The organism is Pseudomonas izuensis (assembly GCF_002356535.2).
Taxonomy (GTDB): domain Bacteria; phylum Pseudomonadota; class Gammaproteobacteria; order Pseudomonadales; family Pseudomonadaceae; genus Aquipseudomonas; species Aquipseudomonas izuensis.
In genome coordinates, this window is record NZ_AP017423.2 from 6,130,001 (window position 1) to 6,585,570 (window position 455,570).

General features: G+C 60.3%; 414 protein-coding genes, 1 tRNA gene, 1 other RNA gene, 3 pseudogenes and 1 riboswitch (2 of these 420 running past the window's edge). Of the genes and pseudogenes, 198 read left to right on the top strand and 221 right to left on the bottom strand.

What is annotated here, in order from left to right:
* Positions 1-868 carry the 5' portion of a tyrosine--tRNA ligase gene (gene tyrS / locus LAB08_RS27500; RefSeq protein ID WP_096514749.1) on the bottom strand. 332 nt of this gene lie to the left of the window's left edge, so only the first 868 of its 1,200 coding nucleotides appear in the window; it begins with the start codon at positions 866-868; the stop codon falls past the left edge of the window.
* Positions 869-1,080: 212 nt separating this feature from the next.
* On the opposite strand from tyrS, the gene LAB08_RS27505 reads away from it, so the two are divergent.
* Positions 1,081-2,496 carry a peptidoglycan DD-metalloendopeptidase family protein gene (locus LAB08_RS27505; RefSeq protein ID WP_096514747.1) on the top strand — a complete coding sequence of 472 codons (1,416 nt, stop codon included), beginning with the start codon at positions 1,081-1,083 and terminating at the stop codon, positions 2,494-2,496.
* 3 nt (positions 2,497-2,499) lie between these two features.
* Positions 2,500-3,591: an anhydro-N-acetylmuramic acid kinase gene (locus LAB08_RS27510; protein ID WP_096514745.1), complete on the top strand. Its 1,092-nt coding sequence runs from the start codon at positions 2,500-2,502 to the stop codon at positions 3,589-3,591.
* Positions 3,592-3,660: 69 nt separating this feature from the next.
* On the opposite strand, the gene erpA is transcribed toward LAB08_RS27510, so the two are convergent.
* Together erpA and argC are read right to left on the bottom strand one after the other, a co-directional pair.
* Positions 3,661-4,011: an iron-sulfur cluster insertion protein ErpA gene (erpA, locus tag LAB08_RS27515; RefSeq protein WP_007906865.1), complete on the bottom strand. Its 351-nt coding sequence runs from the start codon at positions 4,009-4,011 to the stop codon at positions 3,661-3,663.
* 168 nt (positions 4,012-4,179) lie between these two features.
* Entirely contained in the window at positions 4,180-5,214 is a 1,035-nt protein-coding gene (gene argC, locus LAB08_RS27520; protein ID WP_096514742.1) for an N-acetyl-gamma-glutamyl-phosphate reductase, read from the bottom strand.
* Between the two features lie 134 nt (positions 5,215-5,348).
* Between argC and hemJ the strand changes: the two genes are divergently transcribed.
* From hemJ to coq7, 6 genes are all read left to right on the top strand, one after another.
* Positions 5,349-5,780 carry a protoporphyrinogen oxidase HemJ gene (gene hemJ, locus LAB08_RS27525; RefSeq protein WP_096514740.1) on the top strand — a complete coding sequence of 144 codons (432 nt, stop codon included), beginning with the start codon at positions 5,349-5,351 and terminating at the stop codon, positions 5,778-5,780.
* A 33-nt stretch (positions 5,781-5,813) separates the two neighbouring features.
* Positions 5,814-6,782 carry an NAD(P)H-dependent flavin oxidoreductase gene (locus LAB08_RS27530; RefSeq protein WP_096514738.1) on the top strand — a complete coding sequence of 323 codons (969 nt, stop codon included), beginning with the start codon at positions 5,814-5,816 and terminating at the stop codon, positions 6,780-6,782.
* A gap of 74 nt (positions 6,783-6,856) precedes the next feature.
* Positions 6,857-7,813, top strand: a complete 957-nt coding sequence (locus tag LAB08_RS27535) for a DUF805 domain-containing protein (protein WP_096514736.1) — start codon at positions 6,857-6,859, stop codon at positions 7,811-7,813.
* A gap of 61 nt (positions 7,814-7,874) precedes the next feature.
* Positions 7,875-8,663, top strand: a complete 789-nt coding sequence (locus LAB08_RS27540; RefSeq protein ID WP_096514734.1) for an SDR family NAD(P)-dependent oxidoreductase — start codon at positions 7,875-7,877, stop codon at positions 8,661-8,663.
* Between the two features lie 77 nt (positions 8,664-8,740).
* The gene (locus LAB08_RS27545) at positions 8,741-9,079 is read left to right on the top strand and encodes a histidine triad nucleotide-binding protein (RefSeq protein ID WP_007986008.1); all 339 of its coding nucleotides are present in this window, start codon (positions 8,741-8,743) and stop codon (positions 9,077-9,079) included.
* 147 nt (positions 9,080-9,226) lie between these two features.
* A complete protein-coding gene (gene coq7 / locus LAB08_RS27550) occupies positions 9,227-9,874 on the top strand; it encodes a 2-polyprenyl-3-methyl-6-methoxy-1,4-benzoquinone monooxygenase (protein ID WP_096515638.1) in 648 nt (215 codons plus the stop codon).
* Between the two features lie 116 nt (positions 9,875-9,990).
* On the opposite strand, the gene speD is transcribed toward coq7, so the two are convergent.
* Complete coding sequence (gene speD, locus LAB08_RS27555; RefSeq protein ID WP_096514732.1) at positions 9,991-10,785, bottom strand: adenosylmethionine decarboxylase; 795 nt, start codon at positions 10,783-10,785, stop codon at positions 9,991-9,993.
* Positions 10,786-11,023: 238 nt separating this feature from the next.
* Entirely contained in the window at positions 11,024-11,446 is a 423-nt protein-coding gene (locus tag LAB08_RS27560; protein WP_008061600.1) for an OsmC family protein, read from the bottom strand.
* 230 nt (positions 11,447-11,676) lie between these two features.
* Here LAB08_RS27560 and crp point away from each other — a divergent pair, with 230 nt between their 5' ends.
* A complete protein-coding gene (gene crp, locus LAB08_RS27565) occupies positions 11,677-12,321 on the top strand; it encodes a cAMP-activated global transcriptional regulator CRP (protein WP_096514730.1) in 645 nt (214 codons plus the stop codon).
* Positions 12,322-12,331: 10 nt separating this feature from the next.
* On the opposite strand, the gene LAB08_RS27570 is transcribed toward crp, so the two are convergent.
* The 14 genes from LAB08_RS27570 to LAB08_RS27635 form a co-directional block, all read right to left on the bottom strand.
* Positions 12,332-13,033 carry a lipoate--protein ligase family protein gene (locus LAB08_RS27570; protein WP_096514728.1) on the bottom strand — a complete coding sequence of 234 codons (702 nt, stop codon included), beginning with the start codon at positions 13,031-13,033 and terminating at the stop codon, positions 12,332-12,334.
* 142 nt (positions 13,034-13,175) lie between these two features.
* A complete protein-coding gene (gene trpC, locus LAB08_RS27575; protein ID WP_096514726.1) occupies positions 13,176-14,012 on the bottom strand; it encodes an indole-3-glycerol phosphate synthase TrpC in 837 nt (278 codons plus the stop codon).
* Complete coding sequence (gene trpD, locus LAB08_RS27580; protein WP_096514724.1) at positions 14,009-15,058, bottom strand: anthranilate phosphoribosyltransferase; 1,050 nt, start codon at positions 15,056-15,058, stop codon at positions 14,009-14,011. The genes trpC and trpD overlap by 4 nt, the downstream gene beginning before the upstream one ends.
* 9 nt (positions 15,059-15,067) lie before the next feature.
* Positions 15,068-15,661, bottom strand: a complete 594-nt coding sequence (locus LAB08_RS27585; RefSeq protein ID WP_096514722.1) for an aminodeoxychorismate/anthranilate synthase component II — start codon at positions 15,659-15,661, stop codon at positions 15,068-15,070.
* 113 nt (positions 15,662-15,774) lie between these two features.
* On the bottom strand, positions 15,775-17,256 hold the full coding sequence (gene trpE, locus LAB08_RS27590) for an anthranilate synthase component I (RefSeq protein ID WP_096514720.1): 1,482 nt from the start codon (positions 17,254-17,256) through the stop codon (positions 15,775-15,777).
* Between the two features lie 70 nt (positions 17,257-17,326).
* Positions 17,327-18,145 carry a phosphoglycolate phosphatase gene (locus LAB08_RS27595; protein ID WP_096514718.1) on the bottom strand — a complete coding sequence of 273 codons (819 nt, stop codon included), beginning with the start codon at positions 18,143-18,145 and terminating at the stop codon, positions 17,327-17,329.
* Positions 18,142-18,816: a ribulose-phosphate 3-epimerase gene (gene rpe / locus LAB08_RS27600; protein ID WP_008035979.1), complete on the bottom strand. Its 675-nt coding sequence runs from the start codon at positions 18,814-18,816 to the stop codon at positions 18,142-18,144. Before rpe ends, LAB08_RS27595 begins: the two co-directional genes overlap by 4 nt.
* A gap of 115 nt (positions 18,817-18,931) precedes the next feature.
* Positions 18,932-20,080, bottom strand: a complete 1,149-nt coding sequence (locus LAB08_RS27605; protein ID WP_096514716.1) for an iron-containing alcohol dehydrogenase — start codon at positions 20,078-20,080, stop codon at positions 18,932-18,934.
* Between the two features lie 214 nt (positions 20,081-20,294).
* Positions 20,295-21,119: an ABC transporter permease gene (locus tag LAB08_RS27610; protein WP_096514714.1), complete on the bottom strand. Its 825-nt coding sequence runs from the start codon at positions 21,117-21,119 to the stop codon at positions 20,295-20,297.
* 12 nt (positions 21,120-21,131) lie between these two features.
* A complete protein-coding gene (locus LAB08_RS27615) occupies positions 21,132-22,379 on the bottom strand; it encodes an ABC transporter permease (RefSeq protein ID WP_096514712.1) in 1,248 nt (415 codons plus the stop codon).
* Positions 22,380-22,563: 184 nt separating this feature from the next.
* Entirely contained in the window at positions 22,564-23,607 is a 1,044-nt protein-coding gene (locus LAB08_RS27620) for an ABC transporter substrate-binding protein (protein WP_096514710.1), read from the bottom strand.
* A gap of 48 nt (positions 23,608-23,655) precedes the next feature.
* Entirely contained in the window at positions 23,656-24,780 is a 1,125-nt protein-coding gene (locus tag LAB08_RS27625) for an ABC transporter ATP-binding protein (RefSeq protein WP_096514708.1), read from the bottom strand.
* Positions 24,781-25,142: 362 nt separating this feature from the next.
* Positions 25,143-25,772, bottom strand: a complete 630-nt coding sequence (locus LAB08_RS27630; protein WP_096514706.1) for a response regulator — start codon at positions 25,770-25,772, stop codon at positions 25,143-25,145.
* On the bottom strand, positions 25,773-28,172 hold the full coding sequence (locus LAB08_RS27635; protein WP_096514704.1) for a PAS domain-containing sensor histidine kinase: 2,400 nt from the start codon (positions 28,170-28,172) through the stop codon (positions 25,773-25,775). It lies immediately after the preceding gene.
* A 73-nt stretch (positions 28,173-28,245) separates the two neighbouring features.
* On the opposite strand from LAB08_RS27635, the gene LAB08_RS27640 reads away from it, so the two are divergent.
* Positions 28,246-29,250 (top strand): alpha/beta hydrolase family protein, encoded by a 1,005-nt coding sequence (locus tag LAB08_RS27640; protein ID WP_096514702.1) that lies wholly within the window; start codon positions 28,246-28,248, stop codon positions 29,248-29,250.
* Positions 29,251-29,293: 43 nt separating this feature from the next.
* On the opposite strand, the gene LAB08_RS27645 is transcribed toward LAB08_RS27640, so the two are convergent.
* Genes LAB08_RS27645 through LAB08_RS27655 form a run of 3 tightly spaced genes read right to left on the bottom strand, consistent with a single transcriptional unit; the run spans position 29,294 to position 31,750 of the window.
* Positions 29,294-30,061 (bottom strand): TerB family tellurite resistance protein, encoded by a 768-nt coding sequence (locus LAB08_RS27645; RefSeq protein WP_096514700.1) that lies wholly within the window; start codon positions 30,059-30,061, stop codon positions 29,294-29,296.
* Between the two features lies 1 nt (position 30,062).
* Positions 30,063-30,734 carry an N-acetylmuramate alpha-1-phosphate uridylyltransferase MurU gene (gene murU, locus LAB08_RS27650; protein WP_096514698.1) on the bottom strand — a complete coding sequence of 224 codons (672 nt, stop codon included), beginning with the start codon at positions 30,732-30,734 and terminating at the stop codon, positions 30,063-30,065.
* Positions 30,731-31,750: an aminoglycoside phosphotransferase family protein gene (locus LAB08_RS27655; protein WP_096514696.1), complete on the bottom strand. Its 1,020-nt coding sequence runs from the start codon at positions 31,748-31,750 to the stop codon at positions 30,731-30,733. Before LAB08_RS27655 ends, murU begins: the two co-directional genes overlap by 4 nt.
* A 130-nt stretch (positions 31,751-31,880) precedes the next feature.
* Here LAB08_RS27655 and LAB08_RS27660 point away from each other — a divergent pair, with 130 nt between their 5' ends.
* The 11 genes from LAB08_RS27660 to LAB08_RS27710 all read left to right on the top strand — a co-directional run bounded on the left by LAB08_RS27660 (position 31,881) and on the right by LAB08_RS27710 (position 46,076).
* Positions 31,881-34,679: an LPS-assembly protein LptD gene (locus LAB08_RS27660; protein WP_096514694.1), complete on the top strand. Its 2,799-nt coding sequence runs from the start codon at positions 31,881-31,883 to the stop codon at positions 34,677-34,679.
* Positions 34,660-35,976 (top strand): peptidylprolyl isomerase SurA, encoded by a 1,317-nt coding sequence (gene surA / locus LAB08_RS27665; RefSeq protein WP_096514692.1) that lies wholly within the window; start codon positions 34,660-34,662, stop codon positions 35,974-35,976. The genes LAB08_RS27660 and surA overlap by 20 nt, the downstream gene beginning before the upstream one ends.
* Complete coding sequence (gene pdxA / locus LAB08_RS27670; protein WP_096514690.1) at positions 35,973-36,962, top strand: 4-hydroxythreonine-4-phosphate dehydrogenase PdxA; 990 nt, start codon at positions 35,973-35,975, stop codon at positions 36,960-36,962. Before surA ends, pdxA begins: the two co-directional genes overlap by 4 nt.
* A complete protein-coding gene (rsmA, locus tag LAB08_RS27675; protein ID WP_096514688.1) occupies positions 36,959-37,777 on the top strand; it encodes a 16S rRNA (adenine(1518)-N(6)/adenine(1519)-N(6))-dimethyltransferase RsmA in 819 nt (272 codons plus the stop codon). Before pdxA ends, rsmA begins: the two co-directional genes overlap by 4 nt.
* A gap of 123 nt (positions 37,778-37,900) precedes the next feature.
* Positions 37,901-38,281 carry a Co2+/Mg2+ efflux facilitator ApaG/CorD gene (apaG, locus tag LAB08_RS27680; protein WP_096514686.1) on the top strand — a complete coding sequence of 127 codons (381 nt, stop codon included), beginning with the start codon at positions 37,901-37,903 and terminating at the stop codon, positions 38,279-38,281.
* Positions 38,281-39,165, top strand: coding sequence for a symmetrical bis(5'-nucleosyl)-tetraphosphatase (locus tag LAB08_RS27685; protein WP_096514684.1), 885 nt, complete (start codon positions 38,281-38,283; stop codon positions 39,163-39,165). The genes apaG and LAB08_RS27685 overlap by 1 nt, the downstream gene beginning before the upstream one ends.
* Before the next feature lie 33 nt (positions 39,166-39,198).
* Entirely contained in the window at positions 39,199-39,528 is a 330-nt protein-coding gene (glpE, locus tag LAB08_RS27690; RefSeq protein ID WP_096514682.1) for a thiosulfate sulfurtransferase GlpE, read from the top strand.
* Between the two features lie 297 nt (positions 39,529-39,825).
* The gene (locus LAB08_RS27695) at positions 39,826-41,748 is read left to right on the top strand and encodes a PrkA family serine protein kinase (protein WP_096514680.1); all 1,923 of its coding nucleotides are present in this window, start codon (positions 39,826-39,828) and stop codon (positions 41,746-41,748) included.
* A 204-nt stretch (positions 41,749-41,952) separates the two neighbouring features.
* Complete coding sequence (locus LAB08_RS27700) at positions 41,953-43,224, top strand: YeaH/YhbH family protein (RefSeq protein ID WP_096514678.1); 1,272 nt, start codon at positions 41,953-41,955, stop codon at positions 43,222-43,224.
* Positions 43,221-44,783, top strand: a complete 1,563-nt coding sequence (locus LAB08_RS27705; RefSeq protein WP_096514676.1) for a SpoVR family protein — start codon at positions 43,221-43,223, stop codon at positions 44,781-44,783. The genes LAB08_RS27700 and LAB08_RS27705 overlap by 4 nt, the downstream gene beginning before the upstream one ends.
* A gap of 63 nt (positions 44,784-44,846) precedes the next feature.
* Positions 44,847-46,076 (top strand): multifunctional CCA addition/repair protein, encoded by a 1,230-nt coding sequence (locus LAB08_RS27710; RefSeq protein ID WP_096514674.1) that lies wholly within the window; start codon positions 44,847-44,849, stop codon positions 46,074-46,076.
* A gap of 82 nt (positions 46,077-46,158) precedes the next feature.
* Here LAB08_RS27710 and folK read toward each other — a convergent pair whose 3' ends face one another.
* On the bottom strand, positions 46,159-46,677 hold the full coding sequence (gene folK / locus LAB08_RS27715) for a 2-amino-4-hydroxy-6-hydroxymethyldihydropteridine diphosphokinase (protein ID WP_096514672.1): 519 nt from the start codon (positions 46,675-46,677) through the stop codon (positions 46,159-46,161).
* A complete protein-coding gene (folB, locus tag LAB08_RS27720) occupies positions 46,668-47,024 on the bottom strand; it encodes a dihydroneopterin aldolase (RefSeq protein WP_008051601.1) in 357 nt (118 codons plus the stop codon). The genes folK and folB overlap by 10 nt, the downstream gene beginning before the upstream one ends.
* Positions 47,025-47,098: 74 nt before the next feature.
* Here folB and plsY point away from each other — a divergent pair, with 74 nt between their 5' ends.
* A complete protein-coding gene (gene plsY, locus LAB08_RS27725; RefSeq protein ID WP_096514670.1) occupies positions 47,099-47,668 on the top strand; it encodes a glycerol-3-phosphate 1-O-acyltransferase PlsY in 570 nt (189 codons plus the stop codon).
* A 20-nt stretch (positions 47,669-47,688) separates the two neighbouring features.
* On the opposite strand, the gene tsaD is transcribed toward plsY, so the two are convergent.
* On the bottom strand, positions 47,689-48,717 hold the full coding sequence (tsaD, locus tag LAB08_RS27730; RefSeq protein ID WP_096514668.1) for a tRNA (adenosine(37)-N6)-threonylcarbamoyltransferase complex transferase subunit TsaD: 1,029 nt from the start codon (positions 48,715-48,717) through the stop codon (positions 47,689-47,691).
* Between the two features lie 199 nt (positions 48,718-48,916).
* Between tsaD and rpsU the strand changes: the two genes are divergently transcribed.
* The 6 genes from rpsU to LAB08_RS27760 all read left to right on the top strand — a co-directional run bounded on the left by rpsU (position 48,917) and on the right by LAB08_RS27760 (position 58,118).
* A complete protein-coding gene (gene rpsU / locus LAB08_RS27735) occupies positions 48,917-49,132 on the top strand; it encodes a 30S ribosomal protein S21 (RefSeq protein WP_002551877.1) in 216 nt (71 codons plus the stop codon).
* Positions 49,133-49,610: 478 nt separating this feature from the next.
* Positions 49,611-51,581 (top strand): DNA primase, encoded by a 1,971-nt coding sequence (dnaG, locus tag LAB08_RS27740; RefSeq protein WP_096514666.1) that lies wholly within the window; start codon positions 49,611-49,613, stop codon positions 51,579-51,581.
* A gap of 67 nt (positions 51,582-51,648) precedes the next feature.
* Positions 51,649-53,496 carry an RNA polymerase sigma factor RpoD gene (rpoD, locus tag LAB08_RS27745; protein ID WP_096514664.1) on the top strand — a complete coding sequence of 616 codons (1,848 nt, stop codon included), beginning with the start codon at positions 51,649-51,651 and terminating at the stop codon, positions 53,494-53,496.
* A 124-nt stretch (positions 53,497-53,620) separates the two neighbouring features.
* Positions 53,621-57,367 carry a bifunctional diguanylate cyclase/phosphodiesterase gene (locus LAB08_RS27750; protein ID WP_096514662.1) on the top strand — a complete coding sequence of 1,249 codons (3,747 nt, stop codon included), beginning with the start codon at positions 53,621-53,623 and terminating at the stop codon, positions 57,365-57,367.
* Between the two features lie 15 nt (positions 57,368-57,382).
* Positions 57,383-57,459: transfer RNA gene (locus tag LAB08_RS27755), tRNA-Ile, on the top strand.
* Positions 57,460-57,830: 371 nt separating this feature from the next.
* Positions 57,831-58,118 carry a DUF3077 domain-containing protein gene (locus LAB08_RS27760; protein ID WP_096514660.1) on the top strand — a complete coding sequence of 96 codons (288 nt, stop codon included), beginning with the start codon at positions 57,831-57,833 and terminating at the stop codon, positions 58,116-58,118.
* Between the two features lie 58 nt (positions 58,119-58,176).
* Here LAB08_RS27760 and LAB08_RS27765 read toward each other — a convergent pair whose 3' ends face one another.
* Entirely contained in the window at positions 58,177-58,836 is a 660-nt protein-coding gene (locus tag LAB08_RS27765; RefSeq protein ID WP_172901643.1) for a peptidase M41, read from the bottom strand.
* 105 nt (positions 58,837-58,941) lie between these two features.
* The gene (locus LAB08_RS27770; protein WP_096514658.1) at positions 58,942-61,296 is read right to left on the bottom strand and encodes a glucose/quinate/shikimate family membrane-bound PQQ-dependent dehydrogenase; all 2,355 of its coding nucleotides are present in this window, start codon (positions 61,294-61,296) and stop codon (positions 58,942-58,944) included.
* A 178-nt stretch (positions 61,297-61,474) separates the two neighbouring features.
* Between LAB08_RS27770 and LAB08_RS27775 the strand changes: the two genes are divergently transcribed.
* The 10 genes from LAB08_RS27775 (at position 61,475) to LAB08_RS27820 (ending at position 72,452) form a co-directional block, all read left to right on the top strand.
* Complete coding sequence (locus LAB08_RS27775; protein WP_007980298.1) at positions 61,475-61,936, top strand: Lrp/AsnC family transcriptional regulator; 462 nt, start codon at positions 61,475-61,477, stop codon at positions 61,934-61,936.
* A 230-nt stretch (positions 61,937-62,166) separates the two neighbouring features.
* A complete protein-coding gene (locus LAB08_RS27780; protein WP_096514656.1) occupies positions 62,167-63,849 on the top strand; it encodes a flavin monoamine oxidase family protein in 1,683 nt (560 codons plus the stop codon).
* A 12-nt stretch (positions 63,850-63,861) separates the two neighbouring features.
* Positions 63,862-64,656 carry a carbon-nitrogen hydrolase family protein gene (locus LAB08_RS27785; protein ID WP_096514654.1) on the top strand — a complete coding sequence of 265 codons (795 nt, stop codon included), beginning with the start codon at positions 63,862-63,864 and terminating at the stop codon, positions 64,654-64,656.
* A 38-nt stretch (positions 64,657-64,694) separates the two neighbouring features.
* Positions 64,695-67,115 (top strand): pyrroloquinoline quinone biosynthesis protein PqqF, encoded by a 2,421-nt coding sequence (gene pqqF / locus LAB08_RS27790; protein WP_096514651.1) that lies wholly within the window; start codon positions 64,695-64,697, stop codon positions 67,113-67,115.
* A gap of 155 nt (positions 67,116-67,270) precedes the next feature.
* Positions 67,271-67,345: a pyrroloquinoline quinone precursor peptide PqqA gene (gene pqqA / locus LAB08_RS27795; protein WP_003194766.1), complete on the top strand. Its 75-nt coding sequence runs from the start codon at positions 67,271-67,273 to the stop codon at positions 67,343-67,345.
* A 99-nt stretch (positions 67,346-67,444) separates the two neighbouring features.
* Positions 67,445-68,356 carry a pyrroloquinoline quinone biosynthesis protein PqqB gene (gene pqqB, locus LAB08_RS27800; protein ID WP_096514649.1) on the top strand — a complete coding sequence of 304 codons (912 nt, stop codon included), beginning with the start codon at positions 67,445-67,447 and terminating at the stop codon, positions 68,354-68,356.
* A 135-nt stretch (positions 68,357-68,491) separates the two neighbouring features.
* The gene (gene pqqC, locus LAB08_RS27805; protein ID WP_096514647.1) at positions 68,492-69,244 is read left to right on the top strand and encodes a pyrroloquinoline-quinone synthase PqqC; all 753 of its coding nucleotides are present in this window, start codon (positions 68,492-68,494) and stop codon (positions 69,242-69,244) included.
* Positions 69,241-69,516, top strand: coding sequence for a pyrroloquinoline quinone biosynthesis peptide chaperone PqqD (gene pqqD, locus LAB08_RS27810; RefSeq protein ID WP_121104052.1), 276 nt, complete (start codon positions 69,241-69,243; stop codon positions 69,514-69,516). The genes pqqC and pqqD overlap by 4 nt, the downstream gene beginning before the upstream one ends.
* Positions 69,488-70,660, top strand: a complete 1,173-nt coding sequence (gene pqqE / locus LAB08_RS27815; protein WP_217910639.1) for a pyrroloquinoline quinone biosynthesis protein PqqE — start codon at positions 69,488-69,490, stop codon at positions 70,658-70,660. Before pqqD ends, pqqE begins: the two co-directional genes overlap by 29 nt.
* A complete protein-coding gene (locus LAB08_RS27820) occupies positions 70,626-72,452 on the top strand; it encodes a S9 family peptidase (RefSeq protein WP_096514645.1) in 1,827 nt (608 codons plus the stop codon). The genes pqqE and LAB08_RS27820 overlap by 35 nt, the downstream gene beginning before the upstream one ends.
* Positions 72,453-72,569: 117 nt before the next feature.
* Here the strand turns inward: LAB08_RS27820 and LAB08_RS27825 are convergent, their stop codons facing one another.
* Together LAB08_RS27825 and LAB08_RS27830 are read right to left on the bottom strand one after the other, a co-directional pair.
* Positions 72,570-72,728: a YqaE/Pmp3 family membrane protein gene (locus LAB08_RS27825; protein WP_003228885.1), complete on the bottom strand. Its 159-nt coding sequence runs from the start codon at positions 72,726-72,728 to the stop codon at positions 72,570-72,572.
* A 207-nt stretch (positions 72,729-72,935) separates the two neighbouring features.
* Positions 72,936-74,219 (bottom strand): aspartate aminotransferase family protein, encoded by a 1,284-nt coding sequence (locus LAB08_RS27830; protein WP_096514643.1) that lies wholly within the window; start codon positions 74,217-74,219, stop codon positions 72,936-72,938.
* Between the two features lie 169 nt (positions 74,220-74,388).
* Between LAB08_RS27830 and LAB08_RS27835 the strand changes: the two genes are divergently transcribed.
* Positions 74,389-75,318, top strand: coding sequence for a LysR family transcriptional regulator (locus tag LAB08_RS27835; protein ID WP_096514641.1), 930 nt, complete (start codon positions 74,389-74,391; stop codon positions 75,316-75,318).
* 227 nt (positions 75,319-75,545) lie between these two features.
* Here the strand turns inward: LAB08_RS27835 and LAB08_RS27840 are convergent, their stop codons facing one another.
* The 4 genes from LAB08_RS27840 to LAB08_RS27855 all read right to left on the bottom strand — a co-directional run bounded on the left by LAB08_RS27840 (position 75,546) and on the right by LAB08_RS27855 (position 83,016).
* Positions 75,546-77,324 carry an acyl-CoA dehydrogenase C-terminal domain-containing protein gene (locus LAB08_RS27840; protein ID WP_217910640.1) on the bottom strand — a complete coding sequence of 593 codons (1,779 nt, stop codon included), beginning with the start codon at positions 77,322-77,324 and terminating at the stop codon, positions 75,546-75,548.
* Positions 77,325-77,545: 221 nt separating this feature from the next.
* On the bottom strand, positions 77,546-79,342 hold the full coding sequence (locus LAB08_RS27845) for an acyl-CoA dehydrogenase C-terminal domain-containing protein (protein WP_096514639.1): 1,797 nt from the start codon (positions 79,340-79,342) through the stop codon (positions 77,546-77,548).
* Positions 79,343-79,427: 85 nt separating this feature from the next.
* On the bottom strand, positions 79,428-80,720 hold the full coding sequence (locus LAB08_RS27850) for a GGDEF domain-containing protein (RefSeq protein ID WP_096514637.1): 1,293 nt from the start codon (positions 80,718-80,720) through the stop codon (positions 79,428-79,430).
* Between the two features lie 151 nt (positions 80,721-80,871).
* Positions 80,872-83,016: a cytochrome-c peroxidase gene (locus tag LAB08_RS27855; RefSeq protein ID WP_172901641.1), complete on the bottom strand. Its 2,145-nt coding sequence runs from the start codon at positions 83,014-83,016 to the stop codon at positions 80,872-80,874.
* 1,175 nt (positions 83,017-84,191) lie between these two features.
* On the opposite strand from LAB08_RS27855, the gene LAB08_RS27860 reads away from it, so the two are divergent.
* The gene (locus LAB08_RS27860; protein WP_096514633.1) at positions 84,192-85,907 is read left to right on the top strand and encodes a hypothetical protein; all 1,716 of its coding nucleotides are present in this window, start codon (positions 84,192-84,194) and stop codon (positions 85,905-85,907) included.
* A 78-nt stretch (positions 85,908-85,985) separates the two neighbouring features.
* Here the strand turns inward: LAB08_RS27860 and LAB08_RS27865 are convergent, their stop codons facing one another.
* The 7 genes from LAB08_RS27865 to bioB form a co-directional block, all read right to left on the bottom strand.
* Positions 85,986-87,791 (bottom strand): phenylacyl-CoA dehydrogenase, encoded by a 1,806-nt coding sequence (locus LAB08_RS27865; protein WP_096514631.1) that lies wholly within the window; start codon positions 87,789-87,791, stop codon positions 85,986-85,988.
* Between the two features lie 277 nt (positions 87,792-88,068).
* A complete protein-coding gene (locus LAB08_RS27870) occupies positions 88,069-88,365 on the bottom strand; it encodes a pyrroloquinoline quinone biosynthesis protein PqqE (RefSeq protein WP_096514629.1) in 297 nt (98 codons plus the stop codon).
* A gap of 107 nt (positions 88,366-88,472) precedes the next feature.
* Positions 88,473-89,153 carry a dethiobiotin synthase gene (gene bioD / locus LAB08_RS27875; protein ID WP_096514627.1) on the bottom strand — a complete coding sequence of 227 codons (681 nt, stop codon included), beginning with the start codon at positions 89,151-89,153 and terminating at the stop codon, positions 88,473-88,475.
* On the bottom strand, positions 89,150-89,974 hold the full coding sequence (gene bioC / locus LAB08_RS27880; RefSeq protein WP_096514625.1) for a malonyl-ACP O-methyltransferase BioC: 825 nt from the start codon (positions 89,972-89,974) through the stop codon (positions 89,150-89,152). The genes bioD and bioC overlap by 4 nt, the downstream gene beginning before the upstream one ends.
* Entirely contained in the window at positions 89,967-90,698 is a 732-nt protein-coding gene (locus LAB08_RS27885; protein WP_096514624.1) for an alpha/beta fold hydrolase, read from the bottom strand. The genes bioC and LAB08_RS27885 overlap by 8 nt, the downstream gene beginning before the upstream one ends.
* The gene (gene bioF, locus LAB08_RS27890) at positions 90,691-91,869 is read right to left on the bottom strand and encodes an 8-amino-7-oxononanoate synthase (protein ID WP_096514622.1); all 1,179 of its coding nucleotides are present in this window, start codon (positions 91,867-91,869) and stop codon (positions 90,691-90,693) included. Before bioF ends, LAB08_RS27885 begins: the two co-directional genes overlap by 8 nt.
* 159 nt (positions 91,870-92,028) lie before the next feature.
* A complete protein-coding gene (gene bioB / locus LAB08_RS27895; protein WP_096514620.1) occupies positions 92,029-93,084 on the bottom strand; it encodes a biotin synthase BioB in 1,056 nt (351 codons plus the stop codon).
* A 109-nt stretch (positions 93,085-93,193) separates the two neighbouring features.
* On the opposite strand from bioB, the gene LAB08_RS27900 reads away from it, so the two are divergent.
* From LAB08_RS27900 to rarD, 5 genes are all read left to right on the top strand, one after another.
* Positions 93,194-93,934 carry a ComFC family protein gene (locus tag LAB08_RS27900; RefSeq protein ID WP_096514619.1) on the top strand — a complete coding sequence of 247 codons (741 nt, stop codon included), beginning with the start codon at positions 93,194-93,196 and terminating at the stop codon, positions 93,932-93,934.
* 189 nt (positions 93,935-94,123) lie between these two features.
* Positions 94,124-94,888: a TOBE domain-containing protein gene (locus tag LAB08_RS27905; protein ID WP_096514617.1), complete on the top strand. Its 765-nt coding sequence runs from the start codon at positions 94,124-94,126 to the stop codon at positions 94,886-94,888.
* Positions 94,889-94,954: 66 nt separating this feature from the next.
* Positions 94,955-96,856 carry a PhoX family protein gene (locus LAB08_RS27910; RefSeq protein ID WP_096514615.1) on the top strand — a complete coding sequence of 634 codons (1,902 nt, stop codon included), beginning with the start codon at positions 94,955-94,957 and terminating at the stop codon, positions 96,854-96,856.
* Positions 96,857-97,033: 177 nt separating this feature from the next.
* Positions 97,034-98,008, top strand: coding sequence for a serine/threonine protein kinase (locus tag LAB08_RS27915; protein ID WP_096514613.1), 975 nt, complete (start codon positions 97,034-97,036; stop codon positions 98,006-98,008).
* A gap of 206 nt (positions 98,009-98,214) precedes the next feature.
* On the top strand, positions 98,215-99,102 hold the full coding sequence (rarD, locus tag LAB08_RS27920) for an EamA family transporter RarD (RefSeq protein WP_096514611.1): 888 nt from the start codon (positions 98,215-98,217) through the stop codon (positions 99,100-99,102).
* Between the two features lie 216 nt (positions 99,103-99,318).
* Here the strand turns inward: rarD and LAB08_RS27925 are convergent, their stop codons facing one another.
* Positions 99,319-99,837 carry a glycine cleavage system transcriptional repressor gene (locus tag LAB08_RS27925; protein ID WP_096514609.1) on the bottom strand — a complete coding sequence of 173 codons (519 nt, stop codon included), beginning with the start codon at positions 99,835-99,837 and terminating at the stop codon, positions 99,319-99,321.
* A 521-nt stretch (positions 99,838-100,358) separates the two neighbouring features.
* On the opposite strand from LAB08_RS27925, the gene LAB08_RS27930 reads away from it, so the two are divergent.
* Complete coding sequence (locus tag LAB08_RS27930) at positions 100,359-102,536, top strand: malate synthase G (RefSeq protein WP_096514607.1); 2,178 nt, start codon at positions 100,359-100,361, stop codon at positions 102,534-102,536.
* Positions 102,537-102,710: 174 nt separating this feature from the next.
* Here LAB08_RS27930 and LAB08_RS27935 read toward each other — a convergent pair whose 3' ends face one another.
* Positions 102,711-103,157, bottom strand: coding sequence for a response regulator (locus LAB08_RS27935; protein ID WP_096514606.1), 447 nt, complete (start codon positions 103,155-103,157; stop codon positions 102,711-102,713).
* A gap of 260 nt (positions 103,158-103,417) precedes the next feature.
* Between LAB08_RS27935 and LAB08_RS27940 the strand changes: the two genes are divergently transcribed.
* The 8 genes from LAB08_RS27940 (at position 103,418) to LAB08_RS27975 (ending at position 112,630) form a co-directional block, all read left to right on the top strand.
* A complete protein-coding gene (locus LAB08_RS27940) occupies positions 103,418-105,352 on the top strand; it encodes a putative nucleotidyltransferase substrate binding domain-containing protein (RefSeq protein WP_301943429.1) in 1,935 nt (644 codons plus the stop codon).
* Positions 105,353-105,362: 10 nt separating this feature from the next.
* On the top strand, positions 105,363-106,070 hold the full coding sequence (locus LAB08_RS27945; protein WP_096514602.1) for a 3'-5' exonuclease: 708 nt from the start codon (positions 105,363-105,365) through the stop codon (positions 106,068-106,070).
* 219 nt (positions 106,071-106,289) lie between these two features.
* The gene (locus tag LAB08_RS27950; protein WP_096514599.1) at positions 106,290-106,808 is read left to right on the top strand and encodes an RNA polymerase sigma factor; all 519 of its coding nucleotides are present in this window, start codon (positions 106,290-106,292) and stop codon (positions 106,806-106,808) included.
* Positions 106,805-107,779, top strand: a complete 975-nt coding sequence (locus LAB08_RS27955) for a FecR domain-containing protein (RefSeq protein ID WP_096514596.1) — start codon at positions 106,805-106,807, stop codon at positions 107,777-107,779. The genes LAB08_RS27950 and LAB08_RS27955 overlap by 4 nt, the downstream gene beginning before the upstream one ends.
* 235 nt (positions 107,780-108,014) lie before the next feature.
* Positions 108,015-110,441 carry a TonB-dependent siderophore receptor gene (locus LAB08_RS27960; protein WP_096514594.1) on the top strand — a complete coding sequence of 809 codons (2,427 nt, stop codon included), beginning with the start codon at positions 108,015-108,017 and terminating at the stop codon, positions 110,439-110,441.
* Positions 110,442-110,513: 72 nt separating this feature from the next.
* Entirely contained in the window at positions 110,514-111,644 is a 1,131-nt protein-coding gene (locus tag LAB08_RS27965) for a PepSY-associated TM helix domain-containing protein (RefSeq protein WP_096514592.1), read from the top strand.
* The gene (locus LAB08_RS27970) at positions 111,641-111,820 is read left to right on the top strand and encodes a hypothetical protein (protein WP_096514590.1); all 180 of its coding nucleotides are present in this window, start codon (positions 111,641-111,643) and stop codon (positions 111,818-111,820) included. The genes LAB08_RS27965 and LAB08_RS27970 overlap by 4 nt, the downstream gene beginning before the upstream one ends.
* 180 nt (positions 111,821-112,000) lie before the next feature.
* Positions 112,001-112,630, top strand: a complete 630-nt coding sequence (locus LAB08_RS27975) for a glutathione S-transferase (protein ID WP_096514588.1) — start codon at positions 112,001-112,003, stop codon at positions 112,628-112,630.
* Positions 112,631-112,754: 124 nt separating this feature from the next.
* Here LAB08_RS27975 and rloA2 read toward each other — a convergent pair whose 3' ends face one another.
* Entirely contained in the window at positions 112,755-113,255 is a 501-nt protein-coding gene (rloA2, locus tag LAB08_RS27980) for a retropepsin-like aspartic peptidase RloA2 (protein ID WP_096514586.1), read from the bottom strand.
* A 286-nt stretch (positions 113,256-113,541) separates the two neighbouring features.
* On the opposite strand from rloA2, the gene yihG reads away from it, so the two are divergent.
* Entirely contained in the window at positions 113,542-114,429 is an 888-nt protein-coding gene (gene yihG, locus LAB08_RS27985; RefSeq protein ID WP_096514584.1) for a 1-acylglycerol-3-phosphate O-acyltransferase, YihG family, read from the top strand.
* Here yihG and LAB08_RS27990 read toward each other — a convergent pair whose 3' ends face one another.
* Positions 114,430-114,984, bottom strand: coding sequence for a DUF2780 domain-containing protein (locus LAB08_RS27990; protein ID WP_096514582.1), 555 nt, complete (start codon positions 114,982-114,984; stop codon positions 114,430-114,432).
* A 212-nt stretch (positions 114,985-115,196) separates the two neighbouring features.
* Between LAB08_RS27990 and LAB08_RS27995 the strand changes: the two genes are divergently transcribed.
* Genes LAB08_RS27995 through LAB08_RS28005 form a run of 3 tightly spaced genes read left to right on the top strand, consistent with a single transcriptional unit; the run spans position 115,197 to position 117,140 of the window.
* The gene (locus LAB08_RS27995; protein WP_096514580.1) at positions 115,197-115,790 is read left to right on the top strand and encodes a fasciclin domain-containing protein; all 594 of its coding nucleotides are present in this window, start codon (positions 115,197-115,199) and stop codon (positions 115,788-115,790) included.
* Between the two features lie 55 nt (positions 115,791-115,845).
* Entirely contained in the window at positions 115,846-116,469 is a 624-nt protein-coding gene (locus LAB08_RS28000; protein ID WP_096514578.1) for an RNA polymerase sigma factor, read from the top strand.
* On the top strand, positions 116,466-117,140 hold the full coding sequence (locus LAB08_RS28005) for an anti-sigma factor (RefSeq protein WP_096514576.1): 675 nt from the start codon (positions 116,466-116,468) through the stop codon (positions 117,138-117,140). The genes LAB08_RS28000 and LAB08_RS28005 overlap by 4 nt, the downstream gene beginning before the upstream one ends.
* A gap of 59 nt (positions 117,141-117,199) precedes the next feature.
* Here LAB08_RS28005 and fdhA read toward each other — a convergent pair whose 3' ends face one another.
* The 8 genes from fdhA to LAB08_RS28045 all read right to left on the bottom strand — a co-directional run bounded on the left by fdhA (position 117,200) and on the right by LAB08_RS28045 (position 127,320).
* Complete coding sequence (gene fdhA, locus LAB08_RS28010) at positions 117,200-118,399, bottom strand: formaldehyde dehydrogenase, glutathione-independent (RefSeq protein WP_008057129.1); 1,200 nt, start codon at positions 118,397-118,399, stop codon at positions 117,200-117,202.
* Positions 118,400-118,601: 202 nt separating this feature from the next.
* Complete coding sequence (gene purU / locus LAB08_RS28015) at positions 118,602-119,459, bottom strand: formyltetrahydrofolate deformylase (protein ID WP_096514574.1); 858 nt, start codon at positions 119,457-119,459, stop codon at positions 118,602-118,604.
* A 160-nt stretch (positions 119,460-119,619) separates the two neighbouring features.
* Entirely contained in the window at positions 119,620-120,252 is a 633-nt protein-coding gene (locus LAB08_RS28020; RefSeq protein WP_096514572.1) for a sarcosine oxidase subunit gamma, read from the bottom strand.
* Between the two features lie 150 nt (positions 120,253-120,402).
* Positions 120,403-123,420: a sarcosine oxidase subunit alpha gene (locus tag LAB08_RS28025; protein WP_096514570.1), complete on the bottom strand. Its 3,018-nt coding sequence runs from the start codon at positions 123,418-123,420 to the stop codon at positions 120,403-120,405.
* On the bottom strand, positions 123,417-123,746 hold the full coding sequence (locus tag LAB08_RS28030; RefSeq protein ID WP_007980417.1) for a sarcosine oxidase subunit delta: 330 nt from the start codon (positions 123,744-123,746) through the stop codon (positions 123,417-123,419). The genes LAB08_RS28025 and LAB08_RS28030 overlap by 4 nt, the downstream gene beginning before the upstream one ends.
* Before the next feature lie 14 nt (positions 123,747-123,760).
* The gene (locus tag LAB08_RS28035) at positions 123,761-125,011 is read right to left on the bottom strand and encodes a sarcosine oxidase subunit beta (RefSeq protein WP_003206307.1); all 1,251 of its coding nucleotides are present in this window, start codon (positions 125,009-125,011) and stop codon (positions 123,761-123,763) included.
* A gap of 23 nt (positions 125,012-125,034) precedes the next feature.
* Positions 125,035-126,288 (bottom strand): serine hydroxymethyltransferase, encoded by a 1,254-nt coding sequence (gene glyA / locus LAB08_RS28040; protein ID WP_096514568.1) that lies wholly within the window; start codon positions 126,286-126,288, stop codon positions 125,035-125,037.
* A gap of 303 nt (positions 126,289-126,591) precedes the next feature.
* The gene (locus LAB08_RS28045; RefSeq protein ID WP_254007493.1) at positions 126,592-127,320 is read right to left on the bottom strand and encodes a TraX family protein; all 729 of its coding nucleotides are present in this window, start codon (positions 127,318-127,320) and stop codon (positions 126,592-126,594) included.
* A gap of 131 nt (positions 127,321-127,451) precedes the next feature.
* On the opposite strand from LAB08_RS28045, the gene LAB08_RS28050 reads away from it, so the two are divergent.
* Positions 127,452-128,492 (top strand): threonine aldolase family protein, encoded by a 1,041-nt coding sequence (locus LAB08_RS28050; protein WP_096514564.1) that lies wholly within the window; start codon positions 127,452-127,454, stop codon positions 128,490-128,492.
* Positions 128,493-128,705: 213 nt separating this feature from the next.
* Complete coding sequence (locus LAB08_RS28055; protein ID WP_096514562.1) at positions 128,706-129,530, top strand: SDR family oxidoreductase; 825 nt, start codon at positions 128,706-128,708, stop codon at positions 129,528-129,530.
* A 123-nt stretch (positions 129,531-129,653) separates the two neighbouring features.
* Here LAB08_RS28055 and gbcB read toward each other — a convergent pair whose 3' ends face one another.
* A complete protein-coding gene (gene gbcB, locus LAB08_RS28060) occupies positions 129,654-130,754 on the bottom strand; it encodes a glycine betaine monooxygenase reductase subunit (RefSeq protein WP_096514560.1) in 1,101 nt (366 codons plus the stop codon).
* Between the two features lie 292 nt (positions 130,755-131,046).
* Between gbcB and gbca the strand changes: the two genes are divergently transcribed.
* Positions 131,047-132,342 (top strand): glycine betaine monooxygenase oxygenase subunit, encoded by a 1,296-nt coding sequence (gbca, locus tag LAB08_RS28065; RefSeq protein ID WP_096514556.1) that lies wholly within the window; start codon positions 131,047-131,049, stop codon positions 132,340-132,342.
* Between the two features lie 771 nt (positions 132,343-133,113).
* Here the strand turns inward: gbca and LAB08_RS28070 are convergent.
* The 8 genes from LAB08_RS28070 to LAB08_RS28105 all read right to left on the bottom strand — a co-directional run bounded on the left by LAB08_RS28070 (position 133,114) and on the right by LAB08_RS28105 (position 143,124).
* Positions 133,114-134,343 carry a retropepsin-like aspartic protease gene (locus LAB08_RS28070; protein ID WP_436799340.1) on the bottom strand — a complete coding sequence of 410 codons (1,230 nt, stop codon included), beginning with the start codon at positions 134,341-134,343 and terminating at the stop codon, positions 133,114-133,116.
* A 214-nt stretch (positions 134,344-134,557) separates the two neighbouring features.
* Positions 134,558-135,124: a GNAT family N-acetyltransferase gene (locus tag LAB08_RS28075; RefSeq protein WP_096514552.1), complete on the bottom strand. Its 567-nt coding sequence runs from the start codon at positions 135,122-135,124 to the stop codon at positions 134,558-134,560.
* A gap of 207 nt (positions 135,125-135,331) precedes the next feature.
* Positions 135,332-136,102, bottom strand: a complete 771-nt coding sequence (gene etfB, locus LAB08_RS28080; protein ID WP_096514550.1) for an electron transfer flavoprotein subunit beta — start codon at positions 136,100-136,102, stop codon at positions 135,332-135,334.
* 15 nt (positions 136,103-136,117) lie between these two features.
* Positions 136,118-137,338 carry an electron transfer flavoprotein subunit alpha gene (gene etfA, locus LAB08_RS28085; RefSeq protein ID WP_096514548.1) on the bottom strand — a complete coding sequence of 407 codons (1,221 nt, stop codon included), beginning with the start codon at positions 137,336-137,338 and terminating at the stop codon, positions 136,118-136,120.
* Positions 137,338-139,284 carry a dimethylglycine demethylation protein DgcB gene (dgcB, locus tag LAB08_RS28090; RefSeq protein ID WP_096514546.1) on the bottom strand — a complete coding sequence of 649 codons (1,947 nt, stop codon included), beginning with the start codon at positions 139,282-139,284 and terminating at the stop codon, positions 137,338-137,340. Before dgcB ends, etfA begins: the two co-directional genes overlap by 1 nt.
* A gap of 176 nt (positions 139,285-139,460) precedes the next feature.
* Positions 139,461-141,521, bottom strand: a complete 2,061-nt coding sequence (gene dgcA / locus LAB08_RS28095) for a dimethylglycine demethylation protein DgcA (protein ID WP_096514544.1) — start codon at positions 141,519-141,521, stop codon at positions 139,461-139,463.
* Between the two features lie 15 nt (positions 141,522-141,536).
* Positions 141,537-142,067: a DUF5943 domain-containing protein gene (locus tag LAB08_RS28100; protein ID WP_008019495.1), complete on the bottom strand. Its 531-nt coding sequence runs from the start codon at positions 142,065-142,067 to the stop codon at positions 141,537-141,539.
* Positions 142,068-142,146: 79 nt separating this feature from the next.
* Positions 142,147-143,124, bottom strand: coding sequence for a dipeptidase (locus tag LAB08_RS28105; RefSeq protein ID WP_096514542.1), 978 nt, complete (start codon positions 143,122-143,124; stop codon positions 142,147-142,149).
* Between the two features lie 249 nt (positions 143,125-143,373).
* On the opposite strand from LAB08_RS28105, the gene LAB08_RS28110 reads away from it, so the two are divergent.
* Positions 143,374-143,775: a lysozyme inhibitor LprI family protein gene (locus LAB08_RS28110; protein WP_096514537.1), complete on the top strand. Its 402-nt coding sequence runs from the start codon at positions 143,374-143,376 to the stop codon at positions 143,773-143,775.
* 58 nt (positions 143,776-143,833) lie between these two features.
* Positions 143,834-144,250: a DUF3010 family protein gene (locus LAB08_RS28115; protein ID WP_096514536.1), complete on the top strand. Its 417-nt coding sequence runs from the start codon at positions 143,834-143,836 to the stop codon at positions 144,248-144,250.
* 113 nt (positions 144,251-144,363) lie between these two features.
* On the opposite strand, the gene LAB08_RS28120 is transcribed toward LAB08_RS28115, so the two are convergent.
* The gene (locus LAB08_RS28120; RefSeq protein WP_085716447.1) at positions 144,364-145,308 is read right to left on the bottom strand and encodes a GlxA family transcriptional regulator; all 945 of its coding nucleotides are present in this window, start codon (positions 145,306-145,308) and stop codon (positions 144,364-144,366) included.
* A 209-nt stretch (positions 145,309-145,517) separates the two neighbouring features.
* Between LAB08_RS28120 and LAB08_RS28125 the strand changes: the two genes are divergently transcribed.
* The 6 genes from LAB08_RS28125 (at position 145,518) to LAB08_RS28150 (ending at position 150,994) form a co-directional block, all read left to right on the top strand.
* The gene (locus LAB08_RS28125; protein WP_096514534.1) at positions 145,518-146,462 is read left to right on the top strand and encodes a choline ABC transporter substrate-binding protein; all 945 of its coding nucleotides are present in this window, start codon (positions 145,518-145,520) and stop codon (positions 146,460-146,462) included.
* An 86-nt stretch (positions 146,463-146,548) separates the two neighbouring features.
* Positions 146,549-147,436: a 3-dehydrocarnitine:acetyl-CoA trimethylamine transferase CdhC gene (cdhC, locus tag LAB08_RS28130; protein WP_095195952.1), complete on the top strand. Its 888-nt coding sequence runs from the start codon at positions 146,549-146,551 to the stop codon at positions 147,434-147,436.
* Between the two features lie 141 nt (positions 147,437-147,577).
* Entirely contained in the window at positions 147,578-148,543 is a 966-nt protein-coding gene (locus LAB08_RS28135; RefSeq protein WP_096515634.1) for an L-carnitine dehydrogenase, read from the top strand.
* 137 nt (positions 148,544-148,680) lie between these two features.
* Entirely contained in the window at positions 148,681-149,157 is a 477-nt protein-coding gene (locus LAB08_RS28140; RefSeq protein WP_096514531.1) for a thioesterase family protein, read from the top strand.
* A gap of 12 nt (positions 149,158-149,169) precedes the next feature.
* Positions 149,170-150,333 (top strand): gamma-butyrobetaine dioxygenase, encoded by a 1,164-nt coding sequence (locus LAB08_RS28145; protein ID WP_096514530.1) that lies wholly within the window; start codon positions 149,170-149,172, stop codon positions 150,331-150,333.
* A 394-nt stretch (positions 150,334-150,727) separates the two neighbouring features.
* Positions 150,728-150,994: a hypothetical protein gene (locus tag LAB08_RS28150; protein ID WP_096514528.1), complete on the top strand. Its 267-nt coding sequence runs from the start codon at positions 150,728-150,730 to the stop codon at positions 150,992-150,994.
* A gap of 103 nt (positions 150,995-151,097) precedes the next feature.
* Here LAB08_RS28150 and gbdR read toward each other — a convergent pair whose 3' ends face one another.
* Together gbdR and LAB08_RS28160 are read right to left on the bottom strand one after the other, a co-directional pair.
* Positions 151,098-152,201 (bottom strand): choline metabolism transcriptional regulator GbdR, encoded by a 1,104-nt coding sequence (gene gbdR / locus LAB08_RS28155; protein ID WP_090325880.1) that lies wholly within the window; start codon positions 152,199-152,201, stop codon positions 151,098-151,100.
* Positions 152,202-152,714: 513 nt separating this feature from the next.
* Complete coding sequence (locus LAB08_RS28160; protein ID WP_096514526.1) at positions 152,715-154,091, bottom strand: L-serine ammonia-lyase; 1,377 nt, start codon at positions 154,089-154,091, stop codon at positions 152,715-152,717.
* 435 nt (positions 154,092-154,526) lie between these two features.
* On the opposite strand from LAB08_RS28160, the gene LAB08_RS28165 reads away from it, so the two are divergent.
* From LAB08_RS28165 to choV, 3 genes are all read left to right on the top strand, one after another.
* Positions 154,527-155,474 (top strand): choline ABC transporter substrate-binding protein, encoded by a 948-nt coding sequence (locus LAB08_RS28165; protein ID WP_096514524.1) that lies wholly within the window; start codon positions 154,527-154,529, stop codon positions 155,472-155,474.
* 66 nt (positions 155,475-155,540) lie between these two features.
* Complete coding sequence (gene choW / locus LAB08_RS28170; RefSeq protein WP_096514522.1) at positions 155,541-156,386, top strand: choline ABC transporter permease subunit; 846 nt, start codon at positions 155,541-155,543, stop codon at positions 156,384-156,386.
* Positions 156,383-157,561: a choline ABC transporter ATP-binding protein gene (gene choV, locus LAB08_RS28175; RefSeq protein WP_096514520.1), complete on the top strand. Its 1,179-nt coding sequence runs from the start codon at positions 156,383-156,385 to the stop codon at positions 157,559-157,561. The genes choW and choV overlap by 4 nt, the downstream gene beginning before the upstream one ends.
* A 224-nt stretch (positions 157,562-157,785) precedes the next feature.
* Here choV and LAB08_RS28180 read toward each other — a convergent pair.
* Positions 157,786-159,489 (bottom strand): annotated as a pseudogene (locus tag LAB08_RS28180) (BCCT family transporter).
* A 380-nt stretch (positions 159,490-159,869) separates the two neighbouring features.
* Between LAB08_RS28180 and betI the strand changes: the two are divergent.
* The 9 genes from betI to yccS all read left to right on the top strand — a co-directional run bounded on the left by betI (position 159,870) and on the right by yccS (position 173,656).
* Positions 159,870-160,463 carry a transcriptional regulator BetI gene (gene betI / locus LAB08_RS28185; RefSeq protein WP_096514518.1) on the top strand — a complete coding sequence of 198 codons (594 nt, stop codon included), beginning with the start codon at positions 159,870-159,872 and terminating at the stop codon, positions 160,461-160,463.
* A gap of 61 nt (positions 160,464-160,524) precedes the next feature.
* Positions 160,525-161,997 (top strand): betaine-aldehyde dehydrogenase, encoded by a 1,473-nt coding sequence (gene betB, locus LAB08_RS28190; RefSeq protein WP_096514516.1) that lies wholly within the window; start codon positions 160,525-160,527, stop codon positions 161,995-161,997.
* A gap of 153 nt (positions 161,998-162,150) precedes the next feature.
* Complete coding sequence (gene betA, locus LAB08_RS28195) at positions 162,151-163,851, top strand: choline dehydrogenase (protein WP_096514514.1); 1,701 nt, start codon at positions 162,151-162,153, stop codon at positions 163,849-163,851.
* A 245-nt stretch (positions 163,852-164,096) separates the two neighbouring features.
* Positions 164,097-165,539, top strand: coding sequence for a TldD/PmbA family protein (locus LAB08_RS28200; protein ID WP_096514512.1), 1,443 nt, complete (start codon positions 164,097-164,099; stop codon positions 165,537-165,539).
* Complete coding sequence (locus LAB08_RS28205) at positions 165,539-166,876, top strand: TldD/PmbA family protein (RefSeq protein ID WP_096514510.1); 1,338 nt, start codon at positions 165,539-165,541, stop codon at positions 166,874-166,876. The genes LAB08_RS28200 and LAB08_RS28205 overlap by 1 nt, the downstream gene beginning before the upstream one ends.
* A gap of 151 nt (positions 166,877-167,027) precedes the next feature.
* A complete protein-coding gene (gene mdtD / locus LAB08_RS28210) occupies positions 167,028-168,455 on the top strand; it encodes a multidrug transporter subunit MdtD (protein ID WP_096514508.1) in 1,428 nt (475 codons plus the stop codon).
* 105 nt (positions 168,456-168,560) lie between these two features.
* Complete coding sequence (gene dbpA, locus LAB08_RS28215; RefSeq protein WP_254007554.1) at positions 168,561-169,898, top strand: ATP-dependent RNA helicase DbpA; 1,338 nt, start codon at positions 168,561-168,563, stop codon at positions 169,896-169,898.
* A gap of 151 nt (positions 169,899-170,049) precedes the next feature.
* On the top strand, positions 170,050-171,228 hold the full coding sequence (locus LAB08_RS28220; protein WP_096514504.1) for a BaiN/RdsA family NAD(P)/FAD-dependent oxidoreductase: 1,179 nt from the start codon (positions 170,050-170,052) through the stop codon (positions 171,226-171,228).
* A gap of 241 nt (positions 171,229-171,469) precedes the next feature.
* Positions 171,470-173,656: a YccS family putative transporter gene (gene yccS, locus LAB08_RS28225; protein WP_096514502.1), complete on the top strand. Its 2,187-nt coding sequence runs from the start codon at positions 171,470-171,472 to the stop codon at positions 173,654-173,656.
* A 124-nt stretch (positions 173,657-173,780) separates the two neighbouring features.
* Here the strand turns inward: yccS and LAB08_RS28230 are convergent, their stop codons facing one another.
* Positions 173,781-174,518, bottom strand: a complete 738-nt coding sequence (locus tag LAB08_RS28230) for a substrate-binding periplasmic protein (protein WP_096514500.1) — start codon at positions 174,516-174,518, stop codon at positions 173,781-173,783.
* A 256-nt stretch (positions 174,519-174,774) separates the two neighbouring features.
* On the opposite strand from LAB08_RS28230, the gene LAB08_RS28235 reads away from it, so the two are divergent.
* Positions 174,775-175,227, top strand: coding sequence for a GNAT family N-acetyltransferase (locus LAB08_RS28235; protein ID WP_096515632.1), 453 nt, complete (start codon positions 174,775-174,777; stop codon positions 175,225-175,227).
* A 123-nt stretch (positions 175,228-175,350) separates the two neighbouring features.
* On the opposite strand, the gene LAB08_RS28240 is transcribed toward LAB08_RS28235, so the two are convergent.
* The 3 genes from LAB08_RS28240 to LAB08_RS28250 are packed head-to-tail and all read right to left on the bottom strand — an operon-like array spanning position 175,351 to position 178,373.
* A complete protein-coding gene (locus LAB08_RS28240) occupies positions 175,351-175,650 on the bottom strand; it encodes a winged helix-turn-helix domain-containing protein (protein WP_096514498.1) in 300 nt (99 codons plus the stop codon).
* Between the two features lie 47 nt (positions 175,651-175,697).
* Positions 175,698-176,204 carry a M48 metallopeptidase family protein gene (locus LAB08_RS28245; RefSeq protein WP_096514496.1) on the bottom strand — a complete coding sequence of 169 codons (507 nt, stop codon included), beginning with the start codon at positions 176,202-176,204 and terminating at the stop codon, positions 175,698-175,700.
* A gap of 45 nt (positions 176,205-176,249) precedes the next feature.
* Positions 176,250-178,373 (bottom strand): putative bifunctional diguanylate cyclase/phosphodiesterase, encoded by a 2,124-nt coding sequence (locus LAB08_RS28250; RefSeq protein ID WP_096514494.1) that lies wholly within the window; start codon positions 178,371-178,373, stop codon positions 176,250-176,252.
* A gap of 323 nt (positions 178,374-178,696) precedes the next feature.
* On the opposite strand from LAB08_RS28250, the gene LAB08_RS28255 reads away from it, so the two are divergent.
* Positions 178,697-179,365 carry a polysaccharide lyase family 7 protein gene (locus tag LAB08_RS28255; RefSeq protein WP_096514492.1) on the top strand — a complete coding sequence of 223 codons (669 nt, stop codon included), beginning with the start codon at positions 178,697-178,699 and terminating at the stop codon, positions 179,363-179,365.
* A gap of 149 nt (positions 179,366-179,514) precedes the next feature.
* Here the strand turns inward: LAB08_RS28255 and fba are convergent, their stop codons facing one another.
* The 6 genes from fba to tkt form a co-directional block, all read right to left on the bottom strand.
* On the bottom strand, positions 179,515-180,579 hold the full coding sequence (fba, locus tag LAB08_RS28260; protein ID WP_019694035.1) for a class II fructose-bisphosphate aldolase: 1,065 nt from the start codon (positions 180,577-180,579) through the stop codon (positions 179,515-179,517).
* A 247-nt stretch (positions 180,580-180,826) separates the two neighbouring features.
* A complete protein-coding gene (locus tag LAB08_RS28265; protein ID WP_096514490.1) occupies positions 180,827-181,159 on the bottom strand; it encodes an MliC family protein in 333 nt (110 codons plus the stop codon).
* Between the two features lie 56 nt (positions 181,160-181,215).
* Positions 181,216-181,437: a hypothetical protein gene (locus LAB08_RS28270; RefSeq protein ID WP_096514488.1), complete on the bottom strand. Its 222-nt coding sequence runs from the start codon at positions 181,435-181,437 to the stop codon at positions 181,216-181,218.
* Between the two features lie 35 nt (positions 181,438-181,472).
* Positions 181,473-182,636: a phosphoglycerate kinase gene (locus LAB08_RS28275; protein WP_096514486.1), complete on the bottom strand. Its 1,164-nt coding sequence runs from the start codon at positions 182,634-182,636 to the stop codon at positions 181,473-181,475.
* A gap of 25 nt (positions 182,637-182,661) precedes the next feature.
* On the bottom strand, positions 182,662-183,717 hold the full coding sequence (gene epd, locus LAB08_RS28280) for an erythrose-4-phosphate dehydrogenase (protein ID WP_096514484.1): 1,056 nt from the start codon (positions 183,715-183,717) through the stop codon (positions 182,662-182,664).
* A 151-nt stretch (positions 183,718-183,868) separates the two neighbouring features.
* The gene (tkt, locus tag LAB08_RS28285) at positions 183,869-185,866 is read right to left on the bottom strand and encodes a transketolase (protein WP_096514482.1); all 1,998 of its coding nucleotides are present in this window, start codon (positions 185,864-185,866) and stop codon (positions 183,869-183,871) included.
* Positions 185,867-186,138: 272 nt separating this feature from the next.
* Here tkt and LAB08_RS28290 point away from each other — a divergent pair, with 272 nt between their 5' ends.
* The 4 genes from LAB08_RS28290 (at position 186,139) to LAB08_RS28305 (ending at position 190,779) form a co-directional block, all read left to right on the top strand.
* Complete coding sequence (locus LAB08_RS28290; RefSeq protein ID WP_096514480.1) at positions 186,139-187,134, top strand: ArsR/SmtB family transcription factor; 996 nt, start codon at positions 186,139-186,141, stop codon at positions 187,132-187,134.
* 18 nt (positions 187,135-187,152) lie between these two features.
* Positions 187,153-188,343, top strand: coding sequence for a methionine adenosyltransferase (metK, locus tag LAB08_RS28295; RefSeq protein ID WP_095195981.1), 1,191 nt, complete (start codon positions 187,153-187,155; stop codon positions 188,341-188,343).
* A 262-nt stretch (positions 188,344-188,605) separates the two neighbouring features.
* Positions 188,606-190,285 (top strand): NAD-dependent DNA ligase LigB, encoded by a 1,680-nt coding sequence (ligB, locus tag LAB08_RS28300; protein WP_096514478.1) that lies wholly within the window; start codon positions 188,606-188,608, stop codon positions 190,283-190,285.
* Positions 190,286-190,383: 98 nt separating this feature from the next.
* Positions 190,384-190,779 (top strand): DUF1090 domain-containing protein, encoded by a 396-nt coding sequence (locus LAB08_RS28305; protein WP_096514476.1) that lies wholly within the window; start codon positions 190,384-190,386, stop codon positions 190,777-190,779.
* A gap of 130 nt (positions 190,780-190,909) precedes the next feature.
* Here the strand turns inward: LAB08_RS28305 and LAB08_RS28310 are convergent, their stop codons facing one another.
* Positions 190,910-191,359 (bottom strand): c-type cytochrome, encoded by a 450-nt coding sequence (locus tag LAB08_RS28310; protein WP_096514474.1) that lies wholly within the window; start codon positions 191,357-191,359, stop codon positions 190,910-190,912.
* A 128-nt stretch (positions 191,360-191,487) separates the two neighbouring features.
* Here LAB08_RS28310 and mltA point away from each other — a divergent pair, with 128 nt between their 5' ends.
* A complete protein-coding gene (gene mltA, locus LAB08_RS28315; RefSeq protein ID WP_096514472.1) occupies positions 191,488-192,672 on the top strand; it encodes a murein transglycosylase A in 1,185 nt (394 codons plus the stop codon).
* Between the two features lie 113 nt (positions 192,673-192,785).
* Here the strand turns inward: mltA and LAB08_RS28320 are convergent, their stop codons facing one another.
* Together LAB08_RS28320 and LAB08_RS28325 are read right to left on the bottom strand one after the other, a co-directional pair.
* Positions 192,786-193,169, bottom strand: coding sequence for an MAPEG family protein (locus tag LAB08_RS28320; protein ID WP_096514470.1), 384 nt, complete (start codon positions 193,167-193,169; stop codon positions 192,786-192,788).
* A 31-nt stretch (positions 193,170-193,200) separates the two neighbouring features.
* Positions 193,201-194,034, bottom strand: coding sequence for an EamA family transporter (locus tag LAB08_RS28325; RefSeq protein WP_096514468.1), 834 nt, complete (start codon positions 194,032-194,034; stop codon positions 193,201-193,203).
* A 286-nt stretch (positions 194,035-194,320) separates the two neighbouring features.
* Between LAB08_RS28325 and LAB08_RS28330 the strand changes: the two genes are divergently transcribed.
* Positions 194,321-195,490, top strand: coding sequence for an MFS transporter (locus LAB08_RS28330; protein ID WP_096514466.1), 1,170 nt, complete (start codon positions 194,321-194,323; stop codon positions 195,488-195,490).
* Between the two features lie 6 nt (positions 195,491-195,496).
* On the opposite strand, the gene LAB08_RS28335 is transcribed toward LAB08_RS28330, so the two are convergent.
* Complete coding sequence (locus tag LAB08_RS28335) at positions 195,497-196,384, bottom strand: formate/nitrite transporter family protein (RefSeq protein WP_096514464.1); 888 nt, start codon at positions 196,382-196,384, stop codon at positions 195,497-195,499.
* A gap of 167 nt (positions 196,385-196,551) precedes the next feature.
* Positions 196,552-196,956 carry an acyl-CoA thioesterase gene (locus LAB08_RS28340; RefSeq protein ID WP_096514462.1) on the bottom strand — a complete coding sequence of 135 codons (405 nt, stop codon included), beginning with the start codon at positions 196,954-196,956 and terminating at the stop codon, positions 196,552-196,554.
* A gap of 198 nt (positions 196,957-197,154) precedes the next feature.
* Positions 197,155-197,257, top strand: a riboswitch (S-adenosyl-L-homocysteine riboswitch).
* A gap of 23 nt (positions 197,258-197,280) precedes the next feature.
* On the opposite strand from LAB08_RS28340, the gene ahcY reads away from it, so the two are divergent.
* The 5 genes from ahcY to rhlE2 all read left to right on the top strand — a co-directional run bounded on the left by ahcY (position 197,281) and on the right by rhlE2 (position 203,853).
* Positions 197,281-198,690: an adenosylhomocysteinase gene (gene ahcY, locus LAB08_RS28345; protein ID WP_096514460.1), complete on the top strand. Its 1,410-nt coding sequence runs from the start codon at positions 197,281-197,283 to the stop codon at positions 198,688-198,690.
* A 162-nt stretch (positions 198,691-198,852) separates the two neighbouring features.
* On the top strand, positions 198,853-199,698 hold the full coding sequence (gene metF / locus LAB08_RS28350; protein WP_096514458.1) for a methylenetetrahydrofolate reductase [NAD(P)H]: 846 nt from the start codon (positions 198,853-198,855) through the stop codon (positions 199,696-199,698).
* Positions 199,699-199,776: 78 nt separating this feature from the next.
* Positions 199,777-200,859 carry a hypothetical protein gene (locus LAB08_RS28355; RefSeq protein ID WP_096514456.1) on the top strand — a complete coding sequence of 361 codons (1,083 nt, stop codon included), beginning with the start codon at positions 199,777-199,779 and terminating at the stop codon, positions 200,857-200,859.
* 87 nt (positions 200,860-200,946) lie between these two features.
* A complete protein-coding gene (locus LAB08_RS28360; RefSeq protein ID WP_096514454.1) occupies positions 200,947-201,762 on the top strand; it encodes a substrate-binding periplasmic protein in 816 nt (271 codons plus the stop codon).
* Positions 201,763-201,984: 222 nt separating this feature from the next.
* A complete protein-coding gene (gene rhlE2, locus LAB08_RS28365) occupies positions 201,985-203,853 on the top strand; it encodes an RNA helicase RhlE2 (protein WP_096514452.1) in 1,869 nt (622 codons plus the stop codon).
* 253 nt (positions 203,854-204,106) lie between these two features.
* Here the strand turns inward: rhlE2 and LAB08_RS28370 are convergent, their stop codons facing one another.
* From LAB08_RS28370 to LAB08_RS28380, 3 genes are all read right to left on the bottom strand, one after another.
* Positions 204,107-204,694, bottom strand: a complete 588-nt coding sequence (locus tag LAB08_RS28370; protein ID WP_096514448.1) for a YceI family protein — start codon at positions 204,692-204,694, stop codon at positions 204,107-204,109.
* Between the two features lie 32 nt (positions 204,695-204,726).
* Complete coding sequence (locus LAB08_RS28375; RefSeq protein WP_096514446.1) at positions 204,727-205,278, bottom strand: cytochrome b; 552 nt, start codon at positions 205,276-205,278, stop codon at positions 204,727-204,729.
* Between the two features lie 1,196 nt (positions 205,279-206,474).
* The gene (locus LAB08_RS28380; RefSeq protein ID WP_096514444.1) at positions 206,475-208,229 is read right to left on the bottom strand and encodes a flavin monoamine oxidase family protein; all 1,755 of its coding nucleotides are present in this window, start codon (positions 208,227-208,229) and stop codon (positions 206,475-206,477) included.
* A gap of 222 nt (positions 208,230-208,451) precedes the next feature.
* Here LAB08_RS28380 and LAB08_RS28385 point away from each other — a divergent pair, with 222 nt between their 5' ends.
* Together LAB08_RS28385 and LAB08_RS28390 are read left to right on the top strand one after the other, a co-directional pair.
* Entirely contained in the window at positions 208,452-209,858 is a 1,407-nt protein-coding gene (locus LAB08_RS28385; RefSeq protein WP_096514442.1) for an adenosylmethionine--8-amino-7-oxononanoate transaminase, read from the top strand.
* Positions 209,859-210,001: 143 nt separating this feature from the next.
* Positions 210,002-210,721 carry a 16S rRNA (uracil(1498)-N(3))-methyltransferase gene (locus LAB08_RS28390; protein WP_096514440.1) on the top strand — a complete coding sequence of 240 codons (720 nt, stop codon included), beginning with the start codon at positions 210,002-210,004 and terminating at the stop codon, positions 210,719-210,721.
* 86 nt (positions 210,722-210,807) lie between these two features.
* Here the strand turns inward: LAB08_RS28390 and LAB08_RS28395 are convergent, their stop codons facing one another.
* A complete protein-coding gene (locus LAB08_RS28395; RefSeq protein ID WP_096514438.1) occupies positions 210,808-212,040 on the bottom strand; it encodes a D-amino acid dehydrogenase in 1,233 nt (410 codons plus the stop codon).
* A 109-nt stretch (positions 212,041-212,149) separates the two neighbouring features.
* Here LAB08_RS28395 and LAB08_RS28400 point away from each other — a divergent pair, with 109 nt between their 5' ends.
* The gene (locus LAB08_RS28400) at positions 212,150-213,067 is read left to right on the top strand and encodes a LysR family transcriptional regulator (protein WP_096514436.1); all 918 of its coding nucleotides are present in this window, start codon (positions 212,150-212,152) and stop codon (positions 213,065-213,067) included.
* A gap of 123 nt (positions 213,068-213,190) precedes the next feature.
* On the opposite strand, the gene trhA is transcribed toward LAB08_RS28400, so the two are convergent.
* Positions 213,191-213,808 (bottom strand): PAQR family membrane homeostasis protein TrhA, encoded by a 618-nt coding sequence (gene trhA, locus LAB08_RS28405; RefSeq protein ID WP_096514434.1) that lies wholly within the window; start codon positions 213,806-213,808, stop codon positions 213,191-213,193.
* Positions 213,809-214,034: 226 nt separating this feature from the next.
* Here trhA and LAB08_RS28410 point away from each other — a divergent pair, with 226 nt between their 5' ends.
* Complete coding sequence (locus tag LAB08_RS28410) at positions 214,035-214,949, top strand: LysR family transcriptional regulator (RefSeq protein WP_096514432.1); 915 nt, start codon at positions 214,035-214,037, stop codon at positions 214,947-214,949.
* Positions 214,950-215,099: 150 nt separating this feature from the next.
* Here LAB08_RS28410 and madM read toward each other — a convergent pair whose 3' ends face one another.
* The 9 genes from madM to mdcA all read right to left on the bottom strand — a co-directional run bounded on the left by madM (position 215,100) and on the right by mdcA (position 222,358).
* Positions 215,100-215,864, bottom strand: a complete 765-nt coding sequence (madM, locus tag LAB08_RS28415; RefSeq protein ID WP_096514431.1) for a malonate transporter subunit MadM — start codon at positions 215,862-215,864, stop codon at positions 215,100-215,102.
* Between the two features lies 1 nt (position 215,865).
* Entirely contained in the window at positions 215,866-216,282 is a 417-nt protein-coding gene (gene madL, locus LAB08_RS28420; RefSeq protein ID WP_096514430.1) for a malonate transporter subunit MadL, read from the bottom strand.
* 65 nt (positions 216,283-216,347) lie between these two features.
* Positions 216,348-217,259, bottom strand: a complete 912-nt coding sequence (gene mdcH, locus LAB08_RS28425) for a malonate decarboxylase subunit epsilon (protein WP_096514429.1) — start codon at positions 217,257-217,259, stop codon at positions 216,348-216,350.
* A complete protein-coding gene (locus LAB08_RS28430) occupies positions 217,256-217,876 on the bottom strand; it encodes a malonate decarboxylase holo-ACP synthase (RefSeq protein ID WP_096514428.1) in 621 nt (206 codons plus the stop codon). The genes mdcH and LAB08_RS28430 overlap by 4 nt, the downstream gene beginning before the upstream one ends.
* Positions 217,870-218,673, bottom strand: coding sequence for a biotin-independent malonate decarboxylase subunit gamma (mdcE, locus tag LAB08_RS28435; protein ID WP_096514427.1), 804 nt, complete (start codon positions 218,671-218,673; stop codon positions 217,870-217,872). Before mdcE ends, LAB08_RS28430 begins: the two co-directional genes overlap by 7 nt.
* A complete protein-coding gene (locus LAB08_RS28440; protein ID WP_096514426.1) occupies positions 218,670-219,521 on the bottom strand; it encodes a biotin-independent malonate decarboxylase subunit beta in 852 nt (283 codons plus the stop codon). The genes mdcE and LAB08_RS28440 overlap by 4 nt, the downstream gene beginning before the upstream one ends.
* Complete coding sequence (locus LAB08_RS28445; RefSeq protein ID WP_096514425.1) at positions 219,514-219,813, bottom strand: malonate decarboxylase subunit delta; 300 nt, start codon at positions 219,811-219,813, stop codon at positions 219,514-219,516. The genes LAB08_RS28440 and LAB08_RS28445 overlap by 8 nt, the downstream gene beginning before the upstream one ends.
* Positions 219,813-220,688 (bottom strand): triphosphoribosyl-dephospho-CoA synthase, encoded by an 876-nt coding sequence (locus LAB08_RS28450; protein ID WP_096514424.1) that lies wholly within the window; start codon positions 220,686-220,688, stop codon positions 219,813-219,815. The genes LAB08_RS28445 and LAB08_RS28450 overlap by 1 nt, the downstream gene beginning before the upstream one ends.
* A complete protein-coding gene (mdcA, locus tag LAB08_RS28455) occupies positions 220,688-222,358 on the bottom strand; it encodes a malonate decarboxylase subunit alpha (protein WP_096514423.1) in 1,671 nt (556 codons plus the stop codon). Before mdcA ends, LAB08_RS28450 begins: the two co-directional genes overlap by 1 nt.
* 498 nt (positions 222,359-222,856) lie before the next feature.
* Between mdcA and LAB08_RS28460 the strand changes: the two genes are divergently transcribed.
* Complete coding sequence (locus LAB08_RS28460; RefSeq protein ID WP_096515630.1) at positions 222,857-223,225, top strand: DUF6124 family protein; 369 nt, start codon at positions 222,857-222,859, stop codon at positions 223,223-223,225.
* Positions 223,226-223,330: 105 nt separating this feature from the next.
* Here LAB08_RS28460 and LAB08_RS28465 read toward each other — a convergent pair whose 3' ends face one another.
* The 6 genes from LAB08_RS28465 to pilG form a co-directional block, all read right to left on the bottom strand.
* Positions 223,331-223,798 carry a chemotaxis protein CheW gene (locus LAB08_RS28465; RefSeq protein ID WP_096514422.1) on the bottom strand — a complete coding sequence of 156 codons (468 nt, stop codon included), beginning with the start codon at positions 223,796-223,798 and terminating at the stop codon, positions 223,331-223,333.
* Positions 223,791-229,820, bottom strand: a complete 6,030-nt coding sequence (locus tag LAB08_RS28470; RefSeq protein WP_096514421.1) for a hybrid sensor histidine kinase/response regulator — start codon at positions 229,818-229,820, stop codon at positions 223,791-223,793. Before LAB08_RS28470 ends, LAB08_RS28465 begins: the two co-directional genes overlap by 8 nt.
* A 49-nt stretch (positions 229,821-229,869) precedes the next feature.
* A complete protein-coding gene (locus LAB08_RS28475) occupies positions 229,870-231,930 on the bottom strand; it encodes a methyl-accepting chemotaxis protein (protein WP_096514420.1) in 2,061 nt (686 codons plus the stop codon).
* Positions 231,931-232,072: 142 nt separating this feature from the next.
* On the bottom strand, positions 232,073-232,627 hold the full coding sequence (locus LAB08_RS28480; protein ID WP_096514419.1) for a chemotaxis protein CheW: 555 nt from the start codon (positions 232,625-232,627) through the stop codon (positions 232,073-232,075).
* Between the two features lie 10 nt (positions 232,628-232,637).
* Entirely contained in the window at positions 232,638-233,003 is a 366-nt protein-coding gene (pilH, locus tag LAB08_RS28485; RefSeq protein ID WP_096514418.1) for a twitching motility response regulator PilH, read from the bottom strand.
* Between the two features lie 57 nt (positions 233,004-233,060).
* The gene (gene pilG / locus LAB08_RS28490) at positions 233,061-233,465 is read right to left on the bottom strand and encodes a twitching motility response regulator PilG (protein WP_096515628.1); all 405 of its coding nucleotides are present in this window, start codon (positions 233,463-233,465) and stop codon (positions 233,061-233,063) included.
* Positions 233,466-233,807: 342 nt separating this feature from the next.
* Between pilG and gshB the strand changes: the two genes are divergently transcribed.
* From gshB to LAB08_RS28525, 7 genes are all read left to right on the top strand, one after another.
* Entirely contained in the window at positions 233,808-234,761 is a 954-nt protein-coding gene (gene gshB / locus LAB08_RS28495; protein ID WP_096514417.1) for a glutathione synthase, read from the top strand.
* Between the two features lie 64 nt (positions 234,762-234,825).
* A complete protein-coding gene (locus LAB08_RS28500) occupies positions 234,826-235,725 on the top strand; it encodes an energy transducer TonB (RefSeq protein WP_096514416.1) in 900 nt (299 codons plus the stop codon).
* A 192-nt stretch (positions 235,726-235,917) separates the two neighbouring features.
* The gene (locus LAB08_RS28505) at positions 235,918-236,490 is read left to right on the top strand and encodes a YqgE/AlgH family protein (protein ID WP_096514415.1); all 573 of its coding nucleotides are present in this window, start codon (positions 235,918-235,920) and stop codon (positions 236,488-236,490) included.
* Entirely contained in the window at positions 236,490-236,927 is a 438-nt protein-coding gene (gene ruvX / locus LAB08_RS28510) for a Holliday junction resolvase RuvX (RefSeq protein WP_096514414.1), read from the top strand. Before LAB08_RS28505 ends, ruvX begins: the two co-directional genes overlap by 1 nt.
* Before the next feature lie 94 nt (positions 236,928-237,021).
* On the top strand, positions 237,022-237,525 hold the full coding sequence (gene pyrR, locus LAB08_RS28515; protein WP_096514413.1) for a bifunctional pyr operon transcriptional regulator/uracil phosphoribosyltransferase PyrR: 504 nt from the start codon (positions 237,022-237,024) through the stop codon (positions 237,523-237,525).
* Between the two features lie 27 nt (positions 237,526-237,552).
* Positions 237,553-238,557 (top strand): aspartate carbamoyltransferase catalytic subunit, encoded by a 1,005-nt coding sequence (locus LAB08_RS28520; RefSeq protein ID WP_096514412.1) that lies wholly within the window; start codon positions 237,553-237,555, stop codon positions 238,555-238,557.
* Complete coding sequence (locus LAB08_RS28525; RefSeq protein WP_096514411.1) at positions 238,554-239,825, top strand: dihydroorotase; 1,272 nt, start codon at positions 238,554-238,556, stop codon at positions 239,823-239,825. Before LAB08_RS28520 ends, LAB08_RS28525 begins: the two co-directional genes overlap by 4 nt.
* Before the next feature lie 111 nt (positions 239,826-239,936).
* Here LAB08_RS28525 and LAB08_RS28530 read toward each other — a convergent pair whose 3' ends face one another.
* Complete coding sequence (locus LAB08_RS28530) at positions 239,937-240,368, bottom strand: NINE protein (protein WP_096514410.1); 432 nt, start codon at positions 240,366-240,368, stop codon at positions 239,937-239,939.
* Positions 240,369-240,617: 249 nt separating this feature from the next.
* Between LAB08_RS28530 and LAB08_RS28535 the strand changes: the two genes are divergently transcribed.
* Positions 240,618-241,238: a C40 family peptidase gene (locus LAB08_RS28535; protein WP_096514409.1), complete on the top strand. Its 621-nt coding sequence runs from the start codon at positions 240,618-240,620 to the stop codon at positions 241,236-241,238.
* Positions 241,239-241,368: 130 nt separating this feature from the next.
* On the opposite strand, the gene LAB08_RS28540 is transcribed toward LAB08_RS28535, so the two are convergent.
* Positions 241,369-242,403, bottom strand: coding sequence for a type IV pilus twitching motility protein PilT (locus LAB08_RS28540; RefSeq protein WP_096514408.1), 1,035 nt, complete (start codon positions 242,401-242,403; stop codon positions 241,369-241,371).
* Positions 242,404-242,460: 57 nt separating this feature from the next.
* Here LAB08_RS28540 and LAB08_RS28545 point away from each other — a divergent pair, with 57 nt between their 5' ends.
* From LAB08_RS28545 to LAB08_RS28585, 9 genes are all read left to right on the top strand, one after another.
* Positions 242,461-243,147: a YggS family pyridoxal phosphate-dependent enzyme gene (locus LAB08_RS28545; RefSeq protein ID WP_096514407.1), complete on the top strand. Its 687-nt coding sequence runs from the start codon at positions 242,461-242,463 to the stop codon at positions 243,145-243,147.
* A gap of 34 nt (positions 243,148-243,181) precedes the next feature.
* Complete coding sequence (gene proC / locus LAB08_RS28550) at positions 243,182-244,000, top strand: pyrroline-5-carboxylate reductase (RefSeq protein WP_096514406.1); 819 nt, start codon at positions 243,182-243,184, stop codon at positions 243,998-244,000.
* 24 nt (positions 244,001-244,024) lie between these two features.
* Positions 244,025-244,612 (top strand): YggT family protein, encoded by a 588-nt coding sequence (locus tag LAB08_RS28555; RefSeq protein ID WP_096514405.1) that lies wholly within the window; start codon positions 244,025-244,027, stop codon positions 244,610-244,612.
* Between the two features lie 192 nt (positions 244,613-244,804).
* Positions 244,805-245,944 (top strand): homoserine O-succinyltransferase MetX, encoded by a 1,140-nt coding sequence (metX, locus tag LAB08_RS28560; protein ID WP_096514404.1) that lies wholly within the window; start codon positions 244,805-244,807, stop codon positions 245,942-245,944.
* A gap of 7 nt (positions 245,945-245,951) precedes the next feature.
* Positions 245,952-246,572 carry a methionine biosynthesis protein MetW gene (gene metW, locus LAB08_RS28565; protein WP_060542415.1) on the top strand — a complete coding sequence of 207 codons (621 nt, stop codon included), beginning with the start codon at positions 245,952-245,954 and terminating at the stop codon, positions 246,570-246,572.
* A gap of 25 nt (positions 246,573-246,597) precedes the next feature.
* Positions 246,598-247,032 (top strand): DUF4426 domain-containing protein, encoded by a 435-nt coding sequence (locus tag LAB08_RS28570; protein WP_096514403.1) that lies wholly within the window; start codon positions 246,598-246,600, stop codon positions 247,030-247,032.
* Positions 247,029-247,625 carry an RdgB/HAM1 family non-canonical purine NTP pyrophosphatase gene (rdgB, locus tag LAB08_RS28575; protein WP_096514402.1) on the top strand — a complete coding sequence of 199 codons (597 nt, stop codon included), beginning with the start codon at positions 247,029-247,031 and terminating at the stop codon, positions 247,623-247,625. Before LAB08_RS28570 ends, rdgB begins: the two co-directional genes overlap by 4 nt.
* Complete coding sequence (gene hemW, locus LAB08_RS28580) at positions 247,622-248,821, top strand: radical SAM family heme chaperone HemW (RefSeq protein ID WP_096514401.1); 1,200 nt, start codon at positions 247,622-247,624, stop codon at positions 248,819-248,821. The genes rdgB and hemW overlap by 4 nt, the downstream gene beginning before the upstream one ends.
* A gap of 22 nt (positions 248,822-248,843) precedes the next feature.
* Positions 248,844-249,167: a DUF3392 domain-containing protein gene (locus tag LAB08_RS28585; RefSeq protein WP_096514400.1), complete on the top strand. Its 324-nt coding sequence runs from the start codon at positions 248,844-248,846 to the stop codon at positions 249,165-249,167.
* A gap of 62 nt (positions 249,168-249,229) precedes the next feature.
* On the opposite strand, the gene trmB is transcribed toward LAB08_RS28585, so the two are convergent.
* The 4 genes from trmB to LAB08_RS28605 form a co-directional block, all read right to left on the bottom strand.
* A complete protein-coding gene (gene trmB / locus LAB08_RS28590) occupies positions 249,230-249,955 on the bottom strand; it encodes a tRNA (guanosine(46)-N7)-methyltransferase TrmB (RefSeq protein WP_096514399.1) in 726 nt (241 codons plus the stop codon).
* Positions 249,956-249,964: 9 nt separating this feature from the next.
* Positions 249,965-250,759, bottom strand: a complete 795-nt coding sequence (locus LAB08_RS28595; protein WP_096514398.1) for a thiazole synthase — start codon at positions 250,757-250,759, stop codon at positions 249,965-249,967.
* A gap of 60 nt (positions 250,760-250,819) precedes the next feature.
* Entirely contained in the window at positions 250,820-251,020 is a 201-nt protein-coding gene (thiS, locus tag LAB08_RS28600) for a sulfur carrier protein ThiS (protein ID WP_007953386.1), read from the bottom strand.
* Between the two features lie 71 nt (positions 251,021-251,091).
* The gene (locus LAB08_RS28605) at positions 251,092-251,472 is read right to left on the bottom strand and encodes a DUF423 domain-containing protein (RefSeq protein WP_096514397.1); all 381 of its coding nucleotides are present in this window, start codon (positions 251,470-251,472) and stop codon (positions 251,092-251,094) included.
* A 74-nt stretch (positions 251,473-251,546) separates the two neighbouring features.
* On the opposite strand from LAB08_RS28605, the gene mtgA reads away from it, so the two are divergent.
* Entirely contained in the window at positions 251,547-252,269 is a 723-nt protein-coding gene (mtgA, locus tag LAB08_RS28610; RefSeq protein ID WP_096514396.1) for a monofunctional biosynthetic peptidoglycan transglycosylase, read from the top strand.
* A 205-nt stretch (positions 252,270-252,474) separates the two neighbouring features.
* On the opposite strand, the gene rpoH is transcribed toward mtgA, so the two are convergent.
* From rpoH to ftsY, 4 genes are all read right to left on the bottom strand, one after another.
* Entirely contained in the window at positions 252,475-253,329 is an 855-nt protein-coding gene (gene rpoH / locus LAB08_RS28615) for an RNA polymerase sigma factor RpoH (protein ID WP_047534555.1), read from the bottom strand.
* 113 nt (positions 253,330-253,442) lie between these two features.
* On the bottom strand, positions 253,443-254,465 hold the full coding sequence (gene ftsX / locus LAB08_RS28620) for a permease-like cell division protein FtsX (protein WP_096514395.1): 1,023 nt from the start codon (positions 254,463-254,465) through the stop codon (positions 253,443-253,445).
* A complete protein-coding gene (gene ftsE / locus LAB08_RS28625; RefSeq protein WP_077046069.1) occupies positions 254,462-255,133 on the bottom strand; it encodes a cell division ATP-binding protein FtsE in 672 nt (223 codons plus the stop codon). The genes ftsX and ftsE overlap by 4 nt, the downstream gene beginning before the upstream one ends.
* A complete protein-coding gene (gene ftsY / locus LAB08_RS28630; protein WP_096514394.1) occupies positions 255,130-256,650 on the bottom strand; it encodes a signal recognition particle-docking protein FtsY in 1,521 nt (506 codons plus the stop codon). The genes ftsE and ftsY overlap by 4 nt, the downstream gene beginning before the upstream one ends.
* Before the next feature lie 343 nt (positions 256,651-256,993).
* On the opposite strand from ftsY, the gene LAB08_RS28635 reads away from it, so the two are divergent.
* The 5 genes from LAB08_RS28635 to LAB08_RS28655 all read left to right on the top strand — a co-directional run bounded on the left by LAB08_RS28635 (position 256,994) and on the right by LAB08_RS28655 (position 262,351).
* Entirely contained in the window at positions 256,994-258,349 is a 1,356-nt protein-coding gene (locus LAB08_RS28635) for a M16 family metallopeptidase (RefSeq protein WP_096514393.1), read from the top strand.
* Entirely contained in the window at positions 258,342-259,832 is a 1,491-nt protein-coding gene (locus LAB08_RS28640; protein WP_096514392.1) for a M16 family metallopeptidase, read from the top strand. The genes LAB08_RS28635 and LAB08_RS28640 overlap by 8 nt, the downstream gene beginning before the upstream one ends.
* Complete coding sequence (gene rsmD / locus LAB08_RS28645) at positions 259,832-260,440, top strand: 16S rRNA (guanine(966)-N(2))-methyltransferase RsmD (RefSeq protein WP_096514391.1); 609 nt, start codon at positions 259,832-259,834, stop codon at positions 260,438-260,440. Before LAB08_RS28640 ends, rsmD begins: the two co-directional genes overlap by 1 nt.
* 63 nt (positions 260,441-260,503) lie before the next feature.
* The gene (locus tag LAB08_RS28650) at positions 260,504-261,502 is read left to right on the top strand and encodes a hydrolase (RefSeq protein WP_096514390.1); all 999 of its coding nucleotides are present in this window, start codon (positions 260,504-260,506) and stop codon (positions 261,500-261,502) included.
* A 3-nt stretch (positions 261,503-261,505) separates the two neighbouring features.
* On the top strand, positions 261,506-262,351 hold the full coding sequence (locus tag LAB08_RS28655) for an AraC family transcriptional regulator (protein WP_096514389.1): 846 nt from the start codon (positions 261,506-261,508) through the stop codon (positions 262,349-262,351).
* 104 nt (positions 262,352-262,455) lie between these two features.
* Here the strand turns inward: LAB08_RS28655 and LAB08_RS28660 are convergent, their stop codons facing one another.
* Together LAB08_RS28660 and LAB08_RS28665 are read right to left on the bottom strand one after the other, a co-directional pair.
* Positions 262,456-263,310: a sulfurtransferase gene (locus LAB08_RS28660; RefSeq protein WP_096514388.1), complete on the bottom strand. Its 855-nt coding sequence runs from the start codon at positions 263,308-263,310 to the stop codon at positions 262,456-262,458.
* 85 nt (positions 263,311-263,395) lie between these two features.
* A complete protein-coding gene (locus tag LAB08_RS28665) occupies positions 263,396-264,070 on the bottom strand; it encodes a TetR/AcrR family transcriptional regulator (protein WP_096514387.1) in 675 nt (224 codons plus the stop codon).
* A gap of 146 nt (positions 264,071-264,216) precedes the next feature.
* On the opposite strand from LAB08_RS28665, the gene LAB08_RS28670 reads away from it, so the two are divergent.
* From LAB08_RS28670 to LAB08_RS28690, 5 genes are all read left to right on the top strand, one after another.
* Positions 264,217-265,647, top strand: coding sequence for a coniferyl aldehyde dehydrogenase (locus LAB08_RS28670; RefSeq protein ID WP_096514386.1), 1,431 nt, complete (start codon positions 264,217-264,219; stop codon positions 265,645-265,647).
* A gap of 28 nt (positions 265,648-265,675) precedes the next feature.
* On the top strand, positions 265,676-266,221 hold the full coding sequence (locus LAB08_RS28675) for a twin-arginine translocation pathway signal protein (RefSeq protein WP_096514385.1): 546 nt from the start codon (positions 265,676-265,678) through the stop codon (positions 266,219-266,221).
* A gap of 153 nt (positions 266,222-266,374) precedes the next feature.
* A complete protein-coding gene (locus tag LAB08_RS28680) occupies positions 266,375-267,970 on the top strand; it encodes a GMC family oxidoreductase (protein ID WP_096514384.1) in 1,596 nt (531 codons plus the stop codon).
* 115 nt (positions 267,971-268,085) lie between these two features.
* Positions 268,086-268,565 carry a pantetheine-phosphate adenylyltransferase gene (gene coaD / locus LAB08_RS28685; RefSeq protein ID WP_096514383.1) on the top strand — a complete coding sequence of 160 codons (480 nt, stop codon included), beginning with the start codon at positions 268,086-268,088 and terminating at the stop codon, positions 268,563-268,565.
* A gap of 206 nt (positions 268,566-268,771) precedes the next feature.
* Complete coding sequence (locus LAB08_RS28690; protein ID WP_003195146.1) at positions 268,772-269,023, top strand: YfhL family 4Fe-4S dicluster ferredoxin; 252 nt, start codon at positions 268,772-268,774, stop codon at positions 269,021-269,023.
* 153 nt (positions 269,024-269,176) lie between these two features.
* On the opposite strand, the gene LAB08_RS28695 is transcribed toward LAB08_RS28690, so the two are convergent.
* The 3 genes from LAB08_RS28695 to LAB08_RS28705 all read right to left on the bottom strand — a co-directional run bounded on the left by LAB08_RS28695 (position 269,177) and on the right by LAB08_RS28705 (position 271,259).
* Positions 269,177-269,497 (bottom strand): multidrug transporter, encoded by a 321-nt coding sequence (locus LAB08_RS28695; protein WP_096514381.1) that lies wholly within the window; start codon positions 269,495-269,497, stop codon positions 269,177-269,179.
* Positions 269,498-269,644: 147 nt separating this feature from the next.
* Complete coding sequence (gene mutM / locus LAB08_RS28700) at positions 269,645-270,457, bottom strand: bifunctional DNA-formamidopyrimidine glycosylase/DNA-(apurinic or apyrimidinic site) lyase (protein WP_096514380.1); 813 nt, start codon at positions 270,455-270,457, stop codon at positions 269,645-269,647.
* Positions 270,450-271,259, bottom strand: coding sequence for an HDOD domain-containing protein (locus tag LAB08_RS28705; protein ID WP_172901698.1), 810 nt, complete (start codon positions 271,257-271,259; stop codon positions 270,450-270,452). Before LAB08_RS28705 ends, mutM begins: the two co-directional genes overlap by 8 nt.
* A 313-nt stretch (positions 271,260-271,572) precedes the next feature.
* On the opposite strand from LAB08_RS28705, the gene LAB08_RS28710 reads away from it, so the two are divergent.
* The 4 genes from LAB08_RS28710 to ilvD all read left to right on the top strand — a co-directional run bounded on the left by LAB08_RS28710 (position 271,573) and on the right by ilvD (position 277,063).
* Positions 271,573-272,769, top strand: a complete 1,197-nt coding sequence (locus LAB08_RS28710; protein ID WP_096514378.1) for a class I SAM-dependent rRNA methyltransferase — start codon at positions 271,573-271,575, stop codon at positions 272,767-272,769.
* A gap of 252 nt (positions 272,770-273,021) precedes the next feature.
* The gene (locus tag LAB08_RS28715; RefSeq protein ID WP_096514377.1) at positions 273,022-274,218 is read left to right on the top strand and encodes an MFS transporter; all 1,197 of its coding nucleotides are present in this window, start codon (positions 273,022-273,024) and stop codon (positions 274,216-274,218) included.
* A gap of 202 nt (positions 274,219-274,420) precedes the next feature.
* The gene (locus LAB08_RS28720) at positions 274,421-274,879 is read left to right on the top strand and encodes an REP-associated tyrosine transposase (protein ID WP_096514376.1); all 459 of its coding nucleotides are present in this window, start codon (positions 274,421-274,423) and stop codon (positions 274,877-274,879) included.
* Positions 274,880-275,221: 342 nt separating this feature from the next.
* The gene (gene ilvD, locus LAB08_RS28725) at positions 275,222-277,063 is read left to right on the top strand and encodes a dihydroxy-acid dehydratase (protein ID WP_096514374.1); all 1,842 of its coding nucleotides are present in this window, start codon (positions 275,222-275,224) and stop codon (positions 277,061-277,063) included.
* 429 nt (positions 277,064-277,492) lie between these two features.
* Here ilvD and LAB08_RS28730 read toward each other — a convergent pair whose 3' ends face one another.
* Positions 277,493-278,548, bottom strand: coding sequence for an HAD family hydrolase (locus LAB08_RS28730; protein WP_096514373.1), 1,056 nt, complete (start codon positions 278,546-278,548; stop codon positions 277,493-277,495).
* A 240-nt stretch (positions 278,549-278,788) separates the two neighbouring features.
* On the opposite strand from LAB08_RS28730, the gene LAB08_RS28735 reads away from it, so the two are divergent.
* Positions 278,789-280,180 (top strand): L-cystine transporter, encoded by a 1,392-nt coding sequence (locus LAB08_RS28735; protein ID WP_096514372.1) that lies wholly within the window; start codon positions 278,789-278,791, stop codon positions 280,178-280,180.
* Positions 280,181-280,300: 120 nt separating this feature from the next.
* Here the strand turns inward: LAB08_RS28735 and LAB08_RS28740 are convergent, their stop codons facing one another.
* Positions 280,301-280,813 carry a dihydrofolate reductase gene (locus tag LAB08_RS28740; RefSeq protein WP_096514371.1) on the bottom strand — a complete coding sequence of 171 codons (513 nt, stop codon included), beginning with the start codon at positions 280,811-280,813 and terminating at the stop codon, positions 280,301-280,303.
* A gap of 99 nt (positions 280,814-280,912) precedes the next feature.
* Between LAB08_RS28740 and LAB08_RS28745 the strand changes: the two genes are divergently transcribed.
* Both LAB08_RS28745 and LAB08_RS28750 read left to right on the top strand, forming a co-directional pair.
* Positions 280,913-282,283: a DUF2868 domain-containing protein gene (locus LAB08_RS28745; protein WP_096514370.1), complete on the top strand. Its 1,371-nt coding sequence runs from the start codon at positions 280,913-280,915 to the stop codon at positions 282,281-282,283.
* Positions 282,276-283,640, top strand: a complete 1,365-nt coding sequence (locus LAB08_RS28750; RefSeq protein WP_096514369.1) for a GTPase/DUF3482 domain-containing protein — start codon at positions 282,276-282,278, stop codon at positions 283,638-283,640. Before LAB08_RS28745 ends, LAB08_RS28750 begins: the two co-directional genes overlap by 8 nt.
* 117 nt (positions 283,641-283,757) lie before the next feature.
* Here the strand turns inward: LAB08_RS28750 and LAB08_RS28755 are convergent, their stop codons facing one another.
* From LAB08_RS28755 to LAB08_RS28785, 7 genes are all read right to left on the bottom strand, one after another.
* Positions 283,758-284,180, bottom strand: a complete 423-nt coding sequence (locus tag LAB08_RS28755) for a hypothetical protein (RefSeq protein WP_096514368.1) — start codon at positions 284,178-284,180, stop codon at positions 283,758-283,760.
* Positions 284,181-284,265: 85 nt separating this feature from the next.
* Entirely contained in the window at positions 284,266-284,832 is a 567-nt protein-coding gene (locus tag LAB08_RS28760; RefSeq protein WP_096514367.1) for a phosphonate degradation HD-domain oxygenase, read from the bottom strand.
* A 137-nt stretch (positions 284,833-284,969) separates the two neighbouring features.
* Positions 284,970-285,995: a putative 2-aminoethylphosphonate ABC transporter substrate-binding protein gene (locus LAB08_RS28765; protein ID WP_096514366.1), complete on the bottom strand. Its 1,026-nt coding sequence runs from the start codon at positions 285,993-285,995 to the stop codon at positions 284,970-284,972.
* Between the two features lie 54 nt (positions 285,996-286,049).
* A complete protein-coding gene (locus tag LAB08_RS28770) occupies positions 286,050-287,774 on the bottom strand; it encodes a putative 2-aminoethylphosphonate ABC transporter permease subunit (protein ID WP_096514365.1) in 1,725 nt (574 codons plus the stop codon).
* Entirely contained in the window at positions 287,774-288,850 is a 1,077-nt protein-coding gene (locus LAB08_RS28775) for a putative 2-aminoethylphosphonate ABC transporter ATP-binding protein (RefSeq protein ID WP_096514364.1), read from the bottom strand. Before LAB08_RS28775 ends, LAB08_RS28770 begins: the two co-directional genes overlap by 1 nt.
* Before the next feature lie 249 nt (positions 288,851-289,099).
* On the bottom strand, positions 289,100-289,963 hold the full coding sequence (locus LAB08_RS28780; RefSeq protein ID WP_096515626.1) for a LysR family transcriptional regulator: 864 nt from the start codon (positions 289,961-289,963) through the stop codon (positions 289,100-289,102).
* A 16-nt stretch (positions 289,964-289,979) separates the two neighbouring features.
* A complete protein-coding gene (locus tag LAB08_RS28785) occupies positions 289,980-292,235 on the bottom strand; it encodes a heavy metal translocating P-type ATPase (RefSeq protein WP_096514363.1) in 2,256 nt (751 codons plus the stop codon).
* Positions 292,236-292,320: 85 nt separating this feature from the next.
* On the opposite strand from LAB08_RS28785, the gene cadR reads away from it, so the two are divergent.
* On the top strand, positions 292,321-292,770 hold the full coding sequence (cadR, locus tag LAB08_RS28790) for a Cd(II)/Pb(II)-responsive transcriptional regulator (protein WP_096514362.1): 450 nt from the start codon (positions 292,321-292,323) through the stop codon (positions 292,768-292,770).
* 125 nt (positions 292,771-292,895) lie between these two features.
* Here the strand turns inward: cadR and LAB08_RS28795 are convergent, their stop codons facing one another.
* From LAB08_RS28795 to LAB08_RS28805, 3 genes are all read right to left on the bottom strand, one after another.
* Positions 292,896-293,867: a thymidylate synthase gene (locus LAB08_RS28795; protein WP_096514361.1), complete on the bottom strand. Its 972-nt coding sequence runs from the start codon at positions 293,865-293,867 to the stop codon at positions 292,896-292,898.
* A gap of 49 nt (positions 293,868-293,916) precedes the next feature.
* On the bottom strand, positions 293,917-294,729 hold the full coding sequence (lgt, locus tag LAB08_RS28800) for a prolipoprotein diacylglyceryl transferase (protein ID WP_096514360.1): 813 nt from the start codon (positions 294,727-294,729) through the stop codon (positions 293,917-293,919).
* 97 nt (positions 294,730-294,826) lie between these two features.
* Positions 294,827-295,609 carry a sulfite exporter TauE/SafE family protein gene (locus tag LAB08_RS28805; RefSeq protein WP_096514359.1) on the bottom strand — a complete coding sequence of 261 codons (783 nt, stop codon included), beginning with the start codon at positions 295,607-295,609 and terminating at the stop codon, positions 294,827-294,829.
* A 131-nt stretch (positions 295,610-295,740) separates the two neighbouring features.
* On the opposite strand from LAB08_RS28805, the gene LAB08_RS28810 reads away from it, so the two are divergent.
* Positions 295,741-296,487, top strand: a complete 747-nt coding sequence (locus LAB08_RS28810; RefSeq protein ID WP_096514358.1) for an NRDE family protein — start codon at positions 295,741-295,743, stop codon at positions 296,485-296,487.
* 127 nt (positions 296,488-296,614) lie between these two features.
* Here LAB08_RS28810 and ptsP read toward each other — a convergent pair whose 3' ends face one another.
* On the bottom strand, positions 296,615-298,894 hold the full coding sequence (gene ptsP / locus LAB08_RS28815) for a phosphoenolpyruvate--protein phosphotransferase (RefSeq protein WP_096514357.1): 2,280 nt from the start codon (positions 298,892-298,894) through the stop codon (positions 296,615-296,617).
* Between the two features lie 22 nt (positions 298,895-298,916).
* Positions 298,917-299,396: an RNA pyrophosphohydrolase gene (locus tag LAB08_RS28820; protein WP_007897732.1), complete on the bottom strand. Its 480-nt coding sequence runs from the start codon at positions 299,394-299,396 to the stop codon at positions 298,917-298,919.
* A gap of 143 nt (positions 299,397-299,539) precedes the next feature.
* Here LAB08_RS28820 and LAB08_RS28825 point away from each other — a divergent pair, with 143 nt between their 5' ends.
* Positions 299,540-300,196 carry a histidinol-phosphatase gene (locus tag LAB08_RS28825; protein WP_096514356.1) on the top strand — a complete coding sequence of 219 codons (657 nt, stop codon included), beginning with the start codon at positions 299,540-299,542 and terminating at the stop codon, positions 300,194-300,196.
* 104 nt (positions 300,197-300,300) lie between these two features.
* Here LAB08_RS28825 and LAB08_RS28830 read toward each other — a convergent pair whose 3' ends face one another.
* Entirely contained in the window at positions 300,301-300,726 is a 426-nt protein-coding gene (locus tag LAB08_RS28830) for a DUF2269 domain-containing protein (protein ID WP_096514355.1), read from the bottom strand.
* Between the two features lie 39 nt (positions 300,727-300,765).
* Positions 300,766-302,280, bottom strand: a complete 1,515-nt coding sequence (gene ilvA / locus LAB08_RS28835) for a threonine ammonia-lyase, biosynthetic (protein ID WP_096514354.1) — start codon at positions 302,278-302,280, stop codon at positions 300,766-300,768.
* Positions 302,281-302,587: 307 nt separating this feature from the next.
* On the opposite strand from ilvA, the gene rpiA reads away from it, so the two are divergent.
* Positions 302,588-303,259 carry a ribose-5-phosphate isomerase RpiA gene (gene rpiA / locus LAB08_RS28840; RefSeq protein ID WP_096514353.1) on the top strand — a complete coding sequence of 224 codons (672 nt, stop codon included), beginning with the start codon at positions 302,588-302,590 and terminating at the stop codon, positions 303,257-303,259.
* Between the two features lie 108 nt (positions 303,260-303,367).
* Here rpiA and LAB08_RS28845 read toward each other — a convergent pair whose 3' ends face one another.
* From LAB08_RS28845 to LAB08_RS28860, 4 genes are all read right to left on the bottom strand, one after another.
* A complete protein-coding gene (locus tag LAB08_RS28845; protein ID WP_096514352.1) occupies positions 303,368-304,285 on the bottom strand; it encodes an SdiA-regulated domain-containing protein in 918 nt (305 codons plus the stop codon).
* A gap of 94 nt (positions 304,286-304,379) precedes the next feature.
* Positions 304,380-305,306, bottom strand: coding sequence for an SdiA-regulated domain-containing protein (locus tag LAB08_RS28850; RefSeq protein ID WP_096514351.1), 927 nt, complete (start codon positions 305,304-305,306; stop codon positions 304,380-304,382).
* A 240-nt stretch (positions 305,307-305,546) separates the two neighbouring features.
* Entirely contained in the window at positions 305,547-306,212 is a 666-nt protein-coding gene (locus tag LAB08_RS28855) for a fumarylacetoacetate hydrolase family protein (RefSeq protein ID WP_096514350.1), read from the bottom strand.
* A 37-nt stretch (positions 306,213-306,249) separates the two neighbouring features.
* Positions 306,250-307,644 carry an FAD-binding oxidoreductase gene (locus LAB08_RS28860; protein ID WP_096514349.1) on the bottom strand — a complete coding sequence of 465 codons (1,395 nt, stop codon included), beginning with the start codon at positions 307,642-307,644 and terminating at the stop codon, positions 306,250-306,252.
* 205 nt (positions 307,645-307,849) lie between these two features.
* Here LAB08_RS28860 and serA point away from each other — a divergent pair, with 205 nt between their 5' ends.
* Entirely contained in the window at positions 307,850-309,079 is a 1,230-nt protein-coding gene (gene serA / locus LAB08_RS28865) for a phosphoglycerate dehydrogenase (RefSeq protein ID WP_077048552.1), read from the top strand.
* A 64-nt stretch (positions 309,080-309,143) separates the two neighbouring features.
* Here serA and LAB08_RS28870 read toward each other — a convergent pair whose 3' ends face one another.
* Positions 309,144-309,569: a DUF4399 domain-containing protein gene (locus LAB08_RS28870; RefSeq protein WP_096514347.1), complete on the bottom strand. Its 426-nt coding sequence runs from the start codon at positions 309,567-309,569 to the stop codon at positions 309,144-309,146.
* A gap of 135 nt (positions 309,570-309,704) precedes the next feature.
* On the opposite strand from LAB08_RS28870, the gene LAB08_RS28875 reads away from it, so the two are divergent.
* On the top strand, positions 309,705-310,289 hold the full coding sequence (locus LAB08_RS28875; RefSeq protein ID WP_096514346.1) for a transporter substrate-binding domain-containing protein: 585 nt from the start codon (positions 309,705-309,707) through the stop codon (positions 310,287-310,289).
* A 123-nt stretch (positions 310,290-310,412) separates the two neighbouring features.
* Here LAB08_RS28875 and LAB08_RS28880 read toward each other — a convergent pair whose 3' ends face one another.
* The gene (locus LAB08_RS28880; RefSeq protein WP_096514345.1) at positions 310,413-310,898 is read right to left on the bottom strand and encodes a 2-thiouracil desulfurase family protein; all 486 of its coding nucleotides are present in this window, start codon (positions 310,896-310,898) and stop codon (positions 310,413-310,415) included.
* Between the two features lie 2 nt (positions 310,899-310,900).
* Positions 310,901-311,533, bottom strand: a complete 633-nt coding sequence (locus tag LAB08_RS28885; RefSeq protein ID WP_096514344.1) for a 2OG-Fe(II) oxygenase — start codon at positions 311,531-311,533, stop codon at positions 310,901-310,903.
* A 108-nt stretch (positions 311,534-311,641) separates the two neighbouring features.
* Between LAB08_RS28885 and LAB08_RS28890 the strand changes: the two genes are divergently transcribed.
* Positions 311,642-312,385 (top strand): DUF2059 domain-containing protein, encoded by a 744-nt coding sequence (locus tag LAB08_RS28890; protein WP_096514343.1) that lies wholly within the window; start codon positions 311,642-311,644, stop codon positions 312,383-312,385.
* 132 nt (positions 312,386-312,517) lie between these two features.
* Here LAB08_RS28890 and bipL read toward each other — a convergent pair whose 3' ends face one another.
* Positions 312,518-313,465: a phospholipase BipL gene (gene bipL / locus LAB08_RS28895; RefSeq protein WP_096514342.1), complete on the bottom strand. Its 948-nt coding sequence runs from the start codon at positions 313,463-313,465 to the stop codon at positions 312,518-312,520.
* Between the two features lie 96 nt (positions 313,466-313,561).
* Between bipL and LAB08_RS28900 the strand changes: the two genes are divergently transcribed.
* Both LAB08_RS28900 and LAB08_RS28905 read left to right on the top strand, forming a co-directional pair.
* Complete coding sequence (locus tag LAB08_RS28900) at positions 313,562-314,143, top strand: DUF6436 domain-containing protein (protein ID WP_096514341.1); 582 nt, start codon at positions 313,562-313,564, stop codon at positions 314,141-314,143.
* 111 nt (positions 314,144-314,254) lie between these two features.
* A complete protein-coding gene (locus LAB08_RS28905; protein ID WP_096514340.1) occupies positions 314,255-316,666 on the top strand; it encodes a penicillin acylase family protein in 2,412 nt (803 codons plus the stop codon).
* Positions 316,667-316,813: 147 nt separating this feature from the next.
* Here LAB08_RS28905 and LAB08_RS28910 read toward each other — a convergent pair whose 3' ends face one another.
* Complete coding sequence (locus LAB08_RS28910) at positions 316,814-317,779, bottom strand: GlxA family transcriptional regulator (RefSeq protein ID WP_096514339.1); 966 nt, start codon at positions 317,777-317,779, stop codon at positions 316,814-316,816.
* Positions 317,780-318,113: 334 nt separating this feature from the next.
* Here LAB08_RS28910 and LAB08_RS28915 point away from each other — a divergent pair, with 334 nt between their 5' ends.
* The gene (locus LAB08_RS28915; protein ID WP_096514338.1) at positions 318,114-318,755 is read left to right on the top strand and encodes an HD domain-containing protein; all 642 of its coding nucleotides are present in this window, start codon (positions 318,114-318,116) and stop codon (positions 318,753-318,755) included.
* A 143-nt stretch (positions 318,756-318,898) separates the two neighbouring features.
* Here the strand turns inward: LAB08_RS28915 and LAB08_RS28920 are convergent, their stop codons facing one another.
* The 8 genes from LAB08_RS28920 to LAB08_RS28955 form a co-directional block, all read right to left on the bottom strand.
* A complete protein-coding gene (locus LAB08_RS28920; RefSeq protein ID WP_096514337.1) occupies positions 318,899-319,789 on the bottom strand; it encodes an ABC transporter permease subunit in 891 nt (296 codons plus the stop codon).
* Positions 319,786-320,667: an ABC transporter permease subunit gene (locus tag LAB08_RS28925; protein ID WP_177435603.1), complete on the bottom strand. Its 882-nt coding sequence runs from the start codon at positions 320,665-320,667 to the stop codon at positions 319,786-319,788. The genes LAB08_RS28920 and LAB08_RS28925 overlap by 4 nt, the downstream gene beginning before the upstream one ends.
* A 35-nt stretch (positions 320,668-320,702) precedes the next feature.
* A complete protein-coding gene (locus LAB08_RS28930) occupies positions 320,703-321,845 on the bottom strand; it encodes an ABC transporter ATP-binding protein (RefSeq protein ID WP_096514335.1) in 1,143 nt (380 codons plus the stop codon).
* 73 nt (positions 321,846-321,918) lie between these two features.
* Positions 321,919-323,016, bottom strand: coding sequence for a polyamine ABC transporter substrate-binding protein (locus LAB08_RS28935; protein WP_096514334.1), 1,098 nt, complete (start codon positions 323,014-323,016; stop codon positions 321,919-321,921).
* A 187-nt stretch (positions 323,017-323,203) separates the two neighbouring features.
* Positions 323,204-324,313 (bottom strand): polyamine ABC transporter substrate-binding protein, encoded by a 1,110-nt coding sequence (locus tag LAB08_RS28940; protein ID WP_096514333.1) that lies wholly within the window; start codon positions 324,311-324,313, stop codon positions 323,204-323,206.
* Between the two features lie 169 nt (positions 324,314-324,482).
* A complete protein-coding gene (locus tag LAB08_RS28945; RefSeq protein WP_096514332.1) occupies positions 324,483-325,847 on the bottom strand; it encodes an aspartate aminotransferase family protein in 1,365 nt (454 codons plus the stop codon).
* 59 nt (positions 325,848-325,906) lie between these two features.
* Positions 325,907-327,265, bottom strand: coding sequence for a glutamine synthetase family protein (locus LAB08_RS28950; protein WP_096514331.1), 1,359 nt, complete (start codon positions 327,263-327,265; stop codon positions 325,907-325,909).
* A gap of 90 nt (positions 327,266-327,355) precedes the next feature.
* Positions 327,356-327,664, bottom strand: a complete 309-nt coding sequence (locus LAB08_RS28955) for a hypothetical protein (RefSeq protein WP_172901640.1) — start codon at positions 327,662-327,664, stop codon at positions 327,356-327,358.
* A 278-nt stretch (positions 327,665-327,942) separates the two neighbouring features.
* On the opposite strand from LAB08_RS28955, the gene LAB08_RS28960 reads away from it, so the two are divergent.
* A complete protein-coding gene (locus tag LAB08_RS28960) occupies positions 327,943-329,319 on the top strand; it encodes a glutamine synthetase family protein (RefSeq protein ID WP_096514330.1) in 1,377 nt (458 codons plus the stop codon).
* A 200-nt stretch (positions 329,320-329,519) separates the two neighbouring features.
* Positions 329,520-330,158: a TetR/AcrR family transcriptional regulator gene (locus LAB08_RS28965; protein WP_096514329.1), complete on the top strand. Its 639-nt coding sequence runs from the start codon at positions 329,520-329,522 to the stop codon at positions 330,156-330,158.
* A gap of 174 nt (positions 330,159-330,332) precedes the next feature.
* Here LAB08_RS28965 and LAB08_RS28970 read toward each other — a convergent pair whose 3' ends face one another.
* The 9 genes from LAB08_RS28970 to LAB08_RS29010 form a co-directional block, all read right to left on the bottom strand.
* Positions 330,333-330,548 (bottom strand): TOBE domain-containing protein, encoded by a 216-nt coding sequence (locus LAB08_RS28970; protein WP_007967989.1) that lies wholly within the window; start codon positions 330,546-330,548, stop codon positions 330,333-330,335.
* Between the two features lie 33 nt (positions 330,549-330,581).
* Positions 330,582-331,388, bottom strand: a complete 807-nt coding sequence (ssuB, locus tag LAB08_RS28975; RefSeq protein WP_096514328.1) for an aliphatic sulfonates ABC transporter ATP-binding protein — start codon at positions 331,386-331,388, stop codon at positions 330,582-330,584.
* Entirely contained in the window at positions 331,385-332,167 is a 783-nt protein-coding gene (ssuC, locus tag LAB08_RS28980) for an aliphatic sulfonate ABC transporter permease SsuC (protein WP_096514327.1), read from the bottom strand. Before ssuC ends, ssuB begins: the two co-directional genes overlap by 4 nt.
* A gap of 8 nt (positions 332,168-332,175) precedes the next feature.
* Entirely contained in the window at positions 332,176-333,324 is a 1,149-nt protein-coding gene (gene ssuD / locus LAB08_RS28985; protein WP_007939251.1) for an FMNH2-dependent alkanesulfonate monooxygenase, read from the bottom strand.
* Between the two features lie 25 nt (positions 333,325-333,349).
* Positions 333,350-334,315 (bottom strand): sulfonate ABC transporter substrate-binding protein, encoded by a 966-nt coding sequence (locus tag LAB08_RS28990; protein WP_096514326.1) that lies wholly within the window; start codon positions 334,313-334,315, stop codon positions 333,350-333,352.
* Positions 334,316-334,404: 89 nt separating this feature from the next.
* Positions 334,405-334,998 carry an NADPH-dependent FMN reductase gene (gene ssuE / locus LAB08_RS28995; protein ID WP_096514325.1) on the bottom strand — a complete coding sequence of 198 codons (594 nt, stop codon included), beginning with the start codon at positions 334,996-334,998 and terminating at the stop codon, positions 334,405-334,407.
* 329 nt (positions 334,999-335,327) lie between these two features.
* Positions 335,328-335,966, bottom strand: coding sequence for a peroxiredoxin (locus LAB08_RS29000; protein WP_096514324.1), 639 nt, complete (start codon positions 335,964-335,966; stop codon positions 335,328-335,330).
* 284 nt (positions 335,967-336,250) lie between these two features.
* On the bottom strand, positions 336,251-337,570 hold the full coding sequence (locus LAB08_RS29005; RefSeq protein WP_096514323.1) for an OprD family porin: 1,320 nt from the start codon (positions 337,568-337,570) through the stop codon (positions 336,251-336,253).
* Between the two features lie 464 nt (positions 337,571-338,034).
* Complete coding sequence (locus LAB08_RS29010) at positions 338,035-339,396, bottom strand: OprD family outer membrane porin (protein WP_096514322.1); 1,362 nt, start codon at positions 339,394-339,396, stop codon at positions 338,035-338,037.
* A 356-nt stretch (positions 339,397-339,752) separates the two neighbouring features.
* Between LAB08_RS29010 and tauA the strand changes: the two genes are divergently transcribed.
* On the top strand, positions 339,753-340,742 hold the full coding sequence (gene tauA / locus LAB08_RS29015) for a taurine ABC transporter substrate-binding protein (protein ID WP_096514321.1): 990 nt from the start codon (positions 339,753-339,755) through the stop codon (positions 340,740-340,742).
* A gap of 43 nt (positions 340,743-340,785) precedes the next feature.
* Here the strand turns inward: tauA and argA are convergent, their stop codons facing one another.
* Complete coding sequence (gene argA, locus LAB08_RS29020) at positions 340,786-342,084, bottom strand: amino-acid N-acetyltransferase (RefSeq protein WP_096514320.1); 1,299 nt, start codon at positions 342,082-342,084, stop codon at positions 340,786-340,788.
* A gap of 267 nt (positions 342,085-342,351) precedes the next feature.
* Positions 342,352-343,518 carry an acetylornithine deacetylase gene (argE, locus tag LAB08_RS29025; RefSeq protein ID WP_096514319.1) on the bottom strand — a complete coding sequence of 389 codons (1,167 nt, stop codon included), beginning with the start codon at positions 343,516-343,518 and terminating at the stop codon, positions 342,352-342,354.
* 156 nt (positions 343,519-343,674) lie between these two features.
* On the opposite strand from argE, the gene LAB08_RS29030 reads away from it, so the two are divergent.
* Complete coding sequence (locus LAB08_RS29030; RefSeq protein ID WP_096514318.1) at positions 343,675-345,042, top strand: CYTH domain-containing protein; 1,368 nt, start codon at positions 343,675-343,677, stop codon at positions 345,040-345,042.
* 124 nt (positions 345,043-345,166) lie between these two features.
* On the opposite strand, the gene LAB08_RS29035 is transcribed toward LAB08_RS29030, so the two are convergent.
* Positions 345,167-345,631: an Lrp/AsnC family transcriptional regulator gene (locus tag LAB08_RS29035; RefSeq protein WP_096514317.1), complete on the bottom strand. Its 465-nt coding sequence runs from the start codon at positions 345,629-345,631 to the stop codon at positions 345,167-345,169.
* Positions 345,632-345,757: 126 nt separating this feature from the next.
* Between LAB08_RS29035 and LAB08_RS29040 the strand changes: the two genes are divergently transcribed.
* The 3 genes from LAB08_RS29040 to LAB08_RS29050 all read left to right on the top strand — a co-directional run bounded on the left by LAB08_RS29040 (position 345,758) and on the right by LAB08_RS29050 (position 348,352).
* Positions 345,758-346,087, top strand: coding sequence for an ACT-like domain-containing protein (locus LAB08_RS29040; RefSeq protein ID WP_096514316.1), 330 nt, complete (start codon positions 345,758-345,760; stop codon positions 346,085-346,087).
* Positions 346,088-346,178: 91 nt separating this feature from the next.
* Complete coding sequence (gene tfpB / locus LAB08_RS29045; protein ID WP_096514315.1) at positions 346,179-347,963, top strand: type IV pilus assembly ATPase TfpB; 1,785 nt, start codon at positions 346,179-346,181, stop codon at positions 347,961-347,963.
* Positions 347,964-348,034: 71 nt separating this feature from the next.
* Positions 348,035-348,352, top strand: coding sequence for a DUF2388 domain-containing protein (locus tag LAB08_RS29050; protein ID WP_096514314.1), 318 nt, complete (start codon positions 348,035-348,037; stop codon positions 348,350-348,352).
* A 181-nt stretch (positions 348,353-348,533) separates the two neighbouring features.
* Here the strand turns inward: LAB08_RS29050 and gcvP are convergent, their stop codons facing one another.
* Positions 348,534-351,407: an aminomethyl-transferring glycine dehydrogenase gene (gene gcvP, locus LAB08_RS29055; protein ID WP_096514313.1), complete on the bottom strand. Its 2,874-nt coding sequence runs from the start codon at positions 351,405-351,407 to the stop codon at positions 348,534-348,536.
* 154 nt (positions 351,408-351,561) lie between these two features.
* Between gcvP and LAB08_RS29060 the strand changes: the two genes are divergently transcribed.
* Positions 351,562-352,701 carry a DegT/DnrJ/EryC1/StrS family aminotransferase gene (locus LAB08_RS29060; RefSeq protein WP_096514312.1) on the top strand — a complete coding sequence of 380 codons (1,140 nt, stop codon included), beginning with the start codon at positions 351,562-351,564 and terminating at the stop codon, positions 352,699-352,701.
* A 63-nt stretch (positions 352,702-352,764) separates the two neighbouring features.
* Here the strand turns inward: LAB08_RS29060 and gcvH are convergent, their stop codons facing one another.
* From gcvH to LAB08_RS29105, 9 genes are all read right to left on the bottom strand, one after another.
* Positions 352,765-353,148 (bottom strand): glycine cleavage system protein GcvH, encoded by a 384-nt coding sequence (gcvH, locus tag LAB08_RS29065; RefSeq protein ID WP_096514311.1) that lies wholly within the window; start codon positions 353,146-353,148, stop codon positions 352,765-352,767.
* A gap of 49 nt (positions 353,149-353,197) precedes the next feature.
* Positions 353,198-354,280 carry a glycine cleavage system aminomethyltransferase GcvT gene (gene gcvT, locus LAB08_RS29070; RefSeq protein ID WP_096514310.1) on the bottom strand — a complete coding sequence of 361 codons (1,083 nt, stop codon included), beginning with the start codon at positions 354,278-354,280 and terminating at the stop codon, positions 353,198-353,200.
* Between the two features lie 156 nt (positions 354,281-354,436).
* Entirely contained in the window at positions 354,437-356,053 is a 1,617-nt protein-coding gene (locus LAB08_RS29075) for an ABC transporter permease (protein WP_096514309.1), read from the bottom strand.
* A 196-nt stretch (positions 356,054-356,249) separates the two neighbouring features.
* Positions 356,250-357,254 (bottom strand): extracellular solute-binding protein, encoded by a 1,005-nt coding sequence (locus tag LAB08_RS29080; RefSeq protein WP_096514308.1) that lies wholly within the window; start codon positions 357,252-357,254, stop codon positions 356,250-356,252.
* A gap of 221 nt (positions 357,255-357,475) precedes the next feature.
* A complete protein-coding gene (locus LAB08_RS29085) occupies positions 357,476-358,693 on the bottom strand; it encodes a 2-octaprenyl-3-methyl-6-methoxy-1,4-benzoquinol hydroxylase (protein ID WP_172901697.1) in 1,218 nt (405 codons plus the stop codon).
* A 9-nt stretch (positions 358,694-358,702) separates the two neighbouring features.
* Positions 358,703-359,188, bottom strand: coding sequence for a DUF4442 domain-containing protein (locus tag LAB08_RS29090; RefSeq protein WP_096514306.1), 486 nt, complete (start codon positions 359,186-359,188; stop codon positions 358,703-358,705).
* Complete coding sequence (gene ubiH / locus LAB08_RS29095) at positions 359,181-360,368, bottom strand: 2-octaprenyl-6-methoxyphenyl hydroxylase (RefSeq protein WP_096514305.1); 1,188 nt, start codon at positions 360,366-360,368, stop codon at positions 359,181-359,183. Before ubiH ends, LAB08_RS29090 begins: the two co-directional genes overlap by 8 nt.
* The gene (gene pepP / locus LAB08_RS29100) at positions 360,365-361,699 is read right to left on the bottom strand and encodes a Xaa-Pro aminopeptidase (RefSeq protein ID WP_096514304.1); all 1,335 of its coding nucleotides are present in this window, start codon (positions 361,697-361,699) and stop codon (positions 360,365-360,367) included. The genes ubiH and pepP overlap by 4 nt, the downstream gene beginning before the upstream one ends.
* A gap of 26 nt (positions 361,700-361,725) precedes the next feature.
* A complete protein-coding gene (locus LAB08_RS29105; protein WP_096514303.1) occupies positions 361,726-362,286 on the bottom strand; it encodes a YecA/YgfB family protein in 561 nt (186 codons plus the stop codon).
* Positions 362,287-362,494: 208 nt separating this feature from the next.
* Here LAB08_RS29105 and LAB08_RS29110 point away from each other — a divergent pair, with 208 nt between their 5' ends.
* The 4 genes from LAB08_RS29110 to LAB08_RS29125 all read left to right on the top strand — a co-directional run bounded on the left by LAB08_RS29110 (position 362,495) and on the right by LAB08_RS29125 (position 363,918).
* Complete coding sequence (locus tag LAB08_RS29110; RefSeq protein ID WP_007982902.1) at positions 362,495-362,704, top strand: TIGR02449 family protein; 210 nt, start codon at positions 362,495-362,497, stop codon at positions 362,702-362,704.
* Positions 362,701-363,018 carry a cell division protein ZapA gene (locus LAB08_RS29115; RefSeq protein WP_096514301.1) on the top strand — a complete coding sequence of 106 codons (318 nt, stop codon included), beginning with the start codon at positions 362,701-362,703 and terminating at the stop codon, positions 363,016-363,018. Before LAB08_RS29110 ends, LAB08_RS29115 begins: the two co-directional genes overlap by 4 nt.
* 30 nt (positions 363,019-363,048) lie before the next feature.
* Positions 363,049-363,227: non-coding RNA, 6S RNA (ssrS, locus tag LAB08_RS29120), on the top strand.
* Between the two features lie 85 nt (positions 363,228-363,312).
* Positions 363,313-363,918 carry a 5-formyltetrahydrofolate cyclo-ligase gene (locus LAB08_RS29125; protein ID WP_096514300.1) on the top strand — a complete coding sequence of 202 codons (606 nt, stop codon included), beginning with the start codon at positions 363,313-363,315 and terminating at the stop codon, positions 363,916-363,918.
* Positions 363,919-363,953: 35 nt separating this feature from the next.
* On the opposite strand, the gene LAB08_RS29130 is transcribed toward LAB08_RS29125, so the two are convergent.
* On the bottom strand, positions 363,954-364,109 hold the full coding sequence (locus LAB08_RS29130; protein WP_096514299.1) for a hypothetical protein: 156 nt from the start codon (positions 364,107-364,109) through the stop codon (positions 363,954-363,956).
* Positions 364,110-364,305: 196 nt separating this feature from the next.
* Between LAB08_RS29130 and LAB08_RS29135 the strand changes: the two genes are divergently transcribed.
* A complete protein-coding gene (locus tag LAB08_RS29135) occupies positions 364,306-364,755 on the top strand; it encodes an EVE domain-containing protein (protein ID WP_096514298.1) in 450 nt (149 codons plus the stop codon).
* A 63-nt stretch (positions 364,756-364,818) separates the two neighbouring features.
* On the opposite strand, the gene LAB08_RS29140 is transcribed toward LAB08_RS29135, so the two are convergent.
* Entirely contained in the window at positions 364,819-365,226 is a 408-nt protein-coding gene (locus LAB08_RS29140; RefSeq protein WP_096514297.1) for a flagellar basal body-associated protein FliL, read from the bottom strand.
* Positions 365,227-365,376: 150 nt separating this feature from the next.
* Between LAB08_RS29140 and LAB08_RS29145 the strand changes: the two genes are divergently transcribed.
* The gene (locus tag LAB08_RS29145; protein WP_096514296.1) at positions 365,377-366,354 is read left to right on the top strand and encodes an NADPH:quinone oxidoreductase family protein; all 978 of its coding nucleotides are present in this window, start codon (positions 365,377-365,379) and stop codon (positions 366,352-366,354) included.
* 51 nt (positions 366,355-366,405) lie between these two features.
* Here the strand turns inward: LAB08_RS29145 and LAB08_RS29150 are convergent, their stop codons facing one another.
* A complete protein-coding gene (locus LAB08_RS29150) occupies positions 366,406-366,735 on the bottom strand; it encodes an energy transducer TonB (RefSeq protein ID WP_254007494.1) in 330 nt (109 codons plus the stop codon).
* A 347-nt stretch (positions 366,736-367,082) separates the two neighbouring features.
* On the opposite strand from LAB08_RS29150, the gene glpT reads away from it, so the two are divergent.
* Positions 367,083-368,432, top strand: coding sequence for a glycerol-3-phosphate transporter (glpT, locus tag LAB08_RS29155; RefSeq protein WP_096514294.1), 1,350 nt, complete (start codon positions 367,083-367,085; stop codon positions 368,430-368,432).
* On the opposite strand, the gene LAB08_RS29160 is transcribed toward glpT, so the two are convergent.
* Complete coding sequence (locus LAB08_RS29160; RefSeq protein ID WP_096514293.1) at positions 368,408-369,076, bottom strand: gamma-glutamylcyclotransferase; 669 nt, start codon at positions 369,074-369,076, stop codon at positions 368,408-368,410. The two genes, glpT and LAB08_RS29160, sit on opposite strands and share 25 nt — an antisense overlap.
* A 348-nt stretch (positions 369,077-369,424) precedes the next feature.
* On the opposite strand from LAB08_RS29160, the gene LAB08_RS29165 reads away from it, so the two are divergent.
* The gene (locus LAB08_RS29165) at positions 369,425-369,901 is read left to right on the top strand and encodes a sn-glycerol-3-phosphate transporter (protein ID WP_096514292.1); all 477 of its coding nucleotides are present in this window, start codon (positions 369,425-369,427) and stop codon (positions 369,899-369,901) included.
* Between the two features lie 11 nt (positions 369,902-369,912).
* Here the strand turns inward: LAB08_RS29165 and LAB08_RS29170 are convergent, their stop codons facing one another.
* From LAB08_RS29170 to trxA, 4 genes are all read right to left on the bottom strand, one after another.
* Positions 369,913-370,881, bottom strand: coding sequence for a CDP-6-deoxy-delta-3,4-glucoseen reductase (locus LAB08_RS29170; protein ID WP_096514291.1), 969 nt, complete (start codon positions 370,879-370,881; stop codon positions 369,913-369,915).
* Positions 370,881-372,347 (bottom strand): 4-hydroxy-3-polyprenylbenzoate decarboxylase, encoded by a 1,467-nt coding sequence (gene ubiD / locus LAB08_RS29175; RefSeq protein ID WP_096514290.1) that lies wholly within the window; start codon positions 372,345-372,347, stop codon positions 370,881-370,883. Before ubiD ends, LAB08_RS29170 begins: the two co-directional genes overlap by 1 nt.
* A gap of 141 nt (positions 372,348-372,488) precedes the next feature.
* Positions 372,489-373,748 (bottom strand): transcription termination factor Rho, encoded by a 1,260-nt coding sequence (gene rho, locus LAB08_RS29180; protein ID WP_003206716.1) that lies wholly within the window; start codon positions 373,746-373,748, stop codon positions 372,489-372,491.
* 249 nt (positions 373,749-373,997) lie between these two features.
* Positions 373,998-374,327, bottom strand: coding sequence for a thioredoxin TrxA (trxA, locus tag LAB08_RS29185; protein ID WP_003206727.1), 330 nt, complete (start codon positions 374,325-374,327; stop codon positions 373,998-374,000).
* 366 nt (positions 374,328-374,693) lie between these two features.
* Here trxA and ppx point away from each other — a divergent pair, with 366 nt between their 5' ends.
* Positions 374,694-376,196, top strand: coding sequence for an exopolyphosphatase (gene ppx / locus LAB08_RS29190; RefSeq protein ID WP_096514289.1), 1,503 nt, complete (start codon positions 374,694-374,696; stop codon positions 376,194-376,196).
* Positions 376,197-376,332: 136 nt separating this feature from the next.
* Here the strand turns inward: ppx and ppk1 are convergent, their stop codons facing one another.
* Together ppk1 and hemB are read right to left on the bottom strand one after the other, a co-directional pair.
* Complete coding sequence (gene ppk1, locus LAB08_RS29195) at positions 376,333-378,555, bottom strand: polyphosphate kinase 1 (RefSeq protein WP_096514288.1); 2,223 nt, start codon at positions 378,553-378,555, stop codon at positions 376,333-376,335.
* 18 nt (positions 378,556-378,573) lie between these two features.
* The gene (gene hemB / locus LAB08_RS29200; protein ID WP_096514287.1) at positions 378,574-379,587 is read right to left on the bottom strand and encodes a porphobilinogen synthase; all 1,014 of its coding nucleotides are present in this window, start codon (positions 379,585-379,587) and stop codon (positions 378,574-378,576) included.
* Positions 379,588-379,794: 207 nt separating this feature from the next.
* Between hemB and LAB08_RS29205 the strand changes: the two genes are divergently transcribed.
* Complete coding sequence (locus LAB08_RS29205) at positions 379,795-380,427, top strand: DedA family protein (protein ID WP_096514286.1); 633 nt, start codon at positions 379,795-379,797, stop codon at positions 380,425-380,427.
* Here LAB08_RS29205 and LAB08_RS29210 read toward each other — a convergent pair.
* Positions 380,408-381,643: a sterol desaturase family protein gene (locus LAB08_RS29210; RefSeq protein WP_096514285.1), complete on the bottom strand. Its 1,236-nt coding sequence runs from the start codon at positions 381,641-381,643 to the stop codon at positions 380,408-380,410. The genes LAB08_RS29205 and LAB08_RS29210 overlap by 20 nt on opposite strands.
* A 115-nt stretch (positions 381,644-381,758) precedes the next feature.
* On the opposite strand from LAB08_RS29210, the gene elbB reads away from it, so the two are divergent.
* Entirely contained in the window at positions 381,759-382,427 is a 669-nt protein-coding gene (gene elbB / locus LAB08_RS29215) for an isoprenoid biosynthesis glyoxalase ElbB (RefSeq protein ID WP_096514284.1), read from the top strand.
* Positions 382,428-382,544: 117 nt separating this feature from the next.
* Here elbB and LAB08_RS29220 read toward each other — a convergent pair whose 3' ends face one another.
* The 5 genes from LAB08_RS29220 to abc-f all read right to left on the bottom strand — a co-directional run bounded on the left by LAB08_RS29220 (position 382,545) and on the right by abc-f (position 388,512).
* Positions 382,545-383,000, bottom strand: a complete 456-nt coding sequence (locus LAB08_RS29220; RefSeq protein ID WP_096514283.1) for a YaiI/YqxD family protein — start codon at positions 382,998-383,000, stop codon at positions 382,545-382,547.
* A 105-nt stretch (positions 383,001-383,105) separates the two neighbouring features.
* Complete coding sequence (locus LAB08_RS29225) at positions 383,106-385,001, bottom strand: cytochrome c/FTR1 family iron permease (protein ID WP_096514282.1); 1,896 nt, start codon at positions 384,999-385,001, stop codon at positions 383,106-383,108.
* Positions 385,002-385,151: 150 nt separating this feature from the next.
* On the bottom strand, positions 385,152-385,784 hold the full coding sequence (locus tag LAB08_RS29230; protein WP_096514281.1) for a LysE family transporter: 633 nt from the start codon (positions 385,782-385,784) through the stop codon (positions 385,152-385,154).
* Between the two features lie 236 nt (positions 385,785-386,020).
* Positions 386,021-386,602, bottom strand: a complete 582-nt coding sequence (locus LAB08_RS29235; RefSeq protein ID WP_096514280.1) for a mechanosensitive ion channel family protein — start codon at positions 386,600-386,602, stop codon at positions 386,021-386,023.
* Entirely contained in the window at positions 386,602-388,512 is a 1,911-nt protein-coding gene (abc-f, locus tag LAB08_RS29240; protein ID WP_096514279.1) for a ribosomal protection-like ABC-F family protein, read from the bottom strand. Before abc-f ends, LAB08_RS29235 begins: the two co-directional genes overlap by 1 nt.
* Before the next feature lie 50 nt (positions 388,513-388,562).
* Here abc-f and LAB08_RS29245 point away from each other — a divergent pair, with 50 nt between their 5' ends.
* Complete coding sequence (locus LAB08_RS29245) at positions 388,563-389,027, top strand: TIGR02444 family protein (RefSeq protein WP_096514278.1); 465 nt, start codon at positions 388,563-388,565, stop codon at positions 389,025-389,027.
* On the opposite strand, the gene LAB08_RS29250 is transcribed toward LAB08_RS29245, so the two are convergent.
* Positions 389,024-390,184 (bottom strand): AlgP family protein, encoded by a 1,161-nt coding sequence (locus LAB08_RS29250; protein ID WP_096514277.1) that lies wholly within the window; start codon positions 390,182-390,184, stop codon positions 389,024-389,026. The two genes, LAB08_RS29245 and LAB08_RS29250, sit on opposite strands and share 4 nt — an antisense overlap.
* A 192-nt stretch (positions 390,185-390,376) precedes the next feature.
* Here LAB08_RS29250 and LAB08_RS29255 point away from each other — a divergent pair, with 192 nt between their 5' ends.
* Positions 390,377-391,042, top strand: coding sequence for an FKBP-type peptidyl-prolyl cis-trans isomerase (locus LAB08_RS29255; RefSeq protein ID WP_096514276.1), 666 nt, complete (start codon positions 390,377-390,379; stop codon positions 391,040-391,042).
* A 61-nt stretch (positions 391,043-391,103) separates the two neighbouring features.
* Here LAB08_RS29255 and rsd read toward each other — a convergent pair whose 3' ends face one another.
* The 8 genes and pseudogenes from rsd to LAB08_RS30880 all read right to left on the bottom strand — a co-directional run.
* Positions 391,104-391,562, bottom strand: coding sequence for a sigma D regulator (gene rsd, locus LAB08_RS29260; protein ID WP_096514275.1), 459 nt, complete (start codon positions 391,560-391,562; stop codon positions 391,104-391,106).
* Positions 391,563-391,735: 173 nt separating this feature from the next.
* Positions 391,736-392,287, bottom strand: a complete 552-nt coding sequence (locus tag LAB08_RS29265; RefSeq protein ID WP_096514274.1) for a disulfide bond formation protein B — start codon at positions 392,285-392,287, stop codon at positions 391,736-391,738.
* A 281-nt stretch (positions 392,288-392,568) separates the two neighbouring features.
* Entirely contained in the window at positions 392,569-393,807 is a 1,239-nt protein-coding gene (locus LAB08_RS29270) for a heme biosynthesis protein HemY (protein ID WP_096514273.1), read from the bottom strand.
* Positions 393,804-394,961 (bottom strand): uroporphyrinogen-III C-methyltransferase, encoded by a 1,158-nt coding sequence (locus tag LAB08_RS29275; protein WP_096514272.1) that lies wholly within the window; start codon positions 394,959-394,961, stop codon positions 393,804-393,806. The genes LAB08_RS29270 and LAB08_RS29275 overlap by 4 nt, the downstream gene beginning before the upstream one ends.
* Before the next feature lie 16 nt (positions 394,962-394,977).
* Positions 394,978-395,745 carry a uroporphyrinogen-III synthase gene (locus LAB08_RS29280; protein ID WP_096514271.1) on the bottom strand — a complete coding sequence of 256 codons (768 nt, stop codon included), beginning with the start codon at positions 395,743-395,745 and terminating at the stop codon, positions 394,978-394,980.
* On the bottom strand, positions 395,742-396,683 hold the full coding sequence (hemC, locus tag LAB08_RS29285) for a hydroxymethylbilane synthase (RefSeq protein ID WP_096514270.1): 942 nt from the start codon (positions 396,681-396,683) through the stop codon (positions 395,742-395,744). The genes LAB08_RS29280 and hemC overlap by 4 nt, the downstream gene beginning before the upstream one ends.
* Positions 396,684-396,821: 138 nt before the next feature.
* On the bottom strand, positions 396,822-397,568 hold the full coding sequence (locus tag LAB08_RS29290; RefSeq protein ID WP_096514269.1) for a LytR/AlgR family response regulator transcription factor: 747 nt from the start codon (positions 397,566-397,568) through the stop codon (positions 396,822-396,824).
* Positions 397,565-397,681, bottom strand: a pseudogene (locus LAB08_RS30880) (sensor histidine kinase); the annotation flags it as partial. The gene LAB08_RS29290 and the pseudogene LAB08_RS30880, both read right to left, overlap by 4 nt.
* Positions 397,682-398,103: 422 nt before the next feature.
* On the opposite strand from LAB08_RS30880, the gene argH reads away from it, so the two are divergent.
* Positions 398,104-399,498, top strand: coding sequence for an argininosuccinate lyase (gene argH, locus LAB08_RS29295; protein ID WP_096514267.1), 1,395 nt, complete (start codon positions 398,104-398,106; stop codon positions 399,496-399,498).
* Between the two features lie 110 nt (positions 399,499-399,608).
* Here the strand turns inward: argH and LAB08_RS29300 are convergent, their stop codons facing one another.
* Positions 399,609-400,268: a glutathione S-transferase family protein gene (locus tag LAB08_RS29300; protein ID WP_096514266.1), complete on the bottom strand. Its 660-nt coding sequence runs from the start codon at positions 400,266-400,268 to the stop codon at positions 399,609-399,611.
* A 124-nt stretch (positions 400,269-400,392) separates the two neighbouring features.
* On the opposite strand from LAB08_RS29300, the gene LAB08_RS29305 reads away from it, so the two are divergent.
* The 3 genes from LAB08_RS29305 to LAB08_RS29315 all read left to right on the top strand — a co-directional run bounded on the left by LAB08_RS29305 (position 400,393) and on the right by LAB08_RS29315 (position 404,185).
* Positions 400,393-400,689 carry a hypothetical protein gene (locus tag LAB08_RS29305; RefSeq protein ID WP_096514265.1) on the top strand — a complete coding sequence of 99 codons (297 nt, stop codon included), beginning with the start codon at positions 400,393-400,395 and terminating at the stop codon, positions 400,687-400,689.
* Positions 400,690-400,900: 211 nt separating this feature from the next.
* Positions 400,901-401,146, top strand: coding sequence for a TIGR02647 family protein (locus LAB08_RS29310; RefSeq protein ID WP_095196231.1), 246 nt, complete (start codon positions 400,901-400,903; stop codon positions 401,144-401,146).
* Positions 401,147-401,338: 192 nt separating this feature from the next.
* The gene (locus LAB08_RS29315; RefSeq protein WP_096514264.1) at positions 401,339-404,185 is read left to right on the top strand and encodes a class I adenylate cyclase; all 2,847 of its coding nucleotides are present in this window, start codon (positions 401,339-401,341) and stop codon (positions 404,183-404,185) included.
* A 7-nt stretch (positions 404,186-404,192) separates the two neighbouring features.
* Here LAB08_RS29315 and rnk read toward each other — a convergent pair whose 3' ends face one another.
* From rnk to cyaY, 3 genes are all read right to left on the bottom strand, one after another.
* Positions 404,193-404,603 (bottom strand): nucleoside diphosphate kinase regulator, encoded by a 411-nt coding sequence (gene rnk, locus LAB08_RS29320; RefSeq protein ID WP_096514263.1) that lies wholly within the window; start codon positions 404,601-404,603, stop codon positions 404,193-404,195.
* A 228-nt stretch (positions 404,604-404,831) separates the two neighbouring features.
* Complete coding sequence (locus LAB08_RS29325) at positions 404,832-405,047, bottom strand: DUF1289 domain-containing protein (protein WP_096515624.1); 216 nt, start codon at positions 405,045-405,047, stop codon at positions 404,832-404,834.
* Between the two features lie 4 nt (positions 405,048-405,051).
* A complete protein-coding gene (gene cyaY, locus LAB08_RS29330) occupies positions 405,052-405,384 on the bottom strand; it encodes an iron donor protein CyaY (protein ID WP_085716237.1) in 333 nt (110 codons plus the stop codon).
* 308 nt (positions 405,385-405,692) lie between these two features.
* Here cyaY and lptM point away from each other — a divergent pair, with 308 nt between their 5' ends.
* From lptM to LAB08_RS29360, 6 genes are read left to right on the top strand one after another with little or no spacing between them, the layout of a single operon-like run.
* Positions 405,693-405,869, top strand: coding sequence for an LPS translocon maturation chaperone LptM (gene lptM, locus LAB08_RS29335; protein ID WP_096514261.1), 177 nt, complete (start codon positions 405,693-405,695; stop codon positions 405,867-405,869).
* A gap of 12 nt (positions 405,870-405,881) precedes the next feature.
* Positions 405,882-407,129: a diaminopimelate decarboxylase gene (gene lysA, locus LAB08_RS29340; protein ID WP_096514260.1), complete on the top strand. Its 1,248-nt coding sequence runs from the start codon at positions 405,882-405,884 to the stop codon at positions 407,127-407,129.
* 4 nt (positions 407,130-407,133) lie between these two features.
* Positions 407,134-407,964 carry a diaminopimelate epimerase gene (gene dapF, locus LAB08_RS29345; RefSeq protein ID WP_096514259.1) on the top strand — a complete coding sequence of 277 codons (831 nt, stop codon included), beginning with the start codon at positions 407,134-407,136 and terminating at the stop codon, positions 407,962-407,964.
* Between the two features lie 13 nt (positions 407,965-407,977).
* A complete protein-coding gene (locus LAB08_RS29350; protein ID WP_096514258.1) occupies positions 407,978-408,703 on the top strand; it encodes a DUF484 family protein in 726 nt (241 codons plus the stop codon).
* Between the two features lie 2 nt (positions 408,704-408,705).
* Positions 408,706-409,605, top strand: a complete 900-nt coding sequence (xerC, locus tag LAB08_RS29355; protein ID WP_096514257.1) for a tyrosine recombinase XerC — start codon at positions 408,706-408,708, stop codon at positions 409,603-409,605.
* Positions 409,602-410,306, top strand: coding sequence for an HAD family hydrolase (locus tag LAB08_RS29360; protein ID WP_096514256.1), 705 nt, complete (start codon positions 409,602-409,604; stop codon positions 410,304-410,306). The genes xerC and LAB08_RS29360 overlap by 4 nt, the downstream gene beginning before the upstream one ends.
* A 185-nt stretch (positions 410,307-410,491) precedes the next feature.
* Here the strand turns inward: LAB08_RS29360 and sutA are convergent, their stop codons facing one another.
* The 4 genes from sutA to glnK all read right to left on the bottom strand — a co-directional run bounded on the left by sutA (position 410,492) and on the right by glnK (position 413,269).
* Positions 410,492-410,815, bottom strand: a complete 324-nt coding sequence (gene sutA / locus LAB08_RS29365; RefSeq protein ID WP_007980816.1) for a dormancy-specific transcriptional regulator SutA — start codon at positions 410,813-410,815, stop codon at positions 410,492-410,494.
* A gap of 101 nt (positions 410,816-410,916) precedes the next feature.
* On the bottom strand, positions 410,917-411,342 hold the full coding sequence (locus tag LAB08_RS29370; RefSeq protein WP_096514255.1) for a secondary thiamine-phosphate synthase enzyme YjbQ: 426 nt from the start codon (positions 411,340-411,342) through the stop codon (positions 410,917-410,919).
* A 215-nt stretch (positions 411,343-411,557) separates the two neighbouring features.
* Positions 411,558-412,895 carry an ammonium transporter gene (locus tag LAB08_RS29375; RefSeq protein WP_096514254.1) on the bottom strand — a complete coding sequence of 446 codons (1,338 nt, stop codon included), beginning with the start codon at positions 412,893-412,895 and terminating at the stop codon, positions 411,558-411,560.
* 35 nt (positions 412,896-412,930) lie between these two features.
* Positions 412,931-413,269, bottom strand: coding sequence for a P-II family nitrogen regulator (gene glnK, locus LAB08_RS29380; protein ID WP_002555808.1), 339 nt, complete (start codon positions 413,267-413,269; stop codon positions 412,931-412,933).
* 419 nt (positions 413,270-413,688) lie between these two features.
* On the opposite strand from glnK, the gene LAB08_RS29385 reads away from it, so the two are divergent.
* Positions 413,689-413,949: an accessory factor UbiK family protein gene (locus LAB08_RS29385; protein ID WP_096514253.1), complete on the top strand. Its 261-nt coding sequence runs from the start codon at positions 413,689-413,691 to the stop codon at positions 413,947-413,949.
* 442 nt (positions 413,950-414,391) lie between these two features.
* Positions 414,392-414,907, top strand: a complete 516-nt coding sequence (locus LAB08_RS29390; RefSeq protein ID WP_096514252.1) for a BRO-N domain-containing protein — start codon at positions 414,392-414,394, stop codon at positions 414,905-414,907.
* 11 nt (positions 414,908-414,918) lie between these two features.
* Here the strand turns inward: LAB08_RS29390 and LAB08_RS29395 are convergent, their stop codons facing one another.
* Positions 414,919-415,182, bottom strand: a complete 264-nt coding sequence (locus LAB08_RS29395) for a HigA family addiction module antitoxin (protein WP_096514251.1) — start codon at positions 415,180-415,182, stop codon at positions 414,919-414,921.
* A gap of 195 nt (positions 415,183-415,377) precedes the next feature.
* On the opposite strand from LAB08_RS29395, the gene LAB08_RS29400 reads away from it, so the two are divergent.
* Both LAB08_RS29400 and LAB08_RS29405 read left to right on the top strand, forming a co-directional pair.
* On the top strand, positions 415,378-415,575 hold the full coding sequence (locus LAB08_RS29400) for a hypothetical protein (RefSeq protein ID WP_096514250.1): 198 nt from the start codon (positions 415,378-415,380) through the stop codon (positions 415,573-415,575).
* A 152-nt stretch (positions 415,576-415,727) separates the two neighbouring features.
* Positions 415,728-417,221: a YifB family Mg chelatase-like AAA ATPase gene (locus LAB08_RS29405; protein WP_096514249.1), complete on the top strand. Its 1,494-nt coding sequence runs from the start codon at positions 415,728-415,730 to the stop codon at positions 417,219-417,221.
* Positions 417,222-417,414: 193 nt separating this feature from the next.
* On the opposite strand, the gene LAB08_RS29410 is transcribed toward LAB08_RS29405, so the two are convergent.
* Positions 417,415-418,335: a LysR substrate-binding domain-containing protein gene (locus tag LAB08_RS29410; RefSeq protein WP_096514248.1), complete on the bottom strand. Its 921-nt coding sequence runs from the start codon at positions 418,333-418,335 to the stop codon at positions 417,415-417,417.
* A 158-nt stretch (positions 418,336-418,493) separates the two neighbouring features.
* Here LAB08_RS29410 and LAB08_RS29415 point away from each other — a divergent pair, with 158 nt between their 5' ends.
* Positions 418,494-419,888 (top strand): NorM family multidrug efflux MATE transporter, encoded by a 1,395-nt coding sequence (locus LAB08_RS29415; RefSeq protein ID WP_096515622.1) that lies wholly within the window; start codon positions 418,494-418,496, stop codon positions 419,886-419,888.
* Positions 419,889-419,994: 106 nt separating this feature from the next.
* On the opposite strand, the gene LAB08_RS29420 is transcribed toward LAB08_RS29415, so the two are convergent.
* Positions 419,995-421,668, bottom strand: coding sequence for a putative bifunctional diguanylate cyclase/phosphodiesterase (locus tag LAB08_RS29420; protein WP_096514247.1), 1,674 nt, complete (start codon positions 421,666-421,668; stop codon positions 419,995-419,997).
* Between the two features lie 264 nt (positions 421,669-421,932).
* On the opposite strand from LAB08_RS29420, the gene rep reads away from it, so the two are divergent.
* The gene (gene rep / locus LAB08_RS29425; protein WP_007975144.1) at positions 421,933-423,942 is read left to right on the top strand and encodes a DNA helicase Rep; all 2,010 of its coding nucleotides are present in this window, start codon (positions 421,933-421,935) and stop codon (positions 423,940-423,942) included.
* Between the two features lie 57 nt (positions 423,943-423,999).
* Positions 424,000-424,572: a xanthine phosphoribosyltransferase gene (locus LAB08_RS29430; RefSeq protein WP_020799401.1), complete on the top strand. Its 573-nt coding sequence runs from the start codon at positions 424,000-424,002 to the stop codon at positions 424,570-424,572.
* Between the two features lie 121 nt (positions 424,573-424,693).
* Here LAB08_RS29430 and LAB08_RS29435 read toward each other — a convergent pair whose 3' ends face one another.
* The 5 genes from LAB08_RS29435 to dadA form a co-directional block, all read right to left on the bottom strand.
* Entirely contained in the window at positions 424,694-426,616 is a 1,923-nt protein-coding gene (locus tag LAB08_RS29435; RefSeq protein ID WP_096514246.1) for an acetyl-CoA hydrolase/transferase C-terminal domain-containing protein, read from the bottom strand.
* Positions 426,617-426,868: 252 nt separating this feature from the next.
* The gene (locus LAB08_RS29440) at positions 426,869-427,285 is read right to left on the bottom strand and encodes a c-type cytochrome (protein ID WP_096514245.1); all 417 of its coding nucleotides are present in this window, start codon (positions 427,283-427,285) and stop codon (positions 426,869-426,871) included.
* 182 nt (positions 427,286-427,467) lie between these two features.
* The gene (locus tag LAB08_RS29445) at positions 427,468-428,016 is read right to left on the bottom strand and encodes a cupin domain-containing protein (RefSeq protein ID WP_007947433.1); all 549 of its coding nucleotides are present in this window, start codon (positions 428,014-428,016) and stop codon (positions 427,468-427,470) included.
* A 128-nt stretch (positions 428,017-428,144) separates the two neighbouring features.
* Positions 428,145-429,218, bottom strand: coding sequence for an alanine racemase (alr, locus tag LAB08_RS29450; protein WP_096514244.1), 1,074 nt, complete (start codon positions 429,216-429,218; stop codon positions 428,145-428,147).
* Between the two features lie 121 nt (positions 429,219-429,339).
* Complete coding sequence (gene dadA / locus LAB08_RS29455) at positions 429,340-430,644, bottom strand: D-amino acid dehydrogenase (RefSeq protein ID WP_096515620.1); 1,305 nt, start codon at positions 430,642-430,644, stop codon at positions 429,340-429,342.
* Positions 430,645-430,801: 157 nt separating this feature from the next.
* Here dadA and LAB08_RS29460 point away from each other — a divergent pair, with 157 nt between their 5' ends.
* Positions 430,802-431,290: an Lrp/AsnC ligand binding domain-containing protein gene (locus LAB08_RS29460; protein WP_095194410.1), complete on the top strand. Its 489-nt coding sequence runs from the start codon at positions 430,802-430,804 to the stop codon at positions 431,288-431,290.
* Positions 431,291-431,431: 141 nt separating this feature from the next.
* On the opposite strand, the gene LAB08_RS29465 is transcribed toward LAB08_RS29460, so the two are convergent.
* Entirely contained in the window at positions 431,432-431,785 is a 354-nt protein-coding gene (locus LAB08_RS29465) for a YkgJ family cysteine cluster protein (RefSeq protein WP_096514243.1), read from the bottom strand.
* A gap of 147 nt (positions 431,786-431,932) precedes the next feature.
* Here LAB08_RS29465 and LAB08_RS29470 point away from each other — a divergent pair, with 147 nt between their 5' ends.
* Positions 431,933-433,225: an NAD(P)/FAD-dependent oxidoreductase gene (locus LAB08_RS29470; protein WP_096514242.1), complete on the top strand. Its 1,293-nt coding sequence runs from the start codon at positions 431,933-431,935 to the stop codon at positions 433,223-433,225.
* A 116-nt stretch (positions 433,226-433,341) separates the two neighbouring features.
* Here LAB08_RS29470 and LAB08_RS29475 read toward each other — a convergent pair whose 3' ends face one another.
* Positions 433,342-433,587: a DUF1127 domain-containing protein gene (locus tag LAB08_RS29475; RefSeq protein ID WP_096514241.1), complete on the bottom strand. Its 246-nt coding sequence runs from the start codon at positions 433,585-433,587 to the stop codon at positions 433,342-433,344.
* Between the two features lie 179 nt (positions 433,588-433,766).
* Here LAB08_RS29475 and LAB08_RS29480 point away from each other — a divergent pair, with 179 nt between their 5' ends.
* Both LAB08_RS29480 and LAB08_RS29485 read left to right on the top strand, forming a co-directional pair.
* Positions 433,767-435,200 (top strand): aminotransferase-like domain-containing protein, encoded by a 1,434-nt coding sequence (locus tag LAB08_RS29480; protein ID WP_096514240.1) that lies wholly within the window; start codon positions 433,767-433,769, stop codon positions 435,198-435,200.
* Positions 435,201-435,260: 60 nt separating this feature from the next.
* Complete coding sequence (locus tag LAB08_RS29485; RefSeq protein WP_096514239.1) at positions 435,261-436,829, top strand: phospholipase D family protein; 1,569 nt, start codon at positions 435,261-435,263, stop codon at positions 436,827-436,829.
* Here LAB08_RS29485 and LAB08_RS29490 read toward each other — a convergent pair.
* Both LAB08_RS29490 and LAB08_RS29495 read right to left on the bottom strand, forming a co-directional pair.
* Positions 436,826-437,971 (bottom strand): MFS transporter, encoded by a 1,146-nt coding sequence (locus tag LAB08_RS29490; protein WP_096514238.1) that lies wholly within the window; start codon positions 437,969-437,971, stop codon positions 436,826-436,828. The two genes, LAB08_RS29485 and LAB08_RS29490, sit on opposite strands and share 4 nt — an antisense overlap.
* Positions 437,972-438,150: 179 nt before the next feature.
* On the bottom strand, positions 438,151-439,644 hold the full coding sequence (locus LAB08_RS29495) for an aldehyde dehydrogenase (protein WP_096514237.1): 1,494 nt from the start codon (positions 439,642-439,644) through the stop codon (positions 438,151-438,153).
* 234 nt (positions 439,645-439,878) lie between these two features.
* Between LAB08_RS29495 and LAB08_RS29500 the strand changes: the two genes are divergently transcribed.
* Positions 439,879-440,241: a cupin domain-containing protein gene (locus tag LAB08_RS29500; RefSeq protein ID WP_096514236.1), complete on the top strand. Its 363-nt coding sequence runs from the start codon at positions 439,879-439,881 to the stop codon at positions 440,239-440,241.
* Positions 440,242-440,430: 189 nt separating this feature from the next.
* On the opposite strand, the gene rpmG is transcribed toward LAB08_RS29500, so the two are convergent.
* A complete protein-coding gene (gene rpmG / locus LAB08_RS29505; protein ID WP_003177274.1) occupies positions 440,431-440,586 on the bottom strand; it encodes a 50S ribosomal protein L33 in 156 nt (51 codons plus the stop codon).
* Positions 440,587-440,597: 11 nt separating this feature from the next.
* Positions 440,598-440,831, bottom strand: coding sequence for a 50S ribosomal protein L28 (rpmB, locus tag LAB08_RS29510; protein ID WP_003177273.1), 234 nt, complete (start codon positions 440,829-440,831; stop codon positions 440,598-440,600).
* A 445-nt stretch (positions 440,832-441,276) separates the two neighbouring features.
* On the opposite strand from rpmB, the gene LAB08_RS29515 reads away from it, so the two are divergent.
* Complete coding sequence (locus LAB08_RS29515) at positions 441,277-442,863, top strand: ABC transporter substrate-binding protein (protein WP_096514235.1); 1,587 nt, start codon at positions 441,277-441,279, stop codon at positions 442,861-442,863.
* 71 nt (positions 442,864-442,934) lie between these two features.
* Here the strand turns inward: LAB08_RS29515 and radC are convergent, their stop codons facing one another.
* Positions 442,935-443,609 carry a RadC family protein gene (gene radC, locus LAB08_RS29520; RefSeq protein WP_096514234.1) on the bottom strand — a complete coding sequence of 225 codons (675 nt, stop codon included), beginning with the start codon at positions 443,607-443,609 and terminating at the stop codon, positions 442,935-442,937.
* Positions 443,610-443,744: 135 nt separating this feature from the next.
* Between radC and coaBC the strand changes: the two genes are divergently transcribed.
* The 4 genes and pseudogenes from coaBC to argB all read left to right on the top strand — a co-directional run bounded on the left by coaBC (position 443,745) and on the right by argB (position 447,979).
* Complete coding sequence (coaBC, locus tag LAB08_RS29525) at positions 443,745-444,953, top strand: bifunctional phosphopantothenoylcysteine decarboxylase/phosphopantothenate--cysteine ligase CoaBC (RefSeq protein ID WP_096514233.1); 1,209 nt, start codon at positions 443,745-443,747, stop codon at positions 444,951-444,953.
* A 5-nt stretch (positions 444,954-444,958) separates the two neighbouring features.
* Positions 444,959-445,414, top strand: coding sequence for a dUTP diphosphatase (gene dut, locus LAB08_RS29530; RefSeq protein WP_007975171.1), 456 nt, complete (start codon positions 444,959-444,961; stop codon positions 445,412-445,414).
* Positions 445,415-445,679: 265 nt separating this feature from the next.
* Positions 445,680-447,056, top strand: a pseudogene (locus LAB08_RS29535) (phosphomannomutase/phosphoglucomutase); the annotation flags it as partial.
* 17 nt (positions 447,057-447,073) lie between these two features.
* Positions 447,074-447,979, top strand: a complete 906-nt coding sequence (argB, locus tag LAB08_RS29540) for an acetylglutamate kinase (RefSeq protein WP_096514231.1) — start codon at positions 447,074-447,076, stop codon at positions 447,977-447,979.
* A 167-nt stretch (positions 447,980-448,146) separates the two neighbouring features.
* Here argB and pyrE read toward each other — a convergent pair whose 3' ends face one another.
* On the bottom strand, positions 448,147-448,791 hold the full coding sequence (gene pyrE, locus LAB08_RS29545) for an orotate phosphoribosyltransferase (protein WP_011336558.1): 645 nt from the start codon (positions 448,789-448,791) through the stop codon (positions 448,147-448,149).
* An 82-nt stretch (positions 448,792-448,873) separates the two neighbouring features.
* Here pyrE and crc point away from each other — a divergent pair, with 82 nt between their 5' ends.
* A complete protein-coding gene (gene crc / locus LAB08_RS29550; RefSeq protein WP_053163881.1) occupies positions 448,874-449,653 on the top strand; it encodes a catabolite repression control protein Crc in 780 nt (259 codons plus the stop codon).
* Between the two features lie 159 nt (positions 449,654-449,812).
* On the opposite strand, the gene LAB08_RS29555 is transcribed toward crc, so the two are convergent.
* Both LAB08_RS29555 and rph read right to left on the bottom strand, forming a co-directional pair.
* Positions 449,813-450,181 carry a DUF4870 domain-containing protein gene (locus LAB08_RS29555; protein ID WP_096514230.1) on the bottom strand — a complete coding sequence of 123 codons (369 nt, stop codon included), beginning with the start codon at positions 450,179-450,181 and terminating at the stop codon, positions 449,813-449,815.
* A 28-nt stretch (positions 450,182-450,209) separates the two neighbouring features.
* The gene (rph, locus tag LAB08_RS29560) at positions 450,210-450,932 is read right to left on the bottom strand and encodes a ribonuclease PH (RefSeq protein WP_047535109.1); all 723 of its coding nucleotides are present in this window, start codon (positions 450,930-450,932) and stop codon (positions 450,210-450,212) included.
* 266 nt (positions 450,933-451,198) lie between these two features.
* On the opposite strand from rph, the gene LAB08_RS29565 reads away from it, so the two are divergent.
* From LAB08_RS29565 to LAB08_RS29585, 5 genes are all read left to right on the top strand, one after another.
* A complete protein-coding gene (locus tag LAB08_RS29565) occupies positions 451,199-452,062 on the top strand; it encodes a YicC/YloC family endoribonuclease (protein WP_096514229.1) in 864 nt (287 codons plus the stop codon).
* 12 nt (positions 452,063-452,074) lie between these two features.
* A complete protein-coding gene (gene gmk / locus LAB08_RS29570; protein WP_095194427.1) occupies positions 452,075-452,695 on the top strand; it encodes a guanylate kinase in 621 nt (206 codons plus the stop codon).
* Positions 452,696-452,862: 167 nt separating this feature from the next.
* Complete coding sequence (gene rpoZ / locus LAB08_RS29575; RefSeq protein WP_007921129.1) at positions 452,863-453,126, top strand: DNA-directed RNA polymerase subunit omega; 264 nt, start codon at positions 452,863-452,865, stop codon at positions 453,124-453,126.
* Between the two features lie 57 nt (positions 453,127-453,183).
* Positions 453,184-455,289: a bifunctional GTP diphosphokinase/guanosine-3',5'-bis pyrophosphate 3'-pyrophosphohydrolase gene (spoT, locus tag LAB08_RS29580; protein WP_096514228.1), complete on the top strand. Its 2,106-nt coding sequence runs from the start codon at positions 453,184-453,186 to the stop codon at positions 455,287-455,289.
* Between the two features lie 26 nt (positions 455,290-455,315).
* Positions 455,316-455,570: the 5' portion of a RidA family protein gene (locus tag LAB08_RS29585; RefSeq protein ID WP_003229509.1), read on the top strand. 126 nt of this gene lie beyond the right edge of the window; the window shows 255 of its 381 coding nt (coding positions 1-255); its start codon is at positions 455,316-455,318; its stop codon lies off the right edge, out of view.

Genomic DNA, 455,570 nt, shown 5'->3' on the forward strand with positions numbered 1-455,570 from the left:
TGATCTTGACGTCACGCGGATTGGCACCCGCCTCGACATCAGCACGCAAGGCGTTGATTTCATCCATGGAACGGAAGCTGAGCAATTCGAAGTAACGCCACATCAGCGCATCAGGGATGGAAACCAGTTTGCCGTACATCACGCCCGGCGCTTCCTGGATACCTACGTAGTTGCCCAAGGACTTGGACATCTTCTTCACGCCATCCAGACCTTCAAGCAATGGCATCGTCAGAATGCATTGAGCTTCCTGACCATAACTGCGCTGCAGCTCGCGCCCCATCAGCAGGTTGAACTTCTGATCGGTACCGCCCAACTCGACATCAGCACGCAAGGCGACCGAGTCATACCCCTGAACCAGCGGATAGAGGAACTCGTGAATGGCGATTGGCTGATTGGTCGTGTAGCGCTTGTCGAAGTCATCGCGCTCGAGCATGCGTGCGACCGTGTACTGCGAGGTCAGCCGAATGAAGTCGGCCGGCCCCATCTGATCCATCCAGGTGGAGTTGAAAGCCACTTCGGTTTTAGCTGGATCAAGAATCTTGAAAACCTGAGTCTTGTAGGTCTCGGCATTCTCAAGAACCTGCTCGCGAGTCAATGGAGGACGCGTCGCACTCTTGCCACTCGGATCACCGATCATCCCGGTGAAGTCGCCAATCAGGAAGATCACCTGATGACCCAGCTCCTGGAACTGACGCAGCTTGTTAATAAGCACGGTATGGCCCAGGTGCAAATCCGGCGCAGTCGGATCGAAGCCCGCCTTAATACGCAGCGGTTGGCCGCGCTTGAGCTTCTCAATCAGCTCGGACTCGACCAACAGTTCTTCCGCACCACGTTTGATCAGCGCTAGCTGCTCTTCAACCGACTTCATAACAGACCCGCAAGGCTCGAATTCAAAGGGAAACAACCATACAAGATCGCGCGTCAAATACAAGGTTTGCCCGGCGCACGGATGCCTATCCATGAACAGAGTGTCCACGGACTTGCTTCAGAGATGATTTGGTTATATTTTATACAGTTATTTCATATTCATCATGTCATTCATCTTTTCCAATTCATCTTTTTCAAAGTCAAAAATTACTTATGACCAAAGAATCGTCTAAAGCGCCACCGCTTTACCCGAAGACCCACCTGCTCGCCGCAAGTGGCATCGCCGCTCTTCTGAGCCTGGCGCTTCTGGTATTTCCTTCCAGTGATGTAGAAGCCAAGAAGACGACCCTGAGTCTCGAACTGGAAAGTCCTGTTGAACAACTGACACAAGATCAAGACGCTGCCGAGGCCGTCCAAGCCACAAATGAGCCAGCAGCTTCTCCTTTCGCACAGATCGATGACAGTGCAGAAGCCACTCAGGAAACCGCCCAAGCCGCACCCGCGCCGGTTGTCGAACAAAAGAAGGCACCAAACCACAGGGAAGTGATCGTCGGCAAGGGTGATACGCTCTCCACGCTGTTCGCGAAGGTTGGTCTTCCGGCCACTTCGGTGCATGAAGTGCTGGCCAGCGACAAGCAGGCCAAGCAGTTCAGCCAGCTCAAGCATGGACAGAAACTCGAATTCGAACTGAACCCGGATGGACAGCTGACAAACCTGCACAGCAAGGTCAGCGACCTTGAAACCATCACGCTGACCAAGAACGACAAGGGCTACACGTTCAACCGCGTTACCGCCAAGCCGACCGTGCGCTCCGCGTATGTTCATGGTGTGATCAACAGCTCGCTGTCGCAGTCTGCCGCTCGTGCCGGCCTGTCCCACAGCCTGACCATGGACATGGCCAGCGTGTTTGGTTATGACGTCGACTTCGCCCAGGACATTCGCCAGGGTGACGAATTCGACGTGATCTACGAGCAGAAAGTGGTCAATGGCAAAGCGGTCGGCAACGGCCCGATCCTGTCCGCGCGCTTCACCAACCGCGGCAAGACTTATACCGCCGTGCGCTACACCAACAAACAAGGCAACAGCAGTTACTACACGGCTGACGGCAATAGCATGCGCAAGGCGTTCATCCGTACTCCGGTAGACTTCGCCCGTATCAGTTCGAAGTTCTCCATGGGCCGCAAACACCCGATCCTGAACAAGATCCGCGCCCACAAAGGCGTCGACTACGCAGCTCCACGCGGCACTCCCATCAAGGCGGCCGGTGACGGCAAAGTATTGCTGGCTGGCCGTCGCGGCGGTTACGGCAACACCGTCATCATCCAGCACGGCAATACATATCGCACGCTGTACGGGCACATGCAGGGCTTTGCCAAAGGTGTCCAGACAGGCAGTAATGTCAAACAGGGCCAGGTGATTGGCTACATTGGCACCACCGGCCTGTCTACCGGCCCGCACTTGCACTATGAGTTCCAGGTCAACGGCGTGCACGTCGACCCGCTGGGCCAGAAAGTGGCAATGGCCGATCCGATCTCCAAGGCAGAACGCTCGCGCTTCCTCGCGCAAAGCCAGCCACTGATGGCGCGCATGGACCAAGAGAAAGCCACCATGCTGGCTTCGAAGCGCTAAGCCATGACGCTCTATATAGGTGTGATGTCCGGAACCAGCCTCGATGGCCTGGACATTGCGCTGATCGAGCTGACCCCGGCCACCAGGTTGGTCGCTAAGCACTACATCCCCATGCCCGAATCCCTGCGCGCCGAGCTGCTTGGCTTGTGCGCCAGCGGTCCGGATGAGATAGCCCGCTCCGCCATCGCCCAGCAGAACTGGGTGAAACTGGCCGCACAGGGCATTCACGCCCTCCTCGCAAAACAGCAACTCACACCTGATGACATTCGCGCGATTGGCAGCCATGGGCAGACTATTCGCCACGAACCGGCGCGCGGTTTTACGGTGCAAATCGGCAATCCAGCGCTGCTGACCGAGTTGACTGGCATCTCGGTCGTCAGCGACTTCCGCAGTCGCGACGTTGCTGCTGGCGGACAAGGCGCGCCTCTGGTTCCGGCCTTTCACGAAGCCTTGTTCGAAGAACAGGCCGGCAACCGCGCCGTACTGAACGTCGGCGGCTTCAGCAATCTGAGCCTGATCGAACCCGGCAAGCCTGTCGCCGGCTTTGACTGCGGCCCGGGAAATGTATTGCTCGACGCGTGGATTCACCAGCAACGCGGCGACAACTTTGACCGCGATGGCCAATGGGCTGCCAGTGGCAAGGTTGAACCGGTACTGCTGAAAGCACTGCTCAGCGATCCGTTTTTCATGACCCAAGGCCCGAAAAGTACCGGTCGCGAAGTATTCAACCTGCCATGGCTGATGCAGCACCTGACCCGGCTACCGACCTTTGCCGCCGAAAACGTACAGGCAACGCTGCTTGAATTGACCGCACTGACCATCGTCGAATCACTGCAAAGTGCTCAGTCGAATACTCAGGAAGTGCTGGTCTGTGGTGGTGGCGCGCACAACACAACATTAATGAATCGCCTGGCCAGCCTGCTGCCGAAGGCAAACGTCACCAGCACATCCGCGTACGGTGTCGACCCGGACTGGGTCGAAGCCATGGCCTTCGCCTGGCTGGCCCACTGCTGCCTCGAGGGCATTGCAGCCAATCGCCCAAGCGTCACTGGCGCCCGTGGCTTGCGTGTACTCGGCGCCATCTACCCCGCTTGATTGCTCCAGACAGCAAAACGCCGCAGGGCCTTGAAGCCATGCGGCGTTTTGATGATACAGGCGCGCTGATCAGATCGAGAACGACGAACCACAGCCACAGGTAGTGGTCGCGTTCGGGTTCTTGATGACGAAACGCGAACCCTCCAGACCTTCCTGGTAATCCACCTCCGCACCTGCCAGATACTGGAAGCTCATCGGATCGACAACCAGACTCACACCTTCGCGCTCGACGATGGTGTCGTCATCGGCCACTTCTTCATCGAAGGTAAAGCCGTACTGAAAACCTGAACAACCGCCGCCCGTAACGAATACGCGCAGCTTCAAGCGATCATTCCCCTCTTCATCGACCAGGCTCTTCACCTTGTGCGCGGCACCGTGTGTGAATTGCAAAGCCGTGGGGGTGAAGGATTCGACGCTCATGCTGACTATCTCCCGGCGTTACGCCGCCATAATGCGTGATGACGCGCATTATCCGCTTGTCCTAGAAAATCGGTCAACTATTGTTATGGTATATCAACCATCCCAATCGTCAGCCCGGAATGCAAAAAGGCCCGTTCAACGGGCCTTTTCACTGTGTGCAGTGAAGCCTTACGGCAACATGCCAGCGTGGGACAGGCCCAGACGCTCATCCAGCCCGAACAGGATGTTCATGTTCTGTACCGCCTGGCCCGACGCACCTTTGACCAGATTGTCGATCACCGACAACACAACCACCAGATCACCGTCCTGTGGACGATGGACCGCGATACGGCACACGTTGGCGCCCCGTACGCTACGGGTTTCCGGATGGCTGCCGGCCGGCATGACGTCGACGAACGGCTCATTGGCATAACGCTTTTCAAACAGCGCTTGAAGATCGACCGAGCGATCCACAACGGTCGCGTAGAGCGTCGAGTGAATGCCACGGATCATCGGTGTCAGGTGTGGAACGAAGGTAAGGCCAACGTCCTTACCTGCGGCACGACGCAGACCCTGGCGGATTTCCGGCAAGTGACGGTGCCCTTTGACGGCGTAGGCCTTCATGCTTTCCGACGTTTCAGAGTACAACGACCCTACAGATGCGCCGCGACCGGCACCGCTGACGCCGGATTTGCAGTCAGCGATCAGGCGCGAAGCATCGGCCAGACCTGCCTCAAGCAGCGGCAGGAAACCTAACTGCGTTGCGGTCGGGTAGCAACCCGGCACAGCAATCAGGCGCGCCTGTTTGATCTGCTCGCGGTTGACTTCCGGCAGGCCGTAGACAGCCTCCTCCAGCAACTGCGGCGCACCATGCGGCTGGCCGTACCATTTGGCCCATTCATCAGCATCCTGCAGACGGAAGTCGGCAGACAGGTCGATGACCTTGGTTCCGGCCGCGAGCAGTTCACCCGCCAGAGCGTGCGCAACGCCGTGAGGTGTTGCAAAAAACACCACGTCGCAAGCACCCAGGGTTTTGATGTCCGGAACGCTGAACGCCAGGCCGTCGTAGTGGCCTCGCAGGTTCGGATACATATCGGCCACGGCGAGGCCGGCCTCGGATCGGGAAGTGATGACGACCACTTCTGCCTGCGGATGCTGTGCCAACAGACGCAGCAGTTCGACACCGGTGTAACCCGTGCCGCCGACGATACCGACCTTGACCATAAACCTGCCCTCAACGAACCCACTGGAAAGCCGTCGATAATAGGGGCCGCGCGCCCCTGCGACAACCGGCAAGGTGACGATCGGAGGCTCAAGCCCCTACTATTCCGGCTACCGTGAATCCTGGAATAACCAAAATGCTCTATCTCTGGCTCAAAGCTTTTCACATCATCAGCGTCGTGTGCTGGTTTGCCGGCCTGTTTTACCTGCCGCGCCTGTTCGTTTATCACGCCCAAAGCGAGGACACCGTCAGCAAGGAACGCTTCAGCATCATGGAGCGCAAGTTGTATCGCGGCATCATGGGCCCGGCGATGATCGCTACGCTGATTTTCGGTGGCTGGCTGATCAGTCTTAATCCGGGAGCCTACTTCAGCCAGGGTGGCTGGATGCACGCCAAGCTGACCCTGGTGGTGTTGCTGATCGGCTACCACCACATGTGCGGTGCTCAGGTGAAGCGTTTTGCCCGTGGCGAAAACACCCGCAGCCATGTCTTTTATCGCTGGTTCAATGAAGTGCCGGTTCTGATATTGCTGGCAATCGTCATTCTGGTCGTCGTTCGGCCGTTCTAAATCCAACAGGAATAACTCACCGGGGGTCATCCAATGTCACTGCCCGCTTTGCTTGAACAACGTTTACGTCTGCCTGTGGTGGCAGCGCCAATGTTCCTGATTTCCAATCCGCAACTGGTGCTTGCCTGCTGCCGTAACGGCGTGGTGGGCAGCTTTCCTGCGCTGAACCAGCGCGAAAGCAGCGGTTTCAAGGCATGGCTGGAAGAAATCGAAGCCGGACTGGCGACACTGGAAAATCCCGCGCCGTACGCGGTCAACCTGATTGTCCACAAAAGCAATCCACGATTGCAGGCGGACCTGGAAATCTGCATCGAGCACAAAGTGCCGATCGTGATCACCAGCCTTGGCGCCGTGAAAGAAGTGGTCGATGCCGTCCACAGCTATGGCGGCCTGGTGTTTCATGACGTGACGACACGCCGCCATGCCGAGAAAGCCGCCGAAGCCGGTGTGGATGGTTTGATCGCGGTCGCTGCAGGTGCCGGCGGGCATGCCGGGACCTGGAGCCCATTCTCGCTAATCGCCGAGATCCGCCAGTTCTTCGACAAGACGCTGCTGCTGGCCGGGTGCCTGAACCATGGTCACGAAATACTCGCAGCGCAACTGCTCGGTGCGGATCTGGCCTACTTCGGCACGCGATTTATCGGCACCACCGAAAGTCACGCGCCTGAGGCCTACAAAAATATGCTGCTGACGTCCAGAGCGGCAGACATCATCCATACTCCTGCTGTATCGGGCGTACCGGCGAGCTTCATGCGCCAGAGCCTTGAGGCCGCTGGTTTCGATATGGCCGCACTGCAAAACAAGGGCGAAGTCAATTTCGGCTCGAAACTCAAGCCGTTGAGCGACGAAGCCAAAGCCTGGAAAACCGTTTGGTCTGCGGGCCAGGGTGTGGGCGAAATCGATGATTTGCCGAGCGTCGATCAACTGGTAGCACGCCTCGACGCCGAATACCGCAAGGCACTGGAACAGTCCGGGCAACTGCGGCAGCGCTGGCCACGCTGAAAAATCAGGGCCGGCCATCCTTGGCCGGCTTACGCTGAATCAACTCAAACACGCGCGACAAGGATGCCTCGGCAATGAGCGAGAACCGGTACAAGATCGTATTCGACGGCACGCTACTGCCGGGTGTTGATATCACCACTGCGAAGCACAATCTCGCCGCACTGTACAAAAGTGAAGTAGCCGCCATCGAGCGCCTGTTCAACGGCCAACCGGTCACGCTCAAGCGCGAACTGTCACAGGCCGAGGCGCAGGCCTATCTGCAAGCCCTGAAGAACACCGGCATCGATGCCCGAATCGAGCCCGAGCCTTCGATCGAAATGCACCTGTCAGACATTCACCCTCACACCCCGGTGGACACTCCAGCAGAACCCGAATCCCCTTACGCCCCTCCGCGAGCCAGTGTTGGCGAACGCGTACCCGAGTTCGCAGACCTCAAGCCGTTCAGTGTCGATGGGCGGATCGGCCGCCTGCGCTTTCTCGCCTGGACCATGGTGCTGAGCCTGGTGACCCTGCCGATTGTCGGCGTGTTCGCGCTCATCGGCCTCGGGCTTGTCAGTGGTGACTCCACCGCAGGCCTGATCATCGGCGGCATTTTTGCGTTCTTCCTGTTCCTCGCGTTCGTGATTGTCAGCGCTCTGTTCAGCGTGCAGCGCCTGCACGATATTGGCTGGTCTGGGTGGCTCTGGTTGCTGAACTTCGTCCCCTTCGTGGGCAGTTTCTTCCCGCTGGTGATCATGGTCATGCCAGGCAACGCAGGTGCCAACCGTTATGGCCCGCCTCCCCCACCCAACAGCACGGCGGTCAAAGTGCTGTGCTCATTGTGGATCGTATTTATTGGTCTGGTTTTTGTCGGTGCAATGCTCGGAGGGATCTCTGCGATCCAGCAGGAATACGAAAGCAGCCTGGAAAGCAGCTACGAAAGTAGTTCGGGGATCACCGATGAAATCGACGTTGAGACCCAATCACCTGCAAATTCAACCGACGATGCAGCCGAAGAAGCCCAGCCCCCTGTAGACTCTGCGCAAGAATGAACAGCGCTCCCTGCGCGCGACACCTGCGTCGCGGCGCGGAGCTGTTGCGATGGAGAACTGCATGACCCGTTACGCTCTGATCACCGGCGCTTCCAGCGGCATTGGCCTGGCGATGGCCGAAGCGCTGGCCCGGCGTGGCCGCAGCCTGATACTGGTGGCCCGACAGCGTGATCAGCTGGAAAGTATTGCGATTGAACTGACTCAACGTTTTGGCGTGGAAGTGTTGTTCCGTGCCTGCGACCTGGGTGAACCGCTTCGGCTTTCAGGTTTTTTGCTGGAGCTGGAAGAAGGCGACCGGCAGATCGACCTGCTGGTCAATTGTGCCGGCATAGGTACATGCGGACCGTTCCTGGCGCAGGACTGGATGACCGAGCAGGACCTGATTGAAGTAAATATTCTGGCGCTCACCCGTCTGTGCCACGCCATCGGCAACAGCATGGCATTGCAAGGCGGCGGGCAGATTCTGAACGTCGCGTCCGTAGCAGCCTTCCATCCTGGTCCATGGATGAGCACTTATTACGCAAGCAAGGCCTATGTGCTGCACTTTTCGGAAGGTTTGCGCGTCGAGCTGAAAAAATGTGCGGTCAAGGTTTCGGTGCTCTGCCCCGGCCCGACCCGCACCGCTTTTTTCCGCACCGCGCAGTTGAACGCAGACAAACTGGCCAACAGTAAACTGCTGATGAGCCCGGAGGAAGTCGCGCTCTATACCGTTCGGGCTCTGGAGAAAAATCGCGCAATCATTATTCCCGGGCGGCGCAACCGCTGGTTCGCCGCCCTGCCCCGGTTCGGCTCGCGCTGGCTGATCCGGACCATCACCGGCATGGTCAACAAGGCTTACTGCCCACGCTGACCGGCCTGGTAAAAAGCTGGGCTCGGGCATAAGCCCTGAGTACACTCAGGCCAGCCCAAACAACGGAGAAAACAGCTGTGGATACTCTGTTCACCAAGATCATCAACCGGGAAATCCCGGCGAAGATCATCTACGAGGACGACCAGGTACTGGCCTTCCACGACATCGCCCCACAGGCACCTGTGCATTTTCTGGTAGTACCGAAAAAGCCGGTGCGCACCCTCAACGACCTCACTGAGGACGACAAGGCATTGGCCGGGCATATTCTGTTCACCGCCCAGCGCCTGGCCCTGGAACTGGGTTGTGAAAAAGGCTTCCGCGTCGTCATGAACTGCAATGAAGAAGGCGGACAAACCGTCTATCACATTCATATGCACGTACTTGGGCAACGTCAGATGCACTGGCCGCCGGGCTGATTTCAACAAACCCCGTGGGAGTGGCGCAACGCCGCTCCCACAAAGGCATCACGGCATTGTCATGGCAACTGCTGCACAATGACCCAGCGCAAACCTTCCCCGGCCGATTGGGTTAAACTGGCCGCCGAGATTCCTCCGGAGGTCAACATGACTACCCAACGTCACTACTCGCCGATTGACCGCCTTCTGCTGCAAGCCGATGCGGCGATGCGTACCTTGTTGCCCTTCAGCGGCCAGCCATACCGTCCGTCGCCGGCCATCGTGCAGCCGGATGCAAAAATGAGCGACGAAGACACCCGCCACGTTGCCGGCCTGATGCGCATCAACCATACCGGTGAAGTCTGCGCCCAGGCGCTATACCAGGGCCAGGCCCTGACCGCAAAGTTGCCCCAGGTCCGCGCCGCCATGGAACATGCCGCCGAAGAAGAAATCGACCATCTGGTCTGGTGCGAGCAACGCATCCATCAGTTGGGCAGCCACACCAGCATTCTCAATCCGCTGTTCTACGGCATGTCGTTCGGGATTGGCGCGGTTGCGGGGTTGATCAGCGACAAAGTCAGCCTGGGCTTCGTCGCGGCGACGGAAGATCAAGTGTGCAAGCACCTGAACGAACACCTTGAGCAACTGCCGGCGGAGGATGAAAAGTCCCGGGCGATTCTTGAGCAGATGCGTATTGATGAAGAGCAACATGCCGAAAGTGCACTGGAGGCTGGCGGCTTCCGTTTTCCTGCGCCAGTGAAGTTCGGGATGAGCTTGATGGCCAAGGTGATGACCAAGAGTACTTATCGGATCTGATATCAGCGTTGCTCAGCACATCGCTTTCGCGAGCAGGCTCGCTCCTACAGGGTTCTGTGTCAGCAATAAAAAAGGCGACTGCCGTGAGGTAGTCGCCTTTTTTGTGCCCTGAAATCTTAGTTCGACATGTTGCGCGCGTAGAAGATTTCGAGCATTTCGTGTTTCACACGCTCGGTCACCTGAGCACGTTGCTCGGCAGACAGGTTGCTGGTGGCATCACCGAACAGGTAGTTATCCAGTTCGAAGTTCTTCAGCAGCATTTTGGTGTGGAACAGGTTTTCCTGGTACACGTTCACGTCGGTCATCTGGTACGCGTCGTAAGTGTCTTCGGAGAGGTAGTTCTGAATCGAGTTGATCTCGTGGTCGATGAAGTGCTTCTTGCCTTCGACGTCACGGGTAAAGCCGCGCACACGGTAATCCACGGTCACGATGTCCGAATCGAACTGGTGAATCAGGAAGTTGAGCGCTTTGAGCGGTGAAATGACCCCGCACGTCGACACGTCGATATCCACACGGAAGGTGGCAATACCGTCATCCGGATGGATTTCCGGGTAGGTGTGCACCGTGATGTGGCTCTTGTCGAGGTGGGCCAGGATGATTTCGGGCAATGGACCCGGGGACTCTTCGATCTGGCTGTCGGTCGGGGTCACCGGCTCTTCCGAGATCAGAATCGTGACGCTGGCGCCCTGCGGCTCGTAGTCCTGACTGGCGATGTTCAGGATGTTGGCACCAATGATATCGACAACTTCTGTGAGGATCTGCGTCAGGCGCTTGGCGTTGTACTCTTTATTGATGTACTCGACGTAAGCCTGTTGGTCTTGCGGGGTTTCCGCGTAGCAGATGTCATAGATGTTGAAGCTCAAGGTCTTTGTCAGGTTATTGAACCCGTGGAGCTTGAGTTTGCTTTTCACCGTTAAAAACTCTCTATGTATTGCGGCCCGGCCGCGTGATCAAGCATGCCCGTCAGATGCGAACGACGCACCTGCGTAGGACGGTTAACACCTCTTCGCGATGGCGATTTTGGTTGTCTGTTCGGGTACGCGGCCTGTCGGCTGACGGGCCACTACCCTGAAAAAAGTGGCGCATTATGCAGACGTCAGCAGGGGATCGCCAGAGTCTGCACTGCTTTTATGATAGTTGAATGTCGATTCAACCGAGTTCGATGATTTCGTAGTCGTGGGTGATCTCGACACCGGCGGCGCCAAGCATGATCGACGCCGAGCAATACTTTTCGGCAGACAGCTCGATGGCGCGCTTGACCTGGGCTTCTTTCAGCCCACGTCCCTTGACCACGAAGTGCATGTGGATCTTGGTGAATACCTTCGGATCTTCGGTTGCACGTTCGGCTTCGAGGAAGGCTTCGCAGCTCTCGACCGCCTGCCGGGATTTCTTGAGGATGCTGACCACATCGAAATTGCTGCAACCGCCTACACCCAGCAGGAGCATTTCCATCGGCCGGACACCCAGGTTACGACCACCAGCATCGGGCGGACCGTCCATGACCACGACATGACCGCTGCCGGATTCGCCGAGGAACATGGCTTCGCCAGCCCATTGGATGCGTGCCTTCATCGCCAAGACTCCACTGTCTAAAAAAGGGTCGCCAGCTTAGCACAGGCCCCTTGATTGACAGCGCTCGCCTTCCTAGGACTTAACCATCCGCCTTGTAGGTAAATGCTCGAATATTGCAGGAAGTGTCTGTTAAGCTGACGCCAATTCGCTGGCGCATAGCCAGCTTTGCCGCCGCTACCGCAATTCATAAAAAAACCAAACATACCGTGCAGTCTTTTCGGGATACAACCATGGTTGCTATTGCCCCCACACCCAAAATCAAGAACCTCGACAAGCTGCTGATGCATTGCCAACGCCGTCGCTATCAGGCCAAGAGCAACATCATTTGTGCCGGCGACCGCTCGGAAACGCTGTTCTTCATCATCAAAGGTTCGGTCACGATCCTGATCGAGGATGACGACGGCCGGGAAATGATCATCGCCTACCTGAACGCCGGGGATTTTTTCGGTGAGCTGGGTCTGTTTGAGCAAGCAGGTCTGGAACAGGAGCGCAGCGCCTGGGTGCGCGCCAAGGTCGAATGCGAAGTCGCGGAAATCAGCTACGCGAAGTTCCGCGAACTGTCGCAGCAGGATCCAGACATTCTTTACGTGCTAAGCGGACAAATCGCACAACGCCTGCGCAACACAACCCGTAAGGTCGGTGACCTGGCGTTTTTCGACGTGACCGGTCGCGTTGCCCGCTGTCTTCTGGAACTGTGCAAGCAACCCGATGCGATGACCCACCCCGACGGCATGCAGATCAAGGTTACCCGTCAGGAAATCGGGCGGATTGTCGGGTGTTCACGGGAGATGGTCGGTCGCGTGCTCAAGGATCTGGAGGAACGCAACCTGGTTAACGTCAAAGGCAAGACCATGGTGGTCTTCGGTACGCGCTAGGTTCGAAAGCTCATGCGTCGAACATCAGCGCGAGCATTTGCCGGTAGAGTTCGTCGAGACGTGCCAATGCGTCTGGCGCCGTGAACTTCTCATGCAGGGCGATGTGGCTTTCCGCACGCACCCGTTGCTCCAGGCCGCAAGCCTCGTTGAAGCGATTGACCGCGGCAACCATCGAATCGCGCTCGTTATCCAGCAGCATTGCACCGTGCACCAGCCCCACCGGGCGCTGACCGCCCTGACTCTGGCGCCAGCGCTGGGCGGTGCCAACCATTTTGCGCCCGTCAAGGTTGACGTTGAAACGTCCATCGCAGAACGCACCGTCAATTTCGCCAAGCGACGAAGTGCCGCCCAACTCATCCAGCAACTGACAGATCGGATCGCACAAACGCCGGTAACCGGACTCGATGCGGTTCAGATCACCCTCGCTGCGCGGCGGTGCGTAGACCAGTGCGATATTGATCGTCGAAGCCGATTGCGGCACCGGCTCACCACCGGTTTCGCGTAGAAGCACGGGCCAACCGGCGGCGGCCGACACTTCACATGCGGCCTCGAAGCCCGGCAACCGATTCAAGCGCCGTGGCATGACCAATGCGCGGTCACTCGGTTGCCAGAACAGCAGGCCGAACTCCGCACCACCGGTGCATACCGATGCCAACAAATCCTGTTCGGCTTGCAGGCCGGCTTCGATGGTCAGGGAGATGGGAGAGGTCATAAGGTGCTCCGTAACGCTTGAAGCCTGTGGTGAAACTTATGCCGCCTTCGCGAGCAGGCTCGCTCCTACAGTAGTTCGTGTATCGCCGATCTAATGTGGGAGCGAGCCTGCTCGCGAAGGGGTCGACTCATCTTGCGAATAATCAGTCCAGGGTCGAACCGCTGACCGGAACACCACGTTCAGGGAAGAACAGACGCTGCAATTCGGTACCCGGGCTTTCAGCGCGCATGAACGCTTCGCCAACCAGGAACGCATAAACGTCGCTGATTTCCATCAGCTCGACATCGGCACGATTGAGAATGCCGCTTTCAGTGATCACCAGGCGATCACGAGGAATGCGCGGCAACAGGTCGAGGGTGGTTTCCAGGCTGACATCGAAGGTATGCAGGTTGCGGTTGTTCACACCGACCAATGGCGTGTCGAGGGTTTTCAAGGCCCGCTCGAGCTCGTCGCCATCATGGACTTCCACCAGCACATCGAGGCCGACGCCTTTGGCCACCGACGCCAGCTCGGCCATTTTCGCGTCGTCCAGGGCGGAGACGATCAACAGCACACAGTCGGCTCCCAGGGCGCGAGCTTCGACGATCTGGTACGGATCGATCATGAAATCCTTGCGGATCACCGGCAGTTTGCACGCTGCGCGGGCCTGTTGCAGGTACGTGTCGGCACCCTGAAAGTAATCGACATCGGTCAGTACCGACAGGCAGGTCGCGCCGCCCTTCTCGTAGCTTTTGGCGATGTCGGCGGGAATGAAGTTCTCGCGGATCACGCCTTTGCTCGGCGAAGCTTTCTTGATCTCGGCAATGACTGCCGGCTGTTTCAGTTTGGCCTGAGCCAGCAAGGCCTTGGCAAAACCACGGGGTGCATCGGCCGCCTTGGCCAGGCTTTCCAGCTCGGCAAAGCTTACGCGAGCGCTACGCTCGGCAACTTCCTCGACCTTGCGCGCCAGAATTTTTTCCAGAACCGTCGGCACACTCATCCCTCATTCTCCACTTTGAATACCGCGGTAAAGGCACCCAGCTCTTCGAGCTTTTCCCGAGCCAGACCGGTGTGCAGCGCATCGTGTGCCAGGGCAACACCTTCTTTAAGGCTGCTGGCATGGTCAGCGGCGTACAGTGCGGCACCGGCATTGAGCATAATCATTTCGGCAGCTTTCTGACCGTTTTCAGTCTTGCGCTTGCCCAAGGCATCGCGAATCAACTCGAGGGACGCTGCCGGGCTTTCCACCGCCAGGCCATGCAGGCTCTGACTCTTCATGCCCAGGTCTTCCGGTTCGACCCAGTACTCGGTGATCTGGTCGTTTTTCAATTCCGCCACAAAAGTCGGTGCGGCCAGGCTGAACTCGTCCAGGCCATCCTTCGAATGCACCACCAGCACATGCTTGCTGCCCAGGCGCTGCAGAACCTCGGCCAACGGCCGGCACAATGCCTGGGTGAACACGCCCACAACCTGATGTTTCACGCCAGCCGGATTCGTAAGCGGGCCGAGCATGTTGAACAAGGTACGCAAGCCAAGATCCTTGCGTGGGCCGGCGGCGTACTTCATGGCGCTGTGATGGGTCTGGGCGAACATGAATCCGATGCCGACGTTGTCGATGCAACGCGCCACTTGAACCGGGGTCAGGTTCAGATAGATACCGGCCGCCTCCAGCAAGTCGGCACTGCCGCTCTTGCCCGAGACCGCGCGGTTGCCGTGCTTGGCCACAGTGCAACCGGCCGCCGAAACCACGAAGGCCGAAGCGGTCGACACGTTGAAAATATTGGCACCGTCACCACCGGTACCCACCACATCGACTACGCCGTCGAGGGTCTTGAGTTCGACCTTGTCCGCCAGCTCGCGCATGACCGAGACGGCACCGACGATTTCATCGATGCTTTCGCTTTTCATGCGCATGGCCATCATGAACGCGCCGATCTGCGCGTCCGTGCATTGCCCGGTCATGATTTCGCGCATCACATCACGCATTTCATCGGTGCTGAGGTCGAGCTGGTCGACGATACGGCTCAGGGCTGTCTTGATATTCATGAAAGGTCCTTAGCGCGTGCCGCCGGTTTGTTTGAGGAAGTTCGCGAACAGTTCGTGCCCCTGTTCGGTCAGGATCGACTCGGGGTGGAACTGCACGCCTTCGATGTTCAGGGTCTTGTGGCGAAGGCCCATGATCTCGTCGACCGAGCCATCTTCGAGCTGGGTCCAGGCGGTCAGCTCGAGGCAATCGGGCAGAGTTTCACGCTTGACGATCAATGAATGATAGCGAGTAACTGTCAGCGGATTATTCAGACCTTCAAAAACACCCTTGTCCTCATGGAAAACCGGGCTGGTCTTGCCGTGCATGACCTGGCGAGCGCGGACTACATCGCCGCCGAAGGCCTGGCCGATGGACTGGTGGCCAAGGCACACGCCGAGAATCGGCAGTTTTCCGGCAAAGTGCTTGATGACATCAATCGAGACGCCGGCTTCGGTCGGGGTGCAAGGACCGGGAGAAACGACGATGCGCTCAGGGTTGAGGGCTTCGATTTCGGCAACGGTCAATTCATCGTTGCGCACGACTTTGACCTGGGAGCCCAGCTCACCAAGGTACTGCACAACGTTGTAGGTAAAAGAGTCGTAGTTATCGATCATCAGCAACATGGCGTTAAGAACCTCTTGAATTCACTGACTTCTAATGCAGCCTTCGAACGAACATCCCGCCGCGGCCTGCACTTGATCGATCAAGGCGGCCTGCAGGCGGGTCAGTTCATGGCTCAGCCTTGTGGAGTTTGTTCAGCCAGGGCAACGGCGCGGAACATCGCGCGGCGTTTGTTCAGGGTTTCTTCCCATTCCAGCGCCGGCACCGAGTCGGCGACGATACCGCCACCGGCTTGTACGTGCAGTTCGCCGTTCTTGATCACCGCCGTACGGATCGCAATGGCGGTGTCCATGTTGCCGTTCCAGGCGAAGTAACCGACGGCGCCGCCGTAGACACCCCGCTTGACCGGTTCCAGCTCGTCGATGATTTCCATCGCGCGAATCTTTGGTGCGCCAGACAAGGTGCCCGCCGGCAGGATCGCCCGCAGTGCATCCATCGCGGTCAGGCCGGCCTTCAATTGGCCGGTGACGTTGGACACAATGTGCATCACATTGGAATAGCGCTCGATGACCATTTTTTCGGTGAGCTTCACCGAACCGACTTCCGACACTCGACCGGTATCGTTGCGGCCCAGGTCGATCAGCATCAGGTGTTCGGCGATTTCCTTGTCGTCCGACAGCAGGTCTTTTTCCAGTTCCAGGTCAGCCTCTTCGTTGGCCCCGCGTGGGCGGGTGCCGGCGATCGGGCGTACGGTGATCAGGTTGTCTTCGACCCGCACCAGCACTTCCGGCGAGCTGCCGACGACGTGGAAGTCACCGAAGTTGAAGAAGTACATGTACGGCGTCGGGTTGAAGCAGCGCAGCGCACGGTACAGATCGATGGGCGCAGCCTTGAAGTCGATCGACATGCGCTGGGACGGCACGACCTGCATGCAGTCACCGGCCAGGATGTACTCCTTGATGGTGTCGACGGCTTTTTCGTAATCGTCCTGGGTAAAACTGGAGCGGAACACCGGATCAGCCGATTGCTGCCGGCTGAAATCCAGGCCACGGCGCGGGGTGATCGGCTGGCGGAGCTTTTCCAAAAGCTCCTCCAGACGTGCGCGACCTTGTTCGAAGGCGTCTTCCTGCGCCGGGTCGGCCAGGACGATTGCATGCATCTTGCCGGCGAGGTTGTCGAACACCACGACCGCATCGGACACCATCAGCAAAATGTCCGGCACGCCCAGTGGATCCGGGTTCGGGCACTTGCCCAGGCGCTTTTCCACATAACGCACGCAGTCGTAACCGAAGTAACCCACCAGGCCGCCGTTGAAGCGCGGCAGGCCGGCGATGGTCGGCACGTTGTAACGGGCCTTGAAGGCTTCGACGAAAGCCAGCGGATCTTCAACGTCATGGCTCTCGGTTTCGACGCCATCGACGGTCACGCTGACGTGGTGATCGTGAACCCGCATCACGGTGCGGCACGGCAGGCCGATGATCGAGTAACGGCCCCATTTTTCGCCGCCCTGCACCGACTCCAGCAGGTAAGAGTTGGGCTCGTCGGCCAGCTTCAGGTAGATCGACAGCGGCGTGTCGAAGTCGGCCAGGGTTTCGCAGGCAAGCGGGATGCGGTTGTAGCCGGCAGCGGCCAAACGCAGGAATTCTTCGCGGATCATGATGTGCCTCGTGGCTTGAGGGTCTAACAGTCAGGTAAGCAAACGCGCCGGATAACCGGCCAGGAACAAGTCAGGCGCGCCAACGCCAGCGGGCCAGGGCCTTGATGACTTTCATCCAGAGTTTGCGAGTGACCACCACGATGGAGTTTCCAGGAGGGGATTGAACAGCGTCGGGCAACGTTATCTCAGCGGCAAGATCCAGGCAACCGGGAATTAGCTTGCGCAGATCGTCGATGACCAGTGACGGCGACTCTTCGGCAATCGGCCGGCCATGGTTGTAGCCATAGCTCAACGCCACGCACTTGACCCCCGCCGCTTTAGCCGCCAGCACATCGCTGCGCGAATCGCCGACGAACAAGGATTGCGAGGCCGGGATGTTGGCCATTTTCATCACGAAAAACAGCGCGGCCGGATCGGGTTTTTTCTGTGGCAGGGTGTCACCGCCGATGATCCATTTGAAATAGCGGCCGATTTTCATCTGATCCAGCAGTGGTGCGACAAACCGCTCCGGCTTATTGGTAATCAGCGCCATTTCCACGCCTTGTTTGTTCAGCCACTTGAGGGTGTCACGCACACCGGGGTAAACCACCGTCAGCGCGTGACCGTCCTCATAAAAGCCGTTGAACAACGTCAGGGCATGCTCCGCTTCGGCCTCGTCGACACCCTCGGCATCGATGTCGTTGGCCAATGCGCGGCGTACCAACATGTGCACGCCATTGCCTACCCAGTCACGTACCGACTCGATGCCAGCAGGTTGACGCCCGAGTTTGAGCAGCATTTTGTCGACAGCCGCGGCGAGATCGGGGACCGAATCGACCAGCGTGCCATCCAGATCGAACATCACCAGCCGTGGCAGACGCCCCGGGAACAGCTGCTCAAAACCACTCATGGACGGGCCAGCGCCAGTTCGGAACGCATTTTCTCGATCACTTCCTGGTAATTCGGTGCATTGAAGATCGCTGAACCGGCGACGAAGGTGTCGGCGCCTGCCGCTGCGATTTCACGAATGTTGTTCACATTCACGCCGCCGTCGATTTCCAGGCGTATGTCACGACCAGAGGCATCGATCAAGGCACGCGCTTCGCGCAATTTGTCGAGGGTGCCAGGAATGAATTTCTGCCCGCCGAACCCCGGGTTCACGCTCATCAGCAGGATCATGTCGACCTTGTCCATCACGTACTTGAGCACGTCCAGCGGGGTCGCCGGGTTGAACACCAGGCCGGATTTGCAGCCGCCTTCGCGGATCAGTTGCAGGGAGCGGTCGACGTGCTGGGTGGCTTCCGGGTGGAAGGTGATGTAGGTCGCGCCGGCTTCGATGAAGTCACCGACGATGCGGTCCACCGGACTGACCATCAGGTGTGCGTCGATTGGCGCAGTCACACCGTACTTGCGCAGTGCCGCGCACACCATCGGGCCGATGGTCAGGTTGGGTACGTAGTGGTTGTCCATGACATCGAAGTGCACGAAATCGGCGCCAGCGGCCAGGACATTGTCCACTTCCTCGCCCAGGCGGGCGAAGTCGGCGGAGAGAATCGATGGAGCAATTACGAAGGGCTGCATGACGCACCTTTTCTGAGCTAAATCACGATGGCGCGCATTGTATACCTCATGCTTTGGCGCGCGCACCGTGGGCGCGATGATTGGGCTTTGCCATCAGTCATCAACGGCAGAGGCTCTAGTACGCCGCGCGGTAGATTTTCTCGATATCGACAGCACTCAGTTTGCGCGGATTATTGCGCATCAGGCGTTCGATCCCCGCGGCTTCCACGGCCATGTCCGGGATGGCATCCTCGGGAACCCCGAAACTGCGCAGTCCTGACGGAATTTCCACCGCGGCGCACAACGCGCTCATGGCCTCCACGGCTTTATCGGCCGCATCATGGGCGCTCAGATGAACGGTCTTTACGCCCATGGCCTCGGCAATATCCTGCATTCGTTCGACACAGGCCATCTTGTTCCAGGTCATGACATAGGGCAGCAGCAGGGCATTGCTCACGCCATGGGCAATGTTGAAGCGCCCACCCAGCGGATACGCCAGCGCATGCACCGCGCCGACCCCGGCATTGCCGAACGCCATGCCGGCCATCAGGCTGGCGGTGGCCATGTCTTCTCGGGCTTGCAGGTTGGACGGATTGGCGTAGGCCTTGGGAAGCGCCTTGGCGATCAATTTGATCGCGCCGATGGCCAGGGCGTCGGTAATCGGCGATGCATTGACCGACAGATAGGATTCGATGGCATGCACCAGCGCATCGACACCACTGGCGGCCGTGACACTGCGCGGGCAGGTCAGGGTCATTTGTGGGCTGACCAGCGCCACATCCGGCAACAGGTAGTCGCTGACGATGCCTTTCTTCAATTGCGCGACCTTGTCGGAGAGGATCGCCACATTGGTCACTTCCGAGCCGGTGCCAGCGGTGGTTGGAATCGCGATCAGCGGCGGGCCTTTGCGCGGCACCTGTCCGATGCCGAACAAATCCTCCAGCGCGCCGTGGTATCCGGCATAGGCGGCAACGCTCTTGGCGATATCGATGGCACTGCCGCCACCCAGACCAATCAACCCGTCGTGCCCACCCTCGCGGTAAACGCGCATGCAGTCTTCGACGATGGCGATTTCCGGGTCGGGCAGCACCCGGTCGAAAATCTCGTAGCTGCGGCCCCCGAGCTGCGCCAGCGCCAGCTCTACGGTGCCGGATTTCACCAGGGCGGCGTCGGTAACGATCAGCGGATTGTCGATGTCCAGCCGGGTCAGTTCCGCCGCGAGTTGCTCAATGGCCCCCGCGCCGGTGATCAGTTTGTGAGCAATTTTGAAGGAGGAAAGACTCATGTGCGCAGCCTCTTATAGATAGGGGAGCTGGGCACAAGAGTAGCTGGGGATTTGGGGTTGGCTGGTATTCAGGCTGTGAATGAACTGAATGTCCACCGGAGCCCCCTGTGGGAGCGAGCCTGCTCGCGAAGACGGTTGAACATTCGACATTTGAGTCGACTGACACTCAGCATTCGCGAGCAGGCTCGCTCCCACAGTTGATCGATGTGACGCCTTAGACCTGTGCAGTACGCAGTTTCTCGCTACGACCACGCAGCCATTCCAGGGTCAGTAGCAGAATCACCGAGAAGGCAATCAACAGCGTCGCGGCGGCGGCGATGGTCGGGCTGAGGTTTTCGCGGATGCCACTGAACATCTGCCGAGGCAGCGTCGCTTGCTCGGGGCCGGCGAGGAACAGCGTCACCACCACCTCATCGAACGAAGTGGCGAAGGCGAACAACGCACCGGAGATCACGCCGGGCGCAATCAATGGCAAGGTCACCCGACGGAACGCCACCAGTGGCGAGGCACCAAGGCTCGCCGCAGCCCGCACCAGGTTCTGGTTGAACCCCTGCAAGGTCGCCGACACGGTGATGATCACAAACGGCACACCGAGCACGGCATGCACGACGATCAGCGAGGTATAGCTGTTGCCAAATCCCAATGGAGCGAAGGTCAGGTAGCTGGCCACACCAATGATGACTACCGGGACCACCATCGGCGAAATCACCAGCGCCATCACCAGCGGCTTGCCCGGAAAATCACCCCGGGTCAGGCCGATCGCCGCCAGCGTGCCGAAGATCATCGCCAGTACCGTCGCTGCCGGGGCCACGATGATGCTGTTCTTCAACGAACGCATCCATTCCGCCGAGGCGAAGAAGTCCTGGTACCAGTGCAGCGAAAAGCCTTGCAGCGGATAGACCAGAAAACTCCCCGAGTTGAACGACAGCGGAATGATCACCAGCACCGGCAGGATCAGGAACAACAGAATCAGGCCGCAGAGAATCCGCAAGCTGTAGAACCACACCCGCTCGATGGGCGACATATAAGGACTCAGCATTTCATTCTCCCCTTAGCTCAAGCGCAGGCGGCTCGCGCCCACCAGCCAGCTGTAAATCAGATAAAGCACCACGGTCGCCAGGAGCAGCAGCCCGCCGAGAGCGGTCGCCATGCCCCAGTTGATGCTGGTGTTGGTGTAGAAGGCGACGAAGTAGCTGACCATCTGATCGTTCGGACTGCCCAGCAACGCCGGGGTGATGTAGTAGCCGATGGCGAGGATGAACACCAACAGGCAACCGGCGCCGACACCGGCATAGGTTTGCGGGAAGTACACCCGCCAGAAGCTGGCGAATGGATGGCAGCCCAGGGAAATGGCCGCCCGCATGTAGGTCGGCGAAATGCCTTTCATCACGCTGTAGATCGGCAGGATCATGAACGGCAGCAGGATGTGCACCATGGAGATGTAGACACCGATGCGGTTGAACACCAGCTCCACCGGTTTATCGATGATGCCCAGGGCCATCAAGCCGCTGTTGATCAACCCACCCGATTGCAGCAAGACGATCCACGCCGCGACTCGCACCAGGATCGAGGTCCAGAACGGCAACAGCACCAGAATCATCAGCAGGTTGCTTTGCCGCGACGGCAGGTTCGCCAGCAGATAAGCCAGTGGATAGGCCAGCACCAGGCAGATCACGGTGATGATCAACCCCATCCAGAAGGTGCGGGTGAAAATGTCGAGGTAGATCGCCTGGTCAGGCGTGGCCGGAGCCAGTTCACCGAGATCGTCAATGCGGTGATCGACAGCGGCCAGCAGGTAGTACGGCGTGATGCTGCTGGTGTTGCGGCGTACGGCTTGCCAATAGGCCGGATCGCCCCAGCGCTCGTCGAGACCTTCCAGTGCTTCTTTATAGGAGGCCGGTTCGGTGGCGAACGGCAAGGCGCGTGCAGTTTTGGTCAGCAGGCTGCGGTAGCCGGCCAACTCCATGTTCAAGCGCTTGGACAGGTCGCCCAAGGTCTGGTTCTTGCGGGCTTCGGCGAGGTCTTCGCTGGCAGCCTTGTAAACCGGTTCGGCGGGCAATCCACGACCGTCCCAGCTGGCGATAGCCGTCACGGTGCGCGGCATGCCACCGACCACTTCCGGGTTACCGACGCTTTTGTAGAGTAGCGCCGCGATCGGCACCAGGAACACCAGCAACAGAAACAGCACCAGCGGCGCGATCAACGCCTGGGCCTTCCAGCGGTTGACCCGTTCGGCGTGCTTGAGCCGCTGCTTCAAGGTGGGGTCAGTGCCCGCGTTCAGGGGAACGGCGATAGCCATGGCGTACTCCGGAAATCTTTGATCATTGCAGAGGCGGGAAACCACCTCGATCGTTTAATGCACACAACCCTAATGTGGGAGCGGGCTTGCTCGCGAAAGCGGAGTGTCAGTCAACAATGATGCTGAATGTGCTGACGTCTTCGCGAGCAGGCTCGCTCCTACAGCGTAAGCCCGCGGTGCGGTCTTACTTGGCAGCCCAGGAATTGAAGCGCTGTTCCAGTTGTTCGCCGTTGTCAGCCCAGAAGCTGACGTCGATCTGCACCTGGTTGGCGATGTTTTCCGGAGTGGTCGGCATGTCTTTCAGGACATCCTTGGCCAGCAACGGTACGGCCTGGGTGTTGGCCGGACCGTAAGCGATGTTTTCCGAGTAGGTCTTCTGCTGCTGAGGCTGTACCGAGAACGCAATGAATTTCTTCGCTGCTTCAGCGCGAGCCTTATCCAGACCTTTCGGAATGGCCCAGGCATCGAAATCGTAGATGCCGCCGTTCCACACCACTTTCAGGTTGCTTTCTTTCTGCACGGCAGCGATACGGCCGTTGTAGGCCGAGCTCATGACCACGTCACCGGAAGCGAGGTATTGAGGCGGTTGTGCACCGGCTTCCCACCACTGAATGTTCGGCTTGAGCTCATCGAGCTTCTTGAACGCGCGGTCCTGACCATCTTTGCCGGCCAGCACTTTGTAGACGTCTTTCGGCGCAACGCCGTCGGCCATCAGTGCGAATTCCAGGGTGTACTTGGCACCTTTACGCAGGCCACGCTTGCCCGGGAACTGCTTGGTGTCCCAGAAATCCGCCCAGCTGGTCGGTGCCGTTTTCAGCTTGTCGGCGTTGTAGGCCAACACGGTCGACCACACGAAGAAGCCCACGCCGCATGGCTGAATGGCGCCCTTGACGTAGTCTTCGTTCTTGCCGAACAGCGCCGGATCGAGTTGCTCGAACATGTCTTCGTCGCAACCACGGGACAGTTCTGGCGATTCAACCTCTACCAGATCCCAGGACACGCTCTTGGTGTCGACCATGGCCTTGACCTTGGCCATTTCACCGTTGTACTCGCCCGCCACGATCTTGCCGTTGCCTGCCGCTTCCCACGGTGCGTAGAAGGCTTTGACCTGCGCCGCCTTGTTCGCCCCGCCAAAGGACACCACGGTCAGGTCCGGGCCAGCGGCCATTGCGCCCGCAGCCCCCATCATGCCCAGTGCCAGAGCGGTGAATTTCAGGGATCTCAACATTTATTGTTCTCTCCACGTGCAGGGTTGGTGTTGTTGAAGCCAGGGCGATCAGTTCGCCTCTAGAATTGGGTCGAGCGCACGTACGTGCTCGACCTGCCAGCCAAGCGGAACCACGTCACCGACTGCGAGGCCGGGATCGAGCTCGGCAATCGGTTGCTTCACGAAGAAGTCGGTCTTGCCACAGACTTCCAGGCGAACCCGGACGTGGTCGCCCAGATAGATGAATTCCTCCACCCGTCCCGAGAAACGGTTGCTGCAAGACTCGCTGGAACCATTGAGGCTCACGCGTTCCGGGCGAATGGACAAGGTCACCGGCTCACCGGTCTTGCCGACATTCACCGCCAGCGCTTCAACTTTTTCACCGCGACCCAGTTCGACAATGCAGCGGTCGCCGGTCTGGCTGTGCAGGCGGCCATTAAGGCGGTTGTTCTCGCCGATGAAGTTGGCGACGAAGGTGTTTTTCGGCTCCTCATAGAGCGTGCGCGGTGGCGCGATCTGCTGGATCTCGCCTTGATGGAATACCGCCACACGATCAGACATGGTCAGGGCTTCGCCCTGGTCGTGGGTCACGTACACCACGGTCACGCCCAGACGCTGGTGCAGGTGTTTGATTTCCATCTGCATGTGTTCACGCAGTTGCTTGTCGAGTGCGCCGAGGGGTTCGTCCATCAGCACCAGTTGCGGTTCGAACACCAATGCGCGGGCCAGGGCCACACGCTGCTGCTGACCGCCGGACAGTTGCGCCGGATAACGCTGAGCAAACGCATCGAGCTGCACCATACTCAGCACGCGCTTGACCTTGTCGCTGACGTCGCTCTTGTTCAAGCCGCGCACGGTGAGCGGGAACGCCAGGTTCTCGGCGACCGTCATGTGCGGAAACAACGCATAGTTCTGGAACACCATGCCGATGTCACGCTTGTGCGGCGGCACGTTGTTGATGGAGCGACCGGCCAGCAGGATTTCGCCTGCGGTCGGGGTTTCAAAACCAGCGAGCATCATCAGACTCGTGGTTTTGCCCGAACCGGACGGCCCGAGCAAGGTGAGGAATTCACCTTTGCGAATGTCCAGGTTGAGGTCTTTGACGATCAGGTTCTCGCCGTCGTAGCTCTTCTGCACTCCACGAAAGCTGACCAGAACATCATTGGCCCCTGCGCTTGAATCGACCTGGCTCATACCCACACCTTTGTTGTTGTTGACTGCTGTGGACTAAGCCTAGTGGACGCTGGGGACCGCGCAAATCGGGACGCAGGAGAGAATCGCCTCAGCCGGATGGAAGGTTGGGGGTAGGGATTGCCCTACAAGAATGGCGGGATTTGGCAAGCGCGGTGGCGAGTAGCTAGCTGCAAGCGGCAAGAACAAGCAAAAGCGGCCGAAAAGTGCTGTCGCTATTGGATAAGTCCGCTATCGCAAGCGATGTGGCGAACCCTTGTGGGAGCGAGCCTGCTCGCGAAGGCGGTGGATCAGGCGAAGGCCCATCGACTGACGCACCGCCTTCGCGAGCAGGCTCGCTCCCACAATAGTAGATCGGTGATCTTTTAGAGAAGCTTGTGCTCCATCGCGTATTTCACCAGTTCAGCCAGCGAGGTGATGTTGAGCTTCTGCATCAACCGCGCCTTATGGGTGCTGATGGTCTTGCTGCTCAACGCCAATTGCTGGGCGATGTCGTTGACGTTGGCGCCCTGGGCCAGGCGCTCGAACACAGAAAACTCACGCTCCGAGAGCAATGAGTGCAGCGGCCGCGAATCGGTCAAGCCGACCTCGAAGACCATGCGGTCGGCCAGGTCCGGGTCGATATAGCGACCACCCGCCGCGACCCGGCGGATGGCCGTCAGCAACAGGGCCGGATCGCTGTCCTTGGTCGCGTAGCCGGCAGCGCCAATCTTCAGCGCGCGGGCCGCCATCTGCGCCTCGTCGTGCATTGACAACACCAGGATCACCGGCGGGTTGTTCAGTGCGCGAATTCGCGGAATCGCCTCAAGGCCATTCACGCCCGGCATGGAAATATCGAGCAATACCACTTCACAGGGCACATGCCGCAAGGTCTCAAGCAATTGCTCACCATTGCTCGCCTCCCCCACCACCAACAAATCCTTGGCCAGGCCGATCAATTGCTTGATGCCTTCGCGGACGATGGTGTGGTCTTCGGCTACCAGTACACGGATCACTTACTTATCCTCATCCAACGGCACTCGCACGATCAAAGTCGTGCCCTCTCCGGGCTCACTCTCAAGCGATAATTCACCGCCCATGATCAACACCCGCTCACGCATGCCCACAATCCCAAAGGATGACGGTCTACCCGTAGTTGGGACAAATCCTACGCCGTCATCGCTGACGGTCAGACACAGCTCGTCGCCTTCAAGGACCAGTGTCAGTTCGACAGTATGCGCCTGGGCGTGACGCATGACATTGGTCAGCGCTTCCTGAAGGATTCGAAACAGGCCAATTGCCTTGGCATCGCTGAGCACCGGCAAGTTATCCGGCACTTGCACCAGACACGGGATCTGCGTACGCGCCTCGAAGCGGCGGGCCTGCCACTCGATAGCGGACGCGATCCCCGCATCGAGAATCGGTGGACGCAACGCCGTCGCCACATCGCGCACTAACTGGAACAGTTGGGCAATCAAGCGTTTCATGCTGTTTAAGCGCTCGTGCAGCCCGGGATCGAGTTGCGCATAGGCCAGTTCGCACATGGACGTTTCCAGCTTGAGCACGGTCAGCATCTGACCCAGCTCGTCGTGAACTTCCCGGGCAATGCGGGCCTTTTCCTCTTCACGCACACTCTCAAGGTGCGCGGACAATTCCCGCAACTGCTCCCGTGAGCTGGCCAGCTCCAGCTCGATGCGCTTGCTTTCGCTGATGTCCCAGACAATGCCGTCCCAGACGTAGGCACCGTCTTCAAGGCGACGGGTAATGGCCTTGATTTCCGCCCAGCGCTGTTCGCCCTGGCGCGTGAGAATTCTCCCTTGCCACGACCAGTCGCTGTCGGTGTCCAGGGCAAGGTCCTGGGTCTGGTGGTAGCTGGCCTTGTCGTCCGGATGCACCAGGCTGCGAAGGCCTTTGTCCCGATGGGCCAGGGTGACCGGCGAGTAACCAACAAGGCTCTCACTCCCCTCACTGATGTAGGCAAAGTCGATCTGCCCTGTCACCGGCGCCCGTTCCAGGCGAAAGACCAGACCAGGCACATTCGCCGCGATCCCTTGCAGCCGCGCCTCGCTCTCCTGCAACGCGGCAAGGGCGCGACGGCGTTCGGTGACGTCAGTGAGGTAGACCACCAGATACTCGCCGTCGCGAAAGCGCAGGAAGCTCAGCGAAACATCGGCTGGCAGGATGCTGCCATCCGCCCGCAGACAATTGGTTTCGAAACTTTGCGGTGCATCATCGCTGGCCCTGGCGCGTTTCCACAGGTTCAACCAGCGGTCCATATGCAGGCCGGGTTCGAAGTCGATCAATGGCCGATCGATGATTCCACCCGACGAATAGCCCAGCATGGTTTCAGCCGCGCGGTTGGCATAACGCACATGACTGTCCCAATTGACCCAAAGAATGCCGACGGTGCTCTGATCGATGGAGAACTGCGTCAGCCGCAGGGCCTCTTCGCTGGCAGCGCGCAAGGCAATGTCGTCCTGTGCCGCCGCCAATCGCTGCTCCAGACTGTGCTGCTGGCGGCGCTGCCAAAACACGATGGCCATGCAGCTCAGAGCCAGCACCAGCAAAAGCAGGCAGAGGTTTTTCCAGAAACCCGGCGATTCGGTGAGTCTTGGATACTTGGGTTGCAGCCATTGATTGTGCAGACTTTCCAGATCCTTGGCGGGGATCGCCCGCAGTGCGCTTTCGACAATGCCCGCCAGCTCCGGTTTGTCGCGCCGGGTGGCCACCCGCAGCAACTGCGGCAAGCCGATGTCACCCACCACCACCAGCTCGGCAAACTCCGGCTCGATGGACAGACGCCCCAATTGCGCTTCATCGACCACCGCGTAACCGGCCTGCTGGCTCAACAACAACTGCAACGCCTGACGCTCGATCGGAACCCCCTGGAGATTCAGGTGCGGATAGTTGCCGCGCAAATAATCGGCGGTGGCACTGGGCATGCGTACGGCGACGCGGGTCTGGCTGTCGAGTTTTTCCAGCTCCACCGCACCCGTGCTTTTCTGGTCGCTGACGACCAGTTGCGGCACTCGCATGTAAGGATCGGAAAACTGCCAGAGGCGCAGACCTGCGGGGGTTTGGGTCAACCCTGGAGCGATGTCGATTTCACCCGCGCGTGCCGCGGCCTCCAGTTGCTCAAGGTCGGGAAAGTTACGCCAGCTCAGTTCGACATTGAGTGCCTTGGCGAGCCATTTCATCAGCTCGACGTTGGCCCCGGACAGGCGTTGCAACCGTCGATCGTATTGCGCATAGGGCGCTTGCAACACCAGCCCCACCCGTAGTTCGTCCTGCTGCGCCAGCCATTGCTGTTGCCGGGGCGACAAGACGGCCGCGTGCACCGCAGGCGCGGCCGCCGCCCATCCCATCAAGGGAAACCACAAACAGCCGATAACCCACAGGCAGCGAAAACGCATCATCGAACTCTCACACACTGACAAATACTGACCAACCCATTAGGCTGCCGGAATAATTTCTGGCCTGGAATATCCGATGCCCCCTGACTACCGCCTGGCACTGCCAGCATTGTGCCTGTCGCTGATCCTGCCATGCGCTTTTTCCGTCGAGGCCGCCGACGCGACACCTGCCGCCACGGCAAATGTCACGCAAAAGGCTGCCGAAGAAAAACCGGTGGAACGTCAGCCGCTGCCTGAGCGTAGCCAGGAAGAAGCGGCAGCACTGGAGCGAAAAATCCCGGCCCAGGAACAGCAGCAACTGCAAGCGGGCAGCGATACCTTCCTGGCCTTGTGGAAGCCAGCCAATGCCGCCGACCCGAAAGGCGCGGTGATTATCATCCCGGGCGCTGGCGAAACCGCTGACTGGCCGCAAGCCATTGGTCCGTTGCGGCGCAATTTGCCGAACGTAAAGTGGAGCAGCCTGAGTATCACCTTGCCAGATTTGCAAAGCGATGCCATTGCGCCACGCGTTATCGAAGTGCCGCCAGCGCCCAAGACACCGGACGCCGGCAGCAAGGACTCGACCACCGCAGCCCCCATCGAACAGGCAGCCGGCGGTGAAGCCGAAGTGGCTGACAAGCCTGTCGCCGAAACCAGCGAAGAACAAGGCAAGGCGGATGCCGAGCGGATTTACGCCCGCATCGATGCAGCCATCGCTTTCGCGGAGCAGCAAAGTGCTCGCAGCATCGTCGTGCTGGGGCATGGCACAGGCGCTTACTGGGCTGCACGCTATTTGAGCGAGAAACAGCCATCGCAAGTCGAGCGGTTCGTCATGGTTGCCGCGCAGACACCCGCTCAGGCAAAACCGGCGCTGGACGAACTCACGCCGACCTTGAAGCTGCCGACCGCAGATATCTTCTATGTGGACAAACCGCTGGACCGCAACGCGGCGCTGGCCCGATTGCAAGCCAGCAAACGCTTGAAGACTTCGGCATTCAGCCAGGTATCACTCAAGGCGTTGCCAGGTGATGCCAATGCACAACAGGAGCAGTTGGTTCGGCGGGTGCGGGGTTGGTTGAATCCGCAGAATGCGGCGGACTGACAGACCGAGTCGCCGTCATCGCGGGCGAAACAAATGTTTCCTGCTAACGAAAATCCCGCCGCTGACGAATCAACGTATAAGCATTGTGCAATTCCCGCGTCTTCTCGGTCGCCTCGCGCACTTGCGACGCCGTCGCCCCGCTGCCGGCAATCTTGTCAGGATGATGACGGCTGAGCAGGCGCCGATATGCGCGCTTGATCTGCGCCGGTTCACTGGTGGCGGACACGCCCAACAGTCGCAAGGCATCCTGATAAGTCACGGCACTGCTGACCTGAGCACGTTTTTGCGGTTCGTAGTCAATCGCCAAAGCCTGCACCTGATGCGACGTCCAGCCCAGCCATTTGCCCCATTGAGCGATCAGCGCTCGCTCACCGGGGCCCGCGCGCCCATCGGCCCAGACCATCCGCCAACAGGCGCGCAACACCCCTTCTGCCGCATGGGGCTGAGCACTCAGGCGACGCAGATAACTACGCAACCGGTCGTTTCCCGACTTCCCGCGATTGAACGCCGCAATCGCCCGACGCCGGGCAGATTCGTTCATGTCCAGCGAGCGCATTTCTTGTCGCGCCTGCTGAATGTGACCATCCACAACCCGTCCGTCGCACTTGGCCAGTCGTCCCAGCAGGACGAACAGCAATTCATCGTTGCGCAGCACCGAACGGCCGCCAAGTTTTTCACGCAGATGCGCCCAACTCTGCAAGTGCAGGCGCCGATCCAGGGCCTGCCCCAACAAAGCACCAAGCATGGCCCCCGGAATGCTTGCAATGGCAAACCCCACCCCGGCTCCAATCAGAGTCCCTGGCCATAACATGTCAGCGTCTCGCTTCAATCAGGGCGTCAGCTTCAGCCAGGCGCTCATGGGTGCCGACATCCACCCAATGCCCGCTCAGGCGTTCGCCGGACACTTGTCCTTTCGCCATCGCGGCACGCAGCAACGGTGCCAGCTTGAACGCCCCGCCAGAGCAACCTTCGAAGAGCCGCGGATGCAGCACCGCGATGCCGCTGTACGTCAGGGTGGTGGCGCCAGGATGACCATCGCAAACCTGCCCGTCGATCAGTTGAAAATCCCCGGCCGGATGATGGGCCGGGTTGCTGGCCAACACCAGATGGGCAAGACCGACAATCGGCTGATGCAGCACACTGAAGTCGTAATCGGTCCAGATGTCGCCATTGACCACGACAAAGGCCTCATCGCCCAGCAACGGCAATGCACGGAAAATCCCGCCACCGGTCTCCAGCGGCTCCCCTTCCGGCGAGTACTGGATGCTCACGCCATAGCGCGATCCGTCGCCCAGATAGTCTTCGATCTGCTGACCGAGCCAGGCATGGTTGATCACAATCTCGGTAAAACCCGCAGTGGCCAGCGCACGCAGGTGATACTCGATCAGTGGCACCCCGCCTGCACGTACCAGCGGTTTTGGCGTGGTCAGGGTCAACGGGCGCATGCGCTCGCCTTTGCCTGCCGCCAGAATCATTGCCTTCATGCTGTCACTCCGGCACGCAGACTGGCGAGCAACACATCCAGTCCGGCCAGTTCAGGACGGCGAGCGATCACGGCTTCTATATATGAAAAGAACCGCGGCACGTCGCCCAGGTAACGCGGCTTGCCGTCGCGATGACAGATGCGGGCGAAGATCCCGATCACTTTCAGGTGACGCTGCACACCCATCAAGTCACTGGCACGCAGGAAGTCTTCAAAGTCCGGCTGCACCGGAATATTCAACACAACGGCTTGCTGCCAATAGCTTTCCAGCCAACCGCGCACGCGCTCTTCGGGCCAACTGAGGAAGGCATCCTTGAACAGGCACGTCACGTCGTAGGTCACCGGACCGTAAACCGCATCCTGGAAATCCAGCACACCGGGATTCGGCTCGCTGAGCATCAGATTGCGCGGCATGTAATCGCGATGCACCAGGACCTTCGGCTGGGCCAAAGCGCTGTCGATCAACAAGTCGCTGACTTGCTGCCAGAGCACTTGTTGCGCCGCGTCGAACTCGACGCCCAGCTCACGCTTCACATACCACTCGGGGAACAATTCCAGTTCCCGGCGCAGTAACGCCACGTCATAACTTGGCAGCGGAGCAACCATCGGTAATTGCTGAAAGGCCAACAGCGCTTGCAGGGCATCCTTGAATAAATCGTCGGCGTTTTCGCTGTCGATTACGTCAAGATACGTCTTGTTGCCCAAGTCATTAAGCAAAAGAAAACCGCGCTCGAGGTCTTCGGCATAAATTTTCGGCACATTAATTCCGGATTTCGCCAGCAGAAAAGCGATATCCACGAATGGTTTGCAGTTTTCCTGGGGCGGCGGCGCATCCATTACGATGAAACTTTTACCCGCGCCCTCCCAACGGAAATAACGCCGAAAACTCGCGTCGCTACTGGCCGCAGTCAACGTGGCCGGAGGTATGGCACCCCAACCCTGTTCTGCAAAAAGAACCGCCAACTGTTCATCGAGCCAAACTTTCAGGTGTTGCAAACGTACATCTTGTTCAGGCATTGCTAGGGTCTCCGACGGCGCTAGCCGTCAAGCGGGTCATGCTTTATTATCCAGCATCTTTTTCAGACCATCGAGAGGCGTGCGGCCCACACCGCGGGCAGATGGCACGCAGGAAGCCCGGACTAATAAGATGGCATTGAAATCCCCCGCGTTTCGTAAAAAATTTCCGTTGTTGGTAACCGGCAGTCTGCTGGCCTTGCAACCCTTGGCCACTTCCTTCGTGGTTGCCGCGGAACAGTATGACTGCTCAGTCTCTGCTTCGGGTGCCTGGGACTGTGCGCCAAAATCGCCGGCGGCTGCCTTGCCTCCGCGTCCCGTCCATGAAGGCAGCGCAGTCTCCGCAACCGGCGAGGTCCCGGCCGAGAGCGGTTCCAGCGAAGCCACCGGCACCAAGACCGCACTGGTTACCGAGTCCGAGGGCCGCGGCCTGAAGTCGCGTAGCGAAGACTACAGCCACCTCGACTGGGTTCCCCGCGATCAACTCACTGCGGCACAACTGGCTGAAACCGGTCCTTACTGCTCCGGTTCCTATATCGAGCCTATTCGTCCTGGCATGAATGACAAGACGAGCAAAAGTGACGCGCCAACCTTTATCGGCGCGAAAGCCTCTCGCTATAAGCAGGATGAGCAAATCGCAACCTTGGCCGGTGACGTGGTCATGCGCCAGGGCAGCATGCAGGTCGAAGCCGACGAAGCCAACCTGTACCAGGCCGAGAGCCGGGGCGAGCTGGCCGGCAACGTGCGCATTCGCGACAACGGCGCGCTGATCGTGGGCGACCATGCCGACGTGCAGCTCGATACCGGTGAAGCCAAGGTCGACAACGCCGAATACGTGATGCACAAATCCCGCATCCGTGGCAACGCGCTGTATGCCAAACGTGCAGAGAACGCGATCATCCGCCTCAAGGATGGTACGTACACCACGTGCGAACCGAACAGCAACGCCTGGCAGCTCAAGGGCAACAACATCACCCTGAACCCGGCTACCGGCTTCGGTACCGCGACCAACGTGACTCTGCGGGTCAAGGACATCCCGGTCCTGTACACGCCGTACATTTATTTCCCGATCGACGACCGTCGTCAGTCCGGCTTCCTGCCGCCGACCATCGGCACCGGCAGCGATACCGGCTTCATGCTGGTGACTCCGTATTACTTCAACCTGGCACCGAACTACGATGCCACGTTGTATCCGCGCTACATGGACAAGCACGGCTTGTTGATGGAAGGTGAGTTCCGTTACCTGACCAAGTCCAGCGAAGGTCAGTTCGGTGCCGCGTACCTCAACGACGAAGACACTCAACGCAAGCTACAGTCCGACTACGAAAAAAACCGCTACATGTATAACTGGCAGCACAAGGGTGGCCTGGATTCGCGCGTATTCACGCAAGTCGACTACACCAAGCTCAGTGACCCTTACTACTTCCAGGATCTGCAGACTGACCAGATCGGCGTCAAAAGCGCCGACTACGTGAACCAGCAAGGCTCTGTGACCTATCGCGGCGACAGCTATACCGCCCGTGTGAACGCGCAGGCATACCAGCTGGCAACCGTGTCGAACATCACGCCGTATGACCGCTTGCCGCAGATCACCTTTGATGGTGCTCTGCCGTATCATCCAAGCGGCCTGGACTTCACCTACAACACCGAAGTCGTGCGGTTCGACCGGGATCTGCAAAACGGCAACTTCACCGATGAAGATGGCAACGTTTCGCCGCGCCTCGACACCAACGTTACGGGCCTGGCGCGCGCCACCGGTGATCGTCTGAACCTTGCACCCGCCGTCAGCCTGCCGCTGAACTGGACTTATGGCTTCCTGAAACCAACGCTCAAGTACCAGTACACCCAATATCAATTGGATCTGGACAGCATCGGTAAGGCTCAGATTGCCGCGCAAACCCCGGAGCAGGACAATCTCAACGGTACTTTCGGCAGCAACCAGAACCGTGGCGTGCCGATCGCGAGCATCGACAGCGGCCTGTACTTCGATCGCAATACCCAATGGTTCGGCAAGAACTATCGCCAGACGCTTGAGCCACGCCTGTACTATCTCTATGTTCCCGAGAAAGACCAGACGGACATTCCGGTTTTCGACACCGGCGAATACACCTTCAACTATGCATCGCTGTTCCGCGACAACCGTTTCTCGGGCTCCGACCGTGTCGGCGACGAGAACAAACTGTCGCTGGGCGTGACCAACCGCTGGATTGAAGACAACGGGTTCGAGCGTCAACGCATCAGTGTCGGCCAGGCCTTGTACTTCAAGGATCGTGAAGTCCAGTTGCCGGGCATCGATGCCTCAACCCGACAAGACGCGCACTCCAACGTGTCCCCTTATGCGCTGGAATACGAATATCGCTGGAACCGCGACTGGCGTACCACTGCCGACTACAACTGGGATCCGGACAGCCGCAGCCCACGCTCGGGCAGCGCGATGTTCCACTACCAGCCTGAAGACAATCCGAACAAGGTCATCAACGCCGGCTATCGCTATCGCAATGACCAGATCCGCTATGACCAGACCACCGGTAAATGGACCGTGGGCGGCGGTGACTATGGCACCCCTGGCACTCCTGGCTTCGTGAAGGATTACTACAAGATCGAACAGCACGACTTCTCGGTGATCTGGCCGGTCGTGCCGCAATGGAATGCCATCAGCCGCTGGCAGTACGATTACAACCGCAACCGTACCCTGGAAGCCTTCGGTGGTTTCGAGTACGACAACTGCTGCTGGAAACTGCGCCTGATCAACCGTTACTGGGTTTCCTATGACGAATTCAGCCAGGAAGCACCGCAAAACGAAAAAGGCGACCATGGCGTCTTCCTCCAAATTGTTCTGAAGGGACTCGGCGGCCTCACCGGCGCCAAGGTAGAGAGTTTCCTCGACAAAGGCATTCAAGGTTATCGTGAACGTGAAGACCAAGCTTTCTGATTGTCTGCGCCCGCTGTTGCTGGGCGCGCTGTTCCTGGGTACCGCGGCCAACGCCGCGGTACAGTCCATCGATAAGGTGGTGGCCATTGTCGACAACGACGTGGTCATGCAGAGCCAACTGGACCAGCGCGTTCATGAAGTTCAGCAAACCATCGCCAAGCGCGGCTCTGCCGTGCCGCCGGCCAGTGTGCTGGAGCAACAGGTGCTGGAGCGCCTGATCGTCGAGAACCTGCAACTGCAGATCGGTGAACGTTCCGGCATCCGCATTACCGATGAAGAACTGAACCAGGCTGTTGGCACCATCGCCCAGCGCAACAACATGTCCGTTGAACAATTCCGTGCCGCCCTGACTCACGACGGCCTGTCTTACGACGACGCCCGTGACCAGATCCGTCGCGAAATGGTTATCAGCCGTGTACGCCAGCGTCGTGTGGCCGAGCGCATCCAGGTGTCGGAGCAGGAAGTGAAAAACTTCCTGGCTTCCGACCTTGGCAAGATGCAGTTGTCCGAAGAGTTCCGCCTGGCCAACATCCTGATTCCTACGCCGGAAAGCGCCAACTCCGAAGCGATTCAGAACGCCGCCAAGCAGGCTGACGCGATTTACCAGCAGATCAAGCAAGGTGCGGACTTCGGTCAGTTGGCCATTGCCAAATCCGCCAGCGAAACCGCACTGGAAGGTGGCGACATGGGCTGGCGTAAAGCCGCTCAACTGCCACCGCCGTTCGATCGCCTGCTGAGCACCATGGCTGTTGGTGATGTCACCCAGCCAATGCGTACACCAGGCGGTTTTATCATCCTGAAAATCACCGACAAGCGTGGCGGTGGGACTCAGGTACGCGACGAAGTGCATGTGCGGCACATCCTGGTCAAACCGAGCCCGATCCGCGACGAAGCAAAAACCAAGGCACTGGCCCAATCGCTCTATACTCGTATCGAAGCCGGCGAAGACTTCGGCGAACTGGCGAAAAGCTACTCGGAAGATCCGGGTTCTGCCCTCAACGGCGGCGACCTGAACTGGATCGACCCGAACGCCCTGGTTCCCGAGTTCCGCGAAGTGATGGCCAAAACGCCACAAGGTCAGCTGTCCAAGCCGTTCCAGACGCAATATGGCTGGCACGTACTGGAAGTCCTTGGTCGTCGCGCCACTGACAGCACCACTCAGGCTCGTGAGCAGCAAGCCATGACTGTATTGCGCAACCGCAAGTACGATGAAGAGCTGCAAACCTGGCTGCGTCAGATCCGTGACGAAGCGTACGTAGAAATCAAACTCCCTGGCGCCGACCAGGCAGCGCAGTGAAACCTAAACGTTTCGCGCTGACACCCGGCGAACCGGCCGGCATAGGTCCCGACCTGTGCCTGCTGCTAGCCGCGCAAGGCCAGCCACATCCCCTGATAGCCATTACCAGCCGCAGCCTGCTCCTTGAGCGGGCCGCGCAGTTGGGGGTGGTTGTCGACTTGCTGCCGGTTGCACCGGACAACTGGCCGGACGTACCCGCACCCGCCAACAGCCTGTATGTCTGGGATACACCGCTCAATACCAAAGTCGTCGCCGGGCAACTGGACAAGGCTAACGCTGCCTTCGTTCTGGAAACCCTGACCCGCGCCGGCCAAGGCTGTCTGGACGGGCATTTTGCCGGGATGATCACCGCCCCCGTGCACAAGGGTGTGATCAATGAATCCGGGATTGCCTTTTCCGGGCACACGGAATTTCTTGCCGACCTGACCCATACCGCACAAGTGGTGATGATGCTCGCCACTCGCGGATTGCGCGTGGCATTGGTCACCACCCACCTGCCCCTGCGTGAGATTGCCGATGCGATCACGCCGGAGCGCCTGGAGCGGGTCACTCGAATCCTGCATGCCGACCTGCAGGAAAAATTCGGCATTGCCCAGCCACGCATTCTGGTCTGTGGGCTCAACCCCCATGCCGGTGAAGGCGGACACCTGGGCCATGAAGAAATCGATATCATCGAACCCACATTGGAGCGCCTGCGCGGCGAAGGCATGGACCTGCGTGGCCCCCTGCCCGCCGACACTCTGTTTACCCCAAAATATCTGGAGCACTGTGATGCAGTGCTGGCGATGTACCACGACCAGGGCCTGCCTGTGCTGAAGTACAAAGGCTTCGGCGCGGCAGTCAACGTGACGCTCGGCTTGCCGATCATCCGCACGTCGGTCGACCACGGCACCGCCCTGGATCTGGCCGGCAGCGGCAAGATCGATACCGGCAGCCTGCAAGTCGCCCTGGAAACCGCCTACCAGATGGCCGAGACCCGTTTATGACCGAGCAATACCAACACCGGGCGCGCAAGCGTTTCGGCCAGAACTTTCTGCACGATGCCGGCGTTATCGACCGCATCCTGCGCTCCATTCACGCCAAACCCGACGACCGGATGCTGGAAATCGGTCCGGGCCAGGGTGCGCTCACCAAGGGCTTGCTCAACAGCGGCGCCCAGCTCGACGTGGTCGAACTGGATAAAGACCTGATCCCGATCCTCAACCAGCAGTTCGCCGGCAAGAGCAACTTCAACCTGCACCAGGGTGATGCGTTGAAGTTCGACTTCAACAGCCTGAACGCCGCGCCGAACAGCCTGCGCGTGGTCGGCAACCTGCCTTACAACATCTCGACACCGCTGATTTTTCACCTGCTGCACAACGCCCACCTGATTCGCGACATGCACTTCATGCTGCAAAAGGAAGTGGTTGAGCGTCTGGCGGCAGGACCTGGCGGCGGTGACTGGGGCCGGTTATCGATCATGGTCCAATACCACTGCCGGGTTGAGCATCTGTTCAATGTCGGTCCGGGCGCGTTCAACCCGCCGCCGAAAGTCGACTCGGCTATCGTGCGCCTGGTGCCTCACGCCGTGCTGCCGCACCCGGCCAAGGACCACCGGCTGCTGGAGCGCGTCGTGCGCGAAGCCTTCAACCAGCGTCGCAAGACCCTGCGCAATACCCTCAAGTTGCTACTGAGCAATGCCGAAATCGAAGCCGCCGGTGTCGACGGCAGTTTGCGTCCCGAGCAACTCGATCTGGCCGCCTTCGTGCGCCTGGCTGACAAACTCAGCGAACAATCCCTGCAGACGCCTGCACAGGCCTGACAAGGCCGAAGCGTTATCGGATAGGACACCAGCGCCCATGTCTGGTTTACTACCCGATACTTGGCCTAGACTGAACTCAATCAGCTATGCCCCGCGTCCCGATTCGTTTTTAAGGCCTCTTGCATGTCCGATCCTCGTTATCAGGTCGACGTCAGCGTCGTCACCCGCTATCTGGCAGAACAATCGCAACCCGAACACGACCGCTTTGCCTTCGCCTACACCATCACCGTGCACAACAATGGCCTGATACCGGCCAAACTCTTGTCACGGCACTGGGTAATCACCGATGGCGACGGGCATGTCGAAGAGGTTCGCGGTGCGGGCGTGGTTGGCCAGCAACCGCTGATCGAAGCAGGCGAGAGTCACACCTACAGCAGTGGCACGGTCATGACCACCAAGGTGGGCACCATGCAAGGCAGCTATCAGATGATCGCCGACGACGGCAAGCAATTCGACGCCATCATTGCGCCATTCCGCCTCGCAGTGCCTGGAGCCTTGCACTGATGGCGACGTATGCCGTCGGCGATCTGCAGGGCTGCCTGGAGGCCCTGCAATGCCTGCTTAAGCAAGTTGCATTCGATCCCGCAAAAGATCGCCTGTGGCTGGTCGGCGACCTGGTCAACCGAGGCCCGCAATCGCTCGATACCTTGCGCTTCCTCTATAGCATCCGCGAATCGCTGGTTTGCGTACTCGGCAACCACGACCTGCACTTGCTGGCCGCCGGACAGAACATCGAACGTCTGAAGAAAGCCGACACCCTGCGCGAAATCATCGAAGCACCGGATTGCGCCGAGCTGCTGGACTGGCTGCGCCAGCAAAAACTCATGCACTACGACGAACAACGTAACGTGGCGCTGGTGCATGCCGGCATTCCGCCGCAATGGTCGCTGCGCAAAGCCCTGAAGTGCGCAGCCGAAGTCGAGACCGCCCTGCGTGACGACAATCTGTTTCCGCCCTACCTTGACGGCATGTACGGCAACGATCCGGCCAAATGGGACAACGACCTCAAAGGCATCACACGCCTGCGGGTGATCACCAACTATTTCACCCGGATGCGTTTCTGTACGGCCGAAGGCAAGCTTGACCTCAAGAGCAAGGAAGGTCTCGACAGCGCGCCACCGGGTTATAAGCCCTGGTTCCAACACAAGGAACGCAAGACCAAGGATGTGAAGATCATCTTTGGTCACTGGGCCGCACTGGAAGGCAAAGTACTTGAGCCGGATATTTCGGCCCTCGACACCGGCTGTGTGTGGGGCGGCGCCCTGACGTTGATGAATGTCGACAGCGGTGAGCGTCTGTCCTGCAAATGCGACGAAAACGGCCATGCCGCCGAGCCGCCGGTCATCCCACCACCCTCCGTACCATCGTCAGCCAGCGCCCCGCGCTAGACTGCGCTTTCAGCCGAGCCACAGGAGCCCGCCATGAGCGAATTCAAACGTATCCCCCCGGAACAGGCCCAGGCCCTGCGCGAGCAAGGTGCCGTGGTGGTCGATATCCGCGATCCGGCCACCTATGCCACGCTGCACATCAGCGGCTCAAAGCACCTGGATAACCATTCGATCTCGGACTTCATCCGCGCCGCCGACCTCGACGCTCCCACCGTGGTGGTCTGCTACCACGGCAACTCCAGCCAGAGCGCAGCCGCCTACCTGATCAGCCAGGGCTTCTCGGATGTCTACAGCATGGATGGCGGTTTTGAGCTGTGGCGTACGACTTATCCTTCGGAAACTGCGCAAGGCACCTCCGAATAATTTTTTTGTAACACGTAAGCCCGCGACTTGCGCGGGCTAGCGCGGTGGCAGACGAACGGTCTGCCACACATAATTACGTATCTCGCCTTTACCTCCCGATAAAGCAACTATCCTTAAGCGCAGGCCATCCAAAACAGGGGAGAGCCGGTACACCGGCGCACGGATCATCGGGAGTAGCTTTCGGAGTCGTCAGTTCCGAAAGAGTTCTGGGGGGTAAACAGCGACCGCCTGTTCGGTTGCTGCCAGCATCGACTGAGTGATCCGGCGTCGGCTCCACGTATCGAGCGAGGTGACGTCATGAGTATCTTTAGCCACTTCCAACAACGTTTCGAGTCCACACGCCAGGAAGAACTCACGCTGCAAGAGTATCTGGAACTGTGCAAAAAGGACCGTAGCGCCTACGTTTCCGCCGCAGAGCGTCTGCTCCTGGCCATCGGTGAACCGGAGCTGCTCGACACCTCGACCAACTCGAGACTGTCGCGAATCTTTTCAAACAAGGTGATCCGTCGCTATCCGGCCTTTGAAGACTTCCACGGGATGGAAGAATGCATTGACCAGATCGTTTCGTATTTCCGCCATGCCGCTCAGGGCCTGGAAGAGAAGAAACAGATCCTCTACCTGCTTGGCCCCGTCGGTGGTGGTAAATCGTCCCTGGCCGAAAAGCTCAAGCAACTGATGGAAAAAGTGCCCTTCTACGCAATTAAGGGCTCGCCGGTTTTCGAATCACCTCTGGGTCTGTTCAACGCCACTGAAGATGGCGCGATCCTCGAGGAAGACTTCGGCATTCCACGGCGCTACCTCAATACCATCATGTCGCCTTGGGCAACCAAGCGCCTGGCCGAATTCGGCGGCGACATCAGCCAGTTCCGCGTGGTCAAACTGTACCCGTCGATCCTCAACCAGATCGCCGTGGCCAAAACCGAGCCGGGAGATGAAAACAACCAGGACATCTCGGCACTGGTGGGCAAGGTCGATATCCGCAAACTGGAGGAATTCCCGCAAAACGACGCCGACGCCTATAGCTACTCGGGGGCACTGTGCCGGGCCAACCAGGGCCTCATGGAATTCGTCGAAATGTTCAAGGCGCCGATCAAGGTGCTGCACCCATTACTGACCGCCACCCAGGAAGGCAACTACAACAGTACCGAAGGCCTGGGCGCAATTCCGTTCACCGGGATCCTGCTGGCCCACTCCAACGAATCGGAATGGCATACCTTCCGCAATAACAAGAACAACGAAGCGTTCATCGACCGGATCTACATCGTCAAGGTACCGTACTGCCTGCGGGTCAGCGACGAAGTGAAGATCTACGACAAGTTGCTGTTCAACAGTTCGCTGGCAAAAGCCCATTGCGCACCCGATACGCTGAAGATGCTCGCCCAGTTCACTGTGCTTTCCCGCCTGAAGGAGCCGGAAAACTCCAACATCTACTCCAAGATGCGCGTGTATGACGGCGAAAACCTCAAGGACACCGATCCGAAGGCCAAGTCGATCCAGGAATACCGCGACAATGCAGGTGTCGATGAAGGCATGAACGGCCTGTCGACCCGCTTCGCATTCAAGATCCTGTCGAAGGTCTTCAACTTCGATCCGCACGAAATCGCCGCGAACCCGGTGCACCTGCTCTACGTGCTGGAACAACAGATCGAACAGGAACAGTTCCAGGCAGAAACCCGTGAACGCTACCTGCGCTTCCTCAAGGAGTACCTGGCGCCGCGTTATATCGAATTCATCGGCAAGGAAATCCAGACTGCCTATCTCGAGTCTTACAGCGAATATGGCCAGAACATCTTCGATCGCTATGTGCTGTACGCCGACTTCTGGATTCAGGACCAGGAATACCGCGATCCGGAAACCGGAGAAATTCTCAACCGCGTGGCTCTGAACGAAGAACTGGAGAAAATCGAAAAACCGGCGGGTATCAGTAATCCGAAGGACTTCCGCAACGAGATCGTCAACTTCGTATTGCGCGCCCGTGCCAACAACAACGGCAAGAACCCAACCTGGCTCAGCTACGAAAAACTGCGGGTGGTCATCGAGAAGAAAATGTTCTCCAACACCGAAGACCTGCTGCCGGTCATCAGCTTCAACGCCAAGGCCAGCAAAGAAGACCAGCAGAAGCACAACGACTTCGTCACACGGATGGTCGAGCGGGGCTACACCGACAAACAGGTACGACTGCTGTCCGAGTGGTATCTGCGAGTCAGAAAATCACAGTAACCCGCTGCCGGTCAGACCGGTTGTCGTCAGCCAGAGGCCTGTGTACGCATTTTCTGATACACAGACCTCTGGAAGGTGTTCGAAAGTCGGTAGCGAGGTACAGGCAGCATCCAAAAGCGCTTGGGGGAGCGTGAACATCCCTTGGCACCGATCCGATGCTGCATAACCGCTCGCCCCTTTCAGGACAGCTTCTAAGGAGCAGTCATGAGCTATGTGATCGACCGACGTCTCAATGGCAAAAACAAGAGCACGGTGAACCGTCAGCGGTTCCTGCGGCGTTACCGTGACCACATCAAGAAGGCTGTCGAAGAGGCGGTCAGCCGGCGCTCCATTACCGATATGGAACACGGCGAGCAAATCAGCATTCCCGGCCGCGACATCGACGAGCCGGTGCTTCACCACGGTCGCGGTGGCAAACAGACAGTGGTTCACCCCGGCAACAAGGAATTCACCGCTGGTGAACACATTGCCCGCCCGCCGGGAGGTGGCGGCGGCAGAGGGCCTGGCAAGGCTGGTAACTCGGGCGAAGGGATGGACGAGTTCGTCTTCCAGATCACCCAGGAAGAATTCCTGGAGTTCATGTTCGAGGACCTTGAACTGCCAAACCTGGTCAAGCGCAACCTGACCGGCACCGACACGTTCAAGACCGTTCGGGCGGGGATCAGCAACGAGGGCAATCCGTCACGGATCAACATCATCCGTACCCTGCGTTCGGCCCATGCACGGCGAATCGCCCTGTCGGGCAGCAGTCGGGCGAAACTGCGCGAAGCCAAGGAAGAACTTCTGCGATTGAAGCAGGAAGAACCGGACAACTTCGGCGATATTCAAAAACTCGAAGCAGAAATCGAAAAACTCAGCGCGCGCATTCACCGCGTGCCGTTTCTCGATACGTTCGACCTCAAGTACAACCTGCTCATCAAGCAACCCAACCCCAGCTCGAAGGCGGTGATGTTCTGCCTGATGGACGTGTCCGGTTCCATGACCCAGGCTACCAAGGATATCGCCAAGCGCTTTTTCATCTTGCTGTACCTGTTTCTCAAGCGTAACTACGACAAGATCGACGTCGTGTTCATCCGCCACCACACCAGCGCCCGCGAGGTGGACGAAGAGGAGTTCTTCTATTCCCGCGAAACCGGTGGGACCATCGTGTCCAGCGCCTTGAAATTGATGCAGGAAATCATGGCCGAGCGCTATCCGGCCAACGAATGGAACATCTACGCCGCCCAAGCCTCCGACGGCGACAACTGGAACGACGACTCGCCGATTTGCCGCGACATCCTGATCAACCAGATCATGCCATTCGTCCAGTACTACACTTACGTTGAGATAACCCCACGCGAACATCAGGCCTTATGGTTCGAATACGAGCGCATCGCCGAAGCCTTTTCTGACACTTTTGCCCAGCAACAACTGGTCTCGGCCGGAGATATCTACCCGGTCTTCCGTGAACTCTTCCAGCGCAGGTTAGTGACATGACCGCCAAAGAGCTGAAGCGCCAACCCATTTCCACCGGCTCCGAGTGGACGTTCGAGCTGATTCAGGCCTACGACCGCGAAATCAGTCGTCTGGCGGCTCGCTACGCGCTCGACACGTATCCCAACCAGATTGAAGTGATCACCGCCGAACAGATGATGGATGCTTACGCCTCCGTCGGCATGCCGCTGGGTTATCACCATTGGTCCTATGGCAAGCACTTCCTCAGCACGGAAAAATCCTATTCACGTGGCCAGATGGGGCTGGCCTACGAGATCGTAATCAACTCGGACCCGTGCATCGCCTACCTGATGGAAGAAAACACCATCTGCATGCAGGCACTGGTCGTGGCGCATGCCTGCTACGGACACAACAGCTTTTTCAAGGGCAATTACCTGTTCCGAACCTGGACCGACGCCAGCTCGATCATCGACTACCTGGTGTTCGCCAAGCAGTACATCATGCAGTGTGAAGAGCGCCATGGCATCGACGCGGTCGAGGATCTGCTCGATTCTTGCCATGCGCTGATGAACTACGGGGTCGACCGTTACAAACGCCCCTATCCGATTTCCGCCGAAGAAGAGCGTCGCCGGCAGAAGGACCGGGAGGAACATCTGCAGAAACAGATCAACGATTTGTGGCGGACCATTCCAAAGGGCGCAGACAAGTACAGCGACAAGGACAATGCGCGCTTCCCCGCCGAACCGCAGGAAAACATCCTCTATTTCATCGAAAAACACGCGCCGCTGCTGGAACCGTGGCAGCGGGAAATCGTGCGCATCGTGCGCAAGATCGCGCAGTATTTTTATCCACAGCGCCAGACTCAGGTCATGAACGAAGGCTGGGCCACCTTCTGGCACTACACATTGATGAATGACCTGTATGACGAAGGCCTCGTCACCGATGGCTTCATGATGGAGTTCCTGACCTCCCATACGAGCGTTGTCTTTCAGCCAGGGTTCGACAGCCCCTATTACAGTGGTATCAACCCTTACACCTTGGGATTCGCCATGTACCGCGATATCCGTCGCATGTGCGAAGAACCCACCGAAGAAGATCGCCGCTGGTTCCCGGAAATTGCCGGTACTGACTGGCTGTCGACCATTAAATTCGCCATGAGCAGCTTCAAGGACGAGAGCTTCATCCTGCAGTACCTGTCACCCAAAGTGATCCGCGACCTGAAACTCTTCAGCATTCTCGATGACGACCAGAAGGATGATTTGCTGGTCCCGGCCATTCACGATGAGGGGGGCTACCGGATCATCCGTGAAACGCTGGCCGCGCAGTACAACCTGGGCAATCGCGAGCCCAACATTCAGATCTACAGCATCGATCGCCGCGGCGACCGCTCCCTGACGCTGCGACATCAGCAACACGACCGCAAGCCGCTGGGGGACTCCACCGAGGAAGTGCTCAAGCACCTGCACCGCCTCTGGGGCTTCGACATACACCTGGAGACCCTGCAAGGGGACCAGGTGATGAAAACCCACCACGTTCCACCCAGAAGCGAGCACAGCGAAGGCGATTACGGCCGGCTGGATTTGGCCGTCATCCACCTTTGATACCTTCAGTGCCTCCGAAAGCTCGACGCAACGGTTATCCTGTCGAGCTAACGGAGGTTTTTTATGCAGATTTATAAAGTCGGCGGCGCGGTACGCGATCGCCTGCTGGGCATACCTGTCACGGACATCGACCGGGTCGTGGTCGGCGCCACTACCGAAGAGATGCTTGCCCAGGGCTTTCGCCCGGTAGGCGCGGATTTCCCGGTATTCCTTCACCCCAAAACCGGTGAGGAGTACGCCCTCGCCAGGACCGAACGCAAAAGTGGACGCGGTTATGGCGGCTTCACTTTTCACGCCAGCCCTGATGTGACACTCGAAGAAGACCTGATTCGTCGTGACCTGACAATCAACGCCATGGCCGAGGACGATCAACAGAACCTGACCGACCCCTACCACGGCCAACGCGACCTTGAAGCGCGCATTCTTCGTCACGTTTCCCCCGCGTTTGCTGAAGATCCCCTCAGAGTTCTGCGTGTTGCCCGCTTTGCGGCGCGTTATGCCGAATTGGGTTTCACCGTTGCCCTGGAAACGCTGGCGCTGATGCGTCAACTCAGCGAGTCCGGCGAGCTTCAAGCACTGACGGCGGAACGGAGCTGGAAAGAGATTTCTCGTGCGCTGATGGAAAACCGGCCACAGGTGTTCATTGAAGTGCTGCGCGCGTGTGGCGCACTCAAAGAATTGATGCCGGAAATCGATGCACTGTTCGGGGTGCCACAACCAGAGGCTCATCACCCGGAAATCGACACCGGCGCGCACACCCTGAGCGTACTTGCGCAAGCGGCTCGACATAAACAACCGCTGACGGTGCGCTGGGCCTGCCTGCTGCATGACCTGGGCAAAGGGCTGACGCCACAGGAAGAATGGCCACGGCACATTGCCCACGAGTTCAAGGGACTCAAACTAATCAAGGCGGTCAACGAACGCTTCAAGGCGCCCAGAGATTGTCAGGAATTGGCGCTGCTGGTGGGCGAGTATCACACCCACGGTCATCGCGCCCTGGAATTGAAGCCCTCAACCTTGCTGGAACTGCTGCAAAGTTTCGACATTTACCGACGACCGCAACGGTTCGAGGAGTTCATCGCGGCGTGCGAAATGGACGCTCGTGGACGCGAAGGCCTGGAGCAGCGAAGTTATCCACAAGCGGATTATTTGCGCGGGGCGGCCAATGCGGCGCGTGGGGTGGCGGTTCAGCCGTTGCTGGAGAAAGGATTCAAGGGGCCAGAACTGGGCGAGGCAATCAAGCGTGAACGACTCAAGGCGTTGAAGGCTTACAAAGAAAGTGCATCAACCTGAAAAAGCTTCGCGGGCAAGCCCGCTCCCACAGGGATTGCATCGTACCTGCGGGAGCGGGCTTGCCGCGATGGCGTCATAACTGTCACAACAAATTCGAGGGCGTTAACTGCTCCCCGCGCCATTCAAACGCCACCGGCGCCAGCACCTGATCGATCTGTGCCTCACCCCAAAGCGTCGCAAAGCTTTTTCCTACACCCAAATGCACTCGATCTGGCGCAATCAACGACAGCGGCCACAACACAAAGGCATTTTTCAGAATTTCTGCCCGCGGCAGAATCAAGCCATCGAAGTTACCCACCAGATCGCCGAACAACAGCACATCGATATCCAGCGGCAAACCCTTGCGATCCGGCGCATAGCGCCCATTGTCGGCTTCGATGAATTTCAGCCGGCGATCGAGCTCCATCAGCGGCAGATCGGTGTAGGCCGACACCACGAAATTGAAGAATGGCCCGCTCTTGATCCCTACCGGCTGGCTTTCGAAGACCGGCGAACAATGGATGTCCACCAGAAAACCTGCCAAGGCATCCAGTCCGGCCCGTAAATGGGATTCGCGCTCGATATTGCTACCGAGCCCAAGATACACCTGAGTCAGCGACATCCGCGCTCGATCTCCACGCCCACGCCACCGGTAGCGGCAGGAACCGCGCCTGGCTTGGTCAGCTTGAGGCGCATCCAGGTGATCTTGAATTCGCTCATCAGCACTTCAACCAGGCGCTCGGCAAAGGTCTCGACCAGCTGGAACTGCGCCTGCTCGGCAAAGGCCTGGATCCGCGACGAAACACTGGCGTAATCGAGCGCCAGGGTCAGGTCGTCGCCGGCGGCAGCCGGACGATTATCCCAGGCGAAACTCAGATCAAGACGCAAGCACTGTCGGATGCCTCGCTCCCAGTCGTAGGCACCGATCACGGTGTCGACTTCCAGGCCCTCGATAAACACTCTGTCCAAGCACTTTTCTCCGCTACACGACAAGGGCGCATTGCGCCGTTAGAATCAGGGCGTCCTCGCCCGGAATAGTTAGCATGTTTTGGTTATTGGCGATCCTCGCCTACCTGCTCGGCTCTCTGTCCTTTGCCATTTTGCTCAGCCGCCTGACCGGTAACCCCGATCCACGCTCGAGTGGCTCGGGCAATGCCGGTGCCACCAACATGTTGCGCCTGGCCGGTAAAAAACTCGCCATCCTGACGTTGCTCGGCGATCTCTGCAAAGGACTGCTGCCTGTGCTGATCGCCGGTGTTGCAGGCCTTTCATTGCAGGATCAGGCCTGGATCGGCGTCTGCGCCGTCATCGGACACCTGTTCCCGCTGTATTTCCGCTTTCGCGGGGGCAAGGGTGTCGCCACCGCTGCCGGGATGTTGCTGGGCTTGTATCCACCCGCGGCGCTGATGGCGGTCTGCGCCTGGCTGCTGACGTTCTACCTGACCCGCACCAGCTCGCTGGCCGCCCTGATTGCCACGCCTTTGACCCTGCCACTGCTGGCCTGGCAAGAACCGGCGGCATTGCTGCCCATGAGCACGCTCACGGGACTGATCGTCTGGCGTCATCGCGGCAATCTACGCGACCTGTTTGCCGGGCGCGAACGGCATTTTTAGGCGCCGGCCATGAAAGCAGCTCATCGCAAGGCCGACAACTGCTCCATCGGCCAGCGCGCCTGCACGCTGATCGCCAGGCTTTCCTGCTGGCCGGCCTGCAAACGCTGGCAGCCGGCGAACGCGATCATTGCGCCGTTATCGGTACAGAACTGCGGGCGGGCATAAAAAACATCGCCCTTCATGTCGCCGAGCATCTTCTCCAAAGAAGTACGCAACGCCTTGTTGGCGCTCACGCCTCCTGCGATCACCAGTCGCTTCATGCCAGCCGCCTTCAGGGCACGCTTGCACTTGATGGTCAAAGTCTCTACCACGGCCTGCTGGAACGCCAGCGAGATGTCGCAACGGGCTTGCTCACCGTCGTCCCCGGCGCTCACGCACTGCTGCCAGGTGTTCAACGCGAAGGTTTTCAAGCCGCTGAAGCTGAAATCCAGGCCAGGGCGATCGCACATCGGGCGCGGAAACACGAAACGCCCTGCAACGCCCTGCTCCGCCAGACGCGCGATTTCCGGGCCACCCGGATAATTGAGGCCCATCATCTTCGCAGTCTTGTCGAAAGCTTCGCCCGCGGCGTCGTCCAGAGTCTCGCCCAGCAGCGTGTATTGACCGATTCCGTCGACCTGAACCAGCTGCGTATGACCGCCGGAAACCAACAAAGCGACGAACGGAAATTCCGGTGGCTGCGACTCCAGCATAGGCGCCAGCAAATGGCCTTCCATGTGGTGCACGCCCAGTGCCGGAATGCCCCAGGCAAAGGCCAGCGCCTGAGCGCAGGAAGCCCCCACCAACAACGCGCCCACGAGGCCAGGACCGGCAGTGTAGGCAATGGCGTCGATCTCGGTCGGCACACAGCCGGCTTCGGCCAACACCTGACGAATCAAGGGCAGCATGCGCTTTACGTGATCGCGCGAAGCCAGTTCCGGCACCACGCCTCCGTAAGCACGGTGCAGGTCGATCTGACTGAACAGTGCGTCGGCCAGCAGGCCACGTTCACTGTCGTAAAGTGCGACACCGGTTTCGTCGCAGGAGGTTTCTAATCCCAGTACTAGCATGGGTTTGCGCCTTGTTTAGGCTGAATTCGAAGGCGCGCATAATAGTCGTCGCGTGATGCCCCGACCAGCGGTTTTCGATCAGAGGCTTTGCATTCCGAGCGATGAGGGGTTAACATCCGCAACCCTTAAAAACCGACGTCTTCAAGTGCTCTTTTGCCGCGAGGATGTTGACCCCGGTAATGAATGAAGGTAGCTCTGGATGCCAGCCGTCAAAGTAAAAGAGAACGAACCCTTCGACGTAGCTCTGCGTCGTTTCAAGCGCTCCTGCGAAAAAGCCGGTGTACTGGCTGAAGTTCGTAGCCGCGAATTTTACGAGAAGCCAACTTCTGAGCGTAAGCGCAAAGCAGCAGCCGCTGTTAAGCGTCACGCCAAGAAAGTTCAGCGCGAACAGCGCCGCGCCGTTCGTCTGTACTAATACACAGACGATCGTAGCAAGCTTCTGCCAAGCCCGGCCCTCAGCCGGGCTTATGGCATTTGCGTAAAACGCTTGATGCTTCACCGTCGAAGCCGCAGATGCGACCGAGACAAATCTGCTTCACCGCGTCAGACCTGGCTTTTTGCCAGCGGTGCACGTCTTTTCTGACGAGCCTTTCAAGGCTACTGACGAGCACACCCACTGATTCCTCTCACGACGATCAGCCCAGGCATCTATTGCGTGCCAAACTATGAGCTATCCAAGACCATTGACTGGTCGCAGCCGGATTCAGCGCAACACTTTCAAATAGTCGAATACTGACAAGCATTAACGTCGGTGAATTTTCGGCAGATACACTTCCCGACAGCGAATATGCAGACGACACCGGTCGAGCCGCGCACCTTGCGTGCTTCACACAACGACCCGCGCTCGCCGCCATTCGTTTCGGACCCCTTTCAGCGCAGATGACGAGAACGCCATGGCCGGGCTAATTCCCCAGAGCTTCATTGACGACCTTCTGAACCGCACCGACATCGTCGATGTGGTCAGCTCGCGCCTGCAACTGAAAAAAGCCGGCAAGAACCACACCGCCTGCTGCCCGTTTCACAAAGAGAAAACTCCGTCATTCAGCGTCAGCCCCGACAAACAGTTCTATTACTGTTTCGGCTGCGGCGCTGGCGGCAATGCCCTCGGCTTCATCATGGACCACGACAACCTGGACTTCCCCCAGGCTGTCGAGGAACTGGCCAAAGCCGCCGGCATGGAAATCCCCCGCGAAGAAAGTGGCCGTCCGCACAAACCGCGCCAACCGACCGATTCTCCGCTGTACCCTCTGTTGACCGCTGCCGCCGATTTTTATCGCCAGGCACTCAAAAGCCATCCCCAGCGCAAGGCTGCCGTCGATTACCTCAAGGGCCGCGGCCTGACCGGCGAAATCGCCCGCGACTTTGGCCTCGGCTTCGCCCCGCCAGGCTGGGACAATCTGTACAAGCACTTGAGCAGCGACACCCTTCAACAGAAAGCCATGATTGACGCCGGTCTGTTGGTGGAGAATGCCGAGACAGGCAAGCGCTACGACCGCTTTCGCGACCGCGTGATGTTCCCGATCCGCGACAGTCGCGGCCGGATCATCGCCTTCGGTGGCCGGGTATTGGGGGACGATAAGCCCAAATACCTGAACTCCCCGGAAACCCCGGTGTTTCACAAGGGTCAAGAACTCTACGGACTGTTCGAAGCCCGTAAAAACAACCGCAACCTCGATGAAATCATTGTGGTTGAGGGCTATATGGATGTGATCGCCCTCGCCCAACAGGGCCTGCGCAACGCCGTGGCAACCCTCGGCACAGCCACCAGCGAAGAACACTTGAAGCGCCTGTTCCGTGTGGTGCCCAGCGTTTTGTTCTGCTTCGATGGCGACCAGGCCGGCCGAAACGCCGCGTGGCGCGCCCTCGAAGCAACGCTATCAAGCCTGCAGGACGGCCGTCGCGCACGGTTTCTGTTTCTGCCCGAAGGCGAAGACCCGGACACCTTGATCCGCTCCGAAGGCACCGATGCCTTCCGCGCGCGCATCAACCAGCACGCCCAACCATTGGCGGACTATTTCTTCCAGCAATTGACCGAAGAAGCCGATCCCCGCTCCCTCGAAGGCAAGGCCCATATGGCCACCCTGGCGGCACCGCTGATCGACAAGGTTCCGGGCGCCAACCTGCGCACCCTGATGCGCCAGCGCTTGCTGGAAATCACAGGCTTGAGCGGTGAAGCGGTCAGCCAGCTGGTGCACAGCGCACCTCAGGACATGCCGCCGGCCTATGACCCGGGCATGGACTACGACGCCATGCCGGACTACGCCGACTTTCACCAACCCCAGGAAGCCTACGCGCCCCAGCAGGAGTGGACGCCGAAAAAACCGGGGGCCGGCGGCAAGAAATGGGACAAGAAACCCTGGAGCAAAAACGGCAAGCGCGGCGATCGTGATGAATCCTATGCCCCGCGCACGCCAGTGGCGGTAGAAGCGCCGACGCTGATCGCGTTGCGCACGCTAATCCACCATCCACAATTGGCCGGCAAGGTTGAGAGTGCCGATCATTTTGCCAACGAGAGCAATACGTACGCTCAGGTACTAATCGCCTTGATCGAGGCTGTGCAGAAAAATCCTAAGCTAAACTCTATTCAGTTGATGGCCCGTTGGCACGGCACAGAGCAAGGGCGCCTCTTGAAAGCACTCGCCGAAAAGGAGTGGCTAATTGACGGCGACAACCTTGAACAACAGTTTTTAGACACCATTACTAGATTATCCGCGGGTCAGCATACGCAGACCCTCGACGAACTCATCAAGAAAGCCAGGCAGCCGGGTTTATCGGCTGAAGAGCAAATTCAGATAGCAAAACAGATGCGCGACCTCTTAAAACAGAATGTTTCCGCATCAAACCCGACCTCAACTGGCGCGTGAGGTCATAGCTCAGGTATAATCCTCGGCTTGTTTTTTGCCCGCCAAGACCTTCAGTGGATAGGGTGTTATGTCCGGAAAAGCGCAACAGCAGTCTCGTATTATTGAGTTGATCAAACTGGGTCGTGAGCAGAAATATCTGACTTACGCCGAGGTCAACGACCACCTGCCCGAGGATATTTCAGATCCGGAGCAGGTGGAAGACATCATCCGCATGATTAACGACATGGGGATCCCCGTACACGAGAGTGCTCCGGATGCGGACGCCCTTATGTTGGCCGACGCCGATACCGACGAGGCCGCTGCGGAAGAAGCAGCCGCCGCGTTGGCAGCGGTGGAGACCGATATCGGTCGCACCACTGACCCGGTGCGCATGTACATGCGCGAAATGGGTACGGTCGAGCTTCTGACTCGTGAAGGCGAAATCGAAATCGCCAAGCGTATCGAGGAAGGCATCCGTGAAGTGATGAGCGCCATTGCGCACTTCCCTGGCACGGTCGAGCATATTCTCTCCGAGTACACTCGCGTCACCACCGAAGGTGGCCGCCTGTCCGACGTCCTGAGCGGTTATATCGACCCGGACGACGGTATTGCGCCACCTGCTGCAGAAGTGCCACCGCCGATCGATGCGAAGGCCGCGAAAGCGGACGACGACTCGGACGACGAAGACGCCGAAGCCTCGGATGACGAAGAAGAAGCCGAAAGCGGTCCGGATCCGATCATCGCTGCGCAGCGTTTTGGCGCTGTGGCCGATCAGATGGAAATCACCCGCAAGGCCCTGAAAAAGCACGGTCGCCACAACAAGGCGGCGCTTGCCGAACTGTTGGCCCTGGCCGAGCTGTTCATGCCGATCAAACTGGTGCCGAAGCAATTCGAAGGCCTGGTCGAGCGTGTTCGCAGTGCCCTGGATCGCCTGCGTCAGCAAGAGCGCGCAATCATGCAGCTCTGCGTTCGTGATGCACGCATGCCGCGTGCCGATTTCCTGCGCCAGTTCCCGGGCAATGAAATCGACGAAAGCTGGACCGATGCTCTGGCCAAAGGCAAAGCCAAATACGCTGAAGCCATTGGTCGCCTGCAACCGGACATCATTCGTTGCCAGCAAAAGCTGACCGCGCTGGAAACCGAAACCGGTTTGACCATCGCCGAGATCAAGGACATCAACCGTCGCATGTCGATCGGTGAGGCCAAGGCCCGCCGCGCGAAGAAAGAGATGGTTGAAGCGAACTTGCGTCTGGTGATCTCCATCGCCAAGAAGTACACCAACCGTGGCCTGCAATTCCTCGATCTGATCCAGGAAGGCAACATCGGTTTGATGAAAGCGGTAGACAAGTTCGAATACCGCCGCGGCTACAAATTCTCGACTTATGCCACCTGGTGGATCCGTCAGGCGATCACTCGCTCGATCGCCGACCAGGCCCGCACCATCCGTATTCCGGTGCACATGATCGAGACGATCAACAAGCTCAACCGTATTTCCCGGCAGATGTTGCAGGAAATGGGTCGCGAACCTACGCCGGAAGAGCTGGGCGAACGCATGGAAATGCCTGAGGACAAGATCCGCAAGGTATTGAAGATCGCAAAAGAGCCGATCTCCATGGAAACCCCGATCGGTGATGACGAAGACTCCCATCTGGGCGACTTCATCGAAGACTCGACCATGCAGTCGCCAATCGATGTCGCTACCGTAGAGAGCCTTAAGGAAGCGACTCGCGAAGTACTGTCCGGCCTCACTGCCCGTGAAGCCAAGGTGCTGCGCATGCGCTTCGGTATCGACATGAATACCGACCACACGCTTGAAGAGGTTGGTAAGCAGTTCGACGTGACCCGTGAACGGATTCGTCAGATCGAAGCCAAGGCGTTGCGCAAGCTGCGCCACCCGACGAGAAGCGAGCATTTGCGCTCCTTCCTCGACGAGTGATCACAAAACCCCCGGCCCAGGCCGGGGGTTTTGCTTTATGGCGATAAAATCCCCCTGCTACGCCCCTCCCGCCGATTTGCCCGTCTACACTCGAAACATTCCCCCGAGCCATAACGAGACCGTTATGCCCAGACTGCCGACCGTGCTTTTTTTGCTGTCGCTAATGACCTGGACCGCAACGGCTGGCGCGCTGACTCTAACCGACGAAGAACGTAGCTGGCTTGCGGCCCACCCGGACTTGCGACTGGGTGTCGATGCCTCCTGGCCACCTTTTGAATTTCGCGACGATCAGGGGCGTTACCAGGGTCTTGCGGCAGACTATATCAACCTGATCCGTCAGCGATTGGCCGTCAAACTCACGCCTATCGAGCCAGTCAGCTGGACGGTTGTGCTGGAGCAGGCCAGGCAAGGCAAGCTCGACCTCTTGCCGGGCATCATGTCGACCCCGGAACGCCAGGCTTATCTGTCGTTCACCCGTCCTTATCTGGATTTCCCGATTGTCATCCTGGCCCATGTCGGGGGCCCCCAACCACGCAAGATCGAGGACCTGTACGGACTGAAAATCGCCGTGGTGGAAAACTACGCGCCCCATGAGTTGCTACGCACCCACAACCCCGACCTGAATCTGGTGGCCATGCCCAACGTCAGTTCGGCTTTGCAGGCGTTGGCCACCGATGAAGTGGATGCGGTCGTAGGCGATCTCGCTTCCAGCGTCTGGAGCCTGCGCCAGCTCAGGCTGGACGGTTTGTATGTCAGCGGCGAAACCCCCTATCGCTATCAACTGGCCATGGGCGTCCCCCCGAACAACAAGATGCTGGTCAGCATCCTGGATAAAGTCCTGGCGGACATGACCCCGGCAGAAATCAGCGCCATCCAGGAGCATTGGGTCGGCAACGTCCTCGATCACCGGACTTTCTGGTCCGATCTGCTGGTTTACGGCTTGCCAGGGCTGCTACTGCTGGTCACCGTGCTGGCGACGGTCATCCGCATCAACCGCCGCCTGAGTTCGGAAATTGCCCGCCGGATCGATCTGGAGCAGGAACTGCGCAGCAGCGAATATCACTACCGCGGGCTGGTGGAGAGCCTCTCGGCCATCGCCTGGGAAGCGCGAATGAGCGACTTCACCTACAGCTATGTATCGCCCCACGCCGAGGATCTGCTGGGTTATCCCCTGTCCCACTGGCTGATTCCAGGTTTCTGGCGCAACATCATTCACCCCGCCGACCTCACCCGCGCGCAGAATTTCTGCGATCACGAAGTGCTGGCCGGACGTGATCACAGCCTGGATTATCGGGTTATCACCGCTGACGGGCGCTGCCTGTGGGTCCGCGATATCGTCAGCCTGATCGAACACGGCCATGAACCGGTGATGCGCGGGCTGATGATCGACATCAGCGAGACCAAGCGCACCGAAGAAGCGCTGCGTCTGTCGGAACAGAAGTTTGCTTCGGTGTTCCAGCAATGCCCGGACATTCTGGTCATCGCGCGGCTCTCCGACGGCTGCCTGCTGGAGGTCAACGAAGCGTTCGAAGAACAGATCGGCCTCAGGGCCGAAGACGTCATCGGCCAGACCGCCACCGACCTCAATATCTGGGGGGTTCCCGGTGTGGGGCCGGGATTATTGCAGCGCCTGCAGGCCGGCAGCATCCGCAACCTGGAGATGCCCTTTCGCCGCAGCAATGGCCAGGTGTTTACCGGCCTGATCTCCGCCGAACCCTTCGACCTCGACACAACCCCGGCACTGGTGGTGGTCGTGCGCGACATCACCCAGCTCAAGGAAACCCAACAACAACTGCAAACTTCCGAAGAGAAATTTGCCAAGGCCTTCCATGCATCCCCGGACGGCTTGCTGCTGTCTCGGCAGAGTGATGGGTTGCTGCTGGAAGTCAACGAAGGCTTCAGCCGTATCACCGGGTTCAACAGCGCAATGTCGGTGGATCGCTCGGCCCTGGATCTGGGGATCTGGGTCAACCTCAACGAACGCAAACAGATGCTCGACCTGCTGCACCGCGATGGCTTCGTCCGTGATTTCAGTTGCCATATCCGCCGCAGCGACGGGCAGATCCGCCTCTGCGAAGTGTCCAGTCGGCCACTACCCATTGGCGACGAAGACTGCATGCTGACCATCGCCCGGGACATCACCGAGCGCCACCTGATGCAGGAAAAGCTGCAACAGGCCGCCACGGTGTTCGAGAGCACCGCCGAAGGCGTATTGATCACCGATACCCAGCAGCACATCAGCGCCGTCAACCGCGCCTTCACCGAGATCACCGGCTACAGCGAAAGCGAAGCACTGGGCCATACCCCGCGCCTGCTTGCCTCGGGCCTGCATGACAGCGCGTTCTATGCCGCCATGTGGCACCAGCTGACTGCCGAAGGGCACTGGCAAGGCGAGATTTCCAACCGGCGCAAGAACGGCGAGCTCTACCCGAGCTGGCTCACCATCAGCGCGGTGCGCAACCGGGACAAGTTCATCACCCACTTCGTGGCGGTGTTCGCCGACATTTCCAGCCTCAAGCACGCCCAGGCCAAACTCGACTATCAAGCCCACCACGACCCGCTGACCGGCCTGCCCAACCGCACGCTGTTCGAAAGCCGTTTGTTGACCGCACTCAACACCCACAGGGAAAACGGTGGTCAAGGTGCGGTGCTGTTCCTCGATTTGGACCGTTTCAAACACATCAACGATAGCCTCGGCCACCCGGTTGGCGATCTGTTGCTCAAGGGCATTGCCGTGCGCCTCAAGGAACAGTTGCGTGACATCGATACCGTGGCACGCCTGGGTGGCGATGAGTTCATCATCCTGCTGCCCGGCCTGCAGCAGCCCAGCGACGCCGACAACATCGCCACCAAACTGCTCAATTGCTTCACCGCACCGTTCCAGGCCGGTGAGCACGAGTTCTTCATCAGCTCCAGCATCGGCACCAGTCTTTATCCACAGGACGGTTGCGATGTCGCCACACTGATCAAGAACGCCGACGCGGCGATGTACCGCTCCAAAGCCAAGGGCCGTAACCGGGTCGAAAGTTATACCTGCGACCTCACAGCGCAAGCCAGCGAACGCGTAGCGCTGGAACACGAACTGAGACGCGCCATCGAGCGCAATGAGCTGCACCTCTACTATCAACCGAAGATCAGCCTCGACGACTATCGCCTGGTCGGGGCCGAAGCACTGATTCGCTGGCGCCACCCGACCTTTGGCGACGTGCCGCCGGAGCACTTCATTTCCCTGGCCGAAGAAAATGGCATGATCCTGCAAATCGGCGACTGGGTGCTCGAGACCGCCTGCCGGCAAATGCACGAGTGGAACAAAACCTACATGGACCTTGGCCCGCTGTCGGTCAATCTCGCAGGCGCTCAGTTACGCCAGCCGAACCTGCTCAGCCGCATCGAGCAATTGCTCAAGGACTACCGCCTCAAACCCGGGTTCCTGCAACTGGAAATCACCGAAAACTTCATCATGAGCCAGGCGGAAGAAGCGCTGGCCGTGCTGCATCAACTCAAACAGCTGGGCGTGCAACTGGCAATCGACGACTTCGGTACGGGCTACTCGTCCTTGAGCTACCTCAAACGCCTGCCACTGGACATCCTCAAGATCGACCAGTCGTTCGTTCGCGGTTTGCCGGACGATCCCCACGATGTCGCCATCGTGCGCGCCATCATCGCACTCGGCCGCAGCATGCAATTCACCGTGATTGCCGAAGGCGTCGAAACCCAGGCGCAGCAGCAATTCCTGGCCTATGAGGGTTGTGAGCAGATCCAGGGCTACATCGTCAGCCTGCCCCTGCCCCCCGACGAATTCGCCGCGACATTTCTTCGTACAGCCGTATTGGATTTTTCGGATAGCACAGCCGCGAAACCGTCGCTATAATCCGCGGCCTACTGAGGGCCTATAGCTCAGTTGGTTAGAGCAGAGGACTCATAATCCTTTGGTCCACGGTTCAAGTCCGTGTGGGCCCACCAAACTAGAAAGCCGCGCAATGCGCGGCTTTTTCGTGTCTGGCGTTTGGTTTTGTTTACTTCCTGCGTAGCAATATCGGATGACGCCGTAAGGCCTTGTAGGCAAACTCCGAATCTTGCTTTTGGGCACTTTGCCGCCTTGTTGCGCTTTTCTTCGACGGGATAGTCTCCGGACGTCGCTGCCACATGCAGCGGTCGGGCTTGGAAACCCGATGAAATTGGACGCAATGCTTGCCCATCAAGTTATGGCGGCTGTGCGTGGGACGTCTTAGGGCGTGCCGGTTTCCTAATTTCCCGGTTTTCCAACCTGCGCACAGCTGTCACCCATTCGCTTGGAAACGAATGTGACAGCATTCCAAATTAGGAGCTGTACCATGACTAAAACAAATACGTCCGAACCCTCAGAGTTAAAAACCGTCGGCTTCACCCCTTTCCTGTATCTCTCTGACCAGCCTTTGTTCCACGTCTGCCGCGACGTCCCCATCGCCGACGCCCTGGCCCAAGCCTCCGACTTTCTGTTCCTCGCCAAATCCCTGACCGTGGATGCCGCCTACGCCCAAGACTCCGACCGACACGCCTGGGCCGCGCACTATCTGACGACGATGAGCAAAGCAGTGATCGACGATGTGGTGAAGGTGCTGACGCGACGGCCAATCGGTTAATGCGTGTAGGAGCGAGCTTGCTCGCGAAAAACCTGAGAGCACCGTTGGGTATCTGGTTTTACGCGTTATCGTTCACGATTTTCGCGAGCGAGCTCGCTCCTACAGGTGTCAACCGATTCAGTACTTCCCCCGTCAACACTACCTCGTAGGTATCCGCCGACCTGCCCCACTGTTCCACAAGGACCATGCGTTCTACCAACGCCTGTCCGAGTTCAGTAATGGTCCCGGCCAACGCTTCGACGATTTCTTGAGTGCGCAACCATAGGCGGTCATGGATCGACTTCAGTTCGGTGGTGACGCTGTCCGACGACGCAGGATCCGTATCGGGGAATGTGATGTTGCGCAGCAGCTGCCGCAGTTCCCTGATTTTTGCGTCATCCTTTTCCGCGCCAAACGCGCCATTGAGGATGGCGGCCGCGCTCGATGGATCGACGCGTTTTTCCCGTGCCTGGACGCAAGGTAATGTCTGCGCCATGGCGCCGGCATAGAGGACCATGATCCGGTCTTCCAGGTACGCCTTCATCGCTTGCAACGACGAAATCGATCGCGACAGGGTGATACAGGCGCCCCCCTTATGCCTCAGGTCCATGGCCACTGTCAGGGTCACTCCCCCCGTTTCAAACCCCAGCGCCCGAGCCACGACGTAATGCCCCATTTCATGATTAGCGATCTGCAAGGCATGGTCCCGCACAGCAGGAGGCATTTTCTTCACGTCCATCACGCTGGATCTCCCGTTCAACTACGAGTGACTGTAGCTTTACTGAAATTTCACACAGAAAAAAGCCGCGCAGTGGCGCGGCTTTTTCGTACCTGGGATCAGCCCTTACTTGGGCAACGCATAGGCAATCACGTAGTCCCCACGATCCGTCGACTGACGCGCACCGCCCACCGTCAGCAGGATGTACTGCTTGCCGGTTTTCGGCGAAACGTACGTCATCGGCCCGGACTGGCTGCCCACCGGCAAGCGCGATTTCCAGATCTCGTTACCGTTGCCGGTATCGAAGGCGCGCAGGTAGAAGTCCTGGGTGCCAGCGAAGAACAGCAGGCCCGACTGGGTGGCCAGGGACGCGCCGAGGGTCGGCATGCCGATCGGGATCGGCAAGTGCATGCGAATGCCCAGCGGGCCGGTGTCTTGCACGGTGCCCACCGGGACTTGCCACATCAGTTTGTGGGTCTTGAGGTCGATGGCGGACATAGTGCCGAACGGCGGTTTCTGGCACGGAATGCCGACCGCCGAAAGGAAGCGCTCGCGCATGGCGCCAAACGGCGTGCCTTCCTGCGGCACCACGCCCATTTCGATACCGCTGGCCCCGGCGCCGATTTTGTCGCGCGGGATCATGTAGTTGGCCAGGCCCAGGCGCATGTCGTTGACGAACATGTAATTCGTGTTCGGATCGACCGAGACGCTGCCCCAGTTCATGCCCCCCAGCGAGCCCGGGAATTGCAGGGCGCGGTCCATGCCCGGCGGGGTGTAGACGCCTTCGTGGCGCATGCCTTTGAACTGGATGCGGCACATCAACTGGTCGAACGGCGTGGCGCCCCACATGTCGGCTTCGGTCAGGGTTTTATTGCCGATTGACGGCATGTCCACCGAGAACGGCTGGGTCGGCGAGTAGCGTTCGCCGGGCACATGGCCTTGCGGCACCGGGCGCTCTTCGACCCGCGCTATCGGCACGCCGGTTTCACGGTTGAGCAGGAAGATCTCGCCCTGCTTGGTGACTTGCGCCAGGGCTGGCTGAATACCGCCCTTGTCGTCAGGCACGTCGTACAACAGCGGTTGCGCCGGCAGGTCGAAGTCCCACAGGTCGTGGTGAGTGGTCTGGAAGTGCCAGCGCACTTGTCCGGTCTTCACGTCGATGGCGACGATGGACGAGTTCCACTTGTCATCGAACTCGGTGCGCTGTCCCCCGAAGAAGTCCGGGGTGGCGTTACCGGTCGGCAGGTAAACCAGACCGAGTTTGGCGTCGTAGGACATGGCCGACCACACGTTCGGCGTACCACGGGTATACGTCTGACCGGCCGGAGGGCGTTTGGTGGTGTTCGGATTGCCCGGATCCCACGCCCATACCAGTTCACCGCTGCGCACGTCGTAGGCACGCACCACGCCTGGCGGCTCGCCGGTGGAATAGTTATCGGCCACGCGACCGCCGACGATTACTACATCCCCAGCGACCAATGGCGTCGAGGTTTGCTGGTAGTAACCGGGCTTCACTTCGCCCATGTCGGTGGTCAGATCGACGGTGCCCCGGTTGCCGAACTCTTCGCAGGGCTTGCCGGTTTCGGCATTGATGGCGATCAGGCGCGCATCGCCGGTCGGCAGGAAAAGACGTTTCGTACAGGCTGTAGTTTGGTTGTCCGAAGAGGCAGGGGTTTCGGAATAACCCAGGCCACGGCAACGCTGCCAGTTGGGCGCGGTGCCTTGCGGGTCGAACTTCCAGCGCTGGGCACCCGTGTCGGCATCCAGGGCGAAAACCTTGCCGTAGGCGGTGCAGGTATAGACCGTGTCACCGATTTGCAGCGGGGTGTTCTGGTCTTCGGCGCCGGCGCCGGTGCTTTGCGGGATGTCGCCGGTGCGGAAGGTCCAGGCCACCTGCAATTTGTCGATGTTGCCTTTGTTGATCTGATCCAGCGCGGCAAAGCGATTACCGGCGGTGGTGTTGCCCCAGTGCGCCCAGTCTTTCTGTTCGGTGCCCGGTGCGACCGGCGTTACCGCGGGTTCGCTGCTGGCCTTGACCACGTGGGTCGGCACGAACATGTAGGCCATCGTTGCGACGACACAAGGGCCCAGGATGCCGGCCAGGCCATAAGCGCCACGCCCAGCGGTCGCGCCCGAAGCGCGCACCAGCGTTGGGTAGATCAACGCGATGACCAGGCCGATCACGGCGAAAGTCAGCACGCGCGAGACCAGCGGCCAATACTCGAAACCGGCATCCCACACCGCCCAGATCGCCGTCAGGATCAACGCCAGGCCATACAGCCACGCCCCCTTCGGCTTGCGGCGAGCGATCATTAACCCGGAAGCCATCATCGCCAGGCCCATCAGCAGGAAGTACCAACTGCCGCCCAGTGCGATCAAGTAACCACCGCCTCCTGCAAGGCCCAGACCGATCAGTGCGATCAGCACACCCAGCCCCGCCAGCACCCATTTGCTGCCGGCGGCAGCCCCAGAATTATTCATGTCGGTAATTATCCCCATTTGTGACAAGCGCGGAATAATGTACTACCTAGTTACTTATGGCAAATTGTCGCAGTCAGGAATGGCATGAACGGTCGTGAATTCAGATCAAGGATCCGTTGCGGGGGGATGTGCCTGTAACATGTTCATCCACCGATCTGTACCGCTGGAGATGCCCCCTTTGCCTGACACTCGCCCACCCGTTCTCGACGAAATCGACCGCCAGTTGATTGCCGCCCTGCAGATCAACGCCCGCGAAAGCGTGGCCATGCTTGCCCGGCAACTGGGTATCGCGCGCACCACCGTGACTTCGCGCCTGGCGCGGCTGGAAAAGGCCAAGGTGATTACCGGTTACGGCGTGCGCCTTGGCCAGCGGGTGGTGGATGGCGGGTTGCAGGCGTATGTGGGGATCACGGTCCAACCGCGTTCCGGCAAGGAGGTATTGCGCAGGTTGAGCGCCATGGCTCAAGTGCAGCAGTTATGTGCGGTCAGTGGCGAATTTGATTATGTGGCGTGGCTGCGCACGGACTCGCCGGAGCAACTGGATCAGTTGCTGGATCAGATCGGCAGTGTGGATGGGGTGGAGAAGACCACGACTTCGATCATCTTGAGTAGCAAGATTGATCGGGGGCAGCCGGTTTGAGTTTTCAGCCCTGAATGGGTGGTGTCTGGACTGGCGTTTTCGCGAGCAGGCTCGCTCCCACAAGGGCACTCATTGTCAATTCGATTAATTTAATCGTCATATTGACTGGTTAATTAGCAAAACGACGACACTTTGCGTCTTATTAACGTGCTGTACGCTCTCTAGAATGGCTGACATCTTTTCCTATACTCAGACGCGCGTTCCCCGTCGAGTCGCCAGCAAGGTCAGCCATGAACAAGAACAATCGCCATCCTGCAGACGGTAAAAAACCAGTCACCATTTTCGGTCCGGACTTTCCTTTCGCCTTCGACGACTGGATCGAACACCCGGCCGGCCTGGGCAGCATTCCCGAGCACAATCACGGTGCCGAAGTGGCGATTGTCGGCGCCGGCATCGCGGGGCTGGTGGCCGCTTACGAACTGATGAAGCTCGGCCTCAAGCCCGTCGTCTACGAAGCCTCGAAGATGGGCGGTCGTCTGCGCTCCCAGGCGTTCAACGGCACCGATGGCATCGTCGCCGAGTTGGGCGGCATGCGTTTTCCGGTGTCGTCCACCGCCTTCTATCACTACGTCGACAAGCTGGGCCTTGAGACCAAACCCTTCCCTAACCCGCTGACTCCTGCCTCCGGCAGCACCGTCATCGATCTGGAAGGCAAGACCCATTACGCACAGAAACTGGCGGATCTTCCTGCGCTGTTCCAGGAAGTGGCTGACGCCTGGGCCGATGCCCTGGAAGCCGGTTCGCAGTTCTCCGACATCCAGCAAGCCATCCGCGACCGCGACGTACCGCGCCTCAAGGAGCTGTGGAACACCCTCGTGCCGCTGTGGGATGACCGCACCTTCTACGATTTCGTCGCCACCTCCAAGGCCTTCGCCAAACTGTCGTTCCATCACCGCGAAGTGTTCGGCCAGGTCGGCTTCGGCACCGGTGGCTGGGACTCGGACTTCCCTAACTCGATGCTGGAAATCTTCCGGGTGGTGATGACCAACTGCGACGATCACCAGCATCTGGTGGTCGGCGGCGTGGAACAAGTGCCGCAAGGCATCTGGCGCCATGAGCCGGAACGCTGCGTGCACTGGCCACAAGGCACCAGCCTCAAATCGTTGCACCGGGGCGCTCCACGCTCCGGGGTGAAGAAAATCGCCCACGCACCGGGCGGCCGTTTTGCAGTCACCGACAACAACGGCGACACCCGCGAGTACGCCGCGGTGCTGACCACCTGCCAAAGCTGGCTGCTGACCACCCAGATCGAATGCGACGAAAGCCTGTTTTCGCAAAAGATGTGGATGGCCCTGGACCGCACCCGCTACATGCAATCGTCGAAAACCTTCGTGATGGTCGACCGCCCGTTCTGGAAGGACAAGGACCCGGAAACCGGACGCGACCTGATGAGCATGACCCTCACCGATCGCCTGACCCGCGGCACCTACCTGTTCGACAACGGCGACGACAAGCCGGGGGTGATCTGCCTGTCGTACTCGTGGATGAGCGATGCGCTGAAAATGCTGCCGCACCCGGTGGAAAAGCGCGTGAAACTGGCGCTGGATGCGTTGAAGAAGATCTACCCGAAAGTCGACATTGCCGCACGAATCATCGGCGATCCGATCACTGTGTCCTGGGAAGCCGACCCGCACTTCCTCGGGGCCTTCAAAGGTGCCCTGCCCGGCCATTACCGCTACAACCAGCGCATGTATGCGCATTTCATGCAGGACGACATGCCTGCTGAACAGCGTGGGATTTTCATCGCCGGCGACGACGTTTCATGGACGCCGGCCTGGGTCGAAGGCGCGGTGCAGACATCCCTCAACGCGGTGTGGGGCATCATGAAGCATTTCGGCGGCGCGACACATAAAGAGAACCCGGGCCCGGGTGACGTGTTCAAAGACATAGGCCCTATCGCCCTGCCCGAGTAAGAGGAATCCCTGATGCGCGTAGCCCTTTACCAATGTCCACCGCTGCCTCTGGACGTCGCCGGCAACCTGCAACGTCTGCGGCAGCTGGCACAGGAAGCCAAAGGCGCCGATTTGCTGGTGCTGCCGGAGATGTTCCTGACCGGATACAACATCGGCTTCGATGCCGTCAGCGTGCTGGCGGAGGTGCACAACGGTGAGTCGGCGCAGCAGATCGCGCGCATCGCCCGGACCGCCGGGATCGCCATCTTGTATGGCTATCCCGAACGTACCGAGGACGGGCAGATCTACAACGCTGTGCAGCTGATCGACGCCCAGGGCGAGCGCGTCTGCAATTACCGCAAGACCCATTTGTTTGGTGATCTTGACCGCTCGATGTTCAGCCCCGGCACCAACGAATTTCCCGTGGTTGAACTCAACGGCTGGAAGCTTGGTTTCCTGATCTGTTACGACCTGGAATTTCCGGAGAACGCGCGGCGTCTGGCCCTCGACGGTGCCGAGCTGATTCTGGCGCCGACGGCGAACATGATTCCCTTCGATTTCGTCGCCGACGTCACCGTCCGCTCCCGCGCCTTCGAAAACCAGTGTTATGTGGCCTACGCCAACTACTGTGGGCAGGAAGGCGATATCCACTATTGCGGCCAGAGCAGCATTGCCGCGCCGGATGGCAGCCGCATCGCCCAGGCCGGCCTCGATGAAGCGCTGATCGTCGGGGAGCTGGATCGTCAATTGATGGTCGAGTCCCGCGCCGCCAATCGCTATTTGCTCGATCGCCGCCCAGAGCTTTACGGCGCGCTGAACAAGCGCTAATCCGCTAGCATTGGCACTTCACTGTTCTGGAAGTGCCCATGCCTGCGCTGAATCACCCTCGCCCCCACACTGAAACCCTGGCCAATGGTCTGCAGGTAACGTTGCGTTCTGCGCCCGATCTGAAGCGCGCCGCTGCGGCGTTGCGGGTCGCCGCCGGCAGCCATGATGTGCCGCTGGAATGGCCAGGCCTGGCGCACTTTCTTGAGCATCTGCTGTTTCTGAAAACCGAGCGTTTTCCCGCCAGCCAAGGGCTGATGGCCTACGTCCAGAGTCACGCCGGACAGGTGAACGCGCAGACCAGCGAGCGCACCACCGACTATTTTTTCGAGTTACCGCCTCAGTTTTTAAGCGGCGGTCTGGAGCGCCTGTCAGACATGCTCGCCCATCCGCGTATGAATCCGGACGATCAGCAGCGGGAACGGGAAGTTCTTCAGGCGGAATTTGTCGCGTGGTCGCAAGATGAGACGGCCCAACAGCAATTTTCGCTGTTGGGTGGCCTGTCAAAAACTCATCCGCTACGCGGTTTTCACGCAGGCAACCGCGACAGTCTGCCGGTGTCGCAACCTGATTTTCAGCAAGCGTTGCAGGATTTCCATCAGCGGTTTTATCAGGCCGGACAGATGACGTTGAGCCTGGTGGGCCCTCAATCCCCCGAAGAATTGAAGGCGCTGGCCCAAGTGTTCGCGGATGCCATCCCCGGGGGCAAAAAGGTCCCGCAACAACCGACTGCACCACTGATGGACGCGTTGGAGAGAAGTTATCAACAGGTGAACGACTGTCGGCTGGATCTGGTATTCGCGCTCGAAGCGCTGCCCGCGTCATCCCCGGAAGCCTTGGCGTTCCTGTGTCATTGGCTGAACGCGGCGAAACCCGGAGGGCTGCTGGCTGAACTGCAAAAACATGGGCTGGCCCAACAGCTGAGAGCAGCGCCGTTGTATCACTTCGCCGGGCAAGCCCTGCTGCACATCGAATTCACACTGAGCGCCAATGCTCAGCCAATGGCGATTCGCGAACAGCTCATGGATTGGCTGAGCTTCTTCGCCAGACAAGGCTGGAGTGAGTTGCGCAATGAATACTCCACCCTGCTCCAGCGCCAGCAGCAAGTCAGCGGCGCCTTGCAACTGGCACGACTGGACAGTGAACAACGGGAAACCGGGTTATCCGAACACGGAGTGGCCGCCCTCAAGGCTATCCTGCAACAAATCGGCGCTGTGGATAACTTCACCGGCCAATGGCTACTGCCGACGCCCAATCCGTTTTTGCGGTCCGAAGCGCCCGCGGCCAACGCTGGTTTGATTCGCGGCCAGACCAGCGCCCACCGTGGTTTGCGCACCTTTGCCCAGGATCGCTCACGCAGCCGTCGCGAACGCTCGCCGATGCAGTTCAGTCAGGCCTTACCGGACACCAGCGCAGAAGGTGCGCTGTATCTGCGCTGGCGTCTGGACTGCGCCCCCTGCAGCAGCCTCCAGTGGCGACTGGAAAACACCCTGCAACCGTTACGCGATGAAGCCCGGCAGGCCGGCGTGGAGTTTTCTTTCAGCGCCTCGGGCAACGAATGGCTGCTGAAGATGACCGGGCTTCAGGAGCCGATGCCCACCGTTCTGGAGTACGTGCTGAAAACGCTGGCAAGTCCTGTTGTCGAATTCACACAGGATGAGCCAGCCTTGATGCCGATCCGGCAGCTGCTCAAGGCATTGTCCGCTCACGTTCTGGAGCCCACTGCGGATTCGAATGACGCGCAGCAACTCTGGTCGAGCGCGCGCTGGGACGGACTGGCGATTGGCCTGTCGGCTCAGACCCAGGCAGCAATGGGTCTGGCCTTGAGCCGCATACCCGGCACACCGGACAATCAACCGACGCCACCGCCGTCGATCCACGGGCAACACCTTTGGAGCACCCTGGATACCGGCTCAAACGAACATGCGTTATTGCTGTTCTGCCCGACCGCATCCACGGATATCGCTGACGAAGCCGCGTGGCGCTTATTGGCACACCTCTGTCAGACGCCGTTTTACCAGCGTCTGCGGGTGGAGTTGCAACTCGGCTACGCGGTGTTCAGCGCCCTGCGCCAAATGCACGGGCAAACCGGGCAGCTGTTTGGCGTGCAATCGCCGAACGTGACGCCGGTGGATCTGCTGCAACATATCGAGCAGTTCCTCAAAGGATTGCCGGACAGGATTCGCGACATCGATGACGCGGATTTCATCGCCCTGCGCCAGGCCTTGGCCGATCAGTTCACCAGCGCCGCATTGCCCAGCGCCCAGGCTGCCGAACTGCTCTGGCAGGGCAAACTCGCCGGCCGCTCGTCGGATTATCTGACGCAATTGCCCGAGGCAATCCTGATGATTGATCGGCCCGCACTCATCGCCGCCGCCCAGCGCTTGATTCAAGCCGAGGGCGGTTGGCGCTGTCTGTCCAGCGGCACTTGCCCTGGCTCGCCCTGGCAAGTGGCAAAATGATCATTACCAAGGCTGCAATTAACTTTCTCGAACATTTGCAGCCAATTATTCTGAAATTTTGAGTAACATAGCTACCTAACTATCTGAACATCTCCCGCCGGAGGTGGACTATATGTATAGGTCTCAACTGTCCCATCACCTGAAGGAGCGCTCCCATGACTTGGTCCAAACCTGCTTACACCGACCTGCGTATCGGCTTTGAAGTCACCATGTACTTCGCCAGCCGCTGATCTCTGCCCTGGCAGAATCGCAGTTCAACGCCTCGGTCATCCGAGGCGTTTTATTTTCAGCGTTGCTTTTATTTTCCGCGTTGCAATGATGGAGCACCCATGTTTGTCCAGATTCTAGGTTCCGCCGCCGGCGGCGGTTTCCCCCAGTGGAACTGCAACTGCGTGAACTGCGCCGGCTTTCGCGACGGCAGCCTGCGGGCCCAGGCGCGGACCCAGTCGTCCATCGCGATTTCCGATAACGGCGTGAACTGGGTGCTGTGCAACACCTCGCCGGACATCCGCGCGCAACTGCAGAGCTTCGCCCCGATGCAACCGGGCCGTGCCCTGCGCGATACCGGCATCGGCGCGATCATCCTGATGGACAGCCAGATCGACCACACCACCGGTCTGCTCATGTTGCGCGAAGGTTGCCCGCATCAGGTCTGGTGCACCGACATGGTCCACGAAGACCTGAGCAGCGGCTTCCCGCTGTTCAACATGCTGAGCCACTGGAATGGCGGCCTGACCTGGAACCGCATCGAACTCGATCAGAGTTTCAGCGTCCCGGCCTGCCCGAACCTGCGCTTCACCCCACTGCCCTTGCGCAGCGCCGCGCCGCCCTACTCGCCGCACCGCTTCGACCCGCACCCGGGCGACAACATCGGCCTGATCGTCGAGGACCTGAGCACCGGCGGTAAACTGTTTTACGCACCGGGCCTGGGCAAGGTCGATGCACCGTTGCTGGCGATCATGGCCGACAGCGATTGCCTGCTGGTGGACGGCACGCTGTGGGACGACGACGAAATGCAGCGCCGTGGCGTCGGCACCCGCACCGGCCGGGAGATGGGTCACCTGGCGCAGAACGGTCCCGGCGGCATGCTCGAGGTGCTCGAGCAACTGCCCGAGCCGCGCAAGGTCCTGATCCACATCAACAACACCAACCCGATTCTCGATGAGGACTCGCCAGAGCGCGCGGAACTGGAGCGGCGCGGTGTGGAAGTGGCGTATGACGGCATGAGTATTGTGCTGTAGCGAATGGCCCCATCGCTGGCAAGCCAGCTCCCACAGGTTTTGTGTACGCCACAGATCCTTGTGGGAGCTGGCTTGCCAGCGAAGAGGCCCGAGCAGACACCCAGGATTCCACCGGTTGTTCCCCGGAGAAAAGCAATGACCGACACCCCGCTGTCCCCCACCGAATTCGAAGCCGCCCTGCGCGCCAAGGGCGCCTACTACCACATCCACCACCCCTACCACGTGGCGATGTACGAAGGCCGGGCCACCCGCGAGCAGATCCAGGGCTGGGTCGCCAACCGCTTCTATTATCAGGTGAACATCCCGCTCAAGGACGCCGCCATCCTGGCCAACTGCCCGGACCGCGAAATCCGCCGCGAGTGGATTCAGCGCCTGCTCGACCACGACGGCGCCCCCGGCGAAGACGGCGGCATCGAAGCCTGGTTGCGCCTGGGCCAGGCGGTCGGTCTCGACCCGGAGCAGCTACGCTCGCAGGAACTGGTACTGCCCGGCGTGCGTTTTGCGGTGGACGCCTACGTCAACTTCGCCCGCCGTGCCCGTTGGCAGGAAGCCGCCAGCAGCTCGCTGACCGAACTGTTCGCGCCGCAGATCCATCAGTCGCGCCTGGACAGCTGGCCGCAGCATTACCCGTGGATCGACCCGGCCGGCTACGAATATTTCCGCACGCGCCTGGGCCAGGCCCGTCGCGATGTCGAGCACGGCCTGGCGATCACCCTGCAGCACTACACCACCCGGGAAGGCCAGGAGCGCATGCTGGACATTCTCCAGTTCAAACTGGACATACTTTGGAGCATGCTCGATGCCATGAGCATGGCTTACGAACTGAAACGCCCGCCCTATCACAGCGTGACCGACCAGCGGGTCTGGCACAAAGGAATCAGCTTATGAGTTTCGACCGCAGCCGGACCCCGACCTGGCGTCCCGGCTACCGCTTCCAGTACGAACCGGCCCAGAAAGGCCACGTGCTGCTGTACCCGGAAGGCATGATCAAGCTCAATGAAAGCGCGGCGTTGATCGGCGGCCTGATCGATGGCCAGCGGGATGTCGCGGCGATCATCGCCGAACTCGACCAGCAGTTCCCCGGCGTGCCCGAGCTCGGTGACGACATCGAGCAATTCATGGAGGTGGCCCGTGCGCAGCACTGGATCGAACTGGCCTGATTCGTCGGTGCAAGTACCGCCCACACCGGACATCGGCCTGCCGTTGTGGCTGCTGGCCGAGCTGACCTATCGCTGCCCGCTGCAATGCCCGTACTGTTCCAACCCGCTGGACTTCGCCGGGCAAGGCCAGGAGCTGAGCACCGAGCAGTGGATCAAGGTGTTTCGCCAAGCGCGGGAAATGGGCGCGGCGCAACTGGGCTTTTCCGGCGGCGAACCGCTGGTGCGCCAGGACCTAGCCGAGCTGATTGCCGAGGCGCGCCAGCTGGGTTTCTACACCAACCTGATCACCTCCGGCATCGGCCTGACCGAGCAGAAAATCAGCGACTTCAAGCAGGCCGGCCTCGATCATATCCAGATCAGTTTCCAGGCCAGCGACGAACAGGTGAACAACCTCCTCGCCGGTTCGAAAAAGGCCTTCGCGCAGAAGCTGGCCATGGCCCGCGCGGTAAAGGCCCACGGCTATCCGATGGTGCTGAATTTCGTCACCCATCGGCACAACATCGACCAGATCGACCGCATCATCGAGCTGTGCATCGCCCTTGAAGCGGACTTCGTCGAACTCGCCACCTGCCAGTTCTACGGTTGGGCCCAGCTCAATCGCGTCGGGCTGTTGCCGACCCGCGAGCAACTGGTGCGCGCCGAACGCATCACCAACGAGTACCGCGCCAAACTGGAAGCCGAAGGGCATCCGTGCAAGCTGATTTTTGTCACGCCGGACTATTATGAAGAACGTCCCAAAGCCTGCATGAACGGCTGGGGCAGTATTTTTCTGACGGTCACGCCAGACGGCACCGCGCTGCCCTGTCACGGTGCCCGACAACTGCCGGTGCAGTTTCCCAACGTGCGCGACCACAGCCTGCAGCACATCTGGTACGACTCGTTCGGCTTCAACCGTTTTCGCGGTTATGCCTGGATGCCCGAGCCGTGCCGCTCCTGCGACGAGAAGGAAAAAGACTTCGGCGGCTGCCGCTGCCAGGCGTTCATGCTCACCGGCGATGCGAGCCACGCCGACCCGGTGTGCAGCAAGTCGCCCCATCACGGCGTGATCCTCAAGGCTCGCGAAGAGGCTGAGCACGCGACCCAGACCATCGACCAACTGGCCTTTCGCAATGAACGAAACTCACGCCTCATCGCCAAGAGCTGAACCTTTCAGCGCTGCCAAAGCCGTTGCGGCCGGCATCGATTTTGCCGAACTGCAGGTCGGCCAACAGGGCCTGTTCTGGAACGAATACCGCCCGGAGGACGCTGCCTGCCGCCTCTGGCATTGGCGCGACGGCGCAGCGAACTGCCTGACACCGCCGGGGTTCAGCGCGCGCAGTCGGGTGTACGAATATGGCGGTGGCGCGTTTTGTCTGACAGACGACGGCGTGGTTTTCGTCAACGAGGCCGACCAGCAGTTGTATCGCCAATCGCTGCAAGGCGAGGTACCCCAGGTGCTGACCTCCGGGATATGCCGTTACGGCGACTTGCAGTTCGCCAACGGTCAGGTGCTGGCGGTTGAAGAGAATCGCGACCGACATCGCCTGGTGGCGATCGATCTGGCAGATGGCAAGCGCCATTTGCTGGCCGAAGGCGCCGATTTCTATGCGGCTCCGACCCTCAGCCCTGATGCACGACGCCTGGCCTGGATCGAATGGAGTCGCCCGGATCAACCCTGGACCGCGACCCGTTTGATGGTTGCCGAGCGCCAGGACAGCGGAGGCTTTGGCCCGTCCCGTTGCGTGGCCGGTGACGGCGCTCAAGAATCCCTGCAACAACCCCGTTTCGATAGCAGTGGCCGGTTGCTTTGTCTGACCGATCGTGGCGGTTTTTGGCAGCCCTGGGTGGAATCGGCAAACGGCCTGATCCCTTTGCCGAGCACGGCGGCCGATCATGGCCCTGCCCCCTGGCAGCTCGGCGGCTGCACCTGGTTGCCGCTGAGCGAAAATCGCTATCTGGCGAGTTGGACCGAAGGCGGTTTCGGTCGTTTGGGTTTTTACGGGGAAAGTTGTGAAGATTTCACCGGCGACTACAGCCGCTTCCGCAGTCTCGCCCTGGATGAGCAATTCATTTACTGCATTGCGGCCTCGCCGGTCAGCTCCTCGGCGGTGATCGCCATCGACCGTCAGACCCGGCAGGTCAAGGTGCTGGCAGGCGGCATTGCGCCCTTGCCCGCCGAACAGATCAGCCGTCCGCAAACCTTGCGCTATCCAAGCGGATCCAACGAGGCGCACGGTTTCTTCTATCCGGCGATGACCGGCGACGCAAAACCGCCCCTGGTCGTATTCATCCACGGTGGCCCGACTTCCGCGTGCTACCCGATCCTCGACCCGCGCATCCAGTACTGGGCGCAACGGGGATTCGCCGTGGCCGACCTCAACTACCGTGGCAGCAGCGGCTACGGCCGGGCTTACCGACAGGCCCTGCATTTGAGCTGGGGGGATGTCGATGTCGAAGATGCTTGCGCGGTGGTCAGCCATCTCGCCGAACGAGAATTGATCGACGGTGACAAGGCGTTCATTCGCGGCGGTAGCGCCGGTGGCTACACCACACTTTGCGCACTGGCCTTTCACGACGTGTTTCGGGCCGGCGCCAGCCTATATGGCGTCAGCGATCCCGTCGCATTGGGGCGGGCCACCCACAAATTCGAGGGTGACTACCTTGATTGGCTGATCGGCGATCCCGTGCAGGACGCCGAGCGCTACGCCGCACGAACGCCATTGCTGCATGCGGGCAACATCCGTGTACCCGTGATTTTCTTCCAAGGGGAACTGGACGCCGTGGTCGTGCCGCAGCAGACCCGTGGCATGGTCGAGGCGCTGCAAAACAAGGGCATTCTGGTTGAGGCCCATTTCTACGCGGACGAACGACATGGGTTCCGCAAGGCAGGCAATCAGGCCCATGCACTGGAGCAGGAGTGGTTGTTTTATCGGTGGGTGATGGATTTCGCGAACTAAACAGAAATTGAGTCGTTCCGTTCGCGAGCAGGCTCGCTCCTACAGGATCTGCAGTGCACGCAAAACCCTGTGGGAGCGAGCCTGCTCGCGAAAGCAATCTACCCGGCAACGCAAGACTCAACGCTTGGCGATGATATACACCGCATGAACGATCCCCGGGATGTAACCGCACAACGTCAACAGAATATTCAGCCAGAACGCCCCGCCAAATCCTACTTGCAGAAACACGCCCAACGGCGGCAACAGAATGGCGATGATGATGCGAATAAAATCCATGGGGCAGCTCCTGATTGAAGTCGGCTCATGCGAGCCTTACAAACAATCGACCTGTGCCGTTGGTCAGGGTTCAGACAGATCTCTTCACTCCCCCAAACCATCGCAGTCAATTTCGCAGGCAAAAAAACGCCCCACACCAAAAGAATCAGGTGTGGGGCGCGCGTTATACCGCGAGACGGTTCGGGAATTCGTTCAGGGCGCGTCCGGTCAGACGGCGATCCCTTTGCGGCACTGCACTTGCGCAGTACGCACACGGGAGAAAGCGCGCGTCAGGCGCAGCAGCATTTCGTCGATATTGGCCTTGGTGACAGTCAGCGCCGGGGTAAAGCGCAGACAGTCGGGTTGCGGGGCATTGAGCAGCAGGCCTTCGTACAACGCGGCCTTGACCACGGCGTCGGCGCAATCGTCGGACAGGGTCAGTCCCCAGAGCAGCCCTTGCCCGCGCAATTCGCCGTGGCCATATCGATGGGACAAACGCTGTAGACCTTCGCGCAGGTGCTGGGCGGATTCCCCGATATGCTCGAGAAATCCTTTGTCCTGCACACTGTCGAGTACGGCTAGCCCCGCAGCGGTCATCAGTGCATTGCCATGATGGCTGCCGCTGATTTCGCCGACGTCGAAACAGCAAGCCTTGCCCCGTGCCAACAACGCCGCCAGGGGCAAACCGCCACCCAGTCCTTTGCCGAGCACCAGGATATCGGCCCGCACGCCGTAGGACTGTTCCGCGAGCAAGGTGCCACACCGACCGATGCCGGTTTGCACTTCATCGAAGATCAGGAGGATGCCGAGTTCTCGACACAGGCGCTCAACGCCCTTGAGGTAATGCGCGGTAGCCGGAACCACCCCGGCCTCGCTCTGGATAGGTTCGAGCATGATCGCCACCGTCCGCTCATCCACGGCGGCGTGCAACGCCGGAAGATCGTTGAACGGCACATGGCTGAAGCCCGGAAGCTGCGGCTCGAATCGGTTGATCAATGACGAACTGTCCGACGCCGAAATCGTCCCCAGGCTACGCCCATGACAACCCTTGCTGGCAACGATGATCCGCGAGGCGCCACCGCGATGCTGTTGACCCCATTTGCGCGCCAGCTTGATCGCTGCTTCACAGGCTTCGCTACCCGTGTTGAGCAGATACGCCTGGTCGCTGCCGGTACTGATACACAGTCGCTCGGCGAGGTTGAGCATGCCGCGGTTATGCAGATCAAAGCCTGAATTGATCAGCGACTGAGCCTGCGACGTTATTGCGTCAGCCAGTGCCTTGGGGCTATGGCCGAGGCTGTTGGTCCCGCCGCCCTGTGAAAAATCCAGATACGCGCGGTCATCGCTGTCCCACAACCATGACCCCTGGCCGCGAACAAAAACCTGTTGCGGCCGCTCGACACTGGGCATCAGGCACTCACTGGAAAGGTTGTCGTGCCCGGTAGGGAAAGCAGCGTCCGCCACCAGATCATCGAGGCTCGGTGAAGAACGACGCAGGCTGAACAGGTTCATGGGTTCAGCTTCCGCTTGAGATTTTTTGCGTTGCCTATGCAAACACCATTGAAACAAACGGTATTCATCGCGCTCTGTGGCCCTGTAAGCCTTGTGAATGCGGTTAGACTAGGCTCAGACAAGGCGCCGAGCCATTTCGATTTCCGAGCATTTTCAATAAGCATTACTTATGGATTTCAAACAACTGCGTTATTTCGTCGCGGTCTATGAAGAAGGCCATGTCGGCCGCGCCGCCGAACGACTGTCCATCTCGCAACCAGCGCTGTCCCAACAGATCCGCCACCTCGAACAAGCCCTCGATGTCAGCCTGTTCGAACGCAGCAGCAAACGTCTGTTGCCGACCCTGGCGGCCCACACGCTGTACAACCACGCCCTGCCCTTGCTCGATGGCCTGCAACGGGCACGCGAAGCGCTGGGCAATTTCAAGGGGCAGGCACTGCGTACGCTGGCCATCGGGGTCTTGCAGACCGTACATACCAGCCTGGTGCCGCAGATGCTCGAACGGGTGCGTAAAGAGCAACCGCATCTGGTGGTGCAGATCTATGAACTGACGGGTCTGGAGATCGAGCGACGACTGCTCAATGGTTCCCTGGATATCGGCATCAGCTACCTGCCGCCCCGGCAACCGGGACTGCATGGCGTGATGTTGTATGAAGATGAACTGACCCTTGTGATCCCGGCGGAGCACCCATTGCGGGAATTCAAGAAAGTCTCCATGAGCCAGGCCGCCGAATTGCCCATGCTATTACTGGGCGAAGAGTTTCAAGTGCGGCAGATCTGGCAAGCGCAACTGGCAAACCTGGGACGCCGGCCACAGGTGCAAGCCGAACTGAACAATATGGCCGGGATTCTCGGCAGCCTGCCACACACGCGGCTGGCGACCGTACTGCCGGGGCGCTCACAAAAGGCCCACGGCAATAAGGATCTGCTGTGGAAACCCCTGAGCGAACCACGGGTGCCACTGAAAGTCGGGTTGGTGTGCCGGGATGTGCAACGGCAACAGGCCTCGCTGGCGTTGCTGCGCACCTTGCTTGAGGAGGTGATGAACCGGCCGGATGAACGCTTGAACAGCGCGCCGGAAATAGATGGCCTGAGTTGAATACTTTTTCGCAGGCATAAGAAAACCCCGCCGAAGCGGGGCTTTGCAGACTGTTTCCCTGACATCCATTTCACTCCGCCGTCCTGGCAGAATCCTACGTGTCCGTGTTGTTGCTTTGCGCTTCCTGCGCGACGTCCATGTGAAGTAGATTAGCCGTGGATCCAATCTGCATCTATGGGAGAACAGCAGCACGTCATGTAAGAGAATGCTTACATGACGTGACAGGGTCAGAACTGCGCTGCGTCGAGCAGGAACAGCGACTCGCTTCCGGCTTTGACCGATGCGCTCAGCGAGTGAATCCGCGGCAACAGGCGGGCGAAATAGAACCGCGCCGTGCCCAGTTTGCTGGCGTAGAAATCGTCCTGCGCTTCCTTGCCCAAAGCCGCCTTGGCCATCAGCGCCCACATGTAGGCGTAGGCCACGTAACCGAAGGTTTGCAGGTACTCGACCGACGCCGCACCGATTTCGTTCGGGTTGGTCTTCGCCCGGTCCAGCAACCAGGCCGTCAGTTCGTCAAGGGTGGTCACGGCATCGTTGAGCGGCTTGGTGAACTCCGCCAGTTCAGCGCTGGCGGTCGCGGTGAAGTGACGAATCTCGTCGGCGAACAGCTTGTAGAACGCCCCGCCGCTGCCGACGATCTTGCGCCCCACCAGGTCCAGCGCCTGAATGCCGTTGGTACCTTCGTAGATCTGGGTGATGCGCACGTCGCGCACCAGTTGTTCCTGGCCCCATTCGCGGATGTAGCCGTGACCGCCGAACACCTGCTGGCCATGCACCGTGGTTTCCAGGCCGAGGTCGGTCAGGAAGGCCTTGGCCACCGGGGTCAACAGCGCCACCAGGTCTTCGGCGCGCTTGCGCGTCGCGGTGTCTTCGCTGAACTTGGCGGTGTCCAGTTGCATGGCAACGTACGTCGAGAACGCCCGGCCGCCTTCGTTCGAGGCCTTCATGGTCAGCAGCATGCGGCGCACGTCCGGATGGACGATGATCGGGTCGGCCACTTTGTCCTTGTTCTGCGCGCCGGTCGGCGAACGGCTTTGCAGACGATCACGGGCGTATTCGACGGCGTTCTGGTAAGAGCGCTCGCCACTGGCCAGGCCCTGGATACCGACGCCCAGACGCTCGTAGTTCATCATGGTGAACATCGCCGCCAGGCCCTTGTTCGGCTCGCCGACCAGATAGCCCACAGCTTCGTCGAAGTTCATCACACAGGTGGCGGAGGCCTGGATGCCCATCTTGTGTTCGATCGAACCACAGTTCGCCGGATTACGTGCACCCAGGCTGCCATCGGCATTGACCAGGAGCTTCGGCACCAGGAACAGCGAAATACCTTTCGGCCCCGCCGGGGCGTCCGGCAGCTTGGCCAGCACCAGGTGAATGATGTTTTCGGTCAGGTCGTGTTCGCCGCCGGTGATGAAGATCTTGGTGCCGCTGACCTTGTAGGACCCATCGGCCTGAGGCTCGGCCTTGGTGCGGATGATGCCCAGGTCGGTGCCGGCGTGCGGCTCGGTCAGGCACATGGAGCCGGCCCAGACGCCGGCGTACATGTTCGGCAGATACGCCGCTTTCAGTTCTTCGCTGGCATGGGCGTTGATCGACAGGCAGGCCCCGGCGGTCAGCATCGGGTACAGGCCGAACGACAGGCTCGCGGAGTTGACCATCTCTTCAACCTGAGCCGAAACCGCCTTGGGCATGCCCATGCCACCGTAGGCCGGATCGCCACCGACGCCGACCCAACCGCCTTCAGCGTAGGTCTGATAAGCCTGTGGGAAACCCGCTGGGGTGGTGACGGCACCGTCCGCCCAATGGCAACCTTCCTCGTCAGCCGCGCGGCTCAGGGGTGCAATACTTTTGCTGGTGACCTTGCCGGCTTCTTCAAGAATGGCTTCGACCGTTTCAGCATCGACGGTATCGGCCAGCGCCGGCAGCTCGGCCCAGAGTTTGGCGACCTCGAACACTTCATTGAGGACGAAGCGCATATCGCGCAGGGGCGCTTTGTAGTCAGCCATGGCAAACCTCGCAAGATCTTAAGCAGGTGATTCACAGGGATAGTGTATTCAATGGGTCGGAGTGTACCCCAACAACTTTTGCGACACATAGGGTCGACACATGACCGTTTTGTAATTTTTAGTCATCGAAAAAAGATCGCAGCCTTCGGCTGCTCCGACACAGGAACACGTAACCCTGTAGGAGCTGCCGAACGCTGCGATCTTTTGTGGATTACGCTGAATTAAAGCGAAAACAACTCCGCCGGCAATTGCATCAGGCAATCACTCCCTGCCTCGATCGCCGCCCGATGCGCGGCCGTACGCGGCAACAACCGTTTGAAGTAAAACTCGCTGGTTGCCAGTTTGCCCCGGCAGAAATCGGCATCACCGCTTCCGTCCTCCAACCGTGCCTGCGCCACCAACGCCATGCGCAACCACAAATAACCGAGAATGATGTAGCCGCTGTACATCAGGTAATCCACCGATGCGGCCCCAACCTCATCCGGATTTTTCATCGCCGCCATGCCGACCCGAGTCGTCAGCTCCCCCCATTGCCGATTCAGCTCATTGAGTTGGGCCACATAGACGGCCAACTGCGGATGCCCGGCGTTCGCCATGCAGAATTTGTGGACGATTTTGGTAAAGCCACGCAGCAGTTTGCCCTGGCTGCCAAGGATTTTTCGCCCGAGCAGGTCCAGGGCCTGAATGCCGTTGGTGCCTTCATAAATCGGTGCAATCCGGCAGTCACGAACCAGCTGCTCCATGCCCCATTCACGAATGAAACCATGGCCACCGAACACCTGCATGCCATGGTTAGTTACTTCCAGGCCGGTTTCGGTCATGAACGCCTTGCAGATCGGCGTCAGGAACGCCAGCAAGTCTTCGGCCTCCTGACGCGCCGCTTCATCCGTGCTCAAGTGCGCAACATCCAGCAATTGCGCAGTGAAATAGGTCAATGCGCGGTTGCCTTCGTTGAAGGCCTTCATGGTCAGCAACATCCGCCGAACGTCGGGATGAACGATGATCGGGTCGGCCGCCTGTTCCGGCGCTTTCGGGCCGGTCAGCGCGCGCATCTGCAAGCGCTCGTTGGCGTACTTGATCGCACCCTGGAAACTGGCCTCGCCCAGACACAACCCCTGCATGCCGGTGCCCAGGCGTGCGTGGTTCATCATGGTGAACATGCAGTTCAGGCCCTTGTTCGCTTCACCGATCAAGTAGCCCTTGGCCCCGTCGAAGTTCAACACGCAGGTGGCCGAAGCCTTGATGCCCATTTTGTGTTCGATGGCGCCACAGGACACGCCATTGCGCTCCCCTGCCTCGCCCGCGGTATCGGGCAGGAACTTGGGTACGATGAACAGTGAAATCCCTTTGGTGCCGGACGGTGCATCCGGCAGCTTGGCCAGCACCAGGTGAATGATGTTGTCGCTCATATCGTGTTCACCGGCAGAGATGAAGATCTTGCTGCCGGTGATTGCATAACTGCCGTCGGATTCGGGGACGGCACGGGTCTTGATGAGGCCCAGATCAGTGCCGCAGTGGGCTTCGGTGAGGCACATGGTGCCAGTCCACTGGCCCGCGGTGAGTTTGCTCAGGTAGGTCTGTTTCTGTTCTTCGGTGCCATGGGCATGGATCGCTGACATGGCGCCGTGGGTCAGGCCCGGGTACATGCCCCAGGAAGTGTTGCTGGAGGCTACCATTTCGCTGATGACCAGCCCCAGGGAACTGGGCAAACCCTGCCCGCCATACGCCGGATCGGCTGCCAGTCCGTGCCAGCCGCCTTCCACGTATTGTGCGAACGCCTGCTTGAAGCCTGTAGGCGTCGTCACCACGCCATTGTCGAAATGGCAGCCTTCTTCGTCACCGCTGCGATTGAGGGGTGCCAGCACGTTCTCACAGAATTTCGCGCCTTCTTCGAGGATCGCGTTGATCATGTCCGGGCTGGCGTCATGGGCTCCCAGCGTCGCGTAGTTGCTGTGAAAATCGAAGACGTGGTCGATCAGAAAGCGCATATCGCGCAGAGGAGCTTTGTACTCGGGCATGGTCATTCTCCGGCGGCAGATTTCATCAACCTACTGCCGGCAACCACGCCTCACAATCACAGTCCAGACGCTGAATGCGTCATCATCACTCAACCGTAGCGGCTTCCCTGCGCACGGCGCCACGGCGGTTCTGCCCGAAGGCCACGACGCAGTTACGCCCGGCGCCCTTGGCGCTGTAGAGCGCCTGGTCGGCGGACTTGAGCACTTCTTCGGGAGTGCGTTGCTCAACCCTTTCGGCGACGCCGATGCTGACGGTGACCGACACACTCGAAGCGCTGGAACCGGAACGACGCTGACGCCCCTGGCTATCATCCTGCGGACGGCTGTCCTGATTGCGAAGATGAATGTTGTAGCTGGCGATGGATTCGCGGATCACTTCCAGGTGCGGCAGGCACTCTTCGAGCGTCTTGCCTGCAAACACCAGGGCGAATTCCTCGCCGCCGTAGCGATACGCCTTACCGCCGCCACTGATTTTCGACAGTTTGCTGGCCACCAGTCGCAACACCTGGTCACCAACATCGTGGCCGTGGGTATCGTTGAATTTCTTGAAGTGGTCGACGTCGCTCATGGCCAACACGTAGTTGCGCCCCAGACGCTGCATGCGCTCGTTCAAGGCGCGACGGCCCGGCAGCCCGGTCAACTCGTCGCGGAAGGCCATTTGATAAGCCTCATGGGCAACGGCGGCAGCGATCATCAACATCACCTGACTGCACATGATGTTCAGGGTGAACGGCAGAATGAAGGTTTTCGGCAACATCCAGAACAACCCGAGCAAACCCACCAGTTGCGCGGCATGCAGCGGCCTGGGGTTACGCCAGTACTGCCAGGCCAACAACAGGAATGAGGCGATGAACACCGGGTACGACAGCTGGATCAGACTCATCCAGGCGCCATGCAAGGCTGGCCAGCGGATCTCCGACAGCCATATCAGCAACGCCTGCGGATAACTTTGTTCCAGCCCCAGCGCCACGCTGCCTACTGCCAGCAACACGGCGAAACGCGCCACCATGTCCTGGAACAGGTGCGTTCGCTCCTGCCACGCGGCGAACACGCCAAACAGCAACGGCAATAGAAGGCAACACAAATGGAAGACCACGGCAGCGTCCTCACGCACCTTGCCGTTGTCGCGGTAGTAGTCGGTCTGGGTGTCGAGCAGGAAGTAAGCGATGTACACCGTGACCATCAGAAACAGCTCACGCTGACGTCGGTAAACCGCGCAGTAAGCTCCACCGAGCAGCAGCACCAGGGTCGGCAGCACGTTAAATAGCGAGGTGAAGAAGACGTTCAGATCCTTGACGTACGCAGCCGCAAGCCCCGCCAGTAACAGCAGCAATGACGGCAGGAAATGACTGAAACGTACAGCGGAAGAACGCGGCAAGGGTAAAAGCTCCGACCGTCATAGCGATTGATGGCACTGTGCCCACCACTTTAACGGCAGCCCCCTCGATTTGCTGAGTGAAATACTGAGGTATTTGTAAAAGGGCGTCACTGGCGTCCATCAGCCACCAGTGACGCAAGGGGAAAACCTGTTACAGGTCGTTGTTGAACGGTTGCAATGGCCCTTCCATACGTGTGCGACCTTCGGCACCGACCGGTCTGAGCTGGAATTCGGCGTCCTGCGCCTGCCGGGTAGTGATCTTCGGACTGGCCGGTTTTTGCCCGACCGAGTTTTCATCACCTTTTTCGCCCTGAGGCAGTACCAGCGAAGGATGGTCAAACGGCGCCCGTTCCCACGCAACCCGAGGATCGGTCAGGCCGACTTCCATGAATTTGACCAATGCATCCACTTCATCCGGGGTCAGGTTCAGCGGGGTCATGTCCGGATCGAGGTTTGAGCCGTTGTGCTGGTTGACCGCCGGGTGCTCGAAGCCGCTGGTGTTGCTGGCATCTTCGCCACGCCGGTCACCGCCGCGGTTGTAGAACTCCATCACCTGTTGCAGCGTTGCGCGACTGCCGTTGTGGAAGTACGGCCCGGTCAACGCGATGTTACGCAAGGTCGGCGTCTTGAAGGCACCATCGACCGCGTCGCGGAAACCGACACTGGGCTTGAGCGTCGTATCACAAGGAATCGCCGGGCTCAAAGGCGCTTCGAAGGTGCACACATCGACTTCCAGCGGGTCAGGAATCTGGCCGCCCTGGAGCACGGTGTTGTACTCGCGAGTGAAGGACAACGGATTGCCCCAGGCATCCGAGCCACCGACTGCCAAATCTTCCGAGGTTGGACGCACCCCGGTGTTGTAGAAGCCGTTGTCATAGAGCGTGGTCAGGTTGTCCGCCATGACCATGCGTTCGATACGTTCCCGAGGATGGAACAGCAACCGGCTGCCGGCGTTGGTCAACTCCGCGCCGCCGTGGCAACTGATGCATTTGCCCTTGCCCAGGAACAGGTTCATGCCCTGGACCTGCTGGTCGTTCATGGCCGTATGATCGCCCAGCAAATAAGCATCCAGCGGCGCCTGATCCGAGATCAGCGTGGACTCATACATCTGAATCGCCAACCCGAAGAACAGCGGGAAGTTCGCTTCCATCTGGGTGTATGGCGCACCGCCCAGCGAGACCTGCTGCGTGGCATTCCACAGGCGCGGCTGGAACGCGTTCTTGATCAGCTCGCGGTAGGTCGGCCGGCGGGCGCCGGACACTGGCCCCAATACCGAATCGGTGGACGCGATCCGTTGCCCTTTGAGCATCAAGGTGTCAAGCATGCGCCGGCCAATGTCGGCGAAGGTACGTCCGCCGCAGGACATTTCCACCGGGCTGCCGGGCGGGCCTACCGCCTGCGAGGCGGCGGAGGCATCTTTGAGCGCCAGCCTGACTTTGGTCGCCACGCCACTGCGATCGCTGGTCACGAAGATCCCGGCATCCGGGTCGCGATTGCCGAATGGAGAGAAGCCGTTGAAGATGTTATTCGCCCGGCCATCCCAGAAATTGCGCACGTTGAACGCGGCGTTGATCACCGTGGGCGCGTTGCGCCCGGTGGCGCGGCGCACGTTGATGCCGCCCACCTGGAAGATACCATCGGGTTGCTGAATGCACTTGTCGAAACGCGCCTGACGGGGCTTGACGAAGTTGGCGTCGAACACGCCTTGTGACCCGATCACATCGTCAGTCGAATAGACAATCGCCGAATTGCGATCCAGCGGATTAGCCAGCACATGGGTCGGGAAGTCGTTTTTCTTCAGCAGGTAATTCGGACCGCCCTTGCCTCCCGATTTGGTGGTGTAGCTCGGCACGTCGCCTGGAATGCCCGAGGCGATGAACGGCTTGTTGAAGATCGACGAGACGTTCGCGTTGGTGTTGGCCTGCCCTGGGTTGATCTGGTTGGTGGTGCGGTGATCCACACCCGCGTGGAAGTGGCAGGACGCACAAGCGGTGGAACCGTCGCTGCCGATCTCCATATCCCAGAACAGTGCCTTGCCCAGGAGCACCGCCGCCGAGCGATTGACCACATAGTCGGTCATCAGGTCGACCTTGCGCCCGCCCTCGGTACCCGAAGGATCAGGTGGCACCATACCGCGCAGCGGTTGCAGGCTGGGTACATCGGGTACCACCGGCGGATTGGCTACGGGCGCATCAGCGGCAAAAGCGCTCATGACCGGCAGGCTGATGGCAAGTAAACCGCCCGCCACCACACTAACCATGTGATGGCTTCGAAAGATGCTCAAGCACTTAACCATGATGACATTCTCGATTCAGTACGGAGTAGCCAGGCTCCGGGGTTGACCTGTTGCGAGATGAACTCATCGCCATGAACTTTTCTGCCCGCACGCGTATTCACGCCAACTTTAAGTTGACCGACGCGGGACAAGGCAAGGCTGGCAAAGTACTCTCTTGGCTCAGGCTTATCTTCAACAATTTTCTATCGCACTGCGAAGAGCGCTTGATCCCACTTTAGCTGTAACAAAAGATTTCAACAGCAAAAATTCAATATTTTTTTATCTCTCTCTGCACACTCTAAAACACGGCAAAAAGACACTATGGTGCTGTCCTCAATATTGGTGCAGCTTTCCCCCAATACTGGGGAATTCTCCCCAGTCGTCAGTATCGCCCTCCCAATAAAAATCAAAATACCCCATCATTCATTGGACCAGACAGGGAAAATCTGCGCTTCCGCCAAACTGGCAGAGTAATTGCTATTTCATCAACAAGAGCTAAACGAGCAACAAGCAGCTCTATTAGCCTATTAATAAAACAGAAAATATAAACACCCACCAAATCTAAAAACTCACTCGTGCACAAGTTGCACTGCGTGAGCTATTGTCGTGACTTTATATATTAACAATTCAAACTTCTATTTCTTCCATCCCGCAAAAACACCGATTGTCATAAGTCCGACTTTCGAGTACTAATAAGCAACCCTTCTCATTCATTTAACCCTGAGACATTTCACCGAAGAACTGTCCGACTAAAAAACACGCCCAAAAAAGGGTATATATCCCCCCCTACTTTGGTGTTATGCACATCGATATAGTTACATAGAAAACGACTAATACCCGCGCAGCCCGCATTTTCCGCGGGCTGCCGATTGTCTGTGCCAAATCGGGCACGACTACTGCTTTGCACACTTCAGGCTCAGGGAAATTTCTCTGACGTTTGTGTCTTGGGCAGGCCAGCACAACGCAGCTTGAATATGCCTGGAAGGTAAATGTGATCAGGGGCCAAGGTACCAGCTCACATTTGTTCATCTCTCCGGCTCGAGCCCAACGACCGTTGTTCCGCTCTTTTTTTGCACCGACCTTAGTGCATCAGCGAGTCGGTGGGTCGCTAGATCAGAAATCGGCCTGGCAAAACCTCGGAGACAATCATGAGACTATGCGCCAAAACAAAAGCACATGTTGAACCGCCGCTCCACATGCGAACCCAGGGTGTCATCGGCCGTACTGCACTGATCGCCAGTGCGATCGCCCTTGCACTGGCCCTCGGCGTAACCGGCGCGGCATGGGCCAAAAATGGGGTTGGTGGTGGCGGCGGGACCGCCAAGCCACCCACCAAGGGGGCGGTGGCGCCATTCGCCACCCCCACACTGCCTGATCCCGTCTTCGCTGATGCTACTGCGATTCACGGCTTCGACATCACGGGCTTTATCCAGAACATGACGGTAGATTCCCCCGCCGAAACCTGCCCAGGGGCTACCGTCCCAGTGGAGCGCAGTGGCGGCAAGATTATGGTCAATGGCACGACCATTACCGTCCCTTGCAACATGATCATCCAGATGCCGGCCAATACCCTGAGTTGGCGCGATTTCGTCAACGGTGGAGCATTGGGGCTCAACAGTACCCGTGCCTACCCATCGTTCGAGATCCACGTGGTGGGCAATACCGTCAATGGCAAACAAATCGCCGGGTTGATCGATGTCTCCCAACAGACAACCCAGACAGGCAGCGGCTACATCAGCCGGATCGACCTGGACACTGGCAATATCGAAGTGACCAGCACCAACTCGCCGCAGCCCACGATACTGCAAATCAACGACCCGAATGGACGCTTCGGCCGAGTCCGGACCGCAGACCCGCGCTTCTCCGTGGATGATGCCAACCCGACCATTCACGCAGCCACCGGCTTTCCCATGTGTGTGCCACGTGGCGCCGATGACGCATTGTGCCCGCAGAAAAACCGGCCACTGGCCAAGACACCGACAACGACCAATAACTGCCGCAATTTCAGCCAGGCCGGTGTCAGTCCGCTGCCGGCCAGTGGCGAATTGAGCCCACCTGCGCTGGGCCAGGTGTATTGCAGCCAGTTCATCATGAAAGGACCAACCGACGCGACAAGGCTCCCGACGGATCCTGATCCGCGCCAGCAAGCACCTTTCGAAGTCGGCGACTTCATCAGTTATTCCGGCACCCTGTTCAAGTCGCCAACATCCGGAAATCCGGACTTCATCTCTGCCCACACCATCGAAGCCAACGTCGGTATCTACACGCAGCCCGGTACGCAGCCCAGCTACCTGTCCATCGGCGAATTCGGCATCGGCAGCGCCGATCCGAACCCAACAGCCGTCAGCGGCGTGGCGCAGGAAACCCAGGACCGGTTGTTCCTTGAGACATCGACAACCGACATCCTGACGCCGGTGGATATTTACCTTATCGATGTGGACAACAACGGCGTGGAACATAACCGTTGGGTAACACCCTATGAGATGACCGGTGAATGCAATCCTGCACTGACCCTGGCACCGACTTGCCGTGGTGTTTCGGGCGGCATTACCACCCAGAACACCGGTGCTCAACCACAGCGTGCCAGGTTGCGGGCTAGCAAGGCGCCAACCGGACTTCTCAGCCAGCCGACCCGGACGCTGCGGGTGATGGCGCGCTCAATGTGCCCTCCGGACCCGTCGAGTCTCTCGCAGGCCCTTGTGGACAACTGCCTCAAAAGTCAGCCTGCAGTGGCCAATGGGCTGATCGCGGGGCAATACGTAGCCCCGGTGTTCGAATTCATCTTTCCGGAGAACGTCAAGCCGGGCGACCCTGTCGTTCCTAATGACTTCTGGCACCTTCCGTTCATTCGCAATGGCGAAGGTTCCGCCACCCCGGCGGGTGCTGGACCACTGGCCCCCACCCCATGGTGAGCAATGCCTGACGATGGCGCAAAAAAAAACCGCCGCTCCCAAAGGAGCGGCGGTTTTTTTGAAGAACTGCGTTAAGCCTTAGTAGCCCAGCGCGAAGTCTTCTTCTTTCATGTCCATCAGGTTGTTAGCGCCCGACAGCATGGTTGCAACGTGAGTGCGGGTACGCGGCAGGATGCGCTGGAAGTAGAAGCGCGCTGTCTGCAGCTTGGCGGTGTAGAACGCCTCTTCGGATGTGCCGGCAGCCAGTTTCTCGGCAGCCAGACGCGCCATGTCGGCCCAGAAGTAGGCCAGGCAGGCATAACCGGAGTACATCAGGTAGTCCACCGAGGCCGCGCCGACTTCTTCGCGATCCTTCATGGCAGCCATACCAACCTTCATGGTCAGCTCGCCCCATTCCTTGTTCAGTGCAGCCAGCGGTGCAACGAATTCCTTGACCGCTTCGTTGCCTTCGTTGGTCTGGCAGAACTTGTGCACGATCTTGGTGAAGCCTTTCAGAGCCTCGCCTTGAGTCATCAGCACTTTACGGCCCAGCAGGTCGAGTGCCTGGATACCAGTGGTGCCTTCGTACAGCATGGAAATGCGGCTGTCGCGAACGTTCTGCTCCATGCCCCACTCGGCGATGAAACCGTGGCCACCATAGATCTGCACGCCGTGGTTAGCCGATTCGAAACCGACTTCGGTCATGAAGGCTTTGGCGATTGGGGTCATGAAAGCCAGCAGCGCGTCGGCTTTCTTCTTCTCTTCTTCGTCCACGCCGTACTTGACGATGTCGACCTGCTTGGCGGTGAAGTAAACCATTGCGCGGTTGCCTTCGGCGAACGCCTTCATGGTCAACAGCATGCGGCGAACATCCGGATGCACGATGATCGGGTCAGCGGCTTTGTCCGGCGCTTTCGGGCCAGTCAGCGAGCGCATTTGCAGGCGATCGCGAGCGTATTTCAGGCCGCCCTGGAAGCCGATTTCGGCGTGGGCCAGGCCTTGCAGCGCAGTCCCCAGACGTGCGGTGTTCATGAAGGTGAACATGCAGTTCAGGCCTTTGTTCGCCGGGCCGATCAGGAAACCGGTCGCGCCGTCGAAGTTCATCACGCAGGTGGCGTTGCCGTGGATACCCATCTTGTGTTCCAGGGAACCACAGGCCACCGCGTTACGCGTACCCACCGAACCGTCTGCGTTCGGCAGGAACTTCGGCACGATGAACAGCGAAATGCCTTTGGTACCGGCCGGTGCATCCGGCAGGCGGGCCAGCACGATGTGAACGATGTTGTCGGCCATGTCGTGTTCACCGGCCGAGATGAAGATCTTGGTGCCGGAGACTTTGTAGGAGCCGTCAGCCTGAGGCTCGGCCTTGGTGCGCAGCATGCCCAGGTCGGTACCGCAGTGAGGTTCGGTCAGGCACATGGTGCCGGTCCATTCGCCGGACACCAGTTTGGTCAGGTAAGCCTCTTGCTGCTCAGGCGTACCGTGCTCGGAGATGGTGTTCATCGCGCCGTGCGACAAGCCCGGGTACATACCCCACGACCAGTTGGATTCACCGACCATTTCGCTGATGGCCAGGCCCAGGGATTCCGGCAGGCCTTGACCGCCGTGCTCAACGTCATGGGCCAGGCTTGGCCAGCCGCCTTCGACGAATTGCTTGTAGGCCTCTTTGAAGCCAGTCGGGGTTTTAACGCCGGACTCGCTCCAGGTGCAGCCTTCGAGGTCGCCCACGCGGTTCAGCGGAGCCAGCACCTGCTCACAAAACTTGGCGCCTTCTTCGAGAATGGCGTCAACCATGTCCGGAGTGGCGTCCGCGCAAGCCGGAAGGCTCTGATAGTGCGCTTCGTAACCAAGCAGTTCGTCACGAACGAAGCGAATATCACGCAAGGGGGCCTTGTAGTCAGGCATAGCGATAAACCTCTGCTGATGTAACCGTGAATGAACGACCGCGTGGATTTGTTGTGGCGGTCAAACAGTTGTTTGAAACATACGTTTACGCCTAAATCTTGTCAAGCGTCGATCTTTTGCCGCTCGTCATCGCCTGGCTCGATTCAGGACGCGCGAAGGCTCGGCGCCGTTGCTCGAAGCAACACGCAGTGTAGGAAAGAATAGTTTGCGTAGAAGGACTTACGTAGAAAAACGCCGCGAATGATCGCGGCGTCAGCGGTGCGGGTTCAGCGAAGAATCAGGCAAAGGTATCGATCAACGTACCGAGCATTTCATCGGACGCTTTGGCGACCTTGGCGCCCAGCTCTACCTGAAATTTACCCTGGTCCATTTCCACAAGGTTGCTGGTCAGGTCTGATTGCTGGCTGCGATCGACCGAACGCAGGCGATCGGCTTGAGCCTCGGAAGACTGGCTGGTGACCGAACGCTCGATCGTAGTGTTGGCGATCTGCCCGGCTGCTTGATCGACACGGTTCTGCCCTGTCTGAATAGTGCTCAGACCGGCATAAAAAGCGGTGTTTCCTGAGATTTCCATGGGAGAACCCGTCCTTGCAAAGGATCAACAGCGGCCATTGAAGCAGACGCGTGGGCAAAACACCCGACAAAAACACTAATGGCACAGTGCCTTGTCATAGGTAAAATTTAGTCGAGCAAATCCAGTTGCAGATGCTCGGCCACTGCTTCTGCCGTCACCACCTTGAGTTTCGGCACCCGCCCCAGGCACGGCGCAGGGATTCGCTCGGCAAGCGTCGCCAGGTTTTCTTCCAGCCGCGACGTCTTCGCATCGATGATGTTGGCCACCCACCCCGCCAGTTGCAAACCGTCCTGGGCGATCGCCTCGGCCGTCAGCAACGCATGGTTGATACAGCCCAGGCGCACGCCGACGACAAGAATCACCGGAAGATCCAGTGCCATCGCCAGGTCCGACAGATTGTCCTGATCCGCCAGGGGCACACGCCAGCCACCGGCGCCTTCGATCAAGGTGAAATCGGCCTGCAGGTCGAGAATCTGCCGCATGGGCTCCAACAGCGACTGCACCGTCAGCGCCACACCCGCCTCCCGTGCAGCCAGATGCGGTGCAATGGGCGGTTCAAAGGCCACCGGGTTGACCTGCTGATAAGTCAGCGGCAGCGAGCATTCCGCCAACAGTGCCAACGCATCGGCGTTGCGCAAGCCTTTGGGCGTTACATCGCAACCGGAAGCGACCGGTTTACCCGCCGCCGTGCTCAAGCCGGCCGACCGCGCCGCGTGCAGCAAACCGGCGGCCACCGTGGTTTTGCCGACATCGGTGTCGGTGCCGGTGATGAAATAGGCTGCACTCATAAGGGTTTCTCCATAACGGCGTACACCACTTGATAAGTCGCCGGCAGGCCCTGTGCCTGACGAAACTGCTCATAAGCCTCGACCAACCCCAGAATCCGCGCCCGGCCAGTCAATCCGCCCGGCCGACCTGGGTTGATGTTGTGTGCGCCCAGTGCCTTGAGTTCATGGGTCAGACTGCGCACATCCGGGTAATGCAGCACGTGGGGGCGGGTCTCCAGACTGAGCGCCTGCAAGCCGCTGGCCGCGCATAACTGCTGATAAACCGCGAACTCGCGGAAACGGTTGACGTGCACCATGCCATCCACTTGCCGCCAGCTGTCACGCAGTTCAAACAACGTGCCCACGCACAGACTAGCAAACGCGAAGATTCCGCCCGGTTTCAGCACGCGATGGGCTTCGCTGAGCACCGAGGCGAAGTCCGCACACCACTGCACCGCCAGGCTGGAGAAGATCAGGTCGCAGGTCGCGTCGCGCAGCGGCAATCGCTCGGCATCGCCGGCAATGAAGTGCGTGGCGCCACCCAATGGCCGCGCGTGATTGAGCATGCCTTCGGCGATGTCCAGCGCCACACCCTGGCCGGCGGGAAACCGCTCAGCCAATGAGCGACTGAAATGCCCGGTGCCGCAGCCCAGGTCGAGCCAGCGCCCCGGAATGAAATCACCCGGCAAACGGCTCAGCAGTTGACTGCCCACATCACGTTGCAACTCGGCCACGCTGTCGTAGCTCGCCGCCGCCCGGGAGAAGGACGCCGCGACCTGGCGTTTGTCGGGCAATCCGCCGGGCTGCTTTGGAAAGGGAAGCGCAAGAGATAAATCAGTCATCACCGGACTCATGCAAAAAGGCCTGGATCGCCCCCGCCACACCGTGGGGGTCTTCCAGAAGAAATGCGTGGCTGGCCCGTTCAATCAGGCCGATTTCGACATCCGGCAGCAACCTCAGCAAGTCCCCCGCCGCTTCGGCCGGGACCAACCCGTCGAGGCCGGCGAACAGATGCAGTTGCGGACCGCGAAACGTCTGCAAGGCGTGTCGGGTATCCAGTTGCGCGAGCACTTCCAGACCGCTCATCAATACCGGTGCCGCCGTATGTGGCGCACCGCCGAGCAGCAATCGCGACAATCCGCGCGGGTCTTCGGCACCTTGTGCGCACAGCAACGAAAAGCGTTTCAAGGTCATGCGCGGATCAGCTGCACAGCCCGCCAGAAACGCATCGAAGGTTTCGCCGGGCATCGCGCTCGGCCACTGTTCATGGCTGACAAAAGAAGGATTGCTCGCCAGGGTCAACAAGCCGCAGCAACGATCGCCGCGACGCGCTGCCAATGCCGACGCGAGCATGCCACCCAAGGACCATCCGCCGAGCCAGGCGTCCTGGGGGATCGCCGAATCAAGCTCATCCAGCCACTCTTCAAGATCGCTCGACTCCAGCTCCGGCAATGGTTCGATTTCCACCCGAAGGTGTTCGTCCAGGCCCTGCAAGGCCGCCGCCAAGGGTTCCAGCGGCGAAATTCCGAGGCCCCAACCGGGCAGCAGAATCAGTCGATCACGCATGGCTTGGCTCCGCTCCCAGTTGTCCGAAACAATCGGCCAATCCTTCTAACAATAGCTGTACCTGCGCTTCGCTGTGGGCGGCGGTCAGGGTCACGCGCAGTCTGGCGCTGCCGGCGGGCACGGTTGGCGGGCGGATCGCGGTCACCATCAACCCGCGTTCGCGCAGCAACTGCGACAAGCGCACGGCGCGTGCGGCGTCGCCGATCATGATCGGCTGGATCGGTGTGAAACTGTCCATCAGCTCCAGGCCAATCTGCTCGGCGCCCTGGCGGAATTGGCGGATCAGCGTTTGCAGATGCTCACGACGCCAATGCTCGCTGCGCAACAGTTCCAGGCTTTTCAGCGTGGCGCAGGCCAGGGCCGGCGGCTGGCTGGTGGTGTAGATATAAGGCCGGGCAAACTGGATCAGGCTCTCGATCAGCTCTTCGCTGCCGGCGACAAAAGCCCCCGCCGTACCGAACGCCTTGCCGAGGGTGCCAACCAGTACCGGCACGTCTTCCATGCTCAGGCCAAAGTGCTCGACGATGCCGCCACCGTTGGCGCCCAGCGGGCCGAAACCGTGAGCATCGTCAACCATCAGCCATGCCCCCTTGGCCTTGGCTTCCCGGGCCAGTGCCGGCAGGTTGGCGATGTCGCCGTCCATGCTGAACACGCCGTCGGTGACCACCAGCGTATTGCCGGTGGCTTTCTCAAGCCGTGTCGCCAGGCTCGCCGCATCGTTGTGCAGGTAGCGATTGAAACGCGCGCCGGACAGCAGTCCCGCATCCAGTAGCGACGCATGGTTGAGCCGGTCTTCCAGCACCGTATCGCCCTGCCCCACCAGCGCCGTGACCGCGCCGAGGTTGGCCATGTAGCCGGTGGTAAACAGCAAGGCGCGCGGGCGACCGGTCAGGTCGGCCAGGGCTTCTTCCAGGGCGTGATGCGGGCCACTGTGGCCAATCACCAGATGCGAAGCCCCGCCACCGACGCCCCAGCGCTCGGCGCCGGCACGCCAGGCTTCGATCACTTGCGGATGGTTGGCCAGGCCCAGGTAGTCGTTGTTACAGAACGCCAGCAACGGCTGGCCATCGACCACCACTTGCGGGCCTTGGGGGCTTTCGAGCAGCGGGCGTTGACGGTAAAGATTTTCGGCACGACGGGCAGCCAGGCGTGCGGCGAGATCGAAAGACATGCAGGCCTCGTCTATCCGGTGACATGAATCCACTGTGGGAGCGAGCCTGCTCGCGAATGCGGACTGACATTCAACATTGATGTCGTCTGACACGCCGCCTTCGCGAGCAGGCTCGCTCCCACAGGGTTTTGCATTCAAATCAGAACAGGTGGTAAGCGATTAGACGGCGGCGTTATAGAACTGCTCGCTGCTCTTCTGCTCCACCAGCGCCTGTTCGATGGCCGCCTGATGCACTTCATCGGCGTGCTCTTCGCGGGCTTCCGGCAGGATGCCAAGGCGTCCAAACAGCTGCATGTCCTTGTCGGCCTGCGGGTTGGCGGTGGTCAGCAGTTTTTCGCCGTAGAAAATCGAGTTGGCGCCGGCGAAAAACGCCAGGGCCTGCATCTGTTCGTTCATGGCTTCGCGACCGGCGGACAGGCGCACGTGGGATTTTGGCATCAGGATCCGGGCGACGGCGAGCATGCGGATGAAATCGAACGGGTCGACGTCGTCGGCATTTTCCAGTGGCGTGCCGGCCACTTTCACCAACATGTTGATGGGCACCGACTCTGGATGTTCCGGCAGATTGGCCAGCTGGATCAGCAGGTTGGCGCGATCGTCGAGGGACTCGCCCATGCCGAGGATGCCGCCGGAGCAGATCTTCATCCCCGAGTCACGCACGTAGGCCAGGGTTTGCAGGCGCTCGCCGTAGGTGCGGGTGGTGATGATGCTGCCGTAGAACTCAGGCGAGGTGTCGAGGTTGTGGTTGTAGTAATCAAGACCGGCCTTGGCCAGCGCTTCGGTCTGTTCCTGATCGAGGCGACCGAGGGTCATGCAGGTTTCCAGGCCCAGGGCCTTCACGCCTTCGACCATCTTCAACACATAAGGCATGTCCTTGGCCGACGGATGCTTCCACGCCGCACCCATGCAGAAACGGGTCGAACCGATGGCTTTGGCGCGGGCGGCCTCTTCGAGGACCTTCTGCACTTCCATCAATTTTTCTTTTTCCAGGCCGGTGTTGTAGTGACCGGACTGCGGACAATATTTGCAATCTTCCGGGCAGGCGCCGGTCTTGATCGACAACAGGGTCGACACCTGGACGCGGTTGGCATCGAAATGCGCGCGGTGCACGGTCTGCGCCTGGAACAGCAGGTCATTGAATGGTTGAACGAAGAGTGCTTTGACTTCGGCCAAAGACCAGTCATGACGCAGGGTTGCAGAGGTGCTGGCGCTCATGGGCGTTACCTTTATTTTAACCAGGGCAAGGTTTTATGCTGGGCAAACGACTGCGGGATGGAATACCCACAGCCGCGACACGGATGTTCGGCATATTTAAGGAAGAGCGATGCACTGTCAACCACGATACAAAGGACCGGTTTACATCTGGTTAAAAAACAAACAATCCTGCTTGCTCTGCGATGAAGCCGCCGATGGCGATACGCCCCTCTGCATGGCCTGCGAAACCGAGTTGCCCTGGCTCGGCGACCACTGTCAGACCTGCGCACTGCCATTACCTGCGGCGGGCCTGACCTGCGGCCAATGCCTGAAACAACCGCCGGCTTTCGAACGGGTCATCGCGCCGTGGACCTACAGCTTTCCGATAGACAGCCTGATCACCCGCTTCAAACACAGTGCGAAGTGGCCGTTTGGCCACCTGCTTGCCGAACTGCTCGCTCAGGCCCTGCAACATCGCTTCGAGAATGATCTGCCGCGCCCCGATTTAATGCTGCCAGTGCCGCTGGCCACCCGGCGACTGCGCCAGCGGGGTTTCAATCAGGCCGCGATGCTGGCGCGCTGGCTCGGCAGCCGGTTGAACATACTTGGCGATGAACGGTTGCTCCTGCGGATTCAGGACACCGACGCGCAGCAAGCGCTGAACGCCAACGAACGGCGCAAGAACTTGCGCAATGCTTTCGCGCTGGCACCCGATGCATCGGTCAAAGGACTCCACTTGGCACTGGTGGACGACGTGCTCACCACCGGTGCCACGGCGCAAGCACTGGCCCGCCTGTTGATGGATGCGGGCGCCGCTCGGGTCGATGTGTATTGCCTGGCCCGCACCCCCAAACCCGGCGACACAATTTGACCTGAACATACAACCCCCCTGTAGGAGCGAGCCTGCTCGCGAAGACGGATTATCATTCAACAGAGATGTCGACTGAGATGACGCCTTCGCGAGCAGGCTCGCTCCTACAAAGGGGCAGTGGCTTGACTTGACTCCCGGGCCTCCAGCAGCCAACGTCCTCACCATCGTCACAGCCCGAAGCGTCCTGCCATGTCCTTGCCTACGCTGTTGTCCCAGCACATTGTCCGCCGCCCGCAACGAATCGCACTGCTGCAACACATTGCCGAACAGGGCTCGATCACCCGCGCGGCGAAAAGCGCAGGCCTGAGCTACAAAGCCGCCTGGGATGCCATCGATGAACTCAACAACCTCGCGCAGAAGCCGCTGGTGGAACGCAGCGTCGGCGGCAAGGGCGGTGGCGGCGCCAGGCTGTCCAGCGAAGGCGAACGGGTGTTGCGCCTCTATCAAAAGCTGCAAGCCTTGCAGGCCCAGGTGCTGGAAGCCGCCGAGGAGGCCAGCGACCTCGACCTGCTCAGCCGCTTGATGCTTCGGACCAGCGCGCGCAATCAGTTGCACGGCAAGATCGCGGCCATCGAAACCCAGGGCCACAATGACCGGATTCGCCTGGAACTGGCCGAAGGCTTGAGCATCGATGCGCAAATCACCCACGACAGCACCCTGCGCCTGGAGCTGCAACCCGGCACCGAAGTGGTGGCCCTGATCAAGGCCGGTTGGCTGGAGGTGTTGGGCGCCGGGGACAGTGCAACACCCGGTTACAGTTGCCTCAAAGGCACTGTCGAAGAAGTACTCGACGCGCAAGGCGGTCCCAGCGAAGTACGCATCGGCCTGCCCAATGGCCAGACACTCTGCGCCCTGGCCGAGCCCGCGCATCTGCGATCCCGGGGATTGAGCGTCGGAAAACCGGTGAGCGTGCAGTTTTCGCCGTCCAACGTACTGCTCGGCACGCCGCTGTAAACGCGCTGCAACAAAACCTTCATCACCCATCATTAAGGTGACTGCAAAAACCGCAGGGAGCCTGATGTGAGCCTATTGAAAGATAACCAACCCACCGACCTCGAACAGATGGTCGGTCTCAGCCGCCGTGGATTCATCAGCGCCGGCGCCCTGTGCGGCGCCGCGATGTTCCTGGGTGGCAATCTGCTGAGCCGCAGCGTGCTGGCCGCCAGTGTCAGCGCCGGCACCAGCCAGTTGCTGGGTTTCGACAGCATTCCCGCCGCCACCGCCGACAGCATCAGCCTGCCGCCTGGCTACCGATCTTCGGTGCTGATCAGTTGGGGCCAGCCCCTGCACAAAGACGGCCCGGCCTTCGACCCAAGCGGCAATGGCAGCGCCGAGCATCAAGAGGTGCAGTTCGGCGACCACAACGACGGCATGAGCCTGTTCGCCTTTCCCGACAACCCCAACCGGGCGCTGATGGCGATCAACAACGAGTACACCAATTACCGCTACCTCTACCCCCATGGCGGCATGCCGCAGTCGGCCGAAGAGGTGCGCAAGGCTCTGGCTGCCGAAGGCGTGACGGTCATCGAAGTGCAGCGCAACAACGGTCATTGGCAATTCGTCCAGGGTTCGCGCTACAACCGGCGCATCCACGGCAATTCGCCGATCAGCCTGAGCGGTCCGGCCGCCGGTCACGAGCTACTCAAGACCAGTGCCGATCCGCACGGCAAGGCGGTCCTGGGCACCTTCCAGAATTGCGCCAATGGCAAGACCCCGTGGGGCACCTATCTGACCTGCGAAGAGAACTTCACCGACTGCTTCGGCAGCAGCAATGCCGAGCAGAAGTTCGACGCCGCACAGAAACGCTATGGCGCGGTGGCAGCCAGCAAAGAGATCAACTGGCATCCACACGATGCGCGCTTCGACCTGGCGAAGAATCCCAACGAACTCAACCGTCACGGCTGGATCGTGGAGATCGACCCCTTCGATCCGCAATCCACCCCGGTCAAGCGCACCGCGCTGGGTCGTTTCAAACATGAAAACGCCGCACTGGCCGAAACCGGTGACGGTCATGCCGTGGTGTACATGGGCGACGATGAGCGCGGCGAGTTCATCTACAAGTTCGTCAGCCGCGACAAGATCAACCACAAGAACCCCAAGGCCAATCGCGACCTGCTGGACCACGGCACCTTGTATGTGGCGCGTTTCGACGCCGGCGACGGCAACGCCGATCACCCCAAAGGCCAGGGCGAATGGGTCGAACTGACCCACGGCAAAAACGGCATCGATGCCAGCAGCGGTTTCGCCGACCAGGCTGAAGTGCTGATTCACGCGCGCCTGGCGGCCAGCGTGGTGAAGGCCACGCGCATGGACCGCCCGGAATGGATCGTGGTCAGCCCCAAGGACGGCCAGGTTTACTGCACGCTGACCAACAACGCCAAACGCGGCGAAGACGGGCAACCGGTGGGCGGGCCGAATCCGCGGGAGAAAAACGTCTACGGGCAAATCCTGCGCTGGCGCACCGACCGCGACGATCACGCCTCGAACACTTTTGCCTGGGATCTGTTCGTGGTCGCCGGCAACCCGCAAGTGCATACCGGCACCCCGAAAGGCGGTTCGTCGAACATCACGCCGCAGAACATGTTCAACAGCCCCGATGGCCTGGGCTTCGACAACGCCGGACGCTTGTGGATTCTCACCGACGGCGATGTCAGCAATACCGGTGACTTTGCCGGTATGGGCAACAACCAAATGCTCTGCGCCGACCCGATGACCGGCGAAATTCGCCGCTTCATGGTCGGGCCGATCGGCTGCGAAGTGACGGGCATCAGCTTCTCGCCAGATCAGAAGACCTTGTTTGTCGGGATTCAGCATCCGGGCGAAAACGGTGGCTCGACCTTCCCCGAGCACTTGCCCAATGGCAAGCCACGGTCGTCGGTGATGGTCATTACCCGGGAAGATGGCGGGATCGTCGGCGCCTGATCCGGCCCCATCGCGAGCAAGCATTGCTCCCACAAGGAAGCGTATTTGACCTGTGGGAGTAAAGCTTGCTCACGATGACGCCAATGCAGACACCTCACCTCTCAACCCCCTAAAGCAGCCCCGTCTGCGCTACCATGCCTGGCCGGACGCAGCAGCCTGCTGCGCGCAGGAGTCAGCATGGCCCACCCGTTTGAAACCCTCACCCCAGACCTCGTGCTCGATGCCGTCGAAAGCATCGGCTTCTTGAGCGATGCCCGTGTCCTGGCGCTCAACAGTTACGAGAATCGTGTCTATCAAGTCGGCATCGAAGACTCCGAGCCGCTGATCGCCAAGTTTTACCGCCCGCAGCGCTGGACCAACGAAGCGATTCTGGAAGAACACCAGTTCACCTTCGAGCTCACCGAAGTCGAGGTGCCGGTGGTTGCGCCGATGATCCACAACGGTGAAACCCTGCACGAACACAACGGCTTCCGTTTCACCCTGTTCCCCCGCCGCGGCGGCCGCGCGCCGGAGCCTGGCAACCTCGATCAGCTGTATCGCCTGGGGCAACTGCTCGGTCGCCTGCATGCGGTCGGTGCAACCAAACCGTTCGAGCACCGCGAAGCCCTGGCGGTAAAAAACTTCGGCCATGACTCGCTGGCGACCCTGCTCGAAGGCAATTTCATCCCCCGCAGTTTGCTGCCAGCCTACGAGTCCGTCGCCCGCGACCTGCTCAAGCGGGTCCAAGAGGTCTACGACGCAACGCCGCACCAGAACATCCGCATGCACGGCGATTGTCACCCCGGCAACATGATGTGCCGCGACGAGATGTTCCACATCGTCGACCTCGACGACTGCCGCATGGGCCCGGCGGTGCAGGACATCTGGATGATGCTGGCCGGTGACCGCCAGGAATGCCTGGGGCAGTTGTCGGAACTGATGGACGGCTACAACGAATTCCACGACTTCGACCCACGGGAACTGGCGTTGATCGAACCGCTGCGCGCCCTGCGCCTGATGCACTACAGCGCCTGGCTCGCCCGCCGCTGGGACGACCCGGCGTTCCCGCGCAGCTTTCCGTGGTTCGGCACCGAACGATATTGGGGCGATCAGGTATTGGCGTTGCGTGAACAGTTGGCGGCGCTCAATGAAGAGCCCCTCAAACTCTTCTAACCCACACAAAACCACTGTGTGAGCGAGCCTGCTCGCGAATGGGGCGGCACATTCAGCACATCTGCGGCTGACACACCGCTTTCGCGAGCAGGCTCGCTCCCACAGGTTGTCCGTGTTCACAATTGGCCAACCTATTACGGCAGGACATTCGTAGACAAATCTCCTTACAATCCCTTCTTTGTTAGCTGCCTAAGCAAGGATTCTGCATGCAAGCCGCCAACCCGCGTCGCGGGTACATTCTGGGCCTGACCGCCTACATCATCTGGGGACTTTTCCCGCTCTATTTCAAAGCCATCGCCAGCGTGCCCGCCGTGGAGATCATCATCCATCGCGTACTGTGGTCGGCGCTGTTCGGTGCCTTGTTGCTGATGGTCTGGAAGCATCCTGGCTGGTGGCGCGAGCTGCGTGAAAATCCGCGGCGGCTGGCGATCCTGGCCTTGAGCGGCACGCTGATCGCAGCCAACTGGCTGACCTATGTGTGGTCGGTGAATAACGGGCGCATGCTCGAAGCCAGTCTCGGCTACTACATCAACCCGCTGGTGAACGTGCTGCTGGGCATGCTGATCCTCGGCGAACGGCTACGGCGCATGCAATGGATTGCCGTGGGCCTGGCGACCATCGGTGTGGCGCAACAGGTGTGGCAGGTCGGCAGTTTGCCGTGGGTGTCGCTGGTATTGGCGCTGACCTTCGGCTTCTACGGACTCATTCGCAAGCAGGCACCGGTCAAGGCGTTGCCGGGCCTGGTGGTGGAAACCTGGATGCTGGTGCCGATCGCCCTGGGTTGGTTGCTACTCAATCCGACTGCCCACAGTGCCCAGGCCGAGTTCTGGACCACGTCCGAAGCCTGGTGGCTGGTGGCTGCCGGGCCGGTCACACTGGTGCCGCTGGTCAGTTTCAACGCCGCCGCGCGGCATTTGCCTTACACCACGTTGGGATTTCTCCAGTACCTGGCGCCGACGCTAGTACTGCTGCAAGCCGTCCTGTTGTTTGGTGAGCACTTGTCTTCCAGCACATTGACGGCGTTCATCTTTATCTGGGCCGGTCTGGCGGTTTACAGCGTCGATGCGTGGATAAGTCTGCGCCGTCGCAGCTGATCAAAAAACGCACAAAACTCTGCAGACCACAGCCGACATGGCCTGCAGAGTTCCTTCCCAAGGTTATCCACAGCGTGATCCCCGGCGTTTGTGCGCAAGTCACTGAATGTTGGCGTTTTTTTGATCAACACTCGCCAAGCCACGGTTGACGTGGCCTGGCCGGCTGTCTCTACAGGTTATCCACAGGCAGGTGCACGTTTAACTTGGATAACCCGATCAGGGTTCGCTGCGCAGCACCAACTCCACCATAAGGTCGTCGGCCAGGGTTTCCAGGCGTGATTGCAGCACCTCCAGTGACAGCGTCAATGGCACTGCGAGAATCGCTTCGGCGTGAAACAGCGGCTCGCTGCTCATCGGCGCCGGCCGCACTTCCGTCACCAACCGCTCCAGATTGACCCCCTGTTCACTCAGCAATCGGGTGATATCGCGCACGATCCCCGGCCGGTCATTGCCCACCAACTCCATGGCAATCGGTTTCCAGGTGCAGGATTGCTCGATGCTGCTTTCGGCAATCAACACTCGAATGCCTTGGCTGGATAACCCTTTCAAGGCGTCGACCAGCGCATCGTAGGCTTCGGCCGGTACACCCACCCGAAGAATCCCGGCGAATTGCCCGGCCATGCGCGACATGCGGCTTTCCAGCCAGTTGCCGCCATGTTCGGCAATGCATTGGGCAATGCGCTCGACCTGCCCTGGCTTGTCCGGAGCGAAAACAGTGAGTACGAGGTGGTCCATGGCGCAGCCCTCTGGTCATGACTTTTGTTATGGAAAACCAAGTATAGGCAAGGGAAATTTCTGCGGTGAATCAGTTCCTACAACGATTGCGCAGGCCGTGTAGGAGCTGGCTTGCCAGCGAATGAAGGCACCGCCAATCCGTGGGCGAACAACAAATCGTGTACAACTTCTTATATTTAGCTGGAACAATCTCATACTTTTTTGAGAACATCCCGATCCCCGGCGTGACCGCAATGCGTCATGGGGTCGCAGAACGACGTTAATAGTCTAATTTTCACAAGCGCAATTCATCATGTAGTATGCCGCAGCGCGCACTACATAACGTTGGATCGATGTCTGCCACCGGCGCAGTCGCATCCCTGAAAGCCCCGTCAGCAAGGCCTCAAAGCCGTTGATTGGTCCCAACCCAGCCGTCAGAAATGGCATGCACTGGTCGCAGGGTTTGTGGTTTAAATGCCAGAGGCTTCATTGTTAAATTGAAGAGCTGAAAAGCGAAATAGCTGAGCAGAGTGAGGCAAGCAATGACTGAACACGTTCAAGTCGGTGGCCTGCAGGTCGCCAAAGTCCTGTTCGACTTCGTGAACAACGAAGCCATTCCCGGAACCGGCCTCACCGCCGATCAGTTCTGGGCCGGTGCCGACAAGGTCATTCATGACCTGGCGCCGAAGAACAAAGCCCTACTCGCCAAACGCGATGATTTCCAGGCTCGTATCGATTCCTGGCACCAGGAACGCGCCGGTCAGGCGCACGACGCCGTGGCTTATAAAGCCTTCCTGCAAGACATCGGATATCTGCTGCCAGAAGCGGCCGATTTCCAGGCGACGACGCAAAACGTCGATGAAGAAATCGCCCGCATGGCCGGTCCACAATTGGTGGTACCGGTGATGAACGCCCGCTTCGCCCTCAATGCTTCGAACGCCCGCTGGGGTTCGCTGTATGACGCGCTGTACGGCACCGACGCCATCAGCGAAGCCGATGGTGCGGAAAAAGGCAAAGGCTACAACAAGGTTCGCGGTGACAAGGTCATCGCCTTCGCCCGTGCCTTCCTCGACGAAGCGGCGCCTTTGGCAGCCGGCTCCCACGTCGACTCCACCCGCTACTCCATCGTCGGCGGCAAACTGGTGGTCGCCCTCAAAGGTGGCAGCAACACCGGTCTGCGCAACGATGCGCAACTGATCGGCTACCAGGGCGATGTGGCGGCACCGACCGCGATCCTGCTGAAAAACAACGGCCTGCATTTCGAAATCCAGATCGATGCCAGCACCCCGGTCGGCCAGACCGACGCGGCCGGCGTCAAAGACATCCTGATGGAAGCCGCGCTGACCACCATCATGGACTGCGAAGACTCCGTCGCCGCCGTCGATGCCGATGACAAAGTGGTGATTTACCGCAACTGGCTCGGCCTGATGAAGGGCGACCTGTCGGAAGAAGTCGCCAAGGGCGGCAAGACTTTCACCCGCACCATGAACGCCGACCGCACCTACACCGCCATCGATGGCAGCGAATTGAGCCTGCACGGCCGCTCGTTGCTGTTCGTGCGCAACGTCGGTCACCTGATGACCATCGACGCGATCCTCGACAAGGACGGCAACGAAGTACCGGAAGGCATTCTCGACGGTCTGGTGACTTGCCTGGCGGCCTTGCACAACCTCAATGGCAACACGTCGCGCAAAAACACCCGCACCGGCTCGATCTACATCGTGAAGCCGAAGATGCACGGCCCTGAAGAAGCCGCGTTCACCAATGAACTGTTCGGGCGCATCGAAGAGGTGCTGGGCCTGCCGCGCAACACCCTCAAAGTCGGGATCATGGACGAGGAACGCCGCACCACGATCAACCTCAAGGCCTGCATCAAGGCGGCGAGCGAGCGTGTAGTGTTCATCAACACCGGTTTCCTCGACCGTACGGGCGATGAAATCCACACCTCCATGGAAGCCGGCCCGATGGTGCGCAAGGCGGACATGAAGGCGGAAAAATGGATCGGCGCCTACGAGAACTCCAACGTCGATATCGGTTTGAGCACCGGCCTGCAAGGCCGTGCGCAGATCGGCAAGGGCATGTGGGCCATGCCTGACCTGATGGCGGCGATGCTGGAACAGAAAATCGCTCACCCGATGGCCGGCGCCAACACTGCCTGGGTCCCTTCGCCAACCGCCGCGGCGCTGCACGCGCTGCACTACCACAAGGTTGACGTGTTCGCCCGTCAGGCCGAACTGGCCAAACGTGCCCACGCGTCGGTGGACGATATCCTGACCATTCCGTTGGCGGTGAACCCGCAGTGGACTGCCGAGCAGATCAAGAACGAACTGGACAACAACGCCCAGGGCATCCTGGGTTATGTAGTGCGCTGGATCGACCAGGGCGTCGGCTGTTCGAAAGTGCCGGACATCAACGACGTCGGCCTGATGGAAGACCGTGCCACGCTGCGTATTTCCAGCCAGCACATCGCCAACTGGCTGCGTCATGGCATCGTCACCGAAGATCAGGTGATGGAAAGCCTCAAGCGCATGGCCCCGGTGGTTGACCGCCAGAATGCCAACGACCCGCTCTATCGCCCGCTGGCACCGAACTTCGACAGCAACATTGCCTTCCAGGCAGCGGTCGAACTGGTGATCGAAGGCACCAAACAGCCGAACGGCTACACCGAGCCGGTTCTGCACCGTCGTCGTCGCGAGTTCAAGGCTGCCAATGGCCTGTAAGTAAGCGCTGATGTCGGACACAAAAAAGCCCTGATCGAAAGATCAGGGCTTTTTTTGTTCGCGTGTCTCGACCTGTAGGAGCCGGCTTGCTGGCGAAGGCGGCGCATCAATCAACACTGATGACGCCTGATACACCGCTATCGCCAGCAAGCCGGCTCCTACAGGTCAACGCCCTTAAGGATCCATGCCAAGCTCATGCTTGACCAACCCCAGCAATTTTCCGCTATCGATAGGCTTGAGCAGGAAATCGACCACACTCAAATGCATCGCGGCAATGGCGTCTTTTACGTCGGCGTCGCCGGAAACGATGATGAACGGCATCGCCGCCCGCACCGATTCGCGCACCTGACGAATCAGATCCAGGCCATCGACATGCCCCATGCGCAGATCGGTAATCACCAGGCCGATCGAGGGTCTTTCTTCCAGCATCTTGAGTGCGGTTTCACCGCTGGCCGCCGTCATGCAATGAATACCATCCAGCGCCAGAATTTCTGACAGCAACTCTCGGGCGTCCTTGTCGTCGTCAACGATCAGCACCCGTTGCGGCGGCAGGTCGGGTTCCAGCATGACGGCACTGAGCGCCTCGCGCTCGGCGTCACTCAAAATATCGTGGTCGGACATGGCGCTCTCTACATGTTCAGTTCAATTCCCTAGCACAGTGGTGAGACATCGCTAAGCAGAGCTTCAATGTGCACTTCGTCGGATACTTTTCCAATAGCAGGATAGAGCGATTTTTCTCTCAATTGCGTAGGGTTTTTCCGACATTCCATCACACTGATTGCCTACCTAGACTTACGTCCAATGGGCACCCTGACCGCAGGGGTCGACCATGGGTGAGTCATCCGACAACAACAACTCCAAAAAAGACTGCGGTAATGGTTATGAGTAAAGCGGACGCCTTCACACAGGCAGGGAAAACCGCGGTGTTGCAGAACATCCAGGGCACTTTGCAATTCCTTCAGCGCTTCCCGCCCTTCAACCAGATGGAACACGCTCACCTGGCGTACCTGGTCGAGCAATGCCAGCTGCGTTTTTATGCCCCCGGCGAGAGCATCATCAAGCCCGCCGATGGTCCGGTTGAGCACTTTTACATCGTCAAGCAGGGTCGGGTGGTGGGCGAGCGTCCGCATTCGGCCAAGGGTGGCACCGAAACCACGTTCGAAATCACCACCGGCGAATGCTTCCCTCTCGCCGCGCTGCTGGGCGAGCGTGCGACTCGCACCGAACACCTGGCTGCTGAAGACACCTTTTGCCTACAACTGAATAAGCTGGCGTTCATCAAGTTATTCGCCATTTCCCACACCTTTCGTGATTTTGCCCTACGCGGCGTGAGCAGCCTGCTGGATCAGGTCAACCAGCAGGTCCAGCAAAAAGCGGTGGAGACCCTCGGCACCCAGTACTCGCTCAATACTCGCCTGGGTGAATTGGCCATGCGCCATCCGGTGACGTGCAACCCGGCCACGCCACTGCGCGAGGCCGTGACCCTGATGCATGAGCAGCAGGTCGGCAGCATTGTGGTGGTCGATGAACATAAAGCGCCGCTGGGGATTTTTACCCTGCGCGATTTGCGCCAGGTGGTGGCCAACGGCACTGGTGATTTCAATGAAGCCATCGAGCGGCACATGACCCAGGCGCCGTTTTACCTGAGCCCGGACCACAGCGCTTTCGATGCTGCGATCGCCATGACCGAGCGACACATCGCCCACGTCTGCCTGGTCAAGGATCAGCGCCTGTGCGGTGTGGTGTCCGAGCGGGATCTGTTTTCCCTGCAACGGGTCGATCTGGTGCATTTGGCCCGCACCATCCGCAGCGCCCAGCGCGTGGAAAACCTGGTGGCGCTGCGTGGCGAGATCGGCCAACTGGTGGAGCGCATGCTGGCCCACGGTGCGTCTTCAACTCAGATCACCCATATCATCACCCTGCTCAACGACCACACCGTGTGCCGGGTGATCGAACTGACCCTGGCCGAGAAAGGCGACCCCGGCGTGCCGTTCAGTTGGCTGTGTTTCGGCAGCGAAGGTCGCCGTGAACAGACGCTGCACACCGATCAGGACAACGGCATTCTGTTCGAGGCCCGGGACGCGGCCCACGCAGCCGAGATTCGCGGCAAACTGCTGCCCATCGCCCACCAGATCAACCACAGCCTGGCTCTGTGCGGTTTCACGCTATGCAAGGGCAATATCATGGCCGGCAACCCCGAGCTGTGCCTGTCCCGGGTCGAATGGGCACGGCGCTTTGCCGCGTTCATTCGCGAGGCCACGCCGGAAAACCTGCTGGGATCGAGTATCTATTTCGATTTGCGCGTGGTCTGGGGCAGCGAACAGGGCTGCGAACAGTTGCGCCGCGGGATTCTCGACCAGGTGGGCGACAATCGCCTGTTCCAGCGCATGATGGCCGAGAACGCGTTGCGCAATCGCCCGCCGGTAGGACGCTTCCGCGAGTTCGTGCTAGCGCGCAAAAATGGCGAAAAAGCCACCCTGGACCTGAAGATTCAGGGCCTGACACCTTTTGTCGATGGCGCCCGCTTGCTGGCCCTGGCCCATGGCATCGAGGCCAACAATACCCTGGAGCGTTTCCGCCAACTGGTGGATAAAGAGGTTATCGAGCCGCTGGATGGCGCGGCGTACGAAGAGGCGTATCACTTCATCCAGCAAACCCGCATGCAGCAACATCAGCTACAGACCCGAGAGAACCTGCCCTACTCCAACCGGGTCGATCCGGACAGCCTCAATCATCTGGACCGGCGAATCCTGCGTGAGTCCCTGCGCCAGGCACAGCGCCTGCAAAGCAGCCTGGCCCTGCGGTATCAACTATGAGCTACCCGCTATGAGCCTGTTTTCATGGCTACGCCCGGCCACCCCGAGTCTGTCCGCTGAACTGCAAGAACGTCTGCAACGCTTACCGGCGGCCACCGCGCTGAGTGAATGCAGCCTGCGCGAACAACGCTGGGTCGTACTCGATCTGGAAACCACCGGGCTTAACCTGCACAAGGATCGGGTGCTGTCCATCGGCGCGGTGGTGATCGAGGATGGTGCGATCGATTTCCGTCAGCAGTTCGAACGCACCCTGCAATGTGCCGAACTCAAACTCGGCCCCAGTGTTCTGATTCACGGCCTGGGGCCCAGCGCGATTGCCGCCGGCAGTGATCCGGCGCAGGCACTGCTCGAGTTCATGGAGTTCGTCGGCGACAGCCCGCTGCTGGCCTTTCATGCGCCGTTCGACCAGCACATGCTCGGGCGCGCGCTGAAAGACCATCTGGGCTACAAGTTGCAGCATGCCTTTCTGGACGTGGCGGACATCGCACCGTTGCTGTGCCCGCAGGCCAATATCCGCGAGGCAGGGCTGGACGAGTGGATCGACTGGTTCAAGCTGGAAGTCTTCGAGCGCCACAACGCCAGTGCCGACGCCCTGGCCACCGCCGAACTGGCACTGATCCTGTTCAGCCGCGCGCGGCAGCAGCAGGTGCATAGCCCGTTGAATTTGCAGCAGCGGTTGAATCAATGGAAGCGGCGGCAGCAATCGCCGTCTTTCTGAATCTCCAGCGCCCGTTCTGGCCTCATCGCGGGCAAGCCTTGCTCCCACAGGAATCGCGCAAACCTTGTGGGAGCAAGGCTTGCCCGCGATGAACGATGACACGGACTAACTGAAGTCCCCCGAAACCACCCGACCAGCGCCAATTGCTTTACCTCCCCTGCCTCTGCCACAATCGCGAACAATTCTCGTTAGTTAAAATTTCCCAATCGGTGATGCTGCGTGTCGTCAATCCCAAGCCCTCAAAGTGAGCTCGTCGGTGCGTTGTATCGCGACCATCGCAGTTGGCTACTGGCCTGGCTTCGTCGCAATGTCGCTTGCCCGCAGCGAGCCGAAGACCTGAGCCAGGACACTTTCGTGCGTTTGCTGGGCCGTGAAGAACTGAAGGAACCGCGCGAACCACGGGCGTTTCTGGTGGCGATTGCCAAGGGCCTGCTGTTTGACTATTTCCGTCGCGCCGCGCTGGAACAGGCTTACCTCACCGAACTGATGCTGATTCCCGAAGCCGAGCAACCGTCGGTTGAGGAGCAGCAAATGATCCTCGAAGACCTGAAAAACATCGATCGCCTGCTCGGCACACTGTCGAGCAAGGCCCGGGCGGCGTTTCTCTACAACCGGCTCGATGGTCTCGGCCATGCAGAAATCGCCGAACGCCTCGGCGTATCGGTGCCGCGCGTGCGCCAGTACCTGGCCCAGGGCATCCGTCAGTGCTATATCGCGCTGTACGGTGAGCCGACATGAACCCGATCAGTTCCAAACCGGTGTCAACGCAAGTACTGGATGCGGCGATTGCCTGGCAATTGTCCCTGGACTCCGGTAACCCGGTGGAGCGCGAAGAGTTCACCAGATGGCACGCCGCCCACGAAGAACACGCGCGGGCCTGGCGCCAGTTGGGCATGCTCGACCAGCGCTTCAGTGTCGCCAGCGGCCCGGCCCGCACCGCCCTGCTGCAATCGCGTGAAGGCATTCGCCGCCGGGTGCGCAAGCTCGGCAGCGGCCTGGCCAGTGTCGTCGCGGTGATTGGCCTGGCGCTATTTGCCGCTGAGCGTTACCTGCCGGTCGACTATTGGCTGGCCGACCAGCGCACCGCCACCGGCGAACAACGCGCCATTCGCCTGGCCGACGGCACGCTGATCAACCTCAACACCCACAGTGCCGTGGACGTGCGTTTCGATGAGAAGCAGCGACTGATCGTCCTGCAGGAAGGGGAAATCCTCGTCGAGACCGGTCATGGCGATGCCCGGCCGTTTATCGTCGAAACCCGCGAAGGCAGCATGCGCGCATTGGGTACGCGGTTCCTGGTCAAGCGCGAAGAACAAGGCACGCGCCTGAGCGTGTTGCAGTCGGCGGTGGCCGCCCATCCGCAATCGAGCCCTGACGAACAGATCCTGCGCGAGGGCCAGCAAGTGCTGATCGGCAACGATGGCCTGGGGCCGATTGTGGCGCTCAGCCAGGGCGCCGATGCCTGGACCCGCGGCATGCTGGTGGTGGACAACGCGCGCCTGGAAGATCTGGTCCGCGAAATCGGTCGCTATCGCCGTGGGCACCTGGGTGTTGCACCGGAAGTGGCCGACCTGCGGATCACCGGCAGCTTCCCGCTCAAAGACACCAACCTGGCCCTCAATGCCCTGCTGCCGACCCTGCCGGTGCAGATCGAACAGCACACGCCGTGGTGGGTGACGGTGGCGGCGAAGACCGAGGTCAAGCCTTGATTTGATGGTGTCTGGACTGACGCCATCGCGGGCAAGCCTTGCTCCCACAGGATGTTGGGTCGTGCACACAATGACTGGTCAATACAAAATCTGTGGGAGCAAGGCTTGCCCGCGATGGGGCCATCAGCCTTATTAAAAATACTGAATCGAAATTATTTTCATCCACCCCTATCACTTTTTGATTCTCGTCCGGCACACAGGCAATTGAGAAGTATTCCCTTTCAGGAGCCGCTGTATGTCCCGTTCGCTAGACACCTTGTTGCGCCCCAGTTTGCTGGCGGTTGCCATTGCCTTTTGCACCCCTTTGGCCAGCAGTCAACTGATCGCCGCTGAACAGGCGTCCAGCGTTCGTGCGTATAACCTGCCCGCCGCGCCATTGGCCAGCACCCTGAACCAGATCGCCAGCCAGGCCGGCCTGGCGCTGTCGCTGAACCCCTCCCTGGCCGCAGGCAAGACGTCCGCCCCGGTCAAAGGCCAGTTCGATGCGCCCGGCGCCCTGCGCGAAGCCTTGCGCGGCACCGGTCTGCAGCTGGAACAGAGCGGCAGCACCTACACCCTGGTGGCCGTGCCCGAGGGCGTGATGGCCCTGCCGGCGACCAGCGTGATCGGCGTGGAAAGCACTGAAAGCGCCTGGGGCCCGGTGGAAGGTTATGTGGCCAAGCGCACCGCCACCGGCACCAAGACCGACACGGCACTGGTCGAAGTACCCCGATCGATTTCGGTCGCGACCCGCGAGCAGATGGACGACCGCAGTGTGCACAACCTCGACGACGCCGTGCGCTACATGCCCGGCATCACCGCCAGCAGCTTCGGCAGCGACACCCGCGCCGACTGGTTGCGCGTACGCGGTTTCGAACCGACCCAGTTCCTCGATGGCCTGCCACTGCCAAAAGGCGTGTACGCCAACCCGAAACAGGAAACCTGGAACCTGGAGCGTCTCGCCCTGCTGCGCGGCCCCGCCTCGTCGGTCTACGGCCAGACCCCTCCGGGCGGCCTGCTGGACATGGTCAGCCGCCGTCCCAGTGCTGAATCGAGCAATGAAATCCAGCTCCAATACGGCAGCGACAATTACCGCCAGATCAACTTCGCCAGCACCGGCAAGATCGACGAGGATGGTCAATTCCTCTATGGCGTGAGCGGCGTGGTACGCGACAGCGACACCCAGATCGACCACATCGACAATAAACGCTACAACATTGCACCCAGCCTGACCTGGAACATCGACGAAGACACCCGGTTCACCCTGCTGACGCAGTTCACTCGCGACGATACCGGCATCACCAGCCAGTTCCTGCCGATCCAGGGCACCCGTATCCATTCGCCACTGGGTGAAATTTCCCACCACAAAAACCTGGGCGACCCGGACTGGGAATTCTACGACCGCACTTACTACGCCCTGGGTTACGCCTTCGAGCATCGCTTGAACGATGTCTGGCAGTTCCGGCAGAACCTGCGTTACACCAAAACGGACCTGTCCTTCCAGGCCCTCACGCCCGGCGCCTATCCGTTCACCCAGGTCGACGCCAATGGCAACGTTGGCCGCACGAGCACCAGTGTCGACGAGGACATCAGCCAGTTCGCCGTGGACAACAACTTCCAGGGCGACTTCGCTACCGGCGACATCCTGCACACCCTGTTGATCGGCCTCGATCACCAGCGCAACAACACCAACTTCACGTCGATCTTCGGTGATGGCCTGACCACCAACGTGCTCAACCCGATCTACGGGCAGCCGATCGTTCGTCCGCCACGCTCGTCGGCGTTCTATGACTACGATCAGAAAACCCATCAGACCGGCCTGTACGTCCAGGACCAGATGGCCCTCGACCAATGGCGCCTGACCCTGGGTGGCCGCGAGGACTGGGTCCACACCGGCACCAAGTTCTTCAACCACGCCGACGCCACCAACACCGAGCGCGACAAGAACTTCAGCGGTAACGCCGCCATCAGCTATGTGTTCGACAACGGTGTCGTGCCTTATCTGTCCTACGCCGAGTCGTTCCAGCCAACCAGCAATGCCACGGCTTCGCCGACCGACTCGTTCAAGCCGACCGAAGGCAAACAGTGGGAACTGGGCATCAAGTACCAGCCACCTGGCAGCAATACCTTGCTGACCGCGGCGGTGTACGACCTGACCCAGAAAAACGTCTCCGTCACCACCACCAACGCCGACGGCGTCTCGATCACCAGCCAGACCGGTGAAGTGAAGGTCAAAGGCCTGGAGCTGGAAGCGGTGTCCGACGTGAACGAAAACCTCAAGCTCATCGCGGCTTACACCCTGGCCAAGTCCGAAGTCCAGGATGGCACCTTCAAAGGCAATCGCTTGCAACTGATGCCAAACCAACTGGCCTCGGTGTGGGCCGATTACACCTGGCACAACGGCGTGCTGGACGGTTTCGGCCTCGGTGCCGGCGCCCGCTACACCGGCAACACCTACGGCGACCAGGCCAACACCGAGCTAGGCAAGGCTAATGCCTACACCGTGTTCGATGCGGCGGTCCATTACGACCTCGGTCGCCTGGACAACAGCCTCAAGGGCGCCTCGCTGGCGCTGAACGCGACCAACGTGTTCGACAAGGACTACATCTCGACTTGTGACAGTTTCTACTGCTACTACGGCGACCAACGCAGTGTCGTCGCCAGTGCCACTTACAAGTGGTAACGGCTTGATCTGACACGCCCGGTACCCAGGCCGTCCTTCGAGGACGGCTTTGGTATTTCTGGAGGCTATTAAATGAAAAGTAAAACAATTCGCCGCTGGTCCTTCGTCCACACCTGGACCAGCCTGATCTGCACGGTGTTCCTGCTGCTGCTGGCGGTGACCGGTCTGCCGCTGATCTTCCACCACGAGATCGATCACCTGCTGGGCGATGCCGCCGAGTTGCAGCCAATGCCGGCGGACACTCCGCATCTGAATTTGCAGCAGCTTGTGCAGGCGGCTGAAATGCATCGTCCCGGCGAAGTCATGCAGTACTTCGGCTTCGACGAAGACGAGCCCAATGGCGCCATTGCGATCATGGCGCCCACGGCCGGCACCGAGCCAAATTCGTCCCACACCTTCATGCTCGACGCCCGTACCGGCGAAGCGGTGGAGATGCCCTCGGCCAATGGCGGCTTCATGATGGTCATGTTGCGCTTGCACGTGGACATGTTCGCCGAACTGCCGGGCAAGTTGTGGTTGGCGTTCATGGGTTTACTGTTTGTCGTCGCGATTATCTCCGGCACCGTGTTGTACCTGCCGTTCATGCGCCGCTTGAATTTCGCCACCGTGCGCCAGGACAAATCCACCCGCCTGCGCTGGCTCGACCTGCACAACCTGATCGGCGTGGTGACGTTGACCTGGGCCTTGGTGGTCGGCGTGACCGGCGTCATCAGTGCCTGCGCCGACCTGCTGATCGCCGCGTGGCGCAACGACAGCCTCAGCGCCATGGTCGCACCCTACCGCGACGTGCCGCCGCTGACACAACTGGCACCGGCCACGCGTTTGCTCGACATCGCCAGGGAGGTTGCGCCGGACATGCAACCCGACTTCATCGCCTTCCCCGGCACGCGATTCTCCAGTGAGCACCATTACGCGGTATTCATGAAGGGCAGCACACACCTGACGTCACACCTGCTGACGCCAGTCTTGATCGACGCCAGCACCCTGCAAGTCACCGCCGTGGCCGAGCGCCCGTGGTACATGGACGCCATGGGCATGTCGCAGCCACTGCATTTCGGTGACTACGGCGGCATGCCGATGAAAATCCTCTGGGCCACCCTGGATGTGCTGACCATCATCGTGCTCGGCAGTGGCGTTTACCTGTGGGTGGTGCGGCGCAAGGCCGCCAGGCCCGTGCTGGAAAAAACGGAGAGCGTGGCATGAAACCCCGACAGTCGAATTTCTGGAAGGTCTTCGGCACGCCCACCGTCATCGCCCTGTTCAGCGCGGCGGGGTTGTTTGCCGCTCTGCTCGGCGATGGCATATGGGACGCCCTGAGCTGGCTCGGCCTGGGCATCCCCGCCGCCCTCGCCCTGCGCCGCCTCCTCCAACGCCACTAAACCCGGATAAATCTGTGGGAAACCTGTGGGAGCGAGCCTGCTCGCGAATGCGGTGCATCAGTCAACAGTGATGTTGAATGTGATGCCTCTTCGCGAGCAGGCTCGCTCCCACAAGGGATATTGAGCAATCGCCTCAACACGCTATGCTGCCTCGACTCCGCCACCGATCGAGACCCTGCCATGTCCGCCCCGAGCATGACCCTGTACCACAACTCCCTTTCCCCCTTCGTCCGCAAGGTCATGGTGCTGCTGCACGAAACCGGTCAACAGGACCGCGTGGCCCTGCAGAACTGCGTGCTCACGCCGGTCGATCCCGACAAGGCGCTGATCGACGACAACCCCCTGAGCAAAATTCCCGCCCTGCGCCTGGCCGACGGCCATGTCATCCACGACAGCCGGGTGATCCTCGACTACCTCGACCACCAGCACGTCGGCAACCCGCTGATCCCCCGCGAAGGCTCCGCCCGCTGGCGGCGCATGACACTGGCGTCAATGGCCGACGGGATCATGGATGCCGCCGTACTGGTGCGCTACGAAGTCGCCCTGCGCGCCCCGGAAAAACACTGGGACGCCTGGCTCGACGGCCAGCGCGACAAAATCCGCCGCACCCTGGCGCTGCTGGAAAAAGACGCGATTGCCGAGCTGACCAGCCATTTCGACGTGGCGGCGATCAGCGTGGCCTGTGCGTTGGGGTACCTGGATTTGCGCCACCCGGATCTGGACTGGCGCTCGGCGAATCCGCAGTTGGCGGCGTGGTATTTCGAGGTGAGTCAGCGGCCTTCGATGATTGCGACGATGCCGAAAGTTTAAATAATCACGGATAGTCCCGACCTCTTCGCGAACAAGCCCGCTCCCACTTTTGACCGTATTTTAATGAGGGAACGCAGTCGAGTGTGGGAGCCGGTCGCGGCAACAAGTCAAACGCTACTTGAAATCAGCAGTCCGGCTTATCCGCCGTAAACCGCCGCGCCGGATTCACCGCCGCTCCAAACTCACGCAACGCCTTGGCCCCAATCAGCAACGGATAATTGAAGCTGCTGCGGTCCGTCAGGTTGACCTCAACCGTGCGCTTGACGTTGCCCAGGCACAATTCCAGATCAACCACCGGCCGCTTGGTGGGCGCTGCTGCTTCATCCTCGTCTTCTTCGGAGCGGGTCTTGATCTTGCTGATCCGCGCGATCTTGTGCTCGTACACCTTATTGCTCGCATCCTTGGTGGCCAGGCGGAAACGCACCCAGTCTTCGCCATCGCGGGTGAAGGTTTCGATGTCCTTGGCCGACAGCGATGCAGTCAAAGCGCCGGTGTCCATCTTGGCCTTGAGCACTTCGCCGCCGATTTCCGGCAGGGCGATGTATTCGTAGCGTCCGTAGAGGGTCGGTTCGGCGGCCAGGACAGGCAGGGCAATGAGGGACAGCAGTGCGAGGAGGGATTTCACTTGATCGTTGTCCTTGAGAGATGGGCAGCGGGATTTTAGACAGTCAGCCAGAAAATCGTTCGCTCTTCAGATCGCTTCGCGAGCAGGCTCGCTCCCACAGGGGTATGCATTCCATTGTGGGAGCGAGCCTGCTCGCGAAGAGGCCAGTACATTCACCCGAGCATCTGGACATGACATCTTCACTCCAGCCTACCGCCACTAAAGTGAAACATTCGTCATCAGCCGATTTGGCCTGCCGCCCGAAGCCACTTATCATGGCGCGCCCAAACGTTTCCAAGAGTTGCCCATGCGCCGCCTGCTCACCGGCTGTTTCGTCACCCTGCTGCTGTTGCTCAACACTCTGGTCCTGTTCGGGCCGTTGATGGTGTTTGCCCTGCTCAAACTGGTCCTGCCCGGCCGTTTTCGTGATTACGCCTCATGGGCGGTGATGTGGATCGCCGAGACCTGGGCCGAGATCGACAAGCTGATCTTCCGCCTGTGCATCCCTACCCAATGGGACATTCGTGGCGGTGACGATCTCCGCGGCGACACGTCGTACCTGGTGATCAGCAACCATCAATCCTGGGTCGACATCCCGGCGCTGATCCAGACGCTGAACCGGCGCACGCCTTTCTTCAAATTCTTCCTCAAGAAAGAGCTGATCTGGGTGCCGTTCCTGGGCCTGGCGTGGTGGGCGCTGGATTATCCATTCATGAAGCGCTACACCAAGGCGTTTCTGGCGAAAAACCCGGAGCTGGCCGGCAAGGACCTGGAGATCACCAAACAAGCCTGCGAGCTGTTCAAGCGCCAGCCCGTGACCGTGGTCAATTACCTGGAAGGCACGCGCTACACCAGCGCCAAGAGCACCCAGCAACAATCGCCGTTCACCCACCTGCTCAAACCCAAGGCGGGCGGCGTGGCGTTCGTGCTGGCGGCAATGGGCGAACAGCTCGATGCCATCCTCGACGTGACGGTCGTGTATCCGCAGCAAGAGATTCCGGGCTTCTGGGATTTGATCAGCGGCAACGTGCCGAGGGTCATCATCGACATCAAGACCCGCGAACTTGACCCGGCGCTGTGGCAAGGCGATTACGAAAACGATCCGCTGTTTCGTGAACAGGTCCAGAACTGGGTCAACCAGCTCTGGACGGAGAAAGACCAACGCATCGACGCGTTGCGCGCCGAAAGTCGCTGATCAGCTCCCGGTTCCGGCGCCCCAGATCCCGCCCAGGCTTTGCAGCAGCGGACCCGCGACGCCTTGCTGACCGAGGTATTGCAGGATCACCGGGGTGAACAGGCCGATCATGCCGCTGTCCATGCCCAGCGTGGTGAAGGCATTGTTCAGGTCATTGGTATTCTTGACGTTGCCCAAGGCGTTATCCAGCCCCGCCGCCTTGCCGGTCGAACCGAGCAAGCCGGCTATCGCCCCCAGTTCACCGCCACCCGAGAGAATGTCGATCCCCGGCACGCTTTTGGCCAGTTCCGAGTAGTCGGTCGAACTCAACTGATTCTTCGCCAGACCGAGCATCGCCCCGGCGCCGCCGATGGCTTGTTCCGGCGTCACGTTCAATTCGCTCAGCGCACCCAGCAAATCGGCTGTCTCTGAAGTCGGCGCCGCTTGCGTGGCCGCGTTGCCGCCATTCATCCCGGAAATGGCATTGGCCGCATCGCTCAGGCTGAACTGGGCAAAGACCGGGCTGGCCGCCAGTGTCATGAGCGATGCCAGTGCAAAACCGCGTGAAATCTTCATCCAGACACCCTCAATGAAAACCGCCCGGAAATGGGCGGCGAAAAACTGTGCGTTGGACTGACAAGCCCCAACATTGTTCCCAGCCTCCTGTGGGAGCGGGCTTGCTCGCTCCCACAAAAAAACATTCGACGCTGCATCCAGTCTGGCCCGTCGCCCGTATATCAAGCACGGACAGACATTCCTGGCCGATTCCCCACCAGAGGATCATCACCATGAAACGCACTTCGATCAAAACGCCGTTCATTGCCACCCTGCTGACCCTGGCCCTTGGCGGCGCATTCGCCCTGAACACTGTGCAAGCGGCAACCATGAGCCACGACAACGTGACGGTCGGTGGCCAAGCCATGTTGCCGAGCAAAGACATCGTCGATAACGCGGTCAACTCCGCCGACCACACCACCCTGGTCGCCGCCGTGAAAGCCGCCGGTCTGGTCGATACCCTGAAAGGCAAAGGCCCATTCACGGTGTTCGCACCGGTCAACTCAGCTTTCACCGCCCTTCCCGCCGGCACCGTCGATACGCTGCTCAAACCGGAAAACAAGGCCACCCTGAGCAAAATCCTCACCTACCACGTGGTCGCCGGCAAACTCGACATGGCCACCCTGGCCGACAAGATCAAGGCCGGTGGCGGTAAAACCGAGCTCACCACGGTTGCTGGCGGCAAGCTGTGGGCAATGATGAACGGCCCGCACAACATCACCATCAAGGATGAAAAAGGTGACGTCGCCGACATCACCACCTATGACGTGTACCAGTCCAATGGCGTGATACAGGTCATCGACAAAGTGCTGATGCCGAAAAGCTGAGCCCTGCCGCCGACCCCGTGCCTCGGGGTCGGCGGGTTTGCCGAGGTGTCCGACCGTGAATGGAACAACTGCACGGCGTGATCTAACCTCAGCCCTCACACCACCCAACCCGTGTGCCTGGAGAACTGTGACTCCCATCGCCGACGCCGATCAGCTCCGGCAGCTCCTGGCCCAGTGTTCACTGGGGGACCGCCGCGCCTTCGAGACGCTCTACCGCAGTGTCGGTCCTCGGCTGCACGGTGTGGCCCTGCGCTTCATGGGCCGCCCGGACCTTGCGGAAGAAGTGCTGCAGGAAAGCTTCGTGCGCATCTGGAACAACGCTTCGCGCTATGAAGCCCATCTGTCGGCGCCGTTGACCTGGATGATCAACATCACGCGAAATCAGGCCATCGACCAGTTGCGCAAACATCGCGACCGTCCGTTGAGCGATACCGAAGAACAAACGCTGGTGGATGAAAGTCCCTCGGTCGACGAACAGCTGAACAGCGCCCGCGAAGCCAGCGCCCTGAACCGCTGCCTGGACAGCCTCGACGGCATGCAGCGCCAATCGATCACCGTTGCGTACTTTCAGGGCCTGTCATGCGCCGAACTGGCCGAACACCTGGCGGCGCCACTGGGCTCGGTGAAGTCGTGGATCCGCCGTGGCATGGAGCGCCTGCGCAGGTGCCTTGAATCATGAACTATCAGACCCCGACCCTACGCCGCGCCCTCGCCGCCGACTACGCCATCGGCCTGATGCCCCCCGCCGCGCGCCGACGTTTCGAACAGTTGCTGTTGGAAGACGCGGCGCTGCGGGTGGAACTGGCGCAATGGCAAGAGAGCCTCGCCAGCTTGACCGATGCACTCCCCGAGCAGCCGGTGCCGGAGCGGGTCTGGCAAGGCATTACGGCGCGGATCGAACCGCAAGAACTGCATGTCCCGCAGAAACGTCCGTTCTGGAATTGGCTGCGAGTAACAGTCGCAGCGTGCTCACTGGTGATCGCCGTGACCCTTGGCGTGATCTACAACCGTGACGACGCCCGCTACAGCGCCACGCTGGTCAGCGCCGATGCGCAGCCGGCGTTGCGGGTTCGGGCTCATGAGAATTTCCTGCAAGTCGAACCGGTGACACTGGCAGCGGTAGAGCCAGAACACAGTCTGGAGTTGTGGGCAATTCCGGCAGATGGCAAGCCGATTTCTCTCGGGGTGATTCCAGCGGGGGGCAAGGGAAAAGTTGAGTTGAACGACGCGCAGAAAGCACTGATTGGCAAACCGATTGCGCTGGCGGTCAGCCTTGAACCCAAGGGTGGCTCGCCGACCGGACAGCCGACGGGGCCGGTTCTCTATCAAGGGGCTTTGGCGGCGTTGTGAAAATATAGGCTCAAAAAAAACGGCGACCCGAAGGTCGCCGTTTTAGTTTGCGTGAAGCCTTACGCCGCACTAAACAACTTATGCGGATCAATCACAAACTTCTTCGGCACACCCGCATCAAACTCGCCATACCCTTCCGGCGCCTGATCCAGGCTGATCACCTGCACACCCACCACTTCGGCAATGTTGATGCGATCCCACATGATCGCCTGCATCAGCTGGCGGTTGTACTTCATCACCGGGGTCTGGCCGGTGTGGAAGCTGTGGGATTTGGCCCAGCCGAGGCCGAAGCGGATGCTCAGGCTGCCCATTTTCGCGGCAGCGTCCACGGCACCCGGATCTTCGGTGACGTAGAGGCCAGGGATGCCGATCTTGCCGGCAACACGGACCACACCCATCAGCGAGTTGAGCACGGTAGCCGGGGCTTCGTGTTTCACGCCGTCGTGGCCGTGACCGCGGGCTTCGAAGCCCACGGCGTCGATGGCGCAATCCACTTCCGGTTCGCCCAGCAGCGCGGCGATTTGCTCGTGCAGTGGGGTGTCGAGGGACAGGTCGGCGATTTCGAAACCCTGGGCCTTGGCGTGAGCCAGGCGCACGGTGTTGACGTCACCGACGATGACCACTGCTGCACCCAGCAGGCGAGCGGAAGCGGCAGCCGCGAGGCCGACGGGACCTGCACCCGCGATGTAGACGGTGCTGCCAGGGCCAACGCCGGCCGTCACGGCACCGTGGTAGCCGGTTGGCAGGATGTCGGAGAGACAGGTCAGGTCGCGGATTTTAGCCATCGCGCGATCGCGATCAGGCAGTTTCAGCAGGTTGAAGTCGGCGTACGGCACCATGGCGTATTCCGCCTGACCACCGGTCCAGTCGCCCATGTCCACATAGCCATAAGCACCGCCCGGACGCGCCGGGTTAACGCTCAGGCACACGCCGGTGTGCATTTCCTTGCAGGAACGGCAGCGCCCGCAAGCCACGTTGAACGGTACGGACACCAGGTCGCCGATTTGCAGGTTTTCGACGTCGCGGCCCTTCTCGATCACTTCACCGGTGATCTCGTGACCCAGCACCAGGCCGGTTTGAGCGGTGGTACGACCGCGCACCATGTGCTGGTCGGAACCACAGATGTTGGTGGAAACCACACGCAGGATGACGGCGTGTTCGATCTTCCTGCCGCGCGGGTCCTGCATTTTCGGATAGTCGATTTTCTGTACTTCGACCTTGCCAGCGCCGAGATACACCACACCACGATTGCCAGACATGCTTTCACCTCGCTGTTTTGTTTTTATGGATCCGCGTTGCCCAGGCAGGCAGCGCGTTAAGTGCTCGGGTACAGATGCTGTTTCTGTGTTGCCTTTAAGGGCCTCATCGCTGGCAAGCCAGCTCCCACAGTGGGCCGGGATAACCACAGACTTTGTGAACGACACAAAAACCTGTGGGAGCTGGCTTGCCAGCGATGGCGATCTAAAGAACGACGGTTCTGTTGGCGTTCAAAAACACCCTTCTCTCAATGTGATAACCCACAGCCCGCGCCAGGGTCAGCCCTTCGATATCCCGCCCCTTGGCGATCAGGTCTTCGGGATAATGACTGTGATCCACCACTTCGACGCCCTGGGCGATGATCGGCCCTTCGTCGAGGTCGTTGTTGATGTAATGCGCCGTCGCGCCAACCAGTTTCACGCCCTTGTTGTAGGCCTGGTGGTAAGGCTTGGCGCCCTTGAAACCCGGCAGCAGGGAGTGGTGGATGTTGATTGCCTTGCCGTCGAGTTTGCGGCACAACTCCGGCGACAGGACCTGCATGTAGCGGGCAAGGATCACCAGTTCGGCGCCGGACTCTTCGATCACCTGCAACACCTGACGCTCCTGGGACGGTTTGTCGTTGGGGTCCAGCGGGAAGTGGTAGTACGGAATCTGGTGCCAGTCGGCCAGCGGTTTGAGGTCCGGGTGGTTGGAAACCACGGCCGCCACGTCCATCGCCAATTGGCCGATGCGCTGGCGGTAGAGCAAATCGTTGAGGCAGTGATCGGCCTTGGACACCATGATCACCACTTTCGGGCGGTGATGCGGCGGGGTCAGCTCGAAGATCATGCCGAATGCTTCTCCGCGCTCGGCAAGGCCCGCACGGAATGACTGCTCGTCGAAGCCGTCAGGCTGGCGGAACTCCACACGAATGAAGAAACGCCCCGAAAGGCGATCATCGAAGGAGTGGTGTTCGGTGACGTAGCAGCTCTGCTCGAACAGAAAGCGGGTCACCGCGTCCACCGTGCCGAGCACGCTGGGGCAGTCGGCAGTCAGAATCCATGTGTCTGGGGCGCGGCTCATAGTGCGGTGACTCCTGAAAAATCGGTGATGAAAACACCTCTTCCTGTGGGAGCGAGCCTGCTCGCGAAGAGGGCGTGTCAGACGACATCAATGTTGTTGATACACCGCCTTCGCGAGCAGGCTCGCTCCCACAGGTGTTCGCCTCCATGGCGGGTTGTGATCAGGCCTGAACGCTCAAGCCGTACTCGGCCGAAGCATCCTGCAACCACAACCACCAGTAATCCGAGAAGCTGCGACGGATCAGCAGTTCCCAGGTGTCTTCGGCAGTGTGGCGAATCATCAGTTGCGACTTGGCGAACACCGTGCCCACAGCCTTGCCCACCGGGAAGTTGTTCGGGTGCACGTCATAGCTGGTGGATTTCATCAGCACCTGGCGCACGTTCGGGCCGCTCAGTTCGAGGATCTGCTGGCCGCCGCTGACGTTGACGATCTGGATGTGCAGGTCGCCCAGCGCTTTGCGCAGCTTTTGCTCGGCGGCGAATTCTTCACCGGTTGGCACGATCAGAAGCCATTCATCCGGCCCCATCCATTGCAGGCTGGTTTCGCCCTTGACGATGACGGTCAGAGCACCCGGCAACTCGATGCCGAGCGCCTTGTGCACGCCGGCGGCGAACGCGGCATCGTGGCCATCGCCACGGATGGTCAGGTGGCCGAGGAGTTTTTTCTCGCGCACGGTCACGCCGGCGCTCTTGCGACCCTTGCCCACCAGGCTGGCGAGGTCGGCATGATGCAGCGACGACTCGGCCTTGGCCCCGGAGGTTGGGCGTTGTTGGTAAACATTGGCTGCGGTCATAAAGCACCTGTTCCTGAATTCTGTTGGCCTTGTGGTGACTGTTCTGCCGTCTTCGCGAGCAGGCTCGTTCCCACAAGGGTTACGCGGTCTCCTGTGGGAGCGAGCCTGCTCGCGAAAGCGTCAGCAGCCGCCCCACAGGACCCAAGGCCATTACACGTTCTGGCGTTCGCCTTTCGGATCGAAGAACACCGAAGACACGATTTCCGCCTCGATCACGCTGCCGTCCGCCAGTGGCGCAAACACACGCTCACCCATGCGGTTCAGGCCGCCCTTGACCACGCCCATGGCGAACGAATAGCCCAGGGAGTTGTGCAGGTAACTGGAGGTCACGTGACCGACCATGGTCATCGGGATCACCTGCTTGGTGTTGAACACCAGTTGCGCACCTTCCGGCAGCCATACATTCGGATCGATCGGCTTCAGGCCAACCAGCTGTTTGCGCTGGTCACGCACGCAGTCTTCACGGTTCATGCCACGCCAGCCGATCCACGAGAACGGTTTGGTACGGCCGACACACCAGCCCATGTTCAGGTCATCCGGGGTCATCGAGCTGTCAGTGTCCTGACCGACGATGATGAAGCCCTTCTCGGCCCGCAGTACGTGCATGGTTTCGGTGCCGTACGGCGTCAGGTTGTACTTCTTGCCGGCGTCGACGATTTTCTCGAGCACGCCCATGGCGTAGTCGGCTTGCACGTTGACTTCGTACGACAGCTCACCGGTAAACGAAATCCGGAACACCCGCGCCGGCACACCGCCCACTTCACCTTCTTTCCAGGTCATGAACGGGAAGGCTTCGTTGCTCAGGTCGATGTCGGTGACTTCGCTGAGCAGCTTGCGGCTGTTCGGCCCGGACAGGGTCATGGTCGCCCAGTGATCGGTCACGGAGGTGAAGTACACCTTCAGGTCAGGCCATTCGGTCTGGTGGTACAGCTCCAGCCATTGCAGTACGCGTGCAGCGCCACCGGTGGTGGTGGTCATCACGAAGTGGTTGTCCGCCAGACAGGCGGTCACGCCGTCGTCGAACACCATGCCGTCTTCTTTGCACATCAGGCCGTAACGGGCCTTGCCCACGTCGAGCTTGGTCCAGGCGTTGGTGTACACGCGGTTGAGGAACTCGCGGGCATCCGGACCCTGGATGTCGATCTTGCCCAGGGTCGAAGCGTCCAGCAGGCCGACGCTGTCGCGCACGGCTTTGCATTCGCGCTTCACTGCCGCGTGCATGTCTTCACCGGACTTCGGGAAGTACCACGGACGTTTCCACTGACCAACGTCTTCAAACTCGGCGCCGTTTTTCAGGTGCCATTGATGCAGCGCGGTGTAGCGCACTGGCTCGAAGATGTGCCCGCAGTGACGGCCGGCCACGGCGCCGAAAGTCACCGGCGTGTAGTTCGGACGGAACATGGTGGTGCCCATCTGCGGGATGGTCACGTTCAGCGAACGGGCGGCAATGGCCAGACCATTGACGTTACCCAGCTTGCCCTGATCGGTGCCGAAGCCCAGCGCGGTGTAGCGCTTGACGTGTTCGACCGACTCGAAGCCTTCGCGGGTCGCCAGTTCGATGGCAGCGGCGGTGACGTCGTTTTGCAGGTCGACGAATTGCTTCGGCGCCCGTGCGGTGTTCTTTTCATGAGGCACCTGGAACAGCGCCAGGGTTGGCTCTTCCAGGCGGGCCAGAGCCTTCGGCAGCGTCGCTTCGACCGCACCGAAACCGGCTTCGCTGGCAGCGCGCACGCCCCCTTCAAAACCATCGGCCAGGGAATCGCCAAGGCCATAGACGCCGTTGATGCCACCCACGCACACGCGTTTCTGCGGTGCTTCGCCCGGTACGAAACCGAGGATGTCTTCACGCCAGATCGGCTTGCCGCCCAGGTGCGAAGCCAAGTGAACCACCGGGCTGTAGCCGCCGGAGCTGGCGACGATGTCGCAGTCGAGCCACTCGCCAGGGCTGGTGACTTTGTGGCCTTTCACATCGATGGCCGCGACGCGTGCAGCGGTGACGCGCTTGCTGCCACGGGCCTCGATCACGGCGCTGCCGGTGAGGATGCGAATACCTTTGGCGCGTGCCTCTTCCACCAGCGCACCCCGTGGGTTGCTGCGGGCGTCGGCGATGGCCACCACTTGCAGGCTGGCATCGAGCCAATCCAGGGCCACGCGATAGGCGTGATCGTTGTTGGTGGACAGCACCAGTTTTTTGCCCGGTGCCACGCCGTAACGGCGCACGTAAGTCGACACAGCGCCGGCCAGCATGTTGCCCGGCACGTCGTTGTTGCCGTACACCAGTGGACGCTCGTGAGCGCCGGTCGCCAGCACTACACGCTTGGCACGAACCCGGTGGATGCGCTGACGTACCTGGCCAATCGGTGCGCGGTCGCCGAGGTGATCGGTGAGGCGTTCGTGAATGGTCAGGAAATTATGGTCGTGGTAGCCGTTGACCGTGGCGCGCGGCAACAGCAGCACGTCCGGGGTGTTCTTCAGCTCGGCGATGACGCTGGCGACCCACTCCACGGCAGGCTTGCCGTCCAGGCTTTCGCGGGAGTCGAGCAGGCTGCCGCCGAACTCTTCCTGCTCATCGGCGAGGATCACACGCGCACCGCTGCGTGCAGCCGCCAGTGCTGCCGCCAGGCCAGCAGGGCCGGCGCCGACGATCAGTACGTCGCAGTGCTGGTTCATGTAGTCGTAGGTGTCCGGATCGTTTTCGGTCGGCGAACGACCAAGACCGGCAGCCTTACGAATGTACTTCTCGTAGGTCATCCAGAACGATTGTGGGTACATGAAGGTTTTGTAGTAGAAGCCCGGCGGCATCAGCTTGCCGCCGACCTTGCCGAGAATCCCCATCATGTCGTTGTTCACGCTCGGCCAGCCGTTGGTGCTGGTGGCGACCAGGCCTTGGTACAGCGCTTGTTGCGTGGCGCGTACGTTCGGAATCTGCGTGGCTTCGGTGGCGCCGATCTGCAGCACCGCGTTCGGCTCTTCGGCACCGGCGGCGAAAATGCCCCGTGGGCGCGAGTATTTGAAGCTGCGACCGATGATGTCGACGCCGTTGGCCAGCAGTGCAGCAGCCAGGGAGTCGCCTTCGAAGCCTTTGTAGCTCTGGCCGTTGAAGGTGAAGCTCAGGACTTTGTTGCGGTCGATCCGTCCGCCATTGGACAGGCGATTGATCTGGCTCATACCTTCTCTCCCAGAGCCGTGCTGGCCGCTTTCGGGCTATCGGTCTTGTCGGTGAATTGTGGCTTGGTGCCGATCTTGTAGGTTTCGAGAATCTCGTAGGTCACGGTGTCGCGGGTGACGTTGAAGTACTGGCGGCAACCGGCGACGTGATCCCACAGCTCGTGGTGCAGGCCGCGAGGGTTATCGCGGAAGAACATATAGTCGCCCCACTCCTCGTCGGTGCAGCTGTTCGGATCCAGTGGACGCGGAATGTGCGCCTGGCCGGATGCATGGAATTCCTCTTCGGAGCGCAGTTCGCCGCAGTGAGGACAGAAGATATGCAACATGGGGATTTCTCCTGTTAGTGGGCAACCGCAGCAGCGCCGTGTTCATCGATCAACGCACCGTTGTGGAAACGGTCGATGGAGAAAGGTGCGGCCAATGGGTGCATTTCACCCTTGGCCAGGCTCGCGGCAAATACGTTGCCCGAGCCAGGTGTTGCCTTGAAGCCGCCGGTGCCCCAACCGCAGTTGAAGAACATGTTCGGTACCGGGGTTTTCGAGATGATCGGGCAGGCATCAGGCGTCGTATCGACGATGCCGCCCCACTGACGGTTCATACGGACACGGGACAGCACCGGGAACATTTCGACGATGGCCTGGATGGTGTGCTCGATCACCGGGTACGAACCACGCTGGCCGTAGCCGTTGTAGCCGTCGATACCGGCGCCGATCACCAGGTCGCCCTTGTCGGACTGGCTGATGTAACCGTGTACGGCGTTGGACATGATCACGCTGTCGATGATCGGCTTGATCGGCTCGGACACCAGCGCTTGCAGCGGGTGCGATTCGATCGGCAGGCGGAAACCGGCCAGTTTGGCCATGTGCCCGGAGTTACCGGCGGTCACTACACCGACGCGCTTGGCGCCGATGAAGCCCTTGTTGGTTTCCACCCCGATGCACACGCCGTTTTCCTTGCGGAAACCGATCACTTCGGTCTGCTGGATCAGGTCCACGCCGAGGGCGTCGGCGGCACGGGCAAAGCCCCAGGCCACGGCATCGTGACGGGCCACGCCGCCGCGACGCTGGACGGTGGCGCCCATCACCGGGTAGCGGGTGTTCTTCGAGCAGTCCAGGTACGGAATCTCGTCCGCGACCTGTTTTGCGTTGAGCAGCTCGCCGTCCACGCCGTTGAGGCGGTTGGCGCTGACCCGACGCTCGGAATCACGGATGTCCTGCAGGGTGTGGCACAGGTTGTAGACGCCGCGCTGGGAGAACATCACGTTGTAGTTCAGGTCCTGGGACAGGCCTTCCCACAGTTTCATCGCATGTTCGTACAGGTGCGCCGACTCGTCCCACAGGTAGTTGGAGCGAACGATGGTGGTGTTGCGCGCGGTGTTACCGCCGCCCAACCAGCCCTTTTCGACCACGGCCACGTTGGTGATGCCGTGTTCCTTGGCCAGGTAGTAGGCGGTCGCCAGACCATGCCCGCCGCCGCCGACGATGACCACGTCGTAGACCTTTTTCGGGGTCGGTGTACGCCACATCCGCTGCCAGTTTTCGTGGTGGCTGAGGGAGTGTTTGAAGAGGCCGAAGCCTGAGTAGCGTTGCATAGTCATTTACTCCAAAACCGCACTCAGCGATAAACCGGGAAGTCCGCGCACAGGGCCGAAACCTGCTGGGCGACATTGGCCTCGACATCGGCGTCGCCGAGGTTGTCGAGGATGTCGCAGATCCAGCCGGCCAGCGTGACGCACTGGGTCACCTTGAAGCCGCGCGTGGTCACCGCCGGGGTGCCGATACGCAGGCCGGAGGTCACGAACGGCGACTGCGGATCGTTCGGGACAGCGTTCTTGTTCACAGTGATGTGGGCGCGACCGAGGGCTGCGTCTGCTTCTTTACCGGTGAGGCCCTGACGGATCAGGCTGACCAGGAACAGGTGGTTATCGGTACCGCCGGACACTACATCGTAGCCGCGTTTGATAAACACGCCGGCCATCGCCTGGGCGTTGTCGATCACTTGCTGCTGATAGGCCTTGAAGCCTGGCTCCAGCGCTTCCTTGAAGCACACCGCCTTACCGGCGATCACGTGCATCAGCGGGCCACCCTGGGCACCGGGGAATACCGCCGCGTTGAGCTTCTTCTCGATTTCTTCGTTGGACTTGGCCAGGATCAGGCCGCCACGTGGACCACGCAGGGTCTTGTGGGTGGTGGTGGTCACCACGTCGGCGTAAGGCAGCGGGTTCGGGTACAGGCCGGCAGCGACCAGACCGGCCACGTGGGCCATGTCGACGAACAGCAGCGCGCCCACCTTGTCGGCGATCTGACGGAAGCGCGGGAAGTCCAGGGTCTTGGAGTAAGCGGAGAAACCGGCAACGATCATCTTCGGCTTGTGCTCGACGGCCAGGCGCTCGACTTCGTCGTAATCGATCAGGCCGGTCTTGGTGTCGATACCGTATTGAACGGCGTTGTACAGCTTGCCCGAGGACGACACCTTGGCACCGTGGGTCAGGTGACCACCGTGGGCCAGGCTCATGCCCAGGATGGTGTCGCCGGCTTGCAGCAGGGCCAGGTACACGGCGCTGTTGGCCGAGGAACCGGAGTGCGGCTGCACGTTGGCGTAATCGGCGCCGAACAGTTGCTTGGCGCGTTCGATGGCCAGGGCTTCAACCTTGTCGACGTGTTCGCAGCCACCGTAGTAGCGCTTGCCCGGATAACCTTCGGCGTATTTGTTGGTCAGGCCGCTGCCTTGCGCTTCCATCACGCGCTTGCTGGTGTAGTTCTCGGACGCGATCAGCTCGATGTGATCTTCCTGACGTTGCTCCTCGGCATTCATCGCCGCCAGCAGTGCATCGTCGTAACCCTGGATCTGGTCTTGCTTGCTGAACATCGCGTCTCTCCCAGCGGCATCTGTGCGCCATTCGTCTCGGTAAGGCACTGGCGTTTCGGCAGTGCCCTTTGATAGCGATGGTATGACCGAGGCAGACAGGTCAAATGCCTATGGGCGCCACGTAAAGGTGCGTTTACGACATGGCGGGAAATGGCAGGCCGGGTACAGTCCGCGAACCAGCCGAAATCCCCTGTGGGAGCGAGCCTGCTCGCGAAGGCGATGGGTCAGCAACGTTGATGTCGCCTGACACTCCCTCTTCGCGAGCAGGCTCGCTCCCACAGGGTTTGCATCCAGTTCCCGGGGTTAAGCGAGAACCTGTCGCAATGCCAGCAAAACGAGGAAATGCGCGGGATACAAGGCATACGCCCAGCGCCGCATCGGCGGTGGTTTTACGGCGTGGGCGTGTCGCAACAGGAACAGCCCCAGCCATGGCGCAATCAGACAAGTGGCAATGGCCGCCATCGCCACGTGATTACCCAATCGAATGGCGTAATACAGCACCTGCCACTGATTGGCCGCCAGGCAGACCAGCCCCGGCAGCAACGCGAAATACCAGGGACGCCGAATCACCAGCAGCATCGCCAACGGCAACAGAACACCGAAAAAACCGAACATCAGTCGCCCCCAAAACAGCGCCGCCAGAACCAGCGCTGCGCCAGCCAACAATCGCGCCTGCAACGTGCGGTCTCGCCAGCCCCGCGCCACCAGCAAGCCCAAGGCAAGGGTGGGCAACACGTTCAAGGTGTCGGGATCGGGAATGTAGATTCGGTAGGGAATTTCACTCACGGCGCTAAACAGCAGCAACCAGCCCAAGTATCGCCACTGCCCGCTGGCCGGGACCACCTCGGTCCGCGCCAGATTCGCCGCCATCGCCAGGCAGAACCACGGGAACGCCAGACGCCCCGGCACATACAGCCAATCGGCGGAGTAACCGACATATCGCAGGTGATCGAGCACCATGCTCAGCAGCGCCAGCCACTTGAGCAAATCCACTGCACGGTCGCGCTGCTTTAAGTCAATAGACACGTGCATAATTGCCCGGCATCCCAGTAAATTTCTGACAGTGACATCCCGTGCGCCCCCCGGACGATCTTCGGTAAAGTGCGCACCATCATTGACCACGAGGCGCCTCACCATAGGCGCCTCGACCACGGAAGCAGGCCATGACCGATAAGAGCCAACAATTCGCCAGCGACAACTATTCCGGCATTTGCCCTGAAGCCTGGGCTGCCATGGAACAGGCCAACCATGGCCACCAGCGCGCCTACGGCGACGACGAGTGGACCGCCCGCGCGTCCGACGATTTCCGCAAGCTGTTCGAAACCGACTGCGAAGTGTTCTTCGCCTTCAACGGTACCGCCGCCAACTCCCTGGCCCTGTCGTCGCTGTGCCAGAGTTACCACAGCGTGATCTGCTCGGAAACCGCCCACGTCGAAACCGACGAATGCGGCGCGCCGGAATTTTTCTCCAACGGTTCCAAACTGCTGATCGCCCGCACCGAAAACGGCAAGCTGACCCCGGAGTCGATCCGCGAAATCGCCCTCAAGCGCCAGGACATCCACTACCCGAAACCTCGCGTGGTGACCCTGACTCAGGCCACCGAAGTCGGCAGCGTCTACACCCCGGACGAAATCCGCGCCATCAGCGCCACCTGCAAGGAACTGGGCCTGAACCTGCACATGGACGGCGCGCGTTTCTCCAATGCCTGCGCTTTCCTCGGCTGCTCACCGGCCGACCTGACCTGGAAAGCCGGTGTCGATGTGCTGTGCTTCGGCGGCACGAAAAACGGCATGGCCGTGGGTGAGGCGATTCTGTTCTTCAACCACAAACTGGCTGAAGACTTCGATTACCGCTGCAAACAGGCCGGTCAATTGGCGTCGAAAATGCGCTTCCTGTCTGCGCCCTGGGTCGGGATTCTGGAAAACGGCGCCTGGCTCAAATACGCCCGCCACGCCAACCATTGCGCGCAACTGCTGGCCGAACTGGTCAGCGACATACCGGGTGTGGAACTGATGTTCCCAGTCCAGGCCAACGGCGTGTTCCTGCAACTGTCGGAACCGGCCATCGCCGCGCTGACGGCCAAGGGCTGGCGTTTCTACACCTTCATCGGCAACGGTGGCGCACGCTTCATGTGCTCGTGGGATACCGAGGAAGAGCGCGTACGCGAGTTGGCCCGCGATATCCGCCAAGTCATGTCGCACTAAACATCCAGAGCTAATGCAACCCCTGTGGGAGCGAGCCTGCTCGCGAAGGCGTCCTGACATTCAACATTGATGTTGTCTGACCCGGCGCTTTCGCGAGCAGGCTCGCTCCCACAAGTAAATCCCCCGCCGAATTTCCCCTGACCGTTCGCACCTGAAGTCTTGGTCTACATTGTCTGTCGAGCCGTACAGACAATAACAATCAGGAGCGTACGCATGTCACTGCAAGGCAAAACCCTGTTCATCACCGGCGCCAGCCGTGGCATCGGTCGCGAGATCGCACTGCGCGCCGCACGCGACGGTGCCAACATCGTGATCGCCGCCAAAAGTGCCGAACCGCACCCCAAACTGCCGGGCACGATCTACAGCGTGGCCGAGGAAGTCGAAGCGGCTGGCGGCAAGGCGCTGGCATTGCAGGTGGATGTGCGCGATGAAGTGGCCGTGCATCAAGCCCTGGCCCGGGCCAATGAACATTTCGGCGGCATCGATGCGCTGGTCAACAACGCCGGGGCGATCAAGCTGACCGGCGTTCAGCACCTCGAACTCAAGCGCTTCGACCTGATGCACCAGATCAACACCCGCGCCGTACTGCTGTGCAGTCAGGCGGCGTTGCCTTACCTGAAAAAATTCGCCGGCCACATCCTCAACCTGTCGCCACCGTTGAACCTGGCCACCCAGTGGTTCGCCCAATACAGCCCCTACACCGTGACCAAATACGGCATGAGCATGCTGACGCTGGGCATGAGCGAGGAATTCAGGAATTACGGCATCAGCGTCAACTCGCTGTGGCCGCAGACCATGATTGCCACGGCGGCCATTGAATTTCAGCTGGGGTCACGGGAATCGTTCAAGCATGCGCGCACGCCGGCGATCATGGCGGATGCCGCCCACGTGATTCTGAGCAGCACAAACCGCAGCCTGACGGGGCGCTTGCTGATTGATGAGGAAATACTGCGGGAAAACGGCGTAACCGAGTTCGAACACTATCGGTTTGCGCCAGGCACCAGCGACAAGCTGATGCCGGATCTGTTCATTGATTGAAGAAACACAAAAACCTGTGGGAGCGAGCCTGCTCGCGAAAGCACCGGGTCAGTCAACATCAATGTTGAATGTCAGTACGCCTTCGCGAGCAGGCTCGCTCCCACATAGGATCATCGGTGTGGATCAGTACTCGATCCGCACATCCCCCTTCGGCACACTGCAGCACGACAGGATGTACCCTTCGGCTTCGTCCTCTTCGGTGATCCCGCCGTTGTGTTCCATCTCCACTTCGCCGCCCAGCTTCAATACCTTGCAGGTGCCGCAGATGCCCATGCCGCATGCTTTCGGTATCAGCAAACCGGCCTTGGCCGCCGCCGCATGCACGGTCTCGCCCGGCGCCACGCGAATGCTCTTGCCGGACGCGGTGAACTCCACTTGATGCAGGTCCGCCGCATCGACTTGCGGCGCATCGGCGGCCTGTTCGGCATTCTCCACGGCATCGGCGATGGCCTCTGGCGGCGTGGCACCGAATGACTCCTCGTGGTAGCGCTTCATGTTGAAGCCAGCGTTTTCCAGCAGGCGCTTGACCGCATTCATGTATGGCGTCGGACCGCAGCAGAACACTTCGCGCTCAAGGAAGTCAGGGACCATCAGTTCGAGCATCTTGTGGTTCAGATAACCGCGATAGCCGGCCCAGGGTTCACCGAAACCATGCTTTTCACAGATCAGGTGCAGGCTGAAGTTTTCGATCCGCGCCGCCATGTGTTCCAGCTCGCGGTGATAAATGATGTCTTTCGGCGAGCGGGCACTGTGGATAAACGCCATATCGACATTGCCGTTGGTATCGAAGAACCAGCGCGCCATGGACATGCACGGCGTGATGCCCACGCCACCGCTGAGGTACAGCACCTTGGGGTTCGGGAAGTCGATGGCGTTGAACAGCCCGACCGGCCCGTGCACCGCCAGTTCGTAGCCTTCATGCAAGGTGTCATGCAGCCAGTTCGAAACCTTGCCGCCCGGCACGCGCTTGATGGTCACCGAAAAGCTGTACGGCACCGACGGCGAGCTGGAAATGGTGTACGAGCGCATGATCGGCTGGCCTTCGATCTCCAGCTCCAGGGTGACGAACTGCCCCGGCTTGAAGAAGAACATGATCGGCTGATCGGCCATGAAGCAAAAGGTGCGCACATCCCAGGTTTCCTGGATGACTTTGACGCAACGGACGATGTGCCGACCATTGGCCCAGGTCTGGGTGGTTACCGGGTTCAGGAAGTTATTGGACATGCTGATCTCCACGGCCGACTGTCGGCCTTCATGTTGGCGATTCTGCGTATAGCGCAGATCACCCATTTACCTATCTGCGACATTCACATGCTTATCGCGACCAGCCCCCAACGACCGGGGCTTGCGCGTCGGGAACAGATTGCACCATGTCGCCCATGGATAAGGTTCTGGACAGCGTCGGCCCCACACTCGCCCCATACCAAGACATAATCTTTACACCTTGCGTAGCAACCCTGACCCAACCTGATTAGCCACTTTCGCCGGCCACGCAGATGGCCTTGAGGATTAAACGATGGACGTCACTACTACCCTGAGCCTGGGCGATCCGCTGGAACCCGCACGCAAGGCCACTGCCCAGATGCTGCAAGAGCGCGAGCGCACCTTCTCGCTGCCGCAGCCGTTTTACTCCGACGAGCGCCTGTTTGATATCGACATGCAGGAGATTTTCCAGAAAGAGTGGTTGATCGCCGGCATGACCTGCGAAATTCCCGCCAAGGGCAACTACCTGACCCTGCAAATCGGCAAGAACCCGATCATCGTGATTCGCGGTGCCGAAGGCGTGGTGCACGCGTTCCATAACGTCTGCCGCCACCGTGGTTCGCGCCTGTGCACCAGCGACAAGGGTAAGGTCGCCAAACTGGTCTGCCACTACCACCAGTGGACCTACGAACTGGACGGTCGCCTGCTGTTCGCCGGCACCGAGATGGGCGACGACTTCGACATGAAGCAGTACGGCCTCAAACCGGTGAACGTGAAGACCGCTGGCGGCTACATCTTCGTCAGCCTCGCGGAAAACCCGCCGGCCATCGATGACTTCCTGTCGACGCTCAACCATTACATGGAACCGTACGACATGGAGAACACCAAGGTGGCAATCACCACCACCTTGATGGAAAAGGCCAACTGGAAGCTTGTGCTGGAAAACAACCGCGAGTGCTACCACTGCAACGCGTCGCACCCGGAACTGCTGAAAACCCTGCTGGAGTGGGACGACGTCACCGACCCGCGCGCCGACCAGGCGTTCAAGGACCACGTCGCCGCCTCCGCCGCGTCTTGGGAAGCCGAGAAGATCCCTTACGCCCATGCCAGTTTCGGCCTGCGCAACCGCATCGTGCGCATGCCGCTGCTCAAGGGCACCGTGTCGATGACCATCGACGGCAAACAAGGCTGCGCCAAACTCATGGGCCGCATCAAGAACCCTGACCTGGGCTCGATGCGCATCCTGCACCTGCCGCACTCCTGGAACCACTGCATGGGCGACCACATCATTGTGTTCACCGTGTGGCCGATCAGCGCCCAGGAAACCATGGTCACCACCAAGTGGCTCGTCCACAAGGACGCGGTCGAAGGCGTGGACTACGACGTGGAGCGCATGCGCCAGGTCTGGGACGCCACCAACGACCAGGACCGTCGCCTGGCCGAAGAGAACCAGCGCGGCATCAACTCCACAGCCTACCAGCCAGGGCCTTACTCCAAGACCTATGAATTCGGTGTGGTGAACTTCGTGGACTGGTACAGCGAGCGTCTGCTGAGCAACCTGGGGGCCGAGCCTGCGCCTTACCTCAAAGGCGTCCCGGTTCAAGGCTAAAGTCAAAAGCTTCGCGAGCAGGCTCGCTCCCACAGTGGTTCTATGTACGACATAGATCAAATGTGGGAGCGAGCCTGCTCGCGAAAGCGCCCTCTCTGACAACACATCCCTCCTGATTCACCTTAAATGGTTTAGAACTGTACGAAATATGATCTATTCCGTTCAGCGCTAAGCCCTGTGCGGCTCCCAGCCTTCCGCAAACAAGTTATCCACATCTCCACCCACAGCAAATGGGGACAACTGTGGACATATTGAAAACTTTCTCCACAGAAACCGAAGAAAATCCGTGACTTATTCAGAATCAGGGTTTTCCTCAACGACTGATCAATTTTTGATCAAACCCTTGAAAGCCCTGCAATACCTGGCTTTCAGCGTATAGCGAACACCTTATCCACAGAAGCGCCAACAGACTTTGGGGGCAACTTCTCCACCGCTGTGGAAAACCGCTGTAAGCCGCGAAATTAATGGCTTCCGGCACGATTGAACCGTTAAAAGCGATGGATTGATCAATTTTTAACCAGAAGCACGAAAGCCACGTCTTGTATGGCCTGTAGCGGTCAGCGAACATCTTATCCACAGAAGCGCCAACAGAGATTGGGGGCAAGTCCTGTACTTATCCTCTGAAAAAACCCATGAAAAACCGCAGCTTAGGCTGGTTGTTTTTTGAACGAAGGGCTACAGGCCACGGTTTACAAGGGATTTAGCAAGGGGCGAACACGTTATCCACAGAACCGCCAACAGGGATTGTGGGTAAACATAGCCAGGCACTCATCAAACCTTGTTAAAACACGACCGTCCCGCTTCGATATCCAGATTCAACTCAAAATCATCGAATGCCCGCCACCCCAGCAAAACGGACGGCACATACCGCCCCTGCACCCACGACGGCGGGATGGTGAAGCCCGGGTAGTATTTGTAAGTGATCGGCAGGCTTTGACCGGGCAGGTTCAGCACGCCTTTGAAGCGTTGGTAGCGATGTCTATCGGAGGTTTCGGGTGGGGAATTGCCAGGGGTCATGGCCTGCACGACATTGATCTGCTCACCCGGCATAGCCGACGTCAGGTAGTCGACATTGCCGGTATCGACGATGGCCTGTGTCGCCCGGTTGTCCAGGTTTGCGGCGATGGCCAGCCGCTGGTTGAGGTCGTTACGGGAGTAGTTGATTGGCGAGTCGCAGCGCGGGGATAGTGTGGGGTTGAGCTCCAGGGTTTTACGGGTCAACTTCAGCCGCCCCAGCTTGCTGATCAGATCCAGTCCCAGCAGGTTGTCCCGATCGCTGACAAACACCAGCACGTTGCGAAATTCACTGGTGCCCACCTTCAACGAGTCGAGAATGCCGAGCCGGGCGGACAGGTTGCCCTCGCCGTAGAACGTGCTGTAGGCGTAGTGGGAGTCGGTCAGCAACTTGATCCCCATCTGCCGGGCGGTGTCGACATTGACCCGGGTTTGCGGGGCCCCGGTGTCGAGGACGAAACGGGCCGAATGACCATTGGCCGCAGCGACATCGATGAAGGGCAGCTGCTCTCCGGCAATGAAATAGTCACTGGCATACGGATGAATCCTGAGGACTTCACGCTGTGATGTTTTTTTCACCGTGAAATCGCCAGTCGTCCCCAGGGTCGACAGAGACTGCTCCCCGAACATCGAGAACAACATGTTCAGCTCTTGATCGGCCTCTATGGCCGGCGCATGTTTGCGCTTGATCGCCAGATAGTAATCGGGCAGTTGATTGGCGGCCTTGAGCTCGAACATGCGGGCGATCACCGTCACGGAGCAATCCAGGTTCTTCGCCGCATCCAGCACACGGTCGCAACGCTCGCGCATTTGCGTCAGGGAGGCTTTTTGTCCCTGGTCAGACGCCAACCATTGATTGAAGTCCTGCTCGGGCTCATAAAGCGGTACAGGCTTGTTCAGCCGTGTATCGGCCAACGTTCCTGGCGAAAAAATGGCAACCCATACAAACAGAAACAGCGTTAGAGGCTTCATCGCCAACCCGCTCATAAAAACCAGGTTTTATGATCAGCGCTGAATCTCTGAAAGCTCCGTAACTGCGTGCTGCACCCTTACCAGCGCACAGTAAAATGTAGTTCAACGTGAAGGGGAAAGGCTTCCTGTAGGAGCCGGCTTGCTGGCGAAAGCGGTGTGTCAGGCGACATCCTTGTTGGATGTGATAGCCTCTTCGCGGGCAAGCCTCGCTCCTACAGAAGATTTGACGCTAAGGCCGATACATCAGGTAAGCCTCACCTGTCACCCGAATCATCGGATGCGGCGTGATCTGGCATCGATCAACGATACGGAAACCATGACGTTCATAGAATCGCCGGGCGCCGGTGTTGGCGGCGTAGTCGATCAGGCTCAGGCCGTTGAGCCCCAACTGATTGGCGCGATCGTAGGCGTAGGCGAGGAACACTTTGCCCAGGCCCTGATTGCGCCAGCCTTCATGCAGCGCCAGGCTGGAAATGTAGAGGGTGTCGGGGATTTCCATCGTGGCATAGGGTGCCAGCACAGGATCGGTCACCGGCGCCGCGAATGGATCGTGACGCATCACATAGCTGTGCATCATGCCCACGACCTGCCCTTGCGCCTCGGCGATCAGGCAGTTTTGCCAGGAAAAATCCACGTCGTCACGGGCGTAGCGCAGGGCGCCGACGTCCAGCAGATCCTGGCCAGGCTCTGCGATCTGGCTCCAGATGTAATCCGAAGCGCCCTCTGATGAAATCTGGAACAAGCGCGCAATCTCCCGCGCATCGGCGCGGACTGCCGAACGAAATTCAACTGCCATTGTTTCCCCATGAATTCTGGTAATGCGGGCAACCGGTGGGATGGGTGTTAGCCGCAGGGCTTAACGTTCACCGAAGATCAAAAATTGTAGGAGCGAGCCTGCTCGCGAAAAACTTGAGGACACCAGGTTCATTCAGGCAGCCCGCGTCATCGTTGACCACCATCGCGAGCAGGCTCGCTCCTACAGAAGATCCGGGCTGAAACCGGGTCAGCGAACCACGCCTTCCTCGATCAGAAGTTTGAGGATCGCTTCAGCCCCAGCTTGCGCCGTAACGCCTTTAAGCACTTGTCCGCCTCCGCCACTGGCTTTCGCCGTTGCGGCTTTCATCCGGTCGGCACCGCTCTTGGCCTTGATGACTTTCAAGCGTTTGGGACGAGGCTTGGCCGGTTGCAAGGTGGCGACTGCCAGCAATTCATCATCGACAACCTCCACCTCATCGGCCTGTAACACCCCGCGCCGAGCCGGGCCGTAGGCACTCTGCCGTGGCTTGGGCGCGGCGTTATCCACAGTCGCCAGAAACGGCAGCCGCACCTTCAAGCGCCGGCGCTGGCCACGGGGCAAGGCTTGCAGCACCAACGCCGAACCGCCGTCGATGGATTCGACCTGAGCCAGCCCCACCACCAGCGGCCAGCCGAGGTTTTCGGCCAGCAGGAACGGCAACATGCCCGAGCCTTCGCCGGTTTCCGCCTGGCTGCCGGTCAGCACCACCTGGGCCCCGGCATCGCGCAGATAGCTGGTCAACGCTGGCAGCGCGTCCGCACCTTGCGGCTGTTCCAGCACATGCAGTTGTTCCAGGCCCATGCCCAGATAAGCCCGCAGCGCCGGCTCGGCGACATCGCCGGCATGCAGCACCTGCAAGTTATCCCCAGCCAATTGCAGACCCAATTCCACCGCCCGCGCATCCTGTTCCGCGCGACGTGGCCGGCCGGAAGTCGGGTGGGCGCCGATGGACACCAGGCTGATGATTTTCGTGCTCATAACCCTTTCCTTCCCTTAAGCCGCATCGCGCTTGGCGTCGTTGCGGTAAGCCTCTACCGCCGCGATCAAGGCTCGAAGAATCTCGGCGCTCTCGCCGATCACCGACAGGTCGGCCCGTTTGATCATGTCGCAGCCAGGGTCGAGGTTGATTGCCACCACCTTGTCGCAGGCACCGATGCCTTGCAGGTGCTGGATCGCCCCGGAAATCCCCACCGCCACGTAGACCCGCGCAGTGACCCAGGTACCGGACGCACCGACCTGGCGGTCCCGGGCCATGAAACCATCGTCCACCGCCACCCGGGATGCCCCTTCGGTGGCGCCGAGCGCGGCCGCCGTCTGGTGGAACAAGTCCCAATCCTTGACGCCGTTGCCGCCGGAGAAAATAAACTCGGCTTCGGCCATGGGAATCGCTGCCGGGTCCACCGCCACCGCGCCCAGATCCTCGATGCGCGAGAGACTGCGCGCGACGGTTGTGGATAACTCCACCGGCAAGGCTTCGTGACGGGTTTCGCTGACTGGCTCGGCACATTCGACGGCAGCCAGAATCAGGCGCGCGACCGGACGGGCCAAGTCTTGCAAGCCCGCACCGGCGCGGCCGATGCACTCCTGATCCTTGACCTGCCAGACCCGCGTGGCCGGGCGTTCGCCCAAAGCCGCGGCGAAGCGCCGACCCAATTCGCCGCCACCGCTGCGACTGTCGGGCAGCAACCAGTGACGCGGGTTGAACTGGTTATCCACAGCCCGCAGGCCCTGGACCCGTTGCTCCGGTGCATAACCGCTGAATTCGTCGCCTTCGAGCACCAGCAGGCGGTCGACGCCCGCTGTGGCAAAGGCGCTTTCCTTGTGTTCGCCGAAAACCACAGCCAGTACCGCGCCGTCCTTGCCGGCCAGTTGATGGGCCAGGCCCAGCAAATCCTTGTCGTGACTGCTCAAGCGGCCACCGACCATGTCCGGCACCACGCTGATGTAGAACGCCGGTGCAGGCACCTGATGCAATGGCAGTTGCACTTCAACGGCGGCCGAGCGCTTGGCCGACCCGCCCTGTTGCGCGCCGCTGCGGTCGATGCGCTTGATCCCGTTGGGACCGATAAAGCCCATGCCATGGAGATTCTTGCGGATGATGCCATTGGGCCCCATCCAGCTGTGTTGCGCCGGTTGCATGGCCGCGTGCAGCGGGTGCAGGCGGTTACGGGCGATCCATTCGGCGCGGGGGTCGCGGCGGATAATGTCGCTCATCAGTGCACCTCCGCAGGTTCACGTTTGGCCGGCGTGGCCGACTTTGGGGCTTCGTCTTCCAGCAGTGCGTCAGCCACCAGTTCGGCGATGTCCTTGATCAACGGCCGGGGTTCGACCACGCCTTCGAGCATCGCGGTGCACTGTGGACAACCCACGGCCACCAGCTCGGCGCCCGTCTCGCGGATGTCTTCCATGCGCATGTCGGGAATACGTTGTTTACCCGGAATGTCGGTGATCGGCGCGCCGCCACCACCGCCACAGCAGCGCGAACGGAAGCCGGAACGTTGCATTTCCTTGATCTCGATGCCGAGGGCACGCAGTACCTCGCGCGGTGCCTCGTACTCGCCGTTGTAGCGGCCCAGATAGCACGGATCGTGATAGGTCACGCTGCTGCCTTTATGCTGGCCGAGATTGAGCGCGCCGGCGCCGATGATTTCCGCCATGTAGGTGCTGTGGTGCTGCACCAGGTAATTGCCGTCGAAGGCGCCGTACTCGTTTTTCAGCACGTGGAAGCTGTGCGGATCGCAGGTCACGATGCGGTTGAAGCTGTATTTGGCCAGGGTTTGGATGTTGCGCTTGGCCAGCAACTGGAAGGTGGCTTCGTCGCCCAGGCGTCGGGCCACGTCACCGCTATCGCGCTCTTCCAGGCCCAGCACGGCAAAGTCGATTTTCGCGGCTTTCAGCACTTTGACGAAGGCGCGCAGGGTGCGCTGGTTGCGCATGTCGAAGGCACCGTCGCCGACCCAGAACAGCACGTCGGTGGATTTCTTCTCGCTGAGCAGATTGAGGTTCAAGTCCGCCGCCCAGTTCATCCGTCCGCCCGGGGCGAAGCCGCCCGGGTTGTCGGTGGCGATCAGGTTTTCCAGGACTTCGGCGCCCTTGTTCGGGGTTGCGCCTTTTTCCAGGGTCAGATGACGGCGCATGTCGACGATGGCATCGACGTGTTCGATCATCATCGGGCATTCCTCGACGCAAGCGCGGCAAGTGGTGCAGGACCACAGGGTTTCGGCATCCACCAGACCGTTGACGATCGGTTGATGCGGATTGCCCGCGTGCTCACCGATGGCTTTGCCCGGATACGGACTGCCGGCAAATTTCGCATCGGTGCCGCCGGCCAGGCCGACGACCATGTCCTGGATCAGTTTTTTCGGGTTCAATGGCTGACCGGCGGCGAACGCCGGGCACGCCGCTTCACATTTACCGCACTGCACGCAGGCATCGAAGCCGAGCAACTGGTTCCAGGTGAAATCCTTGGGTTTTTCCACGCCCAGCGGTGCAGTCGGGTCTTCCAGATCCAGTGGCTTCAACCCCGTGGAACGCCCTCCCCCAAAACGTTCGGCGCGACGGTGCCAAGCCAGGTGCAACGCACCAGCGAAGGCGTGTTTCATCGGCCCGCCCCAGGTCATGCCGAAGAACAGTTCCGACACGCCCCACAACACGCCGACGCCGAGAATCACCGCCAGCAGCCAGCCACCGAAGTTTTCCGGCAGGATGCCTGCCACCGGCAGGGTCACCAGGAAGAACGACGCCGAGAACGCCAACAGGCTTTTCGGCAGGCGCATCCACGGGCCTTTCGACAGGCGCGAAGGCGGGTTGCGCCGACGCAGGTACACAAAGATTGCGCCGACGAACATTACCGCCGTCATCAACAGCAGCGCATAACCGAGCAAGCGGTTATGCAAACCGAAACCATGCACCAGAATCGCCAGCACGATGGACGCCACCGCGCCGCCGGCTGTGGCCACGTGGGTATTGGCGATGTATTTGTCCCGCGCCACCACGTGGTGCAGGTCGACCATGTAGCGTTTGGGCATGGCAAACAGGCCGCCGATCAGGTCGACCTTCGAGGCCCGGCCCCGGCGCCACATGGCTACCCGCCGCAACGCGCCCAGAACCGCGAGGCCCAGGGCAGCGAACAACAGGATTGGAAGAAGGGTGTTCAACATGGTGGAGCTCCCAAAGACCGCAGGGTCTTGCAGGCCAAACTACCTGGATGCCTTGCCCGATTTCCTGTGGGAGCAAAGCTTGCTCGCGATGGCGGTATTTCTACCGACAAAGACTCGTCGAATGTTCCGACGAAATCGCGGGCAAGCCTTGCTCCCACAGGGTTATGTGCAAGCTCTTAGAAATCCTTACACAGCCGCAACGCGTCGTAGATCGCCGCGTGCACGTTACGCTGGGCCACGCAGTCGCCGATGCGGAACAGCAGGTAGCCGTCGCCGTTCTGTTCCAGGCATGGCTGTGGCTTGATCGCGAACAAGGCTTCGACGTCGATCTGGCCTTTGTTGCGTGAGCCTTCCTTCAGCGCGTAGTAGATTTCTTCGTCCGGGCGCACGCCGTTTTCCACGACCACCTGGTCCACCACCCGCTCCTCTTTGGCGCCGGTGTATTCGTTTTCCAGCACCGCCACCAGCTTGTCGCCTTCGCGGTAGACCTTCTCCAGCATCATGTCCCCGGTCATGATCACTTCTTTTGGGTACATGCTGCGGTAGTAAGTCGGGAACGACGTACCGCCAATCGCCACGCCGGGCTTGATGTCGTCGGTGACGATCTCGACCTGGCTGCCCTTGTCGGCGAGGAAGTCGGCGGTGGACATGCCGGTGAATTCGCAAATGGTGTCGTAGACCAGCACGTTCTTGCCTGGCGCCACCTTGCCATCGAGCACGTCCCAGCTGCTGACCACCAGGCCTTCAGCCGCGCCCCAGTGTTCGTTCTGCTCCAGGTACGGGTGACCGCCGACCGCCAGTACAACCACATCGGGACGCAGGTCCATGATGGTCGGCGCATCCGCCGCGGTGCCCAGGCGCAGGTCGACTTTCAAGCGTGCCAGTTCCAGCTGATACCAGCGGGTGATACCGGCGATCTGGTCGCGCTGCGGCGCTTTCGACGCCGTGGTGATCTGCCCGCCGATGAATTCCTTTTTCTCGAACAGGGTCACATCGTGGCCACGCTCGGCGGCCACACGGGCGGCTTCCATCCCCGCAGGACCGGCACCGACCACCACCACCTTGCGTTTTTTACCGGTGGTTTTTTCGATGATGTGCGGCACGCCCATGTATTCACGGGAGGTTGCCGCGTTCTGGATGCACAGCACATCCAGCCCCTGATACTGACGGTCGATGCAGTAGTTGGCACCGACGCACTGTTTGATCTGGTCGACCTGGCCCATCTTGATCTTGGCGATCAGGTGCGGGTCGGCAATGTGGGCGCGAGTCATGCCGACCATGTCGACGTAACCGCCCTCCAGGATACGGGTCGCCTGGTTCGGGTCCTTGATGTTCTGCGCGTGCAGCACCGGAACCTTGACCACTTCCTTGATGCCGGCGGCCAGGTGCAGGAACGGCTCCGGTGGATAACTCATGTTCGGAATCACGTTGGCCAGGGTGTTGTGGGTGTCGCAACCCGACCCCACGACGCCGATGAAATCGAGCATGCCGGTGTCGTCGTAATACTTGGCGATCTGCTTCATGTCTTCATGGGACAGACCATCCGGGTGGAACTCGTCACCGCAGATACGCATGCCCACGCAGAAATCGTCACCGACCTCGGCGCGCACGGCCTTGAGCACTTCCAGACCGAACTTCATGCGGCCTTCGAAGGTACCGCCCCATTCGTCGGTACGCTTGTTGACCCGCGGGCTCCAGAACTGGTCGATCATGTGCTGGTGCACGGCCGACAGCTCGACACCGTCCAGGCCACCGGCCTTGGCGCGACGTGCCGCTTGTGCGTAGTTGCCGATCACCCGCCAGATTTCTTCCGGCTCGATGGTTTTGCAGGTGGCGCGGTGCACCGGTTCACGAATGCCCGACGGCGACATCAGCGTCGGCCAGTTGAAGCCGTCCCAACGGGAACGACGGCCCATGTGGGTAATCTGGATCATGATCTTGGCGCCGTGCTTGTGCATGGCGTCGGCCAGATTCTGGAAGTGCGGAATGATGCGGTCGGTGGACAGGTTCACCGAACTCCACCATTCCTGCGGGCTGTCGATGGCGACCACGGACGAACCGCCGCAGATCGCCAGGCCGATCCCGCCCTTGGCCTTCTCTTCGTAATACTTGACGTACCGGTCGGTGGTCATGCCGCCGTCGGTCGCGTAGACCTCGGCGTGCGCGGTGCTGAGCACGCGGTTGCGGATAGTCAGCTTGCCGATCTGGATCGGCTGGAACATTGCTTCGAAAGCCATGGCGGGATCCTCGACTTACAACGGCTTGACGATGAACAAGCCGTCTTCGTGGCCCTCTTCGGAGCCACCGTAGACTTGCTCGGCCACGGTGCGGATCTTGCTGCCGCGAGCGGCGAGGATCTGATCCATCGCGCCGGCAAACCAGCCGGTGAACATGTAGTCGACCTTGCGCCCGACCTTGCCGTACACATAGACGAACGCCGAGTGTTCGAGCTTGACGCTGCAGGTACCTTTGTCGAGGTCGATGTCCTGAATCTTGAACAGGCCCCAGCCGCGCTGCGACAGGCGCTTCATGTAGTGCTCGAACACTGCGACACCTTCCAGGCCATGGCATTCGGCTTCTTTTTCACACCAGTGCCAGGCGGACTTGTAGCCGGCCTTGTAGAGGATTTCGGCATAGGCTTCGGCGCCCAGTACTTCCTCGATACCCATGTGGTTGTTGACGAAGAAATGGCGCGGCACGTACAGCATCGGCAGGGCGTCGGAGGTCCAGACACCGGTCTCGCTGTCGACTTCGATAGGCAATTGCGGGGCGATCTTGGCCATGGAAACTTAACTCCAGAAGAATTTTGGTATTGCCCCCGGCGCGGATGGCCGGGGGGAAAAGAATCAGAAGTGCTGTGGCTTACTCGCCCCAGACATCCTTGAGAACATTGACCCAGTTCTCGCCCATGATCTTGCGCACTACCCGTTCGGAGTGGCCGCGCTTGAGCAGAGTCTCGGTCAGGTTCGGGAACTCGCCCACGGTACGGATGCCCAGCGGGTTGATGATCTTGCCGAAGCTGGTCAGGCGGCGGGCGTAGCCCTTGTCGTGGGTCAGGTATTCGAAGAAGTCCTGGCCGTGACCCTGGGTGAAGTCGGTGCCGATACCGATGGCGTCTTCGCCGACGATATTCAGGGTGTACTCGATGGCTTCGGCGTAGTCGTCGATGGTCGAATCGATGCCTTTGGCCAGGAACGGCGCGAACATGGTCACACCGACGAAACCGCCGTGATCGGCGATGAATTTCAGCTCTTCATCGGACTTGTTGCGCGGGTGCTCTTTGAGACCCGACGGCAGGCAGTGGGAGTAACAGACCGGTTTCTTCGATTCGAGGATGACTTCTTCGGAGGTCTTGGAGCCGACGTGGGACAGGTCGCACATCACGCCAACACGGTTCATCTCGGCAACGATCTCACGACCGAAGCCCGACAGGCCGCCATCGCGCTCGTAGCAGCCAGTGCCCACCAGGTTCTGGGTGTTGTAGCACATCTGCACGATACCGACGCCGAGCTGCTTGAACACCTCGACGTAACCGATCTGGTCTTCATAGGCGTGGGCGTTCTGGAAGCCGAAGAGAATGCCGGTCTTACCCTGCTCCTTGGCTTTGCGGATGTCAGCCGTGGTGCGCACCGGAATCACCAGGTCGCTGTTTTCGCGGATCAGTTTCTGGCTGGCGGCGATGTTGTTGACGGTGGCCTGGAAGCCCTCCCACACCGACACGGTGCAGTTGGCTGCGGTCAGACCGCCCTTGCGCATGTCTTCGAACAGCTCACGGTTCCACTTGGCAATAATCAGCCCGTCGATAACGATGCTGTCGGCGTGCAGTTCGGCTGGGCTCATCAGGCTGTCCCCTTCTTAGCGATTCATGCGCCGAATCGTCTGCCGGCGCTTTGGGGCCAGCATATGCCTGAGGGCCGGGGCGACCGGGTGCAAAAACGACAGGGGAATTGCCGAAAGCGTCAATCTGCGACAAAGGGTCGTCGCCAGGCACGATTGGCGACCTGTTCAAGGGCGCCGGCATGGGCCAGAATTCGCCGCAACTCAGAATGCTTCACTGGACGCTTTATTGGAAAAGGGGCGGCGACATACATGAAATCGATCATCCTGGCACTGGCACTGATTGCGACCGGCGTACACGCAGCGGAAGAAGCCGACGACAACCCCTGCGACAAAGTCGAAAACGACGTCCAGACCCTGGAATGCTCCGCCTTCAGCAAGACCACGGCCGAAGACCTGCTGAGCGAAAACTACAAAAACCTGAACGAGCGCCTGCAGTCGCTGTATGGCAAGAACCCGACACAATTGGCCGACATCACCGCCAAGCTCAAGGCAGCACAACAACAATGGCTGAAAACCCGTGAGGCCGACTGCGCCGTCGAAGCCTTCCCGGCCACGGCCGGCAGCAAGGCGTTCACCATTGCGCAAAATGATTGCGTGGCGCGCACCAGTGACGAGCGGTCGGAGTTTTTGGAATCGATTGGGCAGGAGTAAATGCAAACTTCAGTCAATTGAGCTGTAGGCTGCACGCCTTCAACGAAAAGGATTCACCATGAAAATCTGCGGCATCGAAATAAAAGGCAGCGAAGCGATCATCGCCGTGGCCACCCTTGAGGGTTCGACATTGAGCCATGTCGCGCTGACCACCAAGAAAATCGCCCTGGACGATGACGACGAAGCCGCCAACGTCAAAGTCTTTGCCGCTCAGGTTGCTTCCTTTGTTCGAGAAAATTCGATAGATCGAATCGCGATCAAGAAGCGCAGCAAGAAGGGTGAATTCGCCGGTGGGCCGACCACATTCAAGATCGAGGGCGTTTTCCAGTTGCTGGAAAATTGCGAGGTGACGTTGCTGTCCCCGCAGACCATCAATGCGCAGGCCAAGAAACACAACTTTGAGCTGCCGGCGACGTTGAACAAGTATCAGCATGAGGCTTACAAAGCGGCCTGCTCGGCACTCCTGAAGAAATAAGTTGCCCATTGTGGGAGCGAGCCTGCTCGCGAAGGCGGCGGTTCAGTCAACATATATGCTGAATGTGCCGACCTCTTCGCGAGCAGGCTCGCTCCCACAGTGGTTCTTGCGCATCACGCCTTGGCGGTACGCCGATCTTCCCTTGGACATCGCTCATACTTCGCGCGATAACTGCGGGTGAAATACGACGGCGATTCAAACCCGCACGCAATACTCACTTCCAGCACGCTCATATCGGTCTGGCGCAGCAACTGCCTGGCTTTCTCCAGCCGCAAACGCAGGTAGAAATTGCTCGGCGTATCGTTCAGGTGCAGGCGAAACAACCGTTCAAGTTGCCTGCGCGTCACCTTGATCGATTCCGCCAGTTCCAGTGTGCTCAAGGGCGGTTCGCTGTGCTGTTCCATCTCTCCAATAACGTGAACGAGCTTCTTGTTGCTGATGCCGTAGCGCGTGGCGACTTCCATGCGTTGGTGGTCTTTGCGCGGGCGGATGCGGCCGAGCACGAACTGTTCGCTGACCTGGATCGCCAGTTCCGGGCCATGGGCCTGGGCGATCAGATCCAGCATCAAATCGATGGATGCGGTGCCACCGGCGGATGTGATGCGCCGACGGTCGATCTCGAACAGCTCCTGGGTGACGCTGAGCTGCGGATAGGACTCCTTGAAGGCATCAATGGCTTCCCAGTGCAGGGTCAGGCGATGGCCGTCGAGCAGGCCGGCTTCGGCGAGGATGAAACTGCCGGTGTCGATGGCGCCGAGGGTCACGCCTTCGTTGTCCAGGCGACGCAGCCAGTGTTCCAGGGCCGGAGTGGCGAACTTCAGCGGTTCGAAGCCGGCGACCACCAGTAACGTCGCGCCTTTCTTCAGCGGCTCCAGCGCCGCATCGGCGTTGACCGACATGCCATTACTGGCCAATACCGCCCCGCCATCGGCACTCAATACGTGCCAGCGATAGAGCTCGCCACGAAAACGATTGGCGACCCGCAGCGGCTCGATGGCCGAGATAAATCCAATGGCCGAGAAACCCGGCATCAACAAGAAATAGAAATCCTGGGACATGGAGCGCACTCGACAGGCAAGTAACGAGAGGACGGGGAGCGTGAGGACGTTGATACGCCACTTGCAACAGGCATACAAGAGGACAGGTCGCTGCAGTGCAAGAGTCGGTCGCCGCAGTGCGCTTTCATGGCCGTTTAGCTGCGTAACTTGTCATCACCGGCGCACAAAGACGACCGGACCCACAATAACGAACTGCCGAGGAACCTGAGATGAAACGACTGATCAGCAGCTGTGTTCTTGCACTCAGTGGTACCGCTTTGCTGAGCGCCAGTGTCATGGCCGCCGAACCCGCCGCGTGCCAGAACGTGCGCATGGGTGTAGTGAACTGGACCGACGTGATCGCCACCAGCGCCATGACCCAGGTATTGCTCGACGGACTCGGCTACAACACCAAACAAACCAGCGCCTCCCAGCAGATCATCTTCGCCGGCATCCGCGATCAGCGCCTGGACCTGTTCCTGGGGTACTGGAACCCGCTGATGACCCAGACCATCACCCCGTTCGTCGATGCCAACCAGGTCAAGGTGCTGCAAGCCCCAAGCCTGAAGGACGCTCGCGCCACCCTCGCCGTGCCGACCTACCTCTACGACAAGGGCCTGAAAACCTTCGCCGACATCGCCAAGTTCGAAAAAGAGCTGGGCGGCAAGATCTACGGTATCGAGCCAGGCTCGGGCGCCAACACCCAGATCAAGGCGATGATCACCAAGAACCAATTCGGCCTGGGCAAGTTCCAGCTGGTCGAATCCAGCGAAGCCGGCATGCTCGCCGCAGTGGACCGTGCCGTGCGCCGCAACGAGGCCGTGGTGTTCTTCGGCTGGGCGCCGCACCCGATGAACGTCAACGTGAAAATGACCTACCTCACCGGCAGTGAAGACGCCCTGGGCCCGAATGAAGGCATGGCGACGGTCTGGACCGTCACCGCGCCGACCTACGCCGAACAATGCCCGAACATCGGCAAACTGCTGAGCAACCTGACCTTCACCGCCGAAGATGAGAGCCGGATGATGCAGCCGCTGCTGGAACACAAGGACGCCTTCGAATCGGCCAGGCAGTGGCTCAAAGATCACCCGCAAGACAAGCAGCGCTGGCTCGCAGGCGTGACCACCTTCGATGGCAAGCCTGCAGCTGAAAACCTGAAGCTGACCAGTAAATAAACCCGATAGAACTACCGACTCGCAGCCCGACCGGGCTGCGAACGGGATCACTACGCCAAAAAATCAAGCCTGAAGGAAACCGCCCCATGAACCACGACGTCATCATCACCTGCGCACTCACCGGTGCTGGCGACACGACCGCCAAGAGCCCACACGTGCCGGTCACCCCGAAACAAATCGCCGCTGCCGCCGTGGAAGCCGCCAAGGCCGGTGCCACCGTGGTTCACTGCCACGTTCGCGACCCACAAACCGGCAAGTTCAGCCGTGACGTGGCGCTGTACCGTGAAGTGATGGAGCGCATCCGCGAGGCCGACGTCGACATCATCGTCAACCTCACCGCCGGCATGGGCGGCGACCTGGAAATCGGCGCGGGCGAGAACCCGATGGAGTTTGGCCCTAACACTGACCTGGTCGGCCCGCTGACCCGTCTGGCCCACGTCGAAGAACTGCTGCCGGAAATCTGCACACTCGATTGCGGCACCCTGAACTTCGGCGATGGCGACACCATTTACGTCTCCACCCCGGCGCAATTGCGTGCCGGCGCCAAGCGCATCCAGGAACTGGGCGTGAAAGCCGAACTGGAAATCTTCGACACCGGTCACCTGTGGTTCGCCAAGCAGATGATCAAGGAAGGCTTGCTCGACAACCCGCTGTTCCAGCTGTGCCTGGGCATCCCGTGGGGCGCCCCGGCGGACACCACCACCATGAAAGCCATGGTCGATAACCTGCCGGCCGATGCGGTCTGGGCCGGATTCGGGATCGGTCGCATGCAGATGCCGATGGCGGCACAAGCCGTACTGCTCGGCGGCAACGTGCGAGTCGGCCTGGAAGACAACCTGTGGCTGGACAAGGGTGTGCTGGCGACCAACGGCCAACTGGTCGAGCGCGCCGGCGAAATCCTCAGCCGCCTTGGCGCCCGGGTTCTGACCCCGGCTGAAGGCCGCAAGAAAATGGGCCTGAAACAGCGCGGTTAATCCCACCACCCATTTCCCCCTGTGGGAGCGAGCCTGCTCGCGATGACGTCGGTACATTCGATGCATTTGCGTCGACAGGAACATCGCTATCGCGAGCAGGCTCGCTCCCACAGTTTTTTGAGCCAAATTCAGGAAATTGCCATGAGCTTTATCACCGAAATCAAAACCTTCGCCGCCCTGGGCAGCGGTGTCATCGGCAGCGGCTGGGTAGCCCGCGCCCTCGCCCACGGCCTTGATGTAGTGGCCTGGGACCCGGCGCCCGGCGCTGAAGCGGCGCTGCGCAAACGCGTCGCCAACGCCTGGGGTGCGCTGGAGAAAAAAGGCCTGGCACCCGGTGCCTCGCAGGACCGCCTGCGCTTCGTCGCCACCATCGAGGAATGTGTTCGCGACGCCGATTTCATCCAGGAAAGCGCCCCTGAACGCCTTGAGCTGAAACTCGAACTGCACAGCAAGATCAGCGCCGCCGCCAAGCCCAATGCCTTGATTGGCTCCAGCACCTCAGGCCTGTTGCCAAGCGAGTTCTACGAGAGCGCCACGCACCCGGAACGCTGCGTGGTCGGCCACCCGTTCAACCCGGTTTATCTGCTGCCATTGGTAGAAGTGGTTGGCGGCAAAAACACCGCGCCTGAAGCGGTGCAAGCGGCGATGAAAGTCTATGAATCCCTGGGCATGCGCCCGCTGCATGTGCGCAAGGAAGTGCCCGGCTTCATCGCCGACCGCCTGCTCGAAGCCCTATGGCGCGAGGCGCTGCACCTGGTCAACGACGGTGTGGCGACTACTGGCGAAATCGACGATGCCATCCGTTTTGGCGCCGGTCTGCGCTGGTCGTTCATGGGCACCTTCCTGACCTACACCCTGGCCGGCGGCGATGCCGGCATGCGCCACTTCATGGCACAGTTCGGCCCGGCGTTGCAGTTGCCATGGACGTATCTGCCTGCGCCTGAACTGACCGACAAGCTGATCGACGATGTGGTGGATGGCACCAGCGATCAACTGGGCAAACACAGCATTTCTGCGCTGGAGCGCTATCGTGATGACTGCCTGCTGGCGGTGCTGGAAGCGGTGAAGACCACTAAAGAGAAGCATGGGATGGCTTTCAGCGAGTAACCCCTATGCTTTGAGGCCAGCAGGTCTGGCCTCATCGCGGGCAAGCCTTGCTCCCACAGGACTTGTGACCAACCTGTGGGAGCAAGGCTGCCCGCGATAGCGGCAGTCCAGTCACCATACTTCTTGGATCACTCATCATGCCCGCACTGACCACCTACCAAACCAGAATCATCCCCGACTGGGTCGACTACAACGGCCATCTGCGCGACGCGTTCTATCTGTTGATCTTCAGCTATGCCACCGACGCACTGATGGACCGCCTCGGCATGGACAGCAACAACCGCGAAGCCAGCGGCAACTCGCTGTTCACCCTGGAGCTGCACCTCAACTACCTGCACGAAGTGAAACTCGACGCCGACGTCGAAGTGCACACCCAGATCATTGCCCACGACAGCAAACGCCTGCACCTCTATCACAGCCTGCATTTGGCGGGCGACGCCAAGGAGCTGGCGGGTAACGAGCAGATGCTGCTGCACGTCGACCTCGCCGGGCCAAGCGCGACACCGTTCAGCGAATTGACCCTCGGCAAACTGCAAGCCATCGTCGCCGAACAGACTGACCTGCCAGCCCCCAAGTACATTGGCCGAGTGATCGCATTACCCCCAAAAAAATAACAAGGAGATTGCATGAACACCGCCGCCGCTTTTGCTGACTTCCGTACTTATCCGTTGATCAGCGCGCTGACAGGCGTGCAGGCCATGGCGGATCGTGTTCTGGTGAAGTGGGCCGACAACCGCGTCAGCCCTTTCCATCATCAATGGCTGCGGGACAACTGCCCGTGCCCGCAATGCGTCTACACGGTGACACGTGAACAAGTGCTGGAAATTGTCGATGTCCCCGAAGACCTGCTGCCTGCCCAAACCAGCGTCGATGTCGAAGGCTGTCTGAGCGTCCAATGGCAGGACGGCCACCGCAGCCGCTTCGACCCTGGGTGGCTGCGTGCCCATGCCTACGACGACGAATCCCGCGCCGAGCGCCAGGCCGGCAAGCCGAAAGCCAGGCTCTGGCATAACGATCTGAAGCTGCCGGTGTTCGAGTATCAGGCATTGATGCACGACAACGACGCGTTGTTGCAGTGGCTGCTGGCCGTACGGGATATCGGCCTGACACAGGTCTGTGGCGTGCCCACCGAACCGGGCTCGCTGAAGTTGATCGCGCAGCGCATTTCCTTCATCCGCGAGAGCAATTTCGGCGTGCTGTTCAACGTGCAATCCAAGGCCGATGCCGACAGCAACGCCTACACCGCTTTCAACCTGCCGCTGCACAGCGATTTGCCGACTCGGGAGCTGCAACCGGGGCTGCAATTTCTGCATTGCCTGGTCAACGATGCCGAAGGTGGCGAGAGTATTTTTGTCGACGGTTTTGCCATCGCCGACGCCCTGCGCCGGGAAGATCCCGAGTCGTTCAAAAGCCTGTGCGAGATCCCAGTGGAGTTTCGCAACAAGGACCGCCACAGCGACTATCGCTGCCTCGCGCCGATCATCGCCCTGGATGCCTCGGGGCAAGTGTCGGAGATCCGCATGGCGAACTTTCTGCGCGGCCCGTTCGATGCGTCGGTGGAACAGATGCCGAGGCTTTACCGAGCCTATCGTCGCTTTATCGCGATGACCCGCGAGGACCGTTTCCGCGTGATGCAAAGACTCAATCCGGGCGAGCTCTGGTGCTTCGACAACCGCCGCACCCTGCATGCCCGCAACGCCTTCGACCCTGCCACCGGGGCGCGGCATTTGCAGGGGTGTTATGTGGACCGGGATGAGTTGTTGTCACGCATTTTGGTGTTGCAACGCTAGACCGCGTTATCGTTCATCGCGGGCAAGCCACGCTCCCACAGGTTTGTTGTCGCCCACAAAATAGAGGGTCACTCGATCCTGTGGGAGCGTGGCTTGCCCGCGATGGCGTCCGAACAAACAACACAACCATCCAGGATTCACAGGCAAAAAAAAGCCCCGATCAAGCCGTGACAGGATCGAGGCAGAGGGTACTGTTGAGGAGCTGCCGCGCTAGGGTGACCAAACCTTCGTGAAGCGAGCTGAGTCCAGTGTGCCGACTCCCTTCGCAGGGAAATAGCCCGAAAACGACGCTTTCATAGCCAATGCAGCCATTGCGACAAATCGCCCTTGCCGCCACTTCGCCCCCCTACCAGAATCGAACCACGACACCGTTCCCAGAAGAAGGATTTGCGTCATGATGCACGCCGATTTGATTGACCAGGAAGACCTGTTGGGCCAGCTCAAGGCATTGGGCTTTCAAGTGCCGAACGGCGCCACCGCCGAGCAGGCATGCGAGTGTGCGGTACGAGGTTTGAACAACGAACGGGCCATCGTGCTGCGCACCATGGTCAAGCAGATGTACACCAGCAGCGCGACCATCCTGCCGGCCGTGCGCCAGGCCATCGACAAGCAGTTGCTGCCAGCATTGGCGGAATACCAACAGAGCCACACCACCCGATAAAACGCCTTCGCGAGCAGGCTCGCTCCCACATTCGACCGCATTCCTCTGTTGGAACTCGGTCAACTGTGGGAGCGAGCCTGCTCGCGAAGGGTGCGACTCGGTTTTAGAGCCTTACACTGGCAAAGGTAGATTCATTACGCGCCTGGCTCAGCGCCGACAACGGCCCGGACAGCGGCGACAGCACCAGGGCTTGCGGCAGCGGCATCATCGCCACTTGCTGCGTGGTGTTGGACCCTACGCGCTCGTCACGTGGTGGAATGCCGAAGTATTCGCGGTAGCACTTGGAGAAGTGCGGCGTAGACACGAAACCACACACCGACGCCACTTCGATGATCGACATCGGCGTTTGCTTGAGCAACTGCCGCGCGCGAATCAGGCGCAGTTTCAGGTAGTAACGCGACGGCGAGCAATGCAGGTACTTCTGGAACAACCGCTCGAGCTGACGACGGGACACGGCGACATACACCGCCAGTTCGTCGAGATCGATCGGTTCTTCGAGGTTGGCTTCCATCAGCGCGACGATTTCCTGCAACTTCGGCTGGTTGGTGCCCAGCATGTGCTTGAGTGGCACGCGCTGGTGATCCTGTTCGTTGCGGATGCGCTCGTAGACGAACATCTCCGAGATCGCGGCGGACAATTCACGACCATGGTCGCGGCTGATCAGGTGCAGCATCATGTCCAGTGGTGCGGTGCCGCCCGAGCTGGTGAAACGGTTACGGTCGAGGGTGAACAGGCGGGTACTCATGGCCACCCGCGGGAAGGCTTCCTGCATCGCTGCCAGGCATTCCCAGTGCACGCTGCAATCGAATCCGTCCAGCAGGCCGGCGCAAGCCAGGGCCCAGCTGCCGGTGCAGACCGCGCCGAGGCGCCGGGACTGACGCGCCTGGCTTTGCAGCCATGACACGTGTTCGCGGGTAACAGTGCGCTGGATACCGATACCGCCACAAACGATGACGGTGTCCATTGGGGGCGCTTTGTGCATGGAGGCGTCGGGCGTGATCTGCAAACCGTCACTTGCCCAGACTTGACCGCCATCGACGGTGAGTGTGGTCCAGCGATACAGCTCGCGGCCGGACAACTGGTTGGCCATGCGCAGCGGTTCGACTGCGGAGGCCAGGGAAATCAGCGTGAAATTGTCCAGCAGCAGAAAGCCGATGGATTGAGGCGCACGGTTCTGGGGTTGGGCCCCGGAGTTGAACGACGTCATCGCGGTATCTCCTCACACAAAGCGGGTGATGGCCTCAGGCGGAGGCTCTTGTTATTGCCATCGTTCTCGCGTGGGAGACGGGCTTTGTAATGACAGAGCAATTGCCATGCCTAAATTTGAATGTGCGTTCAATAACTCCTAAAAACGACGTCGGAATGTGTCTATATATGACGCGCAGGGAGTGGGGATTTAAATGGCCATCAGGGCTGGCAAGTGCCCCGGCCCACAAGCTGTGAGCAATTCGGTAGCACTTGTGGGAACAGGGCTGCGAGCAGCCGGGAAAGAGTGTCACCGCAGGCACGGGGTGATGAGTGGTCAGCGGCGTTTTGGAGCCCTGCCCTTGCGTCAGGGTTTTACCTGTTTGCGACGCGCCAAAAGGTGGCGTGATTTGTTACGGGTGTTCACTTTACGCGCAGTTTTGATTGGTCCGACGCTATCGCGAGCAAGCTTTGCTCCCACAGATACCACCAATCTGTGGGAGCAAGGCTTGCCCGCGATGCAGACGACGCGGTCTCAGCACTCGACGGCGCTGACGGCCAACCCACCCCGCGATGTCTCCTTATATTTGTCATGCATATCGGCACCGGTATCGCGCATCGTGCGAATCACCCGATCCAGCGAGATAAAGTGCTGGCCATCGCCGCGCAACGCCATCTGTGCCGCGTTGATCGCTTTCACCGCGGCAATCGCGTTGCGCTCGATGCAGGGCACCTGCACCAGACCACCCACCGGGTCGCACGTCAGACCCAGGTTATGTTCCAGACCGATTTCCGCCGCGTTGCACAATTGCTCCGGCGTGGCGCCGAGGATTTCCGCCAGCCCTGCCGCCGCCATGGCGCAGGCCGAGCCGACTTCACCCTGGCAACCGACTTCGGCACCGGAGATCGAGGCGTTCTTCTTGCACAAAATCCCGACGGCCGCCGCGCTGAGGAAGTAGTCGACGACATTCGCGTCGGTCACGTCCTCGCTGAACTTCATGAAGTAGTGCAGCACCGCGGGAATGATCCCCGCCGCGCCATTGGTCGGTGCCGTGACCATGCGCCCGCCGGCGGCGTTTTCTTCGTTGACCGCCAGAGCGAACAGGTTGACCCACTCCATGGCACTGAGGGTCGAGCCGATCACGTTGGGCTTGTTCAACTCCTGCAAGCTGCGGTGCAGCTTGGCCGCACGCCGGCGCACATTCAAGCCACCAGGCAGGATGCCTTCGTGCTTGAGGCCTTGCTCCACGCAATCCTGCATGGCCCGCCAGAGCGTCATCAGGCCGCTGCGGATTTCCTCTTCACTGCGCCAGACCTTCTCGTTGGCCATCATCAATTCAGCCACGCGCAGGTTGTGCTTTTTGCACAGTTCCAACAGCTCGGCGGCACTGGAAAAATCGTAAGGCAACACGGTGCGATCGAGATCGACGACACCGCTGGAGGCCTGCGCCTCGTCGACGACAAAACCGCCGCCGACCGAATAGTAGGTATCGCGATGCAACTCGCCGTCATCGCCTTCGACAATCAGGGTCATGGCATTGGGGTGGAACGGCAGGTTTTCGTCGATCAGGCGCATGTCCCGGGCCCAGATGAACGGCACTGACAAGCGACCGTCCAGCAACAGCGTGTGGGTTTCACGCAGGGTGGCGATGCGGATGCCGATTTGCGACGGATCGATCGCATCCGGCCACTCGCCCATCAGGCCCATGATCACCGCGTTGTCGCTGCCGTGGCCGATGCCTGTGGCCGACAATGAACCAAAGAGCTGAACTTCGACGCGCCGCACGTGTTCCAGCAACCCCCGCTCGCGCAAATCCTGCACGAACAACGCCGCGGCCCGCATAGGCCCCACGGTGTGCGAACTGGAAGGGCCAATGCCGATTTTGAACAGGTCGAAAACACTGATAGCCATTACTGCCGAACTCCTGGATGAGCCAACTCCAGGCGCGAAAGCGCCCGGTGGCGGAGCTGCTACGCTCAAGCTGCAATCCGCCGAGATGACCGCATCATCAGGCTTTTGTCATGTCGTTCGACGTCTCTAACCGACGCACTCATGTCCACAAACGCCGCGTGCGTTTTGCGCCATGTTTTCGGCATTTTTTTGCGATGCAGAGGGGAAAAAGGGGCTGAAAAAATCTGTAAGCGACGTCACTGACACTGGAAGCGACCATCCCTGTACTGGTTACGACGCACCCTGTAGGCGTCAGATTTTCACTGGTACATGATCGTATCGACTCGATTGCAAGGCGCTGCGGTAGAGCTGTCTCCAGAACGCCATCCAACCGCAACCTATAAGTGCGGTGGTCCAGTCGGAACACTGCCAAAAAAAACACCAAGGAGTCCATCCATGAAAGGTTCCCCGTCGTTGTTGTTGGCCGCCATGCTTAGTCTGCCGCTTCTGGCGCAAGCCGCCGAACCGGCGCAATGCAAAACCGTAAACTTCTCCGATGTCGGCTGGACCGACATCACTGCGACAACCGCCACCACCAGCGTCGTGCTCGATGCCCTGGGCTACAAGACCAAGACCACCATGATTTCCGTGCCAGTGACCTACAAGTCCCTGGCCGACGGCAAGAACATGGACGTGTTCCTCGGCAACTGGATGCCGACCATGGAGAACGACATCAAGGCCTACCGCGACGCCGGCACCGTGGATATCGTGCGCACCAACCTCAAGGGCGCCAAGTACACCCTCGCCGTTCCTCAAGCCCTGTACGACAAGGGTTTGCATGACTTCGCCGACATCGCCAAGTTCAAGAAAGAGCTCGACGGCAAGATCTACGGGATCGAGCCCGGCAACGACGGCAACCGTCTGATCCAGACCATGATCGACAAGAACGCTTTCGGCCTGAAAGACGCCGGTTTCAAGGTCGTCGAATCCAGCGAAGCGGGCATGCTGTCCCAGGTCGACCGTGCACAGAAACGCGACACCGCCGTGGTCTTCCTCGGTTGGGCGCCGCACCCGATGAACAAGCGCTTCAAGATTCAATACCTGACCGGCGGCGACGATTTCTTTGGCCCGGATTTCGGTGCCGCCACCGTGGCGACCAACACCCGCAAGGGTTACACCGAGGAATGCAACAACGTGGGCCAACTGCTGAAAAACCTGGAGTTCACCGTCGACATGGAAAGCGAACTCATGGGCAACATCCTGGACGACAAGATGAAGCCTGACGCGGCCGCCAAGGCCTGGCTGAAAAAGAATCCACAGGTGCTCGATACCTGGCTCGCTGGCGTGACCACCACTGACGGTAAACCTGGCCTGGAAGCCGTGAAAGCCAAGCTTAACCAGTAATCGCTTATGCCGGACGGCTCCGGCCGTCCGGGCTGTTTATTTCCTTGCATGCGGACGTTCACTACCATGCTGATTGATCAGAAAATCCCTTTAGGCCAGCACATCGCGAGCTTTGTCGAGTGGTTGACGCAACACGGCGCCAGCACCTTCGACGCCATTGCCGTGACGCTGGAAACGATGATCCACGGCGTGACTTTCGCGCTGACCTGGTTCAACCCGCTGGCACTGATCGGCCTAATCGCCCTCCTGGCCCACTTCATCCAGCGCAAATGGGGGCTGACCGTTTTTGTCATCGCCTCCTTCCTGCTGATCCTCAACCTGGGGTACTGGCAGGAAACCATGGAGACCCTCGCCCAAGTGTTATTCGCGACCCTGGTCTGCGTGGTCATCGGCGTGCCGTTGGGCATCGTCGCGGCGCACAAGCCGATGTTCTACACTTTAATGCGTCCGGTACTCGATCTGATGCAGACCGTACCGACTTTCGTTTACCTCATTCCTACCCTGACCCTCTTCGGGCTGGGTGTGGTGCCAGGCCTGATCTCCACGGTCGTGTTCGCCATTGCCGCGCCAATCCGCCTGACCTACCTGGGCATCCGCGATGTGCCCGCAGAATTGATGGACGCCGGCAAAGCCTTCGGCTGTTCGCGTCGCCAACTGCTTACAAGGATCGAACTGCCCCACGCCATGCCGAGCATCGCAGCCGGCATCACCCAGTGCATCATGCTGTCGCTGTCGATGGTGGTGATCGCGGCACTGGTGGGCGCCGACGGACTGGGTAAACCGGTGGTCAACGCACTGAACACTGCTGATATCGCCCTGGGCTTCGAAGCGGGCCTGGCGATCGTACTGCTGGCGATCATGCTCGACCGTATCTGCAAACAACCCGAAGCCAAAGTAGGGGGTGACGCATGAGCATAATTCGCTTCGAAGACGTCGACGTGATCTTCACCAAAGATCCACGCGAGGCACTGAAACTTCTCGATCAAGGCTTGACCCGCAGCGAGATCCTGAAAAAGACCGGGCAGATCGTTGGCGTCGAAAAGGCCAGCCTGGACATCGAAAAGGGTGAAATCTGCGTGCTGATGGGCCTGTCCGGTTCCGGCAAGTCCAGCCTGCTGCGTTGCATCAACGGGCTCAACACCGTCAGCCGCGGCAAGCTGTTCGTCGAGCACGAAGGCAAGCAGATCAACATTGCCTCCTGCACGGCCGCCGAACTGAAAATGATGCGCACCAAGCGCATCGCGATGGTGTTCCAGAAGTTCGCCCTGATGCCTTGGCTGACGGTGCGCGAGAACATCAGCTTCGGCCTCGAAATGCAGGGCCGCCCAGAGAAGGAACGCCGCAAACTGGTCGATGAAAAACTCGAACTGGTGGGCCTCACCCAATGGCGCAACAAGAAACCCGATGAGCTGTCCGGCGGCATGCAACAGCGTGTGGGCCTGGCCCGTGCACTGGCGATGGACGCCGACATTCTGCTGATGGACGAACCGTTCTCGGCCCTCGACCCGCTGATCCGCCAGGGCCTGCAGGACGAACTGCTGGAACTGCAACGCAAGCTGAGCAAAACCATCGTGTTCGTGAGCCACGACCTCGATGAAGCCCTGAAGCTCGGCAGCCGTATCGCAATCATGAAAGACGGCCGGATCATCCAATACAGCAAGCCTGAAGAAATTGTCCTCAACCCGGCGGACGACTATGTGCGGACCTTCGTCGCCCACACCAATCCGCTGAACGTACTGTGCGGTCGCAGCCTGATGCGCACCCTGGACAACTGCAAACGCATCAACGGTTCGGTGTGCCTGGATCCGGGCGGCGATTCATGGCTCGACCTGGCGGAAGGCAACACGATCAAGGGTGCACGCCAGAACGGTTCAGTACTGGACCTGCAGAACTGGGTTCCAGGGCAATCGGTAGAAGGCCTGGGACGCAGGCCGACACTGGTGGACTCGAACATCGGCATGCGCGACGCGCTGCAGATTCGCTACCAGACCGGCAACAAGCTTGTGCTGCACGACAACAACCATGTGGTCGGGATCCTCGGCGACAGCGAGCTGTACCACGCACTGCTCGGCAAGAACCTGGGGTAAGGCAACAGACACAAAAACGCCGCGAGAGATCGCGGCGTTTTTGTTTATACGGATATCGGGTAATACAGCTTTGCGGCTGATGGCCTCATCGCGGGCAAGCCCGCTCCCACAAGGATCTATGTCGAACACAAATAATGTGAACACCACTGGACCTGTGGGAGCGGGCTTGCCCGCGATGAAGGCGCCGCGGTGCTTCAGACAGAAACACCGCATCACTTCAAACCTTAGCTATACACCCGGCCAAGGAGCTGCCGATGGCTTTCAAACTGATCGAGCACGTCACGGGTGATCTGATCCTGGGTGAAGCCTTATCAGCTCGTAATCCGGTCTGCCATTGGGCTGGCACGCTCTTGCAACTGGCTCGGTTGCAGGTCCAGCTCAGTCAGCAGCTCAGTGAAACCACGACGACTACGCGCCGCCAGCTCCGCCTGTTCCTGCTCGATCTGCACGTCCTGGCGCATGGCCTTGTGCAAGCCGAACATGAAGAACACCAGCACCACCGAGAACGGCAGGCCGGCCAGCACCACCATGGTTTGCATGGCTTCGAAGTTACCGGCGAACAGCAGGCCGATGGTCACCAGCGTGATCACCGCCGACCAGAAAATCCGCAGCCAGTGCGGGGCGTCTTCGTCGACGTTACCGCCCTTGCAAGACAGGTTGGCCATCATCACCGCGCCGGAGTCCGCCGGCGTCAGGAACAGCACGAAGCCCACGAAAATCGATACACCGATCACAACCTTGGACGCCGGGTAATGCTCAAGCAACTGGTAGATCGCCATGGACGGCTGTTCCAGCGCCGTCTTGCCGAGCTCCACCGCACCGTGGTTCATCACCAGGTCCAGGGCCGAGTTACCGAAGATCGACAGCCACGCCAGGGTGAAACCCAGCGGAATCAGCAGCACGCCGGCGACCATTTCACGCACCGTGCGACCACGGGAAATACGCGCGACGAACATGCCCACGAATGGCGCCCAGGAAATCCACCAGGCCCAGTAGAACAAAGTCCACAGGCCCAGCCAGCGGTCGGACTTCTCAGTGTCGCCTTCGTACACATAGAGGTCGAAGGTTTTCAGCACCACGCCGTTGAGGTAGTCACCGATGTTCTGCACAAAGCCGTTGAGCAGGTGCAGGGTCGGACCGAACAACAGCACGAAAATCAGCAGGCCGCTGAACAGCACGATGTTCAGGTTGGACAGACGACGAATGCCGTTTTCCACACCCGACACCGCAGCGATGGTCGCCACGGTACTCATCACGATGATCACGATCAGCAGGTTGGTGTTGCTGTGTTCCATGCCGAACAGGTTTTCCAGGCCCGACGACACTTGCAGCGAGCCGATCCCCAGGTTGGTCACCAGGCCCAGCAGGGTCACGAACATGCCGAAGCCGTCCACCGCATGACCGGCCGCCCCTTTGACCCAACGCTCGCCCACCAGCGGATACAACGCCGAACGCAACGCCAGCGGCTGGTTGTGACGGTAGGCAAAGTACGCCACGGCCAGGCCGACCAGCGCGTAGATTGCCCAGCCGTGCAGGCCCCAGTGCAGGAATGTCAGCTGCACCGCCTGACGGGCCGCCAGGTTGCTGGCGGATACGCCTTCGGGCGGATTGAAATAGTGATCCAGCGGCTCGGACGCACCGAAGTACAGCAACGAGATGCCGATACCCGACGAGAAGAGCATCCCCGCCCAGGCGCCATAGCTGAAATCCGGGGTGTCGTCCTTGCTGCCCAGTTTCAGTTTGCCGTAGGACGAAAACGCCAGGCCGACGACGAAGATCAGGTAGGCGGCGATCACCACCATGTAGTACCAGCCGAAGCTGCGGGACAACCAGGCTTGCGCCGTACCCAGCATTCTGCCGGCCTCTTGCGGGGCGATGATCAGAATGGCGGTCAACAACAAAATCAACGCGGTAGAGGTGTAGAACACCCAACCGTTGACCGTCACCTTCTCGGGTGGGGTCTTTATAAGCGAGGCAGAACTCATGGCACAGATGCTCCGGGCAGTGCGAGAGAAGAACGCAAGGCAATGGGTTACCCGACTAATCGGTTAGTGGGCAGCCGACCAGTGGGTGATATAAAGACAGCCCGAAAAAAGCCCGAAGCCCTTGAGACGCCGTGGCGTATAGGCTTCGAGCTGTTTCGGATGTCGGTTTGTCGCCATTTACACGTAGGAAAAATCTGTAAGCAGCGACGATTTGTCGCAGATCTTATTCTTTGTTGATTGAACGTTCAATCAAAACAAAATAGACTGGCCCACAAGCCGGTAGCCGTTTGACGTCTGCCGGAAGGCCTAAGGAGATGTGCAAGATGCCCAAGGTCGGTATGCAACCCATTCGCCGCCAGCAATTGATCGAAGCCACTTTGCTGGCCGTCGATCAGGTCGGAATGGGGGACGCCAGCATTGCGCTGATCGCCCGTTTGGCCGGTGTCTCGAATGGCATCATCAGCCACTACTTTCAGGACAAGAACGGCCTGATTGCTGCCACGGCGCAGTATCTGATGAGCGTCCTCAGCGAGAACGTCACCGCGCGCCGTCAGGCGCTGAAGGACAACAGCCCGCGGGCCCACCTTCAGGTGATCATCGAAGGCAACTTCGACGCCAGCCAGGTCAATGGCCCGGCAATGAAAACCTGGCTGGCCTTCTGGGCCACCAGCATGCATCACCCGTCTTTGCACAGGTTGCAGCGGATCAACGATCACCGCCTGTATTCCAACCTGTGCTGCCAGTTCCGCCGCGTACTGTCGCTCGAAGATGCGCGCAGTGCGGCCCGTGGCCTGGCAGCCCTCATTGACGGTTTGTGGTTGCGCGGCGCGCTGTCGGGGGACGCTTTCGACACCGGACAGGCGCACCGGATCGCTTACGAATACATGGATTTCCAACTGGCCAAGCAGGTGAGTTAGAGCACATAGAACGCTCAACCCCTGATTCGAGCCAATCAACTGATGCACTTGCGAGGACTTTATGGCCCGTTTCGAACTGCAAAAACTCTACATCGATGGCGCTTACTCCGACGCTGGCAGCGACGCCACGTTCGAAGCCATCAACCCGGCTAACGGTGAAGTCCTCGCAAAAGTACAACGTGCCACCTTCGATGACGTCGAGCGCGCTGTTGTCAGCGCCGAAAAGGGCCAGAAAATCTGGGCTGCCATGACCGCCATGGAGCGTTCGCGCATCCTGCGTCGCGCCGTGGACATCCTGCGTGAGCGCAACGACGAACTGGCTGCCCTGGAAACCCTGGACACCGGCAAGGCCTACTCCGAAACCCGCTATGTCGACATCGTCACCGGTGCTGACGTGCTGGAGTACTACGCTGGCCTGGTTCCGGCCATCGAAGGCGAGCAGATTCCGCTGCGCACCACCTCGTTCGTCTACACCCGTCGCGAGCCGCTGGGCGTCGTGGCCGGCATCGGCGCGTGGAACTACCCGATCCAGATCGCCCTGTGGAAATCCGCACCGGCCCTGGCCGCCGGTAACGCAATGATCTTCAAGCCAAGTGAAGTCACCTCGCTGACCACCCTGAAACTGGCTGAAATCTACACCGAAGCCGGCCTGCCAAATGGCGTGTTCAACGTCCTGACCGGCAGCGGCCGCGAAGTCGGCACCTGGCTGACCGAGCACCCGCGCATCGAGAAAGTCTCCTTCACCGGCGGTACTGACACCGGCAAGAAAGTCATGGCCAGCGCTTCGGCTTCCTCGCTGAAAGACGTGACCATGGAACTGGGTGGCAAGTCCCCGCTGATCATCTGCGACGACGCCGACCTCGATCGCGCCGCCGATACCGCGATGATGGCCAACTTCTACAGCTCCGGCCAGGTCTGCACCAACGGCACCCGCGTGTTCGTACCGGCACACCTGAAAGCGGCGTTCGAAGCCAAGATCGTCGAGCGTGTTGCGCGCATCCGCATCGGCAACCCGGAAGACGAAAACACCAACTTCGGTCCGCTGGTCAGCTTCGCCCACATGGAAAACGTGCTGGGGTACATCGCCAAGGGCAAGGAAGAAGGCGCCCGCGTACTGTGCGGCGGTGAGCGTCTGACCGACGGCGAATTCGCCAAAGGTGCTTTCGTGGCCCCGACCGTGTTCACCGACTGCACCGACGACATGACCATCGTCCGTGAGGAAATCTTTGGCCCGGTGATGGCGATCCTCACCTACGAAACCGAAGAAGAAGTGATCCGTCGCGCCAACGACACCGACTTCGGCCTGGCCGCCGGTATCGTTACCAAGGACCTGAACCGCGCCCACCGTGTGATTCATCAACTGGAAGCCGGTATCTGCTGGATCAACGCCTGGGGCGAGTCCGACGCCAAGATGCCGGTCGGTGGCTACAAGCAGTCGGGTGTTGGTCGTGAAAACGGGATCAGCTCGCTGAACAACTTCACCCGCATCAAATCGGTACAGGTCGAGCTGGGCGATTACGCCTCGGTGTTCTAAGGCGATATCCGCTTCGCCTGCGAGGCCGTCTTCGCGAGCAAGCTCGCTCCCACAGGAGTACGCGTTCCACTGTGGGAGCGAGCCTGCTCGCGAATCGAGTGCGCAGCACTCGCCATGGCCTGACCTGGATCAACTTCAAAGAGGGTGCATTCAATGTCCCAAGAATTCGATTACATCATCATCGGTGCCGGCTCGGCCGGTAACACCCTGGCGACCCGTCTGACCGAAGACGCTGGCGTCACCGTCCTGCTGCTCGAAGCGGGCGGCCCGGACTACCGCATGGATTTCCGCACGCAGATGCCGGCCGCTTTGGCGTTTCCGCTGCAAGGCCGTCGCTACAACTGGGCGTATGAAACCGATCCGGAGCCACACATGGACGGTCGCCGGATGGAATGCGGTCGCGGCAAGGGCCTGGGCGGCTCCTCGCTGATCAACGGCATGTGCTACATCCGCGGCAACGCCATGGACTACGACGGCTGGGCGAAACTGCCGGGCCTGGAAGACTGGACCTACCTCGATTGCCTGCCGTATTTCCGCAAGGCGGAAACCCGCGACATCGGCCCGAACGACTACCACGGTGGCGAAGGTCCGGTCAGCGTGACCACGCCCAAAGCCGGCAACAACCCGCTGTTCCACGCCATGGTTGAAGCGGGCGTGCAGGCCGGTTACCCGCGCACCGAAGACCTCAACGGTTACCAGCAGGAAGGCTTCGGCCCGATGGACCGCACCGTGACGCCCAAAGGCCGTCGTGCTTCCACCGCTCGCGGTTACCTGGACGTGGCCAAGAAGCGTTCGACCCTGACCATCGTCACCCATGCCCTGACGGACAAGATCCTGTTCGAAGGCAAGCGTGCGGTCGGCGTGCGTTACCTCGTGGGCGCTGCCGAAGAGCGCGTCGAAGTCAAGGCACGCAAGGAAGTGCTGGTGTGCTCCGGCGCCATCGCTTCGCCGCAGATCCTGCAACGCTCCGGCGTGGGCCCGGCGAAACTGCTGCAAAGCCTCGACATTCCAGTGGTTCACGACCTGCCGGGCGTCGGCGAAAACCTGCAGGACCACCTTGAGTTGTACCTGCAATACGCTTGCACCCAACCGGTGTCGCTGTACCCGTCGCTGCTGTTGCACAACCAGCCGGCCATCGGTGCCGAGTGGCTGTTCAACGGCACCGGCATCGGCGCCAGCAACCAATTCGAAGCCGGCGGTTTCATTCGTACCCGTCCGGAATTCGAATGGCCGAACATCCAGTACCACTTCCTGCCGGTGGCGATTAACTACAACGGCAGCAACGGTGTGAAAGAGCACGGCTTCCAGGCGCACATGGGTTCCATGCGCTCTCCGAGCCGCGGCCGCATCCAGGTCAAGTCCAAAGACCCGCGCCAGCACCCGAGCATTCTGTTCAACTACATGGCCACCGAGCAGGATTGGCAGGAATTCCGCGACGGCATCCGCCTGACCCGTGAAATCATGCAGCAACCTGCGCTGGACGCTTTCCGTGGCCGCGAAATCAGCCCGGGCATTGAAGTGCAAACCGACGAAGAGCTGGACAAGTTCATCCGCGAGCACGCCGAAACCGCGTTCCACCCGTCCTGCTCGTGCAAGATGGGCACCGACGAGATGGCCGTGGTCGATGGCGAAGGTCGTGTGCATGGCATGCAAGGCCTGCGCGTGGTCGATGCCTCGATCATGCCGATCATCACCACCGGCAACCTGAACGCGCCGACGATCATGATGGCCGAGAAAATCGCCGACAAGATCCGTGGCCGCCAGCCACTGCCGCGCAGCAAGGCCAGCTACTACGTGGCCGGTGATGCGCCAGTGAAGGGCAAGCCGGTGCGGGAAGTGCCTCAGACCGCGTAAGGCATAACACCGCGTCACGGCTATTCGCGAGCAGGCTCGCTCCCACAGTGGATCTTCAGTGAACACAAATTTTGTGAACACCGAAAATCAAATGTGGGAGCGAGCCTGCTCGCGAAGAGGCCCCATCAAACGACACATCACTCCCTCCCTTGATCCACTCCCCCTCGCAGGCCTACTCTAGCGCCACGCAAACGTTTCACCCTCCCCCCGCAACATCGATGCTCCACACCAAGGAGGTCCCCCGAATGTTCGATTTCCACCCCCAGCTCAAGCTGCGCTTCGCTGCCTTGCGCACGGGCGCTGAATTCTTTTCCCTGCGTTATGTGCGCGAGTCCGGCCAATACCTGTCGGTGCGCAAGAACGTGGCGGAACCGCCAAGCCTGCGCCGTGACGAAGGCGCGATGCTGACCGTGCGGGTCAATGGCGTCGAGGCCTATGCCGCCACCAATGACCTGTCGCAGCAAGGCCTGCAAGCGGCCCTCGAGCGAGCCGAACAGCAGGCGCGCCGACTCAAGCCCCATGCCCTGCTGGACCTGCGCGAACAAGCCGTGTCCAGTGATCGCGCCGATTACTTCTCGCCGAACCTGGACCAGCCGTTCCCGTCCCTGAGCGATTGCTACCAACTGCTCGGCGCCGAATCCGCCGCCGTGCCCAAGGACGAGCGCCTGGTGAACTGGCAGGTGAGCATTGGCATCACCCACGTCGAACAGATCTACCTCAACAGCGCGGGCGCCGAACTGCGCCAGGCACAGCGCTTCGTCTACCCCGGCCTGGACGTCACCGCCTACGACGGCAATGACAGCCAGACCCGTACCCTGGGCCGCGAAAACTTCGGCCAACAGGGCGGCTTCGATGTGATCAGCCGCTGCGGCCTGATCGGTGCCGGCCCGAAAATCGCCGATCAGGCGCTGCAACTGCTGCTGGCGCCGAACACCCCGCAAGGTGCCCGCGACCTGTTGCTGATGCCCGACCAGATGATGCTGCAGATCCACGAATCCATCGGCCACCCGCTGGAACTGGACCGCATCCTCGGTGACGAACGCAATTACGCCGGCACCAGTTTCGTCAAAGCCGAAGATTTCGGCCGCCTGCAATACGGCTCGAAACTGCTTAACGTGACCTTCGATCCGGACATTCCCGAGCAGCTCGCCAGCTACGGTCATGACGACGATGGCACCGCCGCCAGCAAACAATTCCTGATCCGCGAAGGCCTGTTGCTGCGTCCGTTGGGCGGTGCGCTGTCGCAATTCCGCGCCGGCCTGGACGGTGTCGCCAACAGCCGCGCCTGCGGCTGGAACCGGCCGCCGATCGATCGCATGGCCAACCTGAACATCGAGCCGGGCGATCAGCCGCTGGAACAACTGATCGGCAACATCGAGCACGGCATCCTGATGAGCACCAATCGCTCCTGGTCCATCGATGACGCGCGCAACAAGTTCCAGTTCGGTTGCGAATGGGGCCAGTTGATCGAGAACGGCGAACTCAAGGGCGTGGTGAAGAACCCGAATTACCGGGCGATTTCCGCGCAGTTCTGGAAGAGCCTCAGCGCGGTCGGCGATGCCGGTACCTTCAAGGTCCTGGGCACGCCGAACTGTGGCAAGGGCGAACCGAATCAGGTGATCCGCGTCGGCCATGCGTCGCCGGCCTGCGTGTTCAGCAATGTAGATGTATTTGGGGGAGACGCCTGATGAGTACGTCGAAAACTCAGGCCGAGTCATTCAAGGCATTGGTCAGCGGCTTGCGTGACTCGCTGCGCGAACCGGAACAATTCACCCTCAGCTATGCCGCCGAGTCGTCGGCCTTCGTGCGGTTCAACCACGCCAAGGTACGTCAGGCCGGGCAGGTGCAGCAGGCAAGCATCGGCCTGAAACTGATCAACGATGGCCGTCATGCCGACCTCGACATCACCCTTTCCGGCGATCCGCAGGTGGATCAGCAGCGGTTGGCCGAAGGCCTGCAACAACTGCGCGAAACCCTGCCGCTGCTGCCACAGGATCCGTACCTGCTGCTCAACTACAACGGCTGGCAAAGCAAGAATGTGCAGGAGCATCCGCTACCGGATACCGAGCAAGTGGTCGCCGAAATCACCCGTGCCGCCGAAGGCCTGGACCTGGTCGGTTTCTACGCGGCCGGTCCCATCAGCCGGGGCTTCGCCAGTTCCGCCGGGGCGTTCGGTTGGCACCAGGCCAACAGCTTCAACTTCGACTTCAGCCTGTTCCACGAAAACGGCCAGGCCGTGAAGGCCAGCTATGCGGGGCACGACTGGAACAGCGAAGGTTTTGCCAGGCGCTTCCAGCAGGCCCGTGAGCAACTTGAGTATCTGGGGCGGCCGCTGCGCACCCTGGCGCCGGGTCAATACCGCGCTTACCTGGCACCGGCCGCGCTGGAAGAAATCATGGGCATGCTGTGCTGGGGCGGCTTTTCGGCGCAGTCGATTGCCAGCAAAAGCAGTCCGCTGCAGAAGCTTTATGGGGGCGATCAATCCTTTAGCCCGTTGGTGTCGCTGGATGAAAAGGTCAGTGGTTCATTGAGCCCGGCGTTCTCCGACGAAGGCTATCCGCGCAGCGACCTGGGGTTGATTGTCGGGGGCAAGGCCGGTGCGCAACTGGTTGGCTCACGCAGTGCCGCCGAATACGGCCTGACCGCCAACGGCGCGAGCGGTGGGGAATCGCCAAGCGCCTTGAACATGCAGGCCGGTGCGCTACCGGAGGCGGACATCCTCAAGCAACTGGGCACGGGTTTGTACATCAGCAACCTGTGGTACCTGAACTTCTCGGATCAACCGGCGGCACGCCTGACCGGCATGACCCGGTTTGCGACATTCTGGGTCGAGAACGGCGAGATTCAGGCGCCGGTCAGCACCATGCGGTTCGATGACAGCGCCTTCAGCCTGCTCGGCACGCAGCTCGAGGCGTTGACGCAAGAGCGAGAGATGTTGCTGTCAGCGAGTACCTACAGCCAGCGCGCGACAGCTTCGGCGTTGTTGCCGGGGGCGCTGGTCAGCCGACTCACATTGACGCTGTAAACACAAATCCCCTGTGGGAGCTGGCTTGCCAGCGAAGGCGGACTGCCAGACGACAATTTCGTTGAACCTGACGGCCCCTTCGCTGGCAAGCCAGCTCCCACAGGGGTTGTGGAAACACCAAGATTTCCTCTGACTCAAAACCTGAGGTCCCATGCCCAACCGCCCACCTCTCGACCCTGTCACCGCCCGCTGGGTGCCGTGGGTCGTCGCCATTGCCTTTTTCATGCAATCCCTCGACGGGACCATCCTCAATACAGCCCTGCCGGCCATGGCCGCGGACCTGGCGGAAGATCCATTGCGCATGCAGGGTGTGATCATCGCCTACATGCTCACGGTCGCGTTGCTGATCCCCGCCTCAGGCTGGATCGCCGATCGTTTCGGCACCCGGAAAATCTTCTTCGGCGCCATTTTGCTGTTCAGCCTCGGCTCACTGCTCTGCGCGATGTCTAACAGCCTGACCCTGCTGATTGGTGCCCGGGTGATCCAGGGCCTCGGCGGCGCGTTGATGCTGCCGGTCGGGCGACTGGTGGTGCTGCGCGCTTACCCGCGCTCGGAGTTGGTGCGGATCATGGGTTTCATCACCATCCCCGGCCTGCTCGGCCCGCTGATCGGGCCGACCATGGGCGGCTGGATGGTGCAATACCTGACCTGGCACTGGATCTTCCTGATCAATCTGCCGGTAGGCGTGGTCGGTTGCTACGCCGTGTGGAAATTCATTCCCGACCTTCGCGGTTCGGAACGCACGAAATTCGATAGCCTCGGCTTTGTACTGTTCGGCGCAGCGATGATTCTGATCACCATCGCCATGGAAGGCCTGGGCGAATTGCACCTGCCGCACCTGCGGGTGATGTTGCTGCTGTTCGGCGGCATGGCTTGCCTGGCGGCTTACTGGTTGCGCGCAGGCCATATCGACAACCCATTGTTCGCGCCGTCGCTGTTCAAGACCCGGACCTTTGCCGTCGGTATTCTCGGCAACCTGTTCGCCCGCCTCGGCAGCGGCGCCCTGCCCTTTCTGGTGCCGTTGCTGCTGCAAGTGGCGCTGGGCTATTCGCCGTCACAGGCCGGGATGAGCATGCTGCCGCTGGCGGCGGCGGCGATGATTGCCAAGTGGGTGGCACGCCCGTTAATCGAGCGCCTGGGCTACCGCATCGTGCTGACCGGCAACACCCTGGCGCTGGGGATCATGTTGGCGGCCATGGGCCTGGTCAGCGAGCAGACGCCGTACTGGCTCTTGTTGTGTCTGCTGGCGATCCTCGGGGCAATCAACTCCCTGCAGTTCACCGCGATGAACACCGTGACCCTGATCGATCTCGACGATGCCAGCGCCAGCAGCGGCAACAGTTTGCTGTCGGTGGTGGCGCAATTGTCGTTGAGCCTTGGCGTGGCCTGCGCCGGCGCGCTGCTGGGCGGGTTCACGGCGGAGATCGGAAACGATGGCGTCGAGACTGTATTGGGTGCGTTTCAACTCACCTTCGTGACCGTTGGCATCATGGCGATGCTGGCCGCGACCATCTTCTCGCAACTGTCAAAGAATGACGGACGGCGAGTCAAACGTCCGGAAGAACACATAGAGCCTTAGGGCGAATGGCCATCGGACTGGTACACTGCGCGACATTTTGTTTTGCAGGCCAGTCCCGTGACCACCATCGCCACCGAATTTAATACTTTGCCGCTGTCCGCCGCCATGCTGGCTAACCTCGACTCCCTCGGTTATGCCCAGATGACGCCGATCCAGGCGCAAAGCTTGCCGGTGATCCTCAAGGGGATGGACCTGATTGCCCAGGCCAAGACCGGCAGCGGCAAGACCGCCGCCTTCGGAATCGGCCTGCTGAACCCGATCAATCCGCGCTACTTCGGTTGCCAGGCGCTGATCCTCTGCCCGACCCGCGAACTGGCTGATCAGGTCGCCAAGGAAATCCGTCGCCTGGCCCGTGCCGAAGACAACATCAAGGTCCTGACCCTGTGTGGCGGCGTGTCCCTCGGCCCGCAGATCGCTTCGCTGGAGCACGGCGCGCACATCATCGTCGGCACGCCGGGACGTATCCAGCAGCACCTGCGCAAAGGTTCGCTGGTGCTCCATGGCCTCAACACCCTGATCCTCGACGAAGCCGACCGCATGCTCGACATGGGTTTCTACGATTCCATCGAAGAAATCATCATGCAGGCCCCGGAGCGTCGCCAGACCCTTCTGTTCTCCGCCACGTACCCGGTGGGCATCAAGCAGTTGGCCTCGAAGTTCATGCGCAATCCGCAGCAAGTGAAGGCCGAGGCGTTCCACGACGACACGCAGATCGAGCAGCGCTTCTACGAAATCTCCCCGGAAGAACGCATGAGTGCGGTGACCAAGGTGCTTGGCCACTTCCGCCCGGCGTCCACCGTGGCGTTCTGCTTCACCAAACAGCAGGTTCAGGAAACCGTCGATCACCTGACTGCCAAGGGCATCTCCGCCGTCGGCTTGCACGGTGATCTGGAGCAGCGTGACCGCGACCAGGTACTGGCGATGTTCGCCAACCGCAGCACCTCCGTGCTGGTGGCCACCGATGTCGCCGCCCGTGGCCTGGACATTGATTCGCTGGACATGGTGATCAACGTCGAGCTGGCCCGTGATTCGGAAATCCACATTCACCGCGTCGGCCGTACCGGTCGCGCTGGTGAGAAAGGCCTGGCGATCAGCCTGGTTGCGCCGTCCGAGGCGCAACGTGCGCAAGCCATCGAGCAATTGCAGAAGACGCCGTTGACCTGGGACCAGGTGGACAACCTCACCTCCAAGGGCGGTGGCCCACTGCTGCCGCAGATGAGCACCCTGTGCATCGCCGCCGGCCGCAAGGATAAGGTTCGTCCGGGCGACATTCTTGGCGCACTGACCGGTGATGCCGGCATTCCGGGTGCCCAGGTCGGCAAGATCGCGATTTTCGACTTCCAGGCCTATGTGGCCGTGGAGCGCGGCGTTGCCAAGCAGGCCTTGCAACGCCTGAACGACGGCAAGATCAAGGGCCGTTCGTTGCGCGTGCGTATTTTGTAAACGATCTTCTAACCAAAGAGGATCCCTGTGGGAGCGAGCCTGCTCGCGAATGCAATCTGTCAGTTGGCCCATGGTTGACTGACACACCGCTTTCGCGAGCAGGCTCGCTCCCACAGTTTGTTTTGTGGTGTAACACAGAGAGGACACCGTTTTGCGCTCTACCGAAGTCGTGATCATTGGCGCTGGCGCCGCAGGGTTGATGTGTGCGCTGACCGCCGCCGGGCGCGGGCGCAAGGTGCTGTTGCTCGACCATGCCAACAAGGCCGGCAAGAAAATCCTGATGTCGGGCGGTGGCCGCTGTAATTTCACCAACATGTACACCGAACCGGGTAATTTCCTCTCGCAGAATGCGCATTTCTGCAAATCCGCCCTGGCCCGCTACACCCAATGGGATTTTATCGGCATGGTCGCCAAGCATGGCGTGCCGTACCACGAGAAAAAACTCGGTCAGTTGTTCTGCGATAACAAATCCAGCGACATCCTCGAAATGCTCTTGAACGAATGCGATCAGGTCGGCGTCAGCCTGCACCTGGACACGTCAATCCAGACCATCGAGAAACTTGAGAAAGGCTATCTGCTGGACACCACCATGGGCCAGATCACCTGCGAATCCCTGGTGATCGCCACCGGCGGGCTGTCGATCCCGACCTTGGGTGCCACCGGTTTCGGCTATCAAGTGGCCAGACAATTCGGTCACGAACTGCTGCCGACCCGCGCCGGGCTGGTGCCGTTCACCATCACCGATCAGCTCAAGGAACTGTGCACCGAGCTGTCCGGTACGTCGGTGGATTGCCTGGTCAGCTGCAACGACCAGAGTTTTCGCGAGAACATCCTGTTCACCCACCGGGGCCTCAGTGGCCCGGCGATCCTGCAGATTTCTTCTTTCTGGGAATCGGGCGATACCGTCGAGATCAACTTGCTACCAGACCACGACGCGCCGAGCTGGCTGCAACAGCAACAGGCCGAACGCCCCAACAGCGAACTCAAAACCCTGCTCGGTGAAATCTTCACCAAGAAGATGGCCAACCTGTTGGCGGACAACTGGTTCGTCTCCAAACCGATGAAGCAGTACACCCACGCCGAACTGGCGGACATCGCCGAAAAACTGGCGAGCTGGAAAGTCGTGCCGGCCGGCACCGAAGGCTACCGCACCGCCGAAGTGACCCTGGGTGGCGTGGACACCAATGAGGTGTCGTCCAAGACCATGGAATCGCTGAAAAGCCCCGGCCTGTACTTCATCGGCGAAGTACTGGACGTGACCGGACATCTGGGCGGCTTCAACTTCCAGTGGGCCTGGGCTTCGGGCTACGCGGCTGCGCAATACGTCTGACCGCACATTTCTCTAATGTGAAATGAAATCTCTGTGGGAGCTGGCTTGCCAGCGATGAGGTCAGTACATCCAACATCTTTGTTGACTGTCAGACCGCCATCGCTGGCAAGCCAGCTCCCACAGTTGTTATGCATTGTTCGGTAAAGGAACAGATTTTGCTGTCAGATGTGATCGCCGCCATTGCGTCGGCGTCATTACTGGCTCAATTTAGCGTCATCGCCTCGGAAGGCCTTCGCATTTCATGTCATCGACTTCGCTCCGTCAGTCTCTGCGTCGCCTTTGGGCGCTGGATAAATTCAGCTACAGCGTGCGGGTATTCATCGCCCTGACCGGCACCATGGCGTTGTGTTGGTATCAGGATGAAATGGGACTGTTGATCCCGTTGTTCCTGGGAATCATTGCCAGCGCCCTGGCCGAGACCGACGACAGCTGGCAAGGCCGCCTCAATGCGCTGGCCGTGACGCTGGTGTGTTTCCTGGTCGCGGCGCTGTCGGTCGAACTGCTGTTCCCCTACCCCATCTTTTTCATCATCGCCTTTGCCCTGGCCGCCTTCTGCCTGACCATGCTCGGCGCCTTGGGCGAACGCTATGGCGCGATTGCCTCGGCGACGCTGATTCTGTCGGTCTACACCATGATCGGCGTGGACCAGCGCGGTGGCGCGGTGACCGACTTCTGGCATGAGCCCGTGCTGCTGGTGGCCGGTGCGGCCTGGTACGGTCTGCTCTCGGTGGTGTGGCAGGCGCTGTTTTCCAATCAGCCGGTGCAGCAAAGCCTGGCGCGGTTGTTTCGGGAGCTGGGGTTTTACCTGAAGTTGAAATCGTCGCTGTTCGAGCCGATCCGGCAGATGGACGTTGAGGCGCGGCGGTTGGAACTGGCCCAACAGAACGGTCGCGTGGTCGCCGCCCTCAACGCTGCCAAGGAAATCATCCTGCACCGGGTCGGCAATGGCCGCCCGGGCTCGAAAGTCAGCCGTTACCTGAAACTGTACTTCCTCGCCCAGGACATCCACGAGCGCGCCAGTTCCTCGCACTACCCCTACAACGCCCTGGCCGAGGCGTTTTTCCACAGCGACGTGCTGTTCCGCTGTCAGCGCCTGCTGCGCCAGCAAAGCAAGGCATGCCGGGCACTGGCCGAGTCAATCCAGATGCGCCAGCCGTTCATCTACGACGCCAGCTTCGCCGAAGCCCTGAGCGATCTGCACGCCTCCCTGGAACACCTGCGTATCCAGAGCAATCCTGCCTGGCGCGGCTTGCTGCGCTCGTTGCGGGCCCTGGCGGCGAACCTTGGCACCCTCGACCGATTGCTCAGCGACGCCAGCAACCCCGATGCCCTGGCCGACGCCACCGACAGCAGCCTGCTCGACCGTTCGCCGCGCAACCTCAAGGACGTCTGGGTACGCTTGCGCACGCAGCTGACACCGACTTCACTGCTGTTCCGCCATGCCCTGCGCCTGCCCCTGGCCTTGAGCATCGGCTACGCAATGGTGCATTTGATTCACCCGTCCCAGGGTTACTGGATCATCCTCACCACGCTCTTTGTCTGCCAACCGAATTACGGCGCCACCCGCCGCAAACTCGGGCAGCGGATCATCGGCACTGCCATCGGCCTGACCCTGGCCTGGGCACTGTTCGACCTGTTCCCCAACCCGCTGATCCAGTCGTGTTTCGCCATTGCCGCCGGGGTGGTGTTCTTCACCAACCGCACCACGCGCTACACCCTGGCGACGGCGGCGATCACTTTGATGGTGCTGTTCTGCTTCAACCAGGTGGGTGACGGTTACGGACTCTTCGTGCCAAGGCTGTTCGATACCTTGCTCGGCAGCCTGATCGCGGGGCTGGCGGTGTTCCTGTTCCTGCCGGACTGGCAGGGACGACGCCTGAACAAGGTGCTGGCCAACACCCTGGCCTGCAACAGCATTTACCTGCGCCAGATCATGCAGCAATACGCCGCCGGCAAGAGCGACGACCTGGCGTATCGCCTGGCCCGGCGCAACGCACACAACGCCGATGCTGCGCTGTCGACCACCCTGGCCAACATGCTGATGGAGCCAGGGCATTTCCGTAAGGAAGCCGATGTGGGCTTCCGGTTCCTGGTGCTGTCACACACGCTGCTCAGTTACCTGTCAGGCCTGGGCGCACACCGGGAAACCCAGCTTCCGTCCGATAGGCGCGAGCATCTGATCGAAGGGGCCGGCGTGAAACTGGCGGTCAGCATCGACGAAATCGCCCAAGGGCTGGCCAGCAAATCCGCCATTGCGATTCACAGCGATGAGGAAGAAGCGCTGGCCAACGAGCTTGAGCAAATGCCCGATGAAATCGATGAAGGCCAGCGCCTGGTGCAGACGCAACTGGCGCTGATCTGTCGGCAGTTGGGGCCGTTGCGCACGCTGGCGGCGCATTTGATCAAGGATACGAGCGAGGATGTGTAGCGCCTGATCGGCCCTTATCGCGGGCAAGCCTTGCTCCCACAGGTTTCGCGTCGTTCGCAAAAACATGCACAACATAAAACCTGTGGGAGCAAGGCTTGCCCGCGATTAGGCCAGCGGCCACACCCTACATCCCATGCTGCCTCATCAACCGCTCATAACTCCCATCCGCCTTCATCTTGGCAATCTCCCGGTCGAAACCGGCAACGATCTGTTCATGCCCGGGATTTTTCAGGCTGACCAGGATGTGCAGGCTGTTCTCGCTCAGCGGCTTGGGCAGGAACTCCACGGCATTGCGCACTTTCGGGGATTCGCGGGCCAGGTAGTAGCGCGCGACGTACTCGTCTTCCAGGGTCAGCTTGACCCGGTCGGCGGCGACCATGCGCACGGCCATGGCGAAGTTGTGCACCGGCACTTTCTGCAGTGATGCGTCGTCGTCGAACGCCGGCGAGTAGGCATAACCGCGCACCACCGCAACCGGATAGGTGTGCAGTTGCTGCAGGTTATTGAACTCGATCGGTGCATCTTTGCGCTTGATAAAGCGCACACGGTTGATCAGGTACTCGCTGGAAAACTGACCGAGTTTGGTGCGATCTTCGGTGTACCAGGCATTGACCAGCACGTCGTATCGGCCTTCGCTCACACCCAGCAAGGCCCGTGCCCAAGGCACCTGCTCGAAGTCACTGGCATAGCCGGCCCGCGCCAGGGCGGTGCTGACAATATCCGTGGCCAAGCCACCGTTGACCAGCGTGGCATCGGTAAACGGCGGCCAGGCATCAGCCACCAGACGCAACTTTTCCGCTGCCGCGTCATGAACAAGCAACAGCAATCCAATCAAAGCAAAGGCTCGATGCAATCGCGGCATGCTAGAAAATCCTTAGCGGGCGGGCTGCCCGACGTGTTTTCAGCCAAAACTCCAAGACCCCGTACCGGCACACCCAGGCACTAAACGTTAGCTCATTGAAGCCACAGCACATCGCTTGATTCCAGATTACACAAAGAAGTCAGCGGTGCGAGAAATGAATGATGGCATTTTGGTCTTTATCACAGATTTCTCCGCCATAAAGACATCTTTCCCCGGGACGCTTAGTATCGCTGGTACGTTTACAGGGAATCAGGACATGACAATCGAATGGGTCTGCAAACACCACAGCGACTTGGGCAAGGAGCAGCTGTATGCCATTTTGCAGCTGCGTGCCGAGGTGTTCGTCGTCGAGCAGAAATGCGTCTATCAGGATATCGACGGCCAGGATCTGGAGGGTGACACCCGCCATTTGATGGCGTGGGACGGGGATCGACTGGTGGCGTACCTGCGCCTTCTCGATCCCGAATTACAGGGTGGCGACGTGGTGATCGGACGGGTCATCATCGCCCCCCAGGCACGAGGCACGGGGCTTGGGCATGAATTGATGGCCCAGGCGCTGAAGCAGGCGGAAAAACACTGGCCCGACATGCCGATCTATCTCTCGGCCCAGGCGCATCTGCAGGGGTATTACGGGCGGTACGGGTTTGAAGTGGCGGGTGAGGTGTATGTCGAGGATGGCATTCCCCATATAGGGATGCGTCGTCAGTAAGGGCCCCATCGCTGGCAAGCCAGCTCCCACAGTGATCGAGAGTGGATCAAAAATTTGCAATCCACATCGGAACCTGTGGGAGCTGGCTTGCCAGCGAAGGCGCCAGCCCAGGCAATGCAAATTTCAGGGATATTCCAACACCGCCTTGATCTGCCGAAGATGGCGCTCGATCCATCCCCGATCAATCGCCCCCCAGTCACGAATCCGGTAGCGCCCGGCATGATTGCGGGCGCCCTCTTCCTGCTCGAACTCACAAACGATATCCAGATCCGCCAGCGCAGCAATGGTGTCCTGGGCCGTGCGCCGTGGCATCCCGGTGACGTCGGTCAATGCCGGAACACTGCTGGCCAGCCCGCTGTCGATCAGGTACGCCACATACAAGCGGCGATAGAAGCTGCTCTTGGTTTTACTGACTTCCGTCACATTTGCTCCTTTTTTGAAGATCAAAAGACCGCAGCCTGCGGCAGCACCTACGCGCCTGTGGGCGCCGGCAGATCCCGCCAGGTCAGGTACACCCGCACATCGAACTCCACCTGGTGATACCCCGGCAACATGTGTTCGCACAGCTTGTAGAACGCCTTGTTGTGATCGGACTCTTTGAAATGCGCCAACTCGTGAACCACAATCATTTTCAGAAACTCGGAGGGCGCTTCCTTGAACAGCGAGGCGATGCGAATTTCTTTCTTGGCCTTGAGGTTGCCGCCCTGCACCCGCGAGATCGTGGTGTGCAGGCCCAGCGCGCGGTGGGTCAGGTCCAGGCGGTTGTCGAACAACACCTTGTCGATGGCCGGGGCGTTACGCAGGTATTCCTGCTTGAGGTCCAGCGCGTAGGTATACAGCGCCTTGTCGCTCTGCACAGCGTGCTTTTCCGGATAGCGCTTGCTCAAGTAATCGCCCAGCCGACCCTCGGCGATCAGTTGGCGCACCTGATCCTGTAATGAAGCGGGATAGGCCTGAAGGTATTTCAACGCGGTCATCGCAGTGGCAACACAAAAGACGAAAAGATCGCCAGTGTAGCGAATTCAGCGGGTCAGCGCGCTCCAGTCGAAAGGCTGCACGAAATGCCCCGTATCCTCGGCCATCAGCGGCCGCGCCACCAGAAAGCCTTGCACATAACCGCAGCCGTTGGCCTGCAGCCAGTCATATTGCGCGACGGTTTCCACCCCTTCGGCAATCACCACCATGCCGTAGTGTTTGCACAATTCGATCACATTGCGCACCAGCGCCGCGTCCCGCGAAGACTGCGGCAGCCGCGCAATCAAGTGACGGTCGAGCTTGAGCGTGTCCAGTTCCAGGTCGCGCAAATGCGCCAGCGAACAGGGCCCGGAGCCGAAATCATCCAGCGCCACCCTGACCCCCAGGCTACGCAGTAACCGCAGCTGTTTACGGGTTTCTTCCGGGTTGTGCATCAAGGCTTCTTCCGTGACCTCGACTTCCAGATGACGAGGCTGCAAGCCATGACGCTCCAGCACCTGGCGCAACTCGGTGGCCAGATGGGGCATGGCGAACTGGCTGCCGCTCAAACTGACGCCCAGCACCAGGTCTTCGGCAAACAGGGTTTCCCACGCCTTGCGTTGCCCGGCACCGCGCTGGTAAATCCAGCTGCCCAGGCGACTGATCAAACGCGCCTCTTCCAGCAAGGGTAGGAACAGCCCTGGCGGAACGTCACCGACGCTCGGATGCTGCCAGCGCAACAACGCCTCAAATCCGCGAGTCTGCCCGTCGGCAATAGCCACCTGCGGTTGATAGACCAGGTTGAAATCACGGTTCTCAATGGCGGTGCGCACGCTTTCTTCGAGCATCAGCCGCGAGCGTGCCCGACCGTTCATTTCGTGATCGTAGAAGCGATATTGCTGACGACCGGCGCGCTTGGCCTCGTACATGGCAATGTCGGAGGCCCGCAGCAAACCGTCCAGATTGGCTCCGCAATCGGGGTAGGTGGCAATGCCAATGCTGGCGCCCAGAGCGATATCCAGGCCGTCGATCTGCTGACAGATCGAAACTCGCTCAATCAGTTTCTCGGCGATCTTGGCTGCTTGTTCCGGGAACTCCAGGTCGAGCAATGCGGTGAACTCATCGCCCCCCATGCGCGCCAGAATGTCGAACGGCCGCAGGCAAGCCTTCAACTGTTCGGAAACCCAGCGCAGCACCCGATCACCGGCATCGTGGCCGAGTGAGTCATTGACCCGCTTGAACCCGTCGAGGTCCAGGTACAAGAGGACCCAGGCACTGTCGGTGCGCTCACCGCGCAGCAGCAGGTTTTCCACAGTCTGGTAAAAACCCCGACGGTTGAGCAGCCCGGTGAGCGGGTCGGTGACGGCCTGGAATTCGAGCTGCTGATGCAGGTGGCGCACCACCGACATGTCCAGCACCGTCACTACCATGGCATGTTGCTCGGCAGGCAAAGGCGCACAGGACAGCGCCACCGGCACCTGCTGGCCAGGCGCAGTGCGCAGCAACGCATCGTGCAGGCGCAACGTCTCACCGCGCCTGTACCCGGCCAGCAGGTCGGAATCGGCCCAGTTCGGGACATGCGGTTTTTGCAGGAAGTCCAGAAAGGCCCGGCCTTGCAGCTCTTGCACTGTGGCATTGAGCAGGCGTGACATCGCCGGGTTGGCAAAGCGGATCAGACCGCCCTCATCGACCACCAGAATGCCTTCGGCCGCGTTGTCCAGCACCGAGGCATTGAAGGCGCGAGCGACCTCCAGATCATGACTCAGGCGCTGCAAGGCCCGGCGATTACGCTGGTGCTCCAGCAGCGCCTGGACCTTGGGCTTGAGAATCTGCGGGTCAAACGGCTTGAACAGGTAATCCACGGCGCCACTGGCGTAGCCCTTGATCACCGCGGCCTGGGACTGCTCGTTGGCTGTCAGGAAAATGATCGGTGTCAGGCGGGTTCGCTGGCTGCCGCGCATCAGGCGCGCCACTTCAAAACCATCCATGCCCGGCATCTGCACATCCAGCAGCACCAGGTCGATTTCGTGTTCAAGCAACAGACCGAGTGCCTCGAAACCCGAGGCAGCGGTCATGACCTGCCAGTCCTGGCGCTGCAACAACGCGCGCATACTGATCAGGTTTTCAGGGTAATCATCGACGATTAATAACGTTGAACGGCCTTCAGCTGGCGTTGGGCGCGCGCATTCCATGCTGCTTCTCTATGTTCGGGACGGCAGGCCGGCTTCTCGTGAAAGCCGGACAAATTCTAATGATTCACTCTAGACCTGGATCCCGGAAAGCAGAAGGTGTCAGTACGCCATCATTTAACAATGTGTTCATTTGCCGACTAACGGTCACGCCTGAGGGCCGCTGAAACCGGGAGAGGTGGCCTTTTAACAGGATTTTGACGTCACCCATTTTGTCTGGCCAGCATTAACAAAAAAACCTTGTACGCTTATAAAGAGCGCCCTCAAGGCCCGTGCTAGAGCTTCTGGTACGTCCGTAATGCAAAAAACACCTGGAAGCTTTGCCCATGATCGACCTTGCAACCTGGAACCTCAGCGTTCCCGTCGGCAGCCCGCCGTACACCGTTGAAACCTCAAAACTGGTCAATGGCTTCAAGGATCAGTACTTCCGTTCCGACACCGGCTCGGTGGTTTTCTGGTCCCCGGTGACGGGTTCCAAAACCGAAAACGCCATCTACCCTCGCACCGAACTACGGGAAACCTACAGCAACGGCACGCTGAAAAACTGGTACTACCCGGACGCCGACAACACCCTGCGGGCCACCCTGGCGGTCAACCAGGTGCCGAGCTCGGGTAAGCTCGTCATTGGTCAAATTCATGCCTACAACAGCCAAAAGCCACTGGTGAAGGTCGAGTATCAATACAAAACCAAAACCTCGACCGGCAACATTGTCGCCAAGGTGCGCATGCACCCCGATGACGATGAAGGCCGCGTGATCATTGTCGCTACCGGCGTAAAGCTGGATCAGGAGTTCTCCTACCTCATCCACCTCAGCCCCGGCGGCGCACTGGGCATCAGCGCCGCAGGCTACCAGTGGGATACCCAGATCAGCGCGACATGGCGCGACAAGCCGCTGTACTTCAAGGCCGGGGTCTATGTGCAAGACAACACCGGGTACACCAGTGAGGGCGGGAAAGTGACGTTCAGCAAGCTGGATATCGATCACGATAAGTGATGATCAATGTGGGAGCGAGCCTGCTCGCGAATGCGGTATGTCATTCAATATTGATGTTGGCTGACCTGACGCTTTCGCGAGCAGGCTCGCTCCTACAATAAAAAAACCCGCCTCTCGGCGGGTTTTTTGTGTGGCTCAAACGCTGAGGCTTAGTTGACCTTGGCGTTCAACTCACCTTTGAGGTAACGCTGGAACATCGCTTCCAGGGAGATCGGCTTGATCTTCGAAGCGTTGCCCGCGGTGCCGAAGGCTTCGTAACGCGCGATGCACACGTCGCGCATGGCGGTCACGGTGGCGCCGAAGAATTTACGCGGGTCGAACTCGCTCGGGTTGGTGGCCATCAGGCGACGCATGGCGCCGGTGGATGCCAGGCGCAGGTCGGTGTCGATGTTGACCTTGCGCACGCCGTGCTTGATACCTTCGACGATTTCTTCAACCGGTACGCCGTAGGTCTCTTTGATGTCGCCGCCGTACTGGTTGATGATCGCCAGCCACTCTTGCGGAACCGAAGACGAACCGTGCATCACCAGGTGCGTGTTCGGAATGCGTTTGTGGATTTCCTTGATGCGGTCGATTGCCAGCACGTCACCGGTAGGCGGCTTGGTGAACTTGTAGGCACCGTGGCTGGTGCCGATGGCGATGGCCAGGGCATCGACCTGGGTGCGTTTTACGAAGTCAGCGGCTTCTTCCGGGTCGGTCAGCATCTGGCTATGGTCCAGAACGCCTTCGGCGCCGATACCGTCTTCTTCACCGGCCATGCCGGTTTCCAGCGAACCCAGGCAGCCCAGCTCGCCTTCCACCGATACGCCGCAGGCGTGAGCCATGGCCACGGTTTGTTGGGTAACGCGCACGTTATAGTCGTAGTCGGTCGGGGTCTTGCCGTCTTCGCCCAGGGAACCGTCCATCATGACCGAGCTGAAGCCCAGTTGGATGGAACGCTGGCAGACGTCAGGGCTGGTGCCGTGGTCCTGGTGCATGCACACCGGAATGTGCGGGAATTCTTCGATGGCCGCCAGGATCAGGTGACGCAGGAACGGCGCGCCGGCGTATTTGCGAGCACCGGCCGAAGCCTGGACGATCACCGGGGAGTCAGTCTTGTCAGCGGCTTCCATGATGGCGCGCATCTGCTCAAGGTTGTTGACGTTGAAGGCTGGAACGCCGTAGCCGAACTCGGCTGCGTGGTCCAGCATCTGGCGCATGCTGATAAGTGCCATTGTGTGTGTCTCTCCCGGTTGAGGGTCGTTAATCGTGCCAGCCTGCCGGAGCGGCGGCGGCTATTCAAGTTATTGCAGATCGGGGGTCAGCCCGGCCTGCGAATTCGGTGTTACGCACAAATCTGAATATCGATGCAGAACCTGTAGGAGCAAAGCTTGCTCGCGATAGCGGTGTAACTGCCAACACCTATATTGAATGTGCCGGCCTCATCGCGAGCAAGCTTTGCTCCTACAGAGGGCTGCGTTGTTATTCGGCTTTACAGCCACGGCCAATCAAATCATTGGTGGCGACCCAGTAAACCAGGCCTTCCTCACCTTTTACGTGAAACGCCAGCATGTCGTTGCTGTACAGCGATCCCGAGGCCCCCGGCTCCTGTTTCAAGCGGTAGACCTGATCGGCCCCACCCAGTCGCACGTCGACCTCCCTGCGGCTGTCGTCGGTGTAGCGCCAGAGCACCTTGGCCTGGCTGTCACAGGTCCAGGTGGTCCAGTTGTCAGCCGGGGCGGACGACTGGAACGGGTTCAGGTTGGCGCACCCGGCCAGCAGGACCAATGCCGTAATGGCGATAAAACCTTTCATCCGTGTTCCTCGACCGGCGGCGCACGCTACCGGCCCTGAGTAAAGAGTCAGACCCGTCACGGGCAACCATGTTCCTTGGCGGGTGTCTGTGTCTCGTATTTGTCCAGGCCTTCAGGCCCGGAACGCTTGTTGAGCACCGGATTGGTCTCCGCCTGCCAGTCGGCCTGGTAGCAACCTTTATCCTGTGCCGGCGTCTCGGGTACTTCGGGGGCTTTGGGGTTACTCCCGCAAGCCGCCAGCGAACCCGCGACGATCAACAGCGCTAACGTCTTGACCATGTGAACACTCCCTTGCCTGGCCAAACGGGCGAGCCTCAGGCCTTTGCCCGGCTTTCCAGGACTTCAACGGCTGGCAGCACTTTGCCTTCGACGAATTCGAGGAACGCGCCGCCACCGGTAGAAATGTAGGAGATTTGCTCGGCAACGCCATATTTGTCGATGGCGGCCAGGGTGTCGCCACCGCCAGCGATGGAGAACGCCGCGCTGTCGGCGATGGCCTGGGCCAGCACCTTGGTACCGTTGCCGAACTGGTCGAATTCGAACACGCCGACCGGACCGTTCCACAGGATGGTTTTCGACGATTTCAGCAGTTCGGCGAAGTTCGCTGCGGTCTGCGGGCCGATGTCCAGGATCATGTCGTCGGCAGCCACGTCAGCGATCAGCTTCACGGTGGCCGTGGCGCTTTCGGCGAATTCCTTGGCAACCACCACGTCCACCGGCAGCGGAACGCTGACCTTGGCGGCGATGGCACGGGCGGTGTCCAGCAGGTCAGGCTCGTACAGGGATTTGCCGACCGGATGACCGGCAGCCGCCAGGAAGGTGTTGGCGATGCCGCCGCCGACGATCAACTGATCGCAGATCTGGCTCAGGCTGTTCAGTACGTCGAGTTTGGTCGACACCTTGGAACCGGCAACGATGGCAGCCATCGGCTGGGCCGGTGCGCCCAGGGCCTTGCCCAGTGCGTCGAGTTCCGCCGCCAGCAGCGGACCTGCCGCAGCGACTTTGGCGAACTTGGCCACGCCATGGGTCGAACCCTCGGCACGGTGCGCGGTGCCGAAGGCGTCCATCACGAACACGTCGCACAGGGCGGCGTATTGCTTGGCCAGTTCGTCGGCGTTCTTTTTCTCGCCCTTGTTGAAGCGCACGTTTTCGAACAGCACGATGTCGCCGGCTTTCACGTCGACGCCGCCCAGGTAGTCAGCCACCAGCGGCACTTCGCGGCCCAGGGCACGACTCAGGTAGTCGGCGACTGGCTTGAGGCTGTTTTCGGCGGAGAACTCGCCTTCGGTCGGACGGCCAAGGTGCGAGCAAACCATCACTGCCGCGCCTTTTTCCAGGGCCAGCTTGATGGTCGGCAGCGAAGCCAGGATTCGCGCATCGCTGGTGACTACACCGTCCTTCACCGGGACGTTGAGGTCTTCGCGGATCAGTACGCGCTTACCTTGCAGATCGAGGTCGGTCATCTTCAACACGGTCATGGGTCGCATTTCCTGGGTTACTGATTTAGAGAGCAGTGGGTGGATTCGCTGTTTGCAGATAGTGCTCTGCAACATCCAGCATTCGGTTGGCAAAACCCCATTCGTTGTCGAACCAGGCCAGGATGTTCACCAGCCGTGGGCCGGAAACGCGGGTCTGACTGGCATCGACGATCGCCGAATGTGGGTCGTGATTAAAATCACAACTTGCATGGGGTAGCTCGGTATAGGCCAGCAGACCCTTGAGCGGGCCGCTGGTGGCAGCCTCGCGCAGGATCCGGTTGACCTCGGTGGCGTCGGTATCGCTCACGGTCTGCATCGTAATATCGAGGCAAGACACGTTGACCGTCGGCACACGTACGGCTTTGGCCTGAATTCTCCCGGCAAGTTCCGGCAACAGGCGTTCGATGCCGCGCGCCAGACCGGTGGACACCGGGATCACCGACTGGAACGCCGAACGGGTGCGACGCAGGTCTTCGTGGTGATAGGCGTCGATCACCGGCTGATCGTTCATCGCCGAGTGAATCGTGGTGATCGACACGTACTCCAGGCCGATCGCCTGATCCAGCAGGCGCAACAACGGCACGCCGCAGTTGGTGGTGCAGGAGGCATTGGATACCAACAGCTCGTCGCCGGTCAGGCACTCCTGGTTAACGCCGTAGACGATGGTGGCGTCGACATCCGATTCGCTGGCCATCGGCTGGGAAAACAGCACGCGTGGCGCGCCGGCCTCGAGAAAACGCTGGCCGTCGGCACGGGTGTGGTAAGCGCCGGAGCATTCCAGCACCAGATCGACGCCCAGGGACGCCCAATCGATGCCTTCGGGGGTGGCACTGCGCAGGACCTTCACGCAGTTGCCATTAATATGCAGACAATCGCCATCGACCTTCACCTCACCGGGAAAACGCCCGTGGGTGGAGTCGAAACGTGTCAGGTATTCGATGCTGGCCATGTCGGCCAGATCGTTGATCGCGACAATCTCAAACCCTGCCGTCGAGCCTCGCTCGAACAACGCACGCAAGACGCAACGACCAATCCGGCCGTAGCCGTTGAGTGCAACTTTGTAGGGACGCGGTTGAGGCATGGGGGTTCTCGATTACCGTGGTGAATCTGTCATTGCACATTGACCGAACCACCGCTTTCGCGAGCAGGCTCGCTCCCACAGGGTCGATGGAGATCCCTGTGGGAGCGAGCCTGCTCGCGAAGGCGGCAGTCCGGACGACGCAACTTCTGGATCAGTCTTCCAGCAGCTCTTCAGCCTGGCCCAGGATGTTTTCCAGGGTGAAGCCGAACTCTTCGAACAAGGCAGGCGCAGGCGCCGACTCGCCGTAGGTGGTCATGCCGATCACGCGACCTTCCAGGCCGACGTACTTGTACCAGTAGTCGGCGTGGGAAGCCTCGATGGCGATACGGGCGCTGACCTGCAACGGCAGGACCGATTGCTTGTAGCCGGCGTCCTGGGCGTCGAACACGCTGGTGCAAGGCATGGAAACCACGCGCACCTTGCGGCCCTGCTCGGTCAGTTTGTCGAAGGCTTGAACGGCCAGGCCGACTTCCGAACCGGTCGCAATCAGGATCAGCTCAGGCTCGCCAGCGCAGTCCTTCAACACGTAGCCGCCACGGCTGATATCACCGATCTGCAAGGCATTGCGGGTTTGATGCTGCAGGTTCTGACGCGAGAAGATCAGGGCCGAAGGACCGTCCTTGCGCTCCAGCGCGTATTTCCAGCACACCGCCGATTCAACGGCATCGGCTGGACGCCAGGTATCGAGGTTCGGCGTGCAGCGCAGGCTGGCCAGTTGCTCGATTGGCTGGTGAGTCGGGCCGTCTTCGCCCAGACCGATGGAGTCGTGGGTGTAGACGTGAATCACACGCTGCTTCATCAGGGCCGACATGCGCACGGCATTGCGGGCGTATTCCATGAACATCAGGAAGGTCGCGCCGTAAGGCACCAGGCCGCCGTGCAGGGCAACGCCGTTCATGATGGCGGTCATGCCGAACTCGCGCACGCCGTAGTACATGTAGTTGCCGCTGGCGTCTTCAGCGGTGACGCCTTTGCAGCCTTTCCACAGGGTCAGGTTGGAACCGGCCAGGTCGGCCGAACCGCCGAGGAACTCCGGCAGCAGCGGGCCAAACGCGTTCAGGGCGTTCTGGCTGGCTTTGCGGCTGGCAATGGTTTCGCCCTTGGCAGCCACTTCGGCGATGTAGGCGTCGGCCTTCTCGGAGAAGTCGGCCGGCAACTCGCCGCTCAGACGACGAACCAGCTCGTTGGCTTCGGCAGGGAAGGCAGCGGAGTAGGCTGCGAAACGCTGATCCCACTCGGCTTCGACCGCGCGGCCGGCTTCCTTGGCATCCCACTCGGCATAGATGTCGGCCGGGATTTCGAATGGACCGTGATTCCACTTCAAGGCTTCACGGGTCAGGGCGATTTCCGCGTCACCCAGCGGGGCGCCGTGGCAGTCTTCCTTGCCTTGCTTGTTCGGCGAGCCGAAGCCAATGGTGGTCTTGCAGCAGATCAGGGTTGGCTGCGAACTTTTGCGCGCAGTCTCGATGGCGATCTTGATTTCTTCCGGGTCGTGACCGTCGACATTGCGGATCACTTGCCAGTTGTAGGATTCGAAACGCTTCGGCGTGTCATCGGTGAACCAGCCTTCGACTTCGCCGTCGATGGAGATGCCGTTGTCATCGTAGAAGGCAATCAGCTTGCCCAGGCCCAGGGTACCGGCCAGGGAAGCGACTTCGTGGGAAATGCCTTCCATCATGCAGCCATCACCCAGGAACACGTAGGTGTGGTGGTCGACGATATTGTGGCCGGGACGGTTGAATTGTGCCGCCATGACTTTTTCAGCCAGGGCAAAACCCACGGCGTTGGCCAGACCCTGACCCAGTGGGCCGGTGGTGGTTTCAACACCCGGGGTGTAGCCGAGTTCCGGGTGACCTGGCGTGCGGCTGTGCAGTTGGCGGAACTGCTTCAGATCATCGATCGACAGGTCGTAGCCGGTCAGGTGCAGCAGCGAGTAGATGAGCATCGAGCCATGACCGTTGGACAGCACGAAGCGGTCACGGTCGGCGAACGATGGATTGCTCGGGTTGTGCTTGAGGTAGTCGCGCCAAAGCACTTCGGCGATATCCGCCATACCCATAGGGGCACCGGGATGGCCGCTGTTGGCTTTTTGCACGGCATCCATGCTGAGGGCACGAATGGCGTTGGCACGCTCACGACGGCTAGGCATCGCTGTTCTCCTGGGGATTCTGAAACAAGAGTGAATAAACGAAACGGAAAAAAGGCGAGCATTTTCCCTCACCGAGACGCTTCGGGGCAATGACAGATAGTCATCTGAAGGCGTTTTTCCAATGGATAACGACGGTTTCGGCGGGTGAAACCTTTCCGCCATTCGTTTGTTGACTGAACGTAACGTTAAGAAGTGCCATCTATCGAGCAATATCAAAACTTTTTGATATTGCTCTTGCGGTGCTTCCGGCGCGTGACTAGACTGCCGGCCTTATGAATTTACGCGTGCCTTCCATTCGCCATGACGATTGCGATGAGCTGGCGGCCCTGTGCAAGGCCGGCGGCGATCCTCTGCGCTTGAATGTATTGCGCGCACTGGCCAACGATTCGTTTGGCGTGCTGGAACTGGCGCAGATCTTCGGTATCGGTCAGTCAGGCATGAGCCATCACCTCAAGGTATTGGCCCAGGCCGGCCTGGTGGCGACCCGCCGTGAAGGCAATGCGATTTTTTACCGTCGCGCCCTGCCCCACACCGATCTGCTGGGCGGCAAGCTGCACGCTGCCTTGCTCGAAGAGGTGGACGACCTGACCCTGCCTGCCGATGTGCAGTCGCGGATCGCTCAGGTCCATGGCAAACGGGCAGCGGCCAGTCAGGACTTTTTCTCACGGGTCGCGGAAAAATTCCGCGCCCAGCAAGACTTGATCGCCGGCCTGCCACAATATCGCGATAGCGTGGTGGCCTTGCTCGACAAGCTGAGTTTCAGCGAAGGCGCCACAGCCATCGAGGTCGGCCCCGGAGACGGCGCGTTTCTACCGGAACTGGCGCGCCGCTTCACCCAGGTCACGGCGCTGGACAACAGCCAGGCGATGCTCGAACTGGCACGCCAGGTGTGCGAACGCCAAATGCTGAGCAACGTCAGCCTGCAATTGGCCGATGCCTTGAACGGTGTGAGTCTCAAGGCCGATTGCGTGGTACTGAACATGGTGCTTCACCATTTCGCCGCGCCGGCCGATGCCCTTGGGCACATGGCCAATTTGCTGCAACCAGGCGGTAGCCTGCTAGTGACAGAGTTATGTAGCCACAACCAGAGTTGGGCCAGGGAAGCCTGCGGTGATCTCTGGTTGGGGTTTGAACAGGACGATCTGGCCCGTTGGGCCACCGCTGCGGGACTCGTTCCCGGGGAAAGCCTCTATGTAGGCTTACGTAATGGTTTCCAGATCCAGGTCCGCCATTTTCAGCGGCCGGCTGGCGACACTCACCATCGGTAATTTCAGGAAAACATCGAGATGAGCGAATACTCCCTTTTCACCTCCGAGTCCGTGTCTGAAGGGCATCCGGACAAAATCGCCGACCAGATTTCTGATGCGGTGCTGGACGCCATCATTGCTGAAGACAAGTTCGCCCGCGTGGCGTGCGAGACTCTGGTGAAAACGGGCGTTGCGATCATCGCCGGCGAAGTCACTACCTCGGCCTGGGTTGACCTGGAGCAGATCGTTCGTGACGTGATCACCGACATCGGCTACACCAGCTCCAACGTCGGCTTCGACGGCGCGACCTGCGGCGTGATGAACATCATCGGCAAGCAGTCCCCCGACATCAACCAGGGTGTCGACCGTGCCAAGCCTGAAGATCAGGGTGCCGGCGACCAGGGCCTGATGTTCGGCTATGCCAGCAACGAAACCGACGTACTGATGCCTGCACCGATCACGTTCTCGCACCAGCTTGTGCAAAGGCAAGCCGAAGCCCGTAAATCCGGCCTGTTGCCTTGGCTGCGTCCGGACGCCAAGTCGCAAGTGACCTGCCGCTACGAAAACGGCAAGGTCGTGGGTATCGACGCGGTCGTCCTGTCGACCCAGCACAATCCAGAAGTGTCGTACAACGACCTGCGCGAAGGCGTGATGGAGCTGATCGTCAAGCACGTGCTGCCTGCCGAACTGCTGACCAAGGACACCCAGTTCCACATCAACCCGACTGGCCAATTCATCATCGGTGGCCCGGTGGGCGACTGCGGCCTGACCGGCCGCAAGATCATCGTCGACAGCTACGGCGGCATGGCCCGTCACGGCGGTGGCGCGTTCTCCGGCAAGGATCCATCGAAGGTTGACCGTTCGGCGGCCTATGCCGGTCGTTACGTGGCCAAGAACATCGTCGCTGCCGGCCTGGCCGAGCGTTGCGAGATTCAGGTGTCCTACGCCATCGGCGTTGCCCAGCCGACTTCGATCTCGCTGAACACTTTCGGCACCGGCAAGATCAGCGATGACAAGATCGTCAAACTGGTCCGCGAAGTGTTCGACCTGCGTCCGTACGCGATCACCAAGATGCTCGACCTGCTGCACCCGATGTACCAGGAAACCGCGGCATACGGCCACTTCGGTCGTACCCCGGCGACCAAGACCGTGGGTGACGATACCTTCACCACCTTCACCTGGGAAAAAACCGACCGCGCCGACGCCCTGCGTTCCGCTGCCGGTCTGTAAGACTTTCCCGGCTGTACCAAAAGCCCCGCACGGTTTTCCGTGCGGGGCTTTTTATTGCCCTGTATTTGAGACCGCGTTGCCCGCATCGCGAGCAGGCTCGCTCCCACACCGATCTGCAGCGCAACGAAGATCTATTGTGGGAGCGAGCCTGCTCGCGAAGAGGTCAGCCCAGCCGGCAAAAATATCCAGCAAAACACGCATCTCTTGCGCCAACCGTTACTGACCTAGCCTTCAAACACCCCACTGAGCAAGGACGCTCGAAATGCCCCTCACCCTGCGACTGTTTCTCACCTGCCTGCTGACCCTTTCCTGCCTGAACGCCAACGCCACCCAATGCCCCGACTGGCCATCCCAACGCGCCTCCAACGAAATCAACGCCCTGCAAAAGCAGATCGACCTCTGGGACGACAGCTATCACGGCCTGGGAAAATCCCTGGTCGCCGACGAACTCTACGACCAGTCCAGCGCGCGCCTTGCCCAATGGCGCCAATGCTTCAATCAGATTGCCCCCACAGATCCGCTTCGCACTGCACGCGGCACGATTGCCCACCCCATCGCCCACACCGGCCTGGACAAACTGCACGATGACCAAGCCGTCGAGCATTGGCTGCGCGATCGCACGGATGTCTGGGTTCAACCCAAGGTCGACGGCGTTGCCGTGACCCTGATTTACCGCAATGGCCTGCTGACCCAGGCGATCAGTCGTGGCGACGGCTCACAGGGTCAGGACTGGACGGCTTCGGCACGCCAGATTGCGGCCATCCCCCCACACCTGTCACACCCCCTGGATCTGGTGGTGCAAGGTGAACTTTACTGGCGCCTGGCCCGGCACGTGCAGGCCCGGGATGGCAGCCTCAATGCCCGTTCCACGGTTGCCGGTTTGATGGCCCGCAAGACATTGAGTGCGCAGCAGGCAACCGGCATAGGTCTGTTTGTCTGGGACTGGCCCCAAGGTCCGGCGAGTTGGCCAGAGCGCGTGGCGGCGCTGGATGAACTGGGATTTCCGGGCACCACGGCCTACAGCCAGCCGATCAGCGCGCTGGCCGATGCGCAGCGCTGGCGTGATCACTGGTACCGCTCGCCCTTGCCGTTTGCCAGCGATGGCATCGTCCTTCGCCAGGATAAACGGCCGCCCTCCGAGCGCTGGCAAGCCAAACCGGCCTATTGGAGCATTGCCTGGAAGTATCCCTTCGCCCAGGCGCTGGCCGAGGTGCGCAAGGTTCACTTCAAGACCGGCCGGACCGGGCGGATCACTCCGGTGCTGGAACTGACGCCGGTGATGCTCGATGACCGGCAAATCAAGCGCGTCAGCGTGAGTTCCCTGCAACGTTGGCAAGCGCTGGACATTCGACCTGGCGACCAGGTCGCCATCAGCCTCGCGGGCCTCACCATCCCCCGGCTGGACGGTGTGGTGCTGCGCAGCACCGAGCGCCCGGAACTGAATGTGCCGCGGGCAAAGGACTTTCATTCGCTAAGCTGTTGGCAGCCGACACCGGGATGCGAGGGTCAGTTTCTCGCCCGCCTGACCTGGCTCAGTGGCAAACAGGGTCTGGCCTTGTCCCATGTCGGCCCTGGCACCTGGGAAAAACTGCTTCGAGCAGGTCGCCTGAACAGTCTGCTGGATTGGTTAACCCTCGATACTCAAGAGCTTGCTAACATTGACGGTTTCGGCGAACGCAGCGCCGCGCGACTTTCGAGCAGTTTCGACAGTGCCCGGCAACGCCCTTTCGCCCGCTGGCTCAAAGCCCTGGGTATGCCGCCGACAGGCCAGGCACACCTGGCGAACTCTTGGCAGGCACTGGCGCAACGAAACACCGAGCAATGGCAGGCCGAAGCCGGTATAGGCCCGGGACGCGCAGCGCAATTGAGCGCATTTTTTCGCGACCCGCAGGTTCTGGCCTTGAGTGAAACATTACGGGCGACAGGGATAGACGGTTTTTAGCGACCGGCAATGCCTTGGCGTCCGGGAACCCTCTGGTACCGATGGGCTCGAACAACCATCGCCGCATCGACCCGATTGCCTTTTCACATGGAGCTTTTATGAAATTTCTTTCACCGCTCGCCCTGCTGACCCTTTGCAGTGTGTTGGCCACCCCGCTGATGGCCGACGAAGAAGCTCCGGGACTGACAGGTTGTGCCGCCAAGAAGCAAGGCATCATCAATCAGATCGAACTGGCCAAGTCCCACGGCAACGCCGATCAACAAGCCGGCCTGGAGAAAGCCCTCAGCGAAGTCACTGCCAACTGCACAGACGCCTCGCTGAAGAAAGAACGGGAAAACAAGGTGCTCGCCGCCAAGCACGAAGTCAGCCAGCGTCAGGCCGATCTCGACAAGGCCATGAAAAAAGGCGATCCCGAGAAGATCAACAAGCGCAAAGACAAACTGGCCGAATCCCGCAAAGAATTGCAGGAAGCCGTCGACGAACTGGATAAATAAGAACAGGTAACGAAGCGCGGTCTTCGGTGCTGTCAAATCAGTCTTCGCGAGCAGGCTTGCTCCCACAGGTAATCGCACTCCCCTGTGGGAGCGAGCCTGCTCGCGAAGGCGTCAGACCGGGCACCGCCCATCAATGATCCCGAAACCTTTTATGACACGCACTACAGGCGTCTTCGACCTTTTGCACCGCCGGCCCCAGGTTGCTGGCCTTGTAGGGTTGAACCTGGCTGACGATCACCAATTCACCGGTGGCGCTTTCAAGTTCGCGAGCCATTGCCTGAAAGCGCTCCTGCTGCTGCCAGACATCGCTTTTGGCACTGGTGTGGTCTTCTTCGCGCACTTGCGGAAAATGCTTCCATGGCTCATGGGACAGCGTGTCGAGCTTCGCCGCGCCGTCAGCGAATTTCGGGCCGTCGAACGGAATACGGCCACGCAACATGCCGCCCAGGTCTTCGCCTGTCTTGAGCATTTGCTTGAAAATGGCCTTGCGCTGACCAAGCGGCGAATTGGGATCGACACCGCCGCAAGCGGACAATGTCAGGCAGGCCAGCAATACAACGGAAAGTCTTTTAAGAGTCATGGTGGCTTCAGGTCACGGGAGACGGCGGCCAGTATCCTCGCGTCCCGGGCAAACACCAATACCCCTATTATCAATACGGGTTGCATGCGCGCATGGAGCACACATGCAACCGGCAAAGGAATTACTCCATGAACAGCCGTTTCAAGGCGTGGCGTTGCAGCCTGGCCTGGACCCTGCCGATGGTCGCCCTGCTCGCAGGTTGCACCGGTGGCGACAACAAGCAACCGAAAACCCATGCACTGGCCACCTATTCCAGCGCCACCTGGGAAGCATTGCCGGCAGTGTCCGACAACGACCTCGTCGCCGGCTTCGGCTCATGGCGCAGCGCCTGTACGCGACTCAAGGCCGACCCGGTCTGGGGTGGCACTTGCGCAGCGGCGGCCAACGTACCGCAGGCTGCCGGCGACATTCGCGGTTTTCTCAAGCAGAACCTCGATGTCTACGGCCTGCGCGCCGCCAACGACAACCCCAACGGCCTGATCACCGGTTACTACGAGCCGGTCTACCCCGGCAGCCTGACCCAGACCGCGACCGCGAACATTCCGGTGTATGGCGTGCCCGAAGACATGATCATCGTCGCCCTGGACAGCCTCTACCCGGAACTCAAGGGCAAACGTCTGCGTGGCCGGCTCGAGGGTCGCGTGCTCAAGCCATACGACGATGCGGCAACGATAGAAACCAAAGGCGTCAAGGCACCGGTGGTGGCCTGGCTGACCGATCCGATGAACCTGCAGTTTCTGCAAATCCAGGGTTCGGGTCGTATCCAGCTCGACAGCGGCCGTCAGTTGCGCATCGCTTACGCCGACCAGAATGGCCACCCGTATCGGCCGATCGGACGCTGGCTGGTGGAGCAAGGCGAGCTCAAGAAAGAAGACGTGACCATGGGCGCAATCAGCAACTGGGCCAAAGCCAATCCGTCGCGCATTCCGGAACTGCTTGGCAGCAACCCCAGCTATGTATTTTTTACCCGTAACCCAGACAGCAATGAAGGGCCTCGCGGCTCGCTGAACGTGCCATTGACGGCGGGTTACAGCGCCGCAGTGGATCGCAAGGTCATTCCGTTGGGCAGCCTGCTATGGCTATCCACCACCAAACCGGACGGCAGCGCACTGGTGCGACCGGTAGCGGCGCAGGACACCGGCGGCGCGATCGCCGGCGAGGTTCGCGCGGACCTGTTCTGGGGCACGGGCGATGCGGCCGGGCAACTGGCCGGGGACATGAAGCAACAGGGGCAGATCTGGATGCTGTGGCCCAAGGGCGCGGCGTTGCCGCAAGTGCCGCAGGTGGCTGATGCGGAGAAGACCAAACCCTGAGTCAAATGTTGGCTGTTAGATAGCCATCGCGAGCAGGCTCGCTCCTACAGGGGTTGTGCATAACCTGTGGGAGCGAGCCTGCTCGCGATGAGGCCCTTATTGGCAATGAGGATTCAGACTGACACAACAAAGAATGCAGCTATCAACCCCATCCCCACAAACCACACCAACGACCGCACAATCGCCCAGTCCGCCAGATAGCAAATGATGTAAAGCAGCCGACTGGTAATGAACAAGACCGACAGCACATTGATCGTCACCAGCTCGGCATTGCCAACCAGGTGCGCCACGATCACCGCCGCGGCAAACGCCGGTGTCACTTCGAAGCTGTTCAATTGCGCCGCATGGGCACGCCTGGCAAAACCATTCAGTGATTCCAGAAAGTCCCGGGGGTCATGGTTGTCTTTCAAACCATAGCCGCCGCTGGCCTTGGCGATGCCCGTGCAGAGGTAGGGCAGGAAAATCGCGATCAAAATGCACCACAGAGCAACCGTCATAGAGCAGTCCTTCTTCACATTGTCAGAGCGGTCAGAATTTCATCACCAGCATGCCGATCAGCACTAAGCCGCAGGCCAGGAGCCTGGGCCCGCCAAAAGGCTCTTTCAGATAACGCATACCGAACAGCACCACCAGAATCACGCTGATCTCGCGCAGCGCTGCCGCTTCGGCAATCGAGCCCATCTGCATGGCCCACAGCACCAGAGCGTAGCTGAACAGCACGCAGAACCCGACCGCCAGCCCCAAACGCCACTGCTCGCGCCAGAACAACCTGAACGCCGGTCGCTTGCGCACCCAGGCCAGCAACGGGAACGGCCAGGCACTGAGCAGCGTCACCCAGACCAGGTAGTCCAGTGGCTGCGACCAGCGCCGCAACGCCTGGCCGTCGATGTAGGTGTAGCAACCAATACACAGGCCAATCAGCGCCACCACCGGCAACATCGACCAGGGCAGGCGCGCACCGCCTCCGCCCTGCCATAGCAGGCACAACATGCCCAGCGGGATCAGCAGGATCCCGAAGATCTGCTGATGGGTCAGCGTCTCCCCGGCAAAGATCAGGGTCAGCGCCAGCACCACCAGCGGCGATAACCCGCGCATCAGCGGATAGACCAGCCCGAGGTCGCCGACCCGATAGGCCTGAATCAGCAAATAGCGATAGAGCAATTCGAACGCGGCCGAGGCCAGAATCCACGGCCAGATTTCAATGGGCGGCAGTTCCACGAAAGGCAGCATAACAACGACAAACAACATCGCCACGCTGTCCATGCAGGCCACCACCAGCAGCCGTTCGGCGCTGAATTTGATCAGGGTATTCCACGCCGCATGCAACAGCGCCGCCACCAACACCAGAGCCGTCGCAAGCACGGCACACTCCTTTTGCAGTCCACCCCGTCCCCTGTGGGAGCAAGGCTTGCCCGCGATGGCGCCCTTGAAATCGCCATCGCCGGCAAGCCGTGCTCCCACAAAGTTTCGGGGAGAGAATTGATTCGCGATATGTCAGCAGCTGTTTATACTGCAAGCGACCACGCCGCACTCAGTTGCGCACAGACTAAATCCAATAAAAACTGCCCCTGACCGCTCTCGTCGAGACCGGTCGTTGGCATGCGTATGCCTGATCACAGCGTCAAGACTACCGACAGAGACCTTGCGCATGCCACTCGCTTTGCTTGCCCTCGCTGTTGCCGCATTCGGCATCGGCACCACTGAATTCGTCATCATGGGCCTGCTGCCCGACGTTGCCCGCGACCTCGCGGTGAGCATCCCCAATGCCGGGCTGTTGATTACCGGCTACGCCCTGGGCGTTGTGTTCGGCGCACCGATCCTCGCAGTCGGCACCGCCAACATGCCACGCAAAGCCACATTGCTGGGCATGACGCTGATGTTCATCCTCGGCAACATGCTCTGCGCCCTGGCGCCGAACTACGCCACGCTGATGGCCGCTCGAGTCGTCACCGCACTGTGCCACGGCGCGTTTTTCGGTATTGGCTCGGTGGTGGCCGCCGGGTTGGTGGCACCGAACAAACGGGCCCAGGCGATTGCCATGATGTTCACCGGCCTGACCCTGGCCAACGTGCTGGGCGTGCCGCTGGGCACTGCGCTTGGGCAATACGCCGGCTGGCGCTCGACGTTCTGGGCGGTGTCGGTGATTGGTGTGATCGCCGCCGTTGCGCAATGGCTCTGGTTGCCGAAAGACATTGCGATGGACAAGGCCAACCTCGCCAGCGAGTTCAAGGTGCTGGGCAAGGTCAACGTGCTGTTGGCGCTGGGCATGAGCGTGCTGGCTTCAACCAGCCTGTTCAGCGTATTTACCTATATCGCGCCGATCCTGCAGGACATCACGGGGGTCAGCCCTCACGGCGTGACGATCATGTTGCTGTTGTTCGGGGTGGGTTTGACGGCAGGCAGCATGCTGGGTGGTCGCCTGGCGGACAGCCGCTTGCTGCCGTCGCTGGTCGGCATGGCGCTGGCCGTGGTGCTGGTACTGGCCGCATTCAGTCAGACCAGCCACTCAGTGATCCCGGCGGCGATCACGCTGGTGCTGTGGGGGATCTTCGCCTTCGCCCTGTGCCCGATCCTGCAATTGCTGATCATTGATCAGGCCCACGAAGCCCCCAACCTTGGCTCAACCCTGAACCAGAGCGCATTCAATCTCGGCAACGCGACCGGGGCGTGGATTGGCGGGCTGGTGGTGGCCAGCGGCGCGGACCTGGCGGACTTGCCGTGGACGGGCGCGCTGGTCAGCGGGCTGACGGTGCTGACAGCGCTGTTCTTTATCCATCTGCAACGCCGCGGCGTAGCGGCGGTTAATGCAGCAAGCTGATATCGACTATTTTTCGATCTTCTGCGGGTCGGGCTCCTCGCCCTGATCCGCTGCGTTTTTCGGCGGCCCGCTTTCACTGCGAATCTGCGCATGGCTGATCAGCGCGAAAATAAAGCTGCCACCGATGATATTCCCCGCCAGCGTGGGACCGGCGAACACCAGCCAGAAATCCTTCCACGGCAATTCGCCGGCGAACACCAGGTACGAAACCTCAAGCGAGCCGACCACGATATGAGTGAAATCCCCCAGTGCCATGAAGTAGGTGATGAGGATGATGATCCACATCTTGGCGCTCTCCATGGACGGAATCATCCAGACCATGGTGGCGATCATCCAGCCCGAAACAATGCCCTTGGCGAACATCTGGCCGGTGTGGTTTTCCATGACCTTGCGGCCGATGTCGAGAAAGGCGATATCGGTCTTGCTGTCGAAAATCGGCAGCTCCAGCATCACGTAGGCCACCAGCAAGGTGCCGCAAAGGTTGCCGACCAGCACCACCGTCCACAGCCGCAGTAATCGACCGACGTTGCCCAGCGTGGGCTTGCTCATGATCGGCAGCACCGCCGTCAGGGTGTTTTCGGTGAACAGTTGCTGGCGGGCGAGGATCACCGCGAGAAACCCCGCGCAGTAGCCGAAACTGGCAATCACCTTGAAGCCTTCGCCATCCGGCAGTCGGGAGTTGAGCAAGCCCATGCCCATCAGTGACAGCCCCATGCTCAGGCCGGCGGCCAGCGCGGACCACCACAGCGCGGCAACGCTGCGTTCAAGTTCCTGATCGCCCTGGGTACGGATGATTTCGTGCAACACCGCCGCCCGTGGTGGCTGGCTCTTTTCGACTTCGTGCTGCTCTTTGGCCGAGAGGTCGGGGGTCTTGCCGGCTTTGTGAGTGTCCATAACGCTCCTGAACCGCTGGCATGCGATTTAGTTACGACCCGCGCCGGTTGGAGCTGTTCACCGCCCTATCAAACGAAACCTTCCCTTGTAGGAGCTGGCTTGCCAGCATAGGGGCCCTCAAGGCAGCCAAAAGCTTCGCTGGCAAGCCAGCTCCTACAGGTCCCGCATTATTCGACGGGGGCATCATCCTTGAACTGGTCTTTGACGTACTTGATCTCGGTCCGGCCGTGGGGGGCGGGCAAACCGTCTTCGCCGAGGTTGACGAAGACCATCTTCTCGACCGTCAGGATGCTTTTGCGGGTGATCTTGTTGCGCACTTCACACGTCAGGGTGATCGAGGTGCGGCCAAATTCGGTGGCGGTGATGCCCAGTTCGATGATGTCGCCCTGGCGCGAAGCGCTGACGAAGTTGATTTCGGAAATGTACTTGGTGACGACGCGCTGGTTGCCCAGTTGGACGATGGCGTAAATCGCCGCTTCTTCGTCGATCCAGCGCAGAAGGCTGCCGCCGAACAGCGTGCCGTTGGGGTTGAGGTCTTCGGGTTTGACCCATTTGCGGGTGTGGAAATTCATGCTCACTCCTGACCGTCTTGCCGATAGATGCCAAGGATCATGGCAGAGCCTGGACCAGAGCTCTATTCGGCATCTTCTATAGCCACTATTACCGTTCGAACATTGACCGACAGAAACCCTTTGGAAGATCAGCATAGCCCGCTATAATCGCCCCCGTTTCAAAACGGTCATCATGACTTGATACCGTTTTCCCGCCACCTGTCCGAGGGGCGCTGCAGCAGGCTAGACCTGTCAGGCTCGGATGGGGCGTTGCCAGGCCTTGATCGGCCCGACACTAAACGCACAACGGCGCCCATTCGCATACTTTACGAATGGAGGCTCTTCATGAGCGCTGTTATCACGCCTGCAGGTTTTAACGATTACAAAGTCGCCGACATGTCCCTGGCTGCCTGGGGCCGTCGCGAAACCATCATCGCCGAATCCGAAATGCCGGCCCTGATGGGTCTGCGCCGCAAGTACTCCGAAGAGCAACCGCTCAAGGGTGCGAAAATCCTCGGCTGCATCCACATGACCATCCAGACTGCCGTGCTGATCGAAACCCTGGTTGCCCTGGGTGCCGAAGTACGCTGGTCGTCCTGCAACATTTTCTCGACTCAAGACCAGGCCGCCGCGTCCATCGCTGCTGCCGGCATTCCGGTTTTCGCCTGGAAAGGTGAAACCGAAGAAGAGTACGAGTGGTGCCTGGAGCAAACCATCCTGAAAGATGGCGCGCCTTGGGATGCCAACATGATCCTCGACGACGGCGGCGACCTGACCGAGTTGCTGCACAAGAAATACCCACAGGTACTGGATCGCGTCCACGGCGTGACCGAAGAAACCACCACCGGCGTTCACCGCCTGCTGGACATGCTGGCCAAGGGCGAGCTGAAAATCCCGGCCATCAACGTCAACGACTCGGTGACCAAGAGCAAGAACGACAACAAGTACGGCTGCCGTCACAGCCTGAACGATGCGATCAAGCGCGGTACCGACCACCTGCTGTCCGGCAAGCAAGCGCTGGTCATCGGCTACGGTGACGTGGGCAAGGGTTCCGCCCAGTCCCTGCGTCAGGAAGGCATGATCGTCAAGGTCTCCGAAGTTGACCCGATCTGCGCCATGCAAGCCTGCATGGACGGTTTCGAAGTGGTTTCGCCGTTCATAGACGGCATCAACAACGGCACCGAAGCGAGCATCGACAAGGCACTGCTGGGCAAGATCGACCTGATCGTGACCACCACCGGCAACGTCAATGTTTGCGATTCGAACATGCTCAAGGCCCTGAAGAAGCGCGCTGTCGTCTGCAACATCGGCCACTTCGACAACGAAATCGACACCGCTTTCATGCGCAAGAACTGGGCATGGGAAGAAGTGAAGCCGCAGGTTCACAAGATCCACCGTACCGGTGCAGGCAGCTTCGATCCGCAGAACGACGACTACCTGATCCTGCTGGCCGAAGGCCGCCTGGTGAACCTGGGCAACGCCACTGGTCACCCGAGCCGCATCATGGATGGTTCGTTCGCCAACCAGGTTCTGGCGCAGATCTTCCTGTTCGGCCAGAAGTACGCCGACCTGTCGCCAGCCCAGAAAGCCGAGCGCCTGACCGTTGAAGTACTGCCGAAGAAACTCGACGAAGAAGTGGCCCTGGAAATGGTCCGCGGTTTCGGCGGCGTCGTGACTCAACTGACCAAGACCCAGGCCGACTACATCGGCGTGACCGTCGAAGGTCCGTTCAAGCCGCACGCTTACCGCTACTAACAGGCGGCAATAGTTCGCTCTTCCTGTGGGAGCGAGCCTGCTCGCGAAAGCGTTGTATCAGTCGACATCAATGTTGAATGATGAACCCTCTTCGCGAGCAGGCTCGCTCCCACATGGAACATGTGTTGCCTCGCTGGTTCTTGTGTTTCCAAGGATATGACCATGTCCCAAGATCGTCGCTACAGCTTCGAGTTCTTCCCTACGAAGACCGACGCTGGGCATGAAAAACTGCTCGCCACTGCTCGTCAGCTGGCCACGTACAACCCCGATTTCTTCTCCTGCACCTACGGCGCTGGCGGTTCGACGCGTGATCGCACCCTCAACACCGTGTTGCAGCTTGAAAGCGAAGTCAAAATCCCTGCCGCGCCGCACCTGTCTTGCGTGGGCGACAGCAAGGACGACTTGCGCGGCCTGCTGAGCCAATACAAGGCCGCCGGTATTACCCGAATCGTTGCCCTGCGCGGTGACCTGCCTTCGGGCATGGGCATGGCCAGCGGCGAATTGCGCCACGCCAATGACCTGGTCGAATTCATTCGTGAACAGACCGGCGATCATTTCCACATCGAAGTTGCCGCCTATCCGGAAATGCACCCGCAAGCGCGCAATTTCGAAGACGATATTGCCAATTTCGTGCGCAAGGCCAACGCCGGCGCCGACAGCGCGATCACCCAGTACTTCTTCAACGCCGACAGCTATTTCTATTTTGTCGAACGTGTGCGGGCACTGGGCGTGAATATCCCGATCGTGCCGGGCATCATGCCGATCACCAACTACAGCAAACTGGCACGTTTTTCCGACGCCTGCGGTGCGGAAATCCCGCGCTGGATTCGCAAGCAACTGGAAGCGTATGGTGACGACACCCAAAGCATTCAGCGTTTCGGCGAGCAGGTGATTACCGAAATGTGTGAGCGTTTGTTGCAAGGCGGTGCGCCAGGCTTGCATTTCTATACCCTGAACCAGGCTGAAGCCAGTCTGGCTGTGTGGAACAACTTGAAGCTACCGCGCTGATCGTTTCCACGCTGGTATACGGGGCCCTCTTCGGAGGGCCTTTTACATTCGGAAGAACCTACGGAAAGCTGTAGCCCCATGATGACTGCGCCCTCGACCTCACGCCCTCAACTCGTCTACCTGGTATTCGGCTCCGAAACCTACCATCAGGAAGCCGTGTTCAGCATTGCCAGTGCCTTGGCCTGGCTGCGTGAAACGCCAGACGCGGCGCTCGATATCCAGGTCTTCAGCGACAACCCGCAACCCTACGAAAAACTGCCCGTGCACGTACGCCCTCTCGACGAAGCAACACGCCGACGCTGGAACGAACCCCACGGCTATCACTTTCGCGCCAAGCATGTCGCCCTGCGCACGGTGCTGGAAGAGTTCGACACGGCGCTGCTGATCGACACCGATACGTTCTTCCACTGCTCACCACTCAAGTTGTTCGAACGCGTGCAACCGGGCACGCTGCTGTGTAACGACTACTACACCCACTACGGCAACAACAAAGAGAACCTGCTCTACACCGCGTTGTCGGCAACGCTCATGGAAAGGGGCCTGGCTGACGACCAGATGATGCTGCTCAATTCCGGTGTCATCGGTTTGAACCGGCAGGACATTCAAGTCCTCGACCGCTCGATCGCGCTGATCGACGAATTGTTCCCGTCTGCGCCGGGCGCGTACACCCTCGAGGAGTTCTGCCTGTCGGTAGCAGCCTATCGGACGCTGGAGATCAAAAAGTGTCCGGACCTGATTCACCACTACTGGAGTCGCAAGCAATTGTTCAGGGCCAAGGTCAAAGCCTGGGCCATCAAACACGCCGCACAACCGACCAGCCCGGCAGCACTGGATGACACCCGCCGCGTGTCGGCTCATCTTCCACGGCCACCACGATCACAGCGAATGCTCTACAAGGTCATTACCCTGGCGCTGCCCCAACATCTGCGCCAATTCATTCGCGAAGTCCTTTACGGCTGCTATGAACACCCCAACGAGTTCGACCAGGCCTGCGGACCGGTCTGGTGGGAAAAGGCACTGCAGAACCAGCAGGAACGCCTTGGTACGCCAGTTGGCCAACACCTGCTTGAGGACTGGTTCACCAAGCCCCTGGTCAAAATGATTCTTGGTGAGCGGTGCACAGCTATCCACGCACACTTGCTCAATACGTCGAGCAAATAGCGACGTCGCACCCAATCTGCTCAGGTACAACGCTAAACATGCACGCCAGAGCTTCTCATTAGGCGTTCAGCGTACTAACCTCAGGCCATGCCCGCCATTGCCCAGCTGCTTACCGTTGTGCTTTTTACTTGCCTGAGCTTCGCCGCCCGGGGCGAGAAACTGCGCATTGTCACGGAACCGTGGGCTCCTTATGTCTATGAGGAGAACGGCAAATCCCTTGGGCTCGATTACGAAACCACCGCCATTGTGTTCAAGCGCCTGGGCATCGAAGTGGAATGGCAGTTCCTGCCGTGGAAGCGCTGCCTGTCAATGCTCGAAACGGGTCAGGCCGATGGCGCGCTGGACATTTTCCACAGCGATGAGCGCGACGCGACCCTGCTCTACCCCAGCGAACCGCTCTCGGAAGTCCAGTTCGTGATGTTCTACGCCAATGGTCGTCCGCACCCGTTTCGCACCCTCGACGAACTGCGCGGGCTGACCATCGGCACCTCGCCTGGTTACCTATACAGCCAGGATTTCAGGGAGTCGACGCTGTTCACCCGCGAACCGGCACCGAGCCACGAAGCCAATTTCGGCAAGCTGGTGCGCGGACGGATCGACCTGCTGATCACCGACCGCCGGGTCGGCCAGCATTTGCTCGACGAGCTGAATATCCGTGACAAGATTACCGAAAACCCGACTGTCATCAGCCAACAGAGCCAGTTTCTGGCGGTGCGTCGCAATGCCGGCATGGATTTGTTGGTACAACGCTTCGGTGCCGAGCTCAAACGCTTCAAGCGCGAACAGGCCTACGCGGAGCTCAGCGCCCGCTACGGCGCTGCCCCGGTAACCGCGGCGAACGCAGCGAGTGCCACCGCGACCCGTACAAAAACCGTTGAGCAGCAGGAAAGCGGCGCGCAGTGATTGCTCTGTTATACTCCGGCCTTCCCGCCAGGCTCACGCCCGGACGCTCGGAATCGTTCAAGGCATCTCGACCCCGCTACAGCGCAGCTTTTCAGCCCGCGCGAGCACTCCAGACGAACCTTCGAAACCCAGCAGGACCGGACGGGATAGCGTCTCCTTAAACGCCATTCGCGCCAGGCAAGACTCCCATTGGGCCAAGCCCTAACTAAAACAGGATTTCTCATGTCCTTTGCTTCCCTCGGTCTCTCCGAGGCTTTAGTCCGCGCCATTGAGGCAGCGGGCTATACCGAGCCTACTCCGGTGCAACAGCGGGCCATTCCCGCCGTGTTGCAAGGTCGCGACCTGATGGTCGCGGCACAGACAGGTACTGGTAAAACCGGCGGTTTCGCCCTTCCGATCCTGGAGCGGTTGTTCCCCAACGGTCACCCGGACAAATCCCAGCGTCACGGCCCGCGCCAGCCGCGCGTACTGGTCCTGACCCCCACGCGCGAACTCGCTGCCCAAGTGCATGAAAGCTTCAAGGTCTATGCCCGCGACCTGAAATTCGTCAGCGCCTGCATCTTCGGCGGCGTCGGCATGAACCCTCAGGTTCAAGCCATGTCCCGTGGCGTCGACGTGCTGGTGGCCTGCCCTGGCCGTCTGCTCGATCTCGCCGGCCAAGGCAGCGTCGACCTGTCCCACGTGGAAATCCTCGTGCTGGACGAAGCCGACCGCATGCTCGACATGGGCTTCGTCCATGACGTGAAGAAAGTCCTGGCCCGCCTGCCGGCCAAACGGCAGAACCTGCTGTTTTCGGCGACGTTCTCCAAGGACATCACCGACCTCGCCGGCAAACTGCTGCACAACCCGGAACGCATCGAAGTCACGCCACCGAACACCACGGTCGAGCGCATCGAGCAGCGCGTGTTCCGCCTGCACGCCAGCCACAAGCGTGCGCTGCTGGCGCACCTGATCACCGCTGGCGCCTGGGAACAGGTGCTGGTGTTCACCCGCACCAAGCACGGCGCCAACCGCCTGGCCGAGTACCTGGACAAACACGGCCTGAGCGCCGTTGCAATCCACGGCAACAAGAGCCAGAACGCCCGCACCAAAGCCCTGGCCGATTTCAAGGCAGGGACTGTGCGCATCCTGGTCGCCACGGACATCGCTGCACGCGGCCTCGATATCGACCAGTTGCCACACGTGGTCAACTTCGAACTGCCTAACGTCGATGAAGACTATGTGCACCGCATCGGCCGTACCGGCCGTGCCGGTCGTTCGGGCGAAGCGATCTCGCTGGTGGCCCCGGACGAAGAAAAACTGCTGAAAAGCATCGAACGCATGACCAAGCAGAAAATCGCCGACGGCGACCTGATGGGCTTCGATGCCAGCGCCGTGGAAGCTGAAAAACCGGAAGCCCGCGAACGTCCGGACATGCGCAACCCGCGCAATCCACGTGGCCCGCGCGGCGATGGTCCGAACGGCAGCGGTGGCGGTCGTAAAGACAAGGGCAAGGACAAGGGCAAGGAGAAGCCTGCGACAGGTGAGCGCGGCGAGCGTCCGGCCCGTCAGCAGAAGCCTCGCGAAGGCACCCCGGCACGTGAACAGCGTCAGCCAAGCCAACCACCACGTGCCGCCGCTGATCGCGCTCCAGACGAGTTCCTGGATGACGATATCGATAACTTCGGTAACCGCGTCGACTACGTGCCACAACAGAAACCGGCCCAGGGCCGTGGACGCCGTCCAGGTGCTCCGGCACAAGGCACGGCCGCCGGTTCGGGCGCTCCACGGGGTGGCAAGCCTCAGGGCCGCCAGAGCGGTCCGCGCAACAGCGATGGCGCCAGCACTGGCACGCCGCCAGCCAAGCGCAGCGGCCCACGCAACGGTGCGCCACGTGACGGTCAGGCCCGTCGCGAAGAGTCGCGCAATCGCCGCCCGGCTCGTGACGACCAGTCCCGTTCCGAACCGGCCGTGCAGAACCCGCGCAGTCCGGCACCGAAGATCATGCACAAGGAGTCCAAGGCCGATCGCTTCCCGACACCTGAGCAGCTGGATCAACTGCCAAGCCGTCCTCGCGGCGAAAAACCGGCATTGCTGACTCGCAATCGCTGATTTGTCGCTGAAATGAAAAATGCCCCGGATCGCAGGATCCGGGGCATTTTTTTGGCGAATGAGAAAACCTGTGGGAGCGAGCCTGCTCGCGAAGGGGGCGTGTCAGTCGCCATCAAAGTTGGATGAACCACCGCCTTCGCGAGCAGGCTCGCTCCCACAGGGATTTTTTGATCCCAGCAGGGATTTGTATACGGCAATAAAAAAACGCCCGCGCTCATGAGAGCAGCGGGCGTTGTTTTGTCAGGCGCGAAAATTACTTCGCTTTCACACCTTCAAACGAGACGTACATTTCAACCGCATCGGACGATGGGCCCAGGTCCTTCTGCGTGCCGAAATCGGAACGTTTGAGGCCGAAAGTGCCTTCGAAACCGGCACGGTAGCCGCCCCATGGATCCTTGCCTTCACCCAGGAAGGTAGCCTTGACCACGATTGGCTTGGTCACGCCCAGGATGGTCAGGTCACCGGCGACGTCAGCGGTGTCTTTGCCCGCTGCGTTTTTACCGGTTGGCTTGACGCTGGTGGAAACGAACGTCGCCTTGGTACCGTTCAGGAAGTCTTTGCTGGAAATGTGCTTGTCGCGCTCGGCGTTGTTGGTGAACACGCTGGCGGTATTCACATTGAACTCGATCTTGCTGGCTTCAGGCTTGGCAGCGTCAAAGCTGAACTTGCCGTCGATGTCCTTGAACGTGCCGATGATGTAGCTGTAGCCCAGGTGGCTGATCTTGAAGTCAACGAAGGCGTGCTGGCCTTCTTTGTCGACCACGTAGTCAGCGGCCATAACGTTACCGGCGGACAACAGGGCAGAACCGATTGCCAGAGCGGCCAGAGTCTTTTTCAACATACTTTGTTTTCCTTTGGAGTCGAGGTTGAGCTTCAGGCTTTGCGACCCAGCATTCGTTTGAGGGTCACATCGCGATCGATAAAGTGGTGCTTCAATGCTGCCAACGCATGGAGGCCGGAAAAAATGACCAGCACCCACGCCAGGTAGAGATGAATCGCGCCAGCGGTGTCTGCCTGGTCCGGTAGTCCGGACACCAGCGCAGGCACTTCAAACCATCCAAACACCGGGATCCCGACACCTTCCGCGGTGGAAATCAGGTAACCGGCAATCATCACAGCGAACAGCGTGAGATACAGAAAGCCATGGCCGAAGTGGGCGCCGAGGCGTGTCATGCGGCTGTAGCTGGACAAAGTAGGCGGCGGCGGACTGACGAAGCGCCACAGCACCCGCAGCACCATCACAGCCAGCAACACCAGGCCGATGCTCTTGTGCAAGTCCGGTGCGTCTTTACGCCAGGTGCTGTAGTAGTCGAGACCGACCATCCACAGGCCCAGCGCGAACAGACCGAACACCGCCAGTGCCACGCCCCAGTGCAGGACTATGCTGACCAAACCATAACGGGAAGTAGAGTTACGTAGCTGCATTGCCTAGATCCTGTGAGTGCTGGCCCAAGACTATCGAGTTATCTATCGAATTAAAGCGGAAAATTTCGCTTTGAAATATCGAAAAATGCGATCAAGAGTCTGAAATGGCTGAGTTAAGGAAAGATTAAAGGCCAGATTGTGAAAAAAAGTGTGTCCAATTGAAGAACACCTTGGCAAAGAATTTATTCGATTGCCCGCCGCATGGCCTTCAATGGCCTTTGTAGGAGCTGGCTCGCCAGCGAAGGCGGCCTCGATTCCTGCATCGCCAGGCAGGACGCCTTCGCCGGCAAGCCGGCTCCTACAGATGCTGCGTCAGCCACAGACTTTTCTGTCATCCCCGCCCGTGTAGGAGCTGGCTAGCCAGCGAAGACGGCCTCGAGTCTTGCATCGCCAAACAGGCCGCCTTCGCCGGCACCCTTCAAGCAATAAATGTTTTTAAGGCATGCAATAAATATGTATCGCCACCTCCATATTCGAACTTGATTAACTAAGCGCTCAACAGTTTATTAATCAAGGTGAAAACATGACTTCTACGTTTACCCCATTCCAGGCAAGTGGCACTTCGGTGCTGCCTCCTAATCAAACTATGTCACCGGGACAGTTTCTTTTGTCCGAGAACAGGCGATACAGCTTGCTATTACAGGCTGACGGAAACCTGGAAATCTGATCATCTACGATCAACGGACGGGAGACATGCGTTGGGCTCGAGTTGGATTCGTCCCCGGTCGAATTCCAAAGCCAAAGGAAAGCCTGATCAGAATACTACCGGATGGTACAGAGATTACATTGTGGAAATTCCCATGAGCCAATCTCTAATTATGGAAGACTGGTGGGGGCTGTAAGCAAGCATGGTTGTATGGATCTATCTGGCACTTGTGAGCAAGTTCAGTGCCTTGATTTCTAGTCATTGGACGATCATCCACACAGCCAGAAAGTGCTATCAAGATCATTATTGCTACCATTACTTTCATACACCCCTCCTGTTTTTTGAAGAGCATAGATTTTAAGTTAAAGCGTCACTATCACTTGCTTCTGGTTGTTTTGTGGGAAGCCTCTGATAAACCGCTGAAACGTGTAGGACCGGGCTCGCGTTGTGCGACTGTACAGTGCTGCACAGTCAAATCTTGGGTGTTTCACGCTTGATAGACGAGCAAAAAAAACGCGGCTCTTAAGCCGCGTTTTTTTACACCTGAACGTTACTGAGCCTTGGTCTCAGTAGTCGCCGCTGGCTTCTTCGCCGGTTCAGCCTTTTTCACCGCAGCCTTGGCCGGGGCTTTTTTCGCCTCGGTCTTGGCTGCCGGTTTCTTCGCCGGGGCTTTGGCCGTTGCCTTCTTGGCAGGCTCGGCTTTTACCGGTGCAGCAGGCTTCGGTGCCTCGACCGGAGCAGGTGCTGGTGCCGGCGTTGGAGCCGGGGCTGGCGCTGGAGCGACCGGCTCTGGCGCCTTGACCGGCTCCGGCTTCTTCTCGTCATCCGAGCCGCCGAACAGGTTGCTGAAGAAGTTGCCCTTCTTCGCAGCCACCGCGCCAGCGCCTACCGCCGCTGCCGCCGCCACTGGAGCCGCTTTGGCCGGCTCAAACGACTTGCCGGCCGCCAGGTCTTCAACCTGACCGGCAGCACGCTGACCAGTGCGCAATGCGCCTTCCAGGGTGCCTGGGTACAAGGTGTCAGTGTGTTCGCCAGCAAAGGCTACACGCTGAACCGGACGCTCCCACAGGCGCCAGTACTTGCTGATCTGGCCCGGACCGAAGGCCAGGTAAGCGCCACCCATCGATGGGTCGGTGCTGTAGCGACGGATTTCATAGCCGGTAAAGGAACCGCGCGCCTGTGGATAAAACGCATGCAGGCGAATCAGTACCTGGTCGACCATCTGCTTGTCGCCGAAGGCTTGCATCACCCGGGCGTTGTCGCCGGACAGGTTGATCACCACGTTGGCGCCGCCCTTCAGGGCCGGCTCGACCCACAACATGCCCAGGCCGGTGTTGCTGTAGATCTCGCCGGACATCCGCGCCTTGCTTTCCCACACTGGCGTCTTGAACTTCAGCATGATCTGGTCGCGCCAACCGTAGTTGGTGCCCTTGATCGCCGCCAGGTGCTGATCGTCGAGCGCGGGGATCATCTGGATCTTGTTCAGGGCGCGCAACGGCACGGCCAGGACCACATAGTCAGCCTGATAGCCGACGCTGCCGACCTTGACGGTGACACCGTCCTTTTCCTGAGTGATGGACGAGACCGGGGAATTGGTCTTGATGGTCTTCAGTTGCTTGACGAAGGCCTGGGCCAGCACCGGGCTGCCACCGACCAGACGCGAAGCGCGCAGGTCACGGTCGGCCACACCACGGTAAACGCGGCTCTGCTGAGCGTAATACAGCAGCGACAGACGCGAAGGCTCATCGTAATGGGTACGAATCTGCTGGTTGATCAACTGGCGCGCGGTGGCCGGCAGGTTCTGCTTGTCGAGCCAGCTGGACACGTTGATCTGGTCCAGGGCGTGCAGCGAACTGGTGGCTGCCGGATTCTGCGGGTCATCAATCGAACGTGCGAGATCGTCGAGGGTTTTCTCGTAACGCTTGAGCGCGTCGGCGGTAGCCGGCTGCTTGCTGGACAGATCGGCGGCACTGAAATATTCGCCGTCGATCAGGTAGCCCGGCGTACGCACGAATTCAGGCGCCGGCGTGGTGCTCAGCTTGAAGGTCGATACGTACTTGTTCAGGACCGGTTGGGTCTTGTCGTTGCCGATCCACTCGCTGGTGGACATGCCGGAGCGACCGCCCAGGCTCGGCTTGGCTTCCAGCAGCGTGACCTGCCAGCCCTTGTTTTGCAGTTCATAAGCAGCCGTGAGGCCAGCGACCCCGCCACCGATCACGATCGCGGTTTTATCCTTGGCCAGCGCAGACACGCTGAACAGCCCCAACATCACCAGCGCACAGGCGCGCAGCCAACCGACAGACATTCAGCGAACTCCGGAAATACACGAAAAAAATAGCGGTTTTGCGAGCCAGTCGGCTCAAGAACCGCGAAGGATACGTCAGCCTTCAGACGCCCGCCAGCAGCGTCTTTCGCCCTATACAAAGTAGCTCATTCGACACAATGGGTTGTCCCCGTGCGATGCATTGCATAGGCTTGCGCGATTGTATGTCCGCGCCTGGCACGGACCGCCTCGAGGAGAGTGAGAATGGGCCTGAATAAACAGTGGATGGAACGCGATCTCGCGGTGTTGTGGCATCCCTGCACCCAGATGAAGGACCACGAGCAACTGCCGCTGATCCCGATCAAGCGCGGTGAAGGCGTCTGGCTGGAAGATTTCGAAGGCAAGCGCTACCTCGACGCCGTCAGCTCCTGGTGGGTCAACGTCTTCGGCCACGCCAACCCGCGGATCAACCAGCGCATCAAGGACCAGGTCGATCAGCTGGAGCACGTGATCCTCGCCGGTTTCAGCCATCAACCGGTGATCGAGCTGTCCGAGCGCCTGGTGAAGATGACGCCGGAAGGCCTGACCCGGTGCTTCTACGCCGATAACGGCTCGTCCTGCATCGAAGTCGCGCTGAAAATGAGCTTTCACTACTGGCTCAACCGCGGCCAGCCGAACAAGAAACGCTTCGTCACCCTGACCAACAGCTACCACGGCGAAACCATGGCGGCGATGTCGGTGGGCGACGTGCCGCTGTTCACTGAAACCTACAAAGCCTTGCTGATGGACACCATCAAGGTGCCGAGTCCGGATTGCTACCTGCGTCCCGAAGGCATGAGCTGGGAAGAACATTCGCGCAACCTGTTCGCCGCCATGGAGCAGACCTTGGCCGAGAACCACGACACGGTTGCGGCGGTGATCGTCGAGCCGCTGATCCAGGGCGCTGGCGGTATGCGCATGTACCACCCGGTGTACCTCAAGCTGCTGCGCGAAGCTTGCGATCGCTATGGCGTGCACCTGATCCACGACGAAATCGCCGTTGGCTTCGGCCGTACCGGGACGATGTTCGCCTGCGAACAGGCCGGCATCCGCCCGGATTTCCTCTGCCTGTCCAAGGCCCTGACCGGCGGCTACCTGCCACTGGCCGCGTGCATGACCACAGACGAAGTCTATAGCGCCTTCTACGACGATTACCCGACCCTGCGCGCCTTCCTGCACTCCCACAGCTACACCGGCAACCCGCTGGCGTGCGCGGCGGCACTGGCGACGCTGGATATCTTCGAAGAAGACAACGTCATCGAGAACAACAAGGCCCTGGCGCAACGCATGGCCTCCTCCACCGCGCACCTGGCCGATCACCCGAATGTCTCGGAAGTACGCCAGACCGGCATGGTGCTGGCCATCGAGATGGTCAAGGACAAGGCCACCAAGGAGGCCTGGCCATGGCAGGAACGTCGCGGCCTGAAGGTGTTCCAGCACGCCCTGGAGCGCGGTGCTTTGCTGCGCCCATTGGGCAGCGTGGTGTATTTCCTGCCGCCGTATGTGATTACCCCCGAACAGATCGACTTTCTGGCTGAGGTGGCCAGCGAAGGCATCGACATTGCTACCCGCGACAGCGTGAGCGTGGCGGTGCCGAAGGACTTTCACCCGGGCTTCCGTGATCCGGGGTGATTGATTTCACCTGAGATCCTGTGGTGTCTGGACTGCTGCCATCGCTGGCAAGCCAGCTCCCACAGTGACCGCATAACCCTGTGGGAGCTGGCTTGCCAGCAATGGCGGCGCCAAGACCTGCACATGAATTACAGAGACCCCGTATGAGACTGTCCCGCTTCTTTATCGACGCCCCCCTGAGCACCGGCGAGCACGAACTGCCCGAGGCCCAGGCCCATTACATCGGTCGAGTGCTGCGCATGGCCGAGGGCGATACGTTGCAACTGTTCGACGGCTCAGGTCACGAATTTCGGGCCACGCTGGTCGAAGTCGGCAAGAAACGCGTCGTGGTGCAAATCGATGAAAGCTTCGCCGGCCAGGTCGAGTCACCGTTGCAGATCCATCTCGGCCAGGGCCTGTCCCGTGGCGAGCGCATGGACTGGGCCATTCAGAAAGCCACCGAATTGGGTGTCAGCGAAATCACCCCGATTTTCAGCGAGCGCTGTGAAGTCCGTCTCAAGGACGAGCGCGCCGACAAACGCCTGCTGCACTGGCGCCAGGTGGCGATCAGCGCCTGCGAACAATGCGGCCGTTCACGGGTGCCGGTCATTCACCCGCCGGTGCTGTTGGCCGACTGGCTGAAGCAGACCGAGGCTGAATTGAAGCTGGTTTTGCATCCGGTGGCCGAGCCGTTGGTCAGCCATGCGAAGCCTTCGACACTGGCGTTCCTGATTGGGCCGGAGGGTGGGCTGTCGGATGCAGAAGTGGATCAGGCCAAGGGCGCTGGCTTTCATGCGGCTCGCCTCGGGCCGCGGGTATTGCGCACGGAGACAGCGCCGGTTGTGGCGCTTGCGGTGGCCCAGCAACTTTGGGGTGATTTCTAGGGCCTCTTCGCGAGCAGGCTCGCTCCCACAGTGGAACGCATTTCAAATGTGGAAGCGAGCCTGCTCGCGAATGGCCGTGACACGGTTCAGTGATTGAAACCGCGCAGATCGATGGATGGCTGGCGCTGGCCGATCAGCTCGCTGAGTAACCGACCGCTGCCGCACGCCAGGGTAAAACCCAACGCGCCATGGCCGAGATTGAGCCACAGGTTGCGATAGGCCGTAGCCCCCAACAACGGCACCCCGCTGGGGGTGGCCGGGCGCATGCCGGCCCATTCGACAGCTGAGTCATAGTCGCCGGCATTGGGGAATGTATCGCAGGCCTGGCGCTTGATCAGGGCCAGACGCTCTGGATCGATCGACGGGTCGAAACCGACGATGTCGACCATCGCGGCGACCCGCAACTGTTCGCCGATACGGGCGTAAACGATCTTGCGGTCGTAATCGGTGATGCTCACGTCCGGCGCCCGGTGTCCGGTGCCGATGGGCACCGTCAGGCTGTAGCCCTTCAGCGGATACAGCGGCAGATGCAGGCCAGGCAATGCCAGCAGCGGACTGCGATGGCCGGCGGCGATGACCAATTGATCGACGGCCAGCACTTCATCCACAAATTCAATGGCACTGACAGAACCGTCGCTGTGACGAATTCCGGTCACCGCCCTACCGAGGCGGAACTTGCAACGGCCAGATGCGTTCAACCGCTCGGCCAGTAGCTGGCAGAAAGCGTGGCAGTCGCCCACTTCCTCGTCCGGGGTATAGATCGCGCCGACAAAGGGTGCATCGGCCAACGCCGGCTCCAGATCTGCACATTCGACGGCCGACAACACTTGCTGCTGTTGCGGATCGGCCAATTTTTTACGCGCATGCCCGAAGCTTGCAGCATTGCGAAACGTCACCAGTTTGCCGTTACGTCGCCAATGGAATCCGCTCAGTCCATCGTCCTCGCGCCAGCCCTTTAGCGTGCTTTGGCTGAACAGCGCCAGACGCAACAGATGCGCGGCGTTTTCGCGGTTGATCGAGCTTCGGCACGCGGCAAGGAATGCGGCCATCCAGCGCCACTGCACCGGGTCCAGGCGCGGGCGCAGCTTCAAGGGCGAATCGCCGCGCAGCATCCAGCCGATGGCTTGCAGGGGAACACCGGCATCAGCCAGCGGCGCGACGTAGCGATAGGACAACTGGCCGCCGTTGGCGAAACTGGTTTCGCTGCCCAGGGAATCCCGGGCTTCGACCACTGTCACCTCGAAGCCGTCGCGCACCAGCGCATAGGCCGTTGCCAGGCCAATCACGCCGCCGCCGATGATGCACACACGCTGAGCCATGTCCGTCCTTAAAACCGTTGTGAAGACGAGGTCGAGGTTAGAGCCAGGTGACAGGCGGCGAACAATGAATAAAGATGCCAAACCCATAAGCTAAGGTTATGGACTTGCCATGCGTCTTCGTCACATCGAGATTTTCCAGGCTATCCGCCAGACCGGTTCAATCAGCGCGGCCGCGCAATTGCTGCACGTCTCGCAACCCGCGGTAACCAAGGTGCTGCAGCATGCCGAGCAGCAGTTGGGGTTCCCGTTGTTCCTGCGGGTTCGCGGCAAGTTGCAGGCGACCCCGGAAGCCCTGGAGCTGGAGCGTGAAGTGGATAAGGTCAGCGAGAGCCTGCAAGGCGTGCGACGCCTGGCCCAGAGCCTGCGCCGCGAACCTGGCCACAGCCTGCGCATCGGCGCCACCCCGGCGCTGGCCCTGTCATTGTTGCCGCCGGCCATTCACGAGTGGAGCGCATGTTACCCGGATATCGCCTGCGAGCTATCCAGCGCCCATAGCCGTGAACTGGTGCAGAACCTGTTGATGCGCGAAGTGGATGTCGCCCTGACCTTGCAGCGACCGGATCATCCGGGATTGAAGGCGCAGGCTTTGGCTTCAGGCGTGCTGGTGGCGTTGGCGCCCAAGGGTTATTGGCCGGACGAAGAGCTCGGTCAACCGCTGCCGTTGATGGCGTTGGCAGGGGCGCCACTGATTGGATTATCGAGCGCCGACCCCTTGGCCGCGCGACTGGACAGCTACCTGGAAGCAGTCGAGCCACCGCCCCGGGTGCGCATCGCCGTGCAGACCTACTCACTGGCCAGGGCAATGGTGGAATCCGGTGCAGGGCTGGCGGTGATCGATCCGTTCACCGCGCTGGGCGCCTCGTCCTCCACGACCACAATTCGCCCACTGGCACCGCCGCTGCCCATCACTCTGTACGCAGTAACCCGCGCCGCCGAACCACCGCCCCACACCTTGAACGACCTGTTGCAGATCTTCAGCCGCCGTGCCCAGGAACAACTGGATCATCTGATCCCCACACCCTCTTGAATCCAGTCACATAACCACTGTGGGAGCGAGCCTGCTCGCGAAGGCGTCAGGTCAGCCAACATCATCATTGACTGATCCACCGACTTCGCGAGCAGGCTCCCACAGGTAAAGCCACAGTGTGCTCTAAAGGACATAAAACCAGATCGCCACAAAGTGCAGCAAACTCCCGGCAATCACGAACAGATGCCAGATCCCGTGGGCATGCCGCAGACGATCATCAAGGGCAAAAAAGATGATGCCCACGGTGTAGAACACGCCACCCAATGCCAGCCAGGTAAAACCGGCAGCGCCCAGTGCGGCGAGCAATGGCTTGACCGCCACCAGCACGATCCAGCCCATTACCGCGTAAATCACGATCGACAGAATCCGCGCTTCCGAACGCGGCTTGATCTCTTGCAGGATTCCGATCAGCGCCAGCCCCCAGACAATCCCGAACAGCGTCCAGCCCCACGGCCCACGCAGGGTCACCAGGCAGAACGGCGTGTAGCTGCCGGCGATCAACAGGTAGATCGAGAAATGATCGACCTTCTGCATGATCGCTTTCTTGCGCCCGCGCACGCTGTGGTACACGGTCGATGCGCTGTACAGCACCAGCAAGGTAAAGGCATAGATCGCCATGCTGACAATCTTCCACGGACTGCCGTCGAGGCTGGCGACAACGATCAGCCATATACCGCCGACAAAGGCCGCCACAGCTCCGACCAAGTGCGTCCAAGCGTTCAATCTTTCCCCGTGATACATCGGTTGCCTCCCCCTCGAAATCGCAAGGCTCAGGCCTCAAGCCTAAAAGCGCAATGTTTCAGAACACAATCCCCCTGTAGGAGCCGGCTTGCCGGCGAAGGCGTCCTGATTGTCGATACAAAACTTGAGGCCGCCTTCGCTGCGGTGCGGCGGTCCGACGAGGCAGCGCCTACAAAGGCCTACGAATACCGTGCACAATCGGAACATTCCAAAAAGAGTTCGCCCGATGCTGATCGATGAAGAGTTGACCCTGAAAAAACTCGAGGTGTTCCTGGCCTTCATGCGCACCGGCAATCTGGCCCGGGCCGCCGCCGAGCTACAGACCAGCAACGTCAGCGTGCATCGGGCGATCCACTCCCTGGAAAGCGCCCTGCGCTGCCCGCTGTTCAAGCACGAAGGCCGCAACCTGACACCGCTGGAAAGCGCCTATGTACTGGAAGAGCGGGCACAGAAGCTGATTCAGGACGTGCTGGAAAGCGTGCGCCTGACCCGCGAGGCGGCCGGGTTCTCCGCTGAGCGTTTCAAGCTGGGGTCACTGTATTCGTTAACGGTGAAGACCGTTCCGCAATTGATCATGGGCCTGAAAATTCGCCGCAGCGAACTGAACATCGACCTGATCCTCGGCTCGAATTTCGATCTGCTGTACAAGCTCAAAAACATGGAAGTCGATGCGATTCTGGTGTCCCTGGACGAGAGCATCATCGACCCGGACCTGGAACACATCCCTCTGTTTTCCGACGACATCTTCCTGGCCACACCGGCCGACTCGAAGTTCGCTCAAAGAAGTGAAGTCGATCTGGCCGAAGTCCGCGACGAAACCTTTATCACCCTGACCCAGGGCTTCGCCACGCATCAGGATGGCAATCGGGTGTTCAGCCAGGCGGGGTTCGAGCCGAAGGTGGCGATGCAGGTCAACGACATCTTCACCCTGCTGAGCATGGTCAGTTCAGGCGTGGGTTATGCGTTGCTGCCGGGGCGGATTGCCGCGGTGTATGAGAACCGGGTGAAGCTGATTCCGTTGCAGGAAAAGTATCGATTGCAGCAGCACATTGGCGTGGTGTTCCTCAAGGCCAAGGAGCGCGACCCGAACCTGCTGGCGTTGCTGGCGGAGTGCCGGATGTATGCCAATCGCCAGGCTTGAAACCGAGTCGCGGCAATCGCGAGCAAGCTTTGCTCCCACAGGAGCAAGGCTTTCCCGAGCAGGCTTTGCTCCAACAGGTTTCGAGCCAATCACCTGTGGGAGCAAGGCTTGCCCGCGATGAGGCCATCTCAGACGCTGAAACTACCCGCCTTAACCAACAATCCCGCGAACAATGAAGTACAACAGCGAAGGCCCCAACAAGCACCCAAGCCCGGTATGGAAAGTCGCCGTCAACGCCCCATAAGGCACCAACCGCCGATCCGTCGCCGCCAGCCCCGCCGTCACACCGCTGACCGTCCCGGCCAGGCCGCCGAACACCATCGCCGAACGCGGATTGTCCAGGCCCATCCAGCGTGCCGCCATGGGCGTGCCGACCATCACCAGAATCGCCTTGATCAAGCCGGTGGCAATCGACAGCGCCACCACATCGGAACTGGCGCCAATGGCCGCGCCGGTCACCGGACCGACAATGTAAGTCACCGCACCCGCGCCGATGGTGGTCATGCTGATCGCGTCGCGATAACCGAACGCCCAGGCCATGCACGCACCGACAATGAACGGCAGTATCGTGCCCAGCAGCAGCGCGATCACGCCGATCAACCCGGCCTTTTTCGCTTCGGTGGCCTGCACTTCAAATGCCGTGGCGACAATGGCAAAGTCGCGCAACATGGCGCCCCCCATCAGGCCGATGCCGGAGAACAGCGTCAGATCCGCCAGGCCCTTTTGCCCACCGGTCAACGTGCCGCCGACCCAGGCCAGGACCAGGCCAATGACGATGGCAATCGCCGAGCCGTGAATCCGCCCGAAGGTCAGGCGTTTCGACAGAATGACCGACACCCACATGATCACGCCGACGAAGGCGAATGCGGTGACCAGACTGTTATTGGCCAAGCCTTTTTCCATGAGCTCCCACATATCAGCGGCCTCCTACAGGTGTGCCGACGGGAGAGGTTTCCGCCGGTTCATCGGGCAAGGGTTCACCTTTGTGCGTCCGGCTGATCAAGGCAATGGTGCAACCGCACACCACCACCGAACCGATCGCCGCCAGCACCGCCACCGGTCCACCGTGCAGGGCCGTGACCACGTTCTGCTGCGCCGCCATGGCCACCACTACCGGAATGTACATCGCACCCCAGAAGCCGACGCCCATCTCGCAATCTTTGGTCATGCCACCGCGCTTTTGCATCCACAAGCGCGCGCAGATCAGCAGGATCATCGCGATCCCGACCCCGCCGACGTTGGATTTGACGCCCAGCAACACGCCGAGCATGTCACCCATGATCACCCCTGCCAGCGTACAGATCGCCAGCAGCGCCACACCGTAAATAATCATTGTTGTCGTCCTCAAAGTGCATCGTCGAATGTTGTTTTTGTTGTTCGAAGGCCTGAGTCGCTGATCTAGGGTTGGCGGCTTCCCTCCTCACGCAACAGCGCCTGCAGGGTATCGAGGCGGGCACCGTCAAAAGCGATCACGGTGCCCTGCTCGAACACCCGGCGCGCCAGCCCGGTCAGCACCGCACCGGGCGGCAGTTCGATCTGTAGACGTACGCCGCGCTCGTAGGCGCTTTGTACCGTACCGCGCCAATCCACTACGCGGCACATGTTGAAAGCCAGGTCGTCGCGCAAGGCTTCGGTGTTGATGATCGGCCGTGCGCGACTGCCGCTCAGGTAGCCGATTTTCGGGGTTTGCAGCTTAACGCTGGTGAACGCTTCGGCCAGGGTTTTGGCGGGTGTTTCCAGCAGCGGACAGTGCGACGGCACACTCACTGCCAGACGCTTGGCCAGACCTGCACCCCGGCTTCTCGCCAGATCGGCCAGCGTTTTCATCGCGCCTTCGCTGCCGGCGATCACCACCTGGTTATCGGCGTTGATGTTCGCCAGATAAACCGGTGAGTCCTCACTGTGAACCTGCGCCAGTAGCGCTTCCACCGTCGCCAGTTCGAGCCCCGTGATCGCGGTCATGCCATAGCCCTGTGGATAAGCCTGCTGCATCAACTCACCGCGCAGACTCACCAGATGCAGCGCATCACTGAAACTCAAGGCACCGGCCACCACCGCTGCCGGATAAGCACCGATGGATAATCCGGCGACGTAATCCGCCGGAATTGCCAACTGCCGAGCAGCCGCCACCCCCGCGATCAACAGGCAAAGTTGCACCGCCCGCGTCGATTGCAACGCCTCGGCAGAATCCAGCCGCGAGACATCCTCGCCCAGCACATCGCTGGCCTCGTTGAGGGTTTCGCGCGGCACGCGCTGGAGCATGCCCGGCTGCTGCGCACCCTGCCCCGGAAACACCAGCAAGCTGCTCACGCTGCTTGCTCCTGCACGTTCCATGGATCGAGTACCAGACAGGCTTCACAGGCGTTTTTCAGCAGAACTCGATGCGAAGAACCGGCCCACTCGCGCAAGGCCACGGCGCCGAAAGGAGTTTGCAATTGCATGTCTACCACGCACACCGCTGTATCGAGCCGTGTCACCAGCGCCTGCGCCTGAACACGAGTGATTGGCTGCGGAGTACGCAAAATCAGATCCAGATCGCTGCCTTCGTGGAGCGCTTCAAAACCACTGGCCAATTCGAAACCGGCGCTGCCGCTGATACCCCATGTCCAACCACAACGGTCGAGCAGCGGGCGCAACTGCTTGAGCGCCTGCAACGCCGGCAGTTCGCGCTGGCTTTCGACATGACACAGCTGTTCCGGCTGCACGCGGCGCGACACCGATTCGATTGCCATTGACGCCGCATAACGCTGCTCACGCAAACGCCCGCGCACGCCGACTGCCACCTGCCCCGCCGCCGAGACCGCACGACGCACCACTACTGGCTGCCCGGCTCGGATCGATTCGACCGCCCACACCGGCGCATCCACAGGCAATTGCTCCGGGGCCATGCCCCAGAGCAGGTCGTGGGCCATTAACGCGTTCACCACTGCTCTCTCAACAGTTGGCGAACATGGCTCGATGCCGCACGGTTGCTCGCGCCCAGGCGACTGCTCAGATCCCGGCCTTTTTCGACAACATCGCCAATGGCCTGGGTCAGGCATTCAGTTACACGGCTCACATCGGTGGCGGTTGGCTGCTCGATCCGGTCCACCGACAAGGTTTCCCAAAGCAAACCCAGGCTGGCATAGCTGTCGATGTCATAGGCCATCGGTGGCACGCTGGCGGCCAGGGTTTCCAGTTCTTCGACGCTACGCAGCGTCACCCGCGCCGCCGAGGCCTTTCCCATGGCATGCACCATCACCCCTGGATCACGCAGGGCAATCAAACGGTTGGCTTGATAGCCGTGGGCCAGAAACGCCCCGGACATGGCCTTGCCCACCAGCAACCCGATGACCGCATGCCCGGCCAGACGAGCACGAGCGTAACTGTCCGCCGCCCCGGCCAATGCCTGATGAATCCCGAGCGCTTCTTCGCGACGACCATAGGCCTGGCTCGGTACGTCGACGATGGCGATCAGTGCGCGTTTTTGCGGTTTGCCTTCGTCAGCCGTAATGACTTCATCCACCGCCTTGGCCAGGCCCCACCCTTCCAGCAGACCCACCTCGCCGTTACGAGCACGGACGAAACGGTTGTCGGGATCGGCCACCACGGCGAGAAACCGCACCGGTTGTCCACCCAAAAAACCATCGGCCACTTTCAATGAAGCGGGCAAGCCATCGACCGGTTTGGCATCGCCACTCAAGGCGTTGAACCAGTGCAAGCCCCTGAGGGAATACGAACTCATGAGCGCTCTCCTTGATACAGGTCGCGAACCGTCGCCGGCTCGATTTGCGGTTCGGCGTCCAGGCGCGCCAGCCGCTGCAGGTACAGATCGGCCTGAGCGCTGCGCTGCTGCGCCGGCAAACCTTGCTGGAGCAACTCGCCGATCTGCTGGCGGATCTGCGCTACGTCATCTTCGGCGTAACGATCCACCAGTCCGGTGGCAAAACGCTGCTCGCCACCGGTCAGGCTCCAGATGAAGGGCCGGTCGCGGGAGTCGTATTCTTCGAGCCCGGCCTCCTGCTCGATCACCTGTGGACCGTTCAAGCCGAGCCGCGCTTCCTGGGTCACCAGCAAGTAGCTGCACAACCCGGCGGCAATCGACATGCCGCCGAAGCAACCGACGCTGCCGGCGATCACGCCCACCACCGGTTGGTATTGGCGCAGTTCGACAATGGCCGCATGGATGTCGGCAATCGCGGCCAGGCCAAGGTTGGCCTCCTGCAACCGCACGCCACCGGTTTCCAGCAGCAGCACGGCGCGGGTCGCAATACCGTTGCGGTTATCTTCGGCGGCCAGTTCCAGGGCGCCGGCAATCTTCGCCCCGCCGACTTCACCGAGGCTGCCACCCTGGAACGCACCTTCGATGGCGGCGATCACCACCGGCAAACCGTCGAGGCAGCCCTTGGCGATCACCACGCCGTCATCGGCTTGCGGCACCACGCCCTGACGGGCCAGCCACGGTGACATGATGCGCTGGAAGGGGTCGAGCAATTCGCGAAAGGTGCCAGCATCGAGCAAGGCTTTCGCACGTTGCCGGGCGCCGAGTTCGATGAAGCTGTGCTTGTTAAGGAGCGCGGCACTGTCAGTCATGGCCGATCTCCTCGAAGCCCTGTTCCAGACGCAGGCGCACCACGCCGGGAGTGGCGCCGAAATCATGGATATCGATGTCCATCGCCGACGGCATCTGACCGTCGAACATCCGCGCAAACAGATGCTGCCAGCGTTGCTCGCTGCCGTTGACCGAGGTCTGTACGGTGATCGTCAACTTGCCGGGTTGGCCCGGCTGGATCAACACTTCCAGATCGCCCGAGCCGACGCAGCCCACCAGCGTGCGACCGCGTGGCGGTTGCCCGGCGGGAAATTCAAAGGATAGGGTTTCCATCAGATCACTCCCTGGATGAGGCAATCGCCCGACTCAATACGGTCGATGAACAGGCAGGCTGCGAGAAGGTCGGCAGCGCCACCGGGCGAGGCATTCAATGCGATTAATTGTTGGTCCAGCTCATGCAGGCGACGGCGGCCCGAAAGGCTCGCACTGCCACCCGCGTCGAGTACCGCTTGGGCACCGAGTTGCATGGTGTGCAGGCCCTCTTCCCCGGCGCGGTACAGCACGCAGGTGTCGGACAGTTCGGTCATGACCGCCAGCAGTGCGTCGAGTCGTGCGTTCTGCTCACCGTGACCGGCAGCGCGGCTGCGTTTGAGTTGCGGCAGCGCACGCTGGATCACCGCCGGGAAGCCGAGCTGCGCCTCCTCACGAGCACCACGCACGCCATACCGTTGGGTGACTTGTGCGCCGTGACTGAGCGGACGCGGCATGTAGCGATCATCGAGCAAGGCCAGGCGTGCGGCGCGCAAGGCGATGGCCCCGGCAGCGCTGGATTCAGGTTCAAGGGCTACTGCAGCGACCAGCAAGCCTAGGGCCCAGATCGCGCCGCGATGAGTGTTTACGCCATTGGTAGTGGCAAGCATCGCTTGTTCGCCCTCACGACCAATCAAGCCAATGGCCTCACGCAACGGCAAGCCGATCTCGCCAATCTCGATAGCGGCCTCAGCCATTTCCTTGAACGCCGGCCACAGCGCCAGCGCCGAGGCGTGCATCAGTCCAAGGTGCAAATCAGTGTGAGCGCCACTACCGCGACGGTCGACCAGCGCCGGCTTCGGCGACAGGTCCGCTTCGTCGATCAATGCGTCCACCGCCAGGTCCGCCAGCCGTTCGGCCAGGGTCAGGGTCTTCGGTTGCAGGTTGAATGCGTGCATTACCAACTCCTGAACTTGGCGGGCGGGTTGTAGAGACCACCGGACCACTCCACCAGATCGGCCACGCTTTTCGCGGCGAGCAGTTCGCGGGTGGCGTCGGTGCGGCGGATCCCGAGGTCTTCGGGCAAGGCGATCAGGCCTTCGCGGCGCATGCGCGCGGTGTCTTTCGGGTTATGGCGCAGGCCGATGGCGGTCACCCCGGCGACAGCGGCGATCATCGCCTGGCGTTCTTCCAGCGAACGGGCCTTGTACAGGTAGGCGATGCCTTCTTCGGTCAACAGGTGGGTGACGTCATCGCCGTAAACCATGATCGGTGCCAGCGGCATGCCGCTTTTCTTCGCCACGTCGATGGCATCCAGCGTCTCGACGAAGGTCGGTTTGCCGCCCTCCTGGAAGGTCTCGACCATTTGCACCACGAGCTTCTTGCCGCGCTCGAGCATCGGTTCGGCAACGTCGGTGTGGCGCATGTCGAGCCAGGCCGGTGTGCCGTGGCGACGACCGCGCGGGTCGTGGCCCATGTTCGGCGCCCCGCCGAAGCCGGCCAGGCGACCGCGGGTCACGGTGGAGGAATGACCATCGCCATCGACTTGCAGGGTGGCACCGATGAACAGGTCCACCGCGTATTGCCCGGCGAGCTGGCTGAACATCCGGTTGGAGCGCAGTGAGCCGTCGCGCCCGGTGAAGAACACGTCCGGCCGCGCCGCGATGTAGTTTTCCATCCCCAGTTCAGTGCCGAAGCAGTGCACGCTTTCGACCCAGCCGCTTTCGATGGCCGGAATCAGGGTTGGATGGGGATTGAGCGTCCAGTTGCGGCAGATCTTGCCTTTGAGACCCAGGGATTCGCCGTAGGTGGGCAGGATCAGTTCGATGGCGGCGGTGTTGAAGCCGATGCCGTGGTTCAGGGACTGGACGTTATGTTTTTCGTAGATCCCGCGAATCGCCATCATCGCCATCAGCACATGCACAGGCTTGATGTGGCGGGGGTCGCGGGTGAACAACGGTTCGATGTAGAACGGCTTGTCGGCGACCACCACGAAATCGACCCAGGACGCGGGGATATCAACGCGAGGCAGGTCGCTGACGTCGTCTACCAACTGGTTGACCTGGACGATAACGATGCCATCGCTGAAGGCCGCCGGTTCGATCAACGCCGGGGTGTCCTCGGTGCTGGGTCCGGTGTAGATGTTACCGGCGCGGTCGGCCATGAAACCGGCCGAGAGCACGACGTTGGGAATCAGATCGACCACCAGCCGTGCGTAGAGCTCGATGTAGGTGTGGATCGCGCCGATTTCCAGCAGACCGTCTTCGAGCAACTGGCTGATGCGCAGGCTCTGGGTGCCGGCGAAGGAGAAATCGAGCTTGCGGGCGATGCCGCGTTCGAACAGATCCAGATGCTCGGCGCGACCGACGCTGGGCATGATCATGTGCAGGTCGTGGAGCTTGGCCGGATCAGCCTTGACCAGGGAGCGGGACAGAAAGTCCGCCTGTTTCTGGTTGTTGCCTTCGAGCACCACACGGTCGCCGGGCAGAATCAACGCCTCCAGCGCCGCCACGATATTCTCGGTGGGCAACACCACACCGTCGGCAAGGCCCTTGACCAACTCGAGACGCCGCTGCTTTTCGCTACGCCGCCGCGTCCATCGCGAGTCGGGGGATATTGTTGTTGTCATGACCACTCCACGGGTTCGCTGTCGTGGGGGTCACAGTAGGAGGGTTGGGTGGGGGCATCAATCAAGCAAAGGGGTGGATTGTTACGCTCAGGTTAATGGTTGCCTGAACTGACGCCTTCGCTGGCAAGCCAGCTCCCACAGGGTTTGTGTCGTACACAACATTTGTGACCAACGTAGTTACTGTGGGAGCTGGCTTGCCAGCGATGGGGTCAGAGCGACCACCGCAGGTTTGAAAGTCGGAACGCGATACGTCCCAAAAGAGGACCGATCAGGCCCAATTTGGGAATCTTCATATGTGATTTTTTTGTTTAAAAGCTTGTCGCCAAGAATGGTCAGCGGCTACGTAATCCTGCATCACGACCTACAGGAATGCCGGAACCCGCTGACTGGCAGGCTTTGGCGGTGATCTTTATTGTTTGTGGGTCGCTGCCAATTCAGCGACCGGGCCTGGAACCCCGAAAAATGGAGCTGCTAAAACTCATTAATTGGAGCTTCACCATGTTCAAAGCTACTCCCATGCCCTCGGAAACCGATCCCGATTCCCAGGCATCCCTCGACACCGAAAAGCTCAAGGAAGCCGCCGAACGCGCCTTCTCCCATTACTTCCCGCCTTCTCGCGAAAAACCGGCCAAGCGCAGAAAGTACCCACTCTTCACTGTCTCTCCCGATATCGGTACCGAAGCGCTTCTGGCCAACGCCTCCGAAGACCTGCTTTCCATCAGTGCCATTGCGGCCGATCTGGCGGACGATGTGGATGGCTCGCGGCGCTCTGTAGCCTTGGCACTGAGCAAGATGGCCGATGGGGTGCATTTATTGGTGGAGCGGGCGCTGGATCAGCATGAGGCGATGGCTGAGGCCAAGGTTTAGCAGGCACGACCTTGCTGAGTTGAAGGCCGCCTTCGCGAGCAGGCTCGCTCCCACATTTTGAAATGCATTCCCCTGTGGGAGCGAGCCTGCTCGCGAAGGGGCCAGTCAGGTCAACCCTGCATTGACAAGTAACTCCTCAAGGGCCATCAAATCCGGCACTTTGGCCACTTGGTCAGCCACCTGCACCGCCGCTTTCTCCAGCGAACACAACGGCACATCCACGTAGCTCAACTGGCTGTCGAGCTTGTACGAGCGCGGAATACCCTGAACCAGCATCGCGATGAATTTCAGTTCAGGCCGCCCTCCCAACGCATTGAGAATGACGATCCGTGCGCGTTCGCCGATGACGATTTTGTTGCCGCAGGCTGATTCGAAGCTGAGCAAGGGAATCTGCCGGTTGCGCCAGCTGACCCGGCCGAGGTACCAGGGCGGTGTATCGAGATCGAAAGCCGCAGGCTGGTAGCCGATCAGTTCGGCAACAGCGACGTTGGGCAGGATCAGGTTGCGGTCGGCCAGGGGCAGCAGCAGGCCGGTGAGGCTGATGCTGCGCGGGTTGATGCGCTGCTCAAGCATGGGTTTTGCTCCATAGGGCAATGCTTTCGAGCAGTACCGATTCCTGGTACGGCTTGCCGAGGTAATCGTTGACGCCGATGGCCATGGCCCGGTCGCGGTGTTTCTGGCCGGTGCGGGAGGTGATCATGATGATCGGCAAATGCTGCAAACGCTCATCGCCACGCACTTGCTTCGCCACTTCGAAGCCATCCATGCGCGGCATTTCGATGTCCAGCAGCATGATGTCGGGCATGTGTTCTTCGAGCAGCAGCATGGCGTCGACACCGTCCTTGGCGGTCAGCACGTTCATGCCATGACGTTCGAGCAAGCGGCTGGTGACCTTACGCACCGTGACCGAGTCGTCGACCACCATCACCAGCAACGGCCGTTGTGGTTCGACCTCGACTTCGAGATTTGCCGGGCGCTGCGGCACGTGAGCTTGCAGGGCACGGATCGGCGCCAGCAAATCGAGAATCAGCACCACCCGGCCATCCCCCAGGATGGTGGCACCGGACACGCCCTGCACCGCCGCGAACTGTGGGCCGAGGCTCTTGACCACGATCTCGCGGGTGCCGGTCATGGCATCGACCTGCACCGCAATATGGCGCTCGTTGCATTGCACCAGCAGCACCGGCAGCGGCAGGCTCTGGCCCAGGAGTTTTGGTCGGGGACTGGTTTTCAGCAATTCGCCCAGATAGCACAGCTCATAGCGTTGCCCGGCGTATTCATAGGCCGGCGGATCGAGGCGGAAGTGCCCTTCGAGTTCGTTGGGCAATACGCGGACGATGCCGTCAATGGTGTTCAGCGGGATCGCGTACTGGTCCTCCCCGCATTGCACCATCAGCGCACGGTTGACCGACACGGTGAACGGCAGGCGGATGCGAAAATGCACGCCCTGTCCAGGTACAGAGTCGATGCTCATGGTGCCGCCCAATTGCCGCACCTCTTCGTGGACCACGTCCATCCCGACGCCACGCCCGGAGATTTGGGTGATTTTCTCGGCGGTGGAAAATCCCGGTTGCAGGATGAACTGCAATACATCGTGGTCGCTGATATCGCTGCTCGAATCGAGCAGGCCGCGTTTGATTGCCTTGCGTCGCACGGCGTCCAGCGGCACGCCGGCACCGTCGTCGCGGATATCGAAAATGATATCGCCGCCTTCGCGCAGCAGGTCGAGGGTGATCCGCCCCTGCGCCGGTTTGCCTGCCGCGACACGCGCCTGGGCGGACTCAAGACCATGGTCCACTGCATTGCGCAGCATGTGTTCCAGTGGCGCCGCCATGCGCTCGAGCACATTGCGATCCATTTCGCCCTCGGCGTTGCCGACGATGAACTCGACGTCTTTGCCCAGCTCCTCGGACACCTGACGAACGATGCGCTTCAAGCGCGGCAGCATCCGTTCGAACGGCACCATGCGCGTACGCATCAGGCCTTCCTGCAATTCGGTGTTGATGCGCCCCTGCTGCTGCAACAGGTTTTCCGCATCCTGATTGCACCGGTCGAGGGTTTCCTTGAGATCGAGCAGGTCGGAGGCGGACTCGAACAAGGCCCGCGACAGCTGCTGCAACTGTGAGTGGCGGTCCATCTCCAACGGGTCGAACTCTTCGTAACCCAGGCGCTCGGCGTCGACTTGCTGACGACTGAGGATCCGCCCCTGGGTTTCGGTGTCGAGGCGGCGCAACTGATCACGCATGCGTTCGATGGTGGTTTCCATCTCGTTCAAGGCCACTTGCGCATCGCTGACCTGCTGTTCGATGCGGCCGCGGAAGATCGACGTTTCGCCCGCCAGGTTGACCAGGTCGTCGAGCAGTTCCGCCGAGACCTTGACCATGTCCGCGCCAGGGTCGACTTGCAGCAGTGGCGTATCGAGCTTTGCCGTGGCAGGCACCGCAACCTGAGCCGGGACCTCGGGAACCACCGGGTGGCTGAAGTTCCTGATCGCATCGAGCAACCGGTCGGCGGGCGGCAACGGTTCCCCGGCGCGGGCCGCGTCGAGCATCTGCGCCAGTCGGTCATGACTGCGTTGCAGCAACTCAAACAACGTGGCCGTGGGTTTCAGGACGCCGGTGGATAAACCTTCGTAGAGAAATTCCAGTTCATGGGCCAGGTCGCCGATCGGTGTGATTTCCACCATGCGTGCACCGCCCTTGAGGGTGTGCAGGTCGCGCAGCAGGGTTTCCACTTCCTGGCGGTTCGTAGGCTCGGCCTGCCAGCGTACCAGCGCCGCGCCGGAGCTTTCGATGATGTCGAAACCTTCCTCAAGGAAGATATCCAGTAATTCGCTGTCATGATGAGTAGCGTCATTGCTGGCCGCCGGCTCGATCACCTCGGCGTGGCCCGCATGGCCCTGCCTGAACGCGCGAATGGCTTCGACCAACTCGCCGGGATCGCCCATCGGTTCGTGGCGCTGCAATTGCTCAAGCAATTGTGCCAACCGGTCATGGCTGGACTGAAGCAATTGCGCCAGCATTTCGTTGTAGTTGTAGCGGCGGTCCACCAAACCTTCGTACAGGCTTTCCAGCTCATGGGCCAGGTCGCCGACCGGCTCGACCTCGGCCATTCGCGCGCCGCCCTTGAGGGTGTGCAAGTCGCGTTGCAGCGACGACAGCGGCGCGGCGTTCAGCGGCTCGTTCAACCAACGCTGCAAGGCCTGATTGGCGCTGTCGAGGATATCTACCGCTTCTTCGAGGAAGATCGAGACGATCTCTTCATCCAGCTCACGGTCCCGCTCTTCTGTAGGAGCGAGCCTGCTCGCGATGGACTCACCGGCACCGCGTTCATCCAGAGACAGCGCGTCATCGTTAACGTCCATCGCGAGCAGGCTCGCTCCCACAGGGGGCGGCGTACTCGCTAATTCGGCGGTGGCATCGCCCAGTTCGCGAATGCTCAGGCTGCGGCTGCCGTCACTGCGGATCAGGCCCATGGCCGATGGGTCCAGGCTTTGATCAAGCAAGCCATGCAAGGCGCGAATGCGTTCCGGGCGCGGGCTGACTTCCTGGCCGGCGGCCAGTTCGTCGAGCATGTTGATCAGCGCGTCGTGGGCACTTTGCGCCTCCTGGAAAAACGCCTCGCTGACGGCCAGGCTGCTTTCTTCCACGGCGCCGTAAAGGTCGAGCAAGGCTTCGCAGAGTTCATCCACCGGATGCAGGTCGGCCAGGTGTGCGCCCTCGCCGAGGGTGGTCAATTCGTCCAGCAGCGCACTGAGCTCCTGGCGCTCGCCGGGGTGTTGCTGCCAGCGTTGCAACAGGCTTTCGGCGTCCAGCAGGATGTCCATGCCCTGGGCCAGGAAGTTGTTGATCAATTGCGGATCACGCTTGATCCGCAAGCCGCTGCTCGGTGCATTCATGAGACCTTGCAGACGCTCGGCCAGCAACGCCTTGGCCCGTTCGATCAAGGCGCGGGCGCCGGGTATCTCGGCCAGGGGGTCGGTCTTGAGCTGGCGCAAGCCAAGGCGGAACAAGCCTTCGGCTTCCAGCAGCACCTCGACTTCGTCCAGGTCCAGAGCAATCTGGTGGGCCTTGTATTCCCGGGTCAATTGATCCAGCGGCGCCGCCAGTTCGACAATCGGCAGCACCCCGGCCATCGACGCACTGCCCTTGAGGGTGTGCAAGGCACGCAGCAACTCATCGCTGGCCTGCAACGGCACGTGTTCGGCGGCCTGGTCGAGGAAACGGTTGAGGCTGCCCAGATGGGTTTGCGCTTCTTTGCCGAAGATTTCCAGCAATAGCGGATCGAGTGCCGCGACGTCTTGCGTGTCCTCGTCGGATGCCGGCTCTTCGCCCTTGGCCAGAGCATGAGCGCGGGCGGCCAATTGGTCGACATCGTTTCGCTGGCGCTGGGTATTGTCGGCAAATTCGGCGATCAGTTCCGGTAACAGCGCCAGGACCTCACTCAGCAACTGTTGCACTGCCGCGCCCGGCGCAATGCTGTGTTCCAGCACGCGGTTAAGCAGGTTTTCCACCGCCCAGGCCAACTCACCCAATACCAGCGCGCGGACCATCCGGCCACTGCCCTTGAGGGTGTGGAAAGCGCGGCGTATCTCACCCAGGGCCGATGTGTTCTCGGGACTTGCCGACCAGCGTGGCAAGTACTCCTGAAGGATGCCCAGCACCTCTTCGGTTTCTTCGAGGAACACTTCCCGCAACTCGTCGTCCACCGGTTCTTCCCCGGGTGGTGGCGGCAACAGGCTGCCCGGCGTGTTCAGCGCAGGCGGATTGAGGGCCGATAGCGGATTGGCCAGCACATCCGCCAGGGTCTGGACGATGGCCGGGGCATCCAGTTCCTGCAGTTGCTGCATGGCCTGCGCTTCGCTGGGGCTCAGCACATCCTCCAGCACCGGCACCTGTTGTTCGCTGGGCTTTTCGTTAGGGAAGAAGCCGAGGGCTGCCAGGCTGTTTTCCGCGATGTCGAGCAACTGCTCACCGGGGGCTTCGGGGTCGTCGTTGAGGCGTTCCAGGTAATACTCGAGGCTGGCGATAACGTCGGCCAGACTGTCCAGTTCCTGCCAGCCGGGCTGGCCAGGATCGAGCATCAAGTGTTCGCGGATGAAATGGTTGCAGGTTTCGACCAGGACCGCCGCACGGCTCAACGGAATCATCGCCAGCGCACCACGCACCTGCGTCAGCAAGGCCGGCAGCGCCTGCAATTGCTGACGGTCCCAGTCGGCGTCGATGTAGTCGACGATCATGTCCTTGGCCTGTTGCAGGCAGATGCGTGCTTCCTTGATCACGATCTGATGGATCTGCGTCAGGTCGGTGGTCGGCAGACAGTTGTCTTCCTGGCTCTCCGGCTCAACGGTGCCGACCATGCCGGCCAGGGTGGCTTCGACATAGAGCAAGGCCCCGGCGACGTCCATGAGAATCGCGTCATCGGGCGCGCGATGCCCCTGGGCGAGGCTCAATACCACCGCCAGTTGATCGATGATGACCTTGCGCGGCTGGCCGAATCCCAGCACCGCCAGGGTGTCGGCGATTTGCCGCAACGGCGCCAGCAGGCTGTCCAGGTCCGAGGCGTGTTGCCGGTCGCTGCGTACGAACAGGTCCAGGCGCTCCTTGACCCGGACCAACTCTTCACACAGTGCCGCCAATACCGAACGCATGGCATCACGGTCGGGACCGGCCAGCCGTGCACGTTCTTCATCGACCATCGCGCTGTCCGGCAGCGCGTCGTCCAGTCCGTAGCGATCTTTCATGGTCAGCATCTGCCCGGTGGGGTGTTCGGCCTTGGCGATATAGAACAACAAACTCTTGAGCAGCTCCGGCGGCGCCGGCTGATTAATGGCGCTCATGCCCTGTTCGAGCAGGCGCTTGAGTTCCTTGTCGGCGTCCTTGAACAGGCTGCGCAAGGCCGGGCTGTTAGCGATCGCGCCGCCGCGCATGCCTTCGACCAGCGCCGAAGCAACCTGCCACAACGGGCTCAGGGGGGCGTTGCCGCACAGGCTTTCGAGACGGGAAAACACCTTGACCAGGTAGCCGAGGTTTGTGTCGTCATCCTGCTCACGGAGCAGGCCAACCAGGGCCATTTGCAGCATCTGCCGCAGCTTGCGCAATACATTCGGCAAATCTGCCGGTTCCAGCAATGCCAGGGACTCGGCGTTCAGGGGTGGCAGGTCCGGCAATTGCGGACTGAACAGGCTGGTTTCCGACAACAGGCTTTCACCACGGGCGCTGCGCAGGTCGTTGATCAACGGCAGCACCACCAGCGGCAAATCGCGACGGGCGCCCTGCACCCGGTCGAGGTAGATCGGCAGTTGTCCCAAGGCTTGCAGCATCAGATGCAGCGCTTCATCGCGATGGCTGACGCGATTGTGCTGCAACGCGGCGACCAGTTGCTCCATCTCTTCGGCGAGCAGGGCCGCGCCGTAGAACTCGACCATCTGCAAACTGCCGTGAACCTGATGAATGCACGCCAGGCAATCGCTCAGGGCCTGCGTCGCCTGCGGGTCATCAAGCTGGGTTTCGATCGCGTGATGAGCCTGCTTCAGCGTTTCGGCAATCTCGCCCTTGACCCATTCAAGGGCCACATAGTCGTGCCGATCACCCATAACCACTCCACTTCCCACTTCAGTCAAGTTGCAAACGCCCGCAGGCGATTCAAGCGTTGTCCGTCACCTGCGCCTTGGTCGCCGGCAAGGTGAAACCGGACACCGACCGCCGCAGTTGGCTGGCCATTTTCGCCAGGTTGCCGATGCTCTCGGCGGTGGCGGTGGAACCGGACGAGGTCTGCGAGGTGATCTGCTGGATCACATTCATCGTCAGGGAAATCTGACCGGCGGACGACGTCTGCTGTTGGGCGGCATTGGAAATACTCTGGATCAGCGCCGCGAGGGTTTTGGAAACCCCTTCGATTTCTTCCAGGGCCACTCCTGCATCCTGCGCCAGACGGGCGCCGCGCACCACTTCGGTGGTGGTCTGCTCCATGGAAATTACCGCTTCATTGGTGTCGGTCTGGATCGCCCGTACCAGGGTCTCGATCTGTCGCGTGGCAGCCGAAGAGCGTTCCGCCAGCCGTTGCACTTCGTCGGCGACCACCGCGAAACCGCGCCCGGCATCACCGGCCATGGACGCCTGAATCGCCGCGTTGAGCGCCAGGATGTTGGTCTGATCGGCAATGTCATCGATCAGGCTGACAATATCGCCGATTTCCTGGGAAGACTCACCCAGGCGCTTGATCCGTTTGGCGGTGTCCTGAATTTGTTCGCGAATATTGTCCATGCCGTGGATGGTGTTGTGCACCACCTCATTGCCCTTGTTGGCGATTTCCACCGAGCGTTCCGCCACCGCCGAGGACTCGGCGGCGTTGGCCGACACTTGGTCGATGGACTCGGCCATGTCATTGATCGCGGTGGAGGCTTCGGAAATCTGTTGCGCCTGATGCTCCGAGGCCTGCGCCAGGTGCATGGCGGTGGCCTGGGTTTCCTGCACGGCGGCGGCGACCTGCCCGGCGGTCAGGTTGATGGTTGCGACGAGGTCGCGCAGTTGGTCCACGGAATAGTTGATCGAGTCGGCGATGGTGCCGGTGAAGTCTTCGGTCACCGAAGCGGTCACGGTCAGGTCACCATCGGCCAGGTCCTCGATCTCGTCCAGCAGACGCATGATCGCATTCTGGTTGCGCTCATTTTTCTCGGCGGTTTCCCGCAGCTGGCGATTGGTTTCGCGCACCATCACCAGACCGATGAGAATGATCGACATCAGCGCTGCCAGGCCCAACACGTAGCCGCCGATGGTATCGGTGTCACGTCCGCCGGCAAGGTTTTCGAAACCGCTGGCCAGGTGCGAGGCTTCATCGAGCAGGGTTTGCGAAAGGCTGAAAATATTGGTGGCCGATTCTCGCACCTTGAACAGTTCGGGCGAGGTTTCGAGGATTTCATCCACCGAGCCGGAAACGAATTCGAACAGCTCCGAAATCTCCATCAATCGCGCCCGCGCATCGCGATCTTCGACCTGGCTGACCCGCAGCGCCACATTGCCCTGAAGCATGCCATTGAGCACCTGGCCGAAACGTGCCGCGTCACGACCGAAGGCATCGGCCGCCTGTTGCGAGTTTTCGTCTCCGGACAACACCGTATTCACCGCCCCCAGAATGCGCTCGGCCAGCAGCGATTGACGCTGGGCCATGGCAACCTGGGCGGCCGGTGCACCGCGCTGCAGGAGGATCTCCACCACTTTCTCGTACTCGACCTGCAATTGCGGCACGGTTTCAGCCAGTGTCGCGGCGACCTGATGCAGTGACAACACCGTCTGCTCGCTGGAGAGGATGGCGTCGGTGTTTTTCAGCAGGCGTTCCCAGTCCACCTGCACGGCGCGCATTTCCGGGCGTACGGCTGCCGGGGCCGGCGGCAGGCCGGTGGAAGGGTCGCCCTTTTTCAAATAACTCCAGCGCTGGGCAAAATCATTGCGCGCATCGCTAAGCAACTTGAACGCTGCGGCCTTGCCGGCGGCGGCTTCGGTGGCGTTCTTGGCAATGCGCTGGGACAGCACGCGCAGCTCGCCGGCGTGACCGATGTACTGTTTGTCGTACGTGGACTGGGTATTGAGGTGCGCGAAGTTGGCGAACAACAGCATGATGAAAATGATCAGCGCAATGAATAACGCGATGATCTGCGAACGACTGCGCGACCCTTCCATTGGCTTGCCTGTTTTTGCTTTTATCATCGGTCTTCGCCTGTTAACCACACCCTTTCAAACTCTGCCGAAAATCCCTGTGGGAGTGAGCCTGCTCGCGATGGTGTATCAGCAGCATTGATGTCGACTGACACTCCATCGCGAGCCTGCTCGCTCCCACAAAGAGCCAGAGCTACACCGCGATGTTCATGAATCCTTGCGACCGCACAAATGCAAACGGACTGAACACCCGCCAGTTCTGCTCGCCTTGAAAACAACCTTCGACAAACGCCGACATCGGTCCCGGCGCTTCGTCGGCCGGCACAGGCTCCAGGCTGTCCCGGGCAAAATGCTGTAGACCGAAAACCTCATCGACCATCAGCCCGGCGAACACCTCTTGATGTTCCACCACCAACACCCGACGCTGCCTGCGCGGCGTCGACAGCTCATGACCAGGCTCTTTAGCAGAAAAGAAAGCGCCCAAATCCATGATCGGCAGCAAGCGCCCGCGCAGATTGGCCACGCCCTTGACCCAGGACTTGACGCCCGGCACCTGGGTAAAGCGCGGCTCGTGCAGCACTTCACTGACCTCGCCCATGGGCGCGACGTACCAGTGCTCGCCCAGGCGAAAACCGATGCCGCTCCAGCTGTCCTGCCGGGTCGGCTGGGACGGCAGGTCCGCGGCCAACAGACGACAGCGCTGGTCGATCTGCAGCAGCAGCTCAAAGGCCGTCAGCGACTCGGTCATGGCCGCACGTTCAACCGTTGAGCACGTTGTTCAGGGTCTTGAGCAGCGTTTCTTCGTCGACCGGTTTCGTCAGGTAGTCCTTGGCACCCTGGCGCGTGCCCCAGACCTTATCGGTCTCCTGATCCTTGGTGGTGATGATGATCACCGGGATGTGCCCGGTTTCCGGGTCTTTGGTCAACTGACGGGTTGCCTGGAACCCGTTGAGGCCGGGCATGACGATGTCCATCAGCACCGCATCGGGTTTTTCCAGGCGGGCCAGGGCCACGCCGTCGGCGCCGTTTTCGGCTTTCAAGACTTCATGACCGTGCTTTTCCAGCATGCCGGTCAGTTTGTACATTTCAGTCGGCGAATCATCGACGATCAGAATACGTGCCATGGTCTTCCCCATTCTTGTCGGCACACGGCCCGCTGGCCGAGCGTCACTTCAGGTGTCTTACTGCGGCAGAACGGCGGCGAAGCCCGGAACATGGGCCTGGATCGCGTTCAGCAGTTCTTCCTTGCTGAAAGGCTTGGTCAAAAACTGGTCGGAGCCGACGATGCGCCCCTTGGCCTTGTCGAACAACCCGTCCCTGGACGACAGCATAATCACTGGCGTGGACTTGAACGCACTGTTGTTCTTGATTAAAGCGCAGGTCTGATAGCCATCCAGACGCGGCATCATGATGTCGACGAAGATGATGCCGGGGTGATTGTCGGCAATCTTGGCCAGGGCATCGAAACCGTCGATGGCCGTGATGACCTCACAACCCACGTTCTTGAGCAGTGTTTCGGCGGTGCGGCGAATCGTCTTCGAATCGTCGATCACCATCACCTTCAAGGCGCTGGAATGCTGTTCCATAAATGCTCTGCCGTCGCCTTTGCGAATCAAATTGTCCATTTGCGGTAACAGGTGGCTCGAAACCCTTGATGTTCAAGGGCCAGCCCAACATGGCAGCCTTTTTAGCACAGTCTCCAAATCCAATCTATCGACCGGCCATGGCAGTGGTTTTTCCTTGACCGGGAACACACTCGGCGCCACTCTGACGCCACTTTTACACGGTCCTTTGGCCTGCTCTTCTGTAGGAGCGAGCCTGCTCGCGATGGAGTGTCAGTCGACACCAATGCAACTGATCCACCATCGCGAGCAGGCTCGCTCCTACAGTAGATCGACATTGCGCCCCCAACTTTCGAGGAAAGACCCATGAGCGTTCGCGTCGGGATTGTCATGGACCCTATCGCCAGCATCTCCTATAAAAAGGATAGCTCGCTGGCCATGCTGCTGGCCGCGCAGAAGCGCGGCTGGGAACTGTTCTATATGGAACAGCGCGACCTCTACCAGGCCGAAGGCCAGGCTCGGGCGCGCATGCGTCCGCTCAAGGTATTCGCCAACCCGGAAAAATGGTTCGAACTGGAAGCCGAGCAAGATGCCCTGCTCAGTGACCTGGATGTGATCCTGATGCGCAAGGATCCACCGTTCGACATGGAGTTCGTGTATTCCACCTATCTGCTGGAACAAGCCGAAAGCGCCGGCGTGCTGGTGGTCAACAAGCCGCAGAGCCTGCGCGACTGCAACGAAAAGCTGTTCGCCACGCTGTTCCCGCAATGCACGCCGCCCACCATCGTCAGCCGCCGCCCGGACGTGTTGCGCGAATTCGCCGATCACCACGGCGACGTGATCCTCAAGCCGCTGGACGGCATGGGCGGTTCTTCAATCTTCCGTCACACCGCCGGCCACCCGAACCTGTCGGTGATCCTTGAAACCCTGACCCTGCACGGTCAGCAACAGATCATGATCCAGGGTTACCTGCCGGCCATCGTCGATGGCGACAAGCGCATCCTGATGATCGACGGCGAGCCGGTGGATTACTGCCTGGCACGTATCCCCGCCGCAGGCGAAACCCGTGGCAACCTTGCTGCCGGTGGCCGTGGCGAAGCGCGTCCGCTGACCGAGAAAGATCGCTGGATCGCCGCCCAAGTCGGCCCGACCCTGCGCGAGAAAGGCCTGCTGTTTGTGGGTCTGGACGTGATTGGCGAGCATCTGACCGAAATCAACGTTACCAGCCCGACCTGCATCCGCGAGATCGACAATGCCTTCGGCACTGACATCGGCGGCCTGTTGATGGATGCCATCGATCAGAAGCTCAAGGCCCGTTGATAAGCCAAACCAACATTGCGTTATCATGCGCGGCCTGTGAAAACGCGATGTTGGTTTCCTTGTCATGACCCTCCCGTCCGATCTGCCCCCCGAACTCGCCCATAGCGGCGTGCGCCCGGCCGATCGCCTCGGTTTTACCCTGTTTCTGGCGGCGCTGGTGCACCTGGCGCTGCTGCTGGGCGTCGGCTTTACGGTGGTCGAACCCAAACAGATCAGCAGAACCCTGGAAATCACCCTCGCCACCTTCAAAAGCGAAAAGAAGCCGGAAAAAGCCGATTTTCTCGCTCAGGAAAATCAGCAAGGCAGCGGCACCCTGGATAAAAAGGCCATTCCCAAGACCACCGAGGTCGCGCCGTTCCAGGACAACAAGGTGCAGAAAGTGACACCTCCACCCGCGGCCAAGCCTGAAATTCAGGAAACGGCGCCCAAGGCTGCCGTGACCACCGTCGCGCCGAAGCCGAAAAAAGCAGCGACCAAGACCGAAGAGCCCAAGCCTGTCACCAAACCTGCGATCGCTGCGCCGACGTTCGACACTGAACAGCTGTCCAGCGACATCGCCAGCCTGGAAGCGGAACTGGCCAACGAGCAACAGCAATACGCCAAACGCCCACGCATCCACCGCCTGAGCGCCGCCTCGACCATGCGTGACAAGGGCGCCTGGTATAAGGACGAATGGCGCAAGAAGGTCGAGCGCATCGGCAACCTCAATTATCCGGACGAAGCCCGTCGCCAACAGATTTACGGGAATTTGCGCCTGATGGTATCGATCAACCGCGACGGCTCGCTGTATGAGGTGCTGGTGCTGGAATCCTCCGGGCAACCACTGCTGGATCAGGCGGCCCAGCGCATCGTGCGCCTGGCGGCACCCTTTGCACCGTTTACCGGCGATTTGTCGGACATCGACCGCCTGGAGATCATCCGCACCTGGAAATTTGCGCGCGGGGATCGCCTCTCCAGCAATTGACTCTCCATATCCACCCTGTGGGAGCGAGCCTGCTCGCGAAAGCAGTGTGTCAGGCAACATTAATGTCACTGACACTCCCTCTTCGCGAGCAGGCTCGCTCCCACAGTGGTCCGAGTCGTTATCAGGGATTTACGCCATTTCCTGCGCATCCCCAGCTTGTCAGTTCGCCCCTCCAACGCCACACTAGCGCTCATGAAAAACGTCAACCCCAGCTACCTCAAGCATCACTTCCTGATCGCCATGCCTCACATGGTCGACCCGAACTTTGCGCACACCTTGACCTACATCGTCGAGCACACGGCCAATGGTGCCATGGGGCTGGTGGTCAATCGCCCGCAGGACCTGAACCTGGCCGATATCCTCGAGCAATTGCGCCCTGAGATCGAGCCGCCAGTCCTTTGCCAGCATGTGCCGATCTTCATCGGCGGGCCGGTCCAGACCGATCGCGGTTTTGTCCTGCACCCGTCTGGCAAGTCCTTCCAGGCGACCGTTGATCTGGAAGACGATTTGTCCTTGTCGACGTCTCAGGACGTGCTGTTCGCCATCGCCGATGGGGTCGGCCCGGCCAAAAGCCTGATCGTCCTCGGTTACGCCGGCTGGGAGGCCGGGCAATTGGAAGCTGAACTGGCGCAGAACGCCTGGCTGACCTGCCCGTTCAACGCCGACATCCTGTTCAACACCAGCAGTGAGCTGCGCCTCGAAGCGGCAGCCAAACACCTGGGCATCAACCTCAGCCTGCTCACCAGCCAGGCGGGGCACGCCTGATGGCCCTGCGGCTGATTCTGGGTTTTGACTACGGCACCAAATCGATCGGCGTTGCGGTCGGCCAGGTGATTACCGGTCAGGCTCGTGAGTTGTGCACCCTGAAAGCGCAGAACGGCATTCCCGACTGGGATAAGGTCGATGCGTTGATAAAGGAATGGAAACCCGACGCCGTGGTGGTCGGCTTGCCATTGAACATGGACGGCACGCCCAGCGAAATGTGCGCCCGTGCGGAAAAATTCGCCCGCCGCCTCAACGGCCGTTTCAACCTGCCCTTCTATACCCACGACGAACGCCTGACCACCTTCGAAGCCAAGGGTGAACGCCTGGCCCGTGGCGGCCAGAAGGGCAGCTACCGTGACAACCCGGTCGATGCCATCGCCGCTGCCCTGCTGCTGCAAGGCTGGCTCGACGAAAACAGCGCACTGTTCGAGTCCTGATGCACCTGATCCTGAAGAGCCGCCACGCGTCTTTTTTAGCTACAACCCGAGCCACCTCAAGCACACGCTCGCTCGGGCCCAAGAAGGAGCAACCATGAGCCTGCCCAATCCCGCCGAACTGATCAGCCAGATGGCGATCCGTCTCAAGGCACACCTGGAACACCGTGGCATCAGCGAACCGCGTTACATCGGCATCCGCACCGGCGGTGTCTGGGTAGCCCAGGCCCTGCTCAAAGAGCTGGGGAGCCAGGAGCCCCTCGGCACGCTCGACGTTTCCTTTTATCGCGACGACTTCAGCCAGAACGGCCTGCACCCGCAAGTGCGCCCCTCGGCCCTGCCGTTCGAAATCGAAGGCCAGCACCTGGTGCTGATCGATGATGTGCTCATGAGCGGCCGCACCATCCGCGCCGCCATGAACGAACTCTTCGACTATGGCCGCCCGGCCAGCGTGACCCTCGTGTGCCTGCTGGACCTGGACGCCGGCGAGCTGCCGATCCGCCCGAACGTGTTGGGTGCGACCCTGTCCCTGGCGGCCCACGAACGAGTGAAGCTGTCCGGCCCGGAGCTTACGCTCGAACTGCAAGACCTCGCCCTTTAATTCGCCCTATCGAGAGTCCCCCTTGCGATGACGCCTCCAGAAACCAAGCGCCCGCTGCAGCTCAATGACCAGGGCCAGCTACGCCACTTCCTCTCGCTCGACGGTTTGCGCCGCGAGTTGCTGACGGAAATCCTCGACACCGCCGACTCCTTCCTTGAAGTCGGCGCCAGGGCGGTAAAGAAGGTCCCGTTGTTGCGCGGCAAGACCGTGTGCAACGTGTTCTTCGAGAACTCCACCCGCACCCGCACCACCTTCGAACTGGCGGCCCAGCGCCTGTCGGCGGACGTGATCACCCTGAACGTGTCGACATCGTCGGCGAGCAAGGGGGAAACCTTGCTCGATACCCTGCGCAACCTGGAAGCCATGGCCGCCGACATGTTCGTCGTGCGCCACGGTGATTCCGGCGCCGCACACTTCATCGCCGAGCACGTGTGCCCGCAAGTGGCGATCATCAACGGCGGCGACGGCCGTCACGCCCACCCGACCCAGGGCATGCTCGACATGTTGACCATTCGCCGACACAAGGGCGGTTTCGAAAACCTGTCGGTGGCCATCGTCGGCGACATCCTGCACTCGCGGGTCGCGCGCTCGAACATGCTGGCGCTGAAAACCCTGGGCTGCCCGGACATCCGCGTGATCGCGCCGAAGACCCTGCTGCCGATCGGCATCGAGCAATACGGGGTGAAGGTCTACACCGACATGACCGAAGGCCTGAAAGATGTCGACGTGGTGATCATGCTGCGCCTGCAGCGTGAGCGCATGACCGGCGGCCTGCTGCCCAGCGAAGGCGAGTTCTACCGCCTGTTCGGCCTGACCACCGCGCGCCTGGCCGGCGCCAAGCCCGATGCCATCGTCATGCACCCGGGCCCGATCAACCGTGGCGTGGAGATCGAATCGGCGGTGGCCGACGGCCCGCACTCGGTGATCCTTAACCAGGTGACCTACGGCATCGCGATTCGTATGGCGGTGCTATCCATGGCCATGAGCGGACAAACTGCGCAGCGCCAATTCGAGCAGGAGAACGTTCAGTGAAGCTCAGCATTCTCGGCGCCCGCGTCATCGATCCGGCCAGTGGCCTGGATCAAGTTACCGATATCCATGTAGAAGCCTGCAAGATCGTCGCCATTGGCGCCGCGCCGGCCGACTTCGTCGCTGTCGACACCATCGACGCCAAAGGCCTGGTGGCCGCCCCTGGCCTGGTCGATCTCAACGTCGCCCTGCGCGAACCGGGCTACAGCCGCAAAGGCTCGATCGCCAGCGAAACCCGTGCCGCCGCGGCCGGTGGCATCACCAGCCTGTGCTGCCCGCCAAAAACCAAACCCGTGCTGGACACTTCGGCGGTGGCCGAACTGATCCTCGACCGCGCCCGCGAAGCCGGCAACACCAAAGTGTTCCCGATCGGCGCGCTGAGCAAAGGCCTGGACGGCGAACAGCTGGCCGAACTGGTCGCCCTGCGCGATGCCGGGTGCGTGGCCTTCGGCAACGGCCTGGAGAGCTTCCGCAACACCCGCACCCTGTGCCGGGCGCTGGACTACGCGGCAACCTTCGACCTGACGGTGATTTTCAACTCCCAGGATCACGACCTCGCCGAAGGCGGACTGGCCCATGAAGGCCCGACCGCAAGCTTCCTCGGCTTGCCGGGTATTCCGGAGACCGCAGAAACCGTGGCCCTGGCCCGGGATCTGCTGCTGGTTGAGCAAACCGGCGTACGCGCGCACTTCAGCCAACTCACCAGCGCCCGGGGCGTGGCCCTGATCGCTCAGGCCCAGGCTCGTGGCTTGAAAGTTACGGCGGATGTGGCGCTCTACCAGTTGATCCTGACCGATGAAGCGCTGATCGACTTCAGCAGCCTCTATCACGTCCAGCCGCCGCTGCGCACCCGCGCCGACCGCGATGGCCTGCGTGGGGCAGTGAAATCCGGTGTTGTCTCGGCCATTTCCAGCCATCACCAACCCCATGAGCGGGACGCCAAACTGGCGCCGTTCGGGGCCACAGAGCCTGGAATCAGCAGTGTTGAGCTGTTGCTGCCATTGGCGATGACTTTGGTGGAAGACGGCTTGCTGGACTTGCCGACGTTGCTGGCACGCCTAGGCAACGGCCCTGCCGAGGCGCTGCGCCTGCCGGCGGGGAAACTGGCGGTCGGTGGTGCGGCGGATATCGTGCTGTTCGATCCTGCAGCTTCGACCGTGGCCGGTGAGACCTGGCTGTCCAAGGGTGAGAACTGCCCGTTCATTGGCCACAGCCTGCCGGGTGTGGTGCGTTATACCCTGGTGGATGGGCGGATCAGTCACCAGGCATAAGACCGAGTTGCCTGCATTCGCGAGCAGGCTCGCTCCCACAGGGATATCCGTTGGCCGCAAAATTTGCAGTTAACTTACATCCACTGTGGGAGCGAGCCTGCTCGCGAAGACTTACTGGAATGCACCTCTATTCTGGGCATTACGCAGCGAAACCTGGTCGTTCAACGTCCAGAAGTCATACAACACCCCCACGAAGAACAATCCACCCGTCAGCAGGTACAGCAAACCGCTGATCCATTTCCCCTGATACATCCGGTGTACGCCGAACACCCCGAGAAACGTCAGCAGAATCCACGCCACGTTGTATTCGATCGGACCGGCAGTGAACCGCAGGTCTGCTTCGCGGTCCATTGCCGGGATCAGGAAAACGTCGATCAACCAGCCAATCCCCAGCAAACCGAACGTGAAGAACCAGATCGTCCCGGTTACCGGTTTGCCGTAATAGAAGCGATGAGCACCGGTAAAACCGAAAACCCAAAGCAAATATCCGATCACTTTACTGTGGGTGTCCTGATGCGGGACGGGGGGTTGATAGGTGTTCATGGATGACCTCGATTCACACGATAGATAAATATTCTTTAAATCTTTGTGACTTTTTTACGAGCAGCCGACGTATGGCAAATGTTAAGTTCCCCTCCGTCAAACCCTTGTAGCACCTGACTTCTGTCGGACAATTGCGTCAATTTACCGCTTGTTTGGTTCCGTTAGACCCCGATGGAATCGACCAACGGCCTCGGAATGCCAAAAAAAGCTGTTATAAAGTTGCGCGCTAACCCATACGAGCCTTGCCTAATGCGTCCATTTTTCAAGACATGGCTAACCATTTGCCTATTATTGCCACTGGCCGCCCACGCCACCAATCGTGAGCAACGTCTTCCGAACGTTAATGGTTACACCCCAAAATCCCATGCCTCTGCTCCTTCGAGCAAAAGCAAAAAATCGAGCAAACACGCTCCACAGTTGGTCAGCAACAAAAGCGGGCTGGTTCCGCCCATGGCGACCAAGGAAAGCAGCAATGTGCTGAGCCGCGCCGTCAACGTCCTCGGCACGCCGTACCGTTGGGGCGGCAGCAGCCCGAGCAAAGGTTTCGATTGCAGCGGGCTGGTGAAATACGCCTTCAATGACGCCACGTTTGACCTGCCGCGCACTTCCAATGCCATGGCCAGCGGTCATGGCGACAAAGTCGATCGCGCCGACCTGAAACCGGGTGATCTGATTTTCTTCAACATCAAGAGCCGTCGAGTCAATCACGTTGCCATCTACCTGGGCAACGACCGCTTCATCCACGCGCCTCGCCGCGGCAAGTCGGTGACCATCGACACCCTGAAGAAACCGTATTGGGAAAACCACTACGTGGTGGCCAAGCGGGTTCTGCCGAAAGACCAGAAAGCGTTGCAGGTTGTTCAGCGCTGATTCCAGCACCTGAAATCTGCATCGAACATACCGCCCCCTTCGCGAGCAGGCTCGCTCCCACATTGGATTGCATTCCCCTGTGGGAGCGAGCCTGCTCGCGAAGGCGTCCTGGAAAACCACGACAACACTCTCAAAAATTATCCGACGACCGCGCCTTCTCCCGCGCATGATCACGGCTGACCAATCCCCGGGCCACCAGATCCCTCAAGCCCATATCCAGCGTCTGCATCCCCAGCGACCCGCCCGCTTGAATCGATGAATACATCTGCGCCACCTTGTCCTCGCGGATCAGGTTACGGATCGCCGACGTACCCAGCATGATTTCGTGGGCGGCTACACGCCCGCCGCCGATTTTCTTGACCAGCGTCTGGGACACCACCGCCAGCAGCGATTCGGAGAGCATCGAACGCACCATGGATTTCTCGTCCCCCGGAAACACATCGACAATCCGGTCGATGGTCTTCGCCGCCGACGTGGTGTGCAGCGTGCCGAACACCAGGTGACCGGTTTCGGCAGCGGTCAGCGCCAGGCGAATCGTTTCCAGATCGCGCATCTCCCCCACCAGAATCACATCCGGGTCCTCGCGCAGCGCCGAGCGCAGGGCCGTGGCGAAGCTGCGGGTATCGCGGTGGACTTCGCGCTGATTGATCAGGCATTTACGCGACTCGTGGACGAACTCGATCGGATCTTCGATGGTGAGGATATGGTGATGGCGATGATTGTTCAGGTAATCGATCATCGCCGCCAGCGTGGTGGACTTGCCGGAACCGGTCGGCCCGGTCACCAGCACCAGCCCCCGGGGCGCATCGGTCATCTTGCGGAACACGTCGCCCATGCCCAGCTCGTCCATGCTCTGGACCCTGGACGGGATCGTGCGGAACACCGCGCCGGCTCCGCGGCTCTGATTGAACGCGTTGCCCCGGAAACGCGCCACCCCGGGCACGTCGAAGGAAAAGTCGGTTTCCAGATGCTTTTCGAAATCCACCCGCTGGGTGTCGTTCATGATGTCGTAGATCAGCGCCTGTACTTCCTTGTGATCCAAGGGCGGCAAGTTGATACGCCGCACATCACCGTCAACGCGGATCATCGGCGGCAGGCCGGCGGACAGGTGCAGGTCCGAAGCTCCTTGTCTGGCACTGAACGCCAACAACTCAGTGATATCCATAGCACCTCTCAATTCCAGTAGAATGCCGCCAACCTCAGACCTGCTGGCGCCTCTTGAATGTCCACCATAGCAGACAACATTGAACGGGTAAGTTCGCGCATACACGCCGCAACACTCGCCGCCCATCGTGACGAACACAGCGTCCAGCTGCTGGCCGTGAGCAAGACCAAACCCGCACAGGACCTGCGCGAAGCCTATGCCGCCGGCCTGCGTGACTTTGGCGAAAACTACTTGCAGGAAGCCCTGGGCAAGCAGCTCGAATTGGCCGACCTGCCCTTGATCTGGCACTTCATCGGCCCCATTCAATCGAACAAGACTCGCGCTATCGCCGAGCATTTCGACTGGGTGCATTCCGTGGATCGCCTGAAAATCGCACAACGCCTGTCCGAACAACGTCCTGCCGATCTGCCGCCCCTGAACATCTGCATCCAGGTCAACGTCAGCGGTGAAGCCAGCAAATCCGGCTGCACCCCGGCCGACCTTCCGGCCCTGGCCAACGCCATCAGCGCCCTTCCGCGCCTGAACTTGCGCGGGCTGATGGCCATTCCCGAGCCGACGGAAGATCGCGCCGAACAGGATGCGGCTTTCGCCACCGTGCAAAGCCTGCAAGCCAGCCTGAACCTGCCGCTCGACACACTTTCCATGGGCATGAGCCACGACCTGGAGTCGGCCATCGCCCAGGGTGCCACCTGGGTGCGTATCGGTACGGCCCTGTTCGGCGCCCGCGACTACGGCCAGCCATGACCGTGGCTGACCCAACTCTTTATAAGGACCTGACATGAGCAAGACGCGTATTGCCTTTATCGGTGCCGGCAACATGGCCGCCAGCCTGATCGGCGGCCTGCGGGCCAAAGGTCTCGAGGCCGCACAGATCCGCGCCAGCGATCCGGGCGATGAAACCCGTGCTCGCGTGAGCGCCGAACACGGCATCGAAGTGTTTGCCGACAACGCCGAAGCCATTCAAGGCGCGGACGTCGTCGTACTGGCAGTCAAACCCCAGGCGATGAAAGCCGTTTGCGAAGCCATTCGCCCAAGCCTGAAACCCGGGCAACTGGTGGTTTCGATTGCCGCCGGCATCACCTGCGCCAGCATGAACAACTGGCTCGGTGCCCAGCCAATCGTGCGCTGCATGCCCAACACACCGGCATTGCTGCGCCAGGGCGTGAGTGGCTTGTTCGCCACCGCCCAGGTCAGCGCCGAACAGCGCCAGCAAGCCCAGGAACTACTGTCGGCGGTCGGCACCGCCCTGTGGCTGGACGAGGAACAACAACTGGACGCGGTCACCGCGGTTTCCGGCTCGGGCCCCGCATATTTCTTCCTGCTGATCGAAGCCATGACCGCCGCTGGCGTGAAGCTCGGCCTGCCGGCAGACATCGCCGCTCAACTGACGCTGCAAACCGCCCTGGGCGCCGCGCACATGGCCGTGGCCAGTGACGTCGACGCCGCCGAGTTGCGTCGCCGCGTCACTTCGCCCGCAGGCACGACGGAAGCGGCCATCAAGTCGTTCCAGGCCGATGGCTTCGAAGCACTGGTCGAAAAAGCACTCGGCGCCGCCGCGCACCGCTCGGCCGAGATGGCTGAGCAACTTGGCCGCTAATCAGCACTTAAAAAGGAATCAACAATGCTCGGACTCAATGACGCTGCCATTTTTGTGATTCAAACCCTGGGCAGCCTGTATCTGCTGATTGTGCTGTTGCGCTTCATCCTGCAACTGGTGCGGGCGAACTTCTACAACCCGCTCTGCCAGTTCGCCGTCAAGGCCACTCAACCACTGCTCAAGCCACTGCGTCGGGTCATCCCGAGCATGTTCGGCCTGGACATGTCCTCGCTGGTACTGGCGCTGCTGGTGCAGATGGCGTTGTTCGCGGTCATCCTGTTGCTCAGTGGCTATCAGGTCGATGTACTGTTTCTGGCGCCATGGGCGCTGATCGGCATCTTCGCGCTGTTTTTGAAGATCCTGTTCTGGGCGATGATCATCAGTGTGATCCTGTCCTGGGTCGCTCCGGGTAGCCACAATCCTGGCGCAGAACTGGTGCAGCAGATCACCGAACCGGTACTGGCACCGTTTCGCCGGATCATTCCGAACCTGGGCGGCCTCGATATTTCACCGATCTTCGCCTTTATCGCCCTGCAACTGCTGCAAAGCTGGTTGATCCCGCGCCTGGCGTACTACGCGCTGATGCCGCGGGAGCTGTTTGGCCTGATCTGATTCTGCTGCACCGCGTCATCGTTCATCGCGAGCAGGCTCGCTCCCACAGGGGATACGCATTCCATTGTGGGAGCGAGCCTGCTCGCGAATGCCGCGCCTCGGTCTACCTGGGAAAAATCAGGCCCGGCCTTTGCTTGCCGCTAACCCCAGTGGTCTTTAGACTTACGCCTCATTTCAACGAGAGCAGGGTCGATGCCAGCTGCCTTCCCCCCCGATTCTGTTGGTCTGGTGACGCCGCAAGTGGCGCACTTCAGCGAACCCCTGGCGTTGGCCTGCGGTCGTTCGCTCCCGGCCTATGACCTGATTTTCGAGACCTACGGCACGCTGAACGCCACGGCGAGCAACGCCGTGCTGATCTGCCACGCCCTGTCCGGCCATCATCACGCGGCCGGCTTCCATAGCCCCGACGACCGCAAGCCCGGTTGGTGGGACAGCTGCATCGGCCCCGGCAAACCGATCGACACCAACAAGTTCTTCGTGGTCAGCCTGAACAACCTCGGCGGCTGCAACGGTTCCACAGGCCCGAGCAGCATTAATCCGGAGACCGGCAAGCCGTTTGGTGCCGATTTCCCGGTACTGACCGTGGAAGACTGGGTGCACAGCCAGGCACGCCTGGCGGATCTGTTGGGCATCGGCCAATGGGCCGCCGTCATCGGCGGTAGCCTGGGCGGCATGCAGGCATTGCAATGGACCATCTCCTATCCGGACCGTGTGCGGCATTGCCTGGCCATCGCCTCGGCACCCAAGCTGTCGGCGCAGAACATCGCCTTCAACGAAGTGGCGCGCCAGGCGATCCTCACCGATCCTGAGTTCCACGGCGGTTCGTTCCAGGAACAGGGCGTGATCCCCAAGCGCGGGCTGATGCTGGCGCGGATGGTCGGGCACATCACCTACCTGTCCGACGACTCCATGGGCGAAAAATTCGGTCGCGGCCTGAAAAGCGAGAAGCTCAACTACGACTTCCACAGTGTCGAGTTCCAGGTCGAAAGCTACCTGCGCTATCAGGGTGAAGAGTTCTCCGGACGTTTCGACGCCAACACCTACCTGCTGATGACCAAGGCCCTGGACTATTTCGACCCGGCGGCCAACTTCGACGATGACCTGGCGAAAACCTTCGCGGGTGCCACCGCCAAGTTCTGCGTGATGTCGTTCACCACCGACTGGCGCTTCTCCCCGGCCCGCTCGCGGGAACTGGTGGATGCGCTGATGGCCGCGCGCAAGGATGTCTGTTACCTGGAAATCGACGCACCGCAAGGCCACGACGCCTTCCTGATTCCGATCCCGCGCTACTTGCAGGCGTTCGGCAATTACATGAACCGCATTACGTTGTGAGATAGCCATGAGAGCTGATCTGGAAATCATCCAGGAATGGATCCCCGCCGGCAGCCGCGTGCTCGACCTCGGTTGCGGCGACGGCGAACTGCTGACCTGGCTGCGCGACAACAAGCAAGTCACCGGCTATGGCCTGGAAAACGACGCGGACAACATCGCCGAGTGCGTGGCCAAGGGCATCAACGTCATCGAACAGGACCTGGACAAGGGCCTGGGCAACTTCGCCAGCAACAGCTTCGACATCGTGGTCATGACCCAGGCGCTGCAAGCGGTGCACTATCCGGACAAGATCCTCGACGAAATGCTGCGGGTCGGCCGCCAGTGCATCATTACCTTCCCGAATTTCGGACACTGGCGCTGCCGCTGGTACCTGGCGAGCAAGGGCCGGATGCCGGTTTCCGAGTTTTTGCCGTACACCTGGTACAACACGCCGAACATCCACTTCTGCACCTTCGCCGACTTTGAAGCCTTGTGCCGCGAACGTGAAGCCAAGGTCATTGATCGGCTGGCCGTGGATCAACAGCATCGGCACGGGTGGGCCAGTAAGCTATGGCCTAATCTGTTAGGTGAGATCGGCATTTACCGTGTCAGCAGCCCGGGGCTTGCAGACCACAAGGTCGCGGTCTGAACACCTAATTTCGAGGAGAATGATCATGGGTCGTCTAGCGCTAGTTCTACTCACCGCCTGCCTGAGCGTCACGGCCGTGGCCGCTGATGCGATCAAAGGTGAACGCAAGGAAGTCTTTGGTGACACGACGGTGCACTACAACACGTTCAACTCCACGTTCCTGACACCGGACATCGCCAAGGCAGCAGAGCTTACCCGCAGCAAGAATCAGGGCGTGATCAATATTTCGGTGCTCAAGGACGGCAAACCGCAGATGGCCCAGGTCAGCGGCACGGTCAAAGACCTGACCAGCCAAAGCGTGAATCTGAACTTCAAACAGATTACCGAACAAGGCGCGATCTACTACATCGCCCAATACCCGGTGGATCAGCAGGAAACCCGCACCTTCGACATCAAGGTGCAGACCGGTGACAAAATCAACACCATCAACTTCAACCAAGAGCTCTTTCCCGGCGAATGATCAACTTCACGCAACTCGTACTGGCCAGCCACAACGCCGGCAAACTCAAGGAACTCCAGGCCATGCTCGGCGAGTCGGTGCAACTGCGCTCGATCGGCGAGTTCAGCAGCGTGGAGCCTGAAGAAACCGGTCTGTCGTTCGTCGAGAACGCCATCCTCAAAGCCCGCAATGCCGCGCGCATTTCCGGTTTGCCGGCACTGGCTGACGATTCCGGGCTGGCGGTGGATTTCCTCGGCGGTGCGCCAGGCATCTACTCGGCGCGCTATGCCGACGGCAAGGGCGATGCGGCGAACAACGCCAAACTGCTCGACGTGTTGAAGGACGTGCCGCAAGCCGATCGTGGCGCGCAGTTCGTTTGCGTACTGGCGCTGGTGCGGCATGCCGACGATCCGCTGCCGATTCTCTGCGAAGGCCTGTGGCACGGGCGCATCCTGACCCAGGCCAGCGGCGAACACGGTTTTGGCTACGACCCGTTGTTCTGGGTGCCTGAGCGCGATTGCTCCAGCGCCGAGCTAAGCCCCGGCGACAAGAACCAGATCAGTCACCGCGCCCGTGCAATGGATCTGCTGCGCCAGCGTCTGGGCTTGAAATGACCATTGAATCATCCGCGCCACTGATCTTCGGCGGCGCGCAAACGCCTCGGGCGGCCTTGCCTGTGCTGCCGCCCCTGGCGCTGTACATCCACATTCCGTGGTGTGTGCGCAAATGCCCTTATTGCGACTTCAACTCCCATACCGCCAGCCCGGTGCTGCCGGAAGAAGAGTATGTGGATGCGCTGCTGGCAGACCTTGATCAGGACTTGCACGCCGTTTATGGCCGCGAGCTGAGTTCGATCTTCTTCGGTGGCGGTACGCCGAGCCTGTTCAGCGCTCAGGCATTGGGCCGCTTGCTCAAGGGTGTCGAACAACGCATCCCGTTTGCCAGCGACATCGAAATCACCCTGGAAGCCAATCCGGGAACGTTCGAGCAAGAGAAATTCGTGGCGTACCGCGCGCTGGGCATCAATCGCCTGTCGATCGGTATCCAGAGCTTCCAGCAGGAAAAGCTCCAGGCGCTGGGGCGGATCCACAACGGCGACGAAGCGGTGCGAGCGGCTGGAATGGCGCGCCAGGCCGGGTTCGATAACTTCAACCTGGACTTGATGCACGGTTTGCCCGATCAGTCGCTGGACGACGCCTTGAGCGACCTGCGCCAGGCCATCGCCTTGAAGCCGACCCATCTGTCCTGGTATCAGCTGACCCTGGAGCCGAATACGGTGTTCTGGAACCAGCCGCCGACGCTGCCCGAGGACGACACGCTATGGGACATTCAGGAGGCTGGCCAGGCGCTGCTGGCTGAACACGGTTACGCCCAGTATGAAGTTTCGGCCTACGCCCAGCCCGGTCGTCCGGCACGGCATAACCTCAACTACTGGAGTTTCGGTGACTTCATCGGCATCGGTGCCGGCGCCCACGGCAAGCTCAGCCATCCGGACGGGCGCATCATCCGCACCTGGAAAACCCGTCTGCCGAAGGACTACCTGAACCCGGCAAAACGCTTTCAGGCCGGCGAGAAAGCGCTGACCAATGAAGAAATGCCGTTCGAGTTCCTGATGAACGCCCTGCGCCTGACCGCGGGTGTCGAGTCGCGACTGTATACCGAGCGCACTGGATTACCCCTGGAAAGCCTGGCCGAAAGCCGCCGCGAAGCCGAACAAAGTGGTCTGCTACAGGTCGAACCGTCACGTCTGGCGGCCACCGAGCGCGGACAACTGTTCCTCAACGACTTGCTGCAGAAATTTCTGAGCTGAATTCAGCCCTAAGGGAAAACGAATGGATTTGATACTCGACCTGCTCGCCACCGTGTCTCGCTGGAGCCGTAGCAACCTCTCGGAAATCGCCCTGGCTTTGGTGGGTTGCCTGCTGGTGCTGTTCGGTGCGGATTTCAAAGGCTGGGTCGAGCAACGCCTGGGCAGCATCGCCGGCGCCTTGCGCGTCCCGCTGATGGCCCTGCTGTGCCTGATTGGCAGCGGCGCTGCGCTGATCTATGCCACGCCATGGATCGTGCGCGGCCTGAGCCAGTTCAACAACTACAGCCTGGCGCCGGTGTTGTTGGTAGTTCTGGTGCTCATCGGCGTAGTCGCCGACCGTCGCTGACCTCAAGCCACACAAAACACTGTGGGAGCAAAGCTTGCTCCCACAGGTTTGTAGCGTAGAGCTTAGGACTGCTTCTCGAACTTCAAATCCCAAACCCCATGCCCAAGCCGTTCGCCACGGCGTTCGAACTTGGTGATCGGACGCTCGGCCGGGCGTGGCACGCACTTGCCGTCTTCGGCCAGGTTGCGGTAACCCGGTGCGACGTTCATCACTTCCAGCATGTATTCGGCGTACGGTTCCCAGTCGGTGGCCATGTGCAGAACGCCGCCGACTTTCAACTTGCTGCGCACCAGTTCAGCGAAGGACGCCTGAACGATCCGGCGCTTGTGGTGACGGCTCTTGTGCCACGGGTCCGGGAAAAACAGCATCAGGCGGTCGAGGCTGTTATCGGCCACGCAGCGGTTGAGCACTTCGATCGCATCGCAATCGTAGACCCGCAGGTTGGTCAGGCCCTGGGTCAGCACGCCATTGAGCAACGCACCGACACCCGGACGGTGCACTTCCACGCCGATGAAATCCTGCTCCGGCGAGGCTGCGGCCATTTCCAGCAACGAATGGCCCATGCCGAAACCGATCTCCAGCGAGCGCGGTGCCGAGCGACCGAACACCTGGTCAAAGTCCACCGGTGCGTCGGCCAGGGGCAGCACGAACAGCGGTGCGCCCTGCTCCAGGCCACGTTGTTGGCCTTCGGTCATGCGCCCGGCACGCATCACGAAACTCTTGATGCGGCGGTGTTGGCGCTCGTCGCCTTCTTCCGTCTGGATTGGCGTGTCTTTCGATTCAGTCATCAATGGCTCTTACTTGATCAGACCATCCAGCGGCGAAGAGGCGCTGGCATAGAGTTTTTTCGGCATGCGGCCGGCGAGGTAGGCCAGGCGACCGGCAACGATGGCGTGCTTCATGGCTTCGGCCATCATGATCGGCTGCTGGGCGTGGGCGATGGCCGAGTTCATCAGCACCGCGTCACAGCCCAGCTCCATGGAAATGGTGGCATCGGAAGCAGTACCGACACCGGCATCCACCAGCACCGGGATTTTCGCTTCTTCGAGGATGATCTGCAGGTTGTACGGGTTGCAGATCCCCAGGCCCGAGCCGATCAATCCGGCCAGCGGCATCACCGCGATGCAGCCGATTTCCGCCAGTTGCCGGGCGATGATCGGGTCATCACTGGTGTAGACCATCACGTCGAAGCCTTCCTTGACCAGCGATTCGGCGGCCTTGAGGGTTTCGATCACGTTGGGGAACAGGGTTTTCTGATCCGCCAGCACTTCCAGCTTCACCAGATTGTGGCCGTCGAGCAGCTCACGGGCCAGGCGGCAGGTGCGCACGGCTTCAACGGCGTCGTAGCAACCGGCGGTGTTCGGCAGGAAGGTGTAGCGATCCGGCGAGAGGAAATCCAGCAGGTTCGGTTCGCCCTGGTTCTGGCCGAGGTTGGTGCGGCGCACGGCAAACGTGACAATTTCGGCACCCGAGGCTTCGATGGCCAGGCGGGTTTCTTCCATGTCGCGGTATTTGCCGGTACCGACCAGCAAACGCGACTGGTAAGTACGACCGGCCAGGACGAAGGGCTTGTCGCTACGAACGATGCTCATGGGAAATCCTCTGTAGGGGTGAGGTTCTTGCAGAATTCTGTGGCCACTCGGCCGAGGCGACTAGCCGCCGCCGATGGCGTGCACCACTTCGACGTTATCGCCGTCATTGAGCGTGGTATCGGCATGCTGACTGCGCGGGACGATATCCAGATTGAGTTCGACTGCCACACGGCGTCCGGTCAGGTCCAGACGGGTCAACAGGGCCGCAACGGTTTCACCGTCGGGCAGTTCAAAGGATTCGCCGTTCAACTGAATGCGCATGCCGGATGCCGCCATCATTTTTTGGGGCTGGCATTCTAGCCCGATCGTGACCTAAAGGTCAGCAATAAGCGTCAAGCGGTCAATGGCAAACGCCAGGCGGCGAGGCCCAGGCAGAGCCAGCCCGCGAGAAAGGCCAGGCCGCCGAACGGGGTGACGATGCCAAGCTTGCTGACACCGGTCAGCGTAAGCACATACAGGCTGCCGGAGAACAGCAGGATGCCGATGGCAAAGGAGGCGCCGGCCCAGGTGACGAGTCGACCCGGAATCTGTGTGGCCAGCAGCGCCACGCCCAGCAGTGCGAGGGTATGCACCAGTTGATAGGTGACGCCGGTGTGGAAGATCGCCAGGTACTCGGCACTCAGACGGTTTTTCAGGCCGTGGGCGGCAAAGGCCCCAAGCCCGACTCCGGTGAAGCCGAAAAAAGCGGCCAGCATCAAAAAGCCACGCAGCATGAAGAACTCCAGTCAGACTCGATCAACAGGGTCTGTATAATGGCTCGCTCAACGGGTTCGGCCAAGCCATCTCTATGCTGCGTTTATATTTCCGTCGTTTCACGAAGGCCGTGCTCTGGTTCATGGGCGGCAGCGTATTGCTGGTGCTGATTTTCCGCGTGGTGCCACCGCCGGGGACGGCGCTGATGGTCGAGCGCAAGATCGAATCCTGGTTCGACGGCGAGCCCATCGACCTGCAACGCACCTGGACGCCGTGGGAGGACATCTCCGACGACCTGAAAGTCGCGGTGATTGCGGGCGAAGATCAAAAATTCCCGGAGCACTGGGGTTTTGACTTCGGCGCCATTCAGGCCGCCCTGGCCCACAACGAACTCGGCGGTACGATTCGCGGCGCCAGCACCCTGAGCCAGCAAGTTTCGAAAAACCTGTTCCTGTGGTCGGGTCGAAGCTGGCTGCGCAAAGGCCTGGAAGCCTGGTTTACCGGGTTGATCGAAGTGCTCTGGCCCAAGCAGCGGATTCTTGAGGTGTACCTCAACAGCGCCGAATGGGATGACGGGGTGTTTGGCGCGGAAGCGGCGGCCAGGCATCACTTCGGTGTAGGCGCCCGCGCCCTGTCCCGGCAGCAGGCAAGCTTGCTGGCGGCGGTGCTGCCGAACCCTCGCGTGTGGAGTGCCAGCCATCCGACCTCTTACGTGGCGCGGCGTGCAGGCTGGATACGGCGGCAGATGAGTCAGCTCGGTGGTGACAGTTATCTGGTGGAACTCAACGATTCGCGCCGGGCGCCGTGGTCTCAATAGACGATCACGAATGTTTCGGAAAACGAATATCCCTGTGGGAGCGGGCTTGCCCGCGATAGGGGTATATCCGCGACTAATGTGGTGACTGACACGACGTCATCGCGGGCAAGCCCGCTCCCACAGGTTCTCAGCCGACACAGAAATGCGCACAAACAAAAACGCCCCGATCAATGATCGGGGCGTTTTTTTATTGCCTGCTCGCTGTTTATGCGGCGATCGACAACTTGAGCTTGTTCATCGCGCTCTTTTCAAGCTGGCGAATACGCTCGGCCGACACGTTGTACTTCTGCGCCAGGTCGTGCAGCGTGGCTTTTTCTTCCGCCAGCCAGCGCTGGTAGAGGATGTCACGGCTGCGGTCGTCCAGCACTTCCAGCGCTTCATGCAGGTTGTGGTTGGAGTTGTCGCTCCAGTCGGCATCTTCCAGTTGACGGGCCGGGTCGTACCGGTGGTCTTCCAGGTAGTTGGCCGGCGACTGGAAAGCACTGTCGTCGTCAGCTTCTGCAGCAGGATCGAAAGCCATGTCGTGGCCGGTCAGGCGACTTTCCATCTCGCGGACTTCCCGCGGCTCTACGCCAAGGCTTTCCGCCACGCGGTGGACTTCCTCGTTGTTCAACCAGGCCAGACGCTTCTTCTGGCTGCGCAGGTTGAAGAACAACTTGCGCTGGGCCTTGGTGGTCGCGACTTTCACGATCCGCCAGTTACGCAGGATGAATTCGTGGATTTCAGCCTTGATCCAGTGCACGGCGAACGAAACCAGACGCACGCCCATTTCCGGGTTGAAGCGTTTCACAGCCTTCATCAGGCCAACGTTACCTTCCTGGATCAGGTCAGCCTGAGCCAGCCCGTAGCCGGAATAGCTACGAGCGATATGTACGACAAAACGCAGGTGGGCGAGCACCATCTGCCGAGCCGCCTCAAGATCCTGCTCATAATAGAGACTCTCGGCCAGTTCACGCTCCTGCTCCGGCGTCAGCAAAGGAATGCTGTTCACCGTGTGCACATAGGCCTCCAGGTTCGCACCCGGGACCAGAGCATATGCAGGCTGCAAAGAATTGGTCATACGAAAAAACCTCCGACTTACATAACTCGTGCAGTTAAGCACTGCCGAAATTGACCGGAAACCGAAAAACAAGTTCCCAAAAAAGCTGAAAGGTCAATACGAGCAAAATGATATTACTTTGGCGCAAGCTCCCTCAGGTGGCGAGCGACTGCAATCCAAGCACCGATATACCCCAACAGCACCGCGCCAAGCAAGAGAGACAGACCGTCGGCTACCGGGACACCGGCCAGCGCAAAATCGCTGCCATACAAACCGGCCAGCCCGACTACCGCGTCGTTCAGCCAGTTCAGGCCGAACGCCAGCACACCCCAGGAAAAAATCCCCGCACCAAAGCCATAAAGCGCGCCCATATAAAGGAAGGGCCTGCGCACATAGCTGTCAGTGCCACCGACGAGTTTAATCACTTCTATCTCTGTGCGGCGGTTTTCAATATGAAGACGAATGGTATTGCCTATCACCAAAAGTAATGCAGAAACCAGAAGCACGGTCAGACCGAAGACAAAACGGTCACCCAGCTTGAGGATCGCTGCCAGACGCTCGACCCAGACTAGATCAAGCTGCGCCTGTTGTACCTTCGGCAACTCGGAAAGTTTTTGTCTTAATGCTTCAAGCGCGGGCTTGTCGACTTCATTTGGGGTCACCAGCACCACGCCGGGCAGCGGGTTCTCCGGCAGCTCCTTGAGCGCTTCACCCAGGCCGGATTGTTGCTGGAACTCTTCCAGCGCCCGGTCCCGACCGACGTACTCGGCATCGGCCACGCCGGGCATGCCCTTGATCTGCTCGCGCAGCGTCTCGCCATCAGCCGGGCTGGCTTCGAGTTGCAGGTACAGGGAAATCTGCGCCGCGCGTTGCCACGATCCGCCCAGACGTTCCACGTTACTTAGCAAAAGTGACAGCCCCATAGGCAAACTCAGGGCCACCGCCATCACCAGGCAGGTGAAAAAGCTGCCGATGGGTTGCTTGCCCAGTCGACGCAGACTGTCCAGCAGACTGGCGCGATGACTTTCGATCCATGCACGAAACAACGTGGCAAAGTCCGGCCCATCGTCATCGTCGTGTTTTTTCTTCTGCGGCTGCGGGTCGGCGGCTTTCGGCGCCACACGCTCGGAAACCTTGGGACTACGTGTTGCACTCATACGCCGGCCTCCCCATCGCCGATCAATCGACCGCGCTGCAAGGTCAGCATGCGGTGACGCATGCGCGCGATCAGGGCCAGGTCGTGACTGGCGATCAGCACGCTGGTGCCCAGGCGGTTGATGTCTTCGAACACACCCATGATTTCCGCCGCCAGGCGCGGGTCGAGGTTACCGGTCGGTTCGTCCGCGAGCAGCAAGGCCGGGCGGTGAACGATGGCACGGGCGATGCCGACGCGCTGTTGCTGACCGGTGGACAAGTCGCCGGGATACAAATCGGTCTTGTCCGACAGCGCCACGCGCTCCAGGGCCGAATCCACACGCTTGGCGACCTCGGCCTTGGACAGCCCAAGAATCTGCAACGGCAACGCGACGTTGTTGAATACGGTGCGATCGAACAGCAATTGGTGGTTCTGGAACACCACGCCGATCTGTCGGCGCAGAAACGGTATCTGCGCGTTGCTGATGGTGCTCAGGTCCTGCCCGGCCAGCAGCAGCTTGCCGCTGGTCGGACGCTCCATGGCCAGCAACAACCGCAACAAGGTGCTTTTACCGGCGCCGGAATGGCCGGTGACAAACAGAAACTCGCCACGACGGACTCGAAAGCTCAGCTCATGCAAGCCGACGTGACCGTTCGGGTAGCGTTTACCGACCTGTTCGAAACGAATCATGAACGCTCCCGCTCGGCAAACAGTGCCTGGACAAAGGGTTCAGCTTCAAAGGTGCGCAAATCGTCGATGCCTTCACCGACGCCGATATAACGAATCGGCAGGCCAAACTGCTTGGCCAGGGCAAAAATCACCCCGCCCTTGGCGGTGCCATCGAGCTTGGTCAGCGCCAGGCCGGTCAATGCGACGGTCTGGTTGAACTGCTTGGCCTGGTTGATGGCGTTCTGGCCGGTACCGGCGTCGAGCACCAGCAGCACTTCGTGAGGCGCGTCTGCGTCGAGCTTGCCGATCACCCGGCGAACCTTCTTCAGTTCTTCCATCAGGTTGTCTTTGGTGTGCAGGCGACCGGCGGTGTCGGCGATCAACACATCAATGCCACGGGCCTTGGCGGCCTGCACGGCGTCGAAAATCACCGAAGCGGAGTCGGCGCCGGTGTGCTGGGCGATGACCGGAATCTTGTTGCGCTCACCCCAGACCTGCAATTGCTCGACCGCCGCGGCACGGAAAGTATCGCCAGCAGCAAGCATGACTTTCTTGCCTTCCAGCTGCAGCTTCTTCGCCAGCTTGCCGATGGTGGTGGTCTTGCCGGCACCGTTGACACCGACGACGAGAATCACGAACGGCTTGTTCTGCGAGGTGATTTTCAGCGGTTGCTCGACGGGCTTGAGCATTGCCGACAGCTCGCCCTGCAAGGATTTGTACAGCGCATCGGAATCGGCCAGCTCTTTACGCGCGACCTTCTGGGTCAGGCGCTGGATGATCACCGAGGTGGCTTCCACACCGACGTCAGCGGTCAGCAGACGGGTTTCGAGATCGTCGAGCAACTCGTCATCGATGGCTTTCTTGCCCAGGAACAGGCTGGCCATGCCTTCGCCGATGCTCGCGCTGGTCTTGGACAGGCCTTGCTTGAGACGGGCGAAGAACCCGGCTTTGGTTTCTTCGGTCCGTGGTGGCTCCACCGGGGTTTCTGCGGGGACAACAATGGGCGCAGCGACAATCGGTGCCGGTGCCTGAACAACCGGTGCGGCCGGAGCAACGAATGCAGGAATCACAGGCTCTGGCGCGACGGGCGCGACGGGCGCGACGGGCGCGACGGGCGCAGGCTCGGCGACAACCACGGGCGCCACAACCGGCTCAACCACCGGAGCCTGAACCGGCTCAGGTGTAAACGTGGAGGCTGCTGGAATCGACGGTGTAACGTGCGGCGCCAAGTCGTCCACGACCAGTGCCACCGGCTCTTCCGCCACAGGCAAGGTCAGCCACGGCTTGGCGACTGGAGGCAGAGGCTGCTCGGCCACGATTTCAGGTTCGACTTCCACCACCGGTTGCAGCACCGGGTCGGCGATCGGCAATACTGCCGGCGCAGGCTCGGCGTCTATTACCGGCGCAGGTGTAGGCTCAGGAAGTGGTTGTGGCTGTTCGACGGCGGGTTCCTGCGGTTTTTTGCGCAGCCATCCGAACAGGCTTTTTTTCTCGCCAGCCGCAGCTGGGGTCTTCTTGTCGTCGTTGGAACCAAACATGGGGGACGGCTATCTCACGGTAGCGACGCGCCAACGGGCGCCCCGGCAAATAAATATTCGATGCAGAACAGACTGCGATTGACCCAGCTTGTTCACGCGCAACATTTTGTCGAGGTGCGAACGGCACCTCACGGAAACGATTTCACGAAGGACTAAAGCGGCAAAATCGGTGAAAAAGCAGAGTTTAGTTGACAAAACCCAGTCTTCTGCCGAAAACCCATACAACCTGATCAAACACAAAGGCCTGATAGGCGTGGCCGCCAGTAAAACGGATCAGTATCCTAGCACCTCCTCGCCCGCCTAGGCTAAGACCAAGCGGGCAGCCCAACAGGTTTAAAAACGAATGAATGCTCTAGCCCGCCGCGCCGCAGGCCTGCTGCTCAGCACAGTTTGTCTGCCCCTCTCAGCTTTGGCTGCCGATCCACAACCCACCCACGAATTCACCCTCGACAATGGTTTGAAGATCGTCGTGCGCGAAGATCATCGCGCTCCGGTGGTGGTTTCCCAGGTCTGGTACAAGGTCGGCTCCAGCTACGAAACCCCTGGGCAGACCGGTTTGTCCCACGCCCTGGAACACATGATGTTCAAGGGCAGCGAGAAAGTCGGCCCTGGCGAAGCCTCGCTGATCCTGCGCGACCTTGGCGCCGAAGAAAACGCTTTCACCAGCGACGATTTCACCGCCTATTACCAGGTACTGGCCCGCGACCGCCTGGGCGTGGCCTTCGAGCTTGAAGCCGACCGCATGGCCAGCCTGCGCCTGCCGGCCGACGAGTTCGCCCGCGAGATCGAAGTCATCAAGGAAGAACGTCGGCTGCGTACCGACGACAAGCCGATGTCCAAGGCTTACGAGCGTTTCAAGGCCATGGCTTACCCGGCCAGCGGCTACCACACGCCCACCATCGGCTGGATGGCGGATCTGGACCGCATGAAGGTCGAAGAGCTGCGCCACTGGTATCAGTCCTGGTACGTGCCGAACAACGCCACGCTGGTGGTGGTCGGTGACGTGACCCCGGAAGAAGTCAAAACCCTGGCCCAGCGTTACTTCGGGCCGATCGCCAGGCGCGACGTTCCGCCGGCGAAGATTCCGCTGGAACTGGCCGAGCCCGGCGAGCGGCAGATCACCCTGCACGTGAAGACCCAATTGCCCAGCCTGATGCTGGCGTTCAACGTGCCGAGCATCGCCACGACCGAAGACAAACGCTCGGTGAATGCCTTGCGCCTGATTTCCGCCCTGCTCGACGGTGGCTACAGCGCGCGCATCCCGACTCAACTGGAGCGTGGCGAAGAACTGGTGTCCGGCGGTTCGTCGAGTTACGACGCCTACACCCGGGGCGACAGCCTGTTCTCCCTGTCGGCAACGCCCAACAGCCAGAAGAAAAAGACCATCGCCCAGGCCGAAGCCGGTTTGTGGAAACTGCTCGAACAACTGAAAACCACCGCGCCGTCCGCTGAAGAACTGGAACGCGTGCGCGCGCAGGTCATCGCCGGGCTGGTTTACGAGCGCGACTCGATCACCAGCCAGGCCACCGCGATCGGCCAATTGGAGACGGTCGGCCTGTCCTGGAAGCTGATGGACACCGAACTCGCCGAACTGGAAAGCGTGACACCGGAAGATATCCAGAAAGCCGCCAAGCTGTATTTCACCCGCGAACGTCTCAGCGTCGCCCATGTACTGCCGGAGGAGACGACTCATGAGTGAATCCAAGAAACCTCGGCTGGCCCTGGTCAGCCTGCTCGCTGTGGCCCTGATCGGGTCTGCCGCCTTCTATTTTTCCAGGACCGGCGAGTCCAGTGCCAGCGAAGCACTGGACAAGGCCAAGGCCAGCCAGAAGCTGCAATCGTTGACAGAACTCAACGGCAAGTCACCGAGTCACCGCAAACTCGACGTGCAAACCTGGAACACCGCCGAAGGCGCCAAGGTGCTGTTCGTCGAAGCCCGCGAACTGCCCATGTTCGACATGCGCCTGATCTTTGCCGCCGGCAGCAGCCAGGATGGCGACGCCCCTGGCCTGGCATTGCTGACCAACGCCATGCTGAACGAAGGCGTGGCCGGCAAGGATGTCAGCGCCATTGCCCAGGGCTTCGAAGGCCTGGGCGCCGATTTCGGCAACGGTGCCTACAAGGACATGGCCGTCGCGTCGCTGCGCAGCCTCAGCGCCGTGGACAAGCGTGAACCGGCCTTGAAGCTGTTCGCCGAAGTCGTCGGTAAACCGACCTTCCCCGCCGACTCCTTTACCCGCATCAAAAACCAGATGCTCGCCGGCTTTGAATACCAGAAACAGAACCCCGGCAAACTGGCCAGCCTTGAGTTGATGAACCGCTTGTATGGCGATCATCCGTACGCCCATGCCAGCGACGGCACGGCGAAAACCGTTCCGGCCGTCACCCTGGCGCAGCTGCGCAGGTTCCACGAAAAAGCCTATGCGGCGGGTAATGTGATCATTGCGCTGGTCGGCGATTTGTCTCGCACCGAGGCCGAAGCCATTGCCGCCCAGGTATCCATTGCCCTGCCGAAAGGCCCGGCGCTGCCGAAAATCCCGCAACCGGCCGAGCCCAAGGCCAGCGTCGGCCACATCGAGTTCCCGTCCAAACAGACCAACCTGATGCTCGCGCAACTGGGTATCGATCGGGATGATCCGGATTACGCGGCACTGTCCATGGGCAACCAGATCCTCGGCGGTGGCGGCTTCGGCACGCGACTGATGAGCGAAGTGCGCGAAAAGCGCGGCCTGGCTTATGGTGTGTATTCGGGCTTCACGCCGATGCAGGCGCGCGGTCCGTTCATGATCAACCTGCAGACCCGCGCCGAAATGAGCGAAGGCACCCTGAAGCTGGTGCAGGACGTCCTCGCCGACTACCTCAAGACCGGGCCGACCGAAAAAGAACTCGACGACGCCAAGCGCGAACTGGCCGGCAGCTTTCCGCTGTCCACCGCCAGCAATGCCGACATCGTCGGCCAGTTGGGTGCAATCGGCTTCTACAACCTGCCGTTGAGTCATCTGGAAGACTTCATGCAACAGTCCCAGGACCTGACCGTGGAGCAAGTCAGGGCCGCACTGAACAAACACCTGAGCACGGATAAAATGGTCATCGTCAGCGCTGGCCCGACCGTGCCGCAAAAGCCGTTACCGGCCCCTACTGATAAACCTGCCGAGCAACCGCTCGGGGTTCCGGAGCATTAATGGCCACTCAATCGAAATCCAAAAAGCCCGTGCACAACGGCGTCAACCAGCTGCGCATCATCGGTGGCGAATGGCGCAGCCGCAAGCTGAGCTTCCCCGATGCCCCGGGCCTGCGCCCGACGCCGGACCGGGTGCGTGAAACCCTGTTCAACTGGCTCGCGCCGTACGTTCCAGGCGCCAAGGTACTCGACCCGTTCACCGGCAGCGGCGCGCTGTTTCTTGAAGCCTTGTCCCGTGGCGCAGCCATGGGCCAGGCGCTGGATGCCAGCAGCCTCGCAGTGTCCAACCTCAAGGAACACCTGGGCACGCTGCGCTGCACCACCGGCCAAGTCCAGACCGCCGATGCCCTGCGCTATCTGGAAACCCAGACAGCAACGGCTTACGACCTGGTGTTCCTCGACCCGCCGTTCAACCAGAACCTGCTGCCCGCCGTTTGCAAACTGCTCGAAGAACGCCAGTGGCTGGCCGAGGATGCCTGGGTGTACACCGAGAGCGAATCCGCGCCGTCGACACTCGGCCTGCCGGGCAACTGGCGCCTGCACCGGGAGCAAAAGTCCGGGCGGGTCTATTATTCGTTGTGGCAACGCATGGCAGAGATCGCCGGCTGATCGACCGGCCTGAACAAAGCGCACGCCTCAAACCAGGCGTGCGCCGCGGCTTCGAGAACAATCGTGTCCCATCCGTCAGAACGCTTCATCCCCGCCTTGGGCCTCGGCAACCCGCACTTGCAAACCTTGTGGGGACCGCTGTGGCGCAAAACCATCCATATCCAGCGTGAGCGAGAGCGCTTGTGGCTCGAGGATGGCGACTTCCTCGACCTCGACTGGCATGGCCCGCACAGCGCAGACGCGCCCTTGGTGCTGGTGCTGCACGGGCTGACCGGTTCGTCGAATTCGCCTTACGTGGCCGGGATGCAGAAAGCATTGGGTGACCGGGGCTGGGCCAGCGTTGCGTTGAACTGGCGCGGCTGCTCCGGCGAACCCAATCTATTGCCGCGCAGCTACCATTCCGGCGCCAGCGAAGACCTGGCCGAAACCATCCAGCACCTGCGGACCAAACGGCCTCTCGCACCGCTGTACGCGGTCGGTTATTCCCTGGGGGGCAATGTCCTGCTCAAGCACTTGGGCGAGAGCGGTCACGACAGCGGCGTGCTAGGCGCGGTGGCGGTATCGGTACCGTTTCGCCTGGATCAGTGCGCCGACCGGATCGGCCAGGGTTTCTCGAAGGTCTATCAGGCCCACTTCATGCGCGAGATGCTGGCCTACATCAAGAACAAGCAACGCCAATTCCAGCATGACGGGCGCGAGGATGGCCTGGCGGCACTGGCAGCGCTGGGCTCGCTGGAAAACCTGCGCACGTTCTGGGATTTCGATGGCCGGGTGACCGCGCCACTGAACGGCTTCGTCGATGCAGAGGATTACTATCGTCGCGCGTCGAGCCGCTATTTCCTCGGGGAAATTCGTACGCCGACCCTGATTATTCAGGCAGCCGACGATCCCTTTGTCTTTCCCCACAGCCTGCCGCAAACCGATGAGTTGTCTGCCTGCACGCAATTCGAATTACAGGCCAGGGGTGGGCATGTCGGGTTTGTCGACGGTTCAGTCCGGCAGCCGGGTTACTACCTGGAACGGCGCATACCCCAGTGGCTGGCCACGATGGGCCGCGAGTAAGTCATGGGGGCTGATCAGGGCGAATCGATCCATTTCTGGCAAACGGCGCCATTGGCTGGGGTCGAGTTATTGTCGGCGCGCTACATCGAACACCGCTTCGCGCCCCACGTGCATGACGGCTACGTGATCGGCATGATCATGGCCGGTGCCCAGCGTTACCGCTATCGCGGCGCCGAGCATCTGGCGGGCAGCGGCACGCTGGTGCTGATCAATCCGGACGAACTGCACACCGGTCACAAGGGTACGGAGGACGGTTGGTTGTATCGGGCGTTTTATCCGGACAGTCGTCAGATTCTGTCGTTGCTGGCCGAACTCGAACTGCCGACCCACAACCTCCCGGCGTTCGGCGCCACGCTGTACCGCGACCCGGACCTGGTAAACGGTTTCTGCCAATTGCATCGTTTGCTGGAAAGCTCATCCACGGCCCTGCAACAGCAGACGGCCTGGCGCGAGCTGATGCTATCGCTGTTGCAGCGTCACGCGGCCGTTGCGGATGCCGGCAAACCGGGCAAGGAACACCGGGCGGTGACGCTGGCCAAAGAGCTGCTGTACGCGCAGCTGGCGGAACCGCCTTCGCTGGAAGAACTGGCGGCAGCGGTGAATCTGTCACCCTTTCACTTCGCCCGGGTATTTCGCCGCGCCACCGGCATGCCGCCGCACACCTGGCTGATGCAACAGCGCATCGCCCGGGCGCGGGCGTTGTTGCAGGGAGGATGCTTGCCGCTGGAAGTTGCCACGCAGCTGGGGTTTGCCGACCAGAGCCATCTGAGCCGGCAGTTCAAGCAGGTATATGGCGTGGGGCCGGGGGCGTACCGCAGTGCGCGGCAATTGATCACGACACCTATCTAATGTGGGAGCGAGCCTGCTCGCGAAAGCGGTGTGTCCGTCAACATTTAAGTCGGCTGGTACTCCGTCTTCGCGACCAGGCTCGCTCCCACAGGGGGGATCAGTGTTCACTCGCCGGTAGCGATCCCGCGCCCAGGATCATTGATCCACTCGCTCCACGACCCGGCATACAACGCACCCAGTGGATAACCGGCCAGGCACAGGGCAAACAGGTTATGGCACGCTGTCACACCGGACCCGCAATACGCCACCAGATCATTCGGCGAACGGCCACCCAGTTTCGCGGCGAATCGCTGCTTGAGTTGATCGCCCGGCAGGAAACGCCCATCGGCGCCCAGGTTGTCGGTGAACGCAGCGCATTGCGCGCCGGGAATATGTCCGGCAATCGGGTCGATCGGCTCCATTTCACCCTTGAAGCGCGGCAAGGCGCGGGCGTCGAGCAAGGTCAACTCGGGCTTGTCGAGGCGTTTGTGCAATTCTTCGGCACTGAGCAACAGTGAGGCGTCAGGCGTTCCGGTAAAACTGCCACGATTGATCGCTGGTGCGTCAAGACTCAGGGGCAAACCCGCCGCATGCCAGGCCTTGAGCCCGCCATCGAGGATAAACACGCCGTCACGCTTGCCCAGCCACGCCAGCAGCCACCAGGCCCGCGCCGCGTAGGCACCCGGGCCGTTATCGTACAAAACCACTTCACTGTCATTGTCGATGCCCCAGGCCTGCAGGCGCTCGATCAGGTCGGCCGGCTCGGGCAACGGATGACGCCCGGTCACCCCCTTGACCACTTTCCCGCTGAGATCACGCTCAAGATCGGCAAAACTTGACCCGGCGATGTGGCCTTCGGCATAGCTGCGATGTCCGTAATCCGGATCCTCAAGGGCAAAACGACAATCCAGAATCACCAGCCCCGGTTGCTCCTTTTTCAAGTCCAACGCTTGCGGGCTGATCAGTTGCGCTATGGGCATAACGGGCTCCTGTGATGGGCGGATTTCGATGCTGCTGCACTTTCTATTTCACAGCAGCGTATTCACGGCGGCTAGTTCAAGCCGGCTAGTTCACCGACTCTTCAAGCGCCTGGGCCAGCGGCACGTAAAACTCCTCGAACAACGCGTCGACTGCCTCACGCGCCTGATCGGTGACAAACCCGGCTTCCAGCACCAGCACCTGATAAACACCGCGTTTGATCGCCTGCTCACTGAGGTGGCTGGAGTTTTCCCGCGTGGTGCACAAAAAACGCACCCAGGACGTGAGGATGATCCAGGCATTGAGGGTCAGGGATTCGATCTGCACCCGATTCATCTTCAGGATGCCGGCGTCGACGAAGCCTTCGTAGATGTGCGTGCCCTGGATCAGGCATCGCTGGGAAAAACGTCGATAACGCCCGGCCAGGTCCGGATCGCTGTCGAGCAAGTGCTCGAGGTCGCGATGCAAAAACCGGTAACGCCACATCGCCGAGAGTAACTCCTTGAGGTAGAAGCGCTTGTCTTCCACCGTCGCCGCCCGGCCCTGGGGCGGGCGCAGGAAGCTGTCCACCAGGCTTTCGTACTCACTGAACAGCACGGCGATGATCGCCTGCTTGTTGGGGAAGTGGTAGTACAGGTTGCCCGGGGAAATCTCCATGTGGGCAGCAATGTGGTTGGTGCTGATGCTGCGCTCGCCCTGCTGATTGAACAGCTCAAGGCTGTTCTGCACGATGCGCTCGCTGGTTTTTATCCTTGGGGCCATGGCTTGAGCTTAAATTCAGAGTGCGTTGACGGGCATCTTACGACCTATCCGGACAGGGATAAAACAAAGCTGCGCCTGGATGTCATTTGACTTTCTAGAGTATAGACTCTAGAAAGTGCCTCATTACAATAAATCCGGAGCCGACCATGACTGCCGAAATTTCCTACCTCAAAGATCTGCAGCTTCCTCTGGAAGAACTCCAGGCCCTGTTTGACGCGCAGCGCGCCGCCTACGCCGCCAACCCCATGCCGCCTGCCGCACAGCGCCAACAATGGCTCAAGGCGTTGCGTGATTTATTGAATAGCGAACGTCAGGCCCTGATCGACGCGATCAGCCAGGATTTCAGCCACCGCAGCGCCGATGAAACCCTGCTCGCCGAGCTGATGCCCAGCCTGCACGGCATCCATTACGCCAGTCGGCACCTCAAAAACTGGATGCGCCCATCGCGGCGCAAGGTCGGCGTGGCCTTCCAGCCGGCCTCGGCAAAAGTGGTTTACCAGCCACTGGGCGTGGTCGGGGTGATCGTGCCGTGGAACTACCCGTTGTATTTGGCCATGGGGCCACTGGTCGGTGCGTTGTCGGCGGGCAATCGGGTGATGCTCAAGCTCAGCGAATCGACCCCCGCCACCGGCCTGCTGCTCAAGCAATTGCTGGGACGAATTTTCCCCGAAGACCTGGTTTGCGTGGTGCTGGGCGAGGCCGATATCGGCGTGGCGTTTTCCCGGCTGCGTTTCGATCATTTGCTGTTCACAGGTGCCACCAGCATTGGCAAACACGTGATGCGCGCGGCGGCGGAGAACCTGACACCGGTCACCCTGGAACTGGGCGGCAAGTCCCCGGCTATCGTTTCCCGTGATGTGCCGCTCAAGGATGCCGCCGAACGCATCGCCTTCGGCAAGACCCTCAACGCCGGGCAAACCTGCGTGGCCCCGGACTATGTGCTGGTGCCGGAAGACCGTGTCGGTTCGTTCGTCGAGGCTTATCGCCAGGCGGTGCGCGGCTTTTATCCGACACTGGCTGACAACCCGGACTACACCGCCATCATCAATGACCGACAACTGGCCCGACTCAACGGCTATATCAGCGACGCCACCAGTAAAGGCGCATTGCTGGTCCCGCTCTTCGAACAGGGTCAGGGACGTCGCATGGGGCATAGCTTGCTGCTCAACGTCAACGATGACATGACGGTGATGCAGGACGAAATCTTCGGCCCGCTGCTGCCGATCGTGCCCTACAAGGAGCTGGATCAAGCATTTACCTACATCAACCAGCGCCCTCGCCCACTGGCGCTGTATTACTTCGGCTATGACAAGCGCGAGCAGAACCGCGTGCTGCATGAAACCCATTCCGGTGGCGTATGCCTCAACGACACGTTGCTGCATGTCGCCCAGGATGACATGCCATTCGGCGGCATCGGTGCCTCGGGCATGGGCCATTACCACGGCCACGAAGGCTTCCTGACGTTCAGCAAGGCCAAGGGGGTGCTGATCAAACAACGCTTCAACGCGGCGAAACTGATCTACCCCCCCTACGGCAAATCCATCCAGAAACTGATCCAGAAGCTGTTCATCCGCTAACGCTCAATACCATCGGGTAATAACAATAATGAGCCCAAGCTTTTGTGATTCTCCCGCGCTGTCACGGCGCGGCCTGCTCAAGTTCAGCCTGGGCGCCAGCGCCTTTCTTGCCACCGCCGGGTTGGGAGCCAGCCTCAGCGGCTGCTCATCGAGCGTTCCGGCCAGCGGTTTCGCGGCGCTGCGCAGTGGCGACCTGATGTTTCTGCGAGCATTGATTCCGGTGATGCTCGACGGTGCCGTGGCCGTTGAGCACAAGTCCGACGCTGTCGAAGGCACCTTGAAAAGCCTGGATTACAGCCTCGACCACTTGTCGCCGGAAATGCTCAAGCTGACCCGCCAATTATTCGATGTGCTGGGCATGGCCGTGACCCGTGGACCGCTCACCGGTATCTGGGGCAGCTGGGAAAACGCCAGCGGCGACGAGATCCGGCACTTTCTCGCTCGTTGGCAGAACAGCTCGCTGAGCCTGCTGCGCATGGGCCACAGCTCGTTGGTGCAACTGGTGATGATGGCCTGGTACGGGCGCAAGGAGTCGTGGGCGCATTGCGGGTATCCCGGGCCGCCAGCCGTTTGAGACCGCGTCGCGCCCATCGCGGGCAAGCCTTGCTCCCACAGGATTGAGGTAGTCCACCCTTTTGTGAACGACTCAAACCCTGTGGGAGCGAGGCTGCCCGCGATGGCGTCAGCCGCATCACCACCCAATTCAAAATAATAAGAGAACCTGAATATGCCCGTACCCGACCCGTTCCGCGAAGGCATGGCCCGTGGCTGGAAAACCCATGATGGCTCACGACTGACCCAGGATCTGGTCCTGGAAGCGGATGTAGCGATCATCGGCAGTGGCGCCGGCGGCGGGACCACCGCTGAAATTCTCAGCGCGGCGGGCTACAAAGTGCTGCTGATCGAAGAAGGCCCGCTCAAGACCAGCAGCGACTTCAAGCTGCTTGAAGACCAGGCCTACGCCAGCCTCTATCAGGAAGGCATCGGGCGCATGAGCAAGGACGGTGCGATCACCATCCTCCAGGGACGGGCCGTGGGTGGCACCACGCTGATCAACTGGACCTCCAGTTTCCGCACCCCCGAACCGACCCTGGAACACTGGGCCAAAGAGCACAACGTGAAAGGCCACAGCCCGGCGGACATGACACCGTGGTTCGAAAAAATGGAGCAGCGCCTGGGCGTCGCGCCGTGGAGGGTACCGCCCAACGCCAACAACGACGTTATCCGCAAAGGCTGCGAAAAGCTCGACTACAGCTGGCACGTGATCCCGCGCAACGTGCGCGGTTGCTGGAACCTCGGCTATTGCGGCATGGGCTGCCCGACTAATGCCAAGCAATCGATGATGGTCACCACCATTCCCGCCACCCTGGAAAAGGGCGGTGAGTTGCTCTACCTGGCCCGCGCCGAAAAGCTCCTCATCAGCGGTGACAAGGTCACCGGGCTGCAATGCGTGGCGATGGACGAACGCTGCGTCCAGCCCACGGGTCGCAGCATTACGGTCAAGGCACGGCATTTCGTATTGGCCGGCGGCGGGATCAACAGCCCGGCGCTGCTATTGCGTTCCGACGCGCCGGATCCGCACCAACGCCTGGGCAAACGGACCTTTCTGCATGTGGTGAACATGTCCGCCGGGCTGTTCGACGAGGTGATCAACCCGTTCTACGGGGCGCCGCAGTCGATTTATTCCGATCATTTCCAATGGCAGGACGGCACCACCGGCAAAATCGGCTACAAGCTGGAGGTTCCTCCGCTGCACCCGGCACTGGCGGCGACGCTGCTCGGCGGCTTCGGCCCGGAAAATGCGCAGCACATGGCCAACCTGCCCCACACCCACGCGATGCTGGCGTTGCTGCGTGACGGATTCCACCCGGAGAGCCCCGGAGGCAGCGTCGAGTTGCGCGGCGACGGCACGCCGGTGCTCGATTACCCGGTCTCGGCCTATGTCTGGGAAGGGCTGCGCCGGGCGTTCCACAGCATGGCCGAGATCCAGTTCGCCGGCGGCGCCAATGCGGTCATGCCGATGCACGCCGATGCACGGTATGTAAAAACCCTGGGCGAAGCGCGCACGCTGATCGACAGCCTCAGCCTGGAGTTGTACCGCACGCGGTTGGGCAGCGCCCATGTGATGGGTGGTTGTGCCATGGGCGAAGACCCGAAAAATGCCGTGACCGACAGCCTCGGCCGGCATCATCAACTGGGCAATCTGTCGATACATGACGGCTCGCTGTTCCCCACCAGCATTGGCGCAAACCCGCAATTGTCGGTCTATGGCCTGACAGCGCAACTGGCCACTTCCTTGGCCGAACGTTTGAAAAACCCGTGAAAATGACGAATATTCCTATCGTCTATAGTGCTTTCTTACCCAACAGGCGACTTGGCCGACCGGTAAGGCTGCGATACCATCCGATTCCCCAACGCACTCCCGCCAGGACGACGCGATGAACCGAGTGTTGTACCCAGGTACCTTCGACCCTATTACCAAGGGCCATGGCGATCTGGTCGAACGCGCCTCGCGCCTGTTCGATCACGTGATCATTGCCGTGGCCGCCAGCCCGAAGAAAAACCCGTTGTTTCCTCTGGAACAGCGTGTGGCACTGGCCCGTGAGGTCACCAAACATTTGCCGAACGTTGAAGTCGTCGGCTTCTCGACTCTGCTGGCGCACTTCGCCAAAGAGCAGAACGCCAACGTGTTCCTGCGTGGTTTGCGCGCGGTGTCGGACTTCGAATACGAATTCCAGCTGGCCAACATGAACCGGCAACTGGCCCCGGACGTGGAAAGTCTGTTCCTGACCCCGTCCGAGCGCTATTCGTTCATTTCCTCGACGCTGGTCCGTGAAATTGCAGCCTTGGGCGGTGATATCACCAAGTTCGTACACCCTGTGGTAGCGGATGCACTGACCGAACGCTTCAAGAAATAATCCCCGCAAACTGTAGGAGCGAGCCTGCTCGCGATGTACGTCAACGATAACGCGGGAAACCTGACACCCCGCCGCGTTTTCGGGTTCATCGCCAGCAGGCTGGCTCCTACAGTACGTCGCACGTGCGTGCAGTACAGGCGCCAATGCGGCACAATTAAGCGCATTGATATATTGCGCCCGGGCCCGCCGCCCCGGCTGGAGTTAGCATGTCCCTGATCATCACCGACGATTGCATCAACTGCGACGTCTGCGAACCCGAGTGCCCGAACGCCGCCATTTCCCAAGGCGAAGAGATCTACGTGATCGACCCGAACCTGTGCACGCAGTGCGTGGGCCACTACGACGAACCGCAGTGCCAACAGGTCTGCCCGGTGGATTGCATTCCATTGGACGAGGCCCATCCGGAGACTGAAGAGCAGTTGATGGAGAAGTACCGGAAGATTACCGGTAAGGCTTGAGGCTGGTGTTGCCTGTACCTACGCCTTCGCGAGCAGGCTCGCTCCCACAGTAGATCCAGGGTGTGCCCACATTTTGATTAACATGACAAATCGAAATGTGGGAGCGAGCCTGCTCGCGAAAGCGTCATCAGCCACACCGAAGATGCAACAGACTCACTCGCGCTGCTCAAACCCCTCCCCGATACACCCCAGACACCGCACGAACGCCGCTTTCGCCGGGTCGACCACCAAGGCTTGCCCCGCATCGCCCACCCCACCGCCCAGCGCGGTAAAGGGCAACGACACCACGAACACCCCTGCACCGATCACCGTCGCCACCACCAGCAAAGGCCGAGCAATCAGCAGATCGCCCATCATCGCGTAGGCAGGTGGATTTTGAATGGTGTAAAGCGGATCACCGCTGCCACTGCTGGCGACGGCTGAGGTGCCGACGCTCAGCAACAAGGCAGCGACAAGGGTTCGAAACGGATTCATGGCACGGTCCTTCGGCTAGACAGTCATGCACTGACTATAGACCGCCTGCACGGCAAAACCCTGTAGGAGCTGGCTTGCCAGCGAAGAGGTCGGCACATACAGCATCGAGTCGCCTCACACACCGCTGGCTCCTGCAAGTCGGGCGTTTCAGCGCTGGCAACGCGGGCAAAAGACGCTGGCGCGCTGCCCGAGTTTCACTTCCCGCAATTGCGTGCCGCAGACCTTGCAGTGCTCGGCACCTCGGCCGTACACGAACAGCTCCTGCTGGAAGTAGCCCGGCTGGCCGTCACCACCAATAAAATCACGCAGCGTAGTACCGCCGCGCTCGATGGCGGCAGCCAGAATGCGTTTGATCTCGATCGCCAGCTTCAGGTACCGCGCACGGGAAATGCTTTTGGCTTCGCGGCGCGGGTCGATCCCGGCAGCGAACAATGCTTCGGTCGCGTAGATGTTACCGACACCCACCACCACCGCGTTGTCCATGATGAACGGCTTGACCGCCATCGAACGCCCGCGGGACAGCTGGAACAAGCGGTCGCCGTCAAACAGGTCGGTCAGCGGTTCCGGCCCCAGGCGAATCAACAATTCGTGGTTGAGCGGATCGAGGCTCCAGAGCATCGCGCCAAACCGGCGAGGGTCGGTGTAGCGCAAGGCCAGGCCCGACTCCAGTTCGATATCCACATGTTCATGCTTGGCGGCGGGCAGGCCGGCTTCCACCAGACGCAAATTCCCCGACATGCCCAAGTGGCTGATCAAGGTGCCGACTTCAGCATTGATCAGCAGGTACTTGGCACGCCGCTCCACCAGCACGATGCGCTGGCCGGACAGGCGCACATCGAGATCCTCGGGAATCGGCCAGCGCAGGCGACGATCACGCACGATCACCCGGCTGACGCGCTGGCCTTCCAGGTGCGGGGCAATGCCGCGGCGGGTGGTTTCGACTTCTGGCAGTTCAGGCATGGAGGTCGCGAATCGTTTGCTTGAGGGTTTCGAAATCGTAATCCGAGAGGCCGACGTAATCGAGCACCAGATGCCCGATGCTGTTCCATTCATGGTCTTCGGCCTGGTTGCCCAGCACCCGGTAAGACGCACAAATGTGCTCGGCCATCTTCAGGATCGCCAACAGGTTCTTCAGCGAGCTGTTGCGCGACGACTCATCGCTGAAGATCGCCAGGGCATTGTGGTGATTGGCAATCGCCGCCGTGACGTGGTCCGGCAGGCGCCAGGACTTGGCCGTGTAATAGCCGACCACGGCGTGATTGGTGTTGAACGCCTGATTCTCGGTGTCTACCACCCGGCAGTCGGGGCCGGCGTTGGCATAGGCCTGCTCCAGCACTGTCATGTAGTCGGGGAATCGCTGGAGCATCAGCGGCACGCCACAATCGTGGAACAGCCCCAGGGCGTAAGCCTCGTCGCCGGCCTGGGCCCCGATGCGCTGCGCCACGGTCAGGCAGGTCATTGCAACGTCCTGTGCGGTGTCCCAGAAGCGATTCAGGGTGACGATGGTTTCGTCGTTCATCTCACCCTTGATCGACTGCGCGTTGATCAGGTTGATGATCGAACGGCTGCCCAGCAGATTCACCGCGCGCTGGATCGAGGCGATCTTGGTGGTCAAGCCGTAATACGGCGAATTGACGATTTTCAGCAAGGAACCGGAGAGGCCAGGGTCCTGGGAAATCAGCTTCGCGATCACATCCAGATCCGGGTCGGGCATGTACTGCTCCATCTGCAGATCCACCATGATCTGCGGTTGGGCAGGCACACTGATGCCTTGCAGGGATTGCTGGATCTGTTCGGGAGTCAACTCTTGGGACATAGGTACACACTCTGGGTCAGGCGCAGATTCTAGCTTCTTAAAGTTGGATCCGACATACCAGTGAACACATCGCGGGAACTTTCATCCATTTGAAACCGCTTTCGCGAGCAGGCTCGCTCCCACAGGGGATTTGTGTACGCTGCAGATCAAATGTGGGAGCGAGCCTGCTCGCGAAAGGGCCATCAGCGTTTCATCGCCCATCGACCCCGTCTCGATCCTCAACACGCTATACTCCCGCTCTTTTTTCCGGAGCGACGTCATGTCCCTGCCTAGCCTGCGCCTCAAAGCCAACGCCGACCGCCGTCTGCGCAACGGTCACTTGTGGGTCTATAGCAACGAAATCGATGTAGCGGCGACCCCTTTGCACGGTTTCAAGGCCGGCGATCAGGCGATCCTCGAAGCCGCCGGCGGCAAGCCGTTGGGCATCGTTGCCATGAGCCCGAACAACCTGATCTGCGCCCGTGTGCTGTCGCGCGACATCAAGTTGCCGCTGGACAAGTCGCTGCTGGTGCATCGCCTGAACGTGGCCCTGTCGCTGCGAGATCGTTTGTTCGACAAACCGTTCTACCGCCTGGTCTACGGCGACTCCGACCTGTTGCCAGGCCTGGTGGTTGACCGTTTCGGCGACATCCTGGTGGTGCAGATCGCCTCGGCGACCATGGAAGCCCATAAGGACGACGTGATCGCGGCGCTGACCCAAGTGCTCAAGCCAAGCGGCATTCTGTTCAAGAACGACTCCGCGGCCCGTGATGCCGAAGGCCTCAACCGCTACGTCGAAACCGTGTTCGGCCTGGTGCCGGAGTGGGTGGCGCTGGAAGAGAACGGCGTGAAATTCGAAGCACCGGTCATCCAGGGCCAGAAAACCGGCTGGTTCTACGACCACCGCATGAACCGTGCTCGCCTGGCACCCTATGCCAAGGGCAAACGCGTTCTGGACCTGTACAGCTACATCGGCGGCTGGGGCGTGCAAGCGGCGGCGTTCGGTGCCAGCGAAGTGTTCTGCGTCGATGCCTCGGCCTTCGCCCTCGACGGCGTCGAGCGCAACGCCGCGCTGAACGGTTTTGCCGAGAAGATGACCTGCATCGAAGGCGACGTGTTCGAAGCCCTCAAAGAGCTGAAAGCCAGCGAAGAACGTTTCGACGTGATCGTGGCCGACCCTCCGGCGTTCATCAAACGCAAGAAAGACATGAAAAACGGTGAAGGCGCCTACCGTCGCCTGAACGAACAAGCCATGCGCCTGCTGACCAAGGACGGCATCCTGTTCAGCGCCTCCTGCTCGATGCACCTGCCGGAAGACGACCTGCAAAACATCCTGCTGACCAGCGCCCGCCACCTGGACCGCAACATCCAGATGCTGGAACGTGGCGGCCAGGGGCCGGATCATCCGGTGCATCCGGCCATCCCGGAAACCCGCTATATCAAGAGCATTACTTGCCGGTTGTTGCCAAACAGCTAACAACCCAAACCCTTGTAGGAGCGAGCTCTGCTCGCGATGGTCGTCAACGATAACGCGGGGAACCTGACCCCCGCGGCGTCTTCGAATTCATCGCGAGCGAGCTCGCTCCTACGGGGTTATTTCCTTCGGGATAATCCCGCATCAAAACGGGAAACCCCCTACAGCGCTTTTGATTGTATTCCCTACGTCCCAGACTAATATCGGTTTCTGGTTTCAAGCATGAACGCTTGATCACTCCGGAAAACAAAAACAATGTCTGAGTCCTCTTACCCAGTTCTAAGTCGCGACCTGAAACGCCAACGGGCCTCCCGCTTTATCCTCATTACCAATATCTCGTTGATCAGTTTTTTCCCGCTGAATATCCTCCTGCCTTCGTTTCCTGCCTTGGCCGAGGAGTTCAACACTTCAACCGCAGAAATCGCCCTCTCCACCAGCCTGTTCACGTTGGTTTTTGCGATTTCTCAATTAATAACCGGCCCGCTCTCAGATAAGTGGGGGCGTAAGGAAGTTCTTCTTGGTTGCATCGTTGTTTCTACGCTCGGCTCGATAGGGTGCGTGCTGGCTACGGACTATCCGGGCTTCATGCTATTTCGCGCCATCCAGGCAATCGGGTGTGGTTTCTTCGTGCTGGGTCATGCACTGGTGGAAGACTTGTTCGATGAACAGGATCGGGCCCGAGTGCGAATTTACTACATGACACTGAGCGGCTCCTTTGTTGCACTGTCGCCGCTACTGGGATCATGGTTGCAGACCACGTTTGATTGGCAGGGGAGTTTTTATGGTTTTGCGCTCATGGCGCTCGGCATGTTTATCCATGCCCAAGTAATACTGCCCTCCAAAACAGTTAGCCACCAAAGAACACCCGTTTCCGTTCTACGCACGCTGAAATCCATTGCTGGAAATCGAGACTTCATTCGCTACTGGTGGATTGCCGCGTTAGTGTTTGCTTGTTATTTCGCACTGATCAGCGTGACGCCGCTGATTTTCATGGATGAGTTCAAGTTATCCGAATACCAGTATGCGCTGGTGCTTATGGTGTATGGGTTGGCCTATTTCCTTGGCGGAGTAGTTGCCAGTACCGTGCAGAAACATATCGCCCTCACGCTGCAAATCAACATCGGACTTGGATTGCTGGGTGTCGCCGGTGTGTTGTTAGCATTGATCATCAATTATGAAGCGATGACAACTATCACCCTGCTCATACCGATGCTGGTCAGTGCCCTGGCAGTCACCCTGGTGCGACCTGCCGCTATTTCCGCAGCAATGTTGCTGTTCTCAAGCAGCGCCGGTACGGCAGCCTCTGCGGGCAATAGCATTATGTTCATCACCGCCGCGCTTAGCAGCGCTGCGCTCGCACAAGCAGGGGACAATTTGCTGATGACCATTGCGCTAAGCTTCATCGCCTTCAGCCTTTGGGGGCTGCTGACGAATGCCAGGATAGGGCACTGACTGCAGGAGCAACCTGTCGACACTTGCTCGCGATGGTCGTCAACGATGACGCGGGGAACCTTACACCCCGCGGCGTCTTCGAATTCATCGCGAGCGAGCTCGCTCCTACGGGGTTCGCGACACATCCTGACCCACTGTCATAACGACAACCTCCCACTCCACGCCTACCGTTTCCCTTCCAATCACCGAAGAGGACAACGGAATGTCCAGCAAGCCAAAAGCCCACCGCTTACGCACCGGCCGCCACTCGGCATCCGGTCGCATCTATCTCCTGACCGCAGTCACCCATGAACGGCAACCGATCTTCAATGATTTGTACGTTGGACGCTTGGTAGTGAACGAATTCAGAAGAGCTCATGAAGCCGGCAGCGCCACCTCAATAGCCTGGGTTGTCATGCCGGATCACTTTCATTGGCTCATTGAGCTGCAAAACGGTGATTTACCGAAACTGATGCAAACGGCCAAATCCAGAAGTGCTCGCGCCATCAACCAGCAACGAGGTCGCCACGAAACGCTATGGCAAAAGGGTTACTTCGACCGAGCCCTGCGCCGCGAGGAAGACCTTAAAGCAGCAGCCCGATACATCATCGCCAACCCTTTGCGGGCCGGGCTTGTGACTCGGATTGGAGACTACCCGCTGTGGGATGCCATGTGGCTTTAATACTGTAGGAGCGAGCTCGCTCGCGATGGTCGTCAACGATAACGCGGGGAACCTGCTGCCCCGCGGCGATCTCGGGTTCATCGCGAGCGAGCTCGCTCCTACGGGGGCGGTCGCCGAACGTCTTGTGAATGCGCAGAGCCATTCCCTCCAGCCACCAGCCGTGTAGAATCGCGAACATTCATCGCCAGTCATCCCCGGCGGGTTTATGAGCTCAAGCTGAAGCGCGCGGCGATCCCGCAAAGTTATCGGCAACCTATGGACACACGGCCATTTCCGAGTACTCCAGACGTCAATAGAAGCTCACTTCCCTTTTGATACCTGATTAGCCGCCCGGAGTGCTTCATGCCTGATTACCGCTCGAAAACATCCACCCATGGCCGCAACATGGCCGGCGCCCGCGCTCTGTGGCGCGCCACGGGGATGAAAGATGACGACTTCAAAAAGCCGATCATCGCCATTGCCAACTCCTTCACCCAGTTCGTACCGGGCCACGTGCACCTGAAAGACCTGGGCCAATTGGTCGCCCGCGAAATCGAACGCGCAGGCGGTGTGGCAAAAGAATTCAACACCATCGCTGTCGATGACGGCATCGCCATGGGCCACGACGGCATGCTGTATTCGCTGCCGAGCCGCGAGATCATCGCCGACTCCGTCGAGTACATGGTCAACGCCCACTGCGCCGACGCCATCGTCTGCATCTCCAACTGCGACAAGATCACCCCCGGCATGCTGATGGCGTCCCTGCGCCTGAACATCCCGGTGATCTTCGTCTCCGGCGGCCCGATGGAAGCCGGCAAGACCAAACTGGCCAGCCACGGTCTCGACCTGGTCGACGCCATGGTAATCGCCGCCGACTCCAGCGCTTCTGACGAGAAAGTCGCTGAATACGAGCGCAGTGCCTGCCCAACTTGCGGTTCGTGCTCCGGCATGTTCACCGCCAACTCGATGAACTGCCTGGTTGAAGCCCTGGGCCTGGCCCTGCCGGGCAACGGTTCGACCCTGGCCACCCACAGCGACCGCGAGCAGCTGTTCCTGCAGGCCGGCCGCACCATCGTCGAGCTGTGCAAGCGCTACTACGGCGAGAACGATCAGTCGGTATTGCCGCGCAACATCGCCAACTTCCAGGCGTTCGAGAACGCCATGACCCTGGACATCGCCATGGGCGGTTCCACCAACACCATCCTGCACTTGCTGGCCGCCGCCCAGGAAGCCGAGATCGATTTCGACCTGCGCGACATCGACCGTCTTTCGCGCAACGTGCCGCAACTGTGCAAGGTGGCGCCGAACATCCAGAAGTACCACATGGAAGACGTGCACCGCGCTGGCGGGATCTTCAGCATCCTCGGTTCGCTGGCCCGTGGCGGCCTGCTGCACACCCAACTGCCGACCGTGCACAGCCGCAGCATGGAAGAAGCCATCGCCAAGTGGGACATCACCCAGACCAACGACGAAGCCGTGCATCACTTCTTCAAGGCAGGTCCTGCGGGCATCCCGACGCAAACCGCGTTCAGCCAGTCGACCCGTTGGGACACCCTGGACGACGACCGTGAAAACGGCTGCATCCGCAGTGTCGAGCACGCCTACTCGCAAGAAGGCGGCCTGGCTGTGCTGTACGGCAACATCGCCCTCGACGGTTGCGTGGTGAAAACCGCCGGCGTCGATGAGTCGATCCACGTGTTCGAAGGCAACGCCAAGATCTTCGAAAGCCAGGACAGCGCCGTGCGCGGCATCCTCGCCGACGAAGTGAAGGAAGGCGACATCGTCATCATTCGCTACGAAGGCCCGAAAGGCGGCCCGGGCATGCAGGAAATGCTGTACCCGACGTCCTACCTGAAATCCAAAGGCCTGGGCAAAGCCTGCGCCCTGCTCACCGACGGCCGCTTCTCCGGTGGTACTTCCGGTCTGTCCATCGGCCACGCTTCGCCTGAAGCCGCTGCCGGTGGCGCAATTGGCCTGGTGCAGGACGGCGACAAAGTGCTGATCGACATTCCGAACCGCTCGATCAACCTGTTGATCAGCGACGAAGAACTGGCCGCGCGCCGTGTCGAGCAGGACAAAAAAGGCTGGAAACCGGTGGAAGTGCGTCCACGTAAAGTGACCACCGCCCTGAAGGCCTATGCCCTGCTGGCGACCAGTGCCGACAAGGGTGCTGTGCGTAACAAGGCGATGCTCGACGGGCTGTAAGCGTCAGCCGCCCCCATAAAAATGCCCCGCCAAGTGCGGGGCATTTTTTTGCCTGGCCGAAACCAGGCCTCTTTGTAGGAGCCGGCTTGCCGGCGAAGGCGTGTCAGGCAACATTAATGTTGAATGTGCTGGCCTATTCGCTGGCAAGCCAGCTCCCACAGGGTTTGCGTCGTGCACAAGACTTGTAGGAGCCGGCTTGCCGGCGAAGGTGGTACGTCAGGCAACATTGATGTTGAAGGTGCTGGCCTATTCGCTGGCAAGCCAGCTCCCACAGGGATTGCGTCGTGCACAAGACTTGTCGGAGCCGGCTTGCCGGCGAAGGCGGTACGTCAGGCAACATTGATGTTGAAGGTGCTGGCCTATTCGCTGGCAAGCCAGCTCCTACGGGGTTTGCGTCGAGCACAAGGTTTGCACGGGCAGAATCCGGTCTTATTGGATCTCTTGCGGCGTGACGATCACCCAATTCTTGTCCGCAGTCACCACCAGCCCTTCCTTGGCCTGGGCCGCAGCATGCTTGGCCATCATGCCGTTTATCTGGGTCATGTACTTGTCCTTGCGATTGACCCACAGGTGGATGCCGCCCTTGGCCACGTCGACGCTGTGGAACAACATGTAACCGTCGCTGCTCGGGGTATCGCCGCCGACCAGCACCGGTTTTTTCCATTCATCGATGTAGGTCAGGATCGCCGCCTGTTTGCCGGCCATCCAGGTCGCCGGGGTCCACAGGTAAGGCGTCAGCTCCAGGCCGAGGTTGGCCTTCTCGTCATATTTGCCGGCGGTGATCTGCTTACGTGCAGTGGTCAGCTCGCCGGTCTTGGGGTCCTTGAGCAGCAGAGACACGCCGATCACGTTCTGCGGTTTGACGTTGTAGCCGTACTTCGGATCCGCCGCGACCATGCGCACCAGCTCTTCGGAAGCGGCGGTCATCACGTAGACCTCGATGCCGTTTTCCATGAGCTTGTTGTACAGCTCTTGCTGGCCGGTGAAGATTTTCGGCGGGTTGACGTCCAGGTTCTTGACCACGTCGCCGTCGTAATACGTGGCCGGCACCGGTTTGCCGGCCGCCATCATCTCATCCACATAGCCCTTGAGCTCTTGCAGCGTAAAGCCGGAAAACACCTGGGCGACCCATGGATAGCAAACCATGTCGTCGACTTCACAGAGACGGTAGTAGTAGCTGAACAGGCTTTCCTTGTGGTCGGCGGTGTCCTTGAAAGGCATCAGCTTCAGGGAGGGGTCGAGTTTGTCGCGGGTGATCAGGCCCTTGTTCTCCATGAACGGCAGCAGCGACTCTTCGAGGTCGTAGCGGTAACTGGTGTTGTCCATGTCGAACACCGCGTAGTTACCCTTATTGGCGTTGGCGGCGATCATCGCGTCCAACGCCTTGGCCTGATCGGCCGGCCAGTGTTTCAAATCCGTGGCGAATACCTGGCCGGCGAGGCCGAGGCAAAGAGCTGCAGCCAGTAATTTCGGTGCGAACTTCATCGATGTTTCTCCCTGAGTGAAAGACATCGACGCTAACAAATAAGTGTGACAGTCCTCGTCTGCCAGCGACCGCCATCGTGCCCATCGCGCCAGCTGCATCCCCGAAAGCGACATCCGCTTATTCCAAAAACGACAGTTCCAAGACGTTTTTGATATTAATTCATTAGATTTCAAGCTGTTAGGCTTGCCGGTTCGCAGCTGCCCCGGAAGGCAGTTGGCACATGTCTAATGGGAGTTCCAATGAGTCTGCCGCTGATTCTCAATCTGCTGGTGTTCCTCGCCCTGCTCCTGGGCCTGGCACAAACCCGCCACTCAACCTGGAGCCTGGCGAAAAAAGTCCTGCTCGCGCTGGTACTCGGCGTGGTGTTCGGTGTGGCATTGCACACGGTGTACGGCACCGGTCATCCCGTGCTGAAAGCCTCGATCGGCTGGTTCGATCTGGTGGGCAACGGTTACGTGCAATTGCTGCAAATGATCGTGATCCCGCTGGTCTTCGCCTCGATCCTAAGCGCTGTGGCTCGTCTGCATAACGCTTCGTCGCTGGGCAAGATCAGCTTCCTGACCATCGGCACGCTGCTGTTCACCACGGCCATTGCGGCGCTGATCGGCATCGGCCTGACCAACCTGTTCGGCCTGACCGCCGAAGGCCTCGTGGCCGGCACCCAGGAACTGGCCCGTCTGCAAATCATCCAGTCCGATTACGCGGGCAAGGTCGCCGACCTGAATGTGCCGCAATTGTTGCTGTCGTTCATCCCGCAAAACCCGTTCGCCGACCTGGCGCGGGCCAAGCCGACGTCGATCATCAGCGTGGTGATCTTTGCCGCCTTCCTCGGTGTCGCAGCGCTGCAACTGCTCAAGGATGACGTGGAAAAAGGTCAGAAAGTGATCAACGCCATCGACACCCTGCAAGCCTGGGTGACCCGCCTGGTGCGCCTGGTGATGAAGCTGACCCCGTACGGTGTGCTGGCGCTAATGACCAAAGTGGTCGCTGGCTCCAACCTGCAGGACATCATCAAGCTCGGCAGTTTTGTCGTGGTGTCCTACATCGGCCTGGGGCTGATGTTTGTCGTCCATGGCCTGTTGGTGTCGGCGGCGGGGATCAATCCGCTGCGCTTCTTCCGCAAGATCTGGCCGGTACTGACCTTTGCGTTTACCAGTCGCTCGAGCGCCGCGACGATTCCGTTGAGCATCGAAGCGCAGACTAGCCGTCTGGGCATTCCACAGTCCATCGCCAGTTTCGCCGCTTCGTTTGGTGCAACCATCGGCCAGAACGGCTGTGCCGGTCTGTACCCGGCGATGTTGGCGGTGATGGTGGCGCCGACCGTGGGCATCAACCCGCTGGACCCGTTGTGGATCGCAACGCTGGTGGCGATTGTGACCTTGAGTTCGGCGGGTGTGGCCGGGGTGGGTGGCGGTGCGACCTTTGCCGCGTTGATCGTATTGCCGGCAATGGGCTTGCCGGTGTCACTGGTGGCGTTGCTGATTTCGGTGGAGCCGTTGATCGACATGGGGCGTACGGCGTTGAACGTCAGTGGCTCGATCACCGCCGGGGCGATTACCAGCCAGGTGATGCAGCAGACGGATAAGGCGCTGCTGGAGGCGGATGAGCATTCGGCGTTGGCTCACGCTTAAACTCTTCAGCTCCTGATCTGGCCTCATCGCGGGCAAGCCCGCTCCCACAGGGATTGTTGGTGTTCACACAATGTGTGTTTCAACACGGACACTGTGGGAGCTGGCTTGCCAGCGATGCTCTCAGGCCTTTTCCCAAACTTCGAAGTTGTACGCCGGCTTGTCACCTTCTGCCGGATTCGGAACATTGGACACCAGTTTCCACTGGTTTAAATCAAACTCCGGAAACCACGCATCCCCCTCCGGGCTCAGCGCCACGCGCGTCAAATACAAGCGATCGGCCTGCGCCATCCCCTGCGCATACAACTGCGCACCACCAATCAGCATCAACTCATCGACACCTTGCTCTTTCGCCCATTCTTCGGCGCGAACCACAGCGGCTTCAAGCGACGGGTAAACCTCCGCGCCTTCCAGCACCAGATCCGCCTGACGGCTGACCACGATGTTCAAGCGGCCCGGCAGCGGACGACCGAGGGAATCCCAGGTCTTGCGACCCATGATGATCGGCTTGCCCAGGGTCGTGGCCTTGAAATATTTGAAGTCCCCCGGCAAGTGCCAGGGCATGCTGTTGTCGACGCCGATCACACGGTTTTCACCGAGGGCTGCAATCAGGCTGAGGGGGAGTGATTTAGTCATGCCGGCGAGGATACCAGAGGCCCGGCTTCTCGCAACGTAGCCCCCCGACAAGCGCCACAGCGGTTATGCTCACAGCTCAATTAAGCGACGGGATGCCGCGTGACTGAACTGAATAATCTCTGGCTGACAGAAACCATCCGCCTGCGCGAAGAACACGCAGGCCCCCTGGAGGATCTGGAAGCCAATCGTCTGGCCCGCAGCGCCGGTGGCGATTTACCGACACGCATTCAACGCCGTGCCCTGTGGCTGGCCGAACGGGATGGCCTGAGTAGCGCGCTCGTGCATTGGCTGCAAGGTGCGCGCCTGGCACTGATCGTATTGGCGGTGCTGGCCGTAATCAGCGGCGCCGGTCTGGCGTTCGCCGCGCTGGGTGACGGGCAGACGCCGGTCAATGTGTTCTGGGCCTTGGGCAGTCTGCTCGGGCTCAATCTGATTCTGCTGTTGAGCTGGGCCTTGGGGCTGGTGTTTGCCGGAGAACACGGCGCCAGTCTCGGGCGCCTGTGGTTGTGGCTCAGCGAAAAACTCGCCCGCGATGCCAAAGCCGCGCAACTGGCGCCTGCCTTGCTCTTGTTACTGCAACGACAAAAACTCAATCGCTGGGCAATCGGCGTGCTGGTCAACGGCTTGTGGTTGCTGGCGATGTTGAGTGCGCTGGTGATGCTGCTGACGATCATGGCCACCCGACGCTACGGTTTCGTCTGGGAAACCACCATCCTCGGCGCGGACACCTTTATCACAATGACCCAGGGCCTCGGCGCCCTGCCCGCACTGCTCGGCTTCAGCGTGCCGACCGTGGAAATGATTCGCGCCAGTGGCGATGCCGCGCTGAATATCGAAAGCGCCCGCCAGGCCTGGGCGGCGTGGCTGGTTGGGGTGTTGCTGGTCTATGGCGTATTGCCGCGACTGCTGCTGGCGCTGTTTTGCCTGTGGCGCTGGAAAACCGGTCGGTCGTCCTTGCATCTGGATTTGAACCTGCCCGGCTACGCTCAATTGCGCGAACGCCTGATGCCCACCAGCGAACGCCTGGGCATCAGCGATGAAGCGCCTGCGCAATTGCATCGCGTCGAAAGTGGCGTCAGTGACCAGCAAAGCGACGGCGCACTGCTGGTGGCCATCGAGCTGGACGATCAACACCCCTGGCCGCCACAACTGCCGAAAAACGTCAGCAACGCCGGCATTCTCGACAGCCGCGAATCACGGCACAAACTCCTCGAACAACTGAGCCGTTTCCCCCCGGCTCGTCTGGCCATCGCGTGTGATCCACGGCGCTCGCCGGATCGCGGCAGCCTGGCATTGATCGCCGAACTGGCCCGCAGCGCCAGCGCCACCCGCGTCTGGCTGCTGCAAGCGCCGCCCGGTGATGCGCTGGATGCCGATCGCCTCGGTGATTGGCACGTGGCCCTGCAACAGCTGGAACTGCCGTTCGCCGATAGCGCCCCGTTGAATTGGCTGGAGACGGGTCATGACTAAGCCGTTGAAGCTCGCCGTGGTCGGCCATACCAACGTCGGCAAGACTTCTTTGCTGCGAACCCTGACCCGTGATGTCGGCTTCGGCGAAGTCTCCCATCGCCCCAGCACCACACGGCATGTAGAGGGTGCTCGTTTATCCGTGGACGGCGAGCCTTTGCTCGACCTCTTCGACACCCCTGGCCTGGAAGACGCCATCGCCCTGCTCGATTACCTCGAACGCCTGGAGCGCCCCGGCGAACGCCTCGATGGTCCGGCACGACTGACCCGTTTTCTGGAAGGCAGTGAAGCGCGGCAGCGTTTCGAACAGGAAGCCAAAGTGCTGCGGCAACTGCTGACCTGCGATGCCGGCCTCTACGTGATCGACGCCCGTGAACCGGTACTGGCCAAGTACCGCGACGAACTGGAAGTACTGGCCGGTTGTGGCAAACCATTGCTGCCGGTGCTGAATTTCGTCAGCAGCGATCACCACCGCGAGCCGGCCTGGCGTGAAGCGCTGGCGCGTCTCGGCCTGCACGCATTGGTGCGATTCGATAGCGTCGCGCCTCCGGAAGATGGCGAGCGCCGACTCTATGAAAGCCTCGCACTCCTGCTGGAACATGCTCGCCCGCAGCTGGAGCGCTTGATTGCCGATCAACAGGCTCAACGCCTTGCGCGCCAGCAAAGCGCGGCGCGACTGATTGCCGAGTTATTGATCGACTGCGCCGCCTGCCGGCGCAGCGTGGTCAGCGATGCGGAACAGGAACAACAGGCCATTGGCGAACTGCGAAAAAACGTGCGCCAACGGGAGCAGCGCTGCGTCGAAGCCCTGCTCAAGCTCTACGGCTTTCGCCCGCAGGACGCAGCCGCGAGCGACCTGCCGCTACTCGACGGCCGTTGGGGCGATGACTTGTTCAACCCGGAAACGCTCAAGCAACTGGGCGTGCGGGTCGGCGGTGGGATCGCGGCCGGTGCGGCTGCCGGGGCCGGGGTCGACTTGCTGGTGGGCGGTATTACCCTCGGCGCCGCCGCACTGGCCGGGGCCATCGCCGGCGGTGCCCTGCAAACCGCGCGCAGTTATGGCAGCCGGTTGCTGGGCAAGATCAAGGGCCAGCGTGAGCTGACGGTGGACGACAATGTGCTGCGGCTTTTGGCGCTACGGCAACGGCAACTGCTGCAAGCACTGGATGCCCGTGGGCATGCGGCGATGGACAGCATTCAAGTCGCTACACCTCAGGACAAGACTTGGCGCGAAGGAAAATTACCGGAAGCCCTGAACAAGGCGCGTGCGCATCCACAGTGGTCGTCGCTCAATGCGCATGCAAAATTGAATCAGGCGGAGCGTCAGGAACAAATCGAAGAGCTGGCACAACAACTGTAAATGTTGTGGCGTGTTGACGGGCCCCTTCGCGAGCAGGCTCGCGCCTACAGGGAAACGCATTCCAATGTGGGAGCGAGCCTGCTCGCGAAGGCCGCGCCACAAATCAAGAGCCAAGTGTCACCACTCGAGCTTCAGAAATTCCCGCACCAACGTGTTAAGCCGTGTTCGATCGGTGCGATTGGCGTGGCCATCGTTGTCTATGTCGGAAACCAGCACGATCTCGAAGGTGCCGTCGTTATCCAGGTCATGAACCGCTGCCTTGTAGGCAATGATCGGGCCCTCATGGAAATGCAGCCGCACCGACTCTGGTGTGCCGTCGCCCGAAGGATTCAGTGAAAACATTCGCAGATGCCGCTCCTCGCCTTCGCCGGCATTGAACCATCTGCATTTCAAATAGGTAGAGCCAAAGGTTCTCAGCCGCCGAATCTCATCGTCCGTCGCCTCACGCAGCAGTTGTTCTCCCTCAAAAAACTGAAACTGAAGCGTATCTGCCACCCCGCCACCGCTTCGATCCTGAGCAATCACCTTTAAATAGCGCATCCATTTGCTTCCTTGTGAAAAGCTCAGCTTGAGCCCTGCCAACAAGGCGATCCATACAACGCTTCGTCAGTTACCGTAGGACCGTTCAGCAACTTTCGCGGGACAACAACCCCACAGCCTTGCGCTTCAACACCCCAAGATCAATCACCGGCACATGCATCTCCTTGGCCAGCTCATCCCACTGCCGCATGCGCAAACTCACTTCGCACAACGGGTCCTGCTCGAAGGCATCCGCTTCGGCTTCGGTCATCACCCCGCCCTGATACTCCAGCGTGCGGCGACTGGCCTCGCTCAAGCGTTCGTAATAACCCGGTTCCCTGAGCGTCAGATACCGCTTGGCCTGCACGTGGTACTCCACCAACCGTGCCATGCGTTCACTGAATCCTGCGCTGCGCAGGTAGTCGGCGCCCAGCCGCTCATGACTGACCACGCCAAAGCCGCCCATGTTCTCGGCACCCTCAGTGCAGATATGTCCGATATCGTGGAAAAACGCGGCGAGCACCACTTCGTCGTCGAAGCCTTCGGCCATTGCGCACTGCGCGGCCTGGGACATGTGCTCGATCTGCGATACCGGCTCGCCGATGTAATCGGCATCGCCGAAGCGCTCGTACAGGGCGAAGACCTTGGCGACTGCTTGTTCGTTGTGGTTCATCAGAGGTCTCTCGATGACATGAATTTTGTCTTGAACTGTAGACCGCTTTCGCGAGCAGGCTCGCTCCCACAAAGGAATGCGTTTCCCTGTGGGAGCAAGGCTTGCCCGCGATGGGGCCCTATCAGGCGAAAAATGGCTTACTTGGCCGCCACTTTCTCGGACTTGCCGTCATAACGCTTGCGCCATTCGGTCAGAATCTCGTCGCGATTCTTCGACGCCCAGGCAAAGTCGTTCTTGATCAAACGCTGCTCATAATCGGCCGGCAATTCGGTCTGCGGCTTGGCGATACCCGGTTGTGCGAGCACAGCGAAGTTCTCTTTATATAGCTCCATCGCCTCAGGGCTGGCCGAGAAGTCCGCGAGTTTCTTCGCGGCGTCTTCATGCGCGGTGCCTTTGATCACGGCAGTCGCTTCGATCTCCCAACCCAGGCCTTCTTTCGGCAGGATGATGTCCAGCGGCGCGCCCTGGCGCTTCAGTTGTACTGCCGGGTACTCAAAGGAAATACCGATCGGGAACTCACCCGCCGCCGCCAGTTTGCAGGGCTTGGAACCGGAGTGAACGTACTGGCCGATGTTCTGGTGCAGGTCGTCCATGTACTGCCAGCCCTGCTTCTCGCCGAAGGTCTGCAACCAGGCGCTGACGTCGAGGAAACCGGTGCCGGACGACGCCGGGTTCGGCATGACGATCTTGCCTTTGTATTCAGGCTTGGTCAGGTCTTGCCAGCTGATTGGCTTGGTCAGGCCCTGCTTCTCGGCTTCGACGGTGTTGAAGCAAATCGTCGCGGCCCAGACGTCCATGCCGACCCAGGCGGGCGGGTTGGCGACGTCGCGGTAGTTACTGCCGATTTTGCCCAGGTCTTTTGGCGCGTAGCTTTGCAGCATGCCTTGCTGATCGAGAATCGCCAGGCTCGAAGCCGCCAGACCCCACACGGCGTCAGCCTGCGGGCGAGCTTTTTCGGCCAGCAGTTTGGCGGTGATGATGCCGGTGGAATCGCGCACCCACTTGATCTCGACGTCAGGGTTGGCCTTTTCGAAGGCGTCCTTGTAGGTCTTCAGTTGTTCGGCTTCGAGGGCGGTGTACACCGTCAACTCGGTTTTCGCAGCGTATGCGTTCAGGCTGAAAGCGGTGAGGACAGCAGCGGCCAGGGCCAGGGGCTTGAACATGATCTTTTCCTGTATTTGAGTTGAGGGACTTTGGCTTCTTTTTGGAGCAGCGAATCAATGACCGGGCGCGGTCTGTCGCCACGCTTGTGAGCGGCGCAGCAAACCGCGCGAGGCCCAGGCCAGCAGCAGGGACACGCCCGCCGAGGTGAACAGAATCAGGGTCGACATCGCCGCCGCGCCGCCGACATTGCCGGCGTCGTCCATGTTCAGCACCGCCACCGCCGCAAGGATGGTGTCGGGGCTGTAGAGGAAGATCGCCGCCGAGACGGTGGTCATGGCCGAGACGAACAGGTAGCGCACGATGTCCAGCAGCGCCGGCAGGCAAATCGGCACGGTGACCCGCAGGTAGTGCCGGTACAGCGGCGCCTTGAGCGACAGCGCGGCCGCTTCGAACTCGGCGTCGAGCTGGCGCAATGCAGTGGTGGCGGTCATCTGCGCGGTGGTCAGATAGTGCGCAATGGTGCAGACCACCAATAGGGTCATGGTCCCGTAGAGCACGTGCAGCGGATTGCCGGTGAGGTTGAAGAAGAAGACGTAACCCAGGCCGAGCACCAGGCCCGGCACCGCCATCGGTACGAAACTGAGCATGCGCAGGGTCAGATTCAGGCCGCGCTGGCCCTTGGTTTTCTCCATCAGGTAGGCACCGGTGAAGATCAGCACGCTGCCGATCAGCGCCGTGCACAACGCCATTTTCACGCTGTTGCCGTAGGCCAGCCAGCCACCGCCCGCGGTGTCGTTGAACTGGTAGTGGTTGAGCGACAACGACAGGTTGTACGGCCAGAACTTCACCAGCGAAGAGAACACCGCCATGCCGAACACCAGCAGCAACGCAGCGCAGATCAGCAGCACGATGGCCAGGTAGCAACCGTCGCGCAGTGTCGACGGCGCCGGCTTGAAGACTTGCGCCCGACCGCTCATGGAATCGCCATGACGCCGACGCAACCAGGCGTCGACACCGAAGCTGAACAGCGCCGGCAGCAGCAACACCATGCCGATCAAGGCGCCGCGACCGAACTGCTGCTGGCCGACCACGGCTTTGTAGGCCTCCAGCGCCAGCACTTGATAGTCACCACCGACCACCACGGGCACGCCGAAATCGGTGATGGTCAAGGTGAACACCAGGCAAAACGCGGCGAACACTGCCTGACGCGTCGCCGGCCAGGTGATGCTGCGAAAGGCTTTAGCGGGACTGGCGCCCATGCTGGACGCGGCATCAAACAATCGCGCATCCGCCAGCGACAAGGCTGACAGCAAAATCATCAAGGCGTGTGGGAAGGTGTAGATGACCTCTCCCAGAACAATGCCCCAGAAACCGTAAATGTTGTCCGAGAGCAGACCGCGCAGCATGCCCTGGTTGCCGAACAGATAAACCAGCGCGATACCGGGCAGCATGGACGGCGCCATCAGTGGCAGCAACGAAATGCCGCGCCAGATGCCTTTGCCAGGTATCAACGTGCGTTGCAGGGCGTAGGCAAACAGGTAGGCCAGTGGTACGACGATGGCCGCCACGCTGAGGGAAACCTTCAGGCTATTGCCCAACAGCCAGTGGAAGTTGGCACCGGTCACCAACTCCCGCGCGGCCAGCCAGCCTCCACCCTGCCCGGCTTCAGAACTGAAGCCGCGCCAGAAGATCGCCAGCAACGGCATCAACACGGCGACGCCAAGCATCACCAGCAGCAGGACTTTGCCGCCGACCACGAAAATCCGGTCACCGATCTCGGCACGAGAGACTGGCCGCACCTGCTTGCGCGGTAGCGGCAGCGCGATGTTCGCGCTCATCAGGCAAACACCTGCAGGCTGCGCGGTGGCAAGGCGACCATGATCTGCTGCGCGCCAAGACGCGGCATGGCTTCCGGCGCCAGTTCGGCCAGCAAGGCGTGGCCGGGCAAATGATCGAGTTCGAAGCTCATGCGGCAGCGGTTGCCGAGGAAAGTGATTTCGCGAACCTTGGCCGGGAACAGGTTTTCTTCGTGCACCACAGGGTTGACGTTGATCGCTTCCGGGCGACAGAACAAACGACCTGATGCAGCCCTGGCGCTGCCGTCGACCAGACGCAGGTTCATCCCGCCGACCTGGGCATGGCTGTCGCTGCTGCTGTGGAACGGCAGCCAATTGCCCTGGCCGACGAACTCCGCCACGAACGGCGTGGCCGGGCGGTTGTAGATTTCCTGGGGCGTGGCGTACTGCTCGACCTGGCCGTTGTTCATCACGGCGATGCGGTCGGCCATCAACATGGCCTCGTCTTGATTGTGGGTGACCATCAGGGTGGTGATACCGAGCTCCCGCTGCAGTTGACGCAATTCGGTGCACAGGTGCTCACGAACGCGGGCGTCGAGGGCCGACATCGGCTCATCCAGCAGCAACAACGACGGCGCCGGGGCCAGCGCCCGAGCCAGCGCGACCCGTTGCTGCTGACCACCGGACAATTGGCCGGGGTACTTTTTCTCACTGCCGCTCAGGCCAACCAGTTCGAGCATCTGCCCGACACGCTGGCGCACTTCATCGCGACCGCTGCCGGCCAGGCCGTAGGCAATGTTCGCTTCGACGGTGAGATTGGGAAACAGTGCGTAGGACTGGAACAGAATGCCGTAATCCCGAGCCTGAGGCGCCAGGTGGGAAACGTCGCGACCGCCCAGGTACAACTCGCCGCTGTCCTGTTTCTCCAGACCGGCGATGCAGCGCAGCAGAGTGGTTTTGCCACAACCGGAAGGTCCGAGCAGGCACACCAGCTCACCGGCCGCCACGTCGATGGACACATTATCGAGCGCGGTGAAGGCACCGAAACGCTTGTGCACGCCACGCACTTTCATTGGCGCGCCGGGGTTGGTCAGGGCAGTTGCGATCGAGTTGTTCATGGACGGACCTCATCTAGCAGATGAAGGCCATCCTAGAGTTGTAATGCGTCCGTCATATGGCAGTGAGGCAAAATCGGCCGATAGTGGTATTCGCGGATTTTGGTTAAGTCATGTGTTGTCTGTGCTGACCTCATCGCTGGCAAGCCAGCTCCCACAGGGTTCTCCAGTGAACACAGATCTTGTGAACACTAGAAACAACTGTGGGAGCTGGCTTGCCAGCGATTAGGCCCTCACAGAAGAAGCAAATCCTCAGACCGGTGACATTTCCTGCGCCACCCCGAGAAACGCCGCCGGCAACCGCGCATTTTTTCGCTCCTTGAGGCAGTACAGATACTCCGGCAGCAAGGGCGCATTCTCGATAGTCAGCACCCGCAGCTGGGGATCGTGGGGCACTTCCTGGCGGGCGATGAGGCTGATGCCGATGTTGCGCAGCACCGCTTCGCGGATCGACTCGCGACTGCCGATCTCCAGCAATGGCCCGACATTCACGCCGGCGCCGGCCAGCAGCTCTTCGGTCATGCGCCGGGTGGTCGAGCCCGGTTCGCGCATCAACAACGTATGCCCTGCCAATGCACTGAGAGGCACATGATCGTGGCCAGCCAATGGATGACTGCGATGCACCGCCAGCACCAGCGGATCGCTGCCGAGCACCCGGCGAATCAACCGTGCGTCCTCCAGCAGCTGCGAGGACGCCGCGACATCGACCCGGTAATCCTCCAACGCTTCCAGCACCTGCTGCGAGTTGCCGATTTCCACCGACACTTCCACCTGCGGCAGACGCTCGCGAAAGGTTTTCACCAAATCGAGGATGTAATACGGCGCGGTGGCGGCGATGCGCAACGTACCCTGAACCTGCCCGCTGTTGCGCAGGAAAAATTCGATGTCGGCTTCCTGCTGCATCAGCGCCTTGACCATCGGCAGCAGGCGCGCGCCCTCTTCACTGACACTCAGGCGACGGCCGCCACGGTAAAACAACTCCACCGAGTATTGGCTTTCGAGATTGCGAATCTGGGTCGTCACCGTGGGCTGGCTCAGGCCGAGCTTCTTCGCTGCCAGGGTAATGCTGCCCAGGCGGGCAACCATGTAAAACGCCTTCAGCTCGGCACTCAGCACAACCATCCCTCTTCGTCTATTTGCGCAGCAGGCGCAAACCGTTGAACACCACCAACAGGCTCACGCCCATGTCGGCAAACACTGCCATCCACATGGTAGCGAGCCCGGCGAAGGTTACCCCAAGAAAGATCGCCTTGATGACCAATGCCAGGGCAATGTTCTGTTTGAGGACGCTTGAGGTCTGCCTCGACAGGCGGATGAATGCCGGGATTTTGCGCAGATCATCGTCCATCAGGGCGACATCGGCGGTCTCGATGGCGGTGTCGGTGCCCGCGGCGGCCATGGCGAAACCAATTTCGGATCGCGCCAGCGCCGGGGCATCGTTGATACCGTCGCCGACCATACCGACGCGGTGGCCCTGTACATAAAGCGCTTCAATGGCTTGCAGCTTGTCGGTCGGCAGCAGGTCACCTTTGGCCTGATCGATGCCGACTTGCGCGGCAATCGCTTCGGCGGTGTGAACGTTGTCGCCGGTAAGCATCAGGGTTTTGATGCCCAGTTCGTGCAGTTGCCGGATGGCTTCGCGGCTGGAGTCTTTTACCGTATCAGCCACGGCGAACAGCGCCAGCGGACCCGACCGGTCGAGCAACAGCACCACCGACTTGCCCTGTTTTTCCAGGGCGAACAGCTTCTCCTCCAGCGCGGGCGAGCACAGCCCCAGATCTTCGACCAATCGATGGTTGCCCAAATGGTAGAGCTGGCCGTTGATAACCCCGCGCACTCCGCGCCCACCGAGGGCCTCGAAGTTATCCACAGTCAACGACGCAGGCTGTTTATCCACAGCCGCGCTGGCGATGGCCCGCGACACCGGGTGATCCGAACGACCGGCCAGCGCCGCCGCAATCGCCGGCGCCGATGCATCGGCGGTGGGATCGAGTGACAGGTAATCGGTTTGCACCGGTTTGCCATGGGTGAGGGTGCCGGTCTTGTCCAGAGCCAGATAATCGAGCTTGTGACCGCCCTCCAGATAAAGGCCGCCCTTCACCAGAATGCCCTTGCGCGCCGCAGCGGCCAGGCCGCTGACGATGGTCACCGGGGTGGAGATCACCAGTGCACAGGGGCAGGCGACGACCAACAGCACCAAAGCACGGTAGATCCAGTCAAACCACAGCACATTCATGAACAGCGGCGGCAACACCGCCACCGCCAAGGCCAGGATAAATACCGCCGGGGTGTAGATTCTGGAGAAGCTGTCGACGAATCGCTGGGTCGGTGCCCGCGCACCTTGGGCCTGTTCGACCGCGTGGATGATTCGCGCGAGCGTCGAATTGTTCGCGGCGGCGGTGACGGTATATTCCAGGGAGCCCGCCTGATTGATCGTGCCGGCGAACACCTTGTCGCCGACAGTTTTTTCCACCGGCAGGCTTTCACCGGTGATCGGCGCCTGATCGATGGTCGAATTGCCCGCCAGCACCTCGCCGTCCAGGCCGATGCGCTCGCCGGGCCGCACCCGCACCCGTGCACCGAGGTCGATGGTTTTCACATCTTGCGCGACCCAACTGCCGTCGGCCTGCAACACCGTTGCCTGTTCCGGGGTCATCTGCATCAGGCCGCTGATCGCATGACGCGCGCGGTCCAGGGACTTGGCTTCGATCAACTCGGCCACGGTGAACAGAAACATCACCATCGCCGCTTCCGGCCACTGGCCGATGAGGATCGCGCCCGTCACCGCGATGCTCATCAGCGCGTTGATGTTCAGATTGAGATTCTTCAGGGCGATCCAGCCCTTTTTATAGGTGCCGAGGCCGCCGCTGAGAATCGAGACCAGTGCGATGACTGCCACAACCCAGTTCGGCGCGACCGCGGTGAAGTGGATCACCTCGGCCACCAAAGCGGCGACGCCGGACAGCGCCAACGGCCACCAGGGCTTTTTCACCGGTGTCGGCAGCGGTGTTTCGACGCCCTGCTCCAAGGGCTCGGCGTGCATTCCAAGGGACTGGATGGCGTCGATGATCGGCGCGGTACTCGTCAGGTTATGGGTGACACCCAGCACCCGATTAATCAGATTGAACTCCAGCTGCTGAACGCCGGTCAGTTTCCCTAACGTGTTCTGGATCAGCGTTTGCTCGGTCGGGCAGTCCATGGCCTCGATGCGGAAACTGCTCAGCCGTGCATCGGCACTTGACGCTTCGCTCAACTTGATCAGCGCGGGCGCCGCGGCGATCGACGAACAGCAGGCGTCACCATGGCTGCCATGTGAATGTGCAGTCACGGGCTTGAGTTTATTACCGGGAGCATCGTCGGCTTTGTGAGTGTGCAGGGAATCGCTCATTGATTGCGTCCATAAGAGTACCTGTTGCCAAGTAAAGACCCTGTAGCCACTATAGGGTCAAGCACCCTTTTTGGAGATCGTCATCATGAAGATCGGAGAATTGGCGAAACTCACCGATTGCGCGGTTGAAACGATTCGCTACTACGAGCGTGAAAACCTGCTGCCGGAACCGGCACGCAGCGACGGCAACTACCGCGTCTACACCCACGCCCACGCCGAACGCCTGACCTTCATCCGTAACTGTCGCACCCTCGACATGACCCTCGAGGAAATCCGCAGCCTGCTGGCTTTTCGCGATAGCCCGCAGGACCAGTGCGAAAGCGTCAACGCACTGATCGACGAGCACATCCTCCATGTGAAGGCACGAATTGACGGTTTGCTGGCCTTGCAGACGCAACTGCTCGACCTGCGCCAACGCTGCAGCGAAGGGCCTGGGGTCGATCAATGCAGGATTTTGCAGCGATTGGAGGTGAGCGGCGGGGTGGTGGCGACGGAGGTTGAGCATTCCCATGTGGGCCGAAGCCACGGCCATTAAGCCCCCCCACAAAACCACTGTGGGAGCGAGCCTGCTCGCGAATACGGTTTCTCATTCAACATTGAAGTCGACTGATCTACCGCTTTCGCGAGCAGGCTCGCTCCCACAGGGTTAATGGTCGGCTGTTAAACCGCCATCGGCGCGGTCATCGGCGCATGGTGCTCGTAGCCTTCCAGCGAGAAATCGCCCGGTTCGACCAGCTCCAGCCACTCCGGCTGATACACGCCGGTCTTGGCAAATTCCGGCACGCGGTCGGAGATCTTCAGTTTTGGCATCGGGAACGGCTCGCGCTTGAGCTGTTCGTTGAGCATGTCCAGATGGTTTTCGTAGACGTGCGCGTCACCGATGAAATAGGTGAACCAGCGTGGGGTGTAGCCGGTCAGGCGACCGATCAGGCTCAGCAGCGCCGCGCCTTCGGTCAGGTTGAACGGGGTACCCAGGCCCAGATCGTTGGAGCGGATGTAGAGGGTCAGGGAGATCTCTTTGGTCTCGACATTCGGGTGGAACTGGTACAGCAAGTGGCACGGCGGCAGGGCCATTTCATCGAGTTGGGCAACGTTCCAGCCATGGAACAGGATGCGGCGGCTACCCGGGTCCTTGATGATGGTGTCGACGCACTGGCGCACCTGATCGATGGCTTTGTACAGCACCACGTAGGCCTGACCATCTTCTTCACCTTCGGCGATCTGACGGTAGCCTTGCTTCAGGGTCTGCTCGATGGCGGCCTGATTGCTGACCGGAATCTGCTTGTACGCCGGCCATTTGCGCCATTGCACGCCGTAGATTTCGCCGAGGTCGTCCTCGCCCTGACGGAACGGGTTGGCCAGCCACTGGGCGTTTTCATTGGCGTTCTGGTCCCAGACCTTGCAACCCAACGCGCGGAATTCGGCGGCGTTGTTCACGCCACGCAGAAAACCACACATCTCGCCAATGGCTGATTTGAACGCCATTTTGCGGGTGGTGATCGCCGGGAAACCTTCCTGCAGGTCATAACGCAGCATCGCGCCGGGAAAGCTGATGGTGTTCACACCGGTGCGGTTGGCCTGCTTGGTGCCGTTCTTGATGACGTGGGCGACCAGTTCGAGATATTGCTTCATGAGTTACCTGTGTCCTTGAACCCGCAGCCGTCGCTGCGGGATTCGAATTTTATACGGCTGCCGCTGGCGTTGCCGGGGCGCGGTGATACGCCAGCCAGATCAGGAACAACCCGCCGACGATCATCGGTACGCACAGCACCTGCCCCATGGTCAGCCAGTTCCAGGCCAGATAGCCCAGTTGCGCGTCCGGTACGCGGACGAATTCGACGATGAAACGGAAAATGCCATAGAACAGCGCGAACATCCCGGACACCGCCATGGTTGGCCGCGGCTTGCGCGAGAACAGCCACAGGATCAGGAACAGGGCCACGCCTTCCAGCGCAAACTGGTACAGCTGCGACGGATGACGCGGCAACTGCGCCGGGTCACTGAACGGCGGGAAGATCATTGCCCACGGCACATCGGTCGGCTTGCCCCACAACTCGGCATTGATGAAGTTGCCGATGCGCCCGGCCCCCAGGCCGATCGGCACCATGGGTGCGACGAAATCCATCAGTTGGAAGAACGACTTGTTGTTCTTTTTACCGAACCACAACGCCGCCAGCATCACGCCGATAAAGCCGCCGTGGAACGACATGCCGCCCTTCCACACTTCGAAAATCAGCGTCGGATTGGCCAGATAGGCGTGCAGATCGTAAAACAGCACATAACCCAGGCGACCGCCGACAATCACACCCATCGACATCCAGAACACCATGTCGGAGAGTTTTTCCTTGGTCCAGGTCGGGTCGAAGCGGTTCAACCGGCGAGACGCCAGCAGCCAGGCACCGCCAATACCGACCAGGTACATCAAGCCGTACCAGTGGATTTTCAGCGGACCGATGGCCAGGGCCACCGGATCGATCTGCGGGTAAGGCAGCATTGCGACTCCTTATAAGCGTTCAAATCTTAAAAATTCCCGGGCGACGCTGCCACCTCAGGATTAAGCCAGGATTGCGCTGCGCGTCAGAGCAGGTGCTTCAGACTAGAAAGTTCAGGCCAACGCAGAACAGCAAAGCGGCAAACAGTCTTTTCAGCAACTTTGGCGACAGATTGTGAGCCAGCCGCGCACCGAAGCGGGCAAAAACCATGCTGGTCAGGGCAATGCCCAGCAGTGCCGGCAAATAAACGAAACCGAGACTATGGGCCGGCAGCAACGGATCGTGCCAGCCCAGAATCATGAAACTTAATGCACTTGCCAATGCGATCGGCAGGCCGCAAGCCGACGAGGTGGCCACCGCCTGCTGCATCGGCACGCTGCGCCAAGTCAGGAACGGCACGGTCAACGAACCGCCGCCAATCCCGAAAATCGCCGAGGCCCAACCAATCACACTGCCTGCCACGGTCAGACCGACTTTACCCGGCACCGTTCGGCTGGCCTTGGGCTTGAAGTCCAACGCCAGCTGCGCGGCGATCACCAGGGCGAACACACCGATGATTTTTTGCAGGTTGGGTCCGGAGATCGCTTCGGCGGTCAGGGCACCGAAACCGGCACCGATCAGGATGCCGACGGTCATCCACACAAAGATCGGCCAACGCACGGCGCCGCGACGGTGATGCTCTCGTACGGCGTTGACCGAGGTGAAAATGATCGTCGCCAGCGACGTACCGACGGCGAGATGGGTCAGGATCGAAGGATCGAATCCTTGCGCCTTGAAACTGAATACCAGCACTGGAACGATGATGATCCCGCCGCCCACGCCGAACAGCCCGGCCAGCACCCCGGCACAGGCGCCGAGCGCCAGATAGAGCAGAAATTCCATGCTTTTCCCCACCCAACCCCAAAACCGGAGCGGCATGGTAACGGATGCATGGCCTTGGGCTCCACTGGATGGCGATGGATACCCGCACGTTGACTGCGTAAAGTGGGCAAAAAACACACTGGGATCACCTTATGTGCCTGATTGTTTTTGCCTGGCGACCGGGTCATGCCCAGCCGCTGATCGTGGCGGCCAACCGCGACGAGTTCTACGCCCGCCCCAGCCTGCCGCTGGCGCCATGGCCCGAAGCACCTCAGGTGGTCGCCGGTCGCGACCTGGAGGCCGGTGGCACCTGGCTCGGTGTCGGCGCCAACGGGCGCTTTGCCGCCCTGACCAATATTCGCGATCCCCATCGACCGCCAGGTCGCAAGTCCCGGGGTGAGCTGGTGGCGCAGTACCTTACCGGCGAAAAGCCAATTGATGACTATTTGACCGACGTTGTCGCACGTTCGCCGGAGTATGGCGGATTTAATCTATTGGTCGGTAATAACCATGAACTCTGGCACTTCAATGCCCGGGAGTCGGAAGCGGTCATGCTGCCGCCCGGGGTCTACGGGCTATCGAATGCCGGCCTGGATACGCCATGGCCGAAACTGCTCAAGGCCAGAGCCGCCCTGAGCGAAGTGCTGGACGATCCGCAACCGCAGGCGCTGCTGGCCTTGCTGGGCGATGCGCAGCAAGCGCCGTTTGCCGAGCTGCCGGATACCGGGGTGGGGTTGGCCACTGAGACGCTGTTGTCGAGTGTGTTTATTGCCAGCCAGAGTTACGGGACGCGAGCGAGTACGGCGCTGATTGTGCAGGCGGATGGGACGCGGCATTTGGTCGAACGGAGTTTCGGGCCGTATGGCGGGCATCTTGGGGAAGTGGAGATCAGGCTTTAGATTTGCTGTGTGTCTGAGGACGCATTCGCCGGCAAGCCGGCTCCTACAGGGTTTGCGGCGTTCACTAAATTTGTGAACGACTCGGTTCTGTAGGAGCTGGCTTGCCAGCGAAGCAGACGCCGCTAACTCAGAGGGTCTTGACCGAAGCCGGATTGATCATCCGCGCCAACCCAAGGTTTTTCAGCGCCAGTTGCAGCGAGCTGTGGATGACTTGCGGGTTGTCGATGGTCATCAGCTCGGCCAGCAGTTCCCTGGCTTTGCTCAGGTTGATCTGGCGCAACATCCACTTCACTTTCGGCAAGTTGGTCGCGTTCATCGACAAGCTGTCGAACCCCATCGCCATCAACAACACCGCCGCCGCCGGATCACCGGCCATTTCGCCGCAGATACTCACCGGCTTGCCTTCTGCATGGGCGTCGCGCACCACGTTTTGCAGGGCTTGCAGCACCGCCGGGTGCAGGTAGTCGTAGAGGTCGGCCACCCGTGGATTGTTACGGTCCACGGCCAGCAGGTATTGGGTCAGGTCGTTGGAACCGACCGACAGGAAGTCCACCTGCCGCGCCAGTTCCTTGGTCTGGTACACCGCCGCCGGAATCTCGATCATCACGCCAACCGGTGGCATCGGCACGTCGCAGCCTTCATCGCGCACTTCACCCCAGGCCCGATGGATCAGGTGCAGGGCTTCCTCCAGTTCATGGGTACCGGAGATCATCGGCAGCAGAATCCGCAGGTTGTTCAAGCCTTCACTGGCCTTGAGCATGGCACGGGTCTGCACCAGGAAGATTTCCGGGTGGTCGAGGGTGACACGGATGCCGCGCCAGCCAAGGAACGGGTTGTCTTCCTTGATCGGAAAGTACGACAACGACTTGTCGCCGCCGATGTCCAGGGTGCGCATGGTCACTGGTTGCGGATGGAACGCGGCAAGCTGCTCGCGGTAGATCGCCAGCTGTTCCTTTTCGCTCGGGAAGCGCTGGTTGATCATGAACGGTACTTCGGTGCGGTACAGACCGACACCTTCGGCACCACGCTTCTGCGCCCGCGCCACGTCTGCCAGCAAACCGGTGTTGACCCACAGCGGCATGCGGTGGCCATCGACCGTGATGCACGGCAGATCGCGGAGCGCATCCAGCCCCAAGGCCAGTTGTTTTTCTTCCTCGACCACTTCGGCGAACTGCTTGCGCAGCACGTCGCTCGGGTTGGTGTAGACCTCACCGTGATAGCCGTCGACGATCATCTGGATGCCGTCGACCTTGGAATACGGCAAGTCGACCAGGCCCATCACGGTCGGGATGCCCATGGCGCGTGCCAGGATCGCCACGTGGGAGTTGCCGGAACCCAGCACCGATACCAGACCGGCCAGCTTGCCTTCCGGCACCTCGCCGAGCATGGCCGGCGTCAGTTCTTCGCTGACCAGAATGGTGTTGTCGGGATAGACCAGGGTTTGCTGGCGCTCTTCCTGCAAATAAGCGAGCAGGCGACGACCAAGATCCTTGACGTCGGACGCGCGCTCACGCAGGTAGGCATCGTCCATCAATTCAAAACGGTTGACGTGATCGGTAACGACCTGGCGCAAGGCGCCCTGGGCCCACTGGCCGGTCTTGATCACAGTGGTGACTTCACTGCCCAGCGCCGCATCGTCGAGCATCATCAGGTAGACGTCGAACAGCGCACGCTCTTCAGGACGCAACTGCGTGGCCAGCTTGGCGGACAACGTGCGCATGTCGGCGCGCACGCCTTCAATGGCGGTCTTGAACAGCCCCAGTTCGGCGTCGATGTCGTCAATGGTCTTGTCGGGGACCACGTCCAGGTCAGCCGGTGGCAGCATGACCACCGCGGTACCAACCGCCGCACCCGGTGAACCCGGCACGCCGATGAACTTGGCTTCCTGAATACCCTTGCCCTGACGGCCCAGGCCACGGATCGAACCGGTGGCCTCGGCATGGGCGATAACACCGGCGAGCTGCGCGCTCATGGTCACGAGGAAGGCTTCTTCACCTTCATCGAACTGGCGGCGTTCTTTTTGCTGAATGACCAACACACCGACAACCCGGCGGTGGTGGATGATCGGTGCCCCGAGGAATGAAGCAAAGCGCTCTTCACCGGTTTCGGCGAAATAGCGATAGCGCGGGTGATCCGCGGCGTTTTCGAGGTTCAGGGGTTCTTCACGCGTGCCGACCAGGCCGACCAGACCTTCATTGGGAGCCATGCTGACCTTGCCGATCGAGCGCTTGTTCAAGCCCTCGGTGGCCATCAGCACGAAACGGTTGGTCTCGGGATCGAGCAGGTAGACCGAGCAGACCTGGCTGCCCATGGCCTCTTTGACGCGCAACACAATAATCCCCAACGCCGCCTTGAGATCCTTGGCGGAGTTAACTTCCTGGACGATCTTGCGCAGCGTATTGAGCATGGCTCGGGGTCGAACTCCGTCGTCAGTCGCGCGCTAAAAGGCGCGGGGCAAGCTCTTTGAGAGCGCGTCGATACACCTCGCGCTTGAATGTCACCACCTGGCCCAACGGATACCAATAGCTGACCCAGCGCCAGCCATCGAATTCCGGTTTACCGGTCAAATCCATCCGCACCCGCTGCTCATTCGAAATCAGGCGCAGGAGAAACCATTTCTGCTTCTGGCCGATGCACAGCGGTTGGCTGTGGGTCCTGACCAGACGTTGCGGCAAACGATAGCGCAACCAGCCCCGGGTGCAGGCGAGTATTTCAACATCTTCGCGCTCCAGGCCCACTTCTTCGTTCAACTCGCGGTACAAGGCGTCTTCCGGCGTCTCCTGGGGATTGATTCCGCCTTGAGGAAACTGCCAGGCATCTTGATTGATACGGCGAGCCCATAGCACCTGGCCAGCATCATTCGTAAGAATGATCCCGACATTAGGACGGAAACCATCGGGGTCGATCACGGCAACAACCTCGCAAACGCATGTCGCCGCATTGTTCCACAAAGGTTGTGAAGGCAGCAACGCGCCGACCTACGTTATGTGCACTCTTGTGAAAAGTCCGTATTCTGGACACCTTTCTTCCGACTTTTCAGCGAGTAACTGCAATGCGGCTGGCTTTATTCGACTTGGACAACACGCTTCTTGGCGGCGACAGCGACCACGCCTGGGGCGATTACCTTTGTGAGCGCGGCTTTCTCGATGCCGTGGCCTATAAGGCACGCAACGATGAGTTCTATCAGGATTACCTCGCCGGCAAGCTGGATAACGATGCCTACCTGAACTTTTGCCTGGAAGTCCTCGGCCGCACCGAAATGGCCACGCTGGATCTATGGCACAGCGACTACATGCGCGATTGCATCGAACCGATCGTGTTGCCCAAGGCAATCGAACTGCTGGCCAAACACCGCGACGCCGGCGACCAACTGGTGATCATCACCGCCACCAACCGTTTCGTCACTGGCCCCATTGCCAGGCGCCTGGGTGTCGAAACCCTGATCGCCACCGAATGCGAAATGGCGGGCGGCCGCTACACCGGGCGCAGCACCGACGTGCCGTGTTTCCGTGAAGGTAAAGTAACGCGCTTGAATCGCTGGCTGGAAGAGACCGGGCACAACCTGGAAGGCAGCTACTTCTACAGTGATTCGATGAATGACTTGCCGTTGCTGGAACAGGTGGCGAACCCGGTGGCGGTCGATCCTGATGCGAATCTGCGCGCCGAGGCAGAGAAGCGTGGCTGGCCAGTCATCAGTCTGCGCGACTGATATCGCCTTCGCGAGCAGGCTCGCTCCCACAGTGGATTTGCGAATGACGCAAATCCCTTGTGGGAGCGAGCCTGCTCGCGAATGGGGCAACTCGGTCTCAAGGTTTAAACCGGTTTCGCGCCCATCAACCCCGCAATCGCCACAAAACAGACAAAACTGAACAACGCCAACGCAAAGGTAAATTTGCCCACGCCACCCGGCGTCTTGCGCACTTTGTTCAGCCGCACCAACAACCAGAACCACGCCAGCGCCGCCACGGTGTAAAGCACACTGGACGCCAGCAGCCAGGTCTGTCCCAACGGCCAGCCTACCAGGTGCACCATCCACCAACCGGTAAACGGCATGCTCAGCAGCGCCAGCCCCATCAACAGCCAGATGAACACTCGCGGCCGTTGCAGGGTACGGCTCGCCGCCGTTGCGTCGCCTTGACGCCGGGTACGCCAGACCCAGATCCCCAAGCCCAGCGCACACACCAGCAACACCACCGTCGCCACCATGTGCGCCGCTTTCAGGGCCGTTAACGTTTCCATGGTTCGATTTCCTTATGCCTTGCCCATCAGCGTAGCCGTTCAGCCAAGAAACAGCTGATAAGCCGGGTTGTCGCTCTCATCCCAGTACGGATAGCCGATTTCTTCCAGCGCCGCCGGCACCAGATGACGCTCGTCGTGAGGCACTTGCAAGCCGGCAACCACACGGCCATCCGCCGCACCATGGTTGCGGTAGTGGAACATCGAGATGTTCCAGCGCCCGCCGAGCTTGTTGAGGAAGTTGAACAGCGCTCCCGGACGCTCCGGGAACTCGAAGCGCAGGATCACTTCATCCACCACATGCGCCGCGCGACCGCCAACCATGTGGCGGATGTGCAGTTTGGCCAGTTCGTTATCCGTCAGGTCGACCACCGGGAAACCCTGCTCGCCGAGGCTGGCGATCAACGCACTGCGTGGGTCGGTGTCCGGATGCGTCTGCACGCCAACGAAGATGTGCGCTTCGCTGCCGGTGTTGTATCGGTAGTTGAACTCGGTGATCTGACGCTTGCCGATAGCTTCACAGAACGCCTTGAAGCTGCCCGGCTTCTCGGGAATGGTCACGGCGACAATGGCTTCGCGGCCCTCGCCCAGCTCGGCGCGCTCGGCCACGTGGCGCAGGCGATCGAAGTTGACGTTGGCACCGGAGTCGATGGCCACGAACGTGTGCCCGGTGACGCCGCGCTGTTCGACGTACTTCTTGATCCCGGCCACGCCCAGCGCACCGGCAGGCTCGGTGATCGAGCGGGTATCGTCGTAGATGTCCTTGATCGCCGCGCAGATTTCGTCAGTGCTGACGGTGATGACTTCATCGACATGGTCTTTGCAGATATCGAAGGTGTGCTGGCCGATCTGCGCCACCGCCACGCCGTCGGCAAAGATGCCCACGGTCGGCAGCACGACGCGCTCACCCGCGGCCATGGCCGCTTGCAGGCAATTCGAATCGTCCGGCTCGACGCCGATGATCTTGATGTCCGGGCGCAGGTATTTGACGTACGCCGCGATGCCGGCAATCAGCCCGCCGCCGCCCACCGGGACGAAAATCGCGTCCAGACGCCCCGGATGCTGACGCAGGATCTCCATGGCCACCGTGCCCTGCCCGGCAATGGTGTGGGGATCGTCATAGGGGTGAATGTAGACGTAGCCTTTTTCGTCGACCAGTTTCAGCGAATAGGCCAGGGCTTCCGGGAATGAATCGCCGTGCAGCACCACTTTGCCACCGCGCGAACGCACGCCTTCGACCTTGATCTCCGGGGTAGTCTTGGGCATGACGATGGTCGCCTTCACCCCCAATACTTTCGCCGCCAGGGCCAGGCCTTGTGCATGGTTGCCCGCAGAAGCCGTGACCACGCCACGGGCGCGCTCTTCATCGCTCAACTGGGTCAGCTTGTTGTACGCGCCGCGAATCTTGAACGAGAACACCGGCTGCAAGTCTTCGCGCTTGAGCCAAATTTCATTGCCCAGCCGCTCGGAGAGCTGACGGGCAGTCTGCAATGGGGTTTCTACGGCAACGTCATAAACGCGCGAGGTGAGGATCTTTTTGACGTACTGTTCAAGCATCGGAAAGCATCACTGAGCGGGTTGGGCAGGACCATGGAGTCTAACCCGGCTTTTGTCCGTACGACCACACTAAACCGGTGGTTTTAAGCCTCCGGAGGCAATCCTCACCTGTGGGAGCAAAGCTTGCTCGCGATGAGGCCATCACATTCAACAATAATGTTGGCTGCTCGATTGCTTTCGCGAGCAAGCTTTACTCCCACAGGGACCGCGTCGCTCTGCCACATCTGCCAATCGGGCAATGACCTTCCCCGCCCCGAAGCCTATAATGCCGGCCTTTCGTTCCCCTCTTCGGCACCTCGGAGCCCGCATGACCCAGGATCAACTCAAACAGGCAGTGGCTCAGGCCGCCGTCGACTTCATCCTCCCGAAACTCGACGACAAAAGCATCGTCGGGGTCGGCACCGGCTCCACCGCCAACTGCTTCATCGATGCCCTGGCACAACACAAGGGTGCCTTCGATGGCGCTGTCGCCAGTTCCGAAGCCACCGCCGCCCGCCTCAAGGGCCATGGCATCCCGGTGTACGAACTGAACACTGTCAGCGACCTGGAGTTCTACGTCGACGGCGCCGATGAAAGCGATGAGCACCTGAACCTGATCAAGGGCGGCGGCGCCGCACTGACCCGCGAGAAGATTGTCGCGGCGGTGGCCAAGACCTTCATCTGCATCGCCGACGCCAGCAAACTGGTACCGGTCCTCGGCAACTTCCCGCTGCCGGTGGAGGTCATTCCGATGGCCCGCAGTCACGTGGCCCGTCAACTGGTCAAGCTGGGTGGTGATCCGGTCTACCGTGAAGGCGTGCTGACCGACAACGGCAATATCATCCTTGATGTATTCAACATGGAAATCACCAACCCGGTGGAACTGGAAACGCAGATCAATGCGATCGTGGGCGTGGTCACCAACGGTTTGTTCGCGGCGCGTCCGGCGGACTTGCTGCTGCTGGGTACCAGTGAAGGTGTGAAGACCCTCAAGGCCTGACACCTGCCCTGTAGGAGCAAAGCTTGCTCGCGATAGCGGTATGTCTGGCACACCGCGTGATCGTTCATCGCGAGCAAGCTTTGCTCCCACAGGGATCGGTGGGGCGAGTTAGTTTTGTGCGGGTTTTTTGAAGATGTAAAACAGGTTCGGCTCGCTCACCAGGTACATCGTACCGTCGTCGTCCATGGCAATCCCCTCCGCCTGCGGCACGGCCTTTTGCAGCCCCTGACTCCCCTTGCTCAACGACAGGGTGCTCAGCGGTCGTCCGTCCACATCCAGCTCCAGAATCAGCCGTGACTCGTCGGACAGTGCCATCAAGTGACCGCTGCGCTCGTCATATTGCAGGCTCGACAGATCGCGCACGAACATCCCGGCATCACGCTTGGGGTTATTGATGACGTGCACCGCATAGGATTTTTCCGGATTGAAATGCGGAAAGCCGTGCACTTCATAGATCAGCATCGGGTCGCGTTCCTTGGCGACAAACAGGCGCTTGCCCACCGAGTCGTACGCCAACCCTTCAAACCCCTTGTTGCCGCTCGAGTGCACGCCGAGGGTGATCTGTTCAGCTTCGGCAGCATCCAGGAAGGTGGTGTCCCGCTCCAGATGAACCTTGATCAGCCGCTGCTGGTACTCGTCAGCGATGACGTAGGTGTCGGCACTGATGAATTCAACCGCTTCCGGATCGCCGAATCCGACCAGTGCAATACGACGCAGGATCTTGCCGTCGAGGGAAAGCTCGATCAGCTCGGAGTGCTTGTTGGTGACGGTGAACAGGCTTTTGCGCACCGGGTCATAGGTCAATGCTGAAACATCGTCGGTCAGACCTTCGATGACTTGCCCCTCCAACACCACCTGATACCGGTCCAGGCCAATGGATTGGTCATTCACCGGCTGCCAGAGCCTGTGCAGGTTAAACCAGCCACGCTCGAACAGACGCCCGTACTGGCCGACCGCGAGCAACACGATCAGCGCAATCATCGTCACGATGAACATCAGCGGCTTGGGGCGGGCAAATCGACGCATTGGGCAAGGCTCGGAATCGAAACAGGCGGATGAAATATCACGCCTGTCTGAACTGAAGCTTAATGGCTGGCAGCGCCTACAGGAATCACAGTGATTACTTCTGTTTTTCGTAGCGATAGAACAGGTTCGGCTCACTCACCATGTACAGCGTACCGGCTTCGTCCATGGCCACGCCTTCGGCGCGGGGAATGGTCTTTTTCAAACCATGGAAGCCGCCCAGCAAGGCGATGAAACTGACTTGCTCGCCCTTCTTGTCCAGCTCCAGCAACAGGTGGGAATCGGCGGACAGCACCAGCATGTGCCCGGTCCGTGGGTCGATGGCAAGGGCCGACAGATTGCGAACATCCAGTGCATGACTGGCCAGTTTGAGCTTGTCACCGCTAAGCGCCTTGCCGTCACTCTTCCAGGCAAACAACGCCGGTGGGCGCTCTTCACCCAGCAGCAGCTGTTGATTAGGCGAATCCCAGACGATGGCTTCGAACGCCTTGTTCTGGTCTTTCGAAGGTCCGAGATCGTATTTGGGGAAATTGGCGATGTTCAGCTCACGGGTATCGGCATCGACCTTGACGACAGTGATCAGGTGATCGCGCTCATCGACAATCGCCAGCAAACCGTTACCCAACACGGTCACCCCTTCAGGGTTGCTCCAGCCCACCAGGGGCATCTTGCGCAGCACATCGCCCTGCAAGGACAACTCGACCAGAAACGGATTCTTACCCATGACCGAAAACAGGGTTTTGGTCTGAGGATCGTAGGCCAGGTCAGAAGCCTCATCCTTTTCCATGCCCGGCAGCGGCTTGGCGTCGATCACCGCGTGATAATCCGGCAACCAGATACTCGCCTGGCGCTCGGCAGGACTTGCAAAGCGCTCCTTCACCCAAAGCACGCCACGATTGTCCCAATGCATGGCAAACGCAACGCCATAGGCGACAACCGCCACCAGGAAAAGCCAGACATACCACCGCAAGGCAAAGCGCGAGCGACGGGCAGATTTGAACATGGAGAGCGGTTGAGTGGCCATCAGGGAATGGGTTCCAGAAAGTCAGGCTAGGGGTAATAGCACAAACGGGGCAGGCTCATGCGCCAGAGGTCCGGGAATTATCCAGCCCCCCCGTGAAAAAATCGGGAAATGGCAACAATCACAAACCCCAATGTGGGAGCGAGCCTGCTCGCGAAGAGGCCGGCACATCCAACATTAACGCTGAATGACACACCGCTTTCGCGAGCAGGCTCGCTCCCACAGGGTTAGGCAGTGCCCAGACTAGCGAACGCTGCTGTTGAAACGGCTCGCGCCCGGCAGTTCCAGAACAATTTCATCGCCAACATTCAACGGGCCGACACCCACTGGCGTGCCGGTCAGAATCACGTCACCGGCCTGCAGCGAGAAGCAGCCGGCCATGTGCTGGATCATCGGCACGATCGGGTTGAGCATGGCGCTGCTGTTGCCATCCTGGCGGACTTCGCCGTTGATGGTCAGGCGGATGCCAATATCAGTCAGGTCGGTAAAGGTGCCAGGGGATACGAACGGGGCAATCACCGCCGCACCGTCGAAGGACTTGGCGATTTCCCAGGGCAGGCCCTTGGATTTCAGCTCGGCCTGCTTGTCACGCAGGGTCAGGTCCAGGGCCGGGGCGAAACCGGAGATGGCGTCAAGTACCTCTTCACGGCTCGGCTTGGTCGACAATGGCTTGCCGATCAGCACTGCGATTTCCGCTTCGTAATGCACCGAGCCACGTTCGGTCGGAATGCTGAAACCACCCTCCAGCGGCACGACGCAACTGCCCGGCTTGATGAACAGCAGCGGCTCGGTAGGTACCGGGTTGTCCAGTTCCTTGGCGTGTTCGGCGTAGTTACGGCCGATGCACACCACTTTCCCCAAGGGGAAGTGAATACGCGTACCGTCGACATACTGGTGCTGATAGCTCATGGACCGACTCCTGGTTCGTAGCGCTTAAATTCGAAAATCAAACAGCGAAAATCTTGCCCGGGTTCATGATGCCGTTCGGGTCGAACACCGCCTTGAGGGCTTTCATGTACTCGATCTCAACCGGGGAACGGCTGTAGGTCAAGTAATCACGCTTGGTCATGCCTACGCCGTGCTCGGCGGAGATCGAACCGTTGTACTTCTCGACGGTTTCGAACACCCACTTGTTGACGGTGGCGCATTTGGCGAAGAACTCGTCCTTGCTCAGGTTTTCCGGCTTGAGGATGTTCAAGTGCAGGTTGCCGTCGCCAATGTGGCCGAACCAGACGATTTCGAAATCCGGATAGTGTTCACCGACGATCGCGTCGATTTCCTTGAGGAATGCCGGCACTTTCGAGACAGTTACCGAAATGTCGTTCTTGTACGGCGTCCAGTGGGAAATGGTTTCGGAGATGTATTCGCGCAGTTTCCACAGGTTCTGCAGTTGCGTTTCGCTCTGGCTCATGACGCCGTCCAGCACCCAGCCCTGCTCCACGCAATGTTCGAAGGTCTCCAGGGCGTGGTTGGCCACTTCTTCGGTGGTCGCTTCGAATTCCAGCAAGGCGTAGAACGGGCAATCGGTTTCGAACGGCGCCGGCACGTCACCACGGCCCATGACTTTGGCCAGGGCTTTGTCGGAGAAGAATTCGAAGGCCGTCAGGTCGAGTTTGCTCTGAAAGGCGTGCAATACCGGCATGATCGCGTCGAAATCGGCAGTGCCGAGGACCATCGCGGTGAGGTTTTTCGGGGCGCGATCCAGACGCATGGTCGCTTCGACCACGAAACCCAGAGTACCTTCAGCGCCGATGAACAGCTGACGCATGTCGTAGCCGGTGGCGTTCTTGATCAGGTCGCGGTTGAGTTCAAGTACATCACCCTTGCCGGTGACCACTTTCATGCCGGCGACCCAGTTTCGGGTCATGCCGTAGCGAATCACCTTGATCCCGCCGGCATTGGTACCGATATTGCCGCCAATCTGGCTCGAACCAGCCGATGCGAAGTCCACCGGGTAGTACAGGCCCTTTTCCTCGGCCACGTTCTGCAGATGCTCGGTGACCACGCCCGGCTGACAAACGGCAGTGCGGTCAGTCAGGTTCACGTCGAGGATCTGGTTCATGTAGTCGAAGGAGACGACCACTTCGCCATTGGCTGCCACGGCAGCGGCGGAAAGACCGGTACGGCCACCGGACGGCACCAGCGCCACCTTGTGTTTATTGGCCCACAGGACAATCGCCTGGACCTGCTCGGTGGTCTTGGGGAACACGATGGCGGTCGGGGCCGGAGCGAAATGCTTGGTCCAATCCTTACCGTAAGCATTCAGGGAGTCGGCATCGGTCAGCACCTTGCCAGGCTCAACCAGGGTCTTCAGCTCATCAATCAGGGCAGGATTGGTCATCGACAGAACTCTCGAACAATTCATGGTCATCCTGAGAACGCTTCACGTCGCAGGAATGAGTGTTTAGCGGGGCGCATATGCTAGCATACCGACCCCGCAGCATAGTGCCCAACGGCTGTTCTGCGGCGACGGCTTTTCCTGCCGCTCGGGTCAGCGTCTGTTGACCATTTCCTGCCATTTTTCTCCGGGATACAGGTTTACGCAGATGAGCAAGACTTCTCTCGATAAGAGCAAGATCAAGTTCCTTCTTCTCGAAGGCGTCCACCAATCGGCTGTCGACGTCCTCAAGGCGGCGGGCTACACCAGCATCGAGTACCTCACAGGTTCTCTGCCGGAAGCCCAGCTCAAGGAAAAGATCGCTGATGCTCACTTCATCGGCATTCGCTCCCGCACTCAACTGACCGAAGAGATCTTCGATCACGCGAAGAAGCTGGTTGCGGTCGGTTGTTTCTGCATCGGCACCAACCAGGTCGACCTGGACGCGGCACGCGAGCGCGGTATCGCCGTGTTCAACGCACCGTACTCCAACACCCGCTCCGTTGCCGAGCTGGTACTGGCCGAAGCGATCCTGTTGCTGCGCGGCATCCCTGAGAAGAACGCTTCCTGCCACCGTGGCGGCTGGATCAAGAGCGCGGCCAACTCCTTCGAGATCCGCGGCAAGAAGCTGGGCATCGTCGGTTACGGCTCGATCGGTACTCAATTGTCGGTCCTGGCAGAAGGCCTGGGCATGCAGGTGTACTTCTACGACACCGTGACCAAGCTGCCACTGGGTAACGCCACCCAGGTCGGCAACCTGCACGAGCTGCTGGGCATGTCCGACATCGTGACCCTGCACGTTCCGGAAACCGCTGCCACCCAGTGGATGATCGGCGAGAAGGAAATCCGCGCCATCAAGAAAGGCGGCATCCTGATCAACGCCGCACGCGGCACCGTGGTCGAGCTGGACCACCTGGCCGCCGCCATCAAGGACAAGCACCTGATCGGCGCCGCCATCGACGTGTTCCCGGTGGAGCCTCGCTCCAACGACGAAGAGTTCGAAAGCCCGCTGCGTGGCCTGGACAACGTGATCCTGACCCCGCACATCGGTGGTTCCACCGCCGAGGCGCAGGCCAACATCGGTCTGGAAGTGGCCGAAAAACTGGTCAAGTACAGCGACAACGGTACTTCGGTATCGTCCGTGAACTTCCCGGAAGTGGCCCTGCCGGCTCACCCTGGCAAGCACCGCCTGCTGCACATCCACGAGAACATCCCGGGTGTGATGAGCGAGATCAACAAGGTCTTCGCCGAAAACGGTATCAACATCTCCGGTCAGTTCCTGCAGACCAACGAGAAAGTCGGTTACGTGGTGATCGACGTAGACGCCGAATACTCGGAACTGGCGCAAGAGAAGCTGCAACACGTCAACGGCACTATCCGTAGCCGCGTGTTGTTCTGACCGAGCGCGCTGCGCAATAAAAAGGGAGCTCTCAGGAGCTCCCTTTTTCATGCCGGCCGGAAAGTCATTTCACCGTGATGGTGATTTTTTCCGAGACGATCGGCGGGTCGAACGCCATGTGGTTCTTGTCACCCAGTTCCAGTTGCAAGGTGTGCGTGCCTGGCTTGAGCTCCAGTTCGGTTTCGGTCTGGGCCTTGCCGAAGTGCTTGTGGTTGTCATCTACAGGGATGGCAGCGCCCGCCGGAACAATGCTCTTGGCATCCACCAACAGATGGTGATGGCCGGTGTTCGGGGTGGCATCACCCGCAGGCGCCAGCGCAATGCCCTTGACTTCAAACTTGACCTTGAACTTGCCATCGACAACGGCACCGCTGGCCGGCTCGACGATGCTCACCGAAGCGCCAACAGGAGCCGGCGTGGCCGCACTGGCCAGCACCGAAACACCCATCAGCAGGCCAGCCAACGCAGCACGTGACATAAAGGTTTTCATTCTCTTCTCCAGTTTTTCCGTAAAATTCGCGTGACCATCACAACTTCATGGTCAATCGTTGTCGAAGGCACTCGACAACCATAGCAAAGCGAGCCTGAATCAAAGGGTCGCGATAAAAAATTCAAAGGAGTGACCATGCGCTTTCTGCCTGGCCTGATCTGCCTGCTACCCCTTTTGAGCCCTTTGGCTCACGCCGAACTGATTGACGACGTAAACGACCGCGGTGAATTGCGCATTGCCCTTGAGGCTAATACACCCCCCTTCAATTTCAAGGAAGACGGCAGTCTTGCAGGCTTTGAAGTCGAATTGGGTCAATTGCTGGCTAACGAACTGGATGTGCGCGCCGACTTTGTCGTCACCGACTCCGGCGATTTGTTGACCGGTGTTGAAAGCGGCAAGTACGACATCGCCATCAATCACATTGCAGAGACCCCGGCACTCAAGGATCGTTTCGACTTCAGCGAACCTTACATTCATGCCGATGCGCAATTGATTGCACAAAAGGACGAGCCGAAGTCAATGCTGCTGGTGCAGTCACTGACCGAAGACAAGCCGAAAGCCAGCGCGCCTGTGAGCCTGGCGATTCCGTTTCAGAAGGGGAACCCGGCGTTTCATGCCAGCCTGGAAAACGCGTTGCAGCGGATCAAGGCCGATGGCCGGCTCGAGGCGCTGGAACAGAAATGGTTTGGGGCGGATTCGGGTGCGGCACCGAACCCCTGAGCCGCGGGATAACCCTGCGGGAGCGAGCCTGCTCGCGAAAGCGGTGTGCCAGACAACATTGATGTCGACTGACACTACGCATTCGCGAGCAGGCTCGCTCCCACAGTAGTCTTGTGTGGGTCGTTAATTGAGTGCTGCCAGTGCCTGCGCCGCCTCAGCCAGTTCGAGTTCGCTGAAGACTTGAACGCCATTTCGCTTCAGAAGCGCCGCCGTCACCCCTTCGCCACTGACCTTCACGCCACTGAACGTCCCGTCGTAGGTCAGCCGATTGCCGCAGGACGGGCTGTTGGCCTTGAGGATGGCAATGCGGATGCCGTGCTTTTGCACCAGCGCCAGCGCCTGATAAGCCCCGGACAGAAACTGCGCACTGACGTCTTCGCCCTCGGTGGTGATCACCGATGCCTGCCCTTCCAGCACGTCGGCACCCTGCCCGCCCGGAATCTCCGCGGCTGCCCGTGGCGTCGGCAAACCGCCGGCGACTTCCGGGCACAGTGGCACGACCCGCCCTTCGTCGAGCCACCGCTGAAGCTGATCGAACGGCCCGCTGGCGCCGCCGTCATAGCGTACGCGGTGACCCAGCAGGCAGCGGCTTACAAGAATCTTGTGCATGATCAGAACGGCTCGTTGCCCCGACGCCGGAACCAGCCGGTCAACGACAGGCGTTCACGGGTCGCGGGCAGGACTTCATGGGGAACCTCTCCCGACAGGAATACCACCAGGCATCCACCTGTCGGCACCACATCGTATGGCACGTCTGCATCCAGGTACATGCGCAACTGACCGCCGTGCTCTGGCAGCCAGGCGTCGTTGAGATAGACCACCGCCGACACCATGCGCCGGTCGTCGTCGCGGAACCGGTCGACGTGTTTGAGGTAGAACGCACCGGGCGGGTACATCGCGAAATGGCTTTCGAAATCTTCCAGGCCCAGGAACAGGTCGCGATTCATCGCCTCGCGCAAGCTGTCCATCAATTGCAAATAACTGTCGCATGCCTCGGCCTGGCCGGGTTCGATCCACTGGATATGATCGCCGCGAATCCCCTCGCGGATCTCCGAGGAAGGTCCACGCCCCACCGCTGCCGGAGCCAGTTCGCCCTCGGCTGCACGTTTACGGCACTCGGCCGCCAGCGCCCGGGTCAGATCCAGAGGCAGGAAAATATTCTGCTGTGACCAGCCGTTGGCAGCCAGGTCATCGACGATTCGTAACAGCAGCGGGTGATCAGAAGGTATTTGCATGGCGCGCATAGTATTCCTGCGCCTGGAAATCCGACAGAGCCACGCAGCGGGTTGATACGAATTCTCGACAAGACTGTATGCCACACGGAGAATAGTCGCCTGCTGACAGGAGTCCCTATGCGCCGTTTGCTTCTCTCCCTGCTGATGTTCTGCGTTTTGCCCGCCTGGGCAGACGGCCACGACCAGTTGTACAAGGTCGCCGGCTGGCCGGAACAACGCGCGCATTTCAACGACGCCCTCTCGGCCGCGCAACAACGCTACCAAAGCAGCCTGCCACCGGCGGTGTTCCAGGCGTTGGTCAACAACAGCAATCAGCGCTTTGATCCCAAGGCGGTGGACCGGCGCGCCGAAGCACAGTTGCGCAAGAACCTCGCTGATCCCAAGCCCGCACTGGCGTTCTTTCAATCCCCGCTGGGCAAGAAAATCGTCGCCGCCGAGTTGCTCGCGACCCGCCGCGATCAACTGGCGAAAAACGCCAAGGGTTTGCCCAAGATGCAGGCCAGCGACAGTCGCCTGCTGATCATTGGCCACCTGGCGCAGGCGTTGCCTGCACGCGAGGCGGGCGCCGAAGTCAGCCTGGCGATTGCCGGTGTCGCCGCCGACAGCCTGAGCTCGATGATTCCCGGCCTGCTCGGCGCGGGCCAGGCCCAAGGCATGTTGAACGGGCAGCGCCAGCGCTTGATGGACCAGATCGGCAGCGACCTGAACAACACGTTGCTGTATGTCTATCGCGACCTGTCGGATGAAGAGCTGGAAGAGTTCGCCACCTTTGCCGAGTCGGCCGAGGGCAAGGCTTATTATCAGGCGGCACTGGCGGCGATCAAGGCGGGGTTGGCGGTGGGGCAGGCCAATCCCCAATAGTCTTCAGTGACAGTAAGGGCCTCATCGCGGGCAAGCCTTGCTCCCACAGTGGCCGGTGTGAATCCACAATATTGTGATCAACACATAAACCTGTGGGAGCAAGGCTTGCCCGCGATGAGGCCCTTATTGTCGCTAAAGATTCCTGCCCTTGATCCGCTTGGTCAAAAAACCGAAATACTCCCCCCTCAATACCGCCGCCTCATTCGCCAGGTGATGCCGCGCCTCAGGCAGCATCAATACCTGAGGCCGATCGAACTTCGCCCGCAGCACCTCAAGGTTGTGTTCCCAATCCACGGTCATGTCCGCCTGCCCCTGCACAATCAACGGTCGCCGGGGGCTGGCGGGTGCGGCTTCGACGCGTTTGATCCAGCGCGCCAACGCCCCGACCCACGCCGTCGGCAGTCGTAGTGGCTGCAAGGGGTCGGCCTGCAGGAACGGCAGGAAATCCGGGTCATTCGAATTTTCACTGAAACGCCGGGCGATGGCTTTGACGAATGGCCTGAGCAGGTAATAACTCAGTTGCGACCAGCCCCACGCCCGCGGCCGCACCAGCGGTGCCAACAGAATCACCTGGCCCTGGGCCGGACTGCTCGCCCCCGCATTCAACACATGGTCGATCACGATCGCGCCACCGGTGCTCTGTCCGCACAGGTGCCACGGTTGCGGCAGATCAAGTGAGCGCGCCTCGGCAAACAGGCCTAGCAGTGCGTCCTGGTACTCGGCGAAGTCCTTGATGCTCGCCCGCTCGCCACTGGACAGCCCATGCCCCGGCAAGTCGCAGGCGATCACCGCGAAGCCCTGCTCCAGCGCCCACTCGATCACATGCCGGTAGAGGCCGGTGTGATCATAAAAGCCATGGAAGACAAACAGCGTCGCCTTCACCCGCTCCGGCCACCAGACCTGGCTGACCAGGTCATAACCATCGACCTGAAAACGCCCCAGGCCACTGCGTACGTTTCGCGCAGCAAAATCCAGCCCGTAAAACCGCTGATAAGCCTGGGCCTCCGCTGACAACGGCTGCCCCTCGGCCAATGGCCGCAGGCTGGCGCGCAGGTGATCAGGGTCGAAGGTGACAGGCATGGGCGATTCCAGAGCACTAAACGGACTTTATGGACCTGCGATATTCATCTGTCGCGGCAAGCATGGCAAGCTAGCCGACCTTCGAGGAATGAACCCATGCGATCGCCCTTGCGCGCCACCCTGTTTGCCAGCCTGCTCGCCGTGGTGTGCGCCGGTGCGTTGTGGGCGGCCTACGACTGGTTCCAGGGGCGCTACCTGCGCGCATTCAGCGAGCACACCGCGCTGTTCTCCGGCGACCCGCTGCGCCTGCCCGACACGCTCGCCGGCCCGGGCGCCATCCGCCTCGTCCATTTCTGGGACCCGGCGTGCCCGTGCAATGTCGGCAATCAACAACACCTCAGTGAACTGGTCGAGCAATACGCCCCGCAGGGTGTTGAGTTCTACTCGGTGCAAAAACCCGGCAGCCATGGCCAGTTGCCGGGCAACTTGAGCCGCCTGAAAACCCTCAGCGTCCTGCCCGGCTCCGAGCAGGTCCCCGCCAGCCCCGCCGTGGCCATCTGGGATCGCAACGGCAAGCTGGCGTACTTCGGCCCCTACAGCGAAGGCCTGACCTGCAATTCCAGTAACAGTTTTATCGAGCCGATCCTGCAGGCGTTAAACGAAGGTCGCGCCGTGAGTGCCACGCACACACTGGCGGTAGGGTGTTACTGCCCTTGGCCGGCCGATACAGCCAGGTAGGGAAAAACGCGGCAATACGAATCCCTCCTACGGGCGATGGGCCAATTCGGTGAGCCGTGTTAAACAGTGGCACCAGGGAACTGCAGTCGCTCATAACAACAAGGAGTCACCATGAAACGTAGCCTGACCGCTCTCGGCTCGCTGATCGTCACGCTAGTCGCCGTTGGCGGCGGGTACGTCTACAGCAAGCAGCCGACACGCCAGGGCATGGTGGAACTGCAACACCTGCAAGGCTCGGTCACCGTGCGCTACGATGAACGCGGGATCCCGCATATCCGCGCCGAAAACGAACCCGACCTGTACCGTGCCCTGGGTTATGTCCATGCCCAGGATCGACTGTTCCAGATGGAAGTCCTGCGTCGCCTGGCCCGGGGTGAGCTGGCCGAGGTGCTCGGCCCGAAACTGCTCGACACCGACAAGCTGATGCGCAGCCTGCGCATTCGTGAACGCGCCGAAACCTATCTGGCGAATCTGGACAAGCAATCGCCCGCCTTCATCGCCATGCAAGCCTATCTGGATGGCATCAACCAGTATCAGGACAGCCACGCAAAACCCGTGGAGTTCGATGTGCTGGGCATTCAAAAACGCCCGTTCACCGCCCAGGACACCATCAGCATCGCCGGCTACATGGCCTACAGCTTTGCCGCGGCATTCCGTACCGAACCGTTGCTGACGTTCGTGCGCGATCAACTGGGTGCCGACTACCTCAACGTTTTCGATCTCGACTGGCAGCCCAACGGTGTGCTGGCGAACCGGCACAGCGGCGCCAAGCCGTCCCTGGCCAGCGCCGACTGGAAAGACCTCAACGCCCTCGCCCGCCTGAGCGAACAGGCACTGGCTGACAACGGCCTGCCTCAATTCGAAGGCAGCAACGCCTGGGTCGTGGCCGGCAGTCGAACCAAAAGCGGCAAGCCGTTGCTCGCAGGTGACCCGCACATCCGCTTTTCCGCGCCGTCGGTGTGGTACGAAGCGCAGCTCTCGGCGCCGGGCTTCGAACTCTACGGCCATTACCAGGCCTTGATGCCGTTCGCCTCGCTGGGCATGAACCGTGATTTCGGCTGGAGCATCACCATGTTTCAGAACGACGACCTCGACCTGATTGCCGAAAAGGTCAACCCGGACAATCCCAACCAAGTCTGGTACCGCGGCAAGTGGGTAGACATGGTGACCAGCGAACAGCAGATCGCGGTCAAGGGCCAGGCACCGGTAACCCTGACGTTGCGCCAGTCGCCCCACGGCCCGATCGTCAACGATGCGCTGGGCAACAGTGTCGGTAAAACGCCGATTGCCATGTGGTGGGGGTTTCTCGAAAGCCAGAACCCGATACTGGAAGGCTTCTACCAGCTCAACCGTGCCGACACCCTGGCCAAGGCGCGCAGCGCTGCAGCCAAGGTCCAGGCTCCCGGCCTGAATATCGTCTGGGCCAACGCCAAGGGTGACATCGGCTGGTGGGCGGCGGCGCAATTGCCCAAGCGTCCTGCCGGGGTACGCCCATGGTTCATCCTCGACGGCAGCAGCGCCGAGGCGGACAAGGAAGGTTTCTACCCGTTCAGCGCCAACCCGCAGGAAGAGAACCCGGCGCGGGGCTACATCGTCTCCGCCAACTTCCAGCCCGTGTCACCGACGGGCATGGAAATTCCCGGTTACTACAACCTGGCCGATCGTGGCCAGCAGCTCAACTATCAGCTCGGCGACAAGAGCATCAAGTGGGATCTGGAGTCCAGCCAGAGACTGCAACTGGGCACCACCACCGCTTACGGCCCGCGTCTGTTGGCACCCCTGCTGCCGGTGTTGCGTACGGTGGTGAGCGACCCTGCCGAGTTGAAACTGGTGGAGCAACTGGCCCAATGGAAAGGCGATTACCCACTCGATTCCACTAGCGCCACCGTGTTCAACCAGTTCCTGTTCAACCTGGCTGACGCGGCGATGCGCGATGAATTGGGCAACGATTTCTTCGAAACGCTGCTCTCGACCCGGGTAATCGATGCCGCGCTGCCGCGCCTGGCGGCGAACCCCGACTCACCGTGGTGGGACAACCGCAGTACCCTCGGCAAGGAAACCCGCGCCGATACGGTCAAGGTAGCGTGGCAGGCCAGCATCGCCCACCTCAAGGCCACCCTCGGCGCCGATTCCGCGCAATGGCAATGGGGCAACGCGCACACCCTGACCCATGGTCACCCGCTGGGCCAGCAAAAGCCGCTGGACCGGCTGTTCAACGTGGGCCCGTTCGCCGCCCCCGGCAGTCATGAAGTGCCAAACAACCTGTCGGCCAGGATCGGCCCGGCGCCGTGGCCGGTGACCTATGGCCCGTCGACCCGGCGCCTGATCGACTTCGCCGATCCGGCCCATAGCCTCACCGTCAACCCGGTAGGCCAGAGTGGCGTGCTGTTCGACCGTCACTATGAAGATCAGGCCGAGGCGTATATCGAAGGGGTGTACTACCAGGCGCATCTCAATGATGAAGAGGTGACGGCGAATACGCGCAGTACGTTGAAGCTGCTGCCGGCGCGTTCGGGGCAATAGATTTTTGTTGCCTGAGCTGACGCTTTAGCGAGCAGGCTCGCTCCCACAGTGGACCGGTGCTGCACACAAATTTTGTGTTCGCTGGCTATCTCATGTGGGAGCGAGCCTGCTCGCGAAGAAGCCCTGACTCACACCGCTGATTTCAGCTCAGACCATCGCCGCAAAGTTCTGCCTGAACTGCTGCGGCGTCACCCCCAGCCTGCGGTTGAACACGCTGCGCATATGCTGGGCATCACGAAATCCGCACTGGTACGCCACGGTCTTGAGCGGTGCGCCGGTGCTTTCCAGCATCACTCGCGCCGCATCCACCCTCGCCCGCTCGACGAATTCGGCCGGGGTGATTTTCGCTTCCCTGGCAAACACCCGGGAAAAATTGCGCGCACTCATGTTGGCAGCCTTGGCCAGGTCGGCGATGGTCAGGTCGCCGGTCAAGTTGGCCAATACGTAGTGCTGGACCATCGCCACGGCCGAGGTCGGCTCGGCGTGGGGTGTGAGGAACGGGCTGAACTGTGACTGGCCACCCGAGCGTTGCGTGAACACCACCAGCCGCTTGGCCACGCTCAGCGCCACGTCCGGCCCGTGATCGCGGCCCAGCAGGTACAACGACAAATCAATCCCCGCCGTGACACCGGCCGAGGTGTAGAGCTCGGCATCCTGCACGTACAAACGGTCGGCTTCGACCCGAGTCGTCGGGCACAGCGCGGCCAGCGTCGCGGCATCGCTCCAATGGGTGGTCACCGTCCGCCCCTCCAGCAATCCCGCCCGGGCAAGCATGAACGCGCCGTTGCAGATCGAACCAAAGCGCTGAGCCCGCGCGCAGGCATCACGCAGCCAGGCATCGAACGCGGCACCGAAATCCATGAAAGGCAACTGCGGTCCGCCGGCAACCAACAGCAGGTCCCAGGCCTGCAACGCATCGCTGAAATGTCGATGAGCACTCAGTGCCAGACCGTTGGAACACGCCATCACCCCGCGCTCCACGCCAATCACCTCCAGCCGATAGTGATCCTCTGGAGCGAGGAAACGATTGGCCTCGGAAAACACATCCATGGGTCCGGTAACGTCCAGTGACTGGACGCCGGCGAACACCACGATGGCGATGGTTTTACTCATGGTTCGAATTGCCTTCTAAGAATCACGCTGTGTGGCGAGGGAGCTTGCTCCCGTCGGGCTGCGAAGCGGCCCCATAAACCGCAAGCAAGTTCTTTCAGGAGCATCGCGATAGAGGGTTTACGACTGCTGCGCAGCCGAGCGGGAGCAAGCTCCCTCGCCACAAAAGCAGTTTACGGGCAGCAAACTTAGCCAATCCCCGACCAACAAGCGAGGCTGGCGCGATATGCATGCTCATTGGCCGGGATCGCAGCCATGGATCGATTGTCCGGTTTGGGGTGCCCGAACAGACTGGACACCTCAGCGCCGCCAAGGCGTTCACCACGAGGAAACGCCCATGACCACCATCATTGCCGGTATCAAAATCCCCGATAGCGCATTGGCCAAGGCCGCCACCGAATACATCCGCGACATCGAATCCGACTTGCTCTATCACCACTCGCGCCGGGTATTTCTATTCGGTGCGCTGAGCGGCGACCGCAAGCGACTGGCCTACAATCCGGAGCTGCTGTACATCGGCGCGATGTTCCATGACCTGGGTCTGGTAGAAGGTTACCGCAGCGACAACGAGCGTTTCGAAGTCGATGGCGCAAACGCCGCGGCGGCGTTCCTCAAGCCTTACGGATTCAGCGATGACGATATCGAGCAGGTCTGGCTGTCGATTGCCCTGCACACCACGCCGGGTGTGCCGCAACACCTGCGGCCGACCGTGGCGCTGGTGACCGCCGGCGTTGAGATGGATGTGCTGGGCATGGACTACGCAGCGTTTTCCACCGTGCAGCGCGAAGCGGTGGTGCATGCGCATCCACGGGGTGAAGGGTTCAAGGAGTGCATCATCTGCGCCTTCGCCGACGGCTTGCGCCATCGTCCGCAGACTACGTTCGGCAACGTGAAGACCGATGTGCTGATGGATCAGGAGCTGGGGTTCAAGCCGATGAACTTTGTCGAGGTCATCCGCAAATCCCCTTGGACTGTATAGAGCCAATGTGGGAGCGAGCCTGCTCGCGAAAGCGGTGCGTCAGACAACAATGATGTCGACTGATACTCCCTCTTCGCGAGCAGGCTCGCTCCCACAGTTTGGATTGGGTTGGCCACAGAAATGTGGTCAACCCAGTTTCAGGCTCAAGCCGCTTCCGGCGCCTGCGCGCGGCGCACGTCCGGTTGTTTCCAGGAATCGGCAGCGCCTTCTTCGATAGCCTGCTGAATCGCACGCTTGCGGCTTTCTTCGGCACGGCGGCTGAAGAACCACACCAGGAAGGTCATCAGCGATACCGCCAACAGAATCAGGCTGGCCACGGCGTTGATTTCCGGCTTCACGCCCAGGCGCACCGCGGAGAACACTTCCATCGGCAGGGTCGTGGACCCCGGACCCGACACGAAGCTCGCCAGTACCAGGTCATCCAGGGACAGGGCGAAAGACATCATGCCGCCAGCCCCCAGGGATGGCGCAATCATCGGGATGGTGATCAGGAAGAACACTTTCCACGGCTTCGCACCGAGGTCCATGGCCGCCTCTTCGATGGACAGGTCCAGCTCACGCAAGCGCGCCGACACCACCACCGCCACATACGCCGCACAGAACGTGGTGTGGGCGATCCAGATGGTCACGATGCCGCGTTCCTGTGGCCAACCGATCATCTGCGCCATGGCCACGAACAGCAGCAACAGCGACAGGCCGGTAATCACTTCCGGCATCACCAGTGGGGCAGTAACCAGGCCACCGAACAGCGTGCGGCCCTTGAAGCGGGTGATGCGGGTCAGGACGAACGCGGCCAGCGTTCCCAGCGCGACTGCCGCAACCGCCGTGTAGCAGGCGATTTCCAGCGAGCGCACCACCGACCCCATCAGTTGCGTATTGTCCATCAGGCCGACGTACCACTTGATCGACCAGCCGCCCCATACCGTCACCAGTTTCGAGGCGTTGAACGAGTAGATCACCAAAATCAGCATCGGCGCGTAGATGAACAGCAGACCCAGTACCAGCATCAGGCTGGAGAAACGGAAGCGCTTCATTCTTTACCCTCCATTTCCTTGGCCTGACTGCGGTTGAACAGGATGATCGGCACAATCAGGATCGCCAGCATCACCACCGCCAGGGCAGACGCCACCGGCCAGTCACGGTTGTTGAAGAACTCTTGCCAGAGCACTTTACCGATCATCAGGGTTTCCGGTCCGCCAAGCAGTTCAGGGATCACAAACTCACCCACCACCGGGATGAACACCAGCATGCAGCCGGCGACGATGCCGTTCTTGGACAACGGAATGGTGATTTTCCAGAAGCTGTTGAACGTGCTCGAACCCAGGTCCGACGCGGCTTCCAGCAAGCTATGGTCGTGCTTCACCAGGTTGGCGTACAGCGGCAGGATCATGAACGGCAGGTAGGAGTAAACCACACCGATATAAACCGCCAGGTTGGTGTTGAGGATCTGCAGCGGCTCGTTGATCCAGCCCATGCTCATCAGGAACCCGTTGAGCAGGCCGTTGTTGCTGAGGATGCCCATCCACGCGTAGACGCGGATCAGGATCGCGGTCCAGGTCGGCATCATGATCAGCAGCACCAGCACCGTTTGCAGCTCTTTGCGGGCGCTGGCGATGGCGTAGGCCATCGGGTAGCCGATCAGCAGGCAGAGGATGGTGCTGAAAAACGCCATCTTCAACGAGCCAAAGTACGCGGCGATGTACAACTCGTCGCCGGCCAGCATCGAGTAGTTGCCCAGGTTCAACAGAATCTGCAGCTTCTGCTCGGCGTAGTTGTAGATCTCGGTGTACGGAGGAATGGCTACGTCGGCTTCGGCGAAGCTGATCTTCAGGACGATGAAGAACGGCAACATGAAGAACATGAACAGCCAGATGAAGGGAACCCCGATGACCAGCTGGCGGCCACCGGGAATTATTCGATTGAGGCGGCGTTTGAGTTTGCGCATGTTCATGAGCGAAGTACCACGCCGCTGTCGTCTTCCCAGTACACGTAGACCTGGTCACCCCAGGTCGGACGTGTGCCGCGGCGTTCGGCGTTGGCGACGAAGGACTGGACGATCTTGCCGCTCGGCAGTTCGACGTAGAACACCGAGTGCCCGCCCAGATAAGCGATGTCGTGCACCTTGCCGCTGGACCAGTTGTATTCACAGGTCGGCTGGGTCGGGGTGACGATCAGTTTTTCCGGACGGATCGCGTAGGTCACGGACTTGTCCTGCACCGAGGTGCTGATGCCGTGGCCGACATAGATCTGGCGGTCCAGGTCCTTGCAGGTGATGGTCGCGTGGCCTTCGGCGTCGTCAATCACTTCGCCGTCGAAGATGTTGACGTTACCGATGAATTCACAGACCAGGCGACTGGTCGGGGTTTCGTAGATGTCGATCGGGCTGCCGATCTGGGCGATCCAGCCCAGGTGCATGATCGCGATGCGCTCGGCCATGGTCATGGCCTCTTCCTGGTCGTGGGTCACCATGACGCAGGTTACGCCGACGCGCTCGATGATCTCCACCAGCTCCAGTTGCATCTGCGAACGCAGCTTCTTGTCCAGTGCGCCCATCGGCTCATCGAGCAACAGCAGTTTCGGCCGCTTGGCCAGCGAACGGGCCAGGGCCACACGCTGACGCTGGCCACCGGACAACTGATGCGGCTTGCGCTTGGCGTACTGGCTCATTTGCACCAGCTTGAGCATATCGGCCACTCGCGCATCGATTTCAGCGGCGGGCAGCTTGTCCTGCTTGAGGCCGAAGGCGATGTTCTGCGCCACGGTCATGTGCGGGAACAGGGCGTAGGACTGGAACATCATGTTGATCGGCCGCTCGTAAGGCGGCATGTCGGTGATGTCTACGCCATCGAGGAAGATGCGCCCCTCCGTGGGCCGTTCGAAACCTGCGAGCATGCGCAGCAAGGTCGATTTGCCCGATCCCGAACCGCCGAGCAGGGCGAAAATTTCGCCTTTCTTGATTTCCAGGGACACATCGTCCACGGCAATCGTCTCGTCGAACTTCTTCGTGACCCGGTCGATTTTGACCAGCACCTGCTTAGGTGACTGGTCGCCCTCGAGGGCTTTCTTATAGGCGCCGGAGGCAACTGCCATTTACGAAACTCCCAAAAAAAAAGAGTGCAGTTCGCTCAAGGTGAGCCAACCTTGGATAGTTTGAGCCTTGAAGCTATTTACCCGACTTGACCGTGGTCCAGTTGCGGGTCATCAAGCGTTGAATCTTCGGTGGTAACTCGACGGACACGTAGGTCTTGTCGAGCACCTCTTGCGGTGGGTAAACCGCTTCGTCGGTGCGAATGGACTGTTCCATCAGTTTGTCCGACCCCGGGTTAGGGTTGGCATAGCCGACGTAATCGCTGACCTGGGCAATCACCTCAGGTTTCAGCAAATAGTTGATGAACGCGTGGGCCTCCTTGGGGTTGGCCGAGTCCTTCGGAATCGCCAGCATGTCGAACCAGAGTGCACCGCCTTCTTTCGGAATGGCGTAGGCGATGTTGATGCCTTTCTTGGCTTCCTGGGCACGGTTGCGGGCCTGGAAGATGTCGCCGGAGAACCCGACCGCCACGCAGATATCGCCGTTAGCCAGGTCGGTGATGTACTTGGACGAGTTGAAGTAGGTGACGTAGGGCCGCACGGCCAGCAACTTGGCGGTCGCCTTCTTGTAGTCTTCCTCGTTGGTGCTGTTGGCGTTCAGACCCATGTAGTTAAGGACCGTCGGCATCATTTCATCAGCGGAATCGAGGAACGCCACGCCGCATTTGTGCAGCTTCTTGATGTTCTCAGGTTCGAACAGCACGCTCCAGGAATCAATCTTGTCGACGCCCAGCACAGCCTTGATCTTGTCGACGTTGTAGCCAATGCCGTTGGTACCCCACAGGTACGGTACGGCGTAAAGGTTGCCCGGATCGTTCTGTTCCAGGCGCTTGAGCAATACCGGGTCGAGGTTCGAATAATTCGGCAACTTCGACTTGTCGAGTTTCTGGAAAGCCCCGGCCTTGATCTGTTTGCCAAGGAAGTGGTTGGACGGCACGACCACGTCGTACCCGGTATGCCCGGCCAACAACTTGCCTTCCAGGGTTTCGTTGGAGTCGAACACGTCATAGACCGGCTTGATCCCGGTCTCTTTCTGGAAGTCGGCCAGGGTGGACTCGCCGATGTAGTCGGACCAGTTATAAATATGCACGGTGCCGGCGGCCTGGACACTGACGGCAAGCGTCAGTCCGGCACCGAGCAACACGGCATTGCGCAACAAAGAAGAAATAGGCAAGTGGAGGTCCTCTAAAATTAGTTGGGCCCAAGTTGCCCCGCGTTACATGACAACCGTGATTGCCCAGCAACAAAACCGGCGCGCAACTTACCCTCGAAAAACCGTTCCAGCAAAACTTTTGTCATTTAATTCAACCTGTTGTCGCCATCGCCTGGATGACGACAACAGGCTATTGCATCAAACCGGCTTATTTACCGGATTTGATTTTGGTCCAGCTGCGGGTCATTTCACGCTGGGTCGCCGCTGGCAGGTCGGCGATGGCATACAACTTGGCCTGCACATCGGCCGGCGGGTAGATGCCTGGATCGCTGGTGATGTCTTTTTCCACCAGAGGTGTTGCCGCGGCGTTACCGTTCGGGAAGCGTACGGCGTTGGTGATACCGGCCATGACTTCAGGCTTCTGCAGGAAGGTCATGAACTTGTAGGCGCCTTCGACGTTCTCGGCATCCTTGGGAATGGCAACCATGTCGAAGAAGCTGCCCGCACCTTCTTTCGGAATGGCGTAGCTGACTTTCACCTTGTCACCGGCTTCGGCGGCACGGGACTTGGCCTGCTGCACGTCACCCGAGTAGCCAACCGCTACGCAGATGTTGCCGTTGGCCAGGTCGGAGATGTACTTGGACGAGTGGAAATAGGTGATCGATGGACGAATCTTGAGGAACAGGTCCTCGGCTTTCTTGATGTCTTCTTTCTTCTGGCTGTCGGTTGGCAGGCCAAGGTAGTGCAGCGCGACCGGGAGCATTTCGGTCGGCGAATCGAGGAAGCTCACACCGCAACCCTTGAGCTTGGCGATGTTTTCCGGCTTGAGCAGGACGTCCCAGGAGTCGATGGTGTCCACGCCCAGCGCAGCCTTGACCTTCTCCGGGTTGTAGCCGATGCCGATCGAGCCCCACATGTACGGGAAGGCGTGCTTGTTGCCAGGGTCGCTGACCGAAACGGCCTTGAGCAGATCCTGGTTCAGGTTTTTCCAGTTAGGCAGCTTGGACTGGTCCAGCTCCTGATAGACGCCGGCCTTGATCTGCTTGGCCAGGAAGTTGTTCGACGGTACGACCACGTCGTAGCCGGACTTGCCCGCCAGCAGCTTGGCTTCCAGGGTTTCGTTGCTGTCGAATACGTCGTAGACCACCTTGATCCCGGACTCTTTCTCGAAGTTCGCGATGGTGTCCGGAGCGATGTAGTCGGACCAGTTGTAAACGTGCAACACCTTGTCGTCCGCGTGCACTGCACCCGCCATCATGCCCGCAATGGACAGGGCGAGCAGAGTCTTGCCAGCAAGCTTTTTACCTAATGCCTTCATGCGTCATGCTCCAAATTTTTCTTTTTTTGAACCACTTTGTTCAGCGGCCGAACCCGGACAACTGGAACCGCGGCTAGTCTGGCAAGATCCGAGGCGGTCTTTCAAGGAAAGGCCGCCCTTTATGGCGACGCTGAGCGAAAGTTTCATACTCCCGCTCAGAGCCTAGCACTTAGCCCTTCAATGCACTCAGGGTCAGGTCCAGGCACTTGCGCGCCTTGGCCACCAGCTCATCGATTTCCTCTTTGCTGATCACCAGCGGCGGCGCGATGATCATGGTGTCCCCCACGGCACGCATGATCAGCCCGTTATCGAAGCAGAACTGCCGGCAGATCATGCCGACGCCCTTGCCTTCGTAGCGCTTGCGCGTGGCCTTGTCCTGGACCAGTTCAATGGCCCCCAGCAGGCCCACCCCACGAACTTCGCCCACCAACGGATGATCGTTCAGTTCCCGCAGACGTTTCTGCAAATACGGTGCCGTTTCCGATTTCACGCGTTCGACAATTTTTTCGTCGCGCAGGATGCGGATGTTTTCCAGGCCCACAGCGGCTGCGACCGGGTGACCGGAGTAGGTGAAGCCGTGGTTGAAGTCACCGCCTTCGTTGAGTACGTCGACCACTTCATCACGCACGATCAGGCCACCCATCGGGATGTAGCCGGAGGTCAGGCCTTTGGCGATGGTCATCATGTCGGGCTTGAGGCCGTAGAAATCGCTGCCGAACCACTCACCGGTGCGGCCAAAACCACAAATCACTTCGTCAGCGACGAACAGGATGTCGTACTTGGCGAGGATTTCCTTGATGCGCGGCCAGTAGCTGTCTGGCGGAATGATCACGCCACCGGCGCCCTGGATCGGCTCGGCAATAAAGGCACCGACGTTGTCGACGCCGACTTCCAGAATCTTCTCTTCCAGCTGATTGGCAGCCCAGATGCCGAACTCTTCCGGCGTCATGTCGCCGCCTTCAGCGAACCAGTACGGCTGGGCGATGTGGACGATGCCCGGAATCGGCAAGTCGCCCTGTTCGTGCATGTAGGTCATGCCGCCCAGGCTCGCGCCGGCCACGGTGGAACCGTGATAGCCGTTCTTGCGGCTGATGATGACTTTCTTCTTCGGCTGGCCCTTGATCGCCCAGTAGTGGCGGACCATACGCAGCATGGTGTCGTTGCCTTCAGAGCCGGAACCGGTGAAGAACACATGGTTCATGCCTTCTGGCGCAATGTCGGCGATGGCCTTGGCCAGTTCCAGTACCGGCGGGTGCGCCGTCTGGAAGAACAGGTTGTAGTAAGGCAGCTCGCGCATCTGTTTGCTGGCGGCATCGGCCAGCTCATCGCGACCATAACCAATCGCGACACACCACAGGCCGGCCATACCGTCGAGGATCTTGTTGCCTTCGCTGTCCCAGAGGTAAACGCCCTTGGCGTTGGTGATGATCCGCGGGCCTTTCTCTTTCAGCTGTTTGAAGTCGCTGAACGGAGCCAGGTGGTGATCATTGCTCAAGGTTTGCCATTCACGGGTTTGCGGATTGTTGCTGGTCATACGAATCTCCTAAAAAAATCAGTTGAAAGCGCCGCCAGGCAGCGACGGCGCCCGGCGTATCAGACGGCAAAGAGCAGGAATTCCCTTTCCCACGAACTGATGACGCGCTTGAAGTTTTCATGCTCGGCCCGCTTGACCGCGACGTAGCCAGTGATGAAATTTTTGCCCAGGTATTTCTCGATGGTCGCGCTGTTTTCCATGCGTTCCAGCGCGTCCTCGATGGTCAGCGGCAGGCGCAGGTTGCGGCGTTCATAGCCGCGCCCCACCACCGGCGCACTCGGGTTCAGGCCTTCGACCATGCCGATGTAACCGCAGAGCAGGCTCGCGGCAATCGCCAGGTACGGGTTGGCATCGGCGCCCGGCAGGCGGTTTTCCACCCGACGGTTTTGCGGCCCGGCATCCGGAACCCGCAGGCCCACGGTGCGGTTCTCTTCGCCCCACTCCACGTTCACCGGTGCCGAGGTGTCCGGCAGGAAGCGGCGGAACGAGTTCACGTTGGGTGCGAACAGCGGCAACAGCTCGGGGATGAGTTTCTGCAAGCCACCGATGTGGTGCAGGAACAACTGGCTCATGGTCCCGTCTTCATTGGAGAAGATGTTCTTGCCGGTCTCCATGTCGATGATGCTCTGGTGCAAGTGCATGGCACTGCCCGGCTCGCCGGTCATCGGCTTGGCCATGAAGGTCGCGGCCACGTCGTGCTTGAGCGCGGCTTCGCGCATGGTGCGCTTGAACACCAGGATCTGGTCGGCCAGGGACAGGGCATCGCCGTGACGGAAGTTGATTTCCATCTGCGCCGTGCCGTCCTCGTGGATCAGCGTGTCGAGGTCCAGGTCCTGCAGTTCGCACCAGTCGTAAACGTCTTCGAACAGCGGATCGAATTCGTTCGCCGCTTCGATGGAGAACGACTGGCGACCGATTTCCGGGCGACCCGAACGGCCGATCGGCGGTTGCAGCGGATAGTCCGGGTCGTCGCTGCGCTTGGTCAGGTAGAACTCCATTTCCGGCGCCACGATTGGCTGCCAGCCTTTGTCGGCATAGAGCTTCAGGACTTTCTTGAGCACGTTGCGTGGCGACAGCTCAATCGGGTTGCCCTGTTTGTCGTAGGTATCGTGGATGACGATGGCGGTCGGCTCGATGGCCCATGGCACCAGGTACACCGCGCTCTGGTCGGGACGGCAGATCATGTCGATGTCGGCCGGGTCGAGCAGCTCGTAATAGATGTCGTCTTCGACGTAATCGCCGGTCACGGTCTGCAACAGCACGCTTTCTGGGAGACGCATGCCTTTTTCGGCGATGAATTTGTTGGTCGGCGAAATCTTGCCCCGGGTAATCCCGGTCAAGTCAGCGATCATGCATTCGACTTCTGTGATCTTGTGGTTTTTCAACCAATCGGTGAGCTGGTCGAGGTTGTTACTCATAAATGCCTCTAGGCTTTGAGTTTCCTGACGTTGCGTGTCAGGCGATGTTTGACGCATCGGCGTCGCGTTGAAATGCGCGTCTGGCACAGGCTAACGTGGTTTTCCGGACAGCCCGGTAAACGTCGGGCGTGCGCAACCGCGAACGGTACCCTGCACGATGGCTGAGCCGCTATTGTGAATCGGTTCTATATTGAATGGAGTAACCGTAATGGGTGTGCCATCAGGGCCGTCCAGAATATCGGACAGGGAGGGTCTGACCGCCTGGGAAACACGGATCACCGACAGGCTCGAAGCCGCAGCGGCTACAGTGTTGGCGTAAATGTCGCCACTGATGTGATAAGCATGCCGACCGTTCTGCGTAGAGCAGGCGGTGACGCCGATTAACGGCAGGCGAGACATGAAGCACCCCGGTATTATTGCTGTTATGGGTTTGATTCGAGCTTAGCCTTGTTCATTTTTTTACACAACACCCCCGTAAAAAATACAACACGGTCCGCTCAAACGTGCTGGAGCCATGTCTCTCGAGAACAAAAAAATGCCCCAAAGTGCCCCATAAATGCCCTCATGGCGCTTTTTCAGGGCACATAAGGCCTCGCTTGACTTCGGCAGGCCGTTCGGGTTGACTGAAACCAGAAAAGATCAATGATTGATATTTTTAACAACAAAGGTGTTGCATCATGTCGGTACCCCCGCGTGCCGTTCAGCTTAACGAAGCGAACGCGTTCCTTAAGGAACATCCTGAGGTTCTGTACGTTGACCTTCTGATTGCGGATATGAATGGTGTGGTGCGCGGCAAGCGCATCGAACGCACCAGCCTCCACAAGGTTTACGAGAAAGGCATCAACCTGCCGGCCTCTCTATTTGCTCTGGATATCAATGGCTCGACGGTGGAAAGCACCGGCCTGGGCCTGGACATCGGTGATGCTGACCGAATCTGCTATCCAATCCCCGACACCCTGTGCAATGAGCCTTGGCAGAAGCGCCCGACCGCGCAACTGTTGATGACCATGCACGAACTCGAAGGCGAGCCATTCTTCGCCGACCCGCGTGAAGTGCTGGCCAATGTCGTGCGCAAGTTCGACGAAATGGGCCTGACCATCTGCGCCGCGTTCGAACTGGAGTTCTACCTGATCGACCAGGAGAACGTGAACGGTCGTCCGCAACCCCCTCGCTCACCGGTTTCCGGCAAGCGTCCGCACTCGACACAGGTCTACCTGATCGACGACCTCGACGAATACGTCGACTGCCTCCAGGACATTCTGGAAGGTGCGAAAGAGCAAGGCATCCCGGCCGACGCCATCGTCAAGGAAAGTGCCCCGGCGCAGTTCGAAGTGAACCTGCACCACGTGGCCGACCCGATCAAGGCCTGCGACTATGCCGTGCTGCTCAAGCGCCTGATCAAGAACATCGCCTACGACCATGAGATGGACACCACCTTCATGGCCAAGCCTTACCCAGGCCAGGCGGGTAATGGCCTGCATGTCCACATCTCGATTCTCGACAAAGACGGCAAGAATATTTTTGCCAGTGAGGATCCCGAGCAGAACGCCGCACTGCGTCACGCGATCGGCGGTGTGCTCGAGACCCTACCCGCACAAATGGCGTTCCTCTGCCCGAACGTCAACTCGTACCGTCGTTTCGGCGCGCAGTTCTACGTGCCGAACTCGCCGAGCTGGGGCCTGGACAACCGCACCGTGGCCCTGCGCGTTCCGACCGGCTCCGCCGACGCGGTGCGTCTGGAGCACCGAGTGGCCGGCGCCGATGCCAACCCGTACCTGCTGATGGCTTCGGTCCTGGCGGGCGTGCACCATGGTCTGGTCAACAAGATCGAACCGAGTGCTCCGGTGGAAGGCAACAGCTACGAGCAGAACGAGCAAAGCCTGCCGAACAACTTGCGCGATGCGTTGCGTGAACTGGACGACAGCGAAGTCATGGCCAGGTACATCGATCCGAAATACATCGATATCTTCGTCGCGTGCAAAGAGAGCGAGCTGGAGGAGTTCGAACACTCCATCTCCGACCTTGAGTACAACTGGTACCTGCATACCGTGTAAGCGGTTGCAGTAAAAAAGGAACGCCGCCGGCTGATAAGGCCGGCGGCGTTTTTTTATGGCCGCCTTCGGCGGATCGCTGGCAAGCCAGCTCCCACAGGGACAGTGAGTAACCTGTGGGAGCTGGCTTGCCAGCGAAGGCGTCCAGGCAGACAACACAGATGCCTGCACTTACAATGCCCCCTGCCCCGCAGGAGACTCCAATGACGCGCACCGCCACTCCCCGCAAACCCCGCGCAGCCAGCCAGGCCCGGATCGACTCGATTCTCGATGCCGCCCGCACACTGCTGGCCGCCGAGGGCGTGGCCAGTCTGTCGATCTACAGCGTCGCCGAGCGCGCGGAGATCCCGCCCTCTTCCGTCTACCACTTTTTCGCCAGCGTCCCGGCTCTGCTCGAAGCCCTGACCGCCGACGTCCACGCTGCGTTCCGCGCCTGCTTGCAAGCGCCTATCGACCATCAAGCCCTCGGCGGCTGGCGCGATCTGTCGCGATTGGTGGAACAGCGCATGCTGGCGATCTACAGCGAAGACGCCGCCGCCCGCCAGTTGATCCTCGCCCAGCATGGCCTGACCGAAGTCACCCAGGCCGACCGTCAGCACGACATTGAACTGGGCGACCTGATGCACAAGCTGTTCGATCATCATTTCGAATTGCCGAAGTTGCCGAACGATGTCGATGTATTTGCCCTGGCCATGGAACTGGGCGACCGGGTATATGCGCGTTCGGTGCAGCAGCACGGGCAGATTACACCGCGCATGGCCGAGGAAGGGATGCGGGTGTTTGATGCGTATCTGGGGCTGTATCTGCCGCCTTACCTGCCAAAGCGTGCTGTTCCTGCCTGACTCTCTATTGGCTTGGCTGGCCTCTTCGCGAGCAGGCTCGCTCCCACATTTGATATGCATTCCCCTGTGGGAGCGAGCCTGCTCGCGAAGGCCGCACCGCCAACCTTACTGAATCACACACATAAAAAACCCCGAAGGGCTCAAACCCTTCGGGGTTGTCGTTTACGCACAGGCTTACAACTTGGCGATCGAAACCTCGGTGGATTTCACGAACGCGATCACCTCGCTGCCCACCGCCAGTTCCAGCTCTTTCACCGAACGGGTGGTGATCACCGAGGTGACAATACCGGAAGCGGTTTGCACGTCGATTTCCGACAGCACGTCACCGAGGACGATTTCCTTGATGGAGCCTTTGAACTGGTTGCGTACGTTGATGGCCTTGATAGTCATGATGTTGATTCCTGTCGTTGGATAAAGCTTGAGTTATTGCGCCCACCGCAACTGCGTAGGCAAGGGTGAAACAGGTTCCGGCTCCGGCGGTTGGCCGGGCAGTGACAGCACGCGATTGAGCACTTCGGTTTCCAGCGCCGCCAGTCGATGGGAACCGCGCACCCGAGGGCGTGGCAGCTCCACGTGCAGGTCGAGGCCGACTTCGCCGTCTTCGATCAGGATCACCCGATCGGCAATCGCCACCGCTTCACTGACGTCATGGGTGACCAGCAACACCGTGAAGCCATGCTGTTGCCAGAGCCGCTCGATCAGTTGCTGCATTTCGATCCGGGTCAGCGCATCCAGTGCGCCCAACGGTTCGTCGAGCAACAGCAGGCGCGGTTGATGAATCAATGCGCGAGCCAGGGCCACACGCTGCTTCTGCCCGCCCGACAACGCCGCCGGCCACTCGTTGGCGCGATCCGCCAGACCGACCGCTTCAAGTGCTTCCAGCGCTTGTGGACGCCAGTTGCCCTTGAGTCCGAGGCCGACGTTGTCGATGATCTTTTTCCACGGCAGCAGGCGTGCTTCCTGGAACATCAACCGGGTGTCTTCCCGGGCTTCACTCAACGGTGCGGAACCAGCCAGCAGCTCACCGCCCGTCGGCTGATCGAGACCCGCCAGCAAGCGCAGCAGCGTGCTTTTACCGCAGCCACTGCGACCGACCACCGCGACGAACTGACCGGCCGGAATGTGCAGGTCGATCTCGCGCAGCACCTGCCGCGAGCCGAAGGTTTTTTGCAACTTGCGCACTGCCAGCGGAATCCCGCGCAGCAGGCGTGGAGGTTGTTGAGCGGTCATGCGGCACCTCCCTTGACGACCTGATAGGCCGGATGCCAGCGCAGCCATACACGTTCAAGCCTGCGGGCCGCGAGGTCAGCGAGTTTGCCGAGCACCGCGTACAGCAGAATCGCCAGCACCACCACGTCGGTCTGCAAAAACTCACGGGCGTTCATTGCCAGATAACCGATGCCGGAACTGGCGGAAATGGTTTCGGCGACGATCAGCGTCAGCCACATAAAGCCCAGGGCGAAGCGCACGCCGACCAGAATCGAAGGCAGCGCGCCCGGCAGAATCACCTGGCGGAACAGACTGAAACCGGACAAGCCGTAGCTGCGGGACATCTCCACCAGTGCCGGGTCGACGTTGCGGATGCCGTGATAGGTGTTGAGGTAGATCGGGAACAAGGTGCCCAGCGCCACCAGGAAAATCTTCGCCGACTCGTCGATGCCGAACCACAGGATCACCAGTGGAATCAGCGCCAGGTGCGGTACGTTGCGAATCATCTGCACCGAACTGTCGAGCAGGCGTTCGCCCCACTTCGACAGACCGGTAATAAAGCCCAGGGTCAGGCCAATGCTGCCGCCAATGGCAAAGCCCAGCGCGGCACGCCAGCCGCTGATCGCTAGGTGCGTCCAGATTTCGCCGCTGCGCACCAGGCTTACACCGGCTTCGATCACGGCGATGGGCGCAGGCAGAATCCGCGTCGACAACCAACCCGCCGACACCGACAACTGCCATACCGCCAGCAGTAATACCGGCAACGCCCAGGGCGCGAGACTGTGGATGATTTTCTTCATGGCGCGCCTCAGCTCTGGGACGCGGCTTTGGGAAGAATATCGTTGGCCACCATCTCACCGAACGGACTGACGTAACCGGCGCTTTTCGGCAATTCGGGACGTTCGATATCCAGGTGCGGAAACAACAACTCGGCAACACGGTATGACTCTTCCAGATGCGGATAACCGGAGAAGATGAAGGTGTCGATGCCCAAGTCCGCGTATTCCTTCACGCGGGCGGCCACGGTCGGGCCATCGCCCACCAGCGCCGTACCGGCACCGCCACGCACCAGACCGACACCGGCCCACAGGTTGGGGCTGACTTCCAGGTTGTCGCGACTGCCGCCGTGCAGCGCCGCCATACGTTGCTGGCCGACCGAATCGAAGCGCGCCAGTGAAGCCTGGGCACGAGCGATGGTGTCGTCGTCCAGGTGCGAGATCAGGCGATCCGCCGCTTGCCAGGCCTCGGCGTTGGTTTCACGTACGATCACATGCAGACGAATACCGAAGCGCACGGTGCGACCGAGTTTGGCGGCTTTGGCGCGCACCTGTTCGATCTTTTCGGCAACGGCTGCAGGCGGCTCGCCCCAGGTCAGGACCATTTCCACCTGCTCTGCCGCCAGGTCCTGCGCTGCTTCCGACGAGCCACCGAAATACAGCGGCGGACGCGGTTGCTGGATCGGTGGATAGAGCAGCTTGGCGCCTTTCACACTGATGTGCTGACCGTCGTAATCGACGGTTTCGCCTTCCAGTACCCGGCGCCAGATGCGGGTGAATTCCACCGAAGCCTGATAGCGCTCTTCGTGGCTGAGGAACAGGCCATCGCCGGCCAACTCTTCCGGGTCGCCGCCCGTGACCAGGTTGAACAATGCACGCCCACCGGACAAACGATCCAGCGTCGCCGCCTGACGCGCCGCCACCGTCGGGGAAATGATCCCGGGGCGCAGGGCGACGAGGAATTTCAGGCGCTGGGTCACCGGAATCAGCGACGCCGCCACCAGCCACGAGTCTTCGCAGGAACGGCCGGTCGGGATCAACACCCCGCCGAAACCCAGGCGATCCGCCGCTTGCGCGACTTGTTGCAGGTAACCGTGATCGACGGCGCGAGCGCCTTCGGCGGTGCCAAGGTAATGGCCGTCGCCGTGGGTAGGCAGGAACCAGAAGATATTGAGGCTCATGGAGTGGTCTCCTTGGGGAATCGGTTTACTGGGCTTTTGCTACGGCCGCCGGTGGCGTCCAGATCACGTCTTTGATGCTCAGCGGCTTGGGAATCAGCTTGAGCTGGTAAAAGCTGTCGGCGATTTTCTGCTGGGCGGCGACCACTTCCGGGGTCAGGAACAGTGCGCCGTAGCCCTGGCGTTTCACCGAGGTCAGGGTGATGTCTGCCGGCAGGCCAAGCAGTGGCGAAACCTGTTGCGTCACGTCCTGCGGGTTGGCCTTGGACCACTCGCCGACGGCGCGCACTTCTTCCACCAGGGTCTTGATCACCTCGGGATTCTTTTGTGCGTATGGCTTGGTCGCCAGGTAGAACTGGTGGTTGTCGACGATGCCCTGGCCATCGCGCAGAGTGCGCGCTTGCAGTTGTTGCTCGGCAGCCGCCTGGTACGGGTCCCAGATGACCCAGGCATCGACGCTGCCACGCTCGAACGCGGCGCGGGCGTCTGCCGGTGGCAGGAATACGGTCTGGATATCGGTGTATTTGAGGCCGGCGTCTTCCAGTGCGCGAACCAGCAGGTAGTGCACGTTGGAGCCTTTGTTGAGGACGACTTTCTTGCCTTTGAGCTCGGCCACCGATTTGATCGGCGAGTCCTTCGGCACCAGGATCGCCTCGCTGTGAGGGGCTGGCGGTTCGTAGGCGACGTAGAGCAAATCAGCGCCCGCCGCTTGAGCGAACACGGGCGGTGTTTCGCCGGTCACGCCGAAGTCGATGGAGCCGACGTTCAAGCCTTCGAGCAGTTGCGGGCCACCGGGGAATTCAGTCCATTGCACGTCCACGCCTTGGGCGGCGAGGCGTTTTTCCAGGGTGCCTTTGGCTTTGAGCAGCACCAGGGTGCCGTATTTCTGATAGCCGATTCTTAAGGTTTCAGCTTGGGCTTGTGTAATGGCGCCGAAGGTGACAGCCGCAGCAAACAGAGCGACCAGACCACGACGCAAAATGACAGGGCGCATGGCGCTCTCCTTTTTGCAGTTGGGTTTTGGCTGCACCTGCTTGCCCGTTGGCGGGCGAGTAAGGCCAGTACTTCAGTTTCGGATGAGACCTAAATGCTCCATCGAGCACTCAACAAACGGTCATTCAACAGGTTCGGATCGAGCGGCTTGGGCCGTCGCGCCATGGCGCTGAAAAACAACTCCAGCGATTCATTCAGTCTTTCTTCGAGCTCCGGCGCCAACTGCGCCTGGGCGCTGCCTTCGCCGTAAGCGATCTGGCTGTCGACCGCGAAAATTCCCTGGAGCAGTTCCTGGGCTTTCAGGGCCGACAACACCGGTTTGAGCGCGTAATCCACCGCCAGCATGTGGGCGATACTGCCCCCGGTGGCCATCGGCAGAACCACTTTGTGAGCCAGAGCGCGCTCGGGCAGCAGGTCCAGTACGGTTTTCAGCGCACCGGAGAACGAAGCCTTGTAAACCGGGGTGGCAATCAACAAGCCATCGGCGTTTTCAATCTGTTGCAACAGGTCGATCACCTTTGGGCTGTCGAAGTGTGCATGCAGCAAGTCTTCGGCCGGGAAGTCCCGTACCTGATAACTCACCACTTCCACACCCTGCCCTTGCAACCAACGCCGAGAGCGCTCCAACAGCACCCCGGAACGGGAGCGTTGGCTGGGACTGCCACCGAGTGAGACAACCAGCATTCAGACGATTCCTTGAACGGTGTTAGCGATTCGCGGTTTGCGATCTCGCTTCGATGGAGTGACCTTAACAGGTGATTTATATATCCATAAATCATATTTATTCATTTGGTTATTCGTTTTTGAGATATGTAATTGCATTTATTCCAGGCAAAAAAACAGGCCGTCGAAACGGCCTGAAATCCCCTGCTTCATGGATTCGTTCAATCTGCTTTCTGCGGTGCCCAATCCACCGCTTTCGCGAGCAGGCTCGCTCCCACAGTTGACCGCGTACCACTGTGGGAGCGAGCCTGCTCGCGAAAGCGGCATCCGCCACACCACAAATGAACGGGCTACCGATTCGGTTGTGGGGTCAGGCGCAGATACGGCTTAACGGCGCGATACCCCTTGGGAAAGCGCTGTTTGATTTCGTCTTCATCCTTGAGTGACGGCACGATCACCACCTCATCACCGTCCTGCCAGTTGGCCGGAGTGGCCACCTTGTAGTTGTCGGTGAGTTGCAGCGAGTCGATCACCCGCAGGATTTCATTGAAGTTGCGGCCCGTGCTTGCCGGGTAAGTGATGGTCAGCCGGACCTTTTTGTTCGGGTCGATCACGAACAGCGAGCGCACCGTGAGGGTGTCGTTGGCATTGGGATGGATCAGGTCGTAGAGGTCAGAGACCTTGCGGTCGGCGTCGTCGAGGATCGGAAAGTTGACGACGGTGTTTTGGGTTTCGTTGATGTCTTCGATCCACCGGTGGTGCGAATCCACCGGATCGACCGACAGCGCGATGGCCTTGACCCCACGCTTGGCGAATTCATCTTTCAACCTGGCCGTGAAGCCGAGCTCAGTGGTGCACACCGGCGTGAAGTCCGCCGGATGGGAAAACAGCACGCCCCAGCTATCGCCCAGCCATTGGTGGAAACGGATGGTGCCGGCACTGGAATCCTGTTCGAAGTCGGGGGCAATGTCGCCCAGTCTGATGCTCATGGTGTCGCTCCTGGTGAGTGCTGTTGAGCTCAACTGTGCCTGGGTTTCTTATCTATTAAAAAGAATAAATATCAATTTATTTAGATCATAAAGAAATATTAAAGATCTGTTCACTGGACGCGATCACGCATCCCGCCGAACATCGTCGACAAGGTTCGAGAAGGCCTTGAGTTGCTGCAAAGAGGGGAATTTCAAGACGGGATTACGGGGGTGAGCCCGGCTTGAAAAACGAAAAAGCCCCGCCCGGCGTGATGCCGGGCGGGGCTTTTTTTTTGCTTCGATGATTACAACAGCGGGATCGAGTAGCTGACGATCAGGCGGTTTTCGTCCTGGGAACGAGTGTTCGGCAGGTCGGTACGCCACATGGCGTTTTTCCACGTCACGCCGAGGTTTTTCAGGGCGCCCGACTGGACGACGTAACCCACGGTCAGGTCGCGTTCCCACTCGGACTTGTCACCGGCAACGTTATTGATGTTGTCGCCGTGCAGGTAAACCGCACCGGCGGTCAGGCCGGGTACGCCGAGCCTGGCGAAATCAAAGGAGTAGCGACCCTGCCAGGTGCGTTCGCCGGCACGACCGAACTTCTGGATCTGCGAGTCGGTGATGGTGTAGTTCGACGAACCGTCGCCCTGGTTCAGCCAAGGGAAATCGCTGTCGCCAGTGCTGGCCTGATAACCACCACCAAAGGTGTGACCGGCAACGGAATACAGGAACAGGCCGCTGTACAGGTTGTTGTCGACCTTGCCCTTGGTCACGCCACCGCCGTAATAACCGGTCGTGAAGAAGTTCTTGTCGTTACCATTGGCGCCGTCGCTGCGGCTGTTGAAGTAACGGAAGTCAGACTTCAGTACACCAGGGCCGATTGCCCAGTTGTGAACCAGACCCAGGAAGTGCTGCTTGTAGAACTCTTCCAGGTTGCCGTAGTAGTACTGGGCGGTCAGGTCTTTGGTGATTTTGTAGTCACCACCGGCGTAGATGAACTTGTTGCTGTCGCGCGCCGAAGCGGTACGGCCGTTGGCACCCGAGATCGACAACTGTTGGTTGTTGCTCGAGTTGCGACCTTTTACCTGTTCGATCTGACCACCGATCAGGGTCAGGTCCTTGATGTCGTTCGAGCTGATCTGGCCACCCTGCCAGGTTTGCGGCAGCAGACGACCGTCGTTGGTCACGATCACCGGCAGTTTCGGCTGCAGGGTGCCCAGCTTCAGTTCGGTCTGGGAAACCTTGGCTTTGGCAGTCAGGCCCAGGCTGGAGAAGTTATCAACCGCTTCGCCGTTGGATTTGCTTGGGAAAACAGTGCCGCCATAAGAGTTGCTTGTTGCACCGTTGGTGCCGCCACCCGAGTCCAGCTTCACGCCCAACAGGCCAATGGCATCAACCCCGAAACCGACCGTGCCTTGGGTGTAACCGGAGATGAAACGCAGATCGAAGCCTTGGCCCCATTCTTCGTTTTTGTTCGGACCGGCGCCGTCACGGTAGTCGGTGTTGATGTAGAAGTTACGCAGCCCCAAAGTAGCCTTGCTGTCTTCAATGAAACCGGCGGCGCTCGCCTGCTGCGCCAAAACCCCTACGGCCACAGCCAGGGCCAGGGTGGACTTGTTCATGTGTTTCACTCCTATCGTTTCTAATTCTGATGTTGCCGGTCCTGGGTCGAATGCCCGGATCCTTGAGTTTCGAGATCAGCGCCAGGTCGTGCCCACGGTCGATCCTGAGATGCCGTGTCAGCGCTGGCCTGCCCCCCCTTTTTTTGGGCCGCGCAGAATACCTGTTCATAAAGCTAAAAAGAATCAGTTAATTCTTATTTATATCGTAATGGAATATGGATCTGCGGCAGTCACCCAGCCGGGACAGAGGTACCGGCTGAAAGCCCATGCCTGAAGTTGTTCATCATCGGAAGCTAAACGTGAAGCGGGTCGTGCGGGGGCCTGATGGCGTCAGGTGGGGCTACTGTAGGTGTTTGCAGACAAATCTAAAAAGAATAAAAAATAATCATGTGCAACTTTTATGGAATATAAAAAGCAAGCCGAAAAAAAGCCTCGTCCGCAGACGAGGCTCTTTCCGCTACTGCTTACATGAAGCTGTAGGTGTAGTTGAAGATCAGACGGGTCTGGTCCTGGTCAGCGGTGCTGGTGTTGCCACTATAAGTACCGTGACGCAGTGTGGTACCAAAGCCTTTGAGTGGGCCTGTTTGAATCACGTAATCCACACGTGCATCGGTCTCGTGTTCATTCAGGTCTGGACCATTACCGCTGGTAGCCTTGATGTCTCGGCCATCCAGGTAAGCAATCGAAGCTTTCAGACCTGGCACGCCCAGTGAGGCGAAGTCATAGGAATACTGACCGTAAGTGGTGTTTTCACCGGCACGGATAAAGCTGCCCACCGTGGCATCGGTGAAGGAGTAGAAGCTGGAACCGCCGGCACCTTCTTGACGACCCTGGCTATCGATAAGGCTGCCCTGGTTCAGGAACACGAAGCCGCCGTCGTCGTTGACACGCTGATGGCCGAGCAAGAACGCACTACCGCCCAGGGTGTAGGTGAACGTGGCGCTCCAGGTCTTGTTATCAACCTCGCCCGGGGTCTTGGCGAAACCACCGTTGTTGTTGAATTGGTAGCCAGCCGTGCCGTTGCCGTTCTTGCCGTCGGAGCTGCTGTCGAAATAACGAATATCGGTCTTGAACGACTGATTCGGCGCGATCGGGTAGACGTGCACCAGACCGAGGAAGTTCTGTTTGTAGAAGTCTTCCAGGTTCGCGTAGTAGTACTGCAGCAACAGGTCTTTGGTGACCTTCCAGTCAGCACCGGCGTAACGGAACTGGTTGCTGTCCTGAGTAGCGCCATTCACAGACAGGCCAGTGGAGTTCGACGAGGCGCGACCCTGCGCGTGCTCCAGCTGACCCAGGTTGAAGGTCACGTTGTCGATTTCCTTCGAGGTGATGGTGCCACCGTCAAAGGTTTGTGGCAGCAAACGGCTGTCGTTCGCGATCAGGATCGGCATGTTGGGTTGCAGGGCGCCACCCAGGTGGGCCTCGGTCTTCGAGAAGCGTGCCTTCACGTTGGCTGCTGCACGGCTCCACTCGTCGGCAGACGCATTGCCATCGCTAGGGAAGAATGAGTTGGCGTTACCAGTTGGGTGATGGCCCTTGCCGCCGTCCAAGTGGATGCCGACCAGTGCCTGGGCGTCGATACCAAAACCAACGGTACCCTGGGTGAAACCGGACAGGTAGTCGAACTTGAGACCTTCAGCGGTTTCGCGCTGCCTGTTTCTAGCATTACTAGGAGCGGTACTACTAGGAGCTTCACGCACATCGGCGTCGTAATACATGGTGCGCGAACTAACGGAAGCCTTGCTGTCTTCGATGAAACCCGCGGCGCCTGCCTGCTGCGCCATAACCCCTACAGCCACGGCCAGTGCCAACGTGGACTTGTTCATTGTTTTAAGCTCCTCTCGTCTCTAATTCTTGTGTTCCTGGTCCGGAATCGATGTCCCAGATCCTAAGATGCGCGATTAGCGCCAGAGCGTGACCCACAAGTCAATCGTAACCATGTGTGTCTACGACCATAGTCTAATCCCCGGTTTTTTGGTCCCTGCAGGGTCATGAGTTCGTCATAAACCTGAAAAGAATGCATGAATCCTTTTCTCATACCCTTTAGGAATTTAGCTCACCCCCCTCAGAGTAGAGCACCCGGCTCATAAGCTAATTCCTAAAGGGTATTTATTAGGCGTTTTTTAGATCGATTAGGTTTGGAAGCAATTCCGTAACAATTCCAATCGAAGAGGCCAACGCCATGCCGACCAAACGCGCACTATCCAGCCCATTTGTTACAGTTTGTGTATCGCTCGCAATATCTTTTTCCGCCCACGCGGCGAACCTCACTGTCGGCTACCAGACGGGTATCGACCCCAGCAAAGTGCCCCAGGCGGATGGCCTCTACGAAAAAACCATCGGCGAAAAAATCGACTGGCGACGCTTCAATAGCGGCCCGGAAGTGGTAACGGCCATTGCGTCGGGTGATGTGCAAATCGGCAACCTCGGCTCCAGCCCGTTGGCGGCGGCCGCTTCGCGCAACCTGCCGATTGTTGCGTTCATCGTGTCTGCGCAGATCAACGCGGCCGAGGCGTTGGTGGTGCGCAATGGCAGCGGTATCGAGAAACCGCAAGATCTGATCGGCAAGACCATCGCCACGCCGTTCGTATCCACCTCTCACTACAGCCTGCTCGGGGCGCTCAAGCACTGGGGACTGGACGCCTCGAAAGTCAAAGTGGTGAACCTTCAGCCTGCGGAAATCGCCGCCGCCTGGAAGCGTGGGGACATTGATGGCGCGTTCGTCTGGTCGCCCGCACTGGGGGAAATTCGCAAGACTGGCAAGACCTTGACCGATGCGGCACAGGTCGGCCAGTGGGGCGCGCCGACGTTCGAGGTCTGGGTGGCGCGCAAGGATTACGCCGAGAAGCACCCGGACGTGGTGGCGAAATTCGCCAAGGTCACCCTGGACTCGTTCGCCGACTATGCAGCGCATAAAGACAGCTGGACCGCGGATTCCGTACCGGTACAGAAAATCGCCAAATTGACCGGTGCCAATGCCGCTGATGTGCCGGAGTTGCTGGCCGGCTCCGCGTTTCCCGACGCAAAGGCGCAACAGACCCGCGCGCTGCTGGACGGCGGTACGGCCAAGGCAATAGGCGAGACGGCGAAGTTCTTGAAGGAGCAAGGGAAGGTTGAAACGGTACTGCCGGATTACTCGCCGTATGTCAGTGCGAAATTCGTCACCGAGTAACCCCACCGACCTGTAGGAGCCGGCAAGCCGGCTCCTACAGGGATCAGAGGGCTTTTTCGAAGATCTTCGAATTACGCTGATAGTTGTACAGCGACGCCCGCGCCGATGGCAGGCGCTCGACGCTGCTCGGAGCAAATCCACGCTCGCGGAACCAATGAGCCGTGCGGGTCGTGAGGACGAAGAGGGTTTTCAACCCCTGAGCCCGGGCGCGGGTTTCGATGCGTTCCAACAGTTCATCGCCGCGACCGCCATGACGGTACTCCGGGTTCACCGCCAGGCACGCCAGCTCCCCGGCATCCGAATCGGCAATCTGATACAGCGCCGCGCAGGCGATGATCATGCCTTCGCGCTCGACCACGCTGAACTGCTCGATCTCACGCTCCAGCACCTCGCGGGAACGCCGCACCAGAATCCCCTGCTCCTCCAGTGGGCTGATCAAGTCCAGCAGTCCACCGACGTCTTCGATGGCCGCTTCGCGCACCACTTCGAATTGCTCCTGGGCCACCAGGGTACCGCCACCGTCGCGGGTGAAGAGCTCGGTCAGCAGTGCGCCATCCTCGGCGTAGCTGACGATGTGGCTGCGGGCCACGCCGCCACGGCAGGCTTCGGCCGCGGCATCCAGCAGCTCGGCCTGGTAATTGCTGCCCAGACGCTGCAAATGCGCCGGCACCTGTTGCGGACGCAGTTCGCGAACCAGGCGTCCGTGCTCATCGATCAAGCCAAGGTCGGCACCGAACAGCAGCAGCTTGTCCGCCCCCAGGTCGATGGCCGCGCGAGTGGCGACGTCTTCACAGGCAAGGTTGAAGATTTCACCGGTCGGCGAGTAGCCCAACGGCGACAGCAGCACGATGGAGCGCTCGTCCAGCAGGCGATTGATGCCCTTGCGGTCGACCCGGCGCACTTCACCGGTGTGGTGATAGTCGACACCTTCAAGCACGCCGATCGGCCGTGCGGTCACCAGATTGCCGCTGGCCACCCGCAGGCGCGAGCCCTGCATGGGCGATGAGGCCATATCCATGGACAGCCGCGCTTCGATGGCGATGCGCAGCTGGCCGACGGCATCGATCACGCACTCCAGGGTCGCCGCATCGGTGATGCGCATGCCGTGGTGGTAATGCGGGGTCAGGCCGCGGGCGGCGAGGCGCGCTTCGATTTGCGGGCGGGAGCCATGAACCAGCACCAGTCGCACGCCCAGGCTGTGCAACAGCACCAGGTCGTGGACGATATTGCCGAAGTTGGGGTGCTCGACGCCGTCGCCGGGGAGCATGACGACAAAGGTGCAATCGCGGTGGGCGTTGATGTAAGGCGAAGCGTGACGAAGCCAATTGACGTATTCGGGCATGAACCTGGGCCTGTAATAAATAGCAGCCGAAAAAAGGGCGAAACAGAAAACGCACAGCGGGCTGGTGGTTATCGTCGGAACAGGCTTGGCGACACGCGCGCTCTCCTCATGAATACGGGTTGGGACACTGGCAATTTATAAGTTCTGTCGGCCAAAACACAAACTCCTGTGGGAGCGAGCCTGCTCGCGAAGGCGATGGGACAGGCAACATTGATGTTGACTGTAACGGCCTCATCGCGAGCAGGCTCGCTCCCACATGGATTGCGTTCAACCGGGCACCGATGTTTGCGCCGGTGTCAGGCAGTAATGTTCAATCAACTGACGTAATAGATGCACCGTAGGCTGCAAACGTGACATTTCGAGGAACTCCCCCGGTTGGTGAGCGCAGGCGATATCGCCAGGGCCGAGCACCAGCGTTTCGCAGCCAAGGCGCTGAAGATAAGGCGCTTCGGTGCCGAACGCCACTGCTTCGGCGCGATGGCCGGTGAGCTTTTCAGCGATTCGCACCAGTTCCGCATCCTCCGCCTCTTCGAACGGCGGCACTGCGGGGAATAGCGGCGCGTAATCGATCTTGACCTGATGCCGCTCGGCAACCGGCTTGAGCCTTTGCAAAATCTCGGCACGCAGGACCTTGGGGTCCATGCCCGGCAGGGGCCGCAGGTCGAATTCCAGCGAACATTGGCCACAGATGCGATTCGGGTTGTCGCCACCATGGATGCAGCCCAAATTCAGGGTCGGGGTCGGTACGCTGAATTGCGGATTGCGAAACTCACGCTGCCACAGCAAGCGCAGGCCGCGCAGTTCGCCGATGGCATCGTGCATGGCTTCCAGGGCACTGTGACCCAGGCGCGGGTCCGATGAGTGACCGCTCTGCCCAAGGATATCGATGCGCTCCATCATGATGCCCTTGTGCATGCGAATCGGCTTGAGGCCGGTCGGCTCGCCGATCACCGCTGCCCGTCCCAACGGCCGGCCCGCTTCAGCCAGCGCCCGGGCACCGGACATCGAACTTTCTTCATCGCACGTGGCGAGGATCAGCAGCGGCTGTTTGAACGGCTGATCGAGCAGCGGTATGACCGCTTCGATGGCGAGGGCGAAGAAACTCTTCATGTCGCAAACGCCCAGGCCGATCCAGCGGCCGTCAATCTCGGTGAGCTTCAGCGGATCGGTCTGCCACAGCGCGCCATCGAACGGCACGGTGTCGCTATGCCCGGCCAGCACCAAACCGCCGGGGCCGGAGCCATAACTGGCCAGCAAATTGAATTTGCCGGGGCTGACCTGCTGGATGTCGCAGACAAACCCCAGGTCGCCGAGCCACGCGGCCAGCAGGTCGATCACCGGACGATTGGATTGATCGAGGCTCGCCTGGGTGCAACTGACGGACGGTGCAGCGATCAGTGCAGCGAACTGATCTTTCATGGACGGCAAAGGCATCGCTGACTCCAACTCCCGAATTGAAGTCCATCATAGAGCCATCCAATGACAGGAATAAACCGTTGCGGCGCGCTGCTTGGTTCACTGCTGTACACTGCACGACCTTGGCAGCCACATATTCCCCCGGCTGCGCTCCCGATCCTGGATTTTCCGGCCATGCAGAAAGAAACCGAAATCAAACTCCGCGTCAGCCGCGAAACCCTCGCTGCCCTGCGCGAGCACCCATTACTGAAAAAACGCAACAAAAGTGGCTGGGAACGCCGTGAGTTGATGAACCAATACTTCGACACCCCCGAGCGCGACTTGGCCCGCGCCAAGGTGGCCCTGCGCCTGCGCAAGGATGGTGAAGACGTGATTCAGACCCTCAAGACCCGTGGCCACAGCGTCGCCGGCTTGTCCGAGCGCAACGAATACGACTGGAACCTGCCCAAAGCCAAGCTCGACCTGAAGAAACTCGACGGCGAATGCTGGCCCGAGGAACTGGCCGAACTGGACAAGAAAACCCTGAAGCCGATCTTCACCACCGACTTTGTGCGCGAGCGCGCGGAAATCGCCTGGGGTCGCGGCAAGACCAAAGTGGTCATCGAAGCCGCGCTGGATCTTGGCCACGTGGTCGTCGGCAAGCAAAAAGAAGAAATCTGCGAGCTGGAACTGGAGCTGCGCGAAGGCGAACCGGCCGCACTGCTGGAACTGGCCGCCGAACTTGCCGCGACCCTGGCCCTGATGCCGTGCGACATCAGCAAGGCCGAGCGCGGCTATCGCCTGTACGACGCCCACAGCTACTCGTTGAGCCTGCCGGCACCGCAACTCACCGCCGAAACCCCGCTGGACGACGCCTTCGCCGCGCTGTGCTGGCACCTGCTGGGCAGCAGCCAGCGTCTGGCCGAGCAGTATCGCTTCAACGGCCACTGGCGCCTGCTGCAAGACTGGGTGGAAAACCTGGCCGAACTGCGTGCACTGGTCAGCAGCCTCGGCCAGGCCGCGCCGCGTCAATCGACCCACGACCTGCGTGCCGCGCTGGATGCCTTGCTCGAAGACTGGCGTCCACTGGTCCAGGCCGGCATGGACGATGAGGACGTGCGCAAAGCCGCGCCGGAACAGTTCCTTGAAGAACTCGAGGACCCGCGTTGGGGCCTGTTCTCGCTGAACACTTCGCGCTGGTTGCTGGCCCGCACCTGGACCGCCGACCGCAATACCCGCGGCAATCGCCAGGGCGCTGCACAACTGGGTAGCTGGTTGCCGCGGCTGTTGGGCGAAGAAGCCAACTCGCTGCAATTGCAGCGCTATCAGCAACAACCGGAAGACCTGGCCGAGCAACTGCCGCGTATCGAACGCATCCAGTCCTGGCTGCACCACGCGCGCAACGTGCTGGAAATCCCGGAAATGGATCGCCTGTACGGCGAACTGAACAAACTGGCGCAACTGGCTAACGAGCCGATCACCGACGAAGCCCTGGATGCGCGCAAGCAGCAGGCGATCGCGGTGTATCAGAATCGCGCCTGGAAGACATTGCTGCGCCTGTAATACCGCCTTCGCGAGCAAGCTTTGCTCCCACAGTACCGGTGTCGAGCCCAAATCTGGCGGTCGACACCGGTACTGTGGGAGCAAAGCTTGCTCGCGATGGGGCCAGCCAATTCACCGCAATGCTTCAAACCGGCAAACTGGTCGTGGACTTGATCTCCGACAACGCCACCACCGAATTGACCTCCTGAATCCCCGGCACCATCGACAGCTTCTCGAAGAAGAAGCGTTCATAGGCCTCGATGTCCGCCGCGACGATCCGCAGCATGAAATCCACCGCGCCCATCAGCACGTAACACTCCAGCACTTCGGGGAAACCGCGAATGGCCTCGGTGAATTCCGTGAAGTTCGAACGCCCGTGGGCGTTGAGTTTGACCTGCGCAAAAATCTGCGTGTTCAGGCCGATTTTCTTGCGATCGAGCAGGGTCACCTGGGCACGAATGATCCCCTCCTCCTTCATCCGCTGAATCCGTCGCCAGCAGGGCGATTGCGACAGCCCCACCTGTTCGGCGATCTGCGCACTGGAGAGCGAAGCGTCCTCCTGCAGCAACGCCAGGATCTTGCGGTCATAGCCATCCAGTTCGCTTTGCATAAAAAAACCCGTAACAGATAACTCGATGAATTGAATGATTCGAAAGTACAGCCATTCAGCCCATCATAGATAAGAAATGCCGGGCACCGAATGTAAAACTTTCTCCAGTGATTTTGGAGAACGACCATGCCGCACCTTCAAGCCGTGAACACCCGCGCCGATGTCTGGAACGTCAACAACATCCATTGCCGCGTCCAGTACCAGCTACTGGCCGAAGCCGAGCCCGATTTGCTGTGCCGCGCGCTGAACTTGTTCGCCTTGCAATTCCTGACGCCGGAGCAGGTGCACGTACAGCGCCAGGACGATTTGCTGGCCATCGAGATTGTCATCGACGGATTGAGCTGGCATCGCGCCCAGGTGATTGCGGAAAAACTTCGTAACCTGATCAGCGTCTGCTCGGTTGATCTGCAAGGCGCTGACCCGGCCTGGGTGGAAGCCGCCCAGGCGGCTGGCTGAAAAAATCCGATACGGCTTCGTCGGGTAGTGGCCCAACGGTCTATGGCGCCACGACTATCCTTTTGCGCACTGTTGTTCAAAAGGAGCCCGCATGTCCGTTCAACTCGCCATTCAGGACCGCTGGCTGGATCTCAATGATGTCTTGCGTGAGCTGGTCACCCAAGGCTTCATCAGCCAGGACTCGGCTGAACACGCGCTCAATGCCCGTCGCCGTCACGCCGCCCATGGCCAGATGCACCCCCTGGAGTTCATCGCCAGCCAACAGCTGGATGACCTCAGTCGCCCCGGCAAACACCTCGACCTGGAAAACCTGACCCTGTGGCTGTCCCAGCAGGCGGGCCAGCCTTACCTGCGTATCGATCCGCTGAAAATCAACGTCGCGGCCGTGACACCGCTGATGTCCTACGCTTTTGCCCAGCGCCACAAGATTCTCGCGGTATCCATCGACCGTGACGCCGTGACAGTCGCGAGCGCCCAGCCCTACGTCAACGGCTGGGAAGCCGACCTGACCCACGTGCTGAAGCTGCCGATCAAGCGCGTGGTGGCCAACCCGGTGGACATTCAGCGCTTCAGCGTGGAGTTTTTCCGCCTGGCCAAATCGGTCACCGGGGCGAACAACGCTGATCAGCAGATCAATACCCTGGGCAACTTCGAACAGTTGCTCAATCTCGGCGCCAGCGATCAGGAGCCGGATGCCAACGACGCGCATATCGTCAACATCGTCGACTGGCTGTTCCAGTACGCCTTCCAGCAGCGTGCCAGCGATATCCACATCGAACCCCGGCGCGAACAGGGCACGGTGCGCTTTCGCATCGACGGCGTGTTGCACAACGTCTACCAATTCCCGCCACAGGTGACCATGGCCATCGTCAGTCGCCTGAAAAGCCTGGGGCGGATGAACATCGCGGAGAAACGCAAACCCCAGGACGGCCGGGTGAAAACCAAAACCCCGGACGGCGGCGAAGTCGAGTTGCGGCTATCGACCCTGCCGACTGCCTTCGGCGAAAAAATGGTCATGCGGATCTTCGATCCGGAGGTGCTGCTCAAGGACTTCGATCAGCTCGGGTTTTCCGCCGACGACCTGCGGCGCTGGCAGGACATGACGCGTCAGCCCAATGGCATCATCCTGGTCACCGGGCCGACCGGCTCCGGCAAAACCACCACGCTGTACACCACCCTCAAGAAACTGGCGACGCCCGAGGTCAACCTCTGCACCATCGAAGACCCGATCGAAATGGTCGAGCCGGCGTTCAACCAGATGCAGGTCCAGCACAATATCGACCTGACCTTCGCTTCCGGGGTGCGCGCGCTGATGCGGCAGGACCCGGACATCATCATGATCGGCGAGATCCGCGACCTGGAAACCGCCGAGATGGCGATCCAGGCGGCCCTCACCGGCCACCTGGTGCTGTCGACGCTGCACACCAATGACGCGCCGAGCGCCATCAGTCGCCTGCTGGAGCTCGGCGTGCCGCATTACCTGATCAAGGCCACCGTGCTCGGGGTCATGGCCCAGCGACTGGTGCGGACCTTGTGCCCGCACTGCAAGGCCCCGCAAACCCTCGGTGAAGAAGACTGGCAAACCCTGACCCGGCCCTGGCAGGCACCGCTGCCCGCCAACGCCCAACGCGCCATCGGCTGCCTGGAGTGCCGCGACACCGGCTATCACGGTCGCGCCGGGGTGTACGAAATCATGCAACTGACCGAAGGTGTGAAAGCACTGATCAATCCCGATACCGACTTGCCGGCGGTGCGGCGTCAGGCGTTCAAGGAGGGCATGCGCAGCCTTCGATTGTCAGGGGCGCAGAAAGTGGCGGCCGGTTTGACCACGGTCGAGGAGGTGTTGCGCGTGACACCGCAGAGCGAGCAGAAGTAGATGCGGCCGGATGGAACTCGGTCAGGGGCAGACAATCCAACGGCGTAGTTAAAACAGTGGAGTCACCCATCATGCGTTTCAAAGTTGCTGTCGCTACCATCGCCCTGTTGTCCCTGCCTGTCGGTTCGGCGATGGCTGATAGCTTTTGGCGTAACGTCATTTCCTCCGGTGCCACCACCGGTTCGACCTACCTGACGTTCAAGGATAACAAGTTGATCGTCGCTGCCCAGGACGATGCCGGCAGCTTCGTCGCCAGTGACGGCGGCATCCGCGGCCCGTACCTGGAAGCCGCGATGCAGAAAGTCCGCGCCGACAACCCGGGCCTGCAAGCCACGGACATGGAGTTGGCGAACGCGATTCTGGCGAAGAACGCCGTGGCTTCGGAATAATCCTCCCGTCCAAACAAAAAATGCCGCTCAACTGAGTGGCATTTTTTATTGCCTCACCTATATCCCCCTGTGGGAGCGAGCCTGCTCGCGAATGCGGTTTAACATTCAACGGATTTGTCGACTGACATACCGCTTTCGCAAGCAGGCTCGCTCCCACAGGGGTCCAGTGTCGTCCGGGAGATCAGCGGTACTCATCCAGCGGCACACACGCGCAAAACAGATTGCGGTCCCCATACACATTGTCCACCCGGTTCACCGCCGGCCAGTATTTATGGGCCTTGGTGTGAGCATCCGGGGTCACGCCCTGTTCGATGCTATAGGGCCGTTCCCAAATGCCGGTGATATCGGCCAAGGTATGCGGCGCCCGTTTCAACGGGTTGTCCTCGGCCGGCCAGTTGCCGTTCTGCACCTCGGTAATCTCCGCGCGAATACTCAGCATCGCGCCGATGAAGCGGTCCAGCTCCGCCTTGGATTCACTTTCAGTGGGTTCGACCATCAGCGTTCCCGGCACGGGAAACGACATGGTCGGCGCATGGAAGCCATAGTCCATCAGGCGCTTGGCCACGTCTTCCTCGCTGATGCCGGTCAATGTCTTGAGCGGTCGCAAATCGAGAATGCATTCATGGGCCACCCGCTCGTTGCGCCCGGTGTACAGCACCGGGAACGCCCCGGACAGGTGCCGCGCCAGGTAATTCGCCGCCAGGATCGCCACTTCACTGGCGTCGGCCAGTTGTGGGCCCATCATGGCAATGTACATCCAGCTGATCGGCAGGATGCTCGCGCTGCCCCACGGTGCTGCGCTGACGGCACCGTTCTGCGCCAGCGGCCCGTCGATCGGCACCACCGGATGATTGGCCACGAATGGTGCCAGGTGTGCGCGCACGCCAATCGGCCCCATGCCCGGCCCGCCACCGCCATGGGGAATGCAGAAGGTTTTGTGCAGGTTCATATGGGACACGTCGGCGCCGATGTCCGCCGGCCGCGCCAACCCGACTTGGGCATTGAGGTTGGCGCCGTCCATGTACACCTGGCCGCCATGGCTGTGGATCACTTCGCAGATTTCACTGATGCCTTCCTCGTACACACCGTGGGTCGAGGGATAGGTCGCCATCAGGCAAGCGAGTTTGTCGCCGGCCTGGGCGGCTTTCTCTTTCAGATCCTCCAGATCGACGTTACCGGCTTCGTCGCACTCGACAATCACCACGCGCATCCCGGCCATCTGCGCCGACGCCGGGTTGGTGCCGTGGGCCGACGACGGAATCAGGCAGATATCCCGCCCACCCTGCTGGCGGCTCTCGTGGTATTTGCGGATCGCCAGCAGCCCCGCGTACTCGCCCTGGGCACCGGAGTTGGGCTGCATGCAGATCGCATCGAAACCGGTGATCGCACAGAGCCAGCGCTCCAGTTCTTCGATCATCAGCGCATAACCGACTGCCTGCTCCTTCGGCGCGAACGGATGCAGGTTGGCGAACTGCGGCCAGGTGATCGGGATCATTTCGCTGGTAGCGTTGAGTTTCATGGTGCACGAACCCAACGGGATCATCGACTGATTGAGCGCCAGATCCTTGTTTTCCAACTGCTTGAGGTAACGCAGCATCTCGGTTTCGCTGTGGTGGGCGCTGAATACCGGATGGCGCAGGTAGGGGGAGGTTCTCTGCAACTGACTCGGGATGCTGGAAACCAGCGCCTCGGCATCCAGCTCATCGACATTGAGCCCATGATCGGCGCCGAGGAACACATCGAACAGTTTGGCCACCGTCGATTCGTCACAGGTCTCGTCAAGGCTCAGGCCCACTCGTCCGCGCCCCAGAATGCGCAAGTTGATCTGCGCCGCCTGGGCGCTTTCGATGATCGCCGTCTGGGTGCCACCGACGTCCAGGGTCAGGGTGTCGAAAAAATGCTGGTTGAGCCGCGTGATGCCCTTGCGCTCAAGGCCCGCGGCGAGGATGCACGTCAGCCGGTGCACGCGTTGGGCAATGCGCTTGAGCCCTTCCGGGCCGTGGTAGACCGCATAGAAACTGGCGATGTTGGCCAGCAGCACTTGCGCGGTACAGATGTTCGAGTTGGCCTTTTCACGGCGAATATGTTGCTCGCGGGTTTGCAGGGCCATGCGCAGCGCGACGTTGCCACGGGCATCTTTCGACACACCGATGATCCTTCCGGGAATCGCCCGTTTGTATTCATCGCGGCTGGCAAAAAACGCCGCGTGCGGCCCGCCGTAACCCATGGGCACGCCGAAGCGCTGGGAAGAGCCGAACACCACATCGGCGCCCAACTCCCCCGGCGGCGTCAACAGCAGCAGGCTCAGCAGGTCGGCGGCGACACACGCCAGCGCTTGCTGGGCATGCAGGTGATCGATCAACGGACGCAAGTCACGGATTTCGCCGTGGGTGTCGGGATACTGCAGCAGCGCACCGAACACCTGGTGCTGCTTCAAGTTATCCACAGCGTCGATGATCAACTCGAAACCGAAGCCTTCGGCACGGGTCTGCACCACGGAAATGGTCTGGGGATGGCAGTTTTGATCGACAAAGAACAGATTACTTTTCGACTTGGCCACCCGTTTGGCCAGGGCCATGGCTTCCGCCGCCGCGGTGGCTTCGTCCAGCAAAGAGGCATTGGCCAGTTCCAGTCCGGTCAGATCGATGGTCAGTTGCTGGAAATTCAACAGCGCTTCGAGCCGCCCCTGGGCGATTTCCGGTTGATAGGGCGTGTAGGCGGTGTACCAGCCCGGGTTTTCCAACACATTGCGCAGGATGACAGCCGGCGTGAGGGTGCCGTGATAGCCCATGCCGATCAGGCTGGTCCAGACCTGGTTCTGTTCGGCGTAGCCGCGCAACTTGGCCAATGCGGCTTCTTCGTCGAGGGCCGGCGGCAGATCCAGCGCCCGGTTCAGGCGAATGCCCGGCGGTACCGTCTGTTCGATCAGCTCGACCCGGCTACCGAGGCCGAGGCTGTCGAGCATTGCCTGCTGCTCGGCGGCATCGGGCCCGAGGTGGCGGCGAAGAAAGGCATTGGGGTCGCGTAACTGGCTCAGGGACGGCAACTGGGACATGACGGGCTCTCTCTTGGCTGGCGCTCAACGTCGATGTAACACGGTCAAACCAGCATAGCAGCCGGTGCCGATACGGATGACGTGGCGCCGCCGGGCAATCCGGATCATCATGCTCGTCGTCTACCTAATGTCCGCTGATCGGGTGCCTGTATTTATGAGCCAACTGCCTTTCCTGCCTTTTTCCAAACCCACCATCGATGAATCCACCATTGCCGCTGTCGGCGATGTGTTGCGCTCCGGCTGGATCACCAGCGGCCCCAAGGTTCAGGCCTTCGAAGCACAACTCTCGGAGTTTTTTGGCGGTCGCCCGGTGCGCACGTTCAATTCCGGCACCTGCACCATGGAAATCGCCTTGCGCATCGCCGGCATCGGGCCGGGTGACGAAGTGATCACCACACCGATTTCCTGGGTGGCCACTGCCAACGTCATTCTGGAAGTCGGCGCCACACCGGTGTTTGCCGACATCGACCCAGTGACCCGCAATATCGACCTGGCGCAGCTCGAAGCGGCCATCACCCCGCGTACCAAAGCCATCATCCCGGTGTTTCTGGCCGGGCTGCCCGTAGACATGACACGCCTGTATGCCCTGGCACAGAAGCACGGTCTGCGGATTGTGGAAGATGCGGCCCAGGCGCTGGGTTCAAGCTGGAACGGTCAGCGCATTGGCTCGACCGGCGATTTCGTGTCCTTCAGTTTCCAGGCAAACAAGAACGTCACCTCATCGGAGGGCGGCTGCCTGGTATTGAACAATGCCGAAGAAGTCAGGTTGGCGGAAAAATACCGACTGCAAGGCGTCACCCGCAGCGGCTTCGATGGCCTGGACGTCGATGTGCTGGGCGGCAAGTTCAACATGACCGATGTCGCAGCGGCCATTGGCCTGGGGCAATTTGCCCATATCGAAGCGATCACCGCTCATCGGCGTGAATTGGCCAAGCACTACTTCAGCTGCTTTGGCGAGGACTTCGAAACACAGTACGGGGCGCAACTGCCCCCGGCGGATTTCGAGAACAGCAACTGGCATTTGTTCCAGCTTGTATTGCCAGAGCGCCATGATGGCAAACCGGCGCGTGCGACCTTCATGGAGCAGATGCAGGCATTGGGTGTGGGCATTGGCTATCACTACCCGCCGATTCACCTGCTGAGTCTTTACCGCGAGCGCGGTTTCAAGGAGGGCATGTTCCCGGTCGCCGAGCGGGTCGGTCGGCTGATTGTCTCGTTGCCGATGTTCACGGCGATGAGCAAAGCGGATGTCGAGCGTTCAGTGGCAGCCGTCAAAGCCGTTCTAAAGCCATAAAACCTGTGGGAGCGAGCCGGCTCCGGGCGGCTCGCTCCCACATGGATTTTCACAAGGCGAGCATTACTCGCCGATGGCGGCCTTGTAACCCGCTGCATCAAGCAGCTTGTCCAGGTCAGCCGTATTGCTTGGCTTGAGTTTGAAAATCCACGCACCGTACGGGTCGGAGTTCAGCAGTTCCGGGGTTGCGCTCAGCTCTTCGTTGATTGCGACCACTTCACCGGCCACCGGGGAATAGATGTCGGAAGCGGCCTTGACCGACTCCACCACACCGGATTGATCACCGGCAGCGAAGACGTTTCCGACTTCCGTCAGTTCGACGAACACCACGTCACCCAGCGCTTCCTGCGCGTGATCGCTGATGCCCACGGTGACGGTGCCATCGGCTTCCAGGCGAGCCCATTCGTGACTTTCGGCAAAACGCAGGTCGGCAGGGATATCGCTCATGTTCTGTGTCCTCAGGAAAATTGTCAGCGGTCATTGCCGCCAGAAAAGGTTAGATCAAGGTTTTGCCATGGCGTACGAAGGTCGGTTTGACCACTCGGACCGGGTACCACTTGCCACGGATTTCCACTTCCGCGCGGTCGGCCGTTGCCATCGGCACGCGCGCCAGTGCAATCGACTTGCTAAGCGTAGGAGAGAAACTACCACTGGTGATCTCCCCTTCGCCAACATCGGCGATACGGACCACTTGATGAGCACGCAAAACCCCGCGTTCCTCAAGGACCAGACCGACCAGTTTTTGCTGTACGCCCCCGCTGCGCTCGGCCTCCAGCGCCGTGCGCCCGATGAACTGGCGAGTGGCCGGTTGCCAGGCAATGCTCCAGGCCATGTTGGAGGCCAGCGGTGAAACGTCTTGATTGATGTCCCGGCCGTAGAGGTTCATGCCGGCTTCGACCCGCAAAGTGTCCCGTGCGCCGAGACCAATGGGAGAAATACCCGCACCCACCAGATCGTTGAAGAACCCAGGCGCCTGATCGGCCGGCAGGATGATTTCCAGGCCGTCTTCACCGGTATAGCCGGTGCGCGCGATGAACCAGTCGCCGTCGGGCTGGCCTTCGAAGGGTTTGAGCAGCTGGATCAGATTGCCCCGGGACTGATTGACCAGCTCGGACACTTTCTGCCGGGCGTGGGGGCCCTGGATGGCCAACATGGCCAGTTCGGAGCGCTCGCTGAGCTGCACATCGAAACCGTCGAGATGCGCCTGCATCCATGCGAGATCCTGATCGCGGGTGGATGCGTTGACCACCAGACGATAACCGTCGTCCAGGCGGTAGACGATCATGTCGTCGACGATGCCACCGCGCTCGTTGAGCATGGTGCTGTACAAGGCGCGACCAGAACTGTGCAGGCGATCGACGTCATTGGCCAACAGGTGCTGTAGCCAAGTCTTGGCCTGGGGGCCGTCGACATCGATCACGGTCATGTGGGATACATCGAAAACACCGCAATCGCGGCGCACCTCATGGTGCTCCTCGACCTGCGATCCATAATGCAGGGGCATATCCCAACCGCCAAAATCGACCATCTTCGCGCCGAGGGCGAGATGAAGGTCATACAGAGGCGTACGCTGTCCCATGGGTTTCTCCTTCCGGGCGTGGCGAAGGTGCGGGCGAGAAATCTATCGAGTAAAAGCCTTGATACAAAAGGCTTGCAGTCGATTTCTACTACTTTTTCTGTCAGACGGACCGCACCGAATGCCGCGCATTGTAGCCGCAAGGTGTAGGACTGACACCTAGCTGTTTTGATGTGCCGAACGTCGGATCAATCCGATGACCGGTAGCAACCCGACCAAAACCAGGGCCAGCGCCGGCAAAGACGCTCTCGCCCACTCGCCCTCGCTGGTCATTTCGAAGATTCGGACGGCCAGCGTGTCCCAGCCAAACGGGCGCATCAGCAGGGTCGCGGGCATTTCCTTGAGCACATCGACGAACACCAGCAACGCGGCGCTCAACGAGCCGGGCAGCAGCAACGGCAGATACACTTTGAAAAACAGTCGCGGTCCACTGACACCCAGGCTACGTGCCGCTTCGGGCAAAGATGGCCGTATACGCGCCAGACTGCTTTCCAGCGGCCCGTAAGCCACGGCGATGAAGCGCACCAGATACGCCAGCAGCAACGCCGACAGACTCCCCAACAGCAACGGTTTACCGGCCCCACCGAACCAGCCGGAAAGCGGAATGACCCATTCGCGGTCCAGATAACTGAACGCCAGCATGATCGATACCGCCAGCACTGAACCGGGCAAGGCATAGCCCAGATTGGCCAGGCTGACCCCGGCACGGATACCCTGGGTCGGCGCCAACCGCCGGGCAAACGCCAAGACCAGGGCGACACTGACAGTGATCAACGCCGCCATCGCGCCCAGGTACAAGGTGTGGACGATCAGGCCGGTGTAACGCTCATCCAGATCCAGGCGCCCGCGTTGCCAGAACCACGCCAGTAATTGCAGCATCGGTATGACGAAGGCGCAGGCGAACACCAGGCTGCACCATCCCGTGGCCAGCAACGCTTTGACGCCATGCAGGTGATACAGCGCCTTGACCCGTGGCCGTTCGTTGCTCGCCCGGTTGGCCCCGCGCGCACGACGTTCGCCGTACAGCACCACCATCACCACCAATAACAATAGGCTGGCCAGTTGCGCGGCGGTGGAGAGGCTGAAAAATCCATACCAGGTCTTGTAGATCGCAGTAGTGAAGGTGTCGAAATTGAACACTGACACCGCACCGAAATCCGCCAGGGTTTCCATCAGCGCCAATGCCACGCCCGCACCGACAGCCGGTCGTGCCATGGGCATTGCCACCCGCCAGAACGCTTGCCATGGCGATTGCCCAAGCACCCGTGCGGCTTCCATCAGGCCTTTGCCCTGGGCCAGGAACGCGGTGCGTGCCAACAGGTAAACGTAGGGATAGAACACCAGCACCAGAACCAGAATCACCCCGCCCGTGGAGCGCACACGCGGCAAGCGCAGGCCCGTGCCGAACCACTCGCGCAGCAGGGTTTGCACGGGACCGGCAAAATCCAGCAAGCCAACGAAAACGAATGCCAGCACATAGGCCGGAATTGCAAAGGGCAGCATCAACGCCCAATCCAGCCAGCGTCGGCCGGGGAAATCGCAGAGGCTGGTGAGCCAGGCCAGGCTGACACCGAGGATTGTCACACCGACACCGACGCCAAACACCAGGGTCAGGGTGTTACCCAGCAGACGCGGCATCTGCGTGTCCCACAGGTGGGACCAGATCTGTTGATCGACGGTTTGCCAGGAAAGCAGTAAAACGCTCAGGGGTAGCAGGACCAGCGCAGCGATGGCGAAGACCAGGGGATACCAGCGGCGTTGGGCGGGGTGGGCCAAGGAAGTTCTCTGGAAATGTGAAGCCGACGTCTATCTGCAGTCGGCTCAATTCTGTGGCGAGGGAGCTTGCTCCCGCTCGGCTGCGCAGCAGCCGCAGGAGGTTATCAGATCATCTCGAATGAGTAGCGGCCAAGGGGCCGCTTCGCAGCCCAACGGGAGCAAGCTCCCTCGCCACAGACAAGCCCCAGGCCACAACTCAGTTCCAGCCAGCCCGATCCATCATGCGAATCGCTTCGGCCTGGCGCTTGCCGGCGACTTCGACAGGCAAGGTATCGGCCACGAACTTGCCCCAGGCGGCGACTTCGGCAGAGGGCTGCACGGTAGGGTTGGCCGGGAATTCCTGGTTCACGTCAGCAAAGATTTTCTGCGCTTCAGGCGTGGTCATCCACTCCACCAGGGCCTTGGCCGCTTCCGGGTGCGGGGCGTGTTTGGTCAGGCCGATACCCGAGAGATTGACGTGCACGCCACGATCCGCCTGGTTCGGCCAGAACAGCTTCACCGGCAGGTCGGGCTTCTGCTTGTGCAGGCGACCGTAGTAGTAGGTGTTGACGATACCGACATCGCACTGGCCGGCATTGATGGCCTCCAGTACCGCGACGTCGTCGGAGAACACATCGGTGGAGAGGTTGCTGACCCAGCCCTTGAGGATCTTCTCGGTTTTCTCGGCGCCGTGGATTTCGATCATGGTGGCGGTCAGGGACTGGTTGTAGACCTTCTTCGCCGTGCGCAGGCACAGTCGGCCTTCCCAGTTCTTGTCGGCCAGCGCTTCGTAGGTGGTCAGCTCACCCGGCTTCACCCGGTCGGTGGAATAGGCAATGGTCCGCGCCCGCAGGCTCAGGCCGGTCCAGGCATGGGAGGACGCTCGATATTGCAGCGGGATGTTGGCGTCGATGGTTTTCGAGGTGAACGGCTGGAGGATGCCCATTTGCTCGGCTTGCCAGAGGTTACCGGCATCGACGGTCAGCAGCAGGTCGGCGGTGGCATTCTCGCCCTCGGCCTTGATCCGCTGCATCAATGGCGCTTCCTTGTCGGTGATGAACTTCACCTTCACGCCGGTTTTCGCGGTGTAGGCATCGAAGACCGGCTTGATCAGCTCGTCGATACGCGAGGAGTAGACCACCACCTCGTCGGCAGCCTGGGCAGCGGTGCTACCGATTAGAGTCAGGGCCAGTGCGGTCAGTAGACGCTTCGGTGCCAACATGGGAGCGGTCTCTCGATTGAAAAAATGAGGGCAAATGATAAGGACTCACATTTACCTTCTCAATCGAACAGTTCGCGGAGTAATTACCAGATGTTGCACAACCAGAAATGGGTATCGAATGTACCGACGCCTTCGCGAGCAGGCTCGCTCCCACAATGGAATGCATTTCAACTGTGGGAGCGAGCCTGCTCGCGAAGAGGCCATCAGCCGCGGCGAAGATCTCAGGCCTTGGCCAGTGCCGGCAAATCCCCGGTCAGCCCCAGCGCCTCACGCACAAACAGCGCCTTGGCTTCGGGCATCCGGTCAACCATCTTCAACCCGGTATTGCGCAACCAACGAACCGGCAATGGATCGGCCTGGAACAACCGCTCAAAACCTTCCATCGCCGCCATCAGTGCCAGGTTGTGGGGCATGCGTCGACGCTCGTAACGGCTGAGCACCTTCACATCCGCCAGCCGCTCTTGCCGGGCGGCCGCCTGCAGCAGCACTTCGGCCAGTACCGCCGCATCGAGGAACCCGAGGTTCACGCCCTGCCCGGCCAACGGGTGAATGGTATGGGCCGCGTCGCCAATCAACGCCAGGCCTTCGGCCACGTAACGCTTGGCATGACGCTGACGCAGCGGCACGCACAGGCGCGGATCAGCACTGAGCACGCTGCCCAGCCGACCTTCGAAGGCCCGTTCCAGCTCGCGACAGAAGCCTTCGTCATCCAGTGCCATCAGGCGTTCGGCTTCGCTCGGCGTGGTCGACCAGACGATCGAACACCAATCCTGCTGGCCATCACGTTCCAGCGGTAGAAACGCCAACGGGCCGTGATCGGTAAAGCGTTGCCAGGCAGTCATTTGATGAGGTTTCGAGCAGCGCACACTGGTGACGATGGCATGGTGCAGGTAATCCCACTCCCGCGTCGCCATGCCGGTCAAGCGTCGAACTGCCGAGTTGGCGCCATCCGCCGCGATCACCAGCGGTGCGCGCAAGGTACGGCCATCGGCCAGGGTCAGCAGCCAGTCGTCGCCGGAGCGGCGCATTTGTTCCAGGCGCGCATTGGCCAGCAGGCCAAGATCGCAGTCGTGCAAGCGGTCGAGCAAGGCATCCTGCACCACCCGGTTCTCGACGATATGGCCCAGCACATCGGCATGCACGCTGGCCGCGGCAAAGTGAATCTGCCCGGTGCCGCTGCCATCCCAGACCTGCATGTCGCTGTACGGGCTGCTGCGTCGGCCGGCGATGCCGCCCCAGACGCCCAGGCGATCGAGAATCCGTTGGCTGGCGATGGACAAGGCACTCACCCGTGGCTCAAACGGCGCCTGGGCGTCAAACGGTTTGACGCTTAAAGGGCTGCCGTCCAGCAGCAGGACTTCCAGCCCGCTATCCTGCAACGCCAGCGCCAGGGCGCTGCCGACCATTCCGGCCCCGACAATCAGCAGATCTGCGCGCATTTCCATGCTTTAAGCCTGTCTCGCTTGCGGCTTGAGCCGCACGTAAAGGGTTTTTCCGACACGCGCCACCAGGTGGCCGGCGCCGTCGTGAATATCGACCTGCAACTGCGGCAGGTATTTTTGCCCGTCTGCCGTTTGCCGACGGATTTCGTCGAGCAAGGTGTCATCGATGTTGAAGCGGGCAAACACCGGGCCTTTGCCCGGTGCGATGAAATCGATGTCGGCCGCCTTGTCCCAGACAATGTAGTTGCGCCCGAGATTTTCCATCAGCATCAGCATGAAGAACGGATCGACCATCGAGTACAGGCTGCCACCGAACTGGGTGCCGACGTAATTGCGGTTGTACCAACCCAGGCCCATGGACACCTGAATGTCACGAAAATCATCGCTGATGTGCCGCACCCGAACCCCGGCGCCGAGGTATGGCGGATAGAAGCTCATGAACCAGCGCATCAGCCTGGCCTTGCCAAACGTTCTGCTCAGCCACTTAAACATCAGGGCGAGTACCCAGGCCCATGGCCTGCCGGGCGAACCAGCGCTTGGCCGGCGGTAACAGATCGAGGCCGAGCAGGCCGAGATTGCGCCCCAGCGAAACCAGTGGCTGCGTGCTGCCGAACAGACGCGTGACCTGATCGGAGAAACCGACGGTGAGGTTCTGATCCAGACGCTGGTGCTCGCGATAGGCCTGCAAGGTCGCAAAATCCCCAAGCACCTGCTCACTGGCGAGCAACGCATCGGCCAGGGCCTGGGCATCGCGCAAGGACAGGTTGAACCCCTGGCCGGCAATCGGGTGCAAGCTGTGGGCGGCGTTGCCGAGAATCGCCAGATGCGGTCGCACCTGTTCCTCGGCCTCCACCAGCGACAGCGGATACAGGTGCCGTGCGCCGACCTGCTTCAACGAACCGAGGCGATAGCCAAACACGCCCTGCAATTCGCTGAGGAAACTGCGTTCATCGAGGGCGGCCAAGCGTTGCGCGTCCATGCCCAGACGGGTCCAGACCAATGCGCAACGATTGTCCGGTAACGGCAGCAAGGCCATCGGGCCATCGTCGGTGAAGCGCTCGAAGGCCATGCCGTTGTGGGCTTCGCTCGGGGTTATGTTGGCGATCAGCGCGCTCTGGTTGTAGGGGCGCGTTCTGACCCCGATGCCCAGTTGCTCGCGCAGGCCGGAACGGCCGCCATCGGCGAGTACCGCGAGGTCGCAATCCAGGGTGGTTTCGTCATTGAGGGTCAGGCGGTAGCCGTCGGTGAGCGGCTCCATGCGCGTGACTTCCGCCGGGCAACGCCAACTGATCACGTCCTTGTCCAGGCCTTGCCACAGGCATTGGCCGAGCCAGGCGTTTTCCACGACATAGCCCAGCGCGGGAACGCCCTCTTCCATCGCCGACAATCGCGCCGTGGAAAATCGCCCACGGTCGGAGACGTGAATCTGTTTGATCGGCTCGGCGCGGCGGGAAATCTCCTGCCAGACGCCCAGCCGTTGATAAATCTGCCGGGCGCCAAAGGACAATGCCGTGGAGCGCGCGTCATAGCTGGGTTGATAGGTATCGCCGGGGGCAAAGGGTTCGATCAGTACGATCTTCCAGCCCCGGGCACGGGCCCCGGCCTGCAAGGCCATGGCCAGGCTGGCGCCAACCAGGCCACCGCCGATGATTGCCAGATTGACTCGACTCATGCCGCTTGTGTCCGTGCTTGCGCCATCAAGGCCTCGATCTCGGCGACCGTTTTCGGCACGCCTTTGGTCAGGATTTCACAGCCGCTTTTGGTGACCACAACATCATCCTCGATGCGCACGCCTATGCCGCGCCACTTCTTCGCCACGTGCTTGTTGTCCGGTGCAATGTAGATCCCCGGCTCCACGGTCAGCGCCATGCCGACCTCCAGCACGCGCCATTCGCCGCCGACCTTGTATTCGCCGACGTCATGCACGTCCATGCCCAGCCAGTGACCGGCACGGTGCATGTAAAACGCTTTGTAGGCTTCGCTGGCGATCAATTCGTCGACCTCGCCCTGCAACAACCCCAACTCCACCAGGCCAGCGGTAATCACCCGGACTGTGGCCTCATGGGCCTGATTCCAGTGCTTGTTCGGGGCAATCTCGGCAAACGCGGCTTCCTGCGCTGCAAGCACCAACTCGTAGATCGCTTTCTGCTCCGCTGAATACTTGCCGTTGACCGGCCAGGTGCGGGTGATGTCGCTGGCGTAGCAATCGATCTCGCAACCGGCGTCGATCAGCACCAGGTCACCGTCCTTGAGCACCGCGTCATTCTGCTGATAGTGCAGGATGCAGCTGTTGCGCCCTGCCGCGACAATCGAGCCGTAGGCCGGCATCTTCGCCCCGCCCTTGCGGAACTCGTAGTCGAGTTCGGCTTCCAGGCTGAACTCATGCAATCCGGCACGGCTGGCCTGCATCGCGCGGACATGGGCCTGGGCGGAAATCCGCGCGGCCTCGCGCATCACTTTCACTTCTGCCGCCGATTTATACAGGCGCATGTCGTGAAGCAAGTGATCCAGCGCAACGAATTCGTTCGGCGGCTGGGCGCCGAGGCTGGCCTTGGAGCGGATCACGTTGATCCATTCCATCAGGTGGCGGTCGAATTCCGGGTTGCTGCCCATGGCCGAATACACCCGGTCACGGCCTTCGATCAGGCCCGGCAGGATGTCGTCGATGTCAGTGATCGGGAACGCATCGTCGGCGCCGAAGTCGCGAATCGCACCTTCCTGGCCCGCGCGCAAGCCATCCCACAACTCCCGTTCGGCGTTGCGTTCGCGGCAGAACAGGATGTATTCGCCATGCAAACGCCCCGGCATCAAGACCAGGACGGCCTGTGGCTCGGGGAAACCACTGAGGTACTGGAAGTCGCTGTCCTGACGGTAGACGTGCTCGACGTCGCGGTTGCGAATGGCCACCGCGGCGGCGGGCAGGATAGCGATGCTGTTGGGCTCCATCTGCGCCATCAACGCCTTGCGGCGACGGCTGTATTCCGATTTCGGGATATGAATCATGGGCAGATGGCGTTCCCTGTCTTCTATTAGTGCAACGACGGTTTGGCAGCCGGCGCTTCTTCCGCTTTCCGGGTTTCGGAGAACAGCAACAGCGGCGCGACGCGCAGGTACTCCATGACTTCCATGTAGTCGGTTTCACCGTCTTCGGATTCTTCCAGGGCGTCCTGGACCTGGGAAATGGCGGCCAGGTCCTGCAACACTTCGGTGGCCTCGGTGCTCAGCATGCTGCTGTCACGGCAGTTCAAGCCGAAACCGCTGAGGAAACCCTGGCACCACTGGCCCAGTGCCACGGCGCGGTCTGCCAGCGGGGCATCGTCGGTCGGCAGCAACAGGACGACGGTCACGTCCTCGCCGGTGAGTTCGCCCTTGACCATCTCTTGCAGGCCGAGCAAGGCAGCGCGGACGTTGTCCTGCGGCTCGCTTTCAAGCAGTTCGGCGGCATCGATCAGCCAGCCCTCGGCATCGAAACCGGCGCCGGCGCAGCTGCGTCCGAGCAACAGGCCGTGCAGTTCGGCAGGCGAGACAGGGTGACCGCTGGAAGTCAGCAGGGTGGCGAAGGCTTGGTACGGAGAATTCTGAATGGGCATGGGCAGCTAGGCGCCAGACGGCGCTATGTCTAGAATGAAGGCCTTGTATCCTACATCGACTACCCCTGTAGGAGCGAGCTTGCTCGCGATGAACCCGAAAACACTGCGGGGTGTCAGGGACCCAGCGTTATCGTTGGCGACCATCGCGAGCAAGCTCGCTCCTGCAATGGTCTGCCAGCTACCACCCATCAGACGAACCGTGGACACAATGGAAGACACCGACCTGCAAGCGCTGATGGCCAGACTCGAACTGCTGATTACCCGAGTCGAGCAACTTAAGAGCCAAAACGGACTCTTACTAGCACAGGAAAAGACCTGGCGCGAGGAACGCGCTCACCTCATTGAAAAAAACGAAATCGCCCGGCGTAAGGTCGAATCGATGATTTCGCGCCTCAAGGCCCTGGAGCAAGACTCATGAGTTCAAGCAATAGCGTCACCGTGCAGATCCTCGACAAAGAATATTCGATCATTTGCCCCCAGGAAGAACGCAGCAACCTGGTGAGCGCCGCCCGTTACCTGGACGGCAAGATGCGCGAAATCCGCAGCAGCGGCAAAGTCATCGGCGCCGACCGCATCGCCGTCATGGCCGCCCTGAACATCACTCACGACCTGCTGCACAAGGAAGAACGCCCGAGTATCCAGGCCAGCGGGTCGACCCGCGAGCAGGTGCGCGACCTGCTCGATCGCGTCGATCTGGTGCTCGCCACCGATCCGGATGTCACCAAAGGCTGATTCGCGCCACCGCTTGCGGTATACTCTGCTCACTCCCTGGGGTGCTTGCCAGTTGGCGATGTCCCTGAGCCGATTTGCTATACCCTGGAGGTTGCGCGTTGGGCTGGTGTGCATGTCCGCTAGACGGAAAGCCTTAAAGCCTACTGCATCTTCCACCTTGAACTTTCGGGTTCAAGGGCTAAGTCGACAGCGGCACATTCGGGGAGCCTGATTCCAGCCGATGCCGGTTTTTATACCGGCATCGGCTTTTTTACGGGTACGCTTCACCTACCCGTATTGTTGAAGCCCGAATTCATGAACGAACCTGCGCTGCTTCCCCGCCCGCAACTTCGACGCATGCTGCGCAAAGCCCGCCGCGCACTGACACCCAGCCAGCAGCGCCAGGCGGCTCGCGGGCTGTACAAGCAATTGGCCCAGCAACCGCTGTTCCGTCGCGCCAAACACATCTCTCTTTATCTGCCCACCGACGGCGAAATCGATCCGCGACTGCTGCTGCGTGCCGCCCAGCGTCGGGGCAAGGCCACCTATCTGCCGGTGCTCAGTGCATGGCCACGAACCAAAATGGTGTTCCAACGCATCCGCCCCGGCGAAAAACTCAAGCCCAACCGATTTCGTATTCTCGAACCAAGGCACAACCTCGCCCGGCAACGTAAAGTCTGGGCGCTGGATCTGGTGCTGCTGCCGTTAGTGGGGTTTGACGATGTCGGTGGACGCCTGGGCATGGGCGGTGGCTTTTATGATCGAAGCCTCGCCTACCTGGCGCGCCGTAATGACTGGCGTAAGCCGACGTTACTGGGGCTGGCCCATGAATGTCAGAAAGTGGAGCGACTGGCTCAAGCGAGCTGGGATGTGCCGTTGCAAGGAACGGTGACGGACAAGGCGTGGTACTTCGCAGATTAGACGCCACTGCAATCAGCGGCGTCGAGAAAACAGATTCAGCGCTTGAAGGCTGTCGACTGTTGCTGCAACGGCGAGACTTCAACCGGCGCGTCGATCTTGTTGGTCCACAGGCTTTGGGCATAGCCGGTGGTCACGACGCCAAGGCCGAACAGAATAACCAAAATCCATAGTAAATCCGGTTTGCGTTTCATCGATTGCCCCCCAAAGGCATATCAACACGATGACAGCAGCGGTTTCCGTTTGTAGGCCGTGCAGCAGCGTCAAGCTTGAAAGGCCGGCATTTTGCGACAACGTGAACCGGCGCGCAAATGGTGGCGTCAACCGACTGTCGGTTTGTCATAAAATTGCCGGACCACCTGTCCACACACCCCCGCAAGGAGCCAAACCATGGCCTATTGGCTGATGAAATCCGAGCCCGACGAACTCTCGATCAAAGGTCTGGAAACGCTCGGTAGAGCGCGCTGGGACGGGGTTCGCAACTATCAGGCGCGGAACTTTCTAAGGGCCATGGCGGTGGGGGACGAGTTTTTCTTCTACCACTCCAGCTGTCCCGAGCCGGGCATTGCCGGCATCGGCAAGATTGTAGAAGCCGCGTATCCGGACCCGACTGCGCTGGAGCCTGAAAGCCATTACTACGATCCGAAGGCTACCGTAGAAAAAAACGCCTGGAGCGCGATCGATGTCGCGCATGTGGAGACGTTTTCCAGGGTGCTGAAGCTGGACTATCTGAAACAGCAGACGGTGCTGGCGGAGATGCCATTGGTGCAGAAGGGGTCGAGGCTTTCTGTGATGCCGGTGACGGCGGAGCAATGGGCGGCGGTGATTGCGCTCTTATAGGAGCGCGGTTTACCGGGGATATCGCTCTTGTGGGAGCAAAGCTTGCTCCCACAGGATCCAGCATTACTGGATGATGAGGTTGTTGAACAACAAGTCCTCAACCACGGGCTTGCCGGTTTCGTCGTTCAAAACCTGCTGGGTTTGCTTGAGCGCTTCCTGACGCAACTTCTCCTTGGCCTCGACGTTGTTCATCGTCTCGGTGGTCTGTTGGGCAAACAGCGCCACCAGCTGATTACGGATCAAGGGTTCGTTGGCCTTGACTGCCTTGAACGCCTCGTCGCCAGTGACCCGCAAGGCCACGTCAGCCTTATAGACCTTGAGCTTGGCCGTGCCATCCAGCCCATAGTTACCCACGAACGGCGGGCTCAAGGTGATGTAATTGACCTTGGGCGCCGTACTTTCCTTGGCTTCTTCGGCCACCGCTGCAACAGGCAGGGACAGGGCCAGCATCAACATGATCCACGCTTTCACAATTCACTCCTTATCCGGTTTGCGGCCTAGCATATCGACCCGTCGTTCAAGCACAAGCTTATGGCTGACTATCAGGGCCGGGCATGCTCGTTGACCCGTCGACTCACACACCTACACTTATCGGCCATCACTCCCAAAGGAATAGCCCTGATGAAAGCCGTGCTGTGCAAAGCCTTCGGCCCTGCCGAATCGCTGGTGCTGGAAGACGTCGCCAGTCCTGTCGCGAAGAAGAACGAAATCCTGCTGGACGTGCACGCCGCCGGGGTGAATTTCCCGGACACGCTGATCATCGAGGGCAACTACCAGTTCAAACCGCCCTTCCCGTTTTCCCCGGGCGGCGAAGCGGCTGGCGTGGTCAGCGCGGTGGGTGAAAAGGTCAGCCATCTGAAAGTCGGTGACCGGGTCATGGCCCTGACCGGCTGGGGCAGCTTCGCCGAACAGGTCGCGGTGCCGGGCTACAACGTGCTGCCGATCCCGTCCTCCATGGATTTCAACACCGCCGCCGCCTTCAGCATGACCTACGGCACCTCGATGCACGCGCTCAAGCAGCGCGGCAACCTGCAACCCGGTGAAACCCTGCTGGTACTCGGTGCCTCGGGCGGCGTCGGCCTGGCCGCGGTGGAAATCGGCAAGGCCATGGGCGCCCGGGTGATCGCTGCCGCCAGCAGCGCGGAAAAGCTGGCCGTGGCCAAGGCCGCCGGTGCCGATGAACTGATCAACTACAGCGAAACCAGCCTCAAGGACGAAATCAAGCGCCTGACCGATGGCCAGGGTGCCGACGTGATTTACGACCCGGTAGGCGGCGACCTGTTCGACCAGGCTATCCGATCCATCGCCTGGAACGGTCGCCTGCTGGTGGTCGGTTTTGCCAGCGGCCGCATCCCCGAACTCCCGGTCAACCTCGCCCTGCTCAAAGGCGCCGCCGTGATCGGTGTGTTCTGGGGTTCGTTTGCCCAGCGCCAGCCGCAGGACAACGCGGCGAACTTCCAGCAATTGTTCGGCTGGTTTGCCGAAGGCAAGTTGAAGCCGCTGGTGTCGCAGGTGTATCCGCTGGGCAATGCTGCGCAAGCGATCAATGATCTTGGCCAGCGCAAGGCAGTTGGCAAGGTGGTGGTGCAGGTTCGCTGAGTCCAGCAGAGGGTCTGGACTTCGATCAACGTTGTCCAGACCTGATCAAAACTAAAGCAACTCGCGAATATCCTTCGGCAAAAACCTCGCATACCTGGAGCCCGGGCTGCTCAGGCAAGGCTTGTCACCTTCGACCGTCCAGGGTTTGAACCGCCACTGAGAGATCACAACCCTGGTCGCCTCGGCCAGACCAGAATGGTCGCTTTGCAAAATGCTCACCTTACTCACCGAACCATCGGCATGCACCGTAAACCCGGCCCGGACATCGCCGATGATCCCGGCCCGTTGCAACGCCAGTGGGTAAACCGGCCTGGGGTTGTGTTCCGGTATCAGGAACACGTCCGCTCTGCTTTCAACAGACAACACCAACAGCAGCACCACACACACCACCCACCGCATAACCCCTCCCTTTCACGCTTGAACTGCCAGATCTGGCAGCAGGACAAAGGGTAAAGATCGAAGGCTTTGGCCTGAAGGCCATGGCTTCCGGTAAAAGTGCAGGACCTTTCCCAAAAACCTGCCCTATTCCGAACGGAACTGCCGCATCAAAGCGGAAGCAGGTAATCCTTCCTACACCGCTCTTCATTTATGTCTGAACGACGTGTTCATAAAGGAACACTCGATTTCCAACATTTCCACTGTTTTGCCGATGAGAACCGATGCTATTTTCGGTAACGAAACTGTAATATTCGCATCCGCAGTCAAAACAAGAAATTTGGAGCTCTTGAATGTTTGCTTTCTTTCGTCCTGCCGCACATCAGGCTCCCTTGCCTGAAGAAAAAATAGACAGCACCTACCGACGCCTGCGCTGGCAGATCTTCGCCGGTATTTTTATCGGTTACGCGGGTTATTACCTGCTGCGCAAAAACTTCTCCCTGGCCATGCCCTACCTGATCGAACAGGGTTACACCCGCGGTGAGCTGGGTGTGGCGCTGTCGGCGATTGCCATCGCCTACGGTCTGTCCAAGTTCTTGATGGGCATTGTGTCCGACCGCTCCAACCCGCGCTTCTTCCTGCCGTTCGGCCTGCTGGTCTCGGCTGCGGTGATGTTCATTTTCGGTTTTGCGCATTGGGCGACGTCCAGCGTGACCATCATGTTCGTGCTGCTGTTCATCAATGGCTGGGCGCAGGGCATGGGCTGGCCGCCGAGTGGACGGACCATGGTGCACTGGTGGTCGCAAAAGGAACGCGGCGGCGTGGTATCGCTGTGGAACGTGGCGCACAACGTCGGCGGCGGCTTGATCGGCCCGCTGTTCCTGATCGGCATGGGTCTGTTCAATGACTGGCACGCGGCGTTCTACGTGCCGGCGTCGGTGGCCCTGGCGGTGGCGGTGTTTGCTTTCGTCGTGATGCGCGATACTCCGCAATCGGTCGGCCTGCCGCCGATCGAGAAGTACAAGAATGACTACCCGGAAGGTTACGACGCCAGCCACGAAGAAGAATTCAGCGCCAAGGAAATCTTCGTCAAGTACGTGTTGCGCAACAAGATGCTCTGGTACATCGCCATGGCCAACGTCTTTGTCTACCTGCTGCGCTATGGCGTGCTGGACTGGGCGCCGACCTATCTCAAGGAAGCCAAGGGCTTCACCGTGGACAAGACGTCCTGGGCCTACTTCTTTTATGAGTGGGCCGGTATTCCGGGCACGCTGTTGTGCGGCTGGATGTCGGACAAAATCTTCCGGGGTAACCGTGGCCTGACCGGTATGGTGTTTATGGCACTGGTGACTGTGGCGACGCTGGTGTACTGGCTCAACCCCGCGGGCAACCCGACCGTCGACATGATCGCGCTGATTTCCATCGGCTTCCTGATCTATGGCCCGGTGATGTTGATCGGCCTGCAAGCGCTGGAACTGGCACCGAAGAAAGCCGCCGGCACGGCTGCGGGCTTTACCGGTCTGTTCGGGTACCTGGGAGGATCGGTCGCGGCCAGTGCAGCGATGGGCTACACCGTGGACCATTTTGGCTGGGACGGTGGCTTCGTCTTGCTGATTGGTGCATGCCTGCTGGCGATGGCGCTCCTTGCACCAACGCTGTGGCACAAGCAAGTCGCCAGTCAGAGCCGCGAAGCACTCGCCTGATCAGACTTTGATTTGCAGCGCTTGAGCCGCGCCTCCAGATTCCGGTCTGGCATGGCGTGGCTGCGCAGGGCGTGGGCGGTCTGCTCGACATAATCGCGAGTGGTGCCGTAACGCCCGCAAGCGTTTTCGAAAACGTGGCTCAGCACATGATCCGGCAAGTTGCCGGCGTAGCTGGGCAAGTGCCGCTCCAGAACAAAACCCAACGCCTGAACCTGATTGCCGTCTTCCAGCCGGCAGTTGAGCCAGTGCGGGCGGTACGACGGGAACGGCATCTCGCGCTTCCATAGCGCATACAACGAAGCCTCCAGTTGTTCTTCCGGCAAGCGATAGGCAAAGCCGCTGCATGAGCCGCCGCGATCCAGACCGAATACCAGCCCTGGCATTTCCGGCGTGCCGCGATGTTCGTGGGACCACAGGTACAGACCGCGATGGTAGCCATGCACCCGCCCGCGAACCCGCTCAACCGCTGTGCACTCAGGGCGCCAGATCAACGAGCCGTACGCGAACAGCCACACCGGCCCACCCTTGTGGCGAGCCATGGTCGATTGCATCGAGCTGAGCAATTGTTCATGTGTGAGCTGTGGCCCCAGATCGAGCCGCGGAGGGTAAGTCAGGTTCAAAAACGAAGATTCAATGGCGCTCATGGCGATAGGGGTTCGACCCTGCAAGCATTACAAAATGTAAGTAACATTTACGTAATAGAACATATAGCAGTAAAGGCAAAACGAAAAGAAATTAAGACCGTGTGACCTTCCGACAGGCACTTCAAACCTGAATGCTGGAAGCGACGCCCATATACCTTAATATCATTCTGTAACTATTTTAAATACCAGAATGAAATATGTATAAGCATTATGCCCGTCTAGGATAAAAGCCACCTATCAGAAACTTCCTACACCACCTACGGATTTTCCGCCTGCCCACTGCATCGGACGTCGCGTATAACAGCCACCCACAGGCGCAAGCCAAACTGCCTTTACAGGGGCTGCACGATGAAAAACCCAGGGATGTACGGGCTGCTGCTCATGCTCTTGACGCCGCTTGCGCTAGCGCAGGACACAACCACCAAGGACACGGGATCGTGGTATCTACAGACCAGTGTCTATACAAAACACTATTCGCCCGACCCTGACCACAACAACAATCAGGATCTTATTGGCCTTGAGCGCGACGAAGCGTCCGGCTGGTTGTTTGGCGCCGCCACTTTTCGCAACTCGTTCAGCCAGCGTTCATATTATGCCTATGCCGGTCAACGCTACGAAAATGCGAACTATCCCGTGTATATCAAACTTACCGGCGGTCTGCTGGAAGGTTACAGCGGCAAGTATCAGGACAAGATCCCATTGAATCGCTTTGGGGTCGCACCGGTGATCATCCCTTCACTCGGCGCACATTACGGACCCTTGGCGGCTGAGCTGGTGCTGCTCGGTTTCAACGCCGCCATGATCACTACCGGTGTTCGTTTCTAACACTTGTTCGCCTACGATCGCGGCGCGTAGGCGAACACATCGGCGCGCATCTGGTGGGCATCCATCCCCGCCTCGACCAGTGCATCCAGCGTGCCGTAGACCATCGCCGGCGAGCCACTGGCATAGACGTGCAGAGCCTTGAGATCGGGAAAGTCTTCGCACACCGCCTCATGCAACATGCCGAAACGGCCCTGCCAGCCGCACTGATCGCTGACGACTTTATGCAGGAAAAGATTGGGCAGTTTCAGCCACTCATCCCAATGTTCGACTTCATAAAAATCTTCAGGTCGACGCACGCCCCAGTACAGATGCACCGGATGCTTGAAACCTTCTGCACGGCAATGCTCGATCAGGCCGTGAATCTGGCCCATGCCGGTGCCCGCGGCAATCAGCACCAGCGGACCGTCCGGCAACTCGGCCAGGTGTGCATCGCCGAATGGCATGTCGATCCGCACCATCGTGTCGCGTTGCAGTTGCTTGATCAGATTTTGTGCACTGGCCTCGCGCGCCAGTACGTGGATTTCCAGATCTCGCCCGCCAGAGGGAGCGGACGCCAGGGAAAAGGACGACTTTTCGCCGTTATCCCGATGGATCATCAAGTACTGGCCAGCGTGGTAACGCGGAGGCTTGCCGGCCGGCGCCCGCAGCCGGACCCGCCAGGTATCACCACCGACCTCGGTGCAACTGGTGACCTGACACGACAGACTGCGCACCGGCAATTCTCCCAGCGCGAGCACGCCATCCCACAGCACGATGCAGTCTTCCAGCGGCTCTGCTATGCAAGTGTAGAACTCGCCATGGTCACGCACACCGCCTTCCTGCTCTACCCGGCCTTCCACCAACAGTGCAGCGCACACATGGCAGTTACCGTTGCGACAGCTTTGCGGGCATTCATAGCCCAGACGCCGTGCGCCATCGAGAATCCGCTCGCCGGGCTGAATCTCCAGCACTGCTCCGGAGGGCTGCAAGGTTACACGCATCAATCTATTCCTAACTGATTCCAGATGGCATCGATCCGCTGGGTCACGGCGTCGTCCTTGACGATCACCCGACCCCATTCCCGCGTGGTTTCGCCTGGCCACTTATGCGTGGCATCCAGGCCCATCTTCGAACCCAGGCCAGACACCGGCGAGGCGAAGTCCAGGTAGTCGATCGGTGTGTTCTCGATCATCACCGTGTCGCGCTTGGGGTCCATGCGCGTGGTGATGGCCCAGATCACGTCGTTCCAGTCCCGTGCGTTGATATCGTCGTCGGTGACGATAACGAACTTGGTGTACATGAACTGTCGCAAAAACGACCAGACACCCAGCATTACCCGCTTGGCATGCCCCGGATACGACTTCTTCATGGTCACGACGGCCATGCGATACGAACAGCCTTCGGGCGGCAGGTAGAAATCGGTGATCTCCGGGAACTGCTTTTGCAGGATCGGCACGAACACTTCGTTCAGCGCCACCCCAAGAATCGCCGGCTCATCCGGCGGACGGCCGGTGTAGGTACTGTGGTAAATCGGTTTGATGCGATGGGTAATACGCTCCACCGTGAACACCGGGAAGCTGTCGACTTCGTTGTAGTAGCCGGTGTGGTCGCCGTACGGCCCCTCATCGGCCATCTCGCCGGGGTGGATCACGCCTTCGAGGATGATCTCGGCGGTGGCCGGCACTTGCAGGTCGTTGCCGCGGCATTTCACCAGTTCGGTACGGTTGCCGCGCAGCAAGCCGGCGAAAGCGTACTCGGAGAGGCTATCCGGCACCGGGGTCACGGCGCCAAGAATGGTCGCAGGGTCGGCGCCCAGCGCAACAGAGACCGGGAACGGCCGGCCGGGATGCTTCTCGCACCACTCGCGGTAATCCAGCGCGCCGCCACGATGACTCAGCCAGCGCATGATGACTTTGTTGCGGCCAATCACTTGCTGACGGTAGATCCCGAGGTTCTGCCGGTCCTTGTTCGGCCCTTTGGTGACGGTCAGGCCCCAGGTGATCAACGGCGCGACATCGCCCGGCCAGCAGGTCTGCACCGGCAACGTTGCGAGGTCGACGTCATCGCCTTCGATGACCACTTCCTGGCAGATCGCGTCTTTGACGACCTTGGGCGCCATCGAGATGATCTTGCGGAAAATCGGCAGCTTGGACCACGCATCTTTCAGGCCCTTCGGCGGCTCGGGCTCCTTGAGGAACGCCAGCAACTTGCCGATCTCGCGCAGCTCGCTGACCGCTTCGGCGCCCATGCCCAACGCGACGCGCTCGGGGGTGCCGAACAGGTTGCCCAGCACGGGAATGTCATAGCCGGTGGGCTTTTCGAAAAGCAGGGCCGGGCCCTTGGCGCGCAAGGTGCGGTCACAGACCTCGGTCATTTCGAGCACTGGGGACACCGGAACCTGGATGCGCTTGAGTTCACCGCGCTTTTCCAGCCCGCTGATAAAGTCGCGCAAGTCGCGATACTGCATGCGTGAGCCTCGTGTTGGCCGTGGCGTTCGGGGGCAGGCAGTTTAGCGCCGAACCCCTCTATTCAGAACCACGAACTGCCGGTTCATCAAAATTCAGATAGCAAAAAGCCGGGTTTCCCCGGCTTTTGCTGGTCTATCGACTTACTTGCGCTTCATCGACAGGAAGAACTCATCGTTGGTCTTGGTCGTTTTCAGCTTGTCGACCAGGAACTCAATGGCAGCCACTTCGTCCATCGGGTGCAGCAGCTTGCGCAGAATCCACATGCGCTGCAACTCGTCATCGGCGGTCAGCAACTCTTCGCGGCGGGTACCGGAACGGTTGATGTTGATGGCCGGGAACACACGCTTCTCGGCGATGCGGCGATCCAGAGGCAGTTCCATGTTGCCGGTGCCTTTGAATTCCTCGTAGATCACTTCGTCCATCTTCGAGCCGGTTTCAACCAGCGCGGTGGCGATGATGGTCAGCGAGCCGCCTTCTTCGATGTTCCGTGCGGCGCCGAAGAAACGCTTCGGTTTCTCCAGGGCGTGGGCATCGACACCACCGGTCAGCACTTTGCCGGAGCTCGGGATCACGGTGTTGTAGGCACGAGCCAGACGGGTGATGGAGTCGAGCAGGATCACCACGTCCTTCTTGTGCTCGACCAGGCGCTTGGCCTTCTCGATCACCATTTCGGCAACCTGCACGTGGCGGGTTGGCGGCTCGTCGAACGTCGAGGCAACCACTTCGCCGCGCACGGTGCGCTGCATTTCGGTTACTTCTTCCGGACGTTCATCGATCAGTAACACGATCAGGTGAACTTCAGGGTTGTTACGCGCGATGTTTGCGGCGATGTTCTGCAGCATGATCGTCTTGCCCGCTTTCGGCGGTGCAACGATCAGACCGCGCTGGCCTTTGCCGATCGGGGCGCACAGGTCGATCACACGACCGGTCAAGTCTTCGGTGGAACCGTTTCCGGCTTCCATCTTCATGCGCACGGTCGGGAACAGCGGGGTCAGGTTCTCGAAGAGAATCTTGTTCTTCGCGTTTTCCGGACGGTCGAAGTTGATCGTGTCGACCTTGAGCAGCGCGAAATAACGCTCGCCTTCCTTTGGAGGGCGGATCTTGCCAACGATGGTGTCACCGGTGCGCAAGTTGAAGCGACGGATCTGGCTCGGCGAGACGTAGATATCGTCCGGGCCGGCGAGATAGGAAGCGTCAGCGGAGCGCAGGAAGCCGAAGCCGTCCTGGAGAATCTCCAGCACGCCATCACCGGAGATTTCCTCGCCGCTTTTCGCGTGCTTCTTGAGCAGGGAGAAAATCACGTCCTGCTTGCGCGAACGGGCCATATTTTCTATGCCCATCTGTTCGGCCAATTCGAGCAGTTCGGTAATCGGCTTTTGCTTGAGTTCAGTCAGATTCATATAGGAATGACGTAATCATTTATGGAGGGGGGAAATTAAGCTTTTGGCTTAATGAGGCCGCGCCGCGGAGAAGGCGACAGGATCGCGTACTTTTATTCGAAAAGGAGAGCGTCGGCGACGGCTAGCAGGGGGCACTGGAGAAACCAGCGCGGGGCCGAATGTAACACCTGAGTTTCGGAGCGTCTAGCCCTCAATAACGAAAAAGGCCCCGCAAATTGCGGGGCCTTTTTTGACAGGCTACAACGACGCTTAGATGTTGGCGTCGAGGAAAGCCGCCAGTTGCGACTTCGACAGTGCGCCGACCTTGGTCGCTTCAACGTTGCCGTTCTTGAACAGCATCAGGGTCGGGATACCACGCACGCCATGCTTGGCCGGGGTTTCCTGGTTCTCGTCGATGTTCAGTTTGGCAACGGTCAGCTTGCCTTTGTAGGTCTCGGCAATTTCGTCCAGAACAGGAGCGATCATTTTGCAAGGGCCGCACCACTCAGCCCAGTAATCGACCAGTACAGCGCCTTCAGCCTTGAGTACGTCGGCCTCGAAGCTAGCGTCGCTAACGTGTTTGATAAGATCGCTGCTCATGGAATTCTCCAGGGTTGTAAGCAAAAAAAACGTGGCCCATCATAACGGCCCTTCCTTCGTTCAGGAAGGTGCAGATGATTGAGTCTCGCTATGGTGTTCCATGAGTTTGGGTATAGCTCATGTCGTATTCCTCAGCACCTGTGAAGCCGTCATCGCGGGCAAGCCTTGCTCCCACAGGTCATGGGGTACGCACTATGCGCGTACGACACAAATCCGTGGGAGCAAGGCTTGCCCGCGATAGGGCCAGCACCAGTACCGCAAATCCGCCCCGCGGTAAAAGATCGCAGCCTCCGGCAGCTCCTGCGCGTTGGCGCCAGCCCTTGATCGTGGCACGATGTCAGGGTTATCGACCGAGACCCCCTGACCATGCCGCAATCCCAAGCCAAGAATCTGTCCCTGATCGCCGCAATCGACCTGGGCTCCAACAGCTTTCACATGGTCGTGGCCAAGGCCCAGAACGGCGAAATCCGTATTCTCGAACGTCTCGGGGAAAAGGTTCAGCTGGCTGCCGGCATCGACGAAGAACGCCACCTCAGCGAAGAATCCATGCAGCGCGGGCTCGATTGCCTGAAGCGCTTCGCCCAACTGATCAACGGTATGCCCCCGGGCGCCGTGCGGATCGTTGGCACCAACGCCCTGCGTGAAGCCCGAAACCGTGCCGAATTCATTCGTCGCGCCGAAGAAATCCTCGGCCATCCTGTGGAGGTCATCTCCGGTCGTGAAGAAGCGCGCCTGATCTACCTCGGCGTGTCCCACACCCTCGCCGACACCCCAGGCAAGCGCCTGGTGGCCGACATCGGCGGCGGCAGTACCGAATTCATCATCGGCCAGCGTTTCGAACCGTTGCTGCGCGAAAGCCTGCAAATGGGTTGCGTGAGCTTCACCCAGCGCTATTTCAAAGATGGCAAGATCACTCCGGCCCGCTACGCCCAGGCGTATACGGCGGCGCGGCTGGAGATCATGAGTATCGAACACGCCCTGCACCGCCTGACCTGGGATGAAGCCATCGGCTCCTCGGGCACCATCCGCGCCATCGGCCTGGCGCTCAAGGCTGGGGGTCACGGCACTGGAGAGGTAAATGCCGAAGGCCTGGCCTGGCTCAAGCGCAAGCTGATCAAGCTCGGCGATGTCGAGAAAATCGACTTCGAAGGTATCAAGCCTGACCGCCGGGCGATTTTCCCGGCCGGCCTGGCCATTCTCGAAGCCATCTTCGACTCCCTCGAACTGCAACGGATGGACCACTGTGAAGGTGCCCTGCGTGAAGGCGTGCTTTATGACCTGCTGGGCCGCCATCACCACGAAGACGTCCGCGAACGCACCCTCACCTCGTTGATGGAGCGCTATCACGTTGACCTGGAACAGGCGGCGCGGGTCGAGCGCAAGGCCCTGCATGCCTTCGACCAGGTGGCCAAGGACTGGGATCTGGAAGACGGCGTCTGGCGCGAATTGCTCGGCTGGGCCGCCAAGGTCCATGAAGTGGGCCTGGACATCGCCCACTATCAATACCACAAGCATGGCGCCTACCTGATCGAACACTCGGACCTGGCCGGCTTCTCCCGCGAGGATCAACTGATGCTCGCGCTGCTGGTGCGTGGCCACCGCCGTAATATCCCCAAGGACAAGTTCGCCGAGTTCGGCGACGACGGCATCAAACTGATTCGCCTGTGCGTGTTGCTGCGCTTTGCGATTCTGTTCCACCACATCCGTGGCACCCAGCAAATGCCCCAGGTGGAACTGAACGCCCATGACAATCACCTGGAAGTGGTGTTCCCGGAAAACTGGCTCGATGAAAACCAGCTGACCCAGGCCGACTTCGCCATCGAGGCGGAATGGCTCACCCGGGTCGACACCGTACTGACCGTGCGCTAAACCCCGTGGGAGCAAGGCTTGCCCGCGATAGCGTCCGTGAGACCGCCATCGCGGGCAAGTCTTGCTGCTACAGCGTGTTGGACGGAAACAAAAATGGCGATCCCCAGGGATCGCCATTTTTTATTGCCCGGCGCTTTTAGCGAACCGCCAGGATCGGACTGCCCAACCGCTCCAGCAATGTCGCCTGGGCACTGCGCGGGTTCTGGTTGCCGGTCGGTGTGTTGCGGATGTAACGACCGTCCGACTGCAGGCTCCAGCTGTGGGTGTTATCGGTGAGATACAACTCCAGCTCTTTCTTGACCCGCATGATCAGCTTCTTGCCTTCCACCGGGAAGCAAGTCTCGACGCGCTTGTCGAGGTTGCGCTCCATCCAGTCGGCACTGGAGAGGAACATCTGTTCTTCACCACCATTGAGGAAGTAGAAGACCCGGGTGTGTTCCAGGAAGCGACCGATGATCGAGCGCACGTGAATGTTGTGGGAAACCCCGGCAATCCCCGGCCGCAGGCAGCACATGCCACGTACCACGAGGTCGATGCGCACACCTGACTGGCTGGCCTTGTACAACGCGCGGATGATCTTCGGATCGGTCAGCGAGTTGAACTTGGCGATGATGTGCGCCGGTTTGCCATCGAGGGCGAACTGGGTTTCGCGGGCAATCATGTCGAGCATGCCCTTCTTCAGGGTGAACGGCGCATGCAGCAGCTTCTTCATGCGCAGCGTCTTGCCCATGCCGATCAACTGGCTGAAGAGTTTGCCGACGTCTTCGCACAAGGCGTCGTCGGACGTCAGCAGGCTGTAGTCGGTGTACAGGCGGGCGTTGCCGGCGTGGTAGTTGCCCGTGCCCAGGTGCGCGTAACGCACGATCTCGCCGGCCTCGCGACGCAGGATCAGCATCATCTTGGCGTGGGTCTTGAAACCGACCACGCCGTAGATCACTACTGCGCCGGCCGCTTGCAGACGGCTGGCCAGTTGCAGGTTGGACTCCTCGTCGAACCGCGCACGCAATTCGATCACCGCAGTGACCTCCTTGCCGTTACGCGCCGCATCCACCAGCGCATCGACGATTTCCGAGTTGGCCCCGGAGCGATACAAGGTCTGGCGCACCGCCAGAACGTGTGGGTCCTTGGCCGCCTGACGCAGCAGGTCGACCACCGGGGTGAACGACTCGAACGGGTGCAGCAGCAGAATGTCCTGCTTGCTGATCACGCTGAAGATGTTCTCGCTGTTCTGCAGCAGTTTCGGAATCTGCGGGGTGAATGGCGTGTATTGCAGCTCGCGCTGGCTGTCGAGGCCAGTGATGCTGAACAGACGCGTCAGGTTCACCGGGCCATTGACCTGATACAGCTCGGTCTCGCTCAGGTTGAATTGCTTGAGCAGGTAATCGGACAGGTGTTTCGGGCAAGTGTCAGCCACTTCCAGGCGCACCGCGTCACCGTAGCGACGGGAGAACAACTCGCCACGCAGGGCACGGGCCAGGTCTTCGACGTCTTCGGAGTCCAGCGCCAGGTCGGCGTTTCGGGTCAGGCGGAACTGATAGCAGCCTTTGACCTTCATGCCCTGGAACAGGTCATCGGCGTGGGCGTGGATCATCGACGACAGGAACACATAGTTGTCGCCAGCGCCGCCAACCTCTTCCGGCACCTTGATGATCCGCGGCAGCAGGCGCGGTGCCGGGATGATCGCCAGACCGGAATCGCGACCGAAGGCGTCGATGCCCTCGAGTTCGACGATGAAGTTCAGGCTCTTGTTCACCAGCAGCGGGAACGGGTGCGTCGGGTCGAGGCCGATCGGGGTGATGATCGGGGCGATTTCGTCGCGGAAATAACGGCGTACCCAGGTCTTGAGCTTGGCCGTCCAGTGGCGACGGCGGATAAAGCGGACCTGATGCTTTTCCAGTTCCGGCAACAGGATATCGTTGAGGATCGCGTACTGGCGGTCGACGTGCCCGTGCACCAGTTCGCTGATGCGGGCCAGTGCCTGGTGCGGTTGCAAGCCATCGGCGCCAGCCTGTTCACGGGCAAAAGTGATTTGTTTCTTGAGACCGGCGACGCGAATCTCGAAGAACTCGTCCAGGTTGCTGGAGAAGATCAGCAGAAACTTCAGCCGCTCCAGCAAGGGATAGGACTCGTCCAGCGCCTGTTCCAGCACGCGGATGTTGAACTGCAGTTGCGAAAGCTCGCGATGGATGTACAGGCTGCTGTCATCCAGGCCGGGTATGGCAATCGCCGGAGCCGCCAGCGCGGGCTCGGTCACCGTCGCGGGTGGAGCGGGCTCCAGCTCCGGTGGGGTTTCGGCAATTTGCTCCACCACAGGTTGAGCATCTTTTACGGCAACTTCAGTGAGTACTTCGGTATTCATCGAATGTTCCTGGGAGGGCTATTTCTGCTCTCGTAACAATTGAGCTGCGCGAACGGCAAAGTACGTCAGGATGCCATCTGCGCCTGCACGTTTAAAAGCGGTCAGGGACTCGAGGATAACCCCTTCGCTCAACCAGCCATTCTGGATCGCTGCCATGTGCATGGCGTATTCGCCGCTGACTTGATAGACAAACGTCGGCACTTTGAATTCTTCTTTGACCCGGCAGAGGATGTCCAGATAGGGCATGCCTGGCTTGACCATGACCATGTCTGCGCCTTCTGACAAGTCAGCCGCCACTTCGTGCAGGGCTTCGTTGCTGTTGGCCGGGTCCATCTGATAGGAGGCCTTGTTGGCCTTGCCCAGGTTCAGCGCCGAACCGACCGCATCGCGGAACGGCCCGTAGTAGGCACTGGCGTACTTCGCCGAGTAGGCCATGATCCGCACGTTGACGTGACCGGCCACTTCGAGGGCTTCGCGGATCGCCTGGATGCGCCCGTCCATCATGTCCGACGGCGCCACGACCTGAGCACCGGCTTCGGCATGGGACAGGGCTTGCTTGACCAGTGCGTCGACGGTGATGTCGTTCTGCACATAGCCTTCTTCGTCGAGAATGCCGTCCTGGCCGTGGGTGGTGAACGGGTCCAGCGCGACGTCGGTGATCACACCCAGCTCCGGGAACTGCGCGCGCAGGGCACGGGTGGCACGCTGGGCGATACCCTCGGGGTTCCAGGCTTCGGCGGCGTCCAGCGACTTGAGGTCCGGCGGCGTCACCGGGAACAGCGCCAGCGCCGGAATGCCCAGCTCGACCCATTTAGCCGCTTCTTCCAGCAACAGATCGATGGTCAGGCGTTCGACGCCAGGCATCGAGGCAACCGCTTCGCGACGGTTTTCACCGTCAAGCACGAACACCGGCAGGATCAGGTCATCGACGGTCAGGACGTTTTCACGGACCAGTCGGCGAGAAAAATCGTCACGACGGTTGCGGCGCAGGCGGGTTGCAGGAAACAAACGGTTGGCGGGGGTAAAGCTCACGACAGACTCCTGAGCCCGCGCAGACGGGCGAGCGTGACAGTTATAAGCGGCCATTATGACGAACAGATGACAGTTGTGTGCAACCTGTGACACGTAGCCGCATTCCATTGTCGTTGTAGGAAATGTTCACGTCGAGACACATTTGGACACTTTCCTGAATGTGTACGAAGGGTTAGGCTGCGCGTTCATTTCGCCAGCACCCAGACAATGCTCCAACAATTTCTGCATGACTTCGGCTACTTTGCCCTGTTTCTCGGCACATTCTTCGAAGGCGAAACCATTCTGGTACTCGCAGGCTTCCTCGCGTTCCGTGGATACATGGACATCAACATGGTGGTGGTCGTGGCCTTCTTCGGCAGCTATGCCGGCGATCAGCTGTGGTACTTCCTGGGACGCAAGCACGGTCGCAAGCTGCTGGCGCGCAAGCCCCGCTGGCAACTGATGGGTGACCGGGCGCTGGAACATATCCGCAAGCACCCGGACATCTGGGTCCTGAGCTTCCGCTTCGTCTACGGCCTGCGTACGGTGATGCCGGTGGCGATCGGCCTGTCGGGCTATCCACCGGGCCGTTATCTGCTGCTCAACGGGATTGGCGCGGCAATATGGGCCGCCGCGCTGGCGGCAGCGGCCTATCACTTCGGCGCGGTGCTGGAAGGCATGCTCGGCAGCATCAAGAAATACGAGCTGTGGGTCCTCGGTGCCCTGCTCGTCCTGGGCCTGGGTTTGTGGCTGCGCCGCCGCTTCAAGAATGCGCGCCTGGCCAAGCAGGTCTACGCCGACGAGCAAGCCTTGAAGGCCGAACAGGCCAATACCGGCGAACCTAAGACGCCAGTCGAGTGAAACGGTTTCTACAGCAGTAGAGACCGATGCCGCTGAGCAGGCTGTAACTGAGCAGGCCGACCCAGCCCACCGCGCTGGCCGGCCAGAGCCCCACCACCGGCGCCAGCCATACCAGCGGCACGTTCGACGCCAGCCGCAGCAGCTCCAGCTTCAACGCCCACGGGCGATTCTCCAGGGCCACGCCCAGCACGAACAATCCCAGTGCCACTGCCCCCCAGCCCAGCACCAGAGCGGGGGTCGACAGACTCGGCTCCAGATTCATCAAGTAGCTGCCCAACGCGATGTAGACGCAGAACTGCAACACCACGTACCACACCTGACGCCCATCCAGTGGCACTTCGAATTTGCGAAACTGACTCAGGTCCGGTTTGCTCATCGGATACTTCGCCGCCACATCCGCCGGCCGCCACCCCGTGCGCATGAACCAGATCCGACACTTGTCCCAGGTGCTTTCGGCACGCCGCGCATCGGCCCATAGCTGCGCGTAAAACTGCACGTTCGCCCATATCGGATTCCAGCTCGCCAGCGGCGTGGTCACACCGAAAATCACGGGTTCGTTGTCGTCCTCCTCCTGGAAGGAGCCGAATAGACGGTCCCAAATAATGAACACCCCACCGTAGTTGCGATCCATGTAGAGAGCGTTCTGCGCATGGTGGGCCCGATGATTGGATGGCGTGACAAAGAACCACTCGAACCATCCGAGTTTGGGAATGTGCCGGGTGTGGACCCAAAACTGGTACAGCAGGTTCAGCGAGGCGACACTGATAAAGACCAGCAGCGGCACGCCGGCCAAGGCCATGGGCAGATAGAAGATCCAGCTCAACAGGAATCCGGTGCTGGTCTGGCGCAGGGCGGTGGAGAGGTTGTAGTCCTCGCTCTGGTGATGCACCGAATGCGCGGCCCAGAGAATGTTGCGCTCGTGGCCCATGCGATGCAGCCAGTAGTAGCAGAAGTCGTAAAAGACGAAGGCGAACACCCAGACCCACACGCTGTCGGCCGAGAGCTCGAACCACGCCAGATGCTTGAGGGCCAATGCATAGGTGACAAACCCCACACCCTTGGTCAGCAGGCCGGTGGTGGTCGACAGCACGCCGGTGCTGATGCTGTTGATCGCGTCCGCCACCCGATAATTGTTGACCCCGCGCCAACGGTCGGCCAGCAGCTCGACGGCAATCAGCACAAAGAAAAACGGCACCGCATACAAAATGAAGTCCATGACGCGCCCTGGTCGGAATCTGTAGCACAGATCCTATGTTTAGCCGCGAATTAACCCTATGGCAACGAGTGACAAATTAGTGGACATTTAACGCCATGAATCTGGAGAAAAGCCCATGAGCAAAAAAGTTGCAGTGATCCTTTCCGGTTGTGGTGTGTACGACGGCGCCGAGATCTATGAAAGCGTGATTACCCTGCTGCGCCTGGACCAGCGTGGCGCGCAGGTGCAGTGTTTCGCACCAAATATTGCGCAGCTGCATGTGATCAACCACCTGACCGGCGAAGAAATGCCCGAATCGCGCAATGTGCTGGTGGAATCGGCGCGGATTGCCCGCGGCGAGATCAAGGATATCCGCGAAGCAGACGCCGAAGATTTCGATGCCCTGATCATTCCCGGCGGATTCGGATCGGCCAAGAACCTCTCCAACTTCGCCATCGAAGGCACCGGCTGCACCGTGCAACCGGAAGTCCTGGCCTTGACCGAAGCGTTTGCCGAGGCCGGAAAACCGGTCGGTCTGATCTGCATCTCCCCTGCCCTGGCGGCGAAGATCTATGGCCCCGGCGTGACCTGCACCATCGGCAACGATGCCGACACCGCAGCCGCCCTGAACAAGATGGGCGCCACCCACAAGGATTGTGCGGTGAGCGACATTGTCGAAGACAAGGCGCGCAAACTGGTGAGCACCCCGGCGTACATGCTGGCGCAAAGCATCAGCGAAGCGGCTTCGGGCATCAACAAACTGGTCGACCGCGTACTCGAACTGACCCACGAAAACGACGCCTGATGTGATCTGAATGTGGGAGCGAGCCTGCTCGCGAAAGCGGAGTGTCATTCAGCATTGATGTTGACTGATACATCGCATTCGCGAGCAGGCTCGCTCCCACAAGGTTTTATGCCAGCCTCAGGGTTTGCGGGTCAGCCGGGTTAAAATCCGATCCAGCGCATTGGCAAACGCCTGCTTCTCGCGCTCGCCAAACGGTGCGGGGCCGCCGCTCATCTGCCCCTGCTCACGCAAATCGGTGAACAGGTTGCGCACCGCCAGCCGATCGCCCATGTTCTGCGCGTCGAACTCCTTGCCCCGCGGGTCCAGCGCCGCTACGCCTTTTTTCACCAGGCGGTCCGCCAGGGGCACATCGCTGCAGATCACCAGTTCACCGGGCACTGCGTGTTCCACCAGGTAATCGTCGGCCGCGTCCGGGCCACTCGGCACCACGATCAGCTTCACCAGGGCCAGGCCCGGCTTGATCTGCGGCTGCCCGGCCACCAGCACCACTTCGAACCGGCGCTTGAGGGCGAACTTCACCACCAGATCCTTGGCCGCTCGGGGGCAGGCGTCGGCATCGATCCAGACACGCATCAGGTTTTCCTCTCTAAAAGCTTCGCGAGCAGGCTCGCTCCCACAGGTTATACGCAAATCCTGTGGGAGCGAGCCTGCTCGCGAATATGAGCGAAGCGAATGCCGTTAAGCCGTAACCCGCTGCTTCTCGGCCACACGACTGCGGCCATACAGCACGACGATCGCAATGATCGCCACCGCCTGCGCACTCAGCGAATACGCATCCGCATGAATCCCCAGCCACTCGAAGTCGAAGAACGGCACCGGCCGCGTACCGAAGATTCCGGCCTCCTGCAATGCCTTCACGCCATGTCCGGCGAACACCACCGACAATGCGCACAACAGACCGGCGTTGATGCTGAAGAACAACGCCAACGGCAATTTCGCCGATCCGCGCAGGATCACCCAAGCAAGGCCCACCAACAGCACCAACGCCGTCGCGCCGCCAGCCAGCACCGCATCGTGGCCCGCAGGGCCAGCCTGCAACCACAGGGTCTCGTAGAACAGGATCACTTCGAACAGTTCACGATACACCGAGAAGAACGCCAGGATCGCAAAACCGAAACGCCCGCCACCGCCCACCAGGCTGCTCTTGATGTAATCCTGCCAGGCCGCGGCATGACGACGGTCGTGCATCCACACGCCAAGCCACAGCACCATGACGCTGGCGAACAACGCCGTCGCCCCTTCCAGCAACTCACGCTGCGAACCGCTGACATCGATCACATACGCCGCCAGCGCCCAGGTCCCGAGCCCGGCCAACAGTGCCAGCCCCCAACCGACGTTGACACTGCGCACCGCCGACTGCTGGCCGGTGTTACGCAAGAAGGCGAGGATCGCCGCCAGCACCAAAATCGCCTCCAGCCCTTCACGCAGCAGAATCAACAGGCCGGAAATGTAGCTCAGCGACCAGCTCAAGCCGTCGTTGCCCAGCAAGCCGGCAGAGGCCCTCAACTTGGCCTTGGCCGCCTCCAGACGCTGCTCGACCTGCTCCATCGGCAAGCCATCCTGCAACGACTGACGGTAGGCCATCAGCGACTTTTCGGTGTCTTTGCGCACATTGGCATCGACGTTATCGAGAGAGCTTTCGACCAGTTCGAAGCCTTCCAGGTACGCCGCCACCGACAAGTCATAGGCCTGTTCGCGGTCGCCCGCACGGTAAGCTGCGAGGCTCTTGTCCAGGGTGGCGGCGGTGTAGTCGAGCAACTGCGCCGGGCCACGCTTGACCTGCGGTGGTTGCGCCCGTTGCGCACGGAAGGTTGCCGCCGCTTGCGGACCATCGGCAGCCTGCACTTCGGCCGGTGTCTGGCGGGCCAGATCGGCAATGTTGTAGACCTTGTCGCCGCTGGACGTCGCCGGGTCCGAACTGAAGCTGGCGATATAGGTGGCCAGGTCCCAACGCTGACGATCATCCAACTGATCGGCGAAGGCTGGCATGTCGGTGCCTTCAACCCCTAGACCCAGGGTGCTGTAGATCGCATAGAGACTCAGGTGATCCAGACGCGCGTTATCACGCAGGTTGGTCGGAGGCGGCGTCAGGCCGACGCCCGCCGGGCCATCACCCGCCCCGGCATCGCCGTGGCATACCGAACAGTGCTGCGCGTACAGCGGCGCACCACGGGTCGGGTCCGGGGTGATGATCGGGGCCTGGCTGACTTCATAGGCCACGGCCAGCTGCGCGCCGAGTTGCCGTGCCTGACGGGCGACATCCGCGCCATCCTGACGCGCAGTGATCGCATGACGCAGTGTGCTGATGCCCTGCTCCAATCCGGCCTTTTCCTGCTTGGCCGGCATGCCAGTCACCAGGCCTTGTAGCGCCTGGACGAACTCCAGTTGCTCGCGGTATTCAGCCTCGTTGACAACCTTGCCTGCCTGCACCGCTTCCGGGTAGTCCGCACCAATGTAATCGAGTAAATGCAGGGCTTGCGGTGCGCCCTCCACCGTGTCGGCCAGCAGATTAAAACTGCATAAGGCGAACACCGGCGCTATCAGCCAGGCCAGGAATCGGGACGGGGCAATCATGAATGAATCTCAATTGAAAACAGGAAGTAACATATTGTTCCCTCCCAATAACTTTCACTCAAGCTTTGTATGCACTGTCCAAGGGCTAGCCACCACCCGGCCAATAAAAAAGGCGACCTGAGAAGGTCGCCTTTTTTGTGCCTGCCGGTTTTACGCCGCCGCTTTTCGCAGCGTCGCCATGAACGCCGCCGCGCCGATGAACAGTCCGGCAAACGTGCGGTTCATGCGTTTTTGCTGTTTGGGCGTGCGCAACAGACGCAGCACCTTGGACGCCAGCCCGGTATACCCGGCCATGACGATCAGGTCGACGCAAATCATGGTCACACCGATGATCAGGTACTGGATCACCAGTGGCGCGTGCGGGTCGATGAACTGAGGCAACACCGCGAGCATGAACACCAGCGCCTTCGGGTTGCTGATGTTCACCAGGAAACCACGGAACACCAGGACCATCGGTTTGCCGATCGGGCGGATGGCTGCGTCATCCGCCATGTCGCTGGGCAGCGCACGCCATTGCTTGATCGCGAGGTAGACCAGGTACGCCACGCCGAACCATTTGATCGCATAGAAGGCTGTGGCCGACGCCGTGAGAATCGCCCCCACACCGGCGCCGACAATGGCGATCTGCACCGCCAGGCCCAATTGCAGGCCCAAGGCGTTCCAATAGCCACGCCAGAAACCGTATTGCAGACCGCTGGACATCGACGCAATGGCGCCGGCACCGGGAGACAGACTGATCACCCAGCAGGCGGCAAAAAACGCCAGCCATGTTTGAAGCTCCATTGCACACCTCGACTCAGACTCGTGACAGACGTCTAAGCTAATGCGGCTTTGGGCGGATGACTATCGATTTTTTGCGGGATATTGCGGTAGCCGACCGGCGTTTGCACCTTGAGGGCCCCTTCGCGAGCAGGCTCGCTCCCACAATTTGATCTCAGTGAGTACAAAATTTGTGAACACCTCAGATCCACTGTGGGAGCGGCCTGCTCGCGAAAGCGGTCTGTCAGCAAACAGAGGGCTTACTTCTCAAACCCACTCGAAGGAAACACATCAGTCCCACGCCAACGCCGCACCGAACGCTGGAAGAACAGGCTATTGGGCACTTGCACCATCGCACTGCCAGTACCCAGTTCTTCAGCCTCGATCAACGTGGTGTACAGCAGATTGATCGCCACGACCCGGCCTTTGACGCCAGGCTTGTCGGTGGTGTCCACCAATTCGACCACATCGCCAAGACGGAACGGGCCAACGGTAAAGATCAGGATCGCGCAGAGCAGATTGGAGAGCACGCTCCACATGGCGAAAAACGCCACCGCAGCGACCGCGACAAAACCGGACAACGCCGTCCAGAGCACCGTGGCCGACACCCCGAGGCGCTCCAGCACGAAAATCAGCGCGCTACCCATGATCAGCCAGCGCAGGCCGCCGCGCAGCGGCATCAGCAATTGCGGCGGAAACGGGTAGCGCTCGCCCAGTCGGGTCAGACCTTTGGCGACAAAGCGCTGGGCGATGTAACCGGCCAGCAGGATCAGCAGGATTTGCACGCCGAGCCAGATCGGCTCGACCCACATCGCCGGCAGCGGGAGCCTCAAGGCGTCCATCAGGACAGCGACTCCAGCTCCGCCTGCATGCTCTCCAGCAGTTCCAGGGCTTCCATCCAGGCTTCTTCCAGCTCCGCTTCACGCACCTTCAACTTGGCCTGCTCGGCCAGCAGATCACGCAACTCGTTCTTGCGCATTGGCTCGTAGATATCGCTGTCGCCGAGGCTGGCGTCGATCTTCGCCAGTTTCTCGTGGAGCTTGCCCAACTCGGCTTCGAGCTTGTCGGCCTCGCGCTTGTGCGGTGCCAGTTGCTGACGCAAGGCGGCTGCAGCCTGACGCTGGGCTTTCTTGTCGGTCTTGTCCGGGTTGACCGGGGTTGTGCTGACTGGAGCATTGCGCTGACGGTAGTCCACCAGCCAACGGGTGTAGTCTTCCAGGTCGCCGTCGAACTCTTCGACCTTGCCGTCCGCCACCAGGAAGAAGTTATCGGTAGTGCTTTTGAGCAGGTGACGGTCGTGGGAGACCACCAGTACCGCACCACTGAATTCCTGTAGGGCCATGGTCAGCGCCAGGCGCATTTCCAGGTCCAGGTGGTTGGTCGGTTCGTCGAGCAGCAACAGGTTCGGCCGGTCCCAGGCGATCAACGCCAGGGCCAGGCGTGCCTTCTCGCCACCGGAGAAATTCAGCACCGGCTCATCGATCCGCGCACCACGGAAGTCGAAACCGCCGAGGAAGTCCCGCAGGGTCTGTTCGCGCTCGGTCGGGGCCAGACGCTGCAAGTGCAGCAATGGGCTGGCCTTGGAATCCAGGGAGTCGAGCTGATGCTGGGCGAAGTAGCCGACGACGGTGTTCTCGCCACGGGTCAACCGGCCGGCCAGCGGTTCGAGTTCACCCGCGAGGTTCTTGATCAGGGTCGACTTGCCCGCGCCGTTAGGGCCGAGCAATCCGATCCGCGCGCCGGGGGTCAGTTGCAGCTTGACCTTCTCCAGCACGGTCTTCTCGCCGTAGCCCAGGCGGGCATCGGACAGGTCGATCAGCGGGCTGGAAATTTTCTGCGATTCGCGGAAGACGAAATCGAACGGCGAATCGACGTGGGCAGCTGTCAGCTCTTCCATCCGCTCCAGCGCCTTGATCCGGCTCTGGGCCTGACGGGCCTTGGTGGCCTGGGCCTTGAAGCGGGCGATGTAGCTTTCCATGTGCGCGCGCTGTGCCTGCTGCTTCTCGTAGGCCTGCTGTTGCTGGGCCAAGCGTTCGGCACGGGCACGCTCGAAAGCGCTGTAGCCACCACGGTACAGGGTGATCTTGCGCTGATCGACGTGGGCCACGTGATCGACCACGGCATCGAGGAAGTCGCGGTCGTGGGAGATCAGCATCAGGGTGCCGGGATAATTCTTGAGCCACTCTTCGAGCCAGATGATGGCGTCGAGGTCCAGGTGGTTGGTCGGTTCGTCGAGCAGCAACAGGTCCGAAGGGCACATCAGGGCCTGGGCCAGGTTCAGGCGCATCCGCCAGCCACCGGAGAAATCTCCGACCTGACGATCCATCTGATCGTTGGTGAACCCGAGGCCCGCCAGCAACTTGCGCGCCCGCGCGTCGGCGGTGTAACCGTCGGCGCTGTCGAGTTCCGCGTGCAGGCGGGCCTGTGCGGCACCGTCATGGGCCGCTTCGGCGGCCGCCAGGTCGCGTTGCACCTGGCGCAGGCGCAAGTCGCCATCGAGCACGTAGTCGACCGCCAGGCGATCGAGCGTGTCGACCTCCTGACGCATGTGGGCGATATGCCAGTCGGCCGGCAGGAAGCAATCGCCCGAGTCCGGGTGCAATTCACCCCGAAGCAAGGCGAACAGGCTCGATTTGCCGGCGCCGTTGGCACCGATGAGGCCGGCTTTCTGGCCGGCGTGCAGCGTCAGCTCGGCGTCTTCTAGCAGACGTTGCGGGCCACGCTGTAAAGTCAGGTTCTGAAGTCGAATCATAATGGCGGCGGAGTCTACCAGCTTCGCTCGCAACTGGCGCGAGTAGCACTATGTCCTCTGACCTGTGGAGCTTTTCCGTAGAGACCTATTCCCGTCGCGGCGTTGAACCCCTGTGCCTGCACTTGCAGTCGCAGGGTGCGAACGTGTGCCTGCTGCTGTGCGGGCTGTGGCTGGGAGAACGTGGCGTGTCCTTCGACGAACAACGGTTGAAGCGGCTTCTTGATGTAGCCGGACCTTGGGACGCTGAGGTCGTGCGACCGGTGCGCGCCCTGCGAGAACGATGGAAAGTCGCCGCGAGCGAGGATGCTGGCCTGAACAATTTGCGCGAGGAAGTGAAGACACTGGAAATGGAAGCCGAACGACTTCTGTTATTGCAATTGGAGCGAGTGGCGCAGGGTTGGCCAGAAGATGAGGCGGCCGATCTATCGGCCTGGCTCGAAGGTGTAGCAGCGGACGCCGCCCACCTGAACCGCGACGCGCTGCTTCAGCTGCGCGTCGCGGCAACCGGCACTTAGGAAGCGCTGGTTGGGGTGGTGGTGCTCGACGGTGCTACTGGCGTTGGCGCAGTGGTGGCTGTCGAGGTGGTTGCCGTTGGCGCAGGAGCAGCCGAAACAGATGGCGCTGGCGCTGGCGTCGCTGGCTTGGCAGCAGGTGCCGGGGTCGGCTTGGCAGCAACGGCCGGTTTTTTCACGGCGGGTTTCGCTGCAGGCTTGGCAGCCGGTTTTGCAGCGACTGGTTTGGCTGCTGGTTTTACAGCCGGTTTGGCAGCAGCAGGTTTGGCTGCCGGTTTCGCTGCGGCAGGTTTTGCGGCAGTGGCTGGCTTGGCGGCGGCAGGTTTTGCAGCAGCCGTTTTCGCAGCCGGTCTGGCCGCTGGTTTTGCAGCTGGCTTGGCAGCGGTTTTAGCCGCGACAGGTTTTGCCGCTGGCTTGGCCGCAGGTTTTGCAGCGGCAGTCCTGGCAGCAGGTTTTGCGGCTGGCTTGGCGGCAGGTTTGGCTGCCGGTTTTGCTGCTGCGGTTTTCGCTACGGCGGGTTTCGCAGCAGCGGTTCTTGCGGCCGGTTTTGCGGCAGCTGTTTTAGCAGCAGCTGGCTTGGCAGCGGCCGTTCTGGCAGCCGGTTTGGCAGCGCTGGCAGCAACCGGTTTTTTCGCCGCTGGTTTTGCTGCGGCTTTCACCGGTGCTTTGGCAACCGGTTTGGCGGCAGGCTTGGCCGGTGCTTTTGCAGCAACCGGTTTGGCAGCGGCTTTCTTCGCAGGGGCCGCAGCAGGCTTGGCCGCACGCAGGGACAATGCCTTGCCGACAGCCTCTTGTACTCGACCAACGCCCTGGGCCAGTTTCAGGCTTTCTTGAGCGTCGCGCTTGAGTTGCAGAATGTAGCCGCGAGTGTCCGACTGACGCGCCTTGAGGGCATCAAGCAGGTCCTCGAGTTCCTTCACTCCGTCCTTGGCTTTGGCTTGTGCCTTAGCCTTGCCGGCCGCCGCAGCGTCCTGCAATTTGGTGCGGGTTTTGTGCAATTTTTCCTGCGCTTTTCCGCGCTGCTTTTCCAGTTTGGCGAGCAGTTTTTCAGCATCAGCCAAGGCTTCGGAACAAGCGGTTTCCAGATGCTCGAGCAAGCTGCCCGAGAGTTGTTGGAGTAAGTGCAACGGGGTATTTACAGGCTTCTTGGTGGCCGACATGGTTTACCTCCTGGCTGACGTGGGTGCGGCTCATACTAGACCTCTGCTGCTACCGCCGCTAGGGCATCTTGACAGTATCCAAAGCGTTGCGTTGCAACGGATCGAAAATGTTCTGCGCTTGAACAAAAGCAGTTCACCGTTGAACGCATTCTCACTGGCATAATCGCCCGCATCTCAGGTTGGAGAGTGCACATGTCGCGCTACTTTTTTTTATCGCTCTGCGTGATTTTTTCCGCGGCCCACGCTGCTGAAAAAACCCAGGAAAATGATGCCCACGATCTCGCTTACAGCCTGGGTGCGAGCCTCGGTGAACGCTTGCGCCAGGAGGTTCCCGACCTGCAGCTAAAAGCGCTGGTTGAAGGTTTGCAGCAAGCCTATCAAGGCAAACCGCTGGCGCTGAAAGACGAGCAGATCGAACAGATTCTGACCGAGCACGAAGCCCGGGTTGCCACGCAAACACCTGCACCGCAAAGCGAACTGGCGCTGGAAAACGAGCAGCGTTTTCTCGCCGGGGAAAAAGCCAAACCCGGCGTTCGCGAACTGGCCGATGGAATTCTGCTGACGGAGTTGGTACCGGGTAATGGCGCCAAGGCCGGACCGAACGGAAAAGTGCAGGTGCTTTACGTCGGACGCCTTCCCGACGGTACGGTGTTCGACCAGAACGACCAGCCACAATGGTTCAGCCTCGACAGCGTGATCAACGGCTGGCGCAGTGCGTTGCAGAACATGCCGGTCGGTGCCAAATGGCGCCTGGTGATTCCATCGGCACAGGCCTACGGTGCCGACGGTGCCGGCGACCTGATCGCACCGTTCACGCCGCTGGTATTCGAAGTCGAATTGCGCGGCGCCACCAGCTGACAGCGGAAATGAAAAACGGTGCGCCTTGGCGCACCGTTTCGGGGTCTTGCGAGAAGCGGGTTCAGGCCTGGACCGAGTCTTCTTCCTTGTGAGCGGTGTGCAGCACTTCGATCAGGCAATCTTCCAGCTCGAAGCGTTCGTGCAACAGGCCACCGAGTTCCTTGAACTTCTCTGCGACGCATTTGCCGGCATCGCACAGGTCATTGAACGCGAGCAGTTTTTCGGTGATGACGTCGATGCGCGGGTAGATGGTCTCGGCGAGTTCCAGGCCACGCTTGTCGTTGAAGGCCTTGGCCTCCCCCGTCAGCTGCTCATAGATCTCGAAGTGTCCGGCAGACACGTAGTCGACCAGCACACCGCAGAATTCCTGCAAAGGTTTGCGGTTTTCACCCAGCGCCTCGGGCTTGGCGCCGAGTGCGTCGTAGGCCCCGATCAGTTCTCGACGCTCCTGCAACCAGCGATCGATCAGCAGATGTACTCCACCCCAACGTTCCTGAGCATTCTGACAACTTTCGAGCATGGCGGTCTCTCTTCCCTTGTGGGTCATGCTGCCCTACACCCGTCGCCCTGAAAATCAGGAATCGGCCAGGCAGAGCGTCATCGAGCAACATAATTCCAATGACACGTGCGGGCAGATTATGCCCGCGCGACTGTGGCTTCAAGGTACGCAGGCGATAAAGTTCATACAAGTGTTTAATCACCCGCCAGTGCCCGGCGCGACGACTCGCCGCTGAGCGGTCGCCGCATGGCGGTCCAGACAAGGCGCAACAGCTGATAAATCCCCAGCATCGTCATCGCGATGAAGAACAACAAACTCCATTCCGGAATGCTCAGGTCGAACAGTGTCCAGGCGATCTGACCACAGTCGAGGGTGCCTTTAAACATCTGCTGCACAACACCGATCCAGGACGTGCTGGCAACCAGGTCGGGCAGATTGGGGGCGCAGGTCGATATCTGATGCGCAGGATCACTTTGCAGCAGCACCTGCCGCCACGCCATGACCGCTCCCGCCAGACTGCAGAACAGACCGAGCAACCAATACACGAAAGAACCCAGGCGACCAGGGCCCTGCACTGCGGCCGTCAGGCAGACACCCGTCAGCAACGCCAGGCAAGCCCGTTGCAACAGGCACAAACCACATGGCTTGAGGCCAACGGCATACTCAAGATAGTAGGACACACCCAGGACCAGGGCGCCCGCAACGAAAACCGTGAAAAACAAGGAGCGTGTGCAGGCCGAATACATGGATTTTCCGTAACAGTAAGGACCGACAGCTACGGTAGAGGAAAGCGCGCCGGCGTTTCAAGGCAGGGCTACAGGGACACTTCAACAGGAGTGTAGGGAATTCCCGACAGCGGTAAGAGGATTAGGTGTAATCGTTTGTAGGACGCTGCCGAAGACGCAATCAGACGTAAAAAAACCGACATCAAAATGCGTGTGTGGTGGCATGGGGGCCGCTTCGCAGCCCCGGCGGGAAGAGCTCCTTCGCCACAAGGTCATCTTTGAGCCATTGAGTCCCGGCTCAATCAAGCGCGAATGGGCACCGGCAATGGCGCTGCCAGCAAGCGCTCATCGAGCAACCCCAGACCTTCCTGGAACAGTTGATTGCTGCGCCCGGTGTCACCCATTTGCGCCAACAGCCGCGCCAGCTCGGCACAGGCTTCGGGATTGCGCTGAACGCGCAGGCTGCTTTCCAGATAATCCCGGGCCTTGCCCCACAAGCTGCTTTGCAGGCACAGGCGCCCCAACGTCAGCAACAGGCCTGGGTCGGCGGGATGGTCCTTGAGCCAGCCTTCGGCGTGTTGCAATTGACGAGCCGGATCACTGCCACGAACCAGCCCGTAGAGACGCGCCAGGTGACTGTCATAGTTGCGCTTGAGCGCTGTGCGCAAGACTTCCTCGGCCTCGACCTGCGCACCCAGCTGCCGCAGTTGCTCGGCGTAGGCAAGCACCAGTTGCGGTTCTTGACGCTGAGCCGCAGACAGTTGCTGCCAGGCACGATTGAGCGATTGCAAACCAACGGTCCCGCCCTCTTCCTGATGCGCCGCCAGCGACAGGTTCTCGCCCCAGGCACGGCGCTCCAGCTCGACCAGTTCAGCCGGCGGGAGAACCTTGTCCTTGCGTAACTCTGGCAACAGGCGAATCAGCGCCGACCAGTCGCCCCGTTGCTGATGCAGGCGCTGCAATTGGCGCAGAGTCTGTGCGTTATGAGGGTGGCGTTCGTGCATCGCTTGCAGGGTCGTCAGGGCGCCTTCGGTATCGCCACGATCGGTCTGCAATTGTGCGTGGTTCAGGGCAATCGCCAGCTCGGCCTGAGGCTGACGCTCCAACGCCCGCTCCAGCAGACTGTCGCTCTCTTCGTAATGCCCTTGCTCGTTCGCGGCGCGGGCAGCGCCGAGGTAGTAGAGCAGCGGCTGGCGCTCGGCTTCCGCAGCCCGATGCAAGTGGCGCTGCGCACTGGCCCAGCGCCCCTCGGCCAGATCCAGCTGACCGTGCTCGATCGCCACTTGTATCCGGCGACTGCGATTGCGCCGCGACCAGGGATTGACCACGCCGCCGGAAGTCGTCACCAGTTCGATCAACGCCTTGATGCCCCAGAACACCAGCCAGAGCACGGCAACCAGCGCCAGCGTCGCCCACAGACTCGACTCGAAGCGGAAACTTTTATAAGCGATCAGCACGTAACCGGAATGCTCGGCAATCGCCAACCCCAACGCAGCCGCAGCGGCTATGGCCAGGAACACGATCACATACAGGCGCTTCATGGCGTGGCCTCCTGCGCGGCGCTTGCGGCAGGCTTGGCCAGCGGCTTGATCGAATCTTCGGCGTTGACATTGCGCCGCTCCAGATAACCCTGGACCGCACTGAGCGTCCCGGTCAGGTCCGGGGTCACCACGGTCACTGGCTGCGTGCTCAGTTCGGCCACCTGATCAAGCATCACTTTGCTCTGCGGGTTGTCCGGGTTGAAATTACCTTTGAGTACGTCACGCGCCTCGTCCAGTGCCTGACTGTAAACCACAGCCTGGCCATTGAGTGCAGCCCATTGTGCCTGCTCCAGCGCCAGGCTCAGGGCCAGACGCACCTGGCTCAGGCTCTGCCCGGCAAGCAATGGGCGGACATTTTTATCGGCATTGAAATCGATGCGGATGTAACGCGAGATCTGATCCCACCATTGCGCCCAGCGACTGGCGCCGTCGCCGTCGGCGGTCAGGCCGAGCAGCGATTCGCCACGCTCTTTGTACTCGGGTGCCAGCTCGGTGAGGCCAGTAACCTGTTCGCGCAGCGCCCCCAGGCGCAGGAACAGCCCGGTGCGATCCGGCTGCTCGGTGCTGCGCAACGCCACAAGGGTCTTGGCCACCTGTTCGCGCGCGGCGAAGGCACCCGGATCATTTTGTTCGCGCAGAATTTCGTCGGCACCCTGCACCAGGGCCTGGGCGCTGCTGATGTCCTGCAAGGCAGACAGGCGCAGACTGGCCAGACGCAGCAAGTGCTCGGCCTCGGCCAGGCGCCAGTCCTTGCGGCTGGCGCCGAGGACGGTTTCCAGTCGCTGATTCAGCCGCTGCTGATCGCCTTGCAGCTGAATCACCAGACGACTGCGCTCTTCCAGCACATCGGCGCCGGGCAATTGCTCCAGACGCGCGCTCAGGCGCTGTTCATTGAGCTTCAGGCTTTGCGCCTCGTCGCTCAACGCCTGCACCTGACTCAAGTGCTGCTGGTTGGTCGCTTGCAGGTGGCGCACCTGCCAGACGCCCCAACCGCCCACCGCCACACCGACAGCGCCCACCAGCAGCGCGACGATCGCCAGCCCATTGCCTCGGCGCTGCACTGCAACAGGCGGCGGCATTTGATCAACAGGTGCATCGAGCGGTGCATCGAGCACAGGTCGCGCGTTATCTTTAGGCAAGGCTGTTTCGCTCACGTATCCATCCTTTGCATTAGAGAACGGGTTCGGGATGCTCCCGCAACGCCGTCAGCAAGGCCGCGGCACTGGCGCCACGACAATCCACAACAGTCAGGGCACCGGCAGCACGTGCCAGCTCGGCGACCCTGGGGCTAGGTACAAACAACGGCAACCGCGCCAATTGCGGCCAGGCATCGCCAGCCAATTGATGCAGGTGCTCAAAACCCTGTCCACTGCTGACCACCAGTGCATTCAGGCGTTCCGATTCGATACGTCCGGGCAGTGCTGCCGGCGGGTATTGCGGCAGCTCGCGGCGGTACAACTCCAGGTACTCGACACTAGCACCTCGCTCACGCAAGCGCTCAGCCAGCAACTCGCGACCACCCTCCCCACGCAGGATCAGCACACGCGGCTCGGGTCGGGCGATAGCCTCGCGCAAATTCGCCAGCTCAAGCAAGGCTTCGCTGTCATCGCCATCCTCCGGAAAGCTCACGTCCAGGTGGTGATCCTCAAGAATCTGCGCTGTCGCCGCGCCAACGCTGAACCACTTCACACGCGGTGTTTGCGCGCAAAACCGGTCGAGCAGTTCGACGCCGATCCGCGCGGCGGGCTTGCTGACTACGATCACTGCGCAGTAATGATCCAGGTCGCGGATCACGTCGCGCATTGTGTCAGAGGCAGGGATTGGCACGATGTCCAAAAGCGGCAAGCTGCTGCTGAAAATCCCCTGCCCGGCCAGGAAGCCGCTCAGCGCCGCCGACTCATCCGCCGGACGCGTCAGCAGCAGGCGCCAGCCCGTCACTCGTGTCCTGCCTCGCCATAGACCGCTTTGAGAATGTCGGCGGCGCCCTGGCTCAACAAGTCTTCGGCCACTCGCACACCCAGGGCTTCGGCATCACCACGCGGTGCACGCGCCTGCGCGCTGAGCAGCAGACCGCCATTGGGATCACCCACCAAGCCGCGCAACCAGATCTGTTCGCCTTCAAGCACGGCGTAGCAGGCGATCGGCACCTGGCAACCGCCATTCAGATGTTTGTTGAGGGCACGTTCGGCGGTCACTCGGGTGGCGGTGTCCTGGTGATGCAGCGGTGCCAGCAGCGCGTGAATTTCGCTGTCGGCACTGCGGCACTCGATGCCCACTGCGCCTTGACCACCCGCCGGCAGACTGTCGTCGACACTGATGGCCGAGGTAATGCGATCTTCAAAACCCAGGCGAATCAAACCGGCGGAGGCAAGGATAATGGCGTCGTATTCGCCAGCATCGAGCTTGGCCAGGCGAGTGTTGACGTTTCCGCGCAAGAAGCGGATTTCCAGGTCCGGACGACGGGTCAGCAACTGGGCCTGACGGCGCAGGCTCGACGTGCCGACGATGCTGCCTGGCGGCAATTCTTCAAGGCTGGCGTAGGTATTGGAGACAAATGCATCGCGCGGGTCTTCGCGCTCGCAGATACAGAACAGGCCGAGGCCTTCAGGGAAATCCATCGGCACGTCTTTCATGGAGTGCACGGCGATGTCTGCTTCGTTTTCCAGCAGCGCGGTTTCCAGCTCCTTGACGAACAGGCCCTTGCCGCCGATTTTCGACAGCGGTGAGTCGAGCAGCTTGTCGCCGCGACTGACCATCGGAACCAGCGTCACGAGAAGGCCCGGATGGGCCTCTTCCAGACGGGCTTTGACGTATTCGGCCTGCCACAGGGCGAGAGCACTTTTGCGGGTGGCGATGCGGATCTGGCGAGAGGACATGGATCAATCCGTACTGAATAGATACGGCGGATAATAACAGCTCAGCCAAATCCACTTTGACTTGTATCAGAAACTACTGTGCCTCCCTGGCCCCGGGTGTCCGGCAATCGGGTGTGAAATTCGCCTGCGACCGGCGAATCAAAGCTGTTGCATCATTTTCCGCACGCCGGCCACATGGCGCCGACTGACGATCAACGCATCGCCGTTCAGGCCTTTGAGGAACAGCTGAAAATGTCCCAGAGGCGTTCGCTGCAAGCGTTCGATACGCTCACGAGCAACCAGTGCGTTGCGGTGGATGCGCACGAAACGGTCACCGAATTCGTCTTCAAGGGCTTTGAGCGGTTCGTCGAGCAGCACCTCGCCGGTTTCGTGGCGCAAGGTCACGTATTTGTGATCGGCGATGAAGTAAACCACCTGATCCAGCGGAATCAGCTCGATCCCCTTACGGGTGCGTGCGCTGATATGGCTGCGGGGGCCACTGCCACTTTCGGCGGCCGGACGGGTCAGGGCCGAGAGTTGGACACGATTGGGACGTTCGGCTTTTTTTAACGCGTCATGTAAATGTTCAGTTCTCACCGGTTTCACCAGATAGCCTACGGCGCTGGCCTGTAAGGCTTCCACGGCAAATTCATCGGGCCCCGTGCAAAACACCACGGCGGGCGGGGTTTCGCGCTCGCACAATCGCGCGGCCACTTGCAGGCCATCGAGGCCTGGCATGCGGATATCGAGCAGAACGATATCCGGTTTGTGGCTGTCGATCAGTGCCAGCGCCTCTTCGCCGTTCGTGGCGCTGGGCTCCAGGACACTGTATCCCTCGAGTTCGCCAACCATTCGGCTCAGGCGCTCGCGGGCAAGGGGGTCGTCATCAACGATCAGGACATTCATATTGCGCTGGATTCCTGCGTGAGTCTCGCACAAGGATAGCGTAGACAGGTGAAGTGACGTCCGTCACCGCGATCCACGCTAAGACTAGCCCGAGCGTCAAAAAGTGCCGCTCGTCCGGCGGTAAAAATTTTATCCGACGGGCAATTGGCGGCCCAGGCCCGCATTGGCGACACATCGCCACAGGGTTTGCTGATACGCAATATGAACACCCCTCTTCTTATAGTCAGCATCTGCACCGAGAAGTGCGCTAGTCCTACTGTCCAACTGTAGACGGTTGCCGGGCCGATATTGCTCAAATGAGAAATATCGTTGCGCAAACAGTGAAAACTGCAGGAGCGAGCTTGCTCGCGATGGACGCTAACGAAAACGAGGGCTTCCTGGATACACGCGTCGCCTTCAGGTTCATCGCGAGCAGGCTCGCCCCTGCAGGTCCAATGAAAACCAGTCGACCAGTGTCAGCGACAGCATTGGCAACCCTGTTATTATCCGCGGCAGCTTTCAACGCCATCTTTCTTCAGCCGATACGAGCGAATTCATGAGCACTGACAAGACCAATCAGTCCTGGGGCGGCCGCTTCAGTGAACCCGTCGACGCCTTCGTCGCCCGCTTCACCGCCTCCGTCACCTTCGACCAGCGCCTGTATCGCCACGACATCATGGGCTCGATTGCCCACGCCACCATGCTGGCCAAGGTCGGCGTGCTGACGGATGCCGAGCGCGACAGCATCATCGATGGCCTGAAGACCATCCAGGGTGAAATCGAGGCCGGCCAGTTCGACTGGCGCATCGACCTCGAAGACGTGCACATGAACATCGAGGCGCGCCTGACCGACCGCATCGGCGTGACCGGTAAAAAGCTGCACACCGGCCGCAGCCGTAACGATCAGGTCGCCACCGATATCCGTCTGTGGCTGCGTGACGAGATCGACCTGATCCTGGGCGAAATCACCCGTCTGCAAAAAGGCTTGCTGGAACAGGCCGAGCGCGAAGCGGGCAGCATCATGCCCGGCTTCACCCACCTGCAAACCGCGCAGCCGGTGACCTTCGGGCACCACATGCTGGCCTGGTTCGAAATGCTCAGCCGCGACTACGAGCGCCTGGTCGACTGCCGCAAACGCACCAACCGCATGCCACTGGGCAGCGCCGCACTGGCCGGCACCACCTACCCGATCGACCGTGAATACACCGCGCAACTGCTGGGCTTCGACGCGGTCGGGGGCAACTCCCTGGACAACGTGTCTGATCGCGATTTCGCCATCGAATTCTGCTCGGCTGCCAGTATCGCGATGATGCACCTGTCGCGCTTCTCCGAAGAGCTGGTGCTGTGGACCAGCGCGCAGTTCCAGTTCATCGATCTGCCGGACCGTTTCTGCACCGGCAGCTCGATCATGCCGCAAAAGAAAAACCCGGACGTGCCGGAGCTGGTGCGTGGCAAGACCGGCCGTGTATTCGGCGCGCTGATGGGCCTGCTGACCCTGATGAAAGGCCAGCCTCTGGCCTACAACAAGGACAACCAGGAAGACAAGGAACCGCTGTTCGACGCCGCCGATACCCTGCGCGACTCGTTGCGTGCCTTTGCCGACATGATCCCGGCGATCAAGCCCAAGCACGCCATGATGCGCGAAGCAGCCCTGCGCGGTTTCTCCACTGCCACTGACCTGGCCGACTACCTGGTGCGTCGTGGCCTGCCGTTCCGGGATTGCCACGAAATCGTGGGTCATGCCGTGAAGTACGGCGTGGAAAGCGGCAAGGACCTGGCGGAAATGAGCCTGGAAGAACTGCGCAAGTTCAGCGACCAGATCGATCAGGACGTGTTCGCCGTGCTGACACTGGAAGGTTCGGTCAATGCCCGTAACCACATCGGAGGAACGGCGCCGGCACAGGTGAAGGCAGCCGTGGCTCGCGGCCAGGCGCTGCTCGCCAGCCGCTAAAAGCATCGCGGGCAAGCCTTGCTCCCACAGGTCGCGTCGATTTCGAAATCAATGCTGACCTGTGGGAGCAAGGCTTGCCCGCGATGGCATTCGCAAGAACGCTACAAAAACTATTTCTTGGACGCGATCATCGCCATGAACGCCGGCATCGCCGCTTCCTTGTCCGCCGCAACCCGTTGCACGTTCGGATTGTCCCCCAGACGCTCCAGCAGCGCCTTGGCTTCTGGCAGTTCAGCCAGCAAATCAATATCAAACAGCTTTTTCGCCACCCCACAGGCCAGCGGCACGCTGTACAAGAAGTACACATCCGCCACGCTCAGGCTGTCGCCCGCCACGTAAGGGCTGAATTTTCCGTGCCTGCCCAAGGATGCAACGCCCAGCAGCAATTCGGCCTTGGTCTTTTCCTTGATCGCATCCGGCAACGTCATGCCGAAAAACGCTTCGGGATAGCAGGCGCGCGCAGGCAGTTCGATATACAGCTCGATCTCCTTGGCCAGTGCCAACACCTGAGCACGCTCAAAGGAATCGCTCGGCAGCAGCGGCTTGCCTTTCTGGCTTTGCTCGATGTATTCGAGGATCACGCTGGTTTCATTGATGAAACCCTGCTCGACACCCAACACCGGCACCTTGCCACGCGGGCTGATGGCCAGCGCTTCAGGCGTCTGGCCGGCATAAAACGGCACCTCTTCAAACGGCAGTCCTTTTTCCAGCAGCGCCAGCTTGACCATGTTGTAGTAGTTGCTGACGGAAAATCCATAAAGCTTGAGCATCACATAGCCTCCAGGCCGTGCAGGGGTTGGCAGTGCCTGTTATAGAACGCCGCGGCCATTCTCGCCAGCAGCATCACAGCCCTGAATGCGGGTAAACTGGCCACCTTTCCTAGAGGAGCCTGCCATGAGCGAGCCAACCCCCGATACCCGCCAAGACGACATCGACGAAGAAGAGTTCGCCGAGAACACGCTGATCGAAGCCATCGAAAACCAGATTGAAAGCGATAATCCGCCGGCAGCCAAGGCGACGTTCAACAAGCTGACACTGGTGGGTTACGAGCGGGAGGAAATCCTCAACCTGATGGCCCACGTTTTAGCGGTAGAAATCGACGCTATCCTCGAAGAAGACCGCGCGTTCAATACCGAATGGTACGAAGCGGCGCTGCGTGCACTGCCAGAGTTGCCACCCGAAAAGAAATAACCCCTCCCTTCCCCCTGTAGGAGCGAGCCTGCTCGCGAAGAACCTGAGAGCACCGCGGGCTGTCAGGCCTCCAGCGTCATCGTTGACGACCATCGCGAGCAGGCTCGCTCCTACAGAGAGAAAAAAGGCTGCTGCGAGCACTGGACATGCCGCACCGGCGGGTTCACCTTAGGGGCGCTGTCGTCCAATTCCTAGAAAGTCTGGAGTCCTTATGTCGCTTACCCCTGAGTTGGTTGCAGAACTGGAAATCCTCGCACTCTTCAACCTGGACAGTTCCCAGGAAGGTTTGAAAATTCATCAGACCGCTGCCCCAAAAGCCATTGCCGCTGCCCAACGCCTGTACGAAAAAGAACTGATCGACCAGCCCGATGGTGGTTATCTGACCAGCCTGGGACGCGACGCCGCGCAAAGTGTGCAGACCGTGCTCACTATTCTGAAAGCTGAAGAAACAGCCTGAATTCCACCGTATCGCCCACGGAAACCCCTGCCACGGGATTTCCGCGGGCACTCAGTGCCGCCTGACGTCGCCATGCGATACAAATCTGACGTCAAAAAAACAAAATCGGCTTAAATGTCCCGGGATCGAGGCGCTAAACTTCCCTCACCCGAGAGCCCCACGTCCGAGCCCTGCGAGCCGGTTTGAGCTGACATGATCCGCACCCATGAAATCCGCCCCGACCTGGACGAGGGAATCGACCGAAAGGTTCTGAGCCAACTGCGCGCACGCTTCCTGAAGCTCAATGAGGGCCGCATGAGGCGGGCCATGGAAGGTTTGTCGACCCGCCAGCAAGGGGTGCTCAACCTCCTGCCGCTGTTTTTCCACGTCAATCATCCGCTGTTGCCCGGCTACGTTTCCGGCAGTACACCGGCCGGGCTGTCGAACTTCGAACCCGACGCCAATGTTCTTGCCGAAGCCCAGCGCCTGACCCGCTCGTTCTCCTATAAGCCGCGCCACGGCAGCAATCCGCCACGCCCGATTCATGGCCTGTTCCTGATGGGCAGCCTCGGCACCCTGGCCCAGGCCGAGCAGAGCGACATGGACGTGTGGGTTTGCCACAGTTCGGACCTGGGCGAGAACGAACTCGCCGAACTGCGCAAGAAATGTCAGTTGCTTGAAGCCTGGGCTGCCAGCCAGGGCGCCGAGGCGCACTTCTTCCTGATCGACCCGGCCCGTTTTGCGCGGGGTGAACGCGACAATCAACTCAGCTCCGAAAATTGCGGCACCACCCAGCACTTCCTGTTGCTGGACGAGTTCTATCGAACGGCGATCTGGCTGGCCGGACGCACGCCGATCTGGTGGCTGGTGCCGGTCTATGAAGAAGCGAGTTACGACCGCTACATCCACACACTGCTGTCAAAGCGGTTCATCCGCGCCGACGAAACCCTCGACCTGGGGCATCTGGCGTTCATTCCCCCCGGCGAATTCATCGGCGCCGGGCTGTGGCAATTGTTCAAGGGCATCGAATCACCGTACAAATCGGTGCTCAAGTTGCTGCTGACCGAGGTTTACGCCAGCGAACATCCCAGGGTCCAGTGCCTGAGCCTGCGCTTCAAACAGGCGGTGTTCGCCAATCGGCTCGACCTCGATGAACTGGACCCCTACGTCGTGGTTTACCGGCGCATCGAGGAATACCTCATCGCCCGTAATGAGCCGGATCGACTGGAACTGGTGCGGCGCGCGCTGTACCTGAAGGTCAATCGCAAGCTCACCGGCAACACCGGGCGCACCCAAAGCTGGCAACGCTCGCTGCTCGAGCGCCTGGCCCACGAATGGCATTGGGACCAGCGCCAGTTGGCCCTGCTCGACAGCCGCAGCCAGTGGAAGGTTCGCCAGGTCGGTTCCGAGCGCCGCGCCCTGGTCAACGAGCTCAATTACAGTTACCGCTTTCTGACCCAGTTTGCCCAGCACGAACAGACCGTCAGCCTGATCAACAAACGCGACCTCAGCGTGCTGGGCCGACGCCTGTATGCGGCCTTCGAGCGCAAGGCGGACAAGGTCGAGTTCATCAACCCGGGCATCGCCCCGGACCTGGCCGAAGACACCCTGACGCTGGTGCACATGGAGAACAGAAAGGAAGCGGGGCAATCTCAATGGGGTCTGTACAACGGCAGCCTGACCGCCCTTGAGTGGGAGCATTTCGCCCCGATCAAACGCAGCCGCCAACTGCTCGAATTGCTCACCTGGTGCCACCGCAACGGCGTGATCGACAGCAGCACCCGACTGGCCTTGCATCCTGGCAGCAGTGACCTGAGCGAATTCGAACTGTTCAACCTGCTCGGCAGCCTGCAACAGAGCATCCCCCTGCCTCTGCCCACGGTCGCCGAAGAGCGCTTGCTGCGGGCCAGCGTGCCCAGCGAAGTGCTGATTCTGGTGAATGTCGGCGTCGACCCGCTCAAGCACCACCGCGACCTGAACATCCTGATGACCACCGAGCGCACCGACTCCCTGAGTTACGCAGGCGTACGGGAAAATCTGGTGCTGACCCTGGATCAGGTCACGCTCAATAGCTGGAACGAAGTGCTGGTCAATCGCTTCGACGGCCCCCATGCCTTGCTCGACTGCCTGCGCGATTACCTCAACAACCTGCCGGACGGCACGTGGCAACCCCGATTACGTGTGCGTTGCTTCTGCCACAACCGCGCCCAGTTCATCGCCCAACGCGTTGAAGACATCCTCGAGATCGCGCAGACCCTGCTGCTGAGCAAACTCAACCACCGCTACCTGATCCAGGTCCAGCAGCATTATCACGTGCTGGAACTGGTGCCCGGCCAGGTCAGGCACATCGCCCTCTCCACACTGCCAGCGCTTTACGACTACCTGGGCGAAGAACTGACCCGGTACAGCCCACTGCACCTGGACCCGATGGCACTGGAGGACAACGACCTCGCGCTGCTACTGCCAATGGGCCAGCCAGGTTGCATTCAGGTGTTCTACCGAATCAACGAAGACCACGCCGACGTGTACGCACTGGATGAATTCAATGCCTTGTGGCAACAACGTTTGCCGTGGCATGACGAGCAAAGCCTGTTGGTGCCGCTGCAACGATTCCTGCAATCGATCCAGTACCGGCGCGACGCCTTGCAGCCGATGGACCCGGCTCAATCCCGGAGCCTGGACACTTTTTATTACCAACTCTTGCCTTCAGGTTCAGGCCGGGCACGCCGGGTCGAAGCCCGCCCGGCACCGCAAACCCCGGTCAATAGGCCCTTCTATGATGTACAGGCGATCGTCGGCAAAGCTGCACCGGGCAAAGTGCAGGTCACGTTGTACTGCAATCAGCGGGAATTTTCAGAACTCGAGCATGGCGACCAACTGTTCAGCGTGGTCGCCCGGGAAATCGTCGAGCAACGCCGCGAGACCAAACGCTACCGCTGCTACATCACCGATCTGGACCTGTCGGGCCTGCTCGGTGATGGTCAGGGTTCAAGCAATCTGTACCTGCGTTACAAGGCCGACCTGGAGCACGCATTGAACAAGGCGCTCGGGCAGGTGTGAGGCGGGGTCAAACGTTGAAATCGCCACCGTTGGCCGGCTGCGACTCGACTTCCAGCAATGTCAGTTTCAGGGTCTTGCCGCCCGGTGCCGGCCAGTCGATGTGCTGGCCAACCTTCAAGCCGAGCAATGCACTGCCCACCGGCGCCAGGATGGAAATCTTGCCTTCGTCGGCATTGGCATCCTTCGGGTAAACCAGGGTCAGGTGATAGTCCTTGCCGCTGATTTCTTCACGGCAGTGAACGCGGGAATTCATGGTCACGACATCGGCGGGCACTTCATCGTGGCCGACCACCGTATCGGCGCGATCCAGCTCGGTTTGCAGCGCGATAACACCTGGCAGGGTTTCATCCAGGCTGTCGATCAGACGCTCCAGACGTTGAACGTCCAGACGTGTAAGGGTGATGGAAGGTGCGGTCATGATCAGGGCAGACTCCTTTCTTCTGCACGAAAAAAGCAAAACCCCGCCAGAAAAAGGCGGGGTTTTCACAAGCCTCGATGGGTTGAGGCGTATCTGGACACTATCACAGCTCAAAAAATATACAAGCCGCCACCGGGCGGTGCGCAACGCCTGTAGGAGCCGGCTTGCTGGCGATAGGGCTTTAAAGGTGCAGTGAACTTCAGGCCGCCTTCGCTGGCAAGCCAGCTCCTACAGGTGCTGGCGCTGCAAAGCCTGCGCACAAATCACCCGCCGGCGCTCATCGTCGGCCGAGCGCCATTCGCGAATGTCTTCGACATGGCGGAAACATCCGAGACAGACCTTCTGCTCATCCAGCCGGCAAACGCCGCTGCAGGGAGAAGGCACCGCCGGACTGACATTGCTGTACAACGGCTTGGGCGGACGAACGGGCGCAGGCTGGGTCACGATCTCACAGGCCTTCGAAATCGAATTCGACACCGGCCTGCTGCTTGACGATGCGCTCAAGCATTTCGCCCAGCTGCTCTTCGCTCTTGTCGCACATCCAGCGCTCGCTCTCTTCGTCGTAATCGAAGTGGAAACCACCGGACACCGCGGCCAGCCACAACTGCCGCAACGGTTCCTGACGACTGAAGATCAACTGAGTGCCGTTTTCGAACTTGACGGTCAGCACACCGGCCGAGCTTTCCAGATCGATATCCAGGTCGCTGTCGTCAAAGATGTCCTCCAGGGTTTGCTGGGTGGCATCGACCAGATCGTGGAAACGGGCTTCGGACAAACTCATTACGGCAACCTCAAAAAGTGTCTGATCAGGCTCAAGCGCCGCAAGATACGGGCGAGCTCCGGTGATTGCAAAGAATAACGCCCGGCTACCCCCATCTGTGGGAGCGAGCTTGCTCGCGATGAGGTCGTCACATTCAACATTATGGTCGACTGACACACCACTATCGCGAGCAGGCTCACTCCAACAGGGATTGCCTGACAACGACGACTATCTCGCAAGGCCCGCCGGACGGGCGGTCCGTTGCATAGGCAAGCTGCCGGGTGGCCGGTATACTCCGGCGCAATTAATGCATTTTCAAGGATTTCGCCATGAAGCGCCTGATCTCTTCCCTTGCCGCGCTCCTCGCGGTTGCCTGTCTTGTGTCGGCCTGCGGTCAAAAAGGCCCGTTGTACCTGCCCGACGAAGACCAGGATCCTGCAGAACAGGCGCAATCCTCGCAAAAGCAGCCTGCTTCCAAGGCACACAAGCACGACGTCTACCAATAATAAGGGAACCTCATGGACGCTTTTAACTACCGTGACGGTGAACTGTTCGCGGAAGGTGTTGCCCTGTCTGCCATCGCCGATCGCTTTGGTACACCGACCTACGTTTACTCCCGTGCCCACATCGAAGCCCAATATCTGGCTTACGCCGATGCGCTGGCCGGCATGCCGCACCTGGTCTGCTTCGCGGTCAAGGCCAACTCCAACCTGGGTGTGCTGAATGTCCTGGCGCGCCTGGGCGCCGGTTTCGACATCGTGTCCCGTGGCGAACTGGAACGCGTATTGGCCGCTGGCGGCAGCGCCGACAAGATCGTGTTCTCCGGCGTCGGCAAGACCCGTGACGACATGCGTCGCGCCCTGGAAGTCGGCGTGCACTGCTTCAACGTCGAGTCAACCGACGAGCTGGAACGCCTGCAAGTGGTGGCCGCCGAGCTGGGTGTTCGCGCGCCGATCTCGCTGCGCGTGAACCCGGACGTCGATGCCGGCACTCACCCATACATTTCCACCGGTCTCAAAGAGAACAAGTTCGGCATCGCCATCGCCGACGCCGAAGACGTGTATGTGCGTGCCGCGCAGCTGCCGAACCTGGAAGTGGTCGGCGTCGATTGCCATATCGGTTCGCAACTGACCACCCTGCCACCCTTCATCGATGCACTCGACCGCCTGCTGGGCCTGGTCGATCGCCTCGGCGATTGCGGCATCTACCTGCGTCACATCGACCTCGGTGGCGGTTTGGGTGTGCGTTATCGCGATGAAGAACCGCCATTGGCCGGCGACTACATCAAGGCCGTGCGCGAGCGTCTCGACGGTCGTGACCTGGCACTGGTATTCGAACCTGGACGCTTCATCGTGGCCAACGCCGGCGTGCTGCTGACCCAGGTCGAGTACCTCAAGCACACCGAGCACAAAGATTTCGCCATCGTCGACGCGGCCATGAACGACCTGATCCGCCCGGCGCTGTATCAAGCCTGGATGGACGTCACCGCCGTGCGCCCGCGCAGCACCGCTGCCCGCGCCTACGACATCGTCGGCCCGATCTGCGAGACCGGCGACTTCCTGGCTAAGGAGCGTGAACTGGCCCTGGAAGAAGGCGACCTGCTGGCCGTGCATTCGGCCGGTGCCTACGGGTTTGTCATGAGCTCCAACTACAACACCCGCGGCCGCGCCGCCGAAGTGTTGGTGGACGGTGATCAGGCATTTGAAGTGCGTCGCCGTGAAACGGTAGCCGAGTTGTATGCTGGCGAAAGCCTGCTGCCGGAGTAAAACCATGCTGCTGCGTTTTACCAAGATGCACGGCCTAGGCAATGACTTCATGGTCCTCGACCTGGTCAGCCAGCACGCGCACATTCTGCCCAAGCACGCCAAATTGTGGGGTGATCGGCATACCGGCATCGGTTTCGATCAGTTGCTGATCGTCGAAGCACCGAGCAATCCGGACGTGGATTTCCGTTATCGGATCTTCAATTCCGACGGTTCCGAAGTGGAACAGTGCGGTAACGGAGCACGTTGTTTCGCCCGTTTCGTGCTCGATAAACGCCTGACCGCAAAACGGCAGATCCGCGTCGAAACCAAAAGCGGCATCATCGAACTGGATGTGCGCAACGACGGGCAGATCGGCGTGAACATGGGCGCACCGCGCCTGGTTCCGGCCGATATTCCGTTCCAGGCACCGGAGCAGGCCCTGAGTTATCAGGTCGACGTCGACGGTACTTCGGTCGAGTTGGCCGCCGTGTCCATGGGCAACCCCCACGCCGTACTACGAGTCAGCGATATCAACAATGCACCGGTGCATGAACTGGGGCCGAAAATCGAACATCACTCGCGCTTCCCGGCGCGGGTCAACGTCGGTTTTCTCCAGGTCATCGACCGGGGCCGCGCGCAGTTGCGCGTCTGGGAGCGCGGAGCCGGGGAAACCCAGGCCTGCGGTACCGGCGCCTGTGCCGCCGCAGTGGCCGCGATCAGCCAGGGGTGGATGGATTCGCCACTATTGATCGACCTGCCTGGCGGGCGTCTGTCCATTGAATGGGCAGGCCCAGGCCAACCGGTCATGATGACCGGCCCGGCAGTACGCGTATACGAAGGACAAGTGCGTCTTTGAGTGAGCCGAAGCCATGACCGATAAGCCTCAGGTACCCGCCCGACAGCCCGACGAATCAGCGTCCGAAAGCCTGGAGGCGGCGGCGATTGCCGCGTACCTGGAGGCTCATCCGGATTTCTTCGTCGAGCACCAGGAACTGCTGCCGGCCTTGCGTATTCCCCACCGACGCGGCGACACCGTGTCGCTGGTCGAGCGGCAGATGACCATCCTGCGCGACCGCAATATCGAGTTGCGCCACCGTCTCTCGCACCTGATGGACGTGGCTCGCGACAACGACCGCCTTTTCGACAAGACCCGCCGCCTGATCCTCGCGCTGATGGATGCCAACACCCTGGAGGACGTGGTGATGTGCGTCGAAGACAGCCTGCGCCAGGACTTCCAGGTGCCCTTCGTCAGCCTCATCCTGCTCGGCGACAACGCCATGCCGGTCGGCCGCTGGGTCACCCATGCCGAAGCGCAAGTGGCCATTGGCGGCTTGCTGCAGGAAAACAAAAGCATCAGCGGCAGCCTGCGCGAGCACGAACTGGACTTCCTGTTCGGTGAGGAACAGCGCAAGCAGATTGGCTCCACCGCCGTTGTCGCCATCACTCACCAGGGGATCCATGGCATCCTGGCCATCGCCAGCCGTGATCCGCAGCACTACAAAAGCTCGGTGGGCACATTGTTCCTGAGCTACATCGCCGAAGTCATGGGCCGCGTGCTGCCACGGCTCAACAGTTCCCTGCGTTCGGTACGCTGATCATGGAACGGCAACTGGACGCTTACTGCGAACACTTGCGCAGTGAGCGACAGGTGTCGCCGCACACGCTGTCCGCCTACCGCCGTGACCTCGACAAAGTGCTGGCCTGGTGCGTCAAACAGAACATCGGCAGCTGGGCCGCGCTGGACATCCAGCGCCTGCGCAGCCTGATCGCCCGCCTGCATGCCCAGGGCCAATCCTCCCGCAGCCTGGCGCGGCTGCTGTCGGCGGTGCGCGGGCTCTATCACTATCTGAACCGCGAGGGTCTCTGCGACCACGATCCGGCCAACGGCCTCGCGCCGCCTAAAGGTGAACGCCGCCTGCCGAAAACCCTCGACACCGACCGCGCACTGCAACTGCTTGAAGGCGGGGTCGAAGACGACTTTCTCGCGCGCCGGGATCAGGCGATTCTTGAGTTGTTCTACTCCTCCGGGTTGCGGTTATCGGAGCTGACCGGGTTGAATCTCGATCAGCTTGATTTGGCGGACGGCATGGTCCAGGTACACGGCAAGGGCAGCAAAACTCGCCTGTTGCCGGTGGGCAAAAAGGCTCGCGAAGCACTGGAACTGTGGCTGCCCCTGCGAGCACTCGCCAACCCGGCGGACGATGCGGTGTTTGTCAGCCAGCAGGGGCGGCGTCTGGGGCCTCGGGCGATCCAGTTACGGGTCAAAGCGGCTGGCGAACGCGAACTGGGGCAAAACCTGCATCCACACATGTTGCGGCATTCCTTCGCCAGCCATTTGCTGGAGTCTTCCCAGGACCTGCGGGCGGTGCAGGAACTGCTCGGGCACTCCGACATCAAGACCACCCAGATCTATACCCACCTGGACTTCCAGCACCTGGCCACCGTCTACGACAGCGCCCATCCACGGGCCAAACGCATTAAAGGCGATGATTCATGACGATCCAATTGATCACCTTCGACCTCGACGACACCCTGTGGGACACCGCCCCGGTGATCGCCAGTGCCGAAGCCGTATTGCGTGAGTGGCTGACCGAGCATGCGCCCAACCTGGGCGCCGTTCCTGTGGACCACTTGTGGGCCATCCGAGAACGCATCCTGGGCAGCGAGCCAGGCCTCAAGTACCGCATCAGCGCCTTGCGTCGGCGCGTGTTGTTCCATGCCCTGGAAGAAGCCGGTTATACCCACGAACAAGCGTCGGACCTGGCTGATCAGAGCTTCGAAGTGTTCCTGCATGCCAGGCATCAGCTGGAAATTTTCCCGGAGGTGCAACCGACTCTGGAAGTGCTGGCCAACCACTACGCCCTCGGGGTCGTCACCAACGGCAATGCCGATGTGCGGCGGTTGGGGCTGGCGGACTACTTCAAGTTTGCGCTGTGCGCCGAAGACATCGGCATCGCCAAACCCGATGCACGACTGTTCCATGAGGCATTGCAACGCGGAGGTGCAACCCCTGAGACGGCGGTGCATATCGGTGATCATCCGGGCGACGACATTGCCGGCGCTCAACAGGCGGGGCTGCGGGCGGTCTGGTTCAACCCGTCGGGCAAAGCCTGGGAGGCCGATCACCTGCCGGATGCCGAGATTCGCAGCCTGACCGAATTGCCGGCGTTGTTGGCCCTGTGGAACTCCCAGCAATAACGCTGCCCCCTGTAGGAGCAAAGCTTGCTCGCGATGGCGGAACATTCAAAATACATGTCGACTGACACACCGTCATCGCGAGCAAGCTTTGCTCCTACAGGTGTTGTGTCAAGCCTGAGGGTTTTGTTTCAGGCATGAAAAAGCCCGCAGCGACGGCGGGCTTTTTCAGCAAGCGGGTAACAGGCTCAGATAGGCCGGCTGCCGTACTTGTTGTCAGGCTTCTTGGGCGGATCGGCGACCACGTTGGCCTCCACTTCCTGCACTTTGCCGCCACGAGCCAGGAACTCTTCCATGGCCTTGGCCAGGGCGTCACGTTCCTTGTTCTTGGCTTCGACACTCGGCAGCTCATCGACCGATACCGCTGCCTTGGCTTTGCCTTTGGCGGTCGGAACGGGCGCATCACCACCATCGTCTTCAGCGACGTCTTCCGCCGCTGCTTCCAGACCTTCTTCGGTTTCGTCGTCGTCGCCTACTTCGAGGTCGTCGTTTTCCAGATCATCGTCGCTCATGTTCTACCTCATGACTTGCGAAAAGCAGATTAGTTATAGCCCAGCTTTGCCCTCTGTCGAAGGCTGCCGGAAAAAAATCAACAGCCGCTGGTGACCAGCGGTTATGCCCCTTCACCGTGCACGGTGGCGAGGACTTTACGAGCACCGCCATGATCACGGTGCTCGCCCAGGTAAACGCCTTGCCAGGTCCCTAACGCCAGTCGGCCCGCCGAAATCGGCAAACTGAGCTGACAGCCAAGTACGCTGGCCTTGAAGTGCGCCGGGAGGTCGTCCAGGCCTTCGTCGTTATGCTCATAGCCATCTGTTCCTTGTGGGATCAGACGATTGAAAAATCGTTCGAAGTCGCGACGTACCGCCGGATCGGCGTTCTCGTTGATGCTCAACGACGCCGAGGTATGCTGTAGACACAAATGCAACAGACCGACCCGACACGCCTTGAGTTCAGGCAGGCCGGCGAGTAACTCGTCCGTTACCAGATGAAAGCCCCGGGGCCTAGCCCGCAAGGTAATCAGAGTCTGTTGCCACATACAGTTCTCCGCACGTTCGGGGCGCATTCTAGCGCGCTCTGGGAAAAAACAAAGGCCCTAATAATCCTTCCATCATGTAAGCCTTCGGCGGCACAAACACACGCGTCGTAAACGTTCACAAAGCTGGAAGAAAAAACCTTTCAGCCGCACCACTAATGATAAATCGCGGACAAAAAAATGCCCGGCAAGCCGGGCAAGTTTTTACATGCGCGTGCTTACAAGTTGTAGCCGCGTTCGTTATGAAGTGCCAGATCGATACCGACCGATTCTTCTTCATCGGTGATGCGCAAGCCCATGACAGCATCCAGCACCTTGAGGATGATGAAGGTGGCGATCGCGGTGTAGATCACCGTGACGCCGACGCCCTTGCACTGAATCCAGACCTGCGCGGCAATGTCGGTCACGGTGCCGAAGCCACCCAGGGACGGTGCCGCGAATACACCGGTCAGGATCGCGCCGAGGATACCGCCGATACCGTGTACGCCGAATGCATCCAGGGAGTCGTCATAGCCGAGCTTGCGTTTCAGGGTGGTGGCACAGAAGAAGCACACCACGCCTGCTGCCAGGCCGATGATCAGCGAACCCATCGGGCCCACGGTGCCAGCGGCTGGAGTGATTGCCACCAGACCGGCGACCACACCCGAAGCGATACCCAATGCACTTGGTTTGCCGTGGGTGATCCACTCGGCAAACATCCAGCCCAGTGCAGCGGCAGCGGTTGCGATCTGGGTCACCAGCATCGCCATACCGGCCGTACCGTTGGCCGCGGCAGCGGAACCGGCGTTGAAGCCGAACCAGCCGACCCACAACATCGCTGCGCCCATCAGGGTGTAACCGAGGTTATGCGGTGCCATCGGGGTGGTCGGGAAGCCTTTGCGCTTGCCCAGTACCAGGCAGGCAACCAGGCCGGCCACACCGGCGTTGATGTGAACCACGGTGCCGCCCGCGAAGTCGAGCACGCCCCAGTCGCCCAACAGCGAACCCGGGCCGCTCCAGACCATGTGCGCGATTGGCGCGTAAACCAGGGTGAACCAGACGCCCATGAAGATCAGCATCGCGGAGAACTTCATCCGCTCGGCGAACGCACCGACGATCAACGCCGGGGTGATGATCGCAAAGGTCATTTGATAGGTAACGAACACTGCTTCAGGGAACAGCGCCGCCGGGCCAGTAATGCTGGCAGGCGTGATACCCGCAAGGAAGGCTTTGGCAAAGCTGCCGACGAAGGAGTTGAGGTTGACGACGTTGGCTTCCATCCCCGTGGTATCGAACGCCATGCTGTAGCCATAAATGAACCACAGGATGGTGATCAGACCGGTAATGGCGAAGCACTGCATCATCACGGAAAGAATGTTTTTGGACCGAACCATGCCGCCGTAGAACAGCGCGAGGCCAGGAATAGTCATGAACAGTACAAGGGCAGTTGAGGTCAGCATCCAGGCGGTATCGCCGGAATTGAGGACTGGAGGCGCCACCGGATCTGCCGCCAAAGCCAGGCCGGGCATTACGAGGGACAACAGGGCTCCTAGCCCTGCGAATTTACGCAGAGTCATTTTGTTTTCTCCTGGGGCGTTGGGTTTGTGGCGGCTTAGATCGCGTCGGTATCGGTTTCGCCGGTACGGATGCGAATCGCCTGTTCCAGATTGACCACGAAGATCTTGCCGTCACCGATCTTGCCGGTGTTGGCGGCCTTGGTTATCGCCTCGATAACCCGGTCAAGATCCTTGTCGTCAATGGCGACATCAATCTTCACCTTTGGCAGGAAATCGACCACGTACTCCGCGCCGCGATACAGCTCGGTATGACCCTTCTGCCGACCGAAGCCTTTGACTTCAGTGACGGTAATGCCCTGCACGCCGATCTCGGACAACGACTCGCGCACGTCGTCCAACTTGAACGGCTTGATGATGGCAGTGACTAGCTTCATGAAAACTCTCTCCCGAATTGGTGGACTTGCCCCAGGAAAACAAACCCGTCTCAAGTCTAAGCGCAGTGCCTGGCTTTGTAACGCATCGTCGGCCTTACCCGCCCGCCCGACGCCGCTAACCGCTCCTTGCCAAACGCTCCCCGCGTTTCGCCTGGCGCACTGCATTCGTCACGGTGACTGCATCAGTGCATGGGTCACCAGGGTCTAAGCAGAAAGCTTGCCATCTCCACAAAATTCATAGATTTCAAGCCGTTGCCGGTTGATGCCTGCCACTTCGCCACAACACCCGGCACGTTACGCACAACAACGGTGCAGCGCCGTCCATCCGCATGCGCGAAAAGCGTGCACCCCTTACCCACGGAATTGACTGTAGACACTGCGTGATACACTGCCCGCCATTGTCACCAGGACCTTTCCCCATGCTCGCGCCCAAAGACTTCCTCGACGCCCTGACCGGCACCGCCTCCCGACTCTTCAGCGGCGACACCCCGCTGCCGAAAGCCGAAATCGAAAGCCAGTTCAAGGCCCTGCTGCAAAGCGCCTTCAGCAAGCTGGACCTGGTGAGCCGCGAAGAATTCGACAGCCAGATGGTCGTACTGGCACGCACCCGCGCCCGCCTCGAAAGCCTCGAAGCAAAAGTCGCGGAGATGGAAGCGAAGCTGAACCCACCCACCGAATAACGCACAAAGCCTACTGTAGAAACCCAATCCACTGTGGGAGCGAGCCTGCTCGCGATTGAAGGTCGGAACGACCTTCAGCTTCACCTGTAGGAGCTGCCGCAGGCTGCGATCTTTTGATCCCAAGCCCCGCAAAAATCCCGGCAACGTCCTACAAACATCGCACCGCCGTCCGATTGCGTCGTCGAGTATCCGATCTCTAAGCTCTTCCCCAGCTGAATATTCAGCTCTGGGTTTGGCGACCCGGATAGCATCCAGCGCATCGCGACCACGTTCGAACTTGGGAAGTCTTCCCTTCTCGAATTATGGCGGCTCTGCGTGGGAGACCTTCGGGTCTGCCGGTTTTTCCGGATGCACCGGTTCGCCAACCCGCGCACAGCTGCCACCCTTTTCGTTTGGCGACGACTAGAGGCAGCTTCCTACATACGCATCCGGGAGCTGCACCATGGAAGAAAACTATCTAACCCCCCACGTCTTCACCCGCCACAAACTCCACCTCCACGCCCTGCTAATAGAAAACCAACCCTGGTTCAGCGCCCGCGACCTGGGCCGCCTACTCCGCATCTACCTCAACGACCGTCAACTCCGAAAACTCGATCCCGACCAATACCAAACCGTTCGGATAGCAATACACGGTCAAATCGAAAACACCCTGCTAATCAGCGAATCCGGCGTCTACGCCCTCCTCGTCTACCACTACTGCCCCGAATACCGGGCCCTACGCGAATGGCTCACCCATGAAGTGGTCCCCGCCTTGCGAGACGCCCAACACCCCACCACCACCGAACGCCCACAACTGAGCCTGCTCAATTGGCCGGAAATGTCGTTGAGTTTGCTGCACTGGAATAACCAGCCGTGGATACGGTTGCAGGATGTGCCGCAGATGATGGAACGGGAGCCAGCAACACGCCCGGTAAACCCGTGGTGGAAGCGGGCTTCACGAGTATTGCAGGCGCTTTGAATACTTAACGTTCAACCACGCTCAATCTTGGCTGTGCGCAAATCGAAGGTCGATTGCAGATTCAGCCAGAACTCGGGCGTGGTGTTCAGATGGATAGACAGCTTCTTCGCCAAACCTGCACTGACAGCGCTTTGCTGCCTTACAACATCGCTTATTTCCGCCTCAGGCTCGTTCAGCGAGCGAGCCAACGCCACCACTGTGAGCCCCAATGGCCTCAGAAACTCTTCACTGAGAATTTCCCCAGGATGAATCGAGCGCATTCCATTCCGGTTCACTTTCACCTCCTAAGGCTGCATAGAGCCGCGATCATAAGCAGCCAACTTAATCAGGCAAGACCATCCGAACCTTTTCACCGGCGTCCTTCAACTATCTCGGCACGATCCTACAAAAAGCAGTTCTTTGTCCCGGCTTATCAGCTCACACCCGCGCCTTTAAGCTTTTCTTCTTGGTATTCGATAGACGAGGTGTTTATGAGCCCAAAAAAGCGAAAGGCGAAGCTGCTACAAATTGTTGAATTCCACGCCGAAGCACGTCACCTGGCTGGAAACCTATCGGCCAATCAACTGCGCCTTATTGAAGTCGGCATCGCGCGTGGTAAAGAACTTGAGCCCGGGGGTGGTTGGCAGGTGGAAGAAATTGACTATTTTGTCGTGAAAGAAACCGTCTGAATGGCGGTTTTTTTGTGTCTCGCCATCAGCCTGCTTCATACAAGCAACATCCAGTGAAAATTTGCCTCTTCACCCACACCTCCGAAATCTCCTCCCCCAACTACCCTTCAAAAACCGCAGGAAGCGGCCCCTCGTCACCTCAAGGAACGACCATGTCCCTCTCCATCGTCCACAGCCGCGCCCAGATCGGCGTGGATGCCCCCGCTGTCACCGTCGAAGTCCACCTGGCCAATGGTTTGCCGTCGCTGACCATGGTCGGCCTGCCTGAGGCGGCGGTTAAGGAAAGCAAGGATCGGGTGCGCAGTGCGATCATCAATTCGGGGCTGCAATTTCCGGCGCGGCGGATCACGTTGAATCTGGCGCCGGCGGATTTGCCCAAGGATGGCGGGCGGTTCGATCTGGCGATTGCCCTGGGCATTCTCTCGGCCAGTGTGCAGGTGCCGACATTGACGCTCGATGATGTGGAGTGTCTTGGGGAGTTGGCGTTATCGGGCGCGGTGCGAGCGGTTCGAGGGGTGTTGCCGGCGGCGCTGGCGGCGCGCAAGGCCGGGCGCTGGTTGATGGTGCCACGAGCGAACGCCGAGGAAGCGTGCCTGGCGTCGGGGTTGAAGGTGATTGCGGTGGATCATTTGCTTGAGGCCGTCGCGCATTTCAATGGGCATACACCGATCGAGCCTTATGTTTCCAATGGCTTGCTGTACGCCAGCAAACCTTATCCCGACTTGAATGAGGTACAGGGTCAACTCTCGGCCAAGCGTGCCTTGCTGATTGCTGCCGCAGGCGCTCACAACCTGCTGTTTAGCGGGCCACCCGGAACGGGGAAAACGCTGTTGGCCAGCCGCCTGCCGGGATTGCTGCCGCCGCTGGCCGAAAATGAAGCACTGGAAGTGGCGGCGATTCAATCGGTCACCAGTTGCGTGCCGCTGAGCCATTGGCCGCAGCGGCCGTTTCGCCAGCCGCATCACTCGGCATCCGGGCCCGCGCTGGTGGGTGGAGGCTCCAAACCCCAGCCTGGCGAAATTACTCTCGCCCACCACGGTGTGCTGTTTCTGGACGAACTCCCGGAATTTGATCGCAAGGTATTGGAGGTGCTGCGCGAGCCGCTGGAGTCCGGGCATATTGTGATCTCACGGGCCAAGGATCGCGTGCGATTTCCGGCGCGCTTTCAATTGGTCGCGGCCATGAACCCCTGCCCCTGTGGATATCTTGGCGAGCCCAGCGGTAAATGTTCGTGCACGCCGGACATGGTGCAACGCTATCGCAACAAGCTCTCGGGGCCGCTGCTGGATCGGATCGATCTGCACCTGACCGTGGCCCGGGAAGCCACGGCGCTGAATCCGGCGCATAAACCTGGGGATGACACGGCATCGGCTGCGGCGCAGGTTGCCGAGGCCCGCGAGCGACAGCACAAGCGCCAGGGATGCGCGAATGCATTTCTCGATCTGCCAGGGCTGCGCCGTCACTGCAACTTATCCACAGTCGATGAAACCTGGCTGGAAACAGCGTGTGAACGACTGACGTTGTCGCTCAGATCAGCCCATAGATTGCTCAAGGTGGCGCGGACACTGGCGGATCTGGAACAGGTTGATGCGATCAACCGTGAGCATCTGGCCGAAGCGTTGCAGTATCGGCCGGCGACGCAATAGTGCCGGGACCGTGTTGCCCCCAATCGCGAGCAGGCTCACTCCCACAGGTTCCGCGTCGCTCATGCAATATCATATCGACGCCAATCCTGTAGGAGCGAGCCTGCTCGCGAAAGCGATTTCAGCCGCGCCTGGATGAAAGCGTTCTACCTCGGAACGCAAGACCGCCGCCAGCCTCTGCGGCGCCATCATCGCATCAACTCAAATGCACGACATCCGGCAATTCCATGGCCCGTACTTCACCTTGCAAAAAGTCGCTGAGCCGGCGCATGCGTTCACCGCCCGGACGTGTTTTCGGCCACACAAGGTAGTATTTCTCACCGCTGGCCACCGCCGTCGGCCACGGCAGGCTCAAACGTCCCTGGGCAACATCTTCCGCCACCATCAGCAAATCCCCCATGGACACGCCGTAACCCCTGGCCGCAGCGATCATGCCCAGCTCCAGCGTGTCGAACACCTGCCCGCCCTTGAGCGACACCTGATCGGCCAGGCCCATGCGCTCCAGCCAATTGCGCCAGTCGCGCCGGTCCGGCGTCGGGTGCAGCAGTTCGGTGTTGGCCAGGCGCGTGGCATCCCAGGGTGGATCGTTCGGCAGATTTGGCGCGCCCACCGGGATCAACTCCTCGGGAAACAGGTAACTCGCCTCCCAGTCCGGCGGGAAATGCCCGTTGCTCAGCAACACCGCACAATCGAATGGCTCATCGTTAAAGTCCACCGAATCGACATCCATCCAGGCGCTGGTCAGTTGCACCTCATTGCCCGGCTGCAAATGGCGGAAACGACTCAGCCGCGCCAGCAACCAGCGCATGGTCAGTGTCGACGGAGCTTTCATGCGCAGAATGTCGTCTTCGGCGCGCAAGGTATTGCAGGCGCGCTCCAGGGCAGTGAAACCCTCGCGGATGCCCGGCAACAACAGCCGGGCCGACTCGGTCAGCTGCAGGTGGCGGCCACTGCGGTGAAACAAGCGGCAAGCAAAATGATCTTCGAGCGTACGAATATGCCGACTGACCGCACTTTGTGTGATCGACAACTCTTCGGCGGCACGGGTGAACGAACTGTGTCGCGCCGCCGCTTCGAATGCGCGCAGGGCATACAAGGGAGGAAGACGACGCGACATTGGGAAAGCTCCTACACCGGGATTCGGCCACCCTAGCAGAAACTGCCCAGCATGAGTTTGAATCATGCCATCCATCCTTTTTATCCCTTTGTGCAAACCCCGCGGAGCGCCGAGAATCGATGCTTTCCTGTTCACTCTGACAATCGAGCGTGATGACCATGCAGCATCCAGCACGTACTGAACTCTGGGCCATCCTGCGGCTGTCGGGGCCGTTGATCGCCTCGCAGTTGGCGCACATGCTGATGGTCCTCACCGACACCTTGATGATGGCGCGCCTGAGTCCCGAGGCGCTGGCCGGTGGCGGGCTCGGCGCGGCGAGTTATTCATTCGTGTCGATTTTCTGCATCGGCGTGATTGCGGCAGTCGGCACCCTGGTGGCGATCCGTCAGGGTGCAGGCGATATCCTCGGTGCGACCCGACTGACCCAAGCCGGGGTGTGGCTGGCGTGGCTGATGGCGCTGGGCGGCGGGCTGCTGCTGTGGAACCTCAAACCGGTCTTGCTGCTGTTCGGCCAGACCGAAAGCAACGTCCAGGCGGCTGGGCAGTTCCTGGTGTTCTTGCCCTTCGCCCTGCCCGGCTACCTGAGCTTCATGGCCCTGCGTGGCTTCACCAGCGCCATTGGCCGCGCGACGCCGGTGATGGTCATCAGCCTGGGTGGCACGGTGGCCAACTTCCTGCTCAACTACGCGTTGATCACCGGCATGTTTGGCCTGCCGAAACTGGGCTTGATGGGCATCGGCCTGGTCACGGCGATTGTGGCCAACCTCATGGCGCTGGCCCTGGCGTGGCACATCCGCCGGCATCCGGCTTATGACGCCTACCCGCTGCGTCAGGGCCTGCTGCGGCTCAACCGGCAATACCTGAAGGAGCTATGGCGCCTGGGCTTGCCGATTGGCGGCACCTACGCAGTGGAAGTCGGGCTGTTTGCATTCGCGGCACTGTGCATGGGCACCATGGGCAGTACGCAGCTGGCGGCGCACCAGATCGCCCTGCAAATCGTTTCGGTGGCGTTCATGGTCCCGGCGGGGATTTCCTACGCGATCACCATGCGCATCGGCCAACACTACGGCGCCGGGCAACTGCTGGACGCGCGACTGGCCGGACGGGTCGGTATCGCGTTCGGCGCGGCCGCGATGCTGTGCTTTGCGATGGTGTTCTGGCTGCTGCCGAATCAGTTGATCGGTCTGTTCCTGGACCACAACGACCCGGCGTTCCGCGAGGTCATCAACCTCGCCGTGAGCCTGCTGGCGGTGGCGGCGTGGTTCGAGCTGTTCGATGGCACGCAAACCATCGCCATGGGCTGCATTCGTGGGCTCAAGGATGCCAAGACTACGTTCCTGGTCGGCCTGGGTTGCTATTGGTTGATTGGCGCGCCCGCCGCGTGGTGGATGGCGTTCCACTTGCACTGGGGCCCAACCGGTGTCTGGTGGGGGCTGGCACTGGGACTGGCGTGCTCGGCGGTAAGCCTGACACTGGCGTTTGAGTGGAAGATGAAGCGGATGATTCGGCGGGAGCCATCCCCGCAGCATTTCGACGCCATCCAGGCCAAATGAAAACCCGTGGGAGCTGGCTTGCCAGCGATGGCGATGGGTCAGACGACAGATGTGTTGAATGACAAACCGCTTTCGCTGGCAAGCCAGCTCCTACAGGGGGCTCGTGTCAAATTACCCCTTCCAGCGGCGGTTGCTGGCTACTGCCAAAGGTCAGGTATTCCACCAAATCAGGCAATGCCAACGGTTTGCTGATCAGATATCCCTGCACCTGATCACAGGCAAACCCGCGCAACAGATCCAGCTGCTCCGCCGTTTCCACGCCTTCGGCAACGACTTCGAGATTGAGGTTGTGCGCGAGGTTGATCATCGCGTGAACCAGTTTGCGGTTCTCTTCGCGCTGCTCCATACCGCCGACAAAGCTCTTGTCGATCTTCAGCAAGGTGATCGGCAAGCTGTTGAGGTGTACGAACGATGAGAACCCGGTGCCGAAGTCGTCGAGGGAGAAACGCACGCCCAGGCGCCCGAGGGCGTCCATGGTTTGCTTGACCAGATCACTGCGGCGCATGACCGCAGTTTCCGTCAGTTCGAATTCCAGCCATTGCGCCTCGACGCCACGCTCGGCAATCAGCCGGCTCAGGGTCGAGAGCAACTGACTGTCCTGGAACTGGCGGAACGACAGATTGATCGCCATGTGCAGCGGCGGCAAACCGCGCTCACGCAAGGCTTGCATGTCGCGCAAGGCCCGGGAAATCACCCAGTAACCCAGCGGCACGATCAAACCGCTTTGCTCGGCCAGCGGCACGAATTCGCTCGGTGGCAGCAAACCACGCTCGGCATGGCGCCAGCGCACCAGGGCTTCGAGGCCGACGATCTGCCCGTCCTCGAGATTCAGCCGTGGCTGGTAATGCAGTTCCAGCTCATCACGGCGCAACGCCCGGCGCAGCTCGGTTTCGAGGTCGGCGATACTGCGGGCATTACGGTTGATGCGTTCATTGAAGATGTGAAAGGTGCAGCCCTGGGTACTCTTGGCTTGCTGCATGGCGATGTGTGCATGCCACATCAACGGGTCGGCGCCGGCCTGGGCGCGGGCGTGGGCAATGCCCAGGCTGGAGCCGATCAACAGGCTTTCGCCATCGACCCAATAGGGCTCGGCCAGGGCTTCGGTGATGCGTTCGGCCATCCATTCGGCGCGCTGGGGGGCGCGGCGGGTGTCGATCAGCAGGGCGAATTCATCGCTGCCCAGCCGCGCCAGTTGATCGCCGACCTCCAGCTGGCTCTTGAGGCGCGCCACCACTTGCAGGATCAAACGATCGCCGGCCTGATGGCCAAGGGCATCGTTGGCGTGGCGGAAGTTGTCGAGATCAAGGTGCCCCAACGCCAGGCCACGGCCTTCGTTTTCAGCCAGGCGCGCCGTCAGCAAGGTCTGGAAACCCTGGCGGTTGGCGATGCCGGTCAGCGGATCTTGCTCGGCCAGGCGCTGCAGCGTGGTTTCCAGCACGCCGCGCTCACGCACATGACGCAAGCAACGACGCAACATGCCGGGATCGAGATGATCGCGCACCAGCCAGTCGCTTACACCGTCAGGCGGGGTCAGCGGCTCATGTTCGAGCAGCAACACCGTCGGCAGACAGCAACGGCCTGGCGCCGGCTGGAGAGCCGGGATCGTCAACAACACCGCGCTGCGGTTGTCATCGAACAGACTGCTGACCGACTCCCAACTCGGCGCGCTGATGAGCACGGCCGAGCTCCCCATCGGAGCCAGACACTCGCGCAACAACGCTGCCCACGCTGGCTCTTCGGCCAATAGCAGCAAACGCAAGGGTTCGACAGGCGTAGACAAGCTAGCTCCCTAGACTCTGCAAAGATGTAGGCGACGGGCATTATGCCGTGCCGATAACCAATGACCAATGACATCAGTTATCAAACGAGGCCTCTGTATCCGGAAATACGAACATTAGCCGCAATTCCGTTGCGCATCCTGCGTGAAAGTAACAAAACCGGCAATTAGAGATCGCGTTGTACGTCACAAGTCGGAGAGAGCAGCACAAATTGCTGAGCCTGTTAAAATGCCGGCCCATTTCGTGACTGACTCCTGAATTTACCTATGTCCCGACTCAATCCCCGGCAGCAAGAAGCCGTGAGCTACGTCGGCGGCCCTCTTTTGGTGCTCGCCGGTGCAGGCTCCGGCAAGACCAGCGTGATCACGCGCAAGATTGCCCACCTGATCCAGAACTGCGGCATCCGCGCCCAGTACATCGTCGCCATGACCTTCACCAACAAGGCCGCGCGCGAGATGAAGGAACGGGTTGGCACCCTGCTGCGCGCCGGTGAAGGTCGCGGCTTGACGGTCTGTACCTTCCACAACCTGGGCCTGAACATCATCCGCAAGGAACACGTGCGGCTGGGCTACAAACCGGGCTTCTCGATCTTTGACGAGACCGACGTCAAGGCCCTGATGACCGACATCATGCAGAAGGAATACTCGGGCGACGACGGCGTCGACGAGATCAAGAACATGATCGGCGCCTGGAAAAACGACCTGATCCTGCCGGCCCAGGCCCTGGAAAACGCACGCAACCCCAAGGAACAGACCGCCGCGATCGTCTACACCCACTATCAGCGCACGCTCAAGGCGTTCAACGCGGTGGACTTCGACGACCTGATCCTGCTGCCGGTGAAGCTGTTCGAAGAGCACGCCGATATTCTGGAAAAGTGGCAGAACAAAGTGCGTTACCTGCTGGTGGACGAATATCAGGACACCAACGCCAGCCAATACCTGCTGGTGAAAATGCTCATCGGCAAACGCAACCAGTTCACCGTGGTAGGCGACGACGACCAGTCGATCTATGCCTGGCGCGGCGCGCGTCCGGAAAACCTGATGCTGCTCAAGGAAGACTACCCGTCCTTGAAAGTGGTGATGCTGGAGCAGAACTACCGCTCCACCAGCCGCATCCTGCGTTGCGCCAACGTGCTGATCTCGAACAACCCGCACGAATTCGAAAAGCAGCTGTGGAGTGAAATGGGCCACGGCGACGAGATCCGTGTCATCCGCTGCCGCAACGAAGACGCCGAAGCCGAGCGCGTGGCCATGGAGATCCTCAGCCTGCACCTGCGCACCGACCGCCCGTACAGTGATTTCGCGATCCTCTACCGCGGTAACTACCAGGCCAAGCTGATCGAGCTGAAATTGCAGCACCACCAGGTGCCTTATCGCCTGTCCGGCGGCAACAGCTTTTTCGGACGCCAGGAAGTAAAAGACCTGATGGCCTACTTCCGCCTCATCGTGAACCCGGACGACGACAATGCCTTCCTGCGGGTGATCAATGTTCCACGCCGGGAAATCGGTTCGACCACGCTGGAGAAGCTGGGCAACTACGCCACCGAGCGCAAGATCTCGATGTACGCCGCCACCGATGAAATCGGCCTGGGCGAACATCTGGACTCACGTTTCACCGATCGCCTGTCGCGCTTCAAGCGCTTCATGGACAGGGTCCGCGAGCAATGCGCCGGCGAAGACCCGATCTCCGCCCTGCGCAGCATGGTCATGGACATCGACTACGAGAACTGGCTGCGCACCAACAGCTCCAGTGACAAGGCCGCCGACTACCGCATGGGTAACGTCTGGTTCCTGATCGAGGCGTTGAAAAACACGCTCGAGAAGGACGAAGAAGGCGAAATGACCGTCGAGGACGCCATTGGCAAACTGGTGCTGCGCGACATGCTGGAGCGTCAGCAGGAAGAGGAAGACGGCGCCGAAGGCGTGCAAATGATGACCTTGCATGCCTCCAAGGGCCTGGAATTCCCCTACGTGTTCATCATGGGCATGGAAGAGGAAATCCTTCCGCACCGTTCCAGTATCGAAGCCGACACCATCGAAGAGGAACGCCGCCTGGCCTACGTCGGGATTACCCGCGCGCGTCAGACCCTGGCCTTCACCTTCGCCGCCAAGCGCAAGCAATACGGCGAGATCATCGACTGCGCGCCGAGCCGCTTCCTCGATGAGCTGCCGCCGGATGACCTGGCCTGGGAAGGCAACGACGACACCCCGACCGAAGTCAAAGCCGTTCGCGGCAACAACGCATTGGCGGATATACGCGCGATGTTAAAGCGTTAGAATTGACCACTTTTACTTAGACCTTCGGCGCCACAAGCGCCATTAGAGGACAGCTTCATGGAAGCACTGCACAAGAAAATCCGCGAAGAAGGCATCGTGCTTTCCGATCAGGTCCTGAAAGTCGACGCCTTTCTGAACCACCAGATCGACCCGGCCCTGATGAAGCTGATCGGCGACGAATTCGCCACGCTGTTCAAGGACTCGGGCATTACCAAGATCGTCACCATCGAAGCTTCGGGCATTGCCCCGGCGATCATGACCGGTCTGAACCTCGGCGTGCCGGTGATTTTCGCCCGCAAGCACCAGTCCCTGACCCTGACCGAAAACCTGCTGTCGGCCACCGTTTACTCGTTCACCAAGCAGACCGAAAGCACCGTGGCGATCTCCCCGCGCCATTTGACCAGCAGCGACCGCGTGTTGATCATCGATGACTTCCTGGCCAACGGTAAGGCGTCCCAGGCGCTGATCTCGATCATCAAGCAGGCCGGCGCCACCGTGGCTGGTTTGGGTATCGTGATCGAGAAGTCGTTTCAGGGCGGTCGTGCGGAACTGGATGCTCAAGGGTATCGCGTTGAGTCGTTGGCTCGGGTTCAGTCCCTGGCCGGTGGCGTCGTGACCTTCATCGAATAACGCCGCAAGTCCTTGTAGGAGCTGGCTTGCCAGCGAAAGCGACCTGACTGCCAGCAGAGATGTTGAATGTTATGACCCCTTCGCTGACAAGCCAGCTCCTACAAGGGATCGTCGTTCGTGGTTATGGGGCGGTGGCCTTGAGGCCGGTGAGCAGCAACCGCTGGAACAGGTCTTCTTTCAGGCCATCGGGGCTGGTCAGCTGCATCCGCTCCAGATGCTCGGGAAATTCCGAAGCCTGCGGCGCATCCAGCGCAGCCTTGCCCAACTCCAGTACCTCGCTCAGTTTGAATTTGCTCTTCAGCCAGTTAAGCGCCCGCAGCAGATCGCACTCCACCCCGGTGAAATCACAACCCAGCGGATACTCCGCAAGCAACTGCGCATGCCGCGCCTGAATCGCCTGCAACCTTTGCGGATGATTGTCGATGAAACGTGGATCGAGACGGAAATCCCCGGGCAACTTGCCAACCTTTTGCGCCTGCTCGATCAAACCCTGCTGAAAGCGTGAATCGCTGATATTCAGCAGCGCTTCAATCACCGCCGCATCCGTCTTGCCGCGAAGATCGGCAATGCCATATTCGGTGACCACAATGTCCCGAAGGTGCCGCGGGATCGTGCAGTGGCCATACTCCCAGACGATGTTGGAACTGACCTCGCCACCCGATTCACGCCAGCTGCGCAGAAGCAGGATAGAACGCGCGCCCTCCAGCGCATGGCCCTGGGCAACAAAGTTGTACTGCCCGCCGACACCGCTGAGCACCCGCCCATCTTCGAGCTGATCCGCCACACCGGCGCCAAGCAGGGTCATGGTGAACGCGGTGTTGATAAATCGCGCATCGAGACGCTGCAAGCGCTTGAGCTCTTCCTGGCCATAGAGTTCGTTGATGTAGCTGATGCGGGTCATGTTGAATTCGAGCCGCCTATCCTGCGGCAGGCCGCGTAAGCGCTCGTAGAAACTGCGTGGCCCGAGGAAGAAGCCGCCGTGAACGCAGATGCCGTCATTCTGCGCCGCTTCATCGAGAGTGCCGGCATTGGCCTGTTGTTGAGTCTGTACGTCCGGGTAGACCTTGCGCCGCACAATCCCGGCATCGGCCAATACCAGCAGGCCGTTGACGAACATTTCGCTGCAACCGTACAGGCCCCTGGCAAAGGGTTCGAGGCCGCCTTCACGTTCGATCAGTTGCGCCCATTGGCTGAGGTTTATGTCCGCGAGCAACGCCTTGTACCCCTCGTTATCCGCCTGGCGCGCCAGCAACGCCGCCGTCAGCGCATCGCCCATGGCGCCGATACCGATCTGCAAAGTACCGCCATCGCGCACCAATGTACTGGCGTGCAGACCGATGAAATGGTCCTGGAAACCCACCGGCATGTTCGGCGTGGAGAACAGCGTGGTGCTGTCTTTCTCGTCGATCAGCAGGTCAAAGGTATCGATGCCGACTTCGGCGTCACCGGGCATGTAGGGCAAATCGGCGTGCACCTGGCCAACCATCAGGATCGTCTCCCCTGCGGCCCGACGCTTGGCAATCATCGGCAACAGGTCAAGGGTGATGTCCGGGTTGCAGCTCAGGCTCAAGCGGTCGGGATGCTCACCATGACTGGCCACCCTTTGCGCCACCAGGTTCAAGCCCGCAGCGTTGATGTCCCGGGCGGCATGGCTGTAATTGCTACTGACATAGTCCTGCTGCGCCGCAGCGCTATTGAGCAGACTGCCGGGCTGCATGAAGAATTGCTGAACATGAATATTGCCCGGCAGGTTGTCGCGATGCAGGTCGGCGAGGAAATCCAGCTCCGGATAATCACCGAAGACCCTTGCGATAAAGGGTTCGAGGAAGCGTTTTTGCAATCCGTCACCCAACGGAGGGCGACCCAGGCACAGCGCGGTATAGATCGTCAGCTGCCGCTGTGGCAGCTGCGCGATGCGCCGGTACAGCGCATTGACGAAAGGGTTGGGCTTGCCCAGGCCCAGGGGCAGGCCCATGTGAATATGCGCCGGCAAACGTGCCAGCACTTCATCGACCGCTTGCTCGATAGAACACAGCTGCACCATCCGATCCTCCCATGCATTCCATGAAGCAGGTTGGACCGAGCTTGCCGGGTCTTTGCTTCGGCCGCCACAAAAAACCTTGTAGGAGCGAGCGTGCTCGCGAAGCACCTGAATGCTCCGCGGGGTGCCAGGCTTGCCGTGTCATCGTTGACGACCATCGCGAGCGGGCTCGCTTCTACAGGGATCAGCGACCTTTATCGAAATCGCAGGCACAAAAAAGCCGCTCGCAAGCGGCTTTTTTGCTGCAGATGAAGGCTATTTCAGACCCGACATCTTCTGGATCGCACCTTTGAGCTCGGCGTCTGCGCAATCGGCGCAGGTGCCTTTTGGCGGCATCGAATTGAGGCCGGTGATCGCCTTCGCGAGCAGACCGTCAACACCGCCTTCTTTCTTGGCGCGCTCGCCCCAGGCGGCAGCATCACCTATCTTCGGCGCGCCCAACAGGCCGGTGCCATGGCAAGCGTTGCAATGTTTTGCAATGACTTCATCAGGCGTCTTGGCACCACCACCGCCGCCGGCAGCAGAGGCCACTTCCATGCCCTTGCACTCTTGACCCTGAACGCAGACCTGGCCGACTGGCTCAAGGCGTTTAGCGATTGCGTCGTTGGTCGCAGCTTGAGCGCTGACAGCCCAGAGGGCCAGTACGGTTGCTGGTACGGCCAGCATTTTCATAATTAGGTTCACGCGTTCACCCTCAATGGTGGCTAGTCACGCCTACGGCCACGGTTCGCAGGCGGGCGCAAGTATAGCGGTAAGCCCGCGACACTGAAACAACCCCAAAGTCGAAGGGGTCTTGTTGCGCAACGGAAAAACAGCTTGGGTGCCTCCGCCATGCTGGCAGGGCGCCTCTTCTCTTAAAAGTTCGCGGGTGTAGCTGCGCTGATTAGTCGCGCCGGCGCATCGAACGGATTACGGAAACGGTGTGGCTTGGTACTTTCAAAGTAGTAGCTATCGCCGGCTTCGAGCACAAATGTTTCAAGCCCGACCACCAATTCCAGCCGACCTTCCACCAGAATTCCGGTTTCCTCGCCTTCGTGGGTGAGCATCTCGTCACCGGTATCGGCGCCTGGCGGGTAGATTTCATTGAGGAACGCGATAGCCCGGCTCGGGTGCGCCCGACCGACCAGTTTCATGGTCACGGCACCATCGGAAATGTCGATCAGCTCGTTGGCCTTGTAGACGATCTGAGTCGGCTTTTCCTGCAGGATCTCTTCGGAAAAGAACTCGACCATGGACATGGGAATTCCGCCCAGCACTTTGCGCAGCGAACTGATCGAGGGGCTGACGCTGTTCTTTTCGATCATCGAAATGGTGCTGTTGGTCACGCCCGCGCGCTTGGCGAGTTCACGCTGGGAAAGCCCTTTGAGCTTACGGATCGATTGCAGTCGTTCACCGACGTCCAAAGCTTGCGCCTCCAGGAATCAGGGTTGTTGAAATATTGATCGTTATCATGGCGACAGCGTTCAGTATTTACAACACCTCGACCTGAATCCTGTTCAGTGAGGCGACTTCCGGTTCGTAGCGCCCGGTGTCAGCTACCGGAATAGAGCATTGGCACCCGGCGCAGGTTGCAGAAAATCTGGTAAGGAATAGTGCCCGCCGCGATGGCCACGTCGCTGGCCAGGATGTTTTTGCCCCACAACTCCACGGTCGAGCCCAGGCCGGCTTGCGGAATATCAGTCAGGTCGACGCACAGCATGTCCATCGACACCCGACCGATCAACTGGCTGCGTTGCCCGGCCACCAGCACCGGCGTACCGGTTGGCGCCAGCCGTGGATAACCGTCGGCGTAACCCATGGCCACCACGCCAACGCGCATCGGCTTTTGGGTGATGAATCTGGCACCGTAGCCGATCGGCTCGCCGGCCGGCAGTTCACGCACGCTGATCACTTTTGATTCGAGGGTCATCACCGGTTGCAAGCGCGAGGCCACGGCGTTGGCTTCCTCGAACGGCGTGGCGCCGTAGAGCATGATGCCCGGACGCACCCAGTCGCTCGGAATTTGCGGCCAACCGAGCACCGCCGGCGAATTGCGCAGGCTGACTTCGGCTGACAACCCCTGACGCGCCGCTTCAAACACCGCGACCTGCTCGGCACTGGCCTGGCAGTTCAATTCGTCGGCACGGGCGAAGTGGCTCATCAGCACAATCCTCGCCACCTTGCCGCTGGCCAGCAGCCGTTGATAGGCCGGCTGATAATCCTTCGGATGCAGACCCACCCGGTGCATGCCCGAATCGAGCTTGAGCCAGACCGTGATCGGTTTGCTCAGTGCCGCTTTCTCGATGGCTTCGAGCTGCCACAACGAATGCACCACGCACCAGAAGTCATGCTCGACGATCAGCGGCAGTTCATCGGCTTCGAAAAAACCTTCCAGCAGCAACACCGGCGCGCGAATGCCGGCGGCACGCAGTTCCAGGGCTTCCTCGATGCAGGCCACGGCAAACCCGTCCGCTTCGGCTTCGAGCGCCTGGGCGCAACGCACCGCGCCATGACCATAGGCATCGGCCTTGATCACCGCAAGGGCTTTGGCACCCGTGACTTCACGGGCAATCTGGTAGTTGTGGCGCAGGGCTTGAAGGTCGATCAGGGCACGGGCAGGACGCATGGCGGCAGACTTCTGGTCGGTCGTTGGGAAGAAAAACCGGCGCTGCGGGCGGCGATAACCGCCAGTAGCACCGGGAGAGGGATTTTGCGTTGTTGATTACCGCAGCGCGACTACCGTGAACTCACTGATGAGCCGGCGCTGGGCTGCCATGTTTTGCAGGCTCCGGCAGTTTGCTGCCATAGCGGGAAATATCGAGGCCTTCGGCGCTGATCTGCGGCTTTTTCTTCGCCATCAGATCTGCCAGCAAGCGACCCGAGCCGCAAGCCATGGTCCAGCCGAGCGTACCGTGGCCGGTGTTCAAGAACAGGTTCTTGAACGGGGTAGCGCCGACAATCGGCGTACCGTCCGGCGTGGTCGGACGCAGACCGGTCCAGAAACTGGCCTGGGCCAGATCGCCGCCCTGAGGATAAAGGTCGTTGACGATCATCTCCAGGGTTTCGCGCCGACGCGGGTTCAGCGACAGGTCAAAACCGGCGATCTCCGCCATGCCACCGACGCGGATGCGGTTGTCGAAACGGGTGATCGCGACCTTGTAGGTCTCGTCGAGAATGGTCGAGGTCGGGGCCATCGCCGGGTTGGTGATCGGCACGGTCAGGGAGTAACCCTTGAGCGGATACACCGGTGCCTTGATGCCCAGCGGTTTGAGCAATTGTGGCGAATAACTGCCGAGTGCAAGCACGTAGCGGTCAGCGGTTTCCAGCTTGCCATCGATCCACACGCCGTTGATGCGGTCGCCGGCGAAGTCGAGGCGCTGGATGTCCTGGCCGAAACGGAATTGCACACCCAGGTTCGCTGCCATCTCGGCAAGCTTGGTGGTGAACATCTGGCAGTCGCCGGTCTGGTCGTTCGGCAGGCGCAGGGCACCGGCGAGGATGTCAGTGACGCTGGCCAGGGCCGGTTCAACGCGGGCGATGCCTTCGCGGTCGAGCAGTTCGAACGGCACGCCGGACTCTTTCAACACGGCGATGTCTTTCGCGGCACCGTCGAGCTGAGCCTGGGTGCGGAACAATTGGGTAGTCCCGAGGCTGCGGCCTTCGTAGGCGATGCCGGTTTCGGCGCGCAATTCGTCGAGGCAGTCACGGCTGTACTCGGACAGACGGACCATGCGCTCCTTGTTCACCGCGTAACGGCTGGCGGTGCAGTTGCGCAGCATCTGTGCCATCCACAGGTACTGGTCGATATCGGCGGTGGCCTTGATCGCCAGTGGCGCGTGACGCTGCAACAGCCACTTGATGGCTTTGAGCGGCACACCTGGCGCGGCCCACGGCGAGGCATAACCCGGCGACACCTGGCCGGCGTTGGCGAAACTGGTCTCCATGGCAGCAGCAGGCTGCCGGTCGACCACCACCACTTCAAACCCGGCACGGGCCAGATAATAAGCACTGGTGGTACCGATGACGCCGCTACCCAAGACCATAACGCGCATTTTCATATCCCTCATCGCGGCTGACCGCTGACGTGTGTAGTACAGAGCTTTAGATGTGCGCAGTGTAAAAAAGATTAGGCAGTGATTTTCACTATATAAGCGCCTATATTTGGCGACAATTCTCGGCAAAAACCCTTTTCACGGAGGCGCATCCCCTATGCGTACCAACACTCAAACCAAACGTGAGCTGGACAAGATCGACCGCAGCATCCTGCGGATCCTGCAAGCGGACGGGCGCATCTCTTTTACGGAGCTTGGGGAAAAGGTCGGGCTCTCGACCACACCCTGCACGGAGCGGGTGCGACGCCTGGAGCGCGAAGGGATCATCATGGGCTACAACGCGCGGCTCAATCCGCAGCACCTCAAGGGTAGTCTGCTGGTGTTCGTCGAGATCAGCCTGGACTACAAATCCGGCGATACTTTCGAGGAGTTCCGACGTGCAGTGCTGAAACTGCCTCATGTGCTGGAATGCCACCTGGTGTCAGGGGATTTCGACTATCTGGTGAAGGCGCGGATTTCCGAGATGGCCTCGTACCGCAAATTGCTGGGCGACATCCTGCTCAAGCTGCCCCATGTGCGCGAATCCAAGAGCTATATCGTGATGGAAGAGGTGAAGGAGAGTTTGAGTTTGCCGATTCCGGATTGAAGATTTGTGGTGCCTGTTCGGCCGTCTTCGCGAGCAGGCTCGCTCCCACAGTTGATCTTCAGTGGCAACAAACTCTGTGCACGACACGATTCCATTGCGGGAGCGAGCCTGCTCGCGAAGGCAGGCAACTCGGTCTGATTTTTAAACAAGAACCTGCCTGTTCGAAGCCATGTACTCGAACACCTGCTTCTCCACCCGCGGATGAATCAACTCCACGGGCCGCCGCCCATTGGGGCATGGCAAGGTCTGGGTGGTGCCAAACAGTCTGCAGATCAACGGCCGCTCGTCATACACCGTGCAGCCATTCGGCCCCAGGTGCACGCAATTGAGTTCGTCCATCGCCGCCTCCTGCTCGGCCCGGGTCTTACGCGGCAGGCGCGACATTTCTTCCGGCGAAGTGGTCACCGGGCCACAGCAGTCATGGCAGCCGGGCACGCATTCGAAGGAGGGAATCTGCTGGCGCAGTGTGCGGACTTTCTGGCTGTTGCAGCTCATCGTGGCGCTGACCGATAACGGGATAGGGCGTGATTCTGAGGCAAAAGCCGCGATCCAGACAGCGGCAACCGACCAATGTTGCCCGCTTGCGAAGGTCCGGCTTATCCTCCGTCAAGTTTTCTAAACACACGTATCAGGATGACGCCCATGAATGCCGGTGCCCAGCACGCTGCCTCCTACTACGCCGCCAGCAGCCTGCCGCAGCCGGATTATCCGGCGCTCACAGGCGAAGTACTGGCCGACGTGTGCGTGGTCGGTGGTGGTTTCTCGGGATTGAACACGGCGCTGGAACTGGCTGAACGCGGCCTCAGCGTGGTGTTGCTCGAAGCCCGCAAGATCGGCTGGGGCGCCAGCGGGCGCAACGGCGGGCAGCTGATTCGCGGGGTCGGCCACGGCCTAGATCAGTTCGCAAACATCATCGGTGCCGACGGCGTGCGTCAGATGAAACTCATGGGTTTGGAAGCCGTTGAAATCGTCCGACAGCGGGTCGACCGTTTTCAGATCCCCTGCGACCTGACCTGGGGTTACTGCGACCTGGCCAACAAGCCCCGCGACCTGGAAGGTTTTGCCGAAGACGCCGAAGAACTGCGCAGCCTCGGTTATCGCTACGAAACCCGCCTGCTGCAAGCTCACGAAATGCACACCGTGGTGGGCTCCGACCGCTATGTGGGCGGCCTGATCGACATGGGCTCCGGGCATTTGCACCCGCTGAACCTGGCGCTGGGCGAAGCTGCCGCCGCGCAACAACTGGGCGTGAAATTGTTCGAGCAGTCGGCTGTCATCCGCATCGATTACGGACCCGAAATCAAGGTGCATACCGCCCAAGGCACGGTCCGCGCCAAGACGTTGGTGCTGGGCTGCAATGCCTACCTCAATGAACTCAACCCCGAACTCAGCGGCAAGGTCCTGCCCGCCGGCAGCTACATCATCGCCACCGAGCCCTTGAGCGAAGAACTGGCGCATTCACTATTGCCGCAAAACATGGCGGTCTGCGATCAACGGGTGGCGCTGGACTATTATCGGCTCTCGGCCGACCGCCGCTTGCTGTTCGGCGGTGCCTGCCATTATTCGGGACGGGACCCTAAAGACATCGCGGCCTATATGCGGCCGAAGATGCTGGATGTTTTTCCGCAATTAGGCGACGTGAAGATCGATTATCAATGGGGCGGCATGATCGGCATCGGCGCCAACCGCCTGCCGCAGATCGGTCGGCTCAAAGACCAGCCGAATGTGTATTACGCCCAGGCTTATTCCGGGCATGGCGTGAACGCCACGCACCTGGCGGGCAAGCTGTTGGCTGAGGCGATCAGCGGACAACAGAGTGGAGGCTTTGACCTGTTTGCGAAGGTGCCACACATTACCTTCCCTGGCGGCAGGCATTTGCGCTCGCCGTTGTTGGCGCTGGGGATGTTGTGGCATCGGTTCAAAGAGTGGGCCTGAGGGGCTCAGGGTGTCATTCTGGACGCCATCGCGGGCCAGCCTTGCTCCCACAGAACAGCGCGTATCCTGTGGGAGCAAGGCTTGCCCCGCGATGAGGCCCGCAAGAACGCTAAAAATCAGATCCGCCAGAAAGGCTTCAGCCCCTCCTCCCGCGCCTGCTCACGGCTCAAGCCGACATCCTTGAGCTGCTCTGGCGTGAGGCTTAGCAATGCCCTGCGCGTGTGCAGACGATGCCAGAACAGATCCCAGCGACTCAAGCCACGCGGTGCATTGCGCATCGTCGCCCCGCGCGCACCGTTGTCTTGCCCTTTCGCCAGTTCCTGACTGTGTAACGTCAGCCGCACATCGCTCAAGCCGTTCATTTTGATTGCTCCTGTTTACTTGGGTAGCCAGAGCTTTCATGATGCGTGGACGACGAAAACCATTACAGATTCAACACAGCTGTATTATTTCCATACAGATTTGACAATCCAAGCTCTGAATCTTGAATTTTTGCCCCATCTGTACTGGTCAACCGAATCACCCACATCGAGACTGCACCATGACCCTTTACGTCAACCTCGCCGAATTGCTCGGCACGCGTATCGAGCAGGGCTTCTATCGCCCGGGTGACCGGTTGCCGTCGGTGCGGGCGCTGAGCGTCGAACATGGCGTCAGCCTGAGCACCGTGCAGCAGGCTTACCGCATGCTGGAAGACAGCGGCCTGGCTACGCCAAGGCCTAAATCCGGGTATTTCGTGCCGGTCAGTCGCGAGTTGCCGGAATTGCCGGCGGTGGGCCGCCCCGCTCAGCGGCCCGTGGATATTTCCCAATGGGATCAGGTGCTGGAACTGATCCGCGCGGTGCCGCGCAAGGATGTGGTGCAACTGGGTCGCGGCATGCCGGACATCACCACCCCGACCTTGAAACCTCTGCTGCGTGGCCTGGCGAAGCTCAGCCGCCGGCAGGACATGCCCGGTCTGTATTACGACAACATTCACGGCAACCTTGAACTGCGCGAACAGATCGCCCGGCTGATGCTCGATTCCGGCTGCCAGCTGAGCCCCGGCGACCTGGTGGTGACGACCGGCTGCCACGAGGCGTTGTCCACCAGCATTCGTTCGATCTGCGAGCCAGGCGATATCGTGGCCGTGGATTCGCCGAGCTTTCATGGCGCCATGCAAACCCTCAAGGGCCTGGGCATGAAAGCCCTGGAAATCCCCACCGACCCGCTCACCGGGATCAGTCTGGACGCACTGGAACTGGCCCTGGAGCAATGGCCGATCAAAGCCATACAGTTGACCCCCAATTGCAACAACCCGCTGGGCTACATCATGCCGGAGTCGCGCAAACGCGCGTTGTTGACGCTCGCACAGCGTTTCGACGTGGCGATCATCGAAGACGATGTGTATGGCGAACTTGCCTACACCTATCCGCGCCCACGCACGATCAAATCCTTCGACGAGGACGGCCGCGTCCTGCTGTGCAGTTCATTTTCCAAGACCCTCGCCCCCGGTCTGCGTATCGGCTGGGTTGCGCCCGGACGTTATCTGGAACGGGTGCTGCACATGAAATACATCAGCACCGGCTCCACCGCGCCGCAGCCCCAGATTGCCATCGCCGAATTCCTCAAGAGCGGTCACTTCGAACCGCATTTGCGGCGGATGCGCACTCAATACCAGCGTAATCGCGATGTCATGATCGATTGGGTCACCCGCTACTTCCCCGCCGGTACCCGCGCCAGCCGACCACAAGGCAGCTTCATGCTGTGGGTTGAACTGCCGGAAGGCTTTGACACCTTGAAACTGAATCGTGACTTGCATGATCAAGGCGTACAGATTGCCGTCGGCAGCATCTTTTCTGCCTCTGGCAAGTACCGCAATTGCCTGCGCATGAACTACGCTGCCAAACCAACGGCACAGATTGAAGACGCCGTGCGCAAGGTCGGCACCGCCGCCATCAAACTGCTGGCGCAAACCGATGGGCTGACCGACTGACCTTTCTGCGGAGATCAACGTCCATATGCCAACATCTGCCGCCAATCGGAACGATCCCACGTGAGAGTCAGACAGCCGCTGCTAGCTCTTGTGTTACTCGCTTCGTTTCTCGGCGGCTGCACCAGCCTCGATGTGCAGCGCGAGCCGAGTCAGGCGTTGCCGGCGAGCGCTTCGGCATTCGGCCGTTCGGTCCAGGCCCAGGCGGCGCCCCATGAAGGAAAATCGGGTTTTCGCCTGCTATCCGACAGCACCGAAGCCTTCACCGCCCGCGCCGAGCTGATTCGCAACGCCCAAAGCAGCCTCGACTTGCAGTACTACATCGTCCATGACGGCATCAGCACGCGCATGCTGCTGGAGGAGCTGCTCAAGGCTGCCGACCGTGGCGTACGCGTGCGCATATTGCTCGACGACACCACCAGCGATGGCCTGGACGTCACCATCGCCACCCTGGCAGCGCACCCACAAATTCAGATTCGTGTGTTCAACCCCCTGCATCTGGGTCGCAGCACCGGCGTCACACGCACCATGGGTCGCCTGTTCAACCTGTCGCGGCAACACCGGCGCATGCACAACAAGTTGTGGCTGGCCGACAACAGCATGGCCATTGTCGGCGGACGCAATCTGGGGGACGAGTACTTCGATGCCGAGCCCAAACTGAACTTCACTGACATCGACATACTCGGCGTCGGCCCGGTCGCCGAACAGCTGGGACACAGTTTCGACCAATACTGGAACAGCGCCCTGAGCAAACCGATCGATGCGTTCGTATCCAGCCAACCGACCGCTAAAGACCTGCAAAACTCCCGGACCCGGCTGGAAGAGTCCCTGGCGCAATATCGCCAGCAGAATCACGCGCTCTATCAGCAACTGATGACCTTCAAAACCGAACCGCGCCTGGACATCTGGCGCAAGGAACTGGTCTGGGCGTGGAACCAGGCACTTTGGGATGCACCGAGCAAGATACTGGCCAAGGGCGACCCCGACCCGCAGTTGCTGTTGACCACCCAATTGGCGCCCGAACTCAAGGGCGTCAACAAAGAGCTGATCATGGTTTCGGCCTACTTCGTACCCGGACAACCGGGGTTGGTGTACCTGACCGGCCGCGCCGACGCAGGGGTCTCGGTACGGCTGCTGACCAATTCACTGGAAGCCACTGACGTACCGGCCGTACATGGCGGTTATGCACCGTATCGCAAGGCATTACTGGAGCACGGGGTGGAACTCTTCGAATTGCGTCGCCAACCCGGCGATGCAAGCGGAAGCGCACCTCGCCTGTTTTCCAGCAGCACCTATGGCGATTCCGATTCCAGCCTGCATAGCAAGGCGATCATTTTCGACCAGCAGAAAGCCTTCATCGGCTCGTTCAACTTCGATCCGCGCTCGGCACTGTGGAACACCGAAGTCGGTGTGCTGGTGGACAACCCGGAACTCGCGAAACGTGTCCGCGAGCTGGCGCTGGAGGGCATGGCGCCGCCCCTGAGTTATCAGGTACGACTGGAAAATGACCACATCGTCTGGGTCACCGAAGATGACGGCAAAATGCACACCCTGACCAGGGAACCGGGCAGTTGGTGGCGGCGTTTCAATGCCTGGCTCAGTAATACCGTCGGGCTTGAGCGGATGCTCTAGGCCGGTTCGACAACCCTACCGAACGCCCCCTGGCGCGACAGCAGAATCACCAGGCCAAGCGCCCCCGCCGCCATCAGTAACGGCAACGCATGCCCGCTGATCCATTGGCTGCCGGCACCGGCAATCAACGGCCCAAGCAGGCAACCGATCCCCCACAGCTGCGCAATGTGCGCATTGGCACGTACCAGTGCATCGTCGCGATAGCGCTCGCCGATCAGGATCAGGGACAAGGTAAACAATCCGCCGGCACTGGCACCGAACAGCACCCACAGCGGCCAGATCAGCAGCGTGTCGATCAGCAACGGGATCGCCAGGCTCGACACCAGCAGGGCCATTGCGCAACCAGTGAACAAGGCACGACGCGACATGCGATCCGCCAGCGCACCGATCGGCAATTGCAGCAAGGCATCGCCCACCACCACGGTGCTGACCATCGCCAGGGCGATTTCCGTCGTAAAACCCTGACGCAGGCAATACACCGGCAACAACGTCAGGATCATCGCCTCGAACGCCGCAAACAGCGACACCGCCCAGGCGATCGCCGGCAGGCCACGGCAAAAGGTCAGCAGGTCGCCAAAGGTCACGCTGCAGGCTTCACTGCTGGGCGCGCCACTGCGCCCCAGCAGCAGGAGCGGTGCCGCCACCAACAATCCGACGCCGACCCAGAAGCCGTAATCGTGATCAGTGCCCAGCACCCCCAATAAAATCGGCCCGGCCAACTGACTCAACGCGTAGCTGCTGCCGTATAACGCCACCAACCGTCCGCGCCATTCTTCGACCACCAGTTGATTGATCCAGCTTTCACCGAGGATGAAGACAAGGGTCAGAACCACCCCGATCATCAAGCGCAAGACCAGCCAGATCGGGTAGCTCGGCAGCAGTGCCAGCAAACCGATGGACACGGCCCCGCCCCACAGACACAGACGCATCAGATTGGCGGTGCCGAGACGCGCCGCCAGATGACTGGAGATCTTCGCCCCCAGCAGAACGCCAATGGCCGGCATCGCCGCCATCACGCCGATGGCAAACGAACCGTAACCCCAGCTTTCCAGGCGAAACGACACCAGCGGCATGCTGACCCCCAGGGCCAGGCCGACACTCAAGACAGACGCCAACACGGCGAAATACGTCGCCCAACGCATGTTCCACGCTCCTGTGGATATTTATTTTCTACACACACAAAACACTGTGGGAGCGAGCCTGCTCGCGATGACGGAGCAACATTCAACATTGACGTCGACTGTCATACCGCAATCGCGAGCAGGCTCGCTCCCACAGGGGATTTGCGCTGAGCCCCGGCATCGCCGGGGCTCGCTTCACATTACAACTTGATCCAGGTCGCCTTCAGCTCGGTGTATTTGTCGAACGCGTGCAGCGACTTGTCACGACCGTTGCCGGACTGCTTGAAGCCACCGAACGGTGCCGTCATGTCGCCGCCATCGTACTGGTTGACCCAGACGCTACCGGCACGCAGCGCCCTGGCGGTCAGGTGAGCCTTGGAGATGTCAGTGGTCCACACCGCCGCGGCCAAACCGTAAGGCGTGTCGTTGGCGATGGCGACGGCTTCTTCGGCGGTATCGAATTCGATGACCGACAGAACCGGGCCAAAAATTTCTTCCTGGGCGATTTTCATCGCGTTGCTCACGCCATCGAAAATCGTCGGCTCAACGTAGGTGCCACCGGTTTCCTGGAGGGTACGCTTGCCACCGGCCACCAGTTTGGCGCCATCGGCGTGACCGGACTCGATGTAGGACAGCACGGTATTCATCTGCTGGGTATCCACCAGCGCGCCGACATTGGTCGCCGGGTCCAGCGGGTTGCCCGGCTTCCAGGCTTTCAGAGCCTCGACTACCAGCGGCAGGAATTTGTCCTTGATAGAGCGTTCCACCAGCAGGCGCGAACCGGCGGTGCAGACTTCGCCCTGGTTGAACGCGATGGCGCCGGCCGCTGCTTCGGCAGCCGCTTGAAGGTCCGGCGCATCGGCGAACACGATGTTCGGGCTCTTGCCGCCGGCTTCCAGCCAGACGCGTTTCATGTTCGACTCACCGGAGTAGATCAGCAGTTGCTTGGCGATCTTGGTTGAACCGGTAAACACCAGGGTGTCGACGTCGTTGTGCAGGGCCAGGGCCTTGCCGACGGTGTGACCGTAGCCTGGCAACACGTTCATCACACCTTTCGGGATGCCGGCCTGGACAGCCAGTTCAGCGATACGGATGGCGGTCAGCGGGGATTTTTCGGATGGCTTGAGGATCACCGAGTTACCGGTGGACAGCGCCGGGCCGAGTTTCCAGCAAGCCATCATCAACGGGAAGTTCCATGGGACGATGGCGCCAACCACGCCGACCGGCTCACGGGTCACCAGACCCAGTTGATCGTGCGGGGTAGCAGCGACTTCGTCGTAGATCTTGTCGATGGCTTCGCCGCTCCAGCTCAGGGCTTGCGCCGCGCCGGGAACGTCGATGTACAGGGAATCGCTGATCGGCTTGCCCATGTCCAGGGTTTCAAGCAGGGCCAGCTCTTCGGCGTGCTGTTTGAGCAGGCCGGCGAAGCGGATCATGGTGGATTTGCGTTTGGTCGGCGCCAAGCGCGACCAGACGCCGGAATTGAAGGTGGCGCGAGCGTTTTCCACGGCGCGCTGGGCATCGGCGGCGTCACAGCTGGCAATCTTGCCCAGCAGACGGCCATCGACCGGGCTGATGCACTCGAAGGTCTCGCCCGAGACGGCATCGGTGTATTCACCATTGATGTAGGCGCGGCCTTCGATCTTCAGATCGCGAGCCTTTTGTTCCCAATCGGCACGAGTCAGGGTGGTCATTCGAGTGTCCTCCTCTTATTGAATACGACACCCGCGTTCTTCGCGGGCGCTGTCAGGAATTCTGCCCGGCCAGCCTGCTTTTCGGCCTAAGGCAACCCCACCCTAAACCAGCGACAGGTGAAGTTTCAATATATTTGACATAACGCCGGCAAACGGCCTTGCGATGTTCATTTTAATAAACATAGACTTTGCCCAAACCAACCACTCGCGTCGCATTCACGGGGGAATACAACAATGAGCATCCAGAAGATCGTCGACTTCAGCCAGGCCACCACCGCAGCCGAGCGCTATCGCCCGGACCCGGCCAGAGTACTCAAGGGCGATCCTGAGCAAGTGGTTTACAACCACTACAACAGCCCGTGTGGCCAATTGAACGCCGGCGTATGGGAAGGGGCCGTTGGCCACTGGACGGTGAATTTCACCGAGCACGAATACTGCGAAATCGTGCAGGGTGTTTCCGTATTGCGCGACCTCGATGGTAACGCCAAGACTGTGCGCGCCGGCGATCGTTTTGTCATACCGGCTGGTTTCCGTGGCACCTGGGAGGTGCTGGAGCCTTGCCGCAAGATCTATGTGGCGTTTGAGCAGAAAGCCTGAAGATTTGTGTTGTTAGAGCCGGCCCCTTCGCGAGCAAACCCGCTCCCACAGTTGATTGGTGTGAACACGGACATTGTGGGAGCGAGCCTGCTCGCGAAGGGGCCCTGACAGGCGCTGCGTAACCCACAGGCAACAAAAAAGGCCCGTATCTCGCGATACGGGCCTTTTTCGTAAGTCGGGAAAAATCAATTACTTGATTTTGCCTTCCTTGTAGATCACGTGCTTGCGAACAACCGGATCATATTTCTTGATCTCGATTTTGTCCGGAGTAGTACGCTTGTTCTTGTCGGTAGTGTAGAAGTGACCAGTACCGGCGCTCGAAATCAAACGAATCAATTCACGCATGATTAGCTCCCTTAAACCTTGCCATCGCGACGAAGTTCGGCCAGCACGACACTGATGCCACGCTTGTCGATGATGCGCATGCCTTTGGCAGATACGCGCAGACGCACAAAACGTTTCTCTTCTTCAACCCAGAAGCGGTGATGCTGCAGGTTCGGCAGGAAACGACGACGGGTTTTGTTGTTTGCGTGGGAAATGTTATTCCCAGTCACCGGACCCTTACCGGTAACTTGACAGACTCTAGACATGCCTCAGCCCTCTAAAACCACATGCCCAACCCGGCATGGGTTGGCCGCTTAATCTCTCAGTCATTTGGCGCCAGGCGCCGCGTTTCTTTAAGGGTCTTACCGGCTACACCTACAGTGAAGGAACCGGGCCCCTAGAAAAGAGCGCTGCTTTATACCAGAAAGACTAGAGAGCAACAACATTCGCTGTGCCTTGAGTTGATAAAAACCCAATTTTTCAGGCTCCGAGCGCTTTGGATAAAGGCTATTGCCGATTTCGACCGCTCGTCGCAGAGAATCCGCTCGACACGCCAACCCGGCGTTTCCCCACCCGGGCACAGCAAAATCAATCGCCTATAGTCCGCTCAAAATGAAAAAGGGGATAGTCATTTGCAAAAGAGCCCACTAGGGTAGGCTTTTTCCAGACTGCACTTGCAGATGGGCCTTCGATCTGTAAAGGAATCCGACCATGCGCCTCGCTGCCTTACCGCTGTTGCTCGCCCCAATTCTGCTGAGCCCACAGGCCATGGCGGCCGCTTTGAGCGTCTGCACCGAGGCCAGCCCCGAAGGTTTCGACGTGGTGCAATACAACTCGCTGACCACCACCAACGCCTCGGCCGATGTGCTGATGAACCGCCTGGTGGACTTCGATACGGCCAGCGGCAAAGTGGTCGCCAGCCTCGCCGACAGCTGGGAAGTCAGCCCCGACGGCTTGACCTATGTGTTCAAGCTGCACCCGCAGGTCAAATTCCACCGCACCGAGTACTTCAGCCCGACCCGTGAGTTGACCGCCGAAGACGTGAAATTCAGCTTCGACCGCATGCTCGACCCGGCCAATCCATGGCACAAGGTTGCCCAGAGTGGCTTCCCCCATGCGCAATCAATGCAATTGCCAGCGCTGATCAACAAAATCGACGCCCTCGACCCGCTGACCGTGCGCTTCACTCTGGATCATCCGGATTCGACCTTCCTCGCGACCCTTAGCATGGGATTCGCCTCGATCTACTCGGCCGAGTACGCCGATACATTGCTCAAGGCAGGCACCCCGGAGAAGCTCAACAGCCAGCCAATTGGCAGCGGCCCGTTCGTTTTCACGCGTTTCCAGAAAGACGCCTCCATTCGCTACAAGGCCAACCCGGATTACTTCCGTGGCAAGCCTTCGGTAGACCCGCTGATCTTCGCCATCACCCCGGACGCCAACGTGCGCTTGCAGAAATTGCGTCGCAATGAATGCCAGATTGCCCTGTCGCCCAAGCCGCTGGACGTACAGGCAGCACTCAAGGAACCGACCCTGAAAGTGGAAAAGACTGACGCGTTCATGACCGCATTCGTCGGCATCAACAGTCAGCATCCACCGCTGGACAAGCCTGAAGTGCGCCAGGCAATCAACCTCGCCTTCGACAAGGCCAATTATGTCAAAGCCGTGTTCGAAGACACCGCCGAGCCTGCCAACGGCCCCTACCCGCCCAATACCTGGAGCTACGCCAAAAACCTGCCGGGCTACCCCCATGACGTGGAGAAAGCCAAGGCATTGATGGCCAAGGCCGGGCTCAAGGACGGTTTTCAGACCACGATCTGGACTCGCCCCTCGGGCAGCCTGCTGAACCCCAACCCGAGCCTTGGCGCCCAACTGCTGCAGTCCGACCTCGCGGAGATCGGCATTCAAGCCGAGATCCGCGTGATCGAATGGGGTGAGCTGATTCGCCGCGCCAAGGCCGGTGAACATGACCTGCTGTTCATGGGCTGGGCCGGTGACAACGGCGACCCGGACAACTTCCTCACGCCGCAGTTTTCCTGCGCCGCGGTCAAGTCCGGCACCAACTTCGCCCGCTACTGCAACCCGGACCTGGACAAACTCATCAGCGCCGGCAAGACCACCGGCGAGCAAGGTGTGCGCACCAAGCTCTACGAACAGGCCCAGACGCAAATCCAGCAACAGGCGCTGTGGCTGCCCCTGGCCCACCCGACTGCCTTTGCCCTGACGCGCAAGGATGTCGAGGGTTACTCGGTTAGCCCGTTCGGGCGCCAGGATTACTCGAAGGTCAACATCAAGTAGTCCGCAACGACACACGTCCCTGTGGGAGCGGGCTTGCCCGCTCCCACAGGGTTTTGCATTCCCCGCCAGAGCTACATCCACCCATACTCCGCCATTGAAAGCGGATCGCCGTCGCCGATGATGAAATGGTCAAGCACCCGCACATCGATCAGTTCCAAAGCCTTTTGCAAGCGCTTGGTCAGCGAGCGATCGGCCTGACTAGGGGTGGAGTTACCCGACGGGTGGTTGTGGCACAGAATCAGGGCGGCGGCATTGTGAGCCAGTGCGCGCTTGACCACTTCTCGTGGATGAACGCTGGTGTTGTCGATGGAGCCACGAAATAGCGCCTCAAAGGTCAACACCTGGTGTTTCGAATCCAGAAACAGACAACCGAACACCTCATGTGGCTCATGACGCAACATCGCCTTGAGGTATTCACGTACCGCATGTGGGTTCTCGAGCGCTGGTTTATGGCGCAATCGCTCGGCCAGATGTCGCCGACTCATTTCCAGCACCGCCTGCAACTGTGCGAATTTTGCCGGCCCCAGCCCCAACTGCGTGCTGAACGCCGTGAGATCTGCCTCCAATAGCGACCGCAGGCTGCCAAACCGGCCCAGCAGATGCCGCGCCAGGTCCACCGCGCTTTTGCCGGATACACCGGTTCGTAAAAAAATTGCCAGCAACTCGGCATCCGAAAGGCTTGCCGGTCCCTGCTCAAGAAGCTTTTCCCGCGGCCGCTCCGCCGCCGGCCAATCGCGAATACTCATAGCACCTCCCTGTCTGTGGGCGCCGCTGTTCCGTAGCGGTCGCTGTGATATCGTAGCCCATCTTTTTTGCGGGCGAATTCACCCTGGGGAGGGGGTTTCGCTACGTATGTCACTCACGAATTGAAAGGCAGGCCTATGCAGCGGCTGTATCGGAAACGCATTGTTCTGGGCGTCGGCGGCGGCATTGCTGCCTACAAGAGCGCCGATCTGGTTCGCCGCCTGATGGACCAGGGCGCCGAAGTGCGCGTGGTCATGACCCGTGGCGGCGCCGAGTTCATCACCCCGCTGACCATGCAGGCCCTGTCCGGGCACCCTGTGCATCTGGATTTGCTGGACCCGGCGGCCGAGGCAGCCATGGGCCATATCGAGCTGGCCAAATGGGCTGACCTGGTGCTGATCGCCCCCGCCACCGCCGACCTGATTGCCCGGCTGGCCCAAGGCATTGCCGACGACCTGCTGACCACGCTGGTGCTGGCCACCGACGCGGTGGTCGCCGTTGCCCCGGCGATGAACCAGGCCATGTGGCGCGACCCGGCGACCCAAGCCAACCTGCAAACCCTTGAAAGCCGCGACCTGAAAGTCTTCGGGCCGGCCTCAGGCAGCCAGGCCTGCGGCGATATCGGCCTGGGCCGCATGCTCGAAGCCACCGATCTGGCCCAACTCGCCGCGGACTGCTTCCAGCGCCAGGCGCTGACCGGCAAACACGTGCTGATCACCGCCGGCCCGACCCAGGAAAACATCGACCCGGTGCGCTACATCACCAACCACAGCTCCGGAAAAATGGGCTTTGCCCTGGCCGAAGCGGCGGTTGAAGCCGGCGCCCGCGTGACCCTGATCACCGGCCCGGTGCACCTGCCGACCCCGGATCGCGTCACCCGCATCGATGTGGTCAGTGCCCGCGACATGCTGGCCGCCTGCGAAGCTGCGATCCCTTGCGACCTGTTCATCGCCTCCGCTGCGGTCGCCGATTACCGCCCGGAAGTCGTCGCGCCACAGAAACTCAAGAAAGATCCTACGAACGGCGACGGCTTGTTGCTACAAATGGTGCGCAACCCGGACATCCTGGCCAGCATCGCCACGCGCCCTGACCGCCCGTTCAGTGTTGGTTTCGCCGCCGAAACCGAACACCTGCTCGACTACGCCGCCCGCAAGTTGAAAGACAAGAATCTCGATTTGATCGTCGCCAACGACGTTGCCAACCCGAGCATTGGCTTCAACAGCGAAGAAAACGCCTGCAGCGTGATCGACCGCCAGCTACACGCCACACTTTTCGCCCAGACCAGCAAGAGCAAGATTGCTCGCCAGCTGATCACTTTTATCGCCGAACGTCTGAACCAGGTTTAATTTACATGCACGCTTTGCAAGCCAAGATCCTCGACCCCCGCATCGGTACCGAATTCCCGCTGCCGCAATACGCCACACCGGGCTCCGCCGGCCTCGACCTGCGCGCCATGCTGGAGCAGGACACCGTGATCAAGCCGGGTGAAACCGTGCTGATCCCTACCGGCCTGTCGGTCTACATCGGTGACCCGAACCTGGCGGCGCTGATTCTGCCGCGTTCGGGAATGGGCCATAAGCACGGTATCGTGCTGGGTAACCTGGTCGGTCTGATCGACTCGGATTACCAGGGCCCGCTGATGGTTTCGTGCTGGAACCGTGGCCAGACCGAATTCACCATGCCGGTCGGCGAACGCCTGGCGCAACTGGTGCTGGTGCCGGTGGTGCAGGCTCATTTCGAAATGGTTGAAGAGTTTGTTGAAACCGAGCGCGGCACTGGCGGTTTCGGCCATACCGGCACCCGCTGAACCGATCACGCTCTTTCGTGGCGGGGGATTCTGCGCCCTCGCCACAAAACTCAAATTGTCATCTGCAAGGCTCAGCACCGAAAATCAAGGCGCTACCCGGCCAAACCCTTGCCCTCTGGGGCATCATGGCCCTTTCACACCACGAACTCTCTGTGGAAAACGCCGTCATACCCTTCAGTTTGAACCTGCCGTCGAATGACTCGGCGTCCTGTCCAGCCACTTTCGAGATGGAGCATTTCCACAGATGAACACCCCGGCCAAAATCGCACCCAAGTTCCCCGACAGCATCTTCCGCGCCTATGACATTCGCGGCACCGTGCCGGAATTCCTGAACGCTGAAACCGCTTACTGGATCGGCCGCGCCGTCGGCTCGCAAAGCCTGGCCCAAGGCGAACCGAACGTGTCTGTTGGTCGCGATGGCCGCTTGTCCGGCCCGGAACTGGTCGCCCAACTGATCAAAGGCATCGCCGACAGCGGCTGCCACGTCAGTGACGTCGGCCTGGTCCCGACTCCGGCGCTCTACTACGCCGCCAATGTGCTCGCCGGCAAATCCGGCGTGATGCTCACCGGCAGCCACAACCCGTCGAACTACAACGGCTTCAAAATCGTCATTGCCGGCGACACCCTGGCCAACGAGCAGATCCAGGCCCTGCACGACCGACTCAAGAACAACGACCTGAGCAGCGGCAAGGGCAGCATCACCAAGGTCGAGATCCTCGACCGCTATAACACCGAAATCGTCCAGGACATCAAACTGGCCCGCCGCCTGAAAGTCGTCGTCGACTGCGGCAACGGCGCGGCCGGCGTGATCGCCCCGCAACTGATCGAAGCGCTGAACTGCGAAGTCATCCCGCTGTTCTGCGAAGTCGATGGCAACTTCCCGAACCACCACCCGGACCCGGGCAAGCCCGAAAACCTCGTGGACCTGATCAACAAGGTCAAGGAAACCAAGGCTGACATCGGCCTGGCCTTCGACGGCGACGGTGACCGCGTCGGCGTGGTGACCAATACCGGCAGCATCGTCTACCCGGACCGCCTGCTGATGCTGTTCGCCCGCGACGTCGTGGCGCGCAACCCTGGCGCCGAGATCATCTTCGACGTCAAATGCACCCGCCGCCTGATCCCGCTCATCAAGGAGTACGGCGGCCGCTCGCTAATGTGGAAGACCGGTCACTCGTTGATCAAAAAGAAAATGAAACAATCCGGCGCCCTGTTGGCCGGCGAAATGAGCGGGCACATCTTTTTCAAGGAGCGCTGGTTCGGTTTCGACGACGGCATTTACAGCGCCGCGCGGTTGCTCGAGATCCTCAGCAAGGAAAAATCCACCGCGGAAGAGCTGTTCGCCACCTTCCCGAACGATATTTCTACGCCGGAAATCAATATCCATGTGACCGAAGAGAGCAAATTCAGCATCATTGATGCACTGCACGACGCACAGTGGGGCACAGGCGCCGACCTGACCACCATTGACGGCGTGCGAGTCGACTATGCCAAAGGCTGGGGCCTGGTTCGCGCCTCCAACACCACACCGGTGCTGGTGCTGCGCTTCGAGGCCGATGACGAGGCTGAATTGCAACGCATCAAGGACGTCTTCCATGTCCAGTTGAAGCGTGTTGCACCTGATCTCCAACTACCGTTCTGATTCACCCGGAGCCCTGAATGACCCTCGAACGCGAAGCCGCCGCCAACACCGCCAAGGTCCTGTCCGAAGCGCTGCCTTACATTCGCCGCTATGTCGGCAAGACGCTGGTGATCAAATACGGCGGCAACGCGATGGAAAGCGAGGAGCTGAAAACCGGCTTCGCCCGCGACATCGTGCTGATGAAAGCCGTTGGCATCAACCCGGTCGTCGTTCATGGCGGCGGTCCGCAAATCGGTGACTTGCTCAAGCGCCTGTCGATCGAGAGCCACTTTGTCGACGGCATGCGCGTCACCGACGCCGCGACCATGGACGTGGTGGAAATGGTCCTCGGCGGTCAGGTCAACAAGGACATCGTCAACCTGATCAACCGTCATGGCGGCAGCGCCATCGGCCTGACCGGTAAAGACGCCGAGCTGATTCGCGCCAAGAAACTCACCGTCACCCGCCAGACCCCGGAGATGACCCAGCCGGAAATCATCGACATCGGTCACGTCGGCGAAGTGGTCGGGATCAACACCGACCTGCTGAACCTGCTGGTCAAAGGCGATTTCATTCCGGTGATCGCTCCAATCGGCGTTGGCGAAAACGGCGAGTCGTACAACATCAACGCTGACCTGGTAGCCGGCAAAGTGGCCGAGGCGCTGAAAGCCGAGAAGCTGATGCTACTCACCAACATCGCCGGCCTGATGGACAAGTCGGGCAAGGTCCTGACCGGCCTGAGCACGCAACAGGTCGACGATCTGATCGCCGACGGCACCATCTACGGCGGCATGCTGCCGAAGATCCGTTGCGCGCTGGAAGCGGTCCAGGGCGGCGTGGGCAGCTCGCTGATCATCGACGGCCGCGTGCCGAATGCGATCCTGCTGGAAATCTTCACCGATACCGGCGTGGGCACCCTGATCAGCAATCGCAAGCGTCCGTAAGCGATAGCGCAAATAAAAAGACCCCGCTCAGCCTGGCTGAGCGGGGTCTTTTTGTGTTCGCTGTTCCTTGTGGGAGCAAGGCTTGCCCGCGATGAACGATAACGCGGTGCCACTGACACACCGCGGCGCATCAATCGCGGGCAAGCCCTGCTCCCACAGGTCCGCGGCTAAACGCCGAATTGGGCGCGGTAGGCTTCCACGGCAGGCAAATGCTGCTTGAGCTGCGGATCGTCAGCCAGGAATTCCAGCACCTGGTTCAACGAAACAATGCTGATCACCGGAATACCGAAGTCGCGCTCCACTTCCTGGATCGCCGACAACTCACCGTTGCCGCGCTCCTGACGGTTCAGCGCAATCAACACGCCGGCAGCCTTGGCGCCGTCCTGGGAAGCGATGATCTGCATCACTTCACGGATGGCAGTGCCGGCGGTGATCACGTCGTCGATGATCAAAACGTCGCCAGTCAGCGGGGCGCCAACCAGACTTCCGCCTTCGCCGTGGGCCTTGGCTTCCTTGCGGTTGAAGCACCATGGCAGGTCACGGTTGTGATGTTCGGCCAGTGCCACTGCAGTGGTCGCCGCCAAGGGAATGCCCTTGTAGGCCGGACCGAACAGAACATCGAAGGGAATGCCGCTCTCGGCAATGGCTGCGGCGTAGAAACGCCCCAGCTGCGCGAGGGCCGAACCCGAGTTGAACAGGCCCGCATTGAAGAAGTAAGGACTGGTGCGCCCGGACTTCAGGGTGAACTCACCGAAGCGCAAAACGCCGCGATCGATGGCAAAACGAATGAAATCGCGCTGATACGCTTGCATGAAAAAAACCCCAAATACCACGGATTTAGCTAATTAGCTTGACGCCGTGTATCATACACGCACGCGATTTTTGGGGCCATTTATGCGGATCATCAGTGTGAACGTCAATGGTATTCAGGCTGCAGTCGAGCGAGGTTTGCTCAGTTGGCTGCAAGCACAGAATGCCGACGTCATCTGCCTGCAGGACACCCGTGCCTCCGCCTTTGAACTGGATGACCCAGCCTTCCAACTGGATGGCTACTTCCTTTATGCCTGCGATGCTGAAGTCCCTGCCCAAGGCGGCGTGGCTTTGTATTCGCGGTTGCAACCGAAGGCTGTCATCAGCGGTCTCGGTTTCGAGACGGCCGACCGCTACGGGCGCTACCTGCAAGCCGATTTCGACAAAGTCAGTATTGCAACCCTGTTGCTTCCATCGGGTATGAACGGCGATGAAGACTTGAACCAGAAGTTCAAGCTCATGGACGACTTCGCCAAGTACCTGGACAAGCAACGGCGCAAACGCCGCGAGTACATTTATTGTGGCTCGCTGTACGTGGCGCAACAGAAGCTGGATATCAAGAACTGGCGCGACAGCCAGCAATCCCCGGGCTTCCTGGCGCCTGAACGCGCCTGGATGGACGAGATTGTCGGCAACATGGGTTACGTCGATGCCCTGCGTGAAGTCAGCCGCGAAGGCGATCAGTACAGCTGGTGGCCGGACAACGAACAGGCCGAAATGCTCAACCTGGGCTGGCGCTTCGACTATCAGCTGCTGACTCCGGGCCTGCGCCGCTTCGTACGCAGCGCACGCTTGCCACGTCAGCCGCGGTTCTCGCAACACGCGCCACTGATCGTGGACTACGACTGGACGCTGACCATCTAAGCGTCAGATACAAAAAAGCCGACAGCGATGTCGGCTTTTTTGTGCGCGCCTGTTTTCTGTAGGAGCAAAGCTTGCTCGCGATGAACGATGACGCGGTGTATCTGATGAACCGCGGCGCCTGGATCGCGAGCAAGCTTTGCTCCTACAGGACCGTGGTCACTATTTGATCAGTCGCCAGGTGAATGGATACCGGTAAGGGAAACCTTCATTGGCCTTTACGCCAGCAATGATGGTCAACACCAGCGCGCCGATGGCAATCAAGCCAAACAGGAAGAACCCGATAATCACCACCATCAGCAGGAAGCAGATTGCCGAGGCGATGGCGACGGTGATCTGGAAGTTCAGCGCTTCCTTGCCCTGGGCATCGATGAACGGGTCCATCTCGCGCTTCATCTGCCACAGAATCAACGGGCCGATCAGCGTGCCGAACGGAATCCAGATCCCCAGCAAGGCGGACAAGTGACAAAACATCGCCCACTGCCGAACCTCTTTGCTTGGGGCGGGAAGCAGCTGTTGCTCGTCACTCATGGCGTCCTCCTTGTCCGTGGCGATCCGATCAGTCAGCCAGTGCAGCCTTTTGCAGATCGAAGATTTCGTTCATGCCTTTCTTCGCCAGTTCCAGCATGGCGTTCAGCTCTTCAGGCTGGAACGGTGCGCCTTCTGCAGTACCCTGGACTTCGATGAAGCCGCCAGTGCTGGTCATTACCACGTTCAGGTCAGTCTCGGCTGCCGAGTCCTCCAGGTAGTCAAGGTCGAGTACCGGCTCACCCTGGTACATGCCGACCGAAACGGCACCGATCATTTGTTTCAGCGGGTCGCCACCTTTCAGGCCGCCGCGCTTCTTGATCACTTTCAGGGCATCGACCAGGGCAACCATGGCACCGGTGATGGACGCGGTACGAGTGCCGCCGTCGGCCTGGATCACATCGCAATCGACGTACAGGGTGACGTCGCCCAGCTTGGACATGTCCAGCGCAGCGCGCAGGGAACGGCCGATCAGGCGCTGGATTTCCAGGGTACGACCGCCCTGCTTGCCGCGGCTCGCTTCGCGCTGGTTACGCTCGCCGGTGGCACGCGGGAGCATGCCGTACTCAGCGGTCAACCAACCCTGCCCCTGCCCCTTGAGGAAGCGCGGCACGCCGTTTTCGACGCTGACGGTGCAGATGACCTTGGTATCACCGAACTCGACCAGTACAGATCCCTCGGCGTGTTTGGTGTAGTTGCGGGTAATGCGGATCGAGCGGAGCTGATCGGCAGCGCGACCACTTGGACGTTTCATAAGGGATACCTGTACGGGGACGGAAAACTGCGGAGCATTATAGAGCTGCCAGCCGCGCCTGGGCACTTCTAAAAAAATCCTCCGACGACCGAGGGCTCTGAACAGCCCGTCGCCGACGGTCTGCAGCCCTTTGTCACACCGTGTGTTTGGGCGCATCCACGCCACTGCGCTACAATCCTGCGCCTTTGCTGCCAGTCGGCTTAAATTCATTGATATCGGGTTGCCGGAATGTCCTTCCGGGCCGATCTGCATTGCGAGGTACCTCCATGGTGCACAGCATGACCGCCTTCGCCCGCGTCGAAAAAGCCGGCGTCCAGGGCACCCTGAGCTGGGAACTGCGCTCGGTCAACAGCCGCTACCTGGAACCCCACCTGCGTTTGCCGGAGTCCTTTCGCGACCTCGAAGGCGCTGTGCGCGAGGCGCTGCGCCAGGGCGTGTCCCGGGGCAAGCTTGAATGCACCCTGCGTTTCACCGAAGAAAACACCGGCAAACCGCTGCAAGTGGACCAGGCACGCGCCGCGCAACTGGTCGCCGCCGCCGAGACTGTCGCCAGCCTGATCAAAAATCCGGCAGCGCTGAACCCGCTCGAAGTCCTGGCCTGGCCCGGCGTACTGGTGGGCGACGCGACTGATCCGCAAGCCTTGAACGCCGAAGCACTGGCGCTGTTCAACCAGGGCCTGAAGGAGCTCAAGGCCGGTCGCGAGCGCGAAGGCGCGGAGCTGGCGCGGTTGATCGACGATCGTCTGACGTCGATTGAAGAAGACGTGGTGACCCTGCGCGAACTGGTACCGCAGATGCTCGCCACCCAGCGCCAGAAAGTGCTCGATCGCTTTGCCGACATGAAGGCCGAGATGGATCCGCAGCGCCTGGAGCAGGAAATGGTCATGCTCGCGCAAAAAAGCGACGTCGCCGAAGAACTGGATCGCCTGAGCACTCACATCATCGAAGTACGCCGGGTGCTCAAGTCCGGCGGCGCTGCCGGTCGGCGCCTGGACTTCCTGATGCAGGAACTCAATCGCGAAGCCAACACACTGGGCTCCAAAGCCTTCGACCCGCGCAGCACACAAGCGGCGGTCAACCTCAAGGTGTTGATCGAGCAAATGCGCGAACAAGTGCAGAATATTGAGTAAGGCATACCCGACATGACCCACAGCACTGGCACCCTGTACATCATTTCCGCGCCATCGGGCGCGGGCAAGAGCAGCCTGGTCAAGGCCCTGACCGACGCCGATCCGGAGATCCGCGTTTCAGTCTCCCACACCACCCGCGCCATGCGCCCCGGTGAAGTGGACGGCGTGAACTATCACTTCGTCGAACGCAGCGAGTTCGTGAAGATGATCGAACACGGCGACTTCCTCGAGCGCGCCGAAGTGTTCGGCAATCTCTACGGCACCTCGCAAAGCCACCTGCAGCAAACGCTGGATGAAGGCCACGACCTGATCCTGGAAATCGACTGGCAAGGCGCCGAGCAAGTACGCAAGCTGATGCCTCAGGCGCGCTCGATCTTTATTCTGCCGCCGTCGCTCCAGGCCTTGCACCAGCGCCTGACCAACCGCGGCCAGGACAGTGACGAGATCATTGACGGCCGGATGCGTGAAGCCGTCAGCGAAATGAGCCACTACGTCGACTACGACTACCTGATCATCAACGACGATTTCGCCCACGCCCTGCACGACCTGAAGGCGATTTTCCGCGCCAATCAGCTGCAACAGAAACGCCAACAGCAACGTTTCGGCAAACTGCTGGCTGAATTGTTGGGCTGATCCGCTCTTCCCAAAACCGCTGCAAGGGCTTTACATTGGCACTTGCAGCGCGTTGAAGGGCTTGATCAAAAAATCAGCGCTTCCCTAATCGCTGGTGATTTTTTAAACTGTTGAGTCCGCTCGCCCATCCGGGCAGCGCGCATATTGCATTTGCTACGAGGAAGACCATGGCCCGCGTAACCGTTGAAGACTGCCTAGAACACGTGGATAACCGCTTTGAGCTGGTCATGCTCTCTACCAAGCGTGCCCGTCAACTGGCCACCGGCGGCAAAGAGCCGAAAGTAGCATGGGAAAACGACAAGCCTACCGTCGTCGCCCTGCGTGAAATCGCTGAAGGCCTGATCGACTACGCAGCTATCGCCGAAGCTGAAATCGTTGAAGATGAACCGCTTTTTGCTGCATTCGAGGACGAGTCCAACGAGGCCGTCTAAGCCTATGCCTGGTCGACGTGGCACGGCGCGGGAACAAAGCTTGTGGCAGGAGACATCATGCCGAGCATAGACGCCCTCGCCGATCGCTTATCGACCTACCTCGGCAAAGACCAGGTCAACCTGGTCCGCCGAGCGTATTTCTACGCCGAACAAGCCCACGACGGTCAACGCCGCCGTAGCGGTGAGGCGTACGTCACGCACCCACTCGCCGTGGCGAATATTCTTGCCGACATGCATATGGACCATCAGAGCCTGATGGCAGCCATGCTGCATGACGTGATCGAAGACACCGGTATTGCCAAGGAAGCGCTGCAAGCGCAGTTCGGCGAAACCGTGGCCGAACTGGTCGACGGGGTCAGCAAACTGACCCAGATGAACTTCGAGACCAAGGCCGAAGCCCAGGCTGAAAACTTCCAGAAAATGGCCATGGCCATGGCCCGCGACATTCGCGTGATCCTGGTCAAGCTGGCTGACCGCCTGCACAACATGCGCACGCTGGAAGTGCTGTCCGGCGAAAAACGCCGACGCATCGCCAAGGAAACCCTGGAAATCTATGCACCCATCGCCAACCGGCTGGGCATGCACGCCATCCGCATAGAATTCGAAGACCTCGGCTTCAAGGCCATGCACCCGATGCGTTCCGCGCGAATCTACCAGGCCGTCAAACGCGCCCGGGGTAATCGCAAGGAAATCGTCAACAAGATCGAAGAATCCCTCAGCCACTGCCTGGCCATCGATGGCATCCAGGGTGAGGTCAGCGGTCGTCAGAAACACCTCTACGGTATCTACAAGAAAATGCGCGGCAAGCGTCGGGCCTTCAACGAGATCATGGACGTCTACGCGTTCCGGATCATCGTCGACAAGGTCGATACCTGCTACCGCGTGCTAGGTGCTGTTCACAATTTGTACAAACCGTTGCCGGGTCGCTTCAAGGATTACATCGCGATCCCCAAGGCCAACGGCTATCAGTCGCTGCACACCACGCTGTTCGGCATGCACGGTGTTCCGATCGAGATCCAGATCCGCACCCGTGAAATGGAAGAGATGGCCAACAACGGCATCGCCGCCCACTGGCTGTACAAATCCAGCGGCGACGAGCAGCCAAAAGGCACCCACGCCCGCGCCCGCCAATGGGTCAAAGGCGTGCTGGAGATGCAGCAACGCGCCGGCAACTCGCTGGAATTCATCGAAAGCGTGAAGATCGACCTGTTCCCGGACGAGGTCTATGTGTTCACACCCAAGGGCCGGATCATGGAGCTGCCCAAAGGCTCCACGGCGGTTGACTTCGCTTACGCGGTGCACACCGACGTGGGCAACAGCTGCATTGCCTGCCGGATCAATCGTCGTCTCGCGCCGCTGTCCGAGCCACTGCAAAGCGGTTCCACGGTCGAGATCGTCAGCGCCCCTGGCGCACGGCCGAACCCCGCCTGGCTCAACTTCGTGGTCACCGGCAAGGCCCGTACGCACATTCGCCACGCGTTGAAACTGCAACGCCGCTCCGAGTCCATCAGCCTGGGCGAACGCCTGCTGAACAAAGTCCTCAACGGTTTCGACAGCTCGCTGGAAAAAATTCCACTCGAGCGCGTCAAGGCCATGCTCACCGAGTACCGCCTGGAACTGATCGAAGACTTGCTGGAAGACATCGGCCTGGGCAATCGCATGGCCTATGTGGTGGCGCGCCGGTTGCTGGGCGAAGGCGAACAGCTGCCGAGCCCGGAAGGACCGCTGGCGATTCGCGGCACCGAAGGCCTGGTACTCAGCTACGCCAAGTGCTGCACGCCGATCCCGGGCGACCCGATTGTCGGCCACCTGTCCGCGGGCAAAGGCATGGTCGTGCACCTGGACAACTGCCGCAACATCAGCGAAATCCGCCACAACCCGGAAAAATGCATCCAGCTCTCATGGGCCAAGGATGTCACCGGCGAATTCAATGTCGAACTGCGCGTCGAGCTGGAACACCAGCGCGGCCTGATTGCCCTGCTGGCCAGCAGCGTCAATGCGGCCGACGGCAATATCGAAAAAATCAGCATGGACGAACGCGATGGTCGCATCAGCGTGGTCCAACTGGTGGTCAGCGTGCACGACCGCGTGCACCTGGCCCGCGTGATCAAGAAACTGCGCGCCCTGACCGGGGTGATCCGTATCACCCGCATGCGCGCGTAGCCCCCATCAATTACAAGGAGTCATCCATGACCAAGACTGTTATCACCAGCGACAAGGCCCCGGCCGCCATCGGCACCTACTCCCAGGCGATCAAGGCTGGCAACACCGTTTACATGTCGGGTCAAATTCCTCTGGACCCAAAAACCATGGAACTGGTCGAAGGCTTCGAAGCCCAGACCGTCCAGGTCTTCGAGAACCTCAAAGCCGTGGCTGAAGCCGCCGGCGGTTCGTTCAAGGACATCGTCAAGCTGAACATCTTCCTCACCGACCTGAGCCACTTC

What these genes read in the sequence shown, in the direction of transcription:
- LAB08_RS28005 (WP_096514576.1), top strand. Translation starts at nt 116,466, where the DNA reads ATGAACTATCAGACCCCGACCCTACGCCGCGCCCTCGCCGCCGACTAC.
- mdcE (WP_096514427.1), bottom strand. Translation starts at nt 218,673, where the DNA reads ATGAGTTCGTATTCCCTCAGGGGCTTGCACTGGTTCAACGCCTTGAGT.
- ppk1 (WP_096514288.1), bottom strand. Translation starts at nt 378,555, where the DNA reads ATGAATACCGAAGTACTCACTGAAGTTGCCGTAAAAGATGCTCAACCT.
- LAB08_RS27940 (WP_301943429.1), top strand. Translation starts at nt 103,418, where the DNA reads ATGAGTAAAGCGGACGCCTTCACACAGGCAGGGAAAACCGCGGTGTTG.
- LAB08_RS28410 (WP_096514432.1), top strand. Translation starts at nt 214,035, where the DNA reads ATGCTGATCGATGAAGAGTTGACCCTGAAAAAACTCGAGGTGTTCCTG.
- LAB08_RS28760 (WP_096514367.1), bottom strand. Translation starts at nt 284,832, where the DNA reads ATGAACCACAACGAACAAGCAGTCGCCAAGGTCTTCGCCCTGTACGAG.
- ilvD (WP_096514374.1), top strand. Translation starts at nt 275,222, where the DNA reads ATGCCTGATTACCGCTCGAAAACATCCACCCATGGCCGCAACATGGCC.
- LAB08_RS28070 (WP_436799340.1), bottom strand. Translation starts at nt 134,343, where the DNA reads ATGAGCGGGTTGGCGATGAAGCCTCTAACGCTGTTTCTGTTTGTATGG.
- gbca (WP_096514556.1), top strand. Translation starts at nt 131,047, where the DNA reads ATGGACGTCACTACTACCCTGAGCCTGGGCGATCCGCTGGAACCCGCA.
- dut (WP_007975171.1), top strand. Translation starts at nt 444,959, where the DNA reads ATGCACGCTTTGCAAGCCAAGATCCTCGACCCCCGCATCGGTACCGAA.
- lysA (WP_096514260.1), top strand. Translation starts at nt 405,882, where the DNA reads ATGGACGCTTTTAACTACCGTGACGGTGAACTGTTCGCGGAAGGTGTT.
- LAB08_RS29110 (WP_007982902.1), top strand. Translation starts at nt 362,495, where the DNA reads ATGGAAGACACCGACCTGCAAGCGCTGATGGCCAGACTCGAACTGCTG.
- LAB08_RS29290 (WP_096514269.1), bottom strand. Translation starts at nt 397,568, where the DNA reads ATGAATGTCCTGATCGTTGATGACGACCCCCTTGCCCGCGAGCGCCTG.
- hemW (WP_096514401.1), top strand. Translation starts at nt 247,622, where the DNA reads ATGACCATTGAATCATCCGCGCCACTGATCTTCGGCGGCGCGCAAACG.
- LAB08_RS28370 (WP_096514448.1), bottom strand. Translation starts at nt 204,694, where the DNA reads ATGTTGAAAAAGACTCTGGCCGCTCTGGCAATCGGTTCTGCCCTGTTG.
- LAB08_RS28465 (WP_096514422.1), bottom strand. Translation starts at nt 223,798, where the DNA reads ATGCTTGAGCAGCGCATCAACCCGCGCAGCATCAGCCTCACCGGCCTG.
- LAB08_RS28730 (WP_096514373.1), bottom strand. Translation starts at nt 278,548, where the DNA reads ATGAAGTTCGCACCGAAATTACTGGCTGCAGCTCTTTGCCTCGGCCTC.
- LAB08_RS28200 (WP_096514512.1), top strand. Translation starts at nt 164,097, where the DNA reads ATGTTCGATTTCCACCCCCAGCTCAAGCTGCGCTTCGCTGCCTTGCGC.
- LAB08_RS28115 (WP_096514536.1), top strand. Translation starts at nt 143,834, where the DNA reads ATGAAAATCTGCGGCATCGAAATAAAAGGCAGCGAAGCGATCATCGCC.
- LAB08_RS27955 (WP_096514596.1), top strand. Translation starts at nt 106,805, where the DNA reads ATGAACCCGATCAGTTCCAAACCGGTGTCAACGCAAGTACTGGATGCG.
- ssuB (WP_096514328.1), bottom strand. Translation starts at nt 331,388, where the DNA reads ATGACCGCTCAACAACCTCCACGCCTGCTGCGCGGGATTCCGCTGGCA.
- LAB08_RS28545 (WP_096514407.1), top strand. Translation starts at nt 242,461, where the DNA reads ATGTCCACCATAGCAGACAACATTGAACGGGTAAGTTCGCGCATACAC.
- fba (WP_019694035.1), bottom strand. Translation starts at nt 180,579, where the DNA reads ATGGCACTTATCAGCATGCGCCAGATGCTGGACCACGCAGCCGAGTTC.
- LAB08_RS29415 (WP_096515622.1), top strand. Translation starts at nt 418,494, where the DNA reads ATGCAGCATCCAGCACGTACTGAACTCTGGGCCATCCTGCGGCTGTCG.
- xerC (WP_096514257.1), top strand. Translation starts at nt 408,706, where the DNA reads ATGGAACGGCAACTGGACGCTTACTGCGAACACTTGCGCAGTGAGCGA.
- LAB08_RS28125 (WP_096514534.1), top strand. Translation starts at nt 145,518, where the DNA reads ATGAAACGACTGATCAGCAGCTGTGTTCTTGCACTCAGTGGTACCGCT.
- yihG (WP_096514584.1), top strand. Translation starts at nt 113,542, where the DNA reads ATGCGCCGCCTGCTCACCGGCTGTTTCGTCACCCTGCTGCTGTTGCTC.
- LAB08_RS28905 (WP_096514340.1), top strand. Translation starts at nt 314,255, where the DNA reads ATGAAACGTAGCCTGACCGCTCTCGGCTCGCTGATCGTCACGCTAGTC.
- LAB08_RS28595 (WP_096514398.1), bottom strand. Translation starts at nt 250,759, where the DNA reads ATGAGCATCGTTCGTAGCGACAAGCCCTTCGTCCTGGCCGGTCGTACT.
- LAB08_RS28205 (WP_096514510.1), top strand. Translation starts at nt 165,539, where the DNA reads ATGAGTACGTCGAAAACTCAGGCCGAGTCATTCAAGGCATTGGTCAGC.
- rpe (WP_008035979.1), bottom strand. Translation starts at nt 18,816, where the DNA reads ATGCAGCCCTTCGTAATTGCTCCATCGATTCTCTCCGCCGACTTCGCC.
- LAB08_RS27620 (WP_096514710.1), bottom strand. Translation starts at nt 23,607, where the DNA reads ATGTTGAGATCCCTGAAATTCACCGCTCTGGCACTGGGCATGATGGGG.
- LAB08_RS28825 (WP_096514356.1), top strand. Translation starts at nt 299,540, where the DNA reads ATGCGGCTGGCTTTATTCGACTTGGACAACACGCTTCTTGGCGGCGAC.
- LAB08_RS29030 (WP_096514318.1), top strand. Translation starts at nt 343,675, where the DNA reads ATGCAGAAAGAAACCGAAATCAAACTCCGCGTCAGCCGCGAAACCCTC.
- LAB08_RS28805 (WP_096514359.1), bottom strand. Translation starts at nt 295,609, where the DNA reads ATGGAATTTCTGCTCTATCTGGCGCTCGGCGCCTGTGCCGGGGTGCTG.
- LAB08_RS28695 (WP_096514381.1), bottom strand. Translation starts at nt 269,497, where the DNA reads ATGAATCCGTTTCGAACCCTTGTCGCTGCCTTGTTGCTGAGCGTCGGC.
- LAB08_RS28765 (WP_096514366.1), bottom strand. Translation starts at nt 285,995, where the DNA reads ATGTTCAAGCCCCTGGCCCTGGCCGCTGCTGTCCTCACCGCTTTCAGC.
- betI (WP_096514518.1), top strand. Translation starts at nt 159,870, where the DNA reads ATGCCCAAGGTCGGTATGCAACCCATTCGCCGCCAGCAATTGATCGAA.
- LAB08_RS28120 (WP_085716447.1), bottom strand. Translation starts at nt 145,308, where the DNA reads ATGTCCCAGGATTTCTATTTCTTGTTGATGCCGGGTTTCTCGGCCATT.
- LAB08_RS28680 (WP_096514384.1), top strand. Translation starts at nt 266,375, where the DNA reads ATGCCCGTACCCGACCCGTTCCGCGAAGGCATGGCCCGTGGCTGGAAA.
- erpA (WP_007906865.1), bottom strand. Translation starts at nt 4,011, where the DNA reads ATGAGCGTCGAATCCTTCACCCCCACGGCTTTGCAATTCACACACGGT.
- pyrE (WP_011336558.1), bottom strand. Translation starts at nt 448,791, where the DNA reads ATGCAAGCGTATCAGCGCGATTTCATTCGTTTTGCCATCGATCGCGGC.
- LAB08_RS28445 (WP_096514425.1), bottom strand. Translation starts at nt 219,813, where the DNA reads ATGGAAACCCTATCCTTTGAATTTCCCGCCGGGCAACCGCCACGCGGT.
- trhA (WP_096514434.1), bottom strand. Translation starts at nt 213,808, where the DNA reads ATGTATCACGGGGAAAGATTGAACGCTTGGACGCACTTGGTCGGAGCT.
- LAB08_RS28390 (WP_096514440.1), top strand. Translation starts at nt 210,002, where the DNA reads ATGAGACTGTCCCGCTTCTTTATCGACGCCCCCCTGAGCACCGGCGAG.
- LAB08_RS27595 (WP_096514718.1), bottom strand. Translation starts at nt 18,145, where the DNA reads ATGAGTGGTTTTGAGCAGCTGTTCCCGGGGCGTCTGCCACGGCTGGTG.
- hemJ (WP_096514740.1), top strand. Translation starts at nt 5,349, where the DNA reads ATGCTCTATCTCTGGCTCAAAGCTTTTCACATCATCAGCGTCGTGTGC.
- rpoZ (WP_007921129.1), top strand. Translation starts at nt 452,863, where the DNA reads ATGGCCCGCGTAACCGTTGAAGACTGCCTAGAACACGTGGATAACCGC.
- LAB08_RS28735 (WP_096514372.1), top strand. Translation starts at nt 278,789, where the DNA reads ATGAGTCTGCCGCTGATTCTCAATCTGCTGGTGTTCCTCGCCCTGCTC.
- LAB08_RS28605 (WP_096514397.1), bottom strand. Translation starts at nt 251,472, where the DNA reads ATGCTGCGTGGCTTTTTGATGCTGGCCGCTTTTTTCGGCTTCACCGGA.
- LAB08_RS28400 (WP_096514436.1), top strand. Translation starts at nt 212,150, where the DNA reads ATGCGTCTTCGTCACATCGAGATTTTCCAGGCTATCCGCCAGACCGGT.
- coq7 (WP_096515638.1), top strand. Translation starts at nt 9,227, where the DNA reads ATGACTACCCAACGTCACTACTCGCCGATTGACCGCCTTCTGCTGCAA.
- LAB08_RS27570 (WP_096514728.1), bottom strand. Translation starts at nt 13,033, where the DNA reads ATGACCTCTCCCATCTCCCTGACCATCGAAGCCGGCCTGCAAGCCGAA.
- argH (WP_096514267.1), top strand. Translation starts at nt 398,104, where the DNA reads ATGAGCACTGACAAGACCAATCAGTCCTGGGGCGGCCGCTTCAGTGAA.
- rsd (WP_096514275.1), bottom strand. Translation starts at nt 391,562, where the DNA reads ATGCTCGAAAGTTGTCAGAATGCTCAGGAACGTTGGGGTGGAGTACAT.
- LAB08_RS29245 (WP_096514278.1), top strand. Translation starts at nt 388,563, where the DNA reads ATGTCCTCTGACCTGTGGAGCTTTTCCGTAGAGACCTATTCCCGTCGC.
- rdgB (WP_096514402.1), top strand. Translation starts at nt 247,029, where the DNA reads ATGATCAACTTCACGCAACTCGTACTGGCCAGCCACAACGCCGGCAAA.
- LAB08_RS27865 (WP_096514631.1), bottom strand. Translation starts at nt 87,791, where the DNA reads ATGCCTGACTACAAGGCCCCCTTGCGTGATATTCGCTTCGTTCGTGAC.
- epd (WP_096514484.1), bottom strand. Translation starts at nt 183,717, where the DNA reads ATGCCTCAACCGCGTCCCTACAAAGTTGCACTCAACGGCTACGGCCGG.
- LAB08_RS28050 (WP_096514564.1), top strand. Translation starts at nt 127,452, where the DNA reads ATGACCGATAAGAGCCAACAATTCGCCAGCGACAACTATTCCGGCATT.
- LAB08_RS28775 (WP_096514364.1), bottom strand. Translation starts at nt 288,850, where the DNA reads ATGAACAACTCGATCGCAACTGCCCTGACCAACCCCGGCGCGCCAATG.
- LAB08_RS28375 (WP_096514446.1), bottom strand. Translation starts at nt 205,278, where the DNA reads ATGCAGCTACGTAACTCTACTTCCCGTTATGGTTTGGTCAGCATAGTC.
- cadR (WP_096514362.1), top strand. Translation starts at nt 292,321, where the DNA reads ATGAAGATCGGAGAATTGGCGAAACTCACCGATTGCGCGGTTGAAACG.
- LAB08_RS28255 (WP_096514492.1), top strand. Translation starts at nt 178,697, where the DNA reads ATGATCGACCTTGCAACCTGGAACCTCAGCGTTCCCGTCGGCAGCCCG.
- LAB08_RS28955 (WP_172901640.1), bottom strand. Translation starts at nt 327,664, where the DNA reads ATGTCTCGCCTGCCGTTAATCGGCGTCACCGCCTGCTCTACGCAGAAC.
- LAB08_RS27835 (WP_096514641.1), top strand. Translation starts at nt 74,389, where the DNA reads ATGGATTTCAAACAACTGCGTTATTTCGTCGCGGTCTATGAAGAAGGC.
- LAB08_RS29115 (WP_096514301.1), top strand. Translation starts at nt 362,701, where the DNA reads ATGAGTTCAAGCAATAGCGTCACCGTGCAGATCCTCGACAAAGAATAT.
- LAB08_RS27780 (WP_096514656.1), top strand. Translation starts at nt 62,167, where the DNA reads ATGAACAAGAACAATCGCCATCCTGCAGACGGTAAAAAACCAGTCACC.
- LAB08_RS28870 (WP_096514347.1), bottom strand. Translation starts at nt 309,569, where the DNA reads ATGAAAACCTTTATGTCACGTGCTGCGTTGGCTGGCCTGCTGATGGGT.
- LAB08_RS29000 (WP_096514324.1), bottom strand. Translation starts at nt 335,966, where the DNA reads ATGAGCATCAGACTGGGCGACATTGCCCCCGACTTCGAACAGGATTCC.
- LAB08_RS27970 (WP_096514590.1), top strand. Translation starts at nt 111,641, where the DNA reads ATGAAACCCCGACAGTCGAATTTCTGGAAGGTCTTCGGCACGCCCACC.
- mdcA (WP_096514423.1), bottom strand. Translation starts at nt 222,358, where the DNA reads ATGACAACAACAATATCCCCCGACTCGCGATGGACGCGGCGGCGTAGC.
- trpD (WP_096514724.1), bottom strand. Translation starts at nt 15,058, where the DNA reads ATGAATATCAAGACAGCCCTGAGCCGTATCGTCGACCAGCTCGACCTC.
- LAB08_RS29475 (WP_096514241.1), bottom strand. Translation starts at nt 433,587, where the DNA reads ATGAACGGCTTGAGCGATGTGCGGCTGACGTTACACAGTCAGGAACTG.
- LAB08_RS28755 (WP_096514368.1), bottom strand. Translation starts at nt 284,180, where the DNA reads ATGCGCTATTTAAAGGTGATTGCTCAGGATCGAAGCGGTGGCGGGGTG.
- ssuC (WP_096514327.1), bottom strand. Translation starts at nt 332,167, where the DNA reads ATGAAGAAAATCATCCACAGTCTCGCGCCCTGGGCGTTGCCGGTATTA.
- ilvA (WP_096514354.1), bottom strand. Translation starts at nt 302,280, where the DNA reads ATGCTTGAACAGTACGTCAAAAAGATCCTCACCTCGCGCGTTTATGAC.
- dgcA (WP_096514544.1), bottom strand. Translation starts at nt 141,521, where the DNA reads ATGGCTTTCGAAGCAATGTTCCAGCCGATCCAGATCGGCAAGCTGACT.
- radC (WP_096514234.1), bottom strand. Translation starts at nt 443,609, where the DNA reads ATGAGTATTCGCGATTGGCCGGCGGCGGAGCGGCCGCGGGAAAAGCTT.
- hemC (WP_096514270.1), bottom strand. Translation starts at nt 396,683, where the DNA reads ATGTCCTCTCGCCAGATCCGCATCGCCACCCGCAAAAGTGCTCTCGCC.
- gmk (WP_095194427.1), top strand. Translation starts at nt 452,075, where the DNA reads ATGACCCACAGCACTGGCACCCTGTACATCATTTCCGCGCCATCGGGC.
- LAB08_RS27510 (WP_096514745.1), top strand. Translation starts at nt 2,500, where the DNA reads ATGACGCTCTATATAGGTGTGATGTCCGGAACCAGCCTCGATGGCCTG.
- LAB08_RS28105 (WP_096514542.1), bottom strand. Translation starts at nt 143,124, where the DNA reads ATGAGCCCAGCCGAACTGCACGCCGACAGCATCGTTATCGACGGGCTG.
- LAB08_RS29390 (WP_096514252.1), top strand. Translation starts at nt 414,392, where the DNA reads ATGGAAGAAAACTATCTAACCCCCCACGTCTTCACCCGCCACAAACTC.
- tkt (WP_096514482.1), bottom strand. Translation starts at nt 185,866, where the DNA reads ATGCCTAGCCGTCGTGAGCGTGCCAACGCCATTCGTGCCCTCAGCATG.
- LAB08_RS29085 (WP_172901697.1), bottom strand. Translation starts at nt 358,693, where the DNA reads ATGCGCGCAGATCTGCTGATTGTCGGGGCCGGAATGGTCGGCAGCGCC.
- LAB08_RS28450 (WP_096514424.1), bottom strand. Translation starts at nt 220,688, where the DNA reads ATGCACGCATTCAACCTGCAACCGAAGACCCTGACCCTGGCCGAACGG.
- LAB08_RS29105 (WP_096514303.1), bottom strand. Translation starts at nt 362,286, where the DNA reads ATGCCCATTCAGAATTCTCCGTACCAAGCCTTCGCCACCCTGCTGACT.
- rsmD (WP_096514391.1), top strand. Translation starts at nt 259,832, where the DNA reads ATGGCCACTCAATCGAAATCCAAAAAGCCCGTGCACAACGGCGTCAAC.
- LAB08_RS27700 (WP_096514678.1), top strand. Translation starts at nt 41,953, where the DNA reads ATGAGCTATGTGATCGACCGACGTCTCAATGGCAAAAACAAGAGCACG.
- apaG (WP_096514686.1), top strand. Translation starts at nt 37,901, where the DNA reads ATGTCCGATCCTCGTTATCAGGTCGACGTCAGCGTCGTCACCCGCTAT.
- LAB08_RS27695 (WP_096514680.1), top strand. Translation starts at nt 39,826, where the DNA reads ATGAGTATCTTTAGCCACTTCCAACAACGTTTCGAGTCCACACGCCAG.
- LAB08_RS27540 (WP_096514734.1), top strand. Translation starts at nt 7,875, where the DNA reads ATGACCCGTTACGCTCTGATCACCGGCGCTTCCAGCGGCATTGGCCTG.
- LAB08_RS27855 (WP_172901641.1), bottom strand. Translation starts at nt 83,016, where the DNA reads ATGGTTAAGTGCTTGAGCATCTTTCGAAGCCATCACATGGTTAGTGTG.
- LAB08_RS28660 (WP_096514388.1), bottom strand. Translation starts at nt 263,310, where the DNA reads ATGCCCATAGCGCAACTGATCAGCCCGCAAGCGTTGGACTTGAAAAAG.
- thiS (WP_007953386.1), bottom strand. Translation starts at nt 251,020, where the DNA reads ATGCGCATTCAGTTGAACGGCGAATCCTTTGAACTGCCCGACGGTGAA.
- ubiH (WP_096514305.1), bottom strand. Translation starts at nt 360,368, where the DNA reads ATGAGTCGAGTCAATCTGGCAATCATCGGCGGTGGCCTGGTTGGCGCC.
- bioB (WP_096514620.1), bottom strand. Translation starts at nt 93,084, where the DNA reads ATGAGCGCCAGCACCTCTGCAACCCTGCGTCATGACTGGTCTTTGGCC.
- rpoH (WP_047534555.1), bottom strand. Translation starts at nt 253,329, where the DNA reads ATGACCAATTCTTTGCAGCCTGCATATGCTCTGGTCCCGGGTGCGAAC.
- LAB08_RS28500 (WP_096514416.1), top strand. Translation starts at nt 234,826, where the DNA reads ATGACCCTCCCGTCCGATCTGCCCCCCGAACTCGCCCATAGCGGCGTG.
- LAB08_RS29385 (WP_096514253.1), top strand. Translation starts at nt 413,689, where the DNA reads ATGCTCGCGCCCAAAGACTTCCTCGACGCCCTGACCGGCACCGCCTCC.
- serA (WP_077048552.1), top strand. Translation starts at nt 307,850, where the DNA reads ATGAGCAAGACTTCTCTCGATAAGAGCAAGATCAAGTTCCTTCTTCTC.
- metX (WP_096514404.1), top strand. Translation starts at nt 244,805, where the DNA reads ATGCCAGCTGCCTTCCCCCCCGATTCTGTTGGTCTGGTGACGCCGCAA.
- LAB08_RS29470 (WP_096514242.1), top strand. Translation starts at nt 431,933, where the DNA reads ATGAATGCCGGTGCCCAGCACGCTGCCTCCTACTACGCCGCCAGCAGC.
- LAB08_RS29460 (WP_095194410.1), top strand. Translation starts at nt 430,802, where the DNA reads ATGCGTACCAACACTCAAACCAAACGTGAGCTGGACAAGATCGACCGC.
- LAB08_RS27905 (WP_096514617.1), top strand. Translation starts at nt 94,124, where the DNA reads ATGTCCTTGCCTACGCTGTTGTCCCAGCACATTGTCCGCCGCCCGCAA.
- LAB08_RS28990 (WP_096514326.1), bottom strand. Translation starts at nt 334,315, where the DNA reads ATGCGCCCTGTCATTTTGCGTCGTGGTCTGGTCGCTCTGTTTGCTGCG.
- cyaY (WP_085716237.1), bottom strand. Translation starts at nt 405,384, where the DNA reads ATGAGTTTGTCCGAAGCCCGTTTCCACGATCTGGTCGATGCCACCCAG.
- ubiD (WP_096514290.1), bottom strand. Translation starts at nt 372,347, where the DNA reads ATGCAGTATCGCGACTTGCGCGACTTTATCAGCGGGCTGGAAAAGCGC.
- rpsU (WP_002551877.1), top strand. Translation starts at nt 48,917, where the DNA reads ATGCCAGCCGTCAAAGTAAAAGAGAACGAACCCTTCGACGTAGCTCTG.
- trmB (WP_096514399.1), bottom strand. Translation starts at nt 249,955, where the DNA reads ATGACTGAATCGAAAGACACGCCAATCCAGACGGAAGAAGGCGACGAG.
- ligB (WP_096514478.1), top strand. Translation starts at nt 188,606, where the DNA reads ATGCCCCTCACCCTGCGACTGTTTCTCACCTGCCTGCTGACCCTTTCC.
- LAB08_RS28385 (WP_096514442.1), top strand. Translation starts at nt 208,452, where the DNA reads ATGGGCCTGAATAAACAGTGGATGGAACGCGATCTCGCGGTGTTGTGG.
- pqqF (WP_096514651.1), top strand. Translation starts at nt 64,695, where the DNA reads ATGCCTGCGCTGAATCACCCTCGCCCCCACACTGAAACCCTGGCCAAT.
- LAB08_RS29310 (WP_095196231.1), top strand. Translation starts at nt 400,901, where the DNA reads ATGTCGCTTACCCCTGAGTTGGTTGCAGAACTGGAAATCCTCGCACTC.
- LAB08_RS27760 (WP_096514660.1), top strand. Translation starts at nt 57,831, where the DNA reads ATGACTAAAACAAATACGTCCGAACCCTCAGAGTTAAAAACCGTCGGC.
- bioF (WP_096514622.1), bottom strand. Translation starts at nt 91,869, where the DNA reads ATGTCTTTCGATCTCGCCGCACGCCTGGCTGCCCGTCGTGCCGAAAAT.
- LAB08_RS28055 (WP_096514562.1), top strand. Translation starts at nt 128,706, where the DNA reads ATGTCACTGCAAGGCAAAACCCTGTTCATCACCGGCGCCAGCCGTGGC.
- tfpB (WP_096514315.1), top strand. Translation starts at nt 346,179, where the DNA reads ATGTCCGTTCAACTCGCCATTCAGGACCGCTGGCTGGATCTCAATGAT.
- ptsP (WP_096514357.1), bottom strand. Translation starts at nt 298,894, where the DNA reads ATGCTCAATACGCTGCGCAAGATCGTCCAGGAAGTTAACTCCGCCAAG.
- LAB08_RS27640 (WP_096514702.1), top strand. Translation starts at nt 28,246, where the DNA reads ATGCCCCCTGACTACCGCCTGGCACTGCCAGCATTGTGCCTGTCGCTG.
- LAB08_RS29410 (WP_096514248.1), bottom strand. Translation starts at nt 418,335, where the DNA reads ATGTCGCGTCGTCTTCCTCCCTTGTATGCCCTGCGCGCATTCGAAGCG.
- rhlE2 (WP_096514452.1), top strand. Translation starts at nt 201,985, where the DNA reads ATGTCCTTTGCTTCCCTCGGTCTCTCCGAGGCTTTAGTCCGCGCCATT.
- LAB08_RS29270 (WP_096514273.1), bottom strand. Translation starts at nt 393,807, where the DNA reads ATGAAGCGCCTGTATGTGATCGTGTTCCTGGCCATAGCCGCTGCGGCT.
- spoT (WP_096514228.1), top strand. Translation starts at nt 453,184, where the DNA reads ATGCCGAGCATAGACGCCCTCGCCGATCGCTTATCGACCTACCTCGGC.
- LAB08_RS27765 (WP_172901643.1), bottom strand. Translation starts at nt 58,836, where the DNA reads ATGGACGTGAAGAAAATGCCTCCTGCTGTGCGGGACCATGCCTTGCAG.
- LAB08_RS28100 (WP_008019495.1), bottom strand. Translation starts at nt 142,067, where the DNA reads ATGGCCAAGATCGCCCCGCAATTGCCTATCGAAGTCGACAGCGAGACC.
- LAB08_RS29500 (WP_096514236.1), top strand. Translation starts at nt 439,879, where the DNA reads ATGAGCATCCAGAAGATCGTCGACTTCAGCCAGGCCACCACCGCAGCC.
- LAB08_RS28330 (WP_096514466.1), top strand. Translation starts at nt 194,321, where the DNA reads ATGCCACTCGCTTTGCTTGCCCTCGCTGTTGCCGCATTCGGCATCGGC.
- glnK (WP_002555808.1), bottom strand. Translation starts at nt 413,269, where the DNA reads ATGAAGCTAGTCACTGCCATCATCAAGCCGTTCAAGTTGGACGACGTG.
- rpmG (WP_003177274.1), bottom strand. Translation starts at nt 440,586, where the DNA reads ATGCGTGAATTGATTCGTTTGATTTCGAGCGCCGGTACTGGTCACTTC.
- LAB08_RS29360 (WP_096514256.1), top strand. Translation starts at nt 409,602, where the DNA reads ATGACGATCCAATTGATCACCTTCGACCTCGACGACACCCTGTGGGAC.
- pepP (WP_096514304.1), bottom strand. Translation starts at nt 361,699, where the DNA reads ATGATTCATATCCCGAAATCGGAATACAGCCGTCGCCGCAAGGCGTTG.
- LAB08_RS28380 (WP_096514444.1), bottom strand. Translation starts at nt 208,229, where the DNA reads ATGTCTGTCGGTTGGCTGCGCGCCTGTGCGCTGGTGATGTTGGGGCTG.
- yccS (WP_096514502.1), top strand. Translation starts at nt 171,470, where the DNA reads ATGTCATCGACTTCGCTCCGTCAGTCTCTGCGTCGCCTTTGGGCGCTG.
- folK (WP_096514672.1), bottom strand. Translation starts at nt 46,677, where the DNA reads ATGTCGCTGACTCAGGTGTATCTTGGGCTCGGTAGCAATATCGAGCGC.
- LAB08_RS28915 (WP_096514338.1), top strand. Translation starts at nt 318,114, where the DNA reads ATGACCACCATCATTGCCGGTATCAAAATCCCCGATAGCGCATTGGCC.
- glyA (WP_096514568.1), bottom strand. Translation starts at nt 126,288, where the DNA reads ATGTTCAGCAAGCAAGACCAGATCCAGGGTTACGACGATGCACTGCTG.
- LAB08_RS28785 (WP_096514363.1), bottom strand. Translation starts at nt 292,235, where the DNA reads ATGAGCGATTCCCTGCACACTCACAAAGCCGACGATGCTCCCGGTAAT.
- LAB08_RS29300 (WP_096514266.1), bottom strand. Translation starts at nt 400,268, where the DNA reads ATGCTCAAGCTTTATGGATTTTCCGTCAGCAACTACTACAACATGGTC.
- LAB08_RS27860 (WP_096514633.1), top strand. Translation starts at nt 84,192, where the DNA reads ATGCGAACCCAGGGTGTCATCGGCCGTACTGCACTGATCGCCAGTGCG.
- LAB08_RS27915 (WP_096514613.1), top strand. Translation starts at nt 97,034, where the DNA reads ATGGCCCACCCGTTTGAAACCCTCACCCCAGACCTCGTGCTCGATGCC.
- LAB08_RS28340 (WP_096514462.1), bottom strand. Translation starts at nt 196,956, where the DNA reads ATGAATTTCCACACCCGCAAATGGGTCAAACCCGAAGACCTCAACCCC.
- LAB08_RS28520 (WP_096514412.1), top strand. Translation starts at nt 237,553, where the DNA reads ATGACGCCTCCAGAAACCAAGCGCCCGCTGCAGCTCAATGACCAGGGC.
- alr (WP_096514244.1), bottom strand. Translation starts at nt 429,218, where the DNA reads ATGCGTCCTGCCCGTGCCCTGATCGACCTTCAAGCCCTGCGCCACAAC.
- LAB08_RS27625 (WP_096514708.1), bottom strand. Translation starts at nt 24,780, where the DNA reads ATGAGCCAGGTCGATTCAAGCGCAGGGGCCAATGATGTTCTGGTCAGC.
- LAB08_RS29005 (WP_096514323.1), bottom strand. Translation starts at nt 337,570, where the DNA reads ATGAACAAGTCCACCCTGGCCCTGGCTGTGGCCGTAGGGGTTTTGGCG.
- rpmB (WP_003177273.1), bottom strand. Translation starts at nt 440,831, where the DNA reads ATGTCTAGAGTCTGTCAAGTTACCGGTAAGGGTCCGGTGACTGGGAAT.
- LAB08_RS28970 (WP_007967989.1), bottom strand. Translation starts at nt 330,548, where the DNA reads ATGACTATCAAGGCCATCAACGTACGCAACCAGTTCAAAGGCTCCATC.
- trpC (WP_096514726.1), bottom strand. Translation starts at nt 14,012, where the DNA reads ATGAGTGTGCCGACGGTTCTGGAAAAAATTCTGGCGCGCAAGGTCGAG.
- LAB08_RS28230 (WP_096514500.1), bottom strand. Translation starts at nt 174,518, where the DNA reads ATGCCGCGATTGCATCGAGCCTTTGCTTTGATTGGATTGCTGTTGCTT.
- pilG (WP_096515628.1), bottom strand. Translation starts at nt 233,465, where the DNA reads ATGGAACAGCATTCCAGCGCCTTGAAGGTGATGGTGATCGACGATTCG.
- LAB08_RS27785 (WP_096514654.1), top strand. Translation starts at nt 63,862, where the DNA reads ATGCGCGTAGCCCTTTACCAATGTCCACCGCTGCCTCTGGACGTCGCC.
- rpiA (WP_096514353.1), top strand. Translation starts at nt 302,588, where the DNA reads ATGACCCAGGATCAACTCAAACAGGCAGTGGCTCAGGCCGCCGTCGAC.
- betA (WP_096514514.1), top strand. Translation starts at nt 162,151, where the DNA reads ATGTCCCAAGAATTCGATTACATCATCATCGGTGCCGGCTCGGCCGGT.
- LAB08_RS27975 (WP_096514588.1), top strand. Translation starts at nt 112,001, where the DNA reads ATGTCCGCCCCGAGCATGACCCTGTACCACAACTCCCTTTCCCCCTTC.
- LAB08_RS28045 (WP_254007493.1), bottom strand. Translation starts at nt 127,320, where the DNA reads ATGCACGTGTCTATTGACTTAAAGCAGCGCGACCGTGCAGTGGATTTG.
- LAB08_RS28310 (WP_096514474.1), bottom strand. Translation starts at nt 191,359, where the DNA reads ATGACTCTTAAAAGACTTTCCGTTGTATTGCTGGCCTGCCTGACATTG.
- LAB08_RS28635 (WP_096514393.1), top strand. Translation starts at nt 256,994, where the DNA reads ATGAATGCTCTAGCCCGCCGCGCCGCAGGCCTGCTGCTCAGCACAGTT.
- choV (WP_096514520.1), top strand. Translation starts at nt 156,383, where the DNA reads ATGAGCATAATTCGCTTCGAAGACGTCGACGTGATCTTCACCAAAGAT.
- ruvX (WP_096514414.1), top strand. Translation starts at nt 236,490, where the DNA reads ATGGCCCTGCGGCTGATTCTGGGTTTTGACTACGGCACCAAATCGATC.
- LAB08_RS28460 (WP_096515630.1), top strand. Translation starts at nt 222,857, where the DNA reads ATGTTCAAAGCTACTCCCATGCCCTCGGAAACCGATCCCGATTCCCAG.
- choW (WP_096514522.1), top strand. Translation starts at nt 155,541, where the DNA reads ATGCTGATTGATCAGAAAATCCCTTTAGGCCAGCACATCGCGAGCTTT.
- LAB08_RS29465 (WP_096514243.1), bottom strand. Translation starts at nt 431,785, where the DNA reads ATGAGCTGCAACAGCCAGAAAGTCCGCACACTGCGCCAGCAGATTCCC.
- LAB08_RS28110 (WP_096514537.1), top strand. Translation starts at nt 143,374, where the DNA reads ATGAAATCGATCATCCTGGCACTGGCACTGATTGCGACCGGCGTACAC.
- mltA (WP_096514472.1), top strand. Translation starts at nt 191,488, where the DNA reads ATGAACAGCCGTTTCAAGGCGTGGCGTTGCAGCCTGGCCTGGACCCTG.
- LAB08_RS27770 (WP_096514658.1), bottom strand. Translation starts at nt 61,296, where the DNA reads ATGAATAATTCTGGGGCTGCCGCCGGCAGCAAATGGGTGCTGGCGGGG.
- LAB08_RS29265 (WP_096514274.1), bottom strand. Translation starts at nt 392,287, where the DNA reads ATGTATTCGGCCTGCACACGCTCCTTGTTTTTCACGGTTTTCGTTGCG.
- LAB08_RS28360 (WP_096514454.1), top strand. Translation starts at nt 200,947, where the DNA reads ATGCCCGCCATTGCCCAGCTGCTTACCGTTGTGCTTTTTACTTGCCTG.
- LAB08_RS28160 (WP_096514526.1), bottom strand. Translation starts at nt 154,091, where the DNA reads ATGGCTATCAGTGTTTTCGACCTGTTCAAAATCGGCATTGGCCCTTCC.
- LAB08_RS28140 (WP_096514531.1), top strand. Translation starts at nt 148,681, where the DNA reads ATGCCCGCACTGACCACCTACCAAACCAGAATCATCCCCGACTGGGTC.
- LAB08_RS28710 (WP_096514378.1), top strand. Translation starts at nt 271,573, where the DNA reads ATGTCCCTGCCTAGCCTGCGCCTCAAAGCCAACGCCGACCGCCGTCTG.
- glpE (WP_096514682.1), top strand. Translation starts at nt 39,199, where the DNA reads ATGAGCGAATTCAAACGTATCCCCCCGGAACAGGCCCAGGCCCTGCGC.
- dbpA (WP_254007554.1), top strand. Translation starts at nt 168,561, where the DNA reads ATGCTGGCTAACCTCGACTCCCTCGGTTATGCCCAGATGACGCCGATC.
- LAB08_RS29440 (WP_096514245.1), bottom strand. Translation starts at nt 427,285, where the DNA reads ATGAAAATGCTGGCCGTACCAGCAACCGTACTGGCCCTCTGGGCTGTC.
- LAB08_RS28270 (WP_096514488.1), bottom strand. Translation starts at nt 181,437, where the DNA reads ATGGTCAAGACGTTAGCGCTGTTGATCGTCGCGGGTTCGCTGGCGGCT.
- LAB08_RS28585 (WP_096514400.1), top strand. Translation starts at nt 248,844, where the DNA reads ATGGATTTGATACTCGACCTGCTCGCCACCGTGTCTCGCTGGAGCCGT.
- LAB08_RS28965 (WP_096514329.1), top strand. Translation starts at nt 329,520, where the DNA reads ATGACGCGCACCGCCACTCCCCGCAAACCCCGCGCAGCCAGCCAGGCC.
- LAB08_RS28505 (WP_096514415.1), top strand. Translation starts at nt 235,918, where the DNA reads ATGAAAAACGTCAACCCCAGCTACCTCAAGCATCACTTCCTGATCGCC.
- dapF (WP_096514259.1), top strand. Translation starts at nt 407,134, where the DNA reads ATGCTGCTGCGTTTTACCAAGATGCACGGCCTAGGCAATGACTTCATG.
- madL (WP_096514430.1), bottom strand. Translation starts at nt 216,282, where the DNA reads ATGATTATTTACGGTGTGGCGCTGCTGGCGATCTGTACGCTGGCAGGG.
- LAB08_RS29225 (WP_096514282.1), bottom strand. Translation starts at nt 385,001, where the DNA reads ATGATTGCCCCGTCCCGATTCCTGGCCTGGCTGATAGCGCCGGTGTTC.
- lgt (WP_096514360.1), bottom strand. Translation starts at nt 294,729, where the DNA reads ATGCTGCCTTACCCGCAGATCGATCCGGTGGCCCTGGCCATCGGTCCG.
- LAB08_RS28795 (WP_096514361.1), bottom strand. Translation starts at nt 293,867, where the DNA reads ATGAAGCAATATCTCGAACTGGTCGCCCACGTCATCAAGAACGGCACC.
- abc-f (WP_096514279.1), bottom strand. Translation starts at nt 388,512, where the DNA reads ATGATTCGACTTCAGAACCTGACTTTACAGCGTGGCCCGCAACGTCTG.
- LAB08_RS27610 (WP_096514714.1), bottom strand. Translation starts at nt 21,119, where the DNA reads ATGCTGAGTCCTTATATGTCGCCCATCGAGCGGGTGTGGTTCTACAGC.
- LAB08_RS28845 (WP_096514352.1), bottom strand. Translation starts at nt 304,285, where the DNA reads ATGCGTCGATTTGCCCGCCCCAAGCCGCTGATGTTCATCGTGACGATG.
- bipL (WP_096514342.1), bottom strand. Translation starts at nt 313,465, where the DNA reads ATGCCTGTCACCTTCGACCCTGATCACCTGCGCGCCAGCCTGCGGCCA.
- LAB08_RS29490 (WP_096514238.1), bottom strand. Translation starts at nt 437,971, where the DNA reads ATGCGTTGGGCGACGTATTTCGCCGTGTTGGCGTCTGTCTTGAGTGTC.
- etfB (WP_096514550.1), bottom strand. Translation starts at nt 136,102, where the DNA reads ATGAGCACGAAAATCATCAGCCTGGTGTCCATCGGCGCCCACCCGACT.
- LAB08_RS28135 (WP_096515634.1), top strand. Translation starts at nt 147,578, where the DNA reads ATGAGCTTTATCACCGAAATCAAAACCTTCGCCGCCCTGGGCAGCGGT.
- LAB08_RS28440 (WP_096514426.1), bottom strand. Translation starts at nt 219,521, where the DNA reads ATGACTGACAGTGCCGCGCTCCTTAACAAGCACAGCTTCATCGAACTC.
- glpT (WP_096514294.1), top strand. Translation starts at nt 367,083, where the DNA reads ATGTTTGCTTTCTTTCGTCCTGCCGCACATCAGGCTCCCTTGCCTGAA.
- LAB08_RS27870 (WP_096514629.1), bottom strand. Translation starts at nt 88,365, where the DNA reads ATGGAAATCTCAGGAAACACCGCTTTTTATGCCGGTCTGAGCACTATT.
- LAB08_RS29315 (WP_096514264.1), top strand. Translation starts at nt 401,339, where the DNA reads ATGATCCGCACCCATGAAATCCGCCCCGACCTGGACGAGGGAATCGAC.
- LAB08_RS28335 (WP_096514464.1), bottom strand. Translation starts at nt 196,384, where the DNA reads ATGGACACTCACAAAGCCGGCAAGACCCCCGACCTCTCGGCCAAAGAG.
- LAB08_RS27605 (WP_096514716.1), bottom strand. Translation starts at nt 20,080, where the DNA reads ATGAGTCTTTCCTCCTTCAAAATTGCTCACAAACTGATCACCGGCGCG.
- LAB08_RS28150 (WP_096514528.1), top strand. Translation starts at nt 150,728, where the DNA reads ATGATGCACGCCGATTTGATTGACCAGGAAGACCTGTTGGGCCAGCTC.
- LAB08_RS28470 (WP_096514421.1), bottom strand. Translation starts at nt 229,820, where the DNA reads ATGGGTGATCGGCACGACTATGTGGCCCTTGAATGGGTCAAGGGCGAG.
- LAB08_RS29435 (WP_096514246.1), bottom strand. Translation starts at nt 426,616, where the DNA reads ATGGTGCAGCTGTGTTCTATCGAGCAAGCGGTCGATGAAGTGCTGGCA.
- LAB08_RS28950 (WP_096514331.1), bottom strand. Translation starts at nt 327,265, where the DNA reads ATGAGTAACAACCTCGACCAGCTCACCGATTGGTTGAAAAACCACAAG.
- LAB08_RS27635 (WP_096514704.1), bottom strand. Translation starts at nt 28,172, where the DNA reads ATGATGCGTTTTCGCTGCCTGTGGGTTATCGGCTGTTTGTGGTTTCCC.
- LAB08_RS27710 (WP_096514674.1), top strand. Translation starts at nt 44,847, where the DNA reads ATGCAGATTTATAAAGTCGGCGGCGCGGTACGCGATCGCCTGCTGGGC.
- crc (WP_053163881.1), top strand. Translation starts at nt 448,874, where the DNA reads ATGCGGATCATCAGTGTGAACGTCAATGGTATTCAGGCTGCAGTCGAG.
- coaD (WP_096514383.1), top strand. Translation starts at nt 268,086, where the DNA reads ATGAACCGAGTGTTGTACCCAGGTACCTTCGACCCTATTACCAAGGGC.
- rsmA (WP_096514688.1), top strand. Translation starts at nt 36,959, where the DNA reads ATGACCGAGCAATACCAACACCGGGCGCGCAAGCGTTTCGGCCAGAAC.
- LAB08_RS29405 (WP_096514249.1), top strand. Translation starts at nt 415,728, where the DNA reads ATGTCCCTCTCCATCGTCCACAGCCGCGCCCAGATCGGCGTGGATGCC.
- lptM (WP_096514261.1), top strand. Translation starts at nt 405,693, where the DNA reads ATGAAGCGCCTGATCTCTTCCCTTGCCGCGCTCCTCGCGGTTGCCTGT.
- mdtD (WP_096514508.1), top strand. Translation starts at nt 167,028, where the DNA reads ATGCCCAACCGCCCACCTCTCGACCCTGTCACCGCCCGCTGGGTGCCG.
- LAB08_RS28750 (WP_096514369.1), top strand. Translation starts at nt 282,276, where the DNA reads ATGACTAAGCCGTTGAAGCTCGCCGTGGTCGGCCATACCAACGTCGGC.
- LAB08_RS28890 (WP_096514343.1), top strand. Translation starts at nt 311,642, where the DNA reads ATGCGCCGTTTGCTTCTCTCCCTGCTGATGTTCTGCGTTTTGCCCGCC.
- LAB08_RS29350 (WP_096514258.1), top strand. Translation starts at nt 407,978, where the DNA reads ATGACCGATAAGCCTCAGGTACCCGCCCGACAGCCCGACGAATCAGCG.
- LAB08_RS27845 (WP_096514639.1), bottom strand. Translation starts at nt 79,342, where the DNA reads ATGCCCGAGTACAAAGCTCCTCTGCGCGATATGCGCTTTCTGATCGAC.
- LAB08_RS28930 (WP_096514335.1), bottom strand. Translation starts at nt 321,845, where the DNA reads ATGGCAGTTGCCTCCGGCGCCTATAAGAAAGCCCTCGAGGGCGACCAG.
- LAB08_RS28715 (WP_096514377.1), top strand. Translation starts at nt 273,022, where the DNA reads ATGTCTGAGTCCTCTTACCCAGTTCTAAGTCGCGACCTGAAACGCCAA.
- tsaD (WP_096514668.1), bottom strand. Translation starts at nt 48,717, where the DNA reads ATGCTAGTACTGGGATTAGAAACCTCCTGCGACGAAACCGGTGTCGCA.
- LAB08_RS28035 (WP_003206307.1), bottom strand. Translation starts at nt 125,011, where the DNA reads ATGCAACGCTACTCAGGCTTCGGCCTCTTCAAACACTCCCTCAGCCAC.
- argE (WP_096514319.1), bottom strand. Translation starts at nt 343,518, where the DNA reads ATGCCTTTGCCGTCCATGAAAGATCAGTTCGCTGCACTGATCGCTGCA.
- bioC (WP_096514625.1), bottom strand. Translation starts at nt 89,974, where the DNA reads ATGACTGATTTATCTCTTGCGCTTCCCTTTCCAAAGCAGCCCGGCGGA.
- LAB08_RS28480 (WP_096514419.1), bottom strand. Translation starts at nt 232,627, where the DNA reads ATGACCGAGTCGCTGACGGCCTTTGAGCTGCTGCTGCAGATCGACCAG.
- LAB08_RS27900 (WP_096514619.1), top strand. Translation starts at nt 93,194, where the DNA reads ATGCACTGTCAACCACGATACAAAGGACCGGTTTACATCTGGTTAAAA.
- LAB08_RS27945 (WP_096514602.1), top strand. Translation starts at nt 105,363, where the DNA reads ATGAGCCTGTTTTCATGGCTACGCCCGGCCACCCCGAGTCTGTCCGCT.
- LAB08_RS29305 (WP_096514265.1), top strand. Translation starts at nt 400,393, where the DNA reads ATGAGCGAGCCAACCCCCGATACCCGCCAAGACGACATCGACGAAGAA.
- LAB08_RS28475 (WP_096514420.1), bottom strand. Translation starts at nt 231,930, where the DNA reads ATGATAAAAGCAAAAACAGGCAAGCCAATGGAAGGGTCGCGCAGTCGT.
- LAB08_RS29230 (WP_096514281.1), bottom strand. Translation starts at nt 385,784, where the DNA reads ATGGAGCTTCAAACATGGCTGGCGTTTTTTGCCGCCTGCTGGGTGATC.
- LAB08_RS27840 (WP_217910640.1), bottom strand. Translation starts at nt 77,324, where the DNA reads ATGGCTGACTACAAAGCGCCCCTGCGCGATATGCGCTTCGTCCTCAAT.
- rpoD (WP_096514664.1), top strand. Translation starts at nt 51,649, where the DNA reads ATGTCCGGAAAAGCGCAACAGCAGTCTCGTATTATTGAGTTGATCAAA.
- LAB08_RS27645 (WP_096514700.1), bottom strand. Translation starts at nt 30,061, where the DNA reads ATGTTATGGCCAGGGACTCTGATTGGAGCCGGGGTGGGGTTTGCCATT.
- LAB08_RS29235 (WP_096514280.1), bottom strand. Translation starts at nt 386,602, where the DNA reads ATGGACGCCTTGAGGCTCCCGCTGCCGGCGATGTGGGTCGAGCCGATC.
- rarD (WP_096514611.1), top strand. Translation starts at nt 98,215, where the DNA reads ATGCAAGCCGCCAACCCGCGTCGCGGGTACATTCTGGGCCTGACCGCC.
- LAB08_RS29165 (WP_096514292.1), top strand. Translation starts at nt 369,425, where the DNA reads ATGAAAAACCCAGGGATGTACGGGCTGCTGCTCATGCTCTTGACGCCG.
- gbdR (WP_090325880.1), bottom strand. Translation starts at nt 152,201, where the DNA reads ATGACGTCGTTCAACTCCGGGGCCCAACCCCAGAACCGTGCGCCTCAA.
- LAB08_RS28740 (WP_096514371.1), bottom strand. Translation starts at nt 280,813, where the DNA reads ATGACTAAATCACTCCCCCTCAGCCTGATTGCAGCCCTCGGTGAAAAC.
- LAB08_RS29250 (WP_096514277.1), bottom strand. Translation starts at nt 390,184, where the DNA reads ATGTCGGCCACCAAGAAGCCTGTAAATACCCCGTTGCACTTACTCCAA.
- LAB08_RS29060 (WP_096514312.1), top strand. Translation starts at nt 351,562, where the DNA reads ATGAGCCAACTGCCTTTCCTGCCTTTTTCCAAACCCACCATCGATGAA.
- LAB08_RS29125 (WP_096514300.1), top strand. Translation starts at nt 363,313, where the DNA reads ATGAACGAACCTGCGCTGCTTCCCCGCCCGCAACTTCGACGCATGCTG.
- ftsX (WP_096514395.1), bottom strand. Translation starts at nt 254,465, where the DNA reads ATGAGTGCAACACGTAGTCCCAAGGTTTCCGAGCGTGTGGCGCCGAAA.
- LAB08_RS28570 (WP_096514403.1), top strand. Translation starts at nt 246,598, where the DNA reads ATGGGTCGTCTAGCGCTAGTTCTACTCACCGCCTGCCTGAGCGTCACG.
- LAB08_RS29130 (WP_096514299.1), bottom strand. Translation starts at nt 364,109, where the DNA reads ATGAAACGCAAACCGGATTTACTATGGATTTTGGTTATTCTGTTCGGC.
- LAB08_RS29400 (WP_096514250.1), top strand. Translation starts at nt 415,378, where the DNA reads ATGAGCCCAAAAAAGCGAAAGGCGAAGCTGCTACAAATTGTTGAATTC.
- LAB08_RS28655 (WP_096514389.1), top strand. Translation starts at nt 261,506, where the DNA reads ATGGGGGCTGATCAGGGCGAATCGATCCATTTCTGGCAAACGGCGCCA.
- LAB08_RS27930 (WP_096514607.1), top strand. Translation starts at nt 100,359, where the DNA reads ATGACTGAACACGTTCAAGTCGGTGGCCTGCAGGTCGCCAAAGTCCTG.
- LAB08_RS28670 (WP_096514386.1), top strand. Translation starts at nt 264,217, where the DNA reads ATGACTGCCGAAATTTCCTACCTCAAAGATCTGCAGCTTCCTCTGGAA.
- ppx (WP_096514289.1), top strand. Translation starts at nt 374,694, where the DNA reads ATGCCGCAATCCCAAGCCAAGAATCTGTCCCTGATCGCCGCAATCGAC.
- LAB08_RS28940 (WP_096514333.1), bottom strand. Translation starts at nt 324,313, where the DNA reads ATGAAGGCATTAGGTAAAAAGCTTGCTGGCAAGACTCTGCTCGCCCTG.
- LAB08_RS27505 (WP_096514747.1), top strand. Translation starts at nt 1,081, where the DNA reads ATGACCAAAGAATCGTCTAAAGCGCCACCGCTTTACCCGAAGACCCAC.
- LAB08_RS28030 (WP_007980417.1), bottom strand. Translation starts at nt 123,746, where the DNA reads ATGTTGCATATCTTCTGTCCTCACTGCGGCGAACTGCGCTCCGAAGAG.
- ahcY (WP_096514460.1), top strand. Translation starts at nt 197,281, where the DNA reads ATGAGCGCTGTTATCACGCCTGCAGGTTTTAACGATTACAAAGTCGCC.
- LAB08_RS27965 (WP_096514592.1), top strand. Translation starts at nt 110,514, where the DNA reads ATGAAAAGTAAAACAATTCGCCGCTGGTCCTTCGTCCACACCTGGACC.
- LAB08_RS28945 (WP_096514332.1), bottom strand. Translation starts at nt 325,847, where the DNA reads ATGACCAGCAACAATCCGCAAACCCGTGAATGGCAAACCTTGAGCAAT.
- metW (WP_060542415.1), top strand. Translation starts at nt 245,952, where the DNA reads ATGAGAGCTGATCTGGAAATCATCCAGGAATGGATCCCCGCCGGCAGC.
- LAB08_RS28910 (WP_096514339.1), bottom strand. Translation starts at nt 317,779, where the DNA reads ATGAGTAAAACCATCGCCATCGTGGTGTTCGCCGGCGTCCAGTCACTG.
- gcvT (WP_096514310.1), bottom strand. Translation starts at nt 354,280, where the DNA reads ATGGGACAGCGTACGCCTCTGTATGACCTTCATCTCGCCCTCGGCGCG.
- LAB08_RS29040 (WP_096514316.1), top strand. Translation starts at nt 345,758, where the DNA reads ATGCCGCACCTTCAAGCCGTGAACACCCGCGCCGATGTCTGGAACGTC.
- LAB08_RS28770 (WP_096514365.1), bottom strand. Translation starts at nt 287,774, where the DNA reads ATGAGCGCGAACATCGCGCTGCCGCTACCGCGCAAGCAGGTGCGGCCA.
- LAB08_RS28875 (WP_096514346.1), top strand. Translation starts at nt 309,705, where the DNA reads ATGCGCTTTCTGCCTGGCCTGATCTGCCTGCTACCCCTTTTGAGCCCT.
- sutA (WP_007980816.1), bottom strand. Translation starts at nt 410,815, where the DNA reads ATGAGCGACGATGATCTGGAAAACGACGACCTCGAAGTAGGCGACGAC.
- LAB08_RS29210 (WP_096514285.1), bottom strand. Translation starts at nt 381,643, where the DNA reads ATGGACTTCATTTTGTATGCGGTGCCGTTTTTCTTTGTGCTGATTGCC.
- LAB08_RS29375 (WP_096514254.1), bottom strand. Translation starts at nt 412,895, where the DNA reads ATGACTCTGCGTAAATTCGCAGGGCTAGGAGCCCTGTTGTCCCTCGTA.
- LAB08_RS29080 (WP_096514308.1), bottom strand. Translation starts at nt 357,254, where the DNA reads ATGTTGGCACCGAAGCGTCTACTGACCGCACTGGCCCTGACTCTAATC.
- LAB08_RS28265 (WP_096514490.1), bottom strand. Translation starts at nt 181,159, where the DNA reads ATGAAAGGTTTTATCGCCATTACGGCATTGGTCCTGCTGGCCGGGTGC.
- murU (WP_096514698.1), bottom strand. Translation starts at nt 30,734, where the DNA reads ATGAAGGCAATGATTCTGGCGGCAGGCAAAGGCGAGCGCATGCGCCCG.
- pqqB (WP_096514649.1), top strand. Translation starts at nt 67,445, where the DNA reads ATGTTTGTCCAGATTCTAGGTTCCGCCGCCGGCGGCGGTTTCCCCCAG.
- pqqD (WP_121104052.1), top strand. Translation starts at nt 69,241, where the DNA reads ATGAGTTTCGACCGCAGCCGGACCCCGACCTGGCGTCCCGGCTACCGC.
- etfA (WP_096514548.1), bottom strand. Translation starts at nt 137,338, where the DNA reads ATGAGCGACATTATCCGCCGCGACCCCCGCGCCGAATGGATCGCCCGT.
- purU (WP_096514574.1), bottom strand. Translation starts at nt 119,459, where the DNA reads ATGAGCCGCGCCCCAGACACATGGATTCTGACTGCCGACTGCCCCAGC.
- LAB08_RS28690 (WP_003195146.1), top strand. Translation starts at nt 268,772, where the DNA reads ATGTCCCTGATCATCACCGACGATTGCATCAACTGCGACGTCTGCGAA.
- LAB08_RS28640 (WP_096514392.1), top strand. Translation starts at nt 258,342, where the DNA reads ATGAGTGAATCCAAGAAACCTCGGCTGGCCCTGGTCAGCCTGCTCGCT.
- LAB08_RS29515 (WP_096514235.1), top strand. Translation starts at nt 441,277, where the DNA reads ATGCGCCTCGCTGCCTTACCGCTGTTGCTCGCCCCAATTCTGCTGAGC.
- bioD (WP_096514627.1), bottom strand. Translation starts at nt 89,153, where the DNA reads ATGAGTGCAGCCTATTTCATCACCGGCACCGACACCGATGTCGGCAAA.
- LAB08_RS29430 (WP_020799401.1), top strand. Translation starts at nt 424,000, where the DNA reads ATGGAAGCACTGCACAAGAAAATCCGCGAAGAAGGCATCGTGCTTTCC.
- LAB08_RS29090 (WP_096514306.1), bottom strand. Translation starts at nt 359,188, where the DNA reads ATGTTTAAGTGGCTGAGCAGAACGTTTGGCAAGGCCAGGCTGATGCGC.
- LAB08_RS28020 (WP_096514572.1), bottom strand. Translation starts at nt 120,252, where the DNA reads ATGACCGCAGCCAATGTTTACCAACAACGCCCAACCTCCGGGGCCAAG.
- LAB08_RS28665 (WP_096514387.1), bottom strand. Translation starts at nt 264,070, where the DNA reads ATGGCCCCAAGGATAAAAACCAGCGAGCGCATCGTGCAGAACAGCCTT.
- LAB08_RS27530 (WP_096514738.1), top strand. Translation starts at nt 5,814, where the DNA reads ATGTCACTGCCCGCTTTGCTTGAACAACGTTTACGTCTGCCTGTGGTG.
- LAB08_RS28555 (WP_096514405.1), top strand. Translation starts at nt 244,025, where the DNA reads ATGCTCGGACTCAATGACGCTGCCATTTTTGTGATTCAAACCCTGGGC.
- LAB08_RS29555 (WP_096514230.1), bottom strand. Translation starts at nt 450,181, where the DNA reads ATGAGTGACGAGCAACAGCTGCTTCCCGCCCCAAGCAAAGAGGTTCGG.
- rep (WP_007975144.1), top strand. Translation starts at nt 421,933, where the DNA reads ATGTCCCGACTCAATCCCCGGCAGCAAGAAGCCGTGAGCTACGTCGGC.
- rnk (WP_096514263.1), bottom strand. Translation starts at nt 404,603, where the DNA reads ATGACCGCACCTTCCATCACCCTTACACGTCTGGACGTTCAACGTCTG.
- LAB08_RS27750 (WP_096514662.1), top strand. Translation starts at nt 53,621, where the DNA reads ATGCCCAGACTGCCGACCGTGCTTTTTTTGCTGTCGCTAATGACCTGG.
- argB (WP_096514231.1), top strand. Translation starts at nt 447,074, where the DNA reads ATGACCCTCGAACGCGAAGCCGCCGCCAACACCGCCAAGGTCCTGTCC.
- LAB08_RS29370 (WP_096514255.1), bottom strand. Translation starts at nt 411,342, where the DNA reads ATGTGGCAACAGACTCTGATTACCTTGCGGGCTAGGCCCCGGGGCTTT.
- LAB08_RS28920 (WP_096514337.1), bottom strand. Translation starts at nt 319,789, where the DNA reads ATGAAGCGCTTCCGTTTCTCCAGCCTGATGCTGGTACTGGGTCTGCTG.
- LAB08_RS27615 (WP_096514712.1), bottom strand. Translation starts at nt 22,379, where the DNA reads ATGGCTATCGCCGTTCCCCTGAACGCGGGCACTGACCCCACCTTGAAG.
- metF (WP_096514458.1), top strand. Translation starts at nt 198,853, where the DNA reads ATGTCCCAAGATCGTCGCTACAGCTTCGAGTTCTTCCCTACGAAGACC.
- ssuE (WP_096514325.1), bottom strand. Translation starts at nt 334,998, where the DNA reads ATGCTGGTTGTCTCACTCGGTGGCAGTCCCAGCCAACGCTCCCGTTCC.
- LAB08_RS28810 (WP_096514358.1), top strand. Translation starts at nt 295,741, where the DNA reads ATGTGCCTGATTGTTTTTGCCTGGCGACCGGGTCATGCCCAGCCGCTG.
- pilH (WP_096514418.1), bottom strand. Translation starts at nt 233,003, where the DNA reads ATGGCACGTATTCTGATCGTCGATGATTCGCCGACTGAAATGTACAAA.
- LAB08_RS27705 (WP_096514676.1), top strand. Translation starts at nt 43,221, where the DNA reads ATGACCGCCAAAGAGCTGAAGCGCCAACCCATTTCCACCGGCTCCGAG.
- dnaG (WP_096514666.1), top strand. Translation starts at nt 49,611, where the DNA reads ATGGCCGGGCTAATTCCCCAGAGCTTCATTGACGACCTTCTGAACCGC.
- LAB08_RS29480 (WP_096514240.1), top strand. Translation starts at nt 433,767, where the DNA reads ATGACCCTTTACGTCAACCTCGCCGAATTGCTCGGCACGCGTATCGAG.
- trpE (WP_096514720.1), bottom strand. Translation starts at nt 17,256, where the DNA reads ATGATCCGCGAAGAATTCCTGCGTTTGGCCGCTGCCGGCTACAACCGC.
- LAB08_RS27660 (WP_096514694.1), top strand. Translation starts at nt 31,881, where the DNA reads ATGGCATTGAAATCCCCCGCGTTTCGTAAAAAATTTCCGTTGTTGGTA.
- LAB08_RS27820 (WP_096514645.1), top strand. Translation starts at nt 70,626, where the DNA reads ATGAACGAAACTCACGCCTCATCGCCAAGAGCTGAACCTTTCAGCGCT.
- pqqC (WP_096514647.1), top strand. Translation starts at nt 68,492, where the DNA reads ATGACCGACACCCCGCTGTCCCCCACCGAATTCGAAGCCGCCCTGCGC.
- gcvP (WP_096514313.1), bottom strand. Translation starts at nt 351,407, where the DNA reads ATGTCCCAGTTGCCGTCCCTGAGCCAGTTACGCGACCCCAATGCCTTT.
- ssuD (WP_007939251.1), bottom strand. Translation starts at nt 333,324, where the DNA reads ATGAGCCTCAATATCTTCTGGTTCCTGCCTACCCACGGCGACGGCCAT.
- betB (WP_096514516.1), top strand. Translation starts at nt 160,525, where the DNA reads ATGGCCCGTTTCGAACTGCAAAAACTCTACATCGATGGCGCTTACTCC.
- LAB08_RS28025 (WP_096514570.1), bottom strand. Translation starts at nt 123,420, where the DNA reads ATGAGCCAGATCAATCGCCTGTCCAATGGCGGACGGATCGACCGCAAC.
- LAB08_RS28395 (WP_096514438.1), bottom strand. Translation starts at nt 212,040, where the DNA reads ATGGCTCAGCGTGTGTGCATCATCGGCGGCGGCGTGATTGGCCTGGCA.
- LAB08_RS28855 (WP_096514350.1), bottom strand. Translation starts at nt 306,212, where the DNA reads ATGAGCTATCAGCACCAGTATGTCGACGGTACGCGTATTCACTTCCCC.
- LAB08_RS27830 (WP_096514643.1), bottom strand. Translation starts at nt 74,219, where the DNA reads ATGAACCTGTTCAGCCTGCGTCGTTCTTCACCGAGCCTCGATGATCTG.
- pyrR (WP_096514413.1), top strand. Translation starts at nt 237,022, where the DNA reads ATGAGCCTGCCCAATCCCGCCGAACTGATCAGCCAGATGGCGATCCGT.
- LAB08_RS27585 (WP_096514722.1), bottom strand. Translation starts at nt 15,661, where the DNA reads ATGTTGCTGATGATCGATAACTACGACTCTTTTACCTACAACGTTGTG.
- LAB08_RS29495 (WP_096514237.1), bottom strand. Translation starts at nt 439,644, where the DNA reads ATGACCACCCTGACTCGTGCCGATTGGGAACAAAAGGCTCGCGATCTG.
- fdhA (WP_008057129.1), bottom strand. Translation starts at nt 118,399, where the DNA reads ATGTCTGGCAATCGTGGTGTGGTGTATCTCGGCGCTGGCAAGGTCGAA.
- dadA (WP_096515620.1), bottom strand. Translation starts at nt 430,644, where the DNA reads ATGCGCGTTATGGTCTTGGGTAGCGGCGTCATCGGTACCACCAGTGCT.
- cdhC (WP_095195952.1), top strand. Translation starts at nt 146,549, where the DNA reads ATGAACCACGACGTCATCATCACCTGCGCACTCACCGGTGCTGGCGAC.
- LAB08_RS28880 (WP_096514345.1), bottom strand. Translation starts at nt 310,898, where the DNA reads ATGCACAAGATTCTTGTAAGCCGCTGCCTGCTGGGTCACCGCGTACGC.
- LAB08_RS27960 (WP_096514594.1), top strand. Translation starts at nt 108,015, where the DNA reads ATGTCCCGTTCGCTAGACACCTTGTTGCGCCCCAGTTTGCTGGCGGTT.
- LAB08_RS29170 (WP_096514291.1), bottom strand. Translation starts at nt 370,881, where the DNA reads ATGCGTGTAACCTTGCAGCCCTCCGGAGCAGTGCTGGAGATTCAGCCC.
- LAB08_RS27685 (WP_096514684.1), top strand. Translation starts at nt 38,281, where the DNA reads ATGGCGACGTATGCCGTCGGCGATCTGCAGGGCTGCCTGGAGGCCCTG.
- mtgA (WP_096514396.1), top strand. Translation starts at nt 251,547, where the DNA reads ATGCTGCGTTTATATTTCCGTCGTTTCACGAAGGCCGTGCTCTGGTTC.
- LAB08_RS27535 (WP_096514736.1), top strand. Translation starts at nt 6,857, where the DNA reads ATGAGCGAGAACCGGTACAAGATCGTATTCGACGGCACGCTACTGCCG.
- elbB (WP_096514284.1), top strand. Translation starts at nt 381,759, where the DNA reads ATGAGCAAAAAAGTTGCAGTGATCCTTTCCGGTTGTGGTGTGTACGAC.
- LAB08_RS28075 (WP_096514552.1), bottom strand. Translation starts at nt 135,124, where the DNA reads ATGGCAGTTGAATTTCGTTCGGCAGTCCGCGCCGATGCGCGGGAGATT.
- rho (WP_003206716.1), bottom strand. Translation starts at nt 373,748, where the DNA reads ATGAATCTGACTGAACTCAAGCAAAAGCCGATTACCGAACTGCTCGAA.
- LAB08_RS28900 (WP_096514341.1), top strand. Translation starts at nt 313,562, where the DNA reads ATGCGATCGCCCTTGCGCGCCACCCTGTTTGCCAGCCTGCTCGCCGTG.
- tauA (WP_096514321.1), top strand. Translation starts at nt 339,753, where the DNA reads ATGCCGACCAAACGCGCACTATCCAGCCCATTTGTTACAGTTTGTGTA.
- argC (WP_096514742.1), bottom strand. Translation starts at nt 5,214, where the DNA reads ATGGTCAAGGTCGGTATCGTCGGCGGCACGGGTTACACCGGTGTCGAA.
- LAB08_RS28250 (WP_096514494.1), bottom strand. Translation starts at nt 178,373, where the DNA reads ATGGAATGCGCGCGCCCAACGCCAGCTGAAGGCCGTTCAACGTTATTA.
- LAB08_RS29035 (WP_096514317.1), bottom strand. Translation starts at nt 345,631, where the DNA reads ATGCAAAGCGAACTGGATGGCTATGACCGCAAGATCCTGGCGTTGCTG.
- LAB08_RS27560 (WP_008061600.1), bottom strand. Translation starts at nt 11,446, where the DNA reads ATGAAGGCACGCATCCAATGGGCTGGCGAAGCCATGTTCCTCGGCGAA.
- coaBC (WP_096514233.1), top strand. Translation starts at nt 443,745, where the DNA reads ATGCAGCGGCTGTATCGGAAACGCATTGTTCTGGGCGTCGGCGGCGGC.
- LAB08_RS29205 (WP_096514286.1), top strand. Translation starts at nt 379,795, where the DNA reads ATGCTCCAACAATTTCTGCATGACTTCGGCTACTTTGCCCTGTTTCTC.
- madM (WP_096514431.1), bottom strand. Translation starts at nt 215,864, where the DNA reads ATGTGGGAGCTCATGGAAAAAGGCTTGGCCAATAACAGTCTGGTCACC.
- LAB08_RS28245 (WP_096514496.1), bottom strand. Translation starts at nt 176,204, where the DNA reads ATGACCGCGTTGAAATACCTTCAGGCCTATCCCGCTTCATTACAGGAT.
- LAB08_RS28850 (WP_096514351.1), bottom strand. Translation starts at nt 305,306, where the DNA reads ATGGCCACTCAACCGCTCTCCATGTTCAAATCTGCCCGTCGCTCGCGC.
- LAB08_RS28275 (WP_096514486.1), bottom strand. Translation starts at nt 182,636, where the DNA reads ATGACCGTGTTGAAGATGACCGACCTCGATCTGCAAGGTAAGCGCGTA.
- LAB08_RS27885 (WP_096514624.1), bottom strand. Translation starts at nt 90,698, where the DNA reads ATGCGTGATCGACTGATTCTGCTGCCCGGTTGGGGCCTCGGAATTTCG.
- LAB08_RS29160 (WP_096514293.1), bottom strand. Translation starts at nt 369,076, where the DNA reads ATGAGCGCCATTGAATCTTCGTTTTTGAACCTGACTTACCCTCCGCGG.
- LAB08_RS28535 (WP_096514409.1), top strand. Translation starts at nt 240,618, where the DNA reads ATGCGTCCATTTTTCAAGACATGGCTAACCATTTGCCTATTATTGCCA.
- LAB08_RS28235 (WP_096515632.1), top strand. Translation starts at nt 174,775, where the DNA reads ATGACAATCGAATGGGTCTGCAAACACCACAGCGACTTGGGCAAGGAG.
- proC (WP_096514406.1), top strand. Translation starts at nt 243,182, where the DNA reads ATGAGCAAGACGCGTATTGCCTTTATCGGTGCCGGCAACATGGCCGCC.
- LAB08_RS27995 (WP_096514580.1), top strand. Translation starts at nt 115,197, where the DNA reads ATGAAACGCACTTCGATCAAAACGCCGTTCATTGCCACCCTGCTGACC.
- LAB08_RS29050 (WP_096514314.1), top strand. Translation starts at nt 348,035, where the DNA reads ATGCGTTTCAAAGTTGCTGTCGCTACCATCGCCCTGTTGTCCCTGCCT.
- metK (WP_095195981.1), top strand. Translation starts at nt 187,153, where the DNA reads ATGAGCGAATACTCCCTTTTCACCTCCGAGTCCGTGTCTGAAGGGCAT.
- LAB08_RS28355 (WP_096514456.1), top strand. Translation starts at nt 199,777, where the DNA reads ATGATGACTGCGCCCTCGACCTCACGCCCTCAACTCGTCTACCTGGTA.
- crp (WP_096514730.1), top strand. Translation starts at nt 11,677, where the DNA reads ATGGTTGCTATTGCCCCCACACCCAAAATCAAGAACCTCGACAAGCTG.
- LAB08_RS28960 (WP_096514330.1), top strand. Translation starts at nt 327,943, where the DNA reads ATGTCGGTACCCCCGCGTGCCGTTCAGCTTAACGAAGCGAACGCGTTC.
- LAB08_RS28305 (WP_096514476.1), top strand. Translation starts at nt 190,384, where the DNA reads ATGAAATTTCTTTCACCGCTCGCCCTGCTGACCCTTTGCAGTGTGTTG.
- LAB08_RS28530 (WP_096514410.1), bottom strand. Translation starts at nt 240,368, where the DNA reads ATGAACACCTATCAACCCCCCGTCCCGCATCAGGACACCCACAGTAAA.
- gshB (WP_096514417.1), top strand. Translation starts at nt 233,808, where the DNA reads ATGAGCGTTCGCGTCGGGATTGTCATGGACCCTATCGCCAGCATCTCC.
- rph (WP_047535109.1), bottom strand. Translation starts at nt 450,932, where the DNA reads ATGAAACGTCCAAGTGGTCGCGCTGCCGATCAGCTCCGCTCGATCCGC.
- LAB08_RS27990 (WP_096514582.1), bottom strand. Translation starts at nt 114,984, where the DNA reads ATGAAGATTTCACGCGGTTTTGCACTGGCATCGCTCATGACACTGGCG.
- LAB08_RS29135 (WP_096514298.1), top strand. Translation starts at nt 364,306, where the DNA reads ATGGCCTATTGGCTGATGAAATCCGAGCCCGACGAACTCTCGATCAAA.
- gcvH (WP_096514311.1), bottom strand. Translation starts at nt 353,148, where the DNA reads ATGAGCGATATCCCTGCCGACCTGCGTTTTGCCGAAAGTCACGAATGG.
- LAB08_RS27925 (WP_096514609.1), bottom strand. Translation starts at nt 99,837, where the DNA reads ATGGACCACCTCGTACTCACTGTTTTCGCTCCGGACAAGCCAGGGCAG.
- LAB08_RS28860 (WP_096514349.1), bottom strand. Translation starts at nt 307,644, where the DNA reads ATGACCAATCCTGCCCTGATTGATGAGCTGAAGACCCTGGTTGAGCCT.
- LAB08_RS28830 (WP_096514355.1), bottom strand. Translation starts at nt 300,726, where the DNA reads ATGGAAACGTTAACGGCCCTGAAAGCGGCGCACATGGTGGCGACGGTG.
- gbcB (WP_096514560.1), bottom strand. Translation starts at nt 130,754, where the DNA reads ATGTCCAATAACTTCCTGAACCCGGTAACCACCCAGACCTGGGCCAAT.
- ftsY (WP_096514394.1), bottom strand. Translation starts at nt 256,650, where the DNA reads ATGTTTGGTTCCAACGACGACAAGAAGACCCCAGCTGCGGCTGGCGAG.
- LAB08_RS29145 (WP_096514296.1), top strand. Translation starts at nt 365,377, where the DNA reads ATGAAAGCCGTGCTGTGCAAAGCCTTCGGCCCTGCCGAATCGCTGGTG.
- LAB08_RS27935 (WP_096514606.1), bottom strand. Translation starts at nt 103,157, where the DNA reads ATGTCCGACCACGATATTTTGAGTGACGCCGAGCGCGAGGCGCTCAGT.
- LAB08_RS27655 (WP_096514696.1), bottom strand. Translation starts at nt 31,750, where the DNA reads ATGCCTGAACAAGATGTACGTTTGCAACACCTGAAAGTTTGGCTCGAT.
- LAB08_RS29255 (WP_096514276.1), top strand. Translation starts at nt 390,377, where the DNA reads ATGTCGCGCTACTTTTTTTTATCGCTCTGCGTGATTTTTTCCGCGGCC.
- ftsE (WP_077046069.1), bottom strand. Translation starts at nt 255,133, where the DNA reads ATGATTCGTTTCGAACAGGTCGGTAAACGCTACCCGAACGGTCACGTC.
- LAB08_RS28290 (WP_096514480.1), top strand. Translation starts at nt 186,139, where the DNA reads ATGAATTTACGCGTGCCTTCCATTCGCCATGACGATTGCGATGAGCTG.
- LAB08_RS29010 (WP_096514322.1), bottom strand. Translation starts at nt 339,396, where the DNA reads ATGAACAAGTCCACGTTGGCACTGGCCGTGGCTGTAGGGGTTATGGCG.
- LAB08_RS28145 (WP_096514530.1), top strand. Translation starts at nt 149,170, where the DNA reads ATGAACACCGCCGCCGCTTTTGCTGACTTCCGTACTTATCCGTTGATC.
- plsY (WP_096514670.1), top strand. Translation starts at nt 47,099, where the DNA reads ATGTTTTGGTTATTGGCGATCCTCGCCTACCTGCTCGGCTCTCTGTCC.
- dgcB (WP_096514546.1), bottom strand. Translation starts at nt 139,284, where the DNA reads ATGTTGAACACCCTTCTTCCAATCCTGTTGTTCGCTGCCCTGGGCCTC.
- LAB08_RS28320 (WP_096514470.1), bottom strand. Translation starts at nt 193,169, where the DNA reads ATGACGGTTGCTCTGTGGTGCATTTTGATCGCGATTTTCCTGCCCTAC.
- LAB08_RS28885 (WP_096514344.1), bottom strand. Translation starts at nt 311,533, where the DNA reads ATGCGCGCCATGCAAATACCTTCTGATCACCCGCTGCTGTTACGAATC.
- LAB08_RS28165 (WP_096514524.1), top strand. Translation starts at nt 154,527, where the DNA reads ATGAAAGGTTCCCCGTCGTTGTTGTTGGCCGCCATGCTTAGTCTGCCG.
- LAB08_RS29220 (WP_096514283.1), bottom strand. Translation starts at nt 383,000, where the DNA reads ATGCGTGTCTGGATCGATGCCGACGCCTGCCCCCGAGCGGCCAAGGAT.
- LAB08_RS28540 (WP_096514408.1), bottom strand. Translation starts at nt 242,403, where the DNA reads ATGGATATCACTGAGTTGTTGGCGTTCAGTGCCAGACAAGGAGCTTCG.
- LAB08_RS28720 (WP_096514376.1), top strand. Translation starts at nt 274,421, where the DNA reads ATGTCCAGCAAGCCAAAAGCCCACCGCTTACGCACCGGCCGCCACTCG.
- trxA (WP_003206727.1), bottom strand. Translation starts at nt 374,327, where the DNA reads ATGAGCAGCGATCTTATCAAACACGTTAGCGACGCTAGCTTCGAGGCC.
- LAB08_RS27825 (WP_003228885.1), bottom strand. Translation starts at nt 72,728, where the DNA reads ATGGATTTTATTCGCATCATCATCGCCATTCTGTTGCCGCCGTTGGGC.
- LAB08_RS28675 (WP_096514385.1), top strand. Translation starts at nt 265,676, where the DNA reads ATGAGCCCAAGCTTTTGTGATTCTCCCGCGCTGTCACGGCGCGGCCTG.
- argA (WP_096514320.1), bottom strand. Translation starts at nt 342,084, where the DNA reads ATGCCCGAATACGTCAATTGGCTTCGTCACGCTTCGCCTTACATCAAC.
- LAB08_RS29565 (WP_096514229.1), top strand. Translation starts at nt 451,199, where the DNA reads ATGGTGCACAGCATGACCGCCTTCGCCCGCGTCGAAAAAGCCGGCGTC.
- mutM (WP_096514380.1), bottom strand. Translation starts at nt 270,457, where the DNA reads ATGCCTGAACTGCCAGAAGTCGAAACCACCCGCCGCGGCATTGCCCCG.